Below are 459137 nucleotides of genomic sequence, written 5' to 3' on the forward strand. Positions count from 1 at the left end.
CGGGATGAGCTGATGGGGACGCGCATGCAGTTCTCGGAAGAGCAATTGGCCGAATTGACGTTGGCGGAGCTGAATGTCGCCGTACCGCGTGTCCTAATCGGCGGATATGGTATGGGCTTCACCTACCGCGCCGCGCTCTCGAATGTACCTGCCAAGGCAGAGGTGCGCGTGGCCGAGATCGTACCGGAGATACTGGAATGGGCTGCGGGACCTCTGGCGCATCTAACCGGAGATACGCTGGACGATCCGCGTGGGGACATACGGATATGTGATGTCTCGGCTCTAATCGACGATGCCAATGATGGCACGTGCGATAAGTATGACGCGATCATGCTCGATGTCGACAACGGCCCCGACGGGATCGTGCGTGATCACAACAATCGCCTCTATTCGAAGACAGGTCTGGGCAAAGCACGCGACGCGCTGAAACCCGGCGGTGTGCTTTCGGTTTGGTCTGCTGCGATTGATCACAAATTTACGAACCGCCTGATCGATGCAGGCTTCGACACAGAAATGCGCGAAGTGCGCGCGCGGCCCAACAACAAAGGGCCGCGCCACACAATCTGGTTCGCAAAAAAGCGCTAGGCTCAGAAGCCGTAAATCAGCGTTACCCTGCTTAGCGTATCCGTTCCGACCGCGCCCGGCGGCGGATTGCTGTCATACTCATATGCATAGGAGAGGCGTGCAGTGAGGCTGTTGCTGATCTTTGCATTCAGACCGGTAACGAGATCAATGCTCGTGTTGCTTGAATCGATGATCACAGTCGCTGCACCGCCCGCTTCTGCAACTGCATTGGTATCGTGGGTCAACGTAAGCCGATCGGTGATGTCCCAGTCGAAATCCACCCCAAACAGCGCAGCGATCTGGCTTTCGCTTCGCCCGTCTACAAAGTCTGTGACGCGAAATGCCGGACCGGCCTTTGCTGACAGCTTCAGCGAAGGCTGGTCAATGATTTGATAGCCAAGACCGCCTGAAACCGCATAGCGCGATGAGATCCCTTGAAAGCGGTCCCGTTCATACTGAGCGAGGCCAAAGATAAACAGCCGATCCGAAACGTTGTAGTTCGGCTCATAGCTCGCGAGGAAGCGCTCTCTGTTCGCGACGCCTTCATTTTCCTGATAATCGGCGCGGGCGTTAATCTTGTGCGTCCAATCGATGCCCTCGCGTTTCATCGAGAGGATAGCGGTAACGCCCGTGTTCGATGTGTTACCCGTCGAACGAAAGCCGCCAAGCTCGCCTTTCCCGCTCCAATTCTCAAAAATGCCTGCATTGCGGATCGCTTCGATCTTTTCCGCTTCCGCTGCCTTGGCCGCGACAGCCAAATCCGCTTCGTAATTGGCGAGGATAGCGTCGATCTCCGCCGCATCATCGGGATTGGTTTCCCGTGCGAGTTCGATCACGGTGCGGATCTTGGTTTCATCACCGCCTGCAATCGCGGCATCGATCATCGCGCGAACCGGATCGGGAATGTCGGCGAGCGCGCTTGTTGGCAAAGCGAATAGAGTGACTGCGGCGAGAGCCGATGCAAATGCGGTATTCCGGGTCATATCAAACCTTCTTGATGCGTACGGCGCCCATAAAATCAGTCTTCCCAATAGGGACGCCCAGCATACGGGCGATTCCATAAGCGGTGCTGGCGTGGAAATAAAAGTTCGGTTGGCTAAAGCTCAGCAGGAAATCCTCGACCGTGAAATCCATGCCGCGGTCCTTGAATTCAAACCGCATATCGCGCCCGATCCAGCTTTCCATTTCTTCTTCGGTTAACTCACCGATCACGTCGCGTGCACTTTGCAGTTTGGCTCGCAGATCCTCGAACGTTGTTGGGGGTGGGTTCAGATCCGGGCTATAAATGCCTTCGCGCACGGCCAGGATCGACCCGGCTGTGTGTTCGGCCACGCACTTAACCTGATAGCAGAACGGCAGCATGTCATCGATCAGCTTGGCGCCGATCACCTCTGAGTGATCGCGGCCTTGATCTGCACACCATTGCTCAACTGTGTTCAAAAGGTGATCTGCAGTGCCAAGCATTTGCAAAGCGCTGGGCACATAGGCGGCGTGCAGGGATAGCGGCATCGGGTAAACTCCTGAAATCGGATGAGACTTGATCGCTTATTAGCAAAAGGCCCGCCGATGGAAACCGGCGGGCCTTGTAAAATCGTTTTGGTCGTATGCTTTAGCGGACCCGTGGGCCGCCAAATGGCAGAGGTGGTGGGGGTCGGCGGGCACCGCGCGGGAGCTGTGCCTGATAGGCGCGGCCGCAATGTTCGACGCAGTATGGGAAGCCAGGGTTCACCGGGGTCCCGCAAAAATGAAAGTCCGGTTCGCCGGGGTGGCCCATTGGCCAGCGGCAAACCTTGTCTGACAGATCGAGCAGACTCGTTTTGTCGGCAATCTCCGGGCTTGGTTTCGCCGGTACAAGACGGCGCGGCGGTGCTGGCGGGATCGGCGGTTGCTGATCGCCGGGTCCCTGACGCAGAAAGCCACCCGGGCCAACCGATACGATCTTTGGAAGATCAGGGGTCGGGTTAGGGACGGGCTGTGAAGGCGAACCGTCGTTCTTTGCCGGTGAAGGTGCCGCTGCAGTGGCCGGAGCCGGTCTTGCAGGCGCAGCCTTTGCTGCCGGCTTCGCAGCAGGCTTTGCGGCCGCCTTCTTTGGCGCAGCAGCCTTAGGCGCGGCCTTCTTGGCCGCTTTCTTCTTCTCGTTGGCTTTCACCGGGGAAGGGCGCGACTTCAGGCCCAAGCGGTGTGCTTTGCCGATCACAGCGTTGCGGCTAACGCCGCCGAGTTCTTCTGCGATCTGGCTGGCAGTGCTGCCGCCTTCCCACAACTTCTGGAGCGTTGCGATGCGCTCGTCAGTCCAGCTCATAAATCTCTATTCCGTTCTCGTGTCTGTCAGCCACCGATTCTATCGAAGCGGTGTCTTGTCAGGTCATAGTCAAAGCCCTACTCGGCGAAGCCATGCAAAAGCAAGCGTCTCACACCTCGTCAGAAGGCCCCGATCAGGACATCACCCCCGGTTCGAATACAACCGGCGGGAGCATCCGGTTTCCTGCCCGCGGCGAGCCAGTGATTACCGGCATCAATCGCGTTGGCTTGTTCGCCCTCTATATGAAGGAGGTAAGGCGGTTTCTCAAGGTGCAGACCCAAACGATTTGGGCTCCGGCTGTAACAACACTGCTGTTTTTGGTCATTTTCACCGTCGCTCTTGGCCGTGGAGGGCGTGAAGTGCTGGGTGTGCCGTTCGCCAGCTTTGTGGCTCCGGGCCTGATTGTGATGGGCATGATGCAAAATGCATTTGCGAATTCATCCTTCTCGCTGCTGTCCGGTAAGATCCAGGGCACCATCATTGATTTGTTGATGCCGCCGCTCTCGCCGGGTGAGTTGATGAGCGGAATTGTCATGGCCGCCATTACCCGTGCGCTTGCCGTAGGCTGCACTGTCGCCCTTGCCATGGCGCTTTGGCCGGATGTCAGCCTTTCGATCGAGCATCTTTGGGCGGTTGTTTGGTTTGGCCTGATGGGTTCGGTAATGCTCGCGCTTCTCGGCCTTGCAACATCGATCTGGTCTGAAAAGTTCGATCACAACGCCGCGATTTCAAACTTTGTGATCGCGCCGCTTTCTCTGTTATCAGGCACGTTTTACGTGATCGACAACCTCGCACCGACATTTCAGGCGATCAGCCGAGCGAACCCGTTTTTCTACGTAATTTCGGGGTTTCGGTACGGTTTTCTAGGCGAAAGCGATATTGGAGATGGCAGTGCAGTCTTTGCGGCAGCCATCGGCATTGCCCTTTTCAATCTGGCGATGGCAATTGCTGTCTATCTGGTGCTGCGTTCAGGTTGGAAACTGAAAAGCTAACTCTCGATCAATGCGTGAGTGATCTGCGCATCCGGTAGCGACCGTCTTTAAACTGTTCGAACAGCTGCGGCACGGTCGGGTGATCAACCGGCCCACCTTCCATGTCCGACAGCAGGTTTCCCTGACTGACATAGGCGACGTAGCTCTCATCCTCGTTTTCCGCGAGGAGATGATAGTATGGCTGATCACGGGCAGGGCGCATATCTTCCGGAATGGATTGATACCATTCCTCGCTATTGGCGAAGACCGGGTCGATATCGAACACAACCCCGCGAAAATCGAAAATGCGGTGGCGCACAACCTCGCCAATCCCAAAACGGGTGCGAGTTTGGCGCGGCGCATTGATCGTACGACCAGCTTGGGTGGAGAAGAACTCAGAACGTTCCATAGTCCCAAGAATATGGACCTTCGCATCCGCAAAACAAGCAGGCTTTCGGGCTCGCGCCAAGATATGCCCGATTTTTGTCTGCGAAGAGGCCTTGGCAAGGGGCACAAGCTGCGCTAACCGCCTCGCTCCCTTAAGCAGTGAATACAGCCCATCGACCGGGTACATGCTTGAAACAGGGACCGCTGATGGCCTGTCACTATGCTGTGACATGCACGCAGAAACACGGAGAGATGCCGGAGTGGTCGAACGGGGTAGTCTCGAAAACTACTGTGCCCTTACGGGTACCCAGGGTTCGAATCCCTGTCTCTCCGCCATTTCATGATCTGATCTGGGTATGAAAGATCGCCGATCTTATCAGTGTAGATCGCTCAATCGCGCCAAATCTCTATCTCGCCAGGCGTTAGACCCTCAGGATTGAGGGTCGTCACTTCGCCATCTGCCCAATGCACTTCGATGAGACTGATCGCGGCGGGGTTCCTAAGGCCGAAATGGGCGCCGATCGGGTCAAAAGACTGATAGCCACCGCTCGCTTTGATATCGCGCATCTGACAGCTTTTTGGCTCAACCTTCGCAGCACCGCTGGTGCAAAGGTATACCGTGGCGCCTACGCCATAGCTGCTGCCCTTTTTATCCCGAAGCCTGACCCAGAGCGCCTTTCCTCTTGGGCGATCGTTGCGATGAACGATCATCCTCGAAGAACTGGCATCGCGGATTATGTCGATGTCATTGTCGCGATCAAAGTCGAAGAGCACGTAGCTGTAAGATGGGACGACGTCGTAGAGGCCGAACCTGTTGGTTGCGTCAGCGAACCGGCCTGAATTGTTGTGATACATCACATTTGTCGTCGATGTGCTGGCGGATAACCACGAACCGGTGGTGACAAAAAGATCCTGCCACCCATCCTGATCAAGATCAGCGAAACGACTGTTCCATGTCCATCCGGGAGTATGCACATTTTGCGCCTGCGCAACGTCTTCAAACAGGCCTTCGGCTGTGGCTGTCATCAGGATGTTGCGGGCAGCGATCCCCGGTGCGTGAGTTTCAAGCAGTTTCTCGCTGGAAAGCATCTCGCTTACCGGGAGACCATGGGAATCGCACCAGCTGAGAAACTGCGGGAGGCGTGCAAACGCAGCTTTGCATTTGCGGATTGCCGTCGCCGCGTCAAAATCGCCGCGCGATCGTGACCCGTGCAGCAACATGAATTGATACTTCATTGCAAAGCAAAACGTTGTGTCGGTCAGCCTCTGTGTAATTCCGCAATCGTCATGACCAATCACACCTTCACCGCCGCGAACCTGATCGACCGATTTCAGCTCAGCTGCACAGGCGCGGACTTGCGACAGATTCCAATCATTGTCGCGCCCGAATTGTTGGCAAACCTCAAGAAGTTTGCCGTTTCCAATTCGGGTGTCGCGCGATGAGGTCGCCGGGTTCGATATCTGTCCGCCATAATAATCGCGGCGAAGATCATTGTTGTAATCGCCAACATCGAAGCTCATCGATGTTCGCATAAAATAGGGGAAGGGCTGGTTTGACTTGGAAAAGGGTTCGGTTTTCCGACCGTTTGAAAATGAGATAAGTTGGTCTGTGAACGCGACATCATCACCTTTCAAAAGATCAAGCTGGCCGTCGCCATCAAAGTCGCTGACCAGAGTTGCCAGCGTTTGGCCCCCGCTTCCAGCGAGATCCGCGATGGAAAATATGCGCTCGCCTTCGTTCCATGCAATCTGGTTGGCGGAAACGTCGGCGATGTAACGTGACCATCCCTCGCGTCCCGATCCATGGGCCCATCTGCCAAGAATAATGTCGAGATCCCCATCAGCATCCATATCTGCAAAAGAAAACGACATTACGAGACCATACGGATCGATTGCGAAGCGGATTTGGTTCTGAACATCGAACGAGCCGTTTTCATTGAAGAAAACGAAAACGCCGTCGCCTTTGGTCGAGACGACCAAATCAAGCTGCATGTCATTATCGAGATCGGCGAGCGCTACGTTCAGGACTTCCGAAGCCATGACGCCGCCGAGCTCCACATCTTGACGTTGGAAACGGCCTCCAATGTTGGCGTAGATTGACAGCCCGGTCGTCCCGGTTGGACGACGGGTCACAACATCAATCCACCCGTCTCCATGGATGTCGCCCGCAGCGATCCCTCCCAGCAGTATCTCCGGCGCGAGTTCACGCAGCGGGGTGTTCACCCCGAGCTCTTCCAGTCCAATGTTTTGGCCGGATACCCTTGTGAAAACCTCGCCGGAATCATTTTCTGGAATCGTGTTGAGACGTCCATCACTGGCTGCGTCCGGCGTTTCGATCCCATATACCTTGATTGCACTGGATCGGTCGGTGGTTGCTCGCAAATCCAGCAGGCGACGATTGACCTGCTGAGCTTCGATCAGTGGAGCGATAGCTTCAATTGACGGAGCATCAGGCAGGCTTGGCACCGGAGCAAGGATAGGCTTCGGGGCAGCCAGCAGATAGTTTTCGGTGCGTTCGAAATCATATGCTTGCTCATACTTTGCGGTGGCTTTCGCGATGACTCCGCCAACCACAGCAAGAGCGATTGTGGCAACGAATATCGTTGCTGCCGTCTTCATGGAAACAGCGCGCCAAAGCACCAAGAACGCGTAGATGCTAAACGTACCAAGCGCGATTACGAGCACCGTCGCGTATTCCGTGCTTAATCCAATCCCAAGCAAGACCGCTGTCAGGATAACATCCAGAGCGATAGGGGCAGGCGCAAAGGTGGCGAAAATTGCCAATACGATCATCGCCAGCAGAATCATCACGACACCGCTAGTCGGAAGGCTGGATGCGAGCGCTCCAGTGTCTAGGCCAGTTGCAATCGCTGCTGCTAGCAATGCGGCAAGAAACATCATCGGAACCGTGATGATGCCAATGAAAAACAGGTTGCGGCCGAAAGCGCGCGCATACCAAAGCAGCGCTTCAGTCACACTTTGTGCACCAGCATCCAATTGCTGCGGTGTGAGGGCTTTGGCAATCCAACCCGAAAGGCCGCGCGCTTCGGATACTTTGGCGAGGTTCGCGATGTTGTCGCCGCTCGCTGCGGTTTCATCCTTGAGCCAGTACCTGCAGAGAAGCGGTACAATAAGCAGGATCATGGTGAGGGACAGCAACAGTTTTGTCGCCGCCACATGCATCGGCAACAAGGCAAAACTCATTCCCACAACGATCACGTTTAGGGTCGGTGATGCAATCAACGCCGCAAGAGTGGTCTCAAGCCGCATTCGCCCGACATGTAGTCCCAATGCAATCGGCGCTGCGCAATTCACGCACACACCTAGCGGTGCACCGATCGCAGCGCCCAGCGCAGCATTGGCGAAGCCATTTTTGAACGAGCGGCGCTTAACAACGGAAAGCAGCGTGAGCAGCGCAGCCCCGAACAGGACGCCGAAAGTCATCCCCTTCCAATTCGTAACGATCCAGTTCGCCACGTTGGCGGTGAATTCCCACCAAACAGGGCTATTCGGAAAGATATCGAGGACAATGTCGAACGCGAGCCCAGACATCGGCGTGTCACCGCCCATGAGCGCCTTTTCATTGAGGGCAGGGTAGCGAGATCCGGTCCAAAAAATGGCGACCAAAACGGCCATCACCAAGCCGCTTAGAATGAGGCGTCCGTTGCGTTCGAGAAAGGTATGTCCAAAACGCTGGGCAAACGCGGGCCCCGTCATTGCTGCGTTCCTCGAAGATCAATCATCTACAGCCCACTGAACCCCATGACCTCGCGCCCAACAAGATCGGAATAGACCGAATGGACGGAAAGGTCGATTTTTGATGCAAGTTAGGCGTCAGTAGCGGTCTACAACGCGCATAAATACAGTCCGACCGCAGAGCAGTCCGATCCATTCATTCAAAAGTGTACAGAAAGCAGGATATGCAAAAGACTTAAAATCTCTCGCGCAATCCTTCCCCTAGAGGTTAGCTAAGAGAAGTGCTGGCGCCGCCAGCGCCATCAACGCCGGGAGCGAAGCCGTTTTCGATATCAGAAAGGTTAGAATCGAGCTCGACCAATTGTGGTTTTGACCATTCCGCTTTTTTTACAGACACTTCGTTATTATGGTTAGGCATAGTAATTCCCCCAAGAGTAGTGCACTTATCACGCGTCTATCATGGCGAATTTTTCAATGCAATTATATAGGCGGCGGAAGCCAACTTAGGTTGCCGTCAAGAAGCGAGGGGGAGTATTTGGCAAGTTTCGCAGTGATACTCCGAAAGAGCAATCGACCGCTGACTGGCGATCTTACGGAACGTATGCGCTCCGTCCTCGGCGTTTTCGGCCCGGACAAAGACGGTGTGGTGAGCCGTGGCCCGATCCAGATGATTTGGACGCAGGATGTGGGTTTTACGCCCCAAGATCGTTGGGAAGAACAACCCGTGGTCAGTCATGATCGCTGGCACTTGTTGTTCGTCGGCTTTTTGATGCACCGAGAAGAGCTCGCCGATAAAGTCGGTCTCGAACGCGCCGAACTCACGAACATCCCGGACAGCAAGCTGGTCATGATGGCTTGGGAAAAATGGGGCGAGACGTGTCACGACCATTTGTACGGTGCTTACAGTTTCGTAGTGTGTGACATTGCCAATCACACGATCATAGCCAAGCGCGGCAGTGAAGTTAGCGCCAGCATCTACTATCATGAAGACGATGACCGCTTGATTTTGACGACATCGACTAAGGCAATTTTTTGCGATGAAACTGTCGAAAGGAAAGTCGACGAAAGCCGGATCGCTGACGCTCTGGTACTGAACTTCGAAAACCGAACTCAATCGTACTTCGCTGGCATTTCTATTTTGCCTTCCGGCCATTCCATGCGCGCTAACCCACACGGGCTGCGAGTGGAACGGACGTCATACTTGGACCGAACACCCGATGTCCGCTTTGCCAATGATGACGACTATGTCGAGGCTGCTGGCGAGCTTTTGAGCCGAGCGGTGTCGTCTTCGATGCGCTCTCTAAAGCCTCCTGCATTGATGCTGAGTTCGGGATTGGATTCCGCGTCAGTGGCTGCAGTCATGATTGAACACATGGCTGGTTCAAATGCGACTAGTGACGAACGGTTGAAGGCGTTTACTCATGTACCAGCAGGCTATTGGGATGGCTCTGTCAGGAACGGTTGGGCGGGGGATGAAAGCGGTCCTGTGAAGGCGATGGCTGCTCTCTATCCGCAGTTGGACGTCGAGTTTGTCGGATCGGAATTGCTGCCGTTCGATCATGGACTGGATCTGGTACAGTCTTATGCGGACATGCCGCTTCGTGGCTTGGCCAATCTGTACTGGGGTAGGGAGATCGATCACAAGTGCCTCCAATCAGGTCGCAACGTGATGCTCACCGGTTCAAGTGGAAATGCGACGCTGAGTTTCGCGATGAAATCGATGATTTTCGGGAAGCTTTTTCGGAAGGGACAGTGGCTTCGACTCCTGAAAGAGCATCACCTTTCTTATCATGGCAATGTCCCGGGACCCTTTTCCTATCTCAAGCGATTGACACGCCAGGCCATTTTGCCAAACGCGCCAGATTCACTGTTCGGTCTCTATGCACGCCATAGAGCGCCGGACAAAGGCAAGGGCTTCCACGCTTTCTCTGCAATCAATCCCGACTATGCGGAAGAGATGGGGGTACGGGAAAGAATGGCAGAATTTGGTTGGGATGACGGCTACCGGCTCCCAAAAGACCGGAAAGAAATGATGCGCATTATGGCGGAGCGTGGAGGCCGTGAAGAGGCGTCTGCACTGGTTGAGCCCTACAAAGCAGCAGCCGGAACGGTGACGAGAGACCCGCTTGGTGATCGCAAGATTGTCGAATTTTGCTATGCGATCCCGGATGATCAGTTTTGCAAAGACGGCACCGATCGCAGGCTGATCAAGCGCATGATGGCGGACAAACTTCCGTCCGAGGTTTTGAACGCACCGCGCGGTGAGCAGTCAGCTGATTGGCACGGCAGGATGGGCCTGGACATCGAACGGATCGACTCTGAACTGGATCGGCTTTCCGATGATCCCATGATGGCCAAACGGCTTGATCTAAAGCGGCTCAGGAAGCTTACGAAAAACTGGCCAGAGAAAACTCCGGTCTCGCAATCTGAATTCTCCGAACACCTGATTGCGCGATATGCCATCGGTCGCGCGATTTCCGTAGCGCGTTTCATAAATCAGGTGGAGGGCAAGAACTAGCCCGTCACCAGCGCTTTGAAATGACGTGAGTCCACGGTCTGAGCTTGATGCCACCTGCGGCCTATAAGCTCTCGCGCGGTATCAAAAAAGTGTCCAAGTTTTCACATTGCAGTTGTTCGAAATCCTTATTGGAATCCACGTTGTGGCGGGGTCGGTAGGTCTGCTCGCGTTTTGGTTGCCAATTCTGACCGGCAAAGGCTCGCGGCCCCACCGTAAATGGGGTCGGATTAGTCCGCTGGGCACCTGAAGAGGTTTTCTACCCTCTCGTTTGGGCTGGTCCAAGCGTGATCGGCGTCGGGTTGATAATCTAATTCACGATTTTGACACAGCCTAAGGATCGTCCCGCTACATCGAACTAGGCATTATGAGCGTACTTTCCTGATTGCCCACAGGACCGGGCGAAGCGGGTAGTAAAGCCAATCCAGGGTCTTGGGTAATGGCAGCGCCAGAACATCTGGCAGCGCGCGCATGTGTGCGATCGTGCCCCGTATCGCTTGCGCAGAACCGCCATAGAGAACTGAGCGAACGTGTGTTTGGCGTCGAATTCGAGCAACTGCATCGCGCGAAGAAGCCGATCTGTACGGGGTTAGCATCCGTTCAATAGGGAAAGCCAAGAACTCAGGCTCGTCTATCTCCTCGATTGTGCGGCTCAATTCTGCGGGAGGCGGCTTGCCCCACAGGATATCACGTAAGCCGAGAGCCTGAAGCACCGAGGGACCACAGCCAAGCTCTTTGGCTCTCGCGTACCAGTCAATGATAACCCGCTCCGAGCTATCACCGATCAGCGCATTGATATCGGCCAACCATTTGAGCCGGCTCCAATCGGTAAGCGCGCCATGCACGCAAAGATAAGCAAACTGTTCCGCTTCACCGAGAACAGCAATCTCACCCGCATTGCCAAAACCAGTTTTCCGCATGTTGCTAAGCGGATCAAAATTGGAAAAGGCATCTGGAAAATCGACCATCTTCCAATGCAGGTCGACCGCGACATTGCTGTCGTTTTGAAGGGTGATCTCTTTGAAATGACGAACCACACAGCGTGTTTGCCGCTGGGTCAAATTCGTACCGTTCTCAACCAGTCTAAATCCTTCTTTCGCCAAAATCTGGACCGATTTCCATGCGTTTTCCGGCGCGATCAAAAGGTCTATATCGCCGCTGCGCCTGATCGCTTGAGACCTATATAGCTGCTCGGACAGGGGAAGGCCCTTCAATACGATATTCAGAACGCCGTTTTCATTTAACAGGGCATGCAGCTTGCTTGTCATGTGCGATTGCAAAAGGTTGCGCAGCACTCTCCCACTCTCAATACCCCGCCATTCCTGACGGATATCGGCAGGTACATCACGGCAATCCTTTAGGCGGTCATATGCAAAACCCTCGACGTGGTGCCGGACTGCTTCTGAATGGAATGCGGTCCAGTCTTTGATCGTTTGCAGTCGTTCCTGAACCTGTGCCTTTGAAGAGGCGGTTTTCGGCCGATCACAACATGCTGCAAGCAGTCGCAATTCAGCGGAAACTTCGAGCCTTTGAGGATGATTGTCACTGAGCATGTTTATTCGACTGCCTAGGCTTGCCTGCTGTTCACCGCAATGGCATCACGTCGCTATGGCGGGTATTGTGAATTATCGGGCGCGCGGGCTGTCTCTCAGCGCAGAGCTGCTCGTTCAAAGCGGGCAACCACTAACTAATTTCGCGCAATGAAATTCCCGTTCACAATCAAATCCGACATTGAATTGGGCCATCGAAGCACAGCTTTGGTGGTTGACCGCGATGCGGATGTGATAATCCGCGAGGGCGACGTACCTGATGCAATTGAATCCAAACTTGATGGAGCAGCATTCCAGATCAAGCGCGGTGAATTTTTGCACAACATTCCTGATGGCAGCAGCCTGTATGTGAATGACGGCCGCGAGATCATTTATCGCCGTGGTCCGCAAACAACGGACCGCGATCTCGCGCTCTTCATCCTCGGATCAGCATGGGGTGCGGTTTGTTACCAGCGGGGCCTGATACCGATCCACGCCAGCGCCAACATTGCCGATGGCAAAATCGTGGCCTTCACCGGTCATTCGGGTGCAGGCAAATCGACGCTAGCAGCAAATTTGGCGGTGCGAGGATATAGTTTTTTCACAGATGACACGCTGATTTTCGATCAAACCTCCAACGCTGCCGAAGCGATATGCTTTGCTGGCCAGAAACAATTGAAGCTTTGGCGAGACGCGATCGAGGTGACAGGCGCGACGGCTTTGCATCCCGTCCGGCAAGACGAGACAGTCGACAAGCATTTCGCAGTGCCCCCATCGCCAAGCGATTTGATCGCGGCGCCGCTCGATAGACTGTTTGTAATCACGCGTTCCCGTAACGATGCCAAAGAACCGAATACCATTGTGAATCTCAAAGGGTCGGAGGCTTTGCTCGCCATTCGGGCAAATCTTTACAGACCGCATTACGCCGAGATACTGATGGGGCGCAGTGCTCTGTTCCTCGGTCTCAAACAGCTTGCGGATAAGGTGAAGGTCGCGCGCTTTGTCCGGCAAACAGGCGAAGAAAACTACGACGCAGCCCTGGACTATATCAGCGCGGCGATTGGTCCCGCTTCTGCTAACGCGATTTAATGGAAGCTGGTGAAATCGTCTGGCTGGCAAGCTATCCCAAATCGGGCAACACTTGGGTCCGCATCTTATTGTCCAATTTGCTTGGCCTGAAAGCCGTTTCGGATGATGATGGAATCTCGCCAGCTGGCGGTATGACCAGCGATCGCCGAATGTTCGAGCATTATACTGGCGTCAATTCGTATGAGCTTACTAAAGCAGAAATCGACCTGCTGCGCCCCAGTGTCTATCGCGAAGCAGCACGCAATTCGACTGGCATCTTTCTCATCAAGGCTCATGATGCATTTCGCAGGTTGCCCGACAACCAGCCATGCTTCCCTGCAAACTGTTCGCGCGGTGTGCTCCTCATGGTTCGTGACCCGCTGGATGTAGCCATATCCTACGCGCACCATAGCGGCGAAGATGACCTTGAAAAGGAAGTCGCGGGTATGAACGATCCGCAAAGGTTTCTCGGAGGTGGGGAGAAGGAACAGCTCCACCAATTCATGGGCGATTGGTCAGCGCATTATCGCAGTTGGATACAACAGAATGATATTCCGGTATGCGTTGTGCGTTATGAGGATCTACAAGTTGACGCTGCGCGAGAGCTGAAGAAGATCGTGAAATTCATCGGTATCAAACCGCCTGAATGCGCGCTGTCGATCGAACAAGCCGTGGAAGCATCGCGGTTTGACCGATTGCAGAAAATCGAAAGCGCAAAAGGTTTTCAGGAGCGGCCTGCCGTGGCCGACCGCTTTTTCCGGTCAGGACGATCTGGTGAAGGACGAGAGACAATGCCTGATCGTTTACAACGTGAATTGATTGCCTATCACGGCGAAGTGATGAGAGAATTGGGATATCTTGAGGAGCATAAAAGTGAATGAGACGGCAGCGATTTTGCTGGATCAAACAGTGTCCAAATCTGACAGCTTTGTCGAAAGCGGCATCGATGACGAGGCCGTTTTGATGAGCCTGCATGAGGGCAGCTTTTCTTCATTGACGCAAACCGGCCTGCGGATTTGGTCGATGATGGAGGATCCTATTCTCGTATCCGATATCTGCGCCCGACTTCTGGAAGAGTTCGACGTAGAAAAATCCGAATGCGAAGCCCAAACGATTGGCTTTTTGCAGAGCCTAAGGAACAAGGGTTTCATTGAAGTCAGTTAAGGCTTGGCTTCGCTGCAAAAAGAAGGGCGCAGCGATCTCTCGCTACGCCCTGTCTATTTAGGCAGGCTTCCTGTGTTAGTTACGCGATGGGAAGATCCCATTTAGTGCAATACACCAACGCACTGTTTGAAAAGGTGAGACCTTGTTCACGGCGACGTTGCCTCCGGTGCTGTTGATCCGCACCGTATCAGGATGCATGTTGTTTACTGCTGGATCGCCATCCAGGTACGCATTCGTTCCTGTCGACTGAGCGAAGCCGTTCCGAACCGGTTGATTCGTGTCCGCTGGGCCTGGACTTGCAGCGACTGTACCTGTGTGCGCGTGCGACGGCAGGTTTGCCGCAACCAGAGTAAAGGATGGCGCCCCGCCTCGGCCACCAATTGGATAATTGCCAATGCCCGGACCATTGCCCTGGCTAACGGGACGCCGTCCACGCAAGTCTGGAAGAGCCAATGTTGTCCTGCCATCGCCACCGTAAGTCGTGCCGATAATCGCAAATAACGCAGTGTTCTGCGAAATCGGAAGCAGTTGTCCGCTCGCTTCGGCCCAACTTCGCGGGCAAAAATTTCCGCCAAAGGCCGAAACCTGTCCGATAAATTGTGTACCCGATTGCGCGTGCGCTGGCGTTGATACACTGACTGTCGCAGCCGCAATCGCCGCCGTTGCGGATAGTTTAAGAGTCTTCATATTCGTGTCCTCTCGCAAAAGAAAAATGGATAGCTTGCAATTCATTCAGCAAGCTCAGTTGCGAGACGGGAAAACACCTTGGGTTGCGATGCACCATTGCAGAGTCAAATACGGCGAAACCTTATTGACTGATTGACTTCCGCCAGCTGCACTAATCCGAAGCAGATCGGGGTGCATGTTGTTGATTGCGGGGTCGCCATCCAGATACACGTTCGCACCGTTGGTCGATCTTGCGAAGCTGTTACGTACTGGCTGGTTGGTGTCACCCGCGTTCGGGCTGGCTGCGACCGTACCGGTATGGCTGTGCGAAGGCATAGTAGCTTCAGTCAGTGTGAAGTTCGTAGAACCGCCCAACGAACCCTGTGTGTAGTTTGGGAGACCAGCGCCTGTCCCAGTTGAAATCGGAGCCCGACCGCGAAGGTCGGGTAGGCCGAATGTTGTCCGTCCATCGCCGCCATACATAGTGCCGAGCAGCGAAAACAAAGACTGGTTTGAGTTGATTGCGAGAATCGTTCCGTTGGTGGCCGCCCAACCACGAGGGCAGAAATTACCGCCGAACAGCATCATCTGGCCAAGCAATGGATCTGCTTGAGCCTTCACCGGTGCCGGTGTTGTCATCATGCCAGCTGCGATCATTGCGCTGGCTGCTAGAGTAGCTTTGATTTTCATAAAATATTCCCCCCTTTTGGAAATAGGCTCGCGCCCTGCTTTCTTATTCACCTTCAAGATTGATTGAGCAAGATTGAATGCAGTTTTTTTGTTTTCATCAGTCAACGTTCTTGTACGAAAAGATTACTCACCTTGTGGGTAAAAGGGAGAGATTGTGTTTTGGAAATCCGTCGCGCTGCGAATGAAATTGGCGAATTCTGACACCAAATTGCCTTGCGCGGTGCCGAAGTCGGCGATGACATAGCGTACAATATAAGGTGAACCGTCTGGCAAGCGGCCCGCATTGATGGCTGGATTACCTTGCAGGTAACCTACGATAGCAGATTGGAATTCTTCATCAGAACCGCCTGCGGGCGCATCCCAAATCGACATCATATACATTGCTTTGCAATGCCTCGCGTCAGCCGCGTCATCTGTCTCGCAGGCTCTGAAGCTGATTTCGAAGCGCAGACCATTGGTGGCCGTTGCGATTAACTTCACATCCCCTTGGGGATCGGCGCCAGACATTTGATTGCCGGTAACGACCGCCAGCGCCGGAGAAACAGTTGTTTCATTGATCCGCTCAATCACTTCGGTTTGATCAATCGACTCAATTGGTTTCGGTTGAGCATGTGCAGCCGTTGCGAAAAGCGCTGTTGCTGCGATCGAAAGCGAACCGGCAGTTCGGAAGAAATTCATTGTGTCCCCTCTGAGTAATTGTGGGCTAACCTGACCGATTACGCGCATCTTGTCACCAGCCTCTTGCTTGAATTCTTGTCGCGACGTCGCACATATTTGGGGTGCAAACATCACGCGCATCTTCGTCGTCGTCGCCAGTAAAGGTCTGGTATGATGGCGCATGCCCAATGTGCATGCGCGAAATCGCGTTGATGCGAAGGCTGGACAGGAATTCGGCAATTGTATTCGTTGATGTGGCAGACGGTGCCGATCCGACCTGCCCGATTGATCAGAGCGAGTTGCTGGCGCGCTTTCATGCGGAAGAGAACGGCACGATCGTAAGCGGTGCCGCTGCTTTTGCTGTGATGTGGCGCCGCATTCCTTCCCTGCGGTGGCTCGGGTTGATCGCGCGGAGCAAAACTGTGCTCAGGGTCCTCGAATGGGGGTATATTCAACACCTCAAGATCCGTCCGCAATTGCAGAGCCTGCTGCGAAAGTTCGGTTGAAGGCAAACAATCCGCTTGCTCCGCCGGTGCAAAGTGGTTCACTCTTTGCGCAAGATAAAATGCGGGAGAGAATAAGCGATGCACAATTTCGGCGGCATGCAGAACGAGATCTATAACGCCGGGCTGAGAGGGCATTTGCCGACTTTCCCGGTTGATTTTGCGACCCTTGAAAAGCGCGCTCATGAAGCGCTTGGGCCGATGCTGACCAACTATGTCGCAGGCGGTTGCGGCGATGAGCATACGCAAGACACCAACGCTTCCGCCTTTCATCACTGGGGCATGATCCCGCGCATGATGGTCGATTGCACGGAGCGTGATCTCTCGATCGAATTGTTCGGCCACAAATTTGATACGCCGCTGTTTATGGCTCCTATCGGACTGAACGGAGAGGCAACGCAGGACCGGCATGGCGATATGGCCGCGGCGAGGGCGTCTGCGATGACGGGCGTTCCTTTCTGCGCCTCGACCCTTGGCAATGATCCGCTGGAGGATGTGAAGAAGGCATGCGGCGATACGCCTGCGTTCTTCCAACTCTACACTCCGCGCAACCGCGAGTTTGCGGAGAGCCTGATTGGGCGTGCCGAAAAGGCGGGCTATTCCGCTCTGGTGGTCACGCTCGATACATGGGTCACAGGCTGGCGCCCGCGCGATCTCAACGCATCGAACTTTCCTCAACTGCGCGGGAAGGTTCTCCAAAACTACTTCCAAGACCCTGTCTTCCGCTCGCTGCTCGAAAAGCCCCCGGAAGAGGATATGGAGGCCGCGATCATGATGTTTGCCGGGGTGTTTGGTCAAGTGCTGACCTGGGACGACATGAAATGGTTCAAAGATGTCACCGACATGCCGATCGTCCTCAAAGGTATTTGCCACGCCGATGATGCCAAGCGGGCGGTCGATTGCGGTGCCGATGCCATTTATTGCTCCAATCACGGCGGGCGTCAGGCCAATGGCGGGATTGCGACCATCGATCTGCTCGAAGACATTGTGAAAGCAGCGGGCGATGTGCCGGTGATGTTTGACAGTGGAATTCGTTCTGGCTCCGATGCGGTCAAGGCGCTGGCCATGGGGGCGAGGGCCGTTGGGGTGGGGCGCCCGTATACTTACGGTCTCGCCTTAGGCGCGGCAGAAGGTGCCGCTTGGGTTCTGCGTTCAATTCTCGCCGAGGCAGATCTGCTGATGGCGGTAAATGGCTACCCTGATCTGGCAGAGGTGAGGGCAGCGGGGGTTCAGCGCACAGATCGTTGAGACGCCTCATTTTGAATCAATTTGCGCAATTAAGTGCTTGTCCGAGCCTGCGCATTTGTAAATTCCTGACGCGTTAACCAAATTTAGACTCAGTTTTCCACAGCTTAGGTGTTAACTTCTCCGAATAACAAAGCGCGAATCGGGGGCGCAGCACATGGAACGACCAACCATTATCTCAAGCGGTCCGGACTCAATGGGCCGGACAGTTTGCTTTGGCGACGAGATGTCGCGCCGGGCACGTTATGGACGCATTCGTCCGATGCCGACGCGCAAATCTTTGATCGCTCGCGCTTTTTCGCGCTTTCTGCCGCACCGCTAAGCGGTCGCCGCGATCACGCGCCAGACTTGGCAACTGTGACCAGCTTGGTCTCGGTATAGCCAAGATACCCTTCGACACCGCTTTCCGAACCAAACCCGCTATCACCGACCCCGCCGAATGGAGTCTCGGGTGATCCGACCGCGAAGTGGTTAATCGCAACCATGCCTGCGCGCAGCGAACTGCCGAGATAGTGGCTTTCGTCAAGATTTCCGGTGAAGGCGTAAGCCGCTAGTCCATATTGCAGAGAATTTGCTATCCGCACGGCGTCCTCGATATCGTCATAAGGCACGATCCCGGCGACGGGGCCGAATGGTTCTTCGGTCATCAATCGGCTTTGGGCAGATGGGCCTGCCACCACAGTCGGCTGGAAGAAATGACCTGCGCCGTCGATTGCCGAACCGCCAGTGACGATCTCACCCATCTCTCCGCCTAGCGATCCCATCAGATCCTGCATTGCGGCGACACGCCCGCCATGCGCCAACGGTCCCATATCAACGGCGTCGTCCTGGCTGGCGTCACCCACTTTGAGCGCGCTTGCCCGAGCGGCAAATTCGCTCACGAACTTGTCGTAGATACCGCGCGCAACAAGGAAGCGGGTCGGCGAGACGCAGACCTGCCCAGCATTGCGGAACTTGGTCGCCGCACACGCAGCAACAGTGCGTTCAAAATCTGCGCTCTCGCCGATGACCACTGGCGCGTGTCCACCAAGTTCTGCGGTGAAACGTTTGAGGCCTTGAGCGGCCATTGCGCCGAGCTGCTTACCGACAGCGGTCGATCCGGTGAAGCTGATCTTGCGCATGGCGGGTGCGGTGATGAGGTGCTCGGAAATTTTCGCGGGATCACCATAAACCACGTTGATCGCGCCCGCGGGCACCCCTGCATCGACAAAACATTCGACCAGCATCTGCGCGCAGGCCGGCGTGGTTTCGGCTGGTTTCAGGATGCACGAGCAGCCTGCTGCGAGCGCACCGGCTAATTTCTTGGCAGGCAGATTGATCGGGAAATTCCACGGGGTGAACAAGGCCGCTGGCCCAATCGGTTCCTGTGTGACGCGCTGTTGCAGCAAATGCGCCCCGCGCACTGGCACCAATCGGCCACCTTGCCGTTTCGCCTCTTCGCCGAGGAAGTCGATCAGGTCAGCCGCACCCACGGTTTCACCGAGAGCCTGAGCATGCGGCTTGCCCACTTCGAGCGTCATAACCCGCGCAATTTCTGGCGCGCGTTCTCTCAGCAACTCGGCGGCTTTACGCAGGATCTTGTGCCGCTCGGCACCAGGAGTGTTTGACCAAACAGGGAAGGCATCGTTTGCCGCGGTGACGGCAGCATCAAGTTGTTCGCTCGAAACCTTGGGGCAATCGCCGATTTTGGCCTCTGTCGCAGGGTTGCTCACCGGCATGGTTCCATCGCCGCCATCGACAATCCATTCGCCACCGATCAGCATTTTGAGTTCTGGATAATTCGTCATGCGATGCTTCCTTTGTCTTTATTGGGCCGCGAATTCTGTATGACTTGCATGACATGTTGGACAATGTGTCATGTGTGGCTTTCTGGCGTAAAACACTGAAATACTGACACTACTTGTATGTAGGAGTCAGTTGACACTTTTCCGACATTTCCTTCTGTCAAACCCGTTTCACAGCCCATGATTTGGCATGGAATAATGGTAGTAGGAAAGCGTGCGCCAAAGAACCCCTGCTTTTCCCGATTGAATAATTATGCGCAAGTTTGTAACATAATTGCGTAAATGCGGCGGCGTTTCTGCCCGATTCCCAGGAGAGTATTATGCTCATTGGCGTCCCTAAAGAGATCAAGAACCATGAATACCGCGTCGGTCTGACGCCGGAAGCTGCGCGTGAATATGTTTCGCGCGGGCACTCCGTCATTGTTGAGACGGGCGCTGGTTCGGGTATCGACAAAGCGGATGACGAATACGCCAAAATCGGCGCGGAAATCGTCAGCAGCGCAGAGGAAGTGTTCGCCCGCGCGGAAATGGTTGTGAAGGTCAAAGAGCCACAGCCGAACGAATGGACACAGCTGCGCGAAGGGCAAATCCTCTTCACCTATCTCCACCTCGCACCCGATCCCGATCAGGCCCGTGGATTGATGGAAAGCGGTGTTTCCGCCGTGGCCTATGAAACCGTAACCGGCCCCGGTGGCGGCTTGCCGTTGCTTGCCCCGATGAGCGAAGTTGCGGGTCGGCTCTCAATCGAAGCGGGCGCTCAGGCGCTGCGCGCAAACAATGGCGGACGCGGCACTTTGATGGGCGGCGTACCGGGCGTTTTGCCAGCGCGCGTCGTGGTTCTCGGCGGCGGGGTTGTTGGCACTCAGGCAGCGCGTATGGCCGTCGGTCTTGGCGCGGATGTTGAGATTTTCGACCGTTCACTCCCGCGCCTCCGCCAGCTCGATGAAATGTTCCAGGGCCGTGTAAGCACCCGTTATTCGACCGCAGGCACAATCGAGCAGGCGCTGACCACGGCAGATGTTGTGATTGGTGCCGTGTTGATCCCAGGGGCAAGCGCGCCGCATCTGGTGCCGCGCGAAGATCTGAAATTGATGAAGAACCGTGCGGTTCTGGTCGATGTTGCAATTGACCAGGGCGGCTGTTTTGAAACGTCCAAAGCGACGACGCACGAAAACCCGACCTACGAAGTCGACAATGTGATCCATTACTGCGTCGCCAATATGCCAGGCGCGGTGCCGCTCACATCCAGCTATGCGCTGAATAACGCGACGCTGCCATTCGGACTGGCGTTGGCTGAAAAAGGCGTGAAAGCCTGCGATGACGATCCGCATTTGGCGCCCGGATTGAACGTGCATAAGGGCAAAATCGTGAACGAGGCCGTTGCAGAAAGCCTCGGCTTCTAAAGCGGATTCTCGGCACTGTTGCAAAAAACAGAACACTTACTGCGACGAAATCGCGGGAATTTTTGGCCTGTTTAAGCTATCTCATGGATGCCGACAGAGACCCGGTCAGGGCGCTCGACATAAGGTTGAGTAGAAGGGGCCGGGACACTTGAAAGTGTCCGCATGCAGAGCTTCGATTCACGCCCACTTATTCGGCAAGTCAATCACGACGCAGAATTGGAAGTTCATATTGCGCCGCAAACGCTGAGCGACAGGGTCGCTTTCAGCTTTGTAAAATTGCTGCGGTTCTTTGCCGATACGTTTTTTGCCAAACGCTATGGCCACCGCGCCGTTGTGCTGGAAACCGTCGCTGCCGTTCCGGGCATGGTCGGCGGGCTTTGGCAGCATCTAAAAGCGCTGCGGAATATGCGCGATGATGAAGGCTGGATCCGCACTCTGCTTGATGAGGCGGAGAACGAGCGGATGCACCTGATGACCTTTATCGAGGTTGCGCAGCCGAACCGTTTCGAGCGCGCTTTGATCATCGCCGTGCAGCTGATCTTCTACAACTTCTACTTCTTCCTCTACCTGGTCGCGCCGCGCACCGCGCACCGCGTGGTCGGTTATTTCGAAGAAGAAGCCGTGCTCAGCTACACCCAGTACCTCGCTGAGGTTGACGCTGGGCGGCACGCAAACATTCCTGCGCCGCAGATCGCGATTGAATACTGGCAATTGCCCAGCGATGCTCGTCTACGCGACGTCATTATCGCAGTGCGTGCCGACGAGGCCGAGCACCGCGATGTGAATCATTGCTTTGTCGATAAGATCGACGAGCGGCGCGAAGGCAGCATAGCTCGCCGCCGCTCGTTGGACCGAGCCGACGCAGAGAAGGCCTAAGCCTCCACCACGGTCTGCTCGATAGCGCCGAAGATCGAGTGATTTTCGGCGTCACGCATTTCGATCTTCACCGTGTCACCAGCGCGCATGAACCGCGTTTTGGCTTCCCCATCGCGGATCGTCTCAATCATGCGAATCTCGGCGATGCAGGAATAGCCTAGGCCGCCATCGGCCACCGGCTTACCCGGGCCGCCATCCGCGCCTTTGTTCGAGATTGTGCCTGAGCCGATGATCGTGCCTGCGCACAGACTGCGGGTCTTCGCCGCGTGAGCGACGAGCTGCGCCATGTTGAAAGTCGCGTCCTTGCCCACTTCGGCGCGGCCAAAGGCTTCGCCGTTATAGTCGACCATCAAGGGCAGGTGGATGAGGCTATCTGCCCAAGCCGCGCCCAGTTCTTCGGGAGTGACGGCAACGGGTGAGAACGCGCTGGATGGCTTTGACTGGAAAAAGCCAAACCCCTTGGCCAGCTCGCCGGGGATCAGACCGCGCAGGCTTACGTCGTTGACCAGCATGATCAGTTTGATGTGGCTAGCCGCGTCGTCGGCAGAGACACCCATCGGTGTATCGTCGACGACAACGGCGACTTCGCCTTCCATATCGCATCCCCATGCCGGATCGCCCAGGGGGATGTCGGCGCGCGGGGGCAGGAACGTGTCAGAGCCGCCCTGATACATCAGCGGGTCGTGATAGAAGCTCTCAGGAACCTCGGCATCGCGCGCTTTGCGCACCAACTCGACGTGATTGATATATGCCGACCCGTCCGCCCATTGATATGCGCGGGGCAGGGGGGAGTGAGCTTCGCGTTCATGAAACCGCTCGCACGGCACCGTTTCGTGTTCGACATCGGTGGCGAGCAGCTCAAGCTCAGGCGCAACCCGCGCCCAATTGTCGAGCGCATGCTGCATCGTTGGCGCAATATATCCTGCGGCGCAGCAGCGGGTGAGGTCTTTTGAAACAACGACCAGTTTGCCGTCGCGGGTGCCGTCATTAAGCGTTGCGAGTTTCATAAGTGGTCAGCCTTTTTGCGGGTTATCGGGTTGGTTATCAGGATGCGCGCGTTGGAATGCCGGCAAGGCAAGGCACGCGGTTTCAATACGGCAGATATGCGGGCTTTCCGACAGGTCATATTGAAAGCGGCGCGCATTGTAGATTTGCGGGATCAGCAGCACTTCAAACATGCCGGGCGTTGCCATCAGGAAGTCGCCAGAGCCCAGCTGTGCTAGGCGTTTCTCGACAGGATTAAGAGTGCGTTTGAGCCAATGGCGATACCAATCATCAACAACGCTCTGAGAATGGCCCAGCGGGTCTTTCAGGTATTTCAGAACTGGCAGGTTGAGCGGCGCGTGCAGCTCCGTCGCGATGGCATAGACTAGCTCGCGGACGGTGTAGCGGTCTTCGATATCAGACGGCAGCAGCGGGTTGTCCGGATAGGCCTCGTCGAGCCATTCCAGCATGGCCATGGACTGCGCCCGATCGCGCCCGCCCGCCGCCAGCATCGGCACCGAAGCAAACGGATTGCGGCTGGCAAAAGCCTGATCCTTCTGCGCGGATTCCAGCAGGTTTACCGGGTCCTGACCGTATTCAAGCCCTTTGAGCTCAAGCGCGATGCGCAGCCGGTATGACGTCGAGCTACGATAATACCCGTAGAGCGTCATTGGGGCGTCTGCCGCGCTCATCCGAACGCAGCAATACCAGTGATCGCGCGGCCCAGGATCAATGCATGGACATCATGCGTGCCCTCATAGGTGTTCACCGTTTCGAGGTTCACCGAATGGCGGATCACCTGATATTCCTCGGAGATACCGTTGCCGCCATGCATGTCGCGAGACTGGCGGGCGATATCGAGCGCTTTGCCTACATTGTTGCGCTTCACGATGGAGATCATGTCCGGCGCAAAGCGTCCTTCATCCATCAGACGGCCCACGCGCAAGCTCGCCTGCAGTCCAAGCCCGATATCGGTCATCATATCGGCGAGCTTCTTTTGATAAAGCTGCGTTGCGGCGAGCGGACGATCAAACTGCTTGCGATCGAGCCCGTATTGACGCGCGGCGTGCATGCAGAATTCCGCAGCACCCATTGCGCCCCAGCTGATGCCGTAACGCGCACGGTTGAGGCATCCGAATGGCCCTTTCAGACCCTGAACATCAGGAAGCAGCGCATCCGCACCGACCTTCACATCCTCCATCACGATGCCGCCCGTGGTGGAGGCGCGCAGCGAGATTTTGCCTTCGATTTTCGGAGCAGAAAGCCCCTTCATACCCTTTTCCAGAACAAAGCCGCGAATGCCGCCACCATGCTCTTCGCTTTTCGCCCAAACGACAAACACGTCGGCAAATGGCGAGTTGGAAATCCAAGTCTTGGAGCCGTTGAGGACGTATCCGTCGCCGTCTTTGCGCGCGACGGTCTTCATGCCCGCAGGGTCCGAGCCTGCATCCGGCTCTGTCAGGCCAAAGCAACCGATCAGCTCGCCCGAAGAAAGGCCCGGCAAATATTTGCGGCGCTGCTCTTCCGAACCATAGGCATAGATCGGGTGCATCACGAGGCTGGACTGTACCGACGCCATCGAACGGTATCCGCTATCGACACGCTCAATCTCGCGCGCGATCAGGCCGTATGCGACATAGGACGCGCCGACGCCGCCATATTCTTCGGGAATGGTCGCGCCGAGAAGACCGGCCTGACCCATCAAAGGGAAGAGCTCAGGCGCGGCAACCTCGTTGCGAAACGCCTCGATCACGCGCGGCTGAAGCTCGCTTTGCGCAAATGCATGCGCGGTGTCGCGGATCATCCGCTCGTCTTCGGTCAGCTGGGTTTCCAGATCGAAGGGGTCTTCCCAGTTAAACGGCACCATACCGGCCATTAGTTACTCCTGAAACTAGTTTGAGGCTTCTCTCGCAGCCAATGCCGCAAGGATCAACCATTCTCTTCTCTAGGTACGCGGCCTGTTCGCCAAAAGATCATCGACTACGCTTGGATCAGCGAGTGTCGACGTATCGCCGAGGTTGCCGGTGTCATTCTCAGCAATCTTGCGCAGGATACGGCGCATGATTTTACCGCTGCGGGTCTTGGGCAGCCCGGGGGCAAATTGCACCACGTCCGGCGTTGCTATCGGTCCGATTTCCTTGCGCACCCATTGCACCAGTTCCTTACGCAGTTCTTCGCTGTCTTCGGTGCCTGCATTGGTCGTGACATAGGCGTAAATGCCTTGCCCTTTCACATCATGCGGCATGCCGACCACGGCGGCTTCGGAAACGAGCGGATGCTCCACCAGCGCGCTTTCAACCTCGGCCGTGCCCATGCGGTGACCGGAGACATTGATCACATCGTCGATGCGTCCGGTGATCCAGTAATATCCATCCTCATCGCGGCGGCAGCCATCGCCGGTGAAATAGTAACCGGGATATTGGCTGAAATAGGTTTGGAAGAACCGGTCATGGTCGCCGTAAACCGTGCGCATCTGGCCCGGCCAGCTGTCTGTCAGGATCAGCGCGCCCGATGTTGCACCGTCCAGGATTGTACCCTTCTCGGGATCTACCAAAGCCGGCTGCACGCCAAACATCGGCTTGGACGCGCTGCCAGGTTTTAGAGCGGTCGCACCCGGCATCGGAGTGATCATCGCGGCGCCCGTTTCGGTCTGCCACCACGTGTCCACGATGGGACAGCGACGCTCACCCACGACGCGGTGATACCAGTCCCACGCCTCGGGATTGATCGGCTCACCCACGCTGCCCAGCAGACGGAGTGAGGAACGGTCTGTCTTGGTCACCCAATCATCGCCTTCCCGCATCAGTGCGCGCAGAGCGGTTGGTGCGGCGTAGAAAATCTCGACCTTGTGTTTGTCGATGACGTTCCAGAACCGGCTTACGTCCGGGTAATTCGGCACGCCCTCAAACATGACCTGCGTCGCGCCGTTGATCAGCGGGGCGTAGACGACGTAGCTATGACCCGTGACCCAGCCTACATCCGCCGCGCACCAATAGATTTGGCCGGGGCGGTAATCGAACACATATTCGTGGGTCATGCTGGTCCACACGGCGTATCCGCCGGTGGTGTGCAGAACGCCTTTCGGCTTTCCGGTGGAGCCCGATGTGTAGAGGATAAACAGCGGGTCTTCCGCGTCCATCACTTCAGGTGCGCAATCGGCGGAAGCCTGTGCCATTGCTTCGTGCCACCACACATCGCGGCCTTCGACGGTCGCCACATCGCTGCCAGTGTGACGATAGACGATCACAGTGTCGGCAGGGGTCTTTTCCAGCGCGGCATCGACATTGGCCTTCAGCGGAACTTTCTTTCCGCCCCGCAGGCCTTCGTCTGCGGTGATGATGATGTTGGATTGGCAATCCTCGATCCGTCCGGCGAGTGCGTCAGGTGAAAATCCGGCGAACACCACCGAATGCACTGCGCCTATACGGGCGCAGGCGAGCATCGCGACAGCGGCTTCGGGTACCATCGGCAGATAGACGGTAACGCGGTCGCCCTTTTTGACGCCATTGGCTTTCAGCACGTTCGCAAACTTGCAAACCTCGGCGTGGAGGTCGCGATAGGTGAGGGTGCGGCCCGGCGTATCGGGATGGTCCGGTTCCCAGATGATCGCAGGGGTATCGCCGCGTTCCTCCAGATGCCGGTCCAGCGCGTTGGCGCAGATATTGAGCTTTCCGCCCATAAACCAGCCGATGCGGAAATCGGCCTCATTATAGCTGACGTCCTTGAGCGTGTTCCACGGCTCAATCCAATCGATCCGCTGCGATTCCTCGGCCCAGAAACCCTCGGGGTCGTTTATGGAGCGGGCATAGCGCTCTTCATACGTGGCGGCATTGATCTTTGCCGACCCGGCCCATTCTTCGGGCACTGGGAACAGTTCCTGACTCAAGCTTCGCTCTCCTGTCTCTCTTTGACAGGAAGCCTAGGCTAGAGTCAGGCGCGAGAAAAGCATGGATCGTATGGAGACTTGCCGATTGTGATCCATCGCCAATTATGCGGGCTCGATCACGGCATCAATCATCGGTGGCAGCGATTCCTCTCGGCCGTTTTCCTGCTTACTTCTTCCCGAACTTTTCGGAGAACGCTGTGGTTTCGCCAGCGGCCAGCAATTTGGCTTGATCTACCCATTGATCGCGAGTGATGCGTCCGGCGAAGCGGCCAAGCGTTGCATCGACGCGCGTCACATCTGCATCGGTCCACGCAGCGATCTGGTCAAAGCGGGTAACGCCTTGGTCTGCGAGGATAGCGACCAGTTTCGGGCCGACGCCCTTGATCATACGAAGATCGTCAGCCGCGCTGGCAGGTGCAGATACGGGCGCAGGTGCAGGTGCAGGTGTTGGTGCCGGAGCTGGTGTGGGCGCGGGAGCTGGAGCTGACGCGGGTACGGGCACAGGCTCTGGTGTGGTGGCAGTAGGTTCAGGCGTCTTAACCGCCGCAGCAGGCGCATTGATCAAAGCTTCGTTCCGGGCGGCGCGATCCGCACCTTCGTCCAGAACGTCACGCTTTACCGTGCCATCCACTTTGGTCGAGCGTGTGCTCAGGTAAATGACTGCGATCAGGAACAGCAAAATCGCAAGGCCGATAAGGATGTACGGAAGCATTTGATCGAAACTCATGAAACTCGCCCCTTGGAAAGATGAACGTTCAAGAGCTTCCTTAGCAGTGGCTCGCCAAGACGCAAAAGGGCCGGCAGTCGCCAATGCGATGCCGGCCCTCGAATTTGATTGTTGAGCGCGTGTCAGCCGCCTTTCATCGCGCCTGCTACTTCGTTCAGCTGCAGGAATTCCTGCCGCCAGTAATTGCTCTGGCGTCCGGCCAAAGCTTCGACATCGTTGTGATCAAAATTCATCATCAATTCGTCACCGCGCAGGATCTGACCGAATGCGGCAACCGATGCGGCGAAGGCGAAATCACCGCGCGGCGCACGGGCATTGCGAAGCTCACCCGCTGTCACGATGGTGTCGATCAACCGCGACTTGCTGCCGTTTGGAAGCTTGTAGCGCAGCTTGATATGCGCCGCCTCTGACATGCGTTGCTTCGATGCGCTTTTGGACTGCTCTTCGTATCGGCGCGGAGAAATCCAACCCTTCATACCCGCTGGCACGATTTCATAGATCGCAGTCACCTGATGCCCGGCGCCAATGTCGCCTGCATCGACGGTGTCGTTGTTGAAGTCTTCTTCGCGCAGGATACGGTTTTCATATCCGACAAGCCGATATTGCCCGACAACCGCCGGATTGAACTCGACTTGGATTTTGACATCCTTGGCGATGGTGAAGAGCGTGCTCGACATTTCATCGCCCAGCACTTTCTTCGCTTCCAAAGCGCTGTCGATATAGGCGTAATTGCCGTTACCGTGATTGGCGATCTGCTCCATCATGGCTTCGTTGTAATTGCCGCTGCCAAAGCCGAGCGTGGTCAGTGTGATGCCGCTTTCGCGCTTCTTCTCGATCAGTTCGACGAGCGCGTCCTGACTGGAAACGCCGACATTGAAATCGCCATCCGTGGCCAGGATCACACGGTTCACGCCGCCTTTGATGAAGTTGTCTTCGGCGATGTTGTAAGCAAGCTCGATCCCGGCACCGCCTGCTGTCGATCCGCCTGCCGAAAGCTGTTTCAGCGCGCTGCGGATTTTGCGGATGTCGCTGGTCGGTTCAAGCACAAGGCCCGCTGCGCCCGCGTAGACGACGATGGAAACGCGGTCTTTCGATGAAAGCTCGCCCGCAAGGCCGGATAAAGCCGTTTTGACCAGAGGCAGCTTATCTGGATCATCCATCGAACCGGACACATCCATCAGGAAGACGAGGTTCGCCGCAGGACGCTCGCTGCGATCAATGTCATAACCGCGCAGACCAATCCGCATCAGATATGTGTCATCATTCCAAGGGGTCTTGGCGACATCGGTGTTGACCGTGAAGGGCTGGGAACGGTTGGTCGGCTTGTCGTAATCATACCGGAAATAATTGATCATTTCCTCGGTTCGAACGGCACCGGCAGGAGGCGCCATCCCTTGGGTTAGGAAGCGCCTCGTATTCGCATAGGCGCCGGTATCGACATCGACCGAAAATGTGCTGACGGGTTCAGCGCTGGCGATTTTCACGGACGAAACATCTTTGGCATCGTAACGCTCACGGCCCGGATCGGTCGGGACGATTACTGGCGGTGCGTAAATGGACGGAGCCACCGCCATATCAGCCGCCATTTCAGCTGGCGGAGGTGCATAGGAAAGCGGGGCTTCCTCAACGTCGATCGAAGTTACTCGCTCGGCGACCATGGGTTGTTCGCTATCCGAAGTGCTGCATGCCGCGAGCAGCAGCACATGCGCTCCGGCGATCCCGGCAAACAATGCGTATTTCTTGGTGCGGGGCGTTTCGTTGGAAAATCGCGAGGTATTCATTGGCACTCTCCCTTGCTTACTCATTCTCATGCGGAGCCTTTTGACTCTCTGTACGAGATGTTATGACATAACATATGAACCTGACATAACCAAGGTCATGTGCAGTCTCAGTCTCTCAACCCGAATTTGAAAATCACACTCGCAGGGTGAACGGCAGATGAATTCTGCCACATTTTCGCCACATTTGGGCAATTGTGCCCTATTTGAGGGCTGGCGGCTGCCTTATTTGCTGCCCCAATTGCGGCTTACTTGGACTCAGACTCGCTAGAATCGAGCGACAATTCCGTCTCGACAACCTTTTTGCGGAACAAAACTTTGTCCTCTGGCCGGAATGAGCGTTTCCAGATCACCAGCATATATGTCCCGAAAATCACCGGAATACCGAACACCAATTCCGTCCATTCGGGCAGGAACTGCGTGAAGAGGAAGCCGACGACGACTGCCGGCCCTGTCGCCCACAGCAGGCCCCAACGCCAATTGCTCACCGGAGCTTTTAGCAGCGTCTTGAGAACCTGCGATTTGATGATGCTCGACACGCCCAGTGCCACGAATAGCGCCAGCGCAGCACCCGCAGCCTTGTACCCTTCATCAAGGCCCAAATGCTCGGCAAGGAAGATAAAGGCGATGGTTAGTGCGCCTTGTAGCGTTATGATGCCGACCGACATCAACAGGTTCCGCTTGCGGGCGATATAGACCAGCACGCTTTCGGACACGACAGCCATAGAGGCGACGACTTCCGCCGCGAGCAAGATCGCCAGCGCGCCTGTGCCGCCAACAATTGCGGGTCCGCCAAGGCCCATGATCGCCTCACCCGGTATCGACAGCGCGAGCGCTACGCCAAGCTGCAATGCGATGATCCAGAATCCCACCTGTCGCACCTGCGCTGCGATGGCTTCCATATTGCCGATCTTCAGGTTCTTTGTGATGACCGGCGAGAGGATCGGTTCAAAGCTGGTCTTGAGCTTTTGCGGAAGGCTCGCGATTTCTTTGGCGAAGAAATAGATGCCGACCGTCGCCGATGATGTTGCCTGACCCAGCAGGAACACGTCGAGCAGCCGTGTACCGCGCTCGATTACATCCGCGCCCACCAGTGGCAGCGAACGGCTTGTCATTTTCAGCAGATAATTCGGGCGGGGTCGCCACCCCTTTGGCAGGCCATATGTCCGCAAGAACGACCACAGAGCGGTCGCGAGCGCCGCATAAATCGAGGCGAGAAACGCCATCGCCAAGCCCGCTTCGCTTATTGCGGGAATGAAGAAGAACACACCAGCGCAGATCGAACGCGTCCATGGTTCTACGATAGCGCGCGCGCGCACCGTAGTTGCGATGTCATGCTTATATGCCTGCGCCGCGAGCAAGATTTCGGTCAGCGCAAAAGCGGGGATTGCGGCGATCATCCACATGTCGAGATCGCTGTTCGTTCCATCCGGGAACATGATCCGTGGGAAGAGTATCAAGGCAGCGGCCACGAGGATGGAAACCAGCAAGCAGGCGAGCATCCCGTCAAACACAAGGTTCACGCGGCGCTGCCCGTCTTCATCCGCCCCCTCGGTCAAGCGCTGGGCCAGACCGCGTTTTTCACCCAGCGCGCAGATCAGCGCGAAAATCTCGATAATAACAAAGGCTGCGGCAAAGCGACCCATGTCCTCGACCCCGTAGAGGCGATAACCGATGAAGAGAAACGGGATGCCGCCCAAGGCGCGGATCACAAAACCCATCGTGTTGGTGCGCCCGCCTTTGGCGAGGGCCGCCATATCTTCCTGATCGTCAGGCGAGCTGGAAGCGGGAGGCGTTTTTGTGCTCAAGCGCCCGGTTCCTGCTCGGCGCGAAGCGGACGGGCGAGCAGCGCAGCGACGGTATCGCGCGGGTTCTCTCCGCCCAGAATGGCGTTCACAGCGATGGTGATCGGCATGGTGATACCGCGATCCTCGGCAAGCTCTGCAAGGACAGGCGCGGTGTGCGCTCCCTCTGCCACCGTGCGGCGATCGGCCATCAGGTCCGCGGCGCTTTGACCTTCACCAAGCGCCTTACCGAGTGAGAAATTGCGGCTGGAGGTCGACGAACAGGTTAGCACCAAATCGCCGAGCCCGCACAGGCCAGCCAGCGTTTCTGTGCGCGCGCCCAGGTTTTCGCCAAAGCGCAGCATCTCCGCATAGCCGCGCGCGATGAGGGCCGCGCGGGCATTCTGGCCCAGCTCAAGTCCGTCGACGACCCCGCAGGCAATGGCGAGGACGTTTTTGATGGACCCACCGATCTCTGCGCCGGTCACATCATCAGTGTAGTAGGGGCGGAAAGCGGGCCGCGCGATGGCGGGCGAAAGGCGCTCCCATTGCTCGCGGCCACCGCCGCAAGCGAGTGTGACAGCTGTCGGCAACCCGCCTGCGACTTCGTGCGCGAATGTTGGGCCGGATAGAACAGCGATGCCGCTATCGGGGCAAGCCGCACGGGCGACATCATTCATCAGCCGCTTGGTGCCCGCTTCTATGCCTTTCGAGCACAGCACCAGATCGCGCGGCGATGCGGGCAGCTCGCCCAAGATACGCCCCAGCAATTGCGCAGGCGTCACGACCAGAACGGTGTCGAGCTTTGCCAATTCGGCGAGATCGCCAGTCGCGCGGATGTTGGGCGATAGGGTGGCGCTGGGCAGATAGAGCGGGTTGTTGTGCTGTGAGTTGATCGCTTCGACGACTTCTGCCTCAAACGCCCACAATATGACGTTGCGGCCATCGCTGGCGAGCATCTGGGCGAGGGCGGTGCCCCACGCGCCTGCACCTATGACGCCAATAGTCGGTAGATCGCTCATGCTTTCACTCCTGCGCCGCGCACGGCATCGGCCTCTGGATCAAGCGGCCAGCGCGGACGGGCCTTAAAGTCTAGCGGCGCGTTTTCATTCAGCGGCAGGCGCTCGCATCCGGCCCATGCAATCATCGCCGCATTGTCAGTGCACAGCGCCAGCGGCGGTGCGACAAATCGCATGTCGTGCTTTTCAGCCAAAGCTTCGAGCGCGGCGCGGATCGTCATATTCGCCGCGACCCCTCCGGCCACGACGAGGGATGGCATCGGGCCTGTTTCCCGAAGCGATTTTTCGAGCCGGTCGATCAGGCAGTCTACAGCAGCCTGTTGGAAGCTAGCGGCGATGTCAGCCGCTTGGTGTTCGCCGCTTTCCACCGCGCGCAGAACAGCGCTCTTGAGGCCAGCGAAAGAGAAATGCGGTTCTGCAGAGCCTTTCAGAGGGCGGGGCAGCGGGACGGCTTTCGGATCACCTTCGCGCGCCAGCTTCTCCACGGCGGGACCACCCGGATAACCGAGACCCAGGATCTTCGCAGTTTTGTCGAAGGCTTCGCCCAGTGCATCGTCGATTGTGGTCCCAAGGCGGCGATATTCGCCCACACCTTCGACGCTCAAGATCTGACAATGCCCGCCTGAAACGAGCAGCAGCAGGTACGGAAATTTGAGTTCTTCATCGGCCAGACGCGGGGAAAGCGCGTGGCCCTCCAAGTGATTGATTGCCAGCAGCGGTTTATCCGCCGCCATGGCAATCGCTTTCCCGCTGACGAGGCCCACCATCACGCCGCCGATCAAGCCGGGGCCAGCCGTCGCCGCAATCGCGTCCACATCGTCCAGCGTCAGCCCGGCATCGTCCATCACATCGGCCAGCATCGGTGCGAGCCGCTGCGCATGGGCGCGGGCTGCGATTTCAGGCACCACTCCTCCATAGGGCGCGTGCTCTTCCTCTTGCGAGGCGATCCGCTGAGCCAGAATACGGCGATCTTCCGTTACCAGCGCCACCGCCGTCTCGTCGCAGCTCGATTCAATACCGAGCACGATCTTGTGCGTTTCTGAGGTGTTGGAAGCGGAAACCATTGTGCTTCCACTTAATGCCTTGCGGGGCTAGAGCAAGCACACGAATGACTAACAATTCACAGACAAATGCCGTGATGATGCGGCTGGGAACGCGCAACTCGCCTTTGGCGATGGCGCAAGCGATCGAAACCAAGGCGCGGCTCTGCGCCGCGCATGGCTGGACAAATGATCAGGTTGAGCTCGTCCCGGTGATCGCTAGCGGAGACAAAGTGCTCGATCGCCCTTTGTCTGAAATCGGCGGAAAAGCGCTCTGGACCAAAGAGCTCGACGTGTGGCTTGCCGAGGGCAAAATCGACGCATCGGTTCACTCGGCCAAGGATGTCGAGACCATCCGGCCCGAAAAATTCCATTTCGCCGCATTTTTGCCGCGAGCTGATCGGCGCGATGCGCTGGTCGGTGCGGAGAGCATTGCTGCCATCCCGCAAGGCGCCACAATAGGCACCAGCGCGCCGCGCCGTGCTGCGCAGCTTCTCAATTTGCGGCCCGACTGCAAGGTTGTGACCTTTCGCGGGAATGTCGCCACCCGTCTGGGCAAGCTTGAAGCGGGCGAGGCGGATGTGACATTTCTTGCTGCAGCAGGGCTAGCGCGGCTCGACCAATCCGAGGTCGGGCATCCGTTGCCAAGCGAAGACTGGATCCCGGCAGCTGGACAGGGCGTGATCGCTCTCGAATGTCGCAGCGATAATGCAGTCGCGACTGCGCATCTGGCGGCAATCGATCATCCCCAAACCCGCGATGAGCTGATTGCAGAGCGCGCCTTGCTCGAAGCTCTCGGTGGAACATGCCACAGCCCCGTTGCCGTTCTTTGCGAACCGGATGGCGGCGAACTCAATATGCGTGCAGCGCTGTTCAGTTCTGATGGGTATGAGCGGGTCGAAGCGACCGTCAAATTTCCCGCTGGTGGACATTCGGCGGTCAAAGCTCTTGCCGCTGACTTGCTTGAACGTTCGTCTCCTTCGATCACGCAATTGTTTACATCCGGCACGTGACGCAGATCATCGCCATCCGGCCCGAGCCGGGGCTTTCCGCAACCGTCGAAGCCGCGCGGGCGCTCGGATTGAGCGTAACCGCCGCATCCTTGTTCGAGATTCGTCCGCTTCCTTGGGATGCGCCCGATCCGGCGGCGATTGACGGGCTGCTTATTGGCAGTGCCAATGCAATTCGGCATGGCGGCGCAAACCTCGCTCGCTTTCTCGATAAACCGGCTTATGTTGTTGGAAAAACGACGCAAAAGGCCGCTGAAAGTGCCGGTTTCTCTGTTGCGGCGACCGGCTCTGGCGGACTGCAAAGCCTGATAGATGAGTGCGCGCTGCTTGCGAAAATGCTGCGCATTGCAGGCGCAGATCACGTGCCGCTCGATCCGCCATCAGGGGTTAATATCCACAAAGTCATTGCGTATGAAAGCGCTCCATTGCCGCTGGAGAAATCGGTTTTTGACCGGAGCGCGGATCGCACAATCGTGCTGCTTCATTCCGCCGTCGCAGCGGAGCATTTTACAAGTGAATGCAAACGGTTGAATATCGATACTATGAAAATTGAGCTGGCAGTGTTTGGCCCGCGCATTGCTTCAGCAGCGGGCAAGGATTGGCGCGCTATCCACGTCGCAGAGCGCGCCGATGATGCAGCGCTGCTGGCCATGGTGAGCGCACTGTGCCAATAATACGACAGAATTCCAGACGAGCGGCCATGCGAAAACGCAGGTCTTTGGGTTGAAGAACGGATAAAAATGGAATCGAAATACGGTAGCCGCCGCAAACCATCCTCTGGAAAGGGGATGCTCCTAGCGGCTGTTTCATCTTTCGTCATAGGCGGCGCGCTTGTCGGCTATGTGGTCTGGTATAATGCCAGCGAGACGTCCGCGGTGGAAGCAGAGCCGACCGCGGCGATAGCTGATGCCAGCCCTAGCGCTTCGCCAAGCGCAACGCTGTCTGCTACCCCGACACCTCTGTCCGAACCGGTTGAGCCGGAGAACGCCGAGGAAGCGGTCGAAGCCGTATCCGGTCTGGCTGAACAGCAGGGCGGTCTTGACCAGCGTCTTGCGGCTGCGGAACAGCGCCTTGCACGGCTCGATCTTCAGGCTCAGGCCGCAGCTGGCAACGCCGCGCGCGCCGAAGGTTTGCTGATAGCTTTTGCCACGCGTCGAGCGGTCGAACGCGGCGCAGAGCTTGGCTATCTTGCCGACCAATTGCGACTGCGGTTCGGCGATGAACGTCCCAATGCAGTTGGCACAATTATCAATTTTTCGCGCAGTGATCCGCCGATCCGGCTCGATACGCTTCTCGCGCGGTTAGAAGGCCTTGCGCCGCAGCTCGCCGAGACCGAGGAAGGCCCGTCATGGGCGCGGTTCCAGCGCGAGATTGGCGAGCTGTTCGTGATCCGCCGTGAAAGCACACCTTCGCCTCAACCCCAACGGCGGCTGGAGCGTGCGCGCTTTGCTCTTGAGCAAGGCCGCTATCAAAACGCGATTGACGAGATCAAGAATATGCCGGGCGCCGAAAAGGCCGAGGCATGGATTGCCGATGCGGAGAAGTTCCGCGACGCTATGGCCGCGCTCGAGAACATCGAAACCGCCGCAGTGCTTGATCAGGGCGGATTGCGTGATGGCACGGGCGCGTTGGTGAACCAGCCGAGTCCCGTCGAAGAATAGGCGGCGATTAAGCTTTTAGCAGTTCTGGCAAATCGCCCGACACGCCGCGCGCTTCATCCATAAAGAACGTCTTGAGCAGATCGGTGCGCTGCACCGCGCTCATGCCCAAACGACGCACGGCGGATGCGGTCCTGCCCGGTACGCCAAACAGACGGGTGAGACCGTCGGTCGCCAGTGCGACCATAAAGCTGTCGAGCCCGCGCCAGTTCTCATAGCGTTTGAGGAGCTGCGCATCGCCCGGATCAAGCCCAATCCGCGCGCCATCGATCAACACTTCCACCAAAGCCGCCGCATCGCGCAGGCCAAGGTTCAATCCCTGGCCGGCGATCGGGTGAATACCGTGCGCAGCGTCACCGATCAGCGCGAGCCGCTCTCCAGTGATCTTCGCCGTGTGGTGGAAGCCAAGCGGCCACGAAGAACGCGCGCCAACGCTGGTTACATCACCCAGCACATCGCCCATCCGTTTCTGCACTTCCGCCAGAAAGGCGCGATCACCCAGCTTGGTGACGGCTTTTCCGTCTTTCTCGGATACTGTCCACACCAGTGAAGAACGGTGCGTGCCATCGGCATCATCATTCATCGGAAGCAGTGCGAATGGACCAGCGGGATAGAAGATTTCCCATGCGACATTGTCGTGCGGTTTGGAGTGGGTGAGGCCGGCGATGATCGCGCGGTGTTTGTAATCCCATTTGGCAATCGTGATGCCCGCGCCATCGCGTGTAGGCGATCCGCGCCCTTCCGCGCCCACCATCAGACGGCCCATCAATTTCTGCGGCTCGCCGCCTTCGACAGAGACGATCGCGGCTGCGCCAAATTCGCTGCGCTGACGCTCGATCACTTCGGCTTTGGAAACCCAGTTGATCAGAGGCTCTGCAGCGGCGGCCTCGAACATTGCAAGGCGCAAGCGGCGGTTGGGGAACATGCGTCCCAGTGTGCCTTCGTGTGGCTCAGGCTGGAAATCGAGGCGGCCGGGCAGGTTCTGATCGGTCACCGCGATGCTGGCGATGTCGCAGGCAAATTCCTCCAACCCCTCGGCGATGCCGATATTGGTGAACAGGTGCCAGCTGGCAGTCGAGATAGCGGTGGCGCGGTCGTCAAACCCCTCTGCGGTCAATTCCGCCGGATCGGCGCGGTCGATCACATGGCTGGACAGGCCCTGCTTGGCTGCTGCCAATGCTAAAGTCATGCCGACGAGCCCGCCGCCAAGGATCAGAAGATCGCGTGTATCGTTCATAGCTGCGGTGTCACCTGTCGAGTGTTCATTGCGAATACAATTCGTAGTGCCTAGAGGGTCGAGTGTGTTCGAGGCAAGAATGTTCCCACTTCCTATTCGTCATTTCGTTGCATGGCTCATTGCGTGCGCTGCAATGCTGGCGGCGATTGCGCCTGCTTCGGCTCAGGAAATTCCCACAGAAGCGCGCTACGGCGATGACAATATCGCGGTGGAGCTGCGCGCTGACGGAATGCCAGTGGCGGGTCAGCAATGGATGCTTGCCCTGAAATTCACGCCGAGCGCGCCGGAATGGCATGGCTATTGGTCGAACCCTGGCGATGCAGGGCAGGGTATGATGCTACGATTGGCGCTGCCTGATGGCTGGACCATGGGTGAGGCGCTGTATCCGGTGCCCAAGACGCTGCTGATCAGCGGGCTGATGAACCACATTTACGAGGGCGAGTACGCAGTATTGGTGCCTGTCAATGTACCTGCCGATGCGGAAATCTCCGGCGTTCCTGACTTTGCAGGCCATGTCGAATATCTCGCTTGTACAGACCGTGTCTGCGTTCCGCAGGATGCTGTTCTAACCGCGAACCAAGGCGGCGATTTTGCGCGCTGGCAGGCCGAAGTTGCCCCGTTGCTCAGTGCGCGGGAAGGGTTCGAGATTACAAGCACGACCGCGCGTATCGCCATACCTCTGCCTGCATCCGTGGACCTGCCAGCCCCGCACGTTTTCGTCGAAAATGAGCGGTTGGTCGATTACGGCGCTGTGCAGACCTTTATGCGCGAAGGCGATATGTTGGTCGCGGAAATCCCGCTTGATGAATATGGCACGGGCGAAGCCAGCGCGATTTCAGGTATCCTCGCATTTGGTGATGGTGCAGGGGTCCGGTTTGAAGGTGGCAAAGGCAGCGTTCCCGAACTCAAGACCAAGATCGCTGGGCCGGTCGGTGTCGATACACCGCCGCTCTGGACGCTGATCCTCGGCGCGCTTGCGGGCGGATTGCTGCTCAACATTATGCCCTGCGTGTTTCCAATACTGAGCCTTAAGGCGCTCTCGCTAGCCCGCGCGGGGGAGAGTGAAGCGAAGGCGCGGTCGGAAGGCATCGCCTACACGGCCGGCGTCGTGCTGGCCTGTGTCGGACTGGGCGCTCTCATGCTGGCTCTGCGCGCGGCGGGTGAACAGGTCGGCTGGGCGTTCCAGCTGCAAAGCCCGTCCGTTGTCATCGTTCTGCTGGTTCTGGCGACCATAATCACCGTCAACTTCGCCGGGCTGTTTGAGCTGCCTTCGTTATCCTTCACACAAGGCGGAAAACCCGCCGGATCATTTGCGACCGGCCTGCTTGCAGCCTTCGCTGCGACCCCGTGCACGGGGCCGTTTATGGCGGCGGCATTGGGTGCAGCCTTGCTGTTGCCGGTGCCGCAAGCTTTGCTGCTGTTTGCGATGCTTGGCTTAGGTCTTGCTTTGCCATTTCTGCTGATCGGCTTCGTTCCGGCGCTGCGCAACCGCTTGCCGAAACCGGGCGCTTGGATGGAGACATTCCGCAAGGTGATGGCAATCCCGATGGGGCTCACCGCGCTCGCGCTGATCTGGCTCACAGTACAGCTGGGCGGACGCGGCTTTGCGATGTTCGCTCTCGTAATGCTGTTTGGCATTGTGCTGGCGCTGGCCGTGGTCGGGCGTTTGCAATCGGCGGGCAAAATGGCGTGGCCCGCCTTGGGCCTAGTCGCCGCGCCGTTTGTGATCTTCGGCGCGTTTGCCCTCCCTTACAGCTACCAAACGCCGAGCGCGCAGCCATCGGAGTCGATCCATGAGCCGATTGCCTTCAGCCGCGACGCCCTCGCCGAGGCTCGCGCTTCTGGTCAGCCAGTGTTCCTCTGGTTCACCGCCGATTGGTGCGTGACCTGCAAAGTGAACGAAAGCGTCGCGATTGAGCGCGAGAGCGTGCGTGAGGCGTTCGCGGATGCAGGCGTGATCACAATGGTGGGCGATTGGACCGTGCGCGATGAGGAAATCACCATGTTCCTGACCGAGCAAGGTGCGGCAGGCGTGCCGCTTTACCTTTGGTACGAGCCGGATGCCGAAGCCGAGCAGCTGCCGCAGGTGCTTACCCCGGATCTACTCGCAGAATATGCGTCACGAAACCGGCGGTAGAGGCGTTTCTGACGTGTCCTGCTCGTCTGCGCTCGACTCTTCTGAGGTTGGTTCTTCGCCTTCAATCGGTTCGTCATCTGGCGCTTCAACGACCGGCGGAATGCCCCTGCATTCGCTCAGCAATTCTTCCGGCAAACGGCTGGCATTGAGCGTCACCATACCGGCACCAGGAACAGTGACGGTCGCCTGACGTGGGCCGTTGAACGGCTCCCACTTGGTATCTGCCGCAGGAAGCTCTCCCTGCCACACAAAGCTTCTGCCTTGCTTGGTAGCATCGACTTCAATCCGCCCAATTGAGCCATTGCCGATCAAAGCGAGCAATGCGCCTGCGCCCTCATCGGCAGGGCTGATCCGTGTGATCCGCATGACCTCGGACTGCCCGTCACGCTCGATACAAGCGAGGGCAATGAGGGCAGGTTCGCCCGGCACACCATAGATGATCCGGTTCGCCTCGGTAGACTGCGCCCAGATCGCCCCTTCGGTGTCAGGCGAAGCAAGCGGCTCAGACGCGTAGGTCGGCTCACTAGCAGGCATTTCGCGGTCGAGACCCGCATCCGTGGGCGGAGGCTTGCAGGCGGCGAGGGCGAGCACCGGGAATGAAAGAATACCGATTTTAATCAAATCCGAAATTCCGATCTGCAAGAATGGCTGCATAGGGCGCGAAACCAATTGTATAATCAGCCTCTGAACCTCTCTTGCTCGCTTCGCGCGAAACCGCGGTCGACCCACTGCTGTCTTAACTGAGTTTGCTCTTCTGGTGTCATTCGATCCCAATCCGCACTCAATGCGGTCTTTAAGCTTATCGAGGAGTTACTGAAAAGACCATGCGGCGGGATTTCAATACCCTGCAATTCCGCATCGTTCAGCATGATCATCTTCGATGGCTTGGCCTTGCCTTTCAAGTTTCTTAGCTTGGCTGAGGTGAAGTCGAAATGATACATTTCACATTCTTTGACATAGAAAATGTCGATGAAGGCCTTTCGAGCAGTTGCTTGATCTATGTTGGAATGCGCAAAGCTTACATGCCTCAGCGTGGCACTATCGAAATGGGTTTTCTTGATCGTTGCGTGATCAAAGCGAGCGTAGTCCAGGCTGCTGTGGTTGAATTTCGAATCCACGACGGTTGCCCCAATGAATCTAGTACCGAGGCTGTCGGCCGAACGCTCATCGCCACAATTGCGCGTGTAAGAGAAATTGGCACCGATCAGACTGGCTCGATCGAAGATCGCACCAGAAATATCACAACCGACCAGGCTTGCCCCGTCTAACTTACAGTTGAAGAAGCTGGCGCCAGATAGATTGGCAAAGTCCAGTTTCGCACCAGAAAGGTCTGCATAAGCGAAGGTCGCCGACTGCAGGTTCGCCTCTTCAAAATGCGCTTTCGTCAACGAGGCACCTAGAAATGAGCACTCGGACAAATCGAGTCGGCTGCAAATGGCACCCCTGTTGAACTCTTGTTCCGCAAAATGAGACGTTACAAAATTCAGATCGCGTCTGAAGATACGATCAGCTTCATCTTTAAGTAGAAAACGCTCGGCTTTTGTTATTGGCCCGATTTGCGACTGGGTTTTATCGAACTCTCTCGAAATGTCGGCGTGCTGGCGCTCCACTTCAGCCATGAGATCGGGTCGAGTTTCCGGCGGGATACGCGTCTCTTTCGCGAGGAGGTTTTGGATGGTTGAATACCCGTTGACGGTCGCGCTCGTTTCAAGCCGCGCCCGCAACAGTTCCCATGCTGGTCGGCGAAAGCTCACACCATACTCACCGCGTAAGAACGGCCTGAGCTGGTGGACCGCGGCGATTTGCAGAGTTGAACGAGACTTCTTTGATAACGACTTGTTGAGGGCACCAGCCGCGCGCAACTGTATCTCTTGAAACTCTTTGAGGTTGATGTCTTTCCGCTGGTTTTCCAAGTTTGCCCTAGCATTGAAATCTCGAAAAGCCCACAAAACAAAGGCCGCTGGAGCTGCAACGAAAACCAGAATGGGCTGAGCCAGATTGCTCCAGCCCAGATCGTTCTCTGGCCAAAGCGTGTCGAGCCAGGCTGATAGCTTCCCATTTGTCGGCTCCGATGTGCCAACAACTTCGATAGCGTTCATCGTTTCGACGATCGAAAAGAAACCGAAAAGCGGGATACCCACACCGATAAGTATGAGAACAACTGGCCTGGTAACAGTCTCGATTATGGCACGCAGGCTAACCTGTTCGTTCCAAGCACGAGTGAACAGTATCCAACGGATACGAATCTTGACCCCAACTTTGAAGAGAGTCTTACTTTCATCGCAGCGATCAATTAGCCAGTTTCCAGCTTTTCCAATTGCATCAAAGATCGCCAATCGAAAAATATGAAGAAGAGACAGTAGGCCAAAGAATAGAAGAAAGTTAATTAGTAGTGATCGCATATGAAAAATTCGGTTTTCAAGATTTCCTGAATTTTTCTAAATGATGGTATTTCAAGATGTATGCAAGACTAACACGTTATTTTACGGCTTCCCACCCATAAATTTCGTCCGCTTCTTCCCGTATTTCGTCTTACGCGTGCCAGGGCGACCTGCATCTGACCGGCCAACTTTCGGCGCTTTCTTCTCGCTATCGGGCAGGCCCAGCTCGTCATTCTCCAGCCGCCGGATTTCGTCGCGTAGGCGTCCGGCTTCTTCGAATTCGAGGTTCGCGGCGGCGTCGCGCATGCGTTTTTCGAGGTCTTCGATGTAGCTGCGCAGATTGTGGCCAACCATATTGTTGACCTGATCATCGCCAGTATCGACCACCACGCCATCTTGTGAGGCGGTGTGGGCGACGATGTCGGCAATGTCGCGCTTGATCGTTTGCGGCGTGATACCGTGTTCTTCGTTGTAGGCGCGCTGTTTCTCGCGGCGGCGATCGGTTTCGGCCATCGCGCGTTCCATGCTGCCGGTGATCCGATCGGCATAGAGAATGACTTTGCCATCGACGTTACGCGCAGCGCGGCCAATAGTCTGGACAAGCGAGGTTTCGCTGCGCAAAAAGCCTTCCTTGTCCGCGTCCAAAATCGCGACTAGTCCGCATTCGGGAATATCGAGCCCTTCGCGCAGCAGGTTGATCCCGATCAGCACGTCGTAAACGCCCATCCGCAGGTCACGGATCAGCTCGATCCGCTCCAGCGTCTCAACGTCGGAGTGCATGTAACGAACGCGAACCCCCGCCTCGTGCATAAATTCGGTAAGGTCTTCCGCCATCCGCTTGGTCAGCGTGGTGACAAGCGTGCGGTAGCCTTTCTTGGCCGTCGTGAGGCATTCCTGAATGCAATCCTGCACCTGATCCTCAACGGGGCGGATTTCGACCGGCGGGTCGATCAGGCCGGTGGGGCGAATAACCTGTTCGGCGAACACGCCGCCGGTCTGTTCCATTTCCCAATTGCCGGGCGTTGCTGAGACGCAGAAAGTCTGCGGGCGCATCGCGTCCCACTCGTTGAACCGCAATGGACGGTTGTCGATGCAGGATGGCAGGCGGAAACCGTATTCGGCGAGCGTGATTTTGCGGCGGTGATCGCCTTTGGACATCGCGCCGATCTGCGGTACGGTCTGGTGGCTCTCATCCACGAATAGCAGCGCGTTTTCGGGCAGATACTCGAACAATGTGGGCGGCGGTTCACCTGGCAGGCGGCCCGTCAGAAAGCGGGAATAGTTTTCGATGCCCGCGCAAGATCCGGTTGCAGCGATCATTTCCAGATCAAAATGGGTGCGCTGTTCAAGGCGCTGGTGTTCGAGCAATTGCCCCTCGGCCTCAAGCTCCTTCAGCCGCTCGGCCAGTTCAAATTTGATCGCTTCTGCCGCCTGCTTCATCGTCGGTCCGGGCGTCACATAGTGGCTGTTGGCGTAAACCCGCACGGTTTCCAGAGACGCGCCTTTTTCGCCGGTCAGCGGGTCAAACTCGTTGATCTCTTCGATGTCGTCGCCGAAGAAACTGATCCGCCAGGCCATGTCTTCGTAGTGGCTCGGGAAAATCTCCAGATTGTCGCCGCGCACCCGGAAAGTGCCGCGCTGGAACGCAGCATCGTTGCGCTTGTATTGCAACGCGACAAGCTTGCGGATCAGTTCGCGCTGATCGACGGTGGCGTCTTTCTTGATGTCGAAAATCATCGCCGAATAGGTTTCGACCGATCCGATACCGTAGAGGCACGATACCGAGGCAACGATGATCACATCGTCGCGCTCCAGCAGAGACCGCGTGGCCGAGTGGCGCATCCGGTCAATCGCTTCGTTCACGCTCGACTCTTTCTCGATGTAAGTGTCGGAGCGCGGGACGTAGGCTTCGGGTTGGTAATAGTCGTAATAGCTGACGAAATACTCGACCGCGTTGTTCGGGAAGAAGCTCTTGAACTCCCCGTAGAGCTGCGCGGCGAGGATCTTGTTCGGCGCAAGGATCAGGGCGGGGCGTTGAAGCGTCTCGATCACCTTGGCCATCGTGAAGGTCTTGCCCGAACCCGTGACACCGAGCAGAGTTTGCGTCTGGTCGCCGGCAAGCGTTCCCTCGACCAGTTCCTTGATCGCTGTCGGCTGATCGCCCGCGGGTTCATAGTCAGAGACAAGCTCAAACTTTTTGCCCGGCATGCTCTTTTCAGGGCGGTTGGGGCGGTGCGGGGTGAAGTCTTCGCTGGTGTCCGGCTCTTCCAGCCCGCGTCTGATGATCAATTCGGCCATGGCAGTCATATGGGCGCAGATGAGGGCTTGCTCAAGCGTTCGTGACACTTCAACAAGGGGTAAGCACATTGGAGGGAATTTTTATGCGTATTCAGACTGTTTTGATCACCGCTTCGGCGCTTACTCTTGCCGCCTGTGGCAGCCCTGGCGGAGATGCGGACACGGATGGCGACGGTGTTGTATCGGCAGATGAAGCAGAAGCTCTCTCCAATGCGGCAGGCGATGACATCAAACCGCTTCCAGGAAACTACAAGGTCGAAACCACATTCGTGAAAGCCGAAGGCCTGCCGAAGGAAATGCTCGATATGATGAGCGCATCGATGGGTAACAGTATGGAATTTTGTCTGACCCCTGAAATGGCGGCAGAAGGTTTTGGCCAGCGTCCAGACCAAGAAGATGACGGCTGCACGATGGAAAAATATGTGATCGACGGCAACAATATGGACATGGCGATGTCTTGCACGGCGCCGGATGGATCGGGCCCGATGACAATGGGTATGTCGGGTACGGTTAGTCCGACAGAATCCGATCTGGTCATGACATCCAAAGGCATGATCCCCGGCATGGATGACGCAAGCATCGAAATGCGCGTTCAACAGACGCGGATCGGTGATTGTGAGGAGTGATTTTTCACTCCATATTTAGCCGAAAGTGCTAAAGCGTTACGTGATGACGAAAACTGACATCACCTTGCGCGAACGTTTGCGGCTTGCGCTGCAAAAAATAGAAGGCCCGGCGCCCGCGCGTCCGGGCCTTCGGCATATGCTGGGCGAAGCAACATATCCGTTGTCTCCGATTGCCGTCCGTGTTCGGCCAGCGCCGCAGGTGGAAAAGGCCGCTAAGCCTAAAATCGTGGTGATGTTGCCCGGATTTGTCGCGACACCGCGCACCATGCAGTACCTCTCACACCAGATTGAGCGTGCTGGTCACAAAGCGAAAAACTGGAAGCTGGGTTTCAATTCAGGCCCGACATTAGAGCGGGTTGAGGCTTTGGAGCAGAGGCTGCTCGAAGTGCGTGACAGGTACGGGACCAAGCCCGTTCTGCTTGGGTGGAGCTTGGGAGGGATGTTTGCCCGCGAACTGGCGCATCGTCAGCCGGATGCGGTTTCAAAAGTGATGACGATGGGGTCGCCGTTTTCGGGTGATCCACGCGCCAACAATGCGTGGAGGCTTTATCAATTCGTCGCAGGCCATCCGGTCGATGCACCGCCGATAGAGCGGCGTGAGGGCACAAAGCCTCCGGTTGAAACGGTCGCGCTTTGGAGCGATCGGGACGGAGTGATTGCACCGGACTGCGCGCGCGGTGAAGCGCATGAACGAGACCGCGAATGCATGGTCGATTGTACCCATATGGGCTTTTCTTATGCGCCAGAGGCTATTCGTGCAGTTCTTTTGGAACTTGATCGCGATTGAGCCTTTGGTTTCTTACGCTATCTTTTTCCGGTGCAGCCCCTACGCTGCCCGAATGTAATCTGGGATCGGGGGATCAATGGTCGGCAATTCCGACAAGTTTGACGAAATGTATGACGCGGGCGGCGATACCCGTCCGGCATATGCCGATTATTGCGCATGGTATGATGACCAAGACACCAAGTGGCTGCAGCGAAAGAATGCGGAGGCCGATGACAGTTTCCGTAAAACCGGCATCACGTTCAACGTCTATGGCGAAGACGAGGCCGAAGAACGGTTGATCCCGTTTGATATGGTGCCGCGCGTCATCACGGCGCCGGAATGGCGCAAGCTCACCCGCGGGATCGAACAACGGGTGAGGGCGCTCAACAGCTTCCTTTACGATCTCTATCACCGTCAGGAGATCATCCGTGCCGGGCGCGTGCCAGAGCGGCTGTTCCGTCAGAACGAAGCGTGGCTGCCCAATATGGTTGGCTTTACACCGCCCGGGGGCATTTACACCCACATCGTCGGTATCGATCTTGTCCGCACGGGCCCCAATGATTGGTTCGTGTTGGAAGACAATGCGCGCACGCCTTCGGGTGTGTCCTACATGCTGGAAAATCGCGAAACGATGATGGGGATGTTCCCCGAACTGTTTAGCCGTGTTCCGGTGGAAACCGTTTCCAATTACCCGCGCCGTCTTGCGCGTTCGCTCGCTGCGTGTGCTCCGCCTGCCTTTGCCGAGAGCGGTCGGAAGAAACCCAACGTCGCGGTTCTAACGCCGGGCATCTACAATTCAGCCTATTATGAGCATGCGTTTCTGGCTGATCAGATGGGTGCGGAGCTTGTCGAAGGCAGTGACTTGCGGGTCGTGAACGGTCTTGTGCACATGCGCACGACCAGCGGGTTTAAACCGCTCGACGTGCTGTATCGCCGCGTCGATGATGACTTCCTCGACCCGCTGACATTCGAACCGTCCAGTATGCTGGGCGTGCCGGGCATCATGGACGTTTACCGTTCCGGCGGGATCACGATTGCGAATGCTCCCGGAACAGGGATTTGCGATGACAAGGCTATCTACTCTTTCATGCCGGAAATCGTCGAGTTTTATACTGGTGAAAAGCCGCTTCTGCCCAATGTCGAAACGTGGCGCTGCGCCGATGATGATAGTCTTGCCTATGTGCTCGACAATCTTGACGAACTGGTTGTGAAGGAAGTTCACGGGTCCGGTGGTTACGGCATGTTGATCGGCCCGACAGCCACCAAGAAAGAGATAAGGGAGTTCCGCAAGAAGCTCGAAGCGAACCCTGAGAATTACATCGCGCAGCCGACGCTTTCGCTGTCGACATGCCCGATCTTCACCAAGAAGGGCCTCGCGCCGCGCCATGTCGATCTGCGCCCTTATGTGCTGGTTTCGCCAAGCGGGATCGACATTACGCCGGGCGGATTGACCCGGGTTGCTTTGAAAGAGGGATCGCTGGTGGTGAATTCCTCACAAGGTGGCGGCACCAAAGATACATGGGTGCTTAAAGACTGATGCTGGGTAGAACTGCCAACGGATTGTTTTGGATGTTCCGCTACCTTGAGCGGGCCGAAAACACTGCACGTCTTCTTGAAGCGGGCCTTCGCATGGCGCTGACCCGTGATGTTCAAACAGCAGAGGAAGAATGGCGCTCCGTCATCACCACCAGCGGCCAACGCGCGCTCTATGAAGCCACAAATGACGGTTATGACGGGCAATCGGCCTGGAACTTCATCCTGCGCGACAAAGACAATCCGGCCAATGTCCGCGAGATGTTTGCGTCCGTGCGCACCAATGCGCGGCTGGCGCGTACCGAAATTTCAAGCGACGTTTGGGAAGCGGTCAACACCAGTTGGATGGAGTTGGACAAGCTGCTGACACGTCCTGTCAGCCAGAGTGCAATTGGTGATGTTGTCGGGACAATCCGGCGCGCGGGCACTCAGGTACACGGGGCCTTTGACGGGTCGATGTTGCGCAACGAAGCGTATCATTTCGCGCGCGTCGGCACTTTTATTGAGCGCGCGGAAAGCACTGCGCGGATCCTCGATATGAAGTACTTCCTCTTGCTGCCTTCGCTTTCCTATGTCGGATCGAGCCTTGATACCGGACAATGGGATCAGGTGCTGCGCTCGGTTGCCGGCGCGCGCGCTTATACATGGCTGAACGCAGGACAGATCGACGCGCGCGGCATTGTGGAATTTCTGGTGCTGGATGACCGGTTTCCGCGAAGCCTTGCTTTTTGCCGGTCTGCGCAGCGGGACAACCTTGCCGCGCTTGCCCGGATGCACGGGGCAGAGGGCACCTGCAACGAATTGATGCGTGAAGCAGATATGGACATCGCGGAAATCACGGTTGAGCAGATTTTCGAGCGCGGTCTGCACGAATTCCTCGTCGACTTCACGGCTCGCAATGCCGCGATAAGCAGAGCTATCGCCGAAGACTACAGGTTCCTAGCATGAGGTATCCGGCATGAGATTGGCGATCCGTCACACCACCCGATATGTCTTTAAAGAACCTGTTGTGCATGCCCTGCAAAGGCTGCGTCTGACGCCTAAGGAAACGCAGGGTCAGAAAATCCTCAAATGGGATATGACGTATGAGAACGCTCATGATGAGCTCGAATATGAGGATGAGCATCACAACACGGTAAACCTGATTTCGGTCGATGGCGGGGCAAGCGAGGTTACAGTGACCTGTACCGGATCGGTCGAAACCGAAGACGAAGGCGGTGTGATCGGCCGGCATTCCGGACATTTGCCGCTTTGGAGCTTCCTCGGGCAGAAAAAGCTTACGAAGCCGGGTGTCAAAATGCGCGCCTTGATCCGCGAAGTCGGGCAGCCGCAGGACGGTGACAGGTTGGCTTACCTTCATAGCCTGTCTCGGATGATCGCGGATCAAGTGAAATATCAGACTGGTACAACCGGTGTGACAACCACCGCCGAAGAGGCTGTCGCATCGGAGCAGGGCGTGTGTCAGGATCACGCGCATATCTTCATTGGCGCCGCGCGATCCGTCGGAATTCCAGCCCGCTATGTCAGTGGCTATCTGATGATGAATGACCGGATTGATCAGGAAGCAACTCATGCGTGGGCAGAGGCGCATGTGGACGGGCTCGGCTGGGTCGGATTCGACATTTCCAACGGGATCAGTCCTGACCCGCGCTATGTCCGTGTCGCCACAGGACGGGATTACCGTGATGCCGCACCAATCACCGGGATCAGCTTTGGCGGTTCAGAGCAAATCCTCACCGTTGATATCGCGGTGGAACAACAGCACGAAATCCATCACGGGCATAACGAACAGCAGCAGCAATAATGCTATGCGCGCGCGCCGTTCTCCTGTAACCGCCCGCTCCCGTATCTCGGAGAATCCAAAATGACCTATTGCGTTGGCATGGTGCTCGACAAAGGGCTGGTGCTGATGAGCGATACCCGCACCAATTCGGGCGTCGACAACATCTCTGTATTCCGCAAAATGTTTCACTGGCAGGTGCCGGGCGAGCGCATGATCGCTGTGATGACAGCAGGCAACCTTGCGACCACTCAAGCGGTGGTTAGCCAGCTTGAAGAGCGCACAAAAGAGCCAGAGGACCGTGAGAACACGCTGCTCAATGGCAAGACGATGTTCTCTGTCGTGACTGAGATTGGCAAGCTGCTGCGCACAACCATCGAAGAACGCCAGCGGGCCAATGGTGACCGGGGCAAAGGGCGCTTTACGGCATCGATCATCGTAGCCGGGCAAATCGCTGGCATGGAGCCGCGCCTGTTCATGATCTATCCCGAAGGCAACTTCATCGAAGCCAGCTGGGACACCCCGTTTTTCCAGATTGGCGAGACCAAGTATGGCCGCCCGATCATCATCCGCGGATATGATCGCGATATGAATTTCGAAGACGCGGCAAAGCTGTTGATGGTGTCGTTCGATTCCACGCTTAAAGCCAACCTTTCGGTCGGATTGCCGCTCGACCTGCTGGTCATCGGAAAGGATGACTTTGCGCCAACGCACGAGCATCGCATCACTCAAGACGATCCGTATTTCAGCGAAATCTCGTCAGGGTGGGGGGCTGCATTGAAGTCTGCATTTCATTCGCTCCCGGACTACAAATTTGATTCGCAAGTCCGAGAAACTTCGTAACTCGGGCTTTCACTCAGTAATTCGCGCTAGTCCCGGAGCCATTTTAATCCATTCTGGACCGAAACTTACCGCTCGGGCGTGATCACAATTCTGGAATCTGGTTCCAAAACCTCTCCGGTTTGGATCATGTCCCGCGTGAGTTTTGGTTAATTTACGGCACTTACTTTGCGCATGACACGCAAAGCCACACTCCATTTCATCGACTCATCAAGCCGCAACCGTGCAGAGCTTGCAAGGGCTGGATTCTCACTAGGACACCATTCAGAAGTGTATGGGGACCTATCCGAGCTTTCGTCACATCCGCCACGCGAAGGCATCATTGTCGCCCGTGATACAGTCGAAGAAGGCGGCGTCGCTATGATCCTGGAACGCCTCAGCCGGCTTGGTATCTGGTTGCCGTTGATCGCCGTAGAAGAGCAGCCGCGCCCTGGTCGAATAGTTGAGGCGATCAAGGCCGGTGCGCTCGACTATCTTTCGTTGCCGCTTGATCAGGACCGCTTTGCGCGGTGCCTAACGCGGATCGAAAAAGAGGCGGAGATCTATGGCGCTGCAAGACGGCGTATGATCGAAGCAAGAGACCGTATTTCCAGCCTCTCGGGTCGCGAGAGGGAAGTGTTGGAATGGCTTTCGGAAGGAAGCAGCAACAAAGTGATCGCGCGTGAGCTCGATATCAGCCCGCGAACGGTCGAGATTCACCGTGCCAATATGATGAACAAGCTGGGTGCAAACCATGCTGCAGAAGCAGTGCGGTTAAAGCTGGAGGCAAAATTGGAGCCGCGTCAGGACGCGTAGGCCGTCTCTTCGAAGCCCCCTAACTAGACGCCTCCGTTGTGCCCCCAGCGGAGGCGCTTTTTTGGTCTTAGCGGCAGAATTTTGCGCCGGTGCCTTCCAAGTGGAAGTGGTCAGCATGCGCTCGGTTGTATTCCGGGCCCAATACTGTGCCAAACCGCTTGCAGGCACTTTTGTGCACGACGCGAAGAAATTCGCGCTCTGCCGGGGTTCCGCTGTCCCAATCACCTTTTAGGCTGATCCGCCGACCATCTGCCAACATGAAGCCGGAAACGTCGATTGCACCCGCTGTAGCATGAGCCGATTTGCGGTTCGATCCGGCCACATTGCGGCAGGAATAGCTGCCCATCGTCTCGATCCGTTCCAGCGGGCTGCCGAGAATTTGGCGTGCAGCGCGGTCAACGCCAAAGCGCGCCCAAGCGTTAAACGCCTTGGCTGTGCGGCATTTGACCGGACCGATATTGCTGACGCCAAACCGGTTGGCATCGCCGGAAAGCGCGGACAGTTGAACAGTGCCAAGCTTGTTACATCCAGGCGCAGCGTAGGTATCCGGGATCGGATTGAACTGTGCACCTGCTTGATTCAATTCTGCGAGGCAGCTTGCGTCTGCAGCGTTGGGCGCGATGCTTTGCGGTGTCGAGGCAAAGCGGCGCGGCGCTGGCGCTGGCGTGCTTGTGCGTGTGGGCGTTTGAGTGCCGAGCTTCGCGCGCGCAGCGGCATAGTCTGGTGTCGCTGAAGAGGGCGCGCTGGCGCTGGGTATCAGGCTACTGCATCCACCAAGAGCCACAGCGCCTGCAAGCGCCATCGATTTCCGAAAGATCAAATGGGTTTTCATGACTAAGGGGCAATACGCTGGCTTGGTTACCGAAGGTGCAAAAGGTAACCTTAACGCGTATTAACCCTGATCATCGGATTAACGGCTCGCTCAGCCGTTCGGCGGATGCGGTGATTAGGGCAATTCTTCCGCAACCTGTTCCCAAAGCTCGATTTTTATGCCGTTCGGATCAAGGATCCAGGCGAATTTGCCGTACCCTTCATCGGCGGTATCGAGAACCTTAACGCCCTTTTTAGCCAATCCTACGCAAAATCCATCAAGGTCATGGACGCGCAAATTAATCATAAATCCGCCTTTGCCCGGCTTGATATATTCGTCATCTTTGAAGTGGCTGATCAGGGAATAGGGATTGGGCTTAGGCTCATCTGACCACGCCATTTGCGGCCCATATTCCCCGTCCACGCCCAGCATTTCGCGGTACCAAGCCCGCGTCGCTTCTGGGTCTGCAGCCACGTAGAATACGCCGCCTAACCCCGTAACTCTTGGTGCGTCGCTCATCAATCTGTCCTCCCGTTGGCCTGCGCGAACTATGTCGCAAAGCCTCGTTTCAGGGAAGGGGCGATAATGGCGCCTCTCGCTTAAAAACGCGTCGTGAACTCAATCAGGCCCTGCGGCAAGCTGTCCAACAGGGCGATCTCGATGACCTTATCAAACCCGGTGAGGACCATCACGCCCACGATCAAGAGAGCGATCCCGAACAGCGGCTTCCCGTATTTGGCAAGGGTCTGCATCGTCTTACGGCGCTCTCCCAATGCCTTGCGTGAGCCATAGGCGAAGGCAAGCACGCTGGTCGCCACGCCAAGGCCGAAGATCAGGAAGATAAAGAAGCTGCCGATCAGGTTTTCACCCTGACTGGCCGCGGCAATCGCCACGCCAAGTGTCGGGCCAACACACGGAGCCCAGACGATGCCAAGGAGCAGGCCGATTGCGTACTGACCGCCAGCGCCGTTTCCGCTCAGCTTTGCGAGCCGCTGATTGCCGAAGTTGGAAATCGGCGCGGCCGCGGCGCTGAGTGCAGCCTGCGCCTGAGGCACGAGTAGGACGAAGCCCGCGATCGCCAGCATGGCTCCCGCAAAAGTCCGCACCGCGTGCTCGTTTATGCCGAGCGAGTAGCCGAACGCGATCACGACGAAGCCGAATAGCGTAAAGCTGGTCACCAATCCGCCTGCCAAGGCCAGCGGCCCAAACCGGCTCTTGCCCAGCGCCGATGCGACAAGGATCGGCACCAGCGGCAAGACGCACGGGTTAAGGATCGTCACCAATCCGGCGACGAAAGACAGAAAAGCGCTTCCGATCATGATTTCAGCCTGATGGTAGGTCGGGCGTTAGAGGGCGCCCAACACCTTCGCCCGCAGACGGGTGCGATTGGTTTCCGCGATCGAGCGGACGACTTCGGTTTCGCCGTTGAAGACGAGGATGGTCGACTGGCGTGGGATGCGATGCGCGCGCAGAAACGCCTTTTCGTCGTCAAAATTGACCTTCACGAACAGCGTGTTGCCGTTCTGCTTTTCCTTGCGAAGTTCTTCCATGATCGGCGCCTGAGCGCGGCAAGTTGGGCACCAGTCCGCATAGACATCAACAACGATGGTCTTGCCTTTCTTCTGAGCCATCATGAATTCCCCGGCATCATAGGTTTGCCAGCCGTTCGCACTGGCCTGCGCAGAAAGCTGCATCGTGCCGAAAATCGCAGCACCGATAATGCCGACAAGGATGAAAAGACGGGTCATGGGTAGAAGCTCCAGAATCGTTGAGGGGCCAGCAAAGTGCCGACCTGTTCAAGAGGGTGTTCGAACGCTTAAACGAGCTGGTTACAGCCGCGGCAAAATTATTCTGCCGGTGCAGCAACCGCGCCATTTCGCGTCGCTTTGCTCAAGACAACAATCGCAATCCATGCGGCGATAAATCCGGGCACGATTTCGTACAGACCCTGGCCGCCAATGAAGTCTGCATTGAGACCCAGCGCGATCCACAGACCGACGACGAGTGCGCCCGTGACTAGTCCCGCAACGGCTCCGGTCCCTGTCATTCCGCGCCATGTCAGCGCCAGAATAATCAACGGGCCGAACGCCGCGCCAAACCCTGCCCAGGCGTTGGAAACCAGACCAAGCACCTGACTGTCAGGATTGCTCGCAATCACCATCGCAGCGATCGCCACCAAGGCCACGCAGACGCGCCCGACATTTACGGCTTCGCGCTCGCTTGCTTCCTTGCGCAGGAACAGGCGGTAGAAATCCTCTGTCAGCGAGCTGGAACTGACGAGCAATTGTGAGCTGATCGTGCTCATGATCGCCGCCAAGAGCGCGGCGAAGAGGAAGCCTGTGATAAGCGGGTGGAACAGCAATTCGGATAGGATGATGAAGATCGTTTCAGGATCTTCGACAACCACTCCGTTTTGTTCGGCGTATGCGCGTCCGGCAAGGCCCATACCGACCGCGCCGACCAGAGAAATAGCCATCCATGAAAGGCCGTATGTGCGCGCGCGGGCGACTTTTTCGACCGTATCAATCGCCATAAAGCGCACGATGATGTGAGGCTGACCAAAATAGCCCAGGCCCCAGGTCACCGCACTAATAAAGCCAAGCGCGGTGAGACCTTCCGTGAGGCTCAAGAAGCCCGGCTGAGCCACATCGGATAATGAAATGCCCGCATCACCGCTGCCATACATCACGACGAGCGGCATAAGGACCAGCGCGATCATCATGATTATGCCTTGGACAAAGTCGGTGAGGCTGACGGCCAGAAATCCGCCCACCATAGTGTAAGCAAGCACGATGCCCGCGGTAATCACGATGCCGAGCATGTAGTCGCTCATGCCGAGCCCCGGGAGCATGCCTGCAAATGCTGTCTCGAACAGCTTACCGCCGCCCACCAGTCCAGCGGCGGTATAGACGGTAAAGAACATTACAATCACGACCGCACAGATAACGCGCAGGGCAATGGCTTTGTCGGGAAAGCGGTTGGCGAGAAACTGCGGAATAGTCAGCGCATTGCCAAGCTCTTCGGTCTGTTTGCGCAAACGCGGCGCGACGATAAACCAGTTCGCAACCGCGCCTGCAAACAGTCCAATCCCGATCCACGCTTCGACCAGACCGGCGGCATAGAGAGCGCCGGGTAGGCCAAGCAGCAACCACCCTGACATATCCGACGCACCGGCGCTAAGTGCGGCAACCGAAGGCGGGAGATTCCGCCCGGCAAGCAGGTAGCCTTCGCTATCAGCGGTCGATTTGCGCCAGGCATACAGGCCGATGGCGATCATCAGGACGAAATAGAGCGCGAGGCTCAGAAGAGTTGCAGTTTCCATATTGAGGCGGCGGTTAACATCTCGCCGCCACATTGGCTACCGACGCGCTTATGAAGGGGCTTTGAGCCAATAGAATTCAACCCGTTCAATGCTCGTCCCGAAATACTGCCTGTGATCGAGATATTCTTGTGATGCCTGAACCTTGTCGAAGCCATCGGTGGTTTCCCATTCAACAAATGTCAGTTGATGCGGTGCGGCCGGATCGGATGCATGGGCTTCCATCGATGGGTTGCGCATTTTGTAGATGAAGCGGCCGCCCGACCGCTCGACGGCGGATTCGATACCTTCGAGATACTTGTTGTAGTCGCCTATCGCTTCATCAGTTTTCAGCCACGCGACGAGCACGGTGTAATGCTTCGATGGATCAAATTGCAGTTTCAGATCGTCTTGCAGTTCGACACTGTAGACCTTCAATTCGCTCCATGCATCTGGCCTCGTTGCCTTGATGGCTGGCCAATCGGGATGTTTCGCAAAGGCATCAACGGATGCTTGGTCAGGCCATGAGAAGAACGAGAAAACCTCCGGGTCAAAATCGCTGATGACTTTTCGGTTGACGTTCAATTGGCCGAGGCGCTGAAAGCCAAAACTCTGCGCGATTGGGAAGGCGGTTTGGCCGTATTTGCGCGCAGCGGCCTGACCGTCGTCCCGCAGCTCTGATGCAATCACTTGCAGGACTTCCCCGCGCTTCATCTCGACCTTAAATCCGGGTTTGGGCACCTCTTGCTTGGCCGGTGCAGGCTTGTTGTCCTGCGCCTGTGTGGTCGGAGTTAGAGCGAAGGTGCTGGTAAGCAATACGGTGGCAAGTAGCGGGGCTTTGCGAAAACTGATCATCGGGGGACTTTCGTTAAATTGGTGGGGTTGCGCACCAATACCGCACAAAAGCCGCAGGTCCTGGCTAGATTTCTCGGACATTTGGTGCAAAATCGTTCCAATGGAAGACTGGGATGATTACCGCTTGATCCTTTCGCTTGCGCGATCCGGGTCTCTGCGCGCGGCGGCGGCGGATATGGGGCTGACCCATACGACTGTGTCGCGCCGCTTGGCAGTTTTGCAAGATACGCGCGGGCTGCTGTTTGAAAAGTCTCCGGGCGGGTATGCGCCTACAACTCTTGGGTCCGCATTGATCGAGGTGGCTGAGCGGATTGAAAGCCTCACACTAGCGGGACAACGGCATCAAAGGGCGGCCGATCAGGACATATCCGGTGTGATCACACTGTCTTTGCCAGAAGCGATTGCCCAGTATCTATTGCTGGAAGATCTGATCGAGTTTTCGCAAGTCTATCCGGCTATCGATCTACGGGTCGAGACAAGTTATCGCTTTGTGGATCTCGACAGGTCGGAGGCGGATGTCGTGGTTCGCGGAGCGCAGGAGCCGCCCGAACACTTGGTTGGCCGGCGACTGTTCCCGAACCGCGTGACCTATTACGGGAATCGGGACTATCTGAACTCAACCCCGGAAGATGAATTGATCTGGATTGCTCCCAACGCCGAGAGCCGGACACCCGGTTGGTTGGAAAATTCGCCATATCCGAACGCCCCGATTGGTCTCGCGATTGATGATATCACCGCCCGGCATCGCGCTCTTGTAATGGGTCTCGGCCTAAGCCGCGGCGCGTGTTTTATGGCCGACCCCGAACCCTCGCTCGTAAGGCTTACCGCAGACGCTCCGGATGCGCTTCAGGATATTTGGGTTCTGACCCATCCCGATTTGCGTGACACGCCGCGGATCAGGGTGCTGATGGATTTCATTGTGAAGGCGATGACCGAAAAGAAAGCGCTGGTTTCGGGCGATACAGGATTGAGGCCTGCTTAGTTTGACAATGGGCGCCATTACGCCAAGCTGGCGTTGAGAACATTCTGCTTCATTCACCTTTCCGGAAGGCAATTCCCATGACTCAATCGACGCGCTTTACAGGCAAAACTATCATCATCACCGGATCGTCTACCGGTATCGGTGAAGGCATCGCGCGGCGATTTCACAGCGAAGGTGCAAACGTCGTCATCAATGCTCGCAATGCCGAAAAATGCGCGGGCGTCGCGGAAACGCTGGATCAGGATCGGACTCTGGTGGTCGCTGGCGATGTTAGCAAATCCGCCTTTGCCGAAGAAATCGTTGCGAAGACGGTGGACCGCTTTGGCGGGCTCGATCACCTCGTCAACAATGCCGGTGTCGCGGATCAGGGCATGCTGCAAAATATGAATGACGATCGCATTGACCGCGTGATTGATATCAATGTGAAAGGGGTTCTCTACCTTTCCCGAACCGCAATCCCCGAACTGATCAAAACCAAGGGTTCGATCATCAATATTTCCAGTGTTTCCGGCACTGGCGGAGATTCGATGCTGCCGCTTTACAACGCCTCAAAAGGGGCGGTGTGCAACCTGACACGCGGCCTCGCTTTGCAGCTTGGCGCGCAGGGTGTGCGGGTCAACTCGATCAACCCCTCTGTCACACGTTCGGATATGGTGAACGAGATCATCAACAATGAGGGCGCGATGAAGATGATGTTGAACCGCATGGCGCTGAAACGCGTTGGCGAACCGGAAGACATCGCCGCCGCGGCAGCGTTCCTCGCCAGCGAGGACGCCAGCTTCATCACCGGAGTGAACCTGCCCGTCGATGGCGGGGTCAGCGCATCGAACGGTCAGGCGAATTTTATGGGGTAGGCTTAGGCGATTCGCGCAAGTTTTGGTGAGTTAGTTGATGAAGTACATACTTGGCGTGGTTTCTTACGGACATTTCCGTCTCCTCGGATAAGCGCGCGGGTGATCGACAGTTTGAAAGAGCCGATGCGAAGTTACCAAGCGCGCGCCGTGTAGGAAAATCAGGCAGAAACGGTCAGCAAGAGCAACCGCACCGCTTCATCGCTGCTTTGAACTCGGGCGTTGTCCGGATTTTTGCAAAGTCCGGATCGGAACAAACATGTTCGCAGCCAGGCCAGTCGACTGCAAGGGAGAACGATTGCTCCACCAATTCAGATGCCGTCGCCGGCTCGCCCATTAGTGATGCGAGGCAAGCTTGATTATAGAGACTGGACCCGGGCAATAACTCTTCTGCAGCGGCGAACTTTTCTCCTGCTTGAGCGAAGAGCATATCGGCCTCGCCGCCCTGCTTGGTTTTCGCTTGATCCAAGAGGGCGGTCCCCCAATTACTTAGAGCTTCATGTTGGTCGGGCTTGATCTCAAGCGCAGCAGCGAATTTTTCTGCCGCTTGTGCAAAGAGGGCATCGGCCTCGCTACCCTGCTTGGTTTTCGCCTGATCCGAGAGAGCGTTGCCCCAATTACTTAGAGCTTCATGATTGTCGGGCTTGATCTCAAGCGCAGCGGCGAACTTTTCTGCCGCTTGTGCAAAAAGCGTATTGGCCTCGCCGCCTTTCTTGGTGTTAGCCTGCTCTAAGAGAGCGGCGCCCCAATTGTTAAACGCCTCATGCTTGTCGGGCTTAATCTCGAGCGCAGCGGCGAACTTTTCTCCCGCTTGTGCAAATAGCGCATCGGCCTCGTCGCCTTGCTTGGTTTTAGCCTGGTCCGAGAGAGCGCTACCCCAATTGTTAAACGCTTCATGCTTGTCGGGCTTAATCTCGAGCGCAACGGCGAACTTTTCTGCCGCTCGTGCAAATAGCGCATCGGCCTCGTCGCCTTGCTTGGTTTTCGCCTGATCCGAGAGAGCGGTGCCCCAGTTGTTTGGCGCGACATGCTGGTCTGGCTTGATCTCAAGCGCAGCGGCGAACTTTTCTCCCGCTTGTGCAAAGAGCGCATCGGCCTCGCCACCTTTCTTGGTGTTAGCCTGCTCTAAGAGAGCGGCGCCCCAATTGTTAAACGCTTCATGCTTGTCGGGCTTAATCTCGAGCGCAACGGCGAACTTTTCTGCCGCTCGTGCAAATAGCGCATCGGCCCCGTCGCCTTGCTTGGTTTTAGCCTGGTCCGAGAGAGCGGTGCCAACCATGATTGCTGCCCATGCTGACAGGTCTTTCGTCGTTTCACTTAAGCTAGCGTCAGGTCCAGGATACAGCTTATGCGCTTCGGCGAAATCACCTTTGGCCATGAGTTTCGACAGTTCTTCGGCCAGATTGTCCTGGTCATTTTGCGCGCTATCGGCATCGGACAATTGTTTTTGAGCAGCCGCTAAAAGGTCAGGGTCACCCAAGTCCTCCAGATCGGCGTATGGCCGGAGTCCGGCGAGGATATCCGACATATGCTCGAACGGATTTGCCAGAAAGCTTGGAGGATCCAGGTCAAGTTTATTGGCCAGTTCGGTGAAGAACACATCGGCTGGTTTCTCTTTCACGACAAAACAGTTTTCCAAGGCAAGAAGCTTCTCTTGAACGCTCTTGGCTGGGTTGGAGTCGCTGTGGCACACCCAATATAGGCCGTGGTTGAAGGGCGCCAATTCGGCGATCTTGTCGATCAATGGATCGTTTTCACCGCTGTAACCGGCGATAATGACGGGCCTGCCCTTCATAACCGCATCCAGCACCGGCTTTATTCGCTCAGCCTGATCGTTCAATTTTTCTTCGGTATTCAGCAGTGCAAAGCCAGTGTGCTGACCATGCAAATGGAAAATCGCACTGCCTTTTACAAATGATCGGTCAAAACTGATTTGGTTGTCTTGCTCATCGCGAAGCCCGGCTAAATCGTAAATGGCCGGGAAACGGTGAAAAATTGCACATGCACGCGAAGCCAAAGGATCGAAATTGGTCGTCAGGATCGCGTTGATTATTTCGGACTTCTCCAGTCTCGCGATGCCAATATGGGCCCAGTTAATTTTGGCCCCATCAATGTCCGCTCGGATAAGCTCTACTTGCTTGGCAGGAGGTAGCGCGGCCATACACTGTGCGTAACCGGGCTTTTCACCCTCGGGTGCTTCGCGGCACGCTCTATCGTATACGTTGGTGTAGCGTTTTTCGATCCGGTCGACGAAGTCTCCCGCAAGGCCAATCCCGGCGCTGAACGAAACTCCCGCTCCAATCAGCAGACATGCTTGTTCACCTTGCGGTCCGCAGTCGCGGATTACATCAGCAATTTCACCAACAGTTCTTTCGACTAACGCCACTTAGATGCCCCTGATACTTCGTAAAGCAAAGAGCGGAAGAAAAAGGGTTAAGTCAATAGTGTAAAGAAGGCTGCCTTAACCTTCCTTCTTACGCTTCGCTTTCTTGCGCTCGTGCGGGCAGAGGAGCGTTTTGCGCAGGCGGATCGATTGCGGGGTTACTTCGACCATTTCATCGTCATCGATGTAAGCAATCGATTGTTCCAGCGTCATCCGGCGCGGCGGGGTGAGGCGGATCGCGTCATCTTTACCGGTCGAGCGGACGTTGGAAAGCTGCTTGGCCTTCATCGGGTTCACTTCGAGATCGTCCGGCTTGGCGTTTTCGCCGATGACCATGCCTTCATAGACTTTCATCGCCGGGCCGACGAACATCTCGCCGCGCTCTTCGAGCATGTTGAGCGCGTAGGCGTTGCTTTCGCCGTCGCCGTTGGAGATCAGCACGCCGTTGTTCCGGCCACCGACGGCGCCTTTATACGGGCCGTATTTCTCATAGAGGCGGTTCATGATGCCGGTGCCGCGCGTGTCGGACAGGAATTCACCGTGATAGCCGATCAGGCCGCGTGACGGCGCGGAGAAGGTGATGCGGGTCTTGCCTTGGCCAGACGGGCGCATTTCGTTGAGGTCGGCTTTACGCTTCTGCATTTTCTCAACGACGGTGCCGGAATGCTCATCATCCACGTCGATTACGACGGTTTCGTATGGCTCCATGCGCTGGCCGTCTTCTTCGCGGAAGAGAACTTTCGGACGCGAAATGCCGAGCTCAAAGCCTTCGCGGCGCATTGTTTCGATCAGCACGCCGAGCTGCAATTCGCCGCGGCCTGCGACTTCGAATGCGTCCTTGTCGTCGGCTTCGGTCACGCGGATCGCGACGTTGGTTTCTGCTTCACGCAGCAAACGGTCACGGATCATGCGGCTGGTAACCTTGCTGCCTTCGCGGCCAGCCAGCGGGCTGTCATTGACAGAGAAGCGCATTGCGAGCGTTGGCGGGTCAATTGGCTGTGCGGCGATCGGTTCGGAAACCGATGGATCACAGATCGTGTTGGACACAGTCGCTTTTTCCAGACCGGCCATCGCGATAATGTCGCCCGCCTGTGCTGTTTCAACCGGAACGCGCTCCAGCCCGTCAAAGCTCATCAGCTTGGTTGCGCGGCCGACTTCGACGACATTGCCGTCCATATCGATGGCGTGGATCGGATCGTTGACGTTGATCGTGCCGGACTGGACGCGGCCCGTCAGAACGCGGCCCATAAAGTTGTCACGGTCGAGCAGGGTGGCGAGGAAACTAAACTTGCCTTCGGTGTCCAGGCCGGGTGAAGGGACGTGTTCCGTGATCAGCTTGAACAGCGGATCAAGCGTGCCCTCGCGTGCGGTTTCATCTTCGCTGGCATAGCCATCACGGCCCGAGGCCCAGAGTGATGGGAATTCGAGCTGTTCGTCAGTGGCGTCGAGCGATGCGAAGAGGTCAAACACTTCGTCGAGAACTTCTTGCGGGCGACCATCAGGACGGTCGATCTTGTTCACGACGACAATCGGGCGAAGGCCCAGCGCAAGCGCCTTACCCGTTACAAACTTCGTTTGCGGCATCGCGCCTTCGGCGCTGTCGACGAGCAGGATAACGCCGTCGACCATGCTGAGGATACGCTCAACTTCGGCGCCGAAATCGGCGTGGCCCGGCGTATCGACGATATTGATGCGGGTGGTTTCGCCTTCATGCTCCCACTCGACGCTGGTGCATTTGGCGAGAATAGTAATGCCGCGCTCTTTTTCGAGATCGCCGCTATCCATGGCGCGCTCTTCAACGCGCTGGTTCTCTCGGAAAGTGCCCGATTGGCGGAAGAGTTGGTCCACAAGAGTGGTCTTACCGTGGTCAACGTGGGCAATAATTGCGATATTTCTCAGCGAAGAGGACATGAGCGTAAAATTCCAAGTTCAAGCGCCGGATCGCTGAATGCAGACCGGCATAAAGACGCGAAGTGCGATTAGGGCGTGCGCATTGCGGGAATGCGACAGATAAAGTGACGCTACGGAACGCTTTACAAGCATGACTTGCTGTTGCGTTGCAGCATTTTGCGCGCGCCTAGCGCAGGTGCGCGAGTTCGGCAAGCTTTGGCGATTACTCGGCGTGTGTTTGTGGTGCAAGGCAGTGTGTCGGTGTTGCAACAAATCCCCGTAACACGAGGGATTCTGCGGGTTTCGCGCTTGTCGCATACGTAAGCGTAGCCTACTACGTTAGCCAATCGGGTGGAAGGTTAGACACGTCTGGGGACGTGTGCCGTTACGGCAACCGAAGCTCGAGGGATATTGGAGAGGAGCTTCCATGCGTTCGATTTCAACCGGCACAGCCGGAAAATACCGCTTTACCTTGCTTGCAGGTGCAGCAGCTTTCGCCGTTTCGGCACCAGGCGTTGCCTTTGCGCAAGACCTTGAAACTGATGATGATACCGAGCTTGAAGCTCCGGCGAACAACAATCAGATCATCGTTACCGCATCCAAGCGTGAAACCACGCTTCAAGAAACACCGATTTCGGTTTCGGTGACCAGCGGTGAAACACTCGAAAACGCGCAAATCCGCGACGTTCTCGACCTTCAGACAGTCACCCCGTCGCTCCGCGTTAGCCAGCTTCAGACTTCGTCGGCATCGACTTTCATCATTCGCGGTTTCGGTAACGGCGATAACAACTTCGGCATCGAGCCATCGGTTGGCGTGTTCATCGACGGCGTGTTCCGTTCACGCTCGGCAGCTGCTCTGTCTGATCTTCCAAACGTTCAGCGCATCGAGGTTCTCAACGGCCCGCAATCGACACTGTTCGGTAAGAACGCGTCGGCAGGTGTTATCTCTGTCGTGACGCGTGAGCCTCAGTTCGAATTTGGCGGCGGCATCGAAGCTGTTTACGGCAACTTCAACACCTTCGTTCTTAAAGGTGATATCACCGGCCCGATCACTGAGAATATCGCATTCTCAGTCGACGGCAGCTATCAGCGCCGCGATGGTTACGCGACCATCGTCAACCTCGATGAAGAGCAGAACAACCGTAACCGCTGGTCGGCACGCGCTCAGCTCCTGATTGAGCCGACACCGGATTTCAAAATCCGCGCAATTGGTGATTATTCACGTATCGACGAAGTCTGCTGTCAGGTCAGCACACTTGTTTCCGGTCCGGTAACGGGCGCAATCAATGCGGTTGGCGGTCAGCTTGATACTGATTTCTTCAGCTACAATGCGTTCCTGAACTTTGTCCCTACCAACGAAGTCGACAATTATGGCGGCTCGGTTCAGATGGACTATCAGGCTGGCCCAATCTCGATCACATCGATCACAGCCTATCGTGAGCTGAAGAACTTCTTCCTCTCGGACATTGACTACACCAGTGCGTCACTCGCCACCGAAACACGCGATCAGGAAGTCAAAACCTTCACTCAGGAATTCCGGGTCGCGTCAGATTTCGACGGTCCGATCAACTTCCTGCTTGGCGGCTATTACTTCGATGAAAGCATCTCGCAAGACAGCGCTATTCAGAACGGCGAAGACATTCGCGATGTATTTGAATTGCTGGCTGGCGGTGACCCTGCCGATGTTCTGTCGGGCGCGCCATCGGTTTTCAACGGCGTGGAACAAGGCCTTGGCCTTGCTCAGGAAAGCATTTTCCGCACGCCCCTGCTTTCGGAAGAAACCTTCCGTATGGAAAACACATCGTATTCCATTTTCGGTACGGTTGATTTTGAACCGACGGACGGTCTCGTTTTCACAGCGGGCTTTAACTACACCGACGACAGCAAAGACTTTGCTCTAAGTCAGGTCAGCCCGGACCCATTGGGTCAGGTCAATCTGGTCGATGCGTTCATCACTGGCGCGACCGCTGCGAACCCGTTGCTGCCGACCGTGACAAGCAGAGCCGAATTCCAAGCGCTGCCTCAGGCGGTGCAAGATTCGCTCATTGCTGCCGCGCTTGATCCAGCGGTGAACCCGCTGATCGGTCTTCAAGGGTTCCAGTTCCAGCCACCGTTCCTGACCATTCCGAACGCGGTTGAAGACGGCCGGACCAATGACGATAAGCTCACCTATCTGTTCCGCGTCGCGTATCAGGTATCAAACGAAGTCAACGTCTACGGCAGCTACGCCACCGGCTTTAAAGCCAGCTCGGTGAACCTGTCGCGTGACAGCCGTCCTTCGAATGCGGACTTTACCGCAGGACCAGGTGGCTCGACCTTCGCGGCACCTTCTTCGCCAATTCTTGATGCAGGTCTGGCAATTCCAAACCTCAGCACGGGTTCGCGTTTTGCAGGACCGGAAGAGGCAGAAGTCTACGAAGTCGGCATCAAGGGCCAGTGGGACGGCTTTGGCTTTAACCTCGCGCTGTTCGACCAAACCATTCAAGGGTTCCAGAGCCTTGCCTTTACCGGCACCGGCTTTGCGCTCCAGAATGCTGGTCAGCAGTCGGTCAAAGGTTTTGAAGTGGATATGACGATCATCCCAACGGATGGTCTTGTCCTGACCTTTGCCGCAACGCACCTCGATCCGCTGTTTGATGACTTCCCCGGAAGTGTCCTTGGCGATCTCAGTGGTGTTCGTCCGGCAGGTATCCCGGAATGGGCGATCTCGACTTCGGCGACTTACACGCACGAATTCGACAGCGGCACCGCTCTGGTAACGCGCGTCGATTACAACCACGAGAGCAACGAGAACATCAATAATGGTCTTCCGACCTTCAACGCGGCATTGGGCAACACCCAGCTGTTCCGCCGCGAAGTGAACCTGCTCAACGCATCGGCTACGCTGAAGTTGAACAATGGTCTCGAAGTCGGTGCATTTGGTCGTAACTTGACCAACAGCCAGTACATCCTGACCGTCTTTGACGGCGTTGCACAGGCCGGTACGGTTTCGGGTTATCCAAGCCAGCCACGCACATATGGCGGCGTTGTCCGCTTCAAGTTCTGATCCCATACGATCAGATTTGACCTAAATCGGGGCCTTGCTGGAAACAGTGAGGCCCCATTTTTATGGGGCTTCGTATTGTAATCATGCGCGTATTGTGGTCGTTTGCCGTTTCCACAGAAGGGGATGTAAGATGGAATGGATGTTGATGCCGCTAAAGCGGTATGCGGATTTCTCCGGTCGTTCGCGCCGGAAAGAATACTGGATGTTTATCCTAGGCGTCATAATCGTCGCGGTAATTGTAGGCCTTATCGAAGGTGTCACCGGCATGGGTGGTTCGATTGGCGGCGTTTATGGACCGCTTTCGATGCTTCTTATCGTGGCCATCATTATCCCTAGTATCGCAGTGCAAGTGCGCCGTTTCCACGATCAGGATAAGTCCGGTTGGTTTGTCTTGCTCGGCTTCATCCCGTTCGTTGGCGGCATCATCGTGCTGGTGTTTATGTGCCTTGAGGGTACGAGAGGTGAAAACCAATACGGGCCCGATCCTAAGGGTGCGGGTAACACGGACGTGTTCGAATAACGCCTAGCGTTCTTAGAGAATTACCGAAGGGCGGGGCATAGAGCTCCGCCCTTTTTCGTTTCAGCCAGTCTTAGAGTTCGCGGAGCGCTTGTGCTGGTTTCGCCTGCAACAATGGCAGCGAGCCGCCGAGCGCAAAGGCGAGCACCATAAAGAGGCCTAGGCCGAGCACGGCGAGCACTTCGCCCCAATTGGGCAGCCAGTCAAACTCGAACAGCTGGGTGATAATTACCCATGCAAGGCCTGAACCCAGACCAAGCGCGACCAGAGCAAGCGCGAGGGCGATCAAACCATACTCGGCTAGCTGCATCATCAGAATCTGCCGTCTGCTTGCGCCAAGAACGCGCAATACAACGGTATCGTATGTCCGCGATGCGCGGGCAGCGGCAATTGCTCCCATCAGAACTGCGAGACCGGCGAGTACGGCAACAGCGGCTGCGGCCAATGTCGCCAAGCTGACTTGTTGCAGAATGGTCCGCGCCTCCAGCAATACTTCGCCAACTTCAACAACCGAAGTGGAGGGGAACTGCTGGACCATTTCGCGAAGCATCGCACCCTGCGCAACCGGATCCGCCCCATCGGGCAGATCTATGGTCGCGGAAAGGTTATGCGGGGCGTCTGAAATGGCATTGCGTGAAAAAACCATGGTGAAGTTGAAACCCATGCTTTCCCAGTCGATCTCGCGGATATTGGCGATGCGCACATCGCGCTCTGTGCCGAGAATTCCGATGGTGAGATAGTCACCAACGCCAAGATCAACCGCACGGGCAAAGTCAGCGTCAATCGACACCAAGCCTTCGCCATCATGCGCGGCATCCCACCATTCGCCATCCGTCACCCGGTTACCTTGAGGCAGTGTGTCGGCATAGGTGATACCGCGCTCGCCATTGAGCATCCATGCGCCTTCGGGCAATTCTTCGAGATCGGCGACGCGGGTCATGTCGCCTTTAGGGCCAAACGCCAGGACTGCGCCGCGTAAAGTCGGCACAGCGCGGATTGTTGCGCCGTCAAAACGGGATGTGACCAGACCTTTAAACTCGTCTTCCTGCTCAACCGGCACGTCGAGCACGAAATAGTCCGGTGCTTCCTGCGGTACATTGGTCTGAATATTGCCGTCGAGCGCCGATTGCACCGCTGCGAGCAGCACAAAGGCGGCGAGCCCAAAGCCAAGCGCAGTCACCAGCGCCCCGGTGGGAGCGCCTGGGCGGTGAATATTGGACAGAGCCGAGCGCAGGAGCGGGTTGGAAGGACGGGGCAATTTGCGGGCGACAAACTGGATGAGGAAGCCGAGACCCGCGAGAAGGATCAATGCGCCGCCTGCACCGAGCAGGAAACCGCCGGATAGGAGGGGTTGATCTGTCGTGATCATAGCCAGCGCGCAGATGGCGAGAATGCCAAGCGCAGTCGCAGCCAATGCGCGCTTGTCCCGCGACAGCGGGGTAACGCGAGAACGCATCAGCGCCATCGCCGGATAGGATCGCGCGCGCAGCAAAGGCGCAGCGGCAAAGGCAAATGCTACGAGTAGGCCATAAGATGCGGCGAGGATCAGCGGGGCGGGCTCAATGATAAATCCGCTTTCGACGGGGAGTAGCCCTTGCAAGGCAGAGCCGAGCAGCGGTGTGATAAGCACGCCCACGGCAAGCCCCGCTATGCTACCGATAATGGCGGCCACGGCGATTTGCAGCGTATAGATGCGCACAATATCGCGCGATGATGCGCCGAGCACCTTAAACGTCGCGATGCTGGCGCGGCGTTGATCGAGATAAGACGATACGCCGCCCGCAATACCGATACCTGCAATCACTAGGGCAGCGAGGCCGACCAGCGTCAGAAAGTCGCTCATCTGCCGCACAAAGCGGTCTGCACCCGGAGATGCGCGGTCGCGGCTGCGGAAATCGAAGCCGGCATTCGGAAATTCTTCGGTCAACGCCTCTTCGACGGTTTCCGGGTCAGCGGATTGGTTGTCAAAAGCGATCCGGTATTTGCTTTGATAGAGCGATCCGGGCGCAAGCAGTCCGCCATCCAGCGGCACTTGCTCGGCAACAATTACAGTCGGGCCGAGCTGGAAACCCTCCGACAGGCGATCCGGTTCGTTCTCGATCACTCCCGCAGCGGTCAGCTCGACAGTGCCAACGCGGAAAGTATCGCCGACTTGGATGTCGAGCCGGTCAAGCGCGCCCTGCGCCAGATAAGCGTCAGTCGCCGTCGGAGCACCCGTTTCGGTGCCGTCAGCCAGCGTCAGCGTGCCATAGAGCGGCCATTTCTCATCGACCGCCTTCAGCTCAACCGGAGCCGCGCGGCCATCATCGCCGTCAGTTGTGGCCATAGCCTGCAAGCGGGTGCCGCCTGAGTAGGTGCCGTATTCGGCCAGCGCGTCTTTTTCGTCCGTGTTGAGATCACGTTGCCAAACCTCGACTTCGAGATCGCCGCCGAGCAGTTCTTGACCGCTGGACTCAAGCTCGCTTTCGATCGCTGCTGTCAGCGTGCCAATGGCTGCGAGAGCGCCCGTGCCGAGGAAGATGCACACGAGCAGTAGGCGCAGCCCCTTAAAGCGCGCATTGAGATCGCGCTTGGCAATCTGCCACGCGCCGCTCCAGCCAAGGCTGCCGACATCGCTCATGCGGCGGCGTTCTTCGTATCGGAAACGATCACGCCGTCCGCCATCGTCAGCACGCGCTCGCATTTCTCGGCGAGGCTGGCGTCATGAGTGATGATCAACAGGGTCGCGCCCGATGCTTTGCGGCGTTCGAACAGCAATTTGACGATCTCTTCGCCAGTTGTGACGTCGAGATTGCCTGTCGGTTCGTCGGCAAAGATAAGTTCGGGGCGCGGCGCGATGGCGCGGGCTATGGCAACGCGCTGTTGCTCGCCGCCGGAAAGCTGCGTGGGGTAATGGCCGATGCGGTGACCAAGGCCAACGGCTTCCAACTCTGCAATCGCACGCGGTTGTGCATCATCAGAGCCAGCCAGTTCCATCGGGGTCGCAACATTCTCTGCCGCGGTCATGGTCGGAAGCAGGTGGAACGCCTGAAGCACGATGCCGATGCGGCCACGCCGCGCCTGCGCCAGGCCATCCTCGTCCATTCCGGCGAAATCGGCGCCAGCGACATTCAACGTACCGCCACTCGCCCGTTCAAGGCCCGAAAGAACCGCCATAAGCGAACTTTTGCCCGAGCCAGACGGGCCGAGCAGGGCAACGACCTCGCCTTTGGCAATATCGAGATCGATACCGCGCAAAATGTCCACCGGAGCTTGCGCGCTGCCGAGGGTCAAGGTGAGGTTACGGGCGGAGATGGCGGGGGAAGCGCCAGAAGAAGTATTGGTCACAGACACCAGATGGCATAGGGGAGGGCAGTCAACAAGATACCCAACCGATGGATTGATAGATGCACGAGAGCGCTTGGTCGAAAACGAAACAGATACTGCGTCACACAGTGGCGATTGCGTCGCTGCCATTGGTTTTGGCGGCGTGCAGTGAGAACGCCGATGATGGCCAGGCGGTTCCCGGAGCGGGCACTTCGCGGGTTGAGACTGAATTGCCGGCCATTCCTGTCATGGGGCCAGAGGTGAATGTGCTTGCCTTCGGGAACAGCCTGTTTGCCGGATACGGCCTGAAAGATGGCGAGAGCTATCCGGCTAAATTGGAGCGAGCGCTGCGATCCAAGGGTGTGAATGCAGTCATCGCAAATGCCGGAGTTTCCGGCGATACAACGGCGGCGGGCCTCGATCGGTTGGAGTTCACGCTGGACGCGCAAGAGACAAAGCCTGATCTGTTTATTCTGGAGCTGGGCGGCAATGATCTGCTGCGCGGTCTTTCGCCTGCGGAAACGCGCGCCAACTTCGTTGCGATGCTCGATGAGCTGAAAGAGCGGGACATTCCCGTCCTGTTGATGGGCATGCGCGCGCCGCCCAACTATGGCCCGGAATATCAGGCCGATTTTGACGCGCTCTATGGTGAGCTGGCTCGGGAATATGGCGCGCAGTTGATTCCGTTCTGGCTCGAAGACATTTATGAAGATCCGACACTGTTCCAGAGCGACCGCATTCACCCGTCAGCCGAAGGAATCGAAGCGCTCGTTGCTTCTACGCTTGATCAGGTTGAGAACGCATTGCCTGTATCTGACAATCTTGAGCCCGTGGCGGCAGAGCCAACGCAATAAGTGTTTCGCCTGCTGACCGTCTTAGCTTTGTCCTTGTGCCTAGCATTTCCAGCCAGAGCAGAGGTACGGTTGTCGATTGAATACAGCGAGACTGCCGATCTTTTTTCAATGATGGACCACGTGAGTGGTTGGTGGGACGGTTTCACCCATCCGCGATATCGCTCGGAGTGGGAGACGCGCTTTGGCTGGTCCGAGGATGATCAGCAGTGGGCGGACCGTTACCGCGAATACCGCCGCCGGACATATCAGGGCGAGACCCAAAGCGGAGATATAGCGACCTCGCCAAACGGTCTGTTTGCATCCAGCGAAACCGATTCCGCAGGCAGCGATCCACTTGCCGCTTTTATGCTGGCGCAGCCTGATATTGAAACCGCGCTGCGCGAGTTTGAGCGATCACTTGGCCGCAAAGATGCAGCAATGCTGCGCGGGTTTTACAATCATTTCAGGCCGAAATGGCGTGAGCTGTTAGCGGAAAGCCGGGTGCTGGTCCCGCATGCACAGGCGCTTTCAGCGCTTTTGGAACAAGCCAATCTCCAACCTTTCATCACCCGTGTTAGCCGATTTTACCAAGCACCTATCGACGGTGAGTTCCGGGTGCTGTTTACTCGTTTTCCGACTGGCACCGAAAGCTCAGCGGCGGTGATCGAGGGAAAAACTTTGCTTTTGCATTCGCCAGTCAATTTGGCTTTTGATCAGGGCGATTGGGACACAATCGTCATGCATGAGCTGGTCCACTACATCTCTTCGCGTCAGCCGGATTCCGCGAAACGCGACATGAGCGACAGGTTCCTTGCGCGGTGTTCGATCCCACAAGGGGGGCAACGCTATTGGATGATCGAAGAACCTTTGGCTGTCGCGGTTGGACAGGCCGCGTATTCGCACTTTGTGAATGGCGAACCGCTTAATCGTAAGTCCAATTGGTATTCTGTTCCTTGGGTCGATCTGATCGCACGATCCCTTGAGGTGAGCGTGATCCAAGCTCTGGAAGCGGAAGTGACATTGGCTGAAACGTCGATTGTCGAGGAAGCGACAAATCGATGCCGTGATCTGGCAACCTTGATTTCGCCTGCGTCTTAAAGGCGTTCTAGGGAGCCTCCGCTCACCCGCCAGATGGCCGCTTCGCTTTCAATACCAGCGAAGGGGGCCATTTCCGTGCCGGTCATCCACACTTGCGCTTTGCCTTGGCCAAGTCTGCGGAACAATTCTGTCCGCCGGACTGGGTCGAGATGCGCGGCGACTTCATCGAGCAGCAATACGCTGGGCCGTCCTGTTGAGGCAAGGATGCCATGCGCGAGGGTGATGGCGATCAACATCGCTTTTTGCTCGCCAGTGGAGCACGAAGCCGCTGGAACACCGCTGGAGGCCATGATCACTTCCAGCTCGTCGCGATGAGGGCCGGAAAGCGCGCGGCCAGCGGCGCGGTCTCTAGGACGGGCGCGGGCAAGTTCCGCAAGCAATTCGGCGACATCGGTCGGGCCGCCGGGGCGATAGGTCAGGATTGGACGGGCAAAGGGTTCTGGCGGAAGTGCTGAGAGTTCATCCACCAGCATAGCGATCAGCCGGGCGCGGTTTTGCGCGACCACCGTGCCGTGCTGCGCGACCTGAGCCTCGACCGCATCCAGCCAGCGGGCTTCACCACCCGTTTCGAGCAGCTTATTGCGTTCGCGCAGCGCGTTTTCGAGAGCCGTCACGTTCTTCGCGTGACCGGGTTCAACCGCAAGTGTCATCCGATCCACAAAGCGGCGGCGTGCGCCCGCACTGTCGGTGAACAGTCCGTCCATCGCCGGGGTGAGCCATGAAACGGCGTGCCATTCGGAAAGCGCGCTGGCGCTCGCTTCGGCTCCGTTTATGCGCACAAGGCGGCGGGTAGGGCGCTCTGCTTCTGTATACGTACCTATCCGCGCGGAGGTCTGGCCTTGCTCGATCAGGCTTGCTCCGATGGCGAATGCGCCCGTCTCTGCATCGGGATCAGGTTTGCGGGCGAGATCGCCAAGGCTGGCGCGGCGCAATCCGCGCCCGGGGCTCAACAGAGACAGCGCCTCCAGCACATTGGTTTTCCCAGCGCCGTTCTCCCCCACCAGCAGATTGAAATGCGCCGTATCCGAAAGCTCGGAAGCTGCGTGATTGCGAAAGTTCTGAAGGGTGATCTTGGTCAGCGCCATGGGAAGAACGGAGGTAGCATGTGGCGGCGCAAAGGCCAGACTTGGCATTCAGGAAATCACCGATCCTAACACATGGCGCAAATTCCCAAATGTTCGGATTTGTTAACCTAGTGTTCACCTTGTCAAATCTTGTAAACCGCAGAATTCTGCCATTTTTCGAGTTTGGCACACCTCCTGCAATGTATCGGGTGTCCCCAAGGAATGGCCTGAAGGACACCGAAACAACCCAATAGGAGACCAATTATGTACGCCCAAGACCTTTCAAACCGCTTTGCCGCAGCAGCCTTCTCGGTAGCAATCTCGGCAGCATTCTTCGCTTACGCAATCATCCCCGCCAGCCCTTCGCTGATGGTCTGATCTTCAAATCAACCCCCAAACTTAAAGGTACCCCAACCATGTTAAACTCTGACACCACAAGCCGCCTGTTCGCAGCCGCTTTCTCAGTGATCCTCTCTACCGGCGTTTTTGCATACGCAATCATCCCCGGCAGCCCCGTGATCGCCTGATCCGAATTCAACCAAAACAAGAAAAGGAAATATCAAAATGTACACGTTCTTCGACCTCGGTAACGCAGCCAGCGCTCGTTTCGCGGCCGGTGCCGGCGCGATGATCGTCACCGCCATATTGATGGCAACCGCAATTATCCCCGCTAGCCCAGCCACCGTTCAAGTTATTGGAGCCTTCGCATGAGCAAACTGACAAAGAATAATGGCGGCGCGCCGCAGACCGGATACCGTCTTGATAAGCACAACGCCAAACTGTTCGGCGTATGCTCGGGACTTGCCAACCTGACAGATATTGATGCGACCATCTGGCGTATCGGACTTGTCATCGCGACCCTTCTGGGTGTTGGCCTGACCATTCCGATCTATCTCGCAGTCGCTTTGATCGCAGACTGACACGCGCAGCAGAAGACAAAGCGGAACTCGGTTTTTCGGACCGCTGCGCAACCGATCTGTACAAACCGGGAGGGGCCAAACGGCCCCTCTTTCTGTTTTTCCGCAGCCCATCCGGGCTGCGAAATCCTCGCTCTCGCGGCTTTCAGCCGCTTCGCTGCGGGCGGGCGGTCGCCCTTGCGGGCCTATCAGGCTCGGCCACAACAAACCGGCGCAAACTACATGGCGCTGATGCCGCCATCGAGCTTGAGCTCTGCGCCCGTCATAAAGCGGCTTTCATCGCTCGCCAGATAGACGACTGCGTTCGCGATATCGTTTGGCTCACCCACAAACCGCAACGGAATTTGCCGCGCGAGCTTGTCCATCAACACGTTCTTATCGAGCTGGTGCGCTTTGGCGGTGCCATCGAGGATCGGCGTGTCGACAAAGGTCGGATGCACCGAATTGCTGCGGATCTGCATGTTCTTCTTCGCGCAGTGGAGCGCGATCGATTTCGACAGCATCCACACAGCCGCTTTCGAAGCGTTGTAAGCGGGCATGGTATCGCTGGCGATCAGACCGGCGATGCTGGAGATGTTGATGATCGAACCCGGCGCGTGTTCACGCATCAGCGGCAGAGCTTTCTGACAACCGTGGAAAATGGAATCGACATTGATCGAGAAACACCGCTGCCAATCGCCGAAATCGCATTCTTCGATGTTGCCGGGAACGCCGATACCGGCATTGTTCACCAGCACATTGAGCCCGCCCATACCTTCGCGGGCTGCGTCGACAGCGGCTTCCCAGCTAGAGGGATCAGTGACGTCATGCTGCGCTGAAAACGCGGTGCCTGCGCCCATTTCCGCATTGACGATCTCGGCTGTCTCCGCCGCGCCTTCGCCGTTAATATCGGTTGCAAGAACGCGAGCGCCCTCTTGAGCAAGCCGGATGCAGTGCGCGCGGCCAAGCCCTTGCGCGCCGCCAGTTACCAGAGCGAGTTTGCCTTTGCAGCGTTGGGGTCGCGGTGATGTCATTTGAGTTCCTCTCCAAGATATTCGGGTGTTAGCAGCATCGCTATCCGCACATCGACCGCGTGGCCAGCCTTTCGCCATTCGGCAACAAAGCGGGACAGGTCGGACAGCGCGATGCGGTGCACGTTGATATTTTCATCGGGCAGCCCGCCGCCGTCGCTGACTTTGGTCAGATTGGTGGCGCGGAGCAGGGTAAAGCATTCGGATACCATGCCGGGCGAAGAGTAAAACTCACCCAAGACATCTAGAGTGCCGGCGCGGTATCCGGTTTCCTCTTCAAGCTCGCGCGCGGCGGCTTCGCTGGCATGCTCGCCTTCGCCGCCATCGTCGTCACCGACGAGGCCAGCAGGAATTTCGAGGCAAAAGCGGGAGAGCGGGACGCGGTATTGGCTGACCAAGATGACGTGGCGCGTGCCGTCCGCATCTTCATCTATGGCGATGATCGCGGCGGCGCGAATTCCGCGTGCGCGGCCAACATATTCCCATCGCCCGCGCGTCTTGGCCGTGATGAATCGACCTTCCCAGCGGGTTTCTTCGGGTTTGTCTGCGTCGGCATCGCGCACAAATTCGGAATTGCTCATGAAGAGCAGCCCTAGACTTCGATCAGCCGATCCGGAAGCTCATTCTCGTCATCGTCGGCGCGCGGGAAATGCTGTGAGAGGACAAAGCCGACATCGCGCACGCCCACGGCTAGACCTTCTGCGATATTGCCCTGTTTGATCTCGATCAGCATGTCGCCCATCGCTTCGCCCCACACTTCGGGCGGGACCAGCGCCGCGATCGGTTCGTCCGCGACGATTTCAGCCCGGTGCTCTGACATGGAGAGGTAGATCAACACACCCGTGCGGCCATGTGTGCGGCGTTCTGCGCCGACTTTGAAATGCTTGATCGCCTGACCATGAACCCTTGATGTCTTAACCAGCGATGGAATGGCCAGGAATTTGAGCGGCTGCCACATCTGCACCAGCAGGATGGTCACAAACGTGATGAGGCCCAATGCGATGGTCATGCTGGCCAGTTCGCCAATCGACCATTCGCGTCCCCAGCCGCCGATCAGACCGTCCCAGAAATCAAGGAATGGTTGGGGCAGGGCGGCAAAGATGCTCATCGCTGTAAAGCTGCCCGCGAGTGCCCACCACAGGGCGACATCGGTATAGCCGTCGCTGCTATCGGCCAGCACTGTCAGGATTTCGCCAGAAGTACCAAGCTCCGCTTCGCCTACTGCGTCGGAGACCAGCTTGTGTTGTTCTTGATTGAGATAGCCCATGGTTCACCAGCCTCCTGAGGCGCCACCGCCCCCGAATGATCCGCCGCCGCCGGAAAAGCCTCCGCCGAAGCCTCCGCCACCGCTAAAGCCGCCGCCTCCACCGCCGCCGCGCATTGCGCCGCGAGCGATCGCGCTGCCTACTTCCCAAAGGATGATGTCGCCAGCGGTGTCTTTCCAATCACGATCGCGGCCCCGATCGCGCTTGCCCCAAGGACCATCGCCCTTCGAACGGTACTTCCGCCCGCGGCCGCGCCGGATCATTGGCATGACAATGATGAAGAACAGAAAACCGAGCCAGACCAGCGTGCCTATCGGAATGCCGCCCTTATAGGTTGAATTGCTGCGCTTCTGTCCGGCAGCTTGCGCCACTTGGCGGGCTTCTTCGGGTGGAAGCTGGAGCTGGGTGATTATTGCATCTGCCCCTGCGGCAATCCCGCCCGGATAATCGTCTGCGCGAAATCGCGGCAGGATCGCATTCTGGATGATAACGGAGGAGAGCGCGTCGGTCAGCGTACCTTCGAGGCCATAGCCGACTTCGATGCGGACTTTGCGCTCATTCGGAGCAACCAACAGAAGCGCGCCGTCATTGCGCTCTTCATCGCCAAGACCCCATGCACGGCCAAGCTGATACCCGTAGTCGGAGATCTCGTAATCCTGAAGGCTGGGTACAGTCGCTACGACCAATTGGCGCTGGGACTGCGTCTCGAGCGCCTCCAATTTCGCGTTTAGCTGCGCTTCGACGTCGGCCGGGATAATGTCGGCGTTGTCAACAACGCGCCCTGTAAGCTCAGGAAATTCAGGTTGCGCAGCGATCGGTGACGCGAAAAGCGCGGCTATGGCTGCAAGCAGGATAGCTAGCTTTTTCATGCGGCCTCTTTCAATTCTTGTGGTGCCAATTCGATGATCAGGCTGTCGACGCCTTTGATAACGCCGACCGTGAAATCACCAGTTCGAAAACTCGGCAACAGATCATTTTCGATAATACGGGCTGCCTCGTCGTTGGTGACGACTTTCTCAAGTCCAGATCCAACTTCGATCCGCACTTTCCGTTCGTTTGGAGCAACCAGCAAGAGCAGTCCGTCATCGCGCTCAACGCTGCCAAGTCCCCATGCATTTGCTAAGTCGAGTGAGTAGGTTTCGATGTCCCATCCTTCCAAGTCAGGCGTGGTCGCGACAACAAACTGGACTTGTGTGTCCTGCTCAAGCTGTCCCAGACGGCGGGTCAGATCGTGCTCGAATTGCTCATCAAACACATCTGCCGCATCAACCACTTGCCCGGTGAGTTCCAGCGCAGGCGTAACCGGTGGAAGCTGGACCTCTTCCGCTCCCGCCGAGCATCCTGCGATCAGGAGCGCAGCGAAAGCGGCAATGAAGGGTCGCGGCACGTTTATGAGTTTGCCGTCAGATCAAGCTCTGGCGCTTCTTCAGCACCTTCGGTCACTGCCGAGTATGGAACCAGCGGGTCCGCACCGTGGATGATGTTCGCGCCGATCGTGTCGGGGAAGGTCCGGATGGTGGTGTTATATTTGCGAACCGCTTCGTTGTAGTCGCGGATCGCGACCGAAATACGGTTCTCCGTGCCTTCAAGCTGACTTTGCAGTGCGAGGAAGTTCTGGTTTGACTGGATCGTCGGATAGGCTTCAAAGCTTGCGAGCAGGCGCCCCAAACCTTGGCTCAATTGGCCTTGTGCCTGAGCCAGTTCTGCCATTTTCGTCTCGTCACCCAGATCATCGGCGCTGACTTGTACCGATGTTGCGCGGGCGCGGGCTTCTGTCACTTCGGTGAGGATGCCGCGCTCGTTTTCGGCGGCACCGCGCGCGACTTCGGCAAGGTTGGGGATCAGGTTGGCGCGGCGTTGGAACTGCGCTTCGACATCGGCCCATTTCGCCTTGGCTTCTTCTTCGGCTGCGGGCACCGAGTTGATGCCGCAGGCGGCAAGCGAAAGCGATGCGGCTGCCACCAAAGCAGCGCGGGTAAGTGTCTTCAGATTCATGTGTGTCCCTCCAAATGGCGCGAGCGTGTCCGTTACGAGAGCCGCGCTAACGTCCTGTATTGTATATATAGCACACCTCGAACCGCTTTCAAGAAGTGTAAACTTGGTTACCAATCGCTTGGCATTCGCGCGCTGACCTGCAAAATAGGGGAGCGGGATCAATTTAGGGGATCGAAATGCTTACAGAATTCAAGGAATTTATTGCCAAGGGCAACGTGATGGAACTGGCCGTCGCGGTGATTATCGCAGGCGCCTTTGCCGTTATCGTGTCGTCATTGACGGCCGATGTTATCATGCCGCTGGTCGGTGCGATCTTTGGTGATGTTGATTTCAGCAGCAAATACATCGTGCTGTCGGGCGAAGTCGAAGCGGGCATGTCATTGGAAGCGGCCCGTGAAGCTGGCGCCAATGTGCTCGCTTGGGGCGCATTCGTGACCACCATTATCAACTTCATCATCCTCGCCTTCATCATCTTCATGCTGGTTCGCTACGCCAACAAGGCGCAGGCGAGCTTTGAAAAGCCTGCAGAAGATACGCCGGCTGAGCCAGAAGGCCCTACCGAGATCGAACTGTTGACGGAAATCCGTGACGCTTTGAAAAAATAATATCGTGATCGCCGCGGTCTAAGGGTCGCGCGCGGCACCGCGATACACTTCACATTAAGCGGGCAGGGTCTATATAGGCCCTGCCCGTTTTTGCGGGATATGGCGATAAATTGCTGCGTGCAATAGGTACAACGGACCCGGGGGCAGTACCCGGCGTCTCCACCATAACCCTCTTATAAAAGAGGATTTTGACGGGGACGAACTAGGATCGACGTGGACTGAAAAGCGTAGTTTTTGCCCGGGCTGAAAACCCCGTAAAACTGTTCATCTTTATAAGTGCAAACGATAACGAAGCACTCGCAATCGCTGCGTAATCTGACGGCCTAACGGCCTGATCTTACAAAGCTAAAGCGCGGTTGGACCGACCGGGCAACAGAACGGATTCCGGGGCTCCGGGGGTAGCTAGCAACAGAAACCCCCACCCTTATTGCTGCGGAATCGAGCCAGATGCTCCTCTTGGTGCAGCGGTCTTCGCCCTTCTGGAAAAGATGCGGGTAGCTAGCAACAGAAACCCCACCTCTTCTTTGGCCGCATTTCTCACATTTTCAATCGGCTGGAATCCATCGAAACTGTCTTGCTATGATGCGGACGGAAAACCGACCTTTGGAACCGATGGTCAGGCGGCTTTTACGAGCCGGGCAGTCTTTGCAGTCAACCAGCGGCGGACGGGCCGGTCAATATACCTGTCTAACAGGAAAGATGCGACCAGTACGATCGGCACACTGATCCATCCAAACAGCGCGACGATCGGCAAGTGGATGGCATAGAGTGGGTAACTGATATCGCCGCTGAGCTTTGCAAAACGTTTGGCGGGCAGCTCGATTATTGCCCCTGCGAGAACACAGGCGGGCAACAAAATTGTCAGTGCCAGAACCAACGGCAAATCAGCCCAGAATGTGAGCGCCACTGGCGCGATACAAACGAGCCATGCCCAATGGCTTTCGATCCGTTTCCCATACCGCTGGAATAACCAGTAAAGCGCAATTCCCGTCGTGAAGGTGAAAGTCAGACGGGCAAGGGCGAATTCCTGCCCATCCCATGTCATGCCGAGGCTACCCTGACCGGTCTGGACCAAGACACTGCACCAGATCAGGCCGGAACCAGCCCAAAACGGCAGCCACGCTTTCCAGCCGAAGCGGTACAGCAAACCAAACCCAATGCTCGCCAACAATTCATAGGCGACCGACCACAGGGCCGTGTTCATCGGGTAGAGCCGTTCGCTCGTCCAGTCGGGTACCAACAAAAGCGATGCCGGGTTACCCCCTCTGATCGCAAGGCCGACAAGAACGCCGGCAAGGAACATCGGATAAAGACGGATCAAGCGAATTCGGATGAAGTTCACCAGCTCGATCCGACCGCCATAGGCGTGACAGAGGACAAAGCCTGAGAGAATGAAAAACAGGTCCACGGCAAGGTAGCCGAGCGGATTTGGCCTGCTCGTATGATAGACCACGACGGCGAATGCCGCGAGCCCACGCATTGCATCGAGCGTATCAAAGCGGTTCGGAGAAGGCACTCAGAAAGCCGAAGTCATGCAGAGTGAAAGCATAAATTGTGCTTATGTCGAAAAATGACGGGCTGCAAACATCATGCCTGCTCTGTCATCAGGCACCGAATTCTATTCGGCGGATTGTTCGCTCGGCGCTCTCAATTCCTGAAGCTCTTTTTCCATTCTAAGCGCGTCCAGTATCTTCGCTCCGGCGAGGAACACCGCGCCGCTGGTGGCGAAGAAAAGCGCCCAGCCCCAATTGCCCGGATATTCTTCCAGATACGAAACGCCGCGCGACATCGCGCCAAGCGCCAAAGCATAGATAATCACGAAGGCTTCGAACCTGTTCTTGATTACAAACAGCCTTCCGATTTTCTTTAGCATGCGCGCTCCCTTGTTAACGTTTTCAACTGCAACACCTGTGCCAACACCGGAATGGTGCGGGTTGCACTGGTTAACGTGTCACAGACTGTAAACAGCCCCGACGCAGGAGCGCAAACGCGTTAACCCAATTCAGGGATAAGTAACGCGTCGAGTAGAGCCTGGCGTGCGGCCATCACAGTTTGCGCAAGGCTGTCTTTGCCAATATCGGCCGGATCGATTTGTTCGGGATAATGCGCGGCAATCGTCGATTCGAGCAAGTCGGCTTTCGCCTCGTCCAGCATGAAGCGCGGATCGACGGCCTCCGGATCGCACACGACGCGCAAGCGAAGGCAGGCGGGCCCGCCGCCATTGGCCATGCTTTGGCGTACATCCACGGGGACGACGTGCTTTATAGGACCGTTTCCGGCCATCATCCGCTCGCAATAGGCCCAAACGCTGCCGCTTTCGCGGCATTCTTCGGGCACGATCAGAGCCATGGTTCCGTCCGGTTGCGTCACCAGCTGCGCGTTGAACAGATAGGTGCGGATCGCTTCTTCGATGGAAACTGCATCGGATGGCACTTCGACCACTTCGAGAGCGGGGAAAGCGCTGCGGATCGCTTCATATGCGCCTGCTTGATCGGCGAAAGCTTCGGCATGGGTGAATAGGACCCGCTCGTTCGCGACAGATACGACATCATTATGGAAAGCGCCTGCTTCAATCGCGGCGGGGTTCTGTTCGATAAACACGCACTTCGCAGGGTCGAGGCCGTGTTGCCGCGCGACAAGGCGGCTGGATTGTTCGTGCTGGCGTGCGGGGAATTTCCCGCCGGGTCGGCCATATACGAACACTTCCACGCCTGCGCTGCCATGTCCTTCGCACAGGCGCATATGATTGGCCGCGCCTTCATCGCCGAATGTCATGGGCGCAATGCCATGGACGGTGAAGTGATCGCGATTGCCAAAGACGACTTCAAGCATGCGCTTGGTATCCGGCCATTCCTGCGCGCGGTGCAGCATTGTGACGAGATTCGCTGGTGTCAGGTGACACTTGCCGTCTTTGGTATCCGGGGCAGGGCTGACTGTGGCAGCATTGGCCGTCCACATGCTGGAAGCTGACCACGGCGCAGCGCGCAATGCAGCGGGCTCCGATCCGTCATAGGCGAGCGAGGCTGCCAGCGCGTTATTGGGGCGGGGCAGCGGCAGCAAAAATCCCTGCACGCCAAGCCGCGCGAGATTGCCGCGCATCTTGGCCACACCCTGAAGCGCGGCGGCTTTCGGATAGGACGGATCGCCTTTGTGGCTGGCGCTCGCGATATTGCCGAGGCTGAGGCCGGCATAATTGTGTGATGGGCCAACGATTCCGTCGAAGTTGATTTCTGTTAGGCTGCTCATCGCGCAACGCTCCATACCGTATCACCTTTGCCCACATCGAGAGCATCGGCAGCGGCCGAATCAATTGCAATCGTACCGTCCTCATTGAAGTGCCTTGCACCATAGCAGGCGCGGAATGTCTCAAGGCGACCGGTGGCAAGGATCGCGCGTTCCCCTTCGAGCAGATCGACGTCGGCAACCTTTGCCTCTTTGCTGTTCTTCACGCTGGTGACGTCATCCGTGCGAGCCACCATGCTTGGGCCGGCGTCGAAAATGTCGACATAGCCTTCGTAATGGAAACCTTCGTTTTCGAGCATCCGCATGGCTGCGCGGCCTGTCGGGTGAGGCACGCCAATCACGCTTTTGGCGTCATCGGATAGCATCGCGACATAGACCGGGTGCTTGGGCATCAGATCGGCGATAAACTGGTTGCCGTTGATCGCGTTGAAGTAATCCGCGTCCTGAAAACTCATGCCGAAGAAACGGCCCGCAACACCATCCCAAAACGGCGATCCGCCGCGCTCGTCAATAATCCCGCGCAGTTCGGCCAGAATGCGATCGGCAAAGCGTTTGCGGTGCATCGCGACGAACAGATACCGGCTGCGGGCGAGCAGCAGCCCTAGGCCGCCTGCGCGGTTATTTGGATGCAAGAACAAGCCGCCAACCTCGCTCGACCCTTCGAGATCGGTGACGAGGCTGAGCAATTCGGCGCGAACTGTGCGGTCCAATTCCTCGGAATACTGCGTCAGCGTGTTGAGGCGATAGGAATAGAACGGCCATTTCTGCCCGACTTTCGTCATCAACTGGCATGTGCCCGCGATTTTCTTTGTCTGGAGATTTTCCAGCACCAGCACGAATTGCTCATCCACCACTTCATCGCCAGTGTTGGCAAAGGCTTCTGCCGCGCGTTCCAGTTTTGAACCCAAAGCAGAGCGGTCTGGCGGGAGATTGGTAAATCCGCCTCCAGTCAGCTTCGCCATCTCATACAGATGCTCAAGGTCGGCAGGGCGCGCAGCGCGCAGGCGAAAGGTCAATTCACATCTCCGGCAAGCGCACCGTCGGCGATGCGCGAAAGGACTAGGGCAGACAGCGCGGCGCGCTCTTTCAGGCTGGGCACGATCAGGAATTCGTCGGCGGAATGGATGGACCCGCCGCGCACGCCCATCGTATCGACAACTGGTACGCCGCAGGCGGCAATGTTGTTGCCATCGCACACGCCGCCGGTTGATTTCCAGGCGATATGTTGGCCCAGCTCATCGCCGCATTCCTTGACCAGTTCGAACAGCCGCTGAGCGTTCTCATCGACTGGTTTCGGAGGGCGAGTGACACCGCCGTGGCGATGTGCGGTGACTTCGTGCGTGGTTTCAATCTCTGCGAGCAAGCTGTTGAGCGCGCTGTCAAAACCTTCCATCGCCTCGGTTGATTTGGGGCGAATATTGAAGCGCAAAACGACGTGATCCGGCACCACATTGTTGGGCCCGCCGCCTTCGAGCTTGGCAGGGTTCACAGAGATGTCTTCGCGCTCCATGCCTTTAAGGCGCAAGATTAGATCAGCCGCCGCGACGAGAGCATTGCGCCCTTCATGCGGATTCCGTCCAGCATGGGCTGATTTGCCTTTGATTGTGATCGAATAATTGCCCGTGCCCCCGCGTGCATGGGCGAGCGTTCCATCGGGCAGTGCAGCAGGTTCATAAGTAAGCGCAGCGAGTTTCCCGCGAGCCATTTCCGCTATCAAAGCCGAACTGCCGAGTGATCCGGTTTCTTCGTCTGAATTGATCAGAATGTCATAGCCAAGGGACGATGCTTTCCCGCTCGTTTCAAATGCTTTCAGCGCGTGCAGGATAATGGCGATACCACCCTTCATATCGGCCACGCCCGGCCCGTTCAGAACATCATATTCGAGCCAAGTTTGATCCTGAAACGGATGATCTTTGGAAAAGACCGTGTCCATATGCCCCGTGAAGAGCAGGCGCCGATTGGCCGTCGGGCGGACGCGGACGATCAGATGTTGACCATTCCCAATTGCAAATTCTTCGCCATCGGCGGCGATTCCTGTGACGGGTGCTGGATCGACCAATTCAATCTCGCCGGGCAGCACGGAAAACGCATCTGCGAGCATATCGGCTTGTTTTTTCAAACCCTCCAGATTGCCCGTACCGGTGTTGATTGCGCACCACGCCTGCACGTCATTCAGCATTGCAGTAGCGTCAATTTGATCGAGAATTTCAGGTTTCATATGTGACTACCTCTAGCGGGGGAATTGGACCTGTCCAACCCGTTGCAATCGACCTGTGAATTGGCCATATCGCATCTTGTCCTCCTCCCCAGGACCCTTTTCAGGAGTCTAGAGGACCATAATGAGCAACATGACCACCCGTGCAGGCCTTTCGATTGATGATCGGTTGGCGACTTTTCTCGAAACGCAGGTTCTGACCCCTTTGGGGCGGGACGTGGATGCGTTCTGGAATGGGTTTGCTGCTCTGTGTGCAGACTTCGCACCGCGCAATCGATCGTTGCTTGCAAAACGCATTGAGCTGCAGTCACAAATCGATAACTGGCACATTGATCGGCGCGGAAAGCCGCATGATGCGGCCGAGTACCGCGCGTTTCTGGAGAGTATCGGGTACCTCGTTCCCGAGCCTGAGGATTTCACCATCGGCACGCAGAATGTCGATCCCGAAATCGCGACGATGGCGGGGCCTCAGCTTGTCGTGCCGATCCTGAATGCGCGTTTTCTGCTCAACGCCGCCAATGCACGTTGGGGCAGCCTGTATGATGCATTTTACGGCACCGACGCGCTGGATGCGCCGCCTGCCCAGTCGGGCGGATATGACAAAGCGCGCGGCGATGCTGTGATTGCGCGTGGGCGTGAATTTCTGGATCAGGCATTGCCACTGGTCGATCAGAGCTGGGCTGATCTTAAAGATGAGCATGACGGCAAGTTGCAGGATGAGAGCCAGTGGGTTGGCTTTACGGAAAACGGCCTGCTGTTCCGCAACAATGGCTTGCACATCGAAGTTGTTTTTGACCGCGATCTACCTGTCGGCAAAGATGACAGGGCAGGCATCGCAGACATCAATGTCGAAGCTGCGTTGACGACGATTGCCGATTGCGAAGACTCGGTTGCTGCGGTTGATGCCGAGGATAAATTGCTGGCCTACACAAATTGGCTCGGCATCATCCGCGGCGATTTGCAGGAGAGCTTCGATAAAGGTGGCAAAACGCTCACCCGCCAGCTCAATAGTGACAAGACCTATAAAGACGGCGCGGGGCACGAGCACAGTCTGTCTGGTCGCAGCCTGATGTTTGTCCGCAATGTCGGTCATCTTATGACCAATCCGGCGATCAAGCTGGCCGGTGGACGCGAGATTCCCGAAGGAATCATGGATGCGGTATTCACCAGCGCGATCAGCACTATTGATGTTGAGGGACGTGCCAAATTTGGCAATTCCAAAGCGGGCAGCATCTATATCGTAAAGCCCAAAATGCACGGACCCGAAGAGTGCGCTTTCACCAATGATCTGTTCGATGCGGTTGAAGATCTGCTTGGACTGCCGCGCCACACGATCAAGGTTGGCGTGATGGACGAAGAGCGCCGCACAAGCGCCAATTTGGGCGCGTGTATCCATGCTGTGAAAGACCGGATCGTGTTCATCAACACCGGCTTCCTTGATCGGACCGGCGATGAAATTCACACTTCGATGCAAGCAGGACCAATGATGCGCAAAGGCGCAATGAAGGGCTCTGATTGGCTGAAGTCATACGAAGCGCGCAATGTCGCGATTGGCCTCAAACACGGGCTGTCCGGTGTGGCGCAAATCGGCAAAGGCATGTGGGCCGCGCCTGATCTGATGAGGCAAATGATGGTCGAAAAGATCGGTCATCTGCGCGCTGGCGCGAACACTGCATGGGTGCCTTCGCCAACGGCGGCGACACTTCACGCGCTGCATTATCATCAGGAAAACGTGTTCGACATTCAAAAGAGCCTGCCGGAGCCCGCTGGCCTTGATGCGCTGCTCAGTATCCCACTCGCCGAAAACACCAATTGGCCGGAAGAGGAACTGCGCGACGAACTGGACAACAATTGCCAGGGCTTGCTTGGCTATGTCGTGCGCTGGGTCGATGCCGGGGTGGGTTGCTCCAAAGTGCCTGACATCAATGATGTCGGCCTGATGGAAGATCGCGCAACACTGCGCATCTCGTCCCAACATATCGCCAACTGGCTGTTGCATGGGGTGGTGAGCGAGGCACAAGTGATGGATAGCCTCACCCGTATGGCGGCCAAGGTTGATGCGCAAAACGCGGATGATCCGACCTATATCCCGCTAACGGGCTATGAAAATGCACCCGCATTCAGCGCGGCAAAAGACCTGATCTTCAAAGGCGTGAAGCAGCCCAGCGGCTATACAGAGCCGCTGCTGCATGCTTGGCGACAGGTGAAGAAACAGTAGGCGGGATCGGGGGCTATTGTTCCGGTTCGATATCGTCCCAATCGATATCGAGGTCACCCAAATCAAGCTCAATATCGAATCCACCTTCATCGAGCGCCGCGACAGCTTCTGGGCCTTCTTCGGCTTGCAATTTCAGCTTGAATAGATCGTCTTCAACGGCGGCGCTCATCATTGCGATTTCGCCAGCGACCTCTTCATCCGAAAGGCTTGGATCGAAAGTGGCTGTGGTGATCAGTTTAACGCGGCAAGCGTTCTCACCGGTCGGCACGACGAAGTGTTCTTCGACTGACAGGAGTAAGTCGTTGATGCGTGGTTGGATAACGCATTCAACTTTGTGACGTTCACCTTCGACGCGTTCCAGAACTGTGAATTGAAAGCTAACGCCTTCCAGTTCGTCCATCGTGAGGGCGTAGCGATCTGTTTCGCCTTCGACTTTTGCGACATTCGCGCCGCGCGCGATATGGGCAAAGCGCGGATCGGAAATGTCGATCAGGGGGAATACATCCGCACAAGAGCGCTCGATATCGACCTCTGCTTCGAATGTTACCGGGCCTTCAATCATTGGTTTTTTCTTGTTGAAACCGAACATTGGTTTTCCTTCCATCACGGCGACAATGGCGTGGGGATAGGGGCAATTTCCTAAGACTGCGTTGCCATCGTCGGATCGCAGCGCAGCGTCACAACGCATCAACGCTTGGCTATCGATCGCGGTTGAGTACAATTGCGTGCATGCGCAGAGTCTTCGCCACATTTGCTTGCTTTTTCCTGCTGGGCAGCGCGACCTTTGCCGGTGAGGATGCCTTGGATCCTTCATCATCGAACGCGTTTCACAAATGGGTGAATGTGAAGTCAGACCGCTTGGACCACTATCAGGCATTTGAAGCATTTCTGCGCAAACGCGGCGTGAACAACGTCGTGCCTGCGTGGCAGCTTTGGCGGATCGATGGGCAATATGCGAAACGGTGCGGGACAGATTTCTTCGCGGTGCCGCCTCGCAAACACTGGCCGAGCATCGTACCTGCGCTGTTGCTCATTCGAGATGAGGTTGTGCCAGTTGTTGGGACGGTTGATGTGGTCTCGGCTTCGCGTACGCCAGAGATTAATGCATGTGTAAATGGCGCCTCGCGTAGCAAGCATTTGCAATTCCGTGCTCTCGATCTGGTCACCGAAAGACAGCAGGATCGCACCAAGCTGTTCACCAGTCTGTGCAAGTTGCAACGGCGGGTTGGAGCTAGGACTAAGATGGGCCTTGGGGCGTATTTTGATCCCGACGACAAACCGCGAAACACAGCGGGCCGGTTCCACATCGATGCGGAGGGCAGCCGGACATGGGGTTTCGATTACACCCGCAAATCAAGTCCCTGCGCCAAGTTGCTCAGGCAAGTGTCTTAGCAAGCGCGACAAATTCCGCCACGCTCACAGTTTCTGCGCGCCGGGTTTCATCGATGCCGACTTTCGCAAGCGCATCCAGCGCACCGGGCACGCCTTTCAGGCTTTGGCGCAGCATTTTTCGGCGCTGTCCGAAGGCGGCTTCGGTAAGGCGTTCGAGTGTCCGCGCCGAGACGCCTTCCGGTGCTTCTTTAGGTGTGACATGCACAATGGCGCTCATCACTTTTGGCGGAGGAGTGAAGGCGCTGCGGTGGACCTTCATCGCTAGTTTGGCGCTGCTGCGCCATTGGGCGAGCACTGCGAGACGGCCGTAGGCGCTGCCGCCTTCTTTGGAGACGATCCGCTCGGCCACTTCGCGTTGAAACATCAGCGTAAGGGACTGCCACATTGGCGGCCAATCGGCCCCGCCAAGCCATTTCACAAACAAGGCGGTGCCGACATTGTATGGCAGGTTGGACAGCACGTGAAATGGCTCGCCGCCCATAATTTCACCGTGATCCAGCTTCATCGCGTCGCCTTGGATGACAGTGAGCTGACCTGGGAATGCGTCCGATAATTCAGCGAGCGCTGGCAGGCAGCGTTCGTCCATTTCGATGGCGGTCACATTGGCGCCCGCACGCAAGAGCGCGCGGGTTAAGCCGCCCGGTCCGGGGCCGACTTCGAGAACATTCGCGCCGCTTAAGTCACCGGGTAGGGCAGCGATCCGGTCCAGCAATTGCTCATCAAGCAGAAAATTCTGACCAAGCGCTTTGGATGCTGAAAGGCCGTGCCGCGCAATGGTTTCGCGGATTGGCGGTAGTTCAGGCATGTGCGCTCGCGGCTGCGCGCGCTTTGGCGCACGTTCCTGCCATGCGGATCGCTGCGCACATTGCGCTTGGATCGGCCGTGCCTTGGCCAGCGATGTCGAACGCAGTGCCATGATCAGGTGATGTGCGGATAATCGGCAAGCCGAGCGTCACGTTCACGCCCTCGTCAAACTCCAGCGCCTTTAGAGGAATGAGAGCCTGATCGTGATACATACAAAGTGCCGCATCATAGGTTTCGCGCATCCGCGGCGTGAACAAGGCATCACCCGGAACGGGGCCGGTCACATTGAAGCCTTCGCCGCGCAAAACATCAATCGCTGGTTGGATAATGCGCGTTTCTTCGTCGCCAAATTGGCCGTTCTCGCCCGAATGCGGGTTTAGCCCAGCAATCGCCAGACGAGGGTTGCCAACGCCGAAATCCCATTGGAGAGCTTTGGCCACGATCCGTGTCTTGTTCGCAATGAGGTCGCTAGAGAGCTTCAGCGGGACGTCCGCCAAAGCGATATGGACAGTCAAAGGCACGGCGCGAAGCGATGGCCCCGCCAGCATCATCACGGCATCTTCCGGCGATAGTCCGCAGGCACTGGCAAGAAATTCGGTCTGACCCGGAAATTCAAAGCCGACCTCCATCAAGCCTGCCTTTGCGATCGGGGCAGTGACCATGCCAGATGCTTCTGCACGAACCGCAAATCGCGTTGCCCATTCGAGCGATGTCAGCGCCAATTGTGCGCCAAGGCGTGTCGGCTTCCCGGGAGTGTAGGGAACATCAAGCCCGGCGAGCACAGGGAGTCCGGCATGAAACGCCATGGGTGCTTCGTCAGGCTGCGCGATAGGAACGACGGGGCAATCAGCACCGCACGCTTCCGCAGCATTCTTGAGGACCTCTACGCCGCCGACGACAAAGAAGGTTTGTGAACGCCAATCGCTGCGCATCCGCGCATAGCTGGCAGTGATAATCTCCGGTCCGACCCCCGCCGGGTCGCCAAGCGACACAGCCAGCGGAAACGGGGTTGTGCTCATGGCGTCGGCTCAGTTGGTCTCGATATAGGCGTCGTTGCGCAGATCGCGCAGATAACGCTGCGCGCGCTTCGTGATCCGCTCTTGCTCGAGCTGATTCATCACCTCTTCAAAAGTCGGAGCACCTGAATCCTCGGGATCATCCCGGCCACACAGCATAAGCACACGCACGCCATCCTGCGGAGTACCGAATGGCCGCGTTGTTTGGCCGATCTGCAGGTTCAGAACCATATTGCGGAGCTGATCTGGCAGGCGGCTGGCGCTGATATCGTTGTTCTCGACCACTGAGGCGCCGAGTTCGGTTTCTGCCCGGCCAGCATCCGCGCAGCCACGCAGAGTTTGGACAAAGGCGTCGAACTCGGCGACCTTTGCCTCGGCAACGGCCTGCGTCACATCAGGTTCAAAAGTGATCGCGATCTGTTTCAGGTTCAACACGGCGTTGTTCGGGTCAGCCATCAAAACCTGACGCTTGTTTGTCAGATAGAGGATCGAAAACCCGCCCGGAATTTCGATTGGCCCGACAAGTTGACCCGGCTGCATGCTGCGCGCCGCATCTTCGAGAGAGGCGTTCTTTAGCTGTGGGAGGCGAATCCAGCCAAGGTCGCCGCCGACGACAGCGGTGGTGGCTTCGGAGTATTGCCGCGCATAGGCTGCAAAACTGCCGCCCTGACGCAGCTGTTCCATGATCCCTTGAATATTGGCGAGAACCGTTGCCCGATTCTCTGTCGTCGCGTTCACATAGATTTCACTCAGACGATACTCGTCGGTTCCGCGCGCTTCTTCCATCCGTCTCAGAACGTCATTCACCTCTTCAGCGGATACGTTGACGAACGGAGTGATGTTCCGGCGCAGCAGGTTTTCCCATGCAATCTCGCCTTCGATCTGACGCTTAAGCGCAGCAGGCGAGGAGCCGATCGAGTTCAGGTATTCAGCCATTCGCTCAGGATTCTGACCGAAGTTCTGCACGGCGAGCTGTTGGTATGTTTGCTCAACTTCAGCACGGCTCGCCGGTAATTCAATCGCCTGAGCCGCCTGAATTTTCAGCGTTTCATCGATCAGATTGCGAAGGATTTGCACCCGCAAACGCTTGAGATCGTCTTCGGAAAATTGGTTTTGCGAAGCCGAGGTTAACAACGCGACGCGCTGATTGATGTCTGTTCGCGTGATAACATGGCCATTGACCACAGCGGTTGCCGAACGTTCGCCAACTTCCTCCGTACCGAAAATGTCGAAGTTATCGGGGAAGTTGAAAGGGTCGGCTGCAATGGGCTGTGCCGTATCTTGGGCGCTAGCCGGCAGAGCGGCGAATCCCATCAGGCCCGCAGCAAAAATTCCAGCACAGTTTTTCGAAAAAACCTTCATGGTCACGTAATAAATCCCGATTCAATCTGTCGCATAAGACTAGCGATTTGGTGTGTTCGCGCGGCCCCTCTCGCGCTTCTTTTCCCAGCTATGCCCTCGCTTGGCTTAACGGAGGCTGAGTAGCTCTTTGGCCTGTTAGACAGCGCCCTTAACGTCTTTTTGACGCGCTGCCAATTCGCGATGAGCCGCTTTGCCCTGATACCATCATTAGGCATGCGCGCCATTCTCCGGCAATGCGCGCCTGATCTACTGGAAACCGAGGTTTCTTAGCGCGAAGAACAGCTGGAACGTGTTTCCGCGCTCGGCATCGCCGGCTGTGATAAAGTCGCGGCGCCAAGTAAGCCCCATATCGATGCAATCATCCTGATAAGCGATGCCAAGGCGGGTACGGATCGGTTCAAAACCGTCGGGCGCGAATGTTGGATCTTCGTCGGCCCCGGTGAGGTTGAAAACCCCTGAGCCAAAGGCCGACCAATGCGGACCGAATGCGACGCGCGCAGCGACGCGAAATTCTTCGCGATCCTGCAAATCCTCGACTTCCTGAATATCGCGGTTGAGACGCAAATAGCCAAGTTCGAGATAGGTTTTTCGGGAGCCGATCGTCGCATCGATTTCATTCCGGCGAACCGCCAGATTGTCTTTGTCCAAGCGGAAGCGATGCGTGAATTGGAGGAAATCGCGATAGCGAACTTCGGTGCGGCCTACAAAGTCGGAAACTTTGTCTGAAAGACCAGTACCATCCGGGAAGACATCGCGCTGTGCGTCAAGCCGGTAGGATTGGCCCACGGTGGTTTTGACGTCCCAACCAGGCTTGGCGAGGGACCAGTCGATGCCCCAGGTCACACGCGCACCATCTTCGACCCGGTCGTATCCCGGAAAACGGTTCAGCGCAAACAAGTTGGAATCTTCCAAATCGATTGCGCGCGCATCTTCATTCGGGATGCCGAGGTTGCGAACTTTGGGGCTGGCGACGATCTGAACGCGCGGGGTCAGCACTTGCGTGCCACCAAATGCCTCGCCAGCAAACGGCCATTCGATATCGATTGCTGCGGTGGCGATGCCGCGGCCTGTCCAACCTTCATCACCGCGATAACTCTCTGTCAGTGTCGCGAGTGTGTTATCCGTGTGATAAATATCACCGCGTACCAAGCCGGTAAGCGTCACCACTTGGCCAAAGTCTGTCACTTTGCGCAAATCCCAGCGCGCTCCGGCGAATGCGCGCTGTGTGTCCTGCCCATCGGTGCGGATCAGTCCAAGCGTGTTGGCTTGCAACTGCAATTTGCCGCCGACAACGGGGGTATCAATCAGTTTGCGGTAATCGAGTGCAGGGATCGCCACAGGGATTTGTCCCTGTTCGGCGTTGATCCGCAGCGTTTGCGTGGCCCAACCGGCCAATGAAAAATACGAATCCTCGTCAATTCGTTCCAGATTGACGGTCGAACGCAAACGGTCATCACGGCTAAGGTCGTACCGGCGCAGGAATGTGCGGTCGCTGGCCACGCGGACAGAGCCCGTCAGGCTCCATTCCGGCGTGAACTGAAACTTGCCGTTGGCGAACAGATAGCCGCGCGGATCGCTTGTCGTCGTTGGCACGCCCGTAAAGTCGGCGACGCGGCTGGACACGGTGGCATAACCGGTCACCTGATAGGCGCCTTTTTCGGTCAGATGACGCCACTGCGCGCGCGCCATTGGGGCAACGTCGGTGAAGACGGAGGCACCCAGTCGCAAATCCTGATTGTTGGACAGCCGCCAGTAATAATCGCCTGAAAGCTCCAGCCCATTTACGCCCGAAATCCGCAAATCTGGCACGAGGAATCCGGATTCGGCGTTGCCATCTGTACGCAGAGAAAGCCCGGGCAAGGGCAAGATACGCGCGCCGAACAATTCCAGCACCGCGCCTTTAAAAGTCACGCGGTTCTCGCTGGGGTCAAACGTCACGCGGTCTGCAGTAACGCGCCAGCTGGGATCCTTTGCACAGCCGTCTTCGCCGGTAACAGCGCATGCGGTGTAGGCGGCATCGGTAAGCACGACGGTGCCATCCTCTCCGCGTCCACCGGAGCGGGCGGCCAATCTTCCGCCCGCGCGCAAGGCGACGAGCAATTCTTCCATCGCGCCCGCTTCAAATTTGTCGTTCAGCTCAAGGCTTTCGGTGTAGAGCTGGTTGCCGCGATCATCGACGAAACGAATTCTGCCGCTTGCGAGAATTTGGCCTGTCTTGCGGTTCCACAAAACCTGATCAGCGCGAACGGAGCCTTCATCGCTGCGTAAGATAACATCGCCGCGCGCAACGACCGTTTCATTCTCGTTGTCGTAGGCGAGCTGTTCGGCTTCGAATTCAATCTGTTCCCCGGCAAGCAATTGCGTAGGGTCTGATTTTTTTGCTGCGTCGTCAGCCGGATCTGCCTTGGGCTGTTCGGTTGCAGGACTTTCGACCGGGCGATCTTGGGCAGTGGCTGGCGCCGACAGGATAAGCGCGCCGGACCAGACTGCCGCTAGCGCAATCTGGCTTGCCTTGCTGTGCAAATATGTGCCGAGCGTGACCAACCTTGTGCCTTTCCAGCGTGCAATTATTGACCCGAGAAAACAGCGTTCGGGTGAGATGTCTTGCCTATTGCACCGCTCGCGCTTAATCGCAATCGCCATTCAAGGGCCGGTGCACCGGGACCGATAAACCGCCCCACTCGTTGGGAAATTGATCGGCCAGAACGCCATAATCAGGCCAACCTTAATATAGACAGATCGCGGGAGACCCCATGCAAATCCATTTCACCGACACTGCGCCTTCCGATGTGCGCCTATCTGCGCGGATCGTAAATCACTCATCGGGCATGACTGATCTTGATGCCGCGGTTGTCGACGGTGCCAAGGCTTCGCGCTTTAATGGCCGGACAGGACAGACGTTTGAGACATTTGTAACGGCAGGCGGAAGTGTTCGCCGGATCGCATTGGCTGGTGCGGGTGAGACCGACTCTGCAAAGCGCGGATTGAATGTCGAAAAAGCGGGCGCTGCGCTCGTCGCGAAATATCTGCGCTCGGGCGAGACCGAAATGGTTGTCGACCTTGGGCATGCTGATCTTTCGGCTGATGAAGCCGCTGCCGCGCTCCTCGCGATGCGCCTGCGCGCGTGGCACTATGATCAATACCGCACCACGCTCGCCAAAGAGAAGAAAGTCACCTTGGCGAAAGTGCATGTGACCAACGCACCTGATGGCACCGAAGCGGCGTGGGCGGAGCAGTCCGCGATTGCGAAGGGTGTGGAATTCACAAAACGCCTGATCACTGAACCTGCAAACATCCTGTATCCCGAAAGCTTCGTAGAGCGTTGCCGCGAAGCCTTTGAAGGCACTGGCGCTGAAATCTCCGTGCTCGACGAAGCCGCTATGGAAGAGCTTGGCATGGGCGCATTGCTCGGTGTCGGGCAGGGCTCGGTACGGGAATCGCGTATTCTGGCGATCCGCTGGAACGGCGGCGGCGACGAAAAACCGACTGTACTGGTCGGCAAGGGTGTTACGTTCGACACTGGCGGCATTTCGTTGAAACCGCCTCCCGGTATGGAAGATATGAAGTGGGATATGGGCGGCGCAGGCGCGGTTGCAGGCGGAATGCTTTCCATCGTTTCGCGCAAGGCAAAGGCCAACGTCGTCGGCGTTATGGGCCTTGTCGAGAACATGCCCGATGGCAATGCGCAGCGTCCCGGCGATGTTGTTACCACAATGAGCGGTCAGACGGTCGAAGTGCTCAACACCGATGCTGAAGGGCGCTTGGTCCTCTGTGATGCGCTGCATTGGGCACAGGAAGAGTATAATCCTGCGCGTATTGTCGATCTCGCTACGTTGACGGGGGCGATGATCATCGCGCTTGGTCATGAGCATGGCGGCTTGTTCTCGAACGACGATACGCTGGCCGAGCAGTTGAGCGAAGCGGGCTTTGCCACCGGTGACAAGCTGTGGCGTCTGCCGATTGGCCCTGCTTACGATAAGCTCATCGACAGCCCGATTGCCGACATCAAAAACGTCGGCCCGCGTCCGGCGGGTTCGATCACGGCCGCGCAATTCCTGCACCGCTTTATCAAAAAGGGCACCCCTTGGGCGCACCTCGACATTGCGGGCATGGTGTTCTCTGACAAGCCGGGCCACACATGGGACAAAGGCGCAACTGGGTACGGCGCGCGCTTGCTCGACCGCTTTGTAAAAGACGTGGCGGAGTAAGAATGCGCGCGGTCGTGCATTTCGGCCTGCAAGGCCGCAAGGGCGACCGCCCGCCCGAGCTTATGCGAGGAAGCCAAGTGAGCGGATGCGAACGCCGGCGCATGAGGCCCTAGATGGGAAAAATGCGTAAAAAGTCGGATCTGCCTTCGAAGATTTGCGCGACCTGCGGCTTGCCTTTCACTTGGCGCAAGAAGTGGGAACGGGATTGGGATAGCGTGCGCTATTGCTCGGAACGCTGTCGGCGTTCAAAAAGCAAACCATGAAGATCGATTTCTGGCAGCTTTCGCGTGATCCTGCGGACACGGTGTGCACTTTAATTGCGCAGCGCGTGCTTGATTCCGGTGAGCGGCTGCTGGTCGTTAGCAAGGATGCCGCACAGCGTGAGGCGATTTCCAAGGCTCTGTGGAAGCGCGGGTCGACCGCGTTTCTTGCCAATGGCGAAGCGGGCAGCGACGGGGATGATCGCCAGCCTATATTGCTTTCTGATAAAACCGAGGCTGCGAATTCTGCGAGCCACATCATCTATGCCGATGGCGAATATCGTGAGGCGGAAGGTTTCGCGCGCACATTCCTGCTGTTTGATGATGCAAGTCTGGAGGCGGCGCGTGCCACGTGGCGTTCGCTTGACGGTATCGATGGCCTTGAACGCTCCTTTTTCCGTCAGGATGGCGGCAAATGGGTGAAAGTCGCCTGATCTTGGGGAGATGATGATGCGTAAGATGATTGCACCACTAGCAGCCGCTGCGATGCTGACCGCGTGCGGATCGGACAATTCCGAGACGGTTTCAGCCGACGAAGGCGAATACAGCATCGATGCTGAATCTGGCGAGACTACTGCCACGGTCCAGACCGAGGATGGCACGGCGACATTCAGATCAGGGGCCGATGTGCCGGTTGATCTGCCGCCAGGCTTCAGCCTTTATCCCGGCGCAACGGTCACCTCGAACAGTCGTTTTGAACAAGAGGGCGGCGGCGGACAGGTTGTCCTGCTGTCTTTTGAGAGCGAAGACAGCAGCGAGCAAATCGCGCAATTCTATCGCGATGCCGCGAGTGAAGCAGGCTTCAAAATCGCGGTTGATGCCAGCATGAATGGCGGCCAGCTTATCACCGGTGAGAGCAAGAATGGCGGCGTTTTCACGCTCAGCACTTCGGCCGAAGAAGGCAAGACGCTCGCTCAATTGACGACGGGCCTTGGCGAGATCACCCCCTAACCCCATATCAAAAGCTTGAACTGGCGTGCCAGCGCGGCTAAGCGCGCGCCGGAAATCATTAAGCGCACCCCCGCGCGTTTCACTACGCATTTTTCTATAAGGAATTCATCATGGCGGTTACCCGCACCTTTTCGATCATCAAGCCTGACGCGACAAAGCGTAACCTGACCGGTGCCGTCACCAAAATGCTCGAAGAAGCCGGCCTTCGTGTCGTCGCTTCCAAGCGTATTCACATGACTCGCGAGCAAGCCGAAGGCTTTTACGCTGTCCACTCAGAGCGTCCGTTCTTCGGTGAGCTCGTCGACTTCATGATGAGCGAGCCAGTTGTTGTGCAGGTTCTTGAAGGTGAAGACGCCGTAACCCGCAACCGCGACATCATGGGCGCGACCAACCCTGCGGACGCTGCCGAAGGCACCATTCGTAAGGAACTGGCGCTTTCGATCGGTGAAAACACCGTACACGGCAGCGACAGCGAAGAAAACGCGAAGATCGAAATCGACTTCTTCTTCTCGGCAGACGAAATCGTCGGCTAAGCTGCGCTTTCAACCGAATTCAAAAGGGGCCGCTCCAGCGATGGAGCGGCCCCTTTTTTATCGTCTCGCGGTTTTCGGATCATCGATGCACATCGCCCACGCAGTCCCAGAATTTTTGGGCGTCGGTGTGTGATGTCGCGCAGATGATCTGCTTCCAGTTTGACCCACCGCTCTGGCGGTCTTTGGCGCTGTAATATTGCAGGTACGCCGCACGCGCACCGGAAGTGTCATCGTTATCCTGAATGCGAGCGGCGATTGTGCCGATATTTGCGGGCGTAAAGCCGTTCAACTTGTACGCTTGGCTGAAACGGTATTCGCTTTGCCAAGAATTACCCCCGCTGCTGTCGGGACGATAGCTGTGCACTTCATAATCGGTCATCGCCCCGGTCGAGGTGTCATAATTGGCGACGGTGAATGAGGGCAGATTTCCGTTATATGTCGTAACAGATGGCGCGACCCGGACGGCAAGATAGGCTCCCCCCTCGTTGGAAAGGACTCGCATCTCATCCATGTGGGTATGACCTGCATAAGCGCCGACGATTGGCCGCGTGGCCCTGGGCACAGTCGTTTCAAAGGCGCTTTCAAAACGGTCATGCCATTGTTTGCCGCCGCTATAGCCATCAATTCCAGGTGGAATATGCATGAGCAAAATCGCGTTGCGTTTCGCGGCGTCCTCATCAGCGGGTGATAGGGTTTTTGTGAGCCAGTTTTTCTGCGCTGTTCCCGGATCATCGGGCATGTTGCCGCATCCACGACCTGTGTCAGGAAAAGAATGGGACCAAAACGTCCCGAGGACGAGGAAGTCGGTGTCTGGCACTGTCGGGTGCGTCACGCTGTAAAACCCTGAATTGACGAAATCCTTCGCTTCGGATTCTGTAAGGGTCGGCATATCCGGACCCAGATCTTTGAGAAATTCTCCTCCCACCCGCAGGTTATAGTCGCCGCAGCCCGCATCATTGTTGCCCAGCGCCGCGACTATCGGAGTGTCGGGAAAACTCTCTTCGATCATGAGATTGACAAACTCGACTGTCTTCGCTGCGAATTCCACGGGATCATCGACCGGCTTGGACGTTCGCGGATGTCTGACCCATGTTTTTGCCTCGGCATGTTCGCGGAAATCATGCGCAAGATAGTCACCAGTATAGAGCACAAAATCGTGCTCCTGCGCCGCGGCCTCGCTCAGCGCAGACATCATCAAGGCAAAGTTGCTGTCATATTTGCGATCGAGCGTGGGTTTATCGCTCGCATCGAAATGTTGCTTCCACTCTTCAACTGGCAAATTCTGAACGATCAGATGCTTGTCGTTATAGTACGGGCTGAAGTGAATATCGCTCAGATGAACAAATTTCCCCGTTAGCGGAGTGCCTGAACCTGCCGTTTCGCCTTCTACGAAAAGGGCTTCTCCCTCGGCATCTTGCGGCGCTTCGCTACAAGCTGACAATATTGTCACGCAACCTGCGGCAAGTGTTATTCCAATGCGTTGAGATAGTGTCATGATAGTATCCCCCAATACTTGTAAGGAGATGAGTATCACAGGCGCTCGTATTTACGAAATGCCGGAATTACTTTTGGGAAAAGCGGGCCAATTGGTCTGCATGTGCAACGTGACGGCCCGACTGGCTCTCTAACATCTGCGACTGCATTGCTCTCAGCGCGTCTGGTGTCAGATCCATGCCCAGCGTGCTGTAGGTGCGCGTGATTTCACCTTCCCAATCGGCGTTGAGCGCATCGAAATGCAAGCGGGCAACTGGGCCTTTCCAGTTCGCGAGCGCCGAAGCCATGCGGTCTTCGCGAAGCGCCAGTTTGCGGCGCCATTCCTGTTCAATCCATTCAAGATCACAGGTGTCGCATTGGATCGCCATCTGGTTGGCCACTAGCGATACCGCGCTGCGCAACACGGCTTCGCTATCACGCTCCGCAAGAACCAGCTTGGCGTCCGGAAATTGCGCAAGAAGCGTCGCGAGGTCTTCTGAGAAAGCAGGAACCTTAAACACGCGGGGGCGATTTGCGAGCCCGCGATGAGCCGCATCGCTGCGCAGCATACGTGAGAATTCGCGGTAAATCGGTGCAGGGTCGCGTGCTTCGGAGAAGGCTGTGTAAGACGGGATGTGCCACTGCGCTTCATAGATCGAATGGTTGAGAGCCGCTGCGATCCAACCAAGTTCTTCCTCAACTGCGCCGCTTGCCATGGGGTGGATCACGTCAATCCAGGGATTGATCCGTCGCATCATCATAAGGTCAAATGCGCCTTTGATCCGGCGGAGATCGGGAATGCTCGGCACAGGATGCATCGCATCGCAATACCGAGTGGCCGAGTGCGCCGGGTCTGCCGCGAGCAGCTTGTGAATGCGCGTCGTTCCGCTGCGCATATGGCCGATCACAATGATTGGCGGAGCGAGTTGGGTTTCGAGTAGATGCGGCTTTTTCGACCATAACGCGCCAAACCGAACCCTGTTTTTGATGACTCGGGTTAGCTGACCCCACGCCATCGTCCGTCCCATCGGGTTCAGGTCGGCTTCGTTTTCAATCGCAGCGACCAGCTTTTCCAGACGGAGGCGGAAGTCGGCAACATCCTCAGACGAACGCGCGGCTGCTTCAGCATCCTTGGCTCGATCACCCAGATTTTTGGTAGCCGAATGCCAAAGATCATCTGGATCGAGAGAGGGCGGAGGAAGCCACCCTTTGCTCCATGCCTGTTCAAGCCAGCCATTGGATTTGTCGATGATCGGTGCTCGGGCAAGGGGGTGGGATCGTTCTGGAACCACAATATTCAGAACATATCCGCAGCGTCTTGAAGTTTCGTTATCCTCGCAGGTGCGACGCTGCGCCAACTGCGCATGAGCCACTCTTCAACATGCGTCCAATCCACATCGGCACGGTTGAGGATAAGGCCGATCCAGCCGCTCGCTCCATAGAATGCGGGTTTGAAGTAAACGTCCGGCTGCGCTTCGATCAGGCCCAGCATTTCGTCCATGCCGCTTGTCTTGACGAGCAAGGCGATATGCTCGCTGCCATGATGCCGGTCGCTGAAATAGGCGAAGAACTTGCCTGCTTTTTCGCTGCCGACGCGAAATCCCGGTGCGCCGTGGCTTTCGCGGCTATGCGTTTCCGGCAAGGCAAGCGCGAGTTCGCTCACGCGGCCAAGCAAGTAATCTGGGTTGAGCCCGCGAGAGACGTAATCGGCGACGGCGCGGGGGTAGAGTTGATGCTCTGCAAACTTTACCCGTCCGGCCAGAGTTTCCGGTGTCTCACCTTCTCGGATCGCGACGCGCGCCTGAGCCAGCACTTCGCCTGCATCCAGCTCCGGTGTTACGACATGGACGCTCGCGCCTGCATGGCTGTCTCCGGCTGCTATTGCGCGCGCATATGTGTCCAGCCCTTTGTACTTGGGAAGCAGCGAAGGGTGGATGTTGAGGATGCGTCCTTCCCACCGGCGCACAAACTCGTCCGAGAGAATGCGCATATAGCCCGCGAGGACCAGATATTGCGCACCCGATTCGATCAGCGCGTCTTCCATCGCGGCGTCATGCGCCTCTCGCGAATGGCCTTTGTGCGAATGAACGAAAGTCTCGACGCCCTCGGCTGCAGCGATTTCGAGGCCACCCGCATCCGCCTTGTTACTGGCGACTAGCACAACTTCGTAAGCGCTGTCATCCAACAGGCTGGCGTAAAGCAGGGCGGCCATATTGGTGCCGCTGCCGGAAATGAAGATCGCGACCTTGGCCCGTTGAGAGGCTGCGTCAGCCAAGGTGCGTCGCTTCCCAATCGCTGGTCGCGGACCATGTTCCTTGTGAACCGCTAACGGTGCAGCCGGTTTCGCCTGCCTCGATTGTGCCCACGCGCACAACGGTTTCTCCGGCTTCGGTCAGGTGGGCTGCAACTGCGTCTGCCTTATCTGCTTCCACCGCGAGCACCATCCCGACACCGCAATTGAACGTGCGAGCCATTTCGGATGGCTCGATATTCCCTTGCGCTTGCAAAAACGCCATCAGGCGCGGCTGATCCCAGCTATCGGCATCCACCATGGCATGCGCGCCATCGGGCAGGATGCGCGGGATGTTTTCCAGCAGGCCGCCGCCAGTGATGTGGGCAAGGCCGTTGATGGAACCGTCCCGAATTAGGGGCAGTAGGCTCTTCACGTATATTCGCGTTGGTTCGATCAGAATGTCGATCAGCAGGCGATCTTGATCAAAAAGAGCCGGGCGATCGAGCTTCCAGCCGAAATCACTCGCGAGCCTGCGCACCAGAGAATAGCCGTTTGAATGCACGCCCGATGAAGCAAGGCCGAGCAAGACATTCCCCGGCGCGACCTTTTCGCCTGTCAGCTGTTCGCCGCGCTCGACAGCGCCGACGCAGAACCCGGCCAGATCATAGTCACCATCGGAATACATGCCGGGCATTTCGGCTGTTTCGCCGCCAATCAACGCGCAGCCTGCTTGCTTACAGCCATCGGCAATGCCCGCGACGACCCGTTCGGCAACGCCGTTTTCGAGATGCCCTGTGGCGAAATAGTCGAGGAAGAACAAAGGCTCTGCGCCCTGAACGATCAGATCGTTGACGCACATCGCGACCAGATCAATGCCGACGCTGTCGTGCCGATCGTGATCGATAGCGAGCTTCAGCTTGGTGCCAACACCGTCATTGGCCGCGACCAGCAACGGATCTTCGTAACCAGCAGCTTTCGGATCGAAAAATCCGCCGAACCCGCCCAGATCGCTTGTCGCGCCCGGACGCGCCGTTGCTTTTGCCAACGGAGCGATAGCCCGAACAAGCGCGTTACCCGCGTCAATCGATACGCCTGCATCAGCATAGGTATAGCCAGATGAGCCGCTTTTCCCGCTTGAAGGTGTGTCAGAAGTCATACAATCCCCGAAGTCATGCCCATGCGTTTACCTATTCCCGCTTGGAATTCCACTCGCCTTTAGGCAAAAGGCCGCTGATTTCCCCGATGGCTGTGACTTCTGCTCATCCTGGCCCTTCCAAAGAGGCCCTTATTCCACCCGCAAACGGGTCGATGGCGCCTGCGTGGTTGCGGCGGTTTGCAGCGGCGATCATTGCGCTCGCGTTGCTGGGCGGCGGATATGCTTTCGTGTTGGCGCAAGTTTCCGGCGAACGCGGCATCGCGCCAACGGCGTCGTCCTCAGATGTCGAAGTGCGCGGTATCGAGGTAGATGAACGCGGTGACAATGCCGAGGACGCGCGAGAGAAAGCGTGGCGAAAGGCGCAGCGTGAGGCGTGGAGCCGTGTGGATGGCCCACCTGTTTCCGATGGCCAACTGGCCAGCATGGTTTCTTCAATCGTGATTCAGCGCGAGCGGATTGGCCCCAAACGTTACATTGCGACTCTCGGGGTGATTTTCGATCGGCAGCGAGCGGCGCGGTATCTTGGCGGAGCGTCGACCGCGCGTTCATCGGCTCCGATGCTGCTCATTCCGGTCACTGCAAGCGCGGGCGCCTACACCACATTTGAAGTGCGCAATCCGTGGCAGCGGGCTTGGGCGGAGTTCAATCCGGGAACGAGCCGAATCGACTATGTGCGGCCAACGGGTGCAGGCGGTGATTCGCTTTTGCTTACATACGGTCAAACCGGACGTCGCAGCCGTGCGTGGTGGCGCTCGACCCTCGACCAATTCGGCGCGGCTGATGCGCTGACGCCAATCGCTCGGTTAGAATACCAATTCCCCGGCGGGCCAGTCACCGGCACATTCACGACACGCTATGGCCCGGACAGCCGCGTGCTTGAAACGTTCGAACTGACCGCAGAAAGCCCGGCTCAATTGCCTGCAATGCTGGGTCAAGCGGTCGAACGGATGGATGCCACATATGAAGCCGCGCTCGCCTCTGGAAAGCTGCAGCCTGATCCCACATTGCGGATCGGTGGCTCTGGCGATCTCGATCCGGCGATTGCGCGCTTGATCGAAGTTGGCCGCGCGATCCAAGCGCGCGAAGCCGCCGCGAGGGCTGCAGCCGCAGCCGCCAACAATCCGGCAGGCACAGAGCAGCCGGGCGTGCCCGGACCGCCGCCAGCCACGACCTCTAACTTTGTGGTGCAGTTTGCCACGCCGGATGCGTCCGCTTTCGACGCCGCGCTGTCTGGTGTTCGCGGGGCGGGCGGTGTCCGCGGTCTATCGGTCACAAGCACTGCGATTGGCGGCACTTCGGTGATGAGTGTCAGCTATGCCGGGTCGCTTGATCAGCTTGCGGCGGCGCTGCGGGCGCGCGGGTTTGCCGTCAATCAGGGTGCAAACGCGCTCGCGATCAGCCGATAAAGCGCGGCGCGTCATGGCGAAGGCTTCGAAACCATCCTTGCAAACGGCTTTGCCGCTGCCTCCGGCCTGCAAAGGTGAGGCGCAGCGCATCGTCGTCGGCAACGCCAATGCGCATGTGATTGAGGCGCTGCGCGATCCGGCAAGTTGGCCTTTCCACACCGCAGTGCTGACCGGGCCCGAGCGGTCTGGCAAAACTTTGCTGGGCCGATGGGCTGAGGGGCAGGGGATTGCCGTGATCGATGGCGCTGATGCGTTGGATGAAGACGATCTGTTCCACCGCTGGAACGCCAGCCAGAAAGGCGGGTCTAAAGCGGGTGAGCCCTTATTGATCATCGCCGATATGCAGCCATGGGAAATCGCGCTGCCCGATCTTGCGTCGCGTTTGGGTGGTTCGTTGCAGCTTCAGATTGGCGAACCCGATGATGAGATGGCTGCGCAAATGATCGAAGCTTTAGCGCAGCAGCGCGGGCTATCACTGGCGGAGGGCGCCGCCGAATACCTTGTGCCTCGCACAGAGCGCAGCTTCGCCGCGTTGGAGAAGCTCGTCGCGACGATTGATCGCATAAGCCTTGAACGTCAGACGCCGGCTACCATGTCTGTTTGGCGCTCGGCTCTGGAAGCTTTGCAAGGGCCCGAACAACAAAAGCTGTTCTAGCGTGATCTTGCATCGCACCGGTTTTGGTGGGAGAAAAATGCCATGTTCGACCGTCTGAAAAGCTATCTGGACTCGATCCAGGCCCGCGACCCCGCACCGCGCTCTCGTTGGGAAGTGCTGCTTTATCCTGGTGTTCTGGCGGTAGGTTTTCACCGCGTTGCGCACTGGCTGTTTGAAGCAAAGCTCTATTTTCTCGCGCGCTTCGTCAATCACACGGCGCGTTTCCTGACCGCGATCGACATTCATCCCGGTGCGACAATCGGCAAGAATTTCTTCATCGATCATGGCTTTACCGTGATTGGAGAGACTGCAGAGATCGGTGATAATGTCACGATCTATCAATGCGTGACACTGGGCGGCACCAACCCGACCAACGGGCAGGGTGGCAAACGTCACCCGACGATTGAGGATAATGTGATTATCGGCTCCGGTGCGCAGGTCATTGGCCCGATCACCGTCGGCGAGCGCGCCCGTGTGGGTGCAAATGCGATTGTGATGGACGATGTGCCCTCTGGCGCGACGATGGTGGGGCTTAAAGCGCGTTCAACGCTGGTTCCGGCGGACGAATGGATCAAAGAGTTCATTCCTTACGGCACGCCCAATTGCGAAGACGCAGAGGGCAACCGTGTCGATTGCATCGAAAAGCTTGAAGGTGAACTCGCTGCGATGCGCGCTGAGATCAACGCGCTGAAAGCCGCAGCAAAGCCGCCCGAGCAGGTGTCGCTCGATCTCGATCCCAAAAAGAGCGGGACCGGTAGCTGATGAGTTCAGGCATCGGCGCGAGCGGGTCCGGACAGGTCGTCGCGTTTCCCGGTAGAAATGCGACCCAGGTTGGCTTTGAGCGGCTGGAATTGCAGCGCATTATGGACCTGTATGGCCGCATGGTCGTGGCGGGTGAATGGCGCGATTATGCGATGGATTTCGACAAACATGCGGCGTGCTTTGCCGCCTTTCGCCGGGCCGCAGAACGCCCGCATACCCGTTTGGAAAAACGCCCTGCGCTGCGCAATAAGCAGGGCATGTGGACGCTATTTGGCGAACACGGTCAGGTTCTGAAACGTGGATCCGATCTGGCGAACGTCCTCGCCCCCGTCGAACGGCGCCTTGTAAAGGCGATCGACGGGGACTGAGGGACAATCAAGCGGAAGCGGCCGCCGCGGGTAGTGCTGCGTCGCTGGTTGCTGGCAGTTTTTCCTGCAAGCCTTCAGGCAATGCCGAAACAACGCTGCGCCGGATTGGCTGCCAGAAGGCCGAGAGGCTGAGCAGAGCAGAGCCGATGACAAGCGCGGTCAGTGCAAAGTTCAGCTCCACAGCGCCAAATTCACGGAACAGGAATGTAAGCGCGAACAGCACATAGGCCAGGGCCGAGACAAGCAGTGCACGCCGGTCAATTGCGAGGGCGATCAGACCAAATCCGATGTAGACAGCCACCACGGCGATAGCAGCGCCAATGCCGATATTGTCACCGTCCGTTACGCCGATCATGGCAAAGATCGGATGCGCGATCATGGGGGCGGCGGTCAGATGCAGCCAGAAAGCCACATCGCTGCGGCGTGACGTGCGCTCACGGTCGGAAATGTCCCACCGCATCGCAAGGGCGAACACGGCAAGACCTGCTACAAATACGAGCGACAGCACGAGGGTTTCCTCGACATTGTCCGGACCGATACCAGCAAGGATCAATCCGATTACGGTACCCGCCACCGCAGCAGCGCCAGCCGCCACTGTGATCGGAACCATGAAACGCCGCCAATGCAGATAGGCCCCGCCAGCAGCGACGAGCGCCGCAAGCGAAATGACGACTGCACCCAGTCGTTCATTACCGTTTTCAACCATCAGTATGCCGATCCCGAGTATGCTGGCGAAGATGCCGCCGACAAAGGCCAGCAAGAGCAAGATCGAGGGAAGCGCCATTCGGCGTTTGTTGGTGAAGAATTCAGCTAGCGGCCAAGCGGTGACAGCCACGGCGAGCCCTGCGAGCGATATCGAGAGCGCCTGATTCAGGTTTTGCGCATCCCGCCACGCTTCCATTTGCGCATCGGTGGGGTCTGGGAACGTCTGCCACAGCTCCCAATAATCCTGCGCAGGAGCGATGATACCCGCGATAGCCTGACCAATTGCGCCGACTGCGAGCAGCAGGATCACGATCCCGATGGCCACGAAAATGTCGTTGAAGCTGTTGATCAGCCGGAAGTTTTCTTCCGAAGAGCGCGGCAGTTCGCGGACCTTACTCATATATCCGCGAAAGCTCTGGGCCGCTTCCGGGCTCAGCGCTCCGGCATCGACAGCCGAGTTGATATCATCTTCGCTATACATAGCGGTTCTCCCAATAATGCGGGGAGGCTAGATTAGGTGTATTACTGTGTCAATACGCTGCACAATGCGGCGCTACTCAAAGGTAGAGGTGACCGACATACTTGGCTGCGCTTTGGTGATGCGATCCACTATAATGAACAGCAGCCCGGCTGATATCGCGGTTGATATGAATACGGCGACATCCAACCAGCCATAGTCGGCACCAAAGCCTCCGAGACTGCCAAATAACCAGGTTAGCCACCATGCCCAAAGCAAGCCTGACGCAGTTTCATTGGCATCGATCATGCCATCGACGCTTCCCGTCCAGAGCTCTTTCATGGACTGAAACGGTTTGAACAGGTTCGCGATTGGAATCGCATACCACGCGATTGCCCATCCTCCTGTCGTGATCGCACCCGGCATTTCCGATGCCAACAGGTTCGTGTGCGCCCGATACAACCAAAAGCTCACCGCGATATAGCTGGCGACGAGCAATGCGATGCTGCCCAGCACAATGAATTCAAAACTGCCAAGGCCCCAAGCGATGATCGAATAGTCCGGCCATTGACCATTTAGCCACAGCGCTGAGACCAAGGCGGCTAGTAAGCTTGCGGCGCCAGCTGCAACTATAATTGGCTTCGTTATCGAAGCTATCAGAGCTAGCCGCTCAAAATCGGGTTCATTCTCAGTCGTCATATGAAGTTGCGTTCCCTATTGGCCAATCAGCAAATCGCACAGTCAGAATGGCCTTACTCAAACGTGCTCGCCATGCTGGCGCCGTCGATTTGATTGTCAGTAACCAGCTTCACAACTCTGATCAGAAAGAACGCTGAGCCTGCGGTCAGAATGCTGGCAAGGATTACAATGACCTGATTTGCCCAGAACGGTGTTGTCATCCAGAGCCACGGCACAATCGTGACCAGAATGGTGTACGCCATGACCATGCCGACAACCATTGATCCGATCCAGCATCCCCACCAGCTAAAGACTTCGTCGACGTCGGCGTCTGCCAATTCCATCGGTTCGCCCGCGCTGCGGTTTGCCAGTTCCCGCATGGCTTTGAACGGGACAAACAGATTAGCGACCGGCACTAAAAAGCTAAGCGCGGCCCAGATCGGTGAATAGTTGAGCCCTTCGACACCAGCGCGGTGAAGGTTGCTGTGTGCGAGGTAAATCCAGACCAGCACGGCGATAATGGATGGCAGATAGACAAATATGTTGAGCAACGCGGCGAAGCTGCCCACTGCCAGCATAACCGGCGATTCCATCATTTGGGTGTAACTCACCAACCAAGCAGTATGCGTCACCGCGTAGATTAGCGAAAACGCGATCACAGCCCACGATAATACGGTGACGACAAGCGCCGGAACGCGCAGATTGCTTGCTTTCACGAAAACACCCCTGATTAACCCCACTGGTCATTCGCACTCCAAAGCAAAAGACCCCCGCGCATTTCTGCGCGAGGGCCCTGAAATTGCAAGCCTTGTTGGTGACTTATCCGAGTTTTAGCCTCGGGCGCTGTCAGGTCCGGTGCCGGTTACCTTCTGCATCGCTTTCAGGATCGCGCCTGATTGCTCGCTGCCCGATTGCGGGGCGACGAGGTTGGTGAACGAGCTGATATCGTCCCACCGATCGGCAAAGCCTTCGACAGTGCGCTGGCCATCCGGCAGCCACACGGCGTCGTTCATCACAACCCACGAAGAGTGGTAGCCGCCTGCACCCGCGCCGACGATGGCGTTGGTCGGTGCGTCTTCGCTGACGAGGTAAAGCGCGGCAGGAACCACGTTTTCAGGAGCGAACAGTTTGAAGGCTTCTTCCGGGAAGAGGTCTTCGGTCATGCGCGTGCCAGCAACCGGCGACAGCGAGTTGCAACGGATGTTGTATTTCGCGCCTTCGAGCTGGAGCGTCTTGGTAAGACCGGCAAGGCCGAGTTTCGCCGCGCCGTAATTTGCCTGGCCAAAGTTGCCAAACAGACCGGTGGACGAAGCCGTCATCAACACGCGGCCATAGGCTTGCTCGCGGAAGGTTTCCCAGCATGCCTTTGTGACCATGGCCGAACCGGTCAGGTGGACTTTGAGAACAAATTCAAAATCGTCCGGTGTCATTTTGTGGAACGTCTTGTCGCGCAACACGCCAGCATTGTTGATCAGAATGTGGACGCCGCCCCATTTCTGTTTTGCGTCGGCGACCATCTTTTCCATCTGGTCAAATTCGGTAACCGAACCGCCATTGGAGATCGCTTCACCGCCTGCTTTTTCGATTTCTTCAACGACTTGTAGAGCCATGTCGGAATGGCCAGTGCCATCGCGAGATCCGCCAAGATCGTTGACGACAACCTTCGCACCGCGCTTGGCCAGTTCGAGGGCATAGGCGCGGCCAAGACCGCCGCCGGCGCCGGTTACGATGGCGACCTTATCTTTGAAATCGATGCTCATGATGAAATCCTTCCGTGCGTATTTTGATTATGGTGCGGGCTTTACGCTCGCGTAAACTCTTGTGGGCGCTGGGTGGCAGGATTCGTGCTGCGTTGCAACAGGCGCTTTGTCAGCCAAGCGCGCCGTAGGGTCAGTGCGTAGCTTTAAAGGGCTTCAAGGGCGGGAATGAGGCGGTCGAGCGAATCAATCACCGCGTCCGCGCCCAGCTCGTGCGGGGGCTTGTCGCAATAGCCATAGGCTGCGCCGATCACGGGCACCCCTGCCGCCTTTGCGGCCTTCACGTCATAGGTGGAGTCGCCGACAAAGGCGAAGCTGCCGCCGCCGCATCGTTTTTGCGCCTCCAGCACAGGCTCGGGGTGGGGTTTGGAAAGGAACCGCCCATCCGCGCCTTTGCCCATGCTGTCTCCGCCGATCACCGTTTCAAACGGGTCGATAAAGTCGAGCTGGGTCAGGATCGAACGCGCGAATTCCTCAAACTTGTTCGTCACCACGGCAACTTTCACTCCGCGTCCCTTAAGCTCCGCGATCACCTCACGGGCATGGGAGTAGGGCGCGGAATAGACCGCATTGTGCTCCGAATAGTATGTGAGCATTTTCTTGTAGAGCATGCGAAATTCGTCATCCGGCAGGCCGCCTTGCGCGTCTATCGCTTGCGCCAGCATGATCTTCGCGCCGCCGCCGATCAGATCTTTGCTGCTGTCCACCGGAACGGGATCGAACCCGCCCAGCTCAAGCGCGTGGTTCACAGCGGTGCCGAGATCGCGGAAAGTGTCGAGCAATGTGCCGTCGAGATCGAAGCCGATGGCAGCAAAAGGAAAGTCTGTCATGGGGGACCGAGTGACCGAAGGTTCTTCATTCTGCAAGCATTTGGTGGCAAGCGCGCACAAACGATAAAAATGCTATGGATATTTGCATGACCGATTTTGCCGCCATCATCCTCGCCGCGGGCAAGGGCACCCGCATGAAAAGCGACCTGCACAAGGTGCTGCATCCGATTGCGGGCAAACCTATGCTCATGCATCTGCTCGACAGTTTCGATGAGCTTTCTCCGCAGCGGATGGTCGTCGTCGTGGGGGACCGGCGTGAGCAGATTGATGCGGCTCTGGAAGGCCGCGAGATTACGACAGCTTTGCAAGACCCGCAGCACGGCACTGCGCATGCGGCGCTGCAGGCGCGTGACGCGCTGGAAGGCTTTGCCGGAAACATTCTTGTCTGCTTTGGCGATGTCCCGATGGTTGGAGCAGAGACCGTCCGCAAGCTTACCACCGCGCTCGATGAAGGCGCAAAGGTGGCGGTGCTGGGTTTCCGACCCGCTGATCCGCTCGCCTATGGCCGGATAATTGCCGATGATGATGGTACGGTTCGCAAAATGGTTGAGTACAAGGATGCGACTGAGCGGGAAAAGAAGACGCGGCTCTGCAATTCCGGCCTGATCGTGGCGCATTCGGACGATATGTGGCCGCTGCTCGATGCGGTGGATAACAACAATGCGCAAGGTGAGTATTACCTCCCCGATGTTGCGACCAATGCCATTGCGCGCGGTGACAAAGTCGTTGTGGTGGAAACTGGTGCGGATGAAGTCGCCGGTATCAATTCACGTTCCGAACTCGCGGGCGTAGAGCAGCGTTGGCAGGCAGCACGCCGCGAACAGGCGATGGCAGACGGGGCGACGTTGAAAGCGCCCGACACAGTGTTTTTCAGCCACGATACACAGCTGGGCCGCGATGTGACGATCGATCCGCATGTCGTGTTCGGCCCCGGCGTGAAAGTCGCCGATGGTGTCCACATCAAAGCCTACACGCATCTCGAAGGCGCAGACCTTTCCACCGGCGTTCAAGTCGGGCCATTCGCGCGCCTGCGCCCGGGCGCGGTGCTTGAAGAAGACAGCTTTGTCGGCAATTTCGTCGAGATGAAAAAAGCGACCTTGGGCAAGGGGGCAAAGGCCAGCCACCTTTCTTACATAGGCGATGCCACCGTGGGCGCGAATGCCAATATCGGCGCGGGTACGATCACCTGCAATTATGATGGCTATTTCAAATACCACACCACCATCGGCGAGCGCGCCTTTATCGGATCAAACAGCGCGCTGGTCGCGCCGGTCACCATCGGACCCGATGCAATCGTCGCGGCAGGCAGCACGGTGAGCCGTGATGTCGGCGCCGGCGAGCTTCGCATGGTTCGGGCAGAACAGCTTGTTAAGCAGGGCTGGGCGGACCGTTTCCACGACGCGATGAAAAAGAAAAAGGCTGCGCAAAAAGGCGGGACGGGCAAGAAATGAGGATCCTTTGGGGAGCCTTTGCCATAGCCGCGCTGAGCGCGTGTGGAAGCAGCGCCCCTGACAATACCCCTCGTGATGAAATGGTTGATGCAGACACAGGGTTGGAGAGCTTGAGCGCAACCCGACCAAACCGCTCGGACGAACAATCGCAAGACGAGATAGCCAAGGCTTCGCCTAAGCAAGCAAATGTCGCCAAGAAACCGGTCAAATGCACCGCGCAGGAAGAAACAATCTTCTACTGTCCCATCACTGGCCGCAAGCGTCTGGCGGTCTGTGCTCCAGAGCAAGGCGAGGCGGAATACCGTTATGGCGGCGATAATCCAGAATTGACGCTAAGGGGCGGCAAATGGGCCAACACCATGTATTCCGGCGGAGGAGAAGCCCAGATTTTGTTCTCCAACGGAGACATCGACTACATCGTTTTCAGCCGCATGGTCCGCACCAATTTTGCTGAGGGCGAACCAAACTATCCCGCGATCACCGATGGTGTCGTTGTCAGCCGGGGTGAAGAGGTATTGTCCATCCAGCTATGCGAAGGCGGACAAGCCATCATGCCCGTTCAATATGACGCAGCAGAGCGCGCATTCGGCGCGACAGAGGATATCTTCACGGGCGCAACCGACCGGGCTGATCCCTGAAGCCGTTGCCAGTTTGGGATTGCCTGACCATAACATTCCAATTCAATTTAACCGCAGCGAGAGTTTCGCTAAACAATGTCTGATCAAGAATTAACAAAGAGCCTATCGAGCGAGAGAGCGACCGAGCTGGTGAGTCTGGTCCGGGCCAATGCTGAACGGGTGAATCAGGCTTCGCGCGAGCGGTCCGAATTCGTAAGTGAATTGATAAATCGTTCCCGCGATGTGAGCGGCGAAATTGCCAAACTGCGCGAGCAATCGCAATCGGCGCAAGCCAGCCTTAGCGTTACGGCAAACGCGGCCGAAGAAATCATCAACGAAGTGCAGAGCATCGTCGCATTGATGGATCAATCAATGGAGGCGATTACCGCTTTTGACGAACGAATTTCAGCCTTCGAAAAGAGCTTTCTCGAAGTCAAAAACGTGTCGAAGACTATTATTGATGTCGCGGATCGCACCAATGTTCTGTCGATCAATGCCATGATCGAAGCCGCCCGTGCCGGAGAGCACGGTCGTGGGTTTCAGGTGGTCGCTAACGAAGTGAGAGAACTGGCGGCAGCAACTGGCGAGTCGGCGGAGCTAATTGATGAGCGCCTGACCAAATTGGTTGAGGATGCGGGCACGATGTCACGGGAATGCGCTGATCTGCGCGAATTGACATCTAAGGGCAATGCGCGCGGGAAGACCAATCTGGAAGCATTGCGATCGGTTCATTCAAGCGTGATTGGCTCGGCGTCGGAAGCGAGTAAGGCGAGCGATGTTACTGACGATCAGATAGAGCAATTTGCTGGCTTGCTTGAACGTATGGAAAGCCTGCGTGAAGACACAGAAGCCGCAATCGACGGGTCAGCACGCAATATTGGTCTTACAAATCAACTTGAAGAGTGCATCAAACATCTGGCGTGATAGACTTTGGTCTCCGGGGCACTCGTCGAAAATTGAGGCATGACCGAAAAAGTGACGGAAGCAATCAATACCTGCTGGCTGTGTGGGCGACCGTTTGAAACGCTGATCCAGTGGCACCACCCTGTGCCCAAGTCCAAGAAGGGGCGCGGCACCGTTCCCGTTCATCCGATTTGTCACAAAACAATCCATGCGAACTTCACCAACGCAGAACTTGCGCGCATTGGCGATGATCCTGATGTCATCTGTGCCAATGAAGCGGTAAGCAAATTTGTCCGCTGGGTGGCTTCCAAGCCGCCAGATTTCCATGCGCCCACGCGACGTTAGGCTTTCGGCATCTGGGAACCTTTGGCCCGCGTAACTGCTGATACAGTTAAACAGGCAGCAGGATGACAAGCATGGGTATCGCAAAATGGATCGCCGCAGGTGCGGGCATCGCCTTGGTCGGGGCCGTCGGCGCTATGGCGCAATACCGCGACACCGAAGAGCCCGCCTATGAAGTGGTTGTCGATGACGACGGTTTCGAACTGCGCCAATACGCGCCGATGGTCGTTGCAGAGGTCACTCACACCGGCAATCGCCGCGGCGCCAGCGGAGAGAGTTTTCGCCGTCTTGCCGCCTATATTTTCGGACAGGACCGTCCCGAAGGCGGGGAAGATATTGCAATGACAGCGCCCGTCATCACAGACCGCGTGGATCAGAACGAAAAGATCGCGATGACATCGCCTGTTATTCAGGAAGAGACTGATGAGGGCACTTGGCGTATGCGCTTTGTCATGCCCGCCAAATACACGCTGGAAACCCTGCCAAAGGCACCCGCTGACATCACTCTAACCGAAGTCCCCGGACGCCGAATGGCTGCGGTGCGCTTCAACGGGTATGCTGGGCAAAGCGACCTTGAAGTAATGGAAGGCCTCTTGATGGAATGGGCCGAGCGAAAGAACCTGACGACCACGGGAAGCGTGGAGTATGCGTTCTATGATGCTCCGATGGTACCCGGGCGTTATCGCCGTAATGAAGTTATGATCGAAGTGGCGACCGACTGACCATTGTCGGTCGCCTCTTTCGGATAACGCGTTACAAAACGCAGACGGTTTAGGCGCTTTCCAGTTCCCGTTTCGATGTGGGCACGTGACCGAGCTCGCGCTCCCACTGCTCAAATTCGCTGCGACTCAGCAGGTACCGGTCACGCGCTTCGTGGAAACTGATCACGCGATCATGCACCGCTTGAACCACATCGGCCTTTTTCGATTTCGACCAATAGACGCGATGCGACTTTGGCAGGCCATATTGCTTGATGGCATCGGCGATGGAAATATCTCTAGGGTAAGCCACTGTATTTACTCCTTCAACAAAGCCCCAAAAGTGCGACACCCCTGTTCTTATGAAGGTCAGTTCAGGCCCATAAACTTAATCCGGACCTATCAAACGTGGTTAATATCGCGTTGACGACGCCCCATGTGGCTGGCGTGCGACGAAGTGATGGCAAAGTGTCGGAACGGCTTACAGCTAACGGAATTTAGGCACGAAAAAGGGCGGCCCGATTTCCCGGACCGCCCTGAATTTTCGACTCGATCCTGTTGATCAGCCGCCGTTTTTCTCATCCATCAGCTGCTGCATCAGATAGATATATTGCAGCGCCTGAAGCTTCGCGCGCTGTTCATTATCGACCCCGCCGGAATGCCCGCCGGTCATATCTTCGAAGTAATAATAGGGCTGACCCAATTCTTTCAGCTTGGCTGCGCCCTTGCGGGCGTGGGCCGGATGGGTCCGGTCATCCGCGGTTGACGCCCATAGGAACGGGGTGGGGTAATCCACGCCTTCTGTGATCTTCTGATAGGGCGAGTAACCCTCGATCCATTTGCGCTGTTCTTCGATCCGTGGATCGCCATATTCGCCGATCCAAGACGCTCCGCGCCCGATCACGTGATAACGCAGCATGTCGAACAGGGGGATCGCCACGATTGCCGCGTTGAAGAGATCAGGGCGCTGGGTGATTGCCGTGCCGACCAGCAGTCCGCCTTGCGAGCCGCCTTGAATGCCAAGATGCTCCGGCGAGGTGAAACCTCTGTCAACGAGGTCCTGACCCACGGCGATGAAATCATCCCATGTCCGCTGCTTATTCTCGCGGATGGCTGTCTGGTGCCAGTTCGGCCCGAATTCGCCGCCACCGCGCAGGTTGGCGAGCACATAGGCGCCGCCACGTTCCAGCCATAGCTTTCCGGTCGAGCCGAGATAACCAGGCAGGCGCGGGATCTGGAAACCACCATAGCCGCTCATAAGCGTCGCGGTGCTTCCGTCCATCTCCATGCCTTGCGGCTTGACGATAAAGTAGGGGATTTTCGTCCCGTCTGCGCTGGTGGCTTCGTGCTGCTCGACCTCCATTCCGGCTTTTTCAAAGTAGCTGGGGCTGGTTTTGAGCACGGTCGGTGCGCTGGTTCCGTCCGAGTAATACAGCGTCGTCGGATTGAGGAAGTCGGTGACCGTGAACATGATCTGGTCGGTCTCGTCAGACGAGGCCGCAATGCCCACCGTTGCGTTGTCGGGCAGGTCAACTTGTTCGCTCACCCATGCGCCATCAACAAAGTTGAACTGCAGAACCTTGCCAACGACATTGTCGAGCATGCCGACAAACAGTGCGTTGCCGGTGATCGCGCCGCCGCGCTTTGTCTGACGCTCTGCCGGAGCCCAGACGAGCGTTTTCTTGGCGCCGTTCGGATCGGCTTTCCATTCTTCCAGATTGACCGCAATTAGGCTGTCTGCCGGGAATGTCTGACCATCCGTCTCCCAATCGACATCGGTCGAATAAAGCAGATGCCCATCGACAATGCCGTACGGGTTGGCTTTTTTCGGAATGTCGAGTTTGATCCAATCATCGTCGATCGAGACGAAATACTCGCTCTCGTGAAAACTCACGCCGCGAAACGCTGTCATTGCGTGGATCGTGCCGGAATTGTCGCGCAGCAGGCTAGCGCCGGCCCAAACGTCGTCTGCTTGGCCGCGGAAGACTTCGGAAGCATCGGCTAGGGCTGTCCCGCGAACCCAGATGCGGCTGGTGAAGGGGTATTCGCTTTCAGTCAGCGTCCCTTCGCCGAAATCGCGACCTACCAGCAGCGTGTTCTCGTCAATCCAGCTCACACCGCCCTGACTCTTTTCTTCGATGGCAAAACCGCCTTCGACGAAGCTCTTGGTCGAGGTGTCGAATTCGCGCATGATCGTTGCGTCTTCGCCGCCATCGGACAGCGCGATCATGCACAGATTGCGGGCAGGGGGCAGGCAGGTCGAACCTTTATAGACCCATTCTTTGCCTTCGGTAGCTGCCAGCGCGTCGACATCGAGAATGGTTTCCCATTCGGGCTCGTCGGTTTGATAGCTTTCCAGCGTAGTGCGACGAAGCAGCCCCTTCGGGTTCTCCCTGTCCTGCCAGAAATTGTACAGGCCGTCCGGACGGAAGCTGACATAGGGAATGCGATCTTCGCTGTCATAGATCGCAAGCGCTTCTGATTTCAGCTGTTCGAAACGTGGATCGGTTTCCAGCGCCGCGAGCGTCAGCTTGTTTTCGTTTTCAACCCATTCCAGCGCTTCATCGCTGCGCGCTTCTTCGAGCCAGATATAGGGGTCTTGTTCAGGACCGGGCACGCCGTCTGCCGGTGCTTCGGCCTTATGATCGTCGGCGCTGAGGCCGGAGGTTGCTGTGACGGTCATCGCTGCTGCCAGCGCCCATGAAATCGCTTTGGTTGAGACAAGCTTCAAAAGTCCTCTCCTTCGGGGGAATTGCTGGATTGAATGTGGAGGTATGGCGGGTGAATTGCAAATGTTACGAGGCTTTACCTGCCCGGATTAATGCGCGTTAATATCTACGGGGCATTGAGGTCGCGAGCGCGAAAACGCGCCTGATACGTAAGGGTAAAAAATGACCACTCCAAACAGCACCAGTCTCGAAGATGGCTTGCCGACCAAACTGTGGGTCAAGGGAACCAGCTACCCAGTCACAATCCTGTGGGTGACTGAAACACACGCGGAAGTTATCGTCGCTGAAGGTGTGAATTTTGATTCCAATCAACTAGCCGCTGTGATCCTCAGGCAGTTTATCAGTCTGCCCATGCGCGTGATTGCCCAATCCGGACAGAATATGGTGCTGTACTTCGTTCAAAAGCCGCACGCATCGATGCTTGATCTGATTGATCGAGATTTGATCAAGGCGGGTATCGATCGGCTGTGCGATACTTTGGAAGAGCGTGCGGTCCCTACGAACGCACTCGCCGACATCGCGGCAAGGCAGCGCGAAGCGACATGTGAAGAGCAAGAGATAGTAGCGGCGTTTGAAGAGCATGTGCGCTCGCTAGGTCATAACCGCCAAAGCAGCGGCTCGGAAAAGCTGATAGCTGCGTGAGGCCTGCTCAGAGATATGAAACAGAAAAGGGCGGCCCGCGAAGGCCGCCCTTTTCATGTTCACTGATATGAGGCGTTTACGCTTCGACGTGCTCTGCCAGAACCGTCAGACCGTTTTCGCCCACTTCGGCAAAGCCGCCGCGCACTTCGATTGTCTCGGGCGCTGCGCCTTCGGTCTTGTAGACCTGCACCGCGCCATCGCGGATCGTGCTCATGAAAGGCGCGTGGCCTTCCAATACGCCAAATTCGCCTTCGCTGCCGGGCACGACGACCATATGGACGTCTTCGCTGCGGACCTGCTTAGCCGGGGTTACGAGTTCGAAGTGAAGAGCCATCGGACTTAGGCGTCCTCAGCCATTTCAGCGGCTTTCTTCACCACGTCTTCGATGCCGCCAACCATGTAGAAGGCTTGCTCTGGAAGGTGGTCATATTCGCCGTCGACAACCGCTTTGAACGATTTCACGGTGTCTTCGAGCTGTACGAAGATGCCGTTGATGCCGGTGAAGACTTCCGCAACGTGGAATGGCTGCGAAAGGAACTTCTGTATCTTACGCGCACGGGCCACGGTAAGCTTATCTTCTTCCGAAAGCTCGTCCATGCCGAGAATGGCGATGATGTCTTGCAGCGACTTGTACTTCTGCAGGGTCTCTTGAACCTTACGAGCCGTCTCATAGTGCTCTTGGCCAACAACACGCGGTTCGAGAACGCGGCTGGTGGAATCGAGCGGGTCAACGGCCGGATAGATGCCCAGTTCCGAGATCGCACGGTTCAGCGTGGTCGTTGCGTCAAGGTGAGCAAACGATGTCGCTGGTGCAGGGTCGGTAAGGTCATCGGCAGGAACGTAAATGGCCTGAACCGAAGTGATCGAACCCTTGGTGGTCGAGGTGATGCGCTCTTGCAGGTTACCCATGTCCGTCGACAGGGTTGGCTGATAGCCCACCGCCGAAGGAATACGACCGAGAAGCGCGGACACTTCCGAACCAGCCTGCGTAAAGCGGAAGATGTTGTCGACGAAGAACAGAACGTCCTGGCCTTCTTCATCGCGGAAATATTCCGCCATGGTGAGACCCGACAGAGCAACACGGGCACGCGCGCCGGGAGGCTCGTTCATCTGACCGAAGACGAGGGCCACTTTCGAACCTTCTGGCGTAGCAACGCCGTTTTCGTCCTTCTTGATGACCTCTGCGTCGAGGAATTCGTGGTAGAGATCGTTACCTTCACGGGTACGCTCACCGACACCGGCGAACACGGACACGCCGCCGTGGCCTTTTGCGATGTTGTTGATGAGTTCCTGAATAAGAACGGTTTTACCAACACCGGCGCCGCCGAACAGGCCGATCTTACCGCCCTTTGCGTAAGGTGCGAGAAGGTCGATAACTTTAATGCCGGTTACCAGAATGGCGGCTTCGGTGGACTGGTCCACGAAAGCAGGCGCTTCTGCGTGGATCGGCATGGTCTTTTCCGCGCCAACCGGGCCAAGCTCGTCGATCGGCTCGCCCACGACGTTCATGATGCGGCCCAATGTTTTCGGGCCAACCGGCACGGAAATCTGTTTGCCGGTCGAAATCACTTCGCTGCCGCGGGTGAGACCTTCGGTAGCGTCCATCGCGATGGTACGAACGGTGTTCTCGCCAAGGTGCTGGGCAACTTCAAGAACGAGGGTCTTGCCGTCATTCTTGGTCTCCAGCGCGGAGAGAATTGCGGGCAGTTCGCCGGGGAACTGCACGTCAACGACAGCGCCGATGACTTGGCTGATTGTGCCATTCGTGATTTGGTTGAGTGCGGGTGCGGTGGCCATTTTGGGTTCCTTAGCCTTCGATTACAGCGCTTCTGCGCCAGCAATGATTTCGATAAGTTCGGTGGTGATCGCTGCCTGACGGCGGCGGTTATATTCGATGGTCAGCTTGTTGATCAGATCGCCCGCATTGCGCGTGGCGTTGTCCATCGCGGTCATCGAAGCGCCTTGCTCCGATGCTTCGCGTTCAAGCAAGGCGCCGAACAGCTGCGTTTTCACATAACGTGGCAGCAATTCTTCGAGGATTTCCTCTTCGCCCGGCTCATATTCGACCACGGCATCTCCGCCAGCACCGTCGCCTTCGGGCGATGGCACAGGGATCAGCTGGTTGACGGTCGGATTTTGAACCAGAGCCGACTGGAATGTCGGGTAGATAAGATGTGCGACGTCAAATTTACCTTCGTCGAACATCGCGATCAATTCGGCTGCGATCGCATCTGCTTCTTCGAAGCCCGGCGTTTTTACAGTCGAAGTGTCAAAACCGGCGGTGATCTGGTTCGCATATTCGCGTTTGATCGGGGCACGGCCTTTCTTACCGACGAGGTAGAACTCGACGCTCTTTCCTTCTGCCAGAAGTTCCTGAGCCTTCACCTTCGCAGCTTTGACGAGGTTCGAGTTTAGACCGCCGCAAAGACCCTTGTCGGTGTTGACCACCACGAGGAGGTTGCGCGTGTCCGACCCGGTGCCAGCGAGCAGTTTCGGAGCGCTGTCGCCTGAAACCTTGCCAGCCAGCGAAGCCATTACGGCGCCCAAGCGCGTGGCATAGGGCCGACCCGCTTCGGCAGCAGCCTGCGCACGGCGAAGCTTCGCCGCGGCGACCATCTGCTTGGCCTTGGTGATCTTCTGAGTCGATTTAACCGACCCGATCCGATCCTTGAGTTCTTTTAATGAGGCCACGTCAGCGGTCCTTTATGCGAACTGCTTGGCGAATGCTTTGAGAGCGTCGACGGTGCGGTCTTTCACATCGCCTTCGAACTTCTTGCTTTCGCGAATGTCGCCGAGGATGTCGGCATGTTCGCTGCGGAAGAATGCCAGCATCTGCTCTTCATATTCGTTGACGCGCTCAACAGCGACATCATCGATGTAGCCGTTGGTGCCAGCGAAGATCGAAACAGTCTGCTCTTCAAACGGCATCGGCGAGAACTGGGCTTGCTTAAGAAGCTCGGTCAGACGCGCACCGCGGTTCAGCAGTTTCTGGGTCGCGGCATCAAGGTCCGAACCGAACTGCGCAAACGCAGCCATTTCGCGATACTGGGCAAGGTCCAGCTTCATCGAGCCCGAAACCTTCTTCATCGCTTTCGTCTGAGCGGCGCCGCCAACACGGCTAACCGAAAGACCCACGTTAATCGCAGGACGGATGCCCTGATAGAAAAGGTCGGTTTCAAGGAAGATCTGACCGTCGGTGATCGAGATCACGTTGGTCGGAATATATGCCGAAACGTCGCCAGCCTGCGTTTCAATGATCGGCAGCGCAGTCATCGAACCGTGACCTTCGCTCTCGCTCATCTTAGCGGCACGCTCAAGCAGACGTGAGTGGAGATAGAAAACGTCACCCGGATAGGCTTCACGGCCTGGAGGACGACGCAGCAGCAGCGACATCTGACGATACGCAACAGCTTGCTTGGAAAGGTCATCATATACGATCACGGAGTGCATACCGTTATCGCGGAAATATTCGCCCATCGCGCAGCCAGTGTATGGCGCGAGATATTGAAGCGGAGCAGGCTCGGAAGCAGTCGCGGCGACAACGATGGAATATTCCATCGCGCCGTTCTCTTCGAGCTGTTTAACGATCTGGGCAACGGTCGAACGCTTCTGGCCGACAGCTACATAAACGCAGTAAAGTTTCTTCTTCTCGTCGTCGCCTGCATTGACGCCCTTCTGGTTGATGAAGGTGTCGATGGCGACAGCGGTTTTACCGGTTTGACGGTCACCGATGATCAGCTCGCGCTGGCCGCGGCCAACAGGAACCAGAGCGTCAACAGCTTTGAGGCCGGTCTGCACAGGCTCGGAAACGGATTCGCGCGGGATGATGCCCGGCGCTTTTACTTCTACGCGGCTGCGCTCGGTTGTTTCGATCGGGCCTTTGCCGTCGATCGGGTTGCCAAGAGCGTCAACAACGCGGCCCAGCAAGCCTTTGCCAACCGGAACGTCCACAATGGTTTCGGTCCGCTTGACTGTGTCGCCTTCTTTAATCTCGGCGTCAGAGCCGAAGATCACGACGCCGACATTGTCCGCTTCGAGGTTCAAAGCCATGCCCTGAACGCCATTGGCAAATTCGACCATCTCACCAGCCTGAACTTTGTCGAGGCCGTGGATACGGGCGATACCGTCACCAACGCTAAGCACGGAGCCAACTTCGCTCACTTGCGCTTCGGTGCCAAAATTGGCGATCTGGTCTTTGATGACCTTGGAGATTTCTGCTGCGCGGATTTCCATGTTCGTAGTCCTTTAAGCCTTCATGGCCTGGGAAAGTGAATTGAGGCGGGTGCGGATCGAGGCATCAATGCGCTGCGAACCGATTGTGACGACGAGGCCACCGAGAAGCTCGGGATCTACATCGGCAGATAACATTACAGTGCGACCTTCGCGGGCGGTCAGCTTGTCCTTAAGCGTGGCAAGCTGGCTGTCCGAAAGCGGATGCGCGCTGGAAACTGTTGCGGTGACCTCACCGCGCTGGGCGGCGGCGATGGTGTTGAACGCGGTGATCATGTCGCCCAAGGACGACAGACGGCGGTTTGACGCCAGCACACCGAGAAAATTGGTTGTCAGGTCGGCGAGACCCAGATGTTTGCCAACCGCGGCAATCGCTTCGCCTTGGGCGCTGCGTGTAAGTTGCGGGTTGGTGGTGGCAGCGCGAAGGTCATCCGATTCGCTCAACGCACCCGCCAGTTTGGCGAGATCGGACTCGACAGCGGTGACCGTGCCGGCCTCGCTTGCGAGTTCGAACAATGCTGAGGCGTAACGGCCTGCCAGGCTAGCCTGAATTCCGGCGGAAATATCCACGCGTTCGATGTCCTTTAGGATCTTCGAGAATAACGATACATCGCCTCGGGATCGGAGGCCTGGTTGGGGGTCTCCTGCGAAGCTGGCGCGCGCCTAGCAATGTCTATCTGATTCCGCAAGCCGAGCGCGCGCAAATTGTCGCTCAAAGCGGTCTGCCTCTTGCATTACGCTAGGGAATGTGACATATGCTTACCGAACGGTAAGAAAAGTTTGGGAGAGAATCATGCAACTGACACCAATGGCCCCGAAATGCGGTGTGGAAGTTTCCGGCGTTTCGCTCGCGTCATGCAGCGACGCCGAGATGGATCAGATCAAGCAGACTATTTATGAGCACGGCGTTGCGGTTTTCCGTGATCAGGATTTCTCGCCTGAGGATCACATCAATTTTGGCCGCCGTTGGGGCGGGATCGATGTGAACAACTATTTCCCGCTTAACGAGGCATTCCCGGAAATCGCGCTCGTAAAGAAAGAGGCGCACGAATCTACCAATATCGGCGGGGCGTGGCACACTGACCATTCCTATGACCAAATCCCTGCGATGGGCTCTGTCTTGGTCGCGCGCGATCTTCCGCCGAGCGGGGGCGACACCGAATGGGCTCACATGGGCGCAGCCTATGATGCGCTGCCGGATGACATCAAAGCCGAGATCGAGAACCTTGAGGCGTTCCACACCGCTGACCATGTATATAAGGCCGATGGTCTCTATGCGCAGACCGACATGGGCAAGAATCTTCGCGGTCAGGATCTGAAAACCGGTGCGATCCACCCCGTTGTGATCCGTCACCCGCAAACGGGCCGGAAGCTTCTTTATGTGAATGGCGGCTTCACAATCCACTTTGTTGGTCAGACCCGCGAAGAAAGCATGCCGCTACTGCAGAAGCTGCTTGATGCCGCTGTGATGGATGACAATCGCTGCCGCCTTCAATGGAAGCCCGGTACGGTTGCGATCTGGGATAACCGGACCAGCTGGCACAATGCGATCAACGATTATGCCGGTCATCGCCGCGAGATGCACCGCATCACGCTGTCGGGTGAGGCGCTGGCGGCTTAAGTGTCGCTGCGCGTTTGCCGATAGGCAAGCGCGGCCAGAACCATCGCGATGACTGCGGGGACCGTCTGAACCACCACAATGCGCGGTGAGACGGTCGCCGCACCAAACACACCCGCAACCGCGACGAAGATCAGGAAGCACATTGCGACCTTGAACCGCCACTGCGAGTCTTTGATTGTGAGCGACCAGATCAGGCCCATTGCCAAAAAGGCATTATACAGACCTTGATTGGCCGCCATCGCGGTGGTCGGCTCAAACAGCTCGGTAGGAAAAGAGGCAAACACCTTCGGCCCGCGCGTCGTCCAAGCGAACATCTCGAACCACGCGATATAAAGGTGGAGCAGGGCGATCAGGCCAATGGCGAGTTTGGAAAGAGTTTGCATAGCGTCTTCTATACCCGATCTATCGTTCAAGATAGATCAGGCCTTAGCTCTATTATTCAGCTGCTCCAGCCGTTGCCGCCGATTCGCATGTGTAGACGAGCCGTTCATTCGGTCGGTTCGGCAATTGCGCGATCACGCTTGATTGCTGTTCGCCCAGAATTCGCGCTGCATCGGTTACGCCGCACGCAGGCGGAGTGTAGCCACGGCGCACCTCGCGCGCGGCTTCCATATCGGCGCGGCTCAACAGGAACCGGTCGGTTCTGAAAATGCGCGTTTGCGGGTCGTAAGTGTTGACCGACACCGCTGCTTCATCACCCGGCACAAACACCCGGGACCATTCACTGCCGCTCATCCCGTATTGAGTCCGTTCATTGACGCAGCCGTCTGCACCCCATGAAAACTCGACATCATCGGTTCGCGCCCCGGTGATCCGGCTGCGTTCGGGTACAAGCGTGCAGATCAGCGATCCATCGCCAGCAAGCGAGATAGGCTGGCTGCCATCATCGCCGCCGCCTTCTGCTTCTTCCAAAGCGGCTGCGACGCGGTCTTCAATCTCGTCATAGCCCGGCCGCGTGGCCCAAACGAGCACGGTCCCGATAAAGGCTGCACCCGCAATCCCGCCTGCGATCATCGAACGGGTTTGGGCGTTCGGGTAATTCTCGGGATCAGTGCGGCCTTGTGCGCGCAACTGGGTGGCTGTGTAGCCCGCGCCAATGCCGACGAGCAGCAGGATAAGCGCCATGGCCATCGCATTGTCGCGTTCTTCCATCACTTCGAGTTGCGCTTTTATCCGTGCTTCGGCTTTGGCTTCGCGCAAGCTTGCCTCTCGCGCATCAATCCTTGCCTGTGCTTCGGCACGCTCCGCATCAAAGCGCGCGCGTTCGGCGGCGTTGAGCTCTTCGATAGATCGGCATGGCAGCGCATTGGTGCGCGGCTCAATATCGTTCTCGCGCAGGAACGGCAGCAATTCGCGCAGGGACACAGCGAAGTAAAACTCGGCATCGGACCCATCTGAATCCGCGCCAAAGGAATTGACGCCAAGCACACGTCCGCACCCATCCAGAAGCGGCCCACCGGAATTGCCCCGTGCAATCGGGGCTGTGTGCAGGATTGTGTCAAACTGGCGGCTGGGCCGTTCACCGGACAAAAACCCTCGGCTTTTTACGGGCGGCTGCGCACTGAAAATATCGCTGATTTCCAGACCCTGCGCGAGATCGACATTCATCGGATAGCCCACCGCCGAAACCTCACCGAACCCGCTTGTTGCGCCGCCTGCGATAGTCAAAGGAGGCAGTCGCAGGCTGGAATCGACAATCTCTAGCAAGGCAAGATCATTGCGCGGGCTAACCGCCACGGGGCGGGCAAACGCGCTGTCCGATCCTTCACTCGGCACGATCCCGATGCGTAGGGTGTCGTCCTGCAAAGCCTCGCGGATGACGTGGGCGTTGGTGACGATCCGGTTCGAAGTGACGGCAAATCCGCTGCCGTGGGTAACAGGAACCAGTTCCTCTCCGGCTTGGTTGATCAACACCACGCGGACAACACCGCGCGCCGCCGCATCAACATCGCCGGAATCGGCGAGGGCTGGCGAGGCCATAACACCCAGCAATACAGCAAGGGTACAGCAGAACGCGTTTAAGGCGTTGTGAGCAAGGCGGGTCAGATTGTGCACAGATTGGGTCATTCTGCTAAGCTATTAAGGAGTGATCATTGCCCTTGCAAAACAATGGGTCGATGATGCTGTGTGTAAGGGCGCAATGGCTCCCGATGAGTCAAAGAGGGTTTCTATGACAGTTCGCAGGTTTTTAGGTGCTGTATCCGCGGTGGCCGCGACTATGATCGCTGGCCCATTGGCTGCGCAGGAGCCTGAACTAGACTTCGCCATCAGCGATGATCTGTTCACCGTGACAGTGCCTGAGGGGTTTTGTGAACCAGAAGGCGAATATGCGGAGATCGCACTGCAATATGCGACCGGCGATACACGCAACGTCACTCCGGTCGATCTTCAGCGATGCGGCACTTTTGAAGAGGATTATATCTTGGTCAAAGCGCCGCGCGGGCTCGATCCCGTTGAGCTACCGAAGGCTGAATTCCTCGCAGGGTTGGCGGAGGAATTGAAACAAGCAAACCCCATTCAGAGCGGTGAAAAGCGCGGCTATGTTGATATGCGCGATGAAACCGAAGGAGACCGTGATATCGCCATTGTCAAGTTCGGGTATCGCGGATCAGATGATCAATGTGCCTATCTGGGCGGAGAATTGCTTGTAACATTCAGCGATGGCCGCAAAGAGCCGGTCTATGTCGGTTCATGCGGCACTCTTATCGGCAACCGCCATTTGTTCGTCCATTCCTATGCTCGTGTGGCCAGCGGCGCGACAGTCGAATCGATGAAAGCACGCAGCCGCGCTGTTTCGGGAATGATCGCGCCAAAGTGACTGCTTTCGATTGACGCTTTGCTATTGAGCACAAGGTTCGGGATGGAGCATTGGACAAAAACCTTCAGAACCAGCGCATGACAGACCAACGCATCCATTCAGGCACGCTTTCGGACGATGATCGCTGGCAAATCGCGCTTGCAAAAGACCGTCGGTACGATGGTGCTTTTGTCACCGGCGTACATTCGACGGGTATTTATTGCCGCCCAAGTTGCCCAGCGCGCGCGCCGCTGCGCAAAAACGTCAAATTCTATGCGAACCACGAAGATGCAGAGGCGGCGGGGCTTCGAGCCTGCAAGCGATGTTCGCCTAACACACAAAGCGCGGAGGAAGCCTGTGTGCTCGCCGCGATTGCAGCAATCCGCGCCGATGGTTCGCAGACACTGGATCAATTAGCCGACCTAACCGGCTATTCACCCACGCACTTCCAGCGGTTGTTCAAACGCACCGTAGGCCTTTCTCCGGCAGCTTTCGCACGGGCTTTGCGAGAGGAAAAAGTGCGCGGCGCTTTGGAAGATGGAGCCAGCGTGACAGACGCGCTGTATGATGCAGGCTATTCCGCGCCTTCGCGGTTTTATGCCAACACAAAAGGACGATTGGGAATGCAGGCGAGCGACTGGCGCGATGGCGGGAAGGGGCGCCAAATCCATTGGAGCGTGATAACGACTTCTCTGGGTGAAATGCTGGTCGCAGCGACCGAAAAGGGCGTGTGCTGCCTTTCCTTTGGCGAAGGCGAGCCTGAGCTGCGCGCTAGGTTCCCCAAGGCAGAACTGGTCGAAGGCGGCGAGGATTTTCGCGCGCTGTTTGATCAGGTTGTCGCGGCGGTTGAGGAACCTTCGAATGATGCTTCGGCCATACCGCTCGATGTGAAGGGCACGGCTTTCCAGCAGCGTTGTTGGGAGGCATTGCGCCAAATACCCGCTGGCGAAACGCGCAGTTATGGTGAGCAAGCGGCTATGCTGGGCAATCCTAAAGCCAGCCGCGCTGTGGGAAGTGCAAATGGTGCCAACAACATCGCCGTGCTGATCCCGTGCCATCGCGTCGTGCCTGCCAGTGGTGGTGTTGGTGGCTATGCCTATGGGCCCGAGATCAAGGCCGAATTACTCAAACGCGAAAGCCAATAGATATGACCAAAAATGATTTTGCCGCGCTGCATAAAGCCGGCGCGCCGCTTATCCTATTCAATTGCTGGGACGCTGGTAGCGCGAAAGCCATCGCGAGTTCCGGTGCCAGCGCCATCGCCACAGGCAGTCTGGCTTTGGCTGGCGCGCAGGGTTTCGATGACGGGGAGGGCATTCCATTTGAGGTGCTTCTCAAAACTGTGCGACAGATCGCTTCGGTCATTGATCTGCCGCTCAGCGTCGATATTGAAACCGGCTTTGCGGACAGTCCTGATGATATTGCATCGAACGCAGCTGCTTTGATCGAGGCTGGGGCTATCGGTTGCAATCTTGAAGACAGGCTGCTCCCTTCAGGCGGTTTGCGCGATCCAGCTGGGCAAGCTGCGCGGATCTCGGCGGCGAGCGATGCGGGCCTGTTCGTCAATGCCAGAACCGATCTGTTTCTTGCGCCGCTGATGGCGGGGGAGGACCCCAACCGTATCGAGCTGGTCGACGCCGCCGCCGAACGCGCGGCGATTTATGGCAAAGCGGGCGCGGGTTGCCTCTTCGCGCCTGGTCTCAGTGATCCATCCTTGATCGCCTCTCTCTGCGAACGGGTGAACATGCCCGTCAACGTCATGCGGCTGGATGGCATGGTCAGCAATTCGGAGCTGGCTAAACTGGGCGTGGCCCGGATCAGTTACGGACCTGGCCCATGGCGAGCGGCCATGGAAGCGGTGGCCGACAATGCAAAGGCGGCGCTGAGCAAGTAAAAGCTATGTCGTCGCCGGTTGCGGTTTCGTCATAAAGCCAAGGTCAGGCGAAGCGAAGCGTCCGATATTGGGCGAAATGCTTGGAAGCTCGCTCGGCGAGACCCCGAACCACGTGGCCAGCGTTGCCGAATACTCGTCCACCGAAGTGGTTGGAAGCAAGCGGCCACGGCCAACCTGGTCTGCTGTTTCGACCGAGACCGATGGCGCGCGGCCATAAAAGCGCCCGCCATTCACACCGCCGCCCATCGCAAAGTGGAAGCTGCCCCAGCCATGGTCGGACCCGTCACCGTTCGAGGCCAGCGTGCGTCCGAAATCTGACGCGGTGAAGGTCGTAACCTGATCCGCGATGCCCATCTCGATTGTCGATTGGTAAAACGCATCCATCGCGGCATCGACACTAGCTAGCAGCCCTTCGTGCTGCCCAATCAAACCGTCATGATTGTCAAAACCACCCGCCGCGACGAGGAACACCTGCCGCGTTACGCCCAAAGAACTCCGGGATGCGATCAAATTGGCGACCGTGCGCAATTGCGCGGCGAGACCGTTGCCGTCCGGGAAAACAGTTCCGAGACTTGAGTTGCTCAGAGCATCATTGACGAACTGACCATACTGGATCGATCGGTCGTTTATATGCGCGTGGTCGGCGGCAAGAATGTTGCCCGAACCGCTACGCAGAATTTGATCGAGCGCGCCCGCTGCGGCGCTGGAATTGAACAGACGATTGCGATTGAGCGGCCGGAACAATGTCGCTCCCGATGGGGATACTTGATAAGGCACCGCGTTCTCACCGCTCAGGAAAACGGCGTTGCCGCTGACATTGATCGCGGTGAACATCGAGTTCGTGTTCGACGTCAGAGCGAGATCGCCCATCCGTCCGCCCCAGCCAGTCGGCGACCCTTCCGGCTGTGAACTTTGCCAGGTCGATTGCTGATCATTGTGCGAGAACAGTTTGGCAGGGCGCGGTACAGAGTTGTTGTCATATTGCGCACGGGTCAGCGGCGCGACGAGCGGGCCGACATTCAGGATTGGAGCCATCGCTCCTTCATCAAACCGCTGCTTCAAACGCGGCATCGTCGGCGCGAGTGCATAGGTGATGTCGTCGGTCAAAGTCTGGTCGTTTGGAGTGGCCAGAACGGAGCCCGCCAGCGATGCGCGGGGCAGGGCAATGCCGCCGCCTGCTTCCGATCCACCGCCGCCGCGGATGTTGGAATAGCGCGCATAGTTGGTGGCATCGAACGGGATCAGCGTATTGCCATGATCATTGCCGCCATAAAGGAAGACGCAGACCAGCGCTTTATAGCCTCCTGCATTGGAAAAGGCTGCCGCCTCGCTCAGACCGGCGAGGCCCATCGCGTAGGAAGACGCTGCGCCCATCGCCGCCAATTGACTGGTGCGGCGCATAAAAGCGCGGCGCGAAAGTTCGGATGCTTTGCCGATATACATGACTGCCGCCTCTCTTATTTCTGTACCAGATAATCGGTGGAAGCCATGATCAGCAGCACCCCGATATGAACCCGCCGCAACTTGTCTGCATCGGAGCTGGCAGCAGTGACCGACACATCATCCATCGCCGATTTCACAATGTCGCGAATGCCCGAGCTGAGCTGGTTCGCGGTCAGCAACAGGTCCAATCGATCGAGCAGGGCCTGACTGTCATCGGCAATGGCAATCTCTGCCGAGTAATCCATCTGCAGATCGCGGAAAAGGAAGCTGGACGTATCTACCGCGCGCTCCATGAAATTGACGTAGCCTGCGACCGAGGTTTCGTTGACCAGCTGAAATTCAGGCGCCAGCAGATTGTTGTCCGCTGCCTGTGAGCCATTGGGGAAATAGGTGGGCCTGAAGAAGTTGAAGACCGATGGCGGGCGCAAAGGTGACTGTCCCAAACGGCTGGCAGGATCGGATAACTCGCGAACTTCCCAATTGCCGCTGTTCGAACTTACACCAAATGTTCGGGCAAGCTGGGTGAATCTCAGCATCGGCTCGCGCAGTTTACCGAAAGCCGGATTGTTCGCATTGCTTGGTTCAAGCGCTTCGTCGTCCAGCAGGATCGCCTTGAACACCGCGCGCAGATCGCCCCGAGTGCCGCTGCCATTGTTATCGAACACGGCAGCCACGCGGCTCACATAGGCAGGCGAAGGGTTGCTGGTGACCAGCCGTTGAATCATCTGTTTGGCAAAGAACGGCCCGACATTTGGATGATTGAACAGGTGATCGAGTGCCAGCCGCAAACTGTCGGCAGCATTGGTCCCTGCCGGAATAGTCAGACCCAGAAAGGTCTTCTCTTCTTCGGAATGAAACCCGTTGTTGCGCGGGAAACGCCAGCGCGATTGATCGGCAGTCATTGGCTGACGCGCATAATCGGGGTCGGGAACCCGAAAGTTCGGATTGCCCGGTTCCGCTGTGAAGCTAATCCCAGTGAAATCGTAATCGTACCCTGTGAAGACCTTGGCGATGCCCGTCACATCATCATTGGTGTACGTTTCGATAGGGTTCCCGCCGGATGTTCTGACCGTACCATCCTGATTGAGCTCAAACAGGCCGATGGAAAACAACTGCATGATTTCGCGGCCGTAATTCTCATCGGGGACCCGGCCCGTACTCGGGTCGGCACGGCGATTACCCAATGTGTTGAGAAACACGCCCATTGCGGGATTGAGGGAGATGTCTTCCATCAAATCGCGGAAATTGCCAAAGGCGCGGCGGTTCAGAATATCCCAGTATTCCCCGATCGCTTGGCTGCGCCAGGTGATGCTAATGCTATTGAGGGAAACCACAAAAAATTCAGACAGCGCAAGCGCGGCACGTTTACGAACGCTGCTTCCGCCGTTGAGTAATTGTGACCAGATCATCTGATCGCCGATCCCGCGGGAAAAGTAATAACGATTGCTGTCGACTGCATCGTATCCGCGGGTTGCGAAGAATTGCCGCGCGCTTTGCGAGTTCGAAGCGTTCATCTGGCGGTTCAGCCACGGTTCGTACCCTTCGTCGCGCACTTGCTGGATTGCGCCTGTGCTTACCGCGAAAGAGGCTTGTTGAAGAAAGCGAGACGCGTCTGCGTCTGTTTCGGGCTTGCGGACGACCGGCGGAGCAGTTGGGGGTGTGCCGGTTGTTGGCGGTGCGCCATTCGAACCGCTGCCACCGCCGCCGCCGCATGCGGCAACCGCGAGCGCAGCTGCGCTTACTGTTGCGGCCTTGGTCGAAGTCACTGCGCCGGAATTGTCTTCGTAAGCAGTCAGCGGCTCTGCGCCGCACTCTTCGTCCAGGTCCAGCTGAACGCCAGCGGGCGCACCCGTATCCAATTCCGTCATAATACCCCAACCTTGTTCAGGCTTCCGATCCCTCTCCCTCGACGAGCTTGGTTTACTCAGCGCTTAAAGACAAGGTTAACCGGATTTAAGCACCGTCAAGGACAGCGGTGGCACGCTATCAAGCGATTTTGACCATGCACGTGATCCGCGACCACCCGACTCATTTTGCGGATCAGATGAGGCTATGCGCGGAATCGAGGGCAAAAGTCGCGCTTTGGCTTCAGGGATGGGGCCCGCAGGTTTTCCTACTTCGCGTAGGCTTGCTAGCCCCGTAGCGGCTCTTTCCTATTGTTGATCCGCGTGCGTGCCGGACGCCTGTAGAGGCGATGACCCTTGCCCTGTTGGACAAGTGTCATGTGTGGTCTTTTGATGCTTGTTGAGAAAATTCAGAGCTTTGGGCTGTAGGACCTGCATGACACATGGCCTGATTTGTCATGCAGGTCCTACAGGCTAATCAATCAAGCTTTGGAGGGAATCCCGGTTCCGCTTTTGCCATCGCCCGCTGATAGGCTTCGCGCGCTCCGATCCGCTGAAGATACGCTTTCAGGTTCGGCATATGATCGATGCTCATGTCGTTGAACGCGCGCGCCGTTGTGAGCGAGAAGCCAAGCATTATGTCAGCCGTTGTCAGCTGCGATCCGCCGAAATAATCGGTCTCGCCAAGGCGGCGCTCAATCGCTTCCCATGCATTGGTGATCCGCTTCATCAAAGGTGGCGGCATTTCCGCGCCCACAGCGTTCACCGCAATGCTCATCATGCCATTGGTCATCAAGGTCGCGTTGGCAAAATGGAACCAGTACAGATGATCGGCGAAATCCGGGTGGTCTGCGCCCGGCACCAGATCGGTATCGGGCGCGTATTTGCCGATGATGTAATCGACAATCGCGCCGCTTTCACCAAGCAAGGTGTCGCCATCTTCCATCAAGGGCGCAATCTCCATCGGGTGCAGCGCCTTTAGCTCAGCCGGAGCCAGCCGCGTTTCCGGATCGCGATTATAAAGTTTGAGATCGTATTCGAGGCCCAGTTCCTCACACAGCCAGACGATGCGTTCCGATTGCGAAATACGAAGGTGGTGAACGGTCAGCATTGTTGGCTCCAGATCGTAGTTATGAGTGCAGGTTGCAATTGACTAAGGCGCAGCAGCGTCGATTTCCAAACCGGCGAAAACGGTGCTGAAATTGGGATATGTGTCAGCCCATTGATCAGCGGCGCTTATACCGATCAAACGGATGTAGTTTCCGTCAGGCTTGAACACGACCCATTGAACAAGCCGGACATCTTCATCCGTCTCGCTGTCGGTTCCTGTTTTAATGATCCGTGTCGCTGGCAAATCATTGAACACAAACTCAGCGCTCTCGATTGTTGCGTCTGGTGAATAGGAAACCAGTGTCTGGAGGGCACGTTCAGAGAATTGCATCCGGTCAACGCCCAAGGCACTTGGCGCGATAGAACTGGCAACAATCAGAGCGGGCTGCTCCGATGCTTTGATCAAATCGAGCGGGCCTTTTGTCAAAACGACGCTGGATCCGCCCATCACTTGGGAAATCCTCATCCCGCCCAGATCATTCAAAGCGAAGGGCAGGGCGCTCAATTGATCGGTAAGCGTTGGTTTCGGGCGCTCCGCAACGCCTTTGATCATCGCGCACGCATCGCCATCGAAATTGTCGTTGAATGGAATTTGCGCTGTCAGGAAACCGACTTTCTCGCTTCCTTTGACAAGCAACAGGCATTTCGGGATTTCGGAGCCTTGCATAGTTTGCGTGCCCGCAATCCGAAGCGCCGGCATACCATTGATAACGAGTTCTTCGATCGAGCTGGCGGTGATCCCGGCCCGCGCCACCACCGATGGTTGAGAAAAGTTCGTGAGCAACTCGTCCCACCCCTCAAGAGGTATCTCGTTTATCATCACGGTCGCGCTGTTTTCGAGATCGGCAAAGCCCGTAAACTCGGCTGCTTCCGTCGCCCCTTCAAAAGGGATAATCCCGAAAATGCTTCCTTCAGGAAACACGACCTCTTGGTCGGCAGAGGTTTCTTCAGCGCTATCTTGGGCGAGGGAAGGCTGCGCAAGCATTGCTGTGGCGGCGGCTAGGCCTGACAGCGCCAAACGCCGGGCCGAGATGCTCGACGTTGATCGTTCGAATTTCATGCGCGCCTCGTTTTTCTGACTAGTTGCGTGCCCATCCTTTGCTGGCGGGTTCAAGACTGTCGAGGAATTTCTCCGCGCTCTCCAGATAATCGCTGCGCTTTTCCTCGTCCATCCTGTCCCAGTTGGAATAGATGCGGCCAATGCGGTGATTGCTCGCAAGCCTGTCCCGGTGGCGGTCCATAAAGTGCCAGTAAAGCGGGTTAAACGGACAGGCATCGTCGCCCGTTTTCTTGCTGACAGAATAGCGACATTCTTTGCAGTAATCCGACATCTTGTTGATGTAGTTTCCGCTCGCTGCATAAGGTTTGGTCGCAAGCTTCCCGCCATCGGCGTAGAGGATCATGCCGGAAACATTGGGCAGCTCCACCCAGTCATAGGCATCAGCATAAACGGCCAGATACCAATCCTGCACATCGCGCGGATTGATGCCGGCAAGTAGGCAGAAATTGCCGAGCACCATCAGGCGTTGGATATGGTGCGCATGGGCATTTTCGCGGGTCGAACGAATGCAATCGGACAGGCACCGCATATCGGTTTCGCCGGTCCAGAAAAACTCCGGCAAAGCGCGCTGCGCGTTAAGTTTATTGTCGCTTTCCAGTCCCGGCATGTGGAGCCAATAGAACCCGCGAATATATTCGCGCCAGCCGATGATCTGGCGGATGAAGCCCTCGACTGAATTGAGCGGGGCTTTGCCATCTTCGTAAGCTTGTTCTGCGCGCTCGCACAGCTCCATTGGATCAAGCAGCCCGCAATTGATGCTGGTCGAAAGCATGGAGTGAAACATGTCATCCGACCCGTGAACCATCGCATCCTGATAGGGGCCGAACTTCTCGATCCGCTCGGCAAAGAAGGCATCAGCCGCTTGTTCGGCCTCAGCGCGGGTGACGGGCCAGCCAAACGGTTCGAGATCGCCGAAATGGTCGGAGAATTTCTCGCCAACCAGTTTGATCACTTCGGACGTGATATCGTCTGGATCAAACTTCGGCACTGGCGGTGGATCAAGGTCGCCTTTGGGCGGTTCACGGTTGTCTTTGTCGTAATTCCAGTCGCCGCCTTTCGGTTTGCCATCCTCCGTCATAAGGATGCCCGTCTTCTTGCGCATTTCGCGGTAGAAATGCTCCATGGTCAGATGCTTGCGACCCTCAGCCCAATCGCGAAATTCGCTGTGCGGGCAAAGGAAGCGATCATCGGGCAAAATCTCGACATTGCAGGCGAATTTATCAGGCCATTCCTCAATTGCCTGCTGCACCCGCCATTCGCCCGCTTCGACGATATGCACGGCGCTCGGATTGTGTCGTTCGATCGCGCGAACAACCTCTCCTGTGAAGCTGCCCGCATTGTCGGGATCGTCCAGCTTTACGTAATCGACCGTCCATCCGGCTTCGCTGAGCTCAGCCGCAAAGTGCCGCATTGCAGAAAAGATCAGTACGATCTTTTGCTTGTGATGTTTGACGTAAGTCGCCTCGTCCCAAACCTCCATCATCAGGATGACGGTGTTGTCTTTGGCTCGCCCCTTAAGGGATGCGAGCGTCCGGGTCAGTTGGTCGCCAAGGATGGGGATAAGGATCGGTTGTTTAGCCATGCAGCACAAATGAATGAGACGGCATTTCGTGCCTTAAACAAAGCTGTAAGGATCAATATCCACACCTACTCTAACACCCGGCGGGAATTGGTGCGCATCCAACCATTCGCGCAATGTCTTTTGCAAATTCGCGCTGCGGCGGGCGTTTACGAGGAAGCGGTAGCGGTAGCGCCCACGAAGCAGAGCAAGGGGTGCAGGGGCCGGTCCGAGGATGTAAAGATCTTCGCGCTTGGGGCGGGTGTCGCCTAGCCGGTTAGCCGCTTCCCGCGCTTCCTTTTCATCTTCGCTTGAAATGATGATTGCGGCCCAGCGGCCAAAGGGCGGGGCGCCTGCATCCCGGCGAGATTCCGTTTCGGCAGCATAAAACGCGTCGCGGTCTCCGTTGGCCAGCGCAGCGATGACGGGGGCATCGGGATGGCGCGTCTGGATCAGCACTTCGCCGGGCTTGGCTCCGCGTCCTGCGCGGCCCGCGACCTGCGCGACCTGCTGATAGGTGCGCTCTGCTGCGCGCAGATCGCCACCTTCCAGACCGAGATCCGCATCGACCACGCCGACTAAAGTCAGTTCGGGGAAGTGAAAACCTTTAGTGACCAGCTGCGTGCCGACTATAACGTCAATCGCTTTCGCCTCTGCCTGCGCGATAAATTCGGCGGCGCGTTCGGGATTGCCGAGCGTGTCGGACGTGGCGACGGCTACGCGGGCCTCGGGGAACAGCTCGCCGACTTCATCAGCGATGCGCTCCACACCAGGGCCGCATGCGACAAGGCAGTCGCCTTCGCCGCAATCGGGGCATTCATCAGGAACCTTGGTCTCCAGCCCGCAATGGTGGCAGGCGAGCCGCGCGGACAGGCGGTGTTCAACCAGCCATGCACTGCAATTGGGACACTGGAAACGGTGCCCGCAATTCCGGCAGAGCGTTAGCGGGGCATAGCCACGACGATTGAGAAACAGTAGCGATTGTTCGCCTTTCGCCAGCCGATCTTCAAGTGCGTTGATAATAGGTACGGAAAGCCAGCGCCCGCTTGCGGGTTTTTCTTCCGTCAGATTGACCAGCTTGATTTCCGGCAGCTGTGCGCCGCCAAAACGGCTGGGCAATTCCATCAGTTCGTATGTGCCCGTGGACGCCATGTGCAGGCTTTCCAGCGCAGGAGTAGCGCTCGCGAGCACCACCGGAATACTCTCGAAACGCGCGCGCATTACAGACACATCGCGGGCGTTATACCGAACGCCGTCATCCTGTTTGAAGCTCACCTCATGCGCTTCGTCGACGACGATCAGGCCGAGATTGGCGTAGGGGAGAAACAAGGCTGAGCGCGCCCCAACGATAACCTGGGCTGTGCCTTGGGAAATGGCTCGCCATGCCCGGCGGCGCTCGGTTGATTTGAGCGAGGAATGCCACAGGACGGGTGCGCTGCCGAAACGTTGTTCGAACCGCACAAGAAAGTTCTCGGTCAAAGCGATTTCGGGAAGCAGCACGAGCACCTGACGTCCTAGCCGGATCGCCTCCGCGACGGGTTCAAAATAGGTTTCGGTCTTGCCTGATCCAGTCACCCCGTCGAGCAGGATTGGCGCGTATTCCTTTGCCTCGACCGCTTTGACCATCCGCTTGGCCACATCCAACTGATCCGCCGACAAAGCCGGCTGATGGAAATCTGGATCTGCGGGTGGGTAGGGGCGGTCGATGGCGACGGTGACAGGCTCAATCACGCCTTGGTTCACGAGACCGCGCAGCACCCCTTCGGAAACGCCTGCGATACTCGCGAGCTCACGGATGATGCCCTGTTCGCCTTCGAGTGCATCAATTGCGGCCGCACGCTGCGGTGTCATCCGTTCAGGAGTGCCCCCGCTTAAACGGTATTCCGTCGTGGTTGTCGGCCCGCCAAGAGCGCCGCCGCTGGACAGGACCATCCGCGCCACGCTTGCTAGGGCCGCGCAATAATAGTCGGCGGTCCACTCAATCAATCGCCTGAGCGGTTCGGCGAGCGGCGGAACGTCCACAACTTCGAGGATGGGGCGCAATTTGCTGAGGTCAAAGTCCGCGCCGGGCAACCTTCCTTCGTCCCAAACGATGCCGGTGACTTTCCGCGGGCCGAGAGGTGCGATAACAACGCTTCCGGGCTCCACATGCACGCCATCCGGCACGCTGTAATCCAGCGAGCCGAGCGCGGCATTGAGGACGAGAAGACGGACGCGGTTCATGTGTGCTCGCCAATATGGGGGGCAAGCGGGGCAAACGACAAGGAACGAGATGATGGATATGAACGGGCTTGATCAAAAGGCGCTGGGTCGCCGGACAATTTTGAAGGGCGGCGCGGCGGCTGCGGCGCTGTTGGCTTTGCCCGCATGTTCGACTCTGCCTGGCTTTAGCCTGACAGAGGCGGTGCGCAGATTGTTGCTGCTTTCGAGCGAGCGCGCTTTTGCACGGCTTACCTCGCCAGATGGATATTGGGATGATCAGGTCGCGCGTTTGGGGCTCGGCAACCTGCTCGGCACGCGCGGCGATGTACTGTCGCGTATCCTGACCTCGACCTTGTTCAAGGATCGCCTTGAAGACGCCTTCGCCGACATTGCCATTGAAGGCTCGTACCGTGCAGCGCCGGTCGTGACAGAGGCCGTTCGCGCGATCGGTCTTCGCAACGCGATTGAACTGGTGCGAGGCGGGCCGAAAGCAGCGACACAGGCTCTGCGCGGGGAGCTGGGCGGAAGGTTGATTGACACAATGGTGCCGGAACTGGGCGATGCGATCCGGATCGCGTCTGATCCGCTGGTTGGGCAATTGATCGATGCGACGACTGGTGCGGATATCAGCGGTATTGCAGGGCGATTGGCTGGCAATATCGACGATGCGATCTGGACCGAGATCGGCACAGAAGAAGCCGCCATCCGCTCTGACCCGCGCTCGACTGGCGACCCTGTCCTGATCGGAGTGTTTGGTGTGGGCGGGTCGATCTAAAGCCATTACCTCGGCTGGTTAGCAAATTGCAGGGTGATACCGTTCTGGCGCATCTGGCGACTCACGCTGCGCTGTGCCATCCCGCTGTCAACGAATCGAAACAGGTCACGGGAGTAGCGCCGCTATGAAATTCTTTGCCGACACAGCCGAAATTGATGAGATCAAAGATCTGGCCGCGACGGGCCTGTTGGACGGTGTAACGACCAATCCTTCGCTCATCGCAAAATCGGGCCGCGACTTTATGGAAGTCACGCGCGAAATCTGCGGGCTGACCGATGGTCCGGTTAGCGCTGAAGTCGTTGCGCTTGATCACGCCACGATGATGAAAGAGGCGGAAGTTCTTCGCAAAATTGCGGACAATGTCTGCATCAAGGTGCCGCTTACGGTCGACGGTTTGAAGACCTGCAAAGCGCTCACCAGCGATGGGACAATGGTCAACGTTACGCTCTGCTTCTCCGCCAACCAGGCATTGCTAGCGGCAAAAGCGGGCGCAACGTTCATCTCGCCATTCGTGGGCCGTCACGATGATAACGGCTTTGACGGGATGGACCTGATCGAAGACATTCGCCTGATTTACGACAATTACGGCTTTGAAACTGAAATCCTGGTCGCCAGTGTGCGCCACGTGACCCACGTTCTCGAAAGCGCGAAGATCGGCGCAGATGTGATGACAGCCCCGCCAAAAGTGATCCACGCTTTGTTTAAGCACGTCCTCACCGACAAAGGCATCGAAGGATTCCTGAAGGATTGGGAAAAGACTGGCCAAACTATCGGCTAGCGTGTTGGCGGGTAAGTCCCTATCTGCCACTCAATGGCCGAAGAATCTCCTCTCGATACTTTTAAGCAGGCTTTGACGGGCGCTTCGCGGGCAATCGCGAAAGATGCCGAGGTTGAGGTCGCGTGGAGCGCGGACGTACCGGGCGCGGCGGGTAACCGCTTTCGCGTACCGCTGCCGGGTCGTGATCTTCCTGCAGAGCAAGTCACCGAAGCGCGCGGCTTTGCCGATAGTTTTGCGCTGAAACTGCGTCACCACAATGCTGGCTTGCATGCAGTAAATGCGCCGCCAGAGCCGGTCGCGCGGGCTTGCTACGATGCGATTGAGCAAGTGCGTTATGAGGCGCTGGGTGCAAACCGGTTTGATGGTATTCGGGGCAATCTTGTCTCCGCCAGCGAACAGCGTCTGAACGGTGATGAAATTCTGCGCGCTCAGGATTCGTCCGATGTGCCGCTGCCCACTGCACTTTCACTGCTGCTTCGCGAACGACTTACCGGTGAGCCAATCCCGAAACGCGCGCAGGCTGGCATCGGGCTGGTTCGCGGTGCCATCGAAGGCAAAGTGGGCAAAGAGTTCGGCGCGCTTTTCGACCAGCTTGATGATCAGGAAGCCTTCCAGCAGCTCGCGCTGAATATGCTGCGCGAGTTGGACCTCACCCGGCCCATGGAAAACCCCGAAGACGAAGCCAGCGATGATGGCGACGAGGATGACGGCCAGAACGAAGACCAGCCAAGCGACGACCAGGAGGAAGGCGACGCCGACCCGCAAAGCGCCGAAATGGCCGGCGAAATGGCCGAAGGCGAAGGTGAGGGCGACGCGGATAGCGACATGTCCGCCGAGGATGAAATGCAGGAATGCGAGCCGGGCGAAGAAGGCGATGCCTCCAACGCGCCCGTCCGTCCCAACCGTCCGCAAACCGACATTCCCGATGGCCTCGGCTACGATTACTTCACCGACAAATTCGACGAAGAGATCGAAGCGCCCGAGCTGTGCGATGCCGAAGAATTGGACCGGCTGCGCTCTTATCTCGATAGCCAACTGACGGGCTTGCAGGGTGTCGTCACGCGCCTCGCCAACCGTTTGCAGCGCCGCCTGATGGCGCAGCAAAACCGCAGTTGGGATTTCGATCAGGAAGAAGGCGTTCTGGACGCGGCGCGCCTTTCCCGCGTGGTTGTCTCGCCGGGCACAGCGCTGTCTTACAAGGTCGAGCGCGACATCGATTTCAAGGATACGGTCGTCACGCTGTTGATTGACAATTCCGGCTCCATGCGTGGTCGCCCGATCAGCATCGCTGCGATCAGCGCAGACATTCTGGCGCGCACTTTGGAGCGCTGCGGCGTGAAGACCGAGATCCTCGGCTTTACGACCCGGGCATGGAAAGGCGGGCAGAGCCGCGAGGCGTGGCTGGCCGATGGCAAACCGCAAAATCCGGGGCGCCTCAATGATTTGCGCCACATCATTTACAAACAGGCTGATGAGCCATGGCGCCGCGCGCGCCGCAATCTCGGCCTGATGATGCGTGAAGGCTTGCTCAAAGAAAACATCGACGGAGAGGCGCTGATGTGGGCGCATTCCCGCCTGATCTACCGCCCCGAAGAACGCCGCATCCTGATGGTGATCTCAGATGGCGCGCCGGTGGATGACAGCACGCTGAGCGTGAACAGCGCAGGCTATCTCGAAGCACATCTGCGCAGCGTGATCGAGTGGATCGAAAACGTTTCGCCCGTCCAGCTCGTCGCCATCGGCATCGGCCACGACGTAACGCGGTATTACCGCCGCGCGGTGACGATCATGGACGTTGAGCAACTCGGCGGCACGATCATGGAGCAGCTTGCGGAGCTGTTTGAGGATGAGAAGAGTAAGGGACGGCGGTGACTGAAACTGTGACACTGTGGAGGCCAACGGGGCCTGAAGAACTCAAGCTGGTCGAAGAGTCTAACTGGAAAATCTGGCCACCTCGTTTGCCGGAACAGCCGATCTTCTATCCTGTCACGACTGAGGAATACGCTATAAAAATAGCGAGAGATTGGAATGTCCGCGCAAGCGGCAGCGGCTATGTGACACGCTTCGAAGTGCGCAAGGACCATCTTGATAAGTACGATGTGCAACTGGCTGGCGGCAAGGAACATGCTGAATATTGGATACCAGCCGAAGAGTTGGATGAATTCAATGCTGCCATCGTCGGCAAGATTGAAGTGACAAGGACTTTTCCCGAATGAACGTAACCGAAGCCGTCAAATCCCGCCGTTCGATCCGCATGTTCACGGATCAACCGGTCGATCTCGAAACGATCCGCCGGGTGATGGACACGGCGCGCTGGGCACCTTCGGGGTGCAATTATCAACCTTGGGAGGCCGCCGTTCTGACGGGCGAGCCGCTTAAGGAGCTTCAGGCCAAAATCACCACCACGCCGCCGCAGCAGGCCGAATATGACTGGACCGCGCCGGGTGAAGAGGATGCCTACAAGCAGCGCCTCAATGCCGTCTCCAAAGGCATGTTCGGCTCCATGAACATCGCACGCGATGATGGCGAGGGGCGGATGAAGGCGATGATGCGCAATGCCACCAGCTTCGATGCGCCGGTCGTTCTGTTCGCCTATTTCCCGCGCCTGATGAAAGAGGCGCAGTGGTCCGACACCGGAATGTGGCTCCAGACGATTGCCATGTTGCTGCGCGAAGAGGGGCTGGATTGCTGCTTTCAGGAATATATGGCGCTTTATGCCAATGTGATCCGCGATCATCTGGGTCTCGACCATGATCGCTATATGCTTTTTTGCGGCATGGCGATCGGATATCGCGATCCCGATGCTCCGCTGAACACGTTCGAGCGCGAGCGCGTGCCCTTGGATGAGCAGGTGAAGTTTCTCGGCTGGGAATAGCCCTTCCCAAGCGGCGCAAACCCGCAGAAATCCGGCGAAAATGTCTTCTTTTGACCCAAACCCCCGATTCATGCGGTTTTTTACAATCCCCGACTCGACTCATCCGGTAAGAAGGCCTCTAACAAAACAAAAGAGTTGAGGCGTCGCACATAGAAACGCTCGCGGGTTTGCGCGGTGTTTCAGTCCTTGGGGGGGACTTGTTTGTGAGACGAATTGCGTTTGGAATATTCACGGCTCTGGGTGCGTCTGCGATAATGGGCGCGGCCCTTTCTGCGCAATCCGGCAAGGTACTTACCCGAGACAGTTTTCCAATTGGCGATGGCAATGGCATTTTGTGTCAGGTGCAGGATCGCAGCGTTGAAAACCCTGCCAAACAGAGCATTTTTGATCGCCGCTGGGCGGTGGTTTGCCGCGACAATCCTCAACCGATTGCCGAGGTGTTCGCCTTCAAAGACTATTCCGCAGCCACGATTGCGAAACTGAATGATATGCGCCGATTTGGCGTGGATTGCGGTCCGGTTGAAACTCTGCCCGTGGATGGCATTGTCGGAGCGCGCAAAGACAATTGCACGGTTCGCGATACGCAGCTCGCGTGGAGCGATATAACCATCCAGTCGGGCGGCATGACTTACGTTGCCGAAGGCTTCGCTGCCTTCGATGACGCAACCATCCTCGCGCTTAAATCGGTACTCGAAGACACGATTGCAAAGGGCACGATTGATGCGGCTTCGACCTCCGTTTCCGATCCGCTTTCCTTCGCGCGCGTTCAGGCGGAATCGCTGAAACCCGAACAGGCATTGGCAGAGGGATATCGCCGCAACCTTGGCGGCGAATATGCCGAAGCTGCGGCCTATTTCGAAACGCTTCAGCAACGGCTTGAAGATAGCGACGAATCTGACATCAACCCAGGCGAGTTTTACGTCAATCGCGCCTTGCAAAAGAGCAATTTGGGTGAATTTAGCGTTGCCACACGGCTGTTCGAGCAGGCGCGCGATTTTACGGCGGATGATCCAATCACAAGCCGGTTGCAGCGCAATTTTGAAGCGATCCACCTGCTCAACCAAGGTCTGGTATCGCAAGCTGTCGACCGGTTAGGGCAAGCGATTGAGGGGCGCGCACTTGGTGCCGCGGAGCAAGATGGCACTCTCGCGATTACACTGCCGCTATCCGAACGGATCAACCAGACGCAGGCTGGCGGCTCTCTGCTGGGCATCGTCGACGAATTGAAGCTGACCCCGGGTGAGCGGGCGGAAATCATCGATGCGCAGGCGTTGCAAATTCGAGGCACCGCGCTCCGCATCAATGGTGACAATGCAGGTGCAACCCGTGATCTTGTCGCTGCCTATCGTCAGGCGATCGGTGTACGTGATGGCAGAGTGACGACGATAACGCGGTTGCGGTCGCAAGTTCTTGCTGACCTTGCTCTGATTGCGGAGCGAGAAGGGCGGGTGGGCGATGCTGATACCTATTTGCGCAACAGCCTGTCTCTCGTTCAGACGCAATATCCGGAGCGCCGCGCGGTTAGCGCGGTCGAAGCGCGCTTGGCAGCGTTTCTGCTCAGACAGGACCGCGAAGGCGAAGCGATGGAGTTGTATGGCCGCGTGATTGATCGTGCGGTCGGCAAACGCAATGCCGTGACGGGCTTCGCCAACCAGTTGAACCCGTATTACCGCACCCTTGCCCCGCGCGTACAAGGCGATCCGGCGGCTGCCGAAGCGTTCTTCAAAGCAGCGCAAGTGCTGGTCCGTCCGGGGGTTGCCGAAACGCAGGCAATCCTAGCGCGGGAGCTAAGTGCAAACTCCGATGAAGCGGCGCGCTTGTTCCGCCAATCGATCGACCTTGGACGGGATATTGAGCGCGCGCGCATCCGATTTGAAACAATCAGCAAGGCATCCCCTACAGCTGCCAATCAGCAGGAATTGACTGAGCTTGTTGCCCGGATTGACTCCCTTGAGCGTGCGCAGTTGAACACTCAGGTAAAACTCAATGATTATCCGCAATATCGCGTGGTTGCCCCACCGTCGCTTGAGTTGGCGGAATTCCGTGCGGCGTTGAAACCGGACGAGGCTTACGCACGGCTTGCGATGGTAGGCGGCGATATCTTTATGTTCTACGCCGACAGAAACACGTCGAAGGCATACCGTGTCGATCTGTCCATCGAAGACTTGGAGTATCAAGTTGATATTCTTCGAGCCTCGATCTCCAGCATCGAGAACGGGCGGTATGTTACCTATCCATATGAAGTGCGCGAAGCGCGGGCGCTTTACAAATCGCTTTTCGATCCGATTGCCGGCGAACTCGCGAATATCGACCATCTGATCTTTGAACCCGATGGCGCGATGCTCAGAATGCCTGTCGATATCCTCGTTGCAGATGATGCCTCTGTCGATCGCTACGAAGCGCGTATGGATGATCCCGACGCGGATCCGTTCGATTTCACCGGTGTGAACTGGATGGCGAAATCGATGAATGTCAGCACAGCAGTTTCGGCGCAGGCATTTGTGGACTCGCGCAAGGTCGAGCGGTCCAAAGCTGCCCGTCAGTATCTGGGCATGGGCAAAAATATACCTCTTGGAGATGCACGTCCGCAGCAAGCTTCCAGCGTGAGAGGCGCCGCAGAAGTGCCCGATGGGCTGGATTGCGGATGGGGCGCGTCGCTTTGGAACAATCCGATTGATGATGCTGAGCTCGTGATCGCCTCAAACCTGATAGGCGAAGCGCAATCGCAATTGATCACCGGTGCGAATTTCACCGATAGTCAGATCATCGCGAAAGACGATCTCGACGAGTTCCGCGTGCTGCATTTCGCGACGCACGGGCTGGTAACTCCGCCCAATCCAAATTGTCCGGCGAAGCCAGCACTGCTGACCTCTTTTGGCGGGGGCACCTCTGATGGTTTGCTCACGTTTGAGGAGATTTTTGACCTCAATCTTGACGCGGATATCGTCATCCTTTCGGCTTGCGACACCGCTGGTGAAGCCAGCATTGAAGCCACGCGCGCTGCCGGTGTTTCCACCGGCGGAGGCACCGCGCTTGATGGGCTGGTAAGGGCGTTCATTGGCGCAGGTGGCAGGGCGGTTTTGGCGAGCCATTGGCCCGCGCCAGATGATTATGACGCAACCGAGCGTCTGATGGCCGAAATGTTCCGGCGCGGCAAAGTCGAGAATATCGGTGATGCACTGCGACAGTCACAGACGATCCTGATGAACGAGGTCGAGACTTCGCACCCATATTATTGGGCGGGTTTTGCGGTGATCGGTGACGCTTCTCGTCCGCTTCTTTCCGATACGCCAAGCCTTGCCCGTAATGGTTCCGCACCGATGCAGATGGTGGGTGGGCAATGAGAAATCATGCGTTGGCCAAGGGCCGAAAACAGGATCCAACAATGAAATCTATATTGCGCGTATCTTTGTCAGCAATGGCGGTGATGGGTGTCTTGGCATCTGCTAGCGCCCAGGCTCAAACGCGCGAAGAAATTCAGCGGGACTTATTAGATCCGAGTCTCCAGGCCGAAGGCGATCCGGTTGCGGTGGAAGGCGCCGTTGCGGGTCCACCATGTCCTTTGGCAGGACCAGAATTCGCCGATTTGAAATTCACTTTCACTGGCGCGAACTTCTCCGGTCTCGACGCAATTGATGCCGGAATGGTTACGCCATCCTATGCTGACCTCGTAGGCAATGAACTTTCGGTTTCGGCGATATGCGACATTCGTGACCGCGCGTCCGACATTTTGCGAGATGCGGGCTACTTGGCTGTGGTCCGGGTTCCCGTGCAGGAGATTGAAGACGGCCAGGTTGATTTCGACGTCGTACTTGCGCGGATGACATCGGTGCAGATCCGCGGCGATGCGGGCCGGTCCAGTTCGGCGCTGCAAAACTATGTGAACCGTCTAACCGAAGAACCCGTTTTCAACGTCAAGCAGGCCGAGCGGTATTTGCTGCTCGCGCGCGATATTCCCGGTTTGGACGTGCGGCTTGTGATGCAACCTGCCCCGCGCGAAAGCGGAGCGCAGCCCGGCGATGTCGTCGGCATTTTCAACGTTGTGCGCGATCCGGTTCAATTTGATGCGACGGCGCAAAACTTCGGTTCGCAATCGGTCGGGCGCTTTGGTGCATTTGGAAGGGTCCGTCTGAACGGTCTGACCGGCCTCGCGGATCAGACCACAATTAGTCTCTACTCAACGGTAGACATCGAAGAGCAGAACGTCGTTCAAGTCGGGCACGAAATGCGGCTCGGCAGCGACGGACTGACATTAGGCGGCAACGTGACTTTCGCATGGTCGACACCCGATGTTGTCGGCGATGATTTATTCGATTCCGAAACGTTGATTGGGACGATCTATGCGGCATATCCATTCGTCCGCACGCAAACTGCAAACCTTTATGGCCGGTTTGGCTTTGAACTGGTGGATCAGAATGTTGACTTCAGCGGTCTGCCGTTGAGCGAAGACAATGTGCGGGTTGCATTTGCGCGTGTTGAATTCAATTCGGTCGACGCCGCCAGCCTAGCCGGAGTTGACGGGTATTCCTCGGTCGAGCCGAAATACGGTCTCGCAGGTGCGGTCGAACTGCGGCAAGGCATCGGCGCTCTTGGTGCGAGCGAAGGTTGCGGTGTCGGCTTCGTGAATTGCCTCGCACCGGGGGTAGTGCCTCCATCGCGCCTTGATGCTGATCCCACTGGCTTTGCCGTGCGGGGTGAGTTGCAGATTGACTATCGGCCTAGCCCGCAAATCTTGATGAGGCTCCGCCCGCGCTTCCAGTATTCGCCTGATGCTCTGGTTAGCTACGAGCAACTTTCAGGCGGCAACTACACTTCGGGTCGCGGCTTTGATCCTGGCGCCGTGATTGGCGATAGCGGGTACGGCGGTCAGGTCGAATTTGCCTATGGATCGCTGATTCCGGAAGTGCCCGGCGGGAAGGCGTTCCAGCCTTACGTGTTCTTTGATTTGATGAGCGTCAGCACAAAGAATGTCGCCGGCACACAGCAAATCACATCGGTTGGCGGCGGATTAAGAGCGACGCTGGGCCGTTCAATCTATCTCGATGTTTTTGGAGCCGTTCCCTTGGAACGCGCGCCATTCCAGACAGAGCGCGGTGATGTCCGTTTGCTCGCAACGCTTTCGGTGCAGCTTTGATCGGGTCCGCCCAGATCGGTGCAACCAAATTTGACCGCTCGAAGCGGGCAGCGTCAGTGCATGACGCCCGGGGGAAATGATGAAGAATGCCAAACTCAGCGCAGCTGAATTCACAGCGATGAGCGCACGGGCCGCAGTTAAACGTAAACGCTGGCTCGGTTCCGGGTCAGTCCTGGCTGCGGCCATTGCGATGACTGCGACGCTTGCCGAACCTGTGGCCGCTCAGTCCGGGCCGATTGTGAACTCTCGCGCAAATTTGGATCCCTCACTGGTTAGCGGTGGCCCTGGCGGCATTCGCCCGCTTCGAATGCGCGCGCCGCGCGAAACCGCTCCACCGCCGCCCGTTAAACCTCGCCCGCTACCCACCCCGATTGCGAATGAGCGTATAGTCATGGAACGCGGCATCACGCTGGACAGACCGGTCGCGCCGCAGCCCGTTTCCCCGCCGGCACCCGCTCCGCAACCTGTCACCAAGCAGCCAACGGTAAACAGCGTCGGCATTCGGTCCGTAACGCCGGCTTCGAGTACACCAGCGACGCTCCCGGGTGATACGAACACGCCCGGAATCAATGTGCTGGCGACTGCAAATTACTTCGGGTCGGACGTGGATTTTACGCCGGGTGTCGCGGAGGATGTTGTTGAGCTTTTCTCTTCCCAAGCGATCATCAATTGGGAAACATTCGCCGCAGGTTCGGCTGGCAATACGGTCGATTTTCTAGCTGCCGGAGGAAATCTGCGTTTCACCAGCGATCAGAGTGACTTCACTGTGTTGAACCGGATATTTACCCCCGGCATCGACAGTGCAGTGCGGATCGACGGCAGTGTCACAAGTGATGTATTGAGCGGTGTAGTTAGCGGCGGGAACGTCTGGTTTTACAGCCCCGGCGGCATTGTGGTGGGCCCGACTGGATCCTTTGATGTCGGCAGCCTCGTGCTTACCAGCAGCGAAATCAGCGCGATCACATCGACGATCAGTTTCGGAGGTGTCGCAGAGCCAGATACTGCAGTCGTCATCGAAAGCGGCGCAACCATTGACGCTGTTGATGATGTCATTTTGGTCGCTCCACGGATCGAACAAGGCGGCACAGTAAGAGCCGGTGGCAACATCGCGTATGTGGGTGCCGAGCAGGCAGAAATTTCGGTCGCGGGCGGTTTGTTCAGCATCAGCGTGAATGTCGGCACCGACGATGCAAATGGTATCGTCCATACCGGCTCAACCGGCGGCGCGACCGTTGCAGACAACCCCAATCGCGGCATCAGCATAGCAGCTCAAGGGCAAGACGCCGCTGTGAACCTGCTGCTTGGTGGCAGCATTGGTTATGATGATGCTTCAACAGCTTTCGCCAGCAATGGCACCATTTTCCTATCTGCTGGTGACGGAACTCAAGCCAATTCGGGCGATATCACCTTTGGAGCGGGTAACATCAATTCATCGGTTAATATCGACGCGACTGGTGAGATTGCCTTTGCCGTTGATGGTCAGGGCAACGATCTGACTTTTGGCTCTGCCACCCAGCAGGTTCAGGTGTTTGCCGATGCGGACCAATCCGTTGCAATCAGCGCGACATCCGGCGCCAACATCAACGTGAACGGAAACCTGACTGTCGGAGCGGGCGAGGGCGGTACTGGTGGGACGATCAACATCACGGTCGATGATGCGGGTCGAAACGACGATTCCAGCATCAGCGGCCTGCTCGTCAGCGGAAATCTCGATCTGAATGCAAACGCACTTGGCACCGATGACACTGCGCCGACTGGCGTTGGCGGAGATGCGGTTGGGGGCACAATCAACATCAATGCTTCGCTGGGCGGAGAAATCATCGCTGGCGGCGTTTGGCAAATGCGGGCCAATGCTCAAGCCGGTTTTGGGGGTTTCCAATCGGGTACCGCGACCGGTGGATTGGTGAACATCGCCATCACCGGAGAAAACACACGCGTCGGCTCGAACGGCTTTATGGGCGTGTCGACGCAGGCCGATGCCGCGCTTGATCCGTTTGGATCTTCGGTCGGCGGGGCGCTTCCTGTGATCGGAAGCGACTCCACAGGCGGCGCGGTCAATATCTCCGTGACCGATGGAGTGTTCTCCGCACCATCATTGACCGTCTTTTCAAGCGCAACGGCCACGGCTGGATCTGCGGATGCAGATCCGGACACGCAGGATGCGGTCGCGGGCGACATCACAATTGCGAATAGCGGCACCGGAACGCTCGATCTCGGTCAGATTTTTGTTCAGGCCAATGGCACCGGAGCGGACGGAGCAACCGGTGGTTTCTTTGAACCGGGTGCGCGTGGCGGCGCTGGCACAGGCGGCGTAGTTTCGATCACCAGCTCTACCGATCTGACCAGTCTGACGGCTGTCTCAATTGCGGCTCGTGGCAATGGTGGCAATGGCGGTGATGGGGGCTTTAGCGGCACTGGCGGCGTTGGCGGAGTGGGACAGGGCGGCGATATTACCCTGTCGGTTTCGGGCACAGGAGCGTTGCTTGATAACCTATCGACGCTTTTCCTCGATACCAGCGGCCAAGGCGGCAATGGCGGTGTAGGCGGAACCGAAGCCTCTCTGACCGATAGCGGTGATGGCGGTGCTGGTGGCAACGGCATTGGCGGCACAGCGTCCTTTGGCATTGGCGGTACGGGCGCGACTTTCGATTTTGATACCGATCTGTTCAATCTCTCGGCTGGAGGCAATGGCGGCAATGGCGGTGCCGGTGCAGCCAATTTCAGCGGCCTGATCGCAGGCGATGGCGGAGCCGGCGGTGATGGTACGGGCGGTGATGCAATTTTGCGGGCGGATAGCGGTTCCACTCTAACCCTTTCTTCCGCAAGTGTTGGTGCGAACCTTTCTGTGTCCGGTAATGGCGGCGCAGGCGGCTCTGGCGGGTTTATCGACATGGGGCTCGGTGGTTTCGCAGGAGATGGTGGTGCCGGTGGAGTGGGCACAGGCGGATCACCCCAGTTGGTTGCCGCCGGTGGGACGATCACAGGCACAAATGTCGATATGAGCGCGATTGGTGCTGGCGGTGCCGGGGGCATCGGCGGTGATGACGGTCTGACACAATTGGGACTGGATGGCGCCGGGGGTGACGCATTCGGTGGAACACCAACGATCACGACGATTGATGGTAGCCCGGGCGTAATCACATTCGGCAACCTCAACATCAATGCCAGCGCTTTTGGCGGCAGCGGCAACATAACCGGCACAGGTAGCGCGGGGCAGATCGCGATCACTGACGGTTCCGCTGACCCGGCAGGATTGATTACTCTCGGATCGTTGGGCGTCTCTTCGCTGGGGACTACCGGAACAACCACCGGATTGTTGACGATCAGCTCGGACAGCGGCCCGATTACGGTCACAGGAGCTGTGAATGCCAACGTCCAAGGCAGCATCGATTTTGATTTCGACGCGGATGGTCAAATTGTCGTTGGCGGCACAACCACGCTTACCGCATCTGGCAATATCGGGTTTGCTCACACGAACAACACTGGCGACTTGAACACAATCGATGGGACCGGTGCGATTGTCGCAAATGCCGGCCTTGCTTTTGTGGGCGGCGACGGCACCAACATCGTTTCGGGTGCGGCCGTAACTGTTGACGCGGGCACTATCGCATATGACGATATCACGGCGGGTTCCGTTGCCAGCCTGACTTCAAGAACAGGTTCGATTACCGGCACGAGCACGGGAACTGTCACCGGCAGCAGCGTCGTCGATGCGATCGACATGTTGTCAGCTCAAGACATCACTTTCGGCAACCTCGTATCGCTCAACGGCAATATCGACATTGATGCAATCGGGAACATCACCGGTGTCGATGCCAATTCGGCCCAGTTTATAAACATCGACTCTACAGGTGCACCTGCTGGCGTGATCGATGTCGATACCGTCACCAGCGGTTCGCTTGTGACAATCAACGGCGGAAGCGTCGATATCGAAACGCTCAATGCGGGCTTCATCGCAAACATTCTGACGACCGTTGGCGATCTGGACATCGCTACGCTCAATTCCGCTTCTTCGGTCAACTTGGATGCGGCGGGTTCGATAATCCTCGGCACTGCGACAACCAGTTCGTTCATTTCCAACTCTGTCGCAGCCACCACTATCGGTTCTCTCACGACTACTGGTGGAACCGCCGATGTTGTGATCGATGCAGGGACGACAGCGGCTTACACCACGATTGATGTTGATCGTCAGATCAGGATCGACGCAGCCTCGATTGTCGGCGGTGATTTGATTGTTGATGCAAATGTCGTGCTTCAGGCCGACACGATCGACATTGGCAATGTGACGATTGAGGACATTGGCAATATCGATATCGACGCCTTCACTGGCACGCTTTCAACCGGCGATTTGACTGGCAATATTATTCAGCTGGATACGCCCGGCGACTTGTCCATCGGCGCGGTCAATGCGGCCTCGACGATCAATATTGGCGCTGGCAACGATGCAGTCGTCGGAGATGTCGACACGGGCGGATTGACCTGGAACGTAACCGGCAATCTTGATGCCGGAAACATTACGGGCAACACAACGGTTGCGACCAGCCGCATCATCGTTGGCGGTGATGCAGATATCACAAGCATGACCGTCGACAATCTGCTCAATGTCAACGTAACCGGGGCGCTGACTGGCGGCGCTTTCAGGGGCCTCGGCCCGATCAGTATCGTAACGCTCGACGCGGGATCGATTGATATAGCATCTGTGGAATCAACCAATCAGAGCGTCACCCTGACTGCGCGAAACGGCGATGCTGTCGTGGGTAACGCAGTCTCAGGTGGGCAGACATCCATCACCGCTGACAACATCACGTTGGACAATGGCGACGTTGGCGGCACTCTTCGTCTGAATGCGACCGCTGGAGATATTAGCGGCACCGGAGTGATTGATGTCGCAGGCGCGATTGATCTTGATGCCACCGGAGATATCGGTTTCGGATCGCTCAGCGCGGGGACAAGCTTTGCGGCCGACGCGAATGGTAACATTGCCTTCAATTCGGCATCTGCGGCTTCAACGCTCACTTTCAATGCGGGCGGAGATATCGGCTTTACCTCGCTATCGGGTGACAACACAGTAACGCTCGACGCTACCGGCGCCATCAATGGCGGCGCAGTGACCACGGATCAGGTCACCGCCAGCTCAACCTTTACCGCAGGCACATCGGTAACACTCGGCGACGTCATTACCCGCATTTTCACCGTTACTGCTGGGACTGACATTACCCTTGGAGCGGTCGATGCTCTTGGCCGCGATATTCGCGGTATCGCTATAAATCTGGACGCTGGCGGCAATGTCGATTTCACATCCCTCACCTCGGGGCGGGGGATTGATATTGATAGTGCCACGATTTCAGGCGGAAACATCGTTACCGATAACGGTATCGATATTCAGGCAGAAGCGATCAGCATCGGCGATGTCACGGTGGTTGACACAGGGCCCGTAAACCTCGTCACTTCCATAAGCGATCTCACAGTCGGGAATATCTCAAATACGAACTTCGGAATTGCGCTGGATTCAGCCGGTGCATTGACTGCGGGCGACTTGACCCTGTCGGGTACGTCGAACTCTTCGGACATCGACATAATCGCGGCTGGCAACACAATAATCGGTGACGCGACATCGGGCAATCAGCTCGATATCAATGTGACCGGCAACCTGACCGCTGGAAACCTTGTTTCGAATGTTGTCAGCCCGGGAACCACAATTGATGTAACCGGAGACGCGTCGATAGCGTCGTTCGATGCACTGCTGGGTCCGGCGACACTCACGATTGGCGGCGTGTTGACCGGCGGCACTTTTGCTACGGATGGCGGGCTCAGCCTCAATGCGGCGTCGGTTGATGTGGCAGGTGCAATCTCGCGCGGTCAGGCAGTCAACGTCACGGCGACGCTAGGTGATGCGACAATCGGCAATGCGCAGGCGGCAACTGATCTTACAGTTGATGCTAATGGCACGCCGACGATTGGCACCTACTCAGTTGGAGATGACCTTACGCTTACAGGGTCTTCAGTCGATTTGGGAGCGGGTGTTATCGCCGGCAATCTGTTGCTTCAGGCGCTTGGCGGGGACGTGACACTTACGCTCGACGGAAACGAGTCCATAGTGGTGGGCGGCCAAGCAACGCTCAACGCTAATGGCAACATTGTTGTTACGCACACCAACAATGCAACTGGTGCAATTTCGCTCGATGTGACGGGCAATATCAACACCAGTGCAGGCGGCGACATCGACGCACAATCCGGATCGATCCTCTCTGGCTTTGAAGTGTTCCTGCTCGCAAACGGTTCAATCAATGTTGACGATGTCCGCGGGATACCGGGTATCGTTATCGAGGCAGGCGGCAGTGTAACGGTCAACAATGCGACCGCGACCGGCCCGCAGTTCAGTTCGAATATCAGCGGCATCACAATCGATGCTGGTCTCAATAGCGCAGCGGGAATTCCGCTGTATGATCCAATCGCAAATGCGCTGATCACCGGGTCGCTCAATTCCTATTCAAACATAGTTGTGCGCGCAGGCGGTGTCGCCCGCTTTGCGGCAGGTTCAAGCACAAATGCTGACAACCGCGTGTTCGTTCAAACCGGCGATGACATTATCGTAGATGCCGGAGCGACCATCACAAGCGCGAACAACCCATCCACCGCGCCAAACCCGCTCGATCCGTTCAACGGTGTCGGCGCGATCGACCTGCAGGCAGGCGGACTGACAAACCTGCTCAGCATTCCGTCCACTCCGATCGCATCGCTGGTGGTCAACGGAACACTCAACGCAAATAATGCCGCGATCATTGGTTCGGCAAATGCGATCGACGGTCTGGACGGTACGTTCATGGCGAGCTCGATTGCGCTCGATATCAACGATGCACCAGTCGCGATGGGATTTGTCTCCGACGATAATGGCCTGCTTTCGATGGGCTGTTTCCAGGGCAATATCTGCATCGGCAATATCATGGCCGACAACGTCATTGAGATTGGTCAGGCCAGCAACAACGATGTGATCGAATTGATCATCCAGCAGGGCACCGTCAACGCAAACGATATCCTGATTACGACCCGCAACGATATCGTAATGGGCACCAACGGAATTGCGACGACGTTGAACGCTGCGAACACATTCACCGCTCGCAGTCTCACCGGAAATGTCGATCTTCTCGACGCCGCAATTACCAGCGGTCAGATCGTAATCGATGCCGCTGGAAGCCTCGTTGGAAGCGGTACGCTGACCAGCGTCAACGATATCGGCATAAGTGTCGGGCAGGATCTGAGCGCCGCCGCTATTGTAACAGACGGGCAGCTGACACGGGCTGAGGATGTAGGCGGAGCGCTCGAAGCGCTCTATAACGTGCCGGGCTTCTTCAATGTCGATTTGCTCTCGATCGGCACTGGCAACATCAATGTTTCGACTGGAGATGGCCTCCGCATAGGAACCGCGATAGTGCCGGGCACCAATATTGTGCTGTCGGCGGGCACGATTGCACAGCTCGATTTTACAGACAGCGCCGTCGGTGTTTTCGTTGATGGCGGGTCCGTGGTCTTGGGCGATATCACCGTTACCGGTGATGTTTCCGCAGACTCGAACAGCACCATCGATTTCACCACGATAAACGCAGACAACGACATCAGTTTCTTCGCTGGCACGGACGCTATCGGAGGTGATCTAACGGCAGGTGCTACAGCGCAGATTGATGCTCAGTTTATCTCTCTTAATACGGTCGATGCGGCGAATATTACCCTCAATAGCGCGAGCGATATTTTCTTCGATCTTCTCACGTCGCCGAATGCGATTGGGCTGACCGCAACGAATGGCACAATTGGTGCCAATATGGGTCCCGGCGATATCGATAGTGGCGGCAGCGTCTCGCTCGAAGCCCAGATCATTGATGTCGGTAACATCGATGCAGCCGGGAACGTCGATCTGACTGCTACCGCGGGGTCCGTCACTGTGGGCGACGTTTCAAACACGGCGCTGGGTTCAGGGATCAGCCTTACGGCAGGCGGTGCCAATGGCGATATCAACGCCGGAACATTGACGGCTAATAGCGGCGACATCTTAATCAGCGCGGCGCGCAACATCGCGCTTATTTCGGCCGCCACCTCTGCTGCGACGCCGACTGCTGGCACAATCGCACTTCTGTCTGGCGGTGATGTTTCCGCAACCGGATCGCTTTCGGCAGGTGAGGATCTGGCGATCCGGAGCCTTGGGAATGCAAGCCTCGCAAGTATCGCCGCAGGCGACGATGTGATCATCGATGCGGATGGTTCGGTCGCACTTGATTCAGCCACTTCCAGCGGCACAGGAGTCGATCTTTTCGCAATCGTGTTCGACACGACCAATGCAGGCCAAGCAAACTCCATTCTGTTTGGCGCTGAAACAAGTTCGGGATCGAACATCGGCATAAGCGGCGGCACAGATGTCACCGCCGCCGGCACTCTCAATGCCAACGGAGCGATTTCTGTCACTGCAACGGGAACGCCATCTATCGGCAACGCGATCAGCGGCGGCGATACGTCGGTATCGGGCGCTTCTGTTACATTCAACAACGGGACCGTGGGCGGCGATCTTTCGCTTATTGCGACGGCGGGCGATATTGACGGTTCTGGCACGGTCAGCGTTGCAGGCGGCATTGCGCTTCAGGCGACAGGCGGCATTGGCTTCGGCACGCTAGTTGCGCAAAATGGAGACTTCACCGCCGTGGCTGGCGATGACATCGTCTTTGATGCGGTCGACAGCTCGCAACTGGTGGACCTTCAGGCAGGCGGACTGATCCAGGGTGATCGGATCGATGCCGCCACCTCCGTCACGCTTTCGGCTGATTCATCGATCTTCATCGACCATGCCGAAGCAGGAACCGATTTCACTGCAACCGCTGGCGGCAATTTCACGACCGGATTGAACTCGATCATCACAGGCGGTGATGTTGTCATCGCCGGTGACATAGTGGACCTCGGTAACTCAACCGCAGGCGGCTTGATCGACGTTCAGGGCACTCAGATTGATTTCGTCAATCTCATTGCCGGTTCGACGATTTCTCTCCTTACCGATTTCAATACACCCACTGGTGTAACGGGCAGCGGCAATCTCAATATTACCGGCGCTACGATTAGTGCTGGGGCAGGGGGCAGCAGCCTCGATGCCCTCGGCTCGATCAGCATTTCGGGTGCTACCAGTGTGTTGGGCAGCCTGACGATGGATGCAGATGGCGATATCGCTTTTGCTACGGCGCTTGTCCAAGGCGGCGACTTTGCCGCGACCGCAGGCGGACGTATCGACTTCACGAGCGCGGAATCCATCGACATGATCGATTTCCTCGCTGGTCAAGAGATAACAGCGACAGGAGACATCACCGGATCGAACGGCGTGGTGCTGGAATCCAGCGATGCTTCGGTATCGGGCGTCAACATTTCGAGCGGCGGTGATGTCACGATACGCGCATCCTCCACGGTCGACTTCAACGATATTGCTGTCGATTTGTCCGAGGTCGATATTGTGGCAGGAAGCAATGTCACTCTGAACGACATCACAGCCTCAAGTGCGATAACGATATCGAGCGGCGGAGGGTTGACCTTCAACGATTTCGAAGCGGGCTTTGGCGTTATTCTGTCATCCCAGAACGCTACTATCGGCCAGAGCATTGATGCAGGTGCGGGTGTGATCGCCAGCGCAGGCGGATTCCTCGTAGACGACATCGACGCCGTGTCCGAAATCTCGATCACATCAAGCGATGTGATCGTCTCGAACTCGCTCAATTCCGATCAACTTGTCACTCTACGGTCAACCGGAGCTGCCGATATCACAGTCGGCACGCTCAATGCTGGTACCAATGTCACCATCGAAACCGGCGGAGAAGTCGATGTGACAAGCCTTGCGGGCGCTCAATCCGGCTCGGGCGATATCAATGTCCAAGGCGATGGAGGTATCGCGATCAGCACGCTGTCAGGCATCGCCGCGACGCTTGAGGCCACCAATGGCGCGATCAACGTGGGCGACGCGATTATGAGCGGCCTGTTGTCAGCCGATGGCCAAAGCGTGTTCATCCGATCGACTGATGATTTGGCTGTCGCCGCGAATGCGACTGATGGGAACGTCGATATTGCTGTCGATGGCAACCTAGCGACCGAAGGCATTTCGGCGAATGGCGATGTCATCTTGGCCAGCGGCGGGTCCTCCACAATCAATGTTGCGGCCACCGCTGTTGGTACAGCGAGCGGGCCGCCTCCGGGCAGTCAGGGTGTGCAGCAAATCACTACTGTGAATGGCGGCGACATTACCATTACGGCTGGGACGGACATTTTGATCAACTCGGTGGTTTCGGCTGCTGGCAATCTGGCGATGACCGCAGGCGGCTTGATTGATCTGCAAGCGACAGCGTCCGGCGCGACGATGCAAACGGAATCGGCTGACATCAATATCGGCACTTCGGGTGCGCTTGGACGGAGCGATCTGACCACTTCGATCCTGATCGGAACCGTTGGTGATATCCAGCTTGGCGGCCCAGCCGGAACATCGACCGGATTTGAGCTCGACAATGATGAATTCTCGCGCGTGCACAGCGGCGGCGATATCACTATCACCGCTACAGGCCTCACCACTGGTGAAGGCAATATCAATGTCGGTGATCTGAATGTTCTGGCTGGGCAGGGAACGGGCACACCGAATGATGGCAATATCGCGAATTTCGGCGGCCTGTTCCTTGAAGCGACCAACGATGTGAACATCCTGGGCAACCTCTTGATGACCGGGCTGAGTCCCGATGGATTGCTGGCAATTGATGCCGCAAATCTGATCACGATTGACGCTGAAAACGCGACAATCAGGCTTGAAGATACAAACGGCGCGGTGACCGGCCTTATCGGGATGACCGCAGATTCGATCATTGCCGCAAGCGGGGCGAACCAGGCCAATCTTGCTGGACTGACCTTTGCTGAGATCGAGGATCTGCTGGGCCAAGCCGCCACGTCACCGCGCCCGGATGGCTATATTCTTGGTTCAAATATCACGTTCAACGTTGATGGAAACATCCTGATCGAAAACAGCGGGTCCGGCACCGACTTCCCTGATCGGCGCGGCATAGTCGCCGATACCCTGACGATCAATTCGTCGAATGCCGATGTTGGGATTGTGATCAACGGCGTGATTGATGGGTCTACGGGTCTCGATGCGGTCGCTTTACTGACTGCACCAACTGACTTCGATCCGGCCTCCACTGTGAACGGGTGTTTGCTGGGTGACCCAACGAGCTGCGTGGTGACGACCACTCCGCCAACTACAAATGACCCGGGTCCTGATGATGGCCCAATCCGCGACCTCATTGATGACCAGGTGGAAGAGGATAGCCCTCTTACTGACACGGTTTCTACGATCCTTGTCGAGCTGCGCGAGGATCCCGAGCAACAGGAAGATCCATTGCTGGATGAGCCGGTTACTGGTGCAGGCAACGAAGATTTCTGGTTCGCGGAGGACGAGGAAGAAGAGGGCGAGGAAGAGAACGAAGAAGAGCTTGAACCGGCGGAGTGAGCGGTGATCTCTTGACCAGTGGCACGGTGCGTGTGCATGGCTTCGCGCCATGACTGACACCCCGCTAAAGCTGTTCAACAGCCTGACCCGCCAGATCGAAGCATTCGAGCCTGTCCATTCCGGCGAAGCGCGCGTCTATACCTGCGGGCCGACGGTCTACAACTATCCGCATATCGGCAATATGCGCGCCTATGTTTTTGCCGACATCCTTGGCCGTGCGCTCAGTCATAAGGGGCTGAAGCTGACCCATATCATCAACATCACCGATGTCGGGCACCTTACCGATGATGCCGATGCGGGTGAGGATAAGATGGAGAAGATGGCGGCGCAAAAGGCGCAGTCGATCTGGGACATCGCGCAACATTATACGCAAGCCTATTGGGCCGATGTGAAGGCGCTCAACATTCGCCAGCCGGCCAAATGGTCTGTCGCGACCGATTACATCGAAGAGATGATCGAATTCGCGAAAAGCATCGCGGACAAGCACTGCTACGAATGCGAAACAGGCCTCTATTTCGATACAACCACGATTGAGGATTACGGCCGCCTCGCGCGCGCTGTGACCGAAGAGGGTGAAGGCCGCATCGATACCGTTGAGGGCAAACGGAACGCCGCAGATTTCGCAATCTGGCGCAAAACGCCCGCTGGCGAAAAGCGTCAGATGGAATGGGACAGCCCGTGGGGCAAGGGCGCACCCGGCTGGCATCTGGAATGTTCGGTCATGGGCGAAAAGCTACTGGGCTTTCCGTTCGACATTCACACCGGCGGGATCGACCACCGCGAAATTCACCATCCGAACGAGATTGCGCAAAATCAGGCTTTCTGCGGCTGCGGCGGCTTAAGCGAAGCGACCAATTCCGGCGCAAAGATCTGGATGCACAACAATTTCCTCGTCGAGCGTTCGGGCAAGATGTCCAAATCCTCGGGCGAGTTCCTGCGTCTGCAATTGCTGATCGACAAAGGGTATCACCCGCTCGCGTATCGGATGATGTGCCTTCAGGCGCATTATCGCAGCGAGTTGGAGTTCAGCTGGGAAGGACTGGATGCCGCCCTCACGCGCCTTAAACGTATGGTCATGGCGGTCGAGCGTCTGTCTGACGCAGAATCGCAACCAATGGCCGAACATCCAAAATTCGCTGCCCCATTGGCAAAGTTCGAAGAGGCGATTGCGGATGATCTCAACACGCCAATCGCGCTGACCGCCATCGAAGACGCGCTAGCCGTCAAAAAAGTCGATGCGGCAATCAAGCGCGCCGTGATCGAATATATGGACGGCGTTCTTGGTCTCGGCCTGTTCGATCTGTCCCGCACCGATCTGCGCATCCGGCCCAAGACTGCCGAAATCACCGAAACGGAAATTGAAGACGCGCTGACCCGCCGCAAGACCGCGCGCGCAGAAAAAGACTTTGCCGCCTCGGACGCTATCCGTGACGAACTCTCGGCGAAAGGCGTCGAGGCAATGGACGGTGATCCGCTCGGCTGGGAGTGGAAACTGAGTTGACGCAAAGCCAAGTCTTCAGGCTGACCAACAGGCAATCCAAGGACGTTGTGCTAGTAGTAGAGCCTTGGGCTACACGCTTCGATTTAGCTCCTAGCGCAACCGCTGAAATATCCGTCATCGCTGAGGGTGATACGCCGCCAAGCAAATTTGAGATGCTAGATGACCACGTCATCTTCTGGTGCGAAGGATCGGATTGTGATCTTCGTATCAATGGAAAGGAAATTGACTGGTGACAATTCTCGCAATTTCAGGACTTATCCGCCCCTTGCTTGAACCGCGCTTGCCAGCCGAACTTGACGTGCGCTGGTTTATGACCCCCGAAGAAGCGGTTGAAGCGGTTAAGGGCGCCGAGATCGGCTGGTTCGATTCCAACAACAAAGACGACATGGTCAAATCGCTCGAAGCGGCGACTGAACTCAAATGGCTCAATTCGATCTATGCGGGCCTCGATTTTCTGCCGATGGATGTCCTGATTGATCGCAATATCACCGTCACCAACGGGGCGGGGATCAATGCGATAACCATCGCCGAATATGTCGTGATGGGTATGCTCAATATCGCCAAGGGATACCGCGAGGTCATGCGCGCACAGGAACGGCGCGAATGGTTGCTTGATAGCCCCGGAAAACGCGAGCTGTCCGGGTCGAAAGCGCTCTTGCTGGGCTATGGTGCGATCGGAAAACTGATCAAACCGCGCCTTGAGGCGTTCGATGTCGATGTAACGGTGGTTCGGCGTTCGGGCGGGGAAGGTGTGCTTACTCCCGATGAATGGCGCGCAAAATTGAGCGAGTTTGATTGGGTCATCCTGGCTGTGCCTGCGACGCCTGAAACCGATGGGATGATCGGAGCAGACGAGATCGCCGCAATGAAGTCTGACGCGGTGATCGTGAACATCGCGCGTGGTGCCGTGATCGATCAACCCGCTCTCGTCAGCGCGCTTGAAGGCAAAAAAATTGGCGGGGCGTTCCTTGATGTGACGACGCCGGAACCTTTACCCGAAGACCACCCGCTCTGGTCGCTCGACAATGCACATATCAGTATGCACCTTTCGGGCCGCGCGCAGGACAAGATGTTTATTCGCAGCGCAGACCGGTTCTTGGACAATCTCGACAAATATCTACGCGGCGAACCTGTTGCCCCGGTTTTCGATCCTCGCATCGGATATTGACCCCAAACAATTGGCGCATTCGTCCAATTCATGCATGGTGTTTGCAGGCACTACTGCGTGCAAGCCTGACCGGGCATTGTGAATGTAACCGTTCGGGCGATTTGAGAGAACATTGAGGTGTAGTGCCTGGTGCCCCGATGCAGTGGCACGTTCTCGAACAAGGGGGGAATTTGAAATGACTGAGACCAAAAAAGCGTCTGACGTGTTCATCGACTGTCTCGAAGCCGAAGGTTGCGAGTACATCTTTGGCGTACCAGGTGAAGAAAACCTGGATTTCCTCGATTCCCTCGGAAAATCGGACAGGATCAAACTGATCCTGACCCGTCACGAGCAAGGCGCGGGCTTTATGGCGGCGACCTATGGCCGCCACACCGGCAAAACCGGCGTCTGCGTGGCGACGCTTGGCCCAGGCGCGACCAATTTTGTGACCTCCGCAGCCTATGCCCAGCTAGGCGGCATGCCCGTACTGATGATCACAGGCCAGAAACCGATCAAGAAATCGAAGCAAGGCCGGTTCCAGATCGTCGATATCGTGTCCCTGATGGAGCCGGTGACGAAGTACTCAATCCAGATTGCTGCGGGTGACAACATCCCAAGCCGCGTGCGCGAGGCGTACCGTCTGGCCGAAGAGGAAAAGCCGGGTGCGACTCTGATCGAGCTGCCCGAAGACATTGCCGAAGAACCGACCGAAGACTTCAAGCCGCTGCCCAAGAGCGTGGCGCGTCGTCCTTCGGCGGAATCCAAAGCTGTTCGCGCGGCCGTCAAAGCGGTTGAGGCGGCGAAGAACCCCGTTCTGGTCATTGGTGCAGGCGCGAACCGCAAATTGTGTGGCCGGATGCTGGAACAATTCGTCGAAAAGACCGGCATTCCGTTCCTGACCACGCAAATGGGCAAGGGTGTTATTGACGAACGCCATCCGAAATTCCTCGGCTGCGCGGCTCTTTCGGCGGGGGACTTCGTTCACCGCGCTGTGGAAGCGTCAGACTGCATCATCAATGTCGGCCACGATGTGATCGAGAAACCGCCATTCTTCATGCACGATAACGGCGTAACCGTGATCCACGTGTCGACCCGCACAGCAGAGGTTGATCCGGTCTACTTCCCGCAAGTCGAATTGATTGGCGATATCGCCAATGCGATCTGGCAGATGAAAGAAGATATCAGCCCGAACCGCAGTTGGAATTTCGATCATATGCTGGCCTATCATCAGGCGGAGCTTGACCACACAGGAGCATTGGCAGCTGACACCCGTTTCCCGATCTTCCCGCCGCATCTGGTTCAGCAAGTGCGTGATTGCATGCCGCGTGATGGCATCATTTGTCTGGACAATGGTATCTACAAAATCTGGTTCGCGCGCGGTTATACCGCGTATCTGCCCAACACCGTGCTGCTCGACAATGCGCTCGCGACAATGGGCGCAGGCCTGCCCAGCGCGATGATGAGCGCGATGCTCTATCCGGAGCGCAAGGTTATGGCGATCTGCGGTGACGGCGGGTTTATGATGAACTCTCAGGAGCTTGAGACTGCGGTCCGCCTAGGTCTTAACCTTACTGTCCTGATCCTGCGCGATGATGCCTACGGTATGATCCGCTGGAAACAGGCCAATATGGGTTTTGACGATTACGGCCTGACCTATGGCAATCCAGACTTCGTCAAATATGTCGAAAGTTATGGCGGCCACGGCCACCGTGTAGAGAGCAGCGAGCATCTCACCGAAGTGCTGGCCCATTGCCGCGACACGCCCGGTGTCCATTTGATCGATTGCCCGGTCGATTATACCGAGAATGATCAGATATTAAATCACGATATCAAGGAACTGAGCGCGAAGTTGTGAGATTGATAGGGATGAAAGGACACACCAGATGCCCCAGCTAAAAGACACCTATCCGCTCTATCTCAACAACAAGGCGGCTCAGCCGAACACCGATCTTAAGGTGACCGATAAGTTCACCGGGGAGGTTGCGTTTCGTACCGCTCTGGCGACGCCGGATGTGATTGAGGAAGCGATTGCAGGCGCGGTCCGCGCGACCCAGCCGATGGCAAAAATGGCGAGTTTTGAACGCAAGGCTGTACTGGAACATTGCGTAAAACGGTTCCGCGAGCGGTATGACGAGCTTGCCTATTCGCTGTGCGTCGAGGCCGGAAAGCCGATTAAGGATGCCGAAGGCGAAGTCGACCGTTTGATCGACACGTTCCAGATTGCCGCAGAGGAATCGACCCGCAATTATGGCGAGGTCCAGCCGCTCGATATCAGCGCGCGGGCCAAGGGATATATGGGCATGTGGAAGCGCGTGCCGATCGGGCCGTGCAGCTTTATCTCGCCGTTCAATTTTCCGCTCAATCTCGCCGCGCACAAAATTGCGCCGGCCATTGCAGTGGGCTGCCCGTTCGTGATGAAGCCAGCGTCAAAGACGCCGCTAGGCGCTTTGATCATGGGCGAAGTTCTGGCAGAAACCGACCTTCCCGAAGGTGCGTTTTCGATCCTTCCGGCAAGCCGCGACGGTGCAGATCTGTTCACCGTTGACGAGCGGCTCAAACTGCTCAGCTTCACCGGTTCGCCCGGTGTTGGTTGGGATTTGAAAGCCAAGGCTGGCAAGAAACCTGTTATCCTCGAACTCGGCGGTAATGCCGCTGTGATCGTCGATAAGGATGCCGATCTCGATCACGCTCTGGAGCGGATCATCTTTGGTGCGTTCTACCAGTCCGGCCAATCCTGCATCGGTGTGCAGCGGATTATCATTCACGAAGACATCTATGATCGCTTCAAGGAAATGCTGGTCACCAAGACGAAAGCGCTCGTCGCGGGCGATCCGAAAGACCGCGACACATTTATCGGCCCTATGATTTCGGACGGTGAAGCAGGGCGGCTCAAAGGCTGGATCGACGATGCCGTGTCAGCGGGCGCAACCTTGCTGTGTGGCGGCGGTCTTTCGAACGGCAATATGTTGGAGGCAACGCTGCTCGAAGGCGTTCCGGCGACGGCTGACGCGAACTGGGAAGAAGCGTTCGGACCGCTCGCCAACCTGTCCAAATTCTCCGACTTTGAAGAGGCTCTGGAGCAGGTGAACCATTCCAAATTTGGCCTTCAGGCTGGCATCTTCACCCGCGATCTGCACCAAGTGCTCGATGCATGGGATACACTCGAAGTCGGCGGTGTAGTGATCAACGATGTGTCATCGTATCGCGTCGACAACATGCCCTATGGCGGTGTGAAAGATTCCGGTCTCGGCCGCGAAGGCATCCGCTTCGCCATGGAAGACATGACCGAGATCCGGAACCTAGTGATCCGGAGAATCTGATTGGCGCAGGCCCATCCGGGCCTGCGTCCTCGCTATACGTGCAGCAAGCTACACCCGCTGCGGGCGCGCAGTCGCGCTTGCGGGCCTTCGGCCCGTTAACTCTCTTCGAGCAACAACAGAACCGCTGTCACCACCATACGCTCGTCATCGCCGTTAAAGCGGTGATCGACTTCGCGGATGGTGGCTTCCGCGACGAGTTGGCCGGGGATGTGGAATTCATGTTCGGGCAGATTTGCGATGAACTCTTCACCGACCTCGACAGCCTCTTTGCCGTCAAAGTCGAGCATCATTTCGTGCCGCGTGCCCGCGAAAGTGATCGAGGCCCACGCTTTCTCCTCGTGTGAAAGCACGCTTGCACGGCCTTCTGAAAGCGTGATCAGCGCCTCGCGCACCCTGTCCGCAATGGTGCGGCGCGGGCGATAGCGGCGCGCCCTTAGCGTCGGGGCCGGGCGCGAGGGGGCATCTGCCGATTTGGTTTCGAGCGGTGCGGGGCGGATCAGTGTGTCGGTCAGCATGGTGCGAGTTCCTCGGTCTGGACTGATGATTGTGTTTGAGCGGCGGTTTCGAACTGTTCCATCCAGCGCAGAGTGCGCGCTTCGGTCGCTGCGCGCGGTATCCGACCCATGCGCAGATCGAGCACAAAGCGCGGGTCATGCGCGGCAAGCCGCCCGAACTTGGTCGCTGGCATGTCGTGGGCGCGCAGGAATTTTTCGACTTTCCGGATCAGCATATCGGTCCCCGTATGGTTCAAAGTGACAGAGCGAATCGCTCAATGTTCACTTAATGTTCCAAGTGAAATCCTACTTGTCTAGGAAAAATCCTATGCTATAGGAAAAATGAAGGGGTCGAGAGCGCTCCTGATGAGGAAAGGGCGACTATGCCACAGTCTGATATGTCACCGGAACGGGCGCGTTTGCTCGAATTGTCACGCGAACGCGGCGTTAGCCTAAGCAGCCTTTCCGAGATGATCGGCCGAAATTCCGCCTATCTCCAACAGTTTATCAAGCGCGGTACGCCTAGAAAGCTGGAAGAGGGGGATCGCGGCAAGCTGGCGCAGTTCTTTGGTGTCGATCAAAATGAACTGTCAGGCACTATGGTTAAGGGAAATTCCTATAACGCTGCACCGTCTTCGACCGAATCGGGCTTCGTCCATGTGCCTCGGATCGATATCAGCGCGTCGGCGGGCCCGGGGGCGCTACCTGACGATGAAGCCCCGTTCGACACGTTCCGTTTCTCCCAGCGCTGGCTTGAGGAGCAAGGCCTGTCAGGCGCGAACCTTTCCGTGATTTCGGTTGAAGGGGACTCGATGGAGCCGCTGCTTAATGATGGCGATGAAATTCTGGTCGACCGGACGCCGCGCGCATTCCGCGATGGCGTGCATGTCGTGCGGCTCGGCGAAACCCTGATGGTGAAGCGCGTCGCAAGTGCAGGGGCAGGGCGGTTGGCATTGCTTAGCCAAAACCTCGCTTATCCTCCCGTTAGCGTTGCCGTAGAGGATGTGGAGATTATTGGCCGCGTGGTCTGGAAAGGTGGACGGATTTAGCCCACATAGCCTCCATGACCGACAAACCGACACCTCCGATCAAAGCCGCTATCATTCCCGTCACTCCGCTTCAGCAGAACTGCTCGCTGATCTGGTGCACCAAGACGAACAAGGCGGCGCTCACCGATCCAGGCGGCGATCTCGACAAATTGAAAGAAGGCGTCGCCAAAGCGGGCGTTGGGCTGGAGAAGATCCTGATCACCCACGGGCATCTCGATCATTGCGGTCAGGCCGGCATGCTGGCCGAGGAACTGGGCTTGCCGATCGAAGGGCCACACAAGGATGATCTGTTCTGGATCGAGCAGCTCGATAATGACGGCGCGCGATACGGGATGGAGGCCAAGAGCTTCACCCCCGATCGTTGGCTGGAGCATGGCGATACGGTGACCGTTGGCGAACTCACGCTGGATGTGATCCACTGTCCCGGACACACGCCCGGCCATGTCGTGTTTTTCCACGCACCGAGCAAGTTTGCGATTGTTGGCGATGTGATTTTTCAGGGCTCAATCGGCCGGACGGACTTTCCGCGCGGCAATCATCAGGATTTGATCGACGCGATTACACAGCGCCTCTGGCCGCTTGGTGATGATGTGCTGTTTATTCCCGGTCACGGTCCGACCAGCACTTTTGGCCAAGAACGTAAGACCAATGCGTTTGTGAGCGACTACGCTTTGTCTTAACTGGTTTGAGCGGCTCGTCAGAGGTCAAGAAAGCGCTGTATCAGCTTCACCCAGAGGTAGAGTACGCCCAAATATAGAATTGGGCCGACAATGAGCATCAGTGAGCCGCCGAGAGCGCCTGCCGTTATTGAGAATGCGAGAACCGTAAAAAGCATTAGCAAGATCAGCTGCACAAACAACGTCATGCCAGCGAACATTTGCGCAATTGTTCTCATCTTTCCCCCCTGAACCAGTTCATTGTTCCGGATTTCGGAAAGTAAATCAAGGGCCTGTGACCAATTACGTCTTGTCTTGATCAGCCTTGCTCAGCGCCTTGCTTTCTTTCTTGAGCGGACGGGCGACGGGGCAGACATCCTGCACATAGCCGTTGAGTGTGTTTGCGAGATTTTCGCGAACGACGCGGTAGTGCACATATTGCCCGCGCTTTTCGCTTTCGACGAGGCCAGCGTTTTCAAGCACCTTCAAATGTTGAGACACAGCGGGCTTTGATATGTCGAACCGCTCCGCAATCTGACCGGCGGTAAGCTCGGATTCGGACAAATATGCCAGAATTTTGCGGCGGATAGCGGAGGCGAGGGCTTCGAAAACTTTTTGCATGATAAGAGGCATATAAGCAGTTGCTTAAATACTTCCAAGAGGCCATAGGTAATTAAGTAATACGTTAATTACCTATGGAGTCGAAGCATGGAGCGCGATCAGGGCAGAGATAGATGCGAGGTGAACTGGATTGTCGAGACGCCCGAAGCGGATCCTGCAAAGGGCAAAGTTCGATGGGATCCGGTTCACAGCATGTGGAATGGCGGAATGCTCATTGCAGCCATCGCGATGGTGCCGTTCTTCACTACGCCTGCCGCGGTCGCAGTTGGCATGGGTCTGACAGGCCTTATGCTCCTCCTCGGTCACTCGGTCGGATTTCACCGGCTGCTGATCCATGGCAGTTTTGAAACAGCACCCTGGCTGCGGCCGTTTCTAATCTGGTGCGGCACTGTCGCTGGAATGAGCGGACCGATCTGGATCGTGCGAACCCATGACCTGCGCGATTGGGCGCAGCGACAAAGCGACTGCCACGATTATCTCGCCCATCGCCGCCCTATGCTCATCGATGCATGGTGGCAGTTGCATTGCACTTTAAAGTTGGAGAATCCGCCTGAATTCGACCTAAGCCGTCTTGAGCAAAGCCGCTTTATCCGATGGATGGAGCGGACATGGATGCTGCATCAGATTCCTGTCGCGGCGCTGTTGTTCTGGCTTGGCGGCTGGCCGTTTGTTGTCTGGGGTGTGTTTGTCCGCGTCGCGCTGACCGTGCATGGGCACTGGTTTGTGGGCCATTTGGCGCATCGGCGCGGACCGCAAAGCTGGCGCGTCAAAGAGGCTGGCGTGCAGGCGCACGATGTCCCGTGGGCGGGCCTCATCACCATGGGGGAGGCGTGGCACAACAATCACCACGCCTATCCGGGCAGCGCCCGCATTGGGCTAAAACCCGGCCAAAGCGACTGGGGATACCGGTTTATTCAACTGCTCGAGCGTATTGGTCTCGCTTGGGATATATGTCTGCCGAGCGATATGGCAGGCAGAGATCAGAAGCTTGAAACCGTGCGCAAGGAAGCGGCTACATCACGCGCGCACCGATCAGCACCGCGACCACCGCAAGACCGAGCAGCGTCAACATTGTGACGATGGTGCCGATCATGCGGCCTTTGCCGAACGATCCGCCATCCATGCCGAAACCGTGTGCGATGCGTCCCAGGATATACAGAGCCGCAACATAGGCGAGCCATTGGTCCCCTTTGCCGGTCAATTCGATGGCGGCGATCAGAATCAAAACAAAGGGTGCGCTCTCGATAAAGTTGGAATGCGCACGCATCCGGCGGATGACATTCTCGTTTCCGTCATCGCCGACAAACACCTTTTCCGCGTTGCGCACACGGCCCACGCGCATCATCAACCAGATGTTGAGAATCGCGGCGGCTGCGGCGGCGGCGAGCGTTACTGGAAGCAGTGTCATATTTGTGATCCCCTCAATGAAGTGTTGGCGGACCTGCTACAGAGCGCGCGCAGCGCTTGCAACGCGCGAGTTTTCAGCTATAGCGCGCGGCTTCCCGCCAGCTTAGGGCAAGGACGCTCACAGGTGCATACGTGCTTGTGTGAAACGCGACCATGGCTTAAGGGCGGCTTCAAGACTTTACGTCATCCTATACGAACACACGAATTTATTTGAGGAAATGGTGCCGCCATGGCTGTTCCAAAGAGAAAAGTATCCCCACATCGCCGCGGCAATCGCCGCGCACACGATTCGCTGAAAGTTGAAGCACATCACGAGTGCAACAATTGTGGTGAGCTAAAGCGTCCGCACAATCTGTGCCCGCATTGCGGCTTCTACAACGGTCGTGAGGTTATCGCGGTCGGCCTTTAAGGCACCTGCGAGCCGACATTGAACGGAGTGAGTGACATGAGCCTGCCGCGTATCGCTATTGATGCGATGGGCGGCGATGAAGGCGTGCGCGTTATGGTCGAAGGCGCAGCGCTGGCCCGTCGCTCTCACGACAGTTTCAACTTCTTGCTGGTCGGAGATCAAGCGCGGATTGAAGCCGCGCTTGAAGCGCATCCGGGTATGCGCGAAGCATCCGAGATTCTTCATTGCGATGATGTGATCTCCGGCGATGAACAACCCAGCAAAGCTATTCGCCGCGCCAAAACCACGAGCATGGGCCTCGCCGTCAATGCGGTGAAAGAAGGTGCGGCTGGTGCGGCGGTTAGCGCCGGAAATACCGGCGCGCTGATGGCCATGAGCAAAATTGCTCTGCGCACCATGCCCGGGATTGATCGCCCTGCGCTTGCGGCCATTATGCCTACGCTAGAGCCGCACGACGTCGTAATGCTCGACCTTGGCGCCAACACCGAAGCCGACGCCCGCAACCTGGTGCAATATGCGGTGATGGGGGCAGCATATGCCCGGATCGTAAACGATTTTGAACAGCCGACTGTTCGTCTACTCAATATCGGCACCGAAGAGATCAAAGGCACTGATGCGCTGCGCGATGCGGCAGCACGCCTGACAGAAGCCTGTGCCAAGGATGACGGCGGGCTAGCGCTCAATTTCTCAGGCTTCATTGAAGCTGACAAAATCAATCGCGGCGAAACCCATGTGGTTGTTACGGATGGATTCTCCGGAAATATCGCTTTGAAAGCGATTGAAGGATCTGCGCGGTTTGTGACCGATCTTTTAAGACAAGCTTTCACCAGTTCGATCCGGTCCAAAGTCGGCTTTCTTGTTTCACGGCCAGCGACCGAATTGCTGCGCCATCACCTCGATCCGAACAATCACAACGGTGCGGTATTCCTCGGCCTGAACGGCGTAGTGGTGAAGAGCCATGGCAGCGCGACCGCCAAGGGCGTAGCCAACGCTGTAACAGTCGCAGCGCGTTTGCTCGAAGACAAGCTGACGCAGCGAATCGCCGAAGATTTGAGCGAATTGGGCGAGGCAGCGCTGAAGAAGAATGTGTCTTCTGCAGCATCCGCGCCAAACGGTGAGGCCGCAGCGTGACAGGTGCGCGGATATTGGGCTCCGGCTCTGCTTTGCCAGACCGTGTGGTGACCAATGCCGATCTTGCCGCGCAAATTGACACCAGCGATGAATGGATTGTCGAACGTACCGGCATTCGCCAACGTCATATTGCGGGTGAGGGCGAAACCACGTCGACGCTCGCCATTGCTGCGGCTCGTGCAGCGATAGCCGACGCGGGGATTGAGGCATCGAGCATCGATCTGATTATCCTTGCCACGGCAACGCCAGACAACACGTTCCCCGCCACCGCGACAAAGGTTCAGCATGCCCTTGGCTGCAATGGCGGAGTCGCCTTTGATGTCGCGGCGGTGTGCTCAGGCTTTCTTTATGCGCTTGCGACAGCCGATTCGCTGCTCAAAACAGGTTTGGGAAAGCGCGCGTTAGTTATTGGCGCAGAAACTTTTTCACGGATCCTTGATTGGGAAGATCGCACCACTTGTGTGCTGTTTGGTGATGGGGCAGGCGCGATTGTGCTTGAGGCTCAGGGTGCAAGTGAAGCGCCTGACAGCAAGCTTTCGGGCATCCTCGCAAGCCGGCTTCATGCCGATGGAGCGCAGCACGACTTGCTCTATGTCGATGGCGGGCCTTCGACCACGCAAACGGTCGGCCACTTGCGCATGAAGGGCCGCGAAGTCTTCCGCCACGCAGTTGTAAACCTTGCGAGCGTTCTCAATGAAGTGATTGAAGATGCAGGCGTTTCTAGTGCCGATATCGATTGGGTCGTGCCGCATCAGGCCAATGCGCGCATTCTCGATGCGACCGCCAAAAAGCTCGGCATCCCGCCTGAAAAGGTGATCGTGACAGTTGATCAGCATGCGAACACTTCAGCCGCTTCTGTACCACTGGCATTTGATACAGCACGGCGCGATGGACGGATCAAATCGGGTGATCTTGTGATGTTCGAAGCGATGGGCGGCGGCTTCACTTGGGGCGCAAGTCTCGTCCGGCTTTGACCTCGCGAGCCTTGCGAAACGTGCAAAAGCACGTGATTTTTCTGCGTGTAAGTTGCGAATGAAACCATTGTCGATTACAGCCGTAGGCCTTCGGGATGGGTCGCACCAACGAACGGAGGTTAGCGCATGATGCGTTCAGTAGGTACGCTTACTCGCGCCGATCTGGCTGAGACTATAAATAGAAAACTCGGATTCAGCCGGGCGGAATCACTCGACCTAGTTGAGGCCATTTTGGATAAAATGTGCAACGCAATGGCCGATGGCGAGAATGTAAAAATTTCGGGCTTTGGCAGTTTCGTTTTGCGCGATAAGAACGAGCGCATTGGCCGCAATCCCAAAACCGGGGTTGAGGTACCAATCACGCCGCGCAGGGTGATGACATTCCGCGCGAGCCAACTGCTCAAGGAACAGATTGCCAAGGGCGGCTAACACGCAGGAGCGATGAGGGCGCATGACTGATTTCGACGATGGTAAAGATGATGGCGCATTGCGCACCATCGGTGAAGTCAGTGAAGCGCTCGATATCAAGCCGCATGTCCTGCGTTACTGGGAGCAGCAGTTTTCTCTGCTGAAGCCGCTAAAGCGAACTGGCGGCCGCCGGTATTATCGTCCCAAAGATGTCGAACTGGTCGAAGAGATCAATCGTCTCGTCAATGACGAGGGCTACACCCTTAAGGGTGCGGAAGCTGTGCTTCGGTCTTCGGGTAAGCCGGAATTGGACCGTCGTCAGGACGATCGCCGGAGCGGTGACCGCCGCGCTGCTGCCGACACGGACGGTGCTACGGCGTCTGCGAGCGATCGCAATCTGCAGCCCAAGATCAGCGATGCGGTCGCGAAACTAAAGGCGATCCGTCAGCGCTTGGGTCAGGCCATCGAAGCCTGACGCTCCGCGCATTTAATTTAGAAATTTGGGCTATTCGGCTGCGAGAAGCTCGGCTTCACCAAGGTCAACACTGACTAAGCGCGACACGCCTTTCTCGGCCATCGTTACACCAAACAAGCGGTGCATGCGGCTCATCGTTACAGCGTTGTGCGTAACGATCAGATACCGCGTATTGGTCGTCCGCACCATGGAATCGAGCAAGTCGCAGAACCGCTCGACATTGGCATCATCCAGCGGTGCGTCGACCTCATCCAACACGCAGATCGGTGCAGGATTGGTGAGGAACAGCGCAAAGATCAGGGCGGTCGCGGTCAAAGCCTGCTCACCTCCAGACAGAAGCGAGAGCGATTGCAAGCGTTTGCCAGGAGGTTGCGCGAAAATCTCAAGCCCGGCTTCCAAGGGATCATCGCTGTCGATGAGCGCAAGATGCGCTTGTCCGCCTTGGAACAGACGCGGATACAGTTCCTGAAAGTGCTGATTTACCTCATCAAATGCGAGACGCAAACGTTCGCGGCCCTCGCGGTTTAGGTTGCCGATTGATCCGCGCAAACGGGCGACGGCTTCGGTCAACTCGGCCTGCTCGCTCGCATTGGTGCCGTGTTCGGATTCGATCCGCTCCAGTTCTTCGGCGGCGACGAGATTGACCGGTCCGATCCGCTCACGGCTGGCGACAAGCCTGTCCATTTCTTCGGATTCGACGGGAGATTGTTTGACGTCGCTCTCTTCGAATTCGAACCTTTCGCAAAGCAGCGGGGGAGGGCACTGGAAGCGCTCGCCGGATATGCGCGCCATTTCGCTGCGGCGCTCCTCTTCGCTTTCGGCGCGTGCGGCCAGAGTTGCCCGGCCTTCGCGCGCCTGCGCAAGGTTTTCCGTGACTTCGACCAATTGGCGTTCGGTCTTGGTCAGCGCCTCTTGCGCAGTGTCTTTGGCATTCTCTGCCGCTGCGAGCTCGCGGGATAGCTTTTCGCGCATCACATCGCCTTGCTCGATCTCCGCGATCAGCGAAGCGGGCTTTGCAGCAATAACCGCGCGTTCTTCCTCGATTTCCTCAAGTCTTCGTCCCGCTTCGGCGGTCCGCTGAGTCGCCTCGGATGAACGGGCTTTCCAATTGGCATGGTCGCTCTGCTGCGCGGCCAATCGCTCACGGGAAACGGCCAGCGCCTGATCATGCGATGCGAGTTCAGCGAGGGCCGCCTGAACCGCCGTCTTCGCCGCTTCGTGCTTGGCCTGTGCCGCTTCGAGCGACGCGCGACCGGCGTCGGGTGAGGGCAGGCTCTCGCGTTTCTCTTTTGCCGCGGCGAGCTCGGCTTCCGCCGCTTCGACCTGTTCGATCAGATCATTGGAGGTTTGCTCCAACTCTTCGAGCCGTGCTGCAATCCGGTCTTTTGCCGCTTCGGCTTGATCCAGTTGCCGCAGCGCGTGTCGCTCCGCATCAATTGCGCCAGCAATATCGCGCTCCTGTGCGACTAGAGAAGATTGCAATGCGGTCAGTTCTTCGCGGGCGCTTGTCTCAACTGCCTCAGCCTGTTCCGCCGCTGCTCGCATATCGGGCAAGATCGCTTCAAGTTCGCTGAGGCGGTTCGCCGCTTCGAGCCGCGCCGCCTCGGCGGAGCCTTCGCCGCGCGCGATGAAGCCATCCCAGCGTCGTAAGTGGCCGCCCGTTGTGACGAGCCATTCACCGGGGCCAAGGTTGCGCCCGTCATCCTCGCTGGCAAGATGCACCAGCGCCAATCGAGCGCGCAGTTCGGTTGGGCAATCGGTGATTTGATCGAGCAGGCTATCGGCGACTTGCGCTGGCGCGTTGCCGCCGGTCCAAAACCGCCCATCGGTTGGCGCAGATGGAGATCCCAAAGGAGACTTTGCATCGCGGCCAAGGACGGCTGCGAGAGCGCGTTCGTATCCTTTCGCGACCCGCACTTTATCGAGAGCTGCTGGAAGGCCTTCGCGGTTCTTTGCATTCTTCACGCGAGCATCGCGGTCGCGGCTTAGAGCGGTGTATTCACGCTCTACACCAGTCAGTTCGGCTTTGGCCGCTGCGAGCTTTGCACCAGTCTCGTCACGGGCGGATTGCAGCTCGGCCTTACGTTCCTTGTCCAATTCAAGTTTCGCGCGCAGGCGTTCAACGTCGCGGCTCGCTTCCTCGGTTGCTTCGCGCGCTTCGATGACTGCGTGTTCGGGATCTTCGCCGCCCGACAGTTCATTTCGCGTGGCAGCGATCCTCTCGGTTTCGCGGGTTAGCCGCGATAGCCGCGTTTCGGCTTGCTCGATGGCGGCTTCTGCGACGCGCCATTCGGCCTCGACACCGGCATGGTCCGCCGTGGCCTTGGCCAGCGCCAATTCGGCTGTACGGCTGGCGCGTTCGGTGTCTTCGCTGCGAGCGGCGATCGAGGGGCGGGCGGCTTCCGCTTCCGCCACGCTTTTCTCGCCAGTCTCCAGCTCCCGAGACAGGCGTTTGAGCGCATCAACCGCATCGGCCGTGAGACGATCGGCATCCTGACGGTCTTCTTCAAGCCGTGTCCGTTGGCGATCAAGACTGGCAAGGCGCGCTTCGGCTGCCTCAAGCTTTTCCGAAAGCGAAGCCATCCGGTGGCCATGCGCGCTGGCATCATCGCGCCGGTCCGTTAATTCGTCGCGCGCATCGGCCAGCTTGCTCGCGGCCTCGGCCTGTTCTTTCTGCGCTGCTTCTGTTGCTGTCTGAGCCTCGGCAACGCGCGCCTCTGCGCCTTCTGCTGCGGCGCGTGCCTCTTTCGCTGCTCTTGCGGCATCGCGCCAGCGTGCAAACAAAAGCCGCGCTTCGGACACGTTGATTTGATCGGTCAGTTTTTTGTAGCGTTCAGCTTGTTTGGACTGACGCCGCAGCGATGCGATTTGCGAATCCAGACCCGCCATCAAATCTTCGAGCCGGGCAAGGTTGGCTTCGGTTGATCGAAGTTTGCTCTCGGCATCTTTGCGGCGAACGTGCAGGCCAGAAATGCCCGCCGCCTCTTCGAGCATTTTGCGCCGCTCAGCGGGCTTGGCGGCGATCACCTGAGCGATCTTGCCTTGTGAGACGAGGGCGGGGGAGTGCGCGCCTGTCGCGGCATCGGCAAAGGTAAGCGCGACGTCTTTTGCGCGCACATCATTGCCGTTTACACGGTAAGCGCTGCCCGCACCGCGCTCAATCCGGCGGGTGACAACCAGATCCTCGCCGTCGTCGTCTGCGGCGTGAAGCACGACTTCGGCGAATGCGCGTTCGGGCCGCGTTGATGTGCCTGCAAAGATAACATCTTCCATCCCGCCAGATCGCATCGACTTGGCAGAGGTTTCCCCCATGACCCAACGGATGGCTTCGAGCAGGTTGGATTTGCCGCACCCATTGGGGCCGACAACACCGGTTAAACCGGGTTCAATGCGCAGTTCAGCCGGCTCGACAAAGCTCTTGAAACCACTGAGCTTGAGCCGGCTGATCTGCATAGTTTGGCGGTGACCCCGTTCTTACTCGGTGCGAGCGCCTGCGCGTTGCAGGATCGGTTCGAGTTGGGCCCAGCTGCGCTCTTCGAGCTTACGGCCGTTGAGGAAGAAGGTCGGGGTTGCCTGAACACCAAGTTCTTGGGCCTGCGTGCTGGATGCTTCGGCGATGCCTTCAATCGTTTCAGTGTCGGCGAGGCACGTGCGGGCTTGATCAGCGGAAAGACCGCGGGCCGAGAAGAATTCGATAAGTCCAGCTGCTTGGCCAATTGCGACAAAGCGTTGGTCGACTGGCAAATTGCCTGCCGCTTCGTATGCCGCGCCGTTCTGCTGAACATTCTGAAAAATTCCGTCCAGCGAGGCCCAAGCTTGATCCGAAAGCGGCTGCATGTTTTCTTTCGTGCCACAGCGGACAAGCGTTGCGATGGAAAGGTCAATCGGATCGCGAACGAGGTTGCGCTGTTCAAAGCTTACAACGCCGGTCGAAACGTAGTCAGCCTTGATTGATGGTTTTGCTGTTGCGGCGAATTGCGCACAGGCACCGCAAGTGTGCGAGGCGTACTCAACCAGTTTGATTGGCGCGTCAGGATTGCCGAGAACATAGCCGCCCTCTTCGCTGACCGTAACGGTTTCGGTCCAGCTTGTTCCCTCTGGTGCATCAATCGCAGCGATTGGTTCACCGGCTTCTGTGCCGGCTTCTGCCGGATCGCTGCCGCATGCAGCGAGTGCCAGCGCAATAGGCGCGGTCATGCCAAACGCGATTGCGCGGCGTGTCATGTTGGAACGGATCGAAGTCATCGAATTCACCTTCAGTCGAATGGAAAAGATTAAACCTGTGTTTCTAGGTGCGCCAATAGCGCGAACCGACGTGCTTGTGCAAAAAACCTGCATAAGTTGGGGGTGGTTCGAATTGGCACGGAATTAACCTGACAATTCGTCTTCTGCGCTCTTGGGCTTCGGCTTGAAGCGCTCGGCAAGAATTTCGTACAGGCCATCCCAGGAATTCACACCTTGAAGCAGCTCCCCGTCGAGCGCAAAATGCGGCACCGCAAAGCCTTCAGGATCTGTCGGAAGATCGAAATCCTGCGCATCGGCTTCGCTATTGGCGCGCAGCGCAGCGATAGCTTTGCGGTCAGTCAGGCAGCGATTGAGGTCCATCCGCGAATATCCGCGCCGCCGCGCCAGAATGTCGTCGAGCCTAAGCCCGCTTACCAACCCTGCCCGTGCAGCGGGAGTGTCGCGAGACCAAGCCGTGCGCGCAAAGCCGCCCGAATTGCCCCAGACCTCGCGCCATTTCTTCTGATGCCGCATGAACATTGAATGGTTCACTTTAAACTTCTCAGGTGCACCGCATTGACTCAATAAGCTCATCGGCAGGTCAACTGGATGGTTGATCCGCTGGCGTATCTCCACGCTAAGCAGGCCGGGGGCGAGCAGCGCATAATCCAGTTCCGGATCACCGCGAAAAGCGAATGTGTGGCAGCCTTCACAGGCGTAGCTTGTGAAGATGATGAGCTGGGCTTCGGCATCGGGATTGCCGATAAGGTGCCCGCGTTCGGTCCGCTCGACCGTCGCATGCCACGCTTTCTTGCTGGTGGTGTCGACATAGTCGCTATCCGGGTTGGATAGCTGGTTTTCTTGGGCGATTGCGGGTGCCGCGATCAAAGCAAGCGCCATAGCGCTGAATATCGCTTTCATTCTGTGCCCTTATCCCCGTCCTTATCGTCGAAGCTGCGCGCGAGCGATTCAAGCACCTCGCGCAGTTCAGGATCGCCGATATCGCGCAAGGAATCCCCGAGTTCCATCGGGATCGGCTTGAGCGAAGGCGGCGCCTTGGCAGGCTGTTGAGCATGCGGCGGCTTAACCGCACCTTGCCGGATTTTTACACGCGAAACGGCGCTGTAGCCAAAGAAGCGGTTTACCCGCTCCATTATCTCCGGCGTGACTTGCTGGATAAGCGGCGCATGTGCCGGGCTGACCACCAACTGCAAGATGCCTTCGGATTTCTCTCCGGGCGGGAAACGGATCGCTTCCGGGCTGCACACACGCGCATGTTGCGCCCCGACAATCTCTGGCCAACGGGTGACGACCGAGCTTTGGACGAAACCGAAGCGGCGAAAGGCGGTTCGGCCAATTTCTGGCATCAGATCGCCAATCGCTTTCGGCCCGCGGCCGCGCGGACGCTGGTAAGGCTTTGCCGTCTTCTTGCCCGATTTGCGCGGTTTTCCCGGCTTTGGTGTATCGTCGCTTCCCATATCCTGAAAAGCCATGCCATAGGGCGCGTGTGACTTCCACGACTTCCGCACTCTCATCCACTTTGCTGGGCTGGTACGATGTTCATGCGCGCGCGCTGCCGTGGCGCAATCCGCCCGGTGAACCGGTGCCCAATGATCCAGCATGGCCGTATCGCGTGTGGTTATCCGAAGTGATGCTGCAACAGACGACAGTCGCTGCGGTGAAGCCCTATTTCGAGAAATTCACACAGCGCTGGCCAGATGCGCATGCGCTTGCGGCGGCTTCTGATGACGAAATTATGGCCGCCTGGGCGGGGCTGGGGTATTATTCGCGTGCCCGCAATCTGGCGAAATGCGCGCGCGAAGTCGCCAGCCTTGGCGGTTTTCCGCAAACCGAAGCGGAGCTTTTAGAGCTGCCCGGGCTGGGAGCGTATACCGCCGCTGCTATTGCTTCTATCGCGTTTGGCGAGAGGGCCGTCGTGATCGACGCCAATGTGGAGCGCGTCGTCTCGCGGCTGTTCAACATCACCGAACCTTTGCCCAAATCGCGCAAGGCGATCCGTGAGAATGCTGATTTGATCACGCCAGACGCGCGGGCCGGTGATTTTGCCCAGGCGATGATGGATTTGGGATCGAGCATCTGCACCAGCAGAACGCCCAAATGCTTGCTGTGTCCACTTCAATCGGAGTGCCAAGGGCTGAAAGCCGGAGAGCCAGAGCGCCTTCCGGTGAAGCCGCCGAAGAAAGCCAAGCCAGAACGGATTGGCACATCATATTGGCTTGAGCGCGACGGGCATGTCTGGCTCGTCACACGGCAAGGCACCGGAATGCTGGGCGGTATGCGCGCTTTGCCCGATGACGGATGGACAGCGCGAGAGGATGGCAGCGGTGAGCCGCCGTGTGATGCGGATTGGAGCGAGCTTGGTGCCGTAAGGCACACATTCACGCATGCGCATTTGACGCTGTCTGTTCAGCGCGCTGAAATTCGCTCAATGCCAGATGGCGAGGGCGAGTGGTGGCCCATCAGCGATATCGACAATGCCGGATTGCCGACATTGTTTGCTAAAGCTGCGCGGCTCGCGCTTGCTTAGATAATTCCGCCACCAATCGACAGTCTGATGGCTGCGATCACAAGAACGATAAGACAGAAATTCCGCCCGCTATCGCTCGAAGAAAGCGCCCCCAGGACCACGCCAATCACAATCAGTGGAAGGGCAAGCCAGTTACCCCAGCCAAGGAATGGAATGGCTGACGGAATAACGATGACGAGTGAGAGAAGGCCGAAAAGCCATGCGAGTATATTGAACATGCGTATTATATGGGTAATACACTCCGTGAATTCAAGTCCCGATTGACCACTTAGTTCAACTCGCCCAAACAGACGTCAAGCAGATCCCGGAGAGAGACCCCAATGGCCTACCGCACTTTCGATAACCCTGAATTCTCACGCCGCTCGCTGTTCCGTGGCGGCGGATATGTTGCTGCGGGAGCCGCGCTTTCGACGCTACCATTTGGCCGAAGTGCATTTGCGCATGATGTCAGCCAATCGTGGCCGACTGTGGCCGCATTGGCCGACAAATATGTATCCGAGCGCAAAGTCGCGAACCTGTTTCTGACGTTCGGCTGGGGTCAGGAAGATCACGCGCACACAGTTGGTGGCGGCACTTTATCGCTTGGCGGCTCCACAGTGGTGGATGAGAATTCACTCTATCGCATATATTCCATGACCAAGCCGATCACTGGCATGGCGATCATGATGCTGATCGAAGACGGTCTGCTGAGCATGGATCAGCCGCTGCATGATGTCATGCCCGCGTTTAAAGACATGCGCGTACTGGTCGACCGTGAAGGAGCGCTGGACGACACCGTTCCGGTGAAGACGCCGATCACGATGCGTCATCTTCTGACCCACACAGCGGGACTGGGTTACCTGATCACAAGCAAAGGGCCGCTGCTGGACGCCTACCGTGAAAATGGTCTGGTTGGGGGACGGGTAAGCCGCATTCCAATCCCGGGCATTCCAGTTGTCGAGCCTGCACCGAACCTTGAGGTTTGGGCGGACCGGCTTGCGACCTTACCGCTGGAATTCCAGCCGGCGACCAAGTGGAGCTATTCGTGCAGCATCGATCTGCTCGGGCGGGTGATCGAAGTTGCTTCGGGCAAGGATTTCGAGACCTTCCTTAAAGAGCGCATTTTTGAGCCATGCGGAATGGACAGCACGTGGATGACTGTTCCCAAAAGCGAAATCTCGCGCATGACTGACAATTACGGCATTCTTGGCAGCATGCCGCTGCCGATCGATCCTGCGGTCGCAACGATCTATACCGACGCGCCGAAAGTGCCGTCGGGCGGGGGCGGATTGGTGTCTTCGCCAAAGGATTATGACCGCTTCCTGCGCATGCTGCTGGGTTATGGCATGCTCGGTAATGAGCGTGTGATGGCAGAAGAAACTGTGCGGGTGGGTGTGTCTAACCTGATACCGGAAACCGTCGATCTCACTGGAAGCTGGATGGTCGGGCAGGGCCACGGAGCAGGCGGACGCTCGATCAATGGCACATTTGGATGGGGCGGCGCGGCTGGAACCATCGCAGCGGTGGATTACAAGCTTGGACTGCGTTCGGCATTGTGGACGCAATATATGCCGACCGAAGCCTTCCCGATCAGGGATGAATTCCTCGCGGCGCTTGAAGTCGATCTTACGGCAATGCGCGCTGACAAGGCCGCTTAATGAGCTTGCAGTCTTTGGCTGACGCCCCGATCGCGTTTTCCGGCTCGCCGATCGACCGCGCGGACAATATCCGCGTCGATCCCGATGCGCTTGCCGGGCATATGAACTGGCGTGCGCGGGTTCTCAAACTCGACGGTCTTATGCCGGACATTGACGAAGCAGGCGGGCTTATCTGGGGCACTTTGGCCGACGTTGATCCGGAAGCAGAGCTGGTGTTTCTCGGCCTTCTTGATGACAAGGCATGCTTTGCGCCTGTGCCCGCCGTTGGCGATGTCGGCCCGGCCTATGCGATGCCGCGCGTTTGGCAGGTCATGCAGCTCCTTCGCCCCGATGATCTCGCCATTTATGGCGGTGCGCGAAGTCTGGTCGACTGGCACGCAAGGCATCAGTTTTGCGCCAAATGCGGGACACGCACAAATCTGACGAAGGGCGGCTGGCAACGCGATTGCAAACCCGAAGCCGAGGGTGGTTGCGGTGCCCAGCATTTCCCCCGGACTGATCCCGTCACGATCATGTTGGTCGAACACGAAGACAAGCTGCTGCTCGGTCGCCAACCGCGCTTTCCTCCGAAAATTTTTTCAGCCCTCGCTGGATTTGTGGAACCGGGCGAGACAATCGAAGAAGCGGTTGCGCGTGAAGTTTGGGAAGAGGTGGGCATAAAAGCGCGCGATGTGACCTATATCGCCAGCCAGCCTTGGCCATTTCCAAGCCAATTGATGATTGGATGCCATTCGTTCGCAGACGATCCCGAAATTACGCTCGATGAAACCGAGTTGGACGATGCGCGTTGGTTTACGAGAGAGGAATTGGATGATGCGCGGCGCGCAGGCCCCGGCGGCAACGAGCATCTGATCTTCCCGCAGAAATATGCCATCGCGCATCACTTGGTCACATGGTGGCTCGATAAATAGACTGGCTGGACACATGACCGACACACTCACCATCGACATCTATTCCGACGTAATGTGCCCATGGTGCGCGATCGGATATGGCCAATTGCAAAAGGCTCTGGGCGATCTGGATGGCGAGATCGATGCGGAAATCCGCTGGCGTCCGTTTGAACTCAATCCTGACATGCCCGTCGACGGCGAGGAGCAGGAAGCGCATCTTCAGCGCAAATATCGCCGTTCTGCCGAGGAAGGCGCCGCCGTTCGCGGACAGATGAAGGCTATTGCCGAGGAGGCGGGGGTCTCGCTGGTTTATGAGGGCGGAGAAGACCCGGCGCCACCTGCGATGATGTGGAACACGCGCGACGCACACAAGCTGCTCGGCTTTGCACTGGAGCAAGCTGGTCCGCAGGTGCAAACGGAGCTCAAATTGGCGCTGTTCAAAGCCCATTTCAACGAGCGCAAACGGATCGGTGAGCGTGATGTGCTCCTCGATATCGCCGCCAGCGTGGGCTTACACCGCGAGGCTGCAAAAGCGGCGCTTGAGGATCCAGAACTCGAAGCGCGCGTTGTGGCTGAAGAACGGCAGGCGTGGGACCTCAATATTTCGGGTGTTCCCGCGATGGTCGTGAATGGCAAATTTATGATCCCGGGGGCGCAGGCACCGGAGACATATGTGAATGCGCTGCGCCGTGTGGCGGAGAAAAGCAGGGAAGCGAGCTGAAATGACCGAAGACGACGCAGCCACCAAAATCGCAAAATCCGGCGGAGGCGCCGCGAAGAGCCTGATGGTTGTCGCGATAGTAACCGCTATCGGCTTCGCATTTTCATGGTTTCTCGGCAGCCAAAGCGTCGAGCTGAACGGGTATTCCATCGTCTTTTTGTGCGGCGTCATCGCTTTTGCCGTCAACTGGCTGGCCTATATTCCTTCGGCGCTCGCTCAGACGGACAAGTTTTACGACACGATGGGCGCTGTTACATACCTGTCCGTGACTGCATTTGCCTGTTTGATGTCAGGCCCGCTTGATCTGCGTGCGATGGTTGTCGCCGCCATGGTCGCGATCTGGGCGCTTAGGCTGGGGTCATTCCTGTTCATGCGTATACGGCGTGAAGGCGGCACGGATTCCCGATTTGAGAAGATCAAGGTCAATCCGGCCCGTTTCCTCGTCGCGTGGACCCTGCAAGCCGTTTGGGTGATATTCACCGCGGCTGCCGCGCTTGTCGCGATTACCGCGAGCGAGCGTATTGAAATCGGGATTTTCTTCTGGGCAGGCGCAGCGATCTGGGTGCTTGGTTTTGCTTGGGAAGTGATCGCCGATCGTCAGAAAAAAGAATTCAAGGAAGACCCGTCGAGCAAGGGCGACTTTATCAATGTCGGCCTGTGGCGCTGGTCGCGTCACCCGAACTATTTTGGCGAGATTACGCTTTGGACGGGCATCCTCGTCATAACGCTGCCGTTGCTATCGGGCACAGCATGGTTGGCGGTTATCTCTCCGTTGTTTGTCACATTGCTGCTCACGAAAGTCAGCGGCATCAATCTGCAGAACAAACAAGCCGAAGAGCGCTGGGGCGATGATCCGGCGTATCAGAAGTATCGCAAGAACACGCCCGCACTGATCCCGATGCCGCCGAAGGGGTAAGGAACTATTTTTGGCGCGCTCGGTTGGAAACGCAGGTGGGAAAAGATATTCTTGCCAGTGATCCCTTCACTCCCAGGAGCCTCACCATGAATGCACTTCCAAAATTCCGTCTTTTTGCAGCCACTGCCACGCTTGGTCTGCTGGCTGCTTGCGGGGGTGAGGCACCTGCCGATGACACCGCAACTGCCGGAGCGGAAGAGCCCGCAGTTATTGATGAGCGGCAGGCGAATTTCGAGGGCATCGGTGATGCTTTCAAACTGATCCGTAGCGAGCTGGAAACCGGCAATCCAGACGTGGTCGCGATTGAAAACGCCGCGACAGACATGAACGAGCGATCGCAGAAGATTGCCGGTTTTTTCCCTGAAGGCACCAGCGTCGATGATGGTTTCGATACGGAAGCGCTGGCCACAATCTGGGAAGACAAAACAGGGTTTGAGTCAGCTGCACAGGACCTTACCGATGCCAGCGCCGAGATGATCACAATTGCTGCGAGCGGCGATACTGCGGCTGTCGGCGAGCAGGTCAAAGCTGTGGGCGGCACCTGCAAGGGTTGCCACGACAAGTTCCGTCTCGACGACGACTAAAGCGCGACTATGGCGAAAGCGCCAACCCGCCTGATCAAAGTATGGGACTTGCCACTGCGTCTGACGAAATGGAGCTTCGTCGGGCTGGTGGCGGCGATGTGGTACACGGCAGAAAACTCGCTTTGGTACTGGCACACACGGCTGGGCATGGTGCTGTTCGCGTTGCTGATCTTCCGGATCATCTGGGGATTTATTGGGACACGAACAGCGCGCTTTCGCCAGTTTGTGCGCAGCCCGCCGGCCGCACTCGCCTATCTTCGCGGTAAGGAAACCGGCTTTACTATCGGCCACAATCCGCTCGGTGCGTTTGCGGTTCTGGCTTTGATTGCAGTGATGCTGGCACAGGTCATGATGGGGCTGTTTGCAGGCGATCCCTATGACGGAGCAACTGGTCCGCTCAATTCGCTGGTTGGCGTGATGACGGCGGATACGATCACCGACCTACACGAGGATTTCCTGTGGGTCGTGCTTGGCATGGCGGGCCTGCACATCATCGCGGTTAGCATCTACACATTCATCAAGCGGGCTAACCTGATTGGCCCGATGATCACAGGAAAGCGTGAAGAGCTTGGTAGCGTCGAGGGGATAGAGGCAGTGCCGTGGGGCAGGGCAGCGATTGCCTTCGCGGTTTCTACAGGCCTAGCATTATGGATATGGCTGGGCGCGCCGCCTTTGACGTGAGAACTATTCTCTCCAATCAGTCCACTTTTTGTAAGCCAACCAGAGGTAGGAAGTGAGAAAGGCGCCACTTGCAATGAGCCAACCCCAGTCCGCAAAACTTTCGGGGCCGTGGTACCAAGAGAAGCCGAATATCCCGCCGCTGATGACCAAAACAAAAATCACAAGATACCACGGAACAGCCTCATGGGCTGCCTTGAGAACTGCTTCCCTGGATCGCGGTGGGCTGTGATCGGGTCGGCCTTTTACCAGTCTCCTCGGAGCAAATGAGTTCCAGAAAAGCCAAATCATTATCAATACTACAAGGGCAATTGTCAGCATCGAATTGAACCAGTCAGGCAAGTCGACACTGGTGTCAAAGACTGTGGCGATCAACAGACTCGCTAAGACAAAGCCAATCATGCCCCAAAAACGGCGTCCTTTGGCGGTACTTTTCCAATCACGCAGCAATTGATCGTATTCGGCAGGGGTGACCAGTTTTCCTCCGCTTTTCGTCGAAGGGTAGTAGATGTATCCGTCCTCAACGGGATCAAATTGATTTTCGAAGGCCTCAACCGGATCAATCACGGACAGCGTTCCCCTTTATATCAACCCAAGCCGTTCCAACTTCGCCGCCATTTTGCCCGGCAGCACATCGCCCACTTCCTCGCCATCGGCCAGATCGCGCGGGGCGTCTTCGTCTTTCAGATAGCGCCATCCTTGATGCGCGCGTTTGCGCTTTTGGTGAACGCGGACAAGTTCGGGTTTGAGATTGATGTTCCAGCGGCCCTCGTCGGTTTCGGTGAAGCTTAGAATTTCTGACCGCGCGACGAGCGAATGGTTCAATATCCAATACAGCGACCCGCCAATCATCTCTTCGTGACGGGTAGGGCGGTATTTCGTTGTAAGCCGTTTGGGATTGGGGCTGTTCTCATACCAACCGGCGAGGTCGGCCCAGCTTTTCGCGCCAAACGCGATTTTGGTCATGTGGAGCGGCATGGGTTCAAGATAGGGCGTAGCGCAAAGGGCTCAACCCATACTGACCAGCCCGCTAACAACTGCGAGGCCCAGAAACGCGAAAAAGCCCATGGAATCGGTGATCATGGTGACGAACACCGAAGATGCGACCGCCGGATCCTGATCCAGACGCTCGAAGATCACTGGCACCAGCACGCCGGCAAGGCCCGCCACCGCGATATTGATGATCATCGCAGATGCGATCACCACGCCCATCATGGGGGAGAAGAGCACGGCTGCGGCAATCCCGATGAGCACCGCGACCGTCGCTCCGTTTAAAACCGCAACGCGAAGCTCTTTCCAAAGGATTTTGCGCGTGTTGGCGCGGGTCAACTGATTGGTCGCGATCGCACGGACAGCCACCGCCATTGTTTGAGTGCCCGCATTGCCGCCAATGCTCGCGACAATCGGCATCAGCACGGCGAGCGCGACCAATTGTTCGATTGCGCCGCCAAAGAACGCGATGATCGCCGATGCGACCACTGCGGTGCCAAGGTTCGCGATCAGCCAGCGAACGCGGCTGGAATAAGCTTCGCGGATCGGCTCGTTAATGTCGCCATCGCCCGCACCGGAGAGCAGCAAGGCATCCTCGCCTGCCTCTTCGGAGATAATGTGGACGATATCATCCACCGTCATCTGACCGACCAAGCGCCCGCTATCATCCACCACGGCGGCGGAGATCAGCGCGTATTTTTGGAACATCAGAGCGACCTCTTCCTGATCCATGCTGACAGGGATCAGGGTTTGATCCCGCTTCATCACATCGGTCAGAGCGACACTGCGCGGCGTTGTAAGAATCCAGTTGAGCGAACACGTACCCACCGGATGATGTGATGCATCAATCACAAAGACTTCGAAGAAATCGTGCTCCAGATCGCCTTCTTCGCGCAGATAATCGATCAAATCGCCTACGGTCAGATGTTCAGGCACCGCCATCACGTGGCGGTTCATCAATCGCCCGGCGGTTTCCTCTGGATAGGCGAGTGCAGAATTGACCGCCGCAGCAGTCTCCGGTTCCAGCTCGGCGATGATCGCCTGCTGGTCTTCCTCGTCAAGATCTTCGAGCAGCTGAACCGCGTCGTCGGTTTCCAGCTGTTCGGCGATGGTCGCGACAGCTTCCGGCTCCAGCGCCTCCATCATCACTTCGCGGACGTGATCGTTGAGCTCGGCGACCACTTCGCTGGTCATCAAATCGGTAATCGCGGCGGCAAGCTGCGCGCGATCATCGCTGTCGAACAATTCGATCAAATCGGCGGTGTCGGCAGGGTGCAGCGGCTCGACCAGCTCGTAAACCGCGCCCTTGTCGCCCGCTTCTAGCGCATCGCGAACGCCGCGCACATATTCGGGCTTCAGCCGGTTTTCTTCGTCGTGACGTTCGTCATCGATCCGGTCATCCGGGCGCACTTCTTCCTCGGCGGGGTCAACCACCAGTGTTTCTTCGTCGAGGGCGCTCTGATCGACCATGATTGCGGGTTTAGAGTCGCGAAATCGAAAAGCAAGGAAAGGCGTGACTTATGGGTGACTCGCGCAATCAAAACCGTTAGGTCGGCGCCCAATTCAAAGGAGATTCAACCATGGCAGACACACTCACATTCACGCTCGACACCGGCGATGGCGAAGGCAAAGACGTAGTCATCACACTGCGCCCAGACCTCGCGCCTGGCCACGTTGCGCGCATCACCGAACTGGCCAGCGAAGGCTTTTACGATGGCGTGGTTTTCCACCGCGTGATCCCCGGCTTCATGGCGCAGGGCGGCGATCCGACCGGCACCGGCATGGGCGGCAGCGATAAGCCTGACCTGAAAGCGGAGTTTAACGCAGAGCCGCACAGCGAAGGCACCTGCTCGATGGCCCGTTCGCAAATGCCGGACAGCGCCAACAGCCAGTTCTTCATCTGCTTCGAAGACGCAGAATTCCTCGACGGTCAATACACCGTCTGGGGCCAAGTTAAGAGTGGCATGGAACACGTCCACGCTCTGCCAAAAGGCGAGCCACCTGCGCAGCCGGGCAAGATTGTTAAGGCGACCGTGGCCTAATGATTAGGGCAGGCATTGGCATCAGTGTCATTGCCTGCCTATCGGCTTGCGCCGACCAAAGACCGCCAATCGTTTTCGATGGACAGACTGATCGGTCTAAAGACGGCGTCGTCAACTGCCTCGAGAAGCAGTCCGTTTTTGAGCCCCTCACTTACGTTGATACACAGGCTTGGGGAGTGCCCCCTGACTCGCGCTCATACTTCATGCGCAATGACTTAATGGTCCAATTCACGCGTTACAGCGATGAAATTGAACTGATCAGAGTGCGGGCGAGCCGTGAACTCACCGATGCGGAAAAGGATGCGCTTAGCCGCTGCGCCCCGTATCCTGACTTTCCTGTTTGAGGTTTCGGCATGTTCGACATGATGCTTTCTCGCCAGATTTTCGTCGCTTTCGTGATCCTAACCCTCTCTGCCTGCGCCACATATCCCGACATCTCCCAATCGCGCTCGCCGTGCCGGATGGAGCCGGGCGGGTGGTGTGAATTTGTGCGGGAGGCTGCGGTGGATGCCTATCCCTATGCCATCGCTGCGACCAACACCTATATCGGTGATGATGATCTTTATGGGAATATCGGCCTGAACCTGGTCCCCGTCGACCGGCTGGAAATTGCCGAAGAAGACGCGCGCAAGGGCTTTGATTACCGCATTTTTGAACAATACGCGCCCGGCAGCAAAGATGATCCTGATCGCAAGCCGATTGCGCGCATTCTTGCCTTTCGCGGGACCGATTTCGACGGGCTGACCGATATTTTTTACGGCACGTTGCGCAATGACCAGATCGAAATTGCGCTCAAATATTTCGAGCTTGAGATGGAGCGTCTGGGCAATGATCCTGGCTGGGTCGTAACCGGCCATTCACTTGGCGGCGCGCTCGCCACCGAGGTCTCGGCAAAATATCCCGCAGTGCGGGCATACATGTTCAACACGTCGCCATTCTACAACGCGGATTCGATGACGAATGACACCTATCGCACGGTGTTTAACGAGCGCGGCGAATTGCTGCGGCGGTTTTCCAAATACAGCGCGCCGCCCGCCGCCGACGTTTTCACGCTGAATTGCGCGCCGCAAAAGGGCACTTTTACCAAGCATAAGATCAGGCCGCTTGCCGACTGCATTACATGGATCGCCGCCTATGCGGACAAAGATGCAAAGGCGATTGTGGATGCCAACAAGCTTAAAAAACCGATGGTCGAATGCGGACCGGACGACAAAGTGCATCCGGGCACAAACCCGCCCTACATCGAGCCATGCGTGCACCAGGCGCGGCGTGCGAAATCAGAGAATGGCAACTCCAATTGAACCCGCGCGCCAATCCAGCTAGACGCCCGCCATCATGAAACCTACCAATCCTCCCAAGACCTACCGGGTCAAAAGCTTCGGCTGCCAGATGAACGTCTATGATGGCGAGCGCATGGGCGAGCTTCTTGATGAGAAGGGCCTGAGCGCGGCGCCTGAGGGTGAGGACGCCGATCTGGTCGTGCTCAACACCTGCCATATCCGCGAGAAAGCGGCGGAGAAGATTTACTCCGACATTGGCCGTCTAACGAAAGGCAAGACGCAGAAGAAAGCGCCCATGATTGCGGTGGCTGGTTGTGTCGCTCAGGCAGAGGGCGAGGAGATTATGACTCGCGCGCCTGCCGTTTCGATGGTCGTCGGGCCTCAGGCGTACCACCGCTTGCCCGATATGCTGGACAAAGCAGTTGCGGGTAAACGCGCAACAGATACGGACATGCCCGCTATCGCGAAGTTTGACAGTCTGCCAACCCGCAAACGGCGCTCTCCAACTGCGTTTCTGACGGTGCAGGAAGGGTGCGATAAATTCTGCACCTACTGCGTTGTGCCTTACACGCGCGGTGCGGAAATTTCCCGTCCTTTCAGTCATTTGGTGGATGAAGCGCATAGGTTGATCGAGGCAGGCGCTCGCGAAATCACTCTGTTGGGCCAGAATGTGAATGCGTGGTCTGGCGAGGACACAAAGGGACACAAAGTGGGCCTGGCGGGCCTGATCCACGCTCTTGCGAAGTTGGATGGCCTTGAGCGTATCCGCTACACTACCAGCCACCCGAACGACATGGATGACGCGCTGATCGCGGCACATGGCGAAGTCGATAAGCTCATGCCGTATCTCCACTTGCCGGTGCAGTCGGGCAATGACCGCGTGCTGAAAGCGATGAACCGCTCGCACACCGCAGAAAGCTACCTCAAGTTGCTGGAACGGTTCCGCGCAGTGCGCCCCGACATTGCTCTCTCGGGTGACTTTATCGTCGGTTTCCCCGGCGAGACCGAAGCGGAGTTTGAGGACACGCTGAGCATCGTTGACGAAGTGCGGTACGCGCAGGCTTACAGCTTCAAATATTCACCGCGCCCTGGCACTCCCGCAGCGACAATGGACAATCAAATCCCTGTCGAAGCGATGGATGATCGTCTCCAGCGCCTGCAAGCGCGTCTGAACCGTGACCAAATCGGCTTTAACGAGGCGAGCGTGGGCAAAACCTGCGATGTCCTGGTCGAGCGCAAAGGCAAGCTTCCGGGCCAATGGCTGGGCAAATCACCATGGCTGCAATCGGTCTGGTTCGAAGGCGAAGCAGCGATTGGCGATATGGTCAGGACCGAACTCGTCGAAGGGCGGGGCAGTTCTATGCAGGGCCGGTTGATCGGCTCCAATTAATTGGCACCGTGCGGGCATAGCGTCCCGCTCACACGACTATCCACCGTTTCTCTCAAGGGACTAGCTTGCTTTCGTCCCTCGGCTGCTTACCTTTCCGACTCAGGCAACAGGCCAATTCGCAAAGGAACCTATGGGCCGCAGACCAACACGCGCATCCGATCAAAAGGGAGAGCCACAGCTTTCCCCCGATCCCCGTAACATTACTCCGCTGCGCCCGTCTCGGCGCGCCAAGGCAGAAGTAACCTTTGATGATCAATCGCTGCTCGGGCCGCTTTTTGGCGAGTTCGATGCCAATCTGGTGCAGGTTGAAAATCGTCTGAGTGTGATGATCCACGCGCGCGGCGATCAGGTTGTGATCGAAGGGCCGGAAGACAACGTCGCCAGAGCGCGCGAAACGCTCAAAACGATGTATGACAGGCTTGCCCAGGGGCAGGATCTGGATGCAGGTGCGGTGGAGTCCCTGATTGCCATGTCCAACGAACCCACCCTGGAAGGGATCATCAGCGGCGAAAAAGAAACGCCGCCGATCATGATCCGCACGCGCAAGAAAACGATTGTGCCGCGCTCTGCCGCGCAGATCGAATATATGCGCAGCCTTGCTCGCGATGACATCATCTTCGCTCTGGGTCCGGCTGGTACGGGCAAGACATATATCGCAGTCGCTCAGGCGGTTAGCCAGCTGATCAGCGGCAGCGTTCAGCGGCTGATCCTTTCCCGGCCTGCGGTGGAAGCGGGCGAAAAACTCGGCTTTCTACCCGGCACCGAGAAGGAAAAAGTCGATCCGTATTTGCGGCCGCTCTATGATGCGCTCAACGATTGTATGCCGCCCGAACAGGTGCAGCGCCGGATCGATAGCGGAGAGATCGAGATTGCGCCGATTGCTTTTATGCGCGGGCGGACGCTGGCGGATGCCTTTGTGATCCTGGACGAGGCACAGAACACCACCAAAGAGCAGATGAAGATGTTCCTCACCCGTTTTGGCCAGAACAGCCGGATGGTTGTGTGCGGAGACCCGCGTCAGGTCGATATTCCGGGCGGTGTCCGCTCAAGCGGGCTGAACGATGCGGTCGAGCGGCTCGAAAATGTCGATGGCTTCGGCACGATCCGTTTCAGCGCAGCAGACGTGGTGCGCCACCCGATTGTGGGCCGTATCGTCGAAGCGTATGAGGGCGAGGGCGCTTAGTCGGCTAGCTGGCCACGCAGGCACAATGCTGACATTCTGCTGGCGACCCAGTTGCAGTCATTAGTCATAACTTGCTATTTAAACCCCATGTGGCTCCCGCTCATCATGTTCGTAACGACCGCGGTGGCGGGAGGAGTGAGCTATTTCTCATGCGGGAAGGCAGTCCGTGCCATCGCTCGAATAGCAGCATTGTTTGCCTGTCTCTTCGTTCCATTCATATTCTACACCATCTGGTTCGCGCTTCTTCCGGGTGACGGCGACGACTTTTGGGTTTGGTGGATGACCGGTCTGGTAATGCTTTCGCCAGTATTTGCTGCGTGGATGGTTGGCACGCTGAGCGGTGCTCTGCTTGCCGCAAAAGCCAAATCAGTTTCACAATGGCAATAACGGAAGTGAAGCGGGAAATTCCCGCTTCCCACCCCAAAACGAGACATCGGTATGACCATTACCGCCTCCCTTTACCCGCCATTCCCAGCCTATCCAATCATCGCTAAGGCGGAATGCATCATGCAACTTGATATCGACATTGAAAGTTGGCCGGGAGGAGAGTGGGAGGCGCTTGCCGAGCGCGCTGCGGAGGCGGCAGCCGGCGGCGAACCGGCGCTTGCCAATGAGCGCCTGTGTGTCAGCGCTTTGTTCACGTCTGATACCGAAGTTCACACGCTGAACCGCGAATGGCGGGAGCGGGACAAGCCTACCAATGTACTCAGCTTTCCGATGCTGGAACGTGATGAGCTGGCTGATCTCGATCCAGACGGTCCGCCTGTTATGCTCGGCGATCTGGCGCTTGCCTTTGAAACCTGCGCCCGTGAAGCCGAAGAAAAAGGCATCACGCTGGCCGATCACGCAGCGCATTTGATCGTACACGGCTTGCTGCATCTGGCAGGTCACGATCATGTCCATTCCGACGAACAGGCCGACAAAATGGAGGCTTTGGAGATCACTATACTTGCCAAGATGGGTATCGCGGACCCATATGGTGACCGTGATCAATAAGGAGTAATCACAGAGGGCCATGCCCGATTCCCAATCCCCCGCTGGAGACGCGGAGAGTAGCAGCGGCGTCCTGAGCAACCTCGGGTCCGCCATGCGCAAAATTCTGAAAGTCGGTGACGGCGACCGTTCCTTGCGTGAGCAGCTTGAGGAAGCGATCGACGAGCACGAAGACGAGAACGAAGACGATGACGCGCCGGAAAACGGTGGCGGCAATGGCGACTTATCGCCGGTAGAGCGGCAAATGCTGCGCAACCTGCTGCATTTTAGCGAGCACGATGCAGATGATGTTGCTGTTCCGCGCGGCGAAATTGTCGGCGTAGAAGCGTCAATCAGCTGGGATGATCTGGTCAAAGCCTTCAGCGAAAACGGCCATTCGCGCTTGCCTGTCTACCGCGAGAAGCTCGATGATGTGATCGGGATGGTGCATATCAAAGACGTGTTTCCCTTTCTGGCGAACGGGACGGAGCCACCGCGCGATTGGACTGTGCTTATGCGCCAGCCGCTCTATGTGCCTCAGGCGCGCGGCGCGCTAGATGTGCTTGCCGATATGCGTTCGCGCAGGGTGCATCTTGCCATCGTATTGGACGAGTTTTCAGGCACAGACGGCATCATCACAATTGAGGATCTGGTCGAGGAAATCGTCGGCGAGATCGAGGACGAACACGATGAAACGCCGGAAGCTCTGATTGTCCCCATCGGTGACGGCATGTGGGATTGTGACGCGCGCGCCGAGCTGGATGATATTGCCGAAACCATCGATCCGCGACTGGCCGAGGTCGAAGAATCGGTCGACACACTTGGCGGACTGGCTTTTGTGCTCGCCGAGCAAGTGCCACCCATCGGCATGATCGTGGAACATCCCAGCGGCTGGCGGATTGAAGTCACAGCAGGCGATGAAACCCACGTAAAGCGTCTCCGCCTGCATGCTCCGGCAACATCAGAACTTGCGAACGACTTGCAGTAATCGCACTTAAACGAACTTTTTTTCGTTTTTCCTTCGGTTTTTTGCATCCAAAATCTAGCTCAAGCGTATCTCTTCGTAGAAGAGGAGTTTCCCATGCCGTCACGTCGTCTGCCCCCTTTGCGCGCTCTTGAAGCGTTCATGCGCACCGTCCGCTTGGGATCAGCGCGCGCAGCTGCGGAAGAGATCGGGCTTAGCCCGTCTGCTCTTTCGCGGCGGATCACCAACCTTGAAGAATTCGTAGGCAAGAAACTGTTCACGCGGGCGCGGCAATCGATGCAGCTCACCGATGAAGGGCAGGCATTTTACGAGGCGGTAAACCCGCATCTGGAATCGCTGACTCGCGCGGTCGAAAGTCAATCTGACAACATTTCGCTGCTGCGTCTGCGGCTGGGTGTTCTACCGCTATTTGGCAGCCAGCGCCTGTTCCCCCGCCTTGGCGAACTGCGCAAGCGCCACCCGCTGCTGCATATCGATATCGACACTGGGCCCCATCTCGAAGACCGTGTCGGTGACACTCTTGATGCGGCGATCATTCTGTCGCGCGGACCGGCTTCCGGGCTTCACGCGGTGCGCCTGGACCACAATCTCGTCCACGCAATCTGCAGCAAGGAAATTGGGCGGATCGTCGGCGAGGATATTGATCGTGAAGCGCTCGAAAAGCAGACTTTTCTGACTCACACTGAGCTCCCGGAGAGTTTCGAAGCGTGGAAAAAGGCGCATGACCTTGCTGATCTCGATCCGGCGGCAATTGATCATTACGATTCAGGCCAACTGATGCTTGAGGCCGCTGCACAGGGGCTGGGCATCGCGATCATGCACGACGATCATATGCGACGCGCGGCGGATAACCGGCTTACAGATCTATCGGGTGTGACGGTCGAGAGCCCGTACAGCTATTGGTTCGTGTGCAAGCCAAGCTCGCTTGAGGCCCGCCCTGTGCGCCTGTTTCACGACTGGTTGGTGCGCGCCGGCCTTTAAAACGCTGCGCTGTTAAACTTCGGCGTCGTTTGGTACTTCGATACGGGACTTTCCGACGCCAACGGCATCGGCAGGCGCATCGTAGCGGATCGGCGGCACATCATGCGCGAATTTGCGCACGGGCTTGCCAAGAGCTTCCTGCAGAGCATCCTCAATCCGGCGGCGTGACTCCGCACCGATAGCTTTGCGCCCGCGAAAATCTGCGGGACTGAACGGTTCAAGAAAGTGGACATGAAGATCGAACGTGCCGCGCCGTGCGAGCACCCGTTTCGCGTTGTTGAGGCCGCTTTCATCGCCAACCCAGCCGATCCATTCGGCAACAGGTCCGTAATCGAGCAGCACGGGTTGAACCATGACGCCGGGCGGAGGTGGTTCAAGCACGCTGAGCATGCTTGTCTTGAACGGCAGCAGTGAGTGTCCGTCTGTCGTTGTGCCTTCAGGAAAAACGGTGACAGACCAATTGTCCGCCAGTGCTTCTTTGAGCGCATTGATCTGCTCGGCGACGCCCAGACGGTTTTCCCTTTTGACGAATACGGTGCGGTTCAATGATGCGAGCCACCCGACCAAAGGGGCCTGCGCCAATTCCGCCTTGGCCACAAAGGCGGTGCCGCTTGCTCCTGCGAGAGAAAGTATGTCGAGCCAAGAAACGTGATTGGCCACATAGAACACGTCGCGTTTCAGGTGCGTGCCATGCGTTTTCACCTTCGCACCCGAAATCCTTCCGGCAAAGCGCAGAAACAGCATGGGGAAGGGCGAGCCGTATTTGAATACGCGGTAGAGATAGTGGAGCGGCACAAAGACCAGCATCAACGCCAGAAGAGCCAGAGACCGGATAATAACCCGCATCCAACCTGCGGCTGAGATCGGGGTCGTTTCGCCCCGCGCGGCGCCAACGCGAAGTTCCCAAACCTTGCTCTGGGAGGCGTCGATGCCATGATCCGCGGGGTTATCGGGCATTATGTGTCCTTATCGCGCGAAAGCCGCACGCCGTAGAGTTCCATGCGGTGATCAACGAGGCGGTAGCCGAGCTTTTCAGCGATTTGACGCTGAAGCGATTCAACTTCTGGATCGACGAATTCGACGACTTTGCCAGTTTCCACATCGATCAGATGATCATGATGCGCCTCTGGCACCGGCTCATAGCGGGATCGGCCATCGCCAAAATCATGCCGGTCGAGAATGCCGGCCTCTTCGAACAGGCGAACGGTGCGATACACAGTTGCGATTGAAATCTTGGGATCCACCGCAGAAGCGCGCTCATGCAAAAGCTCGACATCGGGATGGTCGTCGCTTTCTGACAGGACCTTTGCGATCACCCGACGTTGTTCGGTAATCCTCAGGCCTTTTTCGGCACATAATTGTTCAAGATCGATCTTTTGATTCAAGAATAACTCCGTCGCCATACAGGCCATTTCGCGCAAAGCGCATCAGCCCAAAAAGAAAGCACCCCACCTCTTAGACGAGACGGGGTGCTTTGCTCAAGCAGGCAAGCACGCTCACCCCCAGCGGGATGGGCGCTCACTATCGCTCAATTACTTTTTCTTGCGACCGCGGCCCGATCCAGGCTTACGACCAAGGCCGATTTTCTTGGCCAAATCGCGGCGTTTTTCCGCGTAGTTCGGGGCAACCATCGGGTAATCCGAAGGAAGTTCCCAGCGCGCGCGGTATTCTTCTGGAGTCATGTCGAAATTGGTACGAAGGTACCGTTTCAGCATTTTTAGTTTCTTGCCGTCTTCAAGGCAGACAATATAGTCCGGCTTGATCGAAGCACGGATCGAAACCGCTGGCTCTGGGCGTACTTCTTCAGGTTCAGCATTTTCGCCGAGAGCTGAAAGGGCGGTGAATACATTTGTGATCAGTTCCGGCACGTCATCAACTCGCGTGTCGTTGTTGCTGACATGAGCAGCGACAATGTCGCTTGTCAGCGTGATGAGCGTTTCCTTCATTTCGATTTCTAAGTCTTGCATGAGTTCCTCGATTCTTTTTTTATAGCTCGGATTTTTCCGATTATTTGCTCATGAACCACGCTCCCTACCTTTGCAAGATGGGTTTCGTGTTTTGCTCAATTTTAAGTGGATTGCGGCAGTCTAAAGTGAGTGACCGAAAGTAATAGCGTCAACTCGACTGCCATCTATCATCAAGTAATAGTTAGGCCTTTTGCCAATAGGCTTAAATCCTGTCTTGCGGTATAGATGTTCTGCAGGGTTTTCTCGTCGCATCTCAAGAAAAATGCGCTTTGTCCCTCGGGCCTTAGCCGCCTCGAACAAAGCATTGACGAGTTTTTCGCCTAGGCCGCTGCGCCTGCTCGACGGGTGTACAGCAATAAGCAGCAATTCCTCCTCGTCAGCGGCGTGCCGGGTCATAACAAAGCCCGCAGCAGCGCCAGTTTCAGGCGTTTCGATTAGAGCGCCCTCATTGTCGATCAAAATGGCGTGGGTGCTCGGCATAGTCAGCGCATCGCTGACTTGCCTCCGGTTCCATGCCTCGCCGAATGCCGGATCGAATGCGGCTTCCATCACTTCCATGATCCGATCGACGAGATGAGGGCAGGGATTCATTTGGGTGTGGCCATTGATTGCGGTTTGGCATCCGGCGCGCGTCCGTAAATCGGGTTAAGCACTGCCGTAAGCTGGCCATTATGCAACAGGCCGACCGCGCTGGCATCTGGCAAAATATCAATTGCCGAGCGGCCATCTGCCAAACGGTTCGCAAAATCCGCTGCACGATTGCCCGCGATTTGATCCAACGCCCCGCGTTGCACCGCCGCATCGGGTGTCAGGGACTGGAATGCGCCATCATTCGTGCTTCCATCAAAATCAGCAACGAACCACTCGCCGTGACCGCCATTCATACAAACTGTCACGCTTCGTTCGGAAATTTGACGCGCCTGCGCCGCGATCAAAGCCAATGTCGGATAGCCAAACACTTGTGCATTCCAAGCAAAGCCCAGCGCGCGGGCAGTGGCAATGCCGATGCGCACTCCTGTGAAGCTGCCTGGACCAAGCGAGACAAGAATTTGGTCCGCGCGGCCTTTGTCCGGCAGATCCGCAATCATCGGTACGAGACGTTCGGCATGGCCGCGACCGAGCACGCGGTGATCACGGGCGATTAACTGATCGTCCTCAAACAAGGCGACTGAGCAAGCTTCGGTGGCTGTTTCGATTGCGAGAATGCGCATAATCAGGCCGATGCCTTAGCCAGCGTCAGCCTGCAAGTCAGACGATAGAATTGAACTTCTCGAAATCAGGGCGTGGGCTTCGATCAAAGATGCTCTCAGGATCGCCGTAACCGATCGAGCAGATAAAATTCACACGGTGACGCGGAGCATCGCCAAAGAACGCTGCATTCACTTTGTCCGCATCAAAGCCTGACATTGCGCCGCAATCCAACCCGACCGCGCGTGCGGCGAGCATCAGATAGGCACCTTGCAATGCTGAGTTGCGGAATGCGCCTTCTTTCCGCCCTTCTTCATCGCCATCGAACCAGCTTTTCGCGTCCGTATGCGGGAAGAGCCACGGCAGTTCTTCGTGAAAGTCGATGTCGTAGCCGATAATGGCGGTGGCAGGCGCAGCGAGCACTTTGCTGTCATTCCCTTCCATTACACATTCGGCCAGCTTGGCCTTCTGTGCTTTCGACTTCACCCAGACAATCCGCGCAGGCTGCATATTGGCAGAGGTCGGTGCCATCTTCAGCAGATCATAAATTTGGTGAAGCTGTTCATCCGAGACGTCTTTATCGAGCCAGCCATTATAGGTGCGCGCGTCATTGAACAGCTGACCGAGAGTTGCATCGGACAGGACGTTGTCGTGGTATTGAATGGTCATGGAAGTCCCTGAAATTGAGAGAGTGTTTAAGCTGCTCTGACTTCAACGACTTCGGGCACATAATGTTTCAGCAGATTTTCGATGCCGTGCTTCAGCGTCGCTGTGCTTGATGGACAGCCAGCGCATGCGCCCTGCAAGGTCAGGTGTACGACACCATCGGAAAATCCGCGATACGCTATGTCGCCGCCATCGCCAGCCACAGCCGGTCGGATGCGGGCTTCGAGCAGTTCCTTTATGGCGGCAATCGTGTCGGCGTCTTCGGCCTTATCTTCGACCACCAGTGCATCCGTCTCTGCTGGCACATTGATCCCGTCCGCGGTGCCGCCGACAAATAAAGGGGCCTCGGAAACAAAATGATCGAGCAGGATCGATACCACTTGCGGCTTCAATGCAGACCAATTGCTGCCGGGAGCCGCAGTTACTGTCACGAAATCCCGTCCGAAGAAGACGTTTACAACTTCGCCAGTGTCATAGATCGCCTGCGCCAGTGGACTGGCTTCGGCAGCTTCGGGCGAAGCAAATTCGCGCGTACCAGAGGGCATAACGGTCTGGCCGGGCAGAAATTTGAGGCTCGACGGGTTCGGAGTCGTTTCGGTTTCGATAAACATAATCGCTAAATAGGGATGCCTCAGCCCGCCGACAAGCAAGCTCTGCTCGTAGATAGGCAAGCGATCATTCACTATCCCTTCAGACCTTGCGCGTTTATAGCATTGTTATGAAAGCCCCCATTACAGCTATGTCACGCGCCGCTTGCGGCCTTTTCCTTGTCGCTGCGCCGATTGCGCTTGTGCCTTCCGCCATCGCTCAGGATACGCCTGCACAGGCTGCCGCGGCTGAGGTTCCAGCGCCCCAGGCACTGCAAAACAATGGCGAAGTCCCATGGCTTTACGAAGACAGCGACGTTCCGGTTGATAGGGAATGGCTATTTGGCGAGATGGATAACGGCCTGCGTTATGCTGTGCGCCGCAACGGCGTTCCGCCTAATCAGGTTTCTATCCGTGTTCGCGTAGATGCAGGCTCGCTGCATGAGCGCGAGTGGGAACAGGGCTATGCGCACTTGCTCGAACATATGCTGTTCCGTGAAAGCAAATATTTGGGGCAGGCAGAAGCAATTGCCGCGTGGCAACGCCTTGGCGCGACTTTCGGAAGCGACGCGAACGCCGAAACGAGCCCGACGCACACGGCCTATAAGCTCGACATTCCCGATATCGACGCGGCCAAGCTGTTAGAAAGCTTCAAACTGCTTTCAGGGATGATCCGTGAGCCTGTAATCAATGAGGCCAATGTCGAGGCGGAACGCCCGATTGTGCTCGCTGAAAAACGTGAGCGGGGCGGCGCGGCTCAGCGGATTGCCGATCTGACCCGCACTACGTTTTTCGCCGGGCAGCGTCTTTCGACCCGTAGCCCGATTGGCACGGTCGAAACCTTACAAGGCGCAACCGGACCTAAGGTTCAGGACTTTTATGAGCGCTGGTACCGACCGGAAAACACCGTCATCGTTGTCGCCGGGGATGCCGATCCGATGGTCCTTGCCGGATTGGTCGAACAGTGGTTCGGCGATTGGCAGGGCACCGGCGAAGCGGGTGTTGCGCCCGACTTTGGCGATCCCGTGGCTCCCCAGGGAACCGAGCGAGCGGCGGGTAGCGGGTGGCCGATTGGCGAGCTTGCCGTGGGTGTGGAGCCCGATCTGCCGCGCAACCTTACCTATGCGGTGATGCGTCCATGGCGCAAAGTCGAAGACACGATTGTCTATAATGAAGGCCTGCTGCTTGATGCGGTGGCTCAGGCGATCATCAATCGCCGCCTCGAAGAGCGCGCGCGGGCAGGGGGATCATACCTCTATGCGCAGACGCAGCAGGACGATGTGTCCCGATCAACCGATATGACTTTTGTCACATTTGCACCTCTGACCAGCGACTGGAAAGCTGCGCTGTCTGATGTGCGAAGTGTAATTCAGGATGCGATCAACAGCCCGCCGACGCAGGAAGAGATTGACCGTGAAGTTGCGGAATTCGAAGTCGCCTTCGTCAATGCGGTCGAGACCGCCAGCGTCGAGGCCGGATCGAAACTCGCAGACAATCTGGTGAACGCAGTCGATATTCGGGAAACAGTCGCCTCGTCCGAGACGGTGCTCCAAGTGTTTCGAGGAATGCAGGATCGCTTCAACCCCGATGAAGTGCTGACCCGCACTAAGGCGTTGTTCGAAGGCGACGTTGTCCGTTCGGTCTATGTCACGCCTGCCATTGGCGAAGCCGATGAGGGCGCTCTCAAGCTGGCTCTCGCGAGCGAAATCGAATCTGACAGCAGCGCGCGTCTGGCCGCCAGCACCATTTCTTTTGACGAGCTGCCAGCGGTTGGCACTCCGGGGACTGTGGTTCAGGAAAAGAGCCTCGATGTTCTCGGCATCGAACAGATTGATTTCGACAACGGTGTAAGGGCGCTTGTCTGGGCCAATGATGCGGAGCCGGGCCGGGTAACGGTTCGCGTCCGCTTCGGTTCGGGTTATCGCGGCTTTGACGAAAGCACCGCTGTCTATGCGCCGCTTGGCGAAATGGCTTTGGTCGGATCAGGCCTTGGCGAGTTGGGCCAAAGCGACATTGATCGGCTCGCAACAGGCCGAAAGCTGGGCTTTGACTTCTCGATCAGCGATGCGGTGTTCACCTTTACGGCGCAGACCCGTTCGTCTGATGTCGAAGATCAACTGTATCTGTTCGCCGCAAAGCTCGGCATGCCGCGTTGGGATGCCGATCCGGTTATCCGCGCAAAGGCGGCGGCTGAGCTGAGCTATAAGACATTCTCGACCAGTCCGGGCGGCGTCATCAATCGCGATCTCGATTTCCTTGTGAATGACAAGGACCCGCGCTTTGCGACGCCCGATCCCGATGCTTTGAAGACGGTTACGCCCGAGGGCTTCCGTGAGGTTTGGGAGCCGCTGCTGACCGAAGGACCGATTGAAGTTCTCGTGTTCGGCGAATTTGACCGCGATGCAATCGTCGAAAAGCTGCGCACGACATTCGGTGCGCTTCCACGGCCAAATGCGGTTCAGCCGGATGTAGCGGCACGCCTGCCGTCTTTCCCGCAGGACACGGCAGCGCCTACTGTTCTCAATCACCGCGGCGATGCCAATCAGGCTGCTGCTGTTCTGACATGGCGCAGCGGCGGCGGAATGAACCGCATTCGCGAATCCCGTCAGCTCGAAATTTTGGTTCAAGTGTTCAACAACCGGCTGCTCGAGGCGCTGCGTGAAAAAGCCGGGGCAAGTTATTCGCCGCAGGTCTTTTCTGACTGGCCAGCCGACCTCCCCGCAGGTGGCACGATCACAGCCTATGCGCAGTTCGAACCGAGTTTCGTACCGATCTTCTTTGCCGAAGCCGAACGCATCGCCAAAGGTCTATCGACCAACCCGCCGACACTTGACGAGCTCGCCCGGGTAACTGAGCCGTTGTCACAGCGTATCAGACGGGCATCGACCGGGAACCAATTCTGGCTCTACAATGTCGAAGGCGCGACCACCGATCCTCAACGTGTTGCCAATCTGCGCACGCTGCTGGCCGATTTCTCGCGCACCAGCACCCAGAATATGCGGTTCCTCGCAGACAGGTATTTCGGCTCGGCCACGCCGTTTAAACTCGCGGTCATTCCGGAAGGTCAGGAATTAGCCGATCTGCCGGCGGATTATGTACCGAGCGAGCTGCCAGAAGCGCCTTCCGTCGTCGAAATTCCGCCTGCCGTGCAGTCAGTCGGACGATAGTGATGCGCTAAAGCGATCACAGCGTGCGTGAAATAAAGTTGTTACAGATGGCATTGTCGCTTTACACATAGTGTGCAGCCAATATAGCGGCGCGCCCGTTGACGCAGACAACCTAGAACAGATTAGAAGATTTCGATTATGGCCCAAAACTGGAAACCGGATAGCTGGAAAGCCCATGAGGCGCGCCATTTGCCGCGTTACGAAGATGCAGCGGAGCTGGCAGAAGCCGAAGCAACGCTGTCGGCCTATCCGCCGCTTGTTTTTGCTGGTGAAGCGCGCGCGCTGAAAGCTGATCTTGCCGATGTCGCGAATGGCAAAGCATTTCTGCTGCAGGGCGGGGACTGTGCCGAGAGCTTTGCGGAGTTTCATCCGAACAACATCCGCGACACGTTCCGCGTGTTGTTGCAAATGGCGGTCGTCCTGACATTTGCGAGCAAGCATCCGGTCGTGAAAGTTGGCCGCATGGCGGGCCAGTTTGCAAAACCGCGTTCTTCGCCAACCGAGACCATCGGTGATGTGACGCTGCCGAGCTATCTTGGCGACAATATCAACGGCATCGAATTTGATGCAGAGCAGCGCCGCAACGATCCGAACCGGATGGTGCGCGCTTACAGTCAGGCGGCGGCGACGCTGAACCTGCTGCGCGCCTTTGCCGGCGGCGGTTACGCCAATCTGCAGCAGGTTCACCAATGGACGCTCGAATTCATGGGCCGCACGCCGTGGACCGAAAAGTTTGCACGGACGGCAGACCGCATCGGTGAAGCGCTCGATTTCATGGAAGCGTGCGGTGTCGATCCCGCCAGCGTCCCGCAATTGCAGGGCACCAGTTTCTACACCAGCCACGAAGGGCTGCTGCTGCCGTATGAGCAATCGCTCACCCGTCAGGACTCGCTAACCGGCGATTGGTTTGCGACCAGCGCACACATGCTCTGGATTGGTGACCGCACCCGCTTCCCTGGCAGTGCACATATCGAATGGGCGCGCGGCATCGGCAATCCGCTCGGCATGAAATGCGGCCCGTCGCTGGAGCCGGATGCACTTCTCAGCCTGCTCGATGAACTAAACCCGAACCGTGAGGCCGGGCGCATCACGCTCATCAGCCGCTTTGGTCACGACAAGGTTGAAGATGGCCTGCCAAAGCTGGTTCGTGCGGTTCAACGCGAAGGACACCCGGTCGTTTGGAGCTGTGATCCGATGCACGGAAATGTTGTGAAATCGGACACCGGTTTCAAAACCCGTCCGTTCGATCGCATCATGACCGAAGTGAAGGGCTTTTTCGCGGTGCACCGCGCCGAAGGCACACATCCCGGCGGTATCCATATCGAGATGACGGGTCAGGACGTGACAGAGTGCGTTGGCGGTGCTGTGGCGATTACCGAAGAGCGCCTTGGCGACCGCTATCACACCCACTGCGATCCCCGCCTCAATGCCGAGCAATCGCTCGAACTGGCGTTCCAGATTGCAGAATTGCTCAACAGCGAGATGAACGAACGTCAGGCCGACGCCGCTTAGGCCATAGAAACTTGGCCAGGTAGGTAGTTCTGCATAGGCGGTTTCTGGGGCAATCTTAGGGCCGATTCGGCAGTGATGCGGCATGTTTTTCGCCGCGATATTTGCCTCAAATCCATACCCTGCATTGGCAAGCGTTGATGCGTTCACCGTTGACGGGTTGTTTGTCGGTCAATTGATCGGCAGCGATATCCTTTTGGCGGCATGTGCGGTGCTGATCGGATTGTTGATGGCTGCGTTTGCAGGGCTTTGGGTCATGCGACGCAAAGCGCGAACTCTGCTGCAGATATCAGATCGACGCGCACGCTATCTCGCCAATATTATGCAAACGGCCGCAATGGTGGAGGACATGGCCGGTATCGGTGTGTGGCAATTTGATCCCGACACCGGCATTCAGCAATGGTCAAAAGGGATGCGACGCCAGTTCGGGATTCATCATGACGACCCATTTGTTGAAGGTGATGCCGAAACGCTATTGTTCGCCAACAACGTCGATTTGATCGGCGCGGTGTCCGATAAGCTCGGCCAGAAAGATCGCTATGATCTGCACTTCGACATTTACGGCTTTGATGGAGTTTCGCGAACTCTTTGTGTGCAAGCTGAAAACCAGCATGGCCCCGGCGGGATTGTTACGCGCGTCGTCGCTGTCATTCGTGATGTTACCGCCCAGATTGAGCGGGAGCGCGAGCTTGAAGTTTCGCGTGCTGAAGCGGTCAGACAGGCTGACCGCGCTATAAAACTGGCAGAAACTGACCCTTTAACCGGCCTTGCCAACCGGCGCCGTGTGATGGATCAACTTGATCGGATGATTGTCGATGCCCGGCGCGCGTCCAACCCGCTTATGCTGATCATGTTTGATATCGACCACTTCAAGCAGGTCAACGACACTTTCGGACATATTGAAGGCGACAAAGTGCTCAAGAATGTCGCGCGAATTGCAGAAGGCGAGAGCCGGAATTGCGACGTTATTGGCCGGGTCGGCGGTGAGGAATTTGTCTGGATTGTGCCAAACATTACTGTTGGTATCGCTCGCGTAATGTCCGAACGCCTGCGTCAGGCTGTCGCTGCCAACAGCGCAACAAGCACGGTGCCGCCGGTTACTGTCAGCGCGGGATTTGCCGAGCTGGGCGCTGGCGATACTTCGCTTTCGCTGTTCGCGCGCGCCGACGCTGCACTTTACGAAGCCAAAGATGCCGGACGCAACCGAGTCCGGATGGCGGCATAGCCCCCTCTCCAGCTGGAGAGGTTCAGAAATCCGACAATTTGTTGCGCAATCATGGGTTTGGGTGCCTTTCCATTGTCATCAGGTTGCGCCATGATGCCGCCGTTGCCGGAGTAAAACTTCCGGCGAGGCGGGAGAGGGCGATTGCCCCAGAGTAATCCAACAGTGCTGACCGGGGATGATCTGGAGCAGAGATTCCATACCACTCGCAGTTTGACCGAGGCTTTGGTCGAACCGTTAAGCGATGCCGATGCGACCATCCAATCGATGGAAGATGCCTCACCTGCTAAGTGGCATCTCGCCCATACGACATGGTTCTGGGAGACTTTTCTGCTCCGCGACCACGCGCCCGGTTATCAGTTGTTTGATGAGCGCTGGCCGTTTCTGTTCAACTCCTATTACGAGGCGGAGGGCGAACGGATCGGGCGGTTTTCGCGCGGCATGCTGTCCCGCCCGACATTGCAGGAAATTCTCGCGTTGCGTGCCCATGTGACTGACGCGATGGGCAAGCTGTTGAATGATCCTGCGCATGCCGAATTGATCGCGCTGGGCATCGCGCATGAGCAGCAGCATATCGAACTTCTGCTAACCGATATCAAACACGCTCTGTTCCAAAACCCGCTTGGGTCCGCGATGTTTTCGGGCCGGCCAGAGGCGGCGATGTCGGCGGGTTTACAGGAACCCGGCTGGCATCAGCACACAGGCGGCGTGGCCTTGACTGGCTCCGATGACAGCGGTTTTGCGTTCGACAATGAAGGCCCGCAGCACCGCGTCTTGCTGGAACCCTTCGCCCTTGCGCGGCGACTGGTCAGCAATCGGCAATGGGCAGAGTTTGTCGCCGATGGCGGTTACGAAACCGCTTCGCTTTGGCTGTCCGATGGCTGGGCTTGGGTCCGCGAAAACCGGATTTCCGCGCCGCTCTATTGGCGGGAAGACACAGCCTTCACACATCAGGGGTGGCAATCTCGCGATCCTGATGCGCCTGTGACCCATATCTCTTATTATGAAGCCGATGCGTTCGCGACTTGGGCGGGAGCGCGCCTTCCGACGGAATTTGAATGGGAAGCTATCGCACAAGACCACAATGCGGATGGTGGCAATCAATTGGACGGTGCGGATGCTCCTGCTCCGCATGGCGGTGAGGCATTATTTGGCGACTGCTGGCAATTCACACGCTCTGCCTATCTGCCTTATCCCCGTTTCGCTCCGGCTGCGGGTGCGGTGGGCGAATATAACGGCAAGTTCATGAGCGGACAGTTCGTGTTGAAAGGCGCGAGTTGCGCGACCGTGCGCGGCCATTCGCGCAGCTCTTACCGCAATTTCTTCTACCCCCATCAACGCTGGCAATTCACCGGTCTGCGGCTCGCAAAGGACGTTTGAGCGATGACAACACAACAGGGCCTGAAACTGGTCGAGCGCGACGAAGAAGGCGTTGATACGGCTTTTCGTGCAGATGTGCTGGAGGGGTTATCCCAGTCGCAAAAAGCCACGCCGGCGCGTTGGCTTTATGATGATGCGGGCTCGCAATTGTTCGAGGATATCACCCAGCTTCCCGAATATTACCCGACACGGGCAGAGACAGATATTCTGCGCACGCGCGGAGCAGAATTTGCCGATATGATCGGGTCGGGCCGCGCCGTGGTGGAGTTCGGTTCGGGCAGTTCGGTCAAAACGCCGTTGCTATTGTCCGCCATCGCACCCGCTGCTTACGTGCCGCTCGATATATCGGGTGATTTTCTACGCGCTGCTGCGGATGAGCTCGCAGGCAAGTTTCCTGATCTGCCTGTCTATCCGGTGGAGGCGGATTTTATGCGTACGGTCGCGCTTCCCGATGAAGTGGCGGACATGCCCAAGCTTGGCTTCTTCCCCGGTTCCACAATCGGCAATATGGTCGCGCGCACCGCGGTCGATCTGCTGCGCAATATGCGTGAGACGCTTGGCGTGGGGGCGAAGCTTTTGATCGGAATGGATTTGATCAAGGACGAAGATGTCCTGATCGCGGCCTATGATGATGCGGCGGGCGTAACGGCGCAGTTCAACATAAACTTGCTGCACCGGATCAATCGCGAACTTGATGGCGATATTCCTGTCGATGCGTTCGTTCACGAGGCGCGCTGGCATGATGAATATGCGCGCATCGAAATGCACTTGGTGGCGCAGCGTGACATCACCTTCGACGTGAGCGGGCAGAGCTTTACGATGACCGAAGGTGACACGATCCACACGGAAAATTCTCACAAGTTTGATCGCCGCACATCCAACATGTTGCTGCTTGCAGCCGGATGGGAACCGCAAGAACGCTGGCTCGACAGCAAAGAGCGTTTTTCGCTGATGCTGGCCGAGGCCAAGCCTCCTCGCAGCGCACCTTAAGCAAACCTTTGTTCGTTGCAGAAACTTAGCGTGCTCTCATGCGTAAAGGACGCATGGAACACATCGATTGCGACATATGCGTTATTGGCGCTGGTATGGCGGGCCTTGCCTGCGCGACAAGACTTACCGAGGCGGGCTTACAAGTTACCGTTATCGACAAGGGTAGAGGCCCCGGCGGGCGTATGGCCGCGCGCCGCACTGAGATAGATGGAGAGACCGTTTCCTTCGATCACGGCGCGCAATATTTCACCGCGCGCGATCCGGAATTTCAGGCTGCTGTCAAAGGATGGGAAGAGATGGGTGTTGTCGCCCGTTGGCCCGCCGCCGGTGACGGAGCCTTTGTTGGCACGCCCGGTATGAATGGGCCGATCCGCACTATGGCGCAGACCCTCAATGTGCATTGGAGCACGCGCGCTGAGACGATCACGCGTGAAGATGGTGCGTGGAGGATTGAGGCGGGCGAGATAACATTGCTTGCCAAGACCGTGTTGGTCGCCATACCCGCCGAGCAAACTCATTCGCTGTTGCACAATGTTGCCAGCGATTTTGGCGAGATCGCTTCCCAAGCATCGTCCGCGCCGTGCTGGGCTGTGATGGTCGGCTTCTCCAAGAAACTGGGCATTGCAGAGGATGTGCTTAGAAATCTGGATGCGCCTATATCGTGGGCAGCGCGCAATTCTGCGAAGCCAGGCCGGACGGGTGACGAATGCTGGGTGCTCCATGCGAGCCCTGCGCGCAGCCGCGACCTCATCGATTTGCCAAAGGAAGAAGCAGCGACCGTACTGCTGAATGATTTCTTTGCGCAAACAGGCGCCGAACCTGTTGAACCGACTCATATCGCTGCGCACCGCTGGCTTTACGCCATGGCTGAAGCGGTCAAGGGCGAGCCTGCGCGATATGATGCGGAAAAGCGCATCGGTATTGCCGGCGATTACCTGCATTCTCCGCGCGTCGAAGGCGCGTGGCTATCTGGCGTTGCGCTCGCCGAACGAGTGCTCACGCCCGAATAACAGGCTATATTTCAGGTTGTTGGAAAGTATCTGGCTGGGGCGGCAGGGATCGAACCTGCGAATGCCGCTACCAAAAAGCGGTGCCTTACCACTTGGCGACGCCCCAGCAGATGACGCGCATATAACGCGCCCCGCGCGAATGTGAAGGGGTGTTCCGCGTCAAATCATGAATTATCAGACGGCTGTTGTCCGCCGCGCCGATAAGTCGCTTTCAACCTTGGCGATAACTTGCCGGTTTATCCCGTAAAACAGCATCGCGATCGCCGCCGGAATCATCACGGCGGCAGGGATGATGGCGAAGGCGAGCTGGATGCCCAACAGCGCGGTTTCGCTTTGCGTGCCGTTCGGGTCAAAGCCGGTAAACTGCAGGATAAAACCCGGAATGGCCGATCCGAATCCGATACCTGCCTTCACGCCAAAGACCGACGCCGCCACGACCAGTGCGGTCATCTGACGACCGGATTTCCAATCGATATATTCGGCAATGTCGGTGAACATCGAAAAAGACAGCACCATCAACATGCCAAACCCGATCCCGACAAGGAATTGGACCGCCGCCTGCGACCATACCGCATCGAGCGGCAGGAAATAGAACACGGTAATCATGCCGGCCTTAAGCAATCCGGCGGTGATGATGAGGTGCGATTTCTCGAATCGCTTCTGCGCGGTGAAGCCGATAAGTACACCCGCAACCTGTCCCAGTGCCAGCGCCGTCAGGAACAGTGCGGGGCGGTCAAAGAACAGGAATACCGGCGTGCCGTCATCACCGACGACATATTTGAAGAAAAACGGTGCGGTGCCTGCGCGCGCGGCGATGGCTGTCACGCCCAATATCGCGGCGACAGCGATGGCGATCCACGGTCCGGTCCGCACCAGAATGCCGACATCGCTCCAGATTGCGCCATTGGTTTCGGCAGGGGGGATGCGCTCTTTGGTGGTCGCAAAAGTGGTGAGCAATGCGAACACCGAAACCGCCGCTATGCATGACATGGCGAGCAGAATGCCAAGCTTTTCATCTCCCCCACCAAGCTCGCGAACGAGTGTGGTCCCAAGCGCGCCGACGAGGATTCCGCCTAAAGCGGAGAAAAACATGCGGAACGCGGTCACATTCGACCGTTCGCTCGATGAAGGTGAAATCACACCCAGCAATCCGCCATAGGGGACATTCACCGAAGTGAAGGCAAGCATGGCGATGGTGTAGGTCACGTAAGCCCAAACCAGCAGCGCGGTATCGCCCAAATCGTCTGGCGCGTTGAAGATGAGCACAATCGACAGAGCAAGCGGGATCGGGCCGAACAGCAGATAAGGGCGGTAACGGCCCCAGCGTGTACGGGTGCGATCGGCAATGGCTCCCATCATCGGGTCGGTGACCGCATCAATCAGCTTCGTGATCAGCAACATCAAGCCGATGGCAGCGGGCGCCAATCCTCCCAGATCGACGAAGTAATAGAGCAGGAAGAAACCGAAGAAATTGAGGATTAGACCGGACGCCAGATCGCCGACGCCGTATCCCAGCTTTTCGCCCAGGCGAATCCGTTCAGATGCCTTCGTGGCCAAGCCGTGCTCCTTCAGTGTGCAAAACAACAATGGGCCGGAAACGCAAAGGTTTCCAGCCCATTGTGAATTTGATTTTTATGAAGGCTCAGAACGTGAAGTCGAGGTTCTTGCCTTCGAAATCCTTCGCCGAGTGGCGCTCGAGAAGTTGTTGGTCTTCATCGCCCCAGACTTTGTTGACCAGACGACCGCGTTGAACGCCGGGACGTGCCGCGATCTCTCGCGCCCAGCGGGCAACGTTTTTGTATTCGTCGATCGACAGGAAGGTCTTCGCCTCATTGTAGATCGTGCCTGCCACAAACGGTGCGAGCCACGGGAAGTTTGCCATATCCGCGATGGTGTAATCATCGCCGCCAAGGAAACGGTTTTCCGCAAGGCGTTTGTCCGCGACATCAAAGATGCGCTTTGTTTCCATCGCATAGCGGTTGATCGGATATTCGTATTTCTCGGGCGCATAGGCGTAAAAATGGCCAAAGCCGCCGCCGATAAACGGACCGGTGCCGACCTGCCAGAATACCCAGCTGAGCACCTCTGCACGTGCCGCCGGATCGGTGGGCAGAAATTCGCCGAATTTCTCGGCAAGGTGCACCAGGATCGCACCGGATTCGAACAGGCGGAATTCTGTGTCGCCGCTGGCGTCGATCAGAGCAGGGATTTTCGAGTTGGGGTTGATCCCGACAAAGCCGCTGGTGAATTGCGCGCCGTCGCCGATATTCACGGTGTAGGCATCGTATTCTGCGCCGCTGTGACCCTTTTCGAGCAATTCCTCGAGCATGATCGTCACTTTCACACCGTTAGGCGTGGCGAGTGAGTGCAGCTGGAACGGGTTGTCACCGCGCGGCAGGTCTTTGTCCTCGCGCGCGCCAGCGGTCGGGCGGTTGATGCTGGCAAACTTGCCGCCGGATACGGTGTCGGCGCTCCAGACTTCGGGCGGGGTGTAGGTTGGATCGGACATGATTGATGCCTCCTGTATTAGCGTGGTGTCGCTTGATATTCGGGAAGTGGGCCATAGTGGTTACGAGCGCAAGGGTTGGGCGATGCGGTTTTGCTTGCCTGCCTGAAAGCGGGGCTTGCGCGGTGTATCTTAAAAGGATACTTGGCGTGATATGCATTTGGCAGGACACAAAATTCGTCTTTGGCGAGAGGCGCATGATCCGCCGCTTTCGGCGGAGGAATTTGGCGCGCAATATGGCGATCCCGAAAGCGGGCCATGGCCCAGTCGCACCGTCTATGGGTGGGAGGCGAAGGGCAAGGTTGCCCGGCCCAAAGTGCAAAAACGCCTCGCCGCGCTGAACATTTGCGAGCCCGCCGACTGGCTTGAACCTGCCCCCAACGAAAACCCGAACGAACAGATCAAGAAGGCCCGCCCGATGAGCGACCAGACCCATTCTTTCTACGATATGCACGCCCACGGCTTTGTTCGCGTGGCCACCGCAACGCCTGCTTCGCGCACCGGCGATGTGGCGCATAACACGGCCGGTGTGATCGCAGAGGCGAAGAAGGCGCACGAGCAGAACGTCGATCTGGTGGTCTATCCTGAGCTGTGCCTGTCATCCTATGCAATTGACGATCTGCTTTTGCAAAATGCTTTGCTGGACCGCGCCGAGCAGGCCGTCGCCGAAGTGGTCGAGGCATCGGCTGACCTCTCACCAGTGCTGGTGATCGGCGCGCCGCTGCGCCGCAATTCGAAGATCTACAATTGCGCCCTGGTGATCGCGGGCGGGGAATTGCTGGGCGTGATCCCGAAAAGCTATCTGCCGAACTACCGCGAGTTCTATGAAAAACGCTATTTTGCGCATGGCCGCAACTGCGTGGACTTGTGGATTTCGGTCGCGGGCGAAGAAGTGCCTTTCGGCGTCGATCTGGTCTTCGCCGCCAGCAATCTGCGCGGTTTCACATTTGGCGTCGAGATTTGCGAGGATTTCTGGGCGCCCAATCCGCCGGGCACTCTCGCCGCGCTCGCTGGCGCGCATATCCTGTGCAACCTCTCAGCCTCTCCGATCACGATTGGCCGCGCAGATGATCGCCATTTGCATTGCCGGTCCAGCAGCGCTCGCTCGATCTGCGCCTATGCCTATTCCGCCAGCGGCCACGGCGAAAGCACGACCGACTTGGCGTGGGACGGGCAGGGCGTGATCTATGAAATGGGCGACCTGCTGGCCGAAAGCGAGCGTTTCGACCGTGAACCGGAATTGTGCGTCGTCGATATCGACACAGACCGGATCGCGGCGGAGCGGATGCGCAATCAAACCTTCAGCGATGCCGCCGAAGCGCATGCCAATGAGAATGGACGCCCCGAGGATCACTTCCGCCGGATTGTCTTTGACCACGCCTATGCCGAGGGTGATGTCGGGCTGAACCGTCCGATCCGCCGCTTCCCATTCGTGCCGAACCGTCAGCACGCGCTGGATGAGGACTGTTTCGAGGCGTTCAATATTCAGGTCGATGCCCTGATGCGCCGGATCGAGGCGACCCATGCCAAATCGCTGATCATCGGTATTTCAGGCGGGCTCGACAGCACGCATGCCCTGATCGTTGCGGCCAAGGCTTGCGACCGTCTGGGCCTGCCGCGCACCGCCATTCGCGGCTACACCATGCCCGGTTTCGGCACGTCGGATAACACCAAGTCAAACGCTTGGAAGTTGATGGAGGCGATGGAGATCACCGCAGAGGAGATCGACATCAAACCTGCCGCCAACCGCATGCTTGAAGATATGGGACACCCCTATTCCAAGGGCGAGCCGGTTTACGATGTGACATTTGAAAACGTGCAGGCGGGGCTGCGCACCGATTACCTGTTTCGCCTCGCGGGCCAGCATGGCGGCTTTGTTGTCGGCACGGGCGACCTGTCAGAGCTGGCGCTCGGCTGGTGCACTTACGGCGTCGGCGATCATATGAGCCATTACGGCGTGAATGCGGGCGTGCCGAAAACGCTGATCCAGTATCTCATCCGCTGGACGATCCAGACCGAGCAATTCAGTCAGGCGTGCAGCGATGTGCTGGGCGCGGTGCTCGATACCGAGATTTCGCCCGAGCTTGTGCCCGCCGGATCGGACGGCGCGATGCAGAGCACCGAGCAGAAGATCGGGCCTTATGAGCTCAACGATTTCTTCCTCCACCACACAATCCGCTGGGGTCAGCGCCCGGGCAAAATCGCGTTTCTCGCCTACCACGCATGGCGCGATGCGAAGGCGGGTCTGTGGCCCGCAGGCTTCCCAGAAGCGCGCAAGAACGAATACGATCTGGCCGAGATTGCAAAGTGGCTGGAGAGTTTCCTCAAACGCTTCTTTGGCTTCAGCCAGTTCAAACGCAGCGCATTGCCCAATGGCCCGAAAGTATCATCCGGCGGGGCTTTGTCCCCACGAGGCGACTGGCGCGCGCCGTCCGACGCTGTCGCCGATGTGTGGCTGGAGGAGTTGCGGAATGGCTTGCCGTTTGACTAGATTGAACCGCATGAAAGCTTTGATCAAAATTGTCTTTGGCTTGGTCGCCTTCTTGCTGGGTAGTTCCGCATTGGCGCAAAAAGACGTTGATGAAGATTTGCCTCCTTGCACGGTAGAGCGAGCCAAGCCTGTTACTATCGAAGCGATCCAGAACGATTTCGATAGTTGGTTCGGCGAGTGCGTGGCGGTACGCGGGATATTTGATCAGCGCAGGTTCTATGCCGACAGGAAAGCATTCCTTGAGCTTCCGGATGAAGACAAAACCGACAAGGCCAGATCAATACCCATCAACCTGCGCAAAGCTCCCGTTAGGTTTGGTCAGCAAATCGGGCGGCCGGTCGAAGCGACACTTATCGCCATGGTCTATTCCTGCCAGCATTCCTACGATTTACTTCGCAAGGAGCAGGAGCGTAACTCTAACGTGATCATCATGATGGGAGGGTTTTGTCACTACACTCTCGAAAGGTATCTTCTGCCAATTGAGCTGCGCGATGTTTCGAATGCGCCGGTCGAACGACTGTTGAAGTCTGATCTGGAAGGCGACGAAGCCGATTTGATTGTCACTACTGATCGATTTGTCGATCTTGCTGCGCACCAAGAAGCGGCAGATAAAGCTTTCGCAGCGCTATCCGCCAACGATATCGACGCGTATCTCTCCATCGCACTCGAAGACTACGATGCGCAAAAGCGGGATGACGAGAGAGACAGATGGGAAAGGGAGGATACTGCCGACGCGATTGCGGAATTCGGCCAGGTGAAAGGAGTTTTTCTCTCAGCATGGCGTGACGCAGGCATGGCGGAGGATACCTTTGAACAGGCGAGTTTTGTTTCCAAAGTTGATCTGGATTTCGAAGATTTGGGTATGCGTAGTCCCGCACGATATTTCCATTGTCGCTGCCCTGATGAAGGCTGCGAAGAGCGCTTTCCGGTGATGTCAGTTGATGCAACAAATGCCCACGACCGTCCATTCGTCTGCGTGGAAACTAATTCTGACGGATCAGAAGCAAACGACGCCGTCGAGGCCCGCTTTCGGTACTCTTCTACGCACTTCGCTGAACCATTGAGCGATGAATAGTAATCGTAAGTGCAATTAGAAGTCTGAGCGTCCGGTCGCAGAAAGGCGACCGGACGCTCATCTTTCATACGCTTATCAGCCCCGGTCGACGGAGATGTTGCCCGGGCCGAAGGCTGCGACAGCGAACATGCCGCCTGCAATCGCAAGGTTCTTAAGGAACAACGTCATTTCGATCTGCTGGCTGAAGTCATTGTGGAAAATGACAGCGGTCAGCACGGTGAAGATACCAAGAGCAAAAGCTGCGTAACGCGCCTTGTATCCCACAGCGAGAAGCAATCCGCCGCCGATTTCAAGGGCGACTGTCGCGAAATAGACCAATTCCGGGAATGGCAGGCCGACAGAGGCGATATAGCCCACCGTGCCTTCCATGCCGGTAAGTTTGTTGACGCCGGCGAGGATGAAGAGAGCGGCCAGCAAGAGGCGACCGATCAGGGCGAAGATGTTTTGCATTCGTGTGTTCATGGTGGCTCTCCTTAAGCGCTTGAAATTCAGGCGGCGACTTCGGCAACTTTGGCGTGTGCAGCGGCGATCTTTGCTTCGCCATCTGCACCCATGATGCCATCGGCTGCGATCAACTCAACATCTTTGATGCCGAGAAAGCCGAGGAAGAATGTCAGCCAACTGGTCGCGAAGTCCATATCGCTACCAACAGGAGTGCCGCCGGATGCGACGGTGATGAAGGCCTTCTTGCCTTCGAGCAAACCGACAGGGCCGTTTTCGGTATACTTGAACGTGGTCCCGGCGCGGGCAACCATATCGGCCCATGCTTTGACGGTGGCGGGAACGCCGAAATTGTAGATCGGGGCTGCGATGACGATGGTATCTGCAGCCATTAATTCCGCGATCAAAGTGTCAGAGAAATGCGCCAGGTCTTGCTGATCGGGAGTGCGATCTTCCGCTGGTGTAAGGTTCGCCTCAAACCGGTTTGCCGAAACGAACGGGACATCGTTTTTGGAAAGATCGCGGGTCGTGACGCTGGCCCCGGATTTGGCGGCGAGGCCTTTGACAAGCGCCGTGCCAAGCGCGTTCGAGACGCTTTCATCGCCGCGGATGGAAGCCGAGATATGCAGAATGTTGGACATGGGAATTCTCCTGAAATGGAATCTGAAAAAGGTGAGCAAGCCGGAGAGGGGGATCCGGCTGGCTCTGGGGATTATGCGGCGTCTACGAGCACCACTTCGCTGTCTTCGAGAGCGGTAATAGTCACGCTCTCCAGCTGGGTGATTGCAACGCCGTCGCGGGCATTGGCGGTTACGTCATCGACCTTCACGGATCCGACGGCTGGCACCAGATAAAGGTGACGGTCGGCGGATTTCGGCGTGTAGGTGACGCTTTCACCGGCTTTGATCGTTGCGCCGAGCACGCGGGCATCGGTGCGGATTGGCAGAGCGCCTTCGGCCCGGTCATTGTCATTCGCGGTGCTGGTGGCCAGCGGCACGAATTGACCTGCACGATCGCCTTTCGGAAACGCCTTTGCGCCCCAGCTTGGCTCACCGCCGCGCTCATCGGGAATGATCCAGATCTGGAACAGGGTCGTTTCCTCATCCTCCAGATTGTATTCCGAATGGCGCACGCCGTTGCCTGCACTCATCACTTGCACATCGCCCGCCTCGGTGCGGCCTTCATTGCCCATGCTGTCGCGGTGGGTGATGGCCCCTTTGCGAACATAGGTGATGATTTCCATGTCCTCGTGCGGGTGGGTGGGGAAACCCTGGCCCGGTGCGATGGCATCATCATTCCAGACGCGCAGATTGCCCCAGTTCACGCGGGCAGGATCGTGATAGCTCGCAAAGGAAAAGTGATGATACGCATCGAGCCAACCGTGATTGGCGGCGCCAAGGGTGTTGAATGGACGAAGTTCGATCATTGTCTGTCTCCTGTTGAAGCGGAGGAGCCTGTCTGGCCCGCTTCGTTGAGTGGGAGATAGGCGGTATAAGTCATCCTGATAACTGCGATAAAACTTGCCAAAATGTTCTGATTATCCGAACATATGGCATGAGGTTAGGCGATCCCACTCTTGATCAGTTGCGCATATTCCTAAGCGTCGTGGAGCATGGCAGCTTTGGCGGAGCGGCGCGGGCGACGAACCGGGCAGTTTCGGCCATCAGTTACGGGATCGCGCAATTGGAGGCGCAGTTGGCTGTGTCGCTTTTTGAACGGGAGGGTTCGCGCAAACCTGTGCTGACGGAAGCGGGCGAGGGGCTGCTGGCAGAGGCGCGTTCGGTGACGGACCGGGTCGATGCGCTGCTCGCCAAAACGCGTTCGCTCCATGCCGGGCTGGAAAGCGATCTGGGGCTGGTCCTTGATGTGATGCTGCCCGGCGAAGTGACTGCGCGCGTGCTAGGCGAATTTCGCCGGATGTTTCCGACCGTCGCGCTCAAACTCAACATCGAAGGGTTGGGAGCCGTTGCGGAATGCTTGCTGGATGACCGTGCGCAAGTGGCCATCGGTGGTCCCGTAATCGGAGATCATCCTTCCCTTGAGCGCCAGCATATCGGGGGGGTTGAACTGCTTCCGGTGGCGGCGCCCGATCACCCGCTTGCCGCAAAAAGCATCGCGCCGGGCGAAAGCCGGAAGCACCTGCAGCTTGTGCTCGCGGACAGATCAGACCTTACGCAGGGCCGCGAGTTTTCTGTGCTGAGCCCGCTGACATGGCGGCTGGGCGATCTCAGTGCAAAACACTCGCTGCTGAAAGAAGGGCTGGGCTGGGGCAATATGCCGCGCGCCATGGTAGCCGATGATCTTAAAGAGGGGCGGTTGGTGGAGCTTGATCTGCCCGAAAAGCCGGGCGATCATTACCCGCTTAGCGCGCTATGGCGCCGGGATGACCGTTTGGGCCCAGCAGCAAGCTGGCTGATTGATGCGTTCCGCGACGGACTCGCTGACTAGGCGGGTTTCATCTGGCGAGCGACCATCGGGATGTGACGGACCAATGCGGTGAGCCGCCAAAGAAAACCCCAAACCACTCCGAGGAAAATCCAGAACCCGAAAGCGTAGGGATCGCGCGCCAGATTTCGCAGCATTACGTCTAGCTCGCCCCAAAACGCGCCCAGTACGACAAAGCTGAGCAACGCGCCTACCGCTCCCATAAATGGCACAGCCAGATTAGAGAGCCAGCCGATACCGCGTCGCTGCATCAGCCCCTCAACTGGGACGAACAGGATCAATGCAATGATATAGGCCGGGATCAGGCCAAGTATCGGGACCAGCAGCAATAGAGCCGTTGCAGGTTCGCTTGCGGTTGCGACGATAAGGACGATCGGCGCACAAAAGAACAAAGTGCACGCGACGCAGCGGGCCAGAAAAAAGAGCACCCGTTTGCTCTATCTGTCCTCGCGCAGCCACGCGATCGCGGCGGGTTTGGAATCGAAAAATTCGACCTTCAGACCATCGCTCAGCCGTTTGTATTGCAGCGTAGTCAGCGGGGAGGCGCCCATGATGGCAATGCGCTTGAGACCGAATTTCTGCGACGTCAGCAGGTGATCGCGGATCGCATCACCGGTTTCGCGATCTTGCGGAACAAAATCGGTAAAATCGACAAGTGCATAGATCGGCGCTCTCGCTTTCAGCAGTGGGACGCAGGCCGCATTCACTTCCTCAAAGTAAGGCTGGATCGTTTCGACGTTGTAGAACCCGCCAACGGCAGAGTGCACTTCGCAGTGTTGCTGGATCAGGTCGATATTATGATACGGTGTGATTTTGCTCATATGTGCCTCAACATCAATTCGCGCGTAGCCATTCGAGAGCGTCTGCGCGATCATGAAAAAATTCGATTTCCATCGTTTTGGACACGCGCCGGATTTGCTGTTTCACCAGCATCGAAGAATACAGCACAGCCATCTTGCGAACACCCAGATTGGCCGAGCCGACCTGAGTTTCTTCGATGATGCTGGCAATTTCGCGCGGCTGAACGGCAAAATTGCGCATATCCGCGATCACCCGGAAGCCTTCGCTATCTTCGATCAGCGGTTGTGATGCCTTAAACAAAGCTTTCTGAAGCGCGCGCGATGTCGGTTCGTCGAAGAGTCCTTCAACGGTCCAATGCACTTCGCGCCGCTCGATATGCGGTACGACTGAAAAGCTGGCGTCCAACGTGTCCATGCGCCGAGCTTTACGGCAAATGTGTAAAGTTACCGTATACTTGGAAAGTCGATATTAACCCTAAGGTCCGAACCGTATCGCATCGTCGCCGGCTTCCCAGGGCGCAAATTTCGGCATTACCGCTTTGAACAGGTCCGAGGAGAGGTGATCCTCTAGCCACGCCTGAATGTGCGGGATCGGCTGTTCATCGAACCAGTCGCGGTTCGTATTCGCGAACTGCCGGATAAACGGAAACAGCGCGATATCGGTGAGTGTGCGTTTGGCTCCGCATAGCTGCGCGTGGCGCGCCAACCCCATATCGAGATCTTGCAGGATCGCGAGGCCTTCTGTGCGGTGATCCACTTTCCCCTGGTCGGGATCATCGGTGTAGCGCGTGGGGTATTTGTAGCGATCGAGGTGATGCTTGAAAGCGCCGTCATTCCCGTTGATCAGCGCCGCATTATCCCCATCCAGCCAGCCTTCGGGATCGTTCTGAGCGAGCGCCCAGCGCATGATTGCGATGCTTTCATCAATAACGGTTCCGTCTTCGAGCACCAGCACAGGCACAGTCGCCTTGGGCGAAGCCTCGGCAAGTTGCGGCGGTTTGTTGGCCAGCTTAACCTCGCGCAATTCGACGGTGATGCCCGCGATCCAAAGCGCCATTCGCGCGCGCATCGCATAGGGGCAGCGGCGAAAGGAATAGAGGACGGGCAGGGCGCTCATTCACCGCCCCTTTGCGAATTTGCATCGGGCGAAAGGCCTTGCGGGAAGTTCGCTTCCCATCCGCCATCGGACAGTTTGGCCGTGTCATTTTGTGCGCCTTTGGGGCTTGCCCCCACATGCGTTTCGCCGCGCTGTTTGGCGAGTTGCTGCTGACGTTGGCGTTCGGCATAGCGGGCGCGCTGTTCCTCGCCGCGCTCGTGGATGCAATGCGGGCAGCTGATGCCCGGAGCGTAATCGTCCGACGCCATCTCTTCCTCGGTCAATGGCATGCGGCAGGCAAAGCATTGGCCGTATGATCCGAGCTCCAGCCCGTGCTTCACGGCAACGCGTTGGTCAAAGACGAAGCATTCGCCTTCCCATTTGCTGTCTTCTTCGGGCACCGTTTCGAGATATTTCAGGATGCCGCCTTTCAGGTGGAAGACATCCTCAATCCCCTCTGCGCGCAGAAAGCTGGTCGATTTTTCACAGCGAATGCCCCCAGTGCAGAACATCGCGACCTTCTTTTTGCCCTCAAGCAATTCTTCGCGGTGTTCGCGGAACCATGTCGGAAATTCGCGGAAAGACTTGGTTTTCGGATCAACCGCCCCTTCGAATGTGCCAACCGCGACTTCATAATCGTTGCGGGTGTCGATCACGATCGTGTCAGGATCGCTGATAAGATCGTTCCAATCCTCTGGCGCGACGTAGCGGCCCACACTGTTCAGCGGGTCAATATCCGGTTCGCCCATGGTAACGATTTCGCGTTTCAGCCGCACCTTCATCCGGTTGAAGGGCATTTCGTCGGCGTGGCTGAATTTCACATCAAATTCGGCGCACCCGGGCAGGGAGCGGATATGATCCAGCACCGCTTTGATCGCATCCGGTGCGCCTGCGATGGTGCCGTTCACGCCTTCCGGGGCCAGCAGGATAGTGCCCTTCGTACCGGCGCCCTCACACACTTCCTGCAAGGGCAATTGATGCACAGCGGGATCGTCAAAAGGCGCGAAGCAATACAGCGCGGCAACTTGGATAGGGGCGTCAGTCATGCGGCGCTCTTTAGTCGATTGGCATATGGCGAGACAATGGGTTAGCTTCTCAGCCGATGTCGATTGCCGCGCTCTTATTGATGCTCGCCCCTGCTGCGCAGGACGATGCTCCAGCTGAGACCTCGAGTCAGTCGGCGCGCGAGGCGTCGCGTTGCGACATGTTTCCGGCGGCGGTGCCCGATAGCCGAACCTACGGCGGCGCGTCGGACTGCTATCTGAAAGACATTCGGGCAAAGCCGCTTTGGCGCGATCTGCCGGACAAGCACATTCAAACCATGCGCTTTACCTTTTTGCATGGGCACTTGTTCTTTTTCCGCACTGTCCAGATTGAAACACGCGCCAATGGCAAGGGAAGGTTGGTCCTGAAGGGCGAGAACTTCCGGATGAAAAACCGCCTAAAGAATGGCCTTATCCGATCCCGCTATGTCCCGCTTTCAGTCGAGGATATGCAGCGGATCGAAACACTCGTCGCGGCATCGGGGACGTTCGATCACGACATTGGCACTTGGGATGGTGACGAGCTGTATCTGCATTGCCAGACGCTCGATATGGAGCGCGCCAATGCGGATGGATACCGATTTTCCAGCATCAATATCGGTTGCAACCACCCGGCGAAGCTAATGCCGCTCGTCGAAGAGGTTGCACGGCTGGCTAAGCTGAAATGGGATCAGGGCGTCTATCGTTAGGCGATGCGCGTGCTCAATAACGCGAGTTTTTGCACGAGTTCTTGCATCGCTTCACTGCTAGGTTGACGGCTCACCTTTTTCGCAGGCTTTGCGGTGAAGCCTTGTTTGGGTGCCTTTCTTTAAAACCGTGATGGGTTGGCCGATTTTGCATTCTGAAACCGACCTTGAATTTATGCTGCTTCTATACTCGGTGCCGTTTTCATCTTTGGAAATGATATACGACCAACCACCTCGGTTATGAACTCCGCCACCCACGCGAACCAGAGTGTGTACTTCTTCAACCTCTGGCCGTTCGTCAAATAGCAAGTGCGGTCCACCAACAACAGCGAGGACCACCAACCCAAATCCTGCGAACAATGCGGAAAGGCACACCCAAGGCGGCAAGGACCAGAACTTGTTGCTTAGTTCACGAAAGTAGAAGTCTATTCTCAAATCCGCGTGACCCAGCCATGTTTGTCCTCAACGCGGCCATGCTGCAGATCGACCAGACGCTCGCGCATTTTGTTGGCCATCTGGCCAATGCCGCCGGTGCCGATTGTGAACTCGCCCGCTGGTGAGGCCACTGTGCCGACAGGAGTAACGACCGCCGCCGTGCCGCAGGCGAGAGTTTCGAGCAGCGTCCCGTTCTCCGCTTCTTCGCGCCATTGCTGGATCGAATAGGGCTCTTCGCGCACGTCGAGGCCTTCTTCGCGCAGCATCGCGATCAGGCTGTCGCGGGTGATGCCCGGCAGGATTGTCCCCGTCAGTTCAGGCGTAATCACGCTGCCATCGGATCGGATGAAGAACAGGTTCATCCCGCCCAGTTCCTCGACCCATTTCTTCTCAATCGCGTCCAAGAACACGACTTGATCGCAGCCTTGGGCAATCGCCTCTGCCTGAGGAACCAGAGAGGCGGCGTAATTGCCGCCAGTCTTCGCCGCGCCGGTGCCGCCGGGGGCCGCGCGGACATAGTCCTGTGACACCCAGATTTTCACCGGATTGACGCCGTTTTTGAAGTAATTGCCCGACGATACGAGGATCACCACGAACTTGTACTGCGTCGCGGGCCGCACGCCCAGAAACGCCTCGGATGCGAACATAAACGGGCGGATATAGAGCGACCCGCCTTCGACAGCAGGCATCCAGTCCGCGTCTGTTTCTACGGCCAGCTTCACAGCGTCGAGAAACAGCTCTTCGGGAATTTCCGGCATCGCCATGCGTCGCGCGCTGGCATTAAAGCGCCGCGCGTTTTCTTCGGGCCGGAACAGCGACAATCCGCCATCCGCATGGGGAAAGGCTTTCATACCTTCGAAAATTTCCTGCGCGTAATGAAGCACACTGGCCGCCGGATCTAAGCTGATCGCTTCGCGCGGTCCGATCTTTGCGCTGTGCCAGCCGCCCTTTGCCGCGTCATAGTCAATCGTGACCATGTGATCGGTGAACACAGTGCCAAAACCGGGGTCTGCAATCGCCGCTTTGCGCACATTGTCATGTGTCGGGGCGGGGTGAGGGATGCGTGTGAAATTCATGCGTGGGCAGATAATGGGGTGCGGCGCATCGGGCAAGTGAAGCTTGCACGAGAGAGAACGCGGGTTGATAGTGCCGAGCGCGATCTATCGATGTTTGCGGACTGGGGGAATGACAATGAGACATGTTTTTGTGAGCGCTGCAGTGCTTTGTCTGGCGAGTTGTGGCGGAAGCATTGATGCCCCGTCAGAAGCAGAAGATGCATCGGATCAGGAACGGCTTCCCGCCGAGCAAGCTGATCTGAACCAGCCCGAAGCCCCGGATCAGGCGGTGGGCGATGCAAAAACGCCTGGCGACAGTCTGGATATGACCTGTGATTATCCCGTGAAAGCTGGCGACACGCTGGAAAGCCTTCAGTCGCGCCTTGGCGATAATTTTTCAGCCGCTGCGATTAGCATTGGAGAGGGATTTACCGCGCCCGGAGCTATTCTCTGGCCGAATGATCCCGAGCGTAGGATGGAAGTCGTGTTCTCAGAAGAGACCGCCGGGACAGCCGAATATGTGCGCTTTGCCGATGAAGCGAAATGGCAAGTTGGAGGATTGGGCATCGGAGACAGCGCCGCGAAGGTGGAGCAGCTTAACGGCGCGCCATTCAACTTTTTCGGTTTTGAATGGGACTATGGCGGAAACCTGTCCGATATGGGCGGCGGTCGCTTGTCGGATCTTGGCGGATGCAGCCCGATACTCAGTCTGAATTTTGAAGATCCTGAATACATAACCCCTGATCAATTCATCGGCGACAGAGCTATCTCTTCCGATGCCGACGGCCTGCCTGCGGATCAATTGACGATCTGGCGGCTTGGCATAACGTTCTAGGGCGCTCGCCCGCTCGTAGTGCTGAAACATGCGAGGAAACGACAAAACAAAAGGGCGGCTCGGCATAATGCGCGAACCGCCCTTCATGGTCAGCGGCCGGAAGTGCCGCTCACGAAACCTCACTCGGTAAGGATAATGTTACCGAATATGCTCCGTAGGGATCTTCACCGACCTCGCTACTGAACCATGAGACATCGGATCACCTCCTTTCGCGCTTGAAAGCCAAGACCTCGCCGTTTCACCGGGGGCCGAAGTTTGCGTTCGCCGCCAACCTCAATCGCAGTTCTGAATCATGTGGAGGGCGGGCACAAGACTTGAATAAATCTTTTCCCGCGTCATAATCTTCGCTCGCCCAAAATCAGGATCGCAAACACCGCCTCGGCAATCGCCGGGGCGTTTTGATTTCGGGGGCTGTTCTGGCGCGGAAATTCGCTCAACTGTGGACAGCGAAAAACGAATCTCTTAACGGCAATCCTCGATCACGCGGGTAACTTCGACCCATGCGGGAAGGTAGAGTGTTCGCTCTCCATCCACAGACACCGCAAAGCGACCCTTTGTAATGGCCATTGCGTCGAGAAAGGTGTCGTTAGGATCGAGGCTGGCAGCCGCTGAAATAGGGGCTTGCGGGCCGCCGCCCGGTATGCTTTGGGCACTCAGGCTGCGCGTTGCCGTTTCGGTTTTGATCGTCATGGTCCGCGGCGTATCCGAAAATTCGGCGACGTCACGCACCAAGGCAACTCGCGGCCCAGTGCAGCGTATAAAGAAAACGGGCCTGGTTGGATTTGTCCCGAAAACCGCCATGCGGCCCCGGCTATTATTGATGTAGGTCCACGTCCCCGGCGTTTGCGGCGCATCCAGATAGTTCGCGTATTGCTGCTCTTGCACGGCTGGCAGCGGCGCGGGCGCTGGTTGCGGAGCGGGCGCCGCCGTTGGCGCGGGTGCGGGCGCCGTTGCAACAGTCTCCGACGCTGGAAGCAACGGCACATCAACCGATGGCACGCAGGCAATGATGAGGGCTGTCGAGGCGGTCAGCGCAATTGCGCCTGCGGTTTTGAGGTAGATCGCTTTCATGCGCCCTAAATGCTCGCTATTGGCTGAAGCGTCCATGACCAAACACGACCAATCCTCGAAAAAATCGGCCAAAGCGCAAAAGAAAGCGCGGGTTGACCACTTGCTGGTCGAAAGAGAGCTGGTGGAAAGCCGCACACGCGCGCAGGCTCTTATTATGGCCGGCGTGGTTTTTGTTGGCGAGGCGAAGGTTGAAAAGCCGGGGCAGCAAGTGCCGTCTGACGCAGTGCTGGAAGTGCGCGGGCGCGATCATCCGTGGGTCAGTCGCGGCGGCATTAAATTGGCACACGCGATCGAGCATTTTGAGCTCGACCCCACAGGTGTGGTCGCGATGGATGTAGGCAGCTCCACTGGCGGTTTTACCGATGTGCTGCTCACAAACGGGGCGAGCCATGTCTTTGCAGTCGATAGCGGGACCAATCAGCTCGCATGGAAACTGCGCCAGGATGACCGCGTCACGGTTTACGAGCAAACCAGCGCGCGCATTCTAACCGCCGATCAGATCGATAAACCGGTCAATTGGGTGGTGTGCGATGCGAGCTTTATCAGCCTGGCCAAAGTGCTTGAGCGACCGCTAGAACTGGCTCAGCCGCAATGCCGTCTGGTGGCGCTGATCAAACCGCAATTCGAGGTCGCGCGCGAAGAAGTGGGCAAAGGCGGGGTGGTTCGCGATCCGGCGCTTCATGCCCGCGTTTGCAATGAAGTTCGCGAATGGCTCCAGGGGCTTGCCTGGGACATCGAAGGCATTGTCGAAAGCCCGATCAGAGGGCCACAAGGCAATGTTGAGTTTCTGATCAGCGCGATCCGCAATGCGTAAAAAGCCGCGAAGCAAATGCTTCGCGGCTTTTCCTATGAGCGACGATTAGACGTCATTCTTGCAGAGTCGCGGGCTATCGCAGCCGCTGTCTGGGAAAGTGGGGGGATTGTACCCGCCTGGAGTGCCGGATGGCGGAATGCGGTTCTCGCGCTCCCATTCGCGGCAGAACTGCTCAACAAACTCCGCCGGCAGATTGTGCTGGTACTGGTAGAGCGGGCAAATTCTCACTTGCGCCAACTCTTCCGCGTTTTCCGGATTTACCGGCATCGAATTCACTGGGCCTGCTATCAAACCAAGGGCTGCGACCCCCATGAAAAGCGTCTTCATAGTACTCTCCCAATATCGTGACACTCAGTTCGAGCATCACTTCGGCTCCTGAAATATTCGATGCAATCGCAATCGAATCAGGATTTAAGAGAGTAAGTTCAGTTTTTGCAATCGCATTGTATTCACGCGACATCAGGTCGGATGCTTGGGTATTCTGCAACTTGAATTGCGAATTCCAGGTGATTGCTAAAGATCCAGCGCCGAAATCTTCGCATCAAGATCAATCGGGATTTGAGAGAGCACTTCGATGCCGCTCTCTTTTTCGTACGCCGCATCGCCATGTTCAGTCACCAGTTCCGCCTGCTTTGAGTCGCGCTGTTTCAGCAGATCCGCGATCTCTTCCCGGTAAAGCGCGACCATTGCCGTGACGAAACGGTTTACGAGGTCATCTTCTGCCGTGTGATCGACGTTAAAGTCGGGCAGGTGATCAATCATAACATCCGCCGGAAACAGGAATTCGTTGGTCACAAAGCGGTTTACGGTGAACCATGCGCGAGGGATGCCGACTGTGTCGATTGAGAGGCCGATCAGGTGGGTCACATGCGCCTTCGCATCTTCGCCTTGGGGAGGCCACACTTTCGGTTCCAATCCTTCGGGCAGTTGAGTCCGGTGGAGGAACAGGTGAAAATGGCCGTGCTCGTCCGCATCGCGCTTTCCCGGCGCGTGGACATGATAATACCAACGCGATTTGCAGTGTTTGTCGCGGGCGTCTTTTTCCGGATAGTGCGTCCAGAAGTTGACTTCGTCTTCGGGCACAACGCGGAGCATTAGCGGGCGTTGTTCCTGCGCCATCTGGGTGATGGTTTCAATTACAGTGAGGGCAGCTTGTTCGAGTGTCATATGTGCGACCTATAAAGCAAAACGGCCGGCGGCAACCAAAGTTGCCACCGGCCGTAAGCTTTACGCAAGAATTGCGTGTATCGTTACCGATTACTCGGCAGCGGCACAGCAACCTTCAGCGGCACAGCATGCAGCTGCACAGCAGCCTTCAGCGGCACAAGCGACTTCTTCAGCAGCTTCGCAAGCAGCTTCAGCAACTTCTTCAGCAGCGGCGCATGCGCTCATTGCGGTTTCGTCAGCAGCGGTTTCAGCAGCATCGTCAGCAGGTGCCGAGCAAGCAGCAGTTGCAACTGCGAGACCGCCGGCAACTGCCAGCATCGATGCAAAGTTTGTCTTTTTCATAAAAATCGTTCCCCATCGGGCTCCCTAGAACCCTGAATACGGTTGAGACGCGCAGGTGAAATAAAACTTACCGCAGTGCGTCCCGAATCACGGCAAGAATGTGGCGAAGCTATCACAAGGATTTCAAAACGCACATGCCTTATATTCGGTTCGTCGCTTTTCGCCGAAAAAGCGCTGATTTCTGCCAAATATTGCGATCAGCCCTGTGGGAAAATTGGCGCAGCACCTGCCAGCGTGTATCGATGCGCGGCATACCGGACCGAGCGAATCGTTATTTGCTCGTAAGCTTGCGACCCCCGCTCGCACCACAGGAGAATGAATGAATATTCTGGCTTCCAAAGCGCAATTGCGCGCCAGTTTTCTGCGCTGGTCGCTTTTTCTGGTGCCGCTAACTGTGTTGCTTGGCTTTACCTCGGGCCAATTTGGCAGCCCTGACACTGCCTGGTTTCAAAGTCTGAACAAGCCTTCGATTTTCCCGCCGCCTGCTGCGTTCGGAATTGTCTGGAGCATCATATATGTGCTGATCGGATTTGCGCTCGCCATGGTCGTAAGCGCGTGGGGCGCATACGGGCGCGGTCTCGCGATCATCGTTTTTGCGCTGCATTTTATCGGCAATTTGGCTTGGACGCCGGTGTTCTTCGGCATGCAGAATATGACGGCGGCGCTTGCGGTGATGGGGTATGTCGTCGTGACGCTTCTGGGTGTGATGTATGTGTTTTGGCGGGTGCGTAAAGTCGCGGCACTCTTGCTTGTCCCCTATCTGTGCTGGGGCATTTTCGCGACGGTGTTGAACTATCAGTTTATCGTAGAGAACCCTGACGGGGGCGACACGAACGAGAGCGGCGCGGTAGAGAGCTTCAAACTGTAGGCGGCTTGGCTCTGGACAAAGCAGGTTTGCTTCACCAAATAGCGCCCATGCAAAGTGAAAACCCGATCATCGCCGACTTCGTCAAACTCGCAAACAGCGCCGCTGGCACAATGGCCGGTATGACGCGTGAAGCCCGCGAAGGCGCACGTGAGCGTATGCGCGAAGCGATGGGCGGCATGGACTTTGTCAGCCGCGAAGAATTCGACACGGTAAAAGCGATGGCGCAAAAGGCCCGCGAACAGGCCGACGCTCTCGAAGCGAAAGTTGCCGAACTCGAAGCGAAGTTGGGCAAGTAAGCCACTCTTTTCCTGCCATCGCAGGATTGCAACACCATCCCGATCCTCTAGGCTGGCGGTGTCATCACACGCCAACCAATTGAGGTATCCATGATCCGCACTTCACTGCTCGCCGCTACGGCTTTTGCCGCCATTCCTGCCGCCGCGCTGGCTCAGGATGACGGAGAAACATTCGGCGGGGCGAAGGGCGCGGACCTTTCTATCGAAGCGATGGAGCCCGATGGCGGCGATGTCACGATCGGCCGCGCTGGCGAATATCCGGCGGATATTGCGCGTTATCTGCTGGCAAACGGCGCGGGCGCGGCGAACCTCTCACCAGACGGGAAGACAATTGCGTTTTCATGGAATGTGACGGGTGAAAGCGAGATTTGGGTGATGCCCGCGACTGGTGGACAGCCCAAACAGGTGACTTTTAAGACTGGCGTTCAAGCGCCGATCTGGACGCCTGATGGCTCCAGCCTGTTTTATTCAGCCGATCGCGATGGCAACGAACAGCCTGCCTATTTCGCGCTGACACCGGATGGCAAGACGGAGACCGAGGTGCTTCCCGCAGCGCGCGGCGATTTCCGCATCTTTGGCGATTTCGCCTCCGACGGCAGCTTTATCTACGCATCCACGGCGCGCGGCGCGGGCGTGTTTGATATTTATCGTGGGACGACGGACGGCAAAAGCGAGCTGATCGTGGAGAGCGAACTTGGCCTCGCTGCGGAGTCTATCTCCCCCGATGGCAAATATGCGCTGGTGACAGAGCGGGTCGGTGAGGATGCCGACAACCTGTATTTGCTCGATCTCGCTACGAAGGAGATGACAACCATCTCAAAGCCTCCGGTCGAAGACCGCGCGAGCCATACGATTGGCGGGTTTGAATGGTCGCAGGATTCGGGAACATTCTATTTCTCGACCAATACAGGCCGCGAGTTCGGCGCATTGTCGCGATACAATATCGCCGAAGGCAAAATCGCCACGGCATTCGAACCCGAAGCCGATGTCGAGAACATCGAATTGTGCGGGGCAGACGACGCGATCATTGCCTACACGGAAAACCGCGACGGGTTTGATCGCCTGTTCGTCCGCAACAACACATCCGGCGATGAAGTCCCCGTTGAGGCTCTGCCCGAGGGCACATACAGCCTCGATTGCGAAGGGGGCGACGCGCCGATGCTGATGGTGCGCGTCAATGGCTGGAAAACGCCGGGCGAGATATGGATGATCGATCCGCTGACTGGTGCCGGCAACAAAGTGTTCGAAGCGAACCTTGCCGGCCTCGATACGAGCCGCCTGATCCGCCCGAAAGTCGTGCGGTATGAGGCACGCGACGGGGTGGAACTTCAAGGACTTCTCTATCTTCCTCAAGGCGCTGACACTGGCGAAAACGCGCCGCCTGTCGTGTTTTCCGTCCATGGCGGGCCATCCGCGCAATCACAGGCCAACTTTGATGCAATCGCGCAATATCATGTGGCGCGCGGGGTTGCGGTGTTTGAACCCAATGTGCGGGGCAGCACGGGGCTAGGGCGCACTTACTCGACATTGGATGATCGCGAAAACCGGTTGGATTCGGTGCGCGACTTGGTTGATCTCAAAAATGCGCTGGCCGCCGACGGCCTGATCGACGGAGACCGTGCCGCAGTTATGGGCGGGTCCTACGGCGGATATGCAGTGAACGCGGTGCTGGCGGAATTTCCCGGTGAGTTTGCAGCAGGTGTCTCGCTGTTCGGTGTGGCCGATTGGGTGACCGCGCTCGAGATTGCGTCGCCATCGCTGAAAGCCGCCGACAAAATCGAATATGGCGACATCACCGAAGACAAATGGCGCGAATATTACACCGTCAATTCGCCGATCCGCAAAGCCAATCAGATCACGGTGCCGGTGCTCTACTCGCACGGCGTGATGGACCCGCGCATCGACATTTACGAGACCGAAGTGATGGTCAAAACGCTGCGCGCCAACGGTGTCGAGGCACCCTTTATCCGCATCCCCGATGAAGGGCACGGCTGGCGCAAGCTTTCCAACCGCCTGTTCTATTTCCGTAAGCAAGCGGAGTTCATCGAAGAGAAGCTGGGCGTTACCGAAGCCGAATGAACATTTCTGCGCCCGCATTGCTGATCGCGAGCTGGGCGCATGGGGAAACGGCGGCTATCGCGCGCCTGCTGACCGAAGAATACGGTTTGGTCGCAGGCTATGTTGCGGGAGGGCGCGGGCGGCAAATGCGGCCCGTGATGATCCCGGGCAACAAAGTCGCGCTGGAACTGCGGTCCAAATCAGACAGCCAATTGCCGTTTGCCAGAGTTGAGCTGGAGGAAAGCCGCGGACCGTGGATGACCGAGCCGTTGCCCGCCGCGGCGATCACCTGGGCCTGCGCATTGTCGGCGAGCACTTTGCCCGAACGCAATCCGTATCCCTCGCTGTATCAGGCGCTCGACGGGTTGCTCTCCGCGATATGCGCTGCGCCATCTGCTCGCGGCTGGTTGGGCGCGATGGTGACCTACGAAGCGATGTTGCTGCGCGAGCTTGGCTATGGCGGAGCGAAACCGGAGATCGATGCCGACCTCGATGCTCAGATCGAGATATTCAGAAAACTCCACAAGCCAATCGGGCAGTACTTGCTTGTTGACGCTAAAACCGATGTTATGGCCGCTCGCGTCGCTTTGGGAGAGCGGCTCGTGCGAATGACCAAGTAAGGGCAGATGGTATGAAAATCGCGGTTTTACCCGGGGACGGGATCGGTCCCGAAGTCACACGCGAGGCGGTGAAAGTGCTCGAAGCGCTCGATCTGCCGGGCCTGATACTGTTCGACGGTGACGTTGGCGGTATCGCCTATAAGCGTCACGGTATGCCTCTGCCACAAGAGACGCTGACCATTGCGAAATCATGCGATGCGGTTTTGTTCGGCGCTGTCGGCGATCCCGATTGTGACGCACTGGATCGCCATTTGCGACCTGAACAGGCGATCCTTGGACTGCGCAAAGAGCTTGGTCTGTTTGCGAACCTGCGTCCTGCAAAAGTGTTCGAAGGGTTGGAGCACCTGTCACCGCTCCGCCCGGAAATCGCCAAGTCGCTCGACATCATGATCGTGCGCGAGCTGACCGGCGACGTATATTTTGGCGACAAAGGCCAGCGCGGTGAAGGCGATGCCCGGACGGGATGGGACATGATGTCCTACTCCGCCGAGGAAGTGCGCAGGATTGCGCATGTCGCCTTCCGCACGTCTCGCGCGCGCAACAACAAGCTGCGCGTGACCAGTGTCGACAAGGCCAACGTACTGGAAACGAGCCAGGTCTGGCGTGATGCCGTGCGGGCCGCTGCAGAGCCTCATCCCGATATCGAGCTGTCGCATATGTATGTCGACAATGCAGCGATGCAGATCATCAGCAATCCGGACCAGTTTGGTGTGATCCTGACTGGCAATCTGTTCGGCGACATCCTGTCCGATCTTGCCAGCGCGGCGGTTGGCTCCATCGGGCTGCTGCCCAGCGCCTCCGTAGGCGAGCGGCAAACGGAATACGGCACGTTCGGCATGTATGAGCCGATTCATGGCAGCGCGCCCGATATTGCGGGGCAGGACAAAGCCAATCCGATGGCGACAGTCCTGTCGGTCGCGATGATGCTGCGCCATTCCTTTGGCCGCGAAGCAGAGGCCGTGCGGATTGAAAAAGCGGTTGAAAAGGCTCTGGCTGACGGTATTCGCGGCGGCGATCTGGGCGGCTCGCACGGCTGCGAGGAAATTGGCACAGCGGTGCGCGAGCGCCTCTGACACCTTAGCCATGGCGCTGGACCTTGCCATCATCCTGCCGACGCTGAACGAGCGGGGCAATCTTGGGCCGCTGGTTGAGCGGATCGAGGATGCGCTTGGTGCAGAGGGCTGGGAAGTGCTGATCGTCGATGATGACAGCAAAGATGGCACCGCCGATGAGGCGCGCGGATTGGCGCGCAAAGACCACCGCGTTCGCGTGATACAGCGGATCGGGCGGCGCGGCCTATCAAGCGCCGCGATCGAAGGGTTCTGCGCCACCGCTGCGCCGTATGCTGCGGTAATGGACGCCGATCATCAACATGACCCAGCGCTGCTGCCCAAGATGCTTGCCAGCCTGAAAGCGGACGAGGCAGACATCTGCGTTGCCAGCCGCTTTGCCGAAGGGGCCAGCACCAAGGATTGGGCCGAGCCGGAGCGGGAGAAACTGTCCGGCATGGCCAATGCCGTGGCGCGGCGGATCACGGGTGTCGAACTAACCGATCCCATGAGCGGATATTTCATGCTCTCGGCCGATACGGCGAGGGGCCTTGTCCCGCGCCTGTCGGGCATCGGTTTCAAAATATTGCTCGATCTGCTCGCCACGTCAGATGCGCAGATGCGAGTGAAGGAATTTCCGCTCAATTTCGCAAAACGGCGCGAGGGGGAAAGCAAGCTGGACCGCGCGATCGCATTCGATTTTCTTGCGGGGCTTTATGACAAGACTTTGGGCCGCGTGATCCCGACCCGCTTTGCTTTGTTCGGCACCGTCGGCGCGTTGGGGGTGGTGGTGCATATGGCCGTGCTCGCGGCGTTGCTGATCGGGCTGGGTGAGGGATTTGCATTCGCGCAGGCCATTGCCGTGTTCACAGCGATGAGTTTCAATTTCTGGCTCAACAATTGGCTGACTTACCGCGACAAGCGCCTCAAAGGCTGGGGCGCGGTGCTGCGCGGCTGGGCCGGCTTTGTCGCGACTTGCGCCGTAGGAGCCTTCGCCAATTTCGCAGTGGCGACTCTGCTGGAAGCACAAGGGCTGTTCTGGGCACTCGCCGCGTTGGCGGGTATCCTGATCGGATCAGTCTGGAACTACGCGCTCAGCAGCCGCTTCGTCTGGGGACGGTTTTGAGGCGTCGGCCTCCTTTCCGAATGTGAAGGAAATTTTGCTGGCCACGCAGGATTGGTCCCGCACATCCGTTGTGACAGCGAGCATGACGCGTGGCATGATCCGCTGCAGCATCCTTTCTTGAGTGATAGAGAGCGGTTGACGAGCCGCGAATTGGCAGTCGATGAACTTGCCATTTTGATCGATACGGCAACTGTAATCGACATCGAGTGTTCCCGGCAAAAGGCGATCGACATGTGAAGGGTAGGCGCGAAAAAGCTTGGCTTCGTCAATTTTCACATCGCCGCTTGGCTCAGGACAATTAAAGGTATCGCCCGCCGCTGCTGGTGACGCGATACAAAGTAGAACCGCAGCGCTTCTCATCATCACCTCCACCCGGCAATCCACGTCCAATTGGCAAAGCTCATCGGACCTTCCAGCGGAGCGGCGGTCAGGATCGGGAAGAATACCGCGAACATTGCTACGCTGCCGCCAAGCGCAGTGTAGCTGATCCAGCGATACTTCGCGCTCCGGTATATGTCGCTCAAAGACAGCGCGAGGGCGGCCAGCAGAAAGCAGCTTGGCACGACATAGTGATAGTAGAACTGTACTGGCTTCGGCGCGATCAGCCATAGGCCCAAGCTTACGGCGTATCCGGCGACCACGCCGACCTTTGCCCAATCATTGCGCCAGAAGCCGGTGATAAGGCACCACAGCAGCGCAGGCAGGCCGAGCAGCATGGTTAGCGGGTTGCCGATCAGCAAGACGCCGCGCTGTGCATTGTCGGTAAACTCATACAGATACCAGATGCCGCGCGTGTTGCTGACCCATTGCAGCCACGTGCTTTGATAGGAATGCGGGGCGAGAACCTGTTGTTGCAAAGCGAGGATTTCCTGATGGAAACCGATCAGGCCTTTCTCTGCGAGCGGGGAGGGGCGCAGATACTCACCGAGCCAATATCCCGGCGCGAATGTCAGCGCGTATACAGCCAGCGGCAAAATTCCGAGCCAGATAAAGGCCTCTGCCAAAGAAATGCCAGGGACCGGAACACCGCGCCGGCTGAAGATCAGACGTCGGCGTCCGGCAGAAAGCCTCGCGGCGAGGAAAGTTAACCCCGGCACCATCGCCAGCGGCACAGCGTTCCATTTCGATGCGAGCGCGCAGCCAATCGCGATGCCTGTTAGCGCCAGCCGCCATCGGCCTGTCTCTGGCTCGCGCATAGCAGCCGCAAATTGCCACGCGGCAAGCGCGAGGAAACACACCATAAAGATGTCGAGCATCGCGATGCGAGCATGGACGAAGATGTGAAATCCGGTCGCGAGCAGGATGCCGTATGCGATGGTTGCAAACCGATCATGGCTTGCATGCCAGATCGCCCGCATGCTTGCTCCCACCGCGATGATACCGGCGATCAGCGGCATGATCCGCCAGCCCAGCGGATTGTCGCCCAGCAAATGCATGCCAAGCGCGATGAGCTCTTTGCCCAGCAGCGGGTGCTCGCGGTTGATATACTCGCCGCCATCGCCAAACAGGCCCAGCAATTCGCGGGCGGCGGGCAGGTAATGCACTTCATCGAAGAACGGCGTGGATGGGGTGGTCAGCCGGATCGCAGCGAGCAAACCAAAAATCAGAGGCAGCGCGAGGCACCACACCCATGGATCGCTGGCCACAACGCGCAGATCTTCGCCCGATCCGCTCGTAAAATCAGTATCCTGCGCGTCTTGGAGGGCTGCATCGCTCATCGCTGATGACGCTTAAGCAGCCCCCGCGCAGGCGGCAAGTCTGTTTACGAAGAGGCGGTCTTTGTGTCGGATGCGGCAGCGTTTTCCAGCCAGAACAGGCGGGCGCACATGGCTAGCAATGCGATGGAAGCCGTCGCCACCACGGCGAGCGACCAGAGCGGCACATTCATGCCCACCTTGCGGGCGCGCGGTGCGATAAAGAACAGCGCGATGCCGACTGCAAAGAGCAAGTCCCACCACACCTGCACGCCCCACATATTGGTCGTATGGTTGGTCCACACCGGCAGAAGACCGTCCTGCGCGATGGTGCCCACGCTATAGGCCAGAAATCCGCCGGATAGTGCCGCTGCGATTGCCGCATTGCCTTTTTCCACCCGGCCAAGCGCGATATATCCGATCACCAGAACAGCGGCGATTATCCCGCCCGCGGCGAGGAATTCAAACGGTGTGGTGAGAGTAAGCATGGGCGAATCTCCTGAAATATGTAGCGACTGCTACACGGGCTTGTAGCGTGATGTAGCACTCGCTACAAGAGGGCATGTCCAAATCGTCTTCAACGCCCCAAATGTCCAAGGAAACGCTGTTGCCGATGCTGGCCGCCCATGTGCTTGAGCATGGCCTTGGCAATGCCAGTCTTCGCCCACTGGCGAAAGCGGCTGGCACGAGCGACAGGATGCTTATCTACCATTTCGGCAATAAGCAGACGCTGATCGCGGATCTGCTCGGCTACATCGCCAAAGTCTACTCCGCTTCGCTGGATGCGGGCATGGGGAAAGAGCAGGCCAAGACCCGACAGGAATGCGTGGCGCGTATTCTAGCCCAAGGCCGCGATCCTGCGATGCAACCGTTTCAGGTCTTGTGGTGGGAAATCGTCGCCGGGTCGGCGCGCGGTGTCTCCGGTTACAAAGAGGCTGCGCAGGCGATTATGACCGAACTGCTCGGCTGGCTGGAGGGGCAGATGCCCGATGGTGACCCCGATCCAGTTGGCGGCGCGCGGTACTTGCTGACTTTGATCGAAGGAAGCCTGATGCTCGGCGTGGTCGGCCATGCGCGCACTGCACGCGAAGGACTGCTTGCGAGTGACCTCTCGTCAAACTAAGCGTGCGCCTATGAAGAAGACCACCGGAATGGACCGCGCAACCACGCGCAACTGGCGCCCCGCGACACAGGCTGTGCGCGGCGGCACTTGGCGCAGCGAACATGGCGAAACGAGCGAGGCGATGTTCCTCACCTCGGGCTACACCTACGACGATGCGCAGACGGTGGCAGACCGGTTTGCGGGTGAGGCGCAAGGCATGACCTATTCGCGCCTTCAAAACCCGACCGTGGCGATGCTGGAAGAGCGGATCGCGCTGCTTGAAGGGGCAGAGGCGTGCCGCGCGCAAGCTACTGGAATGGCGGCGATGACGGCGGCTTTGTTGTGTCAGCTTTCCGCAGGCGATCACTGCGTTGCTGCCCGCGCTGCTTTTGGATCATGCCGCTGGCTGGTCGACAATCTGCTGCCGCGTTTCGGCATTGAAACTACGGTGGTCGACAGCGCGGATACTGCCCAGTGGGAGGCCGCGATCAAGCCGAACACGAAAGTGTTTTTCTTCGAAACACCCGCCAATCCGACGCTGGATATTGTCGATCTGAAAGCGGTCTGCGCGATTGCCAAGGCGCACGGTATCACCAGCGTGGTCGACAATGCCTTTGCCTCACCCGCCTTGCAGCGCCCGATGGAGTTTGGCGCGGATGTTGTCGCTTACAGCGCGACAAAGCTGATGGACGGGCAGGGCCGCGTTCTGGCAGGCGCGATTTGCGGCAGCGAAGAATGGGTGCTGGAGACGCTGATGCCGTTTCAACGCAACACCGGGCCGACGCTTTCAGCGTTTAACGCGTGGGTTGTGCACAAAGGCTTAGAGACGCTCTCAATGCGCGCCCATCAACACAGCCGTAATGCGATTGAGCTTGGCGAATTTATGGAAGCCCGCATCGTCAAAGCAGGCGGCGAGATGCGCCATCCCGGTTTGCCGAGCCATGCCGCACACGCGCTTGCGACCGCTCAGATGGACGCGACCGGCCCGATCTTCGCCTTTGACGTCCGCACCCGCGAGCGCGCCTTTGCGATGCTCGATGCGCTGGAGCTGATCGATATTTCGAACAATATCGGCGATGCGCGCAGCCTGATGTGCCATCCGGCCAGCACCACGCATGCGGGCCTGACAGACGAAGCCCGCGCCGAAATGGGCGTGACCGAAGGATTGCTGCGGATAAATGTTGGGCTAGAAGACATCGCCGACATTGCTGAGGATATGGACCGAGCGATGAAGGCGGCTGGGATTTAGGGCCGTACGTTAGACGGCATGCCCTTTTGCGGACGAATATCGGCTTTTGAACGGTTTATTAGTAAGCCGCTATCGCAATTTTGACCCATGTCCATTCGGGATTTTCAATCTCCGACACCCAAATACTGACCTGCGTCTCTGCCTCTTTGACCGGTACGTTTAGGTAGGAAAAACCATTGCTATCACTGATTGAGACGATCTTGCCAGGGCTGCGTATTGTGCCGGTAAAACAGGCCACTCCATTCTCGCAGGGTTGATCGCTCACAGTTACTTTTGCTTCCCCTTCGAAGTAAGGCTGTACCCAAAAACAAACGCAGTCATCACTGGCGGTCACCACGGCTGCTCCGGTGTCCGCAGGAACATTCTCCTCTGCCGTCATGTCTGAGAGAAAAAGAACTGGATGTTCGACTGAGATTTGTAATTGAAATTTGTTCATTTGCTCTCCTGTCGAGCGAATACCAGCGTATCTCTAGCTGAGAGCTGTTTCCATCAAAAAAAGACGGGCTGTTCGAGATGATTGGACGACGTCGGCGTCGCGAACCTTCCTCACATTGTACGTGGTTGTGCGGTGCAGCATTTGTCTGTAGGGCGCGTTTCGAAATCTCGCCGGACGCTCATCCGGCACCAAGCACATTCAAGAAGGCGTCTTTATGACCCAGGACAACAGCTTCGCGGCGACATTCCGCCGCGATTGGCTTGCGCAGCCGCGCCAAGACATTCTCGCCGGTATCGTGGTGGCGCTTGCGCTGATCCCGGAAGCGATTGGCTTTGCTTTGATCGCGGGCGTTGATCCCAGCGTTGGCCTCTATGCCAGCGTCGTGATCGCCATGGTGATTGCGCTGACGGGCGGTCGTCCGGGTATGATCTCCGCCGCGACCGCTGCCGTGGCCGTTGTCGTGATCCCGCTGGTGCGAGATTACGGGGTCGAATACCTCTTTGCCGCGACGATCCTGATGGGCATTTTCCAAGGCATCGCGGCGGTGCTGCGGCTCGACCTGCTGATGCAGTTTGTCAGCCGCTCGGTCATCACCGGCTTTGTCAACGCGCTCGCGATCCTGATCTTTATGGCGCAAATTCCGCAGCTTAACCCCTATAATGACGGGGTGACGTGGTACACATTTGCGATGGTCGCGATTGGCCTGGGCATTATCTACCTGTTCCCGCGCATCACCAAAGCGGTGCCTAGCCCGCTGGTCGCTATCGTCTTGCTGACGGCGGCGGCGGTGTTCTGGGGACTTCCGGTTAACAATGTCGCGGGCGAGGGCGAACTGCCCGACGGCCTGCCGTTTTTCGCCATTCCGGACGTGCCGCTCACGCTCGAAACGCTGAAGATTATCGCGCCATACTCGCTGACCATGGCGGCGGTTGGCCTGCTGGAAAGCCTACTCACCGCGCAGATCGTCGACGATATGACGCACACTGACAGCAACAAACAGCGCGAGAGCGGCGGTCAGGGCGTTGCCAATATCGCGGCGGCGTTCTTTGGCGGTATGGGCGGCTGTGCGATGATCGGCCAGTCTGTGATCAACGTAGCATCGGGCGGACGCGGGCGGCTTTCGACCTTTACCGCAGGCGCATTCCTGCTGTTCCTGCTGACCGTGCTCGGTAGCTATGTCGGCCAAGTGCCGATGCCCGCGCTCGTCGCGGTGATGATCATGGTGTCGATCGGCACGTTCAGTTGGAACTCGATCCCGAACCTGCGCCGTCATCCGCCCACTAGCTCCTTTGTGATGGTGGCAACGGTGGTTGTCGTGGTGTGGACGCACGATTTGGCACTGGGCGTGCTTGTCGGTGTGCTGCTGTCCGGCATCTTCTTTGCCAACAAAGTGCGCACACTGTTCACGGTTGAACGGGAACGCCGCGAACACAGCGCGGTGTACCGGGTAAGCGGCGAGATTTTCTTCGCCAGCGTCGACAAATTTCAACAAATGCTCGGCCCGGAAAGCCAGTATGACGACGCAGCGCACCATGTTGTGATTGATGTATCCAAGGCGCATTTCTGGGACATTTCAGCCATCGGAGCGCTTGAAAAAGCGGTAGACCGGATGCGCCGCAATGGTCGCCACACGCGGATCGTCGGACTTAATCAGGCAAGCGCGGATTTGTTCGACAAGTTTGCATTGGAAGATCGCACGGGTCTTGAGATCGGTCTGGCACCGCATTGATCCTGAAAAGGCGCGTCCGCGCTGTCATTCTCGCGGCTGTTATCTGAATTTTGTTGGCGAAAGCCGATCGTCTGCTGACGACCCAATTGTAGCCACTAGGAACCTACCCCGAAATAGCCACAAGCTGTCGCTCCTATTCATAATAAGAAGCAAAGGTTGCTAAGCAGCCGTCCCGATAAGATCGGAGAAAACACGGGATGTATTTGTTCAGGGGGGCATGTGTTATTGCAGCAATCGTTGCGGCATTGCCTTCCGCTCTTGTCGCTACTGGCCCCGGATCAGGCTTCCAAGTTGACGAATACTCAGTCGAGCTGCGCCCGGACATTGAAACCCGTGCAATATCTGGCCGCGAAACGATACGTGTTGAGGCTGTAGAATCTGACCTGAGCGAAATCACTTTTTCTCCCAACGCGCTAACCATCAGTGAAGCGCACATAGATGGATTGCCGGTCGTTGTTCGCTCGGCCGCCGATGGCATTACTTTCTCGCTTCCCCGTTCGCTTGCGAAAGGTGAGAAAGTCGCCATCACTTTCCAAATGCAAGGCCGTCCTGCTCGCGGAGTCACGACTGTGCCAACAGGCGTTTATAGTGGCTATTTTGCATGCGATTGGATGGTCTGCCTGCAAGATGCCCCCGGCGATAAAGCTGATTTGAAGCTCGACCTGTTCCTTCCTCAAGGTGTAGAATCGCTTGGAGTGGGGCGGCAATACTCATCGCTCGATCTTTCGAATGGTCTCGTTCTGCATCGGTGGCAAAGTAACCGGCCGACTTCACCCTATTTGTTCGCGTTTGCTGCTGGCGATTTTCCCGAGGAAACCCTTGAAACCCCTTACGGCACTTTGCGCCACTTAAATGCTACTGGAGCGGATGCCGATCTCGCTGCGCTATTCGCTCAAACGCCGCCCATGGTCGCCTTTTTTGCCGAGAAGGCTGGAATGGCGCTGCCCGATCACAGTTATGTGCAACTGCTTGTTCCCGGTCGTGCTGCGCAGGAGACAATGACCTTCTCTCTTATTGGCAAGGGCGAATTGGATATCGAACGCACAGACCCGTCTTCCGCTTGGGTGATTGCGCATGAACTTGCCCACCAATGGTGGGGAAACCTCGTCACCACTAAAACCTGGCGTGATTTCTGGCTTAACGAAGGGTTTGCCACTTTTATGGTTGCTGCTTGGAAACAGCATCAATTCGGGGAGGCCGCATACCAAAAAGAGCTCGATGTCTTTCGTAGACGTCACCAGCAGCTCCGCGAACGAGGCTGGGACAAGCCTCTGACGTGGAACGGCAGCTATCCTTCGCTCGCTTATCGCAGGGCGGTCCAATATAGTAAGGGGGCGTTGTTTCTTGCAGAATTGAGAGAAACGATAGGAGAGGAAGCGTTCTGGGATGGAGTGCGCATTTACACGCGGGAAAACGCGGAGAAAACGGTGACCAGCCGCGATCTCCAAGAGGTCATGGAACAGACAAGCCAGCGAGATTTGGCTCCACTATTCAACGAGTGGGTTTTTCCATGTCCATTGAAGATGACGACAAAACGTGAATGCAGGTTGATAGCTGACATTCCGTTTCCACCCCAATCATGGACATCCGTTGGTGTTTCGCGTTTATTCGGGACCAGACACAAAGGATAAACATAACATGGCCAACCGCGTCGAGCTGGTATTCGATTTCGTCAGTCCCAACGCCTATCTGATCTGGGGCCCGCTGCGCGATGTTATCAAGCGAACGGGAGCGGAGCTGGATGTGGTGCCGGTGTTCCTTGCGGGCATGCACAAGCTGACGGGCAATGCCCCGCCCATGATCCGCGATGCCGATGTGAAGGGCAAAGTCGAATATTCGATGCTGGAAATGCGCCGCTATATCGAGAAGCATCAGCTGACGAAGTATAGACTGCACCCGAAGTTTCCGTTCAACTCAATCACGCTCCAACGGATGCTGACAGCGGCGGATCAGGATGGGCGCGGCGTACAATTTGTCGAGGCCATGCTTCCGGCAATCTGGGAGGAAAGCGTCGACATCACCGATCCCGAAGCTCTCGGCGCGGCGGTGACTGCGGGCGGTTTCGATGCCGCCGATCTGTTCGCACGGTCACAAACCGACGAAGTGAAGGGCATGGTTGCCGCCAACACCGATATGGCTGTTGAGCGCGGCGCCTTTGGCATTCCGACCATGTTCGTAGGCCAAACCGGCGCAGCGCCCGAAACATTTGAAATGTTCTTTGGCAAAGAGCGGCTGGATCAGATCGAAGACGAGCTGACCAAAGGGTAAGCCTGCTTTCTTCACAATGGCTTGCGTTCTGTAAGGTATTTCATAGACTTCCATGCGAACGATTCGTAGTTCGTTGGGGGCTTTCTATGAGATTTCTTCGCTATTGCTTGGCCGTTACTGCAATTCTGGCCAGTCCTCTTGCTGCGCAGGAAGGACCATCAAGTGGGGCCGCAGAGACTGAGAAGGGCACGGCGGAGCCCGGACTAAGCGAAATTGCTCCTGCTGAAATTGCGGTTGAGAGCTTTGCCGGTCGATCCCGTTTCTGGGGCGCAAAGCTTTCGCCTGACGGGACAAAGATGTCCTTTATGCGGCGCCGCGAAGGGGTCATCGAATTCGTCATCAGCGATATCGATACCAAGAAGATCGTGCGCGCGTTCGGCGTCAACAAAAACGATGAAATCGAATGGTACCGCTGGGCCACGGATGACAAGCTGCTGATCTCGCTGTCCAGCATGGGCGAATTTTTTGGTGAGGAGGTGCGCTTTACACGGCTGCTTCTGACCCAGCTCAGCACCGGGTCGCTCGACTATCTGTTTGGGAAGACTGGCGTAGTCGAGGGTGACAATGTCATCCATGTCGCAAAAGACGGGTCCCATATCCTCGTTGCAATGCAGAAATCGGTCTACGATTACCCCTCTGTGCTGCGCCACGAGCTTAAACCCGATGGCAAAGTGGAAACCGTTCAGAAGCCGCGCGAGGGCGTTTGGAACTGGGTCGCCGATGATCAAGGCGTGGTTCGCATGGGCACGGGTTGGGCGCGCAAAAGGCTGAGGATTTACTACCGCGAAAACGCCGATGCGAAATTGAAGGTCATCGCAAAGCTGAAGGGCAATGATGATGAGGACGGGTACTGGGATGCGCTACAAATCGTCAGCGGATCGGATGAGGGATACGTCCTGTCCGAAAACGAAAACGGGCGCGTTGGCTTAAGGCGTTTCAACTTTGCCACGCGCGAAGAGGTGGAGACAGTCTACGAAAATCCCAACTGGGACATCGACAGAGCCACAATCCGCGACGGCAAACCATTTGCCGCTTTCTACACGGCGGATCGCGATGAAGTGCATTGGTTCGACGAGGCAACGGCAAAGCAATACAAGGCGCTGCGCAAAGCTCTTGGCGACGTAGAAATCTGGATTGTTTCGCGCTCCAAGGACCATTCGCGGATGTTGGTGTGGGCGGGAAGCGAATCTGATCCTGGCGTGCTTTATCTTTTCTCGCCCGGCGAAAAGACCATGTCGCAGATCGCCGAATACCGGCCCAAGCTGGATTTCACCCAGCTGGCCAAGCCAAAGCCGGTCTCATTCAAAGCGCGCGATGGCTGGGACATCAAAGGCTATTTAACGCTGCCGCGAGGGCGAGAGGCGAAAGACTTACCGCTCATCATTATGCCGCATGGCGGCCCGTATGGCATTCGCGACAAACTGACTTTTAATGACGAGGTTCAGCTGCTCGCCAATCGCGGATATGCGGTTCTGCAGCCGAATTTCCGCGGCTCGGGCGGATATGGCGATGAATTCTTCGAACTCGGCAAAGGCCAGATTGGTCGCGGGATGCAGGATGATCTGGATGACGCGATGGATTGGGCCGTAAAGGAAGGTTTCGCCGACAGCGGACGAGTATGCGTCGTTGGTGCGTCTTATGGCGGATATGCGGCGATATGGGCGGTGCTTCGCAATCCCGAAAGATATCGCTGCGCAGCGAGCTGGGCAGGGGTGACAGATTGGGACCGTATCCTGCGCTATGACCGGCAATTCTTTGGCCGCAGCGGGTTTAAACGGTGGCGCACACGTATTCGCGGCGAGGGGCAGAAAGACATGAAAGATGTCTCTCCCTATCGCCTGGCCGAACGGCTCAATCGGCCGCTACTATTGGCGCACGGCACGGAAGATCAGGTGGTGCCTTTCAAACAGTTCAAGCAGTTCGAAAAGGCCACCAGAAAAGCGCCAATGAAACCGACTACTCTGGTGATCGAAGACGAAGGCCACAGCTTCGCCAAACCGGAAAGCGAAAAGGCCTGGTATGACGCGCTGATGAAGTTCCTGAACGAGCACAATCCGGCTGATGCGGTGGTGCGGGCAGAGGCTTCTGACGAACCCGCATCGACCACCGCAGCGCCTTGAAACGGACTTCCATGAAATCCAGCAAAGCAATACTTTGGGGAATGGTGCTGGCCGCGAGCCCGCTTGCGGCGCAAGACGTGCCTGCCACTCCGCCAGAACCGCTGGTCGAGATTCTGGACTCCGGCGCGGCTGAGGCCAGTACCGAGCTGGCCTCTATCGCCCCGCCGGATTTGATCCCGACAGCCGATTTTGCCTCGCGAAGCGCGTTTTGGGATGCGAGCTTGTCGCCCGATGGCGAGACGATGACTTTCCTGAAGAGAGATGACGGAACTCTAAAGCTCCATGCGATTGATCCGGCCACCGGAGAGACCATCGATACGATCTCTTTTGCTGACACAACCACCCCTTGGAAAATGCGCTGGGTCAACGATGACACAATGTTGATGAGCGTTTGGGCCGCCGTTCGCCGTGGCCCGTATCTCGTGCGCCATTCGCGGCTTTTGCTCGCCTATCCAAAAGAAGGGCGCACGGAATTCCTCGTTGAAAACCAACGCGGATTGAATGGCGGCGAAGTCATCCATGTCGATGATGCGGGCCAATATGCGCTGGTCGCCCATCGCGGTGATGGGCGCCATTGGTATCCGGGCATTTTCCGGTACGAATTGAAGGCTGGCGGCACTGTAACCCAGATCGAAAAGCCGATAAAAGGGATGACCGATTGGGTCGCGGATGACGACGGCGTCGTCCGCCTTGCAACCGGTTGGTGGAAGCGCCGTCTGTATGTCTATTACCGCTCTGCGGCCGGCGAAGAGCTGACCCGTATTGCCAAGATTAAGCCGGGTGACGACGAAACCTATTTCGATACGCTCAGTATCGTCAGCGGGTCGGACCGCGGCTATGTTCTCGATGAAGGTGAAGACGGCAGGGTCGGTTTGCGCGTGTATGATTACGCGAAACGCGAAGTCGTCGATACGGTCTACGAAAACCCGGATTGGGATGTTGAGCGAGCGTTCCTCAAAGATGGCGAACCGCTTGCGGCATTCTTTACCGATGATCGGCAGCAAGTTGTCTGGTTCGACGAGACTTACAAAGCCACCCACAACGAATTGCGCGAAGCCATTGGCGGGCGCGATGTGTGGGTGCAATCCCGCTCTGAAGACGGGCAGCAGATGTTGGTATGGGCGGGGAGCGAGGCGGCGCCGGGTGTGCTGTATTTCTTTGACAACGCCACGAAAGACCTGCGCGAAGTCGCCCAGTACCGGCCTCAGATTGATGCTGGCACTTTAGCGAAGCCGGAAGCGATCACCTACACCGCCCGCGATGGCACACCCATTCGCGCGTATCTGACCCTTCCCAAGGGGCGTGAGGCGGCGAACCTGCCATTGATCATTTTGCCCCACGGAGGCCCCTTCGGCATCCGTGACGAGCTAAGATATGATGACGAAGTGCAGTTTCTCGCCAATCGCGGATACGCGGTGCTCCAACCCAATTTCCGGGGCAGTGGCGGTTATGGCACGGATTTCTACGAGCTCGGCGACGGGGAGGTCGGACGCGGCATGCAGGATGATTTGGATGACGCGATGGATTGGGCGGTCGGAGAAGGGATCGCCGACAAATCACGGGTCTGCGTCGTGGGCGGCTCATATGGTGGATATGCCGCGCTTTGGGCCGTGCTTCGCAATCCCGAACGCTATGTCTGCGCCGCAAGCTGGGCTGGGGTCACCGATTGGGACCGGATATTGCGATACGACCGCAAGTTTCTAACCGGTAAGGCAGGGAAACGCTGGAAGGCGAAGATTGAGGGCGAGGACGAGGATTTCGATTTGAAAGATGTTTCGCCGTTCCGTCTGGCGGAACAGCTTAGCCGCCCGGTTCTACTCGCCCACGGCACCCGCGATTCCAACGTGCCATTCAAACAGTTCGTGCAAATGGTCAGAGCTGCCAAAGACGCACCTGTCCCGTTGACGACATTGATCGTGGATGGAGAGGGGCACAGTTTTTCTTCGCCTCGGTCGGAGCAGCAATGGTACGACGCGCTGGATGCGTTTCTGGCCGAACATAATCCCGCAGACTAGCTTGATCGCGATGGCTTGGTCTGCCTGTCATCCAAGTCCAATCACGATCGGCTGTCAGGATTTTCGAGGTGCACGGAAGCAACGCTTCGCAATGATTTTGGGATACAGGGGGGATTAACCGGGTTGGTGCTCTTGTGACTGAGGCGAGAATTGTTACGTTAAGGGCGATATGAAAGAGCTGTTCCAACACGCTGCTGTAACCGACGGTGTCACCGTACGGGTCGCTGTCAACTTTCTGCCGGAGCAGTCTCAACCAGACGCCGGTAAGTGGTTTTGGGTGTATCACATCCGGATCGAAAACGGCTCTCACGAAGACCTTCAGCTGCGCACCCGCCATTGGCGGATCACCGACGCACGCGGCATGGTGAACCATGTTGACGGCGAAGGCGTCGTTGGTGAGCAGCCCACGTTGAAACCGGGCGAAAGCCACGATTATGTGTCGGGATGCCCCCTCACAACGGCGCATGGCTCGATGGAAGGGTTCTACACTTTCCTTCGCTCGGATGGCTCGCCGATTGAAGTGCGCATTCCGTTCTTCCCGCTCGCCGCGCCAGAGACGGCAGAGGGCGACCGCTAAACTGCGTGTTAAGGCGCGACTCCAAGCCGCGCTTTCAGCTTTGAAAAATTTGTTCGACTTGCCCTTGTCCGTGCGCGCGTTAAAGCGTTTCGCGCAATGAAACGCACGCATCTCCCTTTGAACGCTCTGCGCGTATATGACGCGGCAGCGCGGCATCTCAGCTTTACTCGCGCTGCAGACGAGCTGGCAGTGACACCTGCGGCCGTGGGCCAACAGATCCGCGCGCTTGAGGATCACCTCGGCACGGTGCTGTTCCGACGTACCAGCAAAGGTTTGGAACTGACGCCAGAGGGCGGGGCTGGTCTTGATGCCCTGCGCGAAGGGTTTCTGCGGTTTGAAGAAAGCGTTGCCGCGATGCAGGCCGGGCAGGCGTCTGATCGCTATACAATCGCAGCGCCGCGTGAATTTTATGCCGAGTGGCTCGCGCCGCGTCTGGCTGTGTTTCAGGCGGATACGCCGGGCGTTTTGTATAGCTTTGTTGCCGACGAGAATGCGGATTTCACTGAGGCGAACCTCGATCTTGCGATCCGGCTGGTCGATGGACCGGGTGAATTGGAAGGCGTGCAATTGGCGCCTGCGGAGCGCGTTACCGTGGCCGCTCCAAAGCACCGCGATGCGTGGATCGACTGGCCGGGCGCCTCTCTGCCTGAGGATGTGAAACCGTGCATCAAGGCGGGCAGCGCGGGCCAAGCTTTGTCCAGCGCACTTGCGGGCATGGGCCGCACGGTGCTGCCAATGCCGCTGGTCGCCAGCGCCATTGAAGCGGGCACTTTGGTTGCTCACGGTGAGCCTGCAGAAAGCCGCCGTGCATACTGGCTCGTCGCGCCGACGCCGCAATGGCGCAGCAAGAAAGTGAAGGCGCTGGTCGGGTTTCTCACTGGTGGCTGATGTCGCCACACTGCGTACCCCTCGGTTCACTTTGCGCCCCTTGCAGCGCGGGGATTGCGCGGCGCTTTATCCGACGCTTTCTGATCCAGAACAGTGCCTGTATCTGACCCGACCCGCGTTTGAGAGTGAGGATGAGCTATGGGGCTGGCTTGCCGCTCCCGATTGGCCCGGTCGCACATGGATCGCGGTGGACGAGAATGGCGAAGTGGCAGGGCGCTTCACCGCGCACACCGCGCATCAGGAAGGCGTCCTCGAAATCGGCTATATCGTGTGCAAACATGCGCAGGGACGCGGCGTGGCAAAGGAATGCTCCGCGGCCCAGATCGCCCATCTTTTTGACCTGCCCGTAAGCGAAGGCGGCGCGCGCAAGATCACCGCCGAAGTCGACACCCGAAACACCGCCTCGGTTCGCCTGCTGGAAAGCCTCGGCTTCGCCCGCGAGGCGCATTTCCGCGAACATGAAATGACGCATGTCGGGATGTGCGATGTTTATTGGTATGGATTGTTGAAAGCTGAGTGATTTGAGCCGGCAATTCGACCGGAATGGGGGCTTTGGACCTAAATTACATGCGAGGGCGGAAACAATCGCGAAAACCGTTGCCCGAGCCTCCACAGAACTGATCCAGCATGGTGAAACTGCTTCCGCCGGTCAGGTTTCGAACCGATCCGTGCAGCGTCAAAACTGGCGAGGAATACGGTCGCCTTTTCGCCTGACTGATATGTTCCTGATCGCTTTTCATTTTTCTTACTTGCCCTTGGGCACTTTTTCCTACTTTAAAATCAATGCGCTGGAAGCCAATCCAAATAGCTGCCAGCCAAACTGACCGTCAATGTCGCGGTGTTTACCTTGCTCAAAAAACGAGTCGAGTTGACCATCTTTTGCGTTCAACAACCGATTGAACTGATCCGAACGGTTGCTTTGCACCATCATCTTCATTTGATCTGGCTTTCCATCCAGCACAGTTGAAAACTCGGCTTTGCTTGTACGTTCTACCACCTCTGCAGGTAGCAAATCGTTAATTGCCATACGGTGGATGAATTTCTGCTGACTTCCGCGAAGCCAGATCGCCTCCGGCGTGGCCGCAGAAAATTCGATCATCGCACGCGAGAATAGCGGGTTGCGTCCTTCGATTCCGTGCTGGGCCTGTAGTCGGGCGGCATGCTCCAGAATTAATCCGGTCATGGGCTGGGTATGCAAGCGTCTCCGGCCCTGCGGGTCATCGCGATCCGTAAACGCTTGCGCTCGGGCTTCCTGCGCGCGGCGTAAGATGTCGCGCGCTTCTTTCGAAAGCCAGGGAATATCTGTTTGGGGGGCTGACTGTGCCGATTGACGCATCGCTTTTCCAAGCAAGGGGCGCACGCCAAAGCGCCATAAAGCGCGTGCGGCATTCAGAGGGCCGAAATCGGTGTTTAGCGCTCGCATGGACCGGGCGAGCATGGACCAATCCCAGTGACTCAGGCTTTCCATAAGCAAGGTTTTGCGACCATTGAGCCATTCATCTCCTCCGAGACCGCTTATTGCTATCCGGCAACCGTCATCCGACATCGAACGGTACATGCCGCATGTCATCGCGCTGTTGGGATAATAGAGGATGTCGGAGTTGCGCTGAGCATGGCTGATAAACCACTCGAGATCGGGCCGAAACAGCTGGTTGGGTTTCAGCTTACGCTGCAAGTGATTGGCAACCGCGTTGCTATAGCGAACCTCGTCCGCATCGCTGCCCGGTGGGCCCGCCAGCGTGTATCCTTGTATCTCCGACGCAGGGAGTTTCCCCTCGCGTTGAAGGGCGTCGGCAACGGCAAAAACCCCCGATGAGTCCAACCCGCCGCTCACTTCAAAGGCCAGTCTTTGATCGGACCGAGCCGCTTTTCGAACGTTTTCGAAAAGGATTTCCCGATAATGCTCGGCATATTCGGAATCTTTGGAATAGCGGATCGAATATGGCGCAGGGAGATCCCAATACCTTTTGCTGCGCGTGCTCGCCTGATCGAAATACACCATATGCGCAGGCATGATCCGCCGGACGTTTTTCCAAACAGTCTCGTCGTGCCAAGCCGCTGCGTTGGCCATAAGTTGGACCATGACCGACTCGTCAGGCTCAAGCGTTACGTCCTCCAACGCGTCAAACGCTGCAAAATCTGACGCAATGATCAGCCGGTTGTCGCTGCGATGGTAGAACAGCGGGCGCAGGCCTTGATGATCTCGCGCGGCGTGAAGGGTTTTGGAGCGGGCATCCCAGATAATGAAGGCAAACTCGCCGTCCATATGGGCGCAGCAATCCTCTCCCCACGCTTCGAAAGACCGCAATACAAGCTCGGCATCGGACACATTGCGAGGCCGATAACCCTTTGCGACCAGAGTTTTGAAAAGTTGATCATCGTTCGAAAGATAGCCATCGAAAGCCACCACAAGGCTGTCGTCTTCGTTGGTCCAGGGTTGCGGGGCGACACCGCAGCCCACCATCGTATGCATGGCACAATGTGCAATTCCGACGCCCTGCGAAGCCCAAACCCGTGTACCATCAGGCGCGCGATACGCCATCCGCCCGGCCATCTGGCGGACGCGTTCCTCAACCTGGCGACCGCCGGTGAACTCGATAATCGCAGCGATACCGCTCAATTGTGCGCTCCGGCGTAAAGGACCTCGTATTCCTGACGCGATGACATGTTTACGGCCTTAAGCACAAGGGCGGCCGCCCGGCTCGCGCTCACTTTGTGACCGTTTGGCATTGACGGGTGAGCCCTGCCTGCTCCCGCTCCCATTCCCCGCGCCAGCGCTGTTTGAGCTCGTGGAAGAATTTGAGGTTCGCCTCGCGGTTTTCGGGGGAGGCGCGATCTGCGGCGGCTTCGGCTTGCCATTCTGCGCGCAGGCGGGATTTGAGCGCTTCGTAATCGGGATGACCGGGCACCAGATCACCCTTGCCATAGCGGTGGGGCAAGCGGCCACGCAGGAAGAACATCACCAGCGCCTCGTTATGCCGCACCTCTGTGCCGAGCACCTTGCCGGAGGAGACGACCATGCGCTCCTCGCCCTCGATCGCGCGGGTGAGGGCGCCTGCCTCCAGCCGCGACACGCCCCGATCAATCGCCGCATCCCACGCCGCGCGAAAGCCCTCGCTACCCGCCCGCGCGCGCAGTTTGTAAAGCGCCTCCATCGACTTGCCGATGTGCCGCGCAGCGGCGGTGACAATCCCGGTCGCGGCAAGGTGAGCGATAAATTCGCGCTGAAGATCGGCGGTGATCGAGTTGCGACGCGGATGCGTGTGCGGAACCGGCGCAAATTCGAGCAGCGGATCATCAGGCGCGGGCGGATCGGCGGTGTAGGCGACAGCGGAGGTGGCTTGGCGTTTTGTTTTTCGGGTGGGGGTGAGGTTTGGCATGGGCGGGAGTCTCTTGTTGGGCGCCCTCAGGCGCCGGGCGCAGCGCATCCGCGCTGCTTGGCTTCGCCGCATAAGCGGCGGCGCGCGGTCGCGCTTGCGGCCCTTCGGGCCGTTTGGGGCTCGTCATCTAACTGGGACCAAGTGTCTGGGCGCAAGGTCGATGGCTTGGTGGCGGAGCTCGGCGCGCAGCGCCGCAAGCGCGACCGCGCGCCCGCAGGCCCGCAAGGGCCGAGGATTTCGCACCCCGGATGGGGTGCGGGTAAACAAAAAACTCTTCTCCAAAGCCACAACCCCCTCAAATCGCGCCCGACTTCCCCAGCAAAACCCGCTCATTATGCGCGTGTTGCTCAAGCTGTTCGGGAGTGGCGGAGATGCGCTTTCCTATATGACCGGCCCGCACGTGGGCGAGCCACTGGTCGGCGTGGGGAAGGGCGAAGAAGTCAAATGGCTCAGGCGGTGCCCAAGCCATCGGCGGCGGCACAGCGCGGCGGGCTTTTGCTGGAGTGTCTATGGGGCGATCCTTTGGTCGGAGAGGGCAAGGACCGGATGATTAAGCAGAAACCTCTGCGGTAGGAAAATGGAAAGTGGCGTGTCTTTGCTTGCGCAGCGCTGGAGGCGCGACGCGAAATCCTCGCGCCTCCAGCGCTGCGGGCGGGCGGTCGCCCTTGCGGGCCTGCGGCTCGTGCTCCGCAGTTACGTCGATGGTTAGGGGGTGAGCCGCAATAAGCGAACCTTGGGGCGTATCGCATATTTAGTGTTTTTCCCCGCACTCAATCACCGTGCCTATCTCTTCGCGGAAAGAAAACTTGAGGGGGACATTTTTAGTTGGGCTATTGAATGGACGGCGTACATAAAAGATGAGAGGGCATGCCGGTTCAATTTCCAGAATGTAAGTGGAAGCCGAATGTTATTCGCCGTCAGGTGAATGCAGTAAAAAGTAGTACCTTGGTTGTTGAGGTAGAAACAGATGATGGACTCGCGTTCGTCAAAGGTGTGAACAACCCCGCCGGCAACGAGAGCCTTTCTTTTGAACTAGTTGGCACAAGATTGGCGCGTGCTATCGGTCTCGACACTCCAGAGTTTGCAATTTTGGACCATGACTTCTTGGATTTGGTTAGGTTTGATGCCTCCCCAGTCCCGATGGGCCCTGTCTTTGCTTCAAAAGCAATTTCAGGGAGTACTGGGGGAGAGCGCACGCCCTTTTTGGAGCAGCTTGTCAATCCTGAAGCAGTTCCACTTCTTGTGGCCTTCGACACTTGGATTTCGAATTTTGATCGTTGCCCTCCACCAGATTATCTCGATCCTACGCCGAATTGGGATAACGTTTTTTTCGTAGCCGAGGGGCGGCGCTTTCGGCTTATCGTGTTCGACCATACGCATTGCTTTGCTGAGGGTGAGTTGGATATGGCTCTCGAAAATAACGGCTATCGTGATGACCTTAGAGTTTTTGGTAAGTTTCCAGAATTTAACGATTTTCTCAGTGAGGGGAGTTTTCTGAAAGCTTTGGAGAACATTCATAAGGTTGACGTTTCGACAATTGAGCAGATAATCGACGAAATTCCAGAAGAGTGGGAACTCACCTTTTCGGCGCGAGACGCGTGGATAAGGCAGATTGTTGAACGCCGCGATCTTCTTGAGGAATTAATCCTTGCGGACTTGTCGGCTCAAATGAGGCTTAAGCTTTGAACTTTCAGCATCGCCCCCGCAAAGGCAAGTACGCCTTAATCCAGTTCTGTCCAGAGCCCGACCGTCAAGAATTTCTCAACGTCGGATTGATCCTTATGGTCCCTGACGCTGCAGGTTATGCGCGCGTAGATTTTGTCGACGACCCGGCGCGCATTGAGAAAATTTTTGGTGGGCTTTCAAATAGATATTTCGATGCGGTTCTTAGCTCTCTAAAGAATCGGATTGAGGATAAGTTTGATTCAAACCTATGGTTTGATTTTGACGAGTTCATTGATCGTCGTGCAAATGAAGTTCGCATCACCAAATTGATGAGTCTGCGTCTTGATGAAGATTTGGATGTCGAATTTGATTTGCTTTTCGAAAAACTTGTCGGGACCAAAAAGAAACGATTGCCGAAACCCCGCGCAAGGAAGGAACTCAAAGAATACTTTTCAGTTCATCGTGTCGAGCACCTTTTAGATCGGCCTAGTGCACTGCATCTCGATCAATATGATGTTACTGTAGCGGCGCCATTTGCATATCAAAATGGGCATTATAACTTAATTGATAGCATACGGATTACTTCCAATAACGCTGAAAGTATGCGGGAGGCTGGCAAGAAAGCTATGGAAGGGCAGCTCCTTTGGAATGATTATGCTCTTTACGGCGCTCGAATGGTGGTCGTCGCCGATTTTGATGAGCAAAGCCTTGAATTCCAGCGCGCCGTTGCTGAGCATTTTGAGATGTCAAAAGTGAAGTTGTATACGTTTGAAGATGCTGAATTGTTGGTCGATGACATTTTGGCACATGCCTCGAATCAAGCTTCTACGGTTTAGCCACACCCTTGACCCCCACCACCAACTCCCCTAAGCGCGCCACATCACATGGGCCTCTTCTGAGTCCCGTCTGACAATAGAGCTGAACATTGCCGGCCTTGTCCCGCAGGTCTTGCGACTTCCGATCCTTCGGAAAAGCAGGGCCTTTTCTATTGGGATCTACCTCGGTTTGATTCCCGCTTTCGCGGGAATGACGGAGTGGATTTTGTGGGGCATCCGTCAAAGTAACCCGGTGGCCGAGTGGCCGATTTGGGTGGAGTGTTTCAGCTTGGTTTGGGCATTACGTGCCGCCTTTCGTAGTTGGGACTTAGTCCCGTCTAGCGACTCCGACAGGCTCAGCACGAACGGTTGCTCTTAGCCAAGCTTTCTCCATGCAGATCATCGCTTAGTTGCCGCCGATCAAACGGTGAAGAGAAAGACTCATATGCCGACTATTAACCAGCTGGTCCGTAAGGGCCGCGTTCCGCAGAAGGCCAAGTCCAAGGTCCCTGCAATGGAAGCCAACCCGCAGAAACGCGGCGTTTGCACCCGTGTCTACACCACGACACCAAAGAAGCCGAACTCCGCTCTGCGTAAGGTTGCCAAAGTGCGCCTGACCAACAGCCGCGAAGTCATCTCCTACATCCCGGGCGAAGGCCACAACCTGCAGGAGCACTCTGTTGTGCTCATCCGCGGCGGCCGTGTTCGCGACCTTCCCGGCGTTCGTTACCACGTCCTTCGCGGCGTTCTCGATACGCAGGGTGTCAAGGATCGTAAGCAGTCCCGCTCGAAGTACGGCGCCAAGCGTCCGAAATAAGGTTTAGGCGCTGATCTGGACCGTTCCCCCACCCGGCTACCCCTGCGAAGGTGGAGTTTGGGTGGCCGGCCAAAATGTCGGGAATACGGAGCGGGCCGGAGCAGCAGGGCGTTCACGGATGTGAACGACCACTCCGAAGGAGTTAAGAAATATGTCACGTCGTCGTAGACCCGAAAAGCGGGTAATCCTTCCCGATCCCAAGTTTGGTGATCAGGTTCTTTCGAAATTCATGAACAACCTTATGCTCGACGGTAAGAAAGCCGTTGCAGAAGGCATCGTGTATTCGGCGCTTGAAACCGTGGAAACCAAAGCGAAGACCGATCCGGTTCAGCTGTTCCATGATGCGCTGACCAATGTTGCGCCTCAGGTCGAAGTTCGCAGCCGCCGTGTTGGTGGTGCGACGTACCAGGTGCCGGTTGAGGTTCGCCCAGAGCGTGCCCAGGCGCTGGCGATCCGCTGGTTGATCTCGGCTGCACGCGGTCGCCCGGAAACCACCATGAGCGCGCGCCTTTCGGGTGAGCTGATGGATGCTTCGAACAACCGCGGCAACGCTGTGAAGAAACGCGAAGATACGCACCGCATGGCGGATGCGAACCGCGCGTTCTCGCACTACCGCTGGTAAGGGATTGTGGACACCGGAGGGCTCAAGTCTTTCCGGTGTCACAATCGTCACTATATGGGGCGTCTGACCTGCTAAGCAGGCGGCCCCCTAGACGCTAAGGAAACGAATATGGCCCGCGAGTATCCGCTGGAGCGTTATCGCAACATCGGCATCATGGCTCACATCGATGCTGGTAAGACTACCACTACCGAACGTATTCTCTATTACACCGGTAAATCCTACAAAATCGGCGAAGTGCACGATGGCGCTGCGACGATGGACTGGATGGAGCAAGAGCAGGAGCGCGGGATCACGATCACGTCTGCTGCGACGACCTGTTTCTGGAACCCTGAAGATCCGACAATGGATCCAAAAGGCGATCCAAAGGCGCTGCGCCAGACACCTGAGCACCGCATCAACATCATCGACACACCGGGCCACGTTGACTTCACGATTGAAGTCGAACGTTCGCTGCGCGTGCTCGATGGCGCGGTTGCCTGTTTTGACGGTGTGGCCGGCGTTGAGCCGCAGTCCGAAACTGTATGGCGTCAGGCTGATAAGTACAAAGTTCCACGGATGTGCTTCATCAACAAGCTCGACCGTACCGGCGCAGACTTTAAGTACTGCGTGAACTCGATCATCGAGCGTCTTGGTGCGACTCCTGCTGTTCTTTATCTGCCAATCGGTATCGAAGGCAGTCTCTCGGGTCTTGTTGACCTCGTGAATCAGCGTTCGATTAATTGGAAGAACGAAGATCTCGGTGCGGAGTACGTCTACGGCGATATCCCTGCGGATATGGTCGATGAGGCGGCTGAGTATCGGGAAAAGCTTATTGAGCTCGTCGTCGAGCAAGACGACGATGTGATGGAAGCTTACCTCGAAGGCGAAGAGCCTGATGCAGTGACGCTGAAAAAGCTGATCCGTAAAGGTACGCTGAACCAGAGCTTCGTTCCTGTGCTTTGTGGCTCCGCATTTAAGAACAAGGGTGTTCAGCCTTTGCTCGACGCTGTTGTCGACTACATGCCGAGCCCGCTCGACGTGGAAGCGATTAAAGGTGTTCTGCCCGATTCCGACGAAGAAGATTCGCGGGCATCCGACGATGACGTGCCGTTCGCGGCGCTCGCGTTTAAGGTCATGAATGATCCGTTCGTGGGCTCGCTTACCTTTACCCGCATTTACTCCGGCCACCTGACGAAGGGCACTGTCCTGAACTCGGTGAAAGGCAAAAAGGAAAAGATCGGCCGTATCCTCGAAATGCACTCCAATGACCGTAAGGACATTGAAGAGGCGTGGGCTGGTGATATCGTTGCTCTGGCAGGTATGAAGGCAACCACCACTGGTGACACGCTTTGTGACCCAGCCAAGCCAATCGTGCTCGAGCGGATGGAATTCCCAGATCCGGTTATCGAACTTTCTGTCGAGCCAAAGACGAAGGCTGACCAAGAAAAGATGGGCGTTGCGCTCAACCGCTTGGCTGCTGAAGATCCATCGTTCCGCGTGACGACTGACCACGAAAGCGGTCAGACGATCATCAAGGGCATGGGCGAGCTTCACCTCGACATTCTCGTTGACCGTATGAAGCGTGAATTCAAAGTCGAAGCAAACGTCGGCGCCCCTCAGGTGGCTTACCGTGAATCGCTCGGTCGTGAGATCAATGTCGACTACACCCACAAGAAGCAGTCGGGCGGTACGGGTCAGTTTGCCCGCGCCAAAGCGACCTTCACCCCGGGTGAACGCGGTCAGGGCATTGTCTTTGAAGACAGCATCAAAGGCGGTAACATTCCTAAGGAATACATCCCGTCGCTTGAAAAAGGTATCCGTGAGCAAGCCGATAGTGGCTATCTCATTGGCTTCCCGATCATCGATTTCACCGTTCACCTTACAGACGGCGCGTTCCACGATGTCGACTCGTCCACTGTGGCGTTTGAAATCTGTGGTAAGGGTGCGATGCGTGAAGCCGCTGAGCGTGGCGGTATCAAGCTGCTTGAGCCTGTCATGAAGGTTGAAGTGGTGACCCCGGAAGATTATCTGGGTGACGTGATCGGCGATCTCAACAGTCGCCGTGGTCAGATCCAAGGCACAGACAGTCGGGGCAATGCCCAGGCAGTTGAAGCAATGGTTCCGCTCGCGAATATGTTTGGTTACGTGAACGAGCTTCGCTCATTCAGTCAGGGCCGTGCACAATACACCATGCAGTTCTCGCACTACGACGAAGTGCCTGCGAGTGTTGCTCTAGAGGTTAAGGAGAAGCTTGCCTAACCAGGCAAGTCAGTTTAGGGGCGGCGCCTGATTCAGCGGGCGCCGCCTTTCTCCCGCAGAAATATCAATTTCAAAACGAGGTTATTTGAAAATGGCGAAGGAAAAATTTGAGCGGAACAAGCCGCACTGTAACATCGGCACCATCGGTCACGTTGACCACGGTAAGACGACGTTGACGGCGGCTATCACCAAAGTGCAGGGCGCTGCGGTTGATTTCGGCAACATCGATAAAGCTCCAGAAGAGCGCGAGCGTGGCATCACCATCTCGACTGCTCACGTGGAATACGAAACCGACGCACGCCACTACGCGCACGTCGATTGTCCAGGCCACGCTGACTACGTGAAAAACATGATCACTGGTGCTGCCCAAATGGACGGCGCTATCTTGGTTGTGAACGCAGCTGACGGACCGATGCCACAGACTCGCGAGCACATCCTGCTTGCTCGTCAGGTCGGCGTTCCCCAGCTTGTTGTTTACATGAACAAGGTCGATCAGGTTGACGACGAAGAACTGCTCGAGCTCGTTGAACTCGAAGTTCGCGAACTCCTCAGCGAGTACGGTTTTGACGGCGACGATATTCCAATCGTTAAGGGTTCGGCTCTTGCTGCTCTTGAAGGTCGTGATCCAGAAATCGGTGAAAACTCGATCAAGGAACTGATGGAAGCTGTCGACAGCTTCATCCCGCAGCCTGATCGTCCGGTCGACAAAGACTTCCTGATGCCAATCGAGGACGTATTCTCGATCTCGGGTCGTGGTACTGTTGTTACTGGCCGTGTTGAAACCGGCGTTGTTAACGTTGGCGACGAAGTTGAAATCGTCGGCATCAAAGACACCACCAAAACGACTGTTACTGGCGTTGAAATGTTCCGCAAGCTGCTCGACTCGGGTGAAGCTGGCGACAACATCGGTGCTCTGATCCGCGGCGTTGGTCGTGAAGATGTTGAGCGTGGTCAGGTTCTCGCGAAACCAGGTTCGGTTAACCCGCACACTGAGTTCAGCGCAGAAGTCTACGTTCTGTCGAAAGACGAAGGCGGCCGTCACACGCCATTCTTCGCCAACTACCGTCCACAGTTCTACTTCCGTACAACTGACGTAACCGGCGAAGTTATCCTTCCAGAGGGCACCGAAATGGTCATGCCTGGCGATAACGTAACCATCAACGTCAAGCTGATCGCTCCGATCGCTATGGACGAAGGTCTTCGTTTCGCGATCCGTGAAGGCGGCCGTACTGTTGGTTCGGGCGTTGTGGCTAAGATCACTGCCTAAGCCTTTCATCCTTCGGGATGAGACGAAATTCGGGGCCCGGCTCTCACATGAGAGCCGGGCCCCAATTTATGTAAGCTCCGTTTTGCGTTTGCGCGGGGAAGGGGCGAGCACGGTTCGTGCAAATTTCATAGGCTTTCGGGGTTGCCAGAATCCCACTGCTTACGTATAGGCCCGACCAAGCCAACGGAGATTCGTTTCCGTTGCAACGAAATTCATGGGGCCTCCCGTCCGGGGAACCGGGGAAACAGGGTGGGCCTTTTATTTTTGGGAGCTGTAAAAGGCTCCTTGGCTCTTTCGCATCGGTAGTAGGTAATGGAAGCACAGAATATCCGTATTCGCCTTAAGGCGTTCGACCATCGCGTTCTTGATCAGGCAACTGGTGAGATTGCAGAAACAGCGCGTCGTACGGGTGCTCTTATTCGTGGCCCCATTCCTATGCCGACGCGCATCGAGAAGTTCACCGTGAACCGTGGCCCGCACATCGACAAAAAGTCGCGCGAGCAGTTCGAGGTGCGCACATACAAGCGTCTGCTCGACATCGTGCAGCCAAACGCTCAGACAGTCGACGCGCTTATGAAGCTCGATCTGGCCGCTGGCGTAAACGTCGAAATCAAGCTCGCGTAAGCAGTTGATCGACCGGTCCATCTGGAGGACCTAAAGCGACCAGAGAATTTCGGGGCTCCAACGGCCCCGCTGATCTGCCCGAACAATCGGGTGTATCGGCAAGACATTGGGATACCGCCGAGCTTGCTCGGGCTGCGTCCTCCGTCTCGCCAAACTGTACCAACAGGGTGCAGGGCGGCACTCAGCCCGGACGGGGCGATGCACTAAAATTTGGGCTGGCACGCATGCGGGGATGGTCTTCGTATGCCTCTGTGTAGGAGTTACTGACGATGCGCACTGGCGTGATCGCAAAGAAGGTAGGAATGACCCGCCTCTTCCAAGAGGACGGACGGCACGTGCCCGTAACCGTTCTCGCTCTGGAAGATTGCCAGGTCGTTTCCCACCGCACCGCAGATACGGATGGCTACTTCGCTGTTCAGCTGGGTGCAGGCGAAGCAAAATCAAAGAACGTGGCGAAGCCACAGCGTGAACATTTCGGCAAGGCCGGTGTCGGGCTGAAGATGCGCGTCGCGGAATTCCGCGTTGAAAACGAAGAAGGTCTGCCACCAGTTGGCGCGCTTATTAGCGCCGATCACTTCGTAGCGGGTCAAAAAGTCGACATCACCGGTCACACGCAGGGTAAAGGCTTTGCCGGCGCCATGAAGCGTTGGGGCTTCGGTGGTCTGCGCGCCACTCACGGTGTTTCGCTTTCTCACCGTTCGCACGGTTCGACGGGTAACCGTCAGGATCCGGGTCGCGTGTTTAAGGGTAAGAAGATGGCTGGTCACATGGGTGACCGTCAACGTACCCAGATGAACCTTGAAGTTGTTCGCACCGATGCCGATCGCGGCTTGATCTTCGTCAAGGGTTCGGTCCCTGGTTCGAAGAATGGCTGGTTGATGGTTCGTGATGCAGTCAAAATTGCCGCTGCCGATGACCTGCCGTTTCCGGCAGCTATCGTCGACACTTCGGCGCCGCTGGCTGAAGAGCCTGTTGCTGAAACTCCGGTTGAAGAAGCCGCTGTTGAAGCTGTTGCAGACACTCCTGCCGCTGAAACTCCTGCGCCGGAAGCTGATGCTCCCGCCAGCGATGAAAACAAGGAGGGCTGATCCATGAAGGTGAAGGTCCAAAAGATCGACGGTAAGGCGTCGGGCGACATCGAGTTGAACGATGCTGTATTCGGCGTGGAGCCGCGCGCAGACATCCTGCACCGCGTTGTTACCTGGCAGCTTGAAAACCGCCGCGCGACTGCGCGTCCAACGCGTGAGCGTTCGGATGTTGCTCGTACCGGTAAGAAGCATGGCCCGCAAAAAGGTTCAGGTGGCGCTCGTCACGGCGACCGCGGCGCTCCTATCTTTATCGGTGGTGGTAAAGCTCACGGTGCTCGCAAGCGTGACTTCAACCAGTCGCTGAACAAGAAAATCCGCGCACTCGGCCTGAAAATGGCTCTTTCGACCAAAGCTAAAGACGGCCTCGTTGTTGTCGACAGCCTTACGCTGAAAGAAGCCAAGACGCAGGCGCTCAAAGGTCACTTCGACAAGCATGGCTTTGCCGGCAAAGTCCTCGTGATCGACGGTGAGAGCGTGGATGACGGTTTCAAAAAAGCCGCTGGCAACCTTCCGGGCATCAACGTGATCCCGGCAGCTGGTGCCAACGTCTATGACATTCTCAATCACGACACGCTTATCCTGACCAAGGATGCCGTGGCAAAGCTGGAGGCGCGCTTCAATGGCTAAAAAGCAAGACATCGATGCGCGTCACTACGACGTGATTCTCGCTCCGCACATCACTGAGAAGTCGACAATGGCTTCGGAGAGCAATGCGGTTGTTTTCAAGGTGTCGAATGATGCCACCAAGCCGCAGATCAAAGAAGCGGTTGAGGCGATCTACGAAAAGAAGGTTGCGTCGGTGAACACCATTCTCACCAAGGGAAAGACGAAGCGCTGGAAGGGTAAACCTTACAAGCGTTCGGATTTCAAAAAGGCAGTCGTACGCCTCGCTGATGGCGAGATGATCGACTTCACCAGCGGTATCTGAGGGCGTATAAGAAAATGGCACTCAAGAATTACAAACCGACTAGCCCCGCACGTCGCGGCCTCGTCCTGATCGACAAAACCGGTCTCCACAAAGGTGGTCCGGTTAAGTCGCTCACCGAAGGCAAGCGCAAAACCGGTGGCCGGAACAACAAAGGCCATGTCACCTCGCGTGGCATCGCCGGCGGTCACAAGCAAAAGTACCGCTTCATCGATTTCAAGCGTCGGAAGTGGGATGTTCCTGCGACTGTCGAGCGGATCGAGTATGACCCGAACCGCACCGCTTTCATCGCGCTTCTGAAGTACGAAGATGGCGAACTGGCCTACATCATCTGCCCGCAGCGCTTGGCTGTTGGTGACACCGTAGTCGCTGGCGAGAAGACCGATACCAAGCCTGGCAATGCCATGCTTATGGGTCAGATGCCGGTTGGTACAATCTGTCACAACGTAGAGATGAAGCCGGGCAAGGGTGGTCAAATCGCTCGTTCGGCAGGCACCTATGTTCAGATCGTCGGTCGTGACCGCGGTATGGTCATCGTTCGCTTGAACTCGGGTGAGCAGCGTTACCTGCGCTCCGATTGCATGGGCACAGTTGGCGCGGTTTCGAACCCCGACAACCAGAACCAGAACTTCGGTAAGGCTGGTCGCACACGTTGGAAGGGCCGTCGTCCTCTCACACGTGGTGTTGCGAAGAACCCAGTCGATCACCCACACGGTGGTGGTGAAGGCCGCACCAGCGGTGGTCGTCACCCGGTTACTCCATGGGGCAAGCCGACGAAGGGTGCCCGCACTCGTAAGAACAAGCAGACGGACAAGATGATCATCCGTTCGCGTCACGCCAAGAAGAAGAGGTAATCCGACATGGCACGTTCCGTCTGGAAAGGTCCGTTTGTCGAACTCAGCCTTCTGAAGAAGGCTGAAGACGCACAGGAAGCCGGCAATTCAAAGCCGATCAAAACCTGGTCTCGTCGTTCGACTATTCTGCCGCAGTTCGTTGGGCTCGTATTCAACGTATACAACGGTCAGAAATTCATCCCCGTCTCTGTTTCGGAAGAAATGGTCGGTCACAAGCTCGGTGAATTTGCGCCAACGCGCAGCTTCCCAGGCCACGCTGCCGACAAGAAGGGCAAGCGCTAATGGGCAAGGCAAAATCTCCACGCCGCGTAGCGGACAATGAGGCATTGGCTGTCGGCACCACGATCCGTGGTTCGGCGCAAAAGCTTAACCTCGTTGCTCAGCTGATCCGCGGCAAGAAAGCCGAAGAGGCTCTCAACATCCTCTCGTTCTCTAAGAAGGCCATGGCCAAGGATGCGACGAAAGTCCTCGCATCGGCGATCGCCAACGCAGAGAACAACCATAATCTGGATGTTGATGCTCTCGTCGTTGCGGAAGCTTCGGTCGGTAAGTCGATAACCATGAAGCGGTTCCACACACGCGGTCGCGGCAAGTCGACCCGCATTCTCAAGCCGTTCAGCAAGCTGCGTATCGTAGTTCGCGAACAGGAAGAAGAAGAGGCGTAAGATGGGTCAGAAGAGTAATCCGATCGGTCTGCGTCTGCAGATCAACCGCACCTGGGATAGCCGCTGGTACGCCGAAGGGCGTGACTATGCCGGTCTCCTGGCGGAAGATATCAAGATCCGTAAATACATCCTCGAAACCGTGCCACAGGCTGCGATTTCGAAGGTCGTGATCGAACGTCCGGCCAAACTGTGCCGTGTTTCGATCTATGCGGCTCGTCCTGGTGTTATCATCGGTAAGAAAGGCGCAGACATCGAAAAGCTGCGTTCGAAACTTGCCACGATGACCGAAAGCGAAGTGAAGCTGAACATCGTTGAGATCCGCAAGCCGGAAATCGATGCCAAGCTCGTCGCTCAGGGTATCGCTGATCAGCTCATTCGTCGTGTGGCTTTCCGCCGTGCGATGAAACGCGCAATGCAATCTGCCATGCGTCTCGGCGCAGAAGGCATCAAGATTGTCTGCGGCGGCCGTCTTGGCGGCGCTGAAATCGCCCGTGTTGAGCAGTATCGTGAGGGCCGCGTGCCGCTTCACACACTGCGTGCAAACATCGACTATGCCGAAACCGAAGCGCTGACTGCTTATGGCATCATCGGGATCAAGGTCTGGGTCTTCAAAGGCGAAATTCTCGCCCACGATCCGACCGCTCAAGATCGCTTGATGATGGAATCGCAGACTTCCGGCGTTCGTCCGGCTCGCTGATTGCAGGATTAGGAAAAAGCCATGCTGCAACCGAAGAAAACAAAGTATCGCAAGGCCTTTAAGGGTCGGATCAAGGGCGACGCAAAGGGCGGCACTACGCTGAACTTTGGCTCTTATGGTCTGAAAGCTCTTGAGCCTGAGCGTTTGACTGCTCGTCAGATCGAAGCCGCTCGTCGTGCTATTACCCGTGCAATGCGTCGTCAGGGTCGTCTCTGGATCCGCGTCTTCCCAGACGTTCCAGTGTCGAAGAAGCCTGCCGAAGTCCGTCAGGGTAAAGGTAAAGGTTCGGTCGAATATTGGGCTGCTCGCGTTAAGCCGGGCCGCATCCTGTTCGAACTCGACGGCGTTTCGGGTCCGCTCGCGGCACTCGCATTCGAGCGCGCAGCTATGAAGCTGCCGATCAAGACAAAGGTTGTTGCCCGTCTGGGTGACACCTCACACCTGGGAGGCGAATGATGGCCGACATCGAAGATCTTCGCACGAAGACCGACGACCAGCTCACCACAGAGCTGACCGATCTGAAGCGCGAGCAGTTCAACCTGCGCTTCCAGTCTGCGACCAACCAGCTGGAAAAGCCTTCGCGCATTCGCGAAGTGCGTCGCAACATCGCGCAGATCAAAACGCTGCAAAACGAGCGTGCGGCGAAAGCCGCCGCCGAAAAGGCGTAAGGAGTAGACAATGCCGAAACGTATTCTGACCGGGACTGTCACCTCCGACAAAACCGATAAGACCGTGACCGTGCTGGTCGAACGCAAGGTTAAGCACCCGCTTTACGGGAAGATTATCCGTCGTTCGAAGAAGTATCACGCTCACGACGAAGAAAACGCATTCACCGTAGGTGATGTTGTCCGGATCGAAGAGACCAAACCGATCTCCAAGACCAAGACCTGGGCTGTGAAAGACCGGGTTGTGTCGGGCGGCACGCAAGCGATCGAAGCTGATCTCGATGTCGAGGCAGCAAGCAACTAATTTGACGTAGGAACTGCCTTGCCCCGGTTGGTATCGGGTGTCTGGGCAAGCCAAGAGAAGGAAACGGATCAATGATCCAGATGCAATCCAATCTCGACGTCGCGGACAACAGCGGCGCAAAGCGCGTGCAGTGCATTAAAGTACTGGGCGGGTCAAAGCGCCGGTTTGCCTCCGTTGGCGACGTGATCGTGGTTTCTGTTAAGGAAGCCCAGCCACGTGCAAAGGTCAAAAAGGGCGACGTTCACCGTGCAGTGATCGTCCGCACCAAGAAGGACGTTCGTCGTCCCGATGGCAGCGTAATCCGTTTTGACAGCAACGCAGCTGTACTCGTGAACAAAAGCGAAGAGCCAATCGGCACTCGTATCTTTGGCCCAGTGGTCCGCGAACTTCGCGGCCGCGGCTTTATGAAGATCATTTCGCTCGCTCCGGAGGTGCTCTAAAATGGGTGCTGCAAAAATCAAAAAGGGTGACAGCGTTGTAGTGCTGTCCGGCAAAGACAAGGGCCGTACCGGCACTGTCGAGCAGGTGATGCCTAAAGACGGCAAAGTCGTCGTTGAAGGCGTCAACATTATCACCCGTCACAAAAAACCGACCCAGCAAAATCCGCAAGGTGGGATTGAGCGCAAGCCTGCTCCGATGAACCTTTCAAAGGTTGCTGTGGCTGACCCTAAAGATGGCAAGCCAACCCGCGTCCGTTTCGAAGAAAAGGACGGCAAGAAGGTTCGCGTTGCTGTAAAGAGTGGGGAGACTATCGATGGTTGATTACACTCCACGTATGAAAGCCAAGTTTGACGACCAGATCGTCAAAGCGATGACTGAAAAGTTCGGCTACAAGAACCGTCTTCAGGTTCCAAAGCTCGAAAAGATCACACTCAACATGGGTGTGGGCGAAGCGAGCCAGGACAAGAAGAAAGTTGCTATTGCGGCTGAAGAAATGGCGCTGATCGCTGGTCAGAAGCCCGTCATCACCAAGGCAAAGAAATCGATCGCCCAGTTCAAACTGCGCGAAGGCATGCCAATCGGTTGCAAGGTAACCCTGCGCCGCGAACGCATGTACGAATTCGTTGATCGTCTTGTGACTATCGCAATGCCTCGTATTCGTGACTTTCGTGGTCTGAACGCCAAGTCGTTCGACGGCCGCGGCAACTACGCAATGGGTCTTAAAGAGCAGATCGTCTTCCCAGAGATCAGCTACGACAAGATCGATAAAGTTCGGGGCATGGATATCATTGTGACCACGACCGCGAACACCGATGAAGAGGCGCGCGAATTGCTCCGTCTCTTCGGCTTCCCTTTCGAAGGTGAAGCTAACGAACAGAAAGAAGCGGCGTGAGCCGTTTCTTCACCGTAACGACAAGCAAGAGAGCTTAAGTCCAATGGCGAAACTGAGTTCCATTAACAAAAACGAGCGTCGTAAGAAGCTCGTTAAAAAGTACGCAGCAAAGTACGAGAAGCTGAAGGCAATCGCAGATGACGAGAGCCTTGAAGAGAGCGAGCGTTTGATCGCGCGTCTCAAAATGGCTGAGATTCCCCGCAACGGGAATCCAACTCGCGTGCGCAATCGCTGCGCCACCACCGGCCGCCCGCGCGGCTATTACCGCAAGTTCGGCATCAACCGTATCGAACTGCGTCAACTTGGTACCCGTGGAATGATCCCGGGTCTAACCAAGTCGAGCTGGTGAGGTAAAGAACAATGGCTATGACCGATCCACTGGGTGATATGCTCACCCGTATCCGTAACGGACAGCAGGCTAAGAAGGATTCCGTCCTTTCGCCAGCTTCCAAACTGCGCGCTAACGTGCTCGAAGTTCTCACTCGTGAAGGCTACATCCGTGGCTACAGCGAAGATGCGAGCGGCAAGCACCCAGCGCTTCGGATTGAACTGAAATATTTCGAGGGCGAGCCTGCTATCAAGCATGTAAGCCGCGTCTCCAAGCCTGGCCGCCGCGTCTATTCGGGTTCGAAAGAGCTTCCGACTGTTCGTAACGGCCTTGGCATCACCATCGTCTCGACCCCGCGCGGTGTTCTTTCGGACAACGAAGCGCGTGACAGCAATGTCGGCGGCGAAGTGCTTGCGGAGGTCTTCTGATGAGCCGCATTGGTAAAAAGGCTGTGGCGATCCCTGCCGGGGTTACTGCAAACATCGATAACGGCACGCTGAGTGTAAAGGGCCCCAAAGGCACTCTTACATTGGGTCTTTCTGAACTCATCGACTACAAAGTCGAAGGCGACGAGATCCAAGTCAATCCGGCGAATGACAGCAAAGCGGCGCGTTCCTTCTGGGGTATGCAGCGCACATTGGTGTCAAACCTGGTTGAAGGTGTGACCGAAGGTTTTTCCAAGACGCTTGAAATCTCCGGCGTTGGTTACCGTGCAAAAGCGCAGGGCAAGACCCTGAAGCTTGAGCTTGGTTTCAGCCACGACGTTGATCTCACCGTGCCGGAAGGCCTCGAAGTTAAAACGCCCGATCAAACTACGGTTGAGATTTCCGGCATCGACAAACAGGCCGTTGGCCAGTTTGCCGCCGAAATCCGCGAATTCCGTAAGCCTGAGCCTTACAAGGGCAAGGGTATCAAGTATCGCGGCGAGTATGTCTTCCGCAAGGAAGGGAAGAAGAAGTAAGATGGCAAAGCTCTCTCTCTTTGAACGTCGCCGCCGCCGGGTGCGCTCTGCGCTCCGTGCTCGCTCGGGTGACAAGCCGCGTCTGTCGGTTCACCGCACCGGTCGCCACATTTACGCTCAGGTCATCGATGATGCCCAGGGCCGCACTGTGGCTGCTGCCTCTACTCTTGGTGCGAAAGCATCGGGTGCCAATGTTGATGCGGCCGTAAAGGTTGGCAAAGACATCGCAGCCGCAGCCAAGAAAGCTGGCGTGACCACTGTCGTGTTCGATCGCGGCGGGTTCCTGTTCCATGGCCGCGTTAAGGCGCTGGCCGATGCCGCTCGCGAAGGCGGGCTGGAGTTCTGATGATGGCTGACGAAAAGAAAACCGAAGAAGCAGCGACCGAAGCTGTGACGCCGGAAGTAACCGAAACACCGGAAGCTCCGGCTGTTGCGGAAACTCCATCGGAAGCGGCTGACAATCAGTCTGCTGCTGCCGAGCCTACCGCTCAACCCACCGAAGCTCCTGCAGCCGAAGCCCCTAAGCAGGGTCGTGGTGGTCGTGGTCGCGGTGGCAACGATCGTGGCGGCAAAGGCCGTGGTCGTGGTGGACGTGATGGTGGCCGTGGCCGCCGCGAGGAAGAAGATGATGGCATCATCGAGAAACTCGTGCACATCAACCGCGTCTCGAAAACGGTGAAGGGTGGTAAGCGTTTTGGCTTTGCTGCGCTCGTCGTTGTCGGTGACGGTCAGGGCCGCGTAGGCTTCGGCAAGGGTAAGGCTCGCGAAGTTCCTGAAGCGATCACCAAAGCAACTGCTGCGGCTCGCAAGAAGATGATCCGCGTTGCGCTTAAAGAAGGCCGCACGCTGCATCACGACGCAAATGGTCGTTTCGGTGCCGGCAAAGTGACCGTCCGCACAGCGCCTCCGGGTACCGGCATCATCGCCGGTGGTCCGATGCGTGCCGTTTTCGAAAGCCTCGGCGTTGCCGACGTTGTGACCAAGTCGGTCGGTACGTCCAACCCGTATAACATGATCCGCGCCACTTTCGACGCGCTTGTAAACCAGACTTCACCAAAGTCGGTAGCACAGCGTCGCGGTAAAAAAGTCGCTGACCTTCTGGGTCGCGGCGGCGCTGACAAGGCCGAGGCTGAAGCCGACGCCGCAGCAATCGCGGAGTAAGATCAATGGCTGCCAAGAAAACAGTAAAGATCAAGCAGATCGGTTCGCCGATCCGCCGTCCAGAAAGCCAGCGTAAGATCCTGATCGGTCTTGGGCTTAACAAGATGCATAAAGTCGTGGAGCGTCAGGATACCCCTGAAGTTCGCGGCGCGGTCGCTAAGATCCCGCATCTTGCAGTGATCGTGGACTAAACCAAATTTATGAGGCCTCGCAGAACTGCGGGGCCTCATCCTATCAGCGCGTGACCCCGTCTCTACGAGGGCTGGCAAAAGCGAAAGCGAGTGCAACTATGAAACTTACAGACATCCGTGACAATGAAGGCGCCCGTAAAGGTCGCATGCGCGTGGGCCGTGGTATCGGTTCAGGCAAAGGCAAAACCGCTGCTCGCGGTCAGAAGGGTCAAAAGTCCCGTTCTGGCGTAGCGATCAAGGGCTTTGAAGGCGGCCAGATGCCGCTTCACATGCGTCTTCCAAAGCGCGGCTTCAACAACCCGTTCGGCAAAGACTATGCCGAGGTGAACATCGGCATGATCCAGAAATTCATCGACGAGAAAAAGCTCGATGGAAAGAAAGACATCACCGAAGACGCGCTTCGTGCATGTGGTCTGGTTCGCGGCGGCAAAGACGGCGTTCGTTTGCTCGGCAAAGGTGAAATCAAGGCGAAAGCCAAGTTCATCGTTACCGGAGCGACCAAGGGTGCAGTTGCAGCGGTTGAGAAAGCCGGCGGTAGCGTCGAAGTAACGGCTCCGACCAATCTTGAACGCAAAGCGGCTAAGGCCGAGGCGAAAGAAGCCAAAGCGAACAAGAAGAAGTAATTTCAAATTATTGTCCCGGGCGAGGTCCGGGGTTCTCCCAATCAGGCGCAATCGCTTGTGGAAAGAGGCCCCTGTATCAGGCCCGGGACAATGTTTTTGAGGGGAGGGGGTTCGACATTCCGAACTGCTCTCCCTATCTATGCGAACGGGGCCGGGATTACGCGGCCAAAACGCTAGGATCGACAACACATCATGGCTTCACGCGCCGATAACATCGCCAGCAATATGAACCTGGGCAATTTTGCTCAGGCGACCGAGCTGCGCCAACGCATTTGGTTCACAATCGGTGCGCTGATCGTTTTCCGTTTCTTGAGCTACGTGCCGCTCCCGGGGGTTAACCCGGCTGCGCTGCAAAACCTTGCCGATTTGGGCCGGGGCGGCGTGCTCGAACTGTTCAACACATTTTCAGGCGGCAGCCTTGAGCGGATGAGCCTCATCGCGCTCGGCGTGATGCCTTACATCACCGCGTCGATCGTGGTGCAGATGGCTTCGGCGCTGCATCCAACGCTTGCTGCTCTCAAGAAAGAGGGCGCAACAGGCCGTCAGAAGCTGAACCAGTACACCCGTTACGGCACAGTCTTCCTGTGTGCGATCCAGGGGTACTTCCTTGCTGCGGGTCTTGAGAGTTTCTCGAGCCAAAACAACATCGCAGCCGTGGTCGAGCCGGGCTATATGTTCCGCGTTGGTGCTGTGATCAGCCTCGTTGGCGGCACCATGTTCCTGCTGTGGTTGGGTGAACAGATCACCTCACGCGGCATCGGTAACGGCGTTTCGCTGATCATTATGGCGGGTATCGTTGCCCAGTTCCCGACCTTTGCAAGCAACCTTTTCGAAGGTGGCCGTACGGGTTCGATCGCACCAGGTATCATCATTTTCTTCATCATCATGGTTGTGGTGTTGATCTTGCTGATCTCCTTTGTGGAAAGGGCGCAGCGCAGGCTCTTGGTGAAATATCCGAAACGCGCGACGCAAAACGGCATGGCTCAGCAGGACAATTCTTACCTGCCGCTGAAGCTTAACACCGCAGGTGTTATTCCTCCGATCTTTGCCAGCTCGCTGTTGCTGCTGCCGCTTACAATTTCGCAGTTCGCTGGTAACTCGGTTGATGGCGAGAGCGGTGTCGGCGGCTTTATCGTGACGCTGAACCAGTATCTTCAGCACGGCCAGCCAATCTACATGACGCTGTATGGCCTCGGCATCATCTTCTTCACCTTCTTCTACACCGCAGTGGTCTTCAACCCCGAAGAACGCGCGGAAGACCTGAAGAAGGGTGGCGGTTTCATTCCGGGTATCCGTCCGGGTAAGCGCACCGCTGATTATCTTGAATATGTTCTGACACGTATCACTGTCGTCGGTGCGATGTATCTGACACTCGTTTGCGTTGTGCCGGAATATATGATCGCGCAAACTGGCATTCCGCTATTCCTTGGTGGCACCAGCTTGCTGATCGTTGTGAACGTCACAGTCGATACATTGAGCCAGATTCAATCGCATCTTCTGGCGCACCAATATGGCGATCTTATCAAGAAAGCTAAGCTCAAAGGTCGCACGCGCTAAAGCGCATTTGCAGCCAACTGTATGAAGGCGTCAGGTTACTAGGCCGGCGCAGCAATAGGGGTTCATCGGTGAACATTATTCTTCTTGGCCCTCCTGGCGCTGGCAAAGGCACTCAGAGCGCTGGTTTGGTGGAACGTCACGGCATGCGTCAGCTTTCGACCGGCGATATGCTTCGCGCTGCGGTTAAAGCGCAGACCCCGGTTGGCGTTAAAGCCAAGGCCGTAATGGATCGCGGTGAGCTCGTTTCGGATGAGATCGTTTCAGAATTGATCGATGCCAATTTGGCGGAGATGGACGCTGGCACCGGCGCAATCTTTGATGGCTATCCGCGCACTGAAGCGCAGGCCGAACAGCTCGACACAATTCTCTCCAAGCATAATCGCAGTCTTGATCATGTGATTGAACTGGGCGTCGATGTCGACGCTTTGGTAGAGCGGATCACAGGCCGTTTTTCGTGCGCCAATTGCGGTGCGCTGTATCATGACACCGCCAATCCGCCTTCGAAAGAAGGCGTGTGCGACAATTGCGGCTCGACCGAATTCAAACGCCGTCCTGACGACAACGAAGAAACCGTCCGCACACGGATGGAAGAGTATCGCGCAAAAACTGCGCCGATCCTCCCGGGCTATGAGGCTCGCGGCATTGTGACCCGCGTTGATGGCATGGCTGGCATCGACGAAGTCGCAGGCGCAATCGACGCAATCCTCAAATAAGAGAGCGGTTGAGGGGACACAGGGTTTCCCTCTTTCCCGCAATCGCTTAAGCGGTGATCCAAAGGGAGATTTGGGTCATGCGTTTCACTCATCTTGTCGCCGCGACATTTGCGGGTTGTCTGGCTGCGACACCACTTGCGGCCGAAGTCACCGAACAAGATAGCAACGGCTTCGTTACGCGCGATGTTGCGCTTGTCGAGGCGACGCCCAAGGAAGTGTGGCTCGCGCTGATCACGCCATCGACGTGGTGGAACAAGGCCCACACTTGGTCGGGCGATTCCGCCAATCTGCAATTGCGACCGCAGGCTGGCGGTTGCTTCTGCGAAACCATTCCCGAAGTCGAAGATGACGATCGCATTACTCTCGAAGGCAGTGTCGAGCACATGCGTGTGATCCAGTCGTACCCTGAACGCGCGATGCGTTTGTCCGGTGCGCTCGGCCCACTGCAAAGCGAACCGGTGACCGGCGTTCTCACTATTGCAATCAGCGAAGTCGAACAGGGCACTCAGATCGTATGGGAATACCATGTCGGTGGCCGTATGCGGTATGAAGTTCCCGTTATCTCAAAAGCAGTCGATGGTGTGATGAGCCAGCAGCTAAATGGCCTGGCGAAATTGCTGGGACGTGTGGGTGGAGGTGAGGCTGAAGAGCCCGTTGAGGAAACCGACACAGATGGTGCGGACGAAGGCGATGAGGCTGCTGATCAGCCTGAGGCCGAGGCCGATGAGGTTAGCAATGTCGATGAGGCATTCGGAGACCTTTCCGATCCTGGCTGAGGTGGGAGCGGCCAATTTCCACAATGCGAGATTGCCGATTTTGACCCGGACCCAATGAGAGAGTATTACACCTCTTGAAGCATGATCGAAGCAGCCCATATTGGCCGCTCGGTCGATAATGCGTGCGCGCTGTTGACTGCGATCGAGAATCGCCCTAAGCGCGCCTTTCATTCGACACGTTCGAGCTTAGTCCGGCCGGTATCGCCATGTGCGCGTTCCAACCGGACTTCTGTTGTTTCAGAGCATTCGCTCTTGAGGTGACAGATTGGGTGAAGGCGTGCCGGTGTTTTGAGCGTTGAGATGGGGGCGTCGGTCTAGGTCGTAATCCCCTGTGGAGCATGGAGAATTAAGTGGCTCGTATTGCCGGGGTAAACATCCCCACAAATAAGCGCGTTATTATCGCGCTCACCTACATTCACGGGATTGGTCGTACCACTGCCGTTGAAATCGCAGACAAGCTTGGCATTGCGCACACAGTTCGTGTGCAGGACCTCACCGATGAGGAAGTGCTGCGTATTCGTGAAGCGATTGATGCTGATGTGACTGTGGAAGGCGACCTTCGTCGTCAGACCGCAATGAACATCAAGCGTCTGATGGATCTGCGTACTTATCGCGGTCTTCGCCATCGTAATGGCCTGCCCGTTCGCGGACAGCGCACGCACACCAACGCCCGTACCCGCAAGGGTAAGGCCAAGCCGATCGCCGGGAAGAAGAAGTAAGCTTTAGGTTTCGACCTAACGCTTTTTCCTTCACCCGCATTCAATAAGGAATACGAGAAATGGCACGCGAACCGGGCGGTAAAGTAAGACGCCGCGATAGAAAGAACATTTCGAGCGGCGTTGCACACATCAACGCCAGCTTTAACAACACCATGATCACCATCACCGACGCACAGGGCAATGCTATCAGCTGGTCCAGCGCGGGTTCGATGGGCTTCAAAGGTAGCCGTAAATCGACACCATATGCCGCACAGGTTGCAGCAGATGATGCCGGTAAGAAAGCTGCCGAGCACGGTGTTCGCACTCTCGAAGTCGAAGTGAAAGGCCCGGGCTCGGGTCGTGAGAGCGCTCTGCGCGGTCTCGCCGCTGTCGGCTTCAACATCACGTCGATCCGCGATGTGACGCCGATCCCGCATAACGGGGTCCGTCCATCCAAGCGTCGCCGCGTCTGATCCAAGTCCCGTCGGGTGGCTCGGCTTAGCCATCTAGACACCGGACGGATCCGATGCAGGCTTCCACTGCAAAGGGTCCGACCGTCATTTGAACCGCCACCAGGCGAATTAGGGGAAATCCATGTCCGTCAATACGAAGAACTGGCAGGAACTTAAGAAACCCAACACCCTCGAGATCAAGGATAGTGGTGATAAACAGCGTAAGGTTACTTTTGTAGCTGAACCGCTTGAGCGTGGCTTTGGCCTGACGCTCGGCAACGCTCTCCGCCGCGTTCTGCTCAGCTCGCTTCAGGGTGCTGCGATCACCTCGATCAAGATCGAAAATGTCCTTCACGAATTCTCTTCGCTCGCCGGTGTGCGCGAAGATGTGACCGATATGGTCCTCAACGTGAAGCAGATCGCTCTCAAAATGGAAGGCGAAGGTCCAAAGCGGCTTCAGCTTTCTGTAACAGGTCCAGCAACCGTCAAAGCTGGCGATATCGCTGTTTCCGGCGACATCGAAGTGATGAATAAGGACCTCGTCCTGTGTCACCTCGATGAAGGCGCGACGCTCAACATGGAGCTGACCGCTGACGTGGGCAAAGGCTACTCGCCAGCTGTTCAGAACCGTCCGGCCGACGCGCCGATCGGCCTGATCCCGGTCGACTCGCTTTACTCGCCTGTCCGTCAGGTGAGCTACAAGGTCGAAAACGCCCGTGTTGGCCAGGAACTGGACTACGATAAGCTTTCGCTGACCGTTGAAACCGATGGCACTGTCACACCTGAAGACGCTGTGGCTTATGCTGCGCGCATCCTTCAGGATCAGCTGACGCTGTTCGTCCACTTCGAAGACGGTATCCCGCAGCCGCAGTCGGCCATGATTGGTCAGGCCGCGACGCCGCAGGAAGACGACGCCAACCAGCTCAACCGTTACCTTCTCAAGAAGGTTGACGAACTGGAGCTTTCGGTTCGTTCGGCAAACTGCCTCAAGAACGACAACATCATCTATATCGGCGATCTGGTTCAAAAGACCGAAGCCGAGATGCTGCGCACGCCAAACTTTGGCCGCAAGTCGCTTAACGAGATCAAAGAAGTTCTCTCCAGCATGGGTCTGCGCCTTGGCATGGACATTCCAGGCTGGCCACCAGAGAACATCGAAGAAATGGCCAAGAAGCTCGAACAAGAGCTGCTCGGTTAATCAGGTTCCGGCGGCGCACCTTAAGCGCCGCCAGTACCGGGCTACCTGATACGGGCCCCTTACAAACGAAGGATATGAATTATGCGTCACGGTATTTCACAGCGTAAGCTGAGCCGTAAGTCGGGCCACCGTAAGGCTCTTTTCCGCAACATGTCGGCCGCGCTGATCAAGCACGAGCAGATCCAGACCACGCTTCCAAAAGCGAAGGAACTGCGTCCGTACATCGAAAAGCTGATCACGCTTGCTAAGCGTGGTGGTCTTTCGAACCGCCGCCTTGCTCAGTCTCGCCTGCTTGACGAAACCCAGCTTAAAAAGCTGTTCGACGTTCTGGCTGAGCGTTACAGCGACCGTGATGGCGGTTACACCCGCATCATCAAAGCCGGCTACCGTGCAAGCGACAGCGCCCAGATGGCAATTATCGAGTTCGTAGAGCGCGATGAAGATGCCAAGGGTCAGGATAGCGGTCCGGTCATGAACGAAGACGAGGAATACGCAGACGCGTAATTCGTCATTCGACAAACGACATAGAGGGGCTGGCAGAGTAATCTGCCGGCCCTTTTCTTTTGTGCGCGCCGCATTAGGGTCTGCGAGCATGAAAATGCTCACACTTGCCGCCACAGGCGCGGCACTCGCTTCGATTGGTCTCTCGGCTTCTGCACAGGCGCAAAGCGCTCAGGAGCGCCTTGATACGCGTTATGATCGTGCGCTGGCGGCGGGGTATAAGGCGTTATTTCTTTGTAGCGGTATCGCGAATGCTGAACGTAACGGCACGGCTCGTACGCCTGAGAGTATTCACGCTTGGGAACTAACGGGGATACAGGCGCCACTAGACGATATCGTCCGGGATATGCCCTATGAAATCGTGCGTCGACCAACGGGGCAAGTCGCGCATGTGCAGGTTGAATGGGCCGAAGACATGCCAGACCGGGTAGCGGCGTATTATGGCGAAGATACTGGTTGTTCGGTTTTGCCGATTGGCGCTCCGGAGGGCGTTAGCAATCCAGAACTGCCAATCGAAATAGAAGCAATCAACAAAGCCGGCGAAGACTCAGCATTCCCGGATGGCGGCAAGGTGAAGAAGCGGTTCAGCGAAACGATAGCGACTGCATTTTCGACCGACACCTATGGGGAGGGCGTTCGCTCCACCGCAGCAGTCGTCTTGAAGGACGGCAAGTTGATCGAGCAGCGCTATGCCGAAGGCTTCGGTCCAGATACGCCCCAACGCACTTGGTCAGTGGCAAAGAGTATCGCCGCGACATTTGTAGGCGCCGCAGTCCAGTCCGGCGAGTTCACCGTCGATGATTTGGTCGGCCTGAATTACTGGCGTTCTGGCGGATCGGGAGATGCGCGCAATGCGATCACGATTGATCACGCTCTGCGTATGGCGACAGGCCGGTATTCGGACACGCCCGGGAATCGCACCGATCCGCTCTATTGGGGCGGAACCACCGTTGACGAGCGCGCTGCGAATTGGCCAGTGATCGCAAAGCCGGGCACTGTCTATCGCTATGCAAACAACGACACTCTGATGGCTGTGAAGGCGGTCGACAGCTGGCTGTCATTCTATCCGCCTCACGAATTCTTTGAAAAGCTCGGGATGGATCACACGGTCGCGGAAACCGATATTCGCGGCAATTACGTGCTTTCGAGCCAAGTCTGGTCGACAGCGCGCGACTTGGCGAAGCTCGGTCAGCTGTATCTCAACGATGGCATGTGGAATGGCGAGCGATTGCTTCCCGAAAACTGGCGCGAATATGTCTCTGATCCATCAGGTCCGCAGCCTGAGGGGACGCAGTGGGGATATGGCGCGGGCTGGTGGACCTTCCGCCGACCTGACGGGAACGCGTTTGAGGGCATTCCAGACGATGCCTTTGCCGCGCGCGGCAATCGCGGCCAGTATGTCGTGGTGGTGCCGAGCCGCAATGTCGTGATTGTGCGGCGCGGAGAAGACATGGTCGGCACGCGTTTTGATATTGCCAAATTCACCAGAGACGTCTTGGCCGCGATTGATTAAGCTTCGGCTCATTCAGGGACGTTATGTAGGAACGGACTTCGGCGGCAATCAAACAGGTTGTTCAGAAAAGTACGCATTTATCTGAACAAATGCTGCAAGGGTCAGTCAGGCTCAGCAAATAGCGAATCATCCATAAGGGGTTTGTAGCCGGCGCAAACCCGCATCGGCACAACCCGAGGATGAGACCTATGACGAAGCTTACCAAGACACTCGCCAAAGGCACGCTCGGGACTGTCGCCGCTGGCGCGATGGCCCTTGCGACTGCCACCCCAGCGGCCGCACAGGACCGGCACCGTGATCGCGGTATCGATGCTGGCGATGTGATCGCAGGCGCTGTGATTATAGGCGGCATTGCCGCCCTTGCCGGAGCGTTCGATGGCGACAAGAAACGCGGATATCGCGACCGGAATTATCGCCACAACAATCGCGGCTACAACCAAAATCGCGGTTACAACCACAACGTCCGCTACAACAATCGCGGCTTTAACAATGGCCGTAACGCAGTGGAACGCTGTGTCCGTGTGGCCGAGCGTAAGGCCCGCCGCTTCGGTGGCTACCGTTATGCCGATGTGACCCAGATCCGCGACGTTGATCGCACCCGTTACGGGTTCCGTGTGAAGGGCCGCATCCAGGTCGAAGGCGCACGTGGCTACCGTGCTGATCGCGGCAAGTTCACCTGCTACGTTGATGGCCGCGGACGTCCGCAGGTTGATTTCAACGGAATTCGCGGCCTGCGTTGATCGCGGCTCGTGAAAAGGCCGGGGCGGTCCTCCCGCCGTCCCGTCCATAACAACCACCACCAGCCATAAGCGGTTCAGGCCATTGAAAGCCTGAGCCGCTTATGCGCATCTCACATTAGAGCGATTGGTGGCCGCTCGTTTCAAACAGGAGGGAGCATTTATGCTTTCAATGAAACCTACCGCCGCGATTGCCGGCTTTGCCGCCGCCGCTGCGATGTCTGCCACACCAGCGAGCGCTGCCGAACTTCCCGCTGCGCCTGCGCCGTCTGCAACCAGTGTTATTTTCACCGATTTCGCCCAGAGCCGCTTTGACGAGGGCGATGTTCTTGCCGAACATCACCGCCGTTGGGGCCGCCACCGTTATCGCCGCAACCGCGTGAGCGCGGGCGACGTGCTGACCGGTGTACTGATCATTGGCGGCATCGCTGCCATTGCGAACGCCTCTAACAAGAAAGATCGCACCTATCGCGAGCCGGACTATCGCCGGACGCGCGACTATGACCGCGATCAGGACCGCCGTGACACGCGCCGCAGCAATGCAGGTTCGGGCCTCGAAAGTGCGGTCGATCAATGCGTGACCCGGATTGAGCGCGATGTTCGCGTTGATAGCGTGGATAATGTTGATCGGACCGCCGAGGGTTGGACCGTGACTGGTGCGCTTTTCAATGGGAACGGCTTTGCTTGTCAGATCGGCAATGATGGGCGCATTTCCGATGTCAATTACGGCGGCTTTCAAGCCAGCGGTTATGATGCGGCGAATACGACGCGGGCTCGCGGTGATGACCGGCAGTGGAGTGATGATCGCTACACAGCAGCGCGTGCTAAGGTTCAAGGACAGCAGCGCGCCGATGCCACTCCCGAACAGCTCCCTGCCTATCCCGGCGGACCCGTACCGGGCGATGAATATCCGGGTGATGTGGACGCCGATCTCGGCGGTTAATCACCTTCAGACTTTGCACTATCGAGAGCCCGGGGCGGAGACGTCTCGGGCTCGATTGTTTTTGTCCGGTAGCTTGGCAGCCCGAGCTCCCACTGGATTGCAGCGGCGCGAAGGGCAAAGCCTGCGATAAAGGCGCCAGCCCAAATCCATCCGTTCGGGATGGACAAGGACAACCAAGTCAGCAGCGTCATTCCCGCCACGGTTATTGCAGAGCTTAGGGCTGCGGCGGTGACATACAGCTCCGGCTGCATGATGATTGAGGGGCGGCCTGCCACCACATCACGGATGATGCCGCCGACGCAGCCAGTGATAATGCCCATCAATATGGCTGGTATGGGCGGAACACCATAAGCGAGCGCCTTTGCGCTTCCGAGCACAGCATAGGCTGCGAGGCCGGCGCCATCGGCCATATCGAACAGCTTGCCCTGCCAAAAAGTTAGCGGCGTGAACCAAGCGATCAATGCGCAACCTAGGCAGACCGCAGCGACCCACGGATCGGTGATCCAGAAAACTGGCGCATCGATCAACAGATCGCGAACCGTGCCGCCGCCGACACCTGTGACCAAGGCGAAGAAGCCCATCGTCACAAAGGTTTGTTTCTCGCGCGCAGCGATCACAGCGCCAGACAGCGCGAAAACCGCAATACCCACGATGTCGAGCAGATCGAGGATCGGTGTCAGGATCGTCTCGTTCATACCGGCGCACTTGCTTTGGTTTTGCGGCGGCGAAACATCAGGACAGTTCCGAGCAGCGATCCGATGAGCGCGAGAGCCGCGAACAGGATCAGGATCGGATGGCTCGTGTCTTCGCGTTCCGAAAAGTCCATGATGTGCAGGCCCCACATGAAATCGAACCACCGCCACCAACTGGTGCGCACGGCCTCGATTTCGCCTGTATCACGGCCGATATAGATATGAGCGCCATCTTCTAACGCGACCTGCCATACAGGCATCGGCCGGCGGAAGTCGAAGGGCACTTCGTCAGCATTGAAAAACGTCACAGAGCGGACCTTGTCGCCGCCCACGATCCGCTCCGCTGCGATTGCCCTCGCATCCTCGGCAACAAGAGCCGCAATCGGCTCTCCTGTCGCCATGTCGACGCGGCTCGTAACGCCGTCCAGCGTTGTCAGGATCGCGACGGCTCTGCCATCTTGCATAGTGGCGCGCATCTCCGCGATCTGCATGTCTTCTGTCGCAAGGTCGCTGCCTTCGATGATCAACGGTGATTGCGGCTGATCAATGCGCAGGTGATTGCCGCGCACCTCCGCGATAGGCTTGCTGACCATAAATAGGCCGGTCGCGATCCACATTACGATCGGTACACCAACCAGCCATCCAAGCCAGATGTGCCATTTGACGAAAAGCCGCATTGTTTTGGCCATAGTGGTTATCCGTGCAGGATTGTCGCGAGTGTGTCCGCCGCAGCAATGCAATCAAGATCGCTCCAGCGCGGGCCGATAACCTGCATTCCGCAAGGCAGCTTTGCGCCTTCATAGGTGCCGTGTCCAATCGGGAGGACTGTTGATGGCAGGTTCGGGAAAGACGCAAGTCCGGCCCATGTCAGGCCAGCGCCAGCGGGCATATCTTCGCCATTCACGCGAATGGTCGAGTTGAAAACCGAGCCATCCAGATGCGGAATCGCCAGAACGGGCGCGGGCGGGGCAAGCACGAAATCATAGGTTTCAAACAGTTGCGCCCAGAGGAATTCGTTTGCTGCTTGCGCATCGAGCAAGTCGAACCAATCCGCAGCGCTGGCTTGTTTGCCATCGGGTGAGGGAGCACCGCGGGCCATGCAGATGTTGAGCATCCGCAAATAGTCTTCCTGTTGCCGGGCAAGGTCGGGCACAAGTTTGCTGGCATGGTCTATCTTCAACCCGCCGCGCTCGAGACGTTTGAGCGCGGTATTGGTCGGCTCAAGCACGCTTACATCAACCGGACTATCGGGGAATTCGGTGATCGCCAGAATACGGCAATCGCGCAGACGTTTCTTGCTGCGACGAAGCGGTACGCTCGCGCCGAGCTCGGTTAGAAGCGCAAGATCTCCGGCTGTGCGGGCTAGCGGGCCAGCAATCGAAAGCGCACCATCATGCGCCGCGACAAAGCCTTCACGTTTCGCCATTTGCGGGTGATCGTGACCTCGTTTGCTCACCAGGCCCCAGGACGTCTTGTGCCCCCAAATGCCGCAGAAATGGGCGGGAACGCGGACAGAGCCGCCAATATCGGTGCCATATTCGCAAGGGACCATACCGCTGGCCACGGCAGCTGCGCTGCCCCCTGAGGAACCGCCCGGCGATCGTTCGGGGTTGTGAGGGTTATTCGAGCGGCCATAGACCGAGTTGAAACTCTGCCAGTCAGACAGATCGATCGGCACATTGGTTTTGCCGATGATAATCGCACCAGCGGCTTTCAAACGGCGGACAAGTTCGGAATCGCGCGGCGCGATGTAGTCAGTCAGATGTTCGTGTCCCCAACAGGATTGAAGTCCTTCGACATCGAAGCTTTCTTTGACGGTCATCGGGACGCCAAATAGAGGCTGAAAGTCGGGTGCACCGTTGGGATGGATTGCCTGTTCTTCTTTCGCACGCGCTTCGGCATAGGCGCGTTCAAAATCAGGAACGGCCAAGGCGTTGATTTCGGAATCCAGCTTTCCGATACGAACAATCGCCGCATCAACCGCTTCATGCGGAGTCAGATCACCCTTGCGAATAGCCGCAGCGGTTTCAAGCGCGCCGGGTTTGTCGGTGAGTTTTGGATAAGCCACAGCGTGAATTCCCTTGATACGTGCGCCATCCGGCTATTGCGGTGCGTAGCGGATTTGCGTTTCCCCGTCCGCCGATACCGGAAGGAACAGGCCTTCGCCATAGGCTGTCAGCTGCCCGGTGGATACCTTTTCGATGTCGGTCGTAATGGTGAAATCGCCGAACTGTTTTGATGCTATCGCTTTATCAACCTTGCCCATCAATTCGCTAAAGTCGTCTTCGAAATTCTGTGTCAGCGCGTCTTCGATGGTCGATGAGAAATCCTGTGTCTTGGCAATTTCCAGCAGAACGTTGGTGGTAAAGCGTGTCGTTTCGACCTGATAATCAGGCTCGACGAATTCGATTTTGCGAGAGTTTTCTGCATTGTGGGGGAGGGCGGTAAGCCAGACTGTTCCGCTTGCCGGTTTATCCCGCTCATCTGACTTCCACGCTTCGAATTCCACACCGACTGCCACGCGATAATCGCTGGTGCCGTATACCGTCACAGAGCGCAATTCGACCATACGGTCTCCGATTGCAGGTACAGGAAATGGGCGCTCGGCACGCTTTTCAAGAGCGCGTTTTATCACACCCTCCAACTGATCATAATCCGCAATCACCGGTAAGGTGAGCGCGAGCTTCGCGTCCGAAGCGGCTCGTTCCATCATATCGGGCAGCGGGTTGGCTTCCGGTGCCGGCGGCTTTTCGCCAACAAAGATTTCCGTCGATGCGTTGAGCCGCATCGAGACGATGATAGCATTTCGCGAAGCACTATAGCCGTCGTAGCCCAAACCCCGCGGTGTCAGCCGCATCCAGACGGGCGGGTTTTTGCTGTTGAGCGACAGGACGGAATACCCTCGCTCCCACATCGGTTCGATCTGGCTGCGTAGATTGAGCTTCGCAATCTCCCGCTCTAATGTCTGTTCCAAAGTTCTGATGACCTTGCTCAGCCGCTCATCCGCTTCGTTTGCGAATGTCACTTTCTGACCAAGCAGCGACACGGTGGGGGGCTGCCGCCAATCGTAATTGATCGAAACCTTTCCGCGCACGGACCAATCCTTACGCACCGAAAGCCTCACCCTCGCGGTAACCGTCGCGCTGGCGGTCGCCGTCTTCTTGTCAATAATGCCGGCGATGTCATTCGCAGTCATTTTTGCGCGGATCGGCATGGTCACAATCAGGTCTTGGCCTCTACCCCGCAGGGTCAATTTACCGCGCGAGACAGCACCTGCCAGATCGCATTTAATCTTGGGCGATTTGAGCGTGACACCGAGCACTTCGGTCCGCTGAGACGGAACGCATTCAGCGTTTGCCCTATTGAGTGACCACAGCCGCGTTGGCACTTCACTCTCAAGTGCGCGGCGCATAGGCGCAAGGCTCATTTCGATATCGGTTGCGAGGGTCGATTGGCCATCGGGCACCTCGATTGCATCGTTTAAGCGCGGTGGAGGTTTGACCTCTTCCTGAAACGAGCAACCTGACAGGGCGAGCGGGATCGCAAGCGCAAAGCCCATAATACGCGCAGCCATGCTGCTGATATGTTTGTGCCCCAAAGTGATAGCGCCCCCTCTCACCATTTGTGTTTAGGCGAGAGGGGGCGCTGAATCAATTTTGGTAGTGATTTCCGCCGCTAAAGGACGGCATTCGTTACATATGGATCGGCTTGCCGCGCACGCCCATCGCCGCTTCCTTCATGGCTTCGGCATGGGTGGGGTGAGCGTGGCAGGTATAGGCGATGTCTTCTGATGTCGCGCCGAATTCCATCGCGATGCCCGCTTCGGCAATCATCGTACCTGCGACGCTGGCGATGCACCATACGCCCAGAACGCGGTCGGTCTCCGCATCGGCGATGACTTTTACGAAGCCATCTGGCTCGTGATTGGTCTTTGCGCGGCTGTTCGCCATCATCGGGAATTTGCCGACCTTGATTGCTTTCTTGTCGCCGCCAGCCTGTTCGATGGCTTGCTCGGTTGTCAGACCGACGCCAGCGATTTCGGGCAGGGTGTAGACGACATTCGGGATCACGTCGTGGTTCACAATGCCGGTTTCGCCAGCGATGTTTTCCGCGACCGCAATGCCCTCATCCTCGGCTTTGTGCGCGAGCATCGGGCCGGGGACACAGTCGCCGATGGCCCAAACATTATCGACCTTGGTGCGGAAATCGTGATCAATTTCGATCTGGCCGCGCTGATTGGTTTCAAGGCCAATCGCGTCGAGACCTAGGCCGTCGGTATTCGGCTTACGCCCGATAGATACGAGCACGCAATCGACGTCCATCGTCTCCGCATCGCCGCCTGCCGCTGGTTCCATCGTCAGTGTGGCGGTTTTGCCTTTGACAGCTACGCCGGTGACTTTCGTACCAAGCTTGAAATCGATACCCTGCTTCTTGAAAATCTTGCGCGATTCCTTGCGGATATCGCCGTCGAGACCGGGCAGGATTTCGTCGAGATATTCGATGCAAGTGACTTCCGCGCCAAGGCGGCGCCAGACCGAGCCGAGCTCTAACCCGATAACGCCACCACCGATGACGACCATTTTCTTCGGCACTTTGGCAAGCTCAAGCGCCCCGGTGGAATCGACTACCACGCCTTTGTCGTTGTCGACCTCAACGCCGGGAAGGGGCGTGACGGAAGAACCGGTTGCGATGACAATGTCTTTTGCGGTGACGGTTTCGTCGCCGACTTTGACAGTGTGCGCATCCTGGAAAGTGGCGTAGCCTTTCTTCCAGTCGACCTTGTTCTTCTTGAACAGGAACTCGATGCCTTTGGTAAGACCATCAACCGCATCGATGCGCTGGGCGTGCATCTTCTCAAGGTTAAGCTTTGGCGTCACGTCCACGCCCATATCGGCCATCGTGCCATTGGCAGCGGCGTCGTAGTACTCGGATGCGTGCAGCATCGCCTTGGAAGGGATACAACCGACATTGAGGCATGTCCCGCCAAGGGTTTCCCTGCCTTCTGCACAAGCGGTTTTTAGGCCCAGCTGCGCAGCGCGGATAGCCGCGACATAGCCGCCGGGACCGGCACCGATAACAAGGACGTCGTAGTCGTATTCAGCCATTTTCTAGCTCCATGATCCCGTATCAGGTGGGATCGGAATTTCAGGGGTCAACTAGGGGATGCCGGATCAAAGGTCGATCAGCATCCGGGTTGGATCTTCGATTGCTTCCTTGATGATTTTCAGCGCGGTTACGGCTTCGCGACCATCGATCAGGCGGTGATCATAGGAGAGCGCGATATACATCATCGGACGGATCACGATCTCGCCATTCACAACCACCGCGCGGTCTTCAATCCGGTGAAGGCCAAGCACGGCGCTCTGCGGCGGGTTGATGATCGGGGTCGACATCAACGATCCGAACACGCCGCCATTCGAAATGGTGAAGGTGCCGCCTGTCATATCGGCCATGGTCAGCGTGCCTTCCTTGGCGCGCGCACCGAAATCGGCGATGTCTTTTTCGATCCGGGCAAAGCCTTTGTCCTGACAATCGCGGATCACTGGGACGACAAGGCCGTTCGGAGCAGAGACAGCGACCGAAATATCGACATAGTCGTGATAAACGATCTCATCGCCTTCGATGTAAGCGTTCACACTCGGCACGTCTTTAAGCGCAAGACACGCGGCCTTTGCGAAGAAACCCATAAATCCGAGGCGGATATCGTGTTTCTTGGCGAACAGGTCTTTGTATTTGGAGCGCGCTTCGATCACCGCGCTCATGTCCACATCGTTGAACGTGGTAAGCAGCGCAGCCTCTTCCTGAGCGCCTTTCAGACGCTTGGCGATGGTCTGGCGCATGCGGGTCATTTTGACTCGCTCTTCGCGGCGTTCGCCTGTGGCAGCTGGCGCAGCCGGTGCAGACGATGCCGCCGGAGCAGGAGCAGGGCTGCTCTTTGCTTTGGCAGCCGCAATCACGTCTTCCTTGGTCAACCGACCGTCCTTGCCAGTACCCTTGATCGTGCTCGGATCAACGCCGTGTTCCAGAACCGCGCGGCGCACAGCCGGCGACATGGTGACAGCGGCATCGCCGGTAGCTTCTTTTGACGCTGCCGGAGCGGGAGCCGCTTCTTTTGCAGCGGGAGCGGCACCGGCGCTCGCGCCTTCATCGATTACCGCGAGAACCGCGCCAACTTCGACTGTGTCGCCAACCTCGGCTTTGTGTTCGACCAAAACGCCAGCGATGGGCGAGGGCACATCAACCGCGACCTTATCGGTCTCAAGACTGACGATAGGCTCATCGGCTGCGACCGCGTCGCCCGGCTGTTTCAGCCATTCGCCGATTGATCCTTCGGTAACAGACTCGCCAAGAGCCGGGACAGTGATTTCAGTAGCCATTTTACATATTCCTCAGCGTGTTACTGGGGTGAATTCAAATTACTTCGACAGCCCGAGAGCATCGGCGACCAGCGCCTCTTGCTGCTCGGCATGACGTTTCGCGAGACCTGTTGCAGGTGATGCCGCTGCATCACGCCCGGCGTAAGTCGGACGCATGCCATTGTGGCCTGCCTGTGTGAGCGAATCCTCGATCTGGTTCTGTACGAAGAACCACGAACCGTTGTTTTTCGGCTCTTCTTGACACCAGATCACATCTTTCAAATTGGTCATGCGCTTGAGGCGCACGGCCAGTGGATCACCCGGGAACGGATAAAGCTGCTCAATGCGCACGATAGAGACGTCTTTCAGACCCTCTTCCTCACGCTTTTCGTACAGATCATAATAGACCTTGCCCGAACACAGGATGAGGCGCTTTACGTCCTTATCCGCGATTTCGGTCAGATCGGATTTGATCCGCTTGAACTGCCAATCGCCTGTAAATTCCTCGCGCGGGCTTTTTGCCAGCGGATGACGCAGCAGCGACTTTGGCGTCATAATCACCAGCGGCTTGCGGAAGCTCCGCAGCATCTGGCGGCGAAGCACATGGAAGTAGTTCGCCGGCGTGGTGATGTTGCAGACCTGGATATTGTCGTTCGCGCACAGTTGAAGGAAGCGTTCGAGGCGTGCGGAGGAGTGCTCCGGTCCCTGACCTTCATATCCGTGCGGCAGAAGCATAACGAGGCCGTTGGCACGCAGCCATTTGGCTTCACCTGCGGCAATATACTGATCGATCATGATCTGCGCGCCGTTGGCGAAGTCACCAAATTGCGCTTCCCAAAGGACCAGTGTTTTCGGGTCAGCCATGGCAAAGCCATATTCAAAGCCGAGCACCCCATATTCCGACAGAGTGGAATCGTGCACTTCGAAATGGCCGTGGGGCAGGGTGCTTAGCGGTACATATTTGTCCTCAGTCTTCTGATCGACCCAGACGGCATGGCGCTGAGAGAAGGTGCCGCGGCCACTATCCTGACCGGACAGGCGAACGCCGTATCCTTCCATAACAAGGCTGCCGAAAGCGAGTGCCTCTGCGGTGGCCCAGTCAAAGCCTTCGCCGCTTTCGAACATGTCACCTTTCGCCTTGAGCACACGGCCCAGCGTTTTGTGGATGTTCACATCATCTGGCACGTTGGTGAGCACGCGTCCAAGGCTGTCGAACATCTTCGGTTCGATCGCCGTTTCGATATTGCGACGGGCGGTTTCATCATCGGCTGGCTTGTTCAGTCCCGCCCAGCGGCCACCGAACCAGTCGGCTTCGTTGGCCTTGTAGCTCTTTGCCGCTTGAAACTCTTCTTCGAGATGCGCCACGAATTCGCCGGCCACTTCGGCGCGGTGCCCTTCGTCAATCACGCCTTCTGCGATCAGACGCTGTTCGTAATGCACGCTCACTTTCGGGTGCTTGCGGATCACATCATACATCAGCGGCTGGGTAAACTTCGGCTCGTCGCCTTCGTTGTGGCCAAAGCGGCGATAGCACCACATGTCGATCACAACATCGCGGCCAAATTTCTGGCGGTATTCAACGGCCAGTTTGCATGCGAAAGTCACGGCTTCGGGATCATCACCGTTCACGTGCAGGATCGGAGCCATCACACCCTTCGCCACGTCGGACGGGTAGGGCGATGACCGCGCGAATTTCGGCGAGGTCGTAAAGCCGATCTGGTTGTTGATGATAAAGTGCAGACAGCCGCCTGTGTCATACCCAGGCACGCCCGAAAGCGAGAGGCTTTCCCAGACAACACCTTGGCCGGCAAAGGCCGCATCGCCGTGGATCAGAACGGGCAGAACCTGCTCGGTCGTCGCGCCTTCACGCACGACTTGCTGCGCGCGGGTTTTGCCCAGCACAACAGGGTTCACCGTTTCGAGGTGCGACGGGTTAGGCACCAGAGACATGTGCACTTCGATATCGTCGAAAGTGCGATCAGTGCTGGTTCCGAGGTGATACTTCACATCGCCCGATCCGCCGACATCCTCAGGATTGGCAGAGCCGCCGGAAAATTCGTGGAAGATCACTTTGTAAGGCTTGGCCATCACATTCGCGAGGACATTCAAGCGCCCGCGGTGCGCCATGCCATAGATGATCTCGCGCACGCCCGAGCTGCCGCCGTGTTTGATCACTGCCTCAAGAGCAGGGATCATGGACTCGCCGCCGTCTAGGCCGAAACGCTTGGTCCCGACATATTTCTTGCCGAGAAACTCTTCGTATTGCTCACCGCGCAGAACGGCTGCGAGGATCGCTTTCTTGCCCTCAGGCGTAAAGTGGATCGTCTCGCCGGGGCTCTCGAATTTGTCCTGCAGGAAACGCCGCTCTTCGGTGTCGGCGATGTGCATGTACTCAAGGCCGACTTTGCCGCAATACACCTCTTTCAGGCGCTCATGAAGCTCACCCACGGTGGTCCATTCAAGGCCAAGAACGCCTCCGACAAAGACTTCGCTCGACTGCTTGCCCTCCAGCCCGTGGAATGCCAGCGACAGATCTTCTGGTGTCTTGGCGCGGTGGCTGGAAAGGCCCAGCGGATCAAGTTCAGCGGCCATGTGCCCGCGCACACGGTAAAGCCGCACCAAAGTCATCGCCTTGTTGGACAGATCAGACGCATCTTCGAGCGCCTTGTCATCAATTGGCTTGCCCGCTTTCTTGGCCGCTTTTTCCACCACAACGCGCATCTGCGTCGGGTCCATGGCAGTCGTCAGGTCAGCGCCAGAATCGCTGACCTGATCAAGCCATTTCGGATTGCCCCATGACGGACCCGGCTGGGGCCCTTCCTGATCGGACATTTGCGGTAAAAAGTCATTCGGTTCTTGACCCATTAGGGTTCTCCGTGGGGAGGAGGGAGTGGCGGGTTTACGCCAGTTCTTTGAGCATCGCGTCGAGCGTGGTGCCGAGCTCGCTTGGCGAAGGCGAAACGCGGATGCCCGCATCTTCCATCGCCGCGATCTTGTCATCCGCGCCGCCTTTGCCGCCAGATACGATCGCACCGGCATGGCCCATACGGCGCCCCGGAGGCGCTGTGCGGCCAGCGATAAAGCCGACGGTCGGCTTGCTGCGACCCTTTGCGGCTTCTTGCTTGAGGAACTCGGCGGCTTCTTCTTCCGCCGATCCGCCAATCTCGCCGATCATGATCATCGATTTTGTGTCTGGATCGTCAAGGAACAGGTCGAGCACGTCGATAAAGTTGGTGCCGTTAACCGGATCGCCGCCAATGCCGACTGCGGTCGTCTGACCAAGGCCAACGGCCGTGGTCTGGTGCACGGCTTCATAGGTGAGCGTGCCGGAGCGCGAGACAACGCCAACGCTGCCTTTTTTGAAGATGCTGCCCGGCATAATGCCGATTTTGCATTCATCAGGGGTGAGGACGCCGGGGCAGTTCGGGCCGATCAGACGCGACTTGCTGCCGGTTAGCGCGGCTTTGGCGCGAACCATATCGAGCACTGGAATGCCTTCGGTGATGCAGATGATAAGTTCCACCTCTGCATCGATAGCTTCGCAAATCGCATCAGCAGCAAAAGGAGGCGGTACGTAGATGCACGAAGCCGTCGCGCCGGTCGCTTCTTTCGCTTCGCGCACGGTGTTGAATTGCGGCACGCCAATATGCGTGGAACCGCCTTTACCAGGCGTAACGCCAGCCACCATTTGCGAGCCATAGGCAATCGCCTGCTCGGTGTGGAATGTACCGGTGTTTCCGGTCATCCCTTGAGTGATGACCTTGGTGTCTTTGTTGATGAGGATGCTCATTCTTGATCGCTCTCTTCTTTGGCAGTGTCTGTTGTGTTGTCTGGAGTGAATTTGCGAAAGCTCAGTATATAGAAACCCGGATAGAAAACATCTTCCGGCAGGTCCGACTGAGTGGAAAAAGAGTTGGTGTACCGTGCAATCGTGCGGACATGCGTTGGCGAGATATTGTCCCAGACCCAAGTGCCGTTGCGCAGATCACCCGGTGAATTTCCAATCCCTGCATCAGCGTCTTTGCCGAACACTGCGCCGAGCAACTTGCCCGAGGGCATAAAGGGAAGGTCGGGCACCATTGTTACGCAAAGGTATTCCGTAGCGCCGATGTTACCCAGTCCTTCGACAGATGCCGCAGGGGCACCGTCTTCCGCTTCAACGGAACGGATCGCCATGAACTGGATAAGGTCCAGGCCCTCGACCGTCTTGTCGTAGACGTTGACGTTGGCCTTAAGGGTATTGCTTTCGGCTTCGAATTTCGCCGCATGCTCGGCCAAAACTGGGTCTTCGATGTCGCGCTTTACCCAATCAACGCTGAGCATGTCGCCCTTCGGGACAAAGCCGTTGACCGCAGGGCAATCCAGAAGGTGTGCCTCCATGGCATCCACATACGCCAGCGTGGCATCATGTGCCGCCGCTGGCGTTGCGAATGCAAAAAGGCAAAAGGGGATCGCGAAACGCATCAAGCGAGCGAGCTATCCAGGCCCTTACACGCTTCGAGCAATTCCTCGACCGCATCGGTCGATACTTTGAGGTTCGCTTTCTCTTCGTCGGTCAGTTCGATTTCGACCACATCTTCGGTGCCGCCTGCGCCGATTACGGTCGGTACGCCGACATACATGCCGTCAACGCCGTATTTGCCCGTCACATAGGATGCCGATGGCAGAATGCGTTTCTGGTCGCCCAAATACGCTTCGGCCATAGAAATCGCGCTGGTGGCGGGGGCGTAATAGGCCGAGCCATTGCCAAGCAGTTTCACGATTTCGCCGCCGCCAGCGCGGGTGCGGGCTACGATTGCGTCGAGGCGGTCTTCCGAAACGCCTTTGATCTTGGCCATGTCTTTGACCGGAATGCCGTTGATCGTGGAGTAGCTGAGGACGGGAACCATAGTGTCGCCATGGCCGCCCAAAACAAACGCGTTCACATCCTTCACGCTGCAATCAAATTCCCATGCGAGGAAGGTTGCGAAACGCGCGCTGTCGAGAACGCCCGCCATGCCGACCACTTTGTTGTGCGGCAGGCCGGAAAATTCGCGCAGGGCCCAAACCATCGCATCGAGCGGGTTGGTGATGCAGATTACGAACGCATCGGGCGCGTTGTTCTTGATACCTTCGCCAACGGCCTTCATCACTTTCAGGTTGATGCCGAGCAGGTCGTCGCGGCTCATGCCCGGCTTGCGCGGCACGCCTGCAGTCACGATGATAACATCGGCGCCCGCGATATCGGCGTAGTCATTGGAGCCGGTGATTTTTGCATCGAAGCCTTCGATCGGGCCGCACTGGCTAAGGTCGAGCGCTTTGCCTTGAGGCATGCCTTCGGCGATGTCGAATAGAACGATATCGCCCATTTCTTTCTTCGCAGCGAGGTGGGCGAGTGTGCCGCCAATCATACCGGAGCCGATCAGAGCGATTTTTTTGCGGGCCATTCGAAAGATTCCTTCCCAGAATTCATCGGGACGAAAACAATCCTCAATTCAAAAGCGCGAGCCTCGTCCCGTGAGGCCATGGCTTATGAACGTGTTGTCTGCGGGGTAGGCGGGTGCATGTACGATTGCAACCGGCAAAAGACCGTATGTGACAACTATCTTTGCATATAGTTCGCAATTGCAATAAGGTATTTAGCTGCGCGACGTCACTGGGCATTCGCGCATATTTTTGCGCCAAAGACCGTCGCAGTGTTACAAGTTTTAGGTAGATGCCGGTTTCGGCAGTATCCTGACGGTTAGCCGACGACCTTCTTGGTATCGCCTTCGCGTTCCTGCGTCAGCAGCATCGCGGCGAGATAGTCTGGCACAGCGCGGCTGAAATAGAAGCCTTGGCCCAGAGTACAGCCGGCTTCGAGTACAGCCTCAACCTGATCGATGGTTTCAAGGCCTTCAGCCACGATTTCCATCTCAAGCGTTGATCCCATTTCGGCAACAGCACGGATGATCGCGTCGCTCTTACGCCCGACATTTTTGCCAGAGACAAAGCTGCGGTCGACCTTAATCTTGTTGAACGGATATTTGTTGATGTAGCCGAGCGAGGAATATCCCGTTCCGAAGTCATCCAACGCGAATTTCACGCCGATGTCCGAAAGTTCCTGAATGAAGTTTGAGGTCGCGTGATTGTCTTCGACAAACAGGCTTTCGGTTACTTCTAGTTCGAGGCGATGCGGGTCCAATCCAGCTTCGCGCAAAGCGTTGCGGATACCAAGCGCTGCACCTGGTGCACGGATCTGCAATGGAGACAGGTTCACCGCGACGGTAACGTCTTCCGGCCAGGTCGCGGCCACTCGCGCAGCTTGCGCTGTGATCCAGTTGCCAAGCGTTACAATAACGCCGGTTTCTTCGGCAACTGGGATAAATTCATCCGGACGCAGTTCGCCCTTTACCGGGTGGAACCAGCGCACAAGCGCTTCAAAGGTGCGAATTCTACCGGTTTCCAAATCAACGATCGGCTGGAAGAAGATCGACAGTTCTTCGCGTTGGATCGCGGCGCGCAATTCATCCTCAATCTCGCGCCGCCGGACCAAATCGCGGGTCATTGAAGCATCAAAGAAGCGCGTCTGACCGCGTCCACCTATCTTCGCGTGATAAAGCGCAAGGTCGGCGCTTTGCATCAGAGTATCTGTGTCAGCGCCGTCTTCAGGCAACAAGGCGACACCCAGTGATGCGCGTACTTCCAAGCGATCGCCGTCGATCCGCATTGGACCCATGATTTCCGCATGGATTTCGCTTGCGAGGAGTTCTGCATGTTTGCGGTCGGTGATAGGGCAGAAGATAACGAATTCGTCCCCGCCAAACCGCGAAACGGTTGAACCTTCCGGACAGACATCGGAAAGCCGGCGGGCCACTTCGCTAAGAACCCGATCACCGACCGGATGGCCAAGCAGGTCGTTCACTTCTTTAAAGCGATCAAGATCGATCCAGATCAGCGCCAAATGGCTGTCATCATCGATGCTCATCATGGTCTCGACCATTGCGTGATTCAAACCGGCCCTGTTGGCCAGTCCTGTGACGACATCTGTGCGGGCAAGGATTTTCATCCTGTCAGCGAGTTTGGCACTGGTTTCCGCTGATGCGATGGAATCGCGAAGCACATTGAAAATGTTGCTGGCAATCGAGATCATTGCCGGGATCAACAGAAGGATCGTCAAGCCAAGAGCAATAAAGCCCGGTGATCCCGTCCAAAACGCCGCTAGCGCGATGGGTACGCATGAAAGGCTCAACTGTCCGATTGCAATTGTCAGACGGCCCGCATTGCGCGCCGAAACACCGATGCCGTAACCCAGAGCATTTGCTACCATAAGGACTTCGACTTGCGTCGTTGTACCGATCAGAATGGTGAACGCAGCGGTGCAGCCGAGCACTAAAGCAAAGCTGAAGGCTCCGACTTCATAGACGAATTCAAGTTTAGCGGTGCTGTTGCCCTCTGAATCTGGCGAAAGACCAAGCGCAGCTACTATCCGGGCTACTGCGATCACCGAAAGAAGGATTGCAGCGATATAGAGTTCATTCCGATCGGCGATCCACGCCGCCACAAAAGCTGCTGAGACGGTTGCAAGCGCGCCGATCGCCAAACTTGATGGTTGGGCATAGAGCGATTTGACCAGCATACGCTGAACGCGCGCGGAAACTTTGTCCGAGCGGTCCCGCCGTTTATGCAGCGCGCGAACTTTCGCGAATGGTCTAAGCGCTTTCATACCCAACCCGCAATAAAGCGAAGACGTCAAGGTCAGGTTAACAGGATAGTTACCCAGATTTTCCGCAGAAATTCTAGAGTTTTACCGCGCTGCGAAATCAATTGGCTGCGCCGCCAATCGGCTGGGTCAGGTCACATTTTTGGCGTTTATGCCCGCCTCAGCGGTCGCAGCGAGTCGGCGATCAAGCGTCCTCGTGATGCTCATCCACCAATCATAGGCATGGCGGTCGCCTGCAAAAAACGCCTGTTCGGCATGCGCACGGGCTGAACGCGCAGCGCCCAAACCGTGCTCTGCAAAATGCCGCAGAGCGGCGCGCAGCACCTGATCATTGGGAACCGAATTGCTATTGTCGTTCGCGGCTTGCTCAATCGCACGGCGGACGACGGTCCGGTCGATTGGTGTGCAGGCTGGAAAACGCGCTTGGCTATTAAGGGCGGCAAAGCGGATCGACATTCAGAGGTAACACCCAGATTGTTTGCGCCATTGCCCTCTGCAGGTGAGCGAACCGGTTCGTTCGCTGTTGATGAGGTGAGCGCATAGTTGCGACTTGATCCACCGTTTAGGCGCAGGGTCTCTAAGGCTTGGTTCCGGAACAGGGTTTCGAACCTGTTAACCGCGTTTCTGCGTCGCGCGGATTTAAGGTGTTTCGGATGCCGGTTCAGCCGCGGCATCGGCACTGGAACTATCGGCTGGTGCAGGGCGCTTTTTCCATTGGCCAGCGCGCGCATATTCTTCTTTCACTTGGCCAGTGCCGCCATAGGCAGGTGTGGCCTGTTCTGGCTGAACTGGAAGCGGCTCGAGAGATGCTGATGCCCGATTGGCTGGCCTGCTACTCGCGATTGGAGCATTGCTGCTGGCTGCTCGATTTTGAGCCGATGCGGCAATGGGCGCGACGGATACGGCTGGTTCGGTGCGACTGCTGACCCCTGGTTCGAAGCCGGAATAGCCAGAGTTAAACGCCGATTTTTCGCCATTGGCACCGCGATTGCGGTAAAACCGGTGGGCACCGATTGTCCCGACATGATCGAGGGAGCTTGCCCATTTCGGGTTCACCCAAAGAGTGTGGTAATGGGTCGCGTGACCGATTGGCGCGTAGACACTTCCCGCGAGTGCATCAGATGCGAGGCTTTGGGCACGCTGCCAGCTTGCCCCTTTTGCGCGGCGCGAAAGGCTGCCGTCGCAAGTGAAAGAGAATTGGCAACCGGTGGATCGCTTCGATCCTTGATAGACAACGCCGCAAACGCTTCCCGGCCAGCTGCGGTGGGCAACACGGTTGAGCACAACCTGCGCCACGGCGCGTTGTCCCGCTACGCTTTCACTGGCCGCTTCGTACCAGATTGCCTGCGCCAAACATTGCTGAGCGCGGCCCAGTGAATTGCCAGAAACCGATGCGAAGAACGGATTGGCGGCAGGACCCGCATCAATCATTTGACCAAGTTCGCGCCCGTCTTCCGCGCCCGTATCAAGTGCATCGGTGGTCGGCAGTGCGACCAGAGCCTCGCTAGGCGGATCGGCAAGATAGAAGAACGCCGAACCGGGAAAGCTCATTCCTGGCCGTTCGAATGGCATCACCGGAAGCTCGGCTAGATCGCTTCTAACACTTTCGGATTCTAACGGGGCGGAACCCGCAATTGCGCCAAAATCTCCCGGTGCAGCCATCGCCGGTACAGCGAGAATGGCGAGCAGAAGAGCTATTCTGCCATAAATAACCGGGCGTTTCGTTTCGACCGCTTCCACGCGCGACGCGTCCGGCAGTCTGATGACTTCCGGTGTGGAGCGAGCGAAGGTTCGCTGGGCGAGGGAGCGGATTGAATTCATAGCGCGAAAACGCGCGTATCGAGGCGCCCTCTATAATGCGAGCGCGCCGGAATGGCCGTCCCGAAAGCGGACAATGATTGCGAGCCTCCTTAACAACGATCTGAAGCGAGCTTGCGGAGCTTCTTCGAGCGCCCTAACGCTTAGGAAAGACAGGGATTGAACTGCGTGCCGGCATTTGAATATATCTCAGGCAGAGATTTGGGTGTTGCCGCTGCGCTGACGGCTGGGGCCATGCTTGCATCGTGCTCCGGGGCGGTGACATCGACACCAGAGGACGGTTCTGGCAGCCCACCCACATTTGTGAGCCTCAACCCGTGTCTTGATGCAATACTCGTCGAAGTCGCAGACCCGCGGCAGGTACTCGCTCTTTCCCATTATAGCCGGGATGCCAATTCCAGCTCCATCGAACCGGACATTGCAAATCGCTTTGGCGTTACGGGTGGGACAGCAGAGGAGGTGCTGGCATTGGAGCCGGACATCGTTCTCGCTTCCAGCTTTATTTCACCCGCGACGCGCAATGCGTTTGAGCGCTTGGATTTACGCGTGGAAACCTTTGGCAGCCCTGCGACCGTGGAGGAAAGCCTGAAGCAAGTCCGTGAATTGGCCGAGCTGACTGGTGAAACGGAATTGGGTGCAGATTTGATCGACCGTATTGGCGCTGACACAAACTCCCGGGCTGCGGCTGAAAGCGGCCGAACATATTCGGCACTGCTATGGCAACCGGGGCAGATTGTGCCTGGCGATGCGACTCTGGTTGGTGAGCAGTTGCGCTGGGCAGGATTTACCAACCACGCCGCCGCGCGCGGGCTGGGTCAGGCCGATTTCGTGTCTCTGGAGACAATATTGGCCGATCCCCCTGACATTCTGCTGATCGCTGGGGACAGGGCGGGGCAGACGCATCCACTTCTCGAAAATTTGCGCGGCACGCTCGTCGCCGAATTCGATCCGAAGCTGCTCTACTGCGGAGGGCCCACCATCCCTCTGGCACGCCAACGATTGCTCGATATTCGCGCCGAATTTGAACGGAATTATTGGCGGGCGAACCATTGATGAACCGAGCGTCCTTAATCTTTGCATTGTTGCTTGCGGTGTTGGTGCCGTTGTCATTACTTACCGGACGTGTCTGGATTGATCCGGCCACGACTCCCAACGCTACGCTTATCTTGATGGAGCTTCGTTTGCCGCGCGCGGCTCTTGCAATTGTGGTCGGTGGGGGGCTGGGCGCTGCGGGGGCGGCGATGCAAGGGTATTTGCGCAATCCATTGGCCGATCCGGGCCTGTTCGGGATCGCGCCCATGGCGGCGCTGGGCGCGGTGGCGAGCTTCTGGTTTGGAGCGATGCTTCCTCCCGCGATTGCCGCGTGGAGCTTGCCTGCCTTTGCATTGGCGGGAGCTGCACTGGCGATGGCGCTTCTCGCACTGATCGCAGGGCGCACGTCCTCCGGGGCAGGTGGCGGAATTGCCCTATTCACACTAGCGGGCCTTATGATCGCGAGCCTCGCAGGTGCGCTGACTGCACTGGCAATCACGATGGCCCCCAATGCCTTTGCGATGAGCCAGATTGTAATGTGGCTTAACGGCGCGCTCACGGATCGTTCGTGGCAGGAAGTGTGGATCGCGACACCTCTAGTGGCGCTCGGCATTGGTACACTTGCGATGGCTGCGCGGTCATTGGACGCTCTGACCTTGGGCGAAGATGCGGCGCGGTCCATGGGGGTTGATCCTTCGCGTTTGCTGGCGTTGTTGGTCGTCGGTGTCGGGCTGACGGTCGGCGCAGGGGTCGCGGTTGCTGGCATCATCGGATTTGTCGGGCTGATCGTGCCGCATTTAGTCCGGCCATTCACGGATCGCTTGCCCTCAAGCTTGATTTTGCCCAGCGCTCTTGCCGGAGCGTGTCTTGTGCTGATTGCGGATAGCGCTGTGCGTATCCTACCATTCGTCACAGAGCTGAGGCTGGGCATCGCTCTTTCCCTTATCGGAGCGCCGTTCTTCCTGTGGCTGCTGCTTCGTATGCGGAGGGGCGCGCTATGACTTTAGCAACAAAAAGCCTTTCTCTTGATCGCGGGGGCAAAAGGGTTCTGAGCGATGTCACAACCAGCCTCGAGCCGGGCACGATTACGGCGATTGTCGGCCCCAATGGTGCGGGCAAATCGAGCCTTTTGATGGCACTGGCGGGACTGTTGGAGCTGGGGGCAGGCGAGGTCACGCTTGAAGACACTCCGCTGCACTCAATGTCCGCGCAAAACAGAGCCCGCGCGCTTGGATACCTGCCGCAAAGCGCAGAGATTGCATGGGATGTGGCGGTCGAAACGCTCGTGGCTTTGGGCCGCCTGCCGCACCGAGATCGCGGACATGCAGCCATCGACGCCGCAATCGATGCGCTTGCGCTTGGCGAGTTCCGCAAACGCCCCGCCAGTCAGCTATCCGGCGGAGAGCGCGCCCGCGTACTGCTCGCCCGCGTGTTGGCAGGCGAGCCAGACTGGATACTGGCCGACGAACCGCTAGCCGCGCTTGACCTCGCGCATCAATTAAACCTGATCGAACACCTCAAATCCTGCGCCAAGGCAGGGCAGGGGGTCGTGATTGTGCTCCACGATCTGGCGCTGGCGATGAACCACGCGGATAGGGTGCTTGTGCTGCACGAGGGTAAGGTGATCGCCGATGGCCAGCCCGGCGATGCGCTCAACGAGAGCGTCATCGCGCAAGGCTGGGGCGTCAATACGCGCTGGATCGGTGAGGGCGGCGCACAGGCTTTGGTAACCTGCTAGCGGCTTATGGGTATTCAAAGACTACACCGATTCGCCCAAAAAGCGTGTGTTTCGCGTTTTCTCTAACAACGCGCGTACATGTTCAGAAGCAGCCGCCCGATCATGCAATTCACCAGATCTAGACCATGAAAAAACATCATCAGAGTTGTTCGAATTGTACCATATGCATGCCCAGCTACATTGAGGCAAAATCAGTAGCCTAGGTGCGAATTTGGATTTAGACTTTAGTGAATATACCGCCTCGGTTGAACGAATAAGTCCCAGAAAAAAGGCGCTTCCATCATACGTGACTTGTGTCAATTCAGGGTCTGAAGCCGTTTTGTGAAAATCTAGCAATACTGCCTTAGCCGCGCCGGAAAATGTGTATCGCCAACCTATGCGATCGCAATCCTGTGGCTGGTCAAAACTCTCTGGATCGCAATGATATATCGGAATTGATGAGAGTCTTCCGATTGGGACCTCTGCGCCCAAGAATTCTGGGTCCGAGAGCAAAGACACAGCAATTTCCTGTGCCTTCTTTGATGTGCGAACTGTTCTAATAGCTGCCATTATCGTTGCCATGGTTTTGGCAGAAAAAACGACACGATGCGGCCCGTTGTTCTGCCGGTTTGGAAAGTTCGTAAATTCATAGAATTCAATAGATAAACATTCGTTTGGTAAGCATCAGAATAAGATGGATCATATACTTTGAGGAGAAGGTTCTGGTTGGCGTACTGATATCCATAGAGACACGTTAAATGAGTGAAACCGGTGCTGTATCCATATCTATCAACCCACGCATAACGACATGGTACTGGCACTCCTCTTTGAAGCGCAGACATAACGTTGTCGAGATTCTCAACCGAGGTTCGATTGTAAACGAAACTCAATTTGAGCTTTGCACACAAGCGAGGCAGGAAAACATCAGAATCTGCCGGATGATTTTGCGTTTCGGTTCCCATCAATCGCGCCACTTGGCGTTGTTTTACAGACTTGCCATAACGTCTCGCAATTGCCGTCCCGACTGCAGCCCAGCACCACTCTGACTTTTCTTGAGGATGAAAGTAGTTGAAAGTGGATATGGTAAAACGACCTCGCATTCGCCTATTTGTAGGCACCGGGATCGGTGCGTATGGCGTGCTAACTCTAGGCCGAGTCATGGATCAATATGGCCACTGGAGTAGGCGCTGGGCCCCGCCATTACTCCTCGACCTCCTCTAGCGTTAGCGCGTCTCGAATGCGCTTTTCGAGTTCTGCGATTTGCGCGTCCAGGGCTAAGACGGCAATCCTTTCATTGCGCAATTCGATCTCTGACGGGGTAGTCGCGGATAAGCCTGAAAGCTCATCTTGTCTCGTTTGAATATCTCTTTGTTTGGTTAGGTTGTCCAACTCAAGCGTGAGACGGTCATTCTCGAGCTGCAATTCAGACTTTTTCGCATCGTTCGCTGCTGTAGCTGCATCTCTAACCGCCAATATATCAGCGAGAGCCAGCTCGCCTGATTTTAGAAGCTCGGTGCCGCTGTCTTTTGTCTTTTTGTACTCAATTTTTGTGGGCGTGCCATCAAGAGCAAAGGTCGCCGAGATGGAGTTGTTTTCACCAAATCCGTTCGTAAGAGGCAAAAGGCGAAAGCGCCCAAGCTGCGCAATCCGGATGTTTGCGTCGATAACTGGTTTTGTGCTCCTCTCACCCGTGAGTGTCATCCGAACTTGCTCGGGTGATCGAAATACGAAGCCTTGCTCCGCCTTTCCTGCATCTGACCTATCACTAGTATCCGCTGCTTTGAGTTCAGCTTCGCAAGCGGAAGGTTCTGTTCCTATGCATATATTTTCGGCTGCACTGTCAGCACCAAATTTCAGTTTCGCTGTGAGCAGTTTTTCGAAGTCTTTTGCCGTCTGGCTTGGTTTTGTTTCTCCGTTTTGAGCGGTTGTTTCAAACTTGGCGAGCGCCTTTTCCTTCAAAATCACTTTTTTGAATTTGTCCAATTTGCCTTTGTCGGGCCTGATAAGAAGGTCCTTCTCGGTCAGACTTTGCTCCTTCAGTTCGAAGGTTCCAGTGAGTGTCAATTCCTTGTCCAGGAGCGCCAGAGCCGCTGTGATCTTTTTCAAAGCTGCGGCGTCTTTTTTCGATTTCTTGATCAGGGTGGTCAGTTCTAGCTTTTCAGATTCTGCTAGAGCGCCCAAGGCTGCTTTGGCTTCAAGCAGTGCAATTTCTGATGCGGCTTTTGTGGCGGATTTGCCAATTTTTTTAGCCTCATTCACAAGGCTATTGCGGCCTTTTACAAGTTCAAATGCTTCGGGCGTGCATGGATCAAACAGGTAAGCTGTCTCTCCAGGGTTGGGTGTTCCGTCGGCGCTAATCGGGGGTATACCAAAAGCAAGTTTAGCGATGGAGCCAGCGATTTTGATCCCGCTTCCGATGGCCGCAGGCTCTTGACCCTGAACGCTTGCGTTGATCGACTTAATAATTGCGGTGTTCGGATGATATTCGATCGCAACTTGGGTTGTCTTGAATGCTTTCGAGAGATCCTCATAGTTCAGAGTATAGCTGGGGCCTTCAATCGATCTGATTGTGTGGGACCCCACCAAGCCAAATTCGAGCGGTAGACTGGCATTATCGATTTCTACAGGCGTCGGGGATTTTCCAATCGGTTTATCAACAGCGACCAGCTTACCTCCAACAATTCGAAGTTCTTTGCCTGTTTCGTCATAAAAGACTGGCGGGCCTCCCTCGTCCTTTCGCTTCGTGACGATCTGTGGGCATCGCTTAAGCGTCCATTGTGCTACGACCTTAAGCTCAGTCGTGGGCAAGCGATATGGAATGCCTTCTGGCTTTCTCGTATTATCGGCGAGGGCACCATCGTGCGCGACAGACAGATGTGTCTTACTACACCCGCCAAGCGCCACGCTGCTCGCCGCCAAAATCAAAACCAATTTCTTCATTATGTGCCCCACAAAACGGAGGCGGCCATTCACGGATGGCTTTATTGCATGAGCAAACGTCTTCCGGCTTTCGCCAATCCACGCTGACCATGCAGCAGAACCCACCGGGGAATGACCGCCCCGCTGATATCTTTGCGACCCTAGGTGCGACCCAAAGGGCTTCGTGGAAGACTAGCAAAGAGGCCTATAGGGATACGCGCTGATCAGGGCTGGGGAACTTTAGTTTTCCTGTAGCCCCCACTGAAAACATTGAAGAATTTTAGGCGGACTTGTATTTTTTCGACAAACGTTGGGTTCTTAAGTTTGTTAACGCAAAAGTTCGTGGCTTGTCTTGCGCGGACACGGCAGGGCAGGCGATAAGCAGGGTATGGCTTTAGAGATCACATCGCGTCTTGACCTCGTGGATTGGTTTGAGGATCAGTCCAGTGGCTGGGCGGTATTGATTTCATTGCGTGCAGTCCTGAGAGCTGGACCGCTCGCGTTCGATCCTAATGGCTGGAATGATGAAAGCTCTGGCTCGCTCGCATCTTTGACAGTTTTTCGAGCACTCAGCGCCTCGCAGGCAAGACTAGAATACCCGACAGACGAGGGAGTTCGTGCTGCGAATCTTGCTGGAGTAACCGCCGATAACACTGCTTTCTGGTCGGATACGAACGACACACTTTCGCGTTCAGTAATATATACGCTTGATGCGTGTTCACAATTGGCTTTTGCCGCAGCCTCAGAAGGTAATGCGCTCACAGTGCACGCCAGCGATGCAGTTTTTGATGCCGCTGTTGCCGCCAACGGAGACATCCCTGATACTCAAAGCCCTGCCGATAATGTTTGGCAAAGTGTGTTGGGCGATTGTGATAGCGTTAAGATGGGCGCAGCTCTCAAGAATTTGAAAGCGAAACCGCTTTGGAATGAGCGTCCGGACTGGTTTATTGACACTTGGTCGAATGCTTCGAAATGGCTGTCATCTGCCGGTTTGGGCTTCGAAATCTGGCGTGAATGGTACTACGGGCGGCTCGAAGGCCTACCGCATGCCTTCGCCAACTTCGACGATGCGGCTGACGAGAAATTTTACAGCTGGCTTGTAAAGCATGGAAGCGCTTGGTGGAAACGCGAACCCGCCGAGGTCAATGCCGAAATCAAGACTTTCGTCGACAGTTTGCGGAAACCGAACGTCCCCTCTGACGAAGAGTTGGAACAAAACCCCCGTGCCTTTACCTTCTCGCTCGACAGTGAAGGACGCACGGAGCTCGATGAAGATGTGTTGCCCAACGGTCTTCAGGGTGATGCTGACGAACGTGACAATCACTCTGAAATTCTGCGCCTGATCGAGAACGCTGTTCTGGCCACTGCTGGTGATACCAACGCCAAGGACATGGCCGAGCCTACAGATCTGCTGAAAGAGGCTGTTGGCGAAACTGTTGAGGCATTGCGTCCTCGCTTATTCGTACTTCGCGCGCGCGAAATTATCCGACAGGTGAATGAGCGCGAAAGCGGGGAGAGTATGAACCCGCAGCTTTCCGAGAAGCAGCGTGATGCGTATTTGCCGCTCGTCGCGGCGCTGGCGATGATCGCCGAATTCAGCCCCAAGCTCGCGCAGCTTTGGCATGGCAAACTCGGTCAGACGGGCGAACCGCTTACGCGCGAAATGCTTGATTTGATCGCCGAGGCTTTTCGCAATAGCCGCCAGACAACCGATCTGGCTCAGGCGATTATTGAGGCAAGCAACGCACAGGTTGCGCCCGATGCTCCTGACGATGACCCAGCACGGATCGCTGCGAGTGAAACCAGCCGCAATGTGGTCCGCAAAATGGGCGGAGCAGTCAAGAAAGCCGGCGATGGCGCGAGATCGATTGAGAACATTGCTAAATTGACAGATCGCGCGATCCAGATTGCAGGCTATCTCAAAGGGCGACTCCCTGATGGGGAAACGATTGCGCGCATCCTGCAAATGTTTGGTGGCGGCTGATCAATAGGTCAGAAACCGTAAAGCCATTCAGACGTTGCAATCCAGTCCTGCGAAAACCATTTCGTGGACACGTATCCGCATGTGCCTTCGCGCCACTTGACTCAATCGAACATTACCGGAACAAACCCGCCGCATGAGCCTAACCAAAATTTCAGTCCGTGGTGCTCGCGAGCACAATCTCAAAGGCGTCGATATTGATCTGCCGCGCGATGCGTTGATTGTTGTCACAGGGCTTTCGGGGTCGGGCAAATCGAGCCTCGCCTTCGATACGATCTATGCGGAGGGTCAGCGGCGCTATGTCGAGAGCCTGAGCGCCTATGCGCGCCAGTTCCTTGAAATGATGCAGAAGCCCGATGTCGAGCATATTGACGGGCTTTCGCCAGCGATCAGCATCGAGCAGAAAACGACGTCGCGCAATCCGCGCTCAACCGTCGCGACCGTAACCGAGATTTACGACTATATGCGACTGCTCTGGGCGAGGGTGGGCGTGCCGTACTCGCCAGCGACCGGGAAGCCAATCGAGGCCCAGACCGTCTCCAATATGGTCGACCGGGTGATGGAATTGCCTGAGGGCACGCGGCTGTATCTGCTCGCGCCGGTCGTGCGCGGGCGCAAAGGTGAATACCGCAAGGAGCTGGCCGAATGGCAGAAAGCTGGCTTTACCCGGGTGCGGATCGACGGGGAACTCTATCCGATCGAAGAAGCGCCCGCGCTCGACAAGAAGTTCAAGCACGACATTGAAGTGGTGGTTGATCGGCTTGCGGTGAAAGAAGGACTGGAGACACGACTTGCGGACTCATTCGAAACCGCGCTGAAGCTGGCCGAGGGGCTGGCTTATGTGGACCTCGCCGATGGGACTGTGGAGGAAGCTTTGGCTTCCGTTCGTCCTGAGCTTGTCGAAGGGCGAAAAGCAGATGTCGAGCAGGTTCGTACTTCGACAGGCTCAGCACGAACGACGGACCAGAAGATGAAAGGCGCGGGTATTCCTGCCAACCGCATCGTGTTTTCCGAGAAATTCGCTTGCCCCGTCAGCGGATTTACCATCGAAGAGATCGAACCGCGACTGTTCTCGTTTAACTCGCCTCAGGGTGCGTGCCCAACATGCGACGGGATCGGCGAGAAGCAGTTGTTTGATGAGCAGCTGGTGGTGCCCAATGAAGGGCTGACCTTGAAACAGGGTGCGATTGCCCCGTGGGCGAAATCCAATCCGCCTTCGCCATACTATATGCAGGTGCTCAAGAGCCTTGCGAAGGCGTATGATTTTGACGTCACAACGCCATGGAAAGATCTGGAGCCGGATCAGAAGTTGATCATTCTCCACGGCACCGGCGGGATGCCGGTTGAGCTGACGTTTAAGGATGGCCGCAAGTCCTACACGGTGAACAAGCCGTTTGAAGGGGTGGTCGGCAATCTCAATCGCCGGTTGATGCAGACCGAAAGCAGCTGGATGCAGGAGGAGCTTTCCAAGTTCCAGACCGCCCAGCCATGCGAGACCTGCGGAGGCAAACGCCTCAACGAGAAAAGCCTCGCTGTGAAGGTTGCGGGCACGGATATCGCCGCGCCGACCGTGATGAGCGTCTCCGATGCGAAGGACTGGTTCCTCGCGCTGGATGACAAACTCACCGACACACAGTCGCAGATCGCCAAGGCGATCCTGAAAGAGATCAACGAGCGGCTTGGTTTCCTCGACAATGTCGGGCTCGATTACCTCAATCTTGACCGGACCAGCGGCACTTTGTCAGGCGGGGAAAGTCAGCGGATCAGGCTTGCGAGCCAGATCGGTAGCGGCCTGTCCGGCGTGCTCTATGTGCTCGACGAACCGAGCATCGGCCTGCACCAGCGCGACAATGACCGGCTGCTGGAAACGCTTAAGCGGCTTCGCGATCTGGGCAACACAGTTATCGTGGTCGAGCATGACGAGGACGCGATCCGTCAGGCGGACCATATCGTTGACCTCGGTCCCGGCGCCGGTGTGCGCGGCGGCGAAGTGGTCGCGCAGGGGACGCTCAAACAGATACTCAAATCCAAAAAGTCGCTCACCGCGGACTACCTGACGGGTAGGCGCGAGATTGCCGTGCCGAAAGAGCGCCGCAAGGGCAACGGGCACAAGCTGACGGTGAAGGGCGCTTCGGCGAACAACCTCAAAAACGTCACCGCATCCATTCCGCTTGGCACGTTCACCTGCATCACCGGCGTATCGGGGTCGGGCAAATCGTCCTTCACCATCGACACGCTCTATGCCTCCGCGGCCCGCACATTGAACGGCGCGCGAGTGATCGCGGGCAAGCATGAGAAAATCACCGGCCTCGAATTCTGCGACAAAGTGATCGAGATCGACCAGTCGCCCATTGGCCGCACCCCGCGATCCAACCCCGCGACCTATACCGGCGCCTTCACGAATATCCGCGACTGGTTCGCCGGTCTGCCGGAAAGCCAGGCGCGCGGGTACAAGCCGGGCCGTTTCTCCTTCAACGTGAAAGGCGGCCGCTGCGAACAATGCACCGGCGACGGCTTGATCAAGATCGAGATGCACTTCCTCCCCGATGTCTATGTCACGTGCGAGGAATGCGGCGGCAAACGCTACAACCGCGAAACGCTGGAGGTGAAGTTCAAAGGCCTCTCCATCGCGGACGTGCTGGATATGACGATTGAGGATGCGGAGGAGTTTTTCAAAGCCGTGCCGCCGATCCGCGACAAGATGCGGATGCTGAACGAGGTCGGCCTCGGCTATGTCAAAGTCGGCCAGCAGGCGACGACATTGTCAGGCGGCGAGGCGCAGCGCGTGAAACTGGCCAAGGAGCTGGCGAAACGCTCCACCGGACAGACGCTCTATATCCTCGACGAGCCTACCACCGGCCTGCATTTCGAAGACGTGCGCAAACTGCTCGAAGTGCTGCACCGGCTGGTGGAGCAGGGCAATTCCGTGGTCGTGATCGAGCACAACCTAGACGTGATCAAAACCGCCGACTGGATTGTTGATTTGGGACCGGAAGGCGGCGTGCGCGGCGGCGAGATCGTTGCCGAGGGCACGCCGGAGAAGGTCGCGAAGGAGAAGCGTTCGTTTACGGGTGGGTATCTCAAGGATATGCTTGCCAAGTAGATCGATTGCATAGCGATTGCGCCAAGGAGATTGCACAATGACCGACGAAATTTCCGTCCCATGTCCAGCTTGCGGGACAGCAATCCCTATTTCGCCAAAAGCCTTGATCATGGGCGAACACTTCACTTGCCCGAACTGCAAAGCCAGCATCGGCCTCGCTGAACAGGGAGGAGGCGAGGTCAAAGGCGCTATGGATAAGCTGGGCCAGCTGAAAGATGGGGCTGGCGTGTAAGGTTCGGCGGCTAGGTTGTGGCCGAGGGCACACCGGAGAAGGTCGCGATAGAGAAGCGTTCGTTTACGGGTGGGTATTTGACTTACGTGTTGAGGAGTACTTGGCTTAAGTGGGGAGTAAGGTTGACATAAACTGTTTTTATTACAATGCTTTGAAAAACAGGAGTTAAAATGGCAAAAAAGCATCGTAATCAGCTCGTGACAACTGCATTTCACTATCTTGTGAAGTCTATGCCAAACGATGACCCCGAAGAAGAGGCGATCGAGGATGGTTTTACTCAAGATGAATTCGAAAGGGTTTTGGCTCTTCTGCGTGACACAACTCAGCTAGACGACAATGATGCTGAGATTGTTCAGTCCATCAAAGATGGCACTGAAATGCATCGACACACATTCTCCGAGCCATCGCCCGGTGTCTATTTTGGGGAGTATGAAGGGGCGTATTATGGTCAAAAATTGAGGAACAATGTCCTCGGAGAAATAGATCCCGAAAGCCTCAATTTGCGGACATTTTATTACTTAATCACTCGTTTACGTGACGGTAAGATCTTGGTTGGGGTCACCTATCATGGTCAATTTGGCGACTATGATGGAATCCGCTCATATTTGTCGCACCACCTAAGGGGAAACTATCGTGTAGCGTCGAAGACACTGAAGAGCATTGCGACTGAGATAGGTGAGGGCCATCCTATTTCTCTCAAATTGACCTATCGAAAAGGTTCTAATCGGGCTGAGCGTCGGCCGCTATTTGGCTCGACTGGTGAGATCGCCATCAAGCGATCCGATTTTGGGGCCGATTTTGATGAGCGTGTAGTCGGTGCATCACGTCAAATTAGGGGGACAGACGAACAACGAAAGCGTGCTATCGCAAATATGGTAAGGCAAGGAGAACTAATGGAGCTTGATGCGGATGAGATTGTTGGTTGCTCAGCTGTGATTCGAGAACATGGACGGCAGCGGACCGTCTATTTCCTCGGCGACAATAATTTTGCGACCAAATTTTATCTTGGAGTTGATATTGGCCGTCACGGGGAGGTTGATCCAGACGAAATGAGCTCAGAAATGCTAAGGGTAATGAGGGAGCGAATTATTCCGCTTATCGACAATGCTGCAGAAGCCTAGGATAATTTGGGACGCATATGAAAGCTACGAGAACGATGCTGCGTGGCATAAAACCAGAGCCACACTGATAACTCTCTCGTCAATATTTATTGGTCTCTACTCTTCAGACATTTCAACTACGGCCCTGCCTGCTATGGCACTAACTGTGTCTGTGCTCGCGGGTTTTACTTTTACCGCTCTATTTTCGACGGGCTCAATTTCAAATGCCGATTTAGCTGATCCTGAAAACGAAAGTCAGCGGAATGACCTAAATAGACTCAAGGAAATCACGAATAACATTCGAGTTCGAGCTAGATTGTTTTTAGCCGGGGCGGTCACATGCCTAGTGCTCGTTCTGCTACTAGCTATTCCAGTATCAGAAGGCCTTATAGAACGGCACCTAAATTGGGTCGTAAATCGCGATTTCGATCATTTTTTCGGAATTGTTTGGACCGCTCGAGACCTTCTGAGTTCACTAGTGTGCGCCCTAGCCTTTTTAGTGTTTTTCGAATTGTTGTACTTGTTTTACAGACTATCCGAATCAATTTTCTCGATACTAGAGATACGGAGACAGTATCGCGCCGAAGAGAGGCGGTAAATTAAACCACTGCCTTGCATCTGAAATTTGCATATTGAATTTGGCGCCTTTCATCATGGATCGTACTTTACCGCAAGCTGCGAGGAGCTGCGGGTGCTGTTCGCGAGTGGTTTTCCAAGAAGTGAGAAGTTATTTGTTTGGACCCTGCGGGCGGGGCGCATCCGCGCCGCTTGCTTCCTCGCATAAGCTCGGGCGGCCTTGCGGGTGGCCTTTGGCCGTCTGCGCCTTCGGTTTCGACTCCGCCCTTGCGGACCCTATCGGGTCCGAGCCATCTCAAGCCATCGGCCTTGCGCCCCGAAACTTGGCACTACTTCGCAATGAGGCTGCGGAGCTCGGCGGCGCAGCCGCCGCAAGGGCGACCGCCCGCCCGCAGCGCCGCTAGGCGCGAGGATTTCGCGCGCCGGATGGCGTGCGGGAAAACAAACTACGCCGCTTTCGCTACACCCACATCTGCACACGCATCATCGCAGGCGCTGCCGTCTTCGCCGCAGCCTAGCAGTTCGACAAATTTCTCGGCATTGATCGAGACATCGTCGGGGCCGATCTGGTCGAAGGGGTCCTCCAGATGGCTCTGGATATTGTCCAGACCGGTCAGGATCACGGCGAACAGCACGGGCATCACATAGGTCAGCACTGGCGCTTCATATTCGATCGCGCAAAAGGCGAAGAACGGGCCATAGAGCAGCGGCAGCAGGATGATGAACACGTCGCTGAATGCGCGCAGGGTGCGCGGTGTGCGGTATTGGTAGATGTGCTTCACGCTTTCAAACGCGACGATCATCTTCGACACATATTGGTTGCAGCGGCTGCATTCGCCGCTGGCGAGGCCCTCTGCGCGCATCCGCTTCACAAAGCCCGAAATCTCGGAGAAGGCGGCGTAAACGGCGCGCTCTGTCCGGGCCATTTCGCTGCGGTCGCTTTTGAACATGGCGCGGCAGGCGCTTAGCAATTCTGCGAGCACACGCTCGATATGGCGCAGGCGCTCTTCCTTGGCCTGTCTGGCCGGGCCATCCTCATCGGGAAGCCAATCGCGTGCGGCGAAATAGAGCGCGCGGCCATGCGCCTTTATCGTGCCGTAATCGTCCAGCGCGGCTTCGCGGCGTTTGTAGGCATGGCCGATCGAGAACACGATGGGGAAGATCACGGCGGTCGAAATGATCGTGAGCGGATAGTCGGCGACCAGATTGAGGCGCAGGCACGCCCAGGTCGAAACCACCGCGAGCGCGACGATCATCAGCGACTTTCCGTTTATGACGAGCCCGATGCGGGTGATGCGTTGCCAGTTCATGCGGCCCCTGTTCTTTAGCCTGTTTCTCAATTGGTTTGAGCCTTAGCTGAAGGAGTTTGAGACATGGTTAAGGCCGTATTGCTTGGCGGTTTGCGTTCGCGATGGTGCTTTGCGCGGGTGTGCTTCGGATAGCGGGGTCGAGCGCTCCGAGATGCAGGATCTCCCATAAACAGGGTGTTGCATCCGTTTGCTCACCCCTTACGATGTGTCTGGAACCCTCCGCTACCCTGCGGAGCAATAAGGGGAATTTTCATGCGCTCACTTGCCAAAACCGCCGCTCTTTCCGCTCTCCTCGGAGGCGCGGCCACGCTCTCGGCGTGCGGCGGTCTTATGGACAATGAAGCGATGTATCAGGAGTTCGCCAGCACCTGCACCACCTCCTTCACCGCAGAGGGCGGGCCAGCGGAAATGGCCAAGCCGTTCTGCGATTGCTCCACCGCCAAAGTGCGCGAGCAGGAGCTTGGCCCGATGGACTTCCTCGATGAGGAGAAAATGACCGCCATCGGGGAAGAATGCGGACAGGAAGTCGCGGATACAATGCTGGGCGCGTAGTCTCCAGCGAGCGAGGACGCGCGTTTTCCTACTGCCCGCCCTGCCGCTAAATCAGCGGCATGACCTTACCCAAAACCGACCTAGCATTGAAGCTGCGGAGCACGGGTCGCAGACCCGCAAGGGCGACCGCCCGCCCGCAGCGCCGTAGGCGCGAGGACATCGCAGCACGGATGTGCTGCAGAATACAAAAACTCGCAGAAAAATAGGACATTTGTCACCCGTGTCCTACATGCGCAAACCTCTGAAAATACGCGAAAACCCCTTGTAGGCACCGGGTGACACTTCGCGGATTTGTCATGTGTGTCCTACATGCGCGCATGACTCATTTCGCGAGCGGTGCTGCACTAGGCTGGGTCCGAGGCGAGGGCTCTTCGCAACTCGCCCGACTGTGTGTATATTGATTGCTCCTCGGGGTTCGCTCGCCGGGCACGCCGAAACGGTCCCGCGACGCCGATCCCCGCAAGATCGGAGAGGGACTATGACACACACAGCCAAATGGATCGCGGCCGCACTCTGCGCAGGCTCGATCGCCGCAGCGCCGGTTTATGCGCAGAGTGAATATGCCTATATCGGCGCTTCCTTGTTCGGGGAGCACGAGGTCGGGCATGAAGGCGCAGGTGAAGACGCCAGCGGCGATTTCAGCGCCGAGCTCAACCTGCAAACGGGCAGCATGTGCTACATGCTGGAGGTCGAAGGGCTAGACGACTTTGCCGCCGCGCATATTCACAAGGGCGAAGCGGGCAAGAACGGGCCGCCCGTTGTGACGCTGGAACTGACAGATGATGACAAGTGCATCGACGTCGATGTTGAACTGCTGAAGGACATGGCGAAGAATGAGCGCAAGTACTACGTTAATGTCCACACCGCAGCCTTTCCCGAGGGCGCGATACGCGGGCAGCTGAAATAGGCGGCGGCGTTAGTCGATAATGTCGAGCTTAACCTGGGCATGACCGGCGCCGATCATGCCAATCTTGGTCGCCGCGCCGCGTGATAGATCGATCGTCCGTCCGCGAATAAACGGCCCGCGATCATTGATGCGGACCACCACGCTGCGACCATTGCGGGCATTGGTCACGCGGACTTTGGTGCCAAAGGGCAGAGTTTTGTGAGCGGCCGTCATGGCGTTCATATTGAACCGCTCGCCATTCGCGGTTCTCCGTCCATGGAACCGGCGGCCGTAATAGGAGGCAACTCCCGTGCCGAGACTGCGGACGGTTTCGCGGGGTTCAAGCGGAGCCTCGAAAGTTGTGATGTCGACCGCGCTTGCAGGGAGGTTGAGATCAGGCTTGGGCGTGGCAAATGGCTCAAACGTGTCAACGAACGGCGGCTTTGCCTTAGGATAGGTCGCGACTAACGGATTGGTGGCAGGCGCGGTTTGATCAGGTTGGTCCTGTCCCGATGCGACAGAGGATACGCAGAACAGCGCCGCGATTGGCGCGGTTGCCCGCAGCGCCGCGTATCGTTTTCCTACTCTCATAGCCGAGCTTATAACGATGCTGGCAGCGCTGGTGCAAATTTGCGCAAGGAGTTCCGGCTTGGAACGGGCTCGACTTGCGACGGATCGAGCATAGGAAAGCGTCCTTTGACGAACCCTCAAAAGCAAATGGGGCCGGCATTGCTGCCGACCCCACTCTTACCAGGCGTGGTCATCGTTTCTCGCGCGTCCTCCGGCAAGCCGGTCTTCTCGCGTTCTTCAATGAACTTGGCCTCTGGCCTCGTCCTCGCACATCCCGAAGGATTTGCGTTTTCTCAGCCAGCGCTCGCGCTAGCATCCGGCTTTTGCTTGCGGTCCACCGTGCTCGCTTTGTGCCGAAGCCTTCCGCCTGCACAGCTTTCCCTAGGGCTAAGCCGAGACCGATTGTCTGTTATTGCCTGCTTTCTCAAACGGCTGCGTCCGGTTTGACCCTTTCGCTTCCTCGAATGCTGACCAGACGATTGGTCTTTCCCGATCGCATCGCTTCGCACTTTCTTCAAACAAGCCGACTTGCATTGGACCGAAGCCTTTTGCATGCCTTCTCTCAGACAGCGCGTGGACAGATGCCACCGCATCTTCGCTTCAATAAAGTCTCTGTAAAACAATCCTTTGCGGGAAGCTTTGCAGTTTCTTTGTGTCCCGAAGACAATTTGAAACTGCGCCCGAATCTGGCTTTCGGCAAGGGTGGCAAGAGCGACTTATCCACTTTTGCCCAGATCACTTGTGGACGGCGGTGGACAACTCAACAGCTCGTCGCAATCTCGAATTCGGCCCGAATGCACACCCGGGTTCAAAGCCCGAAATACGAGTTCATCCCGCTCAAGTTCGTTACCGAGTCGGTACGACTCGCCGTCTCTTCAGCCGCGATCACGCTTTGCGAGGAGTTTCAGACGCAGCGCGTTCAGCTTGATGAAGCCTTCGGCGTCGTGTTGATCATAGGCGCCCGCGTCATCTTCAAACGTGACATGCGCCTCGGAATAGAGCGAGTACGGCGATTTGCGGCCAACAACACTGGCGAGACCTTTGTAGAGTTTAAGCCGCACGGTGCCTGCGACTTTCTCTTGGCTCAGATCAATGGCGGCCTGCAGCATTTCCCGCTCGGGGCTGAACCAGAAGCCGTTATAGATAAGCTCTGCATAGCGGGGCATCAGCTCGTCTTTGAGGTGCGCCGCGCCGCCATCCAGCGTGATCTGCTCGATACCACGGTGAGCGCGCGCATAGATTTCGCCGCCCGGTGTTTCATACATGCCGCGCGACTTCATGCCGACGAAGCGGTTCTCAACGAGATCAAGCCGGCCAATGCCATGCTTGCGGCCCAGTTCGTTCAGTGCAGTCAGCAACGTCGCTGGCGACATCGCCTCACCATTCAAAGAGACACCGTCGCCACGCTCAAAGCCGATTTCGATATATTCCGGCGTGTCCGGAGCGTCTTCTGGATGGCCGGTGCGCGAATAGACGTAATCCGGGGTTTCTTCCCATGGATCTTCGAGCACTTTGCCTTCGGAGGATGTGTGCAACAAATTCGCATCGGTGGAGAAGGGCGCTTCACCGCGCTTGTCCTTCGGTACGGCAATCTGGTGCGATTCCGCCCACTCAATAAGGGCGGTGCGACTGGTCAGATCCCACTCGCGCCATGGGGCGATCACGTGGATGTTCGGATCAAGCGCGTAAGCGGACAGTTCAAAACGGACCTGATCATTGCCTTTGCCGGTCGCACCGTGCGCGATAGCATCCGCTCCGGTTTCATGCGCGATCTCGACCAGACGCTTCGAGATAAGCGGACGGGCGATCGACGTGCCGAGCAGATAGTCGCCTTCGTACCGCGCATTGGCGCGCATCATCGGGAACACGTAATCGCGAACGAACTCTTCGCGCACGTCTTCGATAAAGATGTGCTCATCCGGGATACCCATTGCGCGTGCCTTGTCGCGGGCGGGTTCGATCTCTTCGCCCTGACCAAGATCAGCCGTGAAAGTCACCACTTCCAATCCGCGCTCAACTGTCAGCCACTTCGCAATGACAGATGTATCGAGACCGCCCGAATAAGCGAGAACGACACGTTTGAGTCCAGGGGTTTTGTTGTCAGGCATTGCTATGAGTCTCCGAGGAATGCTGCGGCGGCTACCAGCGTATTCGCAGCTGCGCAATCACTGGTTACGAATTGACTATGCCGTAGCGGAAATGGGAAAATTGCTTGTCAATGCAGTGCAGGCTCCCGATATTTCAGGGACTTGGGATGGGAGAACCCTTAATGTTGGCAATGTGGAGCAAGGCACGCGAGCTTGCGCAAATGGCACCGCCAGAGCGCAATCGCTGGGTCGATTTTCTACGAGCGGTATCGATTTTGGCTGTTGTGTTTGGTCACTGGCTGATGGCAGGCCTCTACGTTGATGACGCTGGCGAACTGCAGCGCGGCGATCTGCTCAGCGTTGCAAACTGGACGCATTGGTTGACTTGGGGTTTTCAGGTGATGCCCGTGTTCTTCCTAGTCGGTGGTTTCTCCAACGGCATGAGCTGGGATGCGACTTTGCGCAAAGCCACTCCAGGGCAAACGGGTGTTTACCGCGATTGGCTTGCGGCGCGTGTCCAGCGATTGATCGCTCCGACATTCCCCGTCCTTCTGCTTTGGGCGGTTCTTGCTGTCATTATGACGCAGGTCGGCCTTGAGCGCGGTCAGATCCGTGATGCGACGGAAGCGGCTCTGATCCCCGTGTGGTTCCTCTCGGTGTATCTGGTGGTGACAGCCTGCACGCCGTTGACGCGTAAGGCGTGGGAGCGGTTTGGGTGGCTGAGTTTTGCGATCTACATTCCATTGTCGATGCTGACCGACTGGCTGACCTTCTCCGCCGGCGTGCCCTACGTGAATTTTACCAACTTCCTCTGGGTGTTCTTAGCGATCCACCAATTGGGTTTTGCGTGGCGCGATGGGCGGTTTGACAGTCGCTTGCTTGCGCTGGCGACATTTGTTGTTGGTCTCGCAATTTTGGTCGCGATCACCGTCTATGGATTCTATCCCGTTTCAATGGTGTCCGCACCAGGAGGCTTCTCCAATTCGCTGCCGCCCACACTCGCGCTGTTCGCGCTAGGGGTCACGCAGGTAGGACTCGTGCTGGCGTTGGAGCCTTTAGGACGCAAAATGCTCGACAATCTGAGCATCTGGACCGCCACCGTGTTGATGAATGGGATGATCATGACGGTTTATCTCTGGCACCTCACTGCATTCGTGCTCGTGATGACGGTTATGTGGATCGGCTTTGGCGGAGCGGGGCTCAATTCGGTACCCGGCACCGGCGAGTGGTGGGCTTCGAGGCCGCTATGGCTCGGCGTTTATATTCTCGCACTGCTGCCCATGATTGCGATCTTTGCCAAGCATGAGCGCAGCTTTGGCCCGATAAGAGGCGGGCGCACTGTACCAAAGGCGCGCGTCGTCGCCGGTGTGTTTCTGATATGCGCAGGCCTTGCCGCGACGGCTGGGGTTACGATTACAAGCGAGCAGAGCTGGTCCGGTATCAATCTTGTTGTCGTCGCTGCGCCGTTTGTGGGTGCTGCCTTGCTGGGCTTTGGCCCCATGTACAAATGGTTCAGCAAGACGCCGGCGGAAGAAGGATCAAGCTCCTAACAAGCGCTTTTCTTCCGCCGCAATGTAGTCCCGATTGATGGGCACGGCATGACGATCGCGGAGATATTGGATTTGGTAATTGCACATGCTGCCATATTCAAAGACCGTCGCTGCGCCTGCGAGATAAAAGGTCCACATGCGGAAAAACCGCTCGTCATACATGGCCACAATGGCATCTTTGTTGGCAAGACAATTGGCGTACCAGCAGCGCAGCGTCTTGCCGTAATGCAGTCGCAGTGTTTCTACATCGGACGCGATCAGCCTGAATTTCTCGGACGCCTCGACGGTTTCGGAGAGTGCAGGGATGTACCCGCCCGGGAAGATATATTTCCGTGTGAAGGCATCGGTCGTGCCCGGTAACCCGAGACGTCCGATTGTGTGAAGCAGCATCACTCCATCCTCAGAAAGCAGCTTTGCGCATGCTTCGAAGAAGGTTTCGAATTGCGGCTGGCCAACATGCTCAAACATGCCAACCGAAACGATCCGATCGAACTTTCGCCCTGCTTTCGCGAAGTCTCGATAGTCAACCAGCTCGATTGTGACTTTGTCAGCTACCCCTGCTTTGCGGACACGCTCTTTTGCGAGAGCGATTTGTTCTTCTGACAAGGTGATTCCGGTCACATGCACGTCGTAATGCCGCGCAAGGAAGATCGCCATTCCGCCCCAACCGCAGCCGATATCGAGCACTTTCTGCCCAGGCTTGATCGCAAGTTTTGCAGCGATGTGGGCAAGCTTGGCAGTCTGCGCCTCGCCCAACGTCATATCATCACGCGGCCAATAGGCGCAGCTATACTGCCAGTGCTCTTCATCCAACATTAGCGCATAGAAATCGTTGCCGATGTCATAGTGATGCGCGACGTTGTCCTTGGAGCGCACAGCGTTGTTGATCCGCTCGGCAGCGAAGCTTGCCTGGTTTATGAGTCGCTTTGCAAAGCTCGGGCGCAGATTGTCATCGCCGCGCTCCCACCGGTCATTCGCCCGGAGCAAGGTGACGAGCCCCATGATATCGCCGTCTTCAATGATAAGACGGCCATCCATAAAGGCCTCCGCCGCTCCAAGCCGCGGGTCCATAAAGACATCTCGTGGCACGCGATCATCCGCAAACCGGATAACAATTTCAGGAAAACCGTCGGCTGGGCTGCCATAAGTTTTGACGGAACCGTCTGCGAATACGACACCAAGTTGCCCGCGCGACACCCCGCGCGAGAGGAATTTGTCCAGTAGCATTTTACTCATAGGTATCCAGTGTGGTTATCAGACCCCGCAAACGAAGAATGACGCCAGTTTTGGCGCTGTCAACGAATGGGTGTAAGTAGGGGCATGGCAGAGGCAAAAACACGACCAACCGATGTATCGGTGGATGATTTCATCGACGCAGTAGAACCCACAGCGAAACGCGAGGACGCAAAGGTGCTCGACGCATTGTTTCGCAAGGTCACGGGCGAGACACCGCATATGTGGGGGCCAACGATCATCGGATACGGCACCTACCATTATAAATATGAAAGCGGACGGGAAGGGGACGCTGCGCGCTCCGGATTCAGTCCGCGCAAGGCCAAGCATTCGCTGTATTTGATGGGGCGTTATTGCGATGAGGAAACTGGCAAGCGGGTAGATGCGCTGCTGGAAAAAATGGGCAAGCACAAAACCGGCGCCAGCTGTGTTTACGTGAACAAGCTTGCCGATATTGATTTGAGTGTTCTCGAAGAGATCATCGGCATTTGCTGGGCCGCGATGAACCGCAAATATCCCGAAAATGGTCGGGGTTAAGCGTACCTAGGACAGAGCTTGCTTAGCGTGAAAGCGATCATACTCGTTTAACTCCGAATACAACTAATCCATATCCTTAATTGGAAATTCACTCCTTCACGCCAAAGCGCGAAAAGTAGGTGAATTCCGAGGGTGGATTATGAACGATTTCGCAAGTCAAATTCCTGTAGGCCAAGAAGCAAAGAGTGTGCAGGAGGGCGGTGATGTAGCCATCGAACCATGGTCTTCGGACTTTGCGACCTGCGAACATCCTGAAACGGCACGTTTGCGCATTGAACGCGATTTCATCGAAAGCATTATCGGGATCAAACGCTACCCAACCGATCAGGTTTACGACTATCTCAACGCCCTTATCGAAAAAGCGAAAGCAGAGCTGGGCCATGCCCGCTCCGCCAGCAACGATCTGCGTCGTGCCACCTTGCAGCAGCACCTTGATGAACTTGTTGCCTATTGTACTGGCCATGGCATCAATGTCAGGCTGCCGAACCGCAATGGAGATGCCTTGGAAGAGGCTCTGGCGAGCTTCTATGTGCTAGAAGAAATCCCGGCATTTCTGGGCGAAATCAAATTTCTGATCGATCTATGGTACACTGACGCTTTGGCGAAGGTGCATGAGGAGATGCTAGCGCTCACGAACCTCTCCGGCCATCTGAGGTGAACAAGACTGGTTTGCTCTAGAGCTTATCGGACTATGCATTTGCCTTAGACTGCTTCTTGATCAGCAGATTCCTAATCTTGAAGGATTTCAGCGAACGGTGCTGCTGTTATTGAGAGTGCCGCGAATGCGCCCGCAGTGTGTGGAAGAGCACGTTTGATGATTGTAACTCAAAACGACATAATCGAGAGGCAGTCGTACTAGATCCCGGCATACCATTGGTAATTGCCGATATCTTCCCAGAATCCGCCTTTGCCTTCGCCGATATCGTCCAAGCTGGCGACGGCCACTATCCCTGTCAGATACTTGGCGTGTTTGTACCCAAGTTGACGCTCGATCCGCATCCTTAATGGCGCACCGTTCTTCTCAGGGATAGGTTTGCCGTTAAGCTTATGCGCGATGATAGATTGCGGGTGATAGGCATCGATCATGTCGACGCTTTCATAATAGTCGCGGCCATAAAGCGTATCTGCACAGGTGAAGACGATGAAGTTCGCTTCCGGGCGAACGCGCGCACTGTCGAGCAAGTTTGAAAGCTGCGGGCCGGTCCATTCGCCGATTGCACTCCAACCCTCTACACAATCGTGGCGAGTAATCTGGGTGCGCTGGGGAAGGGCGCGCAGATCGTCCATAGAAAGGCTGAGTGGAGCCTCCACCAGACCGCTAACTGTCAGTCTCCAATCGGAAAAGCCGTTCGCCAATTGCGTGCGGTATTCAGGCGTATCGACTGTCAAAGAACCATTGCCCCTGAAGTCAGGTGAGCGATCTTCGGGAGCATATTCAGGGGCCAGTCGCTGCCTACCTGCAAGCGTGCGCTGGGCGATGCGATGCCAATCCTCTGCGGTATCGAACAAGCTTTGCCCGGTGTCGCTATTGGCAATCTTGGCGCAGGCCCCTGTGCCAAGAGCTGCCAAACCAGCGAGCAGGCTGCGCCGTTTGATATCAGCCATCGATCTCAGCCTCTCTAGAACCGCCAGTGATCATGTTCCAAACCTGTTTGGCCGGACCCGACAGGATCACCATCACGATGTGAACAACGAAGAATGCAAACAGCGCCCAAGCAAAGATAAAGTGGAGGCTGCGCGCCGATTGACGTCCGCCGAGAAGGTCGACCAACCACGGTGCAGCGGGTTCAAAACCGGGACTGATCGCGAGACCCGTGAAAATCATCATCGGCAGAAATACGCCGAGCACGATACCGTACGTGATCCGCTGGAGTCCGTTGTATATCTGTCCATGCCCTTCGAATTTACGGGCCAGATGCGATTTGATTTCACCTGCAATGGATCGCGGCGACCAATCGTTCAGAGATGTACGCAGATCGCGCCAGAAATGCTTGTTCGCTATGCTCGCAACCCACATCACAAGCAGGGCGAGAGCGAATATCCAAGCTGCGAGGCTATGCCAATCACGCGCAGCCGCCAGATCGTATCGGCCAAAAGGTAAAGTGGTCCAGCCAGGAAACCGCATTACGCTCGCCCATGCATCGGCAGGATCGTAACCGTAGTCACCCCAGTATAGATACCTGTGAGCGTTCGAAATATTCAGCCCTGACATGAACAGAACAATCAGAGCGGCAGCGTTCAGCCAGTGCCAAAGGCGCGTAATCAGACCATGCCGTTTCATGCTTGAATACCACGCGCCGTCGCTTGTTCGCGGGCCAGCCAGATGACATCGCGGTCCTGATCGAGCAGGTGTTGGCCGCTATCGATGAACAGCGTCTCTCCACTGCGCAATTGACCGGATGACAAAAACAGAGCGGCGTCTACTATTTCGCGAGCATTGGTCTTTCGTTTTAGGAGGTTGAGCCGATGGGAAAGCTCGGTCTCTTCCTCGCTTTGATCATGGCTTGCCAGGATGGCGCCGGGCGCGATGCCATAGATGCGGCCTCCTTCTCGCGCAGTACCTTTCGCCAGCATCTTGATCGTCGAAGACAGCGCGTGCTTTGACATTGTGTAGCTGAAGAAGTCAGGATTTGGGTTGGCGATCTTCATATCAGTAATCTGGATGACACAGCGCTGCGCCGAGCTGCGAGCGTGAGCCAAATACGCCTGAGACATCCGCGCCGGGGAGAGAGAGTTGACCTGCATTGCTTCCCGGTTCGTTGCGGGATCAAGATTGGTTGCACCATCGTAGTGAAAGACCGACGCCGAATTTATCAGACATCGCCAATTCGGCAGGCGTTGAGCCAACTTGGCAACCATTGCCAACGCTGCATCGTCATCGGTCAAATCGCACTGCACCGTTTCCGCAGTCCCTAACTCAAGGGCCAAGGCATCGGCGGGATCGGTTGAGGATTTGTAATGGATGACGACATGCCAGCCGGCTGCCGCAAAGCCTCGAGCGAGCTCCGCGCCTATTCTGGTGGCGCCTCCGGTTATCAAGACGGCTGGGAGTGTCATTACGTTATTGGCCTATCAGCGCCGGGCTGGGCATTCAATCACCACCAAACACAAATCGGCGCTGCCAGCGATTGGAGCTGGCAGCGCCGAAAATCACTGTTGTGCTTGATCAGTTACCGACAGCGAGCCGATCCGCGATCTATCTCCCTGCCAAGAACCGCGCCCAATGCGCCGCCAAGCAAGGTGCCGACGGTTCTGTCACCGCGCGTGTCGATTGCTCGACCAATCAACGCGCCACCAGCGGCACCAATGATTAGACCAGTCGTGCCGTTGTCACGCTTGCAGTAATAGCGGCCGTCACGGCCACGCCAGACCCGATCACCGCGCCGGACGCGCTGTGGTTCGTAATACCGACCGTAGCGGTCGTAGCGGTCACCGCGGTAACGCTTGTTCTTCTTGTAACGACGACGCTCATAATAATCATCGTCATCGTCCCAACGATCATCATCAAGATTCGCCACATACTCAAACGGCGTTTCCGCCAGAACGATGGTAGCCATTGACTGGTCCGTTAGGTTGGGGGTGAACTCCGCAGCCTGTGCTGGAGCGGAGAATGCAGCGAGCGAACCGGCTGCGGCGACTAGAGCGATTTTCTTCATGTCATTTCCTTCCTGAAATTCTGCGATGGAGGCAGAATTGTTCAGGAAAAAAGAACTGAATATGAACAGGTGATTCAAGTAGGCGATTTGAAGGTGAGCCGTTGAGCGTGAGCGACGAACGGACAATCAGCCGAGTTTAGCGAGAGCCTTGGAGCGCAGTTTTGGTGCGAGTCTTGGCAATGCGGCAAGCTCTTTCAGTTCATCTGAGTCGGCTTTTCCAGCGATGAGAGCGTTGAATGTTCGAGCCACAGTCCAGTCGGAGTGACCAGTCTCTACGCGTTCCAACATGTCCCCAGCTTGCGCGTCACCAATTTCAAGAACACGGAAGTACCAGCCGCACCGCGCGGTCTTGATGATTTTTGCAACCATCCCTTTGGCCTCGCAAACTGAACTGAACCGGTGTTCGATCTTCCAACACGGCTGGCGCGGCTGGCTTATCTCGATCAAAGCGCCGCCGAGCTTGAAGCGATCACCGATATGGACATCATCTTCTGATAAGTCGCTTACGGCGAGGTTTGATCCGAATGCGCCCGGTTCGTCGAGTAAATCGATCGGACCAATCTGTTCTCGCCAGAAAGCGTGATGGTCCAAAGGGTAAAGGTGCAATGCCATTTCGGGGCCGCCATGCACTCTGCGGTCAGCTTGTTCATCGGGCGCGAGGCCGTCTTCAAGGATCTGCACGATCCTTTCGCGTGGACGCTTTATGATGGCGCTTGTCTCGGCCCCGTTAAATGGGCGTGCTGTGCCCGTGCAAATGGCCTCGATCGTTCGTTTCACGCTTTCCTCGCCGTTAGAGCCATCCAATCGCGTTGAACCCCGTCAGAGCCGTTTCCGGCATATATATCGGTCTCGACCATCTCAAATCCGGCTTGCAGATAGGTCACATTCAACCATTTCGGATCAGGCAGGTTCGTCCATCGGCCAAGCGGGTCGCGTCCTTCATTAGGATGCTGGGCATCACAAAGCTTGAAGTTCGCAAAGTGCCACCCTCTCGGCCGAAGCGAGCGATGAATGCGAGCCAAAGCATCGCTTAGCGCAGCGCGGGGCAGGTGGAGTAGGCACGCATGCGCCCAGACCGCGTCATAGTCCTGATCAGCCTTAAGCTCATCAAATCGCATCTGCCGCGCTTTCAAGTCGAAGGATGCGTTGGCTTTGCTCACCATGGCTGCGGTGCCGTCCGTCGCATCAACCTCAAAACCGCGATCGACCATATGTTTAGCATCGCGTCCATTTCCGCATCCGAGCTCGAGCACTCGCGCACCTTGGTTCAGGCGATCGAGAAACGGGTCGAGATGGCGATGGCGATCAAGCGCTGTGCTTAAAGTATAGCGGGGAGCAGCCGCTTCGTAGTATTCTATGGTCGCAGCGTCGTACTTCACGCCTCAGCCGTTTGCCCCGCTGCCGCTTCACGATCACGGTCCGCGCGGCTCTTCTTCTGCGCGGCTGTCTTCAACTGCCCGCAGGCCGCATCAATATCGCGGCCGCGCGGCGTGCGTACAGGGGCGCTGATGCCGTTTTCAAAAATGATGTTTGAAAAGCTCTTGATGCGTTCGGGCGTTGAGCATTCGTACTCTGCTCCGGGCCATGGGTTGAACGGGATCAGATTGACCTTCGCGGGCAAATCAAATTTCTTGAGCAGTCGGACAAGCTCGTGCGCGTCTTCGTCGCTGTCGTTTTTGTCCTTCAGCATCACGTATTCAAATGTAATCCGGCGCGCGTTTGAGGCTTTGGGATAGTCTGCGCAGGCTTGAAGCAGCTCTTCGATCCCATATTTGCGATTGAGCGGCACGATCTCATCGCGGACCGGTTTGGTGACCGCGTGCAGACTGATCGCTAGGTTCACGCCGATTTCTTTTGCGCAGCGCTCCATCATCGGAACCACGCCGCTGGTAGAAAGCGTGATGCGTCGCTTCGACAGAGCAAGACCTTCGCCATCCATCACAAGCTGCATGGCATCGCGAACATGGTCGAAGTTGTAGAGCGGTTCGCCCATGCCCATCAGAACGATGTTGGTGAGCAAACGTCCGTCGGCGGAATAGTGCCCCGTATCCTCAGCGTCTTCCAAGCCATCCATCCGACCCTTGGGCCATTCGCCCAACGCGTCACGGGCCAGCATAACCTGACCGACGATCTCGCCGGGTGTCAGATTGCGGACGAGCCGCATCGTGCCAGTGTGGCAGAACGTGCAGTTAAGCGTGCAACCTACTTGGCTTGAAATGCACAACGTCCCGCGATCTGCATCAGGGATGAAGACCATCTCGAAATCGTGGCCATCATCGGTTTGCAGCAGCCACTTTCGCGTGCCGTCGCTAGAATGCTGTGCCTCGACAATGTTCGGACGGCCCACAACAAAGCGTTCCGTCAGCCACGGGCGCATCGTCTTGCCAATATCTGTCATCGCGTCGAATTCGGTGACGCCGCGGTGATACAGCCAATGGTAAACCTGTTTGGAACGAAGTTTGGCTTGCTTCTCATCAAGACCCGCGTCTGTGAAAAGTTCGCGAATGCGCGATTTCGGCAGACCCATGAGGTCAATGCGGCCATCCTCGCGCGGCGTTATATTACGCGCTACGGGAACGGGATCCACCTGACCGGGGATCGACATGAGTTCGGTATCTGCCATGATTAGACGCGCATATAATGGCGCGCAGCCCATTTGACCAGTCAGCTATAGATCGGCGCAGCCTACGATTGCTGCGTCCATCGCAGTGGCGACACCTGAAAGGTCGTAGCGATCCGACACGCCGCCGCCATTGACCCGCATTGCGCTGGCCGACCGTAAGGCCGCCACGATTGCTGCATCGGTCTGAGCATCCGGCGCCCATGCATTCAGACCCTGCGCAACCAGATCGAAGTTGGTCGTATCGATCCGAACTCGCAATCTGCTGCCTTCGCGCGTTTCCCGCGAAAGTCGAAAATGCACTTGATTGCGGATGCTCCGCTTTGGCCAGGTGCCGATACTGGCGAAGGCATTGTTCGCATTGCGCCCGCGCGGTTTCGCTATGGCATAGCATCGCGGCGTCTCGGCATCGCGGAATGCAGCCCAGCTAGAATACACGCCAAGGCTATCTTTCGCGCCCAGCGGAGCGGCGAGGGCGGCAATCGCGGTGAGGCAAATCAGCTTACGCATAGTCAATCGCCATCACTTCCCATTCCTTCATCCCGCCGGGAAGCCTCACGATCCGCAAATCCCCCACTGATGCGCCTTTCAAGGCTTTTGCCATTGGTGAATGCCAGCCTATTCGACCTTCGTCGGCGTTTTGCTCATCGTCGCCAACCAATGTCACTGTCTTTCGCCCATCATCTTCGTCAGCGAGCTCGACAGTCGCTCCGAAGAACACCCTGTCCTTCGTTGGCTGATTCGCAGGGTCAACAACGCGCACGATTTTCATGCGCCGCGAAAGGTGACCGAGCTCTCTGTCAATCTCGCGCATGCGCTTTCGACCATACAGATAGTCGCCGTTTTCACTGCGATCACCATTTCCGGCGGCCCAGCTCACGATCTCGACGATCTCGGGACGCTCTTTGCCGAGCAGGTGATCGTAGCGTGCCTTTAATGCCGCCATACCCTGAGGCGTGATGGGAGGACCGGGTTTTGTCGCCATTGAGCAGCTTTACGGCAGGAACGTATCGACCGTGCGCGGCAGACCAGCTTGTTCTGGATACATATGCGAATAGCTAACCGCGTTGCCGATCACGCGCATGACATAATACCGGGTTTCAAAGTTAGCCGGGATCTTTTCGATCCATGTCACCCAATCGATTTCGCCTTTGCGCGGATCGCCATTCAGACGAAGCCATTGGTTCACTCGGCCCGGGCCAGCGTTGTACGATGCAATGGCAAGCGGGTAGGCACCGCGATAAAGATCCATACGGCGCGCAAAGTGCGCATCACCCAAGGTGATGTTGTATTTCGGATTGCCAGTGAGGTCGGCGCGAAGATACTGCACGCCAAGAATACCCGCTTCTTCACGCGCCGTGCTCGGCAAAAGCTGCATCATGCCAACCGCATTGGCGTGACTTCTGCGGAAGCGATCGAATTCGCTTTCCTGTCGGCTTATGGCGTGAACCATAGTCCAATCATTGACCCGCGGGACGGGAACAGTCGGGTAACCGACACGCTCAAAGCCGACCAAACCATTGGTGCCTGCTTCCATACCGACAACAACGGCCATTTCCTCTAAGCCGGTTTCTGCAGCGAGGTTATGAGCGAGCATCAATTCTTCGGGCGTCTTCGCCTCTTCTCCAATGGCTTCGAAAAAGCGGCGCTCTGTCCGCCAATCCCGGCGGTTTTGAGCCATATACCGAACTGCCTGGACGACTGGCTTTGCCTCAAATTCTGCCCGCGTGCTGGCGTCAATTTGAAGGGCGGGCAGTTGTGCGAATTCCGGCATTGGTTTGCCCATCGCGTTCAGCGCCAGCTGTCCGTAATAGTAATGCGGGTAAACCGCCGCCATTTCATAATATCGCGTGGCTTCGGCCTGCATCCCTGCTTGCTGCGCCGCACGTCCGGCCCAGTAAAATCCTTTGGCGCGGGTAAGCGGTGTCTGAGCAGCAGAACCATACCGTTCGAACAAAGGCGCTGCGCGCCTGCCGTCGCTAAGACGCCAGAGAGCATTTGTGCCCCCCTTCCACATCAAATCGGTATAGCGATCACGCAGACGGAACGAACCTTTTGAAATGTCCTGACCGGGCTCGAACAGATCATCAATCTTGCTCGCTATGCGAACTGTGTCACCAACGCTTGCGACTTTGGCGACGTCAAGCATCAGACCGACCATCGCTTCGCCATCGAATGCAGCAGAATTTACGGCGGGGCGGTTCGCGAGCAAGCCGATGGCTTCCGAGTTCCGCCGTTTTGAACGATAGAAATTGGCCAAGTTGTAAACATAGCCAGCATCATTGAGCGCGTCAGAAGGCACCGATATGCCTGCCTCTTGCGGTGTAGCGCCACGGATCAAAGCAAGACGCGCCATCGCCAAAGGACGATTGGCGGTGGGCACATTGATGACCTGCCTGGCGGCAGCTTCGACATTGCCCTGCCAAAGGAGAGCATCCATGCGAGCATTCTGATCATCAGCCGTAAACTGCGCGCCAAATAACCCGAGCAGATAGGCTTCTGACGGGCCGCTCATCGTTCCGTTGCGCCACGCTTCGCGAGCGACGGTGAATGCCTCGGAACGCTGCGCACCTGCTAGTGCCAATGCGTACCGCGCACGGCCGGAATTGGTCAGAGGAGGGTGCATGTCGAAAAAGCGCAGCAAGTCCGCTTGCATTGGGGCTTCGTTATCGAGCCGGTTTTCTGCCCGAACGCGCAAAATAGAGATACGCGGAAAGTCTGGGTAGCGCATCGCAAACCCGGCATAATCGGAAAAACCCATCTCACGGTTGGCTTGCAGCAATTCCCATCGCGCAAGTGCTGCGCTCATCTGACCAGGCTGCTGAGCAACAAGATTGCTGCCGCGTGCATCGCTGCTCATTTGTGCAGAAGAAGGGGTTGAGAGGGCTGCTACACTGGCGGTTGCAAGTGCGGCGAGAACGATAGGATTAGAACGCAATTTGAAGGCCATGCTGGACATAGTGCCAATCGGCTCCTTATCAGGCGCTGAACACGCATACAGGTAGCCACAATCGCCCCCTGTTTTGTAATATTATTGATTGTCACAGGAATAAAGCAATGTTTTCCGGATCAATTCCCGCTCTAGCGACTCCTTTTCGCGATGGATCGTTTGACGAAGCGGCATTTCGGCAATTGGTCGATTGGCAAATCGAGCAGGGCAGCTCTGCCTTGGTCCCTTGCGGTACCACTGGCGAGGCTTCCACACTTTCGAATGCGGAGCATCACCGCGTAATCGAAGTCTGCATCGAGCAAGCGGCTGGGCGTGTTCCGGTTATCGCGGGCTGCGGCAGCAACGACACGATGAATGCCGTGCTTCACATGACATTCGCCAAAAAGGCTGGCGCTGCAGCGGGTCTATGTGTCGCGCCTTACTATAACCGCCCAAGCCAAGCGGGATTGATCGCGCATTTCAGCTATCTGGCCGAGAACACGACGCTGCCGATCGTTTTGTACAACGTGCCAAGCAGGACAGTGACAGATATTGAAGACGAAACCGTCGTCGCGTTAGTGAAGAAATATCCAGACAGGATTGTCGCAATCAAAGACGCAAGCGGTGATCTATCGCGCGTTGCCGACCATCGGATGGGTCTGAGCAAGGATTTTTGCCAGCTTTCGGGCAATGACGAGCTCTGGCTGCCGCACAACGCCGCGGGAGGGAGGGGCGCGATCTCGGTGACGGCTAACGTCGCTCCGGCGCTCTGCGCTGAATTTCAGGCAGCGATTTCGGCAAACGAGCTTTCCAAAGCGCGCGAGTTGAATGATCGCCTGTTTCCGCTGCATTATGCGATGTTTTCTGACGCCTCGCCTGCGCCTGTAAAATACGCGCTCAGCCGTGTTCACGATTGGATTGAGCCGGATGTGCGCCTGCCCATAGTTGCGGCGAGCGAAGCCTCGCGCAAAGCCGTGGACGAGGCGCTTGAGCATGCAGGCTTGATCTAGAGAACTTCGTCTTCGTCAAGCAAAGCTTCGGCAAACTCGTCTGGGTCGCTTGCCATGACGGCATCAGTGTAGGTTTCGATCCGCTCTCCCACTCGCTCCGGATTTGTGACGCAGGCGATGTGGAACAATGCATCGCCTTGATGGACGACGGGAAGGGTCGCGTGGCCTATGACAATGCCATCGGTCGGAGAATAAATGCCTTCCGGTTCCTCACCGAACAATCCGGCGACCGTGGCGAGCAGGTCGCCTTCACGAACCGCGTCGCCTGAGGTCTTTGCGATATGGACCACGCCGCCTCTCGCAGAACGTACCCACTGAGTTTTTTTAGAGCGGGCCGGGGTGCCGAGTTCGAGCAGATTGTCTGAGAGATCGAGCATTTTGAGATGGGCGAGGACGCGCAAAACACCTGATGTTCCGGTCTCGATCGAGAGATCGTCAAACCTCAGCGCCTCACCCGCTTCAAGCAACAGCATTTCGACACCGTGCTCTTTTGCAAGTGCACGCAAAGATCCATCGCGCAGGGGGCTTTCGATAACGACCGGGGCGGCAAATGCCATGGCCAATTCCAAAAGTCGCGCGCTTCCCGACGCGATACGAATTTGCGGTAGGTTGTACCGGTGTACAGCCGCAGAGTGAATATCGATCCCGAGTGTGGTACGGCTTACTATCTCGCTAAAGAACACGTTAGCCAATTGACCAGCGAGTGATCCGTTGGAATTGCCAGGAAAGGAGCGGTTCAAGTCGCGCCTGTCGGGCAGATAGCGCGAGTGGCTGACAAAGCCGAAAATATTGCTGACAGGCACAAGAATAATTGTCCCGCTTAGCAACGCCGGGTCAAGCTCATGAGCAAGCCGCTGGATGATAGCGGTCCCGATGATTTCATCACCATGAATTGCGCCGCTGATGAAAATCGCCGGACCCGGCTGAGCGCCATGCAATACGCGCACAGCGAGATGGGAATCGTAGCCCGTGGCCATAGTCGATACAGGGATGGAAATATCCTTGGCTGAACCGGGAGCGACAGAGTGGCCTGCGATTGAAAAGGATTGAAGTTGGGGCGAGTGCATTTGAAAACTCCGTGACCCGACATCATTTCAGGCGATGCCCCCATAGCGGCGACGCTGGTGCTTGGTCGAGCAAATAAGCGAATTACCATCAAGGCTTTGCGAAACAGCAAACAGCGACTATTTGATCGCTATCATGGCACGTCCAAAACCTCCCATATTCGACAAGCACAAGACAGTAGCGGAAAACCGCCGTGCGCGGTTCGATTATCATATCGAGGACAAGTTCGAGGCCGGGCTTGCGCTTCAAGGCACTGAAGTAAAAGCGCTTCGGGCTGGTGAAGCAACGATTGCTGAGAGCTATGCTGAGGTCAGGGATGGTCAGGTATGGCTGATCAATTCAAACATTCCCGAATACAGCCATGGCAACCGTTTGAACCACGAGCCGCGCCGGCCACGCAAATTGCTGCTCAACGAACGCGAAATCAACAAGATGTTCGGCGCGGTTGAGCGCAAGGGAATGACCCTCGTGCCGCTCTCGGTTTACTTTAACGGCAAAGGCAGAGCCAAGGTCGAGCTAGCGCTCGCAAAGGGTAAGCAGGCGCATGACAAGCGCGCGACAATCAAGGACCGCGATTGGAAGCGCGACAAAGCCCGTTTGATGCGAGATCGCGGATAAAAATTCGCCGCATTCACAGTCTGTCGAGTTAACGCACTGGTCAGACGGCTTAGGTTACCCATATGGAAACCTATGGATGGCCGCCGACACCCCCAAGAGACCCTCTTGCGCCTAAGCTTTCAGGCGAGCAAAGGCTCGCGTCAGGTATGAAACTCGGCAATCTCTTCCCCACGTCCAAAACTTGGGCCGCGGACATGATCCGCAAATACATGCCCAAGCGTGAAGAGATGGCGCGTAACAAATACCTACGCCCCATCGCGCACAGGTTTCTGACCCCGGAACTGTGGCGCTTTACGCGCCGCTCTGTCCCGCGCGGCGTCGCTTTGGGTCTTTTCTCCGCCTTTATCATCCCGGTTGGACAGATTTTTCTGGCAGCATTTTTGGCGTTGCCGTCGCGTGCAAACGTGCCGCTTGCCGCTCTTGTCACTTTCGTCACGAATCCATTCACCATCGCTTTCTGGGCAGTGCTCGCCAATAAAGTCGGGGCCTTCATGCTCCGGATTGATGCCGCTACCACCGGGGTTGCGTCTGAACAGCTTGAGAGTGGAGCCTGGCAATGGGTGATTGATGCATTCCAAGTCGCCGGAGTGACTGTTGTCGGATTTTTCGTGCTTGCGGTTGTGTCATCTTCGGCAGGCTATCTGCTTTCGAGTGCGATCTGGCGCATCCTTGTTTCACGCAAACGGGCAAAACGATTGAAACAGATGGAAGCCCGTCTCGACCATCGCCTCAACGCGAACTAAGGCGGATGCCAATTAGGAATTGCGCGGCGTAGCGTTTGAGCAGGATTGAGATCAGTTGATCGGGTCAGAACTATTGAAATCAGGTGACAAGGGTCAAGGCGTCGAGCCTCTGACCAACCGACCTCCTGTTTTGATTGGAGCGTTGACCGGCGCGCTGTTGCTCAGTTCTGTTGTCCTGTTTGTTGCAACATCCGATATCGTGCTGACGCTTGCATATACGCTCGGCTTGGCAGTGATCCTTGGCGGTATTTTTGCAATTGAGCGAATGCAGGCGCAGCCAGAGATAGAGGCCGATGCATCGATCGACTGGTCGGTTACATTCGCGGCAATCGAAGTCGAGGATTCGGACACAGCGGTCGCCATCACCGATCGGGCGAACCGTTTGGTGTGCGCGAACGGCGCATTCACTGAGGCGTTTGGCGTTGGTAGTTCACCACCATCACTGCCTCTGGGCCGGCCAGAGCTAGAGTCCGTTACGCGGCTTGCTCGCCAGGCATGGCGAGACGGATCGGGCGAACTCGAAGAACTTCTTGCGCCGGCTGGCGCGAAAGCTTGGCAAGTGACTGTCAAACGCGCGGGCCGAGGCGACGATCATTTGATCTGGCGATTTGCGAAGCTGAAAAGCGATGCGGCGGAAGCGGTAGAGGACTTGGATCTCTCTGGCCCGTTTGGGCGGATGCTAAGCCGTGCTGGTATCGAAACCGCGATCACTACTGCAGAAGGTGTCGTGCGCTCTGTGAGTTCTGGGTTTGCCGAGCGTGCTGCGGGCGACGGATCAGCCACCCTAGTTGGCCAAGATTTCGTTTCGTTCCTGCGTTCAGATGATCGAGATCGTATCTTCTTTACTCGGGAAGGAAGGGGCGGGACTCCCCAAACTCTAGTCGACGTTCCGCTGCAGGATCCATCGCTTGCAGGAGCTGTTAGCTCTGAAGAGAATACCACTTTGATGCTGCTCGTTGATAGCGGGGTTGGTATCGGAGGCGGTTGGGAAGGCTCCGCGCAGGCAGGCGTGGCTCAACTCGAAGCGTTGCTCGCACAATTGCCTTTAGGTTTGGCAATGACAGATCGCGATGGCCGTTTTCTGTTCGGTAACGAGGCTTTCCTTCGTTCGGTTGATCGCGAAGGCAAAGGCCTGCCAGCTTTTCCAACTGACCTTGTCGTGCGTGAAGACAAAGCGGCTTTGTCAGACGCGGTTCGGAGGCATGGACGTGGGCCGGCAACAAGCGGCGATATTCCGGTTCGGCTTACATCCCAGCCGGATGAAACTGTGTCGCTTGGATTGGCTGGAGTGCGCGGCCTTGGCGAGGCGGCGGTACTGCTTAGTCTCACCGATTCAAGCGAAGAGGCTCAGCTTAAGCGCCAGGTGGCTCAGGCGACCAAGATGCAAGCAGTTGGGCAACTGGCGGGCGGTGTGGCGCACGACTTTAACAATGTGCTTACGGCCATCATCGGCACGTGTGACCTGATGCTGTTGAGGCATACGCCGGGTGACAGTGACTACGATGATATTCAGCAAATCCGCGCCAATTCCAATCGCGCGGCTTCATTGACGCGGCAATTGCTTGCGTTCTCTCGCCAGCAAACTCTGCGCCCGGAAATTCTGCAGCTGCCGGATGTTGTCAGCGAAGTCGGACCGCTCATAAAGCGTCTGCTCGGCGAAAAGATCACCTATTTTGTGCAGCATGACCGCAATTTGGGGGCAGTGCGCGCTGATCCACAGCAGCTTGAGCAAGTTATCATGAACCTTGCGGTAAATGCGCGCGATGCGATCCAGTCCCATGGCCGGGGTGCTGGGCGTATTTCGCTTTTGACGCGCAGTCTTAAAGCCACAGAGGTGCTGAAGCTGGGATCAGAGGTCCTGCCACCAGCAGACTACACCGTGCTGATTGTGCAAGACACGGGCGGCGGCATTCCTGCAGCGGTTCTGCCGAAACTGTTCGAACCGTTCTTTACGACCAAGGAGCAGGGGAAGGGCACAGGCCTCGGCTTGTCTACCGCTTACGGTATTGTGAAGCAGTCAGGCGGATTCTTGTTCGCAGACAATGTTAGCGATGCAAACGGCAAGCAGGTCGGCGCGCGCTTTACCGTCTATTTCCCGGTCCATCGCGGGGAAGCACCAAAACGCCGCGAAGCCCCTGCGCCTGTTTCATCCGAATGGTCAGCTGGCGGCAAAATTCTGCTCGTTGAAGATGAAGACATGGTTCGCGCAGTTGCCGAGCGTGCGCTGGCGCGAGCAGGGTATGAGGTAACGGCATGCTCCGGAGGGGAAGACGGGCTCGAAGCAATCATTGACGGCGGTGAATTTGACCTCATCGTGAGCGATGTCGTGATGCCGGGAATGGATGGTCCGGCGATGGTTCGGGAAATTCGTGCGAAGCTTCCGGACATGCCTGTGCTGTTTATGTCGGGCTATGCCGAAGAGCAGCTGCGCAAGGATATCGACATCCCGGATATGCACTTCATCGCGAAGCCTTTCAGTGTCTCTGCGATCAGCGACAAGGTCAGCGCCGTGATGCACGCTGCCAAGTCGGACAAAGCATCCAATTGATTCGGGTTATCTATTTGATGAACCTGTAGTCTTGATCCTGTTCATTGCGCATATTGTTTCACGCGTTATCGTGTAACGTGTGATCGCAGGGGAGGGTCAATCCATGAATACCAAAGCATACACCCGGACTATCAAGTTCGCATCGATTGGCGCCGCTGCGCTCGTTTCGACTAGCGCGATATCTCAGGGCACCCCTGAGACGAGCGATACCGAACAAGGCGATGTGTCGGTAACGATCTACAACAACAATTTGGCCTTGGTTCAGGATATCCGTCAGATCGACATCAGGCAGGGGCGCAGCCGGGTTGAGTTCCCCGATGTGTCTGCGCGAATTCAGCCGCAGACTCTCAGCTTTTACGCTCCGAGCACCACAATTATTGAGCAGAATTTCGATTATGATCTGCTGACCCCGACCAAGCTTATGGAAAAGGCTATTGGTCAAACTGTCACTCTCTTGCGAACAAACCCGGCGACTGGGATTGAAACGCGCGAGCGAGCAACTGTTCTATCAACGGCAGGCGGCGTCGTGATCCGGATCGGCAACCGGATCGAGGTTCTGCGCGACGATGGCCTTCCGGTTCGCGTCATCTTTGATCAGGTGCCGCCAAATCTGCGAGCGCGTCCGACACTATCCGTAAACATCGATAGCAGTCGTCCTGGTGCGCGGCCTGTTTCTTTGAGGTACCTTTCAAGCGGTCTTGGCTGGTCCTCTGATTATGTCGCACTCTATAACGAGAAAACACAATCGATCGATATGCAGGGTTGGGTGACTCTGACGAACCAAACCGGCACGACTTTCTATCAGGCGAACACTTTGCTGGTTGCGGGCAATCCTAACGGATCAAGAGGCCGCGGTTTCGGCAGTTCGCGCGGCCGCATTACTCCAGGCACCGAAAGCGCGAACCGTGAGCGATTGGGTGATTTTTATCTCTATCCAATCGAGGGTCGGACTACGATCGCGAATGCCCAGACAAAGCAGGTGAGCTTCCTCGACGTGCAGGGCGTGCCTGCGCGTAAGGTTTACACTCGTAACGTTGGCTGGATGGCGAATGACAGCAACCCGGTGAACGTGACGAGCGCGATTTCTTTTTCCTCCTCTCGCAATCAAGGATTGGGTGACGCACTGCCCGCCGGTACAGTCCGCTTTTATCAGCGTGACAGTCAGGGAACGCCGCAGTTCATTGGCGAGAACACAATCGGCCACACTCCGATGGGCAGCGAGCTGTCTCTCGCAACAGGCGATGCGTTCGACATCACAGTCCAGGCCGAGGTTGAGAAGCGTGAGACAATCACATCCTCTGAATGGGAACGTTCCGCGCGTTACCGCGTGATCGAAGACGGCGAGATTGTCAGTCAGGTTGATGTGGAGCGCCCCAAGAAATTTTACCGTACAACCATGCGTTACACGCTGACCAATGCAAAGAATGAGGCGGTAGAGGTCGATCTGACCCAAGGTGGCCTCAACCGTTATTGGTGGGCGAATGATTATCGTGTCGTAAGCGAAGACATCGTAGGTGAGCAGCTTAACTTCGATCGTCGCAAGTGGGTTGTCCCTGTGCCAGCAGAAGGCAAACGCGTCATTCGGGTCACTTTCGAAACCCGCTATTGATTGCTGGAGGGCCGCTGACCATGCGCTTTCCCGTATTCCTAGTGATAGCATCGATCTTCGCCGCGCCTGCCGCTGCGCAGGATCGAGCAATCGTCGATGCGTCTGTTCCGACCGATCTCTCGGTGACGATTTATCGTGATCCCAATCGCGATGTCGGTGATGAGATGGATGCTGATTGGCCTGAAGGTTTCGCGATGATCAGCGAGACGAGGACGGTCACGCTTCCTGCAGGCCAATCGACCATTCGGTTCGATGGCGTTGCAGAAGGCATGGTTGCGGTAAGCGCGATTGTTACCGGCCTGCCCGGCGGAACGATTGAAAAGAACCGCAATGCAGAGTTGCTTTCCCCTGCGGCCTTGGTGAACGGGGCGTTGGGCAATCGTATCACCGTCACCCGCACTAATCCGGCAACAGGAGCCGCAGTTTCGGAACGCGCGGTTGTTCGCACTCGCGCCGATGGCGGTCTCGTTTTGCAAACTGGTGAGGGGTTCGAAGCTGTACGTTGCGCGGGCATTCCCGAAACTCTCACCTTTGACGGTATTCCCACGGGATTGTCCGCGAAGCCGGTTTTCTCGATCGATACGCAGGATGAAAGCGGTGGGACCTATGAGGTCACGCTAACTTACCTCGCGTGGGGCTTCGACTGGCAGGCAGACTACATCGCCACTTTCAAAAACACTCCTGGCCGCGGCGATGAATTCGAAATGAGTCTGCTTAGCTGGCTCAGCCTTGTAAATGATAACGGCCAGTCGTTCGAGAATACGCAGCTTTTGGTGATTGCGGGAACGCTCAACATTGAAAGCGATTTTGAAGGGCTTGCTGACCCACCTGTTGCGAGCCCGCTGCGTCTGACCTGCTATCCGCTTGGCAATACAAAGCAGGGTTCCGCTATCCCTATCCCGCCTCCTCCTCCGCCCCCTGCACCTGCGCCAATGGCCGGGTACGCCGAAGACAGAATGATTGTCGTCACAGGCTCTCGGATGAAGCGGGCTAATTTGGAGTCAGTGGCTGCAGTTTCCGTATTGTCAGCTGAAGAAGAGCAGCTTGGTGACCTGAAACTCTACCGTGTTCCGGAGCGCGTTACCGTTTCGGCCAAGGGATTGAAGCAGGTGGCCTTCCTGAACAAACAGGATGTGAAGGCGCGCTTGCTCTATCTGGCAGAGTGCAATCCCTATTATTGGCGCGATCCCGAAGAAGATTTCAGACCAGCTGACATGCTGCTTGTGACGAAGAATACGGACATGAAAGGGCTGGGAGTGGCCCTGCCGCAAGGTTCAATGACGCTCTACGAGCCCGGTGGGTTCGGCCTGCAAATGGTCGCGCAAACGGACCTGCGCGATTACGCTCGCGGACAAGATGTTGAATTGGAAATGCCGAGCAGCAACCAAGTCAATGTCTCGTGCGGCCGGATCAAAGAAGATGCTGAACCGGACGAAGAAGGCCGCAAATGGGTCAAGATGCAGGCCAAACTGCGCAACGCCAATCCTCACGATGTGACGATCCGGTTGCGACTTGGCGAATCGGGTGAGTGGGACATCCGCCCGCGCGGCGCAAAAACTCGCGTGAAGAATGGAGACGAGATTGTTGAGATCAAAATCGCAGCGAATTCGACGCGCAATTTCGAATGGAAAATCCGCAGTCCTTCGCGGTAATTCGGATATTATCACAGACTTGTAGGAAAATTCATGTTCCACTCTTGTTCTTGTGGAACAAATGGGATACATACTGTCTCAACAAGGGGGCGGTCGATAATTCCTGATCACCTCTAGGCAAGTTAAGGAGGCCGTGCGATGGCTACTAATCTTAAGTTGGTAGATAAGGAAAAATCCGTGGACCGTTCAAAGGCGCTCGACGCTGCGCTCGCTCAGATTGATCGCGCATTCGGCAAAGGCTCGGCGATGAAGCTGGGCTCGAAAGAGGCGATGGAAGTTGAATCCATTTCAACCGGTTCGCTCGGCCTTGATATTGCACTTGGCATAGGTGGCCTTCCGAAAGGCCGTGTCATTGAAGTCTATGGTCCAGAAAGCTCGGGTAAAACGACACTCGCGCTCCATGTCATTGCAGAGGCTCAGAAAGCTGGCGGGACGGCTGCGTTTGTCGACGCTGAGCACGCGCTTGACCCTGTTTATGCGAAAAAGCTTGGCGTGGACATTGATGAATTGATCGTCTCGCAACCCGATACCGGTGAACAGGCTCTGGAAATTACCGACACTCTCGTCCGCTCCAACGCGATTGACATCTTGGTAGTCGACTCGGTCGCGGCGCTTGTCCCCCGCGCGGAAATCGAAGGTGAAATGGGCGATTCCCATGTCGGCCTTCAGGCACGGTTGATGTCCCAATCGCTGCGCAAGCTGACCGGATCGATCAACCGTTCTAAATGTATGGTGATCTTCATTAACCAGCTACGCATGAAAATCGGCGTTATGTATGGCAATCCCGAGGTGACAACCGGCGGGAACGCGCTCAAGTTCTATGCATCTGTTCGCCTCGATATTCGCCGTACGGGCCAGATCAAGGACCGCGATGAAGTGGTAGGCAACTCCACCCGTGTCAAAGTGGTGAAGAACAAGGTTGCCCCGCCGTTCAAGCAGGTCGAGTTCGACATCATGTATGGTGAAGGTATCTCGAAGCGCGGTGAAATCCTTGATCTTGGCGTGAAGGCGGATCTGGTAGAGAAATCGGGTAGCTGGTATTCCTATGACAGCGTTCGCATTGGCCAGGGCCGTGAAAATGCCAAGATGTATCTCAAGGAAAATCCTGAAGTTTGTGACCGGTTGGAAGCTGCTATTCGCAGCCGCACTGATGAGGTCGCCGAGGAAATGATGGCGGGGCCGGACGCGAACCCCGACGACTGATCCTCAAGCGGGCAAGGCTGCGATCGCTGCAGCGCCCGGAAAACCGGAAAACCGGCACTCGCCAGTCCAACCCCAAGGGCACAAGGCGAGGCCGGTTTTTCTGTATCTGCGTGTAGCAAATTGCTTTTTTGGTTCGCTGCTAATCAGCGACAATGCACACAGTGTCTTGTCCCCGCGCGGCGCATTCCCTAACTGCCAAACTATGACGTCAACCAATGATATTCGCCGGTCGTTTCTAGACTTCTTTGGCAGTGCTGATCACGCGCAGGTGCCCAGTGCCCCGCTTGTGCCCTATAACGACCCAACATTGATGTTCGTCAATGCGGGTATGGTGCCCTTCAAAAACGTGTTTACCGGTCTTGAGACACCTCCTGCACCGCGCGCAACGTCCTCACAAAAATGTGTGCGGGCAGGCGGCAAGCACAACGATCTCGATAATGTCGGTTATACTGCGCGTCATCACACATTCTTCGAGATGCTCGGCAACTTCTCTTTCGGCGATTACTTCAAAGAGCAAGCAATCGAGAATGCTTGGACGTTGCTGACCCGAGAATGGGGTCTTTCGCGAGATCGGCTCACTGCGACTGTCTATCATACAGATGATGAAGCGTTTGATTTGTGGCGTAAGATATCAGGACTGCCTGAAGAGCGGATCATCCGCATCCCGACCAACGATAACTTCTGGTCGATGGGCGAAACAGGGCCTTGCGGGCCGTGTTCGGAGATTTTCTACGATCACGGCGATCACATTTTTGGCGGACCTCCCGGCAGTCCTGACGAAGATGGCGATCGTTTTGTCGAAATCTGGAATTTGGTCTTCATGCAGTTTGACCAACAGGCAGATGGCAACCGGCGCGACCTGCCCAGTCCTTCGATCGATACCGGAATGGGCTTGGAGCGTGTCGCTGCGGTAATGCAGGGTGTACACAACAATTACGACACAGACACGTTTAAGGCGCTGATCGCTGCGTCGGAGCGCTTAACTGGCGTAGCCGCCGAAGGTGAGCAGACAGCCAGCCACCGGGTCATTGCAGATCACCTTCGCTCGACCAGTTTCTTGATGGCAGACGGTGTTTTGCCATCAAACGAAGGGCGCGGATACGTGCTTCGCCGAATCATGCGCCGCGCGATGCGGCACGCACATTTACTGGGTGCGAGCGAGCCACTGATGCATCGGCTTGTCCCGGGATTGGTCACGGAAATGGGCCAGGCGTATCCTGAGCTGGCGCGCGGTCAGGCGTTGATTGAAGAAGTTCTTGAACGCGAAGAAACACAATTCCGCAAGACACTCGACAAGGGGTTAAAGCTGCTCGACGAAGCGACGGGCTCCATGGCTCAGGGCGCGGAGCTCGACGGTGAAACCGCATTCAAGCTCTACGACACATATGGCTTCCCATATGACTTGACTGAAGACGCGCTGCGCGCGCGCGGGATCGGCGTTGATCGCAGCGGTTTCGATGCGGCGATGACGCGGCAGAAAGAGGCAGCACGTGCTGCCTGGAAGGGTTCCGGTGAAGCCGCATCGGGCGAAGTCTGGTTTGACATCGCCGAGCGCGAAGGCGGAACTGAATTCACAGGTTACACGGCGACATCGGGTGAAGGCACAGTCGTCGCGATTCTTAAGGATGGCGCGGAAGTTTCCAGCGCTGGGGCCGGCGACGAAGCCGTGGTTCTCACCAATCAGACGCCGTTTTACGGCGAAAGCGGTGGTCAAACCGGAGACAGCGGCACAATCTCGTCGTCCAGTGGGTTTGCGGCCTCGGTCAATGACACGAGCAAACCTCTCGGGCGCCTCCACGCGCATCACGTTTCGGTTACAGCCGGGACTGTGTCGGTTGGCGACAATGTACTCCTCGAAGTTGAAGCAGAACGCCGTTCACAGATACGCGCAAACCATTCGGCGACCCACCTGGTACATGCGGCCTTGCGCAATCAGCTGGGCGGGCATGTCACACAAAAAGGGTCGCTTGTTGCCGAGGATCGCCTTCGGTTCGACTTCTCTCATCCGAAAGGGTTGAGCGATGCGGACATTGCAGCGGTTGAAGCTGAAGTGAATGCTGAAATTCGTGCCAATGAGCCTGTGTCGACGCGCTTGATGAGCCCAGACGATGCAGTCGAGGCGGGAGCTTTGGCACTGTTCGGTGAGAAGTACGGAGATGAAGTCCGTGTGCTCGCAATGGGCCGTACGGGCGGGGAAGGGCGCAATTTTTCAGTTGAGCTGTGCGGTGGCACTCACGTCAAAGCGACTGGCGATATTGGTGTCTTCCGTATTGTTTCGGAGAGCGCCGTGTCATCTGGAGTGCGCCGGATCGAAGCGCTGACTGGTGAAGCGGCGCGAGCTTGGCTTGTAGAGCGCGAAGATGCGCTAAAGGCGGCTGCTGGAGCCATTCGTGCGACCCCTGAAGAGGTGCCGGCACGGATCACTGCGCTGCTTGAAGAGCGGAAACGGCTTGAGAAAGAGCTCGCCGAGGCGAAAAAGGCACTCGCTTTAGGTGGCGGGGGAGCTTCTGCTGGACCTGATTCTGCCGACGAAGAGATTGGTGGGATCAAGTTTAGTGGTCAGGTTATTGAGGGTCTGAGCCCCAAAGAGCTGCGCCCCCTGCTTGATGAGGCCAAACAACGTCTCGGCTCCGGCGTTGCGGTCATCGTTGCCGTAAATGATGGGAAGGCCAGCATTGCAGCTGGTGTGACCGACGATCTCAGTGGTCAGTACAGCGCTGTTGATTTTGTCCGTGCTGGTGTCGAAGCGCTTGGCGGGAAGGGCGGCGGAGGCCGGCCTGATATGGCCCAGGGCGGCGGTCCCGATGGCGACAAGGGCGATGATGCGATTGCGGCAGCAAAGGCCGTTATTAGCGGATAAGGTCCGTGATTGGGTTTAGGGCGCGGATGTCGATGTGCGGAGTTTCGGTTTCTCGGAAAGCCCGCCATCACGCTCAAGCCGTTCACGATACTCATCCCGCTTCTCATGGATTGAGGCGATGACTGGCCCCATGGCGACTCCGATGTCTACCAGAACCGCTTCCGACAATTGGAGTGAGCTTTCGAGGTTTTCGGGCACCGCGTGACTGGCACCAGCGCGGTAGAGATGCGCAGCGTGATCAGTATCGCGGGCACGGGCAACGATCAAAAGATCAGGATATTGGGAGCGCAGTCGCGATACGAGGCGTTGGGCCAAAACCGGTTCATCCATCGTTAGAACCAAGGCTGGGGCTTTTTCTATACCTAACCTCGTCAAAGCGTCGCCGCGCGCTGCATCACCAAAAGCTGCCCGATATCCTTGGCGCTTTGCACCGTCGATCATGTCAGGATCGGAGTCCAAAATGACATATGGTTGGGAGTGCGCTTTGAGCATGTCTGCAATCAAGCGCCCAACTCGACCGCCTCCGATAATTATAGTGCGACTGTCTTCGAGATCTTCCTCAGGCAATTCTGGTACCGCTTCGACACGTCTAGCAATCACTCTGCCCAGCTTCGCGAGCAGCGGCGTGATAGTCAGGCCAATCGCGGTCACGATTTGCCAGAATTGAGCAGTTTCGACATCAATGACGAGCGCGCTCGTCGCGGCAGCCAAGACGATCAGTGTCGTTTCACTTGGGCTGGCCATCAGCACCCCTGTTTCAGCAGCTGTGCTGCGTCGGGCACCCATCGCTCTCAACAAAGAGCCAGTAACAACGGCCTTGAACACTAACACTCCGACGACTGCCGCAGCGATATTCACCCAGTCGGCAAGGATGCTCATCACGTCGATGCTCATTCCGATAGTGATCAGGAATACACCGAGTGCAAGACCCTTAAACGGCTCCATGATGCTTTCTACTTCGCCGTGATATTCGGTTTCAGCGATCAGCAAACCAGCGATCAGCGCGCCAACAATAGGCGACAATCCTGTAGCGGCTGTCGCCAGACTGGCGCCGATTACGACAAGCAGCGACGCTGCCAGAAAAAGTTCAGGGCTTTTGGTTCGCGCAGCTTGTGAAAAGAGGCGGGGAAGAGCGAAGCGACCAATTACGAGTAGCAAGACGATCACCAATCCGCCTTGCAGAAGCGTGTCTGTCAGCCCGGTCCAGCCCTCGTTCGCGGCATTGGGTGCAAGCGCGCCGAGGATAAAGATAATCGGGACGATCATGATATCTTCGAACAACAACATGGACAGGGCTGCACGCCCTACAGGCGACTTTGTACCGGATATTGGTAGAACGATGGCGGTCGATGAGAACGCCAAGGCAAAGCCTAGCGCCAGCGCAGCTGTCGTGCCCATACCGCTCACGTAGCCAAAGAATGCGGCTGATGAGCTGCCGATTATGAGCAATTCCAGCGAGCCAAGGCCGAAGACGAGCTTTCGCATCTGCCACAGACGGTTGAAGGAAAGCTCCAAACCGATGGCAAACAGCAGCAGGATTATACCAAAATCTGCGAAGGGGGTCAGTCTCTCTGGGTCAGATATCGTGACATATTGCAGCCACGGTATTTGCTCGACCAATGTTCCCAGGCCAAACGGACCAACAAGCAAGCCGATTACGATGAACCCGATGATTGGGGTAACACGGAAACGGGCAAATACAGGAATCACAATTCCGGCCGCGCCCAGTATTACGAGCGCGTCCTGCATTATTGGGGACATCGTGAGTTCGCCTGCCATGTCCGGGGCTTAGCCCGTCGCTATGGCGATGTCATCCGCCGCCTGCGGTTGGCGGGCCAATCGGTTGGGTTGCCCCGTCAATTTCCTCTGTGGGAAGGCCTAATGGGTCGGAAATATTGCCGACGCGTTTGTCCCATTCGATCCGGTAGAGATCGAATCTGCGGTCATGCAGATTTTGAACGGTTCCCTCTGCGCGGGCCCAGCTGAGATCGGCAAGGTTCACATCGCTAATCGTCAGGGTTTCCACGTTTTCGCTCGCTTCGGCGGCTATACCGTCACGCGCAAAGGGGAAATCGCATGGGGTCAAGATACAGCTTTGTGCGTATTGAATATCCATGTTCGCGACATTGGGCAAGTTGCCGACATTCCCGCTCATCACAACGTAGCATTGGTTTTCGATGGCTCTGGCCTGCGCGCAATACCGGACGCGCATATACCCCTGGCGGCTATCGGTGCAGAACGGAACGAAGATGATGCGCGCACCTTCATCCACCAACCTGCGAGCAAGTTCAGGAAACTCGCTATCGTAGCAAATGAGTACACCAATCGGCCCGCAATCGGTTGGGATCGCATCGATGCTGTCACCGCCTTTGATATTCCACCAATATGCCTCGTTTGGGGTGGGGTGGATTTTCTCCTGTGCGTGGATTGATCCATCTCTGAGGCAGACATACGCGACATTGTGAATGTCCCCGTCTGGCATGCGGGTAGGGTGTGATCCGCCGATGATGTTGATGTTGTAGGACAAAGCCATTTCCGAAAGACGCTGGCGAATGCGCGGAGTGTATTTGCTCAGCAGTTCGATCGACTCAAGCGGGCTTTGCTCCTTTTCTTCGGCGCTAAGCAGCATCAGCGTAAACAGTTCGGGAAATACGATGAAGTCGCTCTCATAATCCGCAGCAACATCAACGAAATATTCGATCTGCTTCATGAATTCGTCGAAATCTGCGACTGCGCGCGCTTGAAGCTGGCAAGTCGCGATCCGTACGCTCTCCACATCTCGCGGCAGGCGATGCTTTGGCGGCGAGTCCACATCGACATAAGGGTTCCGCCAGACCATCCGCACAGCGTTGGCTTTGGATTGCTTGTCCTCAGGCAAGTAGTCGCGAAGGATACCGTGTGGCTCAAATCCATTGGCGAGCTGGAAGCGTAGGACCGGATCGTGGATCTTGGTGTCGATCACCTTTTGCAGATATTCTTCGGGTGTTTCCGCTCGATTGGTTTTGCGGCGCATAGCTTTTGCAAGACCCGGCATTCGTCCGCCAAAGACGATGCCCTTCAAATCGAGCCTTTCGGCTAATGCCCGGCGTTCTTCATAAAGCCTTCGCCCAAGACGCGTCCCGCGCACGCCGGGGTCAACGCACATCTCATACCCGTATAGCCAATCGCCGGTTGGATCATGACGCGAGCCAAAGCCATTGCCCGTCACTTCGTCCCATGTGTGATCGGCAAGCGCGACATGTTCATCAAGCCTCATAGAGGCACAGTAACCCACGATCTTGCCGTCGAGTTTCGCGATAAAGCAGCCATCGGAATAGTTGTTGATTTGGCCGCGAATTTCACCCTGCGTGTATGCAGGCAGGTCTGCGTACGCTTGGCGGACAAGATCGCCGATAGCGCGAACGTCTTTGAGCGTTGCCTGACGAATTTCGAGGCGAGCTTTGCGGCGAGGCTGGGTCATTCTTGTTTTTTCCTGACGGCATAGAAAAGGGCGGCGCGTTCAACCGAACGAGCCGCCCCAAGTCTACGCTGTAAAAAAGCGTCTGTTCCAGATCCTATCAGGACCAGGTTTGCATCTCTTTTTCGAGGTTCTGAACGATCGACTCAAAGAACTGCTCGGTTGTTTGCCAATTCTGGCCCGGCCCGATGAGAAGCGCGAGATCTTTCGTCATTGATCCGTTCTCGACTGTCTCGATGCAAACCCGCTCAAGCGTTTCGGCGAATTTCACCACTTCAGGCGTGTTGTCGAACTTGCCGCGATACATCAGTCCGCGTGTCCACGCGAAAATCGATGCAATCGGGTTAGTCGATGTCGCTTTGCCTTGCTCGTGCTGGCGATAGTGGCGGGTCACAGTGCCGTGCGCGGCTTCAGCTTCCACCGTCTTGCCGTCTGGGGTCATAAGAACCGAAGTCATCAGACCGAGCGAGCCAAAGCCCTGCGCAACGGTGTCTGACTGAACATCACCGTCATAGTTCTTACATGCCCAAACAAACTTGCCCGACCATTTGAGCGCCGATGCGACCATATCATCGATCAAACGGTGCTCATAAGTGATGCCGGCTTCTTTGAACTTGTCAGCGAATTCGGTCTGGTAGACTTCTTCGAACAGGTCTTTGAAACGGCCATCATATTTTTTCATGATGGTGTTCTTGGTCGACAGATACACCGGCCATTTGCGGTCGAGGCCGTAATTCATAGAAGCGCGAGCAAAGGCGCGGATCGAATCGTCAAGGTTGTACATCGCCATTGCGACGCCCGAGCTTTCGAACTCGAACACTTCGAGGTCGATTTTCTCGCCATCTTCACCTTCAAATACGAGGCGCAATTTACCCGGACCCGGGATCAACGTGTCGGTTGCGCGGTACTGGTCACCAAATGCGTGACGGCCAACCACGATCGGGTCCGTCCAGCCTGGAACGAGACGCGGAACGTTGTCGATCACGATAGGCTCGCGGAAGACCACGCCGCCAAGGATGTTGCGGATGGTGCCGTTTGGCGAGCGCCACATTTTTTTGAGGCCAAACTCTTCGACGCGCTGCTCATCAGGCGTGATGGTGGCGCATTTTACGCCAACGCCGTGCTCTTTGATCGCGTTAGCGGCGTCGACCGTGATCTGATCGTCGGTCTCGTCGCGTTTCTCGATCGAAAGGTCATAATATTTCAGGTCGATATCGAGATAGGGCAGGATCAGGCGCTCACGAATCCACTGCCAGATAATTTTGGTCATTTCATCGCCGTCAAGCTCAACGACTGGGTTTTGTACTTTGATTTTCTGCATGGCTAACGCCTCATCCCTTCTGGACTACAAATATGCGATAGGATGTCTGAATTGATCCCTTGAAGGCGCTCTAGCAGAGGCGCGCTGGCATTCAAGGTGGGGTAATCCGATTTAGTGGCCTTGAAACGCAAAAAGCGCCGCTATTGCGACGCTTTTTGGGTGGATTGTCTCGATGGTGGGCACAGGAAGATTTGAACTTCCGACCCCTGCAATGTCAATACAGTGCTCTACCCCTGAGCTATGCGCCCGCACCATCGGATACTCCGCTCGTTTTGCGAACGGGAGCGGCCCATTAACGTGCCAGATTTAAAGGCGCAAGGCCAAAGCACACGCGATCCGAAAAACTCTTGCCGTTTTAGAGGCTGGCCTCGCGTTGATCTTCGAATACTCGCTCTACTTCCAAAACAAGGTCGCGCAGGTGGAAGGGCTTTGAAAGCACCTTCGCGTGGGGCTGCTCGCGGCTTGCGCGGAGCGACACTGCGGCGAATCCGGTGATGAACATCACCTTCGTACGCGGTGAAATCTCTGCGCAACGCTGCGCCAGCTCGATCCCGTCCATTTCTGGCATGACGATGTCAGACAAGAGCAGATCAAACTGCTCTTTCTCAAGCATCGGAATAGCATCAGTGCCTCTGTCGACGCTGCTCACGTTGTAGCCAGCATTGGTGAGCGCGCGTTCAAGATAAACGCGCATAGCCTCTTCGTCTTCAGCGAGGAGAATTCGTGGGGCAAGATTCGATGTCATGAGCCATTCTATAACAGCGATGAGCTTAAGAAATCTTATCAAGATTATAGATTGCCCGAATTTGAGACGAATTGATTCCGATCCTCTCCGGCTAAGGTTTTGACAGGGTGGCGGAAAGCGGGCAGCAATATGATGTGAAAAAGCCCCACAATCGTTTGCCCGACGGAGAAAGGTCGAAGCTCCGCGACGCGGCCCCTGACGCCTTTCAAAGCGTTTCCGGAGGGTCTGTGTACGGCGAATTGCATGGTCCGGCCTTCACGCACGTCTCGCCAAATTCTACGCCGCTTCCTGTATTGATCGCTGTTCCCCATGCCGGGCGTGTGTATCCATCAGAAACACTTGCGCAAATGCGGGATGTTGAACTGAGTCAGCTTCGCTTGGAAGATCGCTATGTCGACAAACTCGGTGTTGCGATTGCAAAGGCTACTGGCACAGGTCTGCTCGTTTCCCATGCTCCTCGTGCGATGATCGACCTGAACCGAGCACATGACGATGTAGACTGGGAAATGATTGACGGTCCTGCGCGTCGGCCAACCAAGCCAGAACCGGTGCTTACGGGCACCAATCGGCGGGCGCGGAGTGGGTTGGGGCTGGTGCCTCGGCGTTTGCCCGGATTTGGCGAAATTTGGCGCCAGAGGCTTTCCAGAGCGGAGCTCGACCGCCGGATTGATTGCATCCACCGCCCGTATCACGCGTTTTTGGCTCAGGAGCTTGAGACTATCCGCGACAAATGGGGCGTTGCACTGCTGATTGACCTGCATTCGATGCCGCCATTGAGGAAGCGGAACGGTCAAGATCAACCGCCACGCATGGTGCTCGGCGACAGGTTTGGCGCTTCCTGCCAGAACAGTTTGGTTGCGCGCGCCTATCGCTTTCTTGAGGATCGCGGACAATCTGTCGCACATAATCGGCCGTATTCGGGAGGATATGTGTTGGACCGCCATGCTGCACCTTCGCGCGGGATCCATGCAATCCAGATTGAGGTTTGTCGCTCGGCGTATCTTGATGATCAATTGAGCGAGCCGAGTAACGCACTCGAACCTTTAGGCGAGCTTCTCGCTGAGTTGATCAGGCAACTGGGCGCCGATACCGCCCATCTCGGGTCGAATGGCCGTATGGCACAAGCCGCAGAATAGCTCGGGAAAATCCAAAGTCCGCTCGCTAACCCTCTCACAAAAATGAAAAAAGCCACCTCGCTAATGTTAGGGGATTGCGAGGTGGCCAAAGTTCAGGGAGGACTGCGCCCGAAGGCGCAGCTGTAAGCGGCGAAAATAGGGGGATGCCACCTACGCTCTCTAAATATGATTGAGGCGGGGTGTCTTCAAGAGACACCCCGCCTCAACGGGTTCCAAAATTTCTTTTGTGTGCGTTAGCGTTTCTTAGTTCGCTGTCGGCACCGCTGCGCCGTTTGCTGCCGGAGCAGGAACTTTGCCTTGAGCCGATTGACGCTCGAACAGTTTGCGCATCAGGTTGAGCGAGAACATGTGGGCGTGGATCAGCATGCCCATGCCATTCTTGTTCAGTGTTTCGACTGTCTCAGTTGGAAGTTCGCGCAGTTTCTTCTCATCAACCATGCGGAAGCCACGATAAACGAATGGAGTATCTGGCGTATCGCTGCGTGTGATCGCAATTTCACCATCCATCAGGATATCGAGCTTTTTGAGTTCTTCGAGAAACGCTTTGGTACGTTGACCCGATTCTTCGAAGTTCTTGCAGAACTCAAGAACATTGGTCGTGTACTCAGTCGGGCTTTCACCATCAAAGAGCGGCTGACCTTCCTTGGTCGCGCCAATGACGCCGGTGCTTGGGTCAAAGCAAAGCGACATGTCGTCGCTGTCTTGCTGCAACTTTGCGAGGATGAAGGGATAGCGGCGAACATATGCTGGGACGTACACGTCTGCAACAAGCTTTCCGTCGTCGCCGATAAAGGTGTTCACGCCTTCGTTCAGGCCCATCAATGCGATTGGCAGCGGGTTATCACCGGCTGTGAAGACAATTGGGTAATCGCGCTGCGCGTCGACAAATTCGTCAACTGTGAGCGGAATCGCATGAGTCTCTGCAAGGAAATCTGCATTATCGAACGGGCTGACTTTCCAGTCACCGTGCTCGCGGCTGTTGAGCGGAAGCAGATCTTTGTAAAACAGCGGAAGTTGTGGCTGCGGCGCGCTGGCCATGGAATGTCTCCGGAAATTATCTGAATGTTGTCTATTGTCTCGGCCGTTAACAGGTCAACGGAGCCGTTCGCAGGGCGCTTTAGGCGGTAAGTGCTCAACGCGCAAGCGGTCCGCGTTCAATCGCCCTTCGTGATGGGGAGAGGCGGTAAAAGCTTGCCGGGGTTTAGCAATCCCTGAGGGTCAAGAGCATGCTTCACGCTGCGCATAAGCGAAAGTGCAACAGGGTCGCCAAGTCGATCAAGCTCATCAACTTTCATCTGGCCTATCCCATGCTCTGCACTGATAGAGCCGCCCCACGCAGTGACGAGATCGTAAACGCGCGCGCTGACGTTTTTGCCTTCATTCTCCTCCCATTCTCCCGCGACCGAACCTGTCGGAGCGAGGACGTGAAAATGCACATTACCATCCCCCAAGTGCCCGAACGCGATGCCACGTGTGCCCGGAAAAGTGCGTTCGATCTGAGGAATCGCCGCTTCAATGAATTCTGGCATTTTCTCGACTGGAACTGAAATGTCATGTTGCATCGCAGGACCAAGCGCTCGCTCAGCGGCTGAAATGGAATCGCGCAGCGTCCAGAACGCTTCCGACTGAGATTCGTTGGCGGCAATTACGGCATCGCTCAAAAGCTGATCTTCCATGGCTTTGGCGAGGACATTCTGAAGGCGGTCCTGAAGCGACGCGCTATCTCCATCGCCCGATACACATTCGATCAGCACATTCCACGCATGCCGATCGGACAGAGGGGCGCGCGCGCTTGGTAGATGGTCGACAACACTGCTTAGACAATGGTCGGGGATCACTTCGAACCCTTCTAAAGTATCGCCCATGGATCGATCGACAAACCTCAAAAGTGTCCGCGCGCCGACGATGCTTGGCAAGCCAACCCATGCAGTCGCGCGTGCACTGACTGATGGAAGCAATCTGAGGTTCGCGGCAGTTATAATTCCGAGAGTACCCTCTGACCCGATCAGTAATTGTTTGAGATCAAACCCGCGATTGTCTTTCTTCAGGGCCGTCAGACCATTGAAAATGCTTCCATCTGCCAAAACACATTCGATCCCAAGCACTTGGGCACGCATTGTTCCGTGGCGCAAAACCTGCGTGCCGCCGGCATTTGTCGAAACCAGCCCGCCTATTGTGGCAGACCCTTTTCCACCCAGGGTTAGAGGGAAGCGCAATCCGCTTGCCTCTGCGACTTCGTGCAGGGTTTGAAGGATGACCCCAGCTTCGCAAACACATTGACCTGCATCGGCATCGAAGGTGCGAATTGCATCCATTCTTCGTAGTGACAAAATGACAGCCTTGCCGCTTTTGTCCGGGGTTGCTCCGCCAGCCATCCCGCTGTTGCCCCCCTGCGGTACGATGGGGATTGAATGCTTTGCGCAGAGTTTGACGAGCTGTGACACTTGCTCGGTGGATGCAGGGGATGCCATTCCAAGTGCGAGCCCCGAATACCGCCCACGCCAATCGGTAAGCGACGGGATAAGTGCGTCATTGTCGGTCGTGAAGCCTTTGGGCCCGAGCAAGCTCGCGGCATCTGAAAGAAAGACGGATGATGATGGAATGGAGGGCATAATTGTTGCGTCTATGTCACATACTCGCCCAACATGGCTAGATGCTTGGGCTGTCATTTGTCCCAGTTAAGCGAACGTTCAATCGCGTCGGCTAATGCGCCACTTCTGGTAACGGTCCAAGGGCTGTTACTGAATCGAATTATGGAGACCGTTCCCGCTAATGCCTAGCCTGTTTGCTCTTGCAACGCCGCTCGCGCTGCTTTTGCCCTTTCTCGGGCAGAACAGTGAGCTCTCGGCTGGCTCGGCTCTGGTGAACGCAGGCGATCCACCGATCGAAGCTGCAGGCGCCAACGATCAAAAACCGTTGCCGAAGGGTGTCTTGGTTTCTCAACCTTATCCGGCTCAACGGACGAGCGTTGCCCCTCTTGATGCATTTCGCGGTGGACAGGTTGTTCGGCAGGTTCGAATTGAACGCAGGGTAATCCTTCGGATCGCACCTGCTCGGCGGAATGCCCAAAACAATCTTGTTGCCCAATTGCCCCGCAATGGAATCAACACCCGCTTCGAAGAGCGCAAAATGGACAAATGCGTGCCCGTAGGAGGCATTGCCGGTGTTCAGACGGGCAGCGGAAACAGGCTGCTGTTCTTCATGCGCGATGCGAGGATTGTTTCCGCAAACCTCGAAAAAGCATGCCGTGCGCGCGATTTCTACTCAGGTTTCTATGTCGAAAAGAACGATGATGGAAAGCTCTGTATTGATCGCGACAAGTTGCAATCGCGCAGCGGCGCGAAGTGCGAAGTAGAGCGCATGCGGCAGCTGGTGGCTGTTACCGAGTAGCTTGAGCGAAGCGGCACGCATTCGCCAAACTGCCCATTTCTTGACTTTTGATGCAATTTTACGCAGATGCCGTGCGCGCCCGGCGGTGATGAAACGCATCATCCAGCTGCGCACTTTAAGTTGACGGCTATCACGCCGCATTATCCGGACATTATCAAACGCATGACATTCGCCGATCTCGGCCTTTCGCCTGAATTGCTCAAAGCCGTCGATGACGCTGGCTATTCTGAGCCTACTGCCATCCAAGCAGAAGCCATTCCTACCATCCTGATGATGCGGGATCTGATCGGTATTGCGCAGACGGGCACCGGCAAAACCGCCAGCTTTGTGCTGCCGATGATCGACGTGATGGCCTCTGGCCGCCGCCGCGCTTTGATGCCTCGCTCGCTTATCCTTGAGCCAACGCGCGAACTCGCTGCGCAGGTTGCCGAGAATTTCGAGAAGTACGGTAAGAACCACGATCTCAAAATGGCGCTGCTTATCGGCGGTGTGCAAATGGGCGATCAGCTCAAAACGTTGAACGAAGGCGTGGACGTTCTGATCGCAACGCCGGGTCGTTTGATGGACCTGTTTGAGCGGGGCAAGATCCTGCTCAATGGCTGCGAGCTCCTCGTGATCGACGAAGCTGACCGCATGCTCGACATGGGCTTTATCCCGGATATCGAATTCATCTGCGACAAGCTTCCTGATACCCGCCAAACCATGCTCTTCTCGGCTACGATGCCTGCGCCGATTGAGAAGCTTGCGAAGAAATTCATGAGCAATCCCAAGCGGATCGAAACCGCGCGGGCTGCGACCACGAACAAGGATATCACCGCGTTCAAGATCAACGTGGAGCAGCGCAAAAAGCGCGATACACTGGAGTGGCTGCTCAACAATGATCATGTCGAGACGGCGATTGTTTTCTCCAACAAGAAAACCACCGTGCGGGAGTTGAATAAGGCTCTACAGCGCAACGGCTTCAAGTCTGGCGAGATCCACGGCGATATTGACCAGTCGACGCGTCAAAAAGAGCTGGAGCGGTTCAAGTCGGGCGACATCAACATTCTGGTCGCTTCTGATGTGGCGGCTCGCGGGCTCGACATCAAAGGCGTGAGTCACGTTTTCAACTTCGACACGCCGTGGCACCCGGATGACTACGTTCACCGCATTGGCCGCACGGGCCGGGCAGGGGCAAAAGGACGCGCCTTCACTTTCGTTACGAAAGCGGACGCTGAAGCAATCGACAATGTCGAGAAGCTGACGAAGAACGTTATCCCCGTATTCGGCAAAGACGATGTCCGCGTTGAATTGAAAGATGGATCGTCAAAGCCGCAAGACGATGACAAGCCTGCGGAAGAGAAGAAGCCGCGTCGCCGCAGCAAGAAAGCGGACGAGACGCATGATAAGCCCGAGGATACGGCGCCTGAGAAACCGAAGCGCGAACGCAGCCCACGCAAAGAACGTTCAGATGACAAACCCGCACGCGAGGCTAAGCCAAAAGGCAGAGGCCGGCGGCGCGATCAGGATGATGAACCTGTGGCACCAGGCGAATGGAACGGTCCGAAACCGGGCTTTCTGGACGTCGGGTTCAAGGGCTGATTCCCTAACCTTGGTCTTGTAGGAACCGGTTGACAGATTCGGAATCTGTCAACCACCAGAATCCACGCTATATCTATGAAATCTATGTGATTTCGGCGTGTTGGACACACATGACAAGTGTCCAACAGGCGCTGCGTGGTTCTGTGCGATCAAATAGACCGCTGACACTGACAATTTCAAAGAACAATCAGTGGCTTAGAGCGCGAATTGCGTGTAGGAAACCGCGTTTTGGGACGACACTTAAACTGCGTGGCCTAGGTGGCTAGTGCCCCAGTTTTTGCAGCAAATTCAGAGCAAGCTTTTGCGCCGATTGAGCATAGTCTGCTGAATTTTTCAGATCAGAGAGAGGCACCCAGTACAAAGTCATTTGATTGCTATCAAACTGCTCGAAGGCAGAGAAAGCCAAGAAAGAACGGTCGCGTTTCCAAAGCCCGACACAACCAGCATGCACGATGACGCGCCGGGTTTCATAGTGGCTTCGGCATAAATCGCGGTGTTTTTGAATGGCTTCTAAGACGTGATCGGATGCGCCATCTCTCCGCATTAGTTTCTTGATTTTCTTCCAAACGTCATTTGGGTTTAATCGATCATAATCTTTCGCGCCCTGAACTAAGCTTCGGCCTTCCAAAGCGGTTAGTAGCGCTCGCAAGTTGCTCTCACATTTGGCCCAACTCATTACGCAGTCAGCTATCGCTAAACGGTGCGTATCCTCGAGAGCTTCATGATCTACCTCGCTCCAGTGAGGAGTTTTTTCGTTCAACTTACAACCTTCACAAAGCTGTCGATCACGCGTTTTGTGCCGTGATCTTCAAACTCGATCTCCAGCTTGTTGCCTTCCTGATCGGTGACGCAGCCGGTGCCGAATTTGTCGTGGTGCACCATCGCGCCAATCGCGATGTCGCTGCGCGGTTTGGCAGCAAAGCTCGCGGCGGAGCGTCCCGGTTCGCGCACATTGGCTTGCTTGGTTTCGTATCCGCTTGAGATTGCCCGCTGCCAACCGGGGCCGCGCGTTTGCGCGCGCTCGGGCCGGTCACGTGCGACATGGGCGAAAGGATCATCGCTTTCGCTCCAGTTTGCTTGCCAAAGGCTTTTGCCGCCCGTCATCGTTGTTTCCTGATCGATGAACTCTTCCGGCAGTTCTTCGATAAAGCGCGAGGGGATCGAACTGGTCCACTGGCCATAAATGCGCCGGTTCGCCGTGTGCAGGATCGTGCAGCGCCGCTTGGCCCGCGTTATCGCGACATAGGCAAGGCGGCGTTCCTCTTCGAGACTAGCGAGCCCGCCTTCGTCGATGGCTCGCTGAGACGGGAAAACGCCTTCTTCCCAGCCGACGCAGAACACATTGTCGAATTCCAGACCCTTGGCCGCGTGGATCGTCATGATCGTGACGGTTTCCTCATCCGCGCCGCGATCATTGTCCATGACCAGACTGACATGCTCGAGGAAGTCACCGAGCGTTTCGTATTCCTCCATCGCGCGGGCAAGCTCGGAGAGGTTTTCCGCACGCTGTGCGCTCTGAGGCGTACGATCATTCGCCAGCATGTCGTTGTAACCGGTTTCATCCAGCACCAGCCGCAGCAAGTCAGACGGTGTCATCGTCTCGGCTGCTTCACGCCATGCGAGGAATTGCCGCATCAACCCGCCGATTGTGTTCGCAGCCCGCTTCGGCAGCTCGTCACTGTCGGCCAGTTCCAGCGAAGCTGCGGCCAGCGGCATATTGGTGCGCCGCGCGTGCTGATGCATCTTCTCAAGCGTCTTCGCACCAAGTCCGCGCTTGGGCTGATTATAGATACGTTCGAACGCGAGATCGTCTTGCGGCTGCGCGATCACACGCAGATAGGCGAGTGCGTCGCGGATTTCAGCGCGTTCATAGAAGCGGAAACCTCCGATGATCCGGTAATTCACGCCAATCTGGATAAAGCGGTCTTCAAATTCGCGGGTTTGATATTGCGCCCGTACCAGAATGGCGACGCTATCAAGGCTTGCGCCTTCTGCTTCCAACCGTTCGATATCTTCGCCAACACGTCGTGCCTCTTCGGGGCCGTCCCACACACCGATGACTTTGACCTTGTCGCCGCCATTTGCCTCTGTCCAAAGCGTCTTTTCGTGCCGCTCTGAATTGGCGCGGATCAGGCCCGATGCTGCGCCCAGAATTTGCGGGGTTGAGCGATAATTCTGTTCCAGCCGCACGACATGCGCGCCGGGGAAATCCTTTTCAAACCGCAGGATATTGGCGACTTCCGCGCCGCGCCACGAATAGATCGACTGATCATCATCACCGACCACGCAGATGTTCTTGTGGTTCTGGGCGAGCAGCCGCAGCCAGAGATATTGGACCGCGTTTGTATCCTGATATTCGTCGACCAAGATGTATTTGTAGCGGCGCTGATAATCTTCCAGCACATCTGTGTGCCCCCGGAAGATGTTGAGCATATGCAGCATCAGATCGCCAAAGTCGCAGGCGTTCAGAGCTTTCAGGCGGTCTTGATAAAGTTGGTAAAATTCGCGGCCCCGGCCATTGGCGAAAGCTTCGTTCTCACCTGCATCAAGATCACTGGGGTTCAACCCACGGTTTTTCCAGCGATCGATCAATCCGGCGAGCTGGCGCGGTGGCCAGCGTTTTTCGTCTTCACCTGCCTCGACAATCAACTGTTTGAGCAGGCGCAGCTGATCATCGGTGTCGATAATGGTGTAGTTGCTTTGCAGCCCTACCAGCTCAGAGTGGCGGCGCAGCATCTTTGCACAGATCGAATGAAACGTGCCAAGCCAAGGAATGCCTTCCGAATCGACACCCAGATGGCCTGCAACCCTTTCGCGCATTTCACGCGCCGCTTTATTGGTGAAGGTCACGCACAGGATCTGGCTGGGCCATGCGCGTCGCGTGGCGACCAGATGCGCAAGGCGGGCGGTCAGCGCCGCTGTCTTACCAGTGCCAGCACCCGCCAGCATCAGAACCGGCCCCTCCGTCGTAAGCACAGCATCGCGCTGAGGCGGGTTCAGCATCTGCGCATAGGCAGGGACAGGGGCATTATCGCGCGGCGGGGAGGGGGCAATGTCAGACATAAAACAGACGTGAACAGGTAGAGAACGATTGAGGCGGCGGCAAGGGGCGCAATTTTGCCTATGCCCGCTCCCGATTTGCCGTCAATTTCACTCTGACCCGTTTTGGCCACGCGTCTCGCTGGGATGTGCGCAGGGCAGGATGCGCGTCGCGCCGCGCTCTAGGTAAAGAGGCCACGGACGTGCATATCAAGGGTGCCTGAACAGAGGGGAACATCTCGTCAGGCATCCGAGCATTCGGGTCGCGTTCGTTAGCGCTTGGGACCAACCTTAAGGAGTATCCCATGCGAGTATCACACATTTACCTTACCGGCGTTGCGCTGGCCACTTTCGGGGTGGTTCTTGCCGCCCCAGCAGCTGCGCAGGACACAGACACAGCGCCTATCGATGAAGTTGCGCCGGACTCATCCGCACCGGGTGATCTGACTGCGGAACAGCGCGCTGAATATGACAGCTGGGCACCTGATCAAAAGTTCGCTTACGATGCGTGGCCAGTTGAAACGAAGTCCTATTACTGGACGCTGTCTCCGGCCCAGCAAGGGTTATTCTGGAAACTGTCTGACCAAGACAAGATCGCTTTGACTGCGATGACAGGACCAGAACGCGATTCTGCTTGGCAAATGATTGAGGAACGCTCGGCTGAGGAAGGTGGACCTAGCTAAGGCCGCCAACGGACGTCCGGATCGGTGAAGGCAGCACTCTCCTGGTTACTGCCTCAACAAGGTCAGTTTGCCTTTGCCGATCCGGCGTTCTGTTTCGATTGTGAGACCATCGACTTTGACGTCTTCATTGAAGGCGGTTTCAACTGCCATCCATGTCGCAGGACCGATCCAGTCGTGCCGTTTCAACCGGTCAAGCGCCACTGCGCCTGCTCCGGTGTGATACGGCGGATCAAGCAGGATAAGGTCATAAGGCTCGCGCGCCGGACGCAGATGCATCACCGACATTGTTTCGACCGTGGCGCGCGCTCTTGCATCGAGCGATGTGATATTCGCGCGGATGACATCCACCGCCGCGCGGTCTTGTTCCACGAACAGGCAATGCGCCGCGCCGCGTGACAAGGCTTCGATGCCGAGCGCACCCGATCCCGCGAACAAATCAGCGATGCGCAGCTCGTCAAAACTGCCGAGGCGGCTTGTCAGCATCGAAAACAGCGTTTCGCGCGTTCGGTCGGACGTTGGCCGAGTGGCGTCGCCCTTTGGCGCAGCTAGCTTGCGCCCGCGCCATTCGCCGGCAATCACTCTCATTGCACGTTGCCCCGTTTCATTGCGCTTACAAACCGATCGAGATCGCCTTTACGGATTCGCGTGACCTGACCGCGCGGCAGATCGCCGAGCATAAAGGGACCATAGGCCGTTCTGATAAGCCTGCTGACTTTCAGCCCGAGATGTTCAAGCACGCGCCGCACTTCGCGGTTCTTGCCCTCGGTGATAGTCATTTCAATCCATTGGTTACGAGTGCCCGAGCTTTTGCCGCTACCACGTTCGATGTTTGCGTCGATCGAACCATAACGCACCCCGTCGATCTCGATCCCTTCGATCAGACCCTCGAGTTCTTCCTGCGATATTTCGCCGAATGCTCGGGCTCGGTAAGTTCGAGGTATACCGGTCGAGGGGAGCTCCATCTGGCGTTTCAAACCACCGTCATTGGTCAACAGCAGCAGCCCCTCTGTATTCAGATCGAGCCTTCCGACTGGCATGACGCGCGGGGCGTCTTTGGGCAGCGCATTAGCGAGCGCGTCATAAATGGTTGCGCGGCCTGCCATGTCCCGCTCGGCAGTGATCAGGCCGGTGGGTTTGTTGAAGGCAAACAGCGCAGTCGGCTCTGGCCCAGCCACAGGCTTGCCGTCGACGCTGACGCCGCGCAGGCTGGTGAGGAACGTCGCTGGCGTTTCAACCGGCTTTCCATTGAGCGTGATCCGCTTGTCGGCGATCATGCGTTCAATTTCGCGCCGGCTGGCGACACCTGCACGGGCCAGCAATTTGGCAATGCGGTCGCCCTCGGGACGGTCATCGGATTTCTTGGGGTTCGTTGGCATAGGCCGCCGCCTAGGCGTTCAACCGCGCGCTCGCAAGAATTCCTGCACGATTGCGTCAAACCGCGCGATGCCGCCTTCCAGCGTGCCGAGCGTAATTTCGCTCACCGCGCCTGTTTCCAGACCCTGCTGGCCGAGTTCCGCCGCACGGAAATCCTCGGAGGCAAACACGCCCCCGTCGAGCAGCGCCCAGCTGCGCTCCCAGTGATCGCGCGCTTTGTCTGTCGCGGGAGCTTCCGGGATCAGCATAAAGTCCTCAACCAGCGTCAGATTGTGCGCTTTCGGCATCAGCGTCATGACGTTGATGTAATCGGGGCTGGGAATCACAATGGTGGCGGGCAGCAATTGATAGGCAAAAGTCACCACGCGTCGCATGGCCGCCATATCGGCGAAGTCTGTGGCGTCCATATCTTCCAACCGTCCGACTGCAGAGCGCATATGCGGTCCGATTTCGTCCCCGGCGGTCACCCCGTCTGTAAAGAACGGACCAATCGTATCCGCGTGCAGGCGGGTCACATGATAGCTTTCTAGGAAAGCATCCATGACGAGCTTCCAATTGCCGTTCACTGTGTGGGTTTTGCGGCGGAAGAGGAAGCTCTGATCGAGACCGAACGCGGCGAAGTCTTCGCCCAATGTTTCGGCATCCGAAAAATTGGCGCCCTCAACCGGTGCAAACCAGATCAACCCGCCAGCTTCGCATGAAGGGAGTTCTTTGAGGCTGTATTGGCTCTTATCGAGATCGGGGAAGGTTTCAGGGCGGGGCAGACCGAGCAGGCTACCATCAAGCTGATATGTCCACGCATGATAGGGGCAAACCAGTTTGGATGAGCATTGGACGTCTTCACCCTCAACCAGCCGAGTGCCGCGATGCTGACAGACATTCAGGAAGACATGCGCTGTACCGTTTTTGTCGCGTGTGATCAGAAGCGGGCGACCTGTGCCGTCATGCGGCACGGCCATTCCCGGCTCCGGTAACAGGGCGGATGGACACAGCACTTGCGGCATACGATCAAACAGGGCGGCTTTCTCTGCGTCAAAATGCGCAGGATCGGTGTAGCGGCTTGCAGGCACACTCCCGATCCCCGTTGTTACGCGCGGATTTCCGTCGCGGATAGCTTCTGCCAAGGCGATTTGGCCCTTGGTGGAGCGCATCGCAGACGCACTGCGATCATCCAAAGCTGTTGATGGCGTTGTGGGCGCGTTCATCGCAGCGTTCCTATTCCTCTCATCCGCAGCTAGTGTTGCAGAAAATCAGCCACGCCGAAAGGTCGCGAATGTCAGAAACCAAAACCGCTAAGCCAGGATGGAGAGAGGTCCTGCGGGCCTTGGGCCAGCGCAAGACCGGCTTTATGGCGCTGTTCGGCTTTGCCAGCGGTCTGCCCTTCGCTCTGTTTTTGGGCACGTTGTTCGCGTGGTTAAGCGATGCCGAAGTTGATCTGGAAACGATGGGGGTCTTTTCCCTTATCGGTCTTGCCTATGCATTCCAGTTCCTGTGGTCACCGCTGATCGACAAGGTGAACATTCCCGGCATGCGCATGCTGGGTAAGCGCAAACAGTGGATTGTGCCCTCGCAATTGCTGCTGGGCGCGATCCTTGTGTCTTTGGCGCTTAGCAATCCCAGCAATGAGACAATCGGCTGGTTCAGCCTGCTCGCGGGGATCGGAGCCTTGGCCAGCGCGACTCAAGACATCGCCATCAACGCTTGGCGGATCGACGTTGCCGATGAAAAAGCGACGCTTGATATGCTCTCAACCGTTTATCAGATGGGTTACCGTCTGGCGGCGCTTGTCGGCGGTGCATTTGGACTGATTATCGCCGCACGGATTGGATGGCCGCAGACCTATATGCTGATGGGGGCAATCCTGCTCGCTATCGGATTTATCGGGCTGTTCGCGCCCGATAGCGACAGCAAGAAACTGGCCGAAGGTCAGCCTGCGATTGTCGACGAACTGTTTGTGGCGCTGCGCAAAAAGGGTGAGTTGGAACCGGGTATCCGGGCCAAGGCTTTGATGGTTGTTGCTGGCCTTTGGGCGGTATCGATCGGCGTGGTTCTGACATTCATGTATATGTCGCTGTTCTATGCGCCCGAGGACCGGCCCAACCCGACCGAGTTTACGGTGAATTGGGGGCCGTGGATCATCGTCGCCACGGTCGTAATCCCCGCGCTCATCTCAGGCTGGCTTGCGAGCCAGAAAAAGCAGGGCAATTACCTGCTCAGCGAAGACGCGCCCGAACCAGTCGGCAGCGGTTTTGTGATGGATCATCTTTACCGCGCGTTAGTTTTGCCGCTGGTCGAGTTTGTTGGCCGGATCGGTTGGTCGCTGGTGCTGATCCTATCGCTGGTTCTGACATACCGGATTTGCGACGCGATCTGGGGCAGCTTTGCCTATCCATTTTACCTCGGCGAGTTGAACTACACCAAGGATGAAGTCGCCTTTGCATCCAAGTTCTTTGGCGTTGGCGCGATCATCCTCGGGCTCGCTCTCGGCGGCTTTATGCTCACCATGATGGGGCGGATGTTGACGCTGACAATCGGCGCATTGCTCGCCGCGCTGACAAACCTTCTCTATGCCGATCTCGCCGTTGGCGGGGCGAATATGCAGGCGGTGAGCGACGCGGTTGGCTTCACCTGGCTGATTACTCAGGTGCCTGTGATCGGCAGCCCGTCTTTGGCGAAACTGACCTTTACGATCTTCTTTGAGAACCTCGCCATTGGTATTGCAGGTGCAGCCTATATCGCGTGGTTGTCCTCGATCGTGAACAAGAACTTCAGCGCGGTTCAATACGCGCTGCTCTCCTCGCTCACGCTGCTCGTGGGTACGCTCGGGCGCGGCGCGCTTGGCGAAATGATCGAGGATCAGGGCTATTTCGACGTGTTCGTACTGACGACCTTTATCGGCTTTATTGCGGTTGTGCTGTGTTTGGCGGAGTGGTTCCGTCAGTCTCGCGCCGGGGCCAATTCTGGTGTCGTAACGCCCGAACCAGCCGCGCAGCCAGCGGAGTAGGAACGCTTGAGCGCGCCAGATACTGGAGCGCGGCGGGGCTGGGTAGAGGCGGCCAAACCCTACCTTGAAAAAGAAACGCTGGCGGCCTTCTTTATCGGAGTTTCCTCCGGCTTTCCCTACGCGATGCTGGGCGCGACGCTGACTACGCGATTGGCGCAGGGTGGCATCGACAAACAGACCGTAACCGCGTTCAGCCTCGCTTTTCTGGTCTACAATTTCAAAGTGTTCTGGGCGTGGATTGTTGACGGTGTCCGCTTGCCCGTAATCGGCCGGCTGGGTCAGCGCGTATCATGGATGCTTCTTGCAGGCGTTCTGGTGATCGCATCGGTCATCAATCTCGCGCTGGTCGACCCCAGCGATAGCCTGCAGGCGACGATCATCGCAGCCGTTCTTGTCGGAGCAGCGGGCGCGACATTCGACATCGTGATCGACGCGTATCGCATCGAGATATTGAAGCCCTATCAGCTCGGAACGGGTTCCGGCATGAACCAGTATGGCTGGCGCTTGGGATCCGCCGGGGCTGGTGCCATCGCATTGGTTGTCGCGGTCCGATATGGATGGAGCGCGGCCTATATCGCCTGCGCCATGTTTGCCCTGCCAGCCATGCTGACGGCGCTGATTATGGGCGAACCAGCACGCCGCAAAGTGATTGCCGTGCGCAAGGGTGTGAGCGAGGTGTGGCAATCGATTTCAGGACCGTTTTCGGAGTTTTTCCAGCGGCACGGCGCTTGGGTCGTGCTGGCCTTTATCCTCGTCCACAAGATCGGTGACACGCTCGCAAACCTGACCTTTCGGTTGTTGTTTGACGACCTTGGCTTCAGCAATGACGAGATTGCGTTTTACGATGTCGGAGTGGGCTTCTGGGCTTATATGGTCGGGATTTTCGTGGGCGGTATCATCTATTCACGGCTCGGACTGAAACGATCTGTGCTGATCGCGCTTGTGTTAATGGCGGTTTCGAACCTCAGTTTTTCTGCACTGGCGCTTGCTGGCAACACCAATCTGGGCCTTGCATCGGCGATCGGGTTTGAAAATTTTTCGAGCGGATATGGCGGGGTTGTGGTGGTCGCCTATTTTTCTGCGCTCTGCGACTTGCGGTTCACAGCGGCGCATTATGCGATGATCAGCGCGGCGGCGAGTATCGTTGGCCGGTTGCTAACGGGCACCACAGCGGGCGGCCTGATCGAAGCCACAGGCTATGTGAACTTCTACATACTGACGACGCTGCTCGCATTGCCGGGCATTGTGCTGTTCTGGTGGATGATGCGCACAGGGCTGGTTGATCAGGCGCTTGGTACGGCGGGTGAGCAGCCGCAACCGCCTGCAAGTGACTAGTCAGTCAGGGATTTCATCATTGAGCTTCAAGGCTTCGCCTGCAAGGTAGAGCGAGCCTGCGATCAGCACCGGATAATCGTCGTACGGAATATCCAACAGCGCATCTTCGAGATTGGCGGCAGGCTTCGCGTCGGGGCCAAATGCACTGGCAGGATGGGCATCGTGATTGGGCACCGGTACGACCGTCAGTGTTCGGATGCGGTCGCCAAAGGGGCCGATAAAAGAGCCGGGATCCTTGTTATCGAGCATCCCCAAGACAAGGTGCAGCGGACCGTCCACCGCTTTAGAAATGGCAGCGCCTGCATTGGCGTTATGACCGCCATCGAGAATAACCTCGCGTGTGCCGACCAGCGGACCATTCGCGAGGCGCTGTAGGCGCGCCGGCCAACACGCTACTTTCAAGCCCGAAATGATCGCTTCTGGCGAAACACTGACCCTTTTCTGATGCCGCACCATAGCAACTGCGAGCGCCGCGTTGCGGATCTGGTGCATGCCCAATAGGCCCAGTGGAGGGAACGTTAGCGTGCCTTGATCATCACGGTAACTGCCGCTTTCGATCTCGCTATAGTGCCAGTCTCTATTGATCCTGAACAACAGCGAACCCGCCGTGGCAGATGAGACCTGAATCTGTTTTCTTTCGGGGCTCAACTCACTGACAGACAGCAAAGGCACGTTCTTCTTCGCAATCCCCGCCTTTTCAAACGCAATCCGCGCCATCGGCTCCGCTGGCACGCCTTCCTCAGGTGCCAGCAAAAACTTCTCATGGTCGATCCCGAGCGCGGCAATCCCGCAAGCCGCCAGAACATCCGGTTCGAGCACATTCGTCGCATCCAGCCGTCCACCAAGGCCGACTTCAACCACGCAGGCATCGGCTGGCACACGGGCGAATTCTACGAAGGCGGCGGCGATTGTGATTTCGAAGAAACTGCAGCCGAGCCCCTCGGCGGCGTCGAACACTTCTTCCAGCAATTCGGCCAGCCGCGCGTCCTCAATCAGCTTTCCAGCGACGCGAAACCGTTCATTGTACCGCACGAGATGCGGAGAGGTCGTAACGTGGACGCTGTATCCTTGCGCCTCCAACATCGCGCGAAGGAAGGCGCAGGTCGAACCTTTGCCGTTTGTGCCCGCAACATGGAAAACGGGCGGCAGGCGCTTGTGCGGATCACCCAAACGCGAAAGCAGGGTCTCGATTGCGTCGAGGCCCAACACATCGCGCTGAATACTAAGCCCGCTTAGCCGATCCAGCTGCGCCTGAACGCGCGGATCGTCCGATGATCCCATGTCTCTCATGGTAGAGGCTACGCGCGGTTAGGCGGCAGCTTGCGGCTGCAGATAGTCGATCACATTGCCGAGCGTGTCTTTCAACTCGCGGCGGTGAACAACCATATCGACCATGCCGTGCTTGTGCAGATATTCCGCGCGCTGGAACCCTTCGGGCAATTGCTCGCGAATGGTATCCTGGATCACACGCTGTCCTGCAAAACCGATTAGCGCGCCGGGTTCTGCAATGTGAATATCGCCCAGCATGGCGTAACTCGCGGTAACACCGCCCGTCGTCGGGTCAGTCAGCACAACAATATAGGGCAGGCCTGCATTCTTGAGGCGGCGCGTCATCACGGTGGCGCGCGGCATCTGCATAAGGCTCAAGATGCCTTCCTGCATACGCGCGCCGCCCGCTGCGGTTACGACGATATACGGGCACTTGCGGGTCAAAGCGCGCTCGGCACCCGCGCAAAACGCCATGCCCACGGCCATTCCCATGGAACCGCCCATAAAGGAGAAGTCCTGCACACCGACCACGGCAGGGCGGCCATCGATTGTGCCGGAGCCAACCGAATAGGCATCGTGGTGAGGGTTCTTTGCCCGCGCTTCTTTGAGGCGGTCCGTGTATTTCTTGGAATCCTTGAACTTCAGCGGATCCTCGGTCACCTGCGGCTGTGGCAGCAGTTCAAAGCCATCGTCGAGCAGCAATGCCAGCCGCGCATCGGCGCTGATCCGGCCATGATGCTCACAGCGCGGGCAAACGCTCAGATTGTCTTCGTATTCCTGGACAAACAGCATTTCCTGACAGGATTTGCATTTGATCCAGAGATCTTTTTCAGACGTCTTTTTCTCGTCGGAAAAGCCCAGCGAATTGCGGACACGGGTGAACCAGTTCATTGCTTTTTTCCCTTAGGAGCGCGCATTTTTGATGGCGGCGACCATTGCTGTTGTCAGCTCTTGTAGCTTGGCCGGAGCCTCTTGGCCAAATTTCTCGACCAGATCGATGAAGGCAGAGCCGACGACGACTCCGTCAGCAACTTTTGCGATTTCGGCGGCTTGCTCCGGTGTGCGAACACCGAATCCGACCGCCACGGGTAGATCGGTCGATTGTTTGATGCGCGCGACATTCTCCTCGATGGAGGCGGTGGCGGCCTGCTGTTTGCCGGTGATGCCCGCGACGGAGACGTAATAGACGAAGCCTTGCGACCCTTCGAGAACTGCGGGCAGGCGCGCGGCATCGGTGGTGGGTGTCGCGAGCCGGATCGGGGCGATGCCCTGATCGCGCAGGGCCGGGCCAAGTGCATCGTCTTCTTCAGGTGGAATATCGACGCAGATCACACCATCGACGCCTGACCCCTTGGCTGCATTCGCAAACCATTCCGGCCCGCGCCGGATCATCGGGTTGGCATAGCCCATCAGGACCAGCGGAATGTCCGGATGCCGGGCGCGGAAATCAAAGGCGATTTGCAGCACATCGGCGGTGGTCGTTCCCGCGCCAAGGCTGCGCAAATTCGCCGCCTGAATGGCAGGGCCATCGGCCATTGGATCGGTGAAGGGCATACCCAACTCGATCACATCAGCGCCGCCAGCGGCCAGCGCATCAAGATTGGCAGCCGTATCGCCATCACCAGCGGTGATAAAGGCGACAAAGGCGGCGTGGGGTTTGGAGAAGGCAGATTGGAGGCGATTAGTCACTGGTGTTTCTCGTTGGATTTGTGATGAGCAGACCGATCCATGCGAAGGTCGCGGCGGCGAAGCCGATGTTCAACACGATTCCAAACTCGGTTTCGCGAACGGCATCAAATTGGCGAAGAAACAGCCAAGTGCAAACAGATCCTGTGTAAATAAGGGATATGAAGAGCCTTGTGCTCATATTTCGGATCCGCGTTTAAACATTTCGTCGCTCTGGACTTGATACGGAGTTTGACTTCTTTGAGCGCGGTGACGAAAGGAAGCCTGATCTCGGATCAAGTCCGGGATTACGACCAAGGAAGGGGCGATGCTCAAATCTCCACTCCCAGCTTTTCAGCCACGGTGAAGATATCCTTATCGCCGCGTCCGCAGAGATTCATCAGGATGATCTGATCTTCGCTCATTTGCTTGACGCGCTTTGCGACGGCGGCGATGGCGTGGGATGGTTCCAACGCGGGGATGATGCCTTCAGTGCGGCAGAGCAGTTGGAAACCGTCCAGTGCTTCTTCATCCGTCACAGCGGTGTATTCGACGCGTCCACTTTCCTTAAGCCATGCGTGCTCCGGGCCGATGCCGGGATAATCGAGGCCGGCGCTGATCGAGTGGCCTTCGGTGATCTGGCCATCTTCGTCTTGCAGCAGATAAGTCTTGTTGCCGTGGAGCACACCGGGCGTTCCGCCCAGCAAGCTTGCCGCGTGTTCGTCGCCATCAAGGCCGTGTCCTGCCGCTTCGACGCCAAGCATCTTCACGTCCGCATCGTCGAGGAACGGGTGGAACAGTCCCAGCGCATTCGATCCGCCGCCGATGCACGCAATCAGCAGGTCTGGCAGGCGGCCCACGCGATCAAGCATTTGCGCACGCGCTTCGGTGCCGATCACGCTTTGGAAATTGCGGACCATTTCGGGATAGGGGTGAGGGCCAGCGGCTGTGCCGATGATATAGAACGTGTCGTGCACATTCGCGACCCAGTCGCGCAGCCCTTCATTCATGGCGTCTTTGAGCGTCGCGCCGCCGCTGGTGACGGGCACGACTTCCGCGCCGAGCAGCTTCATGCGGAACACGTTGGGCGATTGCCGCTTTACGTCCTCCGCGCCCATATAGATTACGCAGGGAAGGCCAAACCGCGCGCAGACGGTCGCGGTCGCAACGCCGTGCTGTCCTGCACCGGTCTCCGCGATAATCCGCGTTTTGCCCATGCGTTTCGCAAGCAGGATTTGCCCGATGCAATTGTTGATCTTGTGCGCGCCGGTGTGGTTGAGCTCGTCGCGTTTGAACCAGACCTGTGCGCCGCCAAGAGCCTCGGTAAGCCGCTCGGCATGGTAAAGCGGGGAAGGGCGACCGACATAATGCTTCATCAGGTCGTCAAATTCTGCGGCAAATGCCGGATCATTTTGCGCGGCGCGATATTCACGCTCCAGATCGAGGATCAGCGGCATCAGCGTTTCGGCGACATAACGCCCGCCAAAATCGCCAAAATGGCCGCGATCATCGGGCTGCGTGCGGAAAGAGTTGGGTGAGTTCATTGCAGTCGCTTTGAGAGGGTTACGCTTCGAGAGCGGCTTTGCAGAAGGCGGCGATCTTGTCCACGTCCTTCACGCCCGGCGCGCCCTCCAAACCGGATGAGGCATCGACCAGTTGGGTGCCCGTTTCGCGGATCGCATCGGCAACATTGTCCGGTCCCAAACCACCCGCGAGGCCCCAAGAAATGCGGTGATCGAAGTCTTTGAGCACATCCCAGCGAAATGTCTCTCCATTGCCGCCGGGCAGCGCCTTTGCAGGCGCATCGAACAACAGGCGATCAACCGCGCCCTCAAACCGCGCAGATTTCGCCAGCGTCTCGGCATCCTTCACGCCGAGCGCTTTCCACGTTTCAACTTTGGTCTTTTCGCGGATAAGTTTGATCCATTCGGGCGTCTCGTTGCCGTGGAACTGGATCACATCGGGCTTGACCAATTCCAATGCTTTGCCGGTGGTTTGCACATCTGCGTTCACCGTCAACAGAACTGTCTTCACATGGTCCGGCACCATAGCGCGGAGTCGCGCTGCGTCTTCGAGCGAGAGATGCCGCGGGCTGGGTTCAAAATGGACAAGGCCCACATGCGTCGCGCCCGCGCCAATCGCCGCGCTTAGCGCCTCGGGCGTGGAGAGGCCGCAGATCTTGATAAGAGTGTCTTTGCTCATGCTGGCGGCTCTAACTGTCTTGAAGGCTTGCGTTAAGTGGGAAATCTTCGTTAGTTTAAAAGCAAGAATGGCGAGGGGACATAGGCGATGATTTCGAGAATTTTGCTGGCGTTTTTTGGGGCAATCGCGCTTGCGGCCTGCAACCCGATTGAAAACCTTGAGCAGAGCGAGTCGAAAATCGCTCAGTACGAAAAAGCGTATTCCGCCGGGAATACCGATGCTTTGTGGAGAATGTCCGGCGAGAAACTGCGCGAAATCACCCCGAGAGGAGATTTTGATAATCTCGTCACCGTGTTCAACTCACGGCTTGGTAAGATCGAATCCTCGGAAAGATCGAATTTCAGCGTCAATACGAACAATGGCGTGACGCAAACCGTGATCGTAATGGATACTCAGTTTGAGCAGGGTGAGGGGACGCAGACCTACACATTCTTCGGCCATGGCGAAGATATGGAATTGGTCGGTTGGAACGTCGATTCGCCGCGTCTGGCGGTAACAGTCGATGATTTGAAAGCGGTGGAAGACGCACGCGGGGAGGCCGCCGCTGAGTAAACCAGCTTAAAGCGTCGCTTCGATAGCCCGTGCTGCAGCTTCGGGATCGTCTGCACGGCTAATTGGGCGCCCAATCACAAGAACACTGGCGCCATTATCGCGTGCTTTGCGCGGAGTGACGACGCGTTTCTGATCGCCGACCGTGTTGCCAGCGGGGCGCAGGCCCGGGACGACGAAATACCCGTCTTTCCATTGTTTGCGGACTTCGCCGACTTCTTGTCCTGAACACACGATCCCATCCAGCCCGGCTTCGTGCGCCAGATCCGCTAGGCGCATCACATGGTCATGTGTGGTTCCGCCAACGCCCGCGCGTTTCAGATCGGCTTCATCAAGGCTGGTGAGGGCCGTCACAGCGACGACTTTGCAGCCCTCGGCAGCAGCGGCTTTAGCATCTTCCATCATCGCGCGTCCGCCACTGGCGTGGACGGTGACGATGGCGGGCTCATAGACGTGGATCGCCTGCATCGCGCCTGCGACGGTGTTCGGAATGTCGTGGAATTTCAGGTCGAGGAAGATCGGCAGGCCCATATGGGCGATCTCGTGGACGCCGTGCCCGCCATGCGCGCAGAAAAACTCCAGCCCCAGCTTCACCCCGCCAATATGCGCTTTGACCTTTTCCAGCAAAGCTTTTGCTGGCTCGATCTGCGGCACATCGAGCGCGAGGAAGACAGGGTTGCTCATTATCCGTCTGCCGAATCGGTCGGGGTCAAACTATCCCCGGGCTTTACCGTGCTTTCCACAGGCTTTTCCACAGCAGGCGGTGGAACTGCGACCGGAGTTGTATCGGCTGTTGGCTCATGCCTCCGCGCGAGAGCGCTCGACTTCACCGAGTTTTCAAGGCTGCGAATGCGGCGATTGAGGCTCCAAGTGACGCTGCGATGCAGCAGCCACATGGGCAACAGACCCAGCAAGAAGGCGATAATCACCAGCGCCGGAACTTTCGTTTCAAGGACGAGATTGTCCCACAGCGTCACTTCAACTGGCTGCCAGTTGAAGAACGAGAAGGCCAGGATCGCGAACAGGATCAGAACCCAGATTAATGTGCGAACGATCTGCATGGGCAGCGCCTCTCCTATTGTTCCCGTGCGGTTGGCCCGAAAGCCTAAGCCATTTGCCGCCAGTGTCTAGTTTTGCGAGCCTTATCCGAACACGCGGTCGAAAATCGTGTCGACATTCTTGAAGTGGTAGGCGAGATCGAATTTCTCTTCCAGCTCGCTCGCCGATAGCGCCGCTGTGACCTCTTCGTCGCCTTTGAGCAGTTCGAGCAACGACATCGCGCCGTTCGATTCCCACACCTTCATCGCGTTACGCTGGACAAGGCGATAGGCGTCTTCGCGGCTTACACCGGCCTGTGTCAGAGCCAGCAAAACGCGTTGTGAATGGACCAGGCCGCCCATCGCATCGAGATTGGCCTGCATCCGCTCAGGATAGATCAGCAGCTTTTCTACAACGCCGGTCAGGCGAGCGAGCGCGAAATCCAGTGTGATGGTCGCGTCAGGGCCGATGAAACGCTCGACGGACGAGTGGGAGATGTCCCGTTCGTGCCACAGCGCAACATTTTCCAGCGCGGGCAGGGCGTAAGCGCGGATCATGCGCGCTTGGCCTGTCAGATTCTCTGTGAGGATCGGGTTGCGTTTGTGCGGCATCGCCGACGAACCCTTTTGCCCTTTGGAGAAGAACTCTTCGGCTTCGAGCACCTCGGTGCGCTGTAGGTGGCGCACTTCAACGGCGAGCCGCTCGATTGAGCCCGCGATGACTGCAAGGGTCGAGAAATACATCGCGTGGCGATCACGCGGGATCACCTGTGTGCTGACCGGTTCGATTTCGAGGCCAAGTTGCTCGGCGACATAGGCTTCGACTTCGGGATCGATATTGGCAAATGTGCCAACCGCGCCGGATACCGCACATGTCGCGATTTCTTTGCGCGCGGCGACCAGCCGATCACGGCAGCGGTCAAATTCGGCGTAGGCCTGAGCAAGCTTAAGCCCAAAGGTGACTGGTTCAGCATGGATTCCATGGCTGCGCCCGATAGTCGGCGTGTATTTGTGCTCTTCTGCTCGGGTTTTGATCGCGGCAAGCAAGCCATCAAGATCGGCCAGCAACAGGTCAGTGGCGCGGGCAAGTTGCACTGAGAGTGTTGTGTCGAGCACGTCAGAAGACGTCATGCCCTGGTGCATAAAGCGGGCTTCGTCGCCGACTTGCTCTGCCACCCATGTGAGAAAGGCGATCACGTCGTGCTTGGTAACGGCCTCGATAGCATCAATCGCCTCGACGTCGATTTTCGGGTTGGTCGCCCACCAATCCCACAGCGCCTTACCCGCGCTTTCAGGAACAACGCCCATTTCACCGAGCTTTTGCGTGGCGTGTGCCTCAATCTCGAACCAGATGCGAAACTTCGCTTCCGGCTCCCACAGGGCGGACATTTCGGGGCGGGCATAACGCGGGACCATGGTGAACTTCCTCGGCGATTCTGAATAATTTTCGGGTCATTGGCGCGGCTATTGTGCGCAGCCGCTCTTGGCAAGGGGCGCTGCATAGGCTGTAACCAATTGTGGGTGCGCGCGAACCAGCGCGTAGGAGGAAATTTGGCATGGCAGGCACTGCTGATGCGATTACAGAGGGTGGGCGAGAGCTCCTGCAGGAAGAGCGTTTATCGCCTTTTGTGCGAGTAACGCTAAGACGCTGGGCAAAATGGTATTCGGGCGGAGCGGAGCTGTTCTGGCCTTTCACTGACCTTGCGATCCGCTTCTTTGTTGCCGTGTGGTTCCTCAGATCGGGCATCGTCAAGGCGAGCGATTGGGATACTGCGCTCTATTTGGCGGCCAACGAATACCCGGTTAGCTGGCTCGCTCCGTATGATGCAGCCGTTCTTGGTCTCTCGATTGAGCTTGTTGGCCCCTTGCTGTTGCTCGTTGGCTTTTTCACGCGGCCCGCCGCGCTAGCGATGGCTGCGCTGACGATTGTCAGCCAAGCTGTCTACGTTCCGACAACGACCAATTTGATGGTTGCCTCTATCCTTGTTTGGTATGTGGTCTCGGGGCCAGCGGCGTTCTCGCTTGACCGCGTATTGGCAAGCGGACTGAAACAAAGCGCGATGCCGCTTGCCCGGCCGACGATCCGTGCAGGAGAGTGGGCGCGTGAGAAGCTGGGCCCGGTTCTCATGATGGCAACACGGGTTTGGCTCGCGGTTGCGCTGTTTGCCTATGCTGGCTTGTTCGAACCGTCGATTGCTCTCGCCACATGGCTGCCAACAAGCATTTTTTCAGGCATGCCTGCGTGGCTGGCGGTGCTGTTCGGCGCTTTGTTCCTGATCGGATTTGCAGCCAGTATCGTGTCTTACATACTCGTCTTCGTGATCGGTTTCACGATGATTGCAGGCGCGCATCCCAATGTGACACTGTTCCCGTTTCTGCTGCTCGCAATTTACGAAGCGCGCGGGGCGGGGGTGCTGTCCATCGATGCCGCGATTGCCGCGTGGATGGAAAAGAACATTCTGTTTGACCGGCACTATTCAGAGATACCGGACGACTGGCCGCATATTGTCGTCGTTGGCGCAGGTTTCGGCGGATTGGCCGCGGTCGAGCGGCTTAAGCGCTTGCCAGTGCGGATCACTCTGATTGACAAGCGCAATTATCACCTGTTCCAGCCGCTGCTTTATCAAATCGCGACTGCGACATTGAACCCCGCGGACATCGCGACCCCAATCCGCAGTCTGTTTCGCGCAGATGGCAATGTCCGTGTGCTCAAAGGTGAGGTTCGCGCGATTGATGCGGATGCGAAGACCGTAAGCTATGGTCCCGATATCGATGACGTTCAGAAGCTCGACTACGACAGCCTTGTCCTCGCAACCGGCGCGACCCACAGCTATTTCGGGAAGGATGAATGGGGCGCATTCGCTCCGGGTTTGAAGACTATTGAAGACGGCGTCGCGGTGCGTGCATCGATCCTCAATGCGTTCGAGCAGGCCGAGTCGACCGAAGACGAGGAGCGGATCAAACGGCTGCTCACTTTTGTCATTGTCGGCGGAGGCCCAACCGGCGTTGAGCTGGCTGGAGCAATTGCAGAACTCGCCAAGATCAATGTCTCGCGCGAGTTCAGAACAGTCGATCCGGCCGATGCGCGGGTTATTCTGGTCCAATCGGGCCCGCGGATCCTGCCCGCTTTCCCCGAAGAGCTGTCCGATGAAGCGGCCCGTTCGCTAGAGAAATTAGGGATCGAGATACGCACAGGTGGCCGCGTGACCGAAATCGCTGAGCGTCATGTATGCATCGGCGGAGAAACCGTGATTGATACCGAAACGGTGCTTTGGGCAGCAGGTGTGGCGGCCTCTCCAGCGGCAAAATGGCTCGGCGCAGAAAGCGACCCTTCGGGACGCGTTCGAGTCAACGACCATCTGCGAGTAAAAGGCGCCAGCGGCATACTCGGCGATGTATTCGCGATTGGCGACACGGCAGGCAGCAACGCTTGGGATGGCAACCCTGTGCCGGGATTGGCACCAGCGGCCAAGCAGGCGGGCGTTTATGTCTCGCGCGTTGTCGAAGCGGAATTGCTCGGCAAAGAGTGCCCGGGACCATTCGTTTACAAACACCAGGGCAGCCTCGCCACGATTGGCCGCAAGTCGGCTGTTGCGGACTTTGGGCGTTTCAAATTATCCGGAAATAGTGCGTGGTGGTTGTGGGGCATTGTGCATGTCGGCTTCCTCACCGGAATGCGAAACCGGGTAACTGTTGTCATAAACTGGATGTGGAATTTCTTTGCGCAACACTCCGGCGTGCGTTTGATCACCGAAAAACAGGTGTGATTCCGCCTTTACTCATTTGACATCAAGAGTTTCGCTCGTACTCTTGGCGCTCCTTTTATTCGGAAATCCGGGCTCTTTTGCATGACATTTCGCGTTTCACGTTCAGCCATTTCGCTGATCGCTCTATGTGTTTCTTCCATTGCCATGGCGGGCGATGAGCCGGTTTACGAAGCGGCACCGGACTGGATCGATTTGGTGGATTTGGATGGCGTTGAACGCGACCCAGCAAACAACCAGATTGTGAATGACACCCAGATACGGCTGCAGAATGGCCTGCACTGGGAATACAAAGATATTGTCTACCGCGTCGAAAGCCTCGCGGATCTATCCAATGTCGGCACGCTAACGGCGCGATGGATGCCGGATAAAGGCGACTTGATTGTTCATGAAATCGCCATTTTGCGAGATGGCGCTGTAACTGATCTCGTCGATCAGGGTGAGAAGATGGAGGTGCTTCGCCGCGAGCGCCTGCTGGAAAGCAAGATCATCGATGGTTCTCTTACCGCGACGTTGTCGGTTCCCGGCCTTCAGGTCGGCGACGAGCTTCGGATGCGGTATTCTGTGACGAATTCGGATCAGGCGCTGAAAGAAGAAGTGCAAAGCCAGACTTTCCTTTGGAGAGAGCCGCGCAAACAAGCCGATTTCGGGCGAATTCTGGCGTCTTGGCCGACTGATTTGGATGTGACGTACAAAGCTGGTCCCAATTTCGATCTTCCCGAGGTGACAGAGAAAAACGGCCATAGTTGGATCGAGGTGAAGCTCCCTCTCGATGAAGCCGACGATCTGCCAAACGGTGTGCCGCCGCGCTATCGCAGGGGAACGATTTTGCAGATCGGAACCTTTGCCAATTGGGCCGAGGTTTCAAGCACTATGGCCCCGTATTATGAGACGGACGGAGCGCTCGACGGGCTCACCGATTTGCTCGAGAAAGTCGAAGCAATCCGTGCGAACAACACGACCGATCTTGAACAGGCTGTCGCTGCACTCGAACTGGTTCAGGAAGACATTCGCTATCTGCTCAACGGCCTCGATGGAGGGAACTACCTCCCTCAGGACGTTCCGACGACTTGGGAAAAGAAATACGGAGATTGCAAAGCGAAAACAGTGATTTTGCTGGCAATCCTCAATCATCTTGGAATCCAGTCGGAAGCGGTTCTCGCCTCTGTTCGCGCTGGCAATAATGTCCCTTCGTCGCTTCCAATTCCGGGAGCGTTCGATCATGTTCTTGTCCGCGCGGAGATAGACGGTGTCCTCTATTATCTGGATGGCACGTCGATCGGCGCGAATATCAAGACTGTCGGCAATGTTCCGCCGTTTGAATACACTTTGCCAATCCGCGCAGCCGGCGCGGAAATCGAACCAATCAAACAGGTTTTGCCTCGCTTCGCTGAAACACAGATGGAGGTTTTGGGTGATGTTCGGGCGGGCGGAGACTTGCCCGCCTTAGTCACGATAAAGGTTCATTTGGTCGGGACTGCGGCCGCGCAAACCAATGCCCAATCCGAGAAATTCACCGACAGAGCGAAGAAAAATATGGGTCGCGGAATGGGCCGCGCCACCGGTAACAGTATGAATGTTCTAGATGTCGAAGTCATCGAAGGTGATGATGACAGCATCGCAACTATAGTAATGACGGGCATTGGCTCACCAATGTTCACTTTCAAAGATGGGCGCTTTGAATCCACACCGACCGTCCTCGCAGGACAGGTGAAATTTGCGCCCAATCGATCGCGCAAGGAATGGCGGGATATTCCGGTTTGGACGGGCCGACCAAACAGCACTTCGATGTCCTTGACAGCGCTGCTGCCGGATAGTCCCGGCGATTTCGAGCTGCGCGGTGATAAGCCAATCAACGTCAAGGTTGCCGGCCGTCAATACGTCCGGGAAAGCTCAATCGCGAACGGCGAATTTGTGATGAAGGAAAGCCTCGTGACCACCGGCGGCGAGATTGCTCCCGAATTCTTCCGTGATGCACGCCGCGAGGCTGCGAAGCTTGCTCGCCAAGAACTCAAACTGATCGCTCCTGATGAAATGCCGAGACGGTGGCGATATGCGCGCGAGACCGACCGAAGCGCGCTGGAGCCGTTGGAGGCGGCCTATGCGCAATTGATCGAGGATGAACCCGACGAAGTGGCCCCATATCTCACACGCGCGGCTTTCCGGTTTGATACCTATGACTACGCCGGCTCGCTTGCTGATATGAACACCGTGGTCGATCTGGAAGCGACAGCAGAGAATTACCGCCAGCGTGCGGGTGCACACATCAAAATGCTAGATCGCGAATCCGCCAAAGCCGATCTTGATGAGGCTTATTCGTTGGACCCAACACCTGCCCGCGCGATCGAGCTTGCGGATGCGATGGCCTACCTGGGCGATCTTGAGGGCGCGCGCGAGATTCTGGAATATGAAGACGGTGACGTGAATGTCAGGCGCAGTCTTGAATTTGCATTTGCAGAGCTGGATGCGCTGCAAGGTGATACAGCGGCGGGTCTAGCTCGTCTCGATCAGTTGCTGGAAGACAAGCCGACCGACCCGACTCTGCTCAACGAAAAATGCTGGTTTATGGGAGTTTGGCAGGTCTCGCTCGCCGATGCGGTTCCGGTCTGCACAAAGGCCGTCGAAAGCAGCGGGGAATCGCCCAACATCCTCGATAGCCGCGCGATGGCGCATTATCGCAATGGCATGTTTGAAGAGGCTCTGACTGATATCAACGCCGCGCTTGATCGTGCGCCGCAACTGGCGCCATCGGTATTGCTTCGCGGGTTTATCCGGCTGGCTGCTGGGGATGCTGACGGACAAAGCGATATTGATGATGCATTGGCGAGCCGCCCAGAACTTGCCGATCAATATCGCCGCTGGGGCTTTGATCTTTAGGGCGGGTTAGATCAGTCCTTTGGAGCGGAGGCTAACATGGCCTTCGCGCCCAACGATGACATGATCGTGCAGAGTAACGCCTAACAGGCGCCCGGCCTCGGCGATCTTCTTTGTGATCTGAATGTCGGCGCGGCTTGGCTCCGGGCTTCCGCTCGGGTGATTGTGCACCAGGATGAGGGCGCTCGCCCCGACATCCATCGCCTTACGGATCACTTCACGCGGATGGATGGCGGCTTCGTCGATTGAACCGTCACCCACATGATGATCGTCGATCAAACGGTTTTTGGTGTCCAGATACAGCACGCGAACCCGTTCGACGGTGAGATGCGCCATGTCTATTGCCAGATAATCTAGCAGCGCTTGCCAACTCGATAGGACGGGCTTTTGAGCGACCTCGCTGCGCGCCATTCGGCGGGCCGCGATTGAGACGGATTTGAGAGCAGCTGCGCTTGTTTCTCCAATGCCTTTGACCCGCTGCAAAGCTTTGGGATCGGCGTTGAGCACGCCTGCGAGCGTGCCAAATTGCTTCAGCAATTCCTTGGCAACAGGCTTGGTATCGCCTTGCTTGATCGCGGCGAACAGCAGGTATTCGAGAACTTCGTAATCGGCGAGAGCTTCTGCACCGCCTTTAAGCAACCGCTCGCGCAGCCTCGCGCGGTGACCAAGGCCAGCTTGTTTGCCCGCCTCAGAAGCGCTCGGCGTTTCTCCCTTTGGATCGGGCCCGAAGTCAAAGCTATTCTCGGAATCTGACACTGTGTCCCCTAGCGGATAACCCTCACACTTCATTGCCTTTGGCCGAGCGTTCGCGCAAGTGTGGGAAACTATGGCAAGCTCAGCCGATCACAGCGATTCTGCTCAACCAAGACGGCTGGGCCTACCACGCAAGAGGCGGTGGCGGGCGCTGTTGCTGGTGTTCGCGCTGCTCTGCGCGGCGACTGTTGCGGTGTGGATTTCCCGTGAGCAGATCGCCGGGAACATTATCGAAGCTGAATTGGAACGCCTCGGTATTCCGGCAACGTATGAAATTGTTTCGATAACGCCGCAAAAGCAGCTGTTGCGAAACTTGATTGTCGGTGATCCCGATCGGCCCGACCTGGCGATCGAAGAGATCGTGGTGAATCTCGATTACGGATGGAGCGGCGCATCGGCAGGCACAATCGAAATAGTTCGCCCGCGACTATACGGCACGTACCGCGATGGCCAATTCAGCCTCGGCGCGCTTGATCCTGCAATTTTTGCAGAAAGCGACGAGCCAGCCGGATTACCTGCACTGGACGTTGTGGTGCGAGACGGACGGGCTCTTATCGAAACAGATTTCGGCGCGATAGGCGCTAAGCTGAGCGGCGAGGGCCGGCTTGATAGCGGATTTGGCGGAAAGCTGGCCGTTACTGCACCCAATATCGGCGTAGAAGGCTGCAAAACCAACGAAGCGACCCTGTATGGTGATCTTTCAACAGATAGCGGTGTGCCTTCGTTCTCCGGCCCCATCAGATTGCGCGATGTCTCTTGCGAAGGCGCGACGCTTGCCAGAGCGGATGCGACCGCGACCATTTCTTTGACCGATGACTTCTCGGTCATTGCAGGACGTATGAGCGTTGCGGCGGCGAATTTGGGATTTGCAGGAAACTCGGCATCTGAAGTCGCAGGTGATGTCGAACTTAACTTGAGCGAAGGCGGGCTCAATCTCAGCCATGATCTTGCAGGGAAGAGCGTCTCCACGGACTATGGATCGATAGGTGAGATTCGGGCAGACGGTTCCTTGCGGAGCGATGCGGAATTTGCCCGAACCGACTGGAATGCGGATATTTCAGGCAGACGAGTGAGTATTCGCGGCAATCTTGAATCGATACTGCAAGACGCAAGCGATGGCGCAGAGGGAACATTCGTATCCAGTCTGCTCAGCAAATTTCAGCGCAATTTCAAGGTTGCAGCGTCCAATGCTGACCTGAGATCATCTATCGTGGCGCGTCAGAATGGCAGCGAAATGAGCGTAGTCATTCCTGAAGGTCGATTGACCAGCGCTTCGGGTGAGGCGCTTATCGCGATTTCCCGTTTCAGCTGGGCGACAAACAATTCCGGTTCACAATTGCGCGGGAATTTCCTGACAGGCGGCGAAGGCCTTCCGAGGATCAACGGCAGGATGGAGCAAGCTCCCACAGGAGGGCTTATGCTGCGCATGGCGATGGCTGAATATGCCGCGGGCAGCGATCGGATTGCGATTCCGCGGCTTCAAGTTGCCCAAGGACGCGGTGAAGGTCTTGAGTTCGGCGGCGTAGTGAAAGCTGGCGGAGCGCTGCCAGGAGGCAGCGTCACGGCGTTGGAGCTTCCAATTGAAGGGCAGTGGTCTTCCGACGGGGAACTTTCGTTTGGCCGACGCTGCAGCCGCATCCGCTTCGATGCTCTAGCGATCTATGATCTCTCGCTCGAAGGGCAGTCGCTCGCGCTTTGTCCAAAGGGGCGCGCGATGGTTCGTTATGGCGAGGCCTTGCAAATCTCTGCTGAAACTAGAGATCTGGATCTTGTCGGGCAATTGGCCGGCTCACCCACCACTATTTCCACTAGGGCGGTTTCGTTTTCTTACCCCGGCAGCTTTGAACTAAACGAGCTTGCCGCAACTATCGGCGAGGATGGAAGCGCGATGCGATTGCGCGCCGATGTTTTGAGCGGTGACGGCGAGGGTTTAAGCGGAACTTTCAGCGGCGCTGATGCACGCCTCGATTTTGTCCCTCTCGATTTGGCTTCGATGGCTGGCCGTTGGGCGTATCGCGACGAAACCCTGCAAATTGACGAGAGCACATTCGTGTTGACGGAGAGAATCGAGGGCGAGGCGCGGTTCGAACCTCTTCTGGCTCGCGATGCGACACTAAGCCTATTTAACGGTGATCTTAGGGCACAAGCAGCTCTCATCCACCCAACTTCTCAAAGATTGATTACGCAGGTCGATGTCGACCACAATCTGGGCACAGGGCAGGGGCAGGCAACTCTGGCGGTGCCAGGCGTCGTTTTCGACGATCAATTGCGCCCGGAAGACATCAGCTATCTGGCAAAAGGCGTCATTGCCTTTGCGGATGGCGCGGTGTCAGGTGAGGGGACGGTAAGGTGGACCGAGGATACCATCGTCAGCGGCGGCACGTTTGGCACCGAGCGACTCGATCTGGCGGCTACATTTGGCCCTATCGATGGCTTGCGCGGGTCCATCGAGTTTACCGATCTGATCAATCTTACAACCGCGCCCGATCAAGTCATCGAAATCGGCTCGATCAATCCAGGGATTGAAGTGCTTGGCGGGCGCGTGGTCTTTTCCATGACCAACGGAGAATTGATCTCGGTAAAAGACGCGCGCTGGCCGTTTATGGGCGGCGAACTGATCCTCAGCCCTGTGGACATTCGCTATGGAGAGCAGGGTGAGCAGCTCTATGTTTTCGAGATCGTCGGGCTGGATGCGGCGACCTTTATCGCTCAGATGGAACTGACCAATCTGGGGGCAGATGGCACTTTTGATGGAACTGTGCCGATCCTTTTCGACGATCAGGGGAACGGCACAATTGGCACCGGTCTTTTGATCTCACGTCCTCCGGGCGGTAATGTCTCGTATATCGGCGAGCTGACATATGAGGATATGGGCGCGATCACGAACTTCGCGTTCCAATCTCTTCGCTCGCTGGATTACAAACAGATGAGCATCGGGCTGGACGGAAGTTTGGCCGGAGAGATCGTCACAAGTTTCAAGATCGACGGTGTGCGCCAAGGGGAGGGCGCCAGCCAAAACTTGGTGACGCGGCAGCTCGCCAAGCTTCCTATCCGGTTCAATATCAACGTCCGATCGCAGAATTTTTATCAGCTTGCGACTATGGTTCGATCATTCTTCGATCCCGAATACCTCGGCAACCCGGTGGATAAGGGACTGCTTTCGCTTGAGGAAGGGCGGTTTGCGCCGAACTCTCCATTTACCGAACCGCAGCCGATCCCGCCTCCGCAAGAAAACGAACCGCCACCGGCAACCGATATCAGGCGCGATAATGAATCGCCCGTTCAACCTTCAGAAAGCGACGAGACGCTATGACATTCATGAAATTGACCGGAATCCTTAATGCTGCCACACGATCTGACGTGATTAACGGACGAAAAGGTGCGCGGAGGATGACAGTCAAAGCCGGATTGGGCGCGGTCAGTGTGCTTGCTCTTAGTGGTTGCATCAATGTTGCAGCCCCGGAAGAGCCGATTGTGATCGAGCTCAATATCAACATCCGGCAGGAAGTTATTTACCGGCTGGCAGAAGATGCCGCCAACACGATTGATGAGAACGCGGACATTTTTTGATCCGGCCAAGATCGTGATAAGGAAGTGGGAAGAATGAAGATGAAGATGCGCAATTTCGCCCTCGGTGCTGCAGCAGGAATCGCTGCGTTGACCGCTATCGCCGTGCCTGCCCAGGCTCAGCGTGATCCTGCATACGCCGCTGCCCGCTCGTCCGGTCAGATCGGTGAGAAAACGGATGGTTATCTTGGCATTGTTGGTAGCGCCACGCCGCAGCTTCAGCGTCTGGTCAACGATATTAACATCAAACGCCGCGCGGTTTATGCTCGTAAAGCTCAGGAAAATAACGCGACGTTGGAGGAGTATGCTCTTTCGGCCGGTTGTCAGGCGATTGCGCGCACTGTTTCTGGTGAAAAATATCAAGCCCCTGATGGTTCGTGGCAAACGCGAACAAGCGCGCCGCCGCAGCGCGACCCACGCTGTCCGTAAGGTAAGCCACAGCACTGCGGTCTGGCGGCGGCCTTTTGCAAGCAATTGTGCGGCAAATACACGCCCACTACGGTTGACTCGAATATGCCCCCCTTCTAAGGGAGCGGCGCCCTCGGCGGGCACTTCTAAGCGTGTGCCTTGCTACCCCCTAAGACGGAAGCTGGCATGAGCGAAGAAAAGCCTGCACGAGAACCCATCGCTGAGGATGCGCGGATCGATGCGCTCGAAGCGCGGCTAAAAGCCGCAAACGAGCGCGAAGAGCAACGCACGAAGCCAAAGGTCAAAGGGGCTGATGCGAATTATCGCAGCGGCAACCGGGTACTGGCGGATCTGCTTGGTGGGATTATCGGAGGCTCCGTTATCGGATGGGCATTTGATGCCATTTTCGGAACGTTGCCCTGGGGTCTGCTGGTTGGCCTGTTCTTCGGGATAGGTGTCGCCTTCAGGAACATTATTCGAGCGGCGAATAACAGCTCCGACGGGTCCGATACGGGATCTTAACCGGAGTTTTTCGCCGCAACTTTTATTAGGGACCGACCAAAAGTGGCAGCCGAACAGGCAAAAGTCGATCCGATGAAGCAATTCCAGCTTGAGCCGTTGTTCGGCTCTGAAAACTGGAAAGATGTTGCTGGCTTCGATATCGCGTTCACCAATTCCGCACTTTGGATGGCCATCACGGTCGTCTTGCTTTGGGCGTTTGTAGCTGGTGGCATGAAGCGCGAGCTCGTGCCTGGCCGCTGGCAGATGGCGGTAGAGACCTTTACTGGCTTCATTGATGACATGCTCGAAGCGAACGTAGGCAAAGAAGGGCGCAAATATGTGTCCTACATCTTCAGCCTATTCATGTTCATCCTCTTTGCGAACCTTCTGGGCCTGCTGCCTATCGGGGTTGTTGGCCTCCATCCGTTTACGTTCACCAGTCACTTCACTGTGACAGGTGTGCTCGCTGTGCTCAGCTTCTCGATCGTCTTGATCGTCGGCTTTTGGAAGCATGGCATCAAATTCTTCACTCTGTTCGTGCCGCACGGAACGCCTGTTCCGATGGTTTTGCCGATCGCATTGATCGAGTTCTTCTCGTTCATGATCCGTCCTTTCAGTCTCGCGCTTCGTCTGTTCGTTGCGATGATGGCGGGCCACGTTCTGTTGAAAGTTCTCTCCAGCTTCGTGATCGACGGCCTCAATGCGGGTGCCATGACAAGCGTCATCGTTGCCGTGCCAAGCTTTGCATTGATGATCGCTATCAGCGCGCTTGAGATCCTGGTTGCAGGCATTCAGGCATATGTTTTCGCTCTTCTAACATCGTTGTATATCAACGACGCAGAGCACCTTCACTAAGTTCACTAATTTCCATTCACACAGTTTTGATTTTCAAGGAGTTTTTACAATGGAAGCAGAAGCAGCCAAGCTCGTAGGCGCAGGCCTTGCAGCAATCGGTGCCGGTATGGCAGCCATCGGCGTGGGTAACGTCTTTGGTTCGTTCCTCGAAAGCGCGCTGCGCAACCCAGGTGCGGCTGACGGTCAACAGGGTCGTTTGTTCATCGGCTTCGCCGCTGCCGAACTTCTCGGCCTGCTGGCGTTCGTCGTCGCGATGATCCTGATCTTCGTCGCTTAATCGACTTTATCTGATTTTGCGGGCTGGCGGCGTTTGCGCTGGCCAGCCCGTTGATTTCCATATTCTAGCGAGCTTCGGACCCGGCCCATGCCTCAGATAGCCCAACTTGCCGAATTCTGGTCGAGCCAGGTATTCTGGACTTTGATCTTTTTCGCGATCACATTTTTCGTGATCGGACGCGGAATGGTGCCCAAAGTCATGGGCACTGTTGAATTGCGCGACAACCAGATCAAAGAAGATCTGGCTGCTGCACAGTCAGCACGCGATGCGGCTGATCAACAAGAAGAAGCATGGCGTGAACGCGAGAATGAAAATCGCGTTGCCGCTCAGGGTGTGATCGCGGATGCCAAAGCCAAGGCGGCGGCAGCAAACGAGAAAAAGCTCGCGAGTGCGCAAAAGCGTCTCGACACCAAACTCGCTGAAGCCGAAGCCGAGATCGAAGCCGCCCGCGTAAGCGCAATGGCTGAAATCGAAGGCGTCGCCGCTGACGCAACCCAAGACATCGTCGTTCGTCTGTCAGGCGAAAAAGTCGACAAGCGCACCGCGCGTGCCGCAGTAAAGAAGGCTCTCACCAATGCCTGATATCTTGACCATTCTGGCTGCAGCAGAGGGCGGCAAAGCAGCCCCCGCAGCATTTGGCGTGCAGGATTATATGTGGGTGTCGGCTGCGATGCTCATCCTGATTCTGGTCGCCGTGTGGAAAAAAGTGCCGGGCATGATCGTTGGCGGCCTCGATTCCAAAATTGCGGAGATCAAGCAGCAACTTGATGAAGCTAAGACGCTCCGCACCGAGGCCGAAACCCTTCGCAACGAATACGCTGCGAAGATCGCTTCCGCGGAGCAAGATGCTGAGAAGATGATGGAAGGCGCGCAGCGCGAAGCCGACGCAATCCTCGACAAGGCAAAGGCCGATGGTGAAGCCATGGTCAAACGCCGCAAGAAGATGGCCGAAGACAAGATTGCCGCCGCTGAGCGCGATGCAATTGCCGGTGTGAAGGCAAAAGCCGTCGAAGCGGCTGCAGCTGCTTCCAAAACGCTTATCGCCGAGCGTCACAGCAGTGAGGCCGATGCCAAGCTCGCCGACGAAGTGATTGGTTCGCTCTAGGCGCTGGCGTACTCAATTTGAATTTAGGGAAGGGCGGTCCATTGGGCCGCCCTTTTCGTTTGCGCTGCCTATTTGCCGGGCTCAAACACAACTTTGCCGACAAGCTCGCGGTTCGCCATCGCCTCAAAGCCTTCTCGCCACGCGCTCAGCGGCAGCACGCGATCGATTGCGGGTTTGATACGCCCATTATTGGACAGATCTGCGATGGCGGCGTTGATGGCTGCGCCTCGCTCTGGAAAACGCCGCGCATATTCGCCCGCGCGCAATCCGACGATTGAGAAACCCTTGATCAAGGGAATGTTGGTGGCAACGTCCGCAATGCGCCCGCTCGTAAACCCAACGACGACCAGTTTCCCGGCGAAGGCAACGCAGCGGGTGGATTCGTCGAAAACATCGCCGCCGACCGGGTCGAACACGATATCACACAGCGCCCCGCCTGTGATCTCTTGCACCTGCTCTCTGAACCGCCCTTCCGCGAGGATCACCGCGTCTGGCTTGTAAAGCGATTGGATCTGGGCGCGCTTGGCCTCAACACCGGTGGTCGCAATAACCCTCGCACCCATCGACTTCGCTAAATCGATCGCAGCCAATCCCACACCGCCACTGGCTCCGTGTACGAGAACCCATTGGCCAGGCTGCAAATCGCACAGCTCGATCAGTCCAGTGAAGGCGGTTGAGTAAGCAGCTCCCAGCGCCGCTGCCGGGGCGTAGTCGATGCCATCCGGTATGTGCGAGAGGCCGCGTGCCGGGATGCTGGCGATCTCTGCAAAGGCGCCAGTTTTGTTGCCGCCCATGACGCGGTCACCGACTGCAAAGCCGCTTTCAGCAGGCGCTTCGATCACTTCACCCGCCAGTTCCAGACCGCTTGTGAAGGGCACGTCCGGTTTGAACTGGTACTTGCCACGCGTCATCAACAGATCGGGATAGTTAAGCGAAGCCGCTTTGACCTGGACGAGCACGTCGTCCGCGCCGCGAGCCGGTTGAGGTATCTCGACCAGACGAGTGCCTGACAGGTCGTCCGACACAGATTCGACCCTGAGAGCCTTCATGAGCCTAGAAGTTGTCCTTGGCTGCACGAAGCGCCGCAAAGGTCTCATGCGGCTCTGTGCCGCCCCATTTGGCCATCAGGGCGGGATCATCAGCCCTCAGAAAGGGGTTGGTCTCCAACTCGCGCTTAAGAACCGTGGGTACGGTCGGCTCGCCTCTCGCGCGCTTTTCATCGATCTCGGCAGCGTAGGCCTGAAGCGCCTCATTCTCAGGATCAGCGTGGAGCGCGAATTTCGCGTTCGCTTGCGTGTATTCATGCGCGCAATAGAGCGTCGTCGCGGTCGACATTCGCTTGATCCGCTCAAGACTGTTCCAGAACTGCTTGGGTTCGCCTTCAAACATTCGACCACAACCGAGCGCGAACACCGCGTCTCCGACAAACGCGATGCCTTCTTCGACGATGTGATAGGCGATGTGGCCATTGGTATGACCGGACACGTCGATGATTTGCGCGGTGTGCTCACCGAGATTGACGGTGTCGCCGTGGCTGACGATGCGATCGATCTTCGAAAGCTTCTCTACCTCTTTGGGAGCCAGCACGCGCGCGCCGGTTGCTTCGACAATTTCAGCATTCCCACCCGCATGATCTGGATGCCAATGGGTGTTCCAGATATGCGTGATGGTCCAGCCCATAGCTTCGGCCTGACGCAGATATTCCTTTGCATCAGGCGTATCGATCGCGGCGGTGTCGCCGGTCACCCTGTTATGCAGCAGGAAGCCATAATTGTCGGACAAGCAAGGGAACTGATGGACTGTGAGCATTGGGGTGATCCTCTCTTCACAATCAACCTAGACACCCGGCTCGCAATAGAAAAGGCCCGTCGGCGCAGATGCGCAGGCGGGCCCTTCATTAGCCATATTGGCGTCTGGCTTAGTCGTCGCTCTTCTTGAGAGCTTCGCCCAAGATGTCGCCGAGAGATGCGCCGCTGTCGGACGAACCGAACTGCTGCACTGCTTCTTTCTCTTCGGCGATCTGACGCGCCTTGATTGAGAAGTTTGGCTTTTTCGAACGGTCGAAACCGATAACCATCGCGTCGACTTTGCCGCCGACCTGGAAACGGTCAGGACGCTGCTCGTCACGGTCACGGCCGAGATCCGAACGCTTGATAAAGCCGGTTGCGCCATCGTCGCCAACCTGAACTTCGAGGCCGCCATCGCGAACTTCGAGGATCGATACAGTAACAACCTGATTCTTGCGGAGCGAGCCAGCTGCGGCTGCGCCTGCTTCTGTCGGTGCGCCTTTTTCGAGCTGCTTCATGCCAAGGCTGATGCGCTCTTTTTCGACGTCGACATCAAGAACAACGGCTTTGACTTCTTCGCCCTTGCGGTGAAGCGCCAGTGCGTCTTCGCCCGAGATGCCCCAGGCGATATCTGACATGTGGACCATGCCGTCGACATCGCCGTCGAGGCCGATGAACAGACCGAATTCGGTCGCATTCTTGACTTCGCCAGTGACTTCGGCGCCGACTGGGAATTTCTCGGCAAACTCGTCCCATGGATTGCGCTGAGCCTGTTTGAGGCCAAGCGAAATACGGCGCTTCTCGCTGTCGACTTCGAGAACCAGAACATCGACTTCCTGGCTGGTCGAAACGATCTTGCCAGGGTGGACGTTTTTCTTGGTCCAGCTCATTTCCGAAACGTGGACAAGGCCTTCGATGCCAGCTTCCAGTTCGACGAATGCGCCGTATTCGGTGATGTTGGTCACAACGCCGGAGAGTTTCGCACCCACTGGGTACTTCGCAGCGACGCCATCCCATGGATCGCTTTCCAGCTGCTTCATGCCAAGGCTGATGCGCTGCGTATCGGAGTTGATACGGACGATCTGAACGGTGACAGTCTGACCGATTTCGATGATTTCACTCGGGTGGTTGACCCGCTTGTAGCTCATGTCGGTGACGTGAAGCAGACCATCGATGCCGCCGAGATCAACAAATGCACCGTAATCGGTGATGTTTTTCACAACGCCTTCGATAACCTGACCTTCGGCCAGCTTATCGATCAGCTCGCTGCGCTGTTCGGCGCGTGTTTCTTCAAGAACGGCGCGGCGCGAAACAACGATGTTGCCACGGCGACGGTCCATTTTGAGGATCTGGAACGGCTGCGGCACTTCCATCAGAGGAGTGACATCGCGAACCGGGCGAATATCGACTTGTGAGCCGGGCAGGAAGGCCACGGCGCCGTCGAGGTCGACTGTGAAGCCACCTTTGACGCGGCCGAAGATGCGGCCTTCGACGCGTACGCCTTCGCCGAATTCGTTTTCGAGCTTGTCCCAAGCAGCTTCGCGGCGGGCGCGGTCGCGGCTGAGCATAGCTTCGCCGTCGGCATTTTCGACGCGGTCGACATAGACTTCGACTTCGCTGCCGACTTCAAGACCGTGATCGTCTTCGCCGCGGGCAAATTCTTTGAGGTTGATGCGGCCTTCGGATTTGAGGCCTACGTCGATCACAGCCATGCCGGCTTCGATCGCGGTTACGGTGCCTTTGACAACGCGGCCTTCAAAGCCTTCGTCGCCGGCGCCGCCGAGTTGTTCGTTAAGGAGCGCTTCGAAATCGTCGCGCGTTGGGTTGGGCGAAGTCGCCATAGAGGAAAAATTCCTGTTTACGTTTTGCTACCGGCCACCGGTTTTCCCGGGGTCTTAAACTGTCTCCCGCGCACTATTGCGTGGGCTAACAGGGCAAGAGGCCGAATGTCTCTGCGAGGCCGGATGCCACCGCAAAGGTTCTCTTGATCATTACAATCTTCGGGAACGTGCGCGCGCTTAAGCGAAAGTGTCCTGCAAAGCAAGCAATTTGCCGCCTGTCGGGGCACCTTGCATGACACAAACCGCAGTTGCGGAATCTGTGATTTTGCGTCCGCTACCCCCGTGAATGTCGGGCTTTGCAAGCTCTTGCGTGTGACTTTCCAATTCTTGGCCCAATTCTGGAACGGATGGTGGTGTTCGGTATTGCAAGAACACATCACAGTTTACCCGCTGTAGGAAAACGATTTTTACCGGTTCAGCGCTTCTTTGACCGCATCCAGCACAGTTTCAAAAGCCTGTTCACGGTTGAAGCTGGTTGTGTCGATAACAAGCGCATCAGGCGCAGCCTTTAAAGGCGCGTCCGCCCGGTTGATGTCGCGGGCGTCGCGCTTTGCAATGTCGGCCTCGACATCTGCGAGCTGAATGTCGATGCCTCGATCCGTCATCTCCAGCCAGCGCCGCCGTGCACGCTCTTGGACACCCGCAGTGATGAAAAGCTTCACGTCTGCATCGGGAGCAATGACAGTTCCTATATCCCGCCCATCGAGCACCGCGCCGCCCGGTTGCATGGCAAAGGCACGTTGCCGTTCGAAAAGCGCTTTGCGAACAGCCGGGTGAACCGAGACGCGGCTTGCAAGACTTCCGGTTTCTTCGGATCTAAGAATGGGATCAGCAAGAAGCGCGTCTGAAAAGCCGCATCCGGCCAATGCATCATCGGCATCATCGGGATCGCCGCCATTCTCGGCCACTTGTCTGCCCACCGCGCGGTATAACAAGCCGGTATCGAGATGCGGAATGCCGAAGTGATCTGCGATTTGCTTGGCAATCGTGCCTTTGCCCGAGGCAGTTGGGCCATCAACGGCGATAATCATGAGAAAATGTCCCGTGCTTTCTGCGGTGTGACGACACGGGCTTCTTTACGTTTCCAACGGTGGTGAAGAAAGAGAAAGCCCATACTTCCAAGGATGAGGTTCACCCCGAAATCGGCGAGATCGAATGCTCCATCATTCCTGTAAAGCACAGACCCGATCGCAAAGGCGAGTAGGGCAATTGCTGTCAGGATTCGGCGCATAATCACGCTGTGTTTGTGTCGGGCCTAGATCGATTGCGCAAGGCTTTGACGAGCCCGAAGATCGCGATTGCCGCCCAAAACCCTTCCAGCACAAGGCTCGGCCAGTTGGTGTGCACCAACAGCGAGACTGTGAGCAAAGCCGCGCCGGTCAGGTTTGTGCCGTGCAGGATGTATGGGTTCGGTTCGTCGACATATGTCAGATACGCATACGCACCGATTATGCAGGCGGTGCCGATGAAGCCGATATAGCTATAGATATCGAGATCGCTCATCAGCCCGCAGCTCCAGAAAGCAGATCCATAAAGGTCGGAAAGCTGGTTGCGATTGGCGCGGTGTCATCCACGCTCACACCGTCACGGCTCACGAGGCCTGCCACAGCCATGCTCATCGCAATCCTGTGGTCGAGCTTCGTTTCGACCGAAGCGCCCTTTGCGGTACCGCGCAGAGGCTCCCCGCCAGTGCCACGGATGGTTAAACCGTCTTCGTGCTCTTCGACATCTGCACCTGCGAGCGACAAGGCCGCCGCCATCGTCGCAATCCGGTCGCTTTCTTTGACGCGAAGCTCTTCAAGACCTGTTGTCCTCGTCGTTCCTTCGGCCAACGCTGCTGCGACGAAAAGCACGGGAAATTCATCGACCATGCTTGGAACAAGCGCGGGATCGATATCCGCGCCAGTCAGGGCGGAATGGCGGACACGCAAGTCGGCAACAGGCTCTCCGCCAACCTCGCGCTGGTCCAGTTCCTCTACGCGTCCACCCATTTGTCTTAGCGCATGAACAATACCGGCTCGGGTATCGTTCATGCCGACATTCTCGATGACAATGTCACTGCCCGGAATGATTAAGGCGGCGACCATGAAGAATGCGGCGGAAGATGGATCACCTGGCACAATCACGTGCTGGGGCTTTAAGTCCGCTTCGCCATGGATTGATATGAGCCGCTCACCGTTTTGCTCTCCAATCTCCAACGTCGCGCCAAAGCCGGTTAGCATGCGCTCTGTGTGGTCGCGCGTCGCTACAGGCTCAATCACACTTGTGATGCCCGGCGTATTGAGGCCCGCAAGCAAGACCGCGCTCTTAACCTGAGCGCTAGCAACAGGAAGCCGATAGGTGATCGGTACAGCAGGTGCAGCGCCTCTGAGCATCAGGGGGAGGGTGCCTCCCTGCGAAGCTTCAAAACTCGCGCCCATTTGACTAAGCGGCTCGATAACGCGGTTCATCGGACGCCCGGAAAGGCTAGCGTCGCCAGTGAAGGTCGCATTGAAGCCGTGGCTGGCGAGCAATCCCATCAAGAGCCGCGTCGATGTGCCCGAATTTCCCATGTCGAGAGCTTGTTTGGGCTCAAGCAGGCTGCCCAGACCAGCGCCATGCACATGCCATGTGCCTGCATCGTCACGCTCAATATACGCGCCGAGTTGGCGCATGGCCGATGCTGTGGCGAGTACGTCCTCGCCTTCCAGCAATCCTTGAATAGTGCTCTCGCCAACCGCCAGCGACGCAAACATCAATGATCGGTGGCTGATCGATTTATCACCCGGAACTCGGATCGTTCCAGTGAGCGCATTAGATGATTGAAAGGTATGGGCTGGCAATTCTAACGGTCCGTAATTACTTGCGGCTAGGAGACGCGCGTCTTTGACAGTGCCCCATGCTTCTGGCAAGGCGCGCCGCGATCTTGATTCCGGAAGTTTCCGGTCCCAATACAATGTAGACTCGAGAGCCTGCCAGTTGAGCGGGCAAGACTAAGGACTGTTTGAGAATGGCTAAGCCAGAATGGGGTACCAAGCGTACCTGCCCAAAATGCGGAGAGCGTTTCTACGACCTCGGTAAAGATGATCCGGTGACCTGCATCGAATGCGGTGAGGAATGGGATCCTGAGCCGGTTCTCAAGTCGAAGCAGCCGATCCCGTTCGATGATCCCAAGAAGAAAGACAGCGAAGCGGATGCTGACCTGTCTGGCGACGATGCGGATGATGAACTGAAAGACGTCGAGAATATCGACGACGAAGAAGATTCGCCAGACAATGATATCGATCTGGGCGGCGATGATGACCTTGGCGTGTCCAAGGGCAAAGGCGACGACGACGATCACGAGAATTGATTTTGCTGTTGCAAACGGGAGGTTGCCCTTATAATGGGCGCTTCCCGCATGCCGCCAGTTTCGGCGAGTATGCACAATGACTGGAACGGGGCCTTAGCTCAGCTGGGAGAGCGCAACACTGGCAGTGTTGAGGTCAGCGGTTCGATCCCGCTAGGCTCCACCAGTCAAAGACATTAAGTCGGTCTTCTGTCGAGGAATTCCGCACGCTGGCCGACGAGGTTTCGTCCGCCGGCGTTTTTCGCGTTTATTTCAGGCTGTCTGTCTGAAAAGGAGTTGAAGACGATGTTTGACAATTTGTCTGACCGCTTAGGCGGCGTCTTTGACAAGCTCAAAGGCCGCGGGTCGCTCAAAGAGCAAGACGTTCGCGACGCCATGCGTGAAGTGCGGATTGCATTGCTCGAAGCCGACGTTGCGCTCCCGGTTGCACGCCGCTTTATCGATGCAGTCACTGAAAAGGCTATCGGCCAAGAAGTTCTGAAATCGATCAAGCCCGGTCAACAGGTCGTCAAGATCGTCCATGACGAGCTGGTCGAAATGCTCGGCGGCACCGATGTCGAAGGGCTAACCCTTGAAGCCAAGCCGCCCGTCGTCATTATGATGGTCGGTCTGCAAGGCTCGGGTAAAACAACTACGACTGCCAAACTGGGCAAGATGCTGCGCGAAAAGCACGGCAAGAAAGCCATGATGGCATCGCTCGATGTGAACCGCCCGGCTGCGCAAGAGCAGCTTGCGGTGCTAGGCGAGCAAGTCGATGTGACGACGCTTCCAGTCGTTGCTGGCCAGCAGCCGGTCGACATTGCGCGCCGCGCGATGGAATCGGCGAAACTCCAAAATTTCGACGTGCTGCTGCTCGATACCGCGGGCCGTTTGCACGTAGACGAAGCGCTGATGGCCGAAATGAAGGCCGTTTCTCAGGTTTCCACCCCGACCGAAGTGTTGCTCGTTGTCGACAGCCTGACCGGTCAGGACGCCGTGAACGTTGCGCAAAGCTTCACCGATGAAGTTCCGCTAACCGGTGTTGTCCTTACCCGTATGGATGGCGACGCACGCGGCGGTGCGGCGCTTTCGATGCGCGCGGTCACCGGCAAGCCAATCAAATTTGCCGGTACGGGCGAAAAGCTCGACGCGATCGAAGCTTTCCGCCCCGGATCGGTCGCCGACCGCATTCTCGGCATGGGCGATGTTGTCAGCCTGGTCGAAAAAGCTGCGGCGACCATCAAAGAAGAAGACGCCGAGCAGCTCGCGAAGAATTTCGAGAAGGGCAAGTTCGACCTCAATGATCTGCGCATGCAGCTTAAGCAGATGCAGAATATGGGCGGCCTCGGGATGCTTGCAGGCATGATGCCGGGGATGAAGAAGGCCAAGGCGGCGATGGAAGCCTCCAACATGGACGACAAAGTACTGGTCCATATGGATGCGATCATCGGGTCGATGACATCCAAAGAGCGCGCGCACCCCGGTGTCATGAATGCGAAGCGCAAAAAGCGCGTCGCGGCAGGCAGCGGCACTGATGTGCAGACGGTCAACAAAGTGCTGAAAATGCATCAGGAAATGGGCCGTGCAATGAAGCAGATTAAGAAGATGGGCGGCCTCAAAGGGCTCGCGGCGATGTTTGGCGGCGGCGGAATGCCCGGAATGGGTGGACCTGGCGGCGGCATGGGCGGCCTTGGTGGACCCGGCGGCGGTATGGGCGGAATGCCCGGAGGCCTTCCCGGCCTTGGCGGACCCAAGAAATAGAATTCACTAATTTACGTAATTACAGATATTTAAACTCGAAAGGTAATTTCAAATGGCAGTAGCAATCCGGCTTTCGCGCGGTGGCGCAAAAAAGCGTCCTTACTATCGCATCGTCGTATCCGATTCGCGCAGCCCGCGTGACGGCAAGTATCTTGAGCAGATCGGCACTTATAACCCTCTGCTCGCGAAAGATGACGAGAACCGCGTAAAGCTCAACGAAGACCGCGCCAAATACTGGCTCGGCGTTGGCGCGACACCTTCTGACCGCGTTCTGCGTTTCCTCGATGCTGCTGGCATTTTGGAGCGTGAAGCCCGCAACAACCCGCAAAAGGCCGAGCCTGGCGAGAAAGCCAAGGAACGCGCTGAAGAGAAAGCTGAAAAGCTGAAAGAAGCGGAAGAAGCCAAGAAAGCGGCTGAAGAAGAAGCCAAGGCCGCTGCCGAAGCACCAGCAGAAGAGCCTGCCGCTGAAGAAGCGCCAGCAGAAGAAGCTCCTGCTGCTGAAGAAGCACCGGCCGAAGAAGCAGCCGCTGAAGAAGCGCCTGCTGAAGAAGCCAAAGCTGATGACGCTGAAGAAAAGGCTGAGTAAGCCCTTCTTATGGTTGAAAATAACGATGCGCGCCGGACCGTGGAACTTGCTGCGATCACCGGCGCGCATGGTATTTCGGGCGAGGTTCGCCTGAAGCTGTTCGGGGAGGGTGTCGAGGCTCTCTCCGCGCACAAGAGCTTCATCGCCCGCGATACGGGCGCTGTCCTGACGCTTAAAAAAGTACGCCCAGACAATAAAGGCGGTGCCGTCGCGCGCTTTGCCGAATGCTCGACACGCAACGATGCAGAGAAAATGCGCGGGACAGTAATCACTGTGTCGCAAGACGCTTTGCCTGCGCTGGAAGAGGGCGAGTATTACCACGCGGACCTGATCGGTCTGACCGCCGTCACGGATACTGGCAAACCGCTTGGCGAAGTGATCGCTGTCGAGAATTTTGGCGCGACCGATATTGTCGAAGTCCGCAAAGACCCTCCGCCCGCTAAAGGTACGAAGACCTTTATGGTCCCGATGACAAAAGATGCGGTTCTGGAATGGGACGCGGAAACACTTGTGATCGCGGCCGATTTCGCCGACGATTAGCGAATGGCCGAGATCGTTGCCGTCCTTATCCTAGCCGCAGTCGTCCTTGTCATGGCGACCTTGGGCGCTGTCCTGTTGGCAAAGCTTTGGATGAAAACGGCAAGTGGCGGTACCAGGGTTCTCGCCGCTTCTGTTTTTGGTCCTGCTTCCGTTCTCATTCCTATCCTGATTTTTGGTCTCGCTACCGACCCCGAAGACTTTGTTTATGGGCTGGTCGGTGTAGGCGCTATTCTCGTATTGGTATCGGTATTGGTCGGCTTTCCGATCTCGTATTTTTCAACCCGTAAGCTCGACAAGCTCACTCACTTTGAATTGAGTACCTTCGAATGACCACTCTAAAAGTCGCCATCTGTCAGGCTGCTCCAATCCCGCTCGATTATGCTGGCGGTATTGAGAAGGCTACACGTATTGCCCGCGAAGCCATTGATGGCGGCGCGCAGTTTGTTGCCTTTGGCGAGACATTCCTCGGTGGATACCCGCTTTGGCTCGATGAAGCGCCCGGTGCGGCATTGTGGGACCATCCAGGCAGCAAAGCACTTCACGCGATCATGCTCGAACAAGCGATTGTGCCGAATGACGAGCGGCTGCTGCCATTGCAGGAGCTTTGCGATGAAACGGGCGCGTGTATCTCGCTCGGTGCGCATGAGCGGGTGCGGCAGAGCCTTTACAACAATCAACTGATGCTCCGTCCGGGTGACGCGCCCTTGGATCATCGCAAGCTTGTGCCGACCCACGGAGAGCGGCTGATCTGGATGCGCGGCGATGGTTCGACGCTGGGCGTGCACCAGGCAGAATGGGGCAATGCGGGCAATTTGATCTGCTGGGAGCACTGGATGCCCTTGGCTCGCGCAGCGATGCACAATCTGGGCGAGACGCTGCACGTGGCCGCATGGCCAACGGTGCGCGAGGAATACGCCATTGCTTCGCGGCATTACGCGATGGAAGGGCGCTGCTTTGTGCTCGCCGCAGGGCTGGTTCAGCACCGCGATGATCTGTTCGACGGATTGGAGCGGGTCGGCGGAAATGCGGATGCGCTGGCGCTGTTCAACGCCATTGAGGGCGAGCAGCTAAACCGTGGCGGTTCCATGATTATCGCGCCAGATGCGCGGGTGATCGCTCAAGCAGGCGAGGGCGAAGAAATCCTCCATGCGGAGCTGGACTTGAGAGAGATCGGCGGCGCACTGGCGAGTCTCGACACCGATGGCCATTATTCGCGGCCTGACGTGTTTGAGTTGAGCGTTGATACGCGAGCGAAGGGTGGGGTGAATTGGGATGATTAAGTTTCTTGTAGTGGGCATATTCCTTACAACGGCGTTTCCGCTGGGCATGCTCTACGCTGTCTTCAAAAGCACTGATGACCCCAAACAGCACCGATTGCATGGATGGCTACTTGCGGGATTAGTTGCTCCGTTTGTGACCACCTGCATTGGCTATTATTGGATGACCGATGGTTTAGCGCGATCCACACCATTCTTAGGTTTCTTATTGTCTGTTGGGAGCATAGTTCTCCTCCTGTCGGCCAGCACAACGTTTTTCGGATATAAGCACATGCGAAAAGCAGCTAGGCCAGATATCTACGACGATTGGGAATGACCTTCGCCGCCCAAATCCTGACGCTCTACCCAGAGATGTTTCCCGGCCAGCTTGGCCAATCGCTTGCGGGCAAGGCGCTTGAGCGGGGCGATTGGTCTTGCGAGACCATTCAGATGCGCGACTTTGCCACTGATCGGCATCGCAGCGTGGACGATACGCCCGCTGGTGGCGGTGCAGGGATGGTGCTTAAGGCGGATATTCTCGCGCAGGCGGTCGATTGCGCTGCCGAGCGCCAACCGGGCGCCCCGATCCTCGCCATGACGCCGCGCGGAAAACCGATCACTCAGGAGCGCATTCGGGAGATCGCTTCTGGCCCCGGTGTGACGCTGCTTTGCGGACGGTTTGAAGGCTTTGACGAGCGCCTGTTCGAAGCGCGGCCGCAGATCGAGCAGGTCAGCCTTGCCGACATCGTCCTTTCCGGAGGCGAAACGGCGGCGATTGCCATACTTGATGCTTGCATTCGGCTGCTTCCCGGCGTAATGGGCGCGGCTTCTAGTGGAACCGAGGAATCGTTCGAAGACGGGCTCCTCGAATATCCGCAATATACCCGACCTCAAGAATGGGAAGGGCGCACGATCCCCGAAGTGCTGCGATCTGGGGATCATGCGAAGGTTGATGCTTGGCGAAAGCTACAGTCTGAAACCGATACTAGGTTACGCAGGCCGGACCTTTGGGAACGCTACAACAGCGTTCGGGACCAGTCTGCCTCTGGCGCGCGGCGAAAAGAAAAAGGACCGGACCAGTGAACCTGATCCAGCAAATCGAAGCCGAAGAAATCGGCAAAGCAAACAAAGATATTCCTGAGTTTCAGGCTGGCGACACAGTGCGCGTCGGTGTGAAAGTTAAAGAAGGCAGCCGTGAGCGTGTTCAGAACTTTGAAGGCGTAGTCATCGCCCGTTCGAACCGCGGCATGGGCTCAAACTTCACCGTTCGCAAAATGAGCTTCGGCGAAGGCGTCGAGCGTGTATTCCCGCTTTATGCCCCAATCGTAGACAGCATCACTGTGGTTCGCCGCGGTGTCGTGCGCCGTGCGAAGCTTTACTACCTGCGTGGCCGCACCGGTAAGCGTGCGCGTATCGCCGAACGTCGGGACAACGCTCCAAAGGCGTAAATCTCGCACAAGCGAAATTCGAAGGGCGGTTCCTGCGGGAGCCGCCCTTTTTCGTGGCTGGATGAGCATGCGGGCTTGCAATGGGGCGGTGCGATTGCGAGGAGTGCGCGCAGATTTTGAATTCAAAGGGGCTATCCTTGAAATGCGCTTATCGCTTCTCGCCGCTGCTGCCGTTGTCCTGTCCGCTCCTGCGATCGCGGATGATCACACAATGAGCGAGCCGAAAGAGCTTACCTTTGAGCGGGTGTTCGCTTCGCCATCGCTCAATGGCTCCAGCCCCCGTCAGGCGAAGCTTTCGCCAGATGGCCGATATCTCACCCTGCTGCGCAACCGCGATGATGACCGCGACCGTTACGATCTGTGGGGCTTTGATGTTTCGAGCGGCGAATGGACGATGCTGGTCGATAGCGAAGCACTCGGCACGGGCCGCGAGCTTTCCGAAGATGAAAAGATGCAGCGTGAGCGTGCGCGCGTCGGCAATCTTAAGGGGATCATTTCCTACCAATGGGCCAGCGATGGCTCGGGGGTGCTAGTCCCGCTGGATGGCGATCTCTATTTTGCGAAACTTGATGGTAGTGTTCAACGCCTGACGGATACCGAAGAGAGCGAACTCAATCCGAAATTGTCGAGCAAAGGTGGCTTCGTCTCCTTCGTGCGTGATCGCCAACTGTGGGTCGGTGAAGTCGGCTCGGAAGCCGCTCCGATCACTCCGAAAGAAGAGGACACAATTCGCTGGGGCGAAGCGGAGTTCGTAGCGCAGGAAGAAATGGGCCGTCTCACCGGATATTGGTGGAACGGCAGCGACACCCGTATTGCCGTGCAGCGCACTGATGAAAGTCCCGTCGGTATTGTGACCCGCGCGGCCATAGGTGCGACAGGCACGAAAGTGTTCGATCAACGCTATCCGGTTGCCGGTTCTGACAACGCCATTGTTGAGCTTTACGTGATGGACCCCGATGGGGAGAACCGGGTTAAGGTCGATATCGGTGAAGAAACCGACATCTACATCGCCCGAGTAAATTGGGCGGCGGATGGCTCGCTCTATGTTCAGCGCCAGAACCGCGAGCAGACTGTGCTCGACATGTTGAAAGTCGATCCTTCAACGGGCGAGAGCGAGGTCTGGTTTACGGAAAAAGCGGCTCGCGAAGATTACTGGATCAATCTCAGCAACAATTACCGCTTCCTATCGGATGGTACTTTGCTGTGGTGGTCAGAGCGAAGCGGATATGGTCAGTTCTATCGGTTCGACGGCAGTGAATGGACGCAGCTTACCAGCGGCATATCACCGGCGACTTCGCTTGTTGGAGTGAATCAGGAAACGCGCGAGCTGTTCTACCAGCGTACCGACAATGTGCTGACTCAGCAGATTTACCGTACGTTCTTAGACGGAGAAACCCGTCCGACATTGATCACTGATGCGGAGTATATGAATTCGGCCAGCATGGATGGCAAAGGGCGCTCGCTTTACATCACGCGCTCCAAAACCGATCAGCCGGCCCAAAGCTATCTCGCGGATACGAGCGGCGAGCGTCTGACGTGGGTCGAAGAAAACGCGCTGGATGCCGATCATCCGTACACGCCGTATCTCACGAGCCACGCTGCGCCGGAATACGGCACCGTAAAGGCGGAAGACGGCACCGATCTCCATTACATGATGCTTAAACCTGAGATGGAAGCGGGCAAGCAATATCCAGTCTTCTACTACCATTATTCAGGCCCAGGACCTCAGATCGTGGACAAGGGGTGGGGCGGTGCTCTCGCGCAGGCGGTGGTCGATAAGGGCTACATCTATTTTGCGCTCGACAATCGCGGCACGGCCAATCGCGGCGTTGATTTCGAACAGCCGCTTTACCGCGCGATGGGCGGGGTCGAAGTGCGCGATCAGAAAGTTGGCGCGGAGTTCCTGAAAACGCTCGACTACGTCGATGGTGACAAGATCGCGCTCTATGGCTGGTCTTATGGTGGATACATGACGCTAAAGCAGCTGCAAGCCGATCGGGGGCTGTATGCCGCTGGTATTTCCGGCGCGCCGGTGACCAAGTGGGAGCTGTACGATACCCACTACACAGAGCGCTTTATGGGTGATCCGCGTAAAGTGCCCGAGGCTTACGAAGCGGCGAGCGCCATCCCCGATGCGACCAAAATCAGCGACCCGATGCTGCTGATCCATGGCATGGCGGATGATAACGTGGTGTTTGAGAACTCATCCGAATTGATCAGCGTTCTGCAGGAAGGCAATGTGCCGTTCGAGATGATGCTCTATCCCGGGTACACGCACCGCGTCGCGGGCGAAAATATCTCGCCGCATCTGTGGAACACCATCTTCCGTTTCCTTGAGAGCCACGGCGTTACTCCGCCGGAGTAGTCTAATCCGACAGCCATTCGAGCGCTTTTGCGGCGACTTCTCTGGGAGCCTCCACTTGAGGGTAATGCCCTACGGTTTCGATCAGATGGTGGCGCGCGTTGGGCACCGTCGCACGCCAGCGGTCATATGCGTGCTTTCCTGAGACGGGATCAAGCGCGCCGTTGATCAGGCCGACTTTGTCCTCAGCGGCCACCAAAGCGGCTTCCCAGCGGGTTTTATGGGTCACCCGGTCGGCAATATAGTGCAGCAGTTTGTGCGTGATGCGGTTGCCGTCTTTGTGGCTGATGAATTCCCAGAACGCATCTAGCTCGGCTTCGCTTGGCTGGGTTTCCGGTCCGAACACTTCTGAGAAGCTCTTTCCGAACCCTTTGCGGCTGAAAAGCAGCCCGAGCAAAAAGCCGAACGGCGAAACACCAAGCTTCTGGATCGGCCGCGCACGATGTTGATCGGGGAATATCCCACCATTCAGGAACACCATTTTGCCCAGGCCCGCGGCGGCGGAGTTTTCTTGTTGCCGGGCGAGCAATTCCTGCCCAACTGAAACTCCATAATCATGCACCAGTGCGTCAAATTCACCGATGCCTAGATGATTTAGGAGTGCGGTCTGAATGTCTGTTTGAAGATGGATCGAATACCCTGAGCGCGGTTTATCCGACAGGCCGAAACCCAGCATATCGCAAGCTATCAGATGATGCTGCGCCCCAAGAGTTTCCCAGACCGGAACCCAGTCCCAGGCGCAGGTTGGGAAACCGTGAACCAGCAGCAGCGGACGCGCATTCGTATTCTCTCCGACCCAGTAGGCAATCTGGTGCCCCTGATAGTCGAAATACCTCGCCTTGTTTCGCCAATCCCGAGTATCCATCTCATCACCTTATCGCTTGCCATGCCACGCTACCTGCGTAAGCGAGGCACGCAAGACATTCAGACGGAGTATGCAAATTGGGTTATCGGGTGGCAGTCGTTGGCGCGACGGGCAATGTCGGACGCGAAATGATGATGATCCTTGCGGAGCGCGAGTTTCCGATTGATGAAGTCGCTGCAGTTGCCAGTAGCCGTTCGCACGGCAGCGAAGTAGAATTCGGCGACACCGGCAAGATGCTCAAATGCAAGAATATCGAGCATTTCGACTGGGCCGGTTGGGACATCGCTCTGTTCGCTGCGGGTAGCGGCCCTGCCAAAGAGTACGCGCCTAAAGCTGCTGCGGCCGGCTGCGTCGTGATCGACAACTCCTCGCTCTATCGGATGGACCCTGATGTGCCGCTGATCGTGCCGGAAGTGAACCCGGACGCGATCGATGATTATTCAAAGCGGAATATCATCGCCAACCCCAATTGCTCGACCGCTCAATTGGTGGTCGCGCTTAAGCCTTTGCATGATGCCGCGACGATCAAGCGCGTGGTGGTTTCGACCTATCAGTCGGTTTCCGGTGCGGGTAAGTCGGGGATGGACGAGCTATTTGAACAAAGTCGTGCGATCTTTGTCGGCGATCCGGTTGAGCCAAGCACGTTCACCAAACAGATCGCATTCAATGTGATCCCGCATATCGATGTCTTCCTTGACGATGGTTCGACCAAAGAAGAGTGGAAGATGGTCGTCGAGACCAAGAAAATCCTTGATCCTAAGGTGAAAATGAACGCGACTTGTGTGCGCGTGCCGGTTTTTGTGGGTCACTCTGAGTCCGTGAACATTGAGTTCGAAAAAGAGCTCTCTGCCGAGCAAGCGCAAGAAATCCTCCGCGAAGCCCCTGGCATCATGCTGGTCGATAAGCGGGAAGACGAGGGCTATGTGACGCCGGTTGAATGCGCCGGCGATAGCGCAACTTATATCAGCCGCGTTCGCGAAGATCCGACCGTTGAGAACGGCCTTTCGCTCTGGTGTGTTAGTGATAACTTGCGCAAAGGCGCTGCACTGAACGCGGTTCAGATCGCAGAGCTTCTGGGACGGCGGCATTTGAAAAAGGGGTAGGGCATGTTGCGGAGCTGGATTTGGCGATCTTCACCGGCTCTATTTGCCGTACTTTCTATGATGGGCACGGCTGCGTCTGCCGATGCTCCAGAATCCGCTGCAGAACCTGAACGATCGGTCCAGCTTGCAGAAGAAGAGTTGCAGCACTTCATTTTTGTTGGCGGTGACGATCTTGCGAATCACGAAGCCCTTTTCACGAGGGCGGATATTTCAGGTGCTCAGGTCGTCTACACTTGGCGCGGGCTCGAACCGCGTGAGGGCGAATATAATTTCGATAAGGTGGAGCGAGACCTCAAACTTGCGAACAGGCTGGGCAAACGGCTTTTTATCCAGTTGCAGGATCGTTTCTTCCTTCCTGAAAGCCGATACCTTCCCGATTACCTCCTAAACGAGCCGAAATATGGCGGCGGTTTGGTGCGCCAAGAGGACAATGCTGGTGAAGGGAAGGAGAAGGGCTCTGGCTGGGTCGCTGTCCAATGGAATCCACATTTGCGCAAGCGCTATCAGGCTTTGCTGGCCGCATTGGGCGAGCGCTTTGATGGACGCATCTATGGCATAAATCTGCCTGAGACAGCCATCGAAGTGCCGACAGATGAGGATGCACCCGAAGGCTTCACGTGCGACATTTACTTCGACGCGCAGATGGAAAATATCGCGTCTGCGCGTGCTGCCTTCGAGCGTTCGCTCGTGGTCCAATATGTCAATTTTTGGCCGTGCGAATGGAACAATGATCGGCAATATATGAGCCGCTTGTTCGAACTCGGGAAGAATAAAGGGATCGGCATGGGCGGGCCGGATATCATCCCTTACCGACGCGGGCAGATCAAAAATGCCTATCCATTTTTCGAGAAGGTTGGCGATGAATTGCCGGTGGTTGCAATGGCGGTGCAAGCGCCAACTCTGACCTATACGAACCCGAAGACCGGTAAGAAGTTTACTCGCGCAGAATTTGAAGGCTATGCCGTCTCAAAACTGAACGTGGATATCATTTTCTGGAGCCTGAAAACGCCTTGGCTGAAGGAAGACTGATTCGAACCAGGTAGGATGATTGCGATGCATAAATTTTTGGCTTTGGCCTTAATCCTGGGTGTTGCAGCATGCGACAGCAGCAATGTTCCGTCTCCGGCTGAACGCCAGTCTGGTGCCGCGGCTCCAATTGAAGCCGTAGATGAAACACTTGTGTCGCTACGCGGAGACGGGCTCGCCGCGGGAGCAGAGGCGTTCTACTTCGCTGCGGGCCAGAATGAAGTGACTGCTGCACTAACAGCTACCCTTGACGAACGCACTGGCGGCGGACCTATGCCGGAATGCGGTGCTGGCCCCATGGAAAACGCTTCTTTCTCAGGTGGGCTTACTGTGAATTTCAAAGACGGAATTTTCGTTGGCTGGTTTCACAACAACGGCAGCGATCAGATCGCAGTTGATGGCGAATTTGGCATTGGCGCCTCGAGAGCAGATGTCGAAGCATTGCCGGGCTTCACTTTAATCGAGGATAGCACTCTGGGTGAGGAGTTTGCTCTGGGTGACCGGATCGGCGGTTTCTTCGAGAATGGTAAAGTGTCGACCATTTACGCCGGGACGCAGTGCTTTTTCCGATAGGTCGCGTTAGGGTGCTCCTATGACACTCACTGCAGACCTCTTTTTCAGCTTCCGCTCTCCATATTCTTACCTTGCTATTGGGCGTTATCGCGCGATAGCCGAGGAGTATGACGTCGACATAACTTTGCGCACCGTCTGGCCGATTGCGATCCGCGATCCGGACATTCTGTTCACCGGTAACCCGAACGCGCCAAGATACATCTTGATGGACTCTATGCGGGTCGCGGAAAAGTTGGGCATTCCGTATCGCTGGCCACGCCCCGATCCCGTGGTGCAAAACCTGATGACGCGCGAAATTTCTGCAGATCAGCCTCACATCTATCGCATAGGCCGCATGGGGCAGGCTGCGACGCGCCGAGGCAAGGGCCTGGCCTTTGCCGATGAAGTTTCGCGGATCATTTTTTCTGGTGAAGTTGATGGCTGGAATGAGGGCGATCATCTCTCAGGAGCGGCAACACGCGCCGGACTGGATTTCGCTGAACTCGAAGCCGAAGCTGCGTCTGACGCGGAGGCTCTTGATGCTGAGATCGCCGAAAACCAAGCCGCTTTGGAGGCGGCAGGCCATTGGGGTGTGCCAACTTTGGTGTTCGATGGCGAGCCGTTCTTCGGGCAGGATCGCATCGAAATGGCTCAATGGCGAATGGAACAAAAGGGTTTGAAACGGCGGTGAATCCACAAGAGTTCACTGGAGGGTGCCAATGCGGTGCCGTTCGATACCGGATCAGGGCCGAACGCTTGGCTTGCTACGCTTGCCATTGCAGAGAGTGTCAAAAGCAATCCGCAAGCGCATTCGGGATTTCTGTGCCCGTTGCGCAAGACAATTTCACTTTGGAAGGCGAGGTCTTGATGTGGCGCCGCCCAACAGACAGCGGGTCCTTCACGAACTGCTATTTCTGCGCCGAGTGCGGGACACGGATTTATCATGCCGGAGAAAGCCGTCCGAGCAAGGTGACGATCAAAGGCGGGTCTCTCGACAACGCATCTGAATTGGCACCGGTCGCGCATATTTGGACAATAAGCAAACAAGCTTGGGTTGTCTTGCCGGAGGGCATTCCGCAATGGGACAAGCAGCCTGAAAACGCAGATGAATGGACAGAATTGCTGGCATGACAGAATTATCAAAATCCGCCTTTTCATCGTTTGATGGCACCGAGCTGGCGATCCACCGTCAAGGCGCGGGAAAGCCCGTGATTCTGCTTCATGGCCTGTTTTCCAGCGCGGACATGAACTGGATCAAATGGGGCCATGCAAAGCGATTGGCTGAAGCTGGATTTGAAGCGATCATGCTCGATTTCCGTGTGCACGGTGAAAGCGAAGCACCGAATGATCCTGCGGCGTTTCCCAGCGGGGTCTTGGTACGTGATGTTGCGGCTCTGATTGATCATCTCGGGCTGTCTGACGGTGAATATGATCTGGTCGGCTTCTCGCTGGGCGCGCGCACATCCATCCACGGTTGCGCCACCGGGGCTCTCCACCCTCGGCGTTTGATCGCATGCGGCATGGGCGTGGCTGGCCTTGCAGAATGGGAGAAGCGGTCCGCGTTCTTTAAGCGTGTGATTGATGAATTCGACACTATCGAGCGCGGTGATCCTGCATATCTCTCGCGTCAATTTCTGAAATCGCAGGGTGTCGACCGTGTAGCGGCGCGGTTGTTGCTCAATGCTTTTGAAGACCTCGATCCGGCGGTGCTTTCGAATGTCGAGGCGTCCACACTGGTCCTTTGCGGTGATAAGGATGAAGACAACGGTTCGGCCGCCGATTTGGCCGAATTGCTGCCAAATGCGGAATATCAGACGGTCCCAGGAGGTCACCTTGATAGCGCGACCAAGCCGGAGCTTGGCGAGGCAATCGTAGAATATCTGAGAACATCATGATTCCTTCAAAACGAACATTCCTGTTGTGGTTTTGGGGCGGGATCGTTGCCTTTGCCGTTACGCTGGCTTTTCATATCCCTTTGATTACCGAAGGCGTCCCGGGTGGCATCGGCGATCATCAGAGCGCGCCCGATGCTTCTACGATCGATGCGATCCAAACTTCGTGGCGATTGGATGGGCTTTCCAATCAGGCGGCTATCGCGATGATCACCGACCTGATTTTTATCGGAATCTACGGAATTGGCTGCATCTTGGGCGGACTCTACTACCGGTCGAAGAGCGCACTGACGCTTAAGGTTCTTGGCTGGATTGCCTTGGTATCCGGACTGGTTTTTCTGTTGACCGACTATGGCGAAACAATCTCTCAATTCATTCAATTGATGAATTTTGAGGGTGATGACGCTCTCGCTAATTTCGCCTCAACAGTTCGGCCCGTTAAGATGCTGACATGGTCGAGCGGCTTCCTGACCATAGTAGCCGCGCTGATTATCGATCGATTCTCGACGAGCGACGCTTGATTCAGCTCGCCCACAGGTTCATTCCGTTATCCATTGCACCAGATATCAATACCAAGAGGATCACCAATCCATGAAACTCGCAAAAACTGCGCTTAAAACCTCATTTGCCGCTCTGGCGATCTCGCTCGTGTCGGCGCCGCTGCCAGCGCTCGCTGATGATCATGCTGCGCAAGAAGTCACCGAAGCAGAATTTCCTCTGACTCCAGAAGGCGCAGCGCAGTTTGTCGCATCCGCCGAAGCCGAAATGGCCGAGTTTTCGACCACCGCTGCGCATATCTATTGGTTGCAGGCGACCAACATCAATTACGACAGCAACAAGCTGGCTGCGAAGTACGGTGCCGAAGCGACCCTGATGAGCGTCAAATTCGCCAATGAAGCGGCGAAATATGCGTCGATCGAGGGGCTTGATGCTGATGTTTCACGCAAACTCGATATGCTGCGCAACGGCATCTCTATGCCAGCCCCTTCGCGGGATGGGGCCGCCGAAGAGTTGTCCAACATCGCGACCGACCTTGGCGCACAATACGGACAAGGCAAAGGGACGCTTAACGGTGAACCGATCAATGGTTCGGACATCGAAGCCGAAATGGGCAATCCGGAGCGCACACCGGCAGAACTCGCCGAAATGTGGGCAAGCTGGCACGATAATGTCGGCGCGCCAATGCGTGAAGATTACACCCGCATGCTGGCCATCGCCAATGAAGGCGCGACCGAACTGGGTTTCGACAATGTCGGCACAATGTGGCGTTCCGGCTATGACATGACGCCGGAGCAATTTGCTGCCGAAACAGAGCGCATGTGGCAGGAAGTGAAGCCGCTCTATGTTGCGCTTCACACCTACGTCCGCCGCAAACTTAATGAAAAACACGGCGATGCTGTTCAGCCTGCTACCGGTCCGATCCGCGCAGATTTGCTCGGCAATATGTGGGCTCAGGAATGGGGTAACATCTATCCACTCGTGGCTCCTGAAGGTGCCGGTGACATCGGTTATGATTTAACCGATTTGATCGTCGAGAAAGATCTCGATGCGGTTGCGATGACCAAAGTAGGCGAAGACTTCTTCTCCTCGCTTGGTTTCGATCCGCTTCCCGAGACGTTCTGGGAACGCAGTCAATTTGTGAAACCGCGCGACCGCGATGTTGTGTGCCATGCCTCAGCATGGAACCTCGACAATGTCGACGATATCCGGATCAAGATGTGCATCAAGCAGAATGCTGACGACTTTATCACGATCCACCACGAGCTGGGCCACAACTATTATCAGCGCGCCTATAACGACAAAGATTTCCTGCACCTGACAGGCGCGAATGACGGCTTCCACGAAGCGATTGGCGATATGATCGCGCTGTCGATCACGCCAGATTATCTTGTGCAGATTGATATGCTCGAAGAAGATCAGGTGCCAAGCGCTGATAAAGATATTGGTCTGCTGCTGCGTCAGGCGATGGACAAGGTTGCCTTCCTGCCGTTCGGTCTGCTGGTAGACCGCTATCGTTGGAGCCTGTTCGATGGCTCTGTAGCGCCGCAGGATTACAACACGGCATGGACAGAGCTGCGCACCGAGTATCAGGGAATTGTCCCACCAGTAGAGCGTCCTGACGATGCATTTGATCCGGGCGCGAAATACCACGTTCCGGGTAATGTCAGCTACACGCGCTACTTCCTCGCGCGTTTGCTGCAATTCCAATTCTACAAAGCCGCTTGTGACACCGCAGGTTGGGAAGGGCCGCTCCACCGCTGCTCTTTCTATGGCAATGAAGAAGTCGGTCAGAACCTCAACGCGATGCTCGAAATGGGTGCGTCCAAGCCATGGCCAGACGCTCTCGAAGCCTTCACTGGTGAACGCCAGATGTCGGGTAAGGCGATGGTCGAATACTTCGCCCCGCTGATGGACTGGCTTGAAGAGCAGAACAAAGGCCAAGAGCAGGGCTGGTAATGATGCGTTTCGCTGTCCCGGTGCTGTGTGTGATGGCAATCACGGCATGTGCGCCGGGCGGCGATGCTGCGTCCATAGGCGAAGTGCAGTCGAGGGAGGCTCACCCGACTTTGTTTGTCGCGAATAAGCGCGGCAATACGCTTTCAAAGGTTGACCTTGAGACTGGCGAGGAAGTGCTGCGGCTTGATAGTTGCACAAATCCGCATGAGCTTGCGACTTCGCCTGATCGGAAGCACGTTGCGCTCGCTTGTTATGGCGGGACTACCGTGGATGTCTTCCAGACGGGCGATCTCACCAAAGTGGCAAGCTTGGAACTGGGCGAAAATGCACGCCCGCATGGCATTGTTTGGCATCCCAATACGGCAATCTTTGTGACAGCTGAGGGGCGCAAATCCGTGTTCCGAATCACAGGGCCTCTATCTGACACGCCAGAATTTGCAGAATTCAGAACCAATCAGGATGGCAGTCACATGCTGGCTGTTTCGCCAGATGCGCGGACTGTTTGGACGACCGATCTCGGATCAAAGACAGTAACGCGGGTCAATCTGGATGACGCATTGGATCTGCGCACCGTTACAGTGGGTGAGGAACCTGAAGGTATCTCGTTGGCTCCCGACGGGTCAGCACTGTGGGTCTCGGCTCGCGGGTCAAATCAGGCGATTGAGCTCGATCCAACCACAATGGCGGTGCGCAACACGATTGATACGGGCGCGTTTCCACTTCGATTGTCTATCCGTCCGCAAGGCGATGTCGCGGTAACATCTGATCTAGTGGATGGCGGATTGACCGTGATTGATCTGAAGACTGCAAAAGTGGTCCGCTCAATCGAAGTATCCGGAAAAGCCGAAGCGCAGCAGCGTTTTCAGGTCACGATCCTATGGTCCGATGATGGGACGCGCATCTACGTCGCCGAAACAGCAAGCAACACCGTTGCTGAGGTCGACTATGCCAGCGGCACAGTCTTACGCCGGCTGCCGACTGGCGAGGGTGGGGACGGGTTGGCCATCCTACCTTAGAAAGCGGCGAACAGCCCGATTGGCTTGCACACTATGCAGCCTTAAGTTTCGCGACGAATTGCTCGGTTGAGTGTTCGAGCTGGCTGATCGTAGCGGTCAGTGAACTCGCGGCATTACCCAGTTCGTTGGATAGTTTCTTCGCGTCCCCTGCTGATTGTTCGAGTACTCGGCTTTTGTCCGCGATTTGAGAAACCTCATCAGCTGCGCCGCGGGCATAGCTCTGGATTGTGTCGGCAGATCTACGCTGATCATCGACATCCCATCGGATCGCTTTGGCGGCTTCATCAAGTTCCACGACCGCCTCATCGATTGCTTTGAAGCTACGCTCTGCCTCAATGGTGCCAGTGCGCACGCCCGAGAGAAATTCGTCAATCTGCGTTGCTGCCTCCGCCGCCTGCATGGCGAGTGCCTTCACTTCCTGAGCGACAATAGTGAACCCCCGACCAGACGCGCCTGCCGTTGCTGCTTCAATCGCTGCGTTAAGCGACAAAAGGTTTGTACGTTCCGCAATTCGTACAATGGCCCGTGTTGCTTCGCCAATAGTGTCTGAGTGTTCGGCCAAAGAACCGACCGATTGACCACCGGAATGCGCGCGTGCCGTTGCAAGGGTGGTCAGTTCATCTTGCTGGCTGACATTGACGGCGATCTTAGCGATGGAATCTGTCAGTTCGGCAACGCCTCTTGCGACTGTATCTGCGGCCTTGGCCGCCGCATTTGCCGTACTGCTGAACCCTTCGGCTTGGTGGCCGGTCTCCTTTGCAATTAGATCGAGTTGTTTGGTTGTCTGCTCCAGAGTTTTCGCGATCGCACCGACCGATTGAACGACGGTAGAGATTGAAGTTTCAAACTCGCGCGAAAAGGCTTCCAGATCATTCTTGCGCTGCTTTTCCTTTGCCACTTCGAGCTGCTCGCGCTTGGTCCGTTCGAGTTCTACCCGGTGGAGCGCCTGCTGGAGATCTTTCGATTGGTCTGCCATCACTCCAGAGCGAAGTTCTGCGTCGTCGCGAGCCGTTGCGATGCGTTCAAGCAATTGTCTGATTTCGAGCGCGATCCAGCATAGAACCATCCCGATCAAGACAGTTGCGAACCCATGGATCAAGACGCGGCCCAAACCGCTGCTACCAGAAAATACCCAGCTGGGCTGTAGGTATACCAGCAAGAGGTGATGGGCGATAATTGTTGTGCTCGCGATTACGATCGCGCGGACGTCACAGAGAACCGTCAAAGATGCGAGAGCGACAAAGAAATAGAGATGCATGTCGATCTGCCAGCCGGAATTTTGCATCGCATAGAGCAGGAATGCAGGTTGGATAGCGGCCATCAGGCCTGTCGCCGCCCTTGCGCTGCGATCACTGATCCCGCGCACTGCGCAAATGGTTGGGATAATATTCAAAATGGCGCTGGCTAGCGCAGCCCAAGCTGCTTGCGAGCCGGGAAGAAAAGCCATCAGCAATAGGCTCAGCGTAACGAGCCATCCGCCGCCCGCGATAAAGACTAACCCGCGCTTGCGCAGTTCTTCGACGGTCTCAATCATTGTGCGCCTCCTTCAGCCGCCACTGAGCCGCAGAGCGGCACCGCTGCATTCAATGGAAGTACGCCATGGGCGAGCAGCAGCTGGGCAAAGCTAGGCAAGCTCCCCGTCGCAACATAACTGCTCGGCAAAGGGCTTCGCGCCACCAGCCGTGTATCTGGAGCTGACACAATTGCAGGCAAAGCGGCGATGCCATTGTCGCTTATCGGATAGAGAGTGATGGCCTCGCCCGGTCGCGGAGCGAGAATCGTCCCGGCAATCGCGGTGCATGCGAGCAAAAGCTGCGCAGGGGCCAATGACCTGCGCAGCCTTTTGTGCGCAATTCCGATCAGACTGTTTTCCATGCTTTCCATGGAAATTCGTTTGACGGATTTTGGTTATCGCTCCGATGGCGAGCGCATGCGTAGTTCCACGCGGTCGGGCCTATCTAAAGGGCGGCTCGTTAAAGGCGCGCAACTTGCGGCTATGGAGACGGTCACCTTCGTCACGCAGCCGGTTGCAGGCTTCCAGACCGATCTGGAGATGAGCCGCGATGGCTTCCTCATAGAACTTGTTGGCCTGACCCGGCAGCTTGATCTCACCGTGCAATGGCTTGTCCGAGACGCAAAGTAGCGTGCCGTACGGAACGCGGAACCGGTATCCTTGAGCGGCGATTGTGGCGCTTTCCATTTCAACGGCAATCGCGCGGCTTTGGGAGAAGCGCTTTGCAGAACTGGCGTAGTGCAGTTCCCAATTGCGGTCATCGGTAGTGACAACGGTGCCCGTGCGCATGCGTTGTTTGATATTCGCACCTTGAACGCCAGAGACCTCTTCCGCAGCAACGGCGAGGGCCTGTTGAACCTCTGCAATCGGGGGGATTGGAATTTCAGGGGGCAACACATTGTCGAGCACGTGGTCATCGCGCAGATATGCGTGGGCGAGCACAAAATCGCCGATCTTCTGACTTGAACGTACGCCGCCGCAGTGCCCGATCATCATCCAAGCATGCGGGCGAAGCACTGCGAGGTGATCGCATATGGTCTTCGCATTGGAAGGCCCGACGCCGATATTGACCAGCGTGATGCCTTTGCCGTCTTCTCGTATCAGGTGATAGGCGGGCATCTGGTGTTTGCGCCAAGCGGTGTCGTTTAGCTGCTCTTGTGCGTTGTCGGTGCAGTCTGCGATGTTGAGGCCGCCCGCGCCGGTCAAGCCGGTATAGCCGCCTTCACAGATTTGCTGAGCGCCCCAGTTCACGAACTCATCGACATAACGATGATAGTTGGTGAAAAGGATGAAGTCCTGGAAGTCCTCAACTCGCGTGCCTGTGTAGTGCGCGAGACGTGCAAGCGAGTAGTCAGTGCGGAGGCCGTCGAACAGCGAGAGCGGCATATCCTCGTTCTCGTCAAACTCGATACCGTCGGCCAGTTCGTCGCCAATCAACGCGAGGTCGGTTGAAGGGAAGTGTTGCGCGATGTCGGTCGGCGCGATGCCCACCATGGCTGCGCCAGCCGCGCCATCCAGTACATAGGGGAAGGGGATTTCCTGTTTCGATTTGCCGACTTCCACTTCGATTTCATATTCGGCTGAAATCAGCTCGAGTTGTTCGGAAAGGTACGGTGCGAACAGATCAGGGCGGGTGACAGTTGTCGTGTAGGTGCCCGGCATTTCGAGCCGGCCAAATGCGCGGCTGCGGTCCAATGGTTCACCAACACCGGAGTAATGCAGGGTAAGCTGCGGATAGGCATAGCTGCCGTCCGTCCGCTTGCGTGAGGGCGGAATGGTTCCATCCTTGCCGAATGCGATCACGTCTGCACGCAAGGTGGAGACGGCTTCGCTGTAAACCTGCTGCAATTGCTCGATGATGGTTTTGATTGGGGTCATTCAGTGATCCTTATTGTTATTGTTTTGCTTTGCAATGACAGCCCGCAATGATGCGGAGTGCCGCTGTTACAAAAAGGGCGCGGAAGTCTCTCGACCGCCGCGCCCTTTTGAATGTGTGAGCAAAAGCCCAGCGGAGTATCAGCCTTCGGCTTCTTCTTCGCCAGCGGCATCTTCAGCCGGAGCTTCTGCTTCGGCGCCTTCGTCAAGCAGTTCGGCAGGGATTTCGCCCGGCTCGAGACCGTCATTGTCGATACGTGTATCGGCAGCGGCTTCCTCGATTTCCTTCTGCTCTTCTTCAAAGAGCTGCGCAAGAACGTCGACGCCCTGCGACTGCAATTCAGCTTCGTCGTCGCTGCGGGCGACGTTGGCTTTTACAGTGACGTGCACTTCTGGGTGCAGAGCGACAGTCACGTCGTGCATACCGATCACTTTGATCGGGGCGCCCATGATGACTTGTTTCTTGTCGATCTCGTGGCCTTGTTCCGTAAGGCCAGCAACCATGTCGCGGACGTTTACAGAACCATAGAGCTGGCCGGCGTTGGAAGCGGCGCGGATCAGAATGACTTCTGCTCCAGCAACTTTCTCACCAGCGGCTTCAGCGACAGTACGACGCTCAGCGTTTTCTTTTTCAAGACGCTCGCGGTTCGCTTCAAACACTGCCTTGTTGGCGTTGTTTGCACGAAGGGCTTTCTTCTGCGGGAGAAGGAAGTTGCGAGCATAGCCGTCTTTCACAGTGACAACGTCACCGATCGTGCCGAGCTTTTCGATCCGTTCAAGGAGAATGATATCCATTGTTTCTTCTCCTCCTACTTCACAATGTACGGCAGCAGGCCGATGTGACGCGAACGCTTGATCGCTTTCGCAAGCTCACGCTGCTTCTTTGCAGAAACGGCGGTGATGCGCGAAGGCACGATCTTGCCACGCTCGGACATGAAGCCCTGAAGCAGGCGCACGTCTTTGTAATCGATCTTGGGGGCATCCTTGCCAGAGAACGGGCAGGATTTGCGGCGGCGGAAAAACGGGCGTGCCATCAGTCGCGCTCCTCACGGTCTGAACGGCGCTTACGATCGCGCTCGTTTTTGCGCATCATTACGCTTGGACCTTCTTCGTGCTCTTCGACACGGATGGTCATGTAACGAATGACGTCTTCGTTGATACGGGTCTGGCGTTCGAGTTCTTCAACAACGCTGCCTGGGGCATCGATGTTGAGCATCACGAAGTGAGCCTTACGGTTACGGTCGATTTTGTAGGCGAGGGATTTAAGGCCCCAAGTTTCGGTCTTTGTGACCTTGCCTTCGTTCTTCTCGACGATTTCGGTGGCCGTAGCCGCCAGCGCATCGACTTGAGCCTGGCTCAAGTCCTGACGCGCGAGAAAGATATGCTCGTATAGAGCCATCTCGCTTCCTTTCATATTGCTGTCGATCGCTGGCTTGTCCGTCCGGATGACGGGGCCCCTCCGACTTTCTTAAACACCACTCCGGAAAGAGCGGATGCGCGCACATAGCTGGTTCTGTGATGAATGCAAGCTCTGTGGGAGGTTGCAATGCGCGCTCTTGCGGGGAGCCGAGGAGCCGATATGGAGGTGGAATAACAAAGAAGCAGGGGAATACACAATGCCTTCAGGGTTGGTCGCGCTTTTCGATGATGTGGCGGTAATCGCCCGCGCCGCAGCCGCATCGGTTGACGATATTGCCGCGGCTGCGGGTAAGGCTGGTTCGAAGACCGCTGGTGTAGTGATCGATGATGCGGCGGTTACACCAAGCTATGTGACCGGCCTTTCTCCGGCGCGTGAACTGCCAATCATTTGGAAGATTACCAAGGGCAGCCTGTTCAACAAGCTGATCATTCTATTACCCGGGGCAATCCTGCTTTCGGAATTTCTGCCTTGGCTGATCATCTGGATATTGATGCTGGGCGGTGCCTTCCTTTGCTATGAAGGTGCTGAAAAAGTTATCGAAAAGCTGGGCGGAGCCAAACACGGCAAAACGCTCGATGATGAAATTCAAGACCCTGTTGCGTTTGAGAATCAACGGGTCGCCGGAGCGGTACGAACCGATTTGATCCTTTCCGCCGAAATCATGGCAATCACTTTAAACGAGCTTGACTTGAGCGTCTGGTGGGAACGCGCAGCGGCGCTAGCCTTGGTCGCGGTGATCGTCACCGTGGTTGTCTATGGTGCGGTTGCCCTGATCGTGAAGATGGATGACGTCGGTCTGCATCTAACCAAACAAGACAGCACAACGTCGCAGAAGTTCGGACATTTCCTCGTCGCTTCGGTACCTAAGTTGCTGATTGCACTGTCGTTTATAGGAACCATCGCGATGCTTTGGGTCGGCGGTGGGATCATCGTCCACGGTACGCATGAAGTGGGCTTCGACTTGTTTTATAGCATCGCACATGGTGCAGAATATGCCGTGGCTGCGGGGACCGGCGCCTTGGGCGGTGTAGCCGGATGGTTCACCTACGCAGCGATCTCAGGTGTGCTCGGATTGGTGCTCGGCGCGATCATCGCTTTCGTGCTGCACAAAGTGCTCGGCTATGAAGGCGCGCATTGATGGGTGACGGGCCCACTCTTTACACTTGTGCCGGCTCTCGCGGTCTAAGAGCGACTTGGGCGGCGGAGGAGGCTGGGGTCGATATCGATCTGAATATCCTGCCATTTCCTCCACGTTACCTCGCGCCGGAATATTTGGAGATCAATCCGCTCGGCACGGTCCCCATGCTGGTGGATGGTGACACGAGAATGACGGAAAGCTGTGCCATCGCGCATTATCTGGCGACGAAGGACGGGATGACCGACCTTGCCATCGCGCCGGGCCAGTCAGACTATGCCGAATATCTCGACTACACCTATCACGCTGATGCCACGATCACCTTTCCGCAAACGGTCTATATGCGGTTTGCTATCTTCGAAAAGGACAAAGGCTGGGCCGAGGCAGGAGAGGCCTATGCCAATTGGTTTTACAAGCGATTGGTGAAGGTTGAGGACCGGCTTGAGAGCCGAGATTATCTGTGCGCGGATCGATTTACCGTCGCCGATATTTCCGTTGGCTACGCGCTGATTTTGGCGAAAAAAGTTGGTTTGGACGAAGGTGTTCCAGAGATACTTAAAGAGTACAGAGAGCGACTGACAGGGCGAGAGGCTTACAAACGCGCGGTTGAACGCGAAAAAGCGGGTCTAGCTGCGCTCAAGGCTTAGCCATCCAAGTCGGCCAGATCGGTCCCGCATTTTCCGCAAACTTTGTTTGGCCACGGGACCACAAAAATTCCGCGGAAGAAAAGGTTCTTTCCGCAAGTGCTGCAATTCATTTTGAGCATAGGCCGATTGACTGCGACCAAGCCGACGATGGCGATGGCAAAAGCGATGGTAGAGTGGCCGAAAAACCGATCAATCACGAGCACAAACAGGATTGCGACCACGAGGGCCCCTAGCATCCGTTTGGCATGCGCTGAGGCGGCTTCGTAGATTGTCATCCGATGGCTTCGAAGATGGACCGGGCAAACTCGCTTAACGTGTCATCGCGCGCGCCCATCACAACGATCCGGTCACCGGGCTGCGCGATTTCGGCAATCCGCTTTCCGGAGTCGGCGCGTTCGGCGATATGCTCTGCCGAGCCTCCTTGTGACGTGATCAAATCAATGATCCGCTCGCTTCCCTGAGAGCGGTCGACCGTGCCGCCGTAGTAGACCGGGTCGCACATTACCGTGAGATCATCGGGGCCAAGCTCTGTTGCAAATGTCTCCGCCAGTTCATCGCCCATTTGCCGCAATGGCCCGTAACCGTGCGGTTGGAAGAATGCGATGACGCGGCCCGGCGTCGATTTGAGAGTGCGAAGTGTTGCCGCGCATTTTTCCGGATTATGGCCGAAATCGTCGATCACGGTGATGCCGCTTTCGGTCTTTCCTACGACATCAAACCGGCGCGCTAGACCGCCGAAGGTCCGCAAAGCCAACACGGCTTTATCGATGCCGATACCCGCCGCGCTGACGGCGGCGATGGCGGCCAAAGCGTTCGAGAGGTTGTGCATCCCCGGCATCGGCAGGACCAGCGGGAAGGCTTCGCGAGAGCGGTTGTCTAGCACGGCTGCTCTTATCTCCAGAGCCTCTTGCTCGATCGTGTCGGGATCGACCATAATCTCCGCGTCGGTGTTCTCGATTCCAAAACTGACCGATTGCGATGCTCGGCCCGCGAGACCGCGCGCCTCTGCGTTATCGAAATTGATGACGGCGCAGCCGGACGATGCAAGGTAGTCGCCAAACAGGATGCGCAGTTCTTCAATGCTCTTGTGATCCAGGCTGACATTCAGCAGCACGCCGATGGTCGGGCGGTAAAGCGCGATCGAGCCGTCGCTTTCGTCGACTTCGCTAACAAACACGCGTGGATTGCCAACGCGGGCACTTGCAAAAGGGTTATCGGCATCCGCGAAATTTTTCATCACCGCGCCGTTCATAACGGTGGGGTCGTGCTGAACCTGCGAGAGTATCCACGAAATCATACCGGTTACGGTCGATTTTCCGGAAGTGCCGCCCACCGCAATCGAATAGCCTGCATCGTTGAAGAATGAGGAGAGCAATTCGGCGCGGCTCATGCGCAGACAGCCGAGCTCTTTTGCGCGTTTGACCTCAGGTACAGTGTCTTCAACCGCTGCCGATGCGATCAGGATTTGATCTGGGGACGTGATGCCGCTGCCATCCTGTGGATGCAGGGCAAAGCCATTGTCCGCCAGCCATGCGAACTTCTCAGGAGTGCGCCCCTGATCGCGGCTCCTGTCAGAACCGGCGATTTCGTGGCCAAAACCGTGCGCGATCTGGGCGAGGGGAAGCATCCCCGATCCGCCAATCCCGCAAAAGAAAAAGGGCCGCCCTTCGAGGTCCGGCCGATCATACCCGTTATCCATAGTCTGCACGGTTATTGGCTTGCGCGCGCACTGACAAGCAAACTAGGTGTAAAGGATGACGAAAATCGCGATCTGTGCACCGGCTACTCCGATAACCCGCGATCATGCGGCGGCTCTGGAGGACTTGGTTGCGGCTGAATTCCCTCAGACCGAGGTGACATTTCATGACCAGTGCTTTGAACGCGAGGGGCATTTTGCCGGAAGCGATTTAAGACGTCTGACCGCGTTGCTCGAATGCGCGAACGATCCTCAGTTCGATGCAGTCTGGTTCGCCAAGGGTGGTTATGGCTCGAATAGGATAGCGGAGGCTGCAGTTTCGCGGATGAATGAAGCGGCGCGGGCGAAGACCTATGTCGGCTTTTCCGACTGCGGATACTTGCTCGCGGCGCTCTATCGAAACGGGATCGGGCAATGCGCGCACGGCTCCATGCCGGTTAGCGCACGGTCGGAAAATGGGCGCAAGGCGGTGCGCCGTGTGCTGAACTGGCTGAACGGCGATAATAGCGGTCTTGAGCCGAGCCTAGATGGCACGACGCCTGCAGTGGCCTTCAATCTGATTACGCTCGCGATGGTTTCGAACACGCCCATGATGCCCGATCTGTCAGGACACGTTGTGATGGTCGAGGAAGTCAGCGAGCACCTCTACGCGATTGACCGGTTGTTCTTCCATCTCGCGGGTAGCTTGCCGCGCATTGCGGGGCTTCGTCTGGGTGCGGTGACGGACATTCCGGAAAACTATGTCGAGTTCGGTCAGACCGAGGAAGAAATTGCCAAATTCTGGTGCGAGCGTGCGGGTGTTCCGTATCTCGGCAGAGCGGAAATCGGGCACACATCTGCCAACAGAGTAGTGCCCTTCGGGCTTGCCAGCCCACCGCGAGCTACGTAACCGCGCTGGCCTGTAAGGAGTAAATTCATGCGTGCATTCGTGTTCCCCGGACAGGGTAGCCAGAAAGTCGGAATGGGCAGCGAGTTGGCCGAAGCCAGCAGCGCGGCCCGCGAAGTGTTTGAAGAAGTCGATGAAGCTCTCGGTCAGAAGCTGTCCGCCATTATGCGTGACGGTCCGGAAGATCAGCTGACTCTTACTGAGAATGCCCAACCAGCAATTATGGCAAATGCCATTGCGACATTGCGCGTGCTCGAAACCGAATTTGGCGTAAAACTGGCCGACAAGGGCGTATGCGTCGCGGGCCATTCCTTGGGCGAATATACCGCATTGTGCGCGGTTGGCGCGTTCGACCTTTCGACCACTGCGCGACTTTTGAAACTGCGCGGACAGGCGATGCAGGCCGCTGTGCCCGTTGGAGAAGGCGCGATGGCAGCATTGCTTGGCGCCGATGTCGAGAAAGCGACTGCACTTGCCGAAGCCGCAGCCGAAGGCGAAGTGTGCGAGATCGCCAACGATAACGACCCGACGCAAGTCGTGATTTCCGGACAAAAGAGCGCGATTGAACGCGCTGTCGGCTTGGTAAAGGACCATGGGATCAAACGCGGAATTCTGCTGCCCGTGTCGGCGCCTTTCCATTGCTCCATGATGCAACCGGCGGCTGACCGTATGGCCGAAGCGCTCGGCGAAACGCCTCCTGGTGCGCTCTCCTTGCCGCTCTATGCCAATGTTACGGCGGCGAAGGTTAGTGACCCTGCCGAAGAGCAGGCTCTGCTGGTCGAGCAGGTGACCGGCCGCGTGCGCTGGCGCGAGAGTGTCTTGGCAATGAGCGCGGACGGGGTCGAGAATTTCGTCGAGCTGGGCGGTAAAGTGCTAGCGCCGATGATTGGCCGGATTGCGAAAGAGGCCACAACAACAAGCCTGATCACGATGGAAAACATCGAAGGCTTTGTGAAGGGCGTCACGTAATGCGTTGGATTACCGCGCTTTCGTTGGTTGGCGCCTTCGTTGCGATGCCGGCGCACGCGGCTGACAATGTCGATGATCTGCTCGCCTGCGTGGATACGGGCTACACCGCTGACGAGCAGGCAGTGCTCGATCGATATATCGAAGAGTATTCGATCAATGATACCGAAGTGTCTCAATCGCTTGGTATGGCCCTTAGACGCAGAGTGCTCGAGTGTACTGACGGTGGCGATACGTCGATGAATATGATGCTGTCACAGCATCAATTCGCCCTTCTTTCGCAACGCGGAATTCAGGCTACTCGGCCCGATGTCGTCGAAGTGGTTCGAAGGATTGATACCCAGCTTTCCGAAACAGACAATGCGCGCTTTATGGCTCTGTTTGAAAAAATGGTTTTTGGTGACGGTGGGCCCGGTGCAGACGAAAATCTGAATGCGAACGAAGCCGCATGGTTCGAAGAGACGCTTATCGACGAACCTGTAAGCGCCACTGTGGAACAGTCTGAACTAATCGGCGGATATCTTGCAGCTCGCCTTCTGCGTGCGAAAGCAGTGGAGCAACTGGCAGGAACGTGAGTACCGAAGGCTTCAACTTTCAGACCGAATGGGTAAGCGCCGCAAACAAGCATGTGCTGAACCAAGTCGCTGATGGAGTCTTTGACGAAGATATTAAGCCGGAGCGCCTCGAGCGTTATCTCTCCAATCCGTTGAACTGGATGGTAGTTGCGGTTTTTGACGAAGTTGTTGTTGGCCAATGCATGAGCGTTGTCCACCACCACCCGGACAAAGAGGCGGAGCTCTACCTTGACGAAATTGGTACAGGCGATGATTGGCGGCGGCGCGGCATTGCAAAGACGCTGATGAAAGAAGTGACCAAGCGGGCAGATGCCGAGGGCATTGATGAAATTTGGTTGGGTACCGAACCTGACAATATTCCGGCTATGGGTCTGTACGAGGGCACCGGTGCAGTCGGGGAAGAAGCACTAATCTATTATCTCGAGTGGTGAGGAGACACCCTATGTTTTCACTTTCTGGAATGAACGCTTTGGTGACCGGCGCAAGCGGCGGCATCGGTTCTGCCATTGCTATTGCGCTGGCGAAACAAGGTGCGCGCGTCGCCTTGTCCGGTTCTAACGGTCAGAAATTACGCGGATTTCGTGAGCAGTTGATCGAGGAACATGGCGGTGACCATGTGGAGATCACCTGCAATCTATCCGATACGACACAGGTCGAAGAACTGATCCCTGCCACGCTCGACACGATGGGCGGGATCGATATCCTCGTGAACAATGCCGGCATCACTCGTGACAATCTCGCCATGCGGATGAAGGACGAAGAATGGGATGATGTCATACGCATCAACCTTGAGGCGACATTCCGGTTGATGCGCGCCAGCGCCCGGCCAATGATGAAGGCCCGCTTTGGCCGGATCATCAATATCACCAGCGTTGTCGGCGCGACGGGCAATCCCGGGCAGATGAACTACATCGCCGCCAAGGCTGGTGTGACGGGCATGACCAAGAGTTTTGCGCAAGAAGTCGCCTCGCGCGGCATCACGGCAAACTGCGTCGCGCCCGGCTTCATTCGAACCGCAATGACGGCTGCACTGGATGAGAAGCAAACCGATACCATCAATGCAAAGATCCCGGCTGGTAAAATGGGTGAGGGCGACGATATCGGTGCTGCTGTTGCCTATCTCGGCAGCCGAGAGGCGGGCTATGTTACCGGACAGACCATTCACGTGAATGGTGGCATGGCGATGCTGTCCTGACGCTTAAACGGGGTTCTAGGGCCTCTTAGAGCGCCATAGAGCCCCTTATCCCCAGACGAGTCCGCAATTCGTATTCCGTGCGGCTTGCCCGCAACCGCCATCGCGCTAAGGTTTTCCGACGAATTCCAGTGCGCAAGAGGCGATTCCGCCCCAACGCGCGAAACGAGGGCGAAGGCCCCCAAAAGCGATAGGTAAGCGATGAAGGCTACGATCGAACGCGCGACGCTCTTGCGTTGTCTCTCCCACGTCCAGTCGGTGGTTGAACGTCGGAATACTATTCCGATCCTTTCCAACGTGCTGATCGATGCCAGCGATGGTGGCAGCGTGAAAGTGATGGCGACTGACCTCGATCTGCAAGTGGTCGAGACCATGTCGGCGGCTTCCGTCGAGAATGCCGGGGCGATCACCGTTTCCGCCCACCTGCTGTTCGACATTGCCCGCAAGCTTCCAGAGGGCAGCCAGGTTAGCATTGAAACCGCTGAAAACCGCATGGAAATCAAAGCTGGTCGCAGCCGCTTCAAACTGCCGACTCTGCCGCGTGATGATTTCCCTGTAATCGTTGAAGGCGATCTGCCGACTTCGTTTGAGCTGCCTGCGCGCACGCTCGCCGAAATGATTGATCGCACGCGATTTGCGATCTCGACGGAAGAAACCCGTTATTATCTCAACGGCATTTTCCTCCACGTTACCGATGAAGACGCACCCGTTTTGAAAGCCGCAGCGACCGATGGTCACCGCCTTGCACGCTTTACGCTCGACCGTCCTGAGGGCGCCGAGGGCATGCCTGACGTCATTGTGCCGCGCAAAGCCGTGGCCGAACTGCGTAAGCTGCTCGAAGAAGCGCTCGATGGCAATGTTCAGGTCGATCTGTCGGCGAGCAAGGTCCGCTTCACTCTTGGCGGTGAGGGCGGCGTTGTCCTGACCAGCAAGCTGATCGACGGCACATTCCCGGATTACAGTCGTGTAATTCCGACCGGCAACGACAAGCTATTGAAGGTCGATCCGAAACTGTTCTTCCAAGGCGTAGACCGTGTTGCGACCATCGCGACCGAGAAAACGCGCGCGGTGAAGATGGGGCTGGATACGGACAAAGTGACGCTGTCTGTCACATCACCAGATAACGGCACCGCGACAGAAGAACTGGCGGCTGAATTCAAATCCGAAGGTTTCGAGATTGGCTTTAACGCCAACTACCTGAAAGACATCCTTGATCAGATCGACAGCGAGACAGTTGAGCTGCATCTCGCAGATGCAGGCGCACCCACGATGATCCGTCAGGACGAGAAGTCACCGGCGCTTTATGTATTGATGCCGATGCGGGTGTAAACCGCAATGGAGACATGGCTCTCTACTGCACTCATTATTGCCGGGTTTCTGGTTGTCTTTCCACTATTCTGGTTAGGCGTTACCTCCTTGCTCGGAGCGCTAAGTGGATGGCCGGGATTGCAGCGGGCATTTCCGGATCGAGCGGACGCAATCGTTTGGGCAAGTCTTGGGAGTGTTTCCGGCAGCATGGGCCGTTTTCCACCTGGCGGGGTGCAATACGGTTTCAGTTTGCTGTTAGAGGCATGTGAGAGCGGTTTACGCATCCAAACGTCAAAGCTTCTTTCTCCTTTCGCAAAGCCGATCTTGGTCCCTTGGGCAAAGATAACCGCTGAACAATCGGCATTCGGCTTTGTCCGACTGGTGTTGGGTCAGCCAGAGGTTGGCGTTTTGCGTCTTCAGCGTCGACTAGCGGTCCGCATCTCATCGGCGTCAGCTGGCCAGCTGATCTTGCCGTCCTGAATAGGTAGTGGCTCAGGTCCGCATCTTCGGTACGGTCATTTCGACCTACACCCGCATCGTTCAGATCGCTTGTGAAGAATCGGGCTTAAGTCACGAAACTATCGCAACTGCTGCCAGGTCGCCGCAGAACCGGCATCCGTTCAGCAAGGTGCCTGTGGTCGAGGTCGACGGCCTAGAGCTGATCGAAAGCGTCGCGATCGCGAACTACATCGACAATGCGCACAATGGCGGTGCATTGCAGCTTTCCGATCCGGCTGCCCGAGCGGTTAGTGAAAAGTGGGTCGCGATTGCCAACAATTACCTGTTCCCGCTGTTTGAAAACGGTCTTGTAATGCCGTGGATTATGCACACGGTCGCTGGGTTTCCTCTGGAGCGGGAAAAGATCGAAGCCGCACTGCCAAATATCAGCCGCGCGCTTGGCTTTGTCGAAGCGGAAATGAGCGTTGATGGTGCGTGGACAGCAAACGGTTTTTCCATGGCAGATGTATTTCTCTACCCAGTCTTGCGAGGGCTTCAGCTTACCCCGCAAGGTAGAATGGGCATCGCGCAATGCGATCATATTTCTCAGTGGATGACAGCGTGCGGAAAGCGACCATCGATCCAAGCTACACGGTGGGAAAGCGAGCCGTGATGCGTTAGGGGTATCGTCAAATAGGAGAAACCCCATGACCATTCAGCAAGTTCACGTCAAAAAAGACGAACTTACCCAAGCCGATCTCGTCCATGTTGAGCTGACCGACCTTGCAGACGGCGCTGTCCGTCTGGAAATCGAGAGCTTTTCCGTCACGGCGAACAACATCACTTACGCGGTTGTCGGCGACGGTTTCGGATATTGGAACTTCTTCCCCGCGCCCGAAGGCTTTGGGATAGTTCCGATGTGGGGACACGCCAAGGTGATCGAAAGCAACCATGATGAGTTCGCTGTTGGCGAGCGCGTTTACGGTTATCTCCCGATGGCGACCCATCTGGACGTGCAACCGGGCAAGGTTTCTGCATCCAGCTTTACGGATATGACCGATTATCGTCAGCCGATGAGCCCGATCTACAATCAGTATTCGCGCCTTGCCGCTGACCCCGAGCACGATGCGTCGCGTGAAGCCGAGCGCATGATCTTTGGCCCACTGTTCAAAACCGGATTCCTGATCGAATACTTCATGCGCAATGAAGATTGGTTCGGCGCGAACCAGGTGATCCTGACCAGCGCTTCGTCCAAGACAGCAATGGGTCTGGCGAGCGTGGCGCAGCAGAACTCGCCAGGCATTAAACGCATTGGTTTGACATCGGCTGGGAATGTCGAATTCGTCGAAAAAACAGGGCTTTATGATAAGGTTGTGTCATATGATGAAGTCGGAATGCTTCCGATTGCGGAAAGCGTCACGGTCGACTTTGCGGGCAATGCCAGCCTCCTTGCCAATCTGCATGAGCATTTCTCCGACACGCTGAAATATTCGTGCCTCGTCGGGGCTACTCATATCGAAGAGCGCGGCAGCGGCGGCATGACCGATGATCGCGGATTACCCGGCCCCAAGCCTAAATTGTTCTTCGCGCCCGATCACGCTGTTGCTTTCTTCAAAGAGCACGGCCCCGTTGAAGGTGGCAAGCTCGTTGGCAAAGCGTGGCATGGCTTCCTCGGTTCGACCGAAGGCACCGTCGATGTCGTGAAACATTCGGGTCTCGAAGCGGCGAAAAGCGTCTATCTGGAAATGATTGGCGGCAGCGTTGATCCGGCCAAAGGCATCGTGATTGAGCCTTAGTAGGCAGGTGCTTTAGCCATCCCTCTGTGATGGCACAGCATAATCAAATAGCCCGCTACGCTGACCCGCGTGGCGGGCTTTCATTTTTTGGGCTGTGTCGGCTTCGGTTGGGATGATGCACCATCCGCCGCCATTGGCGAGGGTGGTGTCCAGGCCGCGCTCCAGAACTTCAGGTCCGGGCTGTGCACGCCAGTGATCTCCGAGTGCATCAGGGGCCTCGCGCGCGCCGCCAAAGCGTTCGGGCCGGGCCTGCGCCGCGTTCCAGATTTCTGTGTTGAGGATGCCGGGGCAAAGGATTGTCACACCAATCTCATCCTCGGCAAGTTCGGCTGTCAGCGCTTCACCGATGGCCGCAGTCATCTGCTTTGTCGTCGCGTAGAGGGTAAAGGGGCCGCTTACAGGCGTAACAGAGGCGGAGCTTGCGGTGATCCCGACATGCCTGTTCCCGCTCAGTTTTTTAAGCGCGGGAAGCCATGCTTGCGCAGTGTAGACTGGCCCCATCACGTTGACGCCCATCAACCAGTCGAATGTGCGCGGTTTTGCGGTGCTGACATTTTCCGCGCTGCCCACGCCTGCGTTGATCCACAGCAGAGACGGCTCAACACCCTGCGCGATCAGCTTTTCGGCGACGCGCGCGGTCTCCTTGGCATCGGATACATCGCATCCGTGCGCACGAGAATCTGGTCCGCATAGGCGTGCGGTCTCTTCGGCTTCATACGCGTCAATATCCAGTGCGCAGATACGCATTCCCTTGGCTGCAAAATGCTGCGCCAGCCAACGACCGATACCTCGACCTGCGCCCGTGATTACAGCCCAATCACCGGGCGCAGGGGAGTAGGCTGTCATTCAGCCGCTTCCGCAAGCTCCGCACGTTGCGGGCCGCGGATCAGCCCTCCGGGTGTTTCTCCGGTCCATTTGCCATCGCGGAATGTCACTGCGCCGTTCTTAATCGTGCAGACATAGCCATCGGCCTGTTGCAGCAGGCGCTTGCCGCCTGCGGGAAGATCAAACGCCAGCCACGGACGGCCCAGCTTGATCGCGTCCATGTCGATGACATTCAAGTCAGCGAGATAACCCGGCGCGATCACGCCGCGATCTTCCAGACCATAGAGAACAGCCGTGTCTCGGCATTGGCGTTTGATCGCGTTTTCTAGGCTGATCCGATCACCGCGCTTGCGGCTCTTTACCCAGTGTTCCAGCATGAAGGTAGGCGATGCTGCATCGCAGATCGTGCCGCAATGCGCGCCGCCATCGGATAGAGAATTTACGGTGTCATCCGCGTGTTGGAGCGGATGAAGGAAATCGAGATTGCCGTCGGCGTAGTTCAAAATCGGCAAGTAGATAAAGCCGGTCGCATCGTCAGCGCACAACATGTCATATGCGTATTCCTGCGGATCAACACCGGCAGCTTGCGCGCGCGCATTTACACTGGCGGTTTCATCCGGCTCATAATCGAAATCCGGATCCATCTCGTATTGCAGCGCCCAGCCTTGCGTGATCACCATCACCACACCGATGATGTCCATCGGAGCTTCGCTGTAATCGTTGGCTTCTGACAAAAGCTGTTTCTTGAACGCAGGATCGAGCAGCTTCGCTTTCTGCTCGGCCCATGGCAGTTCTTTGATCGTTTCCCAGCTTGGTCGGAACGCAAACGGGTTAACTGTGCCTTGCCACGCCATGATGATGCCGTTCCCGCGCAAGGCTATCTGCGCGACGATATTTGCGCCGTTATCGTTCTCGGCGCGCATCGTTTCGATTTGTTCTTTAAGCGGCATTTCCTTGGCGATGGATTCCAGCGCGGCGAAAGTAACGGGAATGCCCGCCTCTCGGGATAGTTTGCCCATCCATTCGAACTCGTTCCAGTCGCGTTGCAGGTCGCTCGCCATTTCAAACACGGCATGGCCGCCTTGGTCCTTGGCGCGGCCCATCGCTTTCCCGATTGCGACCAGTTCTTCCGGCGTTGCTGTGGTGCCAGGGACAAGCTCGCCTTCCACCGACTTGTGAAGCACTGTGCGCGAAGTCGAGAAGCCAAGGGCACCAGCGCGCACGCCTTCCTCCACGATGTCGCACATTTTGGCGATGTCATCGTCGGTAGGCACAGCACCGGGCTGTTCGCGGTCTTCGAGCACATAAGCGCGCACTGCTCCGTGAGGCACATGGGTGCCGATATCGACGGAGCGCGGCAGCTTTTCCAGCGCGTCGAGATATTCGGGGAATGTCTCCCAATCCCATGTAATCCCCTCGGCGAGAGCGGTGCCGGGGATGTCTTCAACCCCTTCCATCAGGCTGATCAACCATTCATGACGGTCAGGCTTGGCAGGGGCAAAACCGACACCGCAATTGCCCATTACGACCGTTGTGACGCCATGCCAGCTGGACGGGGCCATCTCCTGATCCCACGTCGCTTGGCCATCATAGTGTGTGTGAATGTCGACGAACCCGGGGGCGACGACCTTGCCCGATGCGTCGATTTCTTCAACCGCATCGCCGCGCACTTCGCCGACTTGCGCGATAAGACCATCCTTGATCGCGACATCGCCGGTAAAACGCTCTGCGCCTGTTCCGTCGACGATGGTCCCACCGCGAATGATAAGATCGAAGGCTGGCATGGTTCTCTCTCCCAGTTTCTATTTGAGACTGGCTTATCATAATCGCAGGATGCCTGCTACGTTTTCACGATGAGCATGAAACCAAGTGGACCGCAAAGCTGGACGCCCGATGCCGATAGCGGGATTTCGATCGATTTCGTCGAAGCGGGCGAGCTGACATTCGAAGTGGCGCAGGCGGGCGAGGGTGATCATCTCGCGCTGTGCCTCCACGGCTTTCCCGAGCTCCATTTCAGCTGGCGGCACCAAATGCCGATGCTGGCCGACATGGGATACCGGGTCTGGGCACCGAACCTGCGCGGATATGGCGGTACATCTCGGCCCGAAGGCGTCCGCGAATATGCGATGGACAAACTGACCGGAGATGTCGCGGCGCTGATCGAGGCGAGCGGGGCCAAGAAAGTCACTCTGTTCGCGCATGATTGGGGCGCGATCATTGCTTGGGCCTATGCCATCACGCGCGGCCATACGCTGGAGCGGTTGGTGATCATGAATGTGCCGCATCCGCAGGTGGCAATGCGCGAGATCAAACATTGGCGGCAGCTCAAGAAAAGCTGGTACATCTATTTCTTCCAGCTGCCTTGGGTGCCGGAGGCATTCCTTGGCCGCAACGGAGGCAAGACCGCGGGCAGGTTGATCGAAAAGACGAGCTGCCGGCCTGAATTGTTCGGGCCGGAAGTGCAGGCGATCTACAACGGGGCGGCCATGCGACCGGGTGCGCGTACCGCGATGGTCAATTATTACCGCGCGCTCCTGCGCCATCGCGGCACGCTGGATATGAGTGACTTCAAGGTTGAGGTTCCGACCCTGATGCTGTGGGGCGAAGAGGACGTTGCGCTCAATATCCACTGCACCGAAGGCACCGAGGAATGGGTGCCCGACTTTGAGCTAAAACGGTTTCCCGGAATATCCCACTGGGTTCAGCAAGATGCTCCAGATGCAGTCAATGCGAAGCTGAAAGAGTGGTTGCCGGGCGCGTAAGGTCTCAGGCCCGCTCAGGCATTCTAACGAATAGCAACACCGCCAAACCAATGCCGAACAGCAGGCAGATCGACGCCATGCCGACCCGTTGATCGTTGAATGCGGTGGTGAACAATTCCACCAGCAAAGGCCCCATCCAGACCGTGATCGTCCCGGCAATGGCGTAAAGTCCGAAAAACTCTCCGCTGCGCCCTGCCGGAGCGAGCGTAACCAACATCGCGCGGCTCGAGGAAATACTGGCTGTTACCGTGACTGCGACTACGCTGATCAGACTAAGATAGGTGAGGTCGGACAGGCTCTGGAACACCAATCCGTCCCACACCTGATAATTCTGCATTGCTCCAAAGAACAAAGTGTCCTGCGTTAGCGAAAGCTGCGCTGAAAACGCGATCACCATAACGACAATCTCGATGATGAGAGCGTTTTTCACGCCCACCTTACCGTCTAACCAGCCGCCGAAAATGCCGCCGAGAAACGCCCATGCTGAGCCGAAAATCGCAAAGCACAGCATTTCGAGAAAGCCCCAATCAAGAAACAGCGCGACGTAGACCGCACTCAAGGCGAGCAACGCTGCCATACCGTCTTGGTAGAACATGCGCGCGATTAGGAACTTCATCAGATCAGGGTATTTGGTCGCCTCGCGCAAGGTTTTCAGAACAGTTTGAAAGCCGCTTACAAAGGCCGCGCGCCAGCTTGCGCCGGGAACGCCAGGATCCTTTGCGTTGAGGAAAAACGGGATCGAAAATGTCACCAGCCAAACCGCGCAAATCGGTCCCGCGATCCGTGCATGGTCGAATGTGGTCAGATCCATGCCAAACTGAGGCTCCGCGAATGGCCACTGGATCGCGCCTGGCAGGATCAGCAACAGCGCAAGCGCGACAAAGATCAGCACTGCCGCCAGATTGCCAAGCCCCAGTCCCAGCCCCGAAATCATCGAAAGCCGCTCGGGCTGGCCAGAGACCGATAGCATCGCGTTGTGCGTCACTTCGGAATAGGTGTAGCTGACATAGGCCGCGACCAGCAGGGACATGATCGCCCAAACAGGCAGGCCTGCACCTCCGGGCTGCGCAAACCACAACATTCCCGAACAGAGCGCGATGGTGCCCAGAAACACCGCCAAAAGCGGCTTTAATCGCCCGCCGCGATCAAGCGCTGCGCCCAAAAACGGGGCAGAAAGCGCGGCGATCAAGCCTGCCCATTTGGTCACAGAGGCGATTGTAGCTTGCCCCTGCGCATTGGCGGTTCGCAATGCTTCGTCAGGCCCCAGAGCGTCTAACTCGCCGCTTGCGAGCAAGTCTGCGCCGATAATGTCTCGCGCAAAGTACGGCGCGAAGATGTAGATGACGATCAGGATGTAATAAGGATTACGAGCCCATTCGAAAATGGCCCAGGCGAACCCTGTCTTGCCCAATGCTCCTCCCGATCCGTGATGGGGCCGAATAAGGGCGGAGTCCGCCTGTGGTGTGGCTGTCGCTATCGCATCTCTCCCTAGCCTCCGCCTCAATCGGGTAGATGGCTAATCACTTCACTACGCTGCTTCGCGCTCTTCTCCGCTCGCTGAACGGTCTAGAAATTCGCGCATTGCTGCGGTGCATTGCTCTTTGTGAGAAAGCAGGAACAGGTGTCCGCCGCCTTCCATCACGACGAGCTCGCTATCGGGAATGAGCATGGACAGAAACTTGCCATTGGCGAGCGGCACGATGGCATCGTCATCGCCCATCATGATGAGGGTTTTCTGCTTGAGCAGAAATGGTAGCGCCGGTGCGCTGGTCCAGCCAAGCATACACATCAGCTGATACATATAGCCGCGCGGGGAGGGTGGTTTGAGCAGGGACATGTGCCCCTTCTTGCCCTTCGTCTTGCCTAGACCTTCGCCGTAAAGCGTTTCGAAGTTCTTCAGCATGTAATCGGTGTCGATGTAGCGGCGCGGATTGGCCATCTTGGTCAGCGCCTTCGGGCTGCCCGGAACCATCAGCATGCCGGCGCTTGTCGCGATCAGAACGACGCGGCGCGTGCGGCTCGCGTGTTGCATAGCAAAATGTTGGGCAATACCGCCGCCCCAGCTGATGCCCATTACATCGACATCACCGACGCCGAGTTGGTCGAGCAGTTTTGACGCGGTCCAGCTAATGGTGAAGGGGTTGTACGGTATTGTCGGATCGGGCGATTCGCCCACACCCGGCATGTCAAACATGATGAAAGCGCGCTCTGGAAGTGCATCGGCCAATGGCGCAACTGCTTCGATATTCGCGCCGATCCCGTTGAAGAAAAGCACAGGCAAATGCTCGCTCGGCTCATCCAGCCGCCATGTAGCAACCCGTAGCGTCCGTCCGCCCACCTGCTGCATAGATACCACGGCGTCTTTTAAGACATCAGACATGTAATTCCCGTCCTTTTTTCACGCTTCGGCACGGCCTGAAACGTGGGCTGGAGGGTCCTCCTTAAGGTGGCCTCCAACAAGTTCTAATCTAGTGTTGGATACGGGCCCTATCAGACTTCCTCTACGACGTAGAGTCCGGGTGCGGGGTCTGTTGGTTTGTGTTTGGTGCTGCCAAGTTTTTTTGGCGCCGATTTCATCGGACCTGAGCGCTTTTGAATCCATTCCATCCAATACGGCCACCAACTGCCTTTGACCTCTTCCGTTCCTTGCAACCACTCGTCCGCGGTGTCGGGGAGTTTGCCCTTCTTCTTCTGGACGAAGTATTTGGCTTTCGGATTGCCAGGAGGGTTCAGGATAGCCTGCATGTGACCTGACTGGCTTAAGACATATGTGACGTTTTTCGACCCGAACAGCTGGGTCGAACGATAAGTCGCTTTCCACGGAGTGATATGATCGGTCACGCCGCCAAGGATGAACATGTCCGAAGTTACCTTGGATAGGTCGACCATGTGATCGGCCATCTCGACTTCGCCTTGCTTGGTAAAGGCAAGTGTTTCGAACAGTGTCAGGAAATCGCCCATCAAGCTGGCCGACAGGTTTGTCGCATCGGCATTCCAATACAGCACGTCGAAAGCTGGTGGATCCATGCCGAGCAGGTAATTGTTGATCACATAGTTCCAGATGAGATCGTTCGGCCGCAGCCATGCAAAGCCGCGTGCGAGATCATCTGCCTTGATAATGCCTGCTTTTGCGGCGCGTTGGCGGGCAAGAGCAGTACCGTTCTCGCTAACAAGCGACGCGGCTTCGATATCGGTCTGTTTCGGGTGAAGAACGCAAACCATCAGAGTCAAAGTGCCGAGAATGTCGTTGTTCGTTGCGGCAAGTTTCGAAGCGAGGACCGATGCGGTTTGGCCACCTGAGCAGCCAGCCGAAACATTGACCTTTTTCGATCCGGTGATTTGCGAAACGACCTCAAGCGCCTCTTCGCACGACGCAATGTAATCGCCGAGGCCCCAGTGGCCTTGGTCTTTCGATGGATTGCGCCATGAAATCACAAAAGTCTGAAGCCCGTTATCAACCTGCCATTTGATGATCGATTTCTCCGGCGACAGATCATTGATGTACATCTTGTTGATCTGAGGCGGGATCGTTAGCTGCGGGATTTCATGCACTTCATCGGTGATCGGCGCATATTGCACCAACTCGTACATTTCGGTGCGGTGGACCACGGAGCCTTTGGATGTCGCGATGTTCTCACCCAGCTTGAAGGGGCGCTTGTCGACCTGGCTGACCATGCCCTTGTTGTGGACCAGATCGTTGTAGGCATTCTGCAGGCCTTTGATCAGCGACAGACCGCCGGAATTGATGATCTGTTTTTGCGCGATCGGGTTGCCGGCGAGTGTGTTGGTCGGCGCAAGTCCATCAAGGATGATGTTGGCGATAAAGTTCGCCCGGTTGCGCTCCAGCTCATCCAGCTCAAGTTCTTCGAGCCAGCTGCGCATGCCCTTTTGCACGGCGAGATAATATTGAGCGCCCGCGCGGAAAAACGGGTTGAACTGCCACGCTGGGTCCTGAAAACGTTTGTCCTTAGGGTTGGGCGCAAGGTCGCTTTTGCCGGTCAAGATTTTGACCATGTCTTCGCTAAACGATTTGGCATGCTTGAAAGCACGGTTCGGATCCGAAGCTGTTTCTCGCAACAGGAGCGCGACGGCGCTCACAAAGTCCTCACGTGCAACTCCAATCAATGGCCCCAAGGCGTTGGTGGATTGCGCAGCTTCGTTTTCGAGCTTGATCGTGCTGTCTGACATAAGGTCCCCTCTTGCGGTCCGTTCTTCGACGGACCTTTTCATTACATCGCAGTCATGCCTTTTGCCCGAGCAAGTTTCAAGCGAGTCTCGAACAGGCGGTTTATGCCTAGTCATTGGGTTAATTGATCTTAGCCATTCCTCAACTTGTCTCCGTGTAGAGAGCGCAATCAAGATTTTGCTTGGGAGTGGTCCTGGTAATGGGCGGATTGTTATCACGGTTTGGCGGGGCTCCGCAGAAAGCGTCTCCGCCAGAGGGCGAGGACGCTCCCCTTGCGCCAATTCGTTCCTCCGATGTTGAACGCCGTGCCGGGTTGCTCGATAGCCTGGAGAAATCTGATCTTGGGTGGTTCTGGGCAAGCGATAGAGCGGGCCGACTGATTTATCTGTCCGGCCCAGCTGCTGAACGGATATCCGAAAGCACTGAAAGTCTTTTAGGGACAAAGATCAGCGAACTTTTCCTGGATGACAAAGACGCCGAGGACTCTTCAACCCAGCGCCCACTAAAATTCCAACTCGCTGCTAGAAATTCGCTGCGCCCCACAATTGTCAAAATAGAACGCGGCGGGAAAACCAAATGGTGGGAGATTTCAGGCGCGCCAATGCTTGCCGATGGAGACGCATTTAGCGGCTATCACGGCATTGCGCGCGACGTCACCGCGACGATCGCCAGTCAGCGTAACGCAGAAAAACTCTCACGGTACGATTCGCTCACCGGGCTCGCCAATCGGCATCGTATAACTCACAAGCTTTCTGCAACGCTCAGCGCGTTTCAAGTCGCGAAGCGCAGCTGCGCGACGATGCTACTTGATCTGGACCGTTTCAAGCAGGTCAATGACACGATGGGTCACCCCGCCGGCGATGAGCTGCTTAAACAGGTTTCACAGCGCCTAACGCGTATTGTCGGCGATCAAGGTGAGATTGGCCGGCTGGGCGGCGATGAATTCCAGATTTTGTTACCGGACGTTGAAGACCGCGCTGTGCTTGGCGAATTGTCAGAGCGGATCATTCAGATGCTGTCGCAGCCATACTCGATCAACGGTATGCGCGCCGTCATTGGTTGCTCTGTCGGTGTCGCTGTTGCCCCATTTGATGGAATCGAAAGCGAGGAACTGATCAAAGCAGCCGATCTGGCGCTTTACGCAGCAAAAGGCGGAGGCCGCGGCCAGTTCCGCTTCTATTCCAGCGACCTTCGCGACAAAGCAAGCCATCGTCATCAGATCGAAGAAGATCTTCGCGACGCGCTTTCCAAGAATGAACTGGAAATGCACTTCCAACCGATCGTGAGCGCTGACGAGCACCGCGTCGTCTGCGTTGAAGCACTGATGCGCTGGAATCATGCGGAACGCGGCATGGTCTCGCCTGCGGACTTTATCCCGGTGGCCGAAGAAGTCGGGATTATCCGCGAACTTGGCGAATGGGCGATCAATGATGTCTGCCAAAAAGTTGCAAGCTGGCAAAGCGGGATTTGCGCTGCGATCAATGTTTCAGCTGTCCAGTTCGCATCGGATAATTTCTTCGATATCGTGAAGAAGGCTCTGCAAAATTCCGGCGTTGACCCTTCACAAATCGAACTGGAAATTACCGAAAGCGTCTTTGTAGGCGATATCGAACGTGCGCTCAGAATGTTCCGGGAGCTAAAAGAGATTGGCGTGCGACTTGCGCTGGATGATTTCGGAACCGGCTATTCGTCGCTCAGCTATCTGCGTGATGCACCGTTCGATAAGATCAAGATCGATCAGAGTTTTGTTCGCGGGTGCACCGAAGAGGGCAACAACAACGGAGCGATTGTATCTGCCGTTGTAAGTTTGGCCAAAGCGCTGAACATGGAAACAGTCGCGGAAGGCGTCGAGACAAAGGACGAACTCGAAGCGGTTGTGTCTTTTGGCGCGGCGCGCATTCAGGGTGCTCTATTTGCGCGGGCAATGCCCGAGCAGGAACTGCGCGAGCGATTGGATAAGGGGGCCTTGCTCTTTGAACCGAAAGGGCCGGAAAAGTATCGTTCGGATCGGAGGACTGAGTTCCGGAAGATTGGACTCATCCATGAAGACAGCCGCTACAGCGTGTTTTTGCGAAACCTTTCCAAGACAGGTGCGAAAATCGAAGGTCTACTCGACGTGCCGATTGGGACTGACATAGTTCTGGATCTTGGCGGCGGGCAACTTGCAGTCGCGAAAGTGCGCCGTTCAGAAGGGTTCAGTCAGGGCGTCGAATTCGAGACAGCATTGGTCAGCGATGGAGCGGACGGATTGTGCACTCGGCACCGCGTTTCTCCTTATCAAATCGAAGCTGCTGGACGTCCTTTGGGTGCTCTGAATGATCTGGCGGTGGCCGCGATCACTGGCGCCATGAGCAAGAGCCCGAAAGCGTTTATTGAAGTCGATATGAGCGTACCAGGCGAACAAATGGCCGCACAGGCTTACTGATACGGTAAGGAATTACGAGATTTCTGGCCGTGCGATTGGCGCATTTGCGTGCGTTAACTTGCCATCTTAGCAAAAAAATAACCAACCGAGTTTACCAGTGATTGAGAGCTGGAATGACCCGGCGTCGAATAGTTGGAGGAACTGCGCAGGTGCCCCTCAAGGGTCTCTTGTCATCGAAGAGCGGAAATTTGCTCCGCAATATTCGATCCGAAGCCGCCTCGGAGATGTCCGATGGCGAACGTTTGGCGATGCTCGATGAACTTGAGCAGTCAGGGCTCGGTTGGTTCTGGGCCAGCGATTCAGAAGGCAATCTCACCTATCTCAGCGGCGCTATCGCTGATCGGCTGGAGATCCCCCTCGAAGCCTTGATTGGAAAGCCGCTCGCGAGCGTTTTCGTACCTGTTGATGGTGAAGGCCAAACAAAGTCGCTCGCTCTGATGCATGCAGCTCGTAAGGCATTTTCTGGCATCGCAGTTAGAGCCGTCGATCGATCAGAAGGAGCGGTTGTCCGCTTGGCAGGACAACCTGTTTTCAAGGACGGCAAACACTTCTCGGGATTCCGGGGAACCGGTGCTGACATTACCGAAGAGTACCACCGTGAGGCCGAAACCGCTCGGCTAGCGAAATTCGATTCCCTGACGGGCCTTCTCAACCGCCATCGCATGGCACAGCAGATCGAAACGACTTTAACCGCTTTCAAAACTGCAAAGCGTGACTGCGCGATCATGATGCTCGATCTCGATAAGTTCAAACAAGTGAACGACACTCTGGGTCATGCGGCTGGTGACGAACTTTTGAAGCAAGTTGCAGAGCGGCTTCGGCGGGCAATCGATAAGGATTGCGAGATCGGCCGGCTGGGCGGCGATGAATTTCAGGTTTTGCTTCCGGATATCGATGACCGCGGCGTCCTTGGAGACATCGCTTCAAAGATTATCACGATGCTTAAACAGCCTTACTCCTTGGAAGAGGGGCGATGTGTCATTGGTGCGTCTGTGGGGATCGCCATTGCGCCGCATGACGGGGTCACCTGTGACGAAGTCGTTCGCTCTGCCGACCTTGCTCTTTATGCTGCCAAGAACGGTGGGCGTGGTCAGTATCGGTTCTTTTCCTGCGATCTCGAAAACGAAGCAATTTTTCGCCGCCGTCTCGAAGCCGATTTGGGCAAGGCCATTCGCGAACAAGAACTGTTTCTCAAATACGAACCGATTGTTCATGCCAAGACACAGGAGGTCTGCGCCTTGGAAGCGCATATCTGTTGGAACCATGAGCAGCGCGGCGAGATTGACGAGGAAGAATTCGCTTTGATCCTGGAGGATTCAAGCCGGGTTATCGAAGTCGGAAAATGGGCAATCACGCAAGCATGTGAACACGCGGCAGAATGGCCCGATACCATACGCGTTGCAGTGAATGTTCCTGTTCCGCTGTTCAATCATAGCGACTTTGTCGAGTATGTGGCCGAGGCTTTGCAAACCGCAGATATGCATGCTGGGCGGCTGGAGCTTGAGGTCAATGAGGCTGTATTCTTCGGCGATACCAACCATGTTGACCGCACGCTGGCCCAGTTGTTCAAATTGGGTGTGCGCCTGACCCTGGACGAGTTTGGGAGTGGATATTCTTCACTGGCATATCTGCGCCGCGCGCCTTTTGATGCGATCAAAATTGATGAGAAGCTTCTTGCCGAAGCTGACCGGCACGACAGCCGTGAGTTGAGCCTGGTCAAAGCGATTGTAGCGCTTTCCGGTGCTTTGGAAATGGACACCATCGCCAACGGCATCGAAACGAATACATTGCTCGCGTCTTTGCTCGATTGCGGTGTGAGTTTTGTCGAAGGTCCGATATTCTCCGACCCAGTCGATAAAGATACCGTCGAAGCTGAGTTGCTAGGCGAGGGATGGACCATCCAGCCATGCGGCGATCGCACGAAACGGGCACGCCGCAGAACTGTATACCGCAAAATCCATGTCATCCATGCCGATCATTCTTACGAAGTGACTCTGCGCAACCTTTCAAAAACTGGCGCCCTTATCGAAGGGCTTTCGGACGTGCCAAAGGGAACGCAATTCGTGGTCGACCTTGGCGGCGGACAACTTGCCGTCGCGACCGTAATTCGTGCGATGTCAGACAATCAAGGCCTCGAGTTCGAACAGCCATTGGTCGATGATGGCTCAGGGGGGCTCTGCACCCGCAACCGCGTCTCACCGTATGCGCTTGCTTCGGCAGGGGCACCATTGGCAGCACTGGCACCTGGAAGCTATAAAGGCATGGAAGGTGGCATGCTGGATCAAAGCGCCAGCATGCCCAAGTTTGGCTACGCTTCCAGCACGGTGAACGAGGCGGCATAACCGTATCAGGCGAGTGTTGCGATTTTCGCGAATGACAATGCTTGGCATGCCCGCTAAATGGGCGGGAAATGACTGACCTTTCCAAAATCCGTAACTTCTCGATCATTGCTCACATTGATCATGGCAAATCCACGCTGGCTGACCGGTTGATCCAGTTTACGGGCGGCCTGACAGAGCGTGAGATGTCCGAACAAGTTCTTGATAATATGGATATCGAGAAAGAGCGCGGTATCACCATCAAGGCGCAGACCGTGCGCCTCAACTACACCGCCAAAGACGGCGAGACCTATCAGCTCAATCTGATGGATACGCCCGGTCACGTGGACTTCGCCTATGAAGTCTCGCGCTCCCTCGCCGCATGTGAAGGTGCGTTGCTCATCGTGGACGCTGCGCAAGGCGTCGAGGCGCAAACCCTTGCCAACGTCTACCAATCGATTGAGCACGATCACGAAATCGTCCCCGTCATCAACAAAGTCGATCTGCCTGCCGCCGAACCGGAGCGTGTGCAGGAGGAAATCGAAGAGGTTATTGGCCTCGACGCATCCGAAGCCGTGATGACATCAGCCAAAACCGGCATTGGCATCGAGGAAGTGCTCGAAGCGGTCGTCGCCAAAATCCCACCACCGAAAGGCCAACGCGATGTCCCGCTCAAAGCCTCTTTGGTGGATAGCTGGTATGACCCGTATCTCGGCGTCGTCATCCTCGTCCGCGTGATTGAGGGGGTTTTGCACAAAGGGCTCAACGTCAAATTCATGCAGGGTGGCACACAGCACCTGATCGACCGCGTCGGCTGCTTCACCCCCAAGCGCACCGATTTGAACGAGCTTGGCCCGGGCGAAATCGGCTTTATCACCGCGCAGATCAAAGAGGTTGAGCAGGCCCGCGTCGGTGATACGATCACCACGGTGAAGGGCGGTGCAACGAAAGCGCTGCCCGGATATAAAGAAGTTCAGCCGGTTGTGTTTTGCGGCCTCTTCCCCGTGGATGCCGCGGACTTTGAAAAGCTGCGCGAGAGCATCGGCAAATTGCGGCTTAACGATGCCAGCTTTAGTTTTGAAATGGAAAGCTCCGCCGCGCTTGGTTTTGGCTTCCGCGCTGGCTTCCTCGGTTTGTTGCACCTCGAGATTATTCAGGAGCGCCTCAGCCGCGAGTATGACCTTGATCTGATCACCACCGCGCCCTCGGTCGTTTACCGCCTGCAATTGGGCAAAACGAAGAATGAAGACGCGAAGGAGATCATGCTCCACAACCCCGCCGATTGGCCGGATGTAAACCGCATCCAGATGATCGAGGAACCGTGGATTAAGGCGGTGATCTATACCCCGGACGAGTATCTCGGCGCGATCCTGAAGCTGTGCCAGGACCGGCGCGGGGTTCAGACCGATCTGACCTATGTCGGTGGCCGTGCGCAGGTGACATATGAGTTGCCTTTGAACGAGGTTGTGTTCGACTTTTACGACCGGCTGAAGAGCATTTCGCGGGGCTATGCCAGCTTTGACTACGAGCAGATCGGACTGCGCGAAGGCGATCTTGTGAAGATGAACATCCTTGTGAACAATGAGCCGGTCGATGCCCTATCGCTGATCGTGCATGCAGGGGTCGCGGAAGAGCGTGGTCGCGGCATGTGTGAGCGGCTTAAGGATTTGATTCCACGGCACTTATTCAAGATTCCCGTCCAAGCAGCCATCGGAGGCAAGATCATCGCCCGCGAGACTATCGCGGCGATGCGCAAAGACGTGACCGCCAAATGCTATGGCGGCGATATTTCGCGTAAGAAGAAACTGCTGGAGAAGCAGAAAAAGGGTAAAGCCAAGATGCGCGAATACGGCAATGTGAGCATCCCGCAGGAAGCGTTTATTGCTGCGCTGCGGATGGGGGAAGAATAGGGGGCAATTCGTACAATTCGTACAATTCGATCCAATCTAGTTTCTGAGCCATTTGTCGACCAGGCGACGGGCAGCGTTTTCGGTCATGGGCTTCGCATCTGGCTCCTTAATAGAGTTTATTTGATCAGATAGTTTTCTAACCCTCATTGGAGCTGCGGCGCCTAATTGGCGTGCTGCGTCGACAAAGAACGCAATAGCCTCTTCAGTTCGTCCGTTTGTTTGATGTATTTCACCGATCCAGGCCCGAGCATAGGCCCGGTTCGACATAGTATTCGCGGCGTTGTCCCTTTCAAGGAGCCGCATTGATTTGCGGTAACAACGCAGGGCGTCGTCTTTCTGGCCCATCAAGTGTAGGCAGCGCCCAACATTTCCATAGAGTGGGCCATTCCCCTTTGAAAGATCGTTTCCATCAAGGATTTCTTCCAATTTATGTTCACCCAAAAAGATGTCTAGCGCATCGTTGCATTCACCTGAGTCACGGAGTGCCAACGCCAGATGATGCTCACAGTCAAATGCGGTATCGACCTTAGTCCTTGCTTTAAGGTCGACACCTTTTTTGGCCCATTCAACCGCATCTGCAAAATTTTGCCTTTGCCATGCTGAGTAAGCGCGAATGTCACACAAGTTGATAAAGCGAGCTGTTTTCTCAGGAATCGTACTCGCGTAGCGATCGATGAGATTGTCAGACGCAGTATATTCGCCCAACTGGTCCAACGTTTCCACTGTGACGCGTACCAAATCATCGAATTGCTTGTACTTTGAGGATGCGGTCTCCCAGTCGATTGCCTCTAGTAGCAATCGGCATACACGCACATATTCTTGAATATGACCAGAACCCAAGAACGCATCTTCTGCATCTGAAAGTGTCTCGAAAGCGTCATCATACATAGAAGCAGAGATTTCTAATTCGGCTTTTTGGGACCAGCGCTCCAGCAATGGGTAAGGCAGGTTTACGCCCAGCAACGATCCAATTGATCCAATAATGCTTTTGTATTGGTTGATTACTACACGTATGATGTCGGTACGTTCAGATCTGGCGTAACGTTTCCTTACAAAGCTTCGAACGAGTGGATGAAGATCGTAAAGGTCAGGTGCATCATTTTGTGGTTTGACTACAATGAGATTGAAAGAAATCAGCGATCTGATCGCGCGTTGAAAGTTGTTTTGCGTTAACTGGGCTGAGGAAAATTTCGCTACAGTTTTTTCTGTCTCGGGCCTGACTGCTTCGGCCATAAACCTCAAGAGAGTTTTCTCTCTCATGGCAAGGGTCTCCCAAATTGATGACAGCACGTCGGGGCCATCCTCTCTGCCCCTTCTTAGGTCGTCAATAAGACTACGTAGCAAGGTGCCGGGAACGTTGTTTACTTGCACTGCAAGGAGGTCCAGCCAGAATGCATGGCCGTTTGTAATAGCGTGAACTTCAGCGATATCTTCACTGGGAATAGAGTGATTCGCAATCCGTTTTGCAAACAACTCTTCTGCTTCGCTAAGCGAAACCCCCTTGAGGGTGAGCGTCAGGCAAGATGATGAAGTATATTGAACGGGTGGACGACAGGTTAAAATAAGCCGGCTGCTCGTGCCAGAGGTTGAGAATTTCTGGACAAGCAGATCTAGTAATCCGATGAACTTCTTATTCTCTAGGTCGACATAGCTGTCTACATTATCAAATACCAGTACAGCATTTTCACCGTGCGTTATATCTGAAAGTACCTCTATCAGTTCCAAGTCATTTGCTTCTGACAAATCCTCAGAATTTATCATTCCGTGGGAAAATCTAGCGATAATTTCAACTATTTGTGTTCGGATACGGTCACTTTGTTCTTTACAGTCTCGCCAGTCCCAAAGCCTGTATTGGCTTCCCGATTGTTGCAACGTTGAAATGTAATGAGATGCCAAAGCGGACTTACCTTCGCCGCCAAGCCCGCCAAAGATTACCACTTTAGCCTTAGAAGTCTCAAGAGCACGCAATTCCCCCTCTCTGCCTACCCAAACCTCGACATTTGGTGGGCGATCACATTCCAATGGTGAAAGGTTAAAAAGCCTCGCTCTACGAGAAAGTGAACTACTAGCTAATTTATTATCTTCGAGCGGAATGTCACCGGCCAATAGTGGATTGGTAGCTTCCCATTCGTGAAGTAATTTGGGTAAAAATGAATGACAATCGATGCCAGCGTACAGTGTTACGCGACCCTTTGCGATCCCTGGTTCTAGAGTGCGTCGAAGGTCTTCGGTTATTATTGGTTCTTTCGAAAAAAAAGTCCAAATAATCTCTGGAAGAATATTCTTATTTTTGACAGCAGTCCTAAGTGCCTCTGTGAAAATGTCATTCCAACCTCCATATGCCATCACCACAACAATCTTATCTGCAACGATCTTCAAAAAATCATTTGCAAGCTGAGGTCGATCTTGAAGTAACTGAGTCGGCGTATGAAGGGTGTCAGATCCGTGCCAAAAACCATGCATGTGGATTACCTGACAGCCGCGAGCTTGACTGTCGAATAGAGATCCATCGCTGGAAAGAGTTGTTCTCCATGCATTTCCCCCGTTTTTTTGTATTGCAATCTCAAGCAATGGATCGAAATTTGAGGTAATGATCGCGTTTCCGAACGGAGATGGATAATCGACAATTAGCTTTGAAAGCGCATTAACACCTTCGTTGATCGACCAAAGATTGGGATCATTTTCGAATGATTGGAGCTGAGACGTATCTAGTCCCGAAATGGTGTCCGAGCTCGCTTTATCGGTATTAACGATCAAGGCTGTTGAGACCGCTCTTTTTACAACGCGGTTAGCTGCGTCTTGACCACGCCGACTTACTAGAAAGTCGAAGGCTGCTTGATAGCGATTTTCATGCTTCGCAAGGTCATTCTCTAACTTCTTGATCTGGGCCGGTTTTGAGGAAAACTCTTCACGAATTAGATCAACAACTCCCTCGACATCTGTAACGCCTGAGTGTTCATCTGTTGGTGCAGTAATCGGTGCACCTACTACAAATACAACACCCTTGTTAGATTCTCCAACTCCTTCATGTAATCTATAAAGCAGCGCGTCTTCGTCATAAAATCTAATTTTCGAATTATTTTTCAAAACTTGATTTCTCCGGCGAAACTGTATTCGCAGCGTATGACCGAAAAATCGAGCTATTCAAAGAGCAGTGCAGAGATTTATCTTCACTCCCAGCCATCATCCTTAAGCGACCAAACAGTCTTAGGCGGCTTCGGCTCCACCACCTTCTCCTCGGGCGGCACGGCATTCACCTGCTCCCTCGGCCCTTCCAGCAGCGTCCGCCGCGCTTCTTCCTCGGCCGCAATCCGCCCCATATCGCGCGTCTTTAGCGCGTCGTAACGCTCCCACGCTTCGCGGGTGTCCTCGGACAGGGCCTCCCATTCTTGTTTCCGGCGATACTCGGCGGCGCGGCGTAGGCCTTCTATCTTGGCGTCGATGCTCGCGCGGATTTCCTGCGGGGAGGGAGCGTTGGCTTCGGCTTCCGCCTCCATCTCGGCGCGGATTTCTGCTTTTAGCTTTCGGCGAAGCTGCTTGGCTCGCCGCTTCTCCTGCATTGTTTCGATCGCGTCGGGCTTGCGCGGCGAAGGCCGGGCATCGGCAGCAAAGCGGCTTGGCGCGCGGTTTTTCAGCAGGAACATCAGCAGCCTGTCATTATAGACGCGGCGCGTGCCGACGATTTCCCCCGCGTGATAGACCGGCTCCTCCACACCGTTCAGCGCGCGGTCCATCGCAACATCTTCGATCCGTGCAATGCCGAGGTCGAGCGCGGCCTCCCATGCTTTGCGAAAGCTCTCTGCCTCGGGATGGCGGCGCAATTTGTAGATATGGTGTTCGCCGACGCCGAGCCGGCGGCAGGCGGCGCGGACGCTTCCGGTTTCGGCGAGCAGTTCGATAAATTCGCGCTGGCGCGCGGCGCTCCATCCGCCATTGCGCATGCGTTGACGCGGGACGGGGGTGAAATCGGGAATCTGGCCAGCGGGGACGGGGAGGCGGGCTGTGCGGGGATTGGCTTTGCGGGGCATTGTGTTCCTTTGCGCACGCCATCCGGCGCGCGATTTCCTCGGCCCTTTGGGCCTGCGGGCGCCCGGTCAGGCTTGCGGTCCTGCGGACCGTTTGGGTTAAGCCAGAAAAACCCCGTGTAGGACAGAGCAGCTTCGGCCATCGCAAATAATGGGCGCAAACCCTCGATTATTGAGCGATTGCAATTATTTCTCCCGAAAGCTGGTGGTGCGTCGCTCTATTTGTCGATAAACATAGCGAATCATTGCATCGGGGGATTGCTAGTGTTTGTTCGTCTCGTCGCCGCGTTTGTGGCTCTTTTTCTTGTCGTTCCTGCCGCCGCGCAAGACAAACCGATTGTCGGTATTGCGCAGATGGAGGACTTGGCCAAAACTGGTCAGGCCGATAATTTTGTCGCCATGCTGGAAACGGCGATTATCGGCAGCGGAAAGTTCCGGATTATTGAGCGGGCGCGGCTCGCGACTCTGATGAAGGAACAGGGGCTGGCCAATGGCGGGGTCGTTACGACCAACCGCCCCGGGCAGACAGGCGGGTTCGAAGGCGTCGATTACCTTATCTACGGCACGATCACCTCGGTTTCCGCCGTGAACAAGTCCGATTTCGGCGGTTCGCTGCTGCGCGGTGTGCTTGGCGGCAACCGCAACCGCAATCAGGAATGCTACCGCACAAATGTAAGGATGGAAGCCGACATCCGCATCACCGATACGAACACAGGTGAGGTGCTGTTTGCCAAGCGGATCAGCGAGCTTCAGGAATCGGCGACTGTGTGCGGAGGCGGGCAACAGATCGATAGCTCTGCCCTGATGCGTTCGGCTGCGGATAATGTTGCCACGGGTCTCGTCACAACATTGTATCCGATCCAGGTCGCAGCTGTTCAGGGGAACGGGACTGTGATCCTCAATTACGGCGAAGGCGCTGTGCAGCGCGGCGACTATCTGATGGTCTATGGCGAAAGCACCAGCATTCCCGATCCATCCGGCAATGGCATGATCGAGATTGACGGCGAGAAAATGGGCGCGTTGCAGATCAGCGAAGTCCAGACGGCGTTCTCGCGCGCTATTCAGGTTACGGCATTCAGTACGCCGCTCGGTGTGGGGGCGATCGCACGACCGACGGACAAGGACACCGTGAAGGCAATGCAAAAGTCGCAGCGCAAACGTCGCCGTTGATTGGCTCACCTGGGGGAATGACAATGTGGAAGCTCGCAATCACAGGCGCGCTCGCCGCTGCCGCAACACTCGGTGCCGGTGGTGTCGGGCACGCGCAGGAGCGCGTCTCCGTCAATGTCGGGACCATCACCAGCACTCAGACTTGCGCGTATTTCCGGAACTATTCCGGCAGCAGGCTGCGTTATAGCGAAGCGGAATATGCGCGCTGGTGGGGCGCGGCGGCGGCTCGCAATTATTACCTGTCGCACACCACGTGGAGCAGCTGGGTCTATAAGGACTGCCAAACCAACTTTCAGAACCTGAGAAACACGGTTGAAGGTGCGCTTGCATCGACGGGCAGGTTGACCACCGGTCGTGGCGGATACACGCTGGACATCACGATCAGCGACATTGGCCAGACACCGCCGGCAAATTCTCGTCCGGTTCGCGGTGAAAATTCCTATCGCACCAGCTGGGGCACCGCGACAGCTACGGTTTCGTTTACGCTCAAGGATAGCGCGGGCCGCAACATTGATGGCGGTGTTCTGACGAAGCGGATCGAGATGTCCCGCACGCTCAACACCGACACCCTCCGTGTCCGTACGTCAGAGCCCGGCGCATCCGTTTACGACCTGATGCAAAACGAAGTCGCTCTCAGCCTCGCGCGCGATGTGACCTTCGCGATTGACCCAATGCGGGTCGTCGGCGTCGAAGGTGATCTGATCGAGATCAATTATGGCCGCCCGATGCTGCAATTGGGCGATCGGTTGGATGTGAAGAAGACCCGCGGGATCGGTTCGCTGCGCTACCGCGTGATCTCAGCGAGCGAAACCGACGCGGTTGCCGAGATTGACGGTAACAACGACACTTCGGATATTGAACCGGGCAACACCGTTACATTTATCGAGAAAGATTCCGACGCTGCGAATGCCCGCCGGCTGCAGGGTAAGCGCATCCGCCGGTAATTCCGAGCAAGCGGACCGAAGCCTGGCCCCAAGCGCTCGCAAAAATTGAATGGGGTAAGCGCGCCAACTTCACTTGGCGTTCACATGCAGCGCGGCTATACGGCTTCCCATGTTCACGACATTCCGCACACCGATCCTTCGCGCCGCTCTGCTCGGCACCGCAATCACCGCCACGGCCGCCTGTTCGGGAGGCTCTGCCGAAGAGGATGTTGCCTACGTCGCGCGCGATGTCGAATCGCTTTATGCGGAGGCTCAGCGCCGCCTTGATCGCGGAAACACGCTGCTGGCTGCGGCCTTGTTTGATGAAGTGGAGCGTCAGCACCCTTATTCACCGTGGGCCCGCCGTGCGCAGTTGATGAGCGCGTTCAGCTATTACATCGCCCGCGATTACAACAAATCGATCCGCAATGCGCAGCGGTTCCTGTCGATCCACCCGGGCAACAAAGACGCGCCATATGCATATTACCTGATCGCGCTCAGCTATTACGAGCAGATCAGCGATGTGAACCGCGATCAGAAAATCACCGAGCAAGCCAAATCGGCTCTGCGCGAAGTGAACCGCCGTTTCCCGCAAACCGAATATGCCGCCGATGCGCGTCTGAAACTTGACCTTGTCGACGATCACCTCGCGGGCAAGGAAATGGAAATCGGTCGCCATTATCAGCGTTCCGGCCAATGGCTCGCCTCGGCAATCCGGTTCCGCAATGTCGTAGAGAAATTCGATACGACCAGCCACACACCCGAAGCACTCTATCGCCTGACAGAGAGCAGCCTTGCACTCGGTCTGCGTCAGGAAGCGGTGAAATACGCCGCTGTTCTGGGTGCCAATTATCCGGGCGATGAGTGGTACGAAAAGGCATATGAGCTGGTTCAGGACGAGGCACCGGAATCGGTCGCCTCTGTTGGCGGCAACTAAGAAGCCGTTCGCATTGGGGCCAATTGTGGGGATTGCTCTGCACCCAGCGTGACGCGCCGAAATTCATGGGTTAAGGCATTGAAACGATGCTGACCCGGCTTTCCATTCGCAACATTGTTTTGATCGAGGCGCTGGACCTCGATTTTTCGCGTGGGCTGGGTGTGCTTACGGGCGAAACCGGCGCGGGCAAGTCGATCTTGCTCGATGCCTTGGGCTTGATCCTGGGTGACCGCGCAGAGACGGCTCTGGTCCGGGCAGGCGAGGCGAAGGCCAGCGTCACCGCCAGTTTCGAATTCGCCGCTTTGCCGGATCTGATCGCGGCAGCGCTCGACGATGCCGATCTTGAGATTGAGCCGGGCGAGCCTCTGATCATCCGGCGTCAGGTAAAGGCCGATGGCGGCTCCAAAGCCTTTATCAACGATCAACCGACCAGCGTGGCTTTGCTGCGCGAACTCGCGCCCGCATTGGTCGAGCTGCACGGACAGCACGATGATCGCGGCCTTGTGAACCCGCGCGGGCACAGGGCTTTGCTGGACAGATATGCGGGCACAGACCTTTCGGGGATGGAGCGGCGCTGGCGCAATTGGGCCAAGGCTCAGGCGCAATTGTCCGAGGCACGCGATGAAGTTGAACAGGCCAAGGCTGACCAAGATCTTCTGATCGCGCATCTCGCCGAATTGACCGAGCTTGAGCCGCAAGCGGGCGAAGAAGTGCGCCTCGCTGGAGCGCGGTCCGATATGCAAAAGGCGGAGAAGCTCTCCGGTGAACTCGAAGATTTGCGCCACATCTGGGAGGGATCGGATTCCCCGCTCGCATCGCTGCGTGTTGCCGCGCGCAAGCTAGACCGGATTGCCGACCAGCATCCCCTGTTGACCGAGGCGCTCGCTGCGCTTGATCGGGCTGTGATCGAAGCGGGCGAGGCGGAAGACAAGCTGGAGACCGCCGCGCAGTCGCTCGTGCACGATCCCGCTGCGCTGGACGATGCCGAAACGCGCCTGTTCGAACTGCGCGCGCTGGCGCGGAAGCACCGCTGCGATGTCGATCACCTGCCTGAACTGATGCGCGAAATGCGCGGGCAATTGGACGCGATCGAAGGCGGCGAGGCGACGCTCGATGCGCTGGAAGTAGCCGCGAAAGAAGCGCGCACTGCCTATCTGACCATGGCCGAGAAAGCGCATGAAAAGCGCGTAAAAGCGGCCAAGGTGCTGGACAAGGCCGTCGCTGCGGAACTTGCTCCGCTGAAGCTGGATGCCGCGCGCTTCCTCACCTCGATTGGCAAATTGCCGGAGGAGAAATGGGGTGCGCATGGCATGGACAGCGCGGAGTTCCTGATCGCCACCAATCCCGGCGCCGACTTTGCGCCGCTGGCTAAGATCGCATCGGGCGGCGAGTTGTCGCGCTTTATCCTCGCGCTGAAAGTGGCGCTGGCGGAAAAAGGCGGCGCGGCGACGATTATCTTTGACGAGATTGACCGCGGCGTGGGCGGGGCGGTGGCCAGCGCCATCGGAGAACGCCTCGCGCGGCTTGCCAGCGCGGAAGGGCAATTGCTGGCCGTAACGCACAGCCCGCAAGTCGCCGCGCGCGGCGGGCAACATTACCTGATCGCCAAGGCTTCCAGCGGCACTGTGACGAAGACCAGTGTCGTGTTGCTCGACGATGCACAACGCCAAGAAGAGATCGCGCGGATGCTGTCCGGTGCGGAGGTTACGCCTGAGGCAAGGGCGCAGGCGGATCGTTTGCTGGAGGGGGTTTGATGGAAATTCTGGGCGGAATGCTCTTAATCACTATTTTGCTGACGCTGCTGGGCTCGGTTACGGTGCTGGCTCTTGCTAGCATGGTGACGTTAGGTCTCGTAACCGAAATGAGTTTCAAACGGCTCTTTTTCGTATCGTTCGGGATTGGGTTGCTGGCCCCGCTTGGGCTTGCGATATGGGCGTCATCGGTGGTTAGTGAGGAGAGTTTTCAGCTGGAATTGCTGACCGAATTGAATGAGGCGGTATCCGGATCAGAAACTGTTATTGACGCTCTCCCGCGCATCCAAGAGCTTCGTCAGCAACTGAGCGATGGCACGATTACTGCGGACGAGTTCGAGACTCAGTTGGAACAGTTGATCGAAGAAACATCCGGCGCCCAGATTGAGCTTGAAGGCCCGGAGGTGAAGCCGGAGACGGAGCCGCAGGCTGATACCTTGCCCGAGGGGGAGTGATGGGTTTCGACTATTCGAAACTCAATGTTCAAGATGAAAGAGGCAAATGGCTTTGCCCAAGTTGCGGGTATTCAGATTGCTTCGACGGTCGGTCATTTAGTGAAGATGGGCCGCTAATTGGCACAGGGATATGTCCCTGCTGCATGTACGAACCCGGGTTTGATGACATTGCAGCCGCCTCGGGAACACCCTTTGATGAACCCGTAGAGGCTCTTCGTTCATATTCTAAAGCTTGGAGAAGCGGCAGTTTGGTTTGGCGTGGTGAACTTTCGTCCAAGCCAATTCACTGGGATGCGGCGAAGCAATTGGAGCAATGGTTGATGCATTGTCAGCCAGCGTTGAAATAACTGGGGCGAACACTCTATGCTCGTAGGGGAGACCGCCAGATTTGACCGTGAGCTTAGAAAGCCGACCTCAAAACAGATGATAGCGTTGATATGACAATAGTATTCAAGCTTGTCGCTGTCACCGCGATACTGACCACCCAACCCGCATCGGCCCCAACGCCGCAACCCATAACCTTTCCCGGCGCTGCCGAAATCGAGTTAGGCGAATGGCCGCTCGGAAAGGCCGATCCGGGCGCGGTTGAGGCTATGTTCCGGCACGAAATTGTGCGGATGGAGGCGCGCTTTGGGCAGAAGTTGGATTTTCTGTGTCTGGGATATTCCTACGGCCAGCCGACCAAGGCATTCTTTGAGCGGTTTTCGGACACTGCCACTCCCCTGATGGGGCGTCTCTCTTGCTCGCCTGACCGCAATCGCGATGCCATGGGGGTACTTGTCGAACTCAGCACGATCCGCTGTGAAAAGCTGGTCTGCTCAGCGAAAACCAATATCAGTTTTGGAAACACGTTTGTGCCCGGCGTGCCGATTTCAGCGCACAAAACGCCGGATGGATGGGCTGTGCGATTGCAGGAAAGCAAGTGATCGGACGGCGTGAATTTGTAGGTGTGGCGGCGCTTGGCCTATTGGCGGGATGCGCCTCACCACGGATAGGAAAAGAGACGATGGAAGAGATGTACGGCCTGATCGGGCAAATGAAGGTCGCCGATGGAAAGCGCGGCGAAGTGATCGCAGCAATGCTGGCGGGCACGCGCGATATGCCGGGCAATATCGCTTACATGATCGCCGAAGACCTAGACGATCCCAATTCGATCTGGATCACCGAAGTGTGGCAGACCAAAACAGATCACGCCAACAGCCTGCAACTGCCCGGCGTGCAGGAAGCCATCGGCAAAGCGCGCGCGCACATCACCGGCTTTGGCACCCGTGTAGAAACGAAGCCTATTGTGCGTGGCTGAACAAGTGTCCGAAGCCGAGGCCGCCAATGAGCTGATGCGTCTTGCTCGCCAGATTGCGAAGCATGACAAGCTGTATCATGCGCAGGACAATCCCGAGATTACCGATCAGGAATATGATGCGCTGGTCCGCCGCAATCGCGAATTGGAAGAAGCGTTTCCACATCTGATCCGGCCTGACAGTCCGTCGCAGAAGGTGGGGCATGAAGTGGCAGCATCGCCGCTGTCGAAGGTGACGCATGAGCAGCGCATGATGAGCCTCGACAACGCGTTTAACCGCGAAGAGGTGGAGGAATGGACGGCGCGTATCCGGCGGTTCCTTAGCCTCGGCGCGGATGATCCGGTCGCGATAACGGCGGAGGATAAGATTGACGGGCTGTCCTGCTCGCTGCGCTATGAGACCGGTAAACTGGTCCGCGCCGCGACGCGCGGGGACGGGCAGGTGGGTGAGGACGTGACGCCCAATGTGCGCCATATCGCCGATATTCCGCAGGGGCTTCCAGCAGGTGTGCCGGAAGTCTTCGAAGTGCGCGGCGAGGTTTATATGTCCAAAGCCGATTTTGCCGCGATCAATGCGGTGCAGGAGGAAGCGGGCGGAAAGCTGTTCGCCAATCCGCGCAACGCGGCCGCTGGTTCGCTGCGCCAGAAAGATGCGAGCGTCACCGCGAAACGCCCGCTCAAATTTTGGGCCTATGGCTGGGGAGCGGCATCAGAAGTGCCGCGCGAGACCCAGCACGAGATGATGCGGATGTTGGAAAGCTGGGGCTTTCCGCTGTCACCGTTTCTCACCGTGACGGGCGATGTCGATGCGATGATCGCGCATTATGAGGAGATTGGCCGTCAGCGGCCCGATCTCGGCTATGATATCGATGGCGTCGTCTACAAAGTGGACCGCCTCGATTATCAGCAGCGATTGGGCTTTGTCGCAAAGGCGCCGCGCTGGGCCTTGGCGCACAAATTCCCTGCCGAACGGGCGCAGACTACGCTGGAGGCGATCGATATTCAGGTTGGCCGTACGGGCAAATTGACGCCGGTGGGCAGGCTATCGCCGGTGCTGGTCGGCGGGGTGACGGTCACCAATGTGACGCTCCATAATCGCGACGAGATTGAACGGCTTGGTGTGAGGCCAGGCGACCGGATCGTGATCCAGCGCGCGGGCGATGTGATCCCGCAAGTGGTCGAGAATTTGACTCGCGAAGAGCCGCGCGATCCCTACGCCTTTCCCGACAAATGCCCCGAATGCGACAGCGAGGCCGTTGCCGAGGAAGGCGAGGTCGATGTGCGCTGTACAGGCGGTCTTATCTGTCCGGCGCAACGCACTCAAAGACTTGAACATTTTGTCAGCCGCAAGGCGCTGGATATTGACGGGTTCGGCAGCAAGACCATCGCGCAATTCTTTGCGCTGGGGTGGCTGGAAAGCCCAGCGGATATCTTCCGTTTGCGGGAGCGACGGGAGGATATTCTGGCGCTTGAAGGGTGGCAGGATAAGTCTGTCGATAACCTGTTGGCGGCTGTGGATAGCAAGCGTGAGCCCGACGCGGCGCGGCTGCTATTCGGCCTCGGTATCCGCCATGTCGGCGAAGTAACCGCGCGGGACCTCTTGAAGCATGTTCACGAGCTGCCTGCCTTGCGCGAACTGGCCGAAAAAGCTCGCAGCGATGACGAAGAGGCCGCCAACGAACTCACCAGCATAGACGGTATCGGCCCCAGCGTGGTGGAGGCGCTCGGCGATTTCTTCCACGAACCGCATAATGTCGCGGTTTGGGAAGACCTCTTGGGCCAAGTCACCCCTCCTCGATACGAGGTCGAAACGCTCGACAGTCCGGTCGCCGGCAAAACGGTCGTATTCACCGGCAAACTCGAAACGATGAGCCGCGATGAAGCCAAGGCTCAGGCCGAGCGGTTGGGTGCAAAGGCATCGGGCAGTGTTAGCGCCAAGACCGGCTTGCTGGTCGCAGGGCCCGGTGCGGGATCGAAACTCAAGAAGGCGCAGGAGCTCGGCATCGAAACCACTGATGAGGCGGGTTGGGCGAAGATTGTGGCAGAAGCGAGATGAGTTGGAAGATTTGCCAATGCTGAGAGTATTTCTAGCGTTCTTGGCCTTCGCTCTGCCGATGGAAGCGCAAGCGTCGGCGAATGAACCTATACCAGTTTCGAGCGATACAGCCGAAATACTGATCGTGCCGTTCGATCCGCCTCTTGATACGCCGCTCAAATACTCGTTTGTGGAAGTGTCGGAGCAGACTGGCAGAGAGCCTCGGCGAGTGGAATACGAGCAAGAGCTTACTTTTCAGAAGATCGAAGACGGATACCTTTTGCAATTGAAAAACATTGCGATCGTCGTAGGCGAGCAGAGGATAGCGCTAAACAAGGAAAGCATTCTCAGAGAGTTTCCTCCTGCGATGGCCGCTCTCTTCTCGCCCAATCTTGAACCGGTTGAGATCGAATTGGACGCATTCGGCGAGCCGCTTAGGTTGAGGAACTGGGAGGCTACACGAGCTGCAATAATTGCCCAGAAAGACTTTTGGATCTCGCAAGTGAGCCCTGAAGTAGCCGAGATTTATCAAGAATCGTTCGAGCTCGTATTTGCTCCAATTAGGAACAGCACACCGGAAGATGCGGCCTATGTCGCAGTAAAAGGTTGGCCATACATCCTTGGATTTGGCGGTCTTGAGTTGGAAGAAGGCGCTGAGTACGAATTGGATACAGAGATGCAGGTTGGAATCGCCTCGTCCACAATCGATGCTTTGTCTCTGCTCCGTTTGGACCGAGACGAGCATCGTAACTTGTATTATTCGGAATCCACCCAGGCGGATGAAGCGCAGCTTTTGATCGCTCTTAAGAATACTTTTGACGAGCTACCGGGGAAATTCCAAAGCCTCCAGACGGAAGAAGTTCAGGAAAAAATTGAGGATGCAAAGAACACTTTGCAGATGGCTCAAATGATTGATGAACTCGACATCGTTTTTGACGAACGCAGCGGTCTCCCGCTCAGTGCAAAGTCCACGAACTCATTGTTGATCAATGCCGAGATTAGCCGAAAAGTTTCATTTTCGATCCGTAGTGTCGATACGAAATGATCCTCCGCGAACTCCACCCGCAAGCCGTTCGAATCGCGGAGGCCCTCAAAGCGCGCGGCGAGAAAATCGCCGTCGCAGACGGAGCGACGGGCGGGTTGATCGGCGCAAGCCTGCTCACGGTGCCCGGCGCGCTCAAATTCTATGTTGGCGGGGGCATCGTCTATTCGTTCAAGGCCCGCGATGTCCTGTTTGATCTGCCGCGCGAAGCCTATGAAGGCATGCGCTCCGCCACGGAAGAATATGCGCTGCTTCAGGCCCGCGCTATTCGCGACAGGCTCGGTGCGGAATGGGGCATTGCCGAAAGCGGCGCTGCGGGATCAAGCAAGCATCCGATGGGCGTCGCCTCCGGCAAAAGCGTCGCGGCGGTTGCCGGGCCGCAGCTCGAGCGGACCCAGACCATCGAGACATCAAGCGATGACCGGATCGACAATATGGCGGCGTTCACCCGCAACGCGCTGAACCTGCTCGAAAGCGCGCTTTCCGAATAAATTTTCGCAGACCTGTCGAATCCGGCTTGCCTCATCCGTCTCAGTGTCAGAGCCTTGCCGATGTGGCGCGGCCAGTAACGGAGATTGAACGATGCAATACATGCTGCTGATCAATGAAAGCGAAGACGCCTATACGGGCGAGAATGCCGCACAGGTGATGGAAGAGACGCTGGCCGGTCATTTGAAGTTGATCGAGAAGCTGACCGAAAGCGGCACCGAATGGTCGGGCAACCGCCTGCGCGAGGCGCATACGGCGACCACTTTACGGTACTCTGGTGAAGGCGACGGCGTGCTGCATGACGGCCCTTACGCCGAAACGCATGAAGAGTTGGGCGGGTATTATATCGTTGATGCGCCGGATCTCGATGCGGCGGTCGAATGGGCACGGATGATCCCGATCCCCGGTGCCGGATCAATCGAAATTCGCCCTATTTGGCCCGAGGACGAGTGATCGAGGCGGCGAAGGCCATCGCAGACGCACGGCCACGGGTGGTATCCGCTCTGGCCGTGCATTTGCGCGATCTGGACCTTGCCGAAGACAGTTTTGCCGAAGCCGTCGAAGCGTGCCTGAAGCTGGTGGAGCCTCCCGACAATATCGCTGGATGGCTGCACGTCACGGCGCGGCGCAAGGCGGTCGACGCGATCCGCAAGCGCGAGGCGCAGGCCCGTGCAGCAGATGGCGAAGCGCAGATTTCTGATATGGAAAATATCCTCACCTTGCCTGAGCCTATCGCAGACGAGCGGCTTCGGCTTTTGTTTATCTGCTGTCATCCGGCACTGGCGCCGGAAGTGCGCGTGGCGCTGGCGCTCAGGGTGATCTGCGGCATACCCGTCAGTTCAATCGCAAGCGTCTTTCTGACCAGCGAAACGACGATGTATCAGCGGATCACCCGCGCAAAGAAGAAGGTTCGCGAAGCCGGGATTCCGTTTGAACTTCCGCAGCGGCGGTTTTGGTCTGAACGGTTCGGTGCCGTGCTTCTCACGCTCGAACTGGCTTACACCGCAGCGTATCAGGATGCAGCCGGTGAGATTGACCCTGAACTCGCCGAAGAGATTGCACGACTTGCAACTCTGGTAACGGAGCTCTTTCCAGACGAACCCGAGGCATTGGGGCTTGCGGCCTTAATCATGCTGGCACGGTCTCGGGAGAAGTCGCGGGTGAGCGAGCAGGGCGGCATGATCCCCTTGTCGCGTCAGGATACGGGGGTGTGGGATCGTCGGGCTATAGAGCAGGCTCGCCTCTGGCTCGATCAGGCCGCCCGCGCTGGGGCGACTGGCCCGTATCAGGTGATGGCCGCTATTCAACTGACCCATGCACGCCGAATGTTCGATGGGACGACAGACTGGTCGGCAATCCTGACGCTTTACGATGCTTTGATGATCATGCGCCCAGGGCCTATGGTCGAGGTGAACCGCGCCCTTGCTCTGGCGGAATGTCAGTGCGACGCGGCAGGGCTATCGGCTTTGCGCGCAGTGCCGAAAGACCGAGTGCGGCATTCCAGACCCTACCGTGTCGCGCAAGCCAAATTGCTGGAACGGCTCGGCCAATTCAGGGAAGCGCGGGCGATGCTTGAAAGCGCGATGGAACTGGACCCGCCAAGAGCCGAGCGACTGTTTCTGGAAGACTGGAAAGCCAATCTCCCAGAGGGCTAGGGCGTTTCCATGTTCGGCACCCATTTCATCACCCCGCCGGGCAGAGGTGTCCATGATCCGGTTTTGATCCCTGCATCTGCGAGCCTGTCGCTCGTCCACTGATTGCAGGTGTTGCCGATGTGATAGGTGCCTACTGCGTCATAAAACACATCGTAATAGGAATACCCGGCGTAGGTTTCCCTCGTTTCCTCCGGCACAAGCTGAGCCTGAACTTGGGAGACGAGGCGTTCATATTCCGCGCGGCCAATTCTTAGCGGGCGAAAGTCTTCGGAAGGGGCCGGGCGGACATACCACGCGACGTGCAAAACCCCGCTGCCGCCAGTCATCGCGTTGAGCGCAACCGACGGTGTCAGATCGGACCACGTCGGCGTTTCGAGAAAGAATGCCTTCTCGCCCCAGCTGACCGAAACGTGGGTGTATGAAAGGTTTGGCGAGGAAACATCGCCGAGCGCGAACTGACCCCGCCAGTCGATCACTTCGCTGTCGATTGGCATCACGATTTCGGTGTGAATGCCGTTTGATCCGACGAAAATCTCGATGCCGTCCTGCGTTTCGGCCCAATCGGAATTGCGCGGAATTGACGAGCCAATCCAAGCGGACAGAAGAAACAGCAGCGGGATGCCGATAAGGATAAACGCTGCGCTTACGCCGATCCTCTTGGCCCAAAGACGTTTACCGGTCACGGCGGCGCCTGAACCACAGAATAGCCCAGTCTCCATTCTGCAGCCGTGCCACCGGCCTGCAATGCGCGCGCCTATATGCGCGGCGCACGGCCTGTTCCTGCTCGCCGGCCAGCAATCCTGCGACGACGATGCTGCCACCGGGGCTGACCGATTTGGCAAAGTCGAGTGCAAGTTCGACCAAAGGCCCGGCTAGGATATTTGCGATTAGCAGATCATACGGCCCGCGTGCCAGCAGCAGCGGATTTTCCATTCCGTCTGCGATCACCATCGTCATCGCGCCGCGCTCTGCCCCGAGCCGGATGTTGTTCATCGCGGCATTGTCCTCTACAACATCCGCACAGACCGGGTCGATATCTGATGCGGTGCATTCGGCGCTCGGCCACAGTGCCATACCCGCAAAACCGAGCAATCCGGTGCCCGTGCCGATATCGGCAATACGGCGGAAGCTCGCGCCAGTACTCTTGATGGCATCCAGCATCTTCAGGCAGCCCGCGGTCGTTTCATGCTGGCCAGTGCCAAACGCCTGACTGGCCGGAATGGCGAAGTTCACCGCGTCATCAGCGGGCTCATAATCGGGCGTGTGGACGTAGAACCGGCCAGCGCGAATTGGAGGCGTGCCTTCCTGACTGAGTGTCACCCAATCCTCATCCGGCAATTTTTCTGATGTGATTTTAGGCGCTTTGCCCGCGAAAAGTCCTGCAAGTGCCTTGGTTTGGGCAGAACCGGGCTTGCGCGGATACCATGCTTCCAAAACCCATTCGAGCGGGCGATCCTCGTCAATCTCGCGTCCCGAGATAACAAGGTCGAAATCCCACTCTTCTATTTCGTCATGCGCAAGCAGAGCGCCCTGCACATCAGGTTTCGGCGCAAATGCGCTGAGTTTCCATGCGGCGCTCATTCGCTGGCCGCTTCCTTGACGAGGCGTGCGTCGAGATCGCGGTGTTTGCCGGCGGCATAATCGCCACAAGAGACGCCGCCTTCAAACGTGCCAGTCTCTGCGCGCTTCACCATTTTGCTGTGGGAAGGGTGCGGCGTGAGCAGAATATCGCAATCAAGCGCGGCAAGACGATCTAGCCCATCAAAATAGGCCCGCACATATTCGGGATGATCGCTGAATTTGTAATCATCGCTGCTGACTGGGGAGAGGCTGTCGGCGTAGACTATATTCAGGCACCGGTCGCCTTCGCAAGATTTCCACTGCCAGCTTAATGCCCCAGGGGAATGGCCCGGCGTTCGATGCGCTTTAAGTTTCGTCCCCGCATCAAGATCATAGGCTTCAACCTGCTCATCCCACCGCTGCTCGTTTCCCTTCAGGAACCTCACATCGCTGATCGTTTGCATGGGGTCGTGCATCCCAAACTGCGGATCATTTGCAAGTGGTTCACCGCTGACCATCATCACCAGCCCGGCTTCTGGTGAGGCATGAACTTGCCCACCTGTAACTTGCGCCACAATTGCCATACCGCCCACGTGATCGAAGTGTTCGTGACTTTGCAGCAGGAATTCGATGTCTTGCGGGTCAAAACCAAGAGAACGGATATTGGCGAGGATAATTTTGGCCCCGGCCTTAGTCCCAGTATCAATTAGAACATGGCCATCATCGCCCGTAATAAGGATCGCTGCGATGCCACATGTGCCGACATAATAGGTGTTGCCGTAAATGCGGTACGGAGGTGCGGGTTTGTCCCAATCATCCCACGGTTTGCAAACGCTTGCCCACTCCTGTGGCAGAACGAATGGCTGAATACGCTCAGGCGGGGAAGAGTTCAACCCGGGCAGCAAATCCGCCCGCGTCACTGGCGGCGTGGTCAGGCCATTGGCTAGCGCGAAAGCGAGAAAATCAACGAACAAAGCTGGCTCCATTGGCGTCTAATACCGCGCCGGTCATGCTGGGAGGGGCATCGAGCGCGCAAAACGCGATGATGCGGGCTATTTCTTCCGGCTCGGCAACGCGGCCAAGTGGTATGTCGGCAAGCAATCCTGCGCCGCCGCGGCTGTCGAGGTAGTCGCCAGCCATGCTGGTATCGGTAAAGCCCGGGGTGATCGCGTAGCTGAGGATGCCTTCGCTGGCATAGGCTCGCGCGATGCTTTTGTGCATGGAGACCATGCCGCCTTTTGCCGCTGCATAATGCCAATGCGCTGGCGAATCGCCGCGATAGGCCGCGCGGCTCGCAACATGGACCAGACGCCCGCCGCAACCTTTCGATTGCCAATGGCGGATGGCAAATCGGCTAAGCTGGGCCGCCGCGGTCAGGTTGATGCGCAGTGTATCGTCCCACGCATCAAGCCATTCTATGTCGGAGCGATCCAGATGATTGGCTTCGAACAGTCCGGCATTGTTTACCACGGCGCTGATCTCTCCGCCCGAGCGATCCAGAGCTTCTTCCCAAAGCAATTGCGCCGAGCCAGGGTTGGAAAAGTCCGCGGCGACGGTGTCACTAGCGGAGTTTTTTGTCGCGTGGCCGATCACGTTTTGGCCGCGTTCGATCAGCATCGCTTTGGCCGATGCGCCGATCCCGCGGCTGGTTCCGGTGATTAGAATGAAACTCATGGCGGTCTTTATCCAAAACTTTGCAAGCCTCTGTCCAGAACTTTGCAAGTATTGTCGAGCGTTCACGGCTTGCCTCACACGCCAAGAACGCTAAGTGTGGCGCGATAAATCGACGCAAAAGTACGTTTGAACGGAATAATCATGAGTCAAAGACCGCTTTCTCCTCACCTCCAGATTTGGCGGTGGGGGCCGCACATGCTGGTATCGATCCTTCACCGCGCGACCGGGGATGGAATGGCTCTGGTCGGGCTCGCGGTTCTGGTATGGTGGCTCGGCGCGATTGCCAGCGGCCCTGCGGCCTACGAAACATTCACTGGCGTTATGACTTCGCCGCTCGGCTGGGTTGTGATGGTCGGGCTTAGCTGGGCGTTTTTCACTCACATGATGAGCGGACTGCGCCATTTTGTGCTCGACATTGGCGCGGGGTATGAACTGAACACCAACAAAATGTGGTCGATTGCTTCGCCATTGATTGCTGTTGTTCTGACATGCGGCTTCTGGGCCCTGGTCCTCACCAAGCAGGGAGTGATCTGATGGGTAACGGCACTTCTATCGGCAAAGTTCGCGGCCTCGGCTCATCGCATGATGGCGCGCATCACTGGCTTTCGCATCGCTTCACCGCGATCAGCAATCTTGTCCTGATGAGCTGGCTGATCGTCAGCTTTGTGACGATGGCCGATTTCTCCCACGGCACAGTGAGCGCTTGGCTATCCATGCCGATCACGGCGGTGGCGATGATCCTGCTGGTCATCAGCCTGTTTGCCCATGCGCGCATGGGTCTGCAGGTGCTGATTGAGGACTATGTCCACAATTCCGGTTCAAAATTCGCGGCTTTGTCCGCTCTCAACATCGCAGTTATTGGCGGCGGCGCGTTTGCTGTATTCAGCGTCGCAAGCCTCGCATTTGGAGGTCAGGCCTGATGCCGACGACAGCAGACAGTTCTACCAACGCCTCGCTCAAAGGCTCTTATCAGATCATTGATCACATGTATGACGTGATCGTTGTGGGCGCGGGCGGTTCCGGCCTTCGCGCGACTATGGGCGCGGCGGAAGCCGGCCTTCGCACGGCCAACATTTCAAAGGTTTTCCCGACCCGTTCGCACACCGTTGCGGCGCAAGGCGGTATCGCCGCATCTTTGGGCAACAACACGCCCGATCACTGGTCCTGGCATATGTACGACACCGTTAAGGGTGCCGACTGGCTGGGTGACCAAGACGCGATTGAATATCTCGCACGCGAAGCGCCTCAGGCGGTTTATGAACTTGAACACGCTGGCGTACCGTTTTCGCGCAACGAAGATGGGACGATTTATCAGCGTCCGTTTGGTGGCCACATGCAGAATATGGGTGCCGGTCCTCCTGTGCAGCGCACCTGCGCTGCGGCCGACCGTACCGGCCACGCGATGCTTCACGCGCTGTATCAGCAGAGCCTGAAATACGATGCGGACTTCTTCATCGAGTATTTCGCTCTCGATCTGATCATGAGCGAAGTCGACGGCGTGAAAAAATGCGTCGGCGTGATGGCGATGTGCCTCGACGATGGCACGATCCACCGTTTCCGCGCGCAATCCGTCGTGCTGGCAACCGGCGGCTATGGCCGTTGCTATTTCACCGCGACATCCGCGCACACCTGCACCGGCGATGGTGGCGGCATGGTTCTGCGCGCGGGTCTACCATTGCAGGACATGGAGTTCGTGCAATTCCACCCGACCGGCATTTACGGCGCGGGCGTTCTCATCACAGAGGGCGCGCGCGGCGAGGGCGGCTATCTCACCAATTCCGAAGGCGAGCGTTTCATGGAACGCTATGCCCCGTCGGCGAAGGACCTCGCATCGCGCGATGTTGTGTCGCGCTCAATGGCGCTCGAAATGCGCGAAGGGCGCGGTCAGGGGCCTGAAGGCGACCATATCCACCTTCACTTGGATCATATCGCTCCTGACGTGCTGGCTCAGCGCCTGCCGGGCATCACCGAAAGCGGAAAGATTTTCGCTGGCGTTGATCTCACCAAACAAGCTCTGCCGGTGACCCCGACAGTCCATTACAATATGGGCGGTATTCCGTGTAACTATCACGGTCAGGTTGTGACCCTTGGCAAGGATGGACCGGATACGGTTGTGCCGGGTCTCTATGCCGTTGGCGAAGCGGCCTGTGTGTCGGTTCACGGTGCAAACCGTCTCGGCTCAAACTCGCTGATCGATCTTGTCGTGTTTGGCCGCGCAACCGGCCTGCACCTCAAAGACAACCTCACCGCCGGCGCGAGCCAGCCCGAACTGCCAGCAGACAGTGCAGATTTTGCTTTGGGCCGTGTCGATCACTTCCGTTACGCTCAGGGCGGCTCACCGACGGCGGCGATCCGTGCCGATATGCAGAAAGCCATGCAGGCGCACGCCGCTGTGTTCCGCGATACGAAGCTGATGGACGAAGGCGTCGAGAAGCTGGCCGCGCAAAACGCACGGATGGAAGACATCCATGTCACCGATCAATCGTTGATCTGGAACAGCGATCTGATCGAGACGCTGGAACTCGACAATCTGATGGCTCAGGCGAATGTCACCATGGCATCGGCTGCGAACCGCAAAGAAAGCCGCGGCGCCCATGCGCACGAGGATTTCCCGGATCGCAACGATAAAGAATGGATGAAGCACACAGTCGCCTGGTTCGAAGGCTGGGGCGGAAACGCCAATGGCTCTGGAAAAGGCGATATCAAAATCGATTATCGTCCGGTCCACGAATATACGCTGACCGAAGACGCGACTTACATTGAGCCGAAAGCGCGGGTTTACTAACCGTGAAAGAAAACGCCGAAGCATTCGAAGCGCGCATTTCACCTGTGCGCTCGATCGCTCTTGGTGTTCTTTCTGCCGGATTTGTAGCAGTTGGCTTTTTGCTGGTCGGTGCTTTCGGCGCGATTGATTTCGAAAGCAGCCGATTTCCTGCATGGGTTGTGCAGGTTGCTGGATGGTTGAGCATCGTCTTTTTCGGACCGCTCACATTTGTGCATCTCTGGCGCGGCCTTAATCCCGGCCTAGCGGTGCGGATCAATTCTGATGGGATGCTGCTTAAAGACTTTTCAGCAGACATGATTCCGTGGTCCGATGTGCAGGAGCTTCGCAGTCTGAATGTGATGGGCACGAATATGCTGCAGTTCGAAGTGACCGATGCGCGCATGGAGCAATTCGGTTGGTTCCGGCGCAAATCTGCTGAGATCAATCGTTCGACTTCGGGGCTGGCGCATTCAATCGTCGTGAACAACACAAACCGGAGCCATTCGGAATTGCTCGAGGCAGTTACCTTTTTTGCTCCACCACAACTCTCACAGTATTTGTAGGTTCGTCTGAAGTCAGTTCACCTCAAATTCAGATCGCAGATGAGACTATCTACTTGAAATAAAGGGGAAGTTGCTGTGTTTCTCGATCTAATCGTCCTATCAAGTGTTGCTGCATCTCCCACTTTTAGCGGAGAATTTTCTGGGTATCACTTTGATCAGACAACCCCGAACAGGTGGGAACGCTTTGATCTCGTCCTTACGAACGAGACCGAAGCCGTCTCCGAGATAAAGGTATGTCCGAACCAAGCGCAAATGGTTATGCGTGATCACCAACGCTCTGAAATCGGCGCTTTTGCGATCAAATTCGACGATGCCAATTGGAGCTACAGTTGCGAGACGCGATCTGTCGATGCTGGCGAAAGCGTAACGCTGAAGCTGTTCTTCCGTGCGAGACATGCGCCGGGCCCGCAGCGCGATGTTACGGTGCAAACGAGCGCAGGTGATTTCATGATTAAGGGTGGCAAACAGCGGGTCGCGTTGAACCGCTAACGCCTGCCGCTCACCCGCCGTCGAAACCGGCTCTCTTGTAATATGTGATTGCCCTGCTGTTGGTGCTTGTCCCACGCGCGCAAAGCGGCGATACATTCGCTGACGGGGGAACACATTTGCTTGCACGTTTTGACGATCCGGCGATCGAACGCGCTTATGTTGCCAGTGAGCGCGAGGCGCGCATTCCTGGCACGCGGTTTCTCGCGGCGATCGGGATCGTCACACTGATCTCCTATATCGGGTTTAACCCGATGCATTTCCCCCTTGAGGGCGTGCTTGCTTACAACCTTGCTGCTGGTCCGTTTATCCTGCTTCTCGGGGCGATTATCGGGCTGACCTTTACACAGGTCTATCTCGACAAGCCGTGGATTGATCTGATCATCTTTTCGGTCATGGCCGCTGTAATGGTCATGCTGATTGACGCTTTGGGAGCGCAGGCCGACATCACCAATATCAGTCGGCTCAGCATGGCGGTTATCAATCTCGGGATTCTGATGGTCTTTGCGAGTCTCGGGTTTGTGGCAACCGCGCGGTACTTTGTCGTCTGGGCAATCATATTGCTGGCACTGTATGCGGCATTCCTGTTGCAAGCCGACAGGAGCATTGTGAACAAGGTCTATTCCTTCACCAATTTCACGACCTTTTTCACCTTCGCCTGCTTTGTGAACTGGGACATTGATCGCCGCGCGCGCAAGACATTTGCGGCGACACTTGCATTGGAAGAAGAGCGCGCGAAGACGGAGGAATTGCTCCACAATGTGCTGCCTGAGAAAGTCGCGAAGCGGCTTCAACGCGGAGAGACGATTGCCGATTCCTATGGCGATGTGTCAGTCATATTCGTCGATATTGTCGGGTTTTCATCGCTGGCCAAGCGGCTTTCCCCTGGGCATTTGGTGAAGACGCTCAACACGGTTTTCGGCCTTGCTGATGCAAGCGCAGAGCGGTTCGGCGTCGAAAAGGTGAAGACTGTTGGCGATGCCTATCTGGCGGTCGTCGGCGGGCATTCTTCAAGCGGCAGAGGCGCGGCTGATGCGATCCACTTTGCGCAGGATCTGATTGCGGCGGTTGCCAAATTCTCTGGCGATTCCGGCATCGATGTTGCCATTCGCATTGGTATCCACACCGGAAATGTCGTTGGCGGCGTCGTGGGGTCACAGCGTTTGGCCTATGATTATTGGGGCAACACAATGAACATCGCGAGCCGGATCGAAGGGGTGGCATCGCCCAACGGTATCGCGGTTTCCGAAGCAACCTATCTTGGCGCCCACGACAAGGCTCTATTTACCGAACCCGAGCTGATGACGCTCAAAGGCGTGGGTGAAATGAAGGTTTACCGCGTCGTCAGCGAAGACTGATCTGCTATAGCGATACTTGACCAAGTGCCCCGTCGCGGGCAGCTTTCGCAGATGCAAAGATCAGTAGTCGCAGCTCTATCCCTTTTCAGCCTCCTCGCATCACCCGTTGTGGCTCAAGACGCAGAAGGCGCCGCTGATAAAGGGGCGAACCAGCCTCCCGAACATATTGAGCCGTTTCCCAACCTTGCCATCGGGTCGAGCCGCAAAAAGGCGCAGGCCAGTTTCGAGCTTTCCCCGCATCTTCAACGCGCGGTTCCTGCCAAAGAAATGCTCAAACAGCAGCGCAGGCTCAATCGTTCGCTCGATGCGCTTCAGCGGGAGCGATCCGGCACTATCGATGCCTATGTCGTTTCTGTTGCGCTCGACAGCGATCCCGTTTTCGCCAGAGAAGCGCGCGAAGCCGGAAAGGTTCTGTCGCGCCGGTATGGCGGGGAAGGGCGCACCCTCGTGCTCGCCGGGCCTGACGGCGCCCGCGATGATCAGGCGCAAGGATCGATCCGTTCACTCCTGCTCAGTCTGGCCCGTATCGCCGAATTGATGAACACCGAAGAAGATGTGCTGGTGCTATACACGACCAGTCACGGCGCCAAAGTCGGCCTGATCAATCACTACGGTGATACCGAATATGGCGTGTTGTCGCCAAAGCGACTGGCGGAAGTGTTTGAAGAGCTGGGCATTGAACGTCGCCTTTTGATTATCAGCGCGTGTTATTCCGGCGTGTTCATTCCAGAACTTGCCAGCACGGAAACAGCGATCCTGACAGCCGCCGCCGCGCAGCGCACATCGTTTGGCTGCGAACCGGACAACGATTGGACTTTCTACGGCGACGCCATGATCAACCGCGCTTTGCGCCGGCCTCAGCCATTGGCCGAAGCGGCCAAAGATGCGAGCAGGAAAGTCGCGCAATGGGAAAGCAAGCGCCGATTGCTTGCATCGCTTCCGCAGTCTTCAATCGGTTCAGACGCCGATGTCTGGCTTTCCCAGTTGGAGGGCCGGATGCCGCAAACTGCGACGCAGCCTGTGGGTCGGTCGTCGGCGGAATAGCGAGCTATTCTGCGGCGGATTCAACGCGGCGCACATCAATGATTTTCACCGGATCGGCCAGCAATTGGCCGCGCATCATTCCTTCGCCCTTGTTCGGATCGGCCTTTGCCGCGTGGATAGCCGTGACGACATCCATCCCTTCTGTGACATAGCCGAACACGGCGTATCCGTTCTTCCAGATGGGATCGTCCGATTCAGGCTGCGCGTCCAAGCCGACCTGATCCTGCAACATGATCGAAAAATCACCGTTTGCGGTTCCGGGCTCACCCATCGCCATGGAAAGCGCGCCGCTCGTGTGGCTCAACCCGGTAACGTTCGTCGGCTCATGCTGAATGCCGTCCAGTATCCGCTTCGGATCCCATTGTGTGCCGCCCTGTATCAGACCATTCGGGCGAGGATCGCGGTCCAGTTTCATCGCACGATAGAATACGGTGCCATCGAACCGGTCTTCTTCCGCGTATCGAAGGAAATTGGCCGCAGTGATGGGCGCGCGCTCTGTTTCCAGAGCGACGGTAATGTTCCCCAGTGATGTTTCGATGATAACCGGGACCGTTTCATAAATGGTCGTGTCGATCTCGGTCGACGGCGGCGGAGGCAGGACAACGTCTTTACGAGCGGAGCGCACCTCAAATTTCATCAACAAGGTGCGCTGCCGATCTGAAAAATTGTCATCGGATGCGAGGTAAATATAGGTCCGGTCCAATTCTTCTCTGACGGTCAGGCCCTCAAAATTGTCGAGTGTAAGCGGAGGAAGAAAGCTGGCCACGGTCTCGGCCTTGTTCGCGCTATCCACCGCGACGATGGCGGCCGCGTTGCCTTGCTGCGGGGAATAGCTGCGGAACAGGATGTAGCATGTGCCGTCGCTCGTGCAGTCGGCATCGGTTGGCACCGCACCGCGCCCGTTCAACGGGGCAGGGGGGCTGACCTCGAAGCTGACAAGCCCGCCATCCCGTTCACGCATGCAGTTGAGGACATCGCTGCCCGCCCATTCGCCGCATGCAATCAAGCCGTCTGGCGAAACTGCCAGAGTTTCCATGCCGGCATTGCTTTCGGCATCGAATACGAGATCAGCGATAGGCAGGTCGGTGGCCTCTGCGCGGCTGTCCAATGAAGAATAGCGCCAGATGCGGTGATCACGCTCAAACGCGACCAGCCAGCTGCCGTCGGCGGATTTCGCAATCGCTTCTGAGTCTGCCTCTTCCTTACGCTTGAGCCGTTTGCCCTTGAGATCGAGCAGCGGGCCGCTTTCGATGTTGAAAATATCGAGCAGTTTGCCGTCCAACTCGTCGGTCTGGATTGCGAGCCAGCGTCCATCATCGGTGACGCCGTATAGCGTGCCATCGACCCATTCGAGCGAGGATATGCCGCCGATCTTTTCATCGCCCGGCTCAATGCCGACACCGCCATAATAGACCAGTTCGCCGACTTCGTTCGCCGCCGGGTCTGATGGATCAATGGACACTGGCTCCGTCAGAACGGAAAGCCCGGCTTCCTGTTGGTCCGCTGCGCTTTGGGCATTGTCAGGTGCTCTTGGTTCGGCGGTCACTGAACGGCTAGCTGCTGCCAAGAGTATGGCAGTCGACGCGATGAATGTTGAAAGCGTTGTCATTCGTCCGTTTTGATTGACCGTTTGCAGAAGAGCAAGGGGCGAGAGGGCTCGTTAATCCACGCTTCATGTTTACAAACGTAGTCGATGTGACTACAGATGTAATCAAGCAGACGGGAGGCCAGCTTGGCAAAGTCAAACGACACATCACCGGAGCGAATAAGCGAGGCAGAGCACGCCGTAATGGAAGTGCTGTGGGATCGCGAAACGGCAACAGCCGCGGAAGTTTGCGAAGAAGTCTGCGAAAAGCGTGGATGGAGCCTGCCTACGGTCAAAACGCTGCTTTCACGGCTCGTCCAAAAACAAGCCATTGAGACACGTCCTGACGGTCGCCGCTTTCTTTACAGTCCATTGATGCAGCGATCCGATTATGTCGGCGGTGAATCGCGGCGTCTGGTAGATCGACTGTTTGGAGGGAAGGCGGCCTCATTGGTCGCACATCTCGCAGAATCCGAAGCGCTCACAGGCGATGACCTTGCCGAGATCGAAGCTCTTTTAAAGGAGCTGAAACAATGACCGATTGGCTCTTTGATACGCTCGTTTGGACCGCTGCTCTGATCGCTTTGGTTCTTGTCCTTCGCCGGCCCGTCACGCGCTGGTTTGGTCCGCAATTCGCCTATGCGCTTTGGGCCTTGCCGATGCTGCGATTGCTGATGCCGCCGATTACCCTGCCAGCGTGGCTCAAGCCAGAGCCTGCGGCAAATGAAGCTCTTACAATTCTCCCGGCCCAGACCTCCATTGCTCCAGTTGCGACACAAAACACTGCGAGCGGTTTACCGTCTGAAAACGGAGCGGCAGCGACCGATCTGGTCACACCGATTACCCCGTCATCCAGTCTTGCGACACTTGTTGAGGCACTCCCTTTGGTGGAGATTGGATGCGCGGTGTGGTTGATCGGCGCTGCCATTTTTATGTGGCACCGGTTCAGCAGCTATTTCGAGCTGCGATCAGACTTGCTTGCAGAATCCCGCGAAGTGGGCCGCGAAGGCAAGGTTCGCTTGATCGAAACGCCGGGCACTAATGCACCGATTGCCTTTGGCGTGATCGACCCCGTTATTGCGATGCCGGAAGGGTTTATGGCCCAGCCAAACCGAACGGCGCGTGATCTCGCTTTGGCGCACGAACTTGCACACCATCACGGTCGCGATTTGCTGATCAATATTGCCGTGCAGCCCTTGTTTGCGCTGCATTGGTGGAACCCGCTCGGCCGGTATGGCTGGCTCGCGCTTCGCCGCGATCAGGAGGCGGCATGCGATGCGCGTGTCATGTCAAACCAACCGATCGAAGGCCGCGCCACCTACGCCAATCTCATCGCCAGTTTTGCCGCTGGTCCGAATGTCGCCCCCTCTAACACCGCTTTGGCTGCGCCAATGGCGTGTCCGGTGCTCGGCGACAAATCCATTATCCATCGTTTGAGGAGCCTGAATATGACCGAGACTTCAACCCGCCGCCGCTTGGCTGGACGCTTTATGATGGGCGCGGCGATCATTGCTTTGCCGCTAACCGCGTCGATCACATATGCTGAAAGCATCGCACCTGCGGCGCCTGCTGCCCCGGTTGCACCAGCGGCCCCGCTTGCACCTGGAGTGAATATCGCACCTCCAGCGCCTCCGGCTCCTCCTGTACCCCCGATTGCGCCAGCGGCGGTCTCTGCCAGCGCCATTGTCACGATTGACCCGGATACCGGCGTTACGATTGAGCAAGATGCAGACACCAGTGTCTACGTCTACGAGACAGCGGACGAAGACGGAAAAACCCGAACCAAAACAAAAACGCGCGTCAGGAAGATCGAGCTTAACAACAAGGGCGAGAAGCTGACCAAAGAAGAGCGTGAGGAAATCCTCGCCGAGCTGCGCGAAGACCTGGCTGAAGCCGATATCGATATCAAAAACGCGATGAAGGAAGTCGAGGTCGCGTTTATCGAAATGAACGGCGCCAAGGGCGAAAAGAGCCGCACGATCGTGAAGTCCGAATGCCGCGGCGACAGCGATGAAGTGGCGACTGTCGAAGAGAAAGAAGGCGAAGTTCGCAAGGTCTATCTCTGCCAAACCCGCGTTATGGCTCACGCGTTGAAAGGTTTGAAGGAAGCTCGCCGCTCCATCGCTGAAAGTGCCGACTTCCCGAGTGATATGCGTAAGGATGTACTCCGTGAAATCGACAGGCAAATCCGCGAATGGGATAAAGCGCAAGCTGACGGCTAAGCCATTCACCGCCAGTTCGCGCGGGCAAAACTAACAAGGGCGGCAGGTCACCTTGGTGATCTGCCACCTTTGTTTTCTGGTTCAGATAGAATTCACTTCATCGCTCACAAAGCACAACTCGTCTCACATTTAGGAGGATGAGCGATGAGTGGTGAACGAAGCCCCGGA

General features: G+C 56.9%; 439 protein-coding genes, 4 tRNA genes and 1 other RNA gene (1 of these 444 cut by a window edge). 247 read left to right on the forward strand and 197 right to left on the reverse strand.

What is annotated here, in order from left to right:
- Nucleotides 1-585, forward strand: the 3' portion of a protein-coding gene (locus MWU39_RS03695; protein ID WP_247158628.1) for a spermidine synthase. The gene continues 99 nt to the left of window position 1, outside the view; only the last 585 of its 684 coding nucleotides appear in the window; the start codon falls outside the window, past its left edge; its stop codon occupies nt 583-585.
- Nucleotides 586-587: 2 nt separating this feature from the next.
- Here MWU39_RS03695 and MWU39_RS03700 read toward each other — a convergent pair whose 3' ends face one another.
- The 3 genes from MWU39_RS03700 to MWU39_RS03710 all read right to left on the reverse strand — a co-directional run bounded on the left by MWU39_RS03700 (nt 588) and on the right by MWU39_RS03710 (nt 2866).
- Nucleotides 588-1547: a DUF481 domain-containing protein gene (locus MWU39_RS03700; protein WP_247158629.1), complete on the reverse strand. Its 960-nt coding sequence runs from the start codon at nt 1545-1547 to the stop codon at nt 588-590.
- Nucleotide 1548: 1 nt separating this feature from the next.
- Complete coding sequence (locus MWU39_RS03705; protein ID WP_247158630.1) at nt 1549-2073, reverse strand: DUF1993 domain-containing protein; 525 nt, start codon at nt 2071-2073, stop codon at nt 1549-1551.
- Between the two features lie 100 nt (nt 2074-2173).
- A complete protein-coding gene (locus MWU39_RS03710; protein WP_247158631.1) occupies nt 2174-2866 on the reverse strand; it encodes a GcrA family cell cycle regulator in 693 nt (230 codons plus the stop codon).
- A gap of 92 nt (nt 2867-2958) precedes the next feature.
- On the opposite strand from MWU39_RS03710, the gene MWU39_RS03715 reads away from it, so the two are divergent.
- Nucleotides 2959-3858, forward strand: a complete 900-nt coding sequence (locus tag MWU39_RS03715; protein ID WP_247158632.1) for an ABC transporter permease — start codon at nt 2959-2961, stop codon at nt 3856-3858.
- Nucleotides 3859-3865: 7 nt separating this feature from the next.
- On the opposite strand, the gene hspQ is transcribed toward MWU39_RS03715, so the two are convergent.
- Entirely contained in the window at nt 3866-4246 is a 381-nt protein-coding gene (hspQ, locus tag MWU39_RS03720; protein WP_247158633.1) for a heat shock protein HspQ, read from the reverse strand.
- 224 nt (nt 4247-4470) lie between these two features.
- Here hspQ and MWU39_RS03725 point away from each other — a divergent pair.
- Nucleotides 4471-4560: transfer RNA gene (locus MWU39_RS03725), tRNA-Ser, on the forward strand.
- A gap of 54 nt (nt 4561-4614) precedes the next feature.
- On the opposite strand, the gene MWU39_RS03730 is transcribed toward MWU39_RS03725, so the two are convergent.
- Together MWU39_RS03730 and MWU39_RS03735 are read right to left on the reverse strand one after the other, a co-directional pair.
- A complete protein-coding gene (locus MWU39_RS03730; protein ID WP_247158634.1) occupies nt 4615-7941 on the reverse strand; it encodes an FG-GAP-like repeat-containing protein in 3327 nt (1108 codons plus the stop codon).
- 247 nt (nt 7942-8188) lie between these two features.
- Entirely contained in the window at nt 8189-8338 is a 150-nt protein-coding gene (locus MWU39_RS03735) for a hypothetical protein (RefSeq protein WP_247158635.1), read from the reverse strand.
- A gap of 117 nt (nt 8339-8455) precedes the next feature.
- Between MWU39_RS03735 and MWU39_RS03740 the strand changes: the two genes are divergently transcribed.
- Nucleotides 8456-10438, forward strand: a complete 1983-nt coding sequence (locus MWU39_RS03740; protein WP_247158636.1) for an asparagine synthetase B family protein — start codon at nt 8456-8458, stop codon at nt 10436-10438.
- A 362-nt stretch (nt 10439-10800) separates the two neighbouring features.
- Here the strand turns inward: MWU39_RS03740 and MWU39_RS03745 are convergent, their stop codons facing one another.
- Nucleotides 10801-11988 (reverse strand): nucleotidyltransferase family protein, encoded by a 1188-nt coding sequence (locus tag MWU39_RS03745; protein WP_247158637.1) that lies wholly within the window; start codon nt 11986-11988, stop codon nt 10801-10803.
- 147 nt (nt 11989-12135) lie between these two features.
- Between MWU39_RS03745 and MWU39_RS03750 the strand changes: the two genes are divergently transcribed.
- Genes MWU39_RS03750 through MWU39_RS03760 form a run of 3 tightly spaced genes read left to right on the forward strand, consistent with a single transcriptional unit; the run spans nt 12136 to nt 14196 of the window.
- The gene (locus MWU39_RS03750; RefSeq protein WP_247158638.1) at nt 12136-13053 is read left to right on the forward strand and encodes an ATP-binding cassette domain-containing protein; all 918 of its coding nucleotides are present in this window, start codon (nt 12136-12138) and stop codon (nt 13051-13053) included.
- Nucleotides 13053-13913 carry a sulfotransferase domain-containing protein gene (locus tag MWU39_RS03755; RefSeq protein ID WP_247158639.1) on the forward strand — a complete coding sequence of 287 codons (861 nt, stop codon included), beginning with the start codon at nt 13053-13055 and terminating at the stop codon, nt 13911-13913. Before MWU39_RS03750 ends, MWU39_RS03755 begins: the two co-directional genes overlap by 1 nt.
- Nucleotides 13906-14196 (forward strand): PqqD family peptide modification chaperone, encoded by a 291-nt coding sequence (locus MWU39_RS03760; protein WP_247158640.1) that lies wholly within the window; start codon nt 13906-13908, stop codon nt 14194-14196. Before MWU39_RS03755 ends, MWU39_RS03760 begins: the two co-directional genes overlap by 8 nt.
- Before the next feature lie 75 nt (nt 14197-14271).
- Here MWU39_RS03760 and MWU39_RS03765 read toward each other — a convergent pair whose 3' ends face one another.
- From MWU39_RS03765 to MWU39_RS03775, 3 genes are all read right to left on the reverse strand, one after another.
- A complete protein-coding gene (locus tag MWU39_RS03765; RefSeq protein WP_247158641.1) occupies nt 14272-14883 on the reverse strand; it encodes a tail fiber protein in 612 nt (203 codons plus the stop codon).
- 54 nt (nt 14884-14937) lie between these two features.
- Nucleotides 14938-15552, reverse strand: coding sequence for a tail fiber protein (locus MWU39_RS03770; protein ID WP_247158642.1), 615 nt, complete (start codon nt 15550-15552; stop codon nt 14938-14940).
- A 123-nt stretch (nt 15553-15675) separates the two neighbouring features.
- Nucleotides 15676-16230 (reverse strand): YbjN domain-containing protein, encoded by a 555-nt coding sequence (locus MWU39_RS03775; RefSeq protein WP_247158643.1) that lies wholly within the window; start codon nt 16228-16230, stop codon nt 15676-15678.
- Between the two features lie 101 nt (nt 16231-16331).
- On the opposite strand from MWU39_RS03775, the gene MWU39_RS03780 reads away from it, so the two are divergent.
- Both MWU39_RS03780 and MWU39_RS03785 read left to right on the forward strand, forming a co-directional pair.
- Nucleotides 16332-16715: a DUF393 domain-containing protein gene (locus MWU39_RS03780; protein ID WP_348646365.1), complete on the forward strand. Its 384-nt coding sequence runs from the start codon at nt 16332-16334 to the stop codon at nt 16713-16715.
- A gap of 96 nt (nt 16716-16811) precedes the next feature.
- Nucleotides 16812-17960, forward strand: coding sequence for an alpha-hydroxy-acid oxidizing protein (locus MWU39_RS03785; RefSeq protein WP_247158645.1), 1149 nt, complete (start codon nt 16812-16814; stop codon nt 17958-17960).
- Nucleotides 17961-18292: 332 nt separating this feature from the next.
- On the opposite strand, the gene MWU39_RS03790 is transcribed toward MWU39_RS03785, so the two are convergent.
- Nucleotides 18293-19744: an NAD-dependent succinate-semialdehyde dehydrogenase gene (locus MWU39_RS03790; RefSeq protein ID WP_247158646.1), complete on the reverse strand. Its 1452-nt coding sequence runs from the start codon at nt 19742-19744 to the stop codon at nt 18293-18295.
- Between the two features lie 317 nt (nt 19745-20061).
- Between MWU39_RS03790 and ald the strand changes: the two genes are divergently transcribed.
- Complete coding sequence (ald, locus tag MWU39_RS03795) at nt 20062-21144, forward strand: alanine dehydrogenase (protein WP_247158647.1); 1083 nt, start codon at nt 20062-20064, stop codon at nt 21142-21144.
- Nucleotides 21145-21306: 162 nt separating this feature from the next.
- Nucleotides 21307-22020: an alternative oxidase gene (locus MWU39_RS03800; protein ID WP_247158648.1), complete on the forward strand. Its 714-nt coding sequence runs from the start codon at nt 21307-21309 to the stop codon at nt 22018-22020.
- Here MWU39_RS03800 and MWU39_RS03805 read toward each other — a convergent pair.
- The 9 genes from MWU39_RS03805 to tsaD form a co-directional block, all read right to left on the reverse strand.
- Nucleotides 22017-23027 (reverse strand): fumarylacetoacetate hydrolase family protein, encoded by a 1011-nt coding sequence (locus tag MWU39_RS03805; RefSeq protein WP_247158649.1) that lies wholly within the window; start codon nt 23025-23027, stop codon nt 22017-22019. The two genes, MWU39_RS03800 and MWU39_RS03805, sit on opposite strands and share 4 nt — an antisense overlap.
- 6 nt (nt 23028-23033) lie before the next feature.
- Entirely contained in the window at nt 23034-23675 is a 642-nt protein-coding gene (gene maiA, locus MWU39_RS03810) for a maleylacetoacetate isomerase (RefSeq protein WP_247160296.1), read from the reverse strand.
- Nucleotides 23676-23692: 17 nt separating this feature from the next.
- A complete protein-coding gene (locus MWU39_RS03815; protein ID WP_247158650.1) occupies nt 23693-24880 on the reverse strand; it encodes an acyl-CoA dehydrogenase in 1188 nt (395 codons plus the stop codon).
- A gap of 69 nt (nt 24881-24949) precedes the next feature.
- A complete protein-coding gene (gene acs, locus MWU39_RS03820; RefSeq protein ID WP_247158651.1) occupies nt 24950-26890 on the reverse strand; it encodes an acetate--CoA ligase in 1941 nt (646 codons plus the stop codon).
- Nucleotides 26891-27056: 166 nt separating this feature from the next.
- Nucleotides 27057-27617 carry a hypothetical protein gene (locus MWU39_RS03825; RefSeq protein ID WP_247158652.1) on the reverse strand — a complete coding sequence of 187 codons (561 nt, stop codon included), beginning with the start codon at nt 27615-27617 and terminating at the stop codon, nt 27057-27059.
- Between the two features lie 122 nt (nt 27618-27739).
- Nucleotides 27740-29398, reverse strand: a complete 1659-nt coding sequence (locus tag MWU39_RS03830; protein ID WP_348646366.1) for a VWA domain-containing protein — start codon at nt 29396-29398, stop codon at nt 27740-27742.
- 245 nt (nt 29399-29643) lie between these two features.
- Nucleotides 29644-31152, reverse strand: coding sequence for a lipopolysaccharide biosynthesis protein (locus MWU39_RS03835; protein ID WP_247160298.1), 1509 nt, complete (start codon nt 31150-31152; stop codon nt 29644-29646).
- Between the two features lie 47 nt (nt 31153-31199).
- Nucleotides 31200-32201, reverse strand: a complete 1002-nt coding sequence (locus tag MWU39_RS03840; protein WP_247158653.1) for an NAD(P)H-dependent glycerol-3-phosphate dehydrogenase — start codon at nt 32199-32201, stop codon at nt 31200-31202.
- A complete protein-coding gene (gene tsaD / locus MWU39_RS03845; RefSeq protein WP_247158654.1) occupies nt 32198-33262 on the reverse strand; it encodes a tRNA (adenosine(37)-N6)-threonylcarbamoyltransferase complex transferase subunit TsaD in 1065 nt (354 codons plus the stop codon). The genes MWU39_RS03840 and tsaD overlap by 4 nt, the downstream gene beginning before the upstream one ends.
- A 44-nt stretch (nt 33263-33306) precedes the next feature.
- Here tsaD and hemC point away from each other — a divergent pair, with 44 nt between their 5' ends.
- The 3 genes from hemC to MWU39_RS03860 all read left to right on the forward strand — a co-directional run bounded on the left by hemC (nt 33307) and on the right by MWU39_RS03860 (nt 35909).
- Nucleotides 33307-34251, forward strand: coding sequence for a hydroxymethylbilane synthase (gene hemC, locus MWU39_RS03850; RefSeq protein ID WP_281501067.1), 945 nt, complete (start codon nt 33307-33309; stop codon nt 34249-34251).
- Nucleotides 34248-34922 (forward strand): uroporphyrinogen-III synthase, encoded by a 675-nt coding sequence (locus MWU39_RS03855; protein WP_247158655.1) that lies wholly within the window; start codon nt 34248-34250, stop codon nt 34920-34922. Before hemC ends, MWU39_RS03855 begins: the two co-directional genes overlap by 4 nt.
- Before the next feature lie 66 nt (nt 34923-34988).
- On the forward strand, nt 34989-35909 hold the full coding sequence (locus tag MWU39_RS03860; protein WP_247158656.1) for a hypothetical protein: 921 nt from the start codon (nt 34989-34991) through the stop codon (nt 35907-35909).
- A 7-nt stretch (nt 35910-35916) separates the two neighbouring features.
- On the opposite strand, the gene MWU39_RS03865 is transcribed toward MWU39_RS03860, so the two are convergent.
- Nucleotides 35917-37143, reverse strand: a complete 1227-nt coding sequence (locus tag MWU39_RS03865) for an FAD-dependent monooxygenase (RefSeq protein WP_247158657.1) — start codon at nt 37141-37143, stop codon at nt 35917-35919.
- Between the two features lie 64 nt (nt 37144-37207).
- Between MWU39_RS03865 and MWU39_RS03870 the strand changes: the two genes are divergently transcribed.
- Nucleotides 37208-39280, forward strand: coding sequence for a protein-disulfide reductase DsbD (locus MWU39_RS03870; RefSeq protein ID WP_247158658.1), 2073 nt, complete (start codon nt 37208-37210; stop codon nt 39278-39280).
- Here MWU39_RS03870 and MWU39_RS03875 read toward each other — a convergent pair.
- From MWU39_RS03875 to uvrB, 3 genes are all read right to left on the reverse strand, one after another.
- Complete coding sequence (locus tag MWU39_RS03875) at nt 39263-39934, reverse strand: hypothetical protein (RefSeq protein WP_247158659.1); 672 nt, start codon at nt 39932-39934, stop codon at nt 39263-39265. The two genes, MWU39_RS03870 and MWU39_RS03875, sit on opposite strands and share 18 nt — an antisense overlap.
- 23 nt (nt 39935-39957) lie before the next feature.
- Nucleotides 39958-41616, reverse strand: coding sequence for a pentapeptide repeat-containing protein (locus MWU39_RS03880; RefSeq protein WP_247158660.1), 1659 nt, complete (start codon nt 41614-41616; stop codon nt 39958-39960).
- 147 nt (nt 41617-41763) lie between these two features.
- Nucleotides 41764-43959, reverse strand: a complete 2196-nt coding sequence (gene uvrB, locus MWU39_RS03885) for an excinuclease ABC subunit UvrB (protein WP_247158661.1) — start codon at nt 43957-43959, stop codon at nt 41764-41766.
- 83 nt (nt 43960-44042) lie between these two features.
- On the opposite strand from uvrB, the gene MWU39_RS03890 reads away from it, so the two are divergent.
- The 7 genes from MWU39_RS03890 (at nt 44043) to MWU39_RS03920 (ending at nt 50299) form a co-directional block, all read left to right on the forward strand.
- Nucleotides 44043-44585: a DUF3617 domain-containing protein gene (locus tag MWU39_RS03890; protein WP_247158662.1), complete on the forward strand. Its 543-nt coding sequence runs from the start codon at nt 44043-44045 to the stop codon at nt 44583-44585.
- Between the two features lie 43 nt (nt 44586-44628).
- Nucleotides 44629-45372: an alpha/beta hydrolase gene (locus MWU39_RS03895; RefSeq protein WP_247158663.1), complete on the forward strand. Its 744-nt coding sequence runs from the start codon at nt 44629-44631 to the stop codon at nt 45370-45372.
- 76 nt (nt 45373-45448) lie between these two features.
- Complete coding sequence (locus tag MWU39_RS03900) at nt 45449-46888, forward strand: circularly permuted type 2 ATP-grasp protein (protein ID WP_247158664.1); 1440 nt, start codon at nt 45449-45451, stop codon at nt 46886-46888.
- Nucleotides 46888-47832 carry an alpha-E domain-containing protein gene (locus tag MWU39_RS03905; RefSeq protein WP_247158665.1) on the forward strand — a complete coding sequence of 315 codons (945 nt, stop codon included), beginning with the start codon at nt 46888-46890 and terminating at the stop codon, nt 47830-47832. The genes MWU39_RS03900 and MWU39_RS03905 overlap by 1 nt, the downstream gene beginning before the upstream one ends.
- A gap of 10 nt (nt 47833-47842) precedes the next feature.
- Entirely contained in the window at nt 47843-48688 is an 846-nt protein-coding gene (locus MWU39_RS03910) for a transglutaminase family protein (protein WP_247158666.1), read from the forward strand.
- Nucleotides 48689-48748: 60 nt separating this feature from the next.
- Nucleotides 48749-49507 (forward strand): proteasome-type protease, encoded by a 759-nt coding sequence (locus tag MWU39_RS03915; RefSeq protein WP_247158667.1) that lies wholly within the window; start codon nt 48749-48751, stop codon nt 49505-49507.
- 171 nt (nt 49508-49678) lie between these two features.
- Nucleotides 49679-50299 (forward strand): LuxR C-terminal-related transcriptional regulator, encoded by a 621-nt coding sequence (locus MWU39_RS03920; protein WP_247158668.1) that lies wholly within the window; start codon nt 49679-49681, stop codon nt 50297-50299.
- A 67-nt stretch (nt 50300-50366) separates the two neighbouring features.
- Here the strand turns inward: MWU39_RS03920 and MWU39_RS03925 are convergent, their stop codons facing one another.
- The 6 genes from MWU39_RS03925 to MWU39_RS03950 form a co-directional block, all read right to left on the reverse strand.
- Complete coding sequence (locus MWU39_RS03925; RefSeq protein ID WP_247158669.1) at nt 50367-51131, reverse strand: extensin family protein; 765 nt, start codon at nt 51129-51131, stop codon at nt 50367-50369.
- A 114-nt stretch (nt 51132-51245) separates the two neighbouring features.
- Nucleotides 51246-51629 (reverse strand): VOC family protein, encoded by a 384-nt coding sequence (locus MWU39_RS03930; RefSeq protein WP_247158670.1) that lies wholly within the window; start codon nt 51627-51629, stop codon nt 51246-51248.
- Between the two features lie 80 nt (nt 51630-51709).
- Complete coding sequence (locus MWU39_RS03935) at nt 51710-52429, reverse strand: cytochrome c biogenesis CcdA family protein (RefSeq protein WP_247158671.1); 720 nt, start codon at nt 52427-52429, stop codon at nt 51710-51712.
- A 27-nt stretch (nt 52430-52456) separates the two neighbouring features.
- The gene (locus MWU39_RS03940; RefSeq protein WP_247158672.1) at nt 52457-52858 is read right to left on the reverse strand and encodes a thioredoxin family protein; all 402 of its coding nucleotides are present in this window, start codon (nt 52856-52858) and stop codon (nt 52457-52459) included.
- A gap of 98 nt (nt 52859-52956) precedes the next feature.
- The gene (putP, locus tag MWU39_RS03945; RefSeq protein ID WP_247158673.1) at nt 52957-54432 is read right to left on the reverse strand and encodes a sodium/proline symporter PutP; all 1476 of its coding nucleotides are present in this window, start codon (nt 54430-54432) and stop codon (nt 52957-52959) included.
- A 48-nt stretch (nt 54433-54480) separates the two neighbouring features.
- Nucleotides 54481-55263, reverse strand: coding sequence for a hypothetical protein (locus tag MWU39_RS03950; protein WP_247158674.1), 783 nt, complete (start codon nt 55261-55263; stop codon nt 54481-54483).
- A gap of 100 nt (nt 55264-55363) precedes the next feature.
- Between MWU39_RS03950 and MWU39_RS03955 the strand changes: the two genes are divergently transcribed.
- Together MWU39_RS03955 and MWU39_RS03960 are read left to right on the forward strand one after the other, a co-directional pair.
- Nucleotides 55364-56245 carry a LysR family transcriptional regulator gene (locus MWU39_RS03955; RefSeq protein WP_247158675.1) on the forward strand — a complete coding sequence of 294 codons (882 nt, stop codon included), beginning with the start codon at nt 55364-55366 and terminating at the stop codon, nt 56243-56245.
- Nucleotides 56246-56322: 77 nt separating this feature from the next.
- Nucleotides 56323-57099, forward strand: coding sequence for an SDR family oxidoreductase (locus tag MWU39_RS03960; RefSeq protein ID WP_247158676.1), 777 nt, complete (start codon nt 56323-56325; stop codon nt 57097-57099).
- Nucleotides 57100-57271: 172 nt separating this feature from the next.
- Here MWU39_RS03960 and MWU39_RS03965 read toward each other — a convergent pair whose 3' ends face one another.
- Nucleotides 57272-59482, reverse strand: coding sequence for an SIR2 family protein (locus MWU39_RS03965; RefSeq protein WP_247158677.1), 2211 nt, complete (start codon nt 59480-59482; stop codon nt 57272-57274).
- A 75-nt stretch (nt 59483-59557) separates the two neighbouring features.
- Nucleotides 59558-61390, reverse strand: a complete 1833-nt coding sequence (gene typA / locus MWU39_RS03970; RefSeq protein ID WP_247158678.1) for a translational GTPase TypA — start codon at nt 61388-61390, stop codon at nt 59558-59560.
- Between the two features lie 406 nt (nt 61391-61796).
- Between typA and MWU39_RS03975 the strand changes: the two genes are divergently transcribed.
- Entirely contained in the window at nt 61797-64415 is a 2619-nt protein-coding gene (locus tag MWU39_RS03975; protein ID WP_247158679.1) for a TonB-dependent receptor, read from the forward strand.
- Between the two features lie 130 nt (nt 64416-64545).
- Nucleotides 64546-64935, forward strand: a complete 390-nt coding sequence (locus tag MWU39_RS03980; protein WP_247158680.1) for a DUF805 domain-containing protein — start codon at nt 64546-64548, stop codon at nt 64933-64935.
- A gap of 70 nt (nt 64936-65005) precedes the next feature.
- Here the strand turns inward: MWU39_RS03980 and MWU39_RS03985 are convergent, their stop codons facing one another.
- Together MWU39_RS03985 and MWU39_RS03990 are read right to left on the reverse strand one after the other, a co-directional pair.
- Nucleotides 65006-67552, reverse strand: coding sequence for an FtsX-like permease family protein (locus tag MWU39_RS03985; protein ID WP_247160300.1), 2547 nt, complete (start codon nt 67550-67552; stop codon nt 65006-65008).
- Nucleotides 67549-68268, reverse strand: coding sequence for an ABC transporter ATP-binding protein (locus MWU39_RS03990; protein WP_247160301.1), 720 nt, complete (start codon nt 68266-68268; stop codon nt 67549-67551). Before MWU39_RS03990 ends, MWU39_RS03985 begins: the two co-directional genes overlap by 4 nt.
- A 50-nt stretch (nt 68269-68318) precedes the next feature.
- Here MWU39_RS03990 and MWU39_RS03995 point away from each other — a divergent pair, with 50 nt between their 5' ends.
- Together MWU39_RS03995 and MWU39_RS04000 are read left to right on the forward strand one after the other, a co-directional pair.
- Entirely contained in the window at nt 68319-69092 is a 774-nt protein-coding gene (locus MWU39_RS03995) for an arylesterase (RefSeq protein ID WP_247158681.1), read from the forward strand.
- A gap of 69 nt (nt 69093-69161) precedes the next feature.
- On the forward strand, nt 69162-70169 hold the full coding sequence (locus tag MWU39_RS04000) for a hypothetical protein (protein WP_247158682.1): 1008 nt from the start codon (nt 69162-69164) through the stop codon (nt 70167-70169).
- Here MWU39_RS04000 and recF read toward each other — a convergent pair.
- Entirely contained in the window at nt 70166-71254 is a 1089-nt protein-coding gene (gene recF / locus MWU39_RS04005) for a DNA replication/repair protein RecF (RefSeq protein WP_247158683.1), read from the reverse strand. The genes MWU39_RS04000 and recF overlap by 4 nt on opposite strands.
- 243 nt (nt 71255-71497) lie before the next feature.
- On the opposite strand from recF, the gene MWU39_RS04010 reads away from it, so the two are divergent.
- From MWU39_RS04010 to MWU39_RS04025, 4 genes are read left to right on the forward strand one after another with little or no spacing between them, the layout of a single operon-like run.
- Complete coding sequence (locus MWU39_RS04010) at nt 71498-71611, forward strand: enoyl-CoA hydratase (protein WP_247158684.1); 114 nt, start codon at nt 71498-71500, stop codon at nt 71609-71611.
- A 38-nt stretch (nt 71612-71649) separates the two neighbouring features.
- Nucleotides 71650-71760, forward strand: coding sequence for an enoyl-CoA hydratase (locus MWU39_RS04015; protein ID WP_247158685.1), 111 nt, complete (start codon nt 71650-71652; stop codon nt 71758-71760).
- A 37-nt stretch (nt 71761-71797) separates the two neighbouring features.
- Nucleotides 71798-71944 carry a hypothetical protein gene (locus tag MWU39_RS04020; RefSeq protein ID WP_247158686.1) on the forward strand — a complete coding sequence of 49 codons (147 nt, stop codon included), beginning with the start codon at nt 71798-71800 and terminating at the stop codon, nt 71942-71944.
- Nucleotides 71941-72153, forward strand: a complete 213-nt coding sequence (locus MWU39_RS04025) for a PspC domain-containing protein (protein ID WP_247158687.1) — start codon at nt 71941-71943, stop codon at nt 72151-72153. Before MWU39_RS04020 ends, MWU39_RS04025 begins: the two co-directional genes overlap by 4 nt.
- A gap of 215 nt (nt 72154-72368) precedes the next feature.
- On the opposite strand, the gene MWU39_RS04030 is transcribed toward MWU39_RS04025, so the two are convergent.
- Genes MWU39_RS04030 through MWU39_RS04055 form a run of 6 tightly spaced genes read right to left on the reverse strand, consistent with a single transcriptional unit; the run spans nt 72369 to nt 76420 of the window.
- Complete coding sequence (locus tag MWU39_RS04030) at nt 72369-73163, reverse strand: SDR family oxidoreductase (RefSeq protein WP_247158688.1); 795 nt, start codon at nt 73161-73163, stop codon at nt 72369-72371.
- Nucleotides 73160-73741 carry an NUDIX hydrolase gene (locus MWU39_RS04035; protein WP_247158689.1) on the reverse strand — a complete coding sequence of 194 codons (582 nt, stop codon included), beginning with the start codon at nt 73739-73741 and terminating at the stop codon, nt 73160-73162. The genes MWU39_RS04030 and MWU39_RS04035 overlap by 4 nt, the downstream gene beginning before the upstream one ends.
- Nucleotides 73742-73752: 11 nt before the next feature.
- Complete coding sequence (locus MWU39_RS04040; protein ID WP_247158690.1) at nt 73753-74427, reverse strand: hypothetical protein; 675 nt, start codon at nt 74425-74427, stop codon at nt 73753-73755.
- A gap of 3 nt (nt 74428-74430) precedes the next feature.
- The gene (locus tag MWU39_RS04045; RefSeq protein ID WP_247158691.1) at nt 74431-75294 is read right to left on the reverse strand and encodes a TPM domain-containing protein; all 864 of its coding nucleotides are present in this window, start codon (nt 75292-75294) and stop codon (nt 74431-74433) included.
- On the reverse strand, nt 75291-75812 hold the full coding sequence (locus tag MWU39_RS04050) for a TPM domain-containing protein (protein WP_247158692.1): 522 nt from the start codon (nt 75810-75812) through the stop codon (nt 75291-75293). Before MWU39_RS04050 ends, MWU39_RS04045 begins: the two co-directional genes overlap by 4 nt.
- A 2-nt stretch (nt 75813-75814) precedes the next feature.
- Nucleotides 75815-76420, reverse strand: coding sequence for a LemA family protein (locus tag MWU39_RS04055; RefSeq protein WP_247158693.1), 606 nt, complete (start codon nt 76418-76420; stop codon nt 75815-75817).
- A gap of 176 nt (nt 76421-76596) precedes the next feature.
- Here MWU39_RS04055 and mscL point away from each other — a divergent pair, with 176 nt between their 5' ends.
- Entirely contained in the window at nt 76597-77025 is a 429-nt protein-coding gene (gene mscL, locus MWU39_RS04060; RefSeq protein WP_247158694.1) for a large conductance mechanosensitive channel protein MscL, read from the forward strand.
- Between the two features lie 44 nt (nt 77026-77069).
- Nucleotides 77070-77413, forward strand: a transfer-messenger RNA (tmRNA) gene (ssrA, locus tag MWU39_RS04065).
- A gap of 228 nt (nt 77414-77641) precedes the next feature.
- Here ssrA and MWU39_RS04070 read toward each other — a convergent pair.
- From MWU39_RS04070 to MWU39_RS04090, 5 genes are all read right to left on the reverse strand, one after another.
- Nucleotides 77642-78541: an acyltransferase gene (locus tag MWU39_RS04070; RefSeq protein WP_247158695.1), complete on the reverse strand. Its 900-nt coding sequence runs from the start codon at nt 78539-78541 to the stop codon at nt 77642-77644.
- A gap of 102 nt (nt 78542-78643) precedes the next feature.
- Nucleotides 78644-78898, reverse strand: coding sequence for a hypothetical protein (locus tag MWU39_RS04075; RefSeq protein ID WP_247158696.1), 255 nt, complete (start codon nt 78896-78898; stop codon nt 78644-78646).
- A gap of 119 nt (nt 78899-79017) precedes the next feature.
- The gene (locus tag MWU39_RS04080; protein ID WP_247158697.1) at nt 79018-80271 is read right to left on the reverse strand and encodes an N-succinylarginine dihydrolase; all 1254 of its coding nucleotides are present in this window, start codon (nt 80269-80271) and stop codon (nt 79018-79020) included.
- The gene (locus MWU39_RS04085) at nt 80268-81284 is read right to left on the reverse strand and encodes an arginine N-succinyltransferase (protein WP_247158698.1); all 1017 of its coding nucleotides are present in this window, start codon (nt 81282-81284) and stop codon (nt 80268-80270) included. Before MWU39_RS04085 ends, MWU39_RS04080 begins: the two co-directional genes overlap by 4 nt.
- The gene (locus MWU39_RS04090) at nt 81281-82486 is read right to left on the reverse strand and encodes a hydrolase (RefSeq protein ID WP_247158699.1); all 1206 of its coding nucleotides are present in this window, start codon (nt 82484-82486) and stop codon (nt 81281-81283) included. Before MWU39_RS04090 ends, MWU39_RS04085 begins: the two co-directional genes overlap by 4 nt.
- Nucleotides 82487-82607: 121 nt before the next feature.
- Between MWU39_RS04090 and MWU39_RS04095 the strand changes: the two genes are divergently transcribed.
- On the forward strand, nt 82608-84701 hold the full coding sequence (locus tag MWU39_RS04095) for a malate synthase G (RefSeq protein WP_247158700.1): 2094 nt from the start codon (nt 82608-82610) through the stop codon (nt 84699-84701).
- Between the two features lie 13 nt (nt 84702-84714).
- On the opposite strand, the gene MWU39_RS04100 is transcribed toward MWU39_RS04095, so the two are convergent.
- Nucleotides 84715-85290 (reverse strand): hypothetical protein, encoded by a 576-nt coding sequence (locus MWU39_RS04100; protein WP_247158701.1) that lies wholly within the window; start codon nt 85288-85290, stop codon nt 84715-84717.
- A 140-nt stretch (nt 85291-85430) separates the two neighbouring features.
- Between MWU39_RS04100 and MWU39_RS04105 the strand changes: the two genes are divergently transcribed.
- Complete coding sequence (locus MWU39_RS04105) at nt 85431-86093, forward strand: D-Ala-D-Ala carboxypeptidase family metallohydrolase (RefSeq protein WP_247158702.1); 663 nt, start codon at nt 85431-85433, stop codon at nt 86091-86093.
- Here the strand turns inward: MWU39_RS04105 and rsmA are convergent.
- The 4 genes from rsmA to lptD form a co-directional block, all read right to left on the reverse strand.
- Nucleotides 86077-86898: a 16S rRNA (adenine(1518)-N(6)/adenine(1519)-N(6))-dimethyltransferase RsmA gene (gene rsmA, locus MWU39_RS04110; RefSeq protein WP_247158703.1), complete on the reverse strand. Its 822-nt coding sequence runs from the start codon at nt 86896-86898 to the stop codon at nt 86077-86079. The two genes, MWU39_RS04105 and rsmA, sit on opposite strands and share 17 nt — an antisense overlap.
- Nucleotides 86891-87916, reverse strand: a complete 1026-nt coding sequence (pdxA, locus tag MWU39_RS04115) for a 4-hydroxythreonine-4-phosphate dehydrogenase PdxA (protein ID WP_247158704.1) — start codon at nt 87914-87916, stop codon at nt 86891-86893. Before pdxA ends, rsmA begins: the two co-directional genes overlap by 8 nt.
- Nucleotides 87917-87925: 9 nt before the next feature.
- Nucleotides 87926-89227: a peptidylprolyl isomerase gene (locus tag MWU39_RS04120; protein WP_247158705.1), complete on the reverse strand. Its 1302-nt coding sequence runs from the start codon at nt 89225-89227 to the stop codon at nt 87926-87928.
- Between the two features lie 294 nt (nt 89228-89521).
- The gene (lptD, locus tag MWU39_RS04125; protein WP_247158706.1) at nt 89522-91798 is read right to left on the reverse strand and encodes an LPS assembly protein LptD; all 2277 of its coding nucleotides are present in this window, start codon (nt 91796-91798) and stop codon (nt 89522-89524) included.
- A 230-nt stretch (nt 91799-92028) separates the two neighbouring features.
- Between lptD and MWU39_RS04130 the strand changes: the two genes are divergently transcribed.
- The 5 genes from MWU39_RS04130 to ndk all read left to right on the forward strand — a co-directional run bounded on the left by MWU39_RS04130 (nt 92029) and on the right by ndk (nt 95227).
- Nucleotides 92029-93483, forward strand: coding sequence for a leucyl aminopeptidase (locus MWU39_RS04130; protein ID WP_247158707.1), 1455 nt, complete (start codon nt 92029-92031; stop codon nt 93481-93483).
- A 113-nt stretch (nt 93484-93596) separates the two neighbouring features.
- A complete protein-coding gene (locus MWU39_RS04135; RefSeq protein WP_247158708.1) occupies nt 93597-93746 on the forward strand; it encodes a DUF2256 domain-containing protein in 150 nt (49 codons plus the stop codon).
- Nucleotides 93743-94177, forward strand: a complete 435-nt coding sequence (locus MWU39_RS04140) for a DNA polymerase III subunit chi (RefSeq protein ID WP_247158709.1) — start codon at nt 93743-93745, stop codon at nt 94175-94177. Before MWU39_RS04135 ends, MWU39_RS04140 begins: the two co-directional genes overlap by 4 nt.
- Nucleotides 94178-94193: 16 nt before the next feature.
- Nucleotides 94194-94694, forward strand: a complete 501-nt coding sequence (locus tag MWU39_RS04145) for a hypothetical protein (protein ID WP_247158710.1) — start codon at nt 94194-94196, stop codon at nt 94692-94694.
- Between the two features lie 110 nt (nt 94695-94804).
- Nucleotides 94805-95227 (forward strand): nucleoside-diphosphate kinase, encoded by a 423-nt coding sequence (gene ndk / locus MWU39_RS04150; RefSeq protein WP_247158711.1) that lies wholly within the window; start codon nt 94805-94807, stop codon nt 95225-95227.
- A gap of 79 nt (nt 95228-95306) precedes the next feature.
- On the opposite strand, the gene MWU39_RS04155 is transcribed toward ndk, so the two are convergent.
- From MWU39_RS04155 to purM, 4 genes are all read right to left on the reverse strand, one after another.
- A complete protein-coding gene (locus MWU39_RS04155; protein WP_247158712.1) occupies nt 95307-96722 on the reverse strand; it encodes a metallophosphoesterase in 1416 nt (471 codons plus the stop codon).
- Nucleotides 96723-96789: 67 nt separating this feature from the next.
- Nucleotides 96790-97992 carry a sulfotransferase gene (locus MWU39_RS04160; protein ID WP_247158713.1) on the reverse strand — a complete coding sequence of 401 codons (1203 nt, stop codon included), beginning with the start codon at nt 97990-97992 and terminating at the stop codon, nt 96790-96792.
- Between the two features lie 5 nt (nt 97993-97997).
- The gene (purN, locus tag MWU39_RS04165) at nt 97998-98975 is read right to left on the reverse strand and encodes a phosphoribosylglycinamide formyltransferase (protein WP_281501068.1); all 978 of its coding nucleotides are present in this window, start codon (nt 98973-98975) and stop codon (nt 97998-98000) included.
- Nucleotides 98968-100089, reverse strand: coding sequence for a phosphoribosylformylglycinamidine cyclo-ligase (purM, locus tag MWU39_RS04170; protein WP_247158714.1), 1122 nt, complete (start codon nt 100087-100089; stop codon nt 98968-98970). The genes purN and purM overlap by 8 nt, the downstream gene beginning before the upstream one ends.
- Nucleotides 100090-100241: 152 nt before the next feature.
- Here purM and MWU39_RS04175 point away from each other — a divergent pair, with 152 nt between their 5' ends.
- The 4 genes from MWU39_RS04175 to MWU39_RS04190 are packed head-to-tail and all read left to right on the forward strand — an operon-like array spanning nt 100242 to nt 103280.
- Nucleotides 100242-101495: a heavy-metal-associated domain-containing protein gene (locus MWU39_RS04175; RefSeq protein WP_247158715.1), complete on the forward strand. Its 1254-nt coding sequence runs from the start codon at nt 100242-100244 to the stop codon at nt 101493-101495.
- Between the two features lie 13 nt (nt 101496-101508).
- Nucleotides 101509-102150 (forward strand): ATPase, encoded by a 642-nt coding sequence (locus MWU39_RS04180; protein WP_247158716.1) that lies wholly within the window; start codon nt 101509-101511, stop codon nt 102148-102150.
- 42 nt (nt 102151-102192) lie between these two features.
- Nucleotides 102193-102912, forward strand: coding sequence for a serine O-acetyltransferase EpsC (gene epsC, locus MWU39_RS04185; protein WP_247158717.1), 720 nt, complete (start codon nt 102193-102195; stop codon nt 102910-102912).
- A complete protein-coding gene (locus tag MWU39_RS04190; protein WP_247158718.1) occupies nt 102912-103280 on the forward strand; it encodes a DUF2794 domain-containing protein in 369 nt (122 codons plus the stop codon). Before epsC ends, MWU39_RS04190 begins: the two co-directional genes overlap by 1 nt.
- A gap of 7 nt (nt 103281-103287) precedes the next feature.
- Here the strand turns inward: MWU39_RS04190 and MWU39_RS04195 are convergent, their stop codons facing one another.
- From MWU39_RS04195 to MWU39_RS04215, 5 genes are all read right to left on the reverse strand, one after another.
- Nucleotides 103288-104466 (reverse strand): hypothetical protein, encoded by a 1179-nt coding sequence (locus tag MWU39_RS04195; RefSeq protein ID WP_247158719.1) that lies wholly within the window; start codon nt 104464-104466, stop codon nt 103288-103290.
- A gap of 72 nt (nt 104467-104538) precedes the next feature.
- A complete protein-coding gene (locus MWU39_RS04200; RefSeq protein WP_247158720.1) occupies nt 104539-105141 on the reverse strand; it encodes a DUF4328 domain-containing protein in 603 nt (200 codons plus the stop codon).
- 53 nt (nt 105142-105194) lie between these two features.
- The gene (locus MWU39_RS04205; RefSeq protein ID WP_247158721.1) at nt 105195-105836 is read right to left on the reverse strand and encodes a DUF4328 domain-containing protein; all 642 of its coding nucleotides are present in this window, start codon (nt 105834-105836) and stop codon (nt 105195-105197) included.
- A gap of 114 nt (nt 105837-105950) precedes the next feature.
- On the reverse strand, nt 105951-106880 hold the full coding sequence (locus tag MWU39_RS04210) for an SDR family NAD(P)-dependent oxidoreductase (protein WP_247158722.1): 930 nt from the start codon (nt 106878-106880) through the stop codon (nt 105951-105953).
- A gap of 143 nt (nt 106881-107023) precedes the next feature.
- On the reverse strand, nt 107024-107707 hold the full coding sequence (locus MWU39_RS04215) for an HAD-IA family hydrolase (protein WP_247158723.1): 684 nt from the start codon (nt 107705-107707) through the stop codon (nt 107024-107026).
- An 86-nt stretch (nt 107708-107793) separates the two neighbouring features.
- Here MWU39_RS04215 and glmU point away from each other — a divergent pair, with 86 nt between their 5' ends.
- The 5 genes from glmU to MWU39_RS04240 all read left to right on the forward strand — a co-directional run bounded on the left by glmU (nt 107794) and on the right by MWU39_RS04240 (nt 111742).
- Nucleotides 107794-109158: a bifunctional UDP-N-acetylglucosamine diphosphorylase/glucosamine-1-phosphate N-acetyltransferase GlmU gene (gene glmU, locus MWU39_RS04220; protein WP_247158724.1), complete on the forward strand. Its 1365-nt coding sequence runs from the start codon at nt 107794-107796 to the stop codon at nt 109156-109158.
- Complete coding sequence (locus MWU39_RS04225) at nt 109155-109796, forward strand: hypothetical protein (protein WP_247158725.1); 642 nt, start codon at nt 109155-109157, stop codon at nt 109794-109796. Before glmU ends, MWU39_RS04225 begins: the two co-directional genes overlap by 4 nt.
- A 75-nt stretch (nt 109797-109871) precedes the next feature.
- Complete coding sequence (locus tag MWU39_RS04230; RefSeq protein WP_247158726.1) at nt 109872-110699, forward strand: methyl-accepting chemotaxis protein; 828 nt, start codon at nt 109872-109874, stop codon at nt 110697-110699.
- A 39-nt stretch (nt 110700-110738) separates the two neighbouring features.
- Nucleotides 110739-111023, forward strand: a complete 285-nt coding sequence (locus MWU39_RS04235; protein WP_247158727.1) for an HNH endonuclease — start codon at nt 110739-110741, stop codon at nt 111021-111023.
- A gap of 71 nt (nt 111024-111094) precedes the next feature.
- Nucleotides 111095-111742, forward strand: coding sequence for a heme-binding protein (locus tag MWU39_RS04240; protein ID WP_247158728.1), 648 nt, complete (start codon nt 111095-111097; stop codon nt 111740-111742).
- A gap of 49 nt (nt 111743-111791) precedes the next feature.
- On the opposite strand, the gene MWU39_RS04245 is transcribed toward MWU39_RS04240, so the two are convergent.
- Complete coding sequence (locus MWU39_RS04245; RefSeq protein ID WP_247158729.1) at nt 111792-112031, reverse strand: DUF1153 domain-containing protein; 240 nt, start codon at nt 112029-112031, stop codon at nt 111792-111794.
- Nucleotides 112032-112280: 249 nt separating this feature from the next.
- Complete coding sequence (locus MWU39_RS04250) at nt 112281-114449, reverse strand: prolyl oligopeptidase family serine peptidase (RefSeq protein WP_247158730.1); 2169 nt, start codon at nt 114447-114449, stop codon at nt 112281-112283.
- A gap of 160 nt (nt 114450-114609) precedes the next feature.
- Between MWU39_RS04250 and MWU39_RS04255 the strand changes: the two genes are divergently transcribed.
- A complete protein-coding gene (locus MWU39_RS04255) occupies nt 114610-115089 on the forward strand; it encodes a hypothetical protein (RefSeq protein ID WP_247158731.1) in 480 nt (159 codons plus the stop codon).
- A gap of 76 nt (nt 115090-115165) precedes the next feature.
- On the opposite strand, the gene MWU39_RS04260 is transcribed toward MWU39_RS04255, so the two are convergent.
- From MWU39_RS04260 to MWU39_RS04280, 5 genes are read right to left on the reverse strand one after another with little or no spacing between them, the layout of a single operon-like run.
- Nucleotides 115166-115423 carry an ATP synthase F1 subunit epsilon gene (locus MWU39_RS04260; RefSeq protein ID WP_247158732.1) on the reverse strand — a complete coding sequence of 86 codons (258 nt, stop codon included), beginning with the start codon at nt 115421-115423 and terminating at the stop codon, nt 115166-115168.
- A gap of 5 nt (nt 115424-115428) precedes the next feature.
- On the reverse strand, nt 115429-116886 hold the full coding sequence (atpD, locus tag MWU39_RS04265) for a F0F1 ATP synthase subunit beta (RefSeq protein WP_247158733.1): 1458 nt from the start codon (nt 116884-116886) through the stop codon (nt 115429-115431).
- A 21-nt stretch (nt 116887-116907) separates the two neighbouring features.
- A complete protein-coding gene (locus tag MWU39_RS04270) occupies nt 116908-117780 on the reverse strand; it encodes a F0F1 ATP synthase subunit gamma (protein ID WP_247158734.1) in 873 nt (290 codons plus the stop codon).
- A 12-nt stretch (nt 117781-117792) separates the two neighbouring features.
- Complete coding sequence (gene atpA / locus MWU39_RS04275) at nt 117793-119322, reverse strand: F0F1 ATP synthase subunit alpha (protein ID WP_247158735.1); 1530 nt, start codon at nt 119320-119322, stop codon at nt 117793-117795.
- Between the two features lie 12 nt (nt 119323-119334).
- A complete protein-coding gene (locus MWU39_RS04280; protein ID WP_247158736.1) occupies nt 119335-119889 on the reverse strand; it encodes a F0F1 ATP synthase subunit delta in 555 nt (184 codons plus the stop codon).
- A 223-nt stretch (nt 119890-120112) separates the two neighbouring features.
- On the opposite strand from MWU39_RS04280, the gene MWU39_RS04285 reads away from it, so the two are divergent.
- A complete protein-coding gene (locus MWU39_RS04285) occupies nt 120113-120940 on the forward strand; it encodes a TauD/TfdA family dioxygenase (RefSeq protein ID WP_247158737.1) in 828 nt (275 codons plus the stop codon).
- On the opposite strand, the gene MWU39_RS04290 is transcribed toward MWU39_RS04285, so the two are convergent.
- Entirely contained in the window at nt 120937-121323 is a 387-nt protein-coding gene (locus tag MWU39_RS04290; RefSeq protein WP_247158738.1) for a DUF1304 domain-containing protein, read from the reverse strand. The two genes, MWU39_RS04285 and MWU39_RS04290, sit on opposite strands and share 4 nt — an antisense overlap.
- A 52-nt stretch (nt 121324-121375) precedes the next feature.
- Nucleotides 121376-123007 (reverse strand): trypsin-like peptidase domain-containing protein, encoded by a 1632-nt coding sequence (locus tag MWU39_RS04295; protein WP_247158739.1) that lies wholly within the window; start codon nt 123005-123007, stop codon nt 121376-121378.
- A 103-nt stretch (nt 123008-123110) separates the two neighbouring features.
- On the opposite strand from MWU39_RS04295, the gene MWU39_RS04300 reads away from it, so the two are divergent.
- The 3 genes from MWU39_RS04300 to MWU39_RS04310 all read left to right on the forward strand — a co-directional run bounded on the left by MWU39_RS04300 (nt 123111) and on the right by MWU39_RS04310 (nt 125631).
- On the forward strand, nt 123111-123758 hold the full coding sequence (locus MWU39_RS04300) for a hypothetical protein (protein ID WP_247158740.1): 648 nt from the start codon (nt 123111-123113) through the stop codon (nt 123756-123758).
- Between the two features lie 77 nt (nt 123759-123835).
- Entirely contained in the window at nt 123836-124882 is a 1047-nt protein-coding gene (gene ada, locus MWU39_RS04305) for a bifunctional DNA-binding transcriptional regulator/O6-methylguanine-DNA methyltransferase Ada (RefSeq protein ID WP_247158741.1), read from the forward strand.
- 2 nt (nt 124883-124884) lie between these two features.
- Nucleotides 124885-125631 (forward strand): isocitrate lyase/phosphoenolpyruvate mutase family protein, encoded by a 747-nt coding sequence (locus tag MWU39_RS04310; RefSeq protein WP_247158742.1) that lies wholly within the window; start codon nt 124885-124887, stop codon nt 125629-125631.
- Nucleotides 125632-125634: 3 nt separating this feature from the next.
- On the opposite strand, the gene MWU39_RS04315 is transcribed toward MWU39_RS04310, so the two are convergent.
- The 6 genes from MWU39_RS04315 to MWU39_RS04340 form a co-directional block, all read right to left on the reverse strand.
- Nucleotides 125635-127074, reverse strand: a complete 1440-nt coding sequence (locus MWU39_RS04315) for a DUF1501 domain-containing protein (protein WP_247158743.1) — start codon at nt 127072-127074, stop codon at nt 125635-125637.
- Nucleotides 127075-127088: 14 nt separating this feature from the next.
- Nucleotides 127089-128942: a DUF1800 family protein gene (locus MWU39_RS04320; RefSeq protein ID WP_247158744.1), complete on the reverse strand. Its 1854-nt coding sequence runs from the start codon at nt 128940-128942 to the stop codon at nt 127089-127091.
- 454 nt (nt 128943-129396) lie between these two features.
- Complete coding sequence (locus MWU39_RS04325; RefSeq protein WP_247158745.1) at nt 129397-130029, reverse strand: glutathione S-transferase; 633 nt, start codon at nt 130027-130029, stop codon at nt 129397-129399.
- Nucleotides 130030-130071: 42 nt separating this feature from the next.
- Nucleotides 130072-131088, reverse strand: a complete 1017-nt coding sequence (locus MWU39_RS04330; protein WP_247158746.1) for a hypothetical protein — start codon at nt 131086-131088, stop codon at nt 130072-130074.
- 19 nt (nt 131089-131107) lie between these two features.
- Nucleotides 131108-132670, reverse strand: a complete 1563-nt coding sequence (locus tag MWU39_RS04335) for a cryptochrome/photolyase family protein (RefSeq protein WP_247158747.1) — start codon at nt 132668-132670, stop codon at nt 131108-131110.
- 33 nt (nt 132671-132703) lie between these two features.
- Nucleotides 132704-134869, reverse strand: coding sequence for a primosomal protein N' (locus MWU39_RS04340; protein WP_247158748.1), 2166 nt, complete (start codon nt 134867-134869; stop codon nt 132704-132706).
- A gap of 49 nt (nt 134870-134918) precedes the next feature.
- On the opposite strand from MWU39_RS04340, the gene MWU39_RS04345 reads away from it, so the two are divergent.
- The 12 genes from MWU39_RS04345 (at nt 134919) to MWU39_RS04400 (ending at nt 161887) form a co-directional block, all read left to right on the forward strand.
- A complete protein-coding gene (locus MWU39_RS04345) occupies nt 134919-135623 on the forward strand; it encodes a DUF4197 domain-containing protein (RefSeq protein WP_348646367.1) in 705 nt (234 codons plus the stop codon).
- A 124-nt stretch (nt 135624-135747) separates the two neighbouring features.
- Entirely contained in the window at nt 135748-136401 is a 654-nt protein-coding gene (fsa, locus tag MWU39_RS04350; RefSeq protein ID WP_247158749.1) for a fructose-6-phosphate aldolase, read from the forward strand.
- A gap of 33 nt (nt 136402-136434) precedes the next feature.
- Nucleotides 136435-138273 carry a cobaltochelatase subunit CobT gene (gene cobT, locus MWU39_RS04355; protein ID WP_247158750.1) on the forward strand — a complete coding sequence of 613 codons (1839 nt, stop codon included), beginning with the start codon at nt 136435-136437 and terminating at the stop codon, nt 138271-138273.
- Entirely contained in the window at nt 138270-138617 is a 348-nt protein-coding gene (locus MWU39_RS04360; protein WP_247158751.1) for a hypothetical protein, read from the forward strand. Before cobT ends, MWU39_RS04360 begins: the two co-directional genes overlap by 4 nt.
- Nucleotides 138614-139276, forward strand: coding sequence for a nitroreductase (locus tag MWU39_RS04365; protein WP_247158752.1), 663 nt, complete (start codon nt 138614-138616; stop codon nt 139274-139276). The genes MWU39_RS04360 and MWU39_RS04365 overlap by 4 nt, the downstream gene beginning before the upstream one ends.
- A gap of 203 nt (nt 139277-139479) precedes the next feature.
- Nucleotides 139480-142620: a CHAT domain-containing protein gene (locus MWU39_RS14585; protein WP_247158753.1), complete on the forward strand. Its 3141-nt coding sequence runs from the start codon at nt 139480-139482 to the stop codon at nt 142618-142620.
- 41 nt (nt 142621-142661) lie between these two features.
- On the forward strand, nt 142662-144410 hold the full coding sequence (locus MWU39_RS04375; protein WP_247158754.1) for a ShlB/FhaC/HecB family hemolysin secretion/activation protein: 1749 nt from the start codon (nt 142662-142664) through the stop codon (nt 144408-144410).
- 76 nt (nt 144411-144486) lie between these two features.
- Nucleotides 144487-155919, forward strand: coding sequence for a hypothetical protein (locus MWU39_RS04380; protein ID WP_247158755.1), 11433 nt, complete (start codon nt 144487-144489; stop codon nt 155917-155919).
- Between the two features lie 49 nt (nt 155920-155968).
- Entirely contained in the window at nt 155969-157420 is a 1452-nt protein-coding gene (gene cysS, locus MWU39_RS04385) for a cysteine--tRNA ligase (RefSeq protein WP_247158756.1), read from the forward strand.
- A 229-nt stretch (nt 157421-157649) separates the two neighbouring features.
- Nucleotides 157650-158588, forward strand: coding sequence for a D-2-hydroxyacid dehydrogenase (locus tag MWU39_RS04390; protein WP_247158757.1), 939 nt, complete (start codon nt 157650-157652; stop codon nt 158586-158588).
- Between the two features lie 175 nt (nt 158589-158763).
- Nucleotides 158764-160422, forward strand: coding sequence for an acetolactate synthase large subunit (locus MWU39_RS04395; protein ID WP_247158758.1), 1659 nt, complete (start codon nt 158764-158766; stop codon nt 160420-160422).
- Nucleotides 160423-160450: 28 nt separating this feature from the next.
- Entirely contained in the window at nt 160451-161887 is a 1437-nt protein-coding gene (locus tag MWU39_RS04400) for an aldehyde dehydrogenase family protein (RefSeq protein WP_247158759.1), read from the forward strand.
- A 95-nt stretch (nt 161888-161982) separates the two neighbouring features.
- On the opposite strand, the gene MWU39_RS04405 is transcribed toward MWU39_RS04400, so the two are convergent.
- On the reverse strand, nt 161983-162402 hold the full coding sequence (locus tag MWU39_RS04405) for a hypothetical protein (protein WP_247158760.1): 420 nt from the start codon (nt 162400-162402) through the stop codon (nt 161983-161985).
- Nucleotides 162396-162617, reverse strand: coding sequence for a hypothetical protein (locus MWU39_RS04410; RefSeq protein WP_247158761.1), 222 nt, complete (start codon nt 162615-162617; stop codon nt 162396-162398). Before MWU39_RS04410 ends, MWU39_RS04405 begins: the two co-directional genes overlap by 7 nt.
- A 147-nt stretch (nt 162618-162764) precedes the next feature.
- Here MWU39_RS04410 and MWU39_RS04415 point away from each other — a divergent pair, with 147 nt between their 5' ends.
- Nucleotides 162765-163430, forward strand: a complete 666-nt coding sequence (locus MWU39_RS04415) for a LexA family transcriptional regulator (RefSeq protein WP_247158762.1) — start codon at nt 162765-162767, stop codon at nt 163428-163430.
- Nucleotides 163431-163444: 14 nt separating this feature from the next.
- Nucleotides 163445-164110 carry an MBL fold metallo-hydrolase gene (locus tag MWU39_RS04420; RefSeq protein WP_281501069.1) on the forward strand — a complete coding sequence of 222 codons (666 nt, stop codon included), beginning with the start codon at nt 163445-163447 and terminating at the stop codon, nt 164108-164110.
- Nucleotides 164111-164127: 17 nt separating this feature from the next.
- On the opposite strand, the gene MWU39_RS04425 is transcribed toward MWU39_RS04420, so the two are convergent.
- Together MWU39_RS04425 and MWU39_RS04430 are read right to left on the reverse strand one after the other, a co-directional pair.
- A complete protein-coding gene (locus MWU39_RS04425) occupies nt 164128-164325 on the reverse strand; it encodes a hypothetical protein (RefSeq protein ID WP_247158763.1) in 198 nt (65 codons plus the stop codon).
- Nucleotides 164326-164389: 64 nt separating this feature from the next.
- The gene (locus MWU39_RS04430; RefSeq protein WP_247158764.1) at nt 164390-164707 is read right to left on the reverse strand and encodes a metalloregulator ArsR/SmtB family transcription factor; all 318 of its coding nucleotides are present in this window, start codon (nt 164705-164707) and stop codon (nt 164390-164392) included.
- Nucleotides 164708-164794: 87 nt separating this feature from the next.
- Between MWU39_RS04430 and MWU39_RS04435 the strand changes: the two genes are divergently transcribed.
- Nucleotides 164795-165784 carry an acyl-CoA desaturase gene (locus MWU39_RS04435; RefSeq protein WP_247158765.1) on the forward strand — a complete coding sequence of 330 codons (990 nt, stop codon included), beginning with the start codon at nt 164795-164797 and terminating at the stop codon, nt 165782-165784.
- Here MWU39_RS04435 and MWU39_RS04440 read toward each other — a convergent pair.
- The gene (locus tag MWU39_RS04440) at nt 165720-166115 is read right to left on the reverse strand and encodes an MAPEG family protein (protein ID WP_247158766.1); all 396 of its coding nucleotides are present in this window, start codon (nt 166113-166115) and stop codon (nt 165720-165722) included. The genes MWU39_RS04435 and MWU39_RS04440 overlap by 65 nt on opposite strands.
- A 228-nt stretch (nt 166116-166343) precedes the next feature.
- On the opposite strand from MWU39_RS04440, the gene rpmF reads away from it, so the two are divergent.
- From rpmF to MWU39_RS04465, 5 genes are all read left to right on the forward strand, one after another.
- Nucleotides 166344-166523, forward strand: a complete 180-nt coding sequence (gene rpmF / locus MWU39_RS04445) for a 50S ribosomal protein L32 (protein ID WP_247158767.1) — start codon at nt 166344-166346, stop codon at nt 166521-166523.
- Between the two features lie 36 nt (nt 166524-166559).
- The gene (gene plsX / locus MWU39_RS04450) at nt 166560-167654 is read left to right on the forward strand and encodes a phosphate acyltransferase PlsX (protein WP_247158768.1); all 1095 of its coding nucleotides are present in this window, start codon (nt 166560-166562) and stop codon (nt 167652-167654) included.
- The gene (locus MWU39_RS04455) at nt 167651-168628 is read left to right on the forward strand and encodes a beta-ketoacyl-ACP synthase III (RefSeq protein WP_247158769.1); all 978 of its coding nucleotides are present in this window, start codon (nt 167651-167653) and stop codon (nt 168626-168628) included. Before plsX ends, MWU39_RS04455 begins: the two co-directional genes overlap by 4 nt.
- A gap of 126 nt (nt 168629-168754) precedes the next feature.
- Nucleotides 168755-169057, forward strand: coding sequence for an integration host factor subunit alpha (locus MWU39_RS04460; RefSeq protein WP_247158770.1), 303 nt, complete (start codon nt 168755-168757; stop codon nt 169055-169057).
- Between the two features lie 22 nt (nt 169058-169079).
- Nucleotides 169080-169511 (forward strand): MerR family transcriptional regulator, encoded by a 432-nt coding sequence (locus MWU39_RS04465; RefSeq protein ID WP_247158771.1) that lies wholly within the window; start codon nt 169080-169082, stop codon nt 169509-169511.
- 30 nt (nt 169512-169541) lie between these two features.
- Here MWU39_RS04465 and MWU39_RS04470 read toward each other — a convergent pair whose 3' ends face one another.
- From MWU39_RS04470 to MWU39_RS04485, 4 genes are all read right to left on the reverse strand, one after another.
- Nucleotides 169542-172964, reverse strand: coding sequence for an AAA family ATPase (locus MWU39_RS04470; RefSeq protein WP_247158772.1), 3423 nt, complete (start codon nt 172962-172964; stop codon nt 169542-169544).
- Nucleotides 172965-172985: 21 nt separating this feature from the next.
- A complete protein-coding gene (locus MWU39_RS04475; protein ID WP_247158773.1) occupies nt 172986-173756 on the reverse strand; it encodes a thioredoxin domain-containing protein in 771 nt (256 codons plus the stop codon).
- Nucleotides 173757-173879: 123 nt separating this feature from the next.
- Nucleotides 173880-174656 carry a thioredoxin domain-containing protein gene (locus MWU39_RS04480; RefSeq protein ID WP_247158774.1) on the reverse strand — a complete coding sequence of 259 codons (777 nt, stop codon included), beginning with the start codon at nt 174654-174656 and terminating at the stop codon, nt 173880-173882.
- Nucleotides 174653-175228 (reverse strand): DciA family protein, encoded by a 576-nt coding sequence (locus tag MWU39_RS04485; RefSeq protein WP_247158775.1) that lies wholly within the window; start codon nt 175226-175228, stop codon nt 174653-174655. The genes MWU39_RS04480 and MWU39_RS04485 overlap by 4 nt, the downstream gene beginning before the upstream one ends.
- Before the next feature lie 14 nt (nt 175229-175242).
- On the opposite strand from MWU39_RS04485, the gene MWU39_RS04490 reads away from it, so the two are divergent.
- The gene (locus MWU39_RS04490) at nt 175243-176283 is read left to right on the forward strand and encodes an A/G-specific adenine glycosylase (protein WP_247158776.1); all 1041 of its coding nucleotides are present in this window, start codon (nt 175243-175245) and stop codon (nt 176281-176283) included.
- On the opposite strand, the gene MWU39_RS04495 is transcribed toward MWU39_RS04490, so the two are convergent.
- Complete coding sequence (locus MWU39_RS04495; RefSeq protein WP_247158777.1) at nt 176280-176501, reverse strand: hypothetical protein; 222 nt, start codon at nt 176499-176501, stop codon at nt 176280-176282. The genes MWU39_RS04490 and MWU39_RS04495 overlap by 4 nt on opposite strands.
- A gap of 102 nt (nt 176502-176603) precedes the next feature.
- Between MWU39_RS04495 and MWU39_RS04500 the strand changes: the two genes are divergently transcribed.
- The 6 genes from MWU39_RS04500 to MWU39_RS04525 all read left to right on the forward strand — a co-directional run bounded on the left by MWU39_RS04500 (nt 176604) and on the right by MWU39_RS04525 (nt 181712).
- Nucleotides 176604-177920: a serine hydrolase domain-containing protein gene (locus MWU39_RS04500; RefSeq protein WP_247158778.1), complete on the forward strand. Its 1317-nt coding sequence runs from the start codon at nt 176604-176606 to the stop codon at nt 177918-177920.
- Nucleotides 177920-178831, forward strand: coding sequence for an NAD(+) diphosphatase (gene nudC / locus MWU39_RS04505; protein WP_247158779.1), 912 nt, complete (start codon nt 177920-177922; stop codon nt 178829-178831). Before MWU39_RS04500 ends, nudC begins: the two co-directional genes overlap by 1 nt.
- A 13-nt stretch (nt 178832-178844) precedes the next feature.
- The gene (locus MWU39_RS04510; protein ID WP_247158780.1) at nt 178845-179531 is read left to right on the forward strand and encodes a DsbA family oxidoreductase; all 687 of its coding nucleotides are present in this window, start codon (nt 178845-178847) and stop codon (nt 179529-179531) included.
- Between the two features lies 1 nt (nt 179532).
- Nucleotides 179533-180447, forward strand: coding sequence for a DUF1295 domain-containing protein (locus MWU39_RS04515; protein WP_247158781.1), 915 nt, complete (start codon nt 179533-179535; stop codon nt 180445-180447).
- Nucleotides 180448-180533: 86 nt separating this feature from the next.
- Nucleotides 180534-181031 carry a cytochrome c gene (locus tag MWU39_RS04520; protein ID WP_247158782.1) on the forward strand — a complete coding sequence of 166 codons (498 nt, stop codon included), beginning with the start codon at nt 180534-180536 and terminating at the stop codon, nt 181029-181031.
- A gap of 9 nt (nt 181032-181040) precedes the next feature.
- On the forward strand, nt 181041-181712 hold the full coding sequence (locus MWU39_RS04525; protein WP_247158783.1) for a cytochrome b/b6 domain-containing protein: 672 nt from the start codon (nt 181041-181043) through the stop codon (nt 181710-181712).
- A 3-nt stretch (nt 181713-181715) separates the two neighbouring features.
- Here the strand turns inward: MWU39_RS04525 and MWU39_RS04530 are convergent, their stop codons facing one another.
- The 3 genes from MWU39_RS04530 to mgtE are packed head-to-tail and all read right to left on the reverse strand — an operon-like array spanning nt 181716 to nt 184169.
- The gene (locus MWU39_RS04530) at nt 181716-182276 is read right to left on the reverse strand and encodes a hypothetical protein (protein ID WP_247158784.1); all 561 of its coding nucleotides are present in this window, start codon (nt 182274-182276) and stop codon (nt 181716-181718) included.
- A 15-nt stretch (nt 182277-182291) separates the two neighbouring features.
- On the reverse strand, nt 182292-182687 hold the full coding sequence (locus MWU39_RS04535) for a DUF1489 domain-containing protein (RefSeq protein WP_247158785.1): 396 nt from the start codon (nt 182685-182687) through the stop codon (nt 182292-182294).
- Nucleotides 182688-182717: 30 nt separating this feature from the next.
- Nucleotides 182718-184169 (reverse strand): magnesium transporter, encoded by a 1452-nt coding sequence (gene mgtE / locus MWU39_RS04540; protein ID WP_247158786.1) that lies wholly within the window; start codon nt 184167-184169, stop codon nt 182718-182720.
- Between the two features lie 110 nt (nt 184170-184279).
- Between mgtE and MWU39_RS04545 the strand changes: the two genes are divergently transcribed.
- The 9 genes from MWU39_RS04545 (at nt 184280) to MWU39_RS04585 (ending at nt 191532) form a co-directional block, all read left to right on the forward strand.
- Nucleotides 184280-184741, forward strand: a complete 462-nt coding sequence (locus tag MWU39_RS04545) for a peptidylprolyl isomerase (RefSeq protein ID WP_247158787.1) — start codon at nt 184280-184282, stop codon at nt 184739-184741.
- Nucleotides 184741-185085, forward strand: coding sequence for a hypothetical protein (locus MWU39_RS04550; RefSeq protein ID WP_247158788.1), 345 nt, complete (start codon nt 184741-184743; stop codon nt 185083-185085). The genes MWU39_RS04545 and MWU39_RS04550 overlap by 1 nt, the downstream gene beginning before the upstream one ends.
- A gap of 9 nt (nt 185086-185094) precedes the next feature.
- Complete coding sequence (locus tag MWU39_RS04555; protein WP_247158789.1) at nt 185095-186042, forward strand: hypothetical protein; 948 nt, start codon at nt 185095-185097, stop codon at nt 186040-186042.
- A 34-nt stretch (nt 186043-186076) separates the two neighbouring features.
- Nucleotides 186077-187411: a tRNA (N6-isopentenyl adenosine(37)-C2)-methylthiotransferase MiaB gene (gene miaB, locus MWU39_RS04560; RefSeq protein WP_247158790.1), complete on the forward strand. Its 1335-nt coding sequence runs from the start codon at nt 186077-186079 to the stop codon at nt 187409-187411.
- A gap of 130 nt (nt 187412-187541) precedes the next feature.
- Nucleotides 187542-188594, forward strand: a complete 1053-nt coding sequence (locus tag MWU39_RS04565; RefSeq protein WP_247158791.1) for a PhoH family protein — start codon at nt 187542-187544, stop codon at nt 188592-188594.
- Between the two features lie 87 nt (nt 188595-188681).
- Nucleotides 188682-188981: a hypothetical protein gene (locus MWU39_RS04570; protein ID WP_247158792.1), complete on the forward strand. Its 300-nt coding sequence runs from the start codon at nt 188682-188684 to the stop codon at nt 188979-188981.
- Between the two features lie 120 nt (nt 188982-189101).
- A complete protein-coding gene (ybeY, locus tag MWU39_RS04575) occupies nt 189102-189590 on the forward strand; it encodes an rRNA maturation RNase YbeY (RefSeq protein WP_247160305.1) in 489 nt (162 codons plus the stop codon).
- 91 nt (nt 189591-189681) lie between these two features.
- Nucleotides 189682-190554 (forward strand): hemolysin family protein, encoded by an 873-nt coding sequence (locus MWU39_RS04580; protein ID WP_247158793.1) that lies wholly within the window; start codon nt 189682-189684, stop codon nt 190552-190554.
- A gap of 93 nt (nt 190555-190647) precedes the next feature.
- Nucleotides 190648-191532, forward strand: a complete 885-nt coding sequence (locus MWU39_RS04585; protein ID WP_247158794.1) for a LysR substrate-binding domain-containing protein — start codon at nt 190648-190650, stop codon at nt 191530-191532.
- Nucleotides 191533-191544: 12 nt separating this feature from the next.
- On the opposite strand, the gene MWU39_RS04590 is transcribed toward MWU39_RS04585, so the two are convergent.
- From MWU39_RS04590 to MWU39_RS04620, 7 genes are all read right to left on the reverse strand, one after another.
- Nucleotides 191545-192489, reverse strand: coding sequence for a lysophospholipid acyltransferase family protein (locus tag MWU39_RS04590; RefSeq protein ID WP_247158795.1), 945 nt, complete (start codon nt 192487-192489; stop codon nt 191545-191547).
- A complete protein-coding gene (locus MWU39_RS04595) occupies nt 192489-192917 on the reverse strand; it encodes a Fur family transcriptional regulator (RefSeq protein WP_247158796.1) in 429 nt (142 codons plus the stop codon). The genes MWU39_RS04590 and MWU39_RS04595 overlap by 1 nt, the downstream gene beginning before the upstream one ends.
- Nucleotides 192918-193064: 147 nt before the next feature.
- Nucleotides 193065-193499, reverse strand: a complete 435-nt coding sequence (locus MWU39_RS04600; RefSeq protein WP_247158797.1) for a MucR family transcriptional regulator — start codon at nt 193497-193499, stop codon at nt 193065-193067.
- Between the two features lie 120 nt (nt 193500-193619).
- Complete coding sequence (locus tag MWU39_RS04605) at nt 193620-194090, reverse strand: GNAT family N-acetyltransferase (RefSeq protein ID WP_247158798.1); 471 nt, start codon at nt 194088-194090, stop codon at nt 193620-193622.
- On the reverse strand, nt 194087-194710 hold the full coding sequence (gene tsaB, locus MWU39_RS04610) for a tRNA (adenosine(37)-N6)-threonylcarbamoyltransferase complex dimerization subunit type 1 TsaB (RefSeq protein WP_247158799.1): 624 nt from the start codon (nt 194708-194710) through the stop codon (nt 194087-194089). Before tsaB ends, MWU39_RS04605 begins: the two co-directional genes overlap by 4 nt.
- A gap of 37 nt (nt 194711-194747) precedes the next feature.
- The gene (locus MWU39_RS04615; protein WP_247158800.1) at nt 194748-195356 is read right to left on the reverse strand and encodes a malonic semialdehyde reductase; all 609 of its coding nucleotides are present in this window, start codon (nt 195354-195356) and stop codon (nt 194748-194750) included.
- A 26-nt stretch (nt 195357-195382) separates the two neighbouring features.
- Nucleotides 195383-195964 (reverse strand): NifU family protein, encoded by a 582-nt coding sequence (locus MWU39_RS04620; RefSeq protein ID WP_247158801.1) that lies wholly within the window; start codon nt 195962-195964, stop codon nt 195383-195385.
- Between the two features lie 128 nt (nt 195965-196092).
- Between MWU39_RS04620 and MWU39_RS04625 the strand changes: the two genes are divergently transcribed.
- The 6 genes from MWU39_RS04625 (at nt 196093) to MWU39_RS04650 (ending at nt 205218) form a co-directional block, all read left to right on the forward strand.
- Nucleotides 196093-199107 (forward strand): insulinase family protein, encoded by a 3015-nt coding sequence (locus MWU39_RS04625; protein ID WP_247158802.1) that lies wholly within the window; start codon nt 196093-196095, stop codon nt 199105-199107.
- Nucleotides 199108-199245: 138 nt separating this feature from the next.
- Nucleotides 199246-200619, forward strand: a complete 1374-nt coding sequence (locus MWU39_RS04630; protein ID WP_247158803.1) for a 3-deoxy-7-phosphoheptulonate synthase class II — start codon at nt 199246-199248, stop codon at nt 200617-200619.
- 82 nt (nt 200620-200701) lie between these two features.
- Nucleotides 200702-201841: a sensor domain-containing diguanylate cyclase gene (locus tag MWU39_RS04635; RefSeq protein WP_247158804.1), complete on the forward strand. Its 1140-nt coding sequence runs from the start codon at nt 200702-200704 to the stop codon at nt 201839-201841.
- A 141-nt stretch (nt 201842-201982) separates the two neighbouring features.
- Nucleotides 201983-203218 carry an ergothioneine biosynthesis protein EgtB gene (egtB, locus tag MWU39_RS04640; RefSeq protein ID WP_247158805.1) on the forward strand — a complete coding sequence of 412 codons (1236 nt, stop codon included), beginning with the start codon at nt 201983-201985 and terminating at the stop codon, nt 203216-203218.
- A 3-nt stretch (nt 203219-203221) separates the two neighbouring features.
- Nucleotides 203222-204208, forward strand: coding sequence for an L-histidine N(alpha)-methyltransferase (egtD, locus tag MWU39_RS04645; protein WP_247158806.1), 987 nt, complete (start codon nt 203222-203224; stop codon nt 204206-204208).
- A gap of 53 nt (nt 204209-204261) precedes the next feature.
- Nucleotides 204262-205218, forward strand: coding sequence for an FAD-dependent oxidoreductase (locus tag MWU39_RS04650; protein ID WP_247158807.1), 957 nt, complete (start codon nt 204262-204264; stop codon nt 205216-205218).
- A 31-nt stretch (nt 205219-205249) separates the two neighbouring features.
- Here the strand turns inward: MWU39_RS04650 and MWU39_RS04655 are convergent.
- From MWU39_RS04655 to yghU, 3 genes are all read right to left on the reverse strand, one after another.
- Nucleotides 205250-205324, reverse strand: a tRNA-Gln gene (locus tag MWU39_RS04655).
- Between the two features lie 68 nt (nt 205325-205392).
- On the reverse strand, nt 205393-206775 hold the full coding sequence (locus MWU39_RS04660; RefSeq protein ID WP_247158808.1) for a glycoside-pentoside-hexuronide (GPH):cation symporter: 1383 nt from the start codon (nt 206773-206775) through the stop codon (nt 205393-205395).
- Nucleotides 206776-206860: 85 nt separating this feature from the next.
- A complete protein-coding gene (gene yghU / locus MWU39_RS04665) occupies nt 206861-207727 on the reverse strand; it encodes a glutathione-dependent disulfide-bond oxidoreductase (RefSeq protein WP_247158809.1) in 867 nt (288 codons plus the stop codon).
- Between the two features lie 415 nt (nt 207728-208142).
- Here yghU and MWU39_RS04670 point away from each other — a divergent pair, with 415 nt between their 5' ends.
- Nucleotides 208143-210215, forward strand: coding sequence for an NAD(+) synthase (locus MWU39_RS04670; RefSeq protein ID WP_247160306.1), 2073 nt, complete (start codon nt 208143-208145; stop codon nt 210213-210215).
- 10 nt (nt 210216-210225) lie between these two features.
- On the forward strand, nt 210226-211290 hold the full coding sequence (locus tag MWU39_RS04675; protein ID WP_247158810.1) for a hypothetical protein: 1065 nt from the start codon (nt 210226-210228) through the stop codon (nt 211288-211290).
- A 75-nt stretch (nt 211291-211365) separates the two neighbouring features.
- Here the strand turns inward: MWU39_RS04675 and MWU39_RS04680 are convergent, their stop codons facing one another.
- From MWU39_RS04680 to MWU39_RS04690, 3 genes are all read right to left on the reverse strand, one after another.
- The gene (locus MWU39_RS04680) at nt 211366-211752 is read right to left on the reverse strand and encodes a DoxX family protein (RefSeq protein WP_247158811.1); all 387 of its coding nucleotides are present in this window, start codon (nt 211750-211752) and stop codon (nt 211366-211368) included.
- Between the two features lie 26 nt (nt 211753-211778).
- Nucleotides 211779-212372, reverse strand: coding sequence for an NAD(P)H-dependent oxidoreductase (locus tag MWU39_RS04685; protein WP_247158812.1), 594 nt, complete (start codon nt 212370-212372; stop codon nt 211779-211781).
- Nucleotides 212373-212443: 71 nt separating this feature from the next.
- Nucleotides 212444-213157: a pirin family protein gene (locus tag MWU39_RS04690; protein ID WP_247158813.1), complete on the reverse strand. Its 714-nt coding sequence runs from the start codon at nt 213155-213157 to the stop codon at nt 212444-212446.
- A 128-nt stretch (nt 213158-213285) separates the two neighbouring features.
- Between MWU39_RS04690 and MWU39_RS04695 the strand changes: the two genes are divergently transcribed.
- Nucleotides 213286-214179 (forward strand): LysR family transcriptional regulator, encoded by an 894-nt coding sequence (locus MWU39_RS04695; protein ID WP_247158814.1) that lies wholly within the window; start codon nt 213286-213288, stop codon nt 214177-214179.
- On the opposite strand, the gene MWU39_RS04700 is transcribed toward MWU39_RS04695, so the two are convergent.
- Genes MWU39_RS04700 through MWU39_RS04720 form a run of 5 tightly spaced genes read right to left on the reverse strand, consistent with a single transcriptional unit; the run spans nt 214176 to nt 217118 of the window.
- Nucleotides 214176-214604: a hypothetical protein gene (locus MWU39_RS04700; RefSeq protein WP_247158815.1), complete on the reverse strand. Its 429-nt coding sequence runs from the start codon at nt 214602-214604 to the stop codon at nt 214176-214178. The genes MWU39_RS04695 and MWU39_RS04700 overlap by 4 nt on opposite strands.
- Before the next feature lie 9 nt (nt 214605-214613).
- Complete coding sequence (locus tag MWU39_RS04705) at nt 214614-214997, reverse strand: hypothetical protein (protein ID WP_247158816.1); 384 nt, start codon at nt 214995-214997, stop codon at nt 214614-214616.
- Nucleotides 214998-215010: 13 nt separating this feature from the next.
- Nucleotides 215011-215391, reverse strand: coding sequence for an STAS/SEC14 domain-containing protein (locus tag MWU39_RS04710; RefSeq protein WP_247158817.1), 381 nt, complete (start codon nt 215389-215391; stop codon nt 215011-215013).
- 60 nt (nt 215392-215451) lie between these two features.
- On the reverse strand, nt 215452-216093 hold the full coding sequence (locus MWU39_RS04715; protein WP_247158818.1) for a glutathione S-transferase: 642 nt from the start codon (nt 216091-216093) through the stop codon (nt 215452-215454).
- Nucleotides 216090-217118: a rhodanese-related sulfurtransferase gene (locus MWU39_RS04720; protein ID WP_247158819.1), complete on the reverse strand. Its 1029-nt coding sequence runs from the start codon at nt 217116-217118 to the stop codon at nt 216090-216092. Before MWU39_RS04720 ends, MWU39_RS04715 begins: the two co-directional genes overlap by 4 nt.
- Before the next feature lie 56 nt (nt 217119-217174).
- On the opposite strand from MWU39_RS04720, the gene MWU39_RS04725 reads away from it, so the two are divergent.
- On the forward strand, nt 217175-217804 hold the full coding sequence (locus MWU39_RS04725; protein ID WP_247158820.1) for a hypothetical protein: 630 nt from the start codon (nt 217175-217177) through the stop codon (nt 217802-217804).
- Between the two features lie 428 nt (nt 217805-218232).
- On the opposite strand, the gene MWU39_RS04730 is transcribed toward MWU39_RS04725, so the two are convergent.
- Nucleotides 218233-219312 carry a branched-chain amino acid aminotransferase gene (locus MWU39_RS04730; RefSeq protein ID WP_247158821.1) on the reverse strand — a complete coding sequence of 360 codons (1080 nt, stop codon included), beginning with the start codon at nt 219310-219312 and terminating at the stop codon, nt 218233-218235.
- Nucleotides 219313-219442: 130 nt separating this feature from the next.
- On the opposite strand from MWU39_RS04730, the gene MWU39_RS04735 reads away from it, so the two are divergent.
- On the forward strand, nt 219443-220126 hold the full coding sequence (locus MWU39_RS04735; protein ID WP_247158822.1) for a hypothetical protein: 684 nt from the start codon (nt 219443-219445) through the stop codon (nt 220124-220126).
- 462 nt (nt 220127-220588) lie between these two features.
- Here the strand turns inward: MWU39_RS04735 and MWU39_RS04740 are convergent, their stop codons facing one another.
- Nucleotides 220589-221233, reverse strand: coding sequence for a hypothetical protein (locus tag MWU39_RS04740; RefSeq protein WP_247158823.1), 645 nt, complete (start codon nt 221231-221233; stop codon nt 220589-220591).
- On the opposite strand from MWU39_RS04740, the gene MWU39_RS04745 reads away from it, so the two are divergent.
- Nucleotides 221232-222011 (forward strand): TlyA family RNA methyltransferase, encoded by a 780-nt coding sequence (locus MWU39_RS04745; protein ID WP_247158824.1) that lies wholly within the window; start codon nt 221232-221234, stop codon nt 222009-222011. The genes MWU39_RS04740 and MWU39_RS04745 overlap by 2 nt on opposite strands.
- Before the next feature lie 45 nt (nt 222012-222056).
- Here the strand turns inward: MWU39_RS04745 and MWU39_RS04750 are convergent, their stop codons facing one another.
- From MWU39_RS04750 to MWU39_RS04760, 3 genes are all read right to left on the reverse strand, one after another.
- Nucleotides 222057-222338, reverse strand: a complete 282-nt coding sequence (locus MWU39_RS04750; RefSeq protein ID WP_247158825.1) for a hypothetical protein — start codon at nt 222336-222338, stop codon at nt 222057-222059.
- 186 nt (nt 222339-222524) lie between these two features.
- Nucleotides 222525-223178 (reverse strand): hypothetical protein, encoded by a 654-nt coding sequence (locus MWU39_RS04755; protein WP_247158826.1) that lies wholly within the window; start codon nt 223176-223178, stop codon nt 222525-222527.
- 90 nt (nt 223179-223268) lie between these two features.
- Nucleotides 223269-223520, reverse strand: a complete 252-nt coding sequence (locus MWU39_RS04760; protein WP_247158827.1) for a hypothetical protein — start codon at nt 223518-223520, stop codon at nt 223269-223271.
- Nucleotides 223521-223839: 319 nt separating this feature from the next.
- On the opposite strand from MWU39_RS04760, the gene MWU39_RS04765 reads away from it, so the two are divergent.
- From MWU39_RS04765 to MWU39_RS04790, 6 genes are all read left to right on the forward strand, one after another.
- Complete coding sequence (locus tag MWU39_RS04765; protein ID WP_247158828.1) at nt 223840-224388, forward strand: TspO/MBR family protein; 549 nt, start codon at nt 223840-223842, stop codon at nt 224386-224388.
- Between the two features lie 47 nt (nt 224389-224435).
- On the forward strand, nt 224436-224684 hold the full coding sequence (locus tag MWU39_RS04770) for an accessory factor UbiK family protein (RefSeq protein ID WP_247158829.1): 249 nt from the start codon (nt 224436-224438) through the stop codon (nt 224682-224684).
- Between the two features lie 90 nt (nt 224685-224774).
- A complete protein-coding gene (locus MWU39_RS04775; RefSeq protein WP_247158830.1) occupies nt 224775-226763 on the forward strand; it encodes a prolyl oligopeptidase family serine peptidase in 1989 nt (662 codons plus the stop codon).
- Nucleotides 226760-227362, forward strand: a complete 603-nt coding sequence (locus MWU39_RS04780; RefSeq protein WP_247158831.1) for a recombination protein O N-terminal domain-containing protein — start codon at nt 226760-226762, stop codon at nt 227360-227362. Before MWU39_RS04775 ends, MWU39_RS04780 begins: the two co-directional genes overlap by 4 nt.
- 11 nt (nt 227363-227373) lie before the next feature.
- The gene (leuB, locus tag MWU39_RS04785) at nt 227374-228435 is read left to right on the forward strand and encodes a 3-isopropylmalate dehydrogenase (RefSeq protein ID WP_247158832.1); all 1062 of its coding nucleotides are present in this window, start codon (nt 227374-227376) and stop codon (nt 228433-228435) included.
- 10 nt (nt 228436-228445) lie between these two features.
- Nucleotides 228446-229537 (forward strand): glycosyltransferase family 2 protein, encoded by a 1092-nt coding sequence (locus MWU39_RS04790; RefSeq protein WP_247158833.1) that lies wholly within the window; start codon nt 228446-228448, stop codon nt 229535-229537.
- On the opposite strand, the gene MWU39_RS04795 is transcribed toward MWU39_RS04790, so the two are convergent.
- From MWU39_RS04795 to MWU39_RS04805, 3 genes are read right to left on the reverse strand one after another with little or no spacing between them, the layout of a single operon-like run.
- On the reverse strand, nt 229487-229900 hold the full coding sequence (locus MWU39_RS04795; RefSeq protein ID WP_247158834.1) for a hypothetical protein: 414 nt from the start codon (nt 229898-229900) through the stop codon (nt 229487-229489). The genes MWU39_RS04790 and MWU39_RS04795 overlap by 51 nt on opposite strands.
- A complete protein-coding gene (locus MWU39_RS04800; protein ID WP_247158835.1) occupies nt 229900-231255 on the reverse strand; it encodes a glycosyltransferase family 39 protein in 1356 nt (451 codons plus the stop codon). The genes MWU39_RS04795 and MWU39_RS04800 overlap by 1 nt, the downstream gene beginning before the upstream one ends.
- Nucleotides 231256-231299: 44 nt before the next feature.
- Nucleotides 231300-231719, reverse strand: coding sequence for a hypothetical protein (locus MWU39_RS04805; protein WP_247158836.1), 420 nt, complete (start codon nt 231717-231719; stop codon nt 231300-231302).
- A 101-nt stretch (nt 231720-231820) separates the two neighbouring features.
- Here MWU39_RS04805 and MWU39_RS04810 point away from each other — a divergent pair, with 101 nt between their 5' ends.
- A complete protein-coding gene (locus MWU39_RS04810) occupies nt 231821-232354 on the forward strand; it encodes a TetR/AcrR family transcriptional regulator (protein ID WP_247158837.1) in 534 nt (177 codons plus the stop codon).
- Nucleotides 232355-232364: 10 nt separating this feature from the next.
- A complete protein-coding gene (locus MWU39_RS04815) occupies nt 232365-233582 on the forward strand; it encodes an aminotransferase class I/II-fold pyridoxal phosphate-dependent enzyme (protein ID WP_247158838.1) in 1218 nt (405 codons plus the stop codon).
- 58 nt (nt 233583-233640) lie between these two features.
- On the opposite strand, the gene MWU39_RS04820 is transcribed toward MWU39_RS04815, so the two are convergent.
- On the reverse strand, nt 233641-234018 hold the full coding sequence (locus tag MWU39_RS04820) for a hypothetical protein (protein ID WP_247158839.1): 378 nt from the start codon (nt 234016-234018) through the stop codon (nt 233641-233643).
- Nucleotides 234019-234232: 214 nt separating this feature from the next.
- Here MWU39_RS04820 and MWU39_RS04825 point away from each other — a divergent pair, with 214 nt between their 5' ends.
- The 8 genes from MWU39_RS04825 to MWU39_RS04860 all read left to right on the forward strand — a co-directional run bounded on the left by MWU39_RS04825 (nt 234233) and on the right by MWU39_RS04860 (nt 244135).
- Complete coding sequence (locus MWU39_RS04825; protein WP_247158840.1) at nt 234233-235747, forward strand: SulP family inorganic anion transporter; 1515 nt, start codon at nt 234233-234235, stop codon at nt 235745-235747.
- 650 nt (nt 235748-236397) lie between these two features.
- Nucleotides 236398-237378 (forward strand): M1 family aminopeptidase, encoded by a 981-nt coding sequence (locus MWU39_RS04830; RefSeq protein WP_247158841.1) that lies wholly within the window; start codon nt 236398-236400, stop codon nt 237376-237378.
- 7 nt (nt 237379-237385) lie between these two features.
- The gene (locus tag MWU39_RS04835) at nt 237386-238015 is read left to right on the forward strand and encodes a 2-hydroxychromene-2-carboxylate isomerase (protein ID WP_247158842.1); all 630 of its coding nucleotides are present in this window, start codon (nt 237386-237388) and stop codon (nt 238013-238015) included.
- A gap of 86 nt (nt 238016-238101) precedes the next feature.
- The gene (locus MWU39_RS04840; RefSeq protein ID WP_247158843.1) at nt 238102-240135 is read left to right on the forward strand and encodes an alpha/beta fold hydrolase; all 2034 of its coding nucleotides are present in this window, start codon (nt 238102-238104) and stop codon (nt 240133-240135) included.
- An 11-nt stretch (nt 240136-240146) separates the two neighbouring features.
- Nucleotides 240147-242150, forward strand: coding sequence for a prolyl oligopeptidase family serine peptidase (locus tag MWU39_RS04845; RefSeq protein ID WP_247158844.1), 2004 nt, complete (start codon nt 240147-240149; stop codon nt 242148-242150).
- Between the two features lie 169 nt (nt 242151-242319).
- Complete coding sequence (apaG, locus tag MWU39_RS04850; protein ID WP_247158845.1) at nt 242320-242727, forward strand: Co2+/Mg2+ efflux protein ApaG; 408 nt, start codon at nt 242320-242322, stop codon at nt 242725-242727.
- 96 nt (nt 242728-242823) lie between these two features.
- Entirely contained in the window at nt 242824-243615 is a 792-nt protein-coding gene (locus MWU39_RS04855; protein ID WP_247158846.1) for a LysR family transcriptional regulator, read from the forward strand.
- Nucleotides 243608-244135 (forward strand): GNAT family protein, encoded by a 528-nt coding sequence (locus MWU39_RS04860; RefSeq protein ID WP_247158847.1) that lies wholly within the window; start codon nt 243608-243610, stop codon nt 244133-244135. The genes MWU39_RS04855 and MWU39_RS04860 overlap by 8 nt, the downstream gene beginning before the upstream one ends.
- 43 nt (nt 244136-244178) lie before the next feature.
- Here the strand turns inward: MWU39_RS04860 and MWU39_RS04865 are convergent, their stop codons facing one another.
- The 4 genes from MWU39_RS04865 to MWU39_RS04880 form a co-directional block, all read right to left on the reverse strand.
- Nucleotides 244179-244355, reverse strand: coding sequence for a lasso RiPP family leader peptide-containing protein (locus MWU39_RS04865; protein ID WP_247158848.1), 177 nt, complete (start codon nt 244353-244355; stop codon nt 244179-244181).
- A 29-nt stretch (nt 244356-244384) separates the two neighbouring features.
- Nucleotides 244385-246235 (reverse strand): asparagine synthase-related protein, encoded by a 1851-nt coding sequence (locus MWU39_RS04870; RefSeq protein ID WP_247158849.1) that lies wholly within the window; start codon nt 246233-246235, stop codon nt 244385-244387.
- An 88-nt stretch (nt 246236-246323) separates the two neighbouring features.
- Nucleotides 246324-246995, reverse strand: a complete 672-nt coding sequence (locus tag MWU39_RS04875) for a hypothetical protein (RefSeq protein ID WP_247158850.1) — start codon at nt 246993-246995, stop codon at nt 246324-246326.
- Nucleotides 246996-247290: 295 nt separating this feature from the next.
- Nucleotides 247291-247464: a hypothetical protein gene (locus tag MWU39_RS04880; RefSeq protein ID WP_247158851.1), complete on the reverse strand. Its 174-nt coding sequence runs from the start codon at nt 247462-247464 to the stop codon at nt 247291-247293.
- 398 nt (nt 247465-247862) lie between these two features.
- Here MWU39_RS04880 and MWU39_RS04885 point away from each other — a divergent pair, with 398 nt between their 5' ends.
- The 37 genes from MWU39_RS04885 (at nt 247863) to MWU39_RS05065 (ending at nt 273926) form a co-directional block, all read left to right on the forward strand.
- The gene (locus MWU39_RS04885; protein WP_247158852.1) at nt 247863-248681 is read left to right on the forward strand and encodes a HipA family kinase; all 819 of its coding nucleotides are present in this window, start codon (nt 247863-247865) and stop codon (nt 248679-248681) included.
- The gene (locus tag MWU39_RS04890; protein ID WP_247158853.1) at nt 248678-249496 is read left to right on the forward strand and encodes a DUF3037 domain-containing protein; all 819 of its coding nucleotides are present in this window, start codon (nt 248678-248680) and stop codon (nt 249494-249496) included. The genes MWU39_RS04885 and MWU39_RS04890 overlap by 4 nt, the downstream gene beginning before the upstream one ends.
- A 424-nt stretch (nt 249497-249920) precedes the next feature.
- Complete coding sequence (gene rpsL / locus MWU39_RS04895) at nt 249921-250292, forward strand: 30S ribosomal protein S12 (protein ID WP_160604095.1); 372 nt, start codon at nt 249921-249923, stop codon at nt 250290-250292.
- Between the two features lie 151 nt (nt 250293-250443).
- Nucleotides 250444-250914, forward strand: a complete 471-nt coding sequence (gene rpsG, locus MWU39_RS04900; RefSeq protein ID WP_247158854.1) for a 30S ribosomal protein S7 — start codon at nt 250444-250446, stop codon at nt 250912-250914.
- Nucleotides 250915-251022: 108 nt separating this feature from the next.
- Complete coding sequence (gene fusA, locus MWU39_RS04905; RefSeq protein WP_247158855.1) at nt 251023-253152, forward strand: elongation factor G; 2130 nt, start codon at nt 251023-251025, stop codon at nt 253150-253152.
- Nucleotides 253153-253243: 91 nt separating this feature from the next.
- A complete protein-coding gene (gene tuf / locus MWU39_RS04910) occupies nt 253244-254419 on the forward strand; it encodes an elongation factor Tu (RefSeq protein WP_247158856.1) in 1176 nt (391 codons plus the stop codon).
- Nucleotides 254420-254731: 312 nt separating this feature from the next.
- Nucleotides 254732-255043: a 30S ribosomal protein S10 gene (gene rpsJ / locus MWU39_RS04915; protein WP_061924928.1), complete on the forward strand. Its 312-nt coding sequence runs from the start codon at nt 254732-254734 to the stop codon at nt 255041-255043.
- 269 nt (nt 255044-255312) lie between these two features.
- The gene (gene rplC, locus MWU39_RS04920) at nt 255313-256131 is read left to right on the forward strand and encodes a 50S ribosomal protein L3 (protein WP_247158857.1); all 819 of its coding nucleotides are present in this window, start codon (nt 255313-255315) and stop codon (nt 256129-256131) included.
- Between the two features lie 3 nt (nt 256132-256134).
- Complete coding sequence (gene rplD / locus MWU39_RS04925) at nt 256135-256758, forward strand: 50S ribosomal protein L4 (protein WP_247158858.1); 624 nt, start codon at nt 256135-256137, stop codon at nt 256756-256758.
- Nucleotides 256751-257059, forward strand: coding sequence for a 50S ribosomal protein L23 (locus tag MWU39_RS04930; protein ID WP_247158859.1), 309 nt, complete (start codon nt 256751-256753; stop codon nt 257057-257059). The genes rplD and MWU39_RS04930 overlap by 8 nt, the downstream gene beginning before the upstream one ends.
- Before the next feature lie 14 nt (nt 257060-257073).
- Complete coding sequence (rplB, locus tag MWU39_RS04935) at nt 257074-257910, forward strand: 50S ribosomal protein L2 (protein ID WP_247158860.1); 837 nt, start codon at nt 257074-257076, stop codon at nt 257908-257910.
- Nucleotides 257911-257916: 6 nt separating this feature from the next.
- Nucleotides 257917-258192 (forward strand): 30S ribosomal protein S19, encoded by a 276-nt coding sequence (rpsS, locus tag MWU39_RS04940; RefSeq protein ID WP_247158861.1) that lies wholly within the window; start codon nt 257917-257919, stop codon nt 258190-258192.
- Nucleotides 258192-258575 (forward strand): 50S ribosomal protein L22, encoded by a 384-nt coding sequence (gene rplV / locus MWU39_RS04945; protein ID WP_247158862.1) that lies wholly within the window; start codon nt 258192-258194, stop codon nt 258573-258575. The genes rpsS and rplV overlap by 1 nt, the downstream gene beginning before the upstream one ends.
- Before the next feature lies 1 nt (nt 258576).
- Nucleotides 258577-259272, forward strand: a complete 696-nt coding sequence (gene rpsC, locus MWU39_RS04950) for a 30S ribosomal protein S3 (protein ID WP_247158863.1) — start codon at nt 258577-258579, stop codon at nt 259270-259272.
- Nucleotides 259273-259293: 21 nt separating this feature from the next.
- Complete coding sequence (rplP, locus tag MWU39_RS04955) at nt 259294-259728, forward strand: 50S ribosomal protein L16 (protein ID WP_247158864.1); 435 nt, start codon at nt 259294-259296, stop codon at nt 259726-259728.
- Nucleotides 259728-259940 (forward strand): 50S ribosomal protein L29, encoded by a 213-nt coding sequence (gene rpmC, locus MWU39_RS04960; protein ID WP_247158865.1) that lies wholly within the window; start codon nt 259728-259730, stop codon nt 259938-259940. Before rplP ends, rpmC begins: the two co-directional genes overlap by 1 nt.
- A 10-nt stretch (nt 259941-259950) precedes the next feature.
- Nucleotides 259951-260241 (forward strand): 30S ribosomal protein S17, encoded by a 291-nt coding sequence (rpsQ, locus tag MWU39_RS04965; protein WP_247158866.1) that lies wholly within the window; start codon nt 259951-259953, stop codon nt 260239-260241.
- A 71-nt stretch (nt 260242-260312) separates the two neighbouring features.
- Nucleotides 260313-260681: a 50S ribosomal protein L14 gene (gene rplN / locus MWU39_RS04970; protein ID WP_010411138.1), complete on the forward strand. Its 369-nt coding sequence runs from the start codon at nt 260313-260315 to the stop codon at nt 260679-260681.
- A 1-nt stretch (nt 260682) separates the two neighbouring features.
- Nucleotides 260683-261003: a 50S ribosomal protein L24 gene (rplX, locus tag MWU39_RS04975; protein WP_247158867.1), complete on the forward strand. Its 321-nt coding sequence runs from the start codon at nt 260683-260685 to the stop codon at nt 261001-261003.
- Nucleotides 260996-261574, forward strand: coding sequence for a 50S ribosomal protein L5 (gene rplE / locus MWU39_RS04980; RefSeq protein ID WP_247158868.1), 579 nt, complete (start codon nt 260996-260998; stop codon nt 261572-261574). The genes rplX and rplE overlap by 8 nt, the downstream gene beginning before the upstream one ends.
- A 43-nt stretch (nt 261575-261617) precedes the next feature.
- Nucleotides 261618-261923, forward strand: a complete 306-nt coding sequence (gene rpsN, locus MWU39_RS04985) for a 30S ribosomal protein S14 (RefSeq protein ID WP_247160307.1) — start codon at nt 261618-261620, stop codon at nt 261921-261923.
- 11 nt (nt 261924-261934) lie between these two features.
- Nucleotides 261935-262330, forward strand: a complete 396-nt coding sequence (rpsH, locus tag MWU39_RS04990; RefSeq protein ID WP_247158869.1) for a 30S ribosomal protein S8 — start codon at nt 261935-261937, stop codon at nt 262328-262330.
- Nucleotides 262330-262863 (forward strand): 50S ribosomal protein L6, encoded by a 534-nt coding sequence (gene rplF, locus MWU39_RS04995; protein ID WP_247158870.1) that lies wholly within the window; start codon nt 262330-262332, stop codon nt 262861-262863. The genes rpsH and rplF overlap by 1 nt, the downstream gene beginning before the upstream one ends.
- Before the next feature lies 1 nt (nt 262864).
- Nucleotides 262865-263209 carry a 50S ribosomal protein L18 gene (gene rplR / locus MWU39_RS05000; RefSeq protein ID WP_247158871.1) on the forward strand — a complete coding sequence of 115 codons (345 nt, stop codon included), beginning with the start codon at nt 262865-262867 and terminating at the stop codon, nt 263207-263209.
- Entirely contained in the window at nt 263209-264024 is an 816-nt protein-coding gene (rpsE, locus tag MWU39_RS05005; protein ID WP_247158872.1) for a 30S ribosomal protein S5, read from the forward strand. Before rplR ends, rpsE begins: the two co-directional genes overlap by 1 nt.
- 5 nt (nt 264025-264029) lie before the next feature.
- Nucleotides 264030-264215, forward strand: a complete 186-nt coding sequence (gene rpmD, locus MWU39_RS05010) for a 50S ribosomal protein L30 (RefSeq protein ID WP_247158873.1) — start codon at nt 264030-264032, stop codon at nt 264213-264215.
- Between the two features lie 98 nt (nt 264216-264313).
- Nucleotides 264314-264838 (forward strand): 50S ribosomal protein L15, encoded by a 525-nt coding sequence (gene rplO / locus MWU39_RS05015; protein WP_247158874.1) that lies wholly within the window; start codon nt 264314-264316, stop codon nt 264836-264838.
- Nucleotides 264839-265030: 192 nt separating this feature from the next.
- Nucleotides 265031-266395 carry a preprotein translocase subunit SecY gene (secY, locus tag MWU39_RS05020; RefSeq protein ID WP_247158875.1) on the forward strand — a complete coding sequence of 455 codons (1365 nt, stop codon included), beginning with the start codon at nt 265031-265033 and terminating at the stop codon, nt 266393-266395.
- Nucleotides 266396-266463: 68 nt separating this feature from the next.
- Nucleotides 266464-267108: an adenylate kinase gene (locus MWU39_RS05025; protein WP_247158876.1), complete on the forward strand. Its 645-nt coding sequence runs from the start codon at nt 266464-266466 to the stop codon at nt 267106-267108.
- A gap of 77 nt (nt 267109-267185) precedes the next feature.
- Nucleotides 267186-267884 (forward strand): SRPBCC family protein, encoded by a 699-nt coding sequence (locus MWU39_RS05030; protein ID WP_247158877.1) that lies wholly within the window; start codon nt 267186-267188, stop codon nt 267882-267884.
- Nucleotides 267885-268234: 350 nt separating this feature from the next.
- Complete coding sequence (gene rpsM / locus MWU39_RS05035; RefSeq protein ID WP_247158878.1) at nt 268235-268603, forward strand: 30S ribosomal protein S13; 369 nt, start codon at nt 268235-268237, stop codon at nt 268601-268603.
- 59 nt (nt 268604-268662) lie between these two features.
- Complete coding sequence (rpsK, locus tag MWU39_RS05040) at nt 268663-269055, forward strand: 30S ribosomal protein S11 (RefSeq protein WP_247158879.1); 393 nt, start codon at nt 268663-268665, stop codon at nt 269053-269055.
- 121 nt (nt 269056-269176) lie between these two features.
- A complete protein-coding gene (locus MWU39_RS05045) occupies nt 269177-270232 on the forward strand; it encodes a DNA-directed RNA polymerase subunit alpha (RefSeq protein ID WP_247158880.1) in 1056 nt (351 codons plus the stop codon).
- Between the two features lie 81 nt (nt 270233-270313).
- Nucleotides 270314-270736: a 50S ribosomal protein L17 gene (gene rplQ / locus MWU39_RS05050; protein WP_247158881.1), complete on the forward strand. Its 423-nt coding sequence runs from the start codon at nt 270314-270316 to the stop codon at nt 270734-270736.
- Between the two features lie 88 nt (nt 270737-270824).
- A complete protein-coding gene (locus MWU39_RS05055) occupies nt 270825-272246 on the forward strand; it encodes a serine hydrolase (RefSeq protein WP_247158882.1) in 1422 nt (473 codons plus the stop codon).
- A 188-nt stretch (nt 272247-272434) separates the two neighbouring features.
- Nucleotides 272435-272986: a hypothetical protein gene (locus MWU39_RS05060; protein ID WP_247158883.1), complete on the forward strand. Its 552-nt coding sequence runs from the start codon at nt 272435-272437 to the stop codon at nt 272984-272986.
- A gap of 169 nt (nt 272987-273155) precedes the next feature.
- Nucleotides 273156-273926, forward strand: a complete 771-nt coding sequence (locus MWU39_RS05065; RefSeq protein WP_247158884.1) for a hypothetical protein — start codon at nt 273156-273158, stop codon at nt 273924-273926.
- Here MWU39_RS05065 and MWU39_RS05070 read toward each other — a convergent pair.
- The 13 genes from MWU39_RS05070 to MWU39_RS05130 form a co-directional block, all read right to left on the reverse strand.
- On the reverse strand, nt 273923-274621 hold the full coding sequence (locus tag MWU39_RS05070; RefSeq protein ID WP_247158885.1) for a trimeric intracellular cation channel family protein: 699 nt from the start codon (nt 274619-274621) through the stop codon (nt 273923-273925). The genes MWU39_RS05065 and MWU39_RS05070 overlap by 4 nt on opposite strands.
- Nucleotides 274618-275307 (reverse strand): PepSY domain-containing protein, encoded by a 690-nt coding sequence (locus tag MWU39_RS05075; protein WP_247158886.1) that lies wholly within the window; start codon nt 275305-275307, stop codon nt 274618-274620. Before MWU39_RS05075 ends, MWU39_RS05070 begins: the two co-directional genes overlap by 4 nt.
- A gap of 5 nt (nt 275308-275312) precedes the next feature.
- Nucleotides 275313-276686, reverse strand: a complete 1374-nt coding sequence (locus MWU39_RS05080; RefSeq protein ID WP_247158887.1) for an amidase family protein — start codon at nt 276684-276686, stop codon at nt 275313-275315.
- Between the two features lie 33 nt (nt 276687-276719).
- Nucleotides 276720-278192 (reverse strand): DUF4403 family protein, encoded by a 1473-nt coding sequence (locus MWU39_RS05085; RefSeq protein WP_247158888.1) that lies wholly within the window; start codon nt 278190-278192, stop codon nt 276720-276722.
- A gap of 118 nt (nt 278193-278310) precedes the next feature.
- On the reverse strand, nt 278311-279723 hold the full coding sequence (gene lpdA, locus MWU39_RS05090) for a dihydrolipoyl dehydrogenase (RefSeq protein WP_247158890.1): 1413 nt from the start codon (nt 279721-279723) through the stop codon (nt 278311-278313).
- A gap of 66 nt (nt 279724-279789) precedes the next feature.
- Complete coding sequence (gene odhB / locus MWU39_RS05095) at nt 279790-280995, reverse strand: 2-oxoglutarate dehydrogenase complex dihydrolipoyllysine-residue succinyltransferase (RefSeq protein ID WP_247158891.1); 1206 nt, start codon at nt 280993-280995, stop codon at nt 279790-279792.
- 39 nt (nt 280996-281034) lie between these two features.
- Complete coding sequence (locus MWU39_RS05100; protein ID WP_247158892.1) at nt 281035-283839, reverse strand: 2-oxoglutarate dehydrogenase E1 component; 2805 nt, start codon at nt 283837-283839, stop codon at nt 281035-281037.
- A 34-nt stretch (nt 283840-283873) separates the two neighbouring features.
- On the reverse strand, nt 283874-284764 hold the full coding sequence (sucD, locus tag MWU39_RS05105) for a succinate--CoA ligase subunit alpha (protein ID WP_247158893.1): 891 nt from the start codon (nt 284762-284764) through the stop codon (nt 283874-283876).
- Nucleotides 284761-285441, reverse strand: coding sequence for a hypothetical protein (locus MWU39_RS05110; RefSeq protein ID WP_247158894.1), 681 nt, complete (start codon nt 285439-285441; stop codon nt 284761-284763). The genes sucD and MWU39_RS05110 overlap by 4 nt, the downstream gene beginning before the upstream one ends.
- The gene (mdh, locus tag MWU39_RS05115; RefSeq protein ID WP_247158896.1) at nt 285438-286400 is read right to left on the reverse strand and encodes a malate dehydrogenase; all 963 of its coding nucleotides are present in this window, start codon (nt 286398-286400) and stop codon (nt 285438-285440) included. Before mdh ends, MWU39_RS05110 begins: the two co-directional genes overlap by 4 nt.
- Before the next feature lie 296 nt (nt 286401-286696).
- The gene (locus MWU39_RS05120) at nt 286697-288658 is read right to left on the reverse strand and encodes an EAL domain-containing protein (protein ID WP_247158897.1); all 1962 of its coding nucleotides are present in this window, start codon (nt 288656-288658) and stop codon (nt 286697-286699) included.
- Nucleotides 288659-288784: 126 nt separating this feature from the next.
- Entirely contained in the window at nt 288785-289111 is a 327-nt protein-coding gene (locus MWU39_RS05125; RefSeq protein ID WP_247158899.1) for a hypothetical protein, read from the reverse strand.
- Between the two features lie 183 nt (nt 289112-289294).
- Nucleotides 289295-290476: a cell wall hydrolase gene (locus MWU39_RS05130; RefSeq protein WP_247158901.1), complete on the reverse strand. Its 1182-nt coding sequence runs from the start codon at nt 290474-290476 to the stop codon at nt 289295-289297.
- Nucleotides 290477-290641: 165 nt separating this feature from the next.
- Between MWU39_RS05130 and MWU39_RS05135 the strand changes: the two genes are divergently transcribed.
- From MWU39_RS05135 to MWU39_RS05145, 3 genes are read left to right on the forward strand one after another with little or no spacing between them, the layout of a single operon-like run.
- Complete coding sequence (locus MWU39_RS05135) at nt 290642-291526, forward strand: ABC transporter substrate-binding protein (protein WP_247158903.1); 885 nt, start codon at nt 290642-290644, stop codon at nt 291524-291526.
- Nucleotides 291526-292506 (forward strand): iron ABC transporter permease, encoded by a 981-nt coding sequence (locus tag MWU39_RS05140; protein WP_247160308.1) that lies wholly within the window; start codon nt 291526-291528, stop codon nt 292504-292506. The genes MWU39_RS05135 and MWU39_RS05140 overlap by 1 nt, the downstream gene beginning before the upstream one ends.
- Nucleotides 292503-293243, forward strand: coding sequence for an ABC transporter ATP-binding protein (locus tag MWU39_RS05145; protein WP_247158904.1), 741 nt, complete (start codon nt 292503-292505; stop codon nt 293241-293243). Before MWU39_RS05140 ends, MWU39_RS05145 begins: the two co-directional genes overlap by 4 nt.
- A gap of 1179 nt (nt 293244-294422) precedes the next feature.
- On the opposite strand, the gene MWU39_RS05150 is transcribed toward MWU39_RS05145, so the two are convergent.
- A complete protein-coding gene (locus tag MWU39_RS05150; RefSeq protein WP_247158906.1) occupies nt 294423-296162 on the reverse strand; it encodes a hypothetical protein in 1740 nt (579 codons plus the stop codon).
- A gap of 367 nt (nt 296163-296529) precedes the next feature.
- Between MWU39_RS05150 and MWU39_RS05155 the strand changes: the two genes are divergently transcribed.
- The 4 genes from MWU39_RS05155 to MWU39_RS05170 all read left to right on the forward strand — a co-directional run bounded on the left by MWU39_RS05155 (nt 296530) and on the right by MWU39_RS05170 (nt 302578).
- On the forward strand, nt 296530-298125 hold the full coding sequence (locus MWU39_RS05155) for a hypothetical protein (RefSeq protein WP_247158907.1): 1596 nt from the start codon (nt 296530-296532) through the stop codon (nt 298123-298125).
- A 133-nt stretch (nt 298126-298258) separates the two neighbouring features.
- Nucleotides 298259-301225, forward strand: a complete 2967-nt coding sequence (uvrA, locus tag MWU39_RS05160) for an excinuclease ABC subunit UvrA (RefSeq protein WP_247158908.1) — start codon at nt 298259-298261, stop codon at nt 301223-301225.
- 37 nt (nt 301226-301262) lie between these two features.
- Nucleotides 301263-301457: a phage terminase large subunit family protein gene (locus MWU39_RS05165; RefSeq protein WP_247158909.1), complete on the forward strand. Its 195-nt coding sequence runs from the start codon at nt 301263-301265 to the stop codon at nt 301455-301457.
- Nucleotides 301458-301627: 170 nt separating this feature from the next.
- Nucleotides 301628-302578: a hypothetical protein gene (locus tag MWU39_RS05170; protein ID WP_247158910.1), complete on the forward strand. Its 951-nt coding sequence runs from the start codon at nt 301628-301630 to the stop codon at nt 302576-302578.
- A 1001-nt stretch (nt 302579-303579) separates the two neighbouring features.
- Here the strand turns inward: MWU39_RS05170 and MWU39_RS05175 are convergent.
- The gene (locus MWU39_RS05175) at nt 303580-304443 is read right to left on the reverse strand and encodes a hypothetical protein (RefSeq protein ID WP_247158911.1); all 864 of its coding nucleotides are present in this window, start codon (nt 304441-304443) and stop codon (nt 303580-303582) included.
- A gap of 252 nt (nt 304444-304695) precedes the next feature.
- Between MWU39_RS05175 and MWU39_RS05180 the strand changes: the two genes are divergently transcribed.
- Complete coding sequence (locus tag MWU39_RS05180) at nt 304696-304995, forward strand: hypothetical protein (protein WP_247158912.1); 300 nt, start codon at nt 304696-304698, stop codon at nt 304993-304995.
- 478 nt (nt 304996-305473) lie between these two features.
- Nucleotides 305474-305902: a CHRD domain-containing protein gene (locus tag MWU39_RS05185; protein ID WP_247158914.1), complete on the forward strand. Its 429-nt coding sequence runs from the start codon at nt 305474-305476 to the stop codon at nt 305900-305902.
- 9 nt (nt 305903-305911) lie between these two features.
- Here MWU39_RS05185 and MWU39_RS05190 read toward each other — a convergent pair whose 3' ends face one another.
- Together MWU39_RS05190 and MWU39_RS05195 are read right to left on the reverse strand one after the other, a co-directional pair.
- Nucleotides 305912-306472, reverse strand: a complete 561-nt coding sequence (locus MWU39_RS05190) for a septal ring lytic transglycosylase RlpA family protein (protein ID WP_247158916.1) — start codon at nt 306470-306472, stop codon at nt 305912-305914.
- A gap of 854 nt (nt 306473-307326) precedes the next feature.
- Complete coding sequence (locus tag MWU39_RS05195) at nt 307327-308559, reverse strand: argininosuccinate synthase (protein WP_247158917.1); 1233 nt, start codon at nt 308557-308559, stop codon at nt 307327-307329.
- 170 nt (nt 308560-308729) lie between these two features.
- Here MWU39_RS05195 and MWU39_RS05200 point away from each other — a divergent pair, with 170 nt between their 5' ends.
- A complete protein-coding gene (locus MWU39_RS05200) occupies nt 308730-310088 on the forward strand; it encodes an acyltransferase (protein ID WP_247158919.1) in 1359 nt (452 codons plus the stop codon).
- Here MWU39_RS05200 and MWU39_RS05205 read toward each other — a convergent pair.
- Nucleotides 310077-311324, reverse strand: a complete 1248-nt coding sequence (locus MWU39_RS05205; protein ID WP_247158920.1) for a cyclopropane-fatty-acyl-phospholipid synthase family protein — start codon at nt 311322-311324, stop codon at nt 310077-310079. The genes MWU39_RS05200 and MWU39_RS05205 overlap by 12 nt on opposite strands.
- 84 nt (nt 311325-311408) lie before the next feature.
- Here MWU39_RS05205 and MWU39_RS05210 point away from each other — a divergent pair, with 84 nt between their 5' ends.
- Nucleotides 311409-311858: a DUF1801 domain-containing protein gene (locus tag MWU39_RS05210; protein WP_247158921.1), complete on the forward strand. Its 450-nt coding sequence runs from the start codon at nt 311409-311411 to the stop codon at nt 311856-311858.
- A 139-nt stretch (nt 311859-311997) separates the two neighbouring features.
- The gene (locus MWU39_RS05215; protein WP_247158922.1) at nt 311998-312516 is read left to right on the forward strand and encodes a hypothetical protein; all 519 of its coding nucleotides are present in this window, start codon (nt 311998-312000) and stop codon (nt 312514-312516) included.
- A 197-nt stretch (nt 312517-312713) separates the two neighbouring features.
- Here MWU39_RS05215 and MWU39_RS05220 read toward each other — a convergent pair whose 3' ends face one another.
- The 10 genes from MWU39_RS05220 to MWU39_RS05265 form a co-directional block, all read right to left on the reverse strand.
- Nucleotides 312714-313463 (reverse strand): molybdopterin-dependent oxidoreductase, encoded by a 750-nt coding sequence (locus tag MWU39_RS05220; RefSeq protein ID WP_247158923.1) that lies wholly within the window; start codon nt 313461-313463, stop codon nt 312714-312716.
- Nucleotides 313456-314139: a cytochrome b/b6 domain-containing protein gene (locus tag MWU39_RS05225; RefSeq protein ID WP_247158924.1), complete on the reverse strand. Its 684-nt coding sequence runs from the start codon at nt 314137-314139 to the stop codon at nt 313456-313458. The genes MWU39_RS05220 and MWU39_RS05225 overlap by 8 nt, the downstream gene beginning before the upstream one ends.
- Nucleotides 314136-314915 (reverse strand): SDR family oxidoreductase, encoded by a 780-nt coding sequence (locus tag MWU39_RS05230; RefSeq protein WP_247158925.1) that lies wholly within the window; start codon nt 314913-314915, stop codon nt 314136-314138. Before MWU39_RS05230 ends, MWU39_RS05225 begins: the two co-directional genes overlap by 4 nt.
- A gap of 113 nt (nt 314916-315028) precedes the next feature.
- A complete protein-coding gene (locus tag MWU39_RS05235) occupies nt 315029-315514 on the reverse strand; it encodes a glycine zipper 2TM domain-containing protein (protein WP_247158926.1) in 486 nt (161 codons plus the stop codon).
- A 126-nt stretch (nt 315515-315640) separates the two neighbouring features.
- Nucleotides 315641-316291 (reverse strand): MOSC domain-containing protein, encoded by a 651-nt coding sequence (locus MWU39_RS05240; RefSeq protein WP_247158927.1) that lies wholly within the window; start codon nt 316289-316291, stop codon nt 315641-315643.
- Nucleotides 316288-316893, reverse strand: a complete 606-nt coding sequence (locus tag MWU39_RS05245) for a class I SAM-dependent methyltransferase (protein ID WP_247158928.1) — start codon at nt 316891-316893, stop codon at nt 316288-316290. The genes MWU39_RS05240 and MWU39_RS05245 overlap by 4 nt, the downstream gene beginning before the upstream one ends.
- A complete protein-coding gene (gene rlmN, locus MWU39_RS05250; RefSeq protein ID WP_247158929.1) occupies nt 316890-318137 on the reverse strand; it encodes a 23S rRNA (adenine(2503)-C(2))-methyltransferase RlmN in 1248 nt (415 codons plus the stop codon). The genes MWU39_RS05245 and rlmN overlap by 4 nt, the downstream gene beginning before the upstream one ends.
- A 45-nt stretch (nt 318138-318182) precedes the next feature.
- Complete coding sequence (locus tag MWU39_RS05255) at nt 318183-318644, reverse strand: hypothetical protein (RefSeq protein WP_247158931.1); 462 nt, start codon at nt 318642-318644, stop codon at nt 318183-318185.
- Entirely contained in the window at nt 318637-319119 is a 483-nt protein-coding gene (greB, locus tag MWU39_RS05260; protein WP_247158933.1) for a transcription elongation factor GreB, read from the reverse strand. Before greB ends, MWU39_RS05255 begins: the two co-directional genes overlap by 8 nt.
- Before the next feature lie 9 nt (nt 319120-319128).
- Entirely contained in the window at nt 319129-321093 is a 1965-nt protein-coding gene (locus MWU39_RS05265; RefSeq protein ID WP_348646368.1) for a lytic transglycosylase domain-containing protein, read from the reverse strand.
- Nucleotides 321094-321191: 98 nt separating this feature from the next.
- Here MWU39_RS05265 and dapA point away from each other — a divergent pair, with 98 nt between their 5' ends.
- A complete protein-coding gene (gene dapA, locus MWU39_RS05270; protein WP_247158934.1) occupies nt 321192-322073 on the forward strand; it encodes a 4-hydroxy-tetrahydrodipicolinate synthase in 882 nt (293 codons plus the stop codon).
- Here dapA and MWU39_RS05275 read toward each other — a convergent pair.
- A complete protein-coding gene (locus tag MWU39_RS05275; protein WP_247158936.1) occupies nt 322070-323140 on the reverse strand; it encodes a succinylglutamate desuccinylase/aspartoacylase family protein in 1071 nt (356 codons plus the stop codon). The two genes, dapA and MWU39_RS05275, sit on opposite strands and share 4 nt — an antisense overlap.
- Nucleotides 323141-323273: 133 nt before the next feature.
- Between MWU39_RS05275 and smpB the strand changes: the two genes are divergently transcribed.
- From smpB to alaS, 7 genes are all read left to right on the forward strand, one after another.
- The gene (gene smpB / locus MWU39_RS05280; RefSeq protein ID WP_247158938.1) at nt 323274-323756 is read left to right on the forward strand and encodes an SsrA-binding protein SmpB; all 483 of its coding nucleotides are present in this window, start codon (nt 323274-323276) and stop codon (nt 323754-323756) included.
- Between the two features lie 209 nt (nt 323757-323965).
- Nucleotides 323966-324499 (forward strand): DUF2062 domain-containing protein, encoded by a 534-nt coding sequence (locus MWU39_RS05285; protein WP_247160310.1) that lies wholly within the window; start codon nt 323966-323968, stop codon nt 324497-324499.
- Nucleotides 324500-324641: 142 nt separating this feature from the next.
- Nucleotides 324642-327047: a response regulator gene (locus MWU39_RS05290; RefSeq protein ID WP_247160311.1), complete on the forward strand. Its 2406-nt coding sequence runs from the start codon at nt 324642-324644 to the stop codon at nt 327045-327047.
- Nucleotides 327048-327150: 103 nt separating this feature from the next.
- Entirely contained in the window at nt 327151-328656 is a 1506-nt protein-coding gene (locus MWU39_RS05295; RefSeq protein WP_247158939.1) for a DUF4139 domain-containing protein, read from the forward strand.
- Between the two features lie 20 nt (nt 328657-328676).
- Nucleotides 328677-330308: a hypothetical protein gene (locus tag MWU39_RS05300; protein ID WP_247158940.1), complete on the forward strand. Its 1632-nt coding sequence runs from the start codon at nt 328677-328679 to the stop codon at nt 330306-330308.
- Nucleotides 330309-330446: 138 nt separating this feature from the next.
- Nucleotides 330447-331511, forward strand: a complete 1065-nt coding sequence (recA, locus tag MWU39_RS05305; protein WP_247158941.1) for a recombinase RecA — start codon at nt 330447-330449, stop codon at nt 331509-331511.
- Nucleotides 331512-331713: 202 nt separating this feature from the next.
- A complete protein-coding gene (gene alaS / locus MWU39_RS05310) occupies nt 331714-334371 on the forward strand; it encodes an alanine--tRNA ligase (RefSeq protein ID WP_247158942.1) in 2658 nt (885 codons plus the stop codon).
- A gap of 15 nt (nt 334372-334386) precedes the next feature.
- On the opposite strand, the gene MWU39_RS05315 is transcribed toward alaS, so the two are convergent.
- From MWU39_RS05315 to MWU39_RS05335, 5 genes are all read right to left on the reverse strand, one after another.
- Complete coding sequence (locus tag MWU39_RS05315; protein WP_247158943.1) at nt 334387-336150, reverse strand: cation:proton antiporter; 1764 nt, start codon at nt 336148-336150, stop codon at nt 334387-334389.
- Between the two features lie 31 nt (nt 336151-336181).
- The gene (locus MWU39_RS05320; protein WP_247158944.1) at nt 336182-337831 is read right to left on the reverse strand and encodes a bifunctional GNAT family N-acetyltransferase/carbon-nitrogen hydrolase family protein; all 1650 of its coding nucleotides are present in this window, start codon (nt 337829-337831) and stop codon (nt 336182-336184) included.
- Nucleotides 337832-337928: 97 nt separating this feature from the next.
- Nucleotides 337929-339149, reverse strand: a complete 1221-nt coding sequence (locus MWU39_RS05325; RefSeq protein ID WP_247158945.1) for an NADP-dependent isocitrate dehydrogenase — start codon at nt 339147-339149, stop codon at nt 337929-337931.
- A 173-nt stretch (nt 339150-339322) separates the two neighbouring features.
- Nucleotides 339323-339397, reverse strand: a tRNA-Val gene (locus MWU39_RS05330).
- A gap of 107 nt (nt 339398-339504) precedes the next feature.
- Nucleotides 339505-339894, reverse strand: a complete 390-nt coding sequence (locus MWU39_RS05335) for a response regulator (RefSeq protein WP_247158946.1) — start codon at nt 339892-339894, stop codon at nt 339505-339507.
- 227 nt (nt 339895-340121) lie between these two features.
- Between MWU39_RS05335 and MWU39_RS05340 the strand changes: the two genes are divergently transcribed.
- The gene (locus tag MWU39_RS05340) at nt 340122-341030 is read left to right on the forward strand and encodes an N-formylglutamate amidohydrolase (protein ID WP_247158947.1); all 909 of its coding nucleotides are present in this window, start codon (nt 340122-340124) and stop codon (nt 341028-341030) included.
- A gap of 243 nt (nt 341031-341273) precedes the next feature.
- On the opposite strand, the gene MWU39_RS05345 is transcribed toward MWU39_RS05340, so the two are convergent.
- Nucleotides 341274-342068, reverse strand: a complete 795-nt coding sequence (locus MWU39_RS05345) for a SapC family protein (protein ID WP_247158948.1) — start codon at nt 342066-342068, stop codon at nt 341274-341276.
- Between the two features lie 116 nt (nt 342069-342184).
- Nucleotides 342185-343642 carry an FAD-binding oxidoreductase gene (locus MWU39_RS05350; protein ID WP_247158949.1) on the reverse strand — a complete coding sequence of 486 codons (1458 nt, stop codon included), beginning with the start codon at nt 343640-343642 and terminating at the stop codon, nt 342185-342187.
- A 160-nt stretch (nt 343643-343802) separates the two neighbouring features.
- Between MWU39_RS05350 and MWU39_RS05355 the strand changes: the two genes are divergently transcribed.
- Both MWU39_RS05355 and MWU39_RS05360 read left to right on the forward strand, forming a co-directional pair.
- Nucleotides 343803-344420, forward strand: a complete 618-nt coding sequence (locus tag MWU39_RS05355) for a hypothetical protein (RefSeq protein WP_247158950.1) — start codon at nt 343803-343805, stop codon at nt 344418-344420.
- 162 nt (nt 344421-344582) lie between these two features.
- Entirely contained in the window at nt 344583-346001 is a 1419-nt protein-coding gene (locus tag MWU39_RS05360; RefSeq protein ID WP_247160312.1) for a DEAD/DEAH box helicase, read from the forward strand.
- 262 nt (nt 346002-346263) lie between these two features.
- Here MWU39_RS05360 and MWU39_RS05365 read toward each other — a convergent pair whose 3' ends face one another.
- On the reverse strand, nt 346264-346761 hold the full coding sequence (locus tag MWU39_RS05365) for a hypothetical protein (protein WP_247158951.1): 498 nt from the start codon (nt 346759-346761) through the stop codon (nt 346264-346266).
- Complete coding sequence (locus MWU39_RS05370) at nt 346758-349064, reverse strand: UvrD-helicase domain-containing protein (protein ID WP_247158952.1); 2307 nt, start codon at nt 349062-349064, stop codon at nt 346758-346760. The genes MWU39_RS05365 and MWU39_RS05370 overlap by 4 nt, the downstream gene beginning before the upstream one ends.
- 281 nt (nt 349065-349345) lie before the next feature.
- On the opposite strand from MWU39_RS05370, the gene MWU39_RS05375 reads away from it, so the two are divergent.
- Nucleotides 349346-349723 (forward strand): hypothetical protein, encoded by a 378-nt coding sequence (locus tag MWU39_RS05375; protein ID WP_247158953.1) that lies wholly within the window; start codon nt 349346-349348, stop codon nt 349721-349723.
- A gap of 45 nt (nt 349724-349768) precedes the next feature.
- Here MWU39_RS05375 and rsmD read toward each other — a convergent pair whose 3' ends face one another.
- Genes rsmD through MWU39_RS05390 form a run of 3 tightly spaced genes read right to left on the reverse strand, consistent with a single transcriptional unit; the run spans nt 349769 to nt 352302 of the window.
- Nucleotides 349769-350308: a 16S rRNA (guanine(966)-N(2))-methyltransferase RsmD gene (gene rsmD, locus MWU39_RS05380; protein WP_247158955.1), complete on the reverse strand. Its 540-nt coding sequence runs from the start codon at nt 350306-350308 to the stop codon at nt 349769-349771.
- Nucleotides 350305-351099, reverse strand: coding sequence for a pseudouridine synthase (locus tag MWU39_RS05385; protein WP_247158956.1), 795 nt, complete (start codon nt 351097-351099; stop codon nt 350305-350307). Before MWU39_RS05385 ends, rsmD begins: the two co-directional genes overlap by 4 nt.
- A gap of 18 nt (nt 351100-351117) precedes the next feature.
- Nucleotides 351118-352302, reverse strand: coding sequence for an aromatic ring-hydroxylating dioxygenase subunit alpha (locus tag MWU39_RS05390; protein WP_247158957.1), 1185 nt, complete (start codon nt 352300-352302; stop codon nt 351118-351120).
- A 68-nt stretch (nt 352303-352370) separates the two neighbouring features.
- Here MWU39_RS05390 and MWU39_RS05395 point away from each other — a divergent pair, with 68 nt between their 5' ends.
- Together MWU39_RS05395 and MWU39_RS05400 are read left to right on the forward strand one after the other, a co-directional pair.
- Nucleotides 352371-354101, forward strand: a complete 1731-nt coding sequence (locus MWU39_RS05395; RefSeq protein WP_247158958.1) for an MFS transporter — start codon at nt 352371-352373, stop codon at nt 354099-354101.
- 6 nt (nt 354102-354107) lie between these two features.
- Complete coding sequence (locus MWU39_RS05400) at nt 354108-355436, forward strand: MFS transporter (protein ID WP_247158959.1); 1329 nt, start codon at nt 354108-354110, stop codon at nt 355434-355436.
- Here MWU39_RS05400 and MWU39_RS05405 read toward each other — a convergent pair whose 3' ends face one another.
- From MWU39_RS05405 to MWU39_RS05425, 5 genes are all read right to left on the reverse strand, one after another.
- Entirely contained in the window at nt 355437-356726 is a 1290-nt protein-coding gene (locus tag MWU39_RS05405) for a folylpolyglutamate synthase/dihydrofolate synthase family protein (protein ID WP_247158960.1), read from the reverse strand. It abuts the gene before it with no gap.
- An 18-nt stretch (nt 356727-356744) separates the two neighbouring features.
- Nucleotides 356745-357596: an acetyl-CoA carboxylase, carboxyltransferase subunit beta gene (accD, locus tag MWU39_RS05410; protein ID WP_247158962.1), complete on the reverse strand. Its 852-nt coding sequence runs from the start codon at nt 357594-357596 to the stop codon at nt 356745-356747.
- Between the two features lie 12 nt (nt 357597-357608).
- Entirely contained in the window at nt 357609-358394 is a 786-nt protein-coding gene (gene trpA / locus MWU39_RS05415) for a tryptophan synthase subunit alpha (RefSeq protein ID WP_247158965.1), read from the reverse strand.
- 308 nt (nt 358395-358702) lie between these two features.
- On the reverse strand, nt 358703-359914 hold the full coding sequence (gene trpB, locus MWU39_RS05420) for a tryptophan synthase subunit beta (RefSeq protein WP_247158967.1): 1212 nt from the start codon (nt 359912-359914) through the stop codon (nt 358703-358705).
- A 19-nt stretch (nt 359915-359933) separates the two neighbouring features.
- Nucleotides 359934-360572 carry a phosphoribosylanthranilate isomerase gene (locus MWU39_RS05425; RefSeq protein ID WP_247158969.1) on the reverse strand — a complete coding sequence of 213 codons (639 nt, stop codon included), beginning with the start codon at nt 360570-360572 and terminating at the stop codon, nt 359934-359936.
- Between the two features lie 87 nt (nt 360573-360659).
- Here MWU39_RS05425 and MWU39_RS05430 point away from each other — a divergent pair, with 87 nt between their 5' ends.
- The gene (locus tag MWU39_RS05430; RefSeq protein WP_247158970.1) at nt 360660-361124 is read left to right on the forward strand and encodes a hypothetical protein; all 465 of its coding nucleotides are present in this window, start codon (nt 360660-360662) and stop codon (nt 361122-361124) included.
- A gap of 6 nt (nt 361125-361130) precedes the next feature.
- On the opposite strand, the gene pyrF is transcribed toward MWU39_RS05430, so the two are convergent.
- The 3 genes from pyrF to purB form a co-directional block, all read right to left on the reverse strand.
- Nucleotides 361131-361805, reverse strand: coding sequence for an orotidine-5'-phosphate decarboxylase (pyrF, locus tag MWU39_RS05435; RefSeq protein WP_247158971.1), 675 nt, complete (start codon nt 361803-361805; stop codon nt 361131-361133).
- Entirely contained in the window at nt 361805-362182 is a 378-nt protein-coding gene (locus MWU39_RS05440; protein WP_247158972.1) for a DUF1049 domain-containing protein, read from the reverse strand. Before MWU39_RS05440 ends, pyrF begins: the two co-directional genes overlap by 1 nt.
- An 81-nt stretch (nt 362183-362263) precedes the next feature.
- Nucleotides 362264-363574 (reverse strand): adenylosuccinate lyase, encoded by a 1311-nt coding sequence (purB, locus tag MWU39_RS05445; RefSeq protein WP_247158974.1) that lies wholly within the window; start codon nt 363572-363574, stop codon nt 362264-362266.
- Nucleotides 363575-363714: 140 nt separating this feature from the next.
- Here purB and MWU39_RS05450 point away from each other — a divergent pair, with 140 nt between their 5' ends.
- Together MWU39_RS05450 and MWU39_RS05455 are read left to right on the forward strand one after the other, a co-directional pair.
- On the forward strand, nt 363715-365925 hold the full coding sequence (locus MWU39_RS05450; protein WP_247158975.1) for an NAD(P)/FAD-dependent oxidoreductase: 2211 nt from the start codon (nt 363715-363717) through the stop codon (nt 365923-365925).
- A gap of 81 nt (nt 365926-366006) precedes the next feature.
- A complete protein-coding gene (locus MWU39_RS05455; RefSeq protein WP_247158976.1) occupies nt 366007-368799 on the forward strand; it encodes a DUF3857 domain-containing protein in 2793 nt (930 codons plus the stop codon).
- A gap of 6 nt (nt 368800-368805) precedes the next feature.
- Here MWU39_RS05455 and radC read toward each other — a convergent pair whose 3' ends face one another.
- Complete coding sequence (radC, locus tag MWU39_RS05460) at nt 368806-369447, reverse strand: DNA repair protein RadC (protein ID WP_247160313.1); 642 nt, start codon at nt 369445-369447, stop codon at nt 368806-368808.
- Between the two features lie 262 nt (nt 369448-369709).
- On the opposite strand from radC, the gene MWU39_RS05465 reads away from it, so the two are divergent.
- The 8 genes from MWU39_RS05465 to MWU39_RS05500 all read left to right on the forward strand — a co-directional run bounded on the left by MWU39_RS05465 (nt 369710) and on the right by MWU39_RS05500 (nt 376262).
- Nucleotides 369710-372862, forward strand: coding sequence for a YdbH domain-containing protein (locus MWU39_RS05465; protein WP_247160314.1), 3153 nt, complete (start codon nt 369710-369712; stop codon nt 372860-372862).
- Between the two features lie 77 nt (nt 372863-372939).
- Nucleotides 372940-373119, forward strand: a complete 180-nt coding sequence (locus tag MWU39_RS05470; RefSeq protein WP_247158977.1) for a YnbE family lipoprotein — start codon at nt 372940-372942, stop codon at nt 373117-373119.
- A gap of 33 nt (nt 373120-373152) precedes the next feature.
- Nucleotides 373153-373545: a YdbL family protein gene (locus MWU39_RS05475; RefSeq protein WP_247158980.1), complete on the forward strand. Its 393-nt coding sequence runs from the start codon at nt 373153-373155 to the stop codon at nt 373543-373545.
- 165 nt (nt 373546-373710) lie between these two features.
- Complete coding sequence (locus tag MWU39_RS05480; RefSeq protein WP_247158981.1) at nt 373711-374046, forward strand: AtpZ/AtpI family protein; 336 nt, start codon at nt 373711-373713, stop codon at nt 374044-374046.
- 42 nt (nt 374047-374088) lie between these two features.
- Nucleotides 374089-374880 carry a F0F1 ATP synthase subunit A gene (locus MWU39_RS05485; RefSeq protein WP_247158983.1) on the forward strand — a complete coding sequence of 264 codons (792 nt, stop codon included), beginning with the start codon at nt 374089-374091 and terminating at the stop codon, nt 374878-374880.
- Between the two features lie 49 nt (nt 374881-374929).
- Complete coding sequence (locus tag MWU39_RS05490; RefSeq protein WP_027442220.1) at nt 374930-375157, forward strand: F0F1 ATP synthase subunit C; 228 nt, start codon at nt 374930-374932, stop codon at nt 375155-375157.
- Nucleotides 375158-375244: 87 nt separating this feature from the next.
- Nucleotides 375245-375739 carry an ATPase gene (locus MWU39_RS05495; RefSeq protein ID WP_247158984.1) on the forward strand — a complete coding sequence of 165 codons (495 nt, stop codon included), beginning with the start codon at nt 375245-375247 and terminating at the stop codon, nt 375737-375739.
- A complete protein-coding gene (locus MWU39_RS05500; protein ID WP_247158985.1) occupies nt 375732-376262 on the forward strand; it encodes a hypothetical protein in 531 nt (176 codons plus the stop codon). The genes MWU39_RS05495 and MWU39_RS05500 overlap by 8 nt, the downstream gene beginning before the upstream one ends.
- A 68-nt stretch (nt 376263-376330) precedes the next feature.
- Here the strand turns inward: MWU39_RS05500 and MWU39_RS05505 are convergent, their stop codons facing one another.
- The 7 genes from MWU39_RS05505 to aroA form a co-directional block, all read right to left on the reverse strand.
- Nucleotides 376331-377311 carry an NADPH:quinone oxidoreductase family protein gene (locus MWU39_RS05505; protein WP_247158986.1) on the reverse strand — a complete coding sequence of 327 codons (981 nt, stop codon included), beginning with the start codon at nt 377309-377311 and terminating at the stop codon, nt 376331-376333.
- 4 nt (nt 377312-377315) lie between these two features.
- Entirely contained in the window at nt 377316-378071 is a 756-nt protein-coding gene (gloB, locus tag MWU39_RS05510) for a hydroxyacylglutathione hydrolase (protein ID WP_247158987.1), read from the reverse strand.
- Between the two features lie 109 nt (nt 378072-378180).
- Nucleotides 378181-379890 carry a 30S ribosomal protein S1 gene (gene rpsA / locus MWU39_RS05515; RefSeq protein WP_247158988.1) on the reverse strand — a complete coding sequence of 570 codons (1710 nt, stop codon included), beginning with the start codon at nt 379888-379890 and terminating at the stop codon, nt 378181-378183.
- Nucleotides 379891-380297: 407 nt separating this feature from the next.
- Nucleotides 380298-380921, reverse strand: a complete 624-nt coding sequence (locus tag MWU39_RS05520) for a d(CMP) kinase (RefSeq protein ID WP_247158989.1) — start codon at nt 380919-380921, stop codon at nt 380298-380300.
- Entirely contained in the window at nt 380918-381127 is a 210-nt protein-coding gene (locus tag MWU39_RS05525; RefSeq protein ID WP_247158990.1) for a hypothetical protein, read from the reverse strand. The genes MWU39_RS05520 and MWU39_RS05525 overlap by 4 nt, the downstream gene beginning before the upstream one ends.
- Nucleotides 381124-381393 carry a permease gene (locus MWU39_RS05530; protein WP_247158991.1) on the reverse strand — a complete coding sequence of 90 codons (270 nt, stop codon included), beginning with the start codon at nt 381391-381393 and terminating at the stop codon, nt 381124-381126. The genes MWU39_RS05525 and MWU39_RS05530 overlap by 4 nt, the downstream gene beginning before the upstream one ends.
- Nucleotides 381393-382712, reverse strand: coding sequence for a 3-phosphoshikimate 1-carboxyvinyltransferase (gene aroA / locus MWU39_RS05535; protein ID WP_247158992.1), 1320 nt, complete (start codon nt 382710-382712; stop codon nt 381393-381395). Before aroA ends, MWU39_RS05530 begins: the two co-directional genes overlap by 1 nt.
- A gap of 167 nt (nt 382713-382879) precedes the next feature.
- Here aroA and MWU39_RS05540 point away from each other — a divergent pair, with 167 nt between their 5' ends.
- From MWU39_RS05540 to MWU39_RS05585, 10 genes are all read left to right on the forward strand, one after another.
- Nucleotides 382880-383221, forward strand: a complete 342-nt coding sequence (locus MWU39_RS05540; protein ID WP_247158993.1) for a TIGR02300 family protein — start codon at nt 382880-382882, stop codon at nt 383219-383221.
- A gap of 87 nt (nt 383222-383308) precedes the next feature.
- Nucleotides 383309-383384: transfer RNA gene (locus tag MWU39_RS05545), tRNA-Ala, on the forward strand.
- A gap of 119 nt (nt 383385-383503) precedes the next feature.
- Nucleotides 383504-384958: a signal recognition particle protein gene (gene ffh / locus MWU39_RS05550; protein WP_247158995.1), complete on the forward strand. Its 1455-nt coding sequence runs from the start codon at nt 383504-383506 to the stop codon at nt 384956-384958.
- 52 nt (nt 384959-385010) lie between these two features.
- On the forward strand, nt 385011-385544 hold the full coding sequence (gene rpsP / locus MWU39_RS05555) for a 30S ribosomal protein S16 (protein ID WP_247158996.1): 534 nt from the start codon (nt 385011-385013) through the stop codon (nt 385542-385544).
- 9 nt (nt 385545-385553) lie between these two features.
- Nucleotides 385554-386084, forward strand: a complete 531-nt coding sequence (gene rimM, locus MWU39_RS05560; RefSeq protein WP_247158997.1) for a ribosome maturation factor RimM — start codon at nt 385554-385556, stop codon at nt 386082-386084.
- Between the two features lie 3 nt (nt 386085-386087).
- The gene (locus tag MWU39_RS05565) at nt 386088-386414 is read left to right on the forward strand and encodes a hypothetical protein (protein WP_247158998.1); all 327 of its coding nucleotides are present in this window, start codon (nt 386088-386090) and stop codon (nt 386412-386414) included.
- Entirely contained in the window at nt 386411-387364 is a 954-nt protein-coding gene (locus tag MWU39_RS05570; RefSeq protein WP_247158999.1) for a carbon-nitrogen hydrolase family protein, read from the forward strand. The genes MWU39_RS05565 and MWU39_RS05570 overlap by 4 nt, the downstream gene beginning before the upstream one ends.
- Before the next feature lie 309 nt (nt 387365-387673).
- A complete protein-coding gene (gene trmD / locus MWU39_RS05575) occupies nt 387674-388423 on the forward strand; it encodes a tRNA (guanosine(37)-N1)-methyltransferase TrmD (RefSeq protein ID WP_247159000.1) in 750 nt (249 codons plus the stop codon).
- On the forward strand, nt 388420-388788 hold the full coding sequence (gene rplS, locus MWU39_RS05580) for a 50S ribosomal protein L19 (protein WP_348646369.1): 369 nt from the start codon (nt 388420-388422) through the stop codon (nt 388786-388788). Before trmD ends, rplS begins: the two co-directional genes overlap by 4 nt.
- A 142-nt stretch (nt 388789-388930) precedes the next feature.
- Nucleotides 388931-391153 (forward strand): DPP IV N-terminal domain-containing protein, encoded by a 2223-nt coding sequence (locus tag MWU39_RS05585; protein ID WP_247159002.1) that lies wholly within the window; start codon nt 388931-388933, stop codon nt 391151-391153.
- 1 nt (nt 391154) lies between these two features.
- Here the strand turns inward: MWU39_RS05585 and MWU39_RS05590 are convergent, their stop codons facing one another.
- On the reverse strand, nt 391155-392015 hold the full coding sequence (locus tag MWU39_RS05590) for an alpha/beta hydrolase (protein WP_247159003.1): 861 nt from the start codon (nt 392013-392015) through the stop codon (nt 391155-391157).
- 77 nt (nt 392016-392092) lie between these two features.
- Between MWU39_RS05590 and MWU39_RS05595 the strand changes: the two genes are divergently transcribed.
- The 9 genes from MWU39_RS05595 (at nt 392093) to MWU39_RS05635 (ending at nt 400061) form a co-directional block, all read left to right on the forward strand.
- Nucleotides 392093-393118 carry an aspartate-semialdehyde dehydrogenase gene (locus tag MWU39_RS05595; protein ID WP_247159004.1) on the forward strand — a complete coding sequence of 342 codons (1026 nt, stop codon included), beginning with the start codon at nt 392093-392095 and terminating at the stop codon, nt 393116-393118.
- A 57-nt stretch (nt 393119-393175) separates the two neighbouring features.
- Nucleotides 393176-394147 (forward strand): hypothetical protein, encoded by a 972-nt coding sequence (locus MWU39_RS05600; RefSeq protein WP_247159005.1) that lies wholly within the window; start codon nt 393176-393178, stop codon nt 394145-394147.
- Nucleotides 394148-394171: 24 nt separating this feature from the next.
- Nucleotides 394172-394717: an aspartate-semialdehyde dehydrogenase gene (locus MWU39_RS05605; RefSeq protein ID WP_247159006.1), complete on the forward strand. Its 546-nt coding sequence runs from the start codon at nt 394172-394174 to the stop codon at nt 394715-394717.
- Between the two features lie 19 nt (nt 394718-394736).
- Nucleotides 394737-395387 carry a DsbA family protein gene (locus MWU39_RS05610; RefSeq protein WP_247159007.1) on the forward strand — a complete coding sequence of 217 codons (651 nt, stop codon included), beginning with the start codon at nt 394737-394739 and terminating at the stop codon, nt 395385-395387.
- A complete protein-coding gene (locus MWU39_RS05615) occupies nt 395351-395827 on the forward strand; it encodes a GFA family protein (protein WP_247159008.1) in 477 nt (158 codons plus the stop codon). The genes MWU39_RS05610 and MWU39_RS05615 overlap by 37 nt, the downstream gene beginning before the upstream one ends.
- Nucleotides 395824-396591, forward strand: coding sequence for an alpha/beta fold hydrolase (locus MWU39_RS05620; protein WP_247159009.1), 768 nt, complete (start codon nt 395824-395826; stop codon nt 396589-396591). Before MWU39_RS05615 ends, MWU39_RS05620 begins: the two co-directional genes overlap by 4 nt.
- Nucleotides 396588-397109, forward strand: a complete 522-nt coding sequence (locus MWU39_RS05625; protein ID WP_247159010.1) for a hypothetical protein — start codon at nt 396588-396590, stop codon at nt 397107-397109. The genes MWU39_RS05620 and MWU39_RS05625 overlap by 4 nt, the downstream gene beginning before the upstream one ends.
- Before the next feature lie 70 nt (nt 397110-397179).
- Nucleotides 397180-399045 (forward strand): M2 family metallopeptidase, encoded by a 1866-nt coding sequence (locus MWU39_RS05630; protein ID WP_247159011.1) that lies wholly within the window; start codon nt 397180-397182, stop codon nt 399043-399045.
- On the forward strand, nt 399045-400061 hold the full coding sequence (locus tag MWU39_RS05635) for a YncE family protein (RefSeq protein ID WP_247159012.1): 1017 nt from the start codon (nt 399045-399047) through the stop codon (nt 400059-400061). Before MWU39_RS05630 ends, MWU39_RS05635 begins: the two co-directional genes overlap by 1 nt.
- Before the next feature lie 31 nt (nt 400062-400092).
- On the opposite strand, the gene MWU39_RS05640 is transcribed toward MWU39_RS05635, so the two are convergent.
- The 6 genes from MWU39_RS05640 to rpsF form a co-directional block, all read right to left on the reverse strand.
- A complete protein-coding gene (locus MWU39_RS05640; protein WP_247159014.1) occupies nt 400093-401595 on the reverse strand; it encodes a methyl-accepting chemotaxis protein in 1503 nt (500 codons plus the stop codon).
- A complete protein-coding gene (locus MWU39_RS05645; protein WP_247159015.1) occupies nt 401592-401945 on the reverse strand; it encodes a hypothetical protein in 354 nt (117 codons plus the stop codon). Before MWU39_RS05645 ends, MWU39_RS05640 begins: the two co-directional genes overlap by 4 nt.
- A gap of 70 nt (nt 401946-402015) precedes the next feature.
- Entirely contained in the window at nt 402016-403452 is a 1437-nt protein-coding gene (locus tag MWU39_RS05650) for an AMP nucleosidase (protein WP_247159016.1), read from the reverse strand.
- Between the two features lie 138 nt (nt 403453-403590).
- Entirely contained in the window at nt 403591-404244 is a 654-nt protein-coding gene (gene rplI, locus MWU39_RS05655; RefSeq protein ID WP_247159017.1) for a 50S ribosomal protein L9, read from the reverse strand.
- A 14-nt stretch (nt 404245-404258) separates the two neighbouring features.
- On the reverse strand, nt 404259-404483 hold the full coding sequence (gene rpsR, locus MWU39_RS05660) for a 30S ribosomal protein S18 (RefSeq protein WP_108787525.1): 225 nt from the start codon (nt 404481-404483) through the stop codon (nt 404259-404261).
- On the reverse strand, nt 404483-404848 hold the full coding sequence (gene rpsF, locus MWU39_RS05665) for a 30S ribosomal protein S6 (protein ID WP_247159018.1): 366 nt from the start codon (nt 404846-404848) through the stop codon (nt 404483-404485). Before rpsF ends, rpsR begins: the two co-directional genes overlap by 1 nt.
- A 217-nt stretch (nt 404849-405065) precedes the next feature.
- Here rpsF and MWU39_RS05670 point away from each other — a divergent pair, with 217 nt between their 5' ends.
- Together MWU39_RS05670 and MWU39_RS05675 are read left to right on the forward strand one after the other, a co-directional pair.
- On the forward strand, nt 405066-406007 hold the full coding sequence (locus MWU39_RS05670; protein WP_247159019.1) for a DUF808 domain-containing protein: 942 nt from the start codon (nt 405066-405068) through the stop codon (nt 406005-406007).
- On the forward strand, nt 406007-406651 hold the full coding sequence (locus tag MWU39_RS05675) for a glutathione S-transferase family protein (protein ID WP_247159020.1): 645 nt from the start codon (nt 406007-406009) through the stop codon (nt 406649-406651). The genes MWU39_RS05670 and MWU39_RS05675 overlap by 1 nt, the downstream gene beginning before the upstream one ends.
- Here the strand turns inward: MWU39_RS05675 and MWU39_RS05680 are convergent.
- Both MWU39_RS05680 and MWU39_RS05685 read right to left on the reverse strand, forming a co-directional pair.
- Entirely contained in the window at nt 406648-406926 is a 279-nt protein-coding gene (locus MWU39_RS05680) for a hypothetical protein (protein ID WP_247159021.1), read from the reverse strand. The genes MWU39_RS05675 and MWU39_RS05680 overlap by 4 nt on opposite strands.
- Nucleotides 406923-408350: a Mur ligase family protein gene (locus tag MWU39_RS05685; protein ID WP_247159023.1), complete on the reverse strand. Its 1428-nt coding sequence runs from the start codon at nt 408348-408350 to the stop codon at nt 406923-406925. The genes MWU39_RS05680 and MWU39_RS05685 overlap by 4 nt, the downstream gene beginning before the upstream one ends.
- A gap of 55 nt (nt 408351-408405) precedes the next feature.
- Between MWU39_RS05685 and MWU39_RS05690 the strand changes: the two genes are divergently transcribed.
- The 8 genes from MWU39_RS05690 (at nt 408406) to MWU39_RS05725 (ending at nt 415508) form a co-directional block, all read left to right on the forward strand.
- The gene (locus MWU39_RS05690) at nt 408406-409236 is read left to right on the forward strand and encodes an LD-carboxypeptidase (protein WP_247159025.1); all 831 of its coding nucleotides are present in this window, start codon (nt 408406-408408) and stop codon (nt 409234-409236) included.
- 27 nt (nt 409237-409263) lie between these two features.
- Nucleotides 409264-410202: an ACP S-malonyltransferase gene (fabD, locus tag MWU39_RS05695; protein ID WP_247159026.1), complete on the forward strand. Its 939-nt coding sequence runs from the start codon at nt 409264-409266 to the stop codon at nt 410200-410202.
- Nucleotides 410202-410774 (forward strand): hypothetical protein, encoded by a 573-nt coding sequence (locus MWU39_RS05700; protein ID WP_247159027.1) that lies wholly within the window; start codon nt 410202-410204, stop codon nt 410772-410774. The genes fabD and MWU39_RS05700 overlap by 1 nt, the downstream gene beginning before the upstream one ends.
- Nucleotides 410771-411205: a GNAT family N-acetyltransferase gene (locus MWU39_RS05705; protein WP_247159028.1), complete on the forward strand. Its 435-nt coding sequence runs from the start codon at nt 410771-410773 to the stop codon at nt 411203-411205. Before MWU39_RS05700 ends, MWU39_RS05705 begins: the two co-directional genes overlap by 4 nt.
- An 11-nt stretch (nt 411206-411216) precedes the next feature.
- Nucleotides 411217-411969, forward strand: coding sequence for a 3-oxoacyl-[acyl-carrier-protein] reductase (fabG, locus tag MWU39_RS05710; protein WP_247159029.1), 753 nt, complete (start codon nt 411217-411219; stop codon nt 411967-411969).
- Nucleotides 411970-412167: 198 nt separating this feature from the next.
- Nucleotides 412168-413295 (forward strand): DNA polymerase III subunit beta, encoded by a 1128-nt coding sequence (dnaN, locus tag MWU39_RS05715; RefSeq protein ID WP_247159030.1) that lies wholly within the window; start codon nt 412168-412170, stop codon nt 413293-413295.
- 466 nt (nt 413296-413761) lie between these two features.
- Nucleotides 413762-414385 carry a glutathione S-transferase family protein gene (locus tag MWU39_RS05720; RefSeq protein ID WP_247159031.1) on the forward strand — a complete coding sequence of 208 codons (624 nt, stop codon included), beginning with the start codon at nt 413762-413764 and terminating at the stop codon, nt 414383-414385.
- 34 nt (nt 414386-414419) lie between these two features.
- Complete coding sequence (locus tag MWU39_RS05725) at nt 414420-415508, forward strand: DUF2855 family protein (RefSeq protein WP_247159032.1); 1089 nt, start codon at nt 414420-414422, stop codon at nt 415506-415508.
- 12 nt (nt 415509-415520) lie between these two features.
- Here MWU39_RS05725 and MWU39_RS05730 read toward each other — a convergent pair whose 3' ends face one another.
- Complete coding sequence (locus MWU39_RS05730; RefSeq protein WP_247159033.1) at nt 415521-416354, reverse strand: SDR family NAD(P)-dependent oxidoreductase; 834 nt, start codon at nt 416352-416354, stop codon at nt 415521-415523.
- Nucleotides 416351-418117, reverse strand: coding sequence for a D-aminoacylase (locus MWU39_RS05735; protein ID WP_247159034.1), 1767 nt, complete (start codon nt 418115-418117; stop codon nt 416351-416353). The genes MWU39_RS05730 and MWU39_RS05735 overlap by 4 nt, the downstream gene beginning before the upstream one ends.
- A 69-nt stretch (nt 418118-418186) precedes the next feature.
- On the opposite strand from MWU39_RS05735, the gene MWU39_RS05740 reads away from it, so the two are divergent.
- Nucleotides 418187-419095 (forward strand): alpha/beta fold hydrolase, encoded by a 909-nt coding sequence (locus tag MWU39_RS05740; RefSeq protein WP_247159035.1) that lies wholly within the window; start codon nt 418187-418189, stop codon nt 419093-419095.
- Between the two features lie 4 nt (nt 419096-419099).
- Here the strand turns inward: MWU39_RS05740 and MWU39_RS05745 are convergent, their stop codons facing one another.
- The 3 genes from MWU39_RS05745 to MWU39_RS05755 form a co-directional block, all read right to left on the reverse strand.
- Nucleotides 419100-420506 (reverse strand): MFS transporter, encoded by a 1407-nt coding sequence (locus MWU39_RS05745; RefSeq protein ID WP_247159037.1) that lies wholly within the window; start codon nt 420504-420506, stop codon nt 419100-419102.
- A 117-nt stretch (nt 420507-420623) separates the two neighbouring features.
- Nucleotides 420624-421475, reverse strand: a complete 852-nt coding sequence (locus MWU39_RS05750; RefSeq protein WP_247159039.1) for an alpha/beta hydrolase — start codon at nt 421473-421475, stop codon at nt 420624-420626.
- 110 nt (nt 421476-421585) lie between these two features.
- Nucleotides 421586-423325, reverse strand: a complete 1740-nt coding sequence (locus tag MWU39_RS05755; protein ID WP_247159040.1) for an alpha/beta fold hydrolase — start codon at nt 423323-423325, stop codon at nt 421586-421588.
- 155 nt (nt 423326-423480) lie between these two features.
- Here MWU39_RS05755 and MWU39_RS05760 point away from each other — a divergent pair, with 155 nt between their 5' ends.
- The 3 genes from MWU39_RS05760 (at nt 423481) to lepA (ending at nt 429934) form a co-directional block, all read left to right on the forward strand.
- Nucleotides 423481-425706, forward strand: a complete 2226-nt coding sequence (locus MWU39_RS05760; protein WP_247159041.1) for an EAL domain-containing protein — start codon at nt 423481-423483, stop codon at nt 425704-425706.
- Between the two features lie 224 nt (nt 425707-425930).
- Complete coding sequence (locus tag MWU39_RS05765) at nt 425931-428048, forward strand: EAL domain-containing protein (protein ID WP_247159042.1); 2118 nt, start codon at nt 425931-425933, stop codon at nt 428046-428048.
- A 68-nt stretch (nt 428049-428116) separates the two neighbouring features.
- Nucleotides 428117-429934 (forward strand): translation elongation factor 4, encoded by a 1818-nt coding sequence (lepA, locus tag MWU39_RS05770; protein ID WP_247159043.1) that lies wholly within the window; start codon nt 428117-428119, stop codon nt 429932-429934.
- 36 nt (nt 429935-429970) lie between these two features.
- Here lepA and MWU39_RS05775 read toward each other — a convergent pair whose 3' ends face one another.
- Nucleotides 429971-433021 (reverse strand): SIR2 family protein, encoded by a 3051-nt coding sequence (locus tag MWU39_RS05775; RefSeq protein ID WP_247159045.1) that lies wholly within the window; start codon nt 433019-433021, stop codon nt 429971-429973.
- 83 nt (nt 433022-433104) lie between these two features.
- Nucleotides 433105-433962 (reverse strand): hypothetical protein, encoded by an 858-nt coding sequence (locus tag MWU39_RS05780; RefSeq protein WP_247159046.1) that lies wholly within the window; start codon nt 433960-433962, stop codon nt 433105-433107.
- Nucleotides 433963-434223: 261 nt separating this feature from the next.
- Here MWU39_RS05780 and MWU39_RS05785 point away from each other — a divergent pair, with 261 nt between their 5' ends.
- From MWU39_RS05785 to MWU39_RS05840, 12 genes are all read left to right on the forward strand, one after another.
- Nucleotides 434224-435129, forward strand: coding sequence for a CsgG/HfaB family protein (locus MWU39_RS05785; protein WP_247159047.1), 906 nt, complete (start codon nt 434224-434226; stop codon nt 435127-435129).
- Nucleotides 435130-435152: 23 nt separating this feature from the next.
- A complete protein-coding gene (locus MWU39_RS05790) occupies nt 435153-436073 on the forward strand; it encodes a hypothetical protein (RefSeq protein WP_247159048.1) in 921 nt (306 codons plus the stop codon).
- 109 nt (nt 436074-436182) lie between these two features.
- On the forward strand, nt 436183-436989 hold the full coding sequence (locus tag MWU39_RS05795; RefSeq protein ID WP_247159049.1) for an outer membrane protein assembly factor BamD: 807 nt from the start codon (nt 436183-436185) through the stop codon (nt 436987-436989).
- Nucleotides 436990-437075: 86 nt separating this feature from the next.
- On the forward strand, nt 437076-438743 hold the full coding sequence (recN, locus tag MWU39_RS05800) for a DNA repair protein RecN (protein ID WP_247159050.1): 1668 nt from the start codon (nt 437076-437078) through the stop codon (nt 438741-438743).
- Nucleotides 438743-439195: a hypothetical protein gene (locus MWU39_RS05805; protein ID WP_247159051.1), complete on the forward strand. Its 453-nt coding sequence runs from the start codon at nt 438743-438745 to the stop codon at nt 439193-439195. Before recN ends, MWU39_RS05805 begins: the two co-directional genes overlap by 1 nt.
- 437 nt (nt 439196-439632) lie before the next feature.
- Entirely contained in the window at nt 439633-440121 is a 489-nt protein-coding gene (locus MWU39_RS05810; protein ID WP_247159052.1) for a hypothetical protein, read from the forward strand.
- A complete protein-coding gene (locus tag MWU39_RS05815; RefSeq protein ID WP_247159053.1) occupies nt 440118-440495 on the forward strand; it encodes an antibiotic biosynthesis monooxygenase in 378 nt (125 codons plus the stop codon). Before MWU39_RS05810 ends, MWU39_RS05815 begins: the two co-directional genes overlap by 4 nt.
- Nucleotides 440488-442548, forward strand: coding sequence for an NAD-dependent DNA ligase LigA (ligA, locus tag MWU39_RS05820; RefSeq protein ID WP_348646370.1), 2061 nt, complete (start codon nt 440488-440490; stop codon nt 442546-442548). The genes MWU39_RS05815 and ligA overlap by 8 nt, the downstream gene beginning before the upstream one ends.
- A 58-nt stretch (nt 442549-442606) precedes the next feature.
- The gene (locus tag MWU39_RS05825) at nt 442607-443572 is read left to right on the forward strand and encodes a hypothetical protein (protein WP_247159054.1); all 966 of its coding nucleotides are present in this window, start codon (nt 442607-442609) and stop codon (nt 443570-443572) included.
- The gene (locus tag MWU39_RS05830; RefSeq protein WP_247159055.1) at nt 443569-444060 is read left to right on the forward strand and encodes a CinA family protein; all 492 of its coding nucleotides are present in this window, start codon (nt 443569-443571) and stop codon (nt 444058-444060) included. The genes MWU39_RS05825 and MWU39_RS05830 overlap by 4 nt, the downstream gene beginning before the upstream one ends.
- A 91-nt stretch (nt 444061-444151) precedes the next feature.
- A complete protein-coding gene (locus MWU39_RS05835; protein WP_247159057.1) occupies nt 444152-444511 on the forward strand; it encodes a YciI family protein in 360 nt (119 codons plus the stop codon).
- Nucleotides 444508-445713 (forward strand): DUF6596 domain-containing protein, encoded by a 1206-nt coding sequence (locus MWU39_RS05840; protein WP_247159058.1) that lies wholly within the window; start codon nt 444508-444510, stop codon nt 445711-445713. The genes MWU39_RS05835 and MWU39_RS05840 overlap by 4 nt, the downstream gene beginning before the upstream one ends.
- On the opposite strand, the gene MWU39_RS05845 is transcribed toward MWU39_RS05840, so the two are convergent.
- From MWU39_RS05845 to MWU39_RS05860, 4 genes are read right to left on the reverse strand one after another with little or no spacing between them, the layout of a single operon-like run.
- On the reverse strand, nt 445710-446396 hold the full coding sequence (locus MWU39_RS05845) for a TIGR02117 family protein (protein ID WP_247159059.1): 687 nt from the start codon (nt 446394-446396) through the stop codon (nt 445710-445712). The two genes, MWU39_RS05840 and MWU39_RS05845, sit on opposite strands and share 4 nt — an antisense overlap.
- A complete protein-coding gene (locus MWU39_RS05850; RefSeq protein WP_247159062.1) occupies nt 446386-447294 on the reverse strand; it encodes a 50S ribosomal protein L11 methyltransferase in 909 nt (302 codons plus the stop codon). Before MWU39_RS05850 ends, MWU39_RS05845 begins: the two co-directional genes overlap by 11 nt.
- On the reverse strand, nt 447291-448247 hold the full coding sequence (gene bla / locus MWU39_RS05855) for a subclass B3 metallo-beta-lactamase (RefSeq protein WP_247159063.1): 957 nt from the start codon (nt 448245-448247) through the stop codon (nt 447291-447293). The genes MWU39_RS05850 and bla overlap by 4 nt, the downstream gene beginning before the upstream one ends.
- Nucleotides 448237-448947, reverse strand: a complete 711-nt coding sequence (locus MWU39_RS05860; RefSeq protein ID WP_247159064.1) for an SDR family oxidoreductase — start codon at nt 448945-448947, stop codon at nt 448237-448239. Before MWU39_RS05860 ends, bla begins: the two co-directional genes overlap by 11 nt.
- Nucleotides 448948-449088: 141 nt before the next feature.
- Here MWU39_RS05860 and sdhC point away from each other — a divergent pair, with 141 nt between their 5' ends.
- The 7 genes from sdhC (at nt 449089) to MWU39_RS05895 (ending at nt 455162) form a co-directional block, all read left to right on the forward strand.
- Nucleotides 449089-449481 carry a succinate dehydrogenase, cytochrome b556 subunit gene (gene sdhC / locus MWU39_RS05865; protein ID WP_281501078.1) on the forward strand — a complete coding sequence of 131 codons (393 nt, stop codon included), beginning with the start codon at nt 449089-449091 and terminating at the stop codon, nt 449479-449481.
- Nucleotides 449481-449867: a succinate dehydrogenase, hydrophobic membrane anchor protein gene (sdhD, locus tag MWU39_RS05870; protein ID WP_247159066.1), complete on the forward strand. Its 387-nt coding sequence runs from the start codon at nt 449481-449483 to the stop codon at nt 449865-449867. The genes sdhC and sdhD overlap by 1 nt, the downstream gene beginning before the upstream one ends.
- The gene (gene sdhA / locus MWU39_RS05875) at nt 449867-451732 is read left to right on the forward strand and encodes a succinate dehydrogenase flavoprotein subunit (RefSeq protein ID WP_247159067.1); all 1866 of its coding nucleotides are present in this window, start codon (nt 449867-449869) and stop codon (nt 451730-451732) included. Before sdhD ends, sdhA begins: the two co-directional genes overlap by 1 nt.
- Before the next feature lie 2 nt (nt 451733-451734).
- Nucleotides 451735-452274 (forward strand): STM3941 family protein, encoded by a 540-nt coding sequence (locus MWU39_RS05880; protein WP_247159069.1) that lies wholly within the window; start codon nt 451735-451737, stop codon nt 452272-452274.
- A gap of 75 nt (nt 452275-452349) precedes the next feature.
- Nucleotides 452350-452763 (forward strand): hypothetical protein, encoded by a 414-nt coding sequence (locus tag MWU39_RS05885; protein ID WP_247159070.1) that lies wholly within the window; start codon nt 452350-452352, stop codon nt 452761-452763.
- A 62-nt stretch (nt 452764-452825) separates the two neighbouring features.
- Nucleotides 452826-454118: an adenylate/guanylate cyclase domain-containing protein gene (locus MWU39_RS05890; RefSeq protein ID WP_247159071.1), complete on the forward strand. Its 1293-nt coding sequence runs from the start codon at nt 452826-452828 to the stop codon at nt 454116-454118.
- A 51-nt stretch (nt 454119-454169) separates the two neighbouring features.
- Nucleotides 454170-455162 (forward strand): C13 family peptidase, encoded by a 993-nt coding sequence (locus MWU39_RS05895; RefSeq protein ID WP_247159073.1) that lies wholly within the window; start codon nt 454170-454172, stop codon nt 455160-455162.
- A gap of 4 nt (nt 455163-455166) precedes the next feature.
- Here MWU39_RS05895 and MWU39_RS05900 read toward each other — a convergent pair whose 3' ends face one another.
- On the reverse strand, nt 455167-456771 hold the full coding sequence (locus MWU39_RS05900; RefSeq protein WP_247159075.1) for an esterase-like activity of phytase family protein: 1605 nt from the start codon (nt 456769-456771) through the stop codon (nt 455167-455169).
- Nucleotides 456772-456894: 123 nt separating this feature from the next.
- Between MWU39_RS05900 and MWU39_RS05905 the strand changes: the two genes are divergently transcribed.
- Both MWU39_RS05905 and MWU39_RS05910 read left to right on the forward strand, forming a co-directional pair.
- Nucleotides 456895-457284: a BlaI/MecI/CopY family transcriptional regulator gene (locus MWU39_RS05905; RefSeq protein ID WP_281501079.1), complete on the forward strand. Its 390-nt coding sequence runs from the start codon at nt 456895-456897 to the stop codon at nt 457282-457284.
- Nucleotides 457281-458969 carry a M56 family metallopeptidase gene (locus MWU39_RS05910; RefSeq protein ID WP_247159078.1) on the forward strand — a complete coding sequence of 563 codons (1689 nt, stop codon included), beginning with the start codon at nt 457281-457283 and terminating at the stop codon, nt 458967-458969. Before MWU39_RS05905 ends, MWU39_RS05910 begins: the two co-directional genes overlap by 4 nt.
- Nucleotides 458970-459137 lie beyond the last annotated feature (168 nt).

The sequence above is a fragment of the Erythrobacter sp. F6033 genome (genome assembly GCF_023016005.1).
In the GTDB taxonomy this organism is placed as follows: Bacteria; Pseudomonadota; Alphaproteobacteria; order Sphingomonadales; family Sphingomonadaceae; genus Erythrobacter.

Excerpts from the sequence above, each read along its gene's own strand:
- MWU39_RS03700 (WP_247158629.1), bottom strand. The coding sequence starts at position 1,547 with ATGACCCGGAATACCGCATTTGCATCGGCTCTCGCCGCAGTCACTCTA.
- MWU39_RS03705 (WP_247158630.1), bottom strand. The coding sequence starts at position 2,073 with ATGCCGCTATCCCTGCACGCCGCCTATGTGCCCAGCGCTTTGCAAATG.
- MWU39_RS03710 (WP_247158631.1), bottom strand. The coding sequence starts at position 2,866 with ATGAGCTGGACTGACGAGCGCATCGCAACGCTCCAGAAGTTGTGGGAA.
- MWU39_RS03715 (WP_247158632.1), top strand. The coding sequence starts at position 2,959 with ATGCAAAAGCAAGCGTCTCACACCTCGTCAGAAGGCCCCGATCAGGAC.
- hspQ (WP_247158633.1), bottom strand. The coding sequence starts at position 4,246 with ATGGAACGTTCTGAGTTCTTCTCCACCCAAGCTGGTCGTACGATCAAT.
- MWU39_RS03730 (WP_247158634.1), bottom strand. The coding sequence starts at position 7,941 with ATGACGGGGCCCGCGTTTGCCCAGCGTTTTGGACATACCTTTCTCGAA.
- MWU39_RS03735 (WP_247158635.1), bottom strand. The coding sequence starts at position 8,338 with ATGCCTAACCATAATAACGAAGTGTCTGTAAAAAAAGCGGAATGGTCA.
- MWU39_RS03745 (WP_247158637.1), bottom strand. The coding sequence starts at position 11,988 with ATGCTCAGTGACAATCATCCTCAAAGGCTCGAAGTTTCCGCTGAATTG.
- MWU39_RS03750 (WP_247158638.1), top strand. The coding sequence starts at position 12,136 with ATGAAATTCCCGTTCACAATCAAATCCGACATTGAATTGGGCCATCGA.
- MWU39_RS03755 (WP_247158639.1), top strand. The coding sequence starts at position 13,053 with ATGGAAGCTGGTGAAATCGTCTGGCTGGCAAGCTATCCCAAATCGGGC.
- MWU39_RS03765 (WP_247158641.1), bottom strand. The coding sequence starts at position 14,883 with ATGAAGACTCTTAAACTATCCGCAACGGCGGCGATTGCGGCTGCGACA.
- MWU39_RS03770 (WP_247158642.1), bottom strand. The coding sequence starts at position 15,552 with ATGAAAATCAAAGCTACTCTAGCAGCCAGCGCAATGATCGCAGCTGGC.
- MWU39_RS03775 (WP_247158643.1), bottom strand. The coding sequence starts at position 16,230 with ATGAATTTCTTCCGAACTGCCGGTTCGCTTTCGATCGCAGCAACAGCG.
- MWU39_RS03785 (WP_247158645.1), top strand. The coding sequence starts at position 16,812 with ATGCAGAACGAGATCTATAACGCCGGGCTGAGAGGGCATTTGCCGACT.
- MWU39_RS03790 (WP_247158646.1), bottom strand. The coding sequence starts at position 19,744 with ATGACGAATTATCCAGAACTCAAAATGCTGATCGGTGGCGAATGGATT.
- ald (WP_247158647.1), top strand. The coding sequence starts at position 20,062 with ATGCTCATTGGCGTCCCTAAAGAGATCAAGAACCATGAATACCGCGTC.
- MWU39_RS03800 (WP_247158648.1), top strand. The coding sequence starts at position 21,307 with ATGCAGAGCTTCGATTCACGCCCACTTATTCGGCAAGTCAATCACGAC.
- MWU39_RS03805 (WP_247158649.1), bottom strand. The coding sequence starts at position 23,027 with ATGAAACTCGCAACGCTTAATGACGGCACCCGCGACGGCAAACTGGTC.
- maiA (WP_247160296.1), bottom strand. The coding sequence starts at position 23,675 with ATGACGCTCTACGGGTATTATCGTAGCTCGACGTCATACCGGCTGCGC.
- MWU39_RS03815 (WP_247158650.1), bottom strand. The coding sequence starts at position 24,880 with ATGGCCGGTATGGTGCCGTTTAACTGGGAAGACCCCTTCGATCTGGAA.
- MWU39_RS03825 (WP_247158652.1), bottom strand. The coding sequence starts at position 27,617 with ATGAGTTTCGATCAAATGCTTCCGTACATCCTTATCGGCCTTGCGATT.
- MWU39_RS03830 (WP_348646366.1), bottom strand. The coding sequence starts at position 29,398 with ATGAATACCTCGCGATTTTCCAACGAAACGCCCCGCACCAAGAAATAC.
- MWU39_RS03835 (WP_247160298.1), bottom strand. The coding sequence starts at position 31,152 with ATGGCGGCCCTCGCCAAAGGCGGGCGCACCAACACGATGGGTTTTGTG.
- MWU39_RS03840 (WP_247158653.1), bottom strand. The coding sequence starts at position 32,201 with ATGAGCGATCTACCGACTATTGGCGTCATAGGTGCAGGCGCGTGGGGC.
- tsaD (WP_247158654.1), bottom strand. The coding sequence starts at position 33,262 with ATGGTTTCCGCTTCCAACACCTCAGAAACGCACAAGATCGTGCTCGGT.
- hemC (WP_281501067.1), top strand. The coding sequence starts at position 33,307 with ATGACTAACAATTCACAGACAAATGCCGTGATGATGCGGCTGGGAACG.
- MWU39_RS03860 (WP_247158656.1), top strand. The coding sequence starts at position 34,989 with ATGGAATCGAAATACGGTAGCCGCCGCAAACCATCCTCTGGAAAGGGG.
- MWU39_RS03865 (WP_247158657.1), bottom strand. The coding sequence starts at position 37,143 with ATGAACGATACACGCGATCTTCTGATCCTTGGCGGCGGGCTCGTCGGC.
- MWU39_RS03875 (WP_247158659.1), bottom strand. The coding sequence starts at position 39,934 with ATGCAGCCATTCTTGCAGATCGGAATTTCGGATTTGATTAAAATCGGT.
- uvrB (WP_247158661.1), bottom strand. The coding sequence starts at position 43,959 with ATGGCCGAATTGATCATCAGACGCGGGCTGGAAGAGCCGGACACCAGC.
- MWU39_RS03890 (WP_247158662.1), top strand. The coding sequence starts at position 44,043 with ATGCGTATTCAGACTGTTTTGATCACCGCTTCGGCGCTTACTCTTGCC.
- MWU39_RS03895 (WP_247158663.1), top strand. The coding sequence starts at position 44,629 with ATGACGAAAACTGACATCACCTTGCGCGAACGTTTGCGGCTTGCGCTG.
- MWU39_RS03900 (WP_247158664.1), top strand. The coding sequence starts at position 45,449 with ATGGTCGGCAATTCCGACAAGTTTGACGAAATGTATGACGCGGGCGGC.
- MWU39_RS03905 (WP_247158665.1), top strand. The coding sequence starts at position 46,888 with ATGCTGGGTAGAACTGCCAACGGATTGTTTTGGATGTTCCGCTACCTT.
- MWU39_RS03910 (WP_247158666.1), top strand. The coding sequence starts at position 47,843 with ATGAGATTGGCGATCCGTCACACCACCCGATATGTCTTTAAAGAACCT.
- MWU39_RS03915 (WP_247158667.1), top strand. The coding sequence starts at position 48,749 with ATGACCTATTGCGTTGGCATGGTGCTCGACAAAGGGCTGGTGCTGATG.
- MWU39_RS03920 (WP_247158668.1), top strand. The coding sequence starts at position 49,679 with ATGACACGCAAAGCCACACTCCATTTCATCGACTCATCAAGCCGCAAC.
- MWU39_RS03925 (WP_247158669.1), bottom strand. The coding sequence starts at position 51,131 with ATGAAAACCCATTTGATCTTTCGGAAATCGATGGCGCTTGCAGGCGCT.
- MWU39_RS03930 (WP_247158670.1), bottom strand. The coding sequence starts at position 51,629 with ATGAGCGACGCACCAAGAGTTACGGGGTTAGGCGGCGTATTCTACGTG.
- MWU39_RS03935 (WP_247158671.1), bottom strand. The coding sequence starts at position 52,429 with ATGATCGGAAGCGCTTTTCTGTCTTTCGTCGCCGGATTGGTGACGATC.
- MWU39_RS03940 (WP_247158672.1), bottom strand. The coding sequence starts at position 52,858 with ATGACCCGTCTTTTCATCCTTGTCGGCATTATCGGTGCTGCGATTTTC.
- putP (WP_247158673.1), bottom strand. The coding sequence starts at position 54,432 with ATGGAAACTGCAACTCTTCTGAGCCTCGCGCTCTATTTCGTCCTGATG.
- MWU39_RS03950 (WP_247158674.1), bottom strand. The coding sequence starts at position 55,263 with ATGATCAGTTTTCGCAAAGCCCCGCTACTTGCCACCGTATTGCTTACC.
- MWU39_RS03955 (WP_247158675.1), top strand. The coding sequence starts at position 55,364 with ATGGAAGACTGGGATGATTACCGCTTGATCCTTTCGCTTGCGCGATCC.
- MWU39_RS03960 (WP_247158676.1), top strand. The coding sequence starts at position 56,323 with ATGACTCAATCGACGCGCTTTACAGGCAAAACTATCATCATCACCGGA.
- typA (WP_247158678.1), bottom strand. The coding sequence starts at position 61,390 with ATGTCCTCTTCGCTGAGAAATATCGCAATTATTGCCCACGTTGACCAC.
- MWU39_RS03975 (WP_247158679.1), top strand. The coding sequence starts at position 61,797 with ATGCGTTCGATTTCAACCGGCACAGCCGGAAAATACCGCTTTACCTTG.
- MWU39_RS03980 (WP_247158680.1), top strand. The coding sequence starts at position 64,546 with ATGGAATGGATGTTGATGCCGCTAAAGCGGTATGCGGATTTCTCCGGT.
- MWU39_RS03985 (WP_247160300.1), bottom strand. The coding sequence starts at position 67,552 with ATGAGCGATGTCGGCAGCCTTGGCTGGAGCGGCGCGTGGCAGATTGCC.
- MWU39_RS03995 (WP_247158681.1), top strand. The coding sequence starts at position 68,319 with ATGCACGAGAGCGCTTGGTCGAAAACGAAACAGATACTGCGTCACACA.
- recF (WP_247158683.1), bottom strand. The coding sequence starts at position 71,254 with ATGGCGCTGACCAAGATCACCCTTCAGAACTTTCGCAATCACGCAGCT.
- MWU39_RS04010 (WP_247158684.1), top strand. The coding sequence starts at position 71,498 with ATGTACGCCCAAGACCTTTCAAACCGCTTTGCCGCAGCAGCCTTCTCG.
- MWU39_RS04015 (WP_247158685.1), top strand. The coding sequence starts at position 71,650 with ATGTTAAACTCTGACACCACAAGCCGCCTGTTCGCAGCCGCTTTCTCA.
- MWU39_RS04020 (WP_247158686.1), top strand. The coding sequence starts at position 71,798 with ATGTACACGTTCTTCGACCTCGGTAACGCAGCCAGCGCTCGTTTCGCG.
- MWU39_RS04025 (WP_247158687.1), top strand. The coding sequence starts at position 71,941 with ATGAGCAAACTGACAAAGAATAATGGCGGCGCGCCGCAGACCGGATAC.
- MWU39_RS04030 (WP_247158688.1), bottom strand. The coding sequence starts at position 73,163 with ATGACATCACCGCGACCCCAACGCTGCAAAGGCAAACTCGCTCTGGTA.
- MWU39_RS04035 (WP_247158689.1), bottom strand. The coding sequence starts at position 73,741 with ATGAGCAATTCCGAATTTGTGCGCGATGCCGACGCAGACAAACCCGAA.
- MWU39_RS04040 (WP_247158690.1), bottom strand. The coding sequence starts at position 74,427 with ATGGGCTATCTCAATCAAGAACAACACAAGCTGGTCTCCGACGCAGTA.
- MWU39_RS04045 (WP_247158691.1), bottom strand. The coding sequence starts at position 75,294 with ATGAAAAAGCTAGCTATCCTGCTTGCAGCCATAGCCGCGCTTTTCGCG.
- MWU39_RS04055 (WP_247158693.1), bottom strand. The coding sequence starts at position 76,420 with ATGAATCTGAAGACACTTACCCGCGCTGCTTTGGTGGCAGCCGCATCG.
- mscL (WP_247158694.1), top strand. The coding sequence starts at position 76,597 with ATGCTTACAGAATTCAAGGAATTTATTGCCAAGGGCAACGTGATGGAA.
- MWU39_RS04075 (WP_247158696.1), bottom strand. The coding sequence starts at position 78,898 with ATGCTAAAGAAAATCGGAAGGCTGTTTGTAATCAAGAACAGGTTCGAA.
- MWU39_RS04080 (WP_247158697.1), bottom strand. The coding sequence starts at position 80,271 with ATGAGCAGCCTAACAGAAATCAACTTCGACGGAATCGTTGGCCCATCA.
- MWU39_RS04090 (WP_247158699.1), bottom strand. The coding sequence starts at position 82,486 with ATGAAACCTGAAATTCTCGATCAAATTGACGCTACTGCAATGCTGAAT.
- MWU39_RS04095 (WP_247158700.1), top strand. The coding sequence starts at position 82,608 with ATGAGCAACATGACCACCCGTGCAGGCCTTTCGATTGATGATCGGTTG.
- MWU39_RS04100 (WP_247158701.1), bottom strand. The coding sequence starts at position 85,290 with ATGTTCGGTTTCAACAAGAAAAAACCAATGATTGAAGGCCCGGTAACA.
- MWU39_RS04105 (WP_247158702.1), top strand. The coding sequence starts at position 85,431 with ATGCGCAGAGTCTTCGCCACATTTGCTTGCTTTTTCCTGCTGGGCAGC.
- rsmA (WP_247158703.1), bottom strand. The coding sequence starts at position 86,898 with ATGCCTGAACTACCGCCAATCCGCGAAACCATTGCGCGGCACGGCCTT.
- pdxA (WP_247158704.1), bottom strand. The coding sequence starts at position 87,916 with ATGAGCACAACCCCGTTTCCGCTGGCTGTGTCGCTTGGCGACCCGGCG.
- MWU39_RS04120 (WP_247158705.1), bottom strand. The coding sequence starts at position 89,227 with ATGGGATTCGCCGCTCTGCCGGCTAGCGCCCAAGATACGGCACAGCCC.
- MWU39_RS04130 (WP_247158707.1), top strand. The coding sequence starts at position 92,029 with ATGCAAATCCATTTCACCGACACTGCGCCTTCCGATGTGCGCCTATCT.
- MWU39_RS04135 (WP_247158708.1), top strand. The coding sequence starts at position 93,597 with ATGGGAAAAATGCGTAAAAAGTCGGATCTGCCTTCGAAGATTTGCGCG.
- MWU39_RS04140 (WP_247158709.1), top strand. The coding sequence starts at position 93,743 with ATGAAGATCGATTTCTGGCAGCTTTCGCGTGATCCTGCGGACACGGTG.
- MWU39_RS04145 (WP_247158710.1), top strand. The coding sequence starts at position 94,194 with ATGCGTAAGATGATTGCACCACTAGCAGCCGCTGCGATGCTGACCGCG.
- ndk (WP_247158711.1), top strand. The coding sequence starts at position 94,805 with ATGGCGGTTACCCGCACCTTTTCGATCATCAAGCCTGACGCGACAAAG.
- MWU39_RS04155 (WP_247158712.1), bottom strand. The coding sequence starts at position 96,722 with ATGACACTATCTCAACGCATTGGAATAACACTTGCCGCAGGTTGCGTG.
- purM (WP_247158714.1), bottom strand. The coding sequence starts at position 100,089 with ATGACTTCTGACACACCTTCAAGCGGGAAAAGCGGCTCATCTGGCTAT.
- MWU39_RS04175 (WP_247158715.1), top strand. The coding sequence starts at position 100,242 with ATGGCGCCTGCGTGGTTGCGGCGGTTTGCAGCGGCGATCATTGCGCTC.
- MWU39_RS04180 (WP_247158716.1), top strand. The coding sequence starts at position 101,509 with ATGGCGAAGGCTTCGAAACCATCCTTGCAAACGGCTTTGCCGCTGCCT.
- epsC (WP_247158717.1), top strand. The coding sequence starts at position 102,193 with ATGTTCGACCGTCTGAAAAGCTATCTGGACTCGATCCAGGCCCGCGAC.
- MWU39_RS04190 (WP_247158718.1), top strand. The coding sequence starts at position 102,912 with ATGAGTTCAGGCATCGGCGCGAGCGGGTCCGGACAGGTCGTCGCGTTT.
- MWU39_RS04195 (WP_247158719.1), bottom strand. The coding sequence starts at position 104,466 with ATGTATAGCGAAGATGATATCAACTCGGCTGTCGATGCCGGAGCGCTG.
- MWU39_RS04200 (WP_247158720.1), bottom strand. The coding sequence starts at position 105,141 with ATGACGACTGAGAATGAACCCGATTTTGAGCGGCTAGCTCTGATAGCT.
- MWU39_RS04210 (WP_247158722.1), bottom strand. The coding sequence starts at position 106,880 with ATGAGCATCGATTTCAAAGATAAGGTCGCCATCGTAACCGGCGCCGGC.
- MWU39_RS04215 (WP_247158723.1), bottom strand. The coding sequence starts at position 107,707 with ATGACAGACTTTCCTTTTGCTGCCATCGGCTTCGATCTCGACGGCACA.
- glmU (WP_247158724.1), top strand. The coding sequence starts at position 107,794 with ATGACCGATTTTGCCGCCATCATCCTCGCCGCGGGCAAGGGCACCCGC.
- MWU39_RS04225 (WP_247158725.1), top strand. The coding sequence starts at position 109,155 with ATGAGGATCCTTTGGGGAGCCTTTGCCATAGCCGCGCTGAGCGCGTGT.
- MWU39_RS04230 (WP_247158726.1), top strand. The coding sequence starts at position 109,872 with ATGTCTGATCAAGAATTAACAAAGAGCCTATCGAGCGAGAGAGCGACC.
- MWU39_RS04235 (WP_247158727.1), top strand. The coding sequence starts at position 110,739 with ATGACCGAAAAAGTGACGGAAGCAATCAATACCTGCTGGCTGTGTGGG.
- MWU39_RS04240 (WP_247158728.1), top strand. The coding sequence starts at position 111,095 with ATGGGTATCGCAAAATGGATCGCCGCAGGTGCGGGCATCGCCTTGGTC.
- MWU39_RS04255 (WP_247158731.1), top strand. The coding sequence starts at position 114,610 with ATGACCACTCCAAACAGCACCAGTCTCGAAGATGGCTTGCCGACCAAA.
- MWU39_RS04260 (WP_247158732.1), bottom strand. The coding sequence starts at position 115,423 with ATGGCTCTTCACTTCGAACTCGTAACCCCGGCTAAGCAGGTCCGCAGC.
- atpD (WP_247158733.1), bottom strand. The coding sequence starts at position 116,886 with ATGGCCACCGCACCCGCACTCAACCAAATCACGAATGGCACAATCAGC.
- atpA (WP_247158735.1), bottom strand. The coding sequence starts at position 119,322 with ATGGAAATCCGCGCAGCAGAAATCTCCAAGGTCATCAAAGACCAGATC.
- MWU39_RS04285 (WP_247158737.1), top strand. The coding sequence starts at position 120,113 with ATGCAACTGACACCAATGGCCCCGAAATGCGGTGTGGAAGTTTCCGGC.
- MWU39_RS04290 (WP_247158738.1), bottom strand. The coding sequence starts at position 121,323 with ATGCAAACTCTTTCCAAACTCGCCATTGGCCTGATCGCCCTGCTCCAC.
- MWU39_RS04295 (WP_247158739.1), bottom strand. The coding sequence starts at position 123,007 with ATGACCCAATCTGTGCACAATCTGACCCGCCTTGCTCACAACGCCTTA.
- MWU39_RS04300 (WP_247158740.1), top strand. The coding sequence starts at position 123,111 with ATGACAGTTCGCAGGTTTTTAGGTGCTGTATCCGCGGTGGCCGCGACT.
- ada (WP_247158741.1), top strand. The coding sequence starts at position 123,836 with ATGACAGACCAACGCATCCATTCAGGCACGCTTTCGGACGATGATCGC.
- MWU39_RS04310 (WP_247158742.1), top strand. The coding sequence starts at position 124,885 with ATGACCAAAAATGATTTTGCCGCGCTGCATAAAGCCGGCGCGCCGCTT.
- MWU39_RS04315 (WP_247158743.1), bottom strand. The coding sequence starts at position 127,074 with ATGTATATCGGCAAAGCATCCGAACTTTCGCGCCGCGCTTTTATGCGC.
- MWU39_RS04320 (WP_247158744.1), bottom strand. The coding sequence starts at position 128,942 with ATGACGGAATTGGATACGGGTGCGCCCGCTGGCGTTCAGCTGGACCTG.
- MWU39_RS04325 (WP_247158745.1), bottom strand. The coding sequence starts at position 130,029 with ATGCTGACCGTTCACCACCTTCGTATTTCGCAATCGGAACGCATCGTC.
- MWU39_RS04330 (WP_247158746.1), bottom strand. The coding sequence starts at position 131,088 with ATGAAATTCGAACGATCAACGTCGAGCATCTCGGCCCGGCGTTTGGCG.
- MWU39_RS04335 (WP_247158747.1), bottom strand. The coding sequence starts at position 132,670 with ATGGCTAAACAACCGATCCTTATCCCCATCCTTGGCGACCAACTGACC.
- MWU39_RS04340 (WP_247158748.1), bottom strand. The coding sequence starts at position 134,869 with ATGAACCGCGTCCGTCTTCTCGTCCTCAATGCCGCGCTCGGCTCGCTG.
- MWU39_RS04345 (WP_348646367.1), top strand. The coding sequence starts at position 134,919 with ATGATGGATATGAACGGGCTTGATCAAAAGGCGCTGGGTCGCCGGACA.
- fsa (WP_247158749.1), top strand. The coding sequence starts at position 135,748 with ATGAAATTCTTTGCCGACACAGCCGAAATTGATGAGATCAAAGATCTG.
- cobT (WP_247158750.1), top strand. The coding sequence starts at position 136,435 with ATGGCCGAAGAATCTCCTCTCGATACTTTTAAGCAGGCTTTGACGGGC.
- MWU39_RS04365 (WP_247158752.1), top strand. The coding sequence starts at position 138,614 with ATGAACGTAACCGAAGCCGTCAAATCCCGCCGTTCGATCCGCATGTTC.
- MWU39_RS04375 (WP_247158754.1), top strand. The coding sequence starts at position 142,662 with ATGAAATCTATATTGCGCGTATCTTTGTCAGCAATGGCGGTGATGGGT.
- MWU39_RS04380 (WP_247158755.1), top strand. The coding sequence starts at position 144,487 with ATGATGAAGAATGCCAAACTCAGCGCAGCTGAATTCACAGCGATGAGC.
- cysS (WP_247158756.1), top strand. The coding sequence starts at position 155,969 with ATGACTGACACCCCGCTAAAGCTGTTCAACAGCCTGACCCGCCAGATC.
- MWU39_RS04395 (WP_247158758.1), top strand. The coding sequence starts at position 158,764 with ATGACTGAGACCAAAAAAGCGTCTGACGTGTTCATCGACTGTCTCGAA.
- MWU39_RS04400 (WP_247158759.1), top strand. The coding sequence starts at position 160,451 with ATGCCCCAGCTAAAAGACACCTATCCGCTCTATCTCAACAACAAGGCG.
- MWU39_RS04405 (WP_247158760.1), bottom strand. The coding sequence starts at position 162,402 with ATGCTGACCGACACACTGATCCGCCCCGCACCGCTCGAAACCAAATCG.
- MWU39_RS04410 (WP_247158761.1), bottom strand. The coding sequence starts at position 162,617 with ATGCTGATCCGGAAAGTCGAAAAATTCCTGCGCGCCCACGACATGCCA.
- MWU39_RS04415 (WP_247158762.1), top strand. The coding sequence starts at position 162,765 with ATGCCACAGTCTGATATGTCACCGGAACGGGCGCGTTTGCTCGAATTG.
- MWU39_RS04420 (WP_281501069.1), top strand. The coding sequence starts at position 163,445 with ATGACCGACAAACCGACACCTCCGATCAAAGCCGCTATCATTCCCGTC.
- MWU39_RS04425 (WP_247158763.1), bottom strand. The coding sequence starts at position 164,325 with ATGAGAACAATTGCGCAAATGTTCGCTGGCATGACGTTGTTTGTGCAG.
- MWU39_RS04430 (WP_247158764.1), bottom strand. The coding sequence starts at position 164,707 with ATGCAAAAAGTTTTCGAAGCCCTCGCCTCCGCTATCCGCCGCAAAATT.
- MWU39_RS04435 (WP_247158765.1), top strand. The coding sequence starts at position 164,795 with ATGGAGCGCGATCAGGGCAGAGATAGATGCGAGGTGAACTGGATTGTC.
- MWU39_RS04440 (WP_247158766.1), bottom strand. The coding sequence starts at position 166,115 with ATGACACTGCTTCCAGTAACGCTCGCCGCCGCCGCAGCCGCCGCGATT.
- rpmF (WP_247158767.1), top strand. The coding sequence starts at position 166,344 with ATGGCTGTTCCAAAGAGAAAAGTATCCCCACATCGCCGCGGCAATCGC.
- plsX (WP_247158768.1), top strand. The coding sequence starts at position 166,560 with ATGAGCCTGCCGCGTATCGCTATTGATGCGATGGGCGGCGATGAAGGC.
- MWU39_RS04460 (WP_247158770.1), top strand. The coding sequence starts at position 168,755 with ATGATGCGTTCAGTAGGTACGCTTACTCGCGCCGATCTGGCTGAGACT.
- MWU39_RS04465 (WP_247158771.1), top strand. The coding sequence starts at position 169,080 with ATGACTGATTTCGACGATGGTAAAGATGATGGCGCATTGCGCACCATC.
- MWU39_RS04470 (WP_247158772.1), bottom strand. The coding sequence starts at position 172,964 with ATGCAGATCAGCCGGCTCAAGCTCAGTGGTTTCAAGAGCTTTGTCGAG.
- MWU39_RS04475 (WP_247158773.1), bottom strand. The coding sequence starts at position 173,756 with ATGACTTCGATCCGTTCCAACATGACACGCCGCGCAATCGCGTTTGGC.
- MWU39_RS04480 (WP_247158774.1), bottom strand. The coding sequence starts at position 174,656 with ATGAAAGCGATATTCAGCGCTATGGCGCTTGCTTTGATCGCGGCACCC.
- MWU39_RS04485 (WP_247158775.1), bottom strand. The coding sequence starts at position 175,228 with ATGGCTTTTCAGGATATGGGAAGCGACGATACACCAAAGCCGGGAAAA.
- MWU39_RS04495 (WP_247158777.1), bottom strand. The coding sequence starts at position 176,501 with ATGTTCAATATACTCGCATGGCTTTTCGGCCTTCTCTCACTCGTCATC.
- MWU39_RS04500 (WP_247158778.1), top strand. The coding sequence starts at position 176,604 with ATGGCCTACCGCACTTTCGATAACCCTGAATTCTCACGCCGCTCGCTG.
- nudC (WP_247158779.1), top strand. The coding sequence starts at position 177,920 with ATGAGCTTGCAGTCTTTGGCTGACGCCCCGATCGCGTTTTCCGGCTCG.
- MWU39_RS04510 (WP_247158780.1), top strand. The coding sequence starts at position 178,845 with ATGACCGACACACTCACCATCGACATCTATTCCGACGTAATGTGCCCA.
- MWU39_RS04515 (WP_247158781.1), top strand. The coding sequence starts at position 179,533 with ATGACCGAAGACGACGCAGCCACCAAAATCGCAAAATCCGGCGGAGGC.
- MWU39_RS04520 (WP_247158782.1), top strand. The coding sequence starts at position 180,534 with ATGAATGCACTTCCAAAATTCCGTCTTTTTGCAGCCACTGCCACGCTT.
- MWU39_RS04525 (WP_247158783.1), top strand. The coding sequence starts at position 181,041 with ATGGCGAAAGCGCCAACCCGCCTGATCAAAGTATGGGACTTGCCACTG.
- MWU39_RS04535 (WP_247158785.1), bottom strand. The coding sequence starts at position 182,687 with ATGCCGCTCCACATGACCAAAATCGCGTTTGGCGCGAAAAGCTGGGCC.
- mgtE (WP_247158786.1), bottom strand. The coding sequence starts at position 184,169 with ATGGTCGATCAGAGCGCCCTCGACGAAGAAACACTGGTGGTTGACCCC.
- MWU39_RS04545 (WP_247158787.1), top strand. The coding sequence starts at position 184,280 with ATGGCAGACACACTCACATTCACGCTCGACACCGGCGATGGCGAAGGC.
- MWU39_RS04550 (WP_247158788.1), top strand. The coding sequence starts at position 184,741 with ATGATTAGGGCAGGCATTGGCATCAGTGTCATTGCCTGCCTATCGGCT.
- MWU39_RS04555 (WP_247158789.1), top strand. The coding sequence starts at position 185,095 with ATGTTCGACATGATGCTTTCTCGCCAGATTTTCGTCGCTTTCGTGATC.
- miaB (WP_247158790.1), top strand. The coding sequence starts at position 186,077 with ATGAAACCTACCAATCCTCCCAAGACCTACCGGGTCAAAAGCTTCGGC.
- MWU39_RS04565 (WP_247158791.1), top strand. The coding sequence starts at position 187,542 with ATGGGCCGCAGACCAACACGCGCATCCGATCAAAAGGGAGAGCCACAG.
- MWU39_RS04570 (WP_247158792.1), top strand. The coding sequence starts at position 188,682 with ATGTGGCTCCCGCTCATCATGTTCGTAACGACCGCGGTGGCGGGAGGA.
- ybeY (WP_247160305.1), top strand. The coding sequence starts at position 189,102 with ATGCAACTTGATATCGACATTGAAAGTTGGCCGGGAGGAGAGTGGGAG.
- MWU39_RS04580 (WP_247158793.1), top strand. The coding sequence starts at position 189,682 with ATGCGCAAAATTCTGAAAGTCGGTGACGGCGACCGTTCCTTGCGTGAG.
- MWU39_RS04585 (WP_247158794.1), top strand. The coding sequence starts at position 190,648 with ATGCCGTCACGTCGTCTGCCCCCTTTGCGCGCTCTTGAAGCGTTCATG.
- MWU39_RS04590 (WP_247158795.1), bottom strand. The coding sequence starts at position 192,489 with ATGCCCGATAACCCCGCGGATCATGGCATCGACGCCTCCCAGAGCAAG.
- MWU39_RS04600 (WP_247158797.1), bottom strand. The coding sequence starts at position 193,499 with ATGCAAGACTTAGAAATCGAAATGAAGGAAACGCTCATCACGCTGACA.
- MWU39_RS04605 (WP_247158798.1), bottom strand. The coding sequence starts at position 194,090 with ATGAATCCCTGCCCTCATCTCGTCGATCGGATCATGGAAGTGATGGAA.
- tsaB (WP_247158799.1), bottom strand. The coding sequence starts at position 194,710 with ATGCGCATTCTCGCAATCGAAACAGCCACCGAAGCTTGCTCAGTCGCC.
- MWU39_RS04615 (WP_247158800.1), bottom strand. The coding sequence starts at position 195,356 with ATGACCATTCAATACCACGACAACGTCCTGTCCGATGCAACTCTCGGT.
- MWU39_RS04620 (WP_247158801.1), bottom strand. The coding sequence starts at position 195,964 with ATGTTTATCGAAACCGAAACGACTCCGAACCCGTCGAGCCTCAAATTT.
- MWU39_RS04625 (WP_247158802.1), top strand. The coding sequence starts at position 196,093 with ATGTCACGCGCCGCTTGCGGCCTTTTCCTTGTCGCTGCGCCGATTGCG.
- MWU39_RS04630 (WP_247158803.1), top strand. The coding sequence starts at position 199,246 with ATGGCCCAAAACTGGAAACCGGATAGCTGGAAAGCCCATGAGGCGCGC.
- MWU39_RS04635 (WP_247158804.1), top strand. The coding sequence starts at position 200,702 with ATGTTTTTCGCCGCGATATTTGCCTCAAATCCATACCCTGCATTGGCA.
- egtD (WP_247158806.1), top strand. The coding sequence starts at position 203,222 with ATGACAACACAACAGGGCCTGAAACTGGTCGAGCGCGACGAAGAAGGC.
- MWU39_RS04650 (WP_247158807.1), top strand. The coding sequence starts at position 204,262 with ATGGAACACATCGATTGCGACATATGCGTTATTGGCGCTGGTATGGCG.
- yghU (WP_247158809.1), bottom strand. The coding sequence starts at position 207,727 with ATGTCCGATCCAACCTACACCCCGCCCGAAGTCTGGAGCGCCGACACC.
- MWU39_RS04670 (WP_247160306.1), top strand. The coding sequence starts at position 208,143 with ATGAGCGACCAGACCCATTCTTTCTACGATATGCACGCCCACGGCTTT.
- MWU39_RS04675 (WP_247158810.1), top strand. The coding sequence starts at position 210,226 with ATGAAAGCTTTGATCAAAATTGTCTTTGGCTTGGTCGCCTTCTTGCTG.
- MWU39_RS04680 (WP_247158811.1), bottom strand. The coding sequence starts at position 211,752 with ATGAACACACGAATGCAAAACATCTTCGCCCTGATCGGTCGCCTCTTG.
- MWU39_RS04685 (WP_247158812.1), bottom strand. The coding sequence starts at position 212,372 with ATGTCCAACATTCTGCATATCTCGGCTTCCATCCGCGGCGATGAAAGC.
- MWU39_RS04690 (WP_247158813.1), bottom strand. The coding sequence starts at position 213,157 with ATGATCGAACTTCGTCCATTCAACACCCTTGGCGCCGCCAATCACGGT.
- MWU39_RS04695 (WP_247158814.1), top strand. The coding sequence starts at position 213,286 with ATGAGGTTAGGCGATCCCACTCTTGATCAGTTGCGCATATTCCTAAGC.
- MWU39_RS04705 (WP_247158816.1), bottom strand. The coding sequence starts at position 214,997 with ATGAGCAAAATCACACCGTATCATAATATCGACCTGATCCAGCAACAC.
- MWU39_RS04710 (WP_247158817.1), bottom strand. The coding sequence starts at position 215,391 with ATGGACACGTTGGACGCCAGCTTTTCAGTCGTACCGCATATCGAGCGG.
- MWU39_RS04715 (WP_247158818.1), bottom strand. The coding sequence starts at position 216,093 with ATGAGCGCCCTGCCCGTCCTCTATTCCTTTCGCCGCTGCCCCTATGCG.
- MWU39_RS04720 (WP_247158819.1), bottom strand. The coding sequence starts at position 217,118 with ATGACTGACGCCCCTATCCAAGTTGCCGCGCTGTATTGCTTCGCGCCT.
- MWU39_RS04725 (WP_247158820.1), top strand. The coding sequence starts at position 217,175 with ATGTCGATTGCCGCGCTCTTATTGATGCTCGCCCCTGCTGCGCAGGAC.
- MWU39_RS04730 (WP_247158821.1), bottom strand. The coding sequence starts at position 219,312 with ATGAATTTCACACGCATCCCTCACCCCGCCCCGACACATGACAATGTG.
- MWU39_RS04745 (WP_247158824.1), top strand. The coding sequence starts at position 221,232 with ATGACCAAACACGACCAATCCTCGAAAAAATCGGCCAAAGCGCAAAAG.
- MWU39_RS04740 (WP_247158823.1), bottom strand. The coding sequence starts at position 221,233 with ATGGACGCTTCAGCCAATAGCGAGCATTTAGGGCGCATGAAAGCGATC.
- MWU39_RS04750 (WP_247158825.1), bottom strand. The coding sequence starts at position 222,338 with ATGAAGACGCTTTTCATGGGGGTCGCAGCCCTTGGTTTGATAGCAGGC.
- MWU39_RS04755 (WP_247158826.1), bottom strand. The coding sequence starts at position 223,178 with ATGACACTCGAACAAGCTGCCCTCACTGTAATTGAAACCATCACCCAG.
- MWU39_RS04760 (WP_247158827.1), bottom strand. The coding sequence starts at position 223,520 with ATGAAAAAGACAAACTTTGCATCGATGCTGGCAGTTGCCGGCGGTCTC.
- MWU39_RS04765 (WP_247158828.1), top strand. The coding sequence starts at position 223,840 with ATGAATATTCTGGCTTCCAAAGCGCAATTGCGCGCCAGTTTTCTGCGC.
- MWU39_RS04770 (WP_247158829.1), top strand. The coding sequence starts at position 224,436 with ATGCAAAGTGAAAACCCGATCATCGCCGACTTCGTCAAACTCGCAAAC.
- MWU39_RS04775 (WP_247158830.1), top strand. The coding sequence starts at position 224,775 with ATGATCCGCACTTCACTGCTCGCCGCTACGGCTTTTGCCGCCATTCCT.
- MWU39_RS04780 (WP_247158831.1), top strand. The coding sequence starts at position 226,760 with ATGAACATTTCTGCGCCCGCATTGCTGATCGCGAGCTGGGCGCATGGG.
- leuB (WP_247158832.1), top strand. The coding sequence starts at position 227,374 with ATGAAAATCGCGGTTTTACCCGGGGACGGGATCGGTCCCGAAGTCACA.
- MWU39_RS04790 (WP_247158833.1), top strand. The coding sequence starts at position 228,446 with ATGGCGCTGGACCTTGCCATCATCCTGCCGACGCTGAACGAGCGGGGC.
- MWU39_RS04795 (WP_247158834.1), bottom strand. The coding sequence starts at position 229,900 with ATGATGAGAAGCGCTGCGGTTCTACTTTGTATCGCGTCACCAGCAGCG.
- MWU39_RS04800 (WP_247158835.1), bottom strand. The coding sequence starts at position 231,255 with ATGAGCGATGCAGCCCTCCAAGACGCGCAGGATACTGATTTTACGAGC.
- MWU39_RS04805 (WP_247158836.1), bottom strand. The coding sequence starts at position 231,719 with ATGCTTACTCTCACCACACCGTTTGAATTCCTCGCCGCGGGCGGGATA.
- MWU39_RS04810 (WP_247158837.1), top strand. The coding sequence starts at position 231,821 with ATGTCCAAGGAAACGCTGTTGCCGATGCTGGCCGCCCATGTGCTTGAG.
- MWU39_RS04815 (WP_247158838.1), top strand. The coding sequence starts at position 232,365 with ATGAAGAAGACCACCGGAATGGACCGCGCAACCACGCGCAACTGGCGC.
- MWU39_RS04820 (WP_247158839.1), bottom strand. The coding sequence starts at position 234,018 with ATGAACAAATTTCAATTACAAATCTCAGTCGAACATCCAGTTCTTTTT.
- MWU39_RS04825 (WP_247158840.1), top strand. The coding sequence starts at position 234,233 with ATGACCCAGGACAACAGCTTCGCGGCGACATTCCGCCGCGATTGGCTT.
- MWU39_RS04835 (WP_247158842.1), top strand. The coding sequence starts at position 237,386 with ATGGCCAACCGCGTCGAGCTGGTATTCGATTTCGTCAGTCCCAACGCC.
- MWU39_RS04840 (WP_247158843.1), top strand. The coding sequence starts at position 238,102 with ATGAGATTTCTTCGCTATTGCTTGGCCGTTACTGCAATTCTGGCCAGT.
- MWU39_RS04845 (WP_247158844.1), top strand. The coding sequence starts at position 240,147 with ATGAAATCCAGCAAAGCAATACTTTGGGGAATGGTGCTGGCCGCGAGC.
- apaG (WP_247158845.1), top strand. The coding sequence starts at position 242,320 with ATGAAAGAGCTGTTCCAACACGCTGCTGTAACCGACGGTGTCACCGTA.
- MWU39_RS04855 (WP_247158846.1), top strand. The coding sequence starts at position 242,824 with ATGAAACGCACGCATCTCCCTTTGAACGCTCTGCGCGTATATGACGCG.
- MWU39_RS04865 (WP_247158848.1), bottom strand. The coding sequence starts at position 244,355 with ATGAAAAGCGATCAGGAACATATCAGTCAGGCGAAAAGGCGACCGTAT.
- MWU39_RS04875 (WP_247158850.1), bottom strand. The coding sequence starts at position 246,995 with ATGCCAAACCTCACCCCCACCCGAAAAACAAAACGCCAAGCCACCTCC.
- MWU39_RS04880 (WP_247158851.1), bottom strand. The coding sequence starts at position 247,464 with ATGGCTTGGGCACCGCCTGAGCCATTTGACTTCTTCGCCCTTCCCCAC.
- MWU39_RS04885 (WP_247158852.1), top strand. The coding sequence starts at position 247,863 with ATGCCGGTTCAATTTCCAGAATGTAAGTGGAAGCCGAATGTTATTCGC.
- rpsL (WP_160604095.1), top strand. The coding sequence starts at position 249,921 with ATGCCGACTATTAACCAGCTGGTCCGTAAGGGCCGCGTTCCGCAGAAG.
- rpsG (WP_247158854.1), top strand. The coding sequence starts at position 250,444 with ATGTCACGTCGTCGTAGACCCGAAAAGCGGGTAATCCTTCCCGATCCC.
- fusA (WP_247158855.1), top strand. The coding sequence starts at position 251,023 with ATGGCCCGCGAGTATCCGCTGGAGCGTTATCGCAACATCGGCATCATG.
- tuf (WP_247158856.1), top strand. The coding sequence starts at position 253,244 with ATGGCGAAGGAAAAATTTGAGCGGAACAAGCCGCACTGTAACATCGGC.
- rpsJ (WP_061924928.1), top strand. The coding sequence starts at position 254,732 with ATGGAAGCACAGAATATCCGTATTCGCCTTAAGGCGTTCGACCATCGC.
- rplC (WP_247158857.1), top strand. The coding sequence starts at position 255,313 with ATGCGCACTGGCGTGATCGCAAAGAAGGTAGGAATGACCCGCCTCTTC.
- rplD (WP_247158858.1), top strand. The coding sequence starts at position 256,135 with ATGAAGGTGAAGGTCCAAAAGATCGACGGTAAGGCGTCGGGCGACATC.
- MWU39_RS04930 (WP_247158859.1), top strand. The coding sequence starts at position 256,751 with ATGGCTAAAAAGCAAGACATCGATGCGCGTCACTACGACGTGATTCTC.
- rplB (WP_247158860.1), top strand. The coding sequence starts at position 257,074 with ATGGCACTCAAGAATTACAAACCGACTAGCCCCGCACGTCGCGGCCTC.
- rpsS (WP_247158861.1), top strand. The coding sequence starts at position 257,917 with ATGGCACGTTCCGTCTGGAAAGGTCCGTTTGTCGAACTCAGCCTTCTG.
- rplV (WP_247158862.1), top strand. The coding sequence starts at position 258,192 with ATGGGCAAGGCAAAATCTCCACGCCGCGTAGCGGACAATGAGGCATTG.
- rpsC (WP_247158863.1), top strand. The coding sequence starts at position 258,577 with ATGGGTCAGAAGAGTAATCCGATCGGTCTGCGTCTGCAGATCAACCGC.
- rplP (WP_247158864.1), top strand. The coding sequence starts at position 259,294 with ATGCTGCAACCGAAGAAAACAAAGTATCGCAAGGCCTTTAAGGGTCGG.
- rpmC (WP_247158865.1), top strand. The coding sequence starts at position 259,728 with ATGGCCGACATCGAAGATCTTCGCACGAAGACCGACGACCAGCTCACC.
- rpsQ (WP_247158866.1), top strand. The coding sequence starts at position 259,951 with ATGCCGAAACGTATTCTGACCGGGACTGTCACCTCCGACAAAACCGAT.
- rplN (WP_010411138.1), top strand. The coding sequence starts at position 260,313 with ATGATCCAGATGCAATCCAATCTCGACGTCGCGGACAACAGCGGCGCA.
- rplX (WP_247158867.1), top strand. The coding sequence starts at position 260,683 with ATGGGTGCTGCAAAAATCAAAAAGGGTGACAGCGTTGTAGTGCTGTCC.
- rplE (WP_247158868.1), top strand. The coding sequence starts at position 260,996 with ATGGTTGATTACACTCCACGTATGAAAGCCAAGTTTGACGACCAGATC.
- rpsN (WP_247160307.1), top strand. The coding sequence starts at position 261,618 with ATGGCGAAACTGAGTTCCATTAACAAAAACGAGCGTCGTAAGAAGCTC.
- rpsH (WP_247158869.1), top strand. The coding sequence starts at position 261,935 with ATGGCTATGACCGATCCACTGGGTGATATGCTCACCCGTATCCGTAAC.
- rplF (WP_247158870.1), top strand. The coding sequence starts at position 262,330 with ATGAGCCGCATTGGTAAAAAGGCTGTGGCGATCCCTGCCGGGGTTACT.
- rplR (WP_247158871.1), top strand. The coding sequence starts at position 262,865 with ATGGCAAAGCTCTCTCTCTTTGAACGTCGCCGCCGCCGGGTGCGCTCT.
- rpsE (WP_247158872.1), top strand. The coding sequence starts at position 263,209 with ATGATGGCTGACGAAAAGAAAACCGAAGAAGCAGCGACCGAAGCTGTG.
- rpmD (WP_247158873.1), top strand. The coding sequence starts at position 264,030 with ATGGCTGCCAAGAAAACAGTAAAGATCAAGCAGATCGGTTCGCCGATC.
- rplO (WP_247158874.1), top strand. The coding sequence starts at position 264,314 with ATGAAACTTACAGACATCCGTGACAATGAAGGCGCCCGTAAAGGTCGC.
- secY (WP_247158875.1), top strand. The coding sequence starts at position 265,031 with ATGGCTTCACGCGCCGATAACATCGCCAGCAATATGAACCTGGGCAAT.
- MWU39_RS05030 (WP_247158877.1), top strand. The coding sequence starts at position 267,186 with ATGCGTTTCACTCATCTTGTCGCCGCGACATTTGCGGGTTGTCTGGCT.
- rpsK (WP_247158879.1), top strand. The coding sequence starts at position 268,663 with ATGGCACGCGAACCGGGCGGTAAAGTAAGACGCCGCGATAGAAAGAAC.
- MWU39_RS05045 (WP_247158880.1), top strand. The coding sequence starts at position 269,177 with ATGTCCGTCAATACGAAGAACTGGCAGGAACTTAAGAAACCCAACACC.
- rplQ (WP_247158881.1), top strand. The coding sequence starts at position 270,314 with ATGCGTCACGGTATTTCACAGCGTAAGCTGAGCCGTAAGTCGGGCCAC.
- MWU39_RS05055 (WP_247158882.1), top strand. The coding sequence starts at position 270,825 with ATGAAAATGCTCACACTTGCCGCCACAGGCGCGGCACTCGCTTCGATT.
- MWU39_RS05060 (WP_247158883.1), top strand. The coding sequence starts at position 272,435 with ATGACGAAGCTTACCAAGACACTCGCCAAAGGCACGCTCGGGACTGTC.
- MWU39_RS05065 (WP_247158884.1), top strand. The coding sequence starts at position 273,156 with ATGAAACCTACCGCCGCGATTGCCGGCTTTGCCGCCGCCGCTGCGATG.
- MWU39_RS05070 (WP_247158885.1), bottom strand. The coding sequence starts at position 274,621 with ATGAACGAGACGATCCTGACACCGATCCTCGATCTGCTCGACATCGTG.
- MWU39_RS05075 (WP_247158886.1), bottom strand. The coding sequence starts at position 275,307 with ATGGCCAAAACAATGCGGCTTTTCGTCAAATGGCACATCTGGCTTGGA.
- MWU39_RS05085 (WP_247158888.1), bottom strand. The coding sequence starts at position 278,192 with ATGGCTGCGCGTATTATGGGCTTTGCGCTTGCGATCCCGCTCGCCCTG.
- lpdA (WP_247158890.1), bottom strand. The coding sequence starts at position 279,723 with ATGGCTGAATACGACTACGACGTCCTTGTTATCGGTGCCGGTCCCGGC.
- odhB (WP_247158891.1), bottom strand. The coding sequence starts at position 280,995 with ATGGCTACTGAAATCACTGTCCCGGCTCTTGGCGAGTCTGTTACCGAA.
- MWU39_RS05100 (WP_247158892.1), bottom strand. The coding sequence starts at position 283,839 with ATGGGTCAAGAACCGAATGACTTTTTACCGCAAATGTCCGATCAGGAA.
- sucD (WP_247158893.1), bottom strand. The coding sequence starts at position 284,764 with ATGAGCATCCTCATCAACAAAGACACCAAGGTCATCACTCAAGGGATG.
- mdh (WP_247158896.1), bottom strand. The coding sequence starts at position 286,400 with ATGGCCCGCAAAAAAATCGCTCTGATCGGCTCCGGTATGATTGGCGGC.
- MWU39_RS05120 (WP_247158897.1), bottom strand. The coding sequence starts at position 288,658 with ATGAAAGCGCTTAGACCATTCGCGAAAGTTCGCGCGCTGCATAAACGG.
- MWU39_RS05125 (WP_247158899.1), bottom strand. The coding sequence starts at position 289,111 with ATGTCGATCCGCTTTGCCGCCCTTAATAGCCAAGCGCGTTTTCCAGCC.
- MWU39_RS05130 (WP_247158901.1), bottom strand. The coding sequence starts at position 290,476 with ATGAATTCAATCCGCTCCCTCGCCCAGCGAACCTTCGCTCGCTCCACA.
- MWU39_RS05140 (WP_247160308.1), top strand. The coding sequence starts at position 291,526 with ATGAACCGAGCGTCCTTAATCTTTGCATTGTTGCTTGCGGTGTTGGTG.
- MWU39_RS05145 (WP_247158904.1), top strand. The coding sequence starts at position 292,503 with ATGACTTTAGCAACAAAAAGCCTTTCTCTTGATCGCGGGGGCAAAAGG.
- MWU39_RS05150 (WP_247158906.1), bottom strand. The coding sequence starts at position 296,162 with ATGAAGAAATTGGTTTTGATTTTGGCGGCGAGCAGCGTGGCGCTTGGC.
- MWU39_RS05155 (WP_247158907.1), top strand. The coding sequence starts at position 296,530 with ATGGCTTTAGAGATCACATCGCGTCTTGACCTCGTGGATTGGTTTGAG.
- uvrA (WP_247158908.1), top strand. The coding sequence starts at position 298,259 with ATGAGCCTAACCAAAATTTCAGTCCGTGGTGCTCGCGAGCACAATCTC.
- MWU39_RS05165 (WP_247158909.1), top strand. The coding sequence starts at position 301,263 with ATGACCGACGAAATTTCCGTCCCATGTCCAGCTTGCGGGACAGCAATC.
- MWU39_RS05170 (WP_247158910.1), top strand. The coding sequence starts at position 301,628 with ATGGCAAAAAAGCATCGTAATCAGCTCGTGACAACTGCATTTCACTAT.
- MWU39_RS05175 (WP_247158911.1), bottom strand. The coding sequence starts at position 304,443 with ATGAACTGGCAACGCATCACCCGCATCGGGCTCGTCATAAACGGAAAG.
- MWU39_RS05180 (WP_247158912.1), top strand. The coding sequence starts at position 304,696 with ATGCGCTCACTTGCCAAAACCGCCGCTCTTTCCGCTCTCCTCGGAGGC.
- MWU39_RS05185 (WP_247158914.1), top strand. The coding sequence starts at position 305,474 with ATGACACACACAGCCAAATGGATCGCGGCCGCACTCTGCGCAGGCTCG.
- MWU39_RS05190 (WP_247158916.1), bottom strand. The coding sequence starts at position 306,472 with ATGAGAGTAGGAAAACGATACGCGGCGCTGCGGGCAACCGCGCCAATC.
- MWU39_RS05195 (WP_247158917.1), bottom strand. The coding sequence starts at position 308,559 with ATGCCTGACAACAAAACCCCTGGACTCAAACGTGTCGTTCTCGCTTAT.
- MWU39_RS05200 (WP_247158919.1), top strand. The coding sequence starts at position 308,730 with ATGTGGAGCAAGGCACGCGAGCTTGCGCAAATGGCACCGCCAGAGCGC.
- MWU39_RS05205 (WP_247158920.1), bottom strand. The coding sequence starts at position 311,324 with ATGAGTAAAATGCTACTGGACAAATTCCTCTCGCGCGGGGTGTCGCGC.
- MWU39_RS05210 (WP_247158921.1), top strand. The coding sequence starts at position 311,409 with ATGGCAGAGGCAAAAACACGACCAACCGATGTATCGGTGGATGATTTC.
- MWU39_RS05215 (WP_247158922.1), top strand. The coding sequence starts at position 311,998 with ATGAACGATTTCGCAAGTCAAATTCCTGTAGGCCAAGAAGCAAAGAGT.
- MWU39_RS05220 (WP_247158923.1), bottom strand. The coding sequence starts at position 313,463 with ATGGCTGATATCAAACGGCGCAGCCTGCTCGCTGGTTTGGCAGCTCTT.
- MWU39_RS05225 (WP_247158924.1), bottom strand. The coding sequence starts at position 314,139 with ATGAAACGGCATGGTCTGATTACGCGCCTTTGGCACTGGCTGAACGCT.
- MWU39_RS05230 (WP_247158925.1), bottom strand. The coding sequence starts at position 314,915 with ATGACACTCCCAGCCGTCTTGATAACCGGAGGCGCCACCAGAATAGGC.
- MWU39_RS05235 (WP_247158926.1), bottom strand. The coding sequence starts at position 315,514 with ATGAAGAAAATCGCTCTAGTCGCCGCAGCCGGTTCGCTCGCTGCATTC.
- rlmN (WP_247158929.1), bottom strand. The coding sequence starts at position 318,137 with ATGGCAGATACCGAACTCATGTCGATCCCCGGTCAGGTGGATCCCGTT.
- MWU39_RS05255 (WP_247158931.1), bottom strand. The coding sequence starts at position 318,644 with ATGCGTAAGCTGATTTGCCTCACCGCGATTGCCGCCCTCGCCGCTCCG.
- greB (WP_247158933.1), bottom strand. The coding sequence starts at position 319,119 with ATGGCGACAAAACCCGGTCCTCCCATCACGCCTCAGGGTATGGCGGCA.
- MWU39_RS05265 (WP_348646368.1), bottom strand. The coding sequence starts at position 321,093 with ATGTCCAGCATGGCCTTCAAATTGCGTTCTAATCCTATCGTTCTCGCC.
- dapA (WP_247158934.1), top strand. The coding sequence starts at position 321,192 with ATGTTTTCCGGATCAATTCCCGCTCTAGCGACTCCTTTTCGCGATGGA.
- MWU39_RS05275 (WP_247158936.1), bottom strand. The coding sequence starts at position 323,140 with ATGCACTCGCCCCAACTTCAATCCTTTTCAATCGCAGGCCACTCTGTC.
- smpB (WP_247158938.1), top strand. The coding sequence starts at position 323,274 with ATGGCACGTCCAAAACCTCCCATATTCGACAAGCACAAGACAGTAGCG.
- MWU39_RS05285 (WP_247160310.1), top strand. The coding sequence starts at position 323,966 with ATGCCCAAGCGTGAAGAGATGGCGCGTAACAAATACCTACGCCCCATC.
- MWU39_RS05295 (WP_247158939.1), top strand. The coding sequence starts at position 327,151 with ATGAATACCAAAGCATACACCCGGACTATCAAGTTCGCATCGATTGGC.
- MWU39_RS05300 (WP_247158940.1), top strand. The coding sequence starts at position 328,677 with ATGCGCTTTCCCGTATTCCTAGTGATAGCATCGATCTTCGCCGCGCCT.
- recA (WP_247158941.1), top strand. The coding sequence starts at position 330,447 with ATGGCTACTAATCTTAAGTTGGTAGATAAGGAAAAATCCGTGGACCGT.
- alaS (WP_247158942.1), top strand. The coding sequence starts at position 331,714 with ATGACGTCAACCAATGATATTCGCCGGTCGTTTCTAGACTTCTTTGGC.
- MWU39_RS05315 (WP_247158943.1), bottom strand. The coding sequence starts at position 336,150 with ATGGCAGGCGAACTCACGATGTCCCCAATAATGCAGGACGCGCTCGTA.
- MWU39_RS05320 (WP_247158944.1), bottom strand. The coding sequence starts at position 337,831 with ATGACCCAGCCTCGCCGCAAAGCTCGCCTCGAAATTCGTCAGGCAACG.
- MWU39_RS05325 (WP_247158945.1), bottom strand. The coding sequence starts at position 339,149 with ATGCAGAAAATCAAAGTACAAAACCCAGTCGTTGAGCTTGACGGCGAT.
- MWU39_RS05335 (WP_247158946.1), bottom strand. The coding sequence starts at position 339,894 with ATGACATCGAATCTTGCCCCACGAATTCTCCTCGCTGAAGACGAAGAG.
- MWU39_RS05345 (WP_247158948.1), bottom strand. The coding sequence starts at position 342,068 with ATGGCCAGCGCGCCGCAGCCACAACTTCCGCTGTTTTACAAAGATCTG.
- MWU39_RS05350 (WP_247158949.1), bottom strand. The coding sequence starts at position 343,642 with ATGCCCTCCATTCCATCATCATCCGTCTTTCTTTCAGATGCCGCGAGC.
- MWU39_RS05355 (WP_247158950.1), top strand. The coding sequence starts at position 343,803 with ATGCCTAGCCTGTTTGCTCTTGCAACGCCGCTCGCGCTGCTTTTGCCC.
- MWU39_RS05360 (WP_247160312.1), top strand. The coding sequence starts at position 344,583 with ATGACATTCGCCGATCTCGGCCTTTCGCCTGAATTGCTCAAAGCCGTC.
- MWU39_RS05370 (WP_247158952.1), bottom strand. The coding sequence starts at position 349,064 with ATGTCTGACATTGCCCCCTCCCCGCCGCGCGATAATGCCCCTGTCCCT.
- MWU39_RS05375 (WP_247158953.1), top strand. The coding sequence starts at position 349,346 with ATGCGAGTATCACACATTTACCTTACCGGCGTTGCGCTGGCCACTTTC.
- rsmD (WP_247158955.1), bottom strand. The coding sequence starts at position 350,308 with ATGAGAGTGATTGCCGGCGAATGGCGCGGGCGCAAGCTAGCTGCGCCA.
- MWU39_RS05385 (WP_247158956.1), bottom strand. The coding sequence starts at position 351,099 with ATGCCAACGAACCCCAAGAAATCCGATGACCGTCCCGAGGGCGACCGC.
- MWU39_RS05390 (WP_247158957.1), bottom strand. The coding sequence starts at position 352,302 with ATGAACGCGCCCACAACGCCATCAACAGCTTTGGATGATCGCAGTGCG.
- MWU39_RS05395 (WP_247158958.1), top strand. The coding sequence starts at position 352,371 with ATGTCAGAAACCAAAACCGCTAAGCCAGGATGGAGAGAGGTCCTGCGG.
- MWU39_RS05405 (WP_247158960.1), bottom strand. The coding sequence starts at position 356,726 with ATGAGAGACATGGGATCATCGGACGATCCGCGCGTTCAGGCGCAGCTG.
- accD (WP_247158962.1), bottom strand. The coding sequence starts at position 357,596 with ATGAACTGGTTCACCCGTGTCCGCAATTCGCTGGGCTTTTCCGACGAG.
- trpB (WP_247158967.1), bottom strand. The coding sequence starts at position 359,914 with ATGAACTCACCCAACTCTTTCCGCACGCAGCCCGATGATCGCGGCCAT.
- MWU39_RS05425 (WP_247158969.1), bottom strand. The coding sequence starts at position 360,572 with ATGAGCAAAGACACTCTTATCAAGATCTGCGGCCTCTCCACGCCCGAG.
- MWU39_RS05430 (WP_247158970.1), top strand. The coding sequence starts at position 360,660 with ATGATTTCGAGAATTTTGCTGGCGTTTTTTGGGGCAATCGCGCTTGCG.
- pyrF (WP_247158971.1), bottom strand. The coding sequence starts at position 361,805 with ATGAGCAACCCTGTCTTCCTCGCGCTCGATGTGCCGCAGATCGAGCCA.
- MWU39_RS05440 (WP_247158972.1), bottom strand. The coding sequence starts at position 362,182 with ATGCAGATCGTTCGCACATTAATCTGGGTTCTGATCCTGTTCGCGATC.
- purB (WP_247158974.1), bottom strand. The coding sequence starts at position 363,574 with ATGGTCCCGCGTTATGCCCGCCCCGAAATGTCCGCCCTGTGGGAGCCG.
- MWU39_RS05450 (WP_247158975.1), top strand. The coding sequence starts at position 363,715 with ATGGCAGGCACTGCTGATGCGATTACAGAGGGTGGGCGAGAGCTCCTG.
- MWU39_RS05455 (WP_247158976.1), top strand. The coding sequence starts at position 366,007 with ATGACATTTCGCGTTTCACGTTCAGCCATTTCGCTGATCGCTCTATGT.
- MWU39_RS05470 (WP_247158977.1), top strand. The coding sequence starts at position 372,940 with ATGACAGTCAAAGCCGGATTGGGCGCGGTCAGTGTGCTTGCTCTTAGT.
- MWU39_RS05475 (WP_247158980.1), top strand. The coding sequence starts at position 373,153 with ATGAAGATGAAGATGCGCAATTTCGCCCTCGGTGCTGCAGCAGGAATC.
- MWU39_RS05480 (WP_247158981.1), top strand. The coding sequence starts at position 373,711 with ATGAGCGAAGAAAAGCCTGCACGAGAACCCATCGCTGAGGATGCGCGG.
- MWU39_RS05490 (WP_027442220.1), top strand. The coding sequence starts at position 374,930 with ATGGAAGCAGAAGCAGCCAAGCTCGTAGGCGCAGGCCTTGCAGCAATC.
- MWU39_RS05495 (WP_247158984.1), top strand. The coding sequence starts at position 375,245 with ATGCCTCAGATAGCCCAACTTGCCGAATTCTGGTCGAGCCAGGTATTC.
- MWU39_RS05500 (WP_247158985.1), top strand. The coding sequence starts at position 375,732 with ATGCCTGATATCTTGACCATTCTGGCTGCAGCAGAGGGCGGCAAAGCA.
- MWU39_RS05505 (WP_247158986.1), bottom strand. The coding sequence starts at position 377,311 with ATGAAGGCTCTCAGGGTCGAATCTGTGTCGGACGACCTGTCAGGCACT.
- gloB (WP_247158987.1), bottom strand. The coding sequence starts at position 378,071 with ATGCTCACAGTCCATCAGTTCCCTTGCTTGTCCGACAATTATGGCTTC.
- rpsA (WP_247158988.1), bottom strand. The coding sequence starts at position 379,890 with ATGGCGACTTCGCCCAACCCAACGCGCGACGATTTCGAAGCGCTCCTT.
- MWU39_RS05520 (WP_247158989.1), bottom strand. The coding sequence starts at position 380,921 with ATGATTATCGCCGTTGATGGCCCAACTGCCTCGGGCAAAGGCACGATT.
- MWU39_RS05530 (WP_247158991.1), bottom strand. The coding sequence starts at position 381,393 with ATGAGCGATCTCGATATCTATAGCTATATCGGCTTCATCGGCACCGCC.
- MWU39_RS05540 (WP_247158993.1), top strand. The coding sequence starts at position 382,880 with ATGGCTAAGCCAGAATGGGGTACCAAGCGTACCTGCCCAAAATGCGGA.
- ffh (WP_247158995.1), top strand. The coding sequence starts at position 383,504 with ATGTTTGACAATTTGTCTGACCGCTTAGGCGGCGTCTTTGACAAGCTC.
- rpsP (WP_247158996.1), top strand. The coding sequence starts at position 385,011 with ATGGCAGTAGCAATCCGGCTTTCGCGCGGTGGCGCAAAAAAGCGTCCT.
- rimM (WP_247158997.1), top strand. The coding sequence starts at position 385,554 with ATGGTTGAAAATAACGATGCGCGCCGGACCGTGGAACTTGCTGCGATC.
- MWU39_RS05565 (WP_247158998.1), top strand. The coding sequence starts at position 386,088 with ATGGCCGAGATCGTTGCCGTCCTTATCCTAGCCGCAGTCGTCCTTGTC.
- MWU39_RS05570 (WP_247158999.1), top strand. The coding sequence starts at position 386,411 with ATGACCACTCTAAAAGTCGCCATCTGTCAGGCTGCTCCAATCCCGCTC.
- trmD (WP_247159000.1), top strand. The coding sequence starts at position 387,674 with ATGACCTTCGCCGCCCAAATCCTGACGCTCTACCCAGAGATGTTTCCC.
- MWU39_RS05585 (WP_247159002.1), top strand. The coding sequence starts at position 388,931 with ATGCGCTTATCGCTTCTCGCCGCTGCTGCCGTTGTCCTGTCCGCTCCT.
- MWU39_RS05590 (WP_247159003.1), bottom strand. The coding sequence starts at position 392,015 with ATGGATACTCGGGATTGGCGAAACAAGGCGAGGTATTTCGACTATCAG.
- MWU39_RS05600 (WP_247159005.1), top strand. The coding sequence starts at position 393,176 with ATGATGGGCACGGCTGCGTCTGCCGATGCTCCAGAATCCGCTGCAGAA.
- MWU39_RS05605 (WP_247159006.1), top strand. The coding sequence starts at position 394,172 with ATGCATAAATTTTTGGCTTTGGCCTTAATCCTGGGTGTTGCAGCATGC.
- MWU39_RS05610 (WP_247159007.1), top strand. The coding sequence starts at position 394,737 with ATGACACTCACTGCAGACCTCTTTTTCAGCTTCCGCTCTCCATATTCT.
- MWU39_RS05615 (WP_247159008.1), top strand. The coding sequence starts at position 395,351 with ATGGCGAATGGAACAAAAGGGTTTGAAACGGCGGTGAATCCACAAGAG.
- MWU39_RS05620 (WP_247159009.1), top strand. The coding sequence starts at position 395,824 with ATGACAGAATTATCAAAATCCGCCTTTTCATCGTTTGATGGCACCGAG.
- MWU39_RS05625 (WP_247159010.1), top strand. The coding sequence starts at position 396,588 with ATGATTCCTTCAAAACGAACATTCCTGTTGTGGTTTTGGGGCGGGATC.
- MWU39_RS05630 (WP_247159011.1), top strand. The coding sequence starts at position 397,180 with ATGAAACTCGCAAAAACTGCGCTTAAAACCTCATTTGCCGCTCTGGCG.
- MWU39_RS05635 (WP_247159012.1), top strand. The coding sequence starts at position 399,045 with ATGATGCGTTTCGCTGTCCCGGTGCTGTGTGTGATGGCAATCACGGCA.
- MWU39_RS05640 (WP_247159014.1), bottom strand. The coding sequence starts at position 401,595 with ATGATTGAGACCGTCGAAGAACTGCGCAAGCGCGGGTTAGTCTTTATC.
- MWU39_RS05645 (WP_247159015.1), bottom strand. The coding sequence starts at position 401,945 with ATGGAAAGCATGGAAAACAGTCTGATCGGAATTGCGCACAAAAGGCTG.
- MWU39_RS05650 (WP_247159016.1), bottom strand. The coding sequence starts at position 403,452 with ATGACCCCAATCAAAACCATCATCGAGCAATTGCAGCAGGTTTACAGC.
- rplI (WP_247159017.1), bottom strand. The coding sequence starts at position 404,244 with ATGGATATCATTCTCCTTGAACGGATCGAAAAGCTCGGCACGATCGGT.
- rpsR (WP_108787525.1), bottom strand. The coding sequence starts at position 404,483 with ATGGCACGCCCGTTTTTCCGCCGCCGCAAATCCTGCCCGTTCTCTGGC.
- rpsF (WP_247159018.1), bottom strand. The coding sequence starts at position 404,848 with ATGGCTCTATACGAGCATATCTTTCTCGCGCGTCAGGACTTGAGCCAG.
- MWU39_RS05670 (WP_247159019.1), top strand. The coding sequence starts at position 405,066 with ATGCCTTCAGGGTTGGTCGCGCTTTTCGATGATGTGGCGGTAATCGCC.
- MWU39_RS05675 (WP_247159020.1), top strand. The coding sequence starts at position 406,007 with ATGGGTGACGGGCCCACTCTTTACACTTGTGCCGGCTCTCGCGGTCTA.
- MWU39_RS05680 (WP_247159021.1), bottom strand. The coding sequence starts at position 406,926 with ATGACAATCTACGAAGCCGCCTCAGCGCATGCCAAACGGATGCTAGGG.
- MWU39_RS05685 (WP_247159023.1), bottom strand. The coding sequence starts at position 408,350 with ATGGATAACGGGTATGATCGGCCGGACCTCGAAGGGCGGCCCTTTTTC.
- MWU39_RS05690 (WP_247159025.1), top strand. The coding sequence starts at position 408,406 with ATGACGAAAATCGCGATCTGTGCACCGGCTACTCCGATAACCCGCGAT.
- fabD (WP_247159026.1), top strand. The coding sequence starts at position 409,264 with ATGCGTGCATTCGTGTTCCCCGGACAGGGTAGCCAGAAAGTCGGAATG.
- MWU39_RS05700 (WP_247159027.1), top strand. The coding sequence starts at position 410,202 with ATGCGTTGGATTACCGCGCTTTCGTTGGTTGGCGCCTTCGTTGCGATG.
- fabG (WP_247159029.1), top strand. The coding sequence starts at position 411,217 with ATGTTTTCACTTTCTGGAATGAACGCTTTGGTGACCGGCGCAAGCGGC.
- dnaN (WP_247159030.1), top strand. The coding sequence starts at position 412,168 with ATGAAGGCTACGATCGAACGCGCGACGCTCTTGCGTTGTCTCTCCCAC.
- MWU39_RS05725 (WP_247159032.1), top strand. The coding sequence starts at position 414,420 with ATGACCATTCAGCAAGTTCACGTCAAAAAAGACGAACTTACCCAAGCC.
- MWU39_RS05730 (WP_247159033.1), bottom strand. The coding sequence starts at position 416,354 with ATGACAGCCTACTCCCCTGCGCCCGGTGATTGGGCTGTAATCACGGGC.
- MWU39_RS05735 (WP_247159034.1), bottom strand. The coding sequence starts at position 418,117 with ATGCCAGCCTTCGATCTTATCATTCGCGGTGGGACCATCGTCGACGGA.
- MWU39_RS05740 (WP_247159035.1), top strand. The coding sequence starts at position 418,187 with ATGAGCATGAAACCAAGTGGACCGCAAAGCTGGACGCCCGATGCCGAT.
- MWU39_RS05750 (WP_247159039.1), bottom strand. The coding sequence starts at position 421,475 with ATGTCTGATGTCTTAAAAGACGCCGTGGTATCTATGCAGCAGGTGGGC.
- MWU39_RS05755 (WP_247159040.1), bottom strand. The coding sequence starts at position 423,325 with ATGAAAAGGTCCGTCGAAGAACGGACCGCAAGAGGGGACCTTATGTCA.
- MWU39_RS05760 (WP_247159041.1), top strand. The coding sequence starts at position 423,481 with ATGGGCGGATTGTTATCACGGTTTGGCGGGGCTCCGCAGAAAGCGTCT.
- MWU39_RS05765 (WP_247159042.1), top strand. The coding sequence starts at position 425,931 with ATGTCCGATGGCGAACGTTTGGCGATGCTCGATGAACTTGAGCAGTCA.
- lepA (WP_247159043.1), top strand. The coding sequence starts at position 428,117 with ATGACTGACCTTTCCAAAATCCGTAACTTCTCGATCATTGCTCACATT.
- MWU39_RS05780 (WP_247159046.1), bottom strand. The coding sequence starts at position 433,962 with ATGCCCCGCAAAGCCAATCCCCGCACAGCCCGCCTCCCCGTCCCCGCT.
- MWU39_RS05790 (WP_247159048.1), top strand. The coding sequence starts at position 435,153 with ATGTGGAAGCTCGCAATCACAGGCGCGCTCGCCGCTGCCGCAACACTC.
- MWU39_RS05795 (WP_247159049.1), top strand. The coding sequence starts at position 436,183 with ATGTTCACGACATTCCGCACACCGATCCTTCGCGCCGCTCTGCTCGGC.
- recN (WP_247159050.1), top strand. The coding sequence starts at position 437,076 with ATGCTGACCCGGCTTTCCATTCGCAACATTGTTTTGATCGAGGCGCTG.
- MWU39_RS05805 (WP_247159051.1), top strand. The coding sequence starts at position 438,743 with ATGGAAATTCTGGGCGGAATGCTCTTAATCACTATTTTGCTGACGCTG.
- MWU39_RS05810 (WP_247159052.1), top strand. The coding sequence starts at position 439,633 with ATGACAATAGTATTCAAGCTTGTCGCTGTCACCGCGATACTGACCACC.
- MWU39_RS05825 (WP_247159054.1), top strand. The coding sequence starts at position 442,607 with ATGGAAGCGCAAGCGTCGGCGAATGAACCTATACCAGTTTCGAGCGAT.
- MWU39_RS05830 (WP_247159055.1), top strand. The coding sequence starts at position 443,569 with ATGATCCTCCGCGAACTCCACCCGCAAGCCGTTCGAATCGCGGAGGCC.
- MWU39_RS05835 (WP_247159057.1), top strand. The coding sequence starts at position 444,152 with ATGCAATACATGCTGCTGATCAATGAAAGCGAAGACGCCTATACGGGC.
- MWU39_RS05850 (WP_247159062.1), bottom strand. The coding sequence starts at position 447,294 with ATGAGCGCCGCATGGAAACTCAGCGCATTTGCGCCGAAACCTGATGTG.
- MWU39_RS05860 (WP_247159064.1), bottom strand. The coding sequence starts at position 448,947 with ATGAGTTTCATTCTAATCACCGGAACCAGCCGCGGGATCGGCGCATCG.
- sdhC (WP_281501078.1), top strand. The coding sequence starts at position 449,089 with ATGAGTCAAAGACCGCTTTCTCCTCACCTCCAGATTTGGCGGTGGGGG.
- sdhD (WP_247159066.1), top strand. The coding sequence starts at position 449,481 with ATGGGTAACGGCACTTCTATCGGCAAAGTTCGCGGCCTCGGCTCATCG.
- sdhA (WP_247159067.1), top strand. The coding sequence starts at position 449,867 with ATGCCGACGACAGCAGACAGTTCTACCAACGCCTCGCTCAAAGGCTCT.
- MWU39_RS05895 (WP_247159073.1), top strand. The coding sequence starts at position 454,170 with ATGCAAAGATCAGTAGTCGCAGCTCTATCCCTTTTCAGCCTCCTCGCA.
- MWU39_RS05900 (WP_247159075.1), bottom strand. The coding sequence starts at position 456,771 with ATGACAACGCTTTCAACATTCATCGCGTCGACTGCCATACTCTTGGCA.
- MWU39_RS05910 (WP_247159078.1), top strand. The coding sequence starts at position 457,281 with ATGACCGATTGGCTCTTTGATACGCTCGTTTGGACCGCTGCTCTGATC.